At 63.5% G+C, this 453645-nt stretch carries 426 protein-coding genes, 1 other RNA gene, 4 pseudogenes and 1 riboswitch (2 of these 432 cut by a window edge); of the genes and pseudogenes, 237 read left to right on the top strand and 194 right to left on the bottom strand.

Going from position 1 to position 453645, the window contains the following annotated elements; genetic code table 11:
* Positions 1-756, bottom strand: partial view of a tonB-system energizer ExbB gene (gene exbB, locus PST29_RS29685; protein WP_060844964.1) — the 5' portion only. Its footprint begins 243 nt before the window's first position; 756 of the gene's 999 nt are visible here — the first part of the coding sequence; the start codon lies at positions 754-756; its stop codon lies off the left edge, out of view.
* Between the two features lie 189 nt (positions 757-945).
* On the opposite strand from exbB, the gene PST29_RS29680 reads away from it, so the two are divergent.
* Entirely contained in the window at positions 946-1803 is an 858-nt protein-coding gene (locus tag PST29_RS29680; RefSeq protein ID WP_060844963.1) for an NAD-dependent epimerase/dehydratase family protein, read from the top strand.
* A 42-nt stretch (positions 1804-1845) separates the two neighbouring features.
* On the opposite strand, the gene PST29_RS29675 is transcribed toward PST29_RS29680, so the two are convergent.
* The 6 genes from PST29_RS29675 to PST29_RS29650 form a co-directional block, all read right to left on the bottom strand.
* Entirely contained in the window at positions 1846-2586 is a 741-nt protein-coding gene (locus PST29_RS29675; protein ID WP_060841722.1) for a hypothetical protein, read from the bottom strand.
* A gap of 55 nt (positions 2587-2641) precedes the next feature.
* Positions 2642-3022, bottom strand: coding sequence for a RidA family protein (locus tag PST29_RS29670; RefSeq protein ID WP_047306620.1), 381 nt, complete (start codon positions 3020-3022; stop codon positions 2642-2644).
* 24 nt (positions 3023-3046) lie between these two features.
* Positions 3047-5152: a bifunctional GTP diphosphokinase/guanosine-3',5'-bis pyrophosphate 3'-pyrophosphohydrolase gene (spoT, locus tag PST29_RS29665; RefSeq protein WP_060841721.1), complete on the bottom strand. Its 2106-nt coding sequence runs from the start codon at positions 5150-5152 to the stop codon at positions 3047-3049.
* 57 nt (positions 5153-5209) lie between these two features.
* On the bottom strand, positions 5210-5473 hold the full coding sequence (gene rpoZ / locus PST29_RS29660) for a DNA-directed RNA polymerase subunit omega (RefSeq protein WP_007921129.1): 264 nt from the start codon (positions 5471-5473) through the stop codon (positions 5210-5212).
* Between the two features lie 168 nt (positions 5474-5641).
* Positions 5642-6262: a guanylate kinase gene (gene gmk, locus PST29_RS29655; protein ID WP_016964147.1), complete on the bottom strand. Its 621-nt coding sequence runs from the start codon at positions 6260-6262 to the stop codon at positions 5642-5644.
* Positions 6263-6272: 10 nt separating this feature from the next.
* Complete coding sequence (locus PST29_RS29650) at positions 6273-7136, bottom strand: YicC/YloC family endoribonuclease (RefSeq protein WP_060844962.1); 864 nt, start codon at positions 7134-7136, stop codon at positions 6273-6275.
* 270 nt (positions 7137-7406) lie between these two features.
* On the opposite strand from PST29_RS29650, the gene rph reads away from it, so the two are divergent.
* The gene (rph, locus tag PST29_RS29645) at positions 7407-8129 is read left to right on the top strand and encodes a ribonuclease PH (protein ID WP_016964145.1); all 723 of its coding nucleotides are present in this window, start codon (positions 7407-7409) and stop codon (positions 8127-8129) included.
* Positions 8130-8159: 30 nt separating this feature from the next.
* The gene (locus tag PST29_RS29640; protein ID WP_016964144.1) at positions 8160-8528 is read left to right on the top strand and encodes a DUF4870 domain-containing protein; all 369 of its coding nucleotides are present in this window, start codon (positions 8160-8162) and stop codon (positions 8526-8528) included.
* A gap of 61 nt (positions 8529-8589) precedes the next feature.
* Here the strand turns inward: PST29_RS29640 and PST29_RS29635 are convergent, their stop codons facing one another.
* A complete protein-coding gene (locus PST29_RS29635) occupies positions 8590-9369 on the bottom strand; it encodes an exodeoxyribonuclease III (protein WP_011064227.1) in 780 nt (259 codons plus the stop codon).
* Between the two features lie 81 nt (positions 9370-9450).
* On the opposite strand from PST29_RS29635, the gene pyrE reads away from it, so the two are divergent.
* Positions 9451-10095: an orotate phosphoribosyltransferase gene (gene pyrE / locus PST29_RS29630; RefSeq protein WP_060841718.1), complete on the top strand. Its 645-nt coding sequence runs from the start codon at positions 9451-9453 to the stop codon at positions 10093-10095.
* Positions 10096-10181: 86 nt separating this feature from the next.
* Here the strand turns inward: pyrE and argB are convergent, their stop codons facing one another.
* From argB to coaBC, 4 genes and pseudogenes are all read right to left on the bottom strand, one after another.
* A complete protein-coding gene (gene argB, locus PST29_RS29625) occupies positions 10182-11087 on the bottom strand; it encodes an acetylglutamate kinase (RefSeq protein WP_011064225.1) in 906 nt (301 codons plus the stop codon).
* A 24-nt stretch (positions 11088-11111) separates the two neighbouring features.
* Positions 11112-12512: pseudogene (locus PST29_RS29620) on the bottom strand (phosphomannomutase/phosphoglucomutase); the annotation flags it as partial.
* A 261-nt stretch (positions 12513-12773) separates the two neighbouring features.
* The gene (dut, locus tag PST29_RS29615) at positions 12774-13229 is read right to left on the bottom strand and encodes a dUTP diphosphatase (RefSeq protein ID WP_060841716.1); all 456 of its coding nucleotides are present in this window, start codon (positions 13227-13229) and stop codon (positions 12774-12776) included.
* 5 nt (positions 13230-13234) lie between these two features.
* Complete coding sequence (coaBC, locus tag PST29_RS29610; protein ID WP_060841715.1) at positions 13235-14443, bottom strand: bifunctional phosphopantothenoylcysteine decarboxylase/phosphopantothenate--cysteine ligase CoaBC; 1209 nt, start codon at positions 14441-14443, stop codon at positions 13235-13237.
* Positions 14444-14575: 132 nt separating this feature from the next.
* Here coaBC and radC point away from each other — a divergent pair, with 132 nt between their 5' ends.
* The gene (radC, locus tag PST29_RS29605) at positions 14576-15250 is read left to right on the top strand and encodes a RadC family protein (RefSeq protein WP_060841714.1); all 675 of its coding nucleotides are present in this window, start codon (positions 14576-14578) and stop codon (positions 15248-15250) included.
* Positions 15251-15298: 48 nt separating this feature from the next.
* On the opposite strand, the gene PST29_RS29600 is transcribed toward radC, so the two are convergent.
* Positions 15299-16882: an ABC transporter substrate-binding protein gene (locus tag PST29_RS29600; RefSeq protein ID WP_060844960.1), complete on the bottom strand. Its 1584-nt coding sequence runs from the start codon at positions 16880-16882 to the stop codon at positions 15299-15301.
* Between the two features lie 476 nt (positions 16883-17358).
* On the opposite strand from PST29_RS29600, the gene rpmB reads away from it, so the two are divergent.
* Both rpmB and rpmG read left to right on the top strand, forming a co-directional pair.
* A complete protein-coding gene (gene rpmB, locus PST29_RS29595) occupies positions 17359-17595 on the top strand; it encodes a 50S ribosomal protein L28 (RefSeq protein WP_011064219.1) in 237 nt (78 codons plus the stop codon).
* Between the two features lie 11 nt (positions 17596-17606).
* The gene (gene rpmG / locus PST29_RS29590; RefSeq protein WP_003177274.1) at positions 17607-17762 is read left to right on the top strand and encodes a 50S ribosomal protein L33; all 156 of its coding nucleotides are present in this window, start codon (positions 17607-17609) and stop codon (positions 17760-17762) included.
* A gap of 58 nt (positions 17763-17820) precedes the next feature.
* On the opposite strand, the gene PST29_RS29585 is transcribed toward rpmG, so the two are convergent.
* The gene (locus PST29_RS29585; protein WP_060841712.1) at positions 17821-18183 is read right to left on the bottom strand and encodes a cupin domain-containing protein; all 363 of its coding nucleotides are present in this window, start codon (positions 18181-18183) and stop codon (positions 17821-17823) included.
* Between the two features lie 238 nt (positions 18184-18421).
* Between PST29_RS29585 and PST29_RS29580 the strand changes: the two genes are divergently transcribed.
* From PST29_RS29580 to PST29_RS29570, 3 genes are all read left to right on the top strand, one after another.
* A complete protein-coding gene (locus PST29_RS29580; protein ID WP_060841711.1) occupies positions 18422-19915 on the top strand; it encodes an aldehyde dehydrogenase in 1494 nt (497 codons plus the stop codon).
* Positions 19916-20076: 161 nt separating this feature from the next.
* Complete coding sequence (locus PST29_RS29575; protein ID WP_060841710.1) at positions 20077-21225, top strand: MFS transporter; 1149 nt, start codon at positions 20077-20079, stop codon at positions 21223-21225.
* A gap of 34 nt (positions 21226-21259) precedes the next feature.
* The gene (locus PST29_RS29570) at positions 21260-21673 is read left to right on the top strand and encodes a hypothetical protein (protein ID WP_148659681.1); all 414 of its coding nucleotides are present in this window, start codon (positions 21260-21262) and stop codon (positions 21671-21673) included.
* 15 nt (positions 21674-21688) lie between these two features.
* Here the strand turns inward: PST29_RS29570 and PST29_RS29565 are convergent, their stop codons facing one another.
* Both PST29_RS29565 and PST29_RS29560 read right to left on the bottom strand, forming a co-directional pair.
* On the bottom strand, positions 21689-23254 hold the full coding sequence (locus tag PST29_RS29565; protein ID WP_060844958.1) for a phospholipase D family protein: 1566 nt from the start codon (positions 23252-23254) through the stop codon (positions 21689-21691).
* 66 nt (positions 23255-23320) lie between these two features.
* Positions 23321-24745 carry an aminotransferase-like domain-containing protein gene (locus PST29_RS29560; protein ID WP_060841707.1) on the bottom strand — a complete coding sequence of 475 codons (1425 nt, stop codon included), beginning with the start codon at positions 24743-24745 and terminating at the stop codon, positions 23321-23323.
* Positions 24746-24925: 180 nt separating this feature from the next.
* Between PST29_RS29560 and PST29_RS29555 the strand changes: the two genes are divergently transcribed.
* Positions 24926-25168 carry a DUF1127 domain-containing protein gene (locus PST29_RS29555; protein ID WP_060841706.1) on the top strand — a complete coding sequence of 81 codons (243 nt, stop codon included), beginning with the start codon at positions 24926-24928 and terminating at the stop codon, positions 25166-25168.
* A 27-nt stretch (positions 25169-25195) separates the two neighbouring features.
* On the opposite strand, the gene PST29_RS29550 is transcribed toward PST29_RS29555, so the two are convergent.
* On the bottom strand, positions 25196-26488 hold the full coding sequence (locus PST29_RS29550) for an NAD(P)/FAD-dependent oxidoreductase (RefSeq protein WP_060844957.1): 1293 nt from the start codon (positions 26486-26488) through the stop codon (positions 25196-25198).
* Positions 26489-26636: 148 nt separating this feature from the next.
* Between PST29_RS29550 and PST29_RS29545 the strand changes: the two genes are divergently transcribed.
* Positions 26637-26990: a YkgJ family cysteine cluster protein gene (locus tag PST29_RS29545; protein WP_060841704.1), complete on the top strand. Its 354-nt coding sequence runs from the start codon at positions 26637-26639 to the stop codon at positions 26988-26990.
* Positions 26991-27047: 57 nt separating this feature from the next.
* On the opposite strand, the gene PST29_RS29540 is transcribed toward PST29_RS29545, so the two are convergent.
* Complete coding sequence (locus PST29_RS29540) at positions 27048-27536, bottom strand: Lrp/AsnC ligand binding domain-containing protein (protein ID WP_011064210.1); 489 nt, start codon at positions 27534-27536, stop codon at positions 27048-27050.
* A gap of 157 nt (positions 27537-27693) precedes the next feature.
* On the opposite strand from PST29_RS29540, the gene dadA reads away from it, so the two are divergent.
* The 6 genes from dadA (at position 27694) to PST29_RS29510 (ending at position 33833) form a co-directional block, all read left to right on the top strand.
* Entirely contained in the window at positions 27694-28995 is a 1302-nt protein-coding gene (gene dadA / locus PST29_RS29535; RefSeq protein WP_060841703.1) for a D-amino acid dehydrogenase, read from the top strand.
* Positions 28967-29320, top strand: coding sequence for a RidA family protein (locus tag PST29_RS29530; protein ID WP_060841702.1), 354 nt, complete (start codon positions 28967-28969; stop codon positions 29318-29320). The genes dadA and PST29_RS29530 overlap by 29 nt, the downstream gene beginning before the upstream one ends.
* Positions 29321-29412: 92 nt before the next feature.
* Positions 29413-30486 (top strand): alanine racemase, encoded by a 1074-nt coding sequence (gene alr / locus PST29_RS29525; protein WP_060841701.1) that lies wholly within the window; start codon positions 29413-29415, stop codon positions 30484-30486.
* Positions 30487-30618: 132 nt separating this feature from the next.
* Positions 30619-31167: a cupin domain-containing protein gene (locus PST29_RS29520; RefSeq protein WP_015637462.1), complete on the top strand. Its 549-nt coding sequence runs from the start codon at positions 30619-30621 to the stop codon at positions 31165-31167.
* 181 nt (positions 31168-31348) lie between these two features.
* Complete coding sequence (locus tag PST29_RS29515; RefSeq protein ID WP_011064205.1) at positions 31349-31765, top strand: c-type cytochrome; 417 nt, start codon at positions 31349-31351, stop codon at positions 31763-31765.
* A 136-nt stretch (positions 31766-31901) separates the two neighbouring features.
* Entirely contained in the window at positions 31902-33833 is a 1932-nt protein-coding gene (locus tag PST29_RS29510; protein WP_060844956.1) for an acetyl-CoA hydrolase/transferase C-terminal domain-containing protein, read from the top strand.
* A 100-nt stretch (positions 33834-33933) separates the two neighbouring features.
* Here PST29_RS29510 and PST29_RS29505 read toward each other — a convergent pair whose 3' ends face one another.
* Positions 33934-34506, bottom strand: a complete 573-nt coding sequence (locus PST29_RS29505) for a xanthine phosphoribosyltransferase (RefSeq protein WP_016968070.1) — start codon at positions 34504-34506, stop codon at positions 33934-33936.
* A gap of 55 nt (positions 34507-34561) precedes the next feature.
* Positions 34562-36571 (bottom strand): DNA helicase Rep, encoded by a 2010-nt coding sequence (rep, locus tag PST29_RS29500; protein ID WP_060841699.1) that lies wholly within the window; start codon positions 36569-36571, stop codon positions 34562-34564.
* 267 nt (positions 36572-36838) lie between these two features.
* On the opposite strand from rep, the gene PST29_RS29495 reads away from it, so the two are divergent.
* Complete coding sequence (locus PST29_RS29495; protein WP_060844955.1) at positions 36839-38512, top strand: putative bifunctional diguanylate cyclase/phosphodiesterase; 1674 nt, start codon at positions 36839-36841, stop codon at positions 38510-38512.
* Positions 38513-38553: 41 nt separating this feature from the next.
* Here PST29_RS29495 and PST29_RS29490 read toward each other — a convergent pair whose 3' ends face one another.
* Positions 38554-39954 carry a NorM family multidrug efflux MATE transporter gene (locus PST29_RS29490; RefSeq protein ID WP_173655966.1) on the bottom strand — a complete coding sequence of 467 codons (1401 nt, stop codon included), beginning with the start codon at positions 39952-39954 and terminating at the stop codon, positions 38554-38556.
* Between the two features lie 159 nt (positions 39955-40113).
* Here PST29_RS29490 and PST29_RS29485 point away from each other — a divergent pair, with 159 nt between their 5' ends.
* Both PST29_RS29485 and PST29_RS29480 read left to right on the top strand, forming a co-directional pair.
* Positions 40114-41034: a LysR substrate-binding domain-containing protein gene (locus PST29_RS29485; protein WP_060841696.1), complete on the top strand. Its 921-nt coding sequence runs from the start codon at positions 40114-40116 to the stop codon at positions 41032-41034.
* 193 nt (positions 41035-41227) lie between these two features.
* On the top strand, positions 41228-43204 hold the full coding sequence (locus tag PST29_RS29480) for a methyl-accepting chemotaxis protein (RefSeq protein WP_060844954.1): 1977 nt from the start codon (positions 41228-41230) through the stop codon (positions 43202-43204).
* A gap of 26 nt (positions 43205-43230) precedes the next feature.
* Here PST29_RS29480 and PST29_RS29475 read toward each other — a convergent pair whose 3' ends face one another.
* Entirely contained in the window at positions 43231-44157 is a 927-nt protein-coding gene (locus PST29_RS29475) for an ABC transporter six-transmembrane domain-containing protein (RefSeq protein ID WP_414159252.1), read from the bottom strand.
* A gap of 113 nt (positions 44158-44270) precedes the next feature.
* Between PST29_RS29475 and PST29_RS29470 the strand changes: the two genes are divergently transcribed.
* Entirely contained in the window at positions 44271-44849 is a 579-nt protein-coding gene (locus PST29_RS29470; RefSeq protein WP_060844953.1) for a TetR/AcrR family transcriptional regulator, read from the top strand.
* Between the two features lie 113 nt (positions 44850-44962).
* Positions 44963-46177 carry an aldose 1-epimerase family protein gene (locus PST29_RS29465; RefSeq protein ID WP_060841692.1) on the top strand — a complete coding sequence of 405 codons (1215 nt, stop codon included), beginning with the start codon at positions 44963-44965 and terminating at the stop codon, positions 46175-46177.
* 4 nt (positions 46178-46181) lie between these two features.
* Here PST29_RS29465 and PST29_RS29460 read toward each other — a convergent pair whose 3' ends face one another.
* On the bottom strand, positions 46182-47675 hold the full coding sequence (locus PST29_RS29460; RefSeq protein WP_060844952.1) for a YifB family Mg chelatase-like AAA ATPase: 1494 nt from the start codon (positions 47673-47675) through the stop codon (positions 46182-46184).
* 189 nt (positions 47676-47864) lie between these two features.
* Positions 47865-48125 (bottom strand): accessory factor UbiK family protein, encoded by a 261-nt coding sequence (locus PST29_RS29455; protein ID WP_016965457.1) that lies wholly within the window; start codon positions 48123-48125, stop codon positions 47865-47867.
* Between the two features lie 415 nt (positions 48126-48540).
* On the opposite strand from PST29_RS29455, the gene glnK reads away from it, so the two are divergent.
* The 4 genes from glnK to sutA all read left to right on the top strand — a co-directional run bounded on the left by glnK (position 48541) and on the right by sutA (position 51312).
* Positions 48541-48879 carry a P-II family nitrogen regulator gene (gene glnK / locus PST29_RS29450; protein WP_002555808.1) on the top strand — a complete coding sequence of 113 codons (339 nt, stop codon included), beginning with the start codon at positions 48541-48543 and terminating at the stop codon, positions 48877-48879.
* A 33-nt stretch (positions 48880-48912) separates the two neighbouring features.
* Complete coding sequence (locus PST29_RS29445) at positions 48913-50250, top strand: ammonium transporter (protein WP_060841689.1); 1338 nt, start codon at positions 48913-48915, stop codon at positions 50248-50250.
* A gap of 210 nt (positions 50251-50460) precedes the next feature.
* Positions 50461-50886 carry a secondary thiamine-phosphate synthase enzyme YjbQ gene (locus tag PST29_RS29440; RefSeq protein ID WP_060841688.1) on the top strand — a complete coding sequence of 142 codons (426 nt, stop codon included), beginning with the start codon at positions 50461-50463 and terminating at the stop codon, positions 50884-50886.
* A 102-nt stretch (positions 50887-50988) separates the two neighbouring features.
* A complete protein-coding gene (sutA, locus tag PST29_RS29435; RefSeq protein WP_016965454.1) occupies positions 50989-51312 on the top strand; it encodes a transcriptional regulator SutA in 324 nt (107 codons plus the stop codon).
* A 128-nt stretch (positions 51313-51440) separates the two neighbouring features.
* On the opposite strand, the gene PST29_RS29430 is transcribed toward sutA, so the two are convergent.
* From PST29_RS29430 to lptM, 6 genes are read right to left on the bottom strand one after another with little or no spacing between them, the layout of a single operon-like run.
* A complete protein-coding gene (locus tag PST29_RS29430) occupies positions 51441-52136 on the bottom strand; it encodes an HAD family hydrolase (protein WP_060841687.1) in 696 nt (231 codons plus the stop codon).
* Positions 52136-53032: a tyrosine recombinase XerC gene (gene xerC / locus PST29_RS29425; RefSeq protein ID WP_060841686.1), complete on the bottom strand. Its 897-nt coding sequence runs from the start codon at positions 53030-53032 to the stop codon at positions 52136-52138. The genes PST29_RS29430 and xerC overlap by 1 nt, the downstream gene beginning before the upstream one ends.
* 2 nt (positions 53033-53034) lie before the next feature.
* Entirely contained in the window at positions 53035-53760 is a 726-nt protein-coding gene (locus tag PST29_RS29420; protein ID WP_060844951.1) for a DUF484 family protein, read from the bottom strand.
* 13 nt (positions 53761-53773) lie between these two features.
* Positions 53774-54604: a diaminopimelate epimerase gene (gene dapF, locus PST29_RS29415; RefSeq protein WP_047306595.1), complete on the bottom strand. Its 831-nt coding sequence runs from the start codon at positions 54602-54604 to the stop codon at positions 53774-53776.
* 4 nt (positions 54605-54608) lie between these two features.
* Positions 54609-55856, bottom strand: coding sequence for a diaminopimelate decarboxylase (gene lysA, locus PST29_RS29410; RefSeq protein WP_060841684.1), 1248 nt, complete (start codon positions 55854-55856; stop codon positions 54609-54611).
* Positions 55857-55865: 9 nt separating this feature from the next.
* The gene (gene lptM, locus PST29_RS31420) at positions 55866-56024 is read right to left on the bottom strand and encodes an LPS translocon maturation chaperone LptM (protein WP_082729310.1); all 159 of its coding nucleotides are present in this window, start codon (positions 56022-56024) and stop codon (positions 55866-55868) included.
* Between the two features lie 239 nt (positions 56025-56263).
* Here lptM and cyaY point away from each other — a divergent pair, with 239 nt between their 5' ends.
* From cyaY to rnk, 3 genes are all read left to right on the top strand, one after another.
* On the top strand, positions 56264-56596 hold the full coding sequence (cyaY, locus tag PST29_RS29405) for an iron donor protein CyaY (RefSeq protein WP_060841683.1): 333 nt from the start codon (positions 56264-56266) through the stop codon (positions 56594-56596).
* Between the two features lie 4 nt (positions 56597-56600).
* Complete coding sequence (locus PST29_RS29400) at positions 56601-56834, top strand: DUF1289 domain-containing protein (protein WP_016966946.1); 234 nt, start codon at positions 56601-56603, stop codon at positions 56832-56834.
* Positions 56835-56976: 142 nt separating this feature from the next.
* Positions 56977-57390 (top strand): nucleoside diphosphate kinase regulator, encoded by a 414-nt coding sequence (rnk, locus tag PST29_RS29395; protein WP_011064182.1) that lies wholly within the window; start codon positions 56977-56979, stop codon positions 57388-57390.
* Positions 57391-57396: 6 nt separating this feature from the next.
* On the opposite strand, the gene PST29_RS29390 is transcribed toward rnk, so the two are convergent.
* The 3 genes from PST29_RS29390 to PST29_RS29380 form a co-directional block, all read right to left on the bottom strand.
* Positions 57397-60243: a class I adenylate cyclase gene (locus PST29_RS29390; protein WP_060844950.1), complete on the bottom strand. Its 2847-nt coding sequence runs from the start codon at positions 60241-60243 to the stop codon at positions 57397-57399.
* Between the two features lie 169 nt (positions 60244-60412).
* The gene (locus tag PST29_RS29385) at positions 60413-60658 is read right to left on the bottom strand and encodes a TIGR02647 family protein (protein WP_016966944.1); all 246 of its coding nucleotides are present in this window, start codon (positions 60656-60658) and stop codon (positions 60413-60415) included.
* Between the two features lie 193 nt (positions 60659-60851).
* Complete coding sequence (locus tag PST29_RS29380; protein ID WP_060841681.1) at positions 60852-61136, bottom strand: hypothetical protein; 285 nt, start codon at positions 61134-61136, stop codon at positions 60852-60854.
* Positions 61137-61261: 125 nt separating this feature from the next.
* On the opposite strand from PST29_RS29380, the gene PST29_RS29375 reads away from it, so the two are divergent.
* Positions 61262-61921 (top strand): glutathione S-transferase family protein, encoded by a 660-nt coding sequence (locus PST29_RS29375; RefSeq protein ID WP_060844949.1) that lies wholly within the window; start codon positions 61262-61264, stop codon positions 61919-61921.
* 64 nt (positions 61922-61985) lie between these two features.
* On the opposite strand, the gene argH is transcribed toward PST29_RS29375, so the two are convergent.
* Positions 61986-63380 (bottom strand): argininosuccinate lyase, encoded by a 1395-nt coding sequence (gene argH, locus PST29_RS29370; RefSeq protein WP_060844948.1) that lies wholly within the window; start codon positions 63378-63380, stop codon positions 61986-61988.
* 624 nt (positions 63381-64004) lie between these two features.
* Between argH and PST29_RS29365 the strand changes: the two genes are divergently transcribed.
* The 7 genes from PST29_RS29365 (at position 64005) to PST29_RS29335 (ending at position 70330) form a co-directional block, all read left to right on the top strand.
* Complete coding sequence (locus tag PST29_RS29365; protein ID WP_060841678.1) at positions 64005-64751, top strand: LytR/AlgR family response regulator transcription factor; 747 nt, start codon at positions 64005-64007, stop codon at positions 64749-64751.
* A gap of 126 nt (positions 64752-64877) precedes the next feature.
* Positions 64878-65819 (top strand): hydroxymethylbilane synthase, encoded by a 942-nt coding sequence (gene hemC, locus PST29_RS29360; RefSeq protein WP_060844947.1) that lies wholly within the window; start codon positions 64878-64880, stop codon positions 65817-65819.
* The gene (locus tag PST29_RS29355) at positions 65816-66583 is read left to right on the top strand and encodes a uroporphyrinogen-III synthase (protein WP_060844946.1); all 768 of its coding nucleotides are present in this window, start codon (positions 65816-65818) and stop codon (positions 66581-66583) included. Before hemC ends, PST29_RS29355 begins: the two co-directional genes overlap by 4 nt.
* Positions 66584-66599: 16 nt before the next feature.
* Positions 66600-67739, top strand: a complete 1140-nt coding sequence (locus tag PST29_RS29350) for a uroporphyrinogen-III C-methyltransferase (protein ID WP_060844945.1) — start codon at positions 66600-66602, stop codon at positions 67737-67739.
* Positions 67736-68974: a heme biosynthesis protein HemY gene (locus PST29_RS29345; RefSeq protein ID WP_060841674.1), complete on the top strand. Its 1239-nt coding sequence runs from the start codon at positions 67736-67738 to the stop codon at positions 68972-68974. The genes PST29_RS29350 and PST29_RS29345 overlap by 4 nt, the downstream gene beginning before the upstream one ends.
* A gap of 166 nt (positions 68975-69140) precedes the next feature.
* Positions 69141-69662, top strand: coding sequence for a disulfide bond formation protein B (locus PST29_RS29340; protein WP_060841673.1), 522 nt, complete (start codon positions 69141-69143; stop codon positions 69660-69662).
* A 209-nt stretch (positions 69663-69871) separates the two neighbouring features.
* Positions 69872-70330: an Rsd/AlgQ family anti-sigma factor gene (locus tag PST29_RS29335; protein ID WP_060841672.1), complete on the top strand. Its 459-nt coding sequence runs from the start codon at positions 69872-69874 to the stop codon at positions 70328-70330.
* Between the two features lie 59 nt (positions 70331-70389).
* Here PST29_RS29335 and PST29_RS29330 read toward each other — a convergent pair whose 3' ends face one another.
* On the bottom strand, positions 70390-71055 hold the full coding sequence (locus PST29_RS29330) for an FKBP-type peptidyl-prolyl cis-trans isomerase (protein WP_060844944.1): 666 nt from the start codon (positions 71053-71055) through the stop codon (positions 70390-70392).
* A 193-nt stretch (positions 71056-71248) separates the two neighbouring features.
* Between PST29_RS29330 and PST29_RS31410 the strand changes: the two genes are divergently transcribed.
* Complete coding sequence (locus PST29_RS31410; protein ID WP_082729309.1) at positions 71249-72337, top strand: AlgP family protein; 1089 nt, start codon at positions 71249-71251, stop codon at positions 72335-72337.
* Here the strand turns inward: PST29_RS31410 and PST29_RS29315 are convergent.
* The gene (locus PST29_RS29315) at positions 72334-72798 is read right to left on the bottom strand and encodes a TIGR02444 family protein (RefSeq protein WP_060841670.1); all 465 of its coding nucleotides are present in this window, start codon (positions 72796-72798) and stop codon (positions 72334-72336) included. The genes PST29_RS31410 and PST29_RS29315 overlap by 4 nt on opposite strands.
* 50 nt (positions 72799-72848) lie before the next feature.
* On the opposite strand from PST29_RS29315, the gene PST29_RS29310 reads away from it, so the two are divergent.
* From PST29_RS29310 to PST29_RS29300, 3 genes are all read left to right on the top strand, one after another.
* Positions 72849-74759, top strand: a complete 1911-nt coding sequence (locus PST29_RS29310) for an ATP-binding cassette domain-containing protein (protein WP_060841669.1) — start codon at positions 72849-72851, stop codon at positions 74757-74759.
* On the top strand, positions 74759-75340 hold the full coding sequence (locus tag PST29_RS29305; protein WP_025130900.1) for a mechanosensitive ion channel family protein: 582 nt from the start codon (positions 74759-74761) through the stop codon (positions 75338-75340). Before PST29_RS29310 ends, PST29_RS29305 begins: the two co-directional genes overlap by 1 nt.
* A gap of 191 nt (positions 75341-75531) precedes the next feature.
* Positions 75532-76164 carry a LysE family transporter gene (locus tag PST29_RS29300; RefSeq protein WP_060841668.1) on the top strand — a complete coding sequence of 211 codons (633 nt, stop codon included), beginning with the start codon at positions 75532-75534 and terminating at the stop codon, positions 76162-76164.
* A 58-nt stretch (positions 76165-76222) separates the two neighbouring features.
* Here the strand turns inward: PST29_RS29300 and PST29_RS29295 are convergent, their stop codons facing one another.
* Genes PST29_RS29295 through PST29_RS29280 form a run of 4 tightly spaced genes read right to left on the bottom strand, consistent with a single transcriptional unit; the run spans position 76223 to position 79468 of the window.
* Entirely contained in the window at positions 76223-76966 is a 744-nt protein-coding gene (locus tag PST29_RS29295; protein ID WP_060841667.1) for a penicillin-binding protein activator LpoB, read from the bottom strand.
* A 3-nt stretch (positions 76967-76969) separates the two neighbouring features.
* Positions 76970-77557: a penicillin-binding protein activator LpoB gene (gene lpoB, locus PST29_RS29290; protein WP_060841666.1), complete on the bottom strand. Its 588-nt coding sequence runs from the start codon at positions 77555-77557 to the stop codon at positions 76970-76972.
* Between the two features lie 33 nt (positions 77558-77590).
* Positions 77591-77962 carry a YcfL family protein gene (locus PST29_RS29285; protein ID WP_060841665.1) on the bottom strand — a complete coding sequence of 124 codons (372 nt, stop codon included), beginning with the start codon at positions 77960-77962 and terminating at the stop codon, positions 77591-77593.
* 12 nt (positions 77963-77974) lie between these two features.
* Positions 77975-79468: a COG3014 family protein gene (locus tag PST29_RS29280; RefSeq protein ID WP_060844943.1), complete on the bottom strand. Its 1494-nt coding sequence runs from the start codon at positions 79466-79468 to the stop codon at positions 77975-77977.
* A gap of 385 nt (positions 79469-79853) precedes the next feature.
* Here PST29_RS29280 and PST29_RS29275 point away from each other — a divergent pair, with 385 nt between their 5' ends.
* Both PST29_RS29275 and PST29_RS29270 read left to right on the top strand, forming a co-directional pair.
* Positions 79854-81752: an FTR1 family protein gene (locus tag PST29_RS29275; protein WP_060844942.1), complete on the top strand. Its 1899-nt coding sequence runs from the start codon at positions 79854-79856 to the stop codon at positions 81750-81752.
* 77 nt (positions 81753-81829) lie between these two features.
* Entirely contained in the window at positions 81830-82285 is a 456-nt protein-coding gene (locus PST29_RS29270; RefSeq protein ID WP_060841661.1) for a YaiI/YqxD family protein, read from the top strand.
* A gap of 144 nt (positions 82286-82429) precedes the next feature.
* Here the strand turns inward: PST29_RS29270 and elbB are convergent, their stop codons facing one another.
* Together elbB and PST29_RS29260 are read right to left on the bottom strand one after the other, a co-directional pair.
* The gene (elbB, locus tag PST29_RS29265) at positions 82430-83095 is read right to left on the bottom strand and encodes an isoprenoid biosynthesis glyoxalase ElbB (RefSeq protein ID WP_060841660.1); all 666 of its coding nucleotides are present in this window, start codon (positions 83093-83095) and stop codon (positions 82430-82432) included.
* A gap of 51 nt (positions 83096-83146) precedes the next feature.
* Complete coding sequence (locus PST29_RS29260; protein WP_060841659.1) at positions 83147-83773, bottom strand: DedA family protein; 627 nt, start codon at positions 83771-83773, stop codon at positions 83147-83149.
* Positions 83774-83980: 207 nt separating this feature from the next.
* On the opposite strand from PST29_RS29260, the gene hemB reads away from it, so the two are divergent.
* Together hemB and ppk1 are read left to right on the top strand one after the other, a co-directional pair.
* The gene (hemB, locus tag PST29_RS29255; protein WP_060841658.1) at positions 83981-84994 is read left to right on the top strand and encodes a porphobilinogen synthase; all 1014 of its coding nucleotides are present in this window, start codon (positions 83981-83983) and stop codon (positions 84992-84994) included.
* 18 nt (positions 84995-85012) lie between these two features.
* A complete protein-coding gene (ppk1, locus tag PST29_RS29250) occupies positions 85013-87226 on the top strand; it encodes a polyphosphate kinase 1 (protein ID WP_016965639.1) in 2214 nt (737 codons plus the stop codon).
* Between the two features lie 169 nt (positions 87227-87395).
* Here the strand turns inward: ppk1 and ppx are convergent, their stop codons facing one another.
* From ppx to PST29_RS29225, 5 genes are all read right to left on the bottom strand, one after another.
* Positions 87396-88898, bottom strand: coding sequence for an exopolyphosphatase (gene ppx, locus PST29_RS29245; RefSeq protein WP_060841657.1), 1503 nt, complete (start codon positions 88896-88898; stop codon positions 87396-87398).
* A gap of 154 nt (positions 88899-89052) precedes the next feature.
* The gene (locus PST29_RS29240; RefSeq protein WP_060841656.1) at positions 89053-89787 is read right to left on the bottom strand and encodes an amino acid ABC transporter ATP-binding protein; all 735 of its coding nucleotides are present in this window, start codon (positions 89785-89787) and stop codon (positions 89053-89055) included.
* Positions 89774-90424, bottom strand: a complete 651-nt coding sequence (locus tag PST29_RS29235; RefSeq protein WP_060844941.1) for an amino acid ABC transporter permease — start codon at positions 90422-90424, stop codon at positions 89774-89776. The genes PST29_RS29240 and PST29_RS29235 overlap by 14 nt, the downstream gene beginning before the upstream one ends.
* Positions 90421-91089, bottom strand: coding sequence for an amino acid ABC transporter permease (locus PST29_RS29230; protein WP_060844940.1), 669 nt, complete (start codon positions 91087-91089; stop codon positions 90421-90423). Before PST29_RS29230 ends, PST29_RS29235 begins: the two co-directional genes overlap by 4 nt.
* Before the next feature lie 21 nt (positions 91090-91110).
* The gene (locus tag PST29_RS29225) at positions 91111-91896 is read right to left on the bottom strand and encodes a transporter substrate-binding domain-containing protein (RefSeq protein ID WP_060841653.1); all 786 of its coding nucleotides are present in this window, start codon (positions 91894-91896) and stop codon (positions 91111-91113) included.
* 254 nt (positions 91897-92150) lie between these two features.
* On the opposite strand from PST29_RS29225, the gene PST29_RS29220 reads away from it, so the two are divergent.
* The 6 genes from PST29_RS29220 (at position 92151) to PST29_RS29195 (ending at position 98234) form a co-directional block, all read left to right on the top strand.
* Entirely contained in the window at positions 92151-92855 is a 705-nt protein-coding gene (locus PST29_RS29220) for a FadR/GntR family transcriptional regulator (protein WP_060844939.1), read from the top strand.
* Positions 92856-92975: 120 nt separating this feature from the next.
* Positions 92976-93305, top strand: coding sequence for a thioredoxin TrxA (gene trxA / locus PST29_RS29215; RefSeq protein ID WP_060841651.1), 330 nt, complete (start codon positions 92976-92978; stop codon positions 93303-93305).
* 246 nt (positions 93306-93551) lie between these two features.
* Complete coding sequence (gene rho / locus PST29_RS29210) at positions 93552-94811, top strand: transcription termination factor Rho (protein WP_016967176.1); 1260 nt, start codon at positions 93552-93554, stop codon at positions 94809-94811.
* A 125-nt stretch (positions 94812-94936) separates the two neighbouring features.
* On the top strand, positions 94937-96403 hold the full coding sequence (gene ubiD / locus PST29_RS29205; RefSeq protein WP_060841650.1) for a 4-hydroxy-3-polyprenylbenzoate decarboxylase: 1467 nt from the start codon (positions 94937-94939) through the stop codon (positions 96401-96403).
* A complete protein-coding gene (locus tag PST29_RS29200) occupies positions 96403-97371 on the top strand; it encodes a CDP-6-deoxy-delta-3,4-glucoseen reductase (RefSeq protein WP_060841649.1) in 969 nt (322 codons plus the stop codon). Before ubiD ends, PST29_RS29200 begins: the two co-directional genes overlap by 1 nt.
* Positions 97372-97583: 212 nt before the next feature.
* Positions 97584-98234, top strand: coding sequence for a gamma-glutamylcyclotransferase (locus tag PST29_RS29195; RefSeq protein WP_060844938.1), 651 nt, complete (start codon positions 97584-97586; stop codon positions 98232-98234).
* A 12-nt stretch (positions 98235-98246) separates the two neighbouring features.
* Here PST29_RS29195 and PST29_RS29190 read toward each other — a convergent pair whose 3' ends face one another.
* Positions 98247-99224 (bottom strand): NADPH:quinone oxidoreductase family protein, encoded by a 978-nt coding sequence (locus PST29_RS29190; RefSeq protein ID WP_060844937.1) that lies wholly within the window; start codon positions 99222-99224, stop codon positions 98247-98249.
* Positions 99225-99382: 158 nt separating this feature from the next.
* Here PST29_RS29190 and PST29_RS29185 point away from each other — a divergent pair, with 158 nt between their 5' ends.
* Positions 99383-99790, top strand: coding sequence for a flagellar basal body-associated protein FliL (locus PST29_RS29185; RefSeq protein WP_060841646.1), 408 nt, complete (start codon positions 99383-99385; stop codon positions 99788-99790).
* Between the two features lie 101 nt (positions 99791-99891).
* On the opposite strand, the gene PST29_RS29180 is transcribed toward PST29_RS29185, so the two are convergent.
* The 4 genes from PST29_RS29180 to PST29_RS29165 form a co-directional block, all read right to left on the bottom strand.
* Complete coding sequence (locus PST29_RS29180; protein ID WP_060841645.1) at positions 99892-101010, bottom strand: ABC transporter permease; 1119 nt, start codon at positions 101008-101010, stop codon at positions 99892-99894.
* A complete protein-coding gene (gene rbbA / locus PST29_RS29175; RefSeq protein WP_060844936.1) occupies positions 101010-103730 on the bottom strand; it encodes a ribosome-associated ATPase/putative transporter RbbA in 2721 nt (906 codons plus the stop codon). Before rbbA ends, PST29_RS29180 begins: the two co-directional genes overlap by 1 nt.
* Entirely contained in the window at positions 103727-104692 is a 966-nt protein-coding gene (locus PST29_RS29170) for an HlyD family secretion protein (RefSeq protein ID WP_060844935.1), read from the bottom strand. The genes rbbA and PST29_RS29170 overlap by 4 nt, the downstream gene beginning before the upstream one ends.
* A gap of 181 nt (positions 104693-104873) precedes the next feature.
* The gene (locus tag PST29_RS29165; RefSeq protein ID WP_060844934.1) at positions 104874-105323 is read right to left on the bottom strand and encodes an EVE domain-containing protein; all 450 of its coding nucleotides are present in this window, start codon (positions 105321-105323) and stop codon (positions 104874-104876) included.
* 197 nt (positions 105324-105520) lie between these two features.
* Between PST29_RS29165 and PST29_RS32300 the strand changes: the two genes are divergently transcribed.
* Complete coding sequence (locus PST29_RS32300) at positions 105521-105667, top strand: hypothetical protein (protein WP_085984450.1); 147 nt, start codon at positions 105521-105523, stop codon at positions 105665-105667.
* Positions 105668-105700: 33 nt separating this feature from the next.
* Here the strand turns inward: PST29_RS32300 and PST29_RS29155 are convergent, their stop codons facing one another.
* From PST29_RS29155 to PST29_RS29140, 4 genes are all read right to left on the bottom strand, one after another.
* On the bottom strand, positions 105701-106306 hold the full coding sequence (locus PST29_RS29155; RefSeq protein WP_060844933.1) for a 5-formyltetrahydrofolate cyclo-ligase: 606 nt from the start codon (positions 106304-106306) through the stop codon (positions 105701-105703).
* A gap of 89 nt (positions 106307-106395) precedes the next feature.
* Positions 106396-106574, bottom strand: a non-coding RNA gene (ssrS, locus tag PST29_RS29150) — 6S RNA.
* Between the two features lie 23 nt (positions 106575-106597).
* Entirely contained in the window at positions 106598-106921 is a 324-nt protein-coding gene (locus PST29_RS29145; RefSeq protein ID WP_016962902.1) for a cell division protein ZapA, read from the bottom strand.
* Positions 106918-107127, bottom strand: a complete 210-nt coding sequence (locus PST29_RS29140; RefSeq protein WP_011064144.1) for a TIGR02449 family protein — start codon at positions 107125-107127, stop codon at positions 106918-106920. Before PST29_RS29140 ends, PST29_RS29145 begins: the two co-directional genes overlap by 4 nt.
* 235 nt (positions 107128-107362) lie before the next feature.
* Between PST29_RS29140 and PST29_RS29135 the strand changes: the two genes are divergently transcribed.
* From PST29_RS29135 to gcvH, 9 genes are all read left to right on the top strand, one after another.
* On the top strand, positions 107363-107920 hold the full coding sequence (locus PST29_RS29135) for a YecA/YgfB family protein (RefSeq protein WP_016962903.1): 558 nt from the start codon (positions 107363-107365) through the stop codon (positions 107918-107920).
* Between the two features lie 23 nt (positions 107921-107943).
* On the top strand, positions 107944-109278 hold the full coding sequence (pepP, locus tag PST29_RS29130; RefSeq protein WP_060841640.1) for a Xaa-Pro aminopeptidase: 1335 nt from the start codon (positions 107944-107946) through the stop codon (positions 109276-109278).
* A complete protein-coding gene (ubiH, locus tag PST29_RS29125) occupies positions 109275-110462 on the top strand; it encodes a 2-octaprenyl-6-methoxyphenyl hydroxylase (protein ID WP_060844932.1) in 1188 nt (395 codons plus the stop codon). The genes pepP and ubiH overlap by 4 nt, the downstream gene beginning before the upstream one ends.
* Positions 110455-110940 carry a DUF4442 domain-containing protein gene (locus tag PST29_RS29120; protein WP_060844931.1) on the top strand — a complete coding sequence of 162 codons (486 nt, stop codon included), beginning with the start codon at positions 110455-110457 and terminating at the stop codon, positions 110938-110940. Before ubiH ends, PST29_RS29120 begins: the two co-directional genes overlap by 8 nt.
* Before the next feature lie 9 nt (positions 110941-110949).
* A complete protein-coding gene (locus PST29_RS29115; protein ID WP_173664448.1) occupies positions 110950-112167 on the top strand; it encodes a 2-octaprenyl-3-methyl-6-methoxy-1,4-benzoquinol hydroxylase in 1218 nt (405 codons plus the stop codon).
* 137 nt (positions 112168-112304) lie between these two features.
* Complete coding sequence (locus PST29_RS29110) at positions 112305-113306, top strand: extracellular solute-binding protein (RefSeq protein WP_060844929.1); 1002 nt, start codon at positions 112305-112307, stop codon at positions 113304-113306.
* A gap of 241 nt (positions 113307-113547) precedes the next feature.
* Entirely contained in the window at positions 113548-115164 is a 1617-nt protein-coding gene (locus PST29_RS29105; RefSeq protein WP_060844928.1) for an ABC transporter permease, read from the top strand.
* Between the two features lie 154 nt (positions 115165-115318).
* A complete protein-coding gene (gcvT, locus tag PST29_RS29100; protein WP_060844927.1) occupies positions 115319-116401 on the top strand; it encodes a glycine cleavage system aminomethyltransferase GcvT in 1083 nt (360 codons plus the stop codon).
* Between the two features lie 52 nt (positions 116402-116453).
* Positions 116454-116837: a glycine cleavage system protein GcvH gene (gcvH, locus tag PST29_RS29095; RefSeq protein WP_060841634.1), complete on the top strand. Its 384-nt coding sequence runs from the start codon at positions 116454-116456 to the stop codon at positions 116835-116837.
* 61 nt (positions 116838-116898) lie between these two features.
* Here the strand turns inward: gcvH and PST29_RS29090 are convergent, their stop codons facing one another.
* On the bottom strand, positions 116899-118038 hold the full coding sequence (locus tag PST29_RS29090; protein ID WP_060844926.1) for a DegT/DnrJ/EryC1/StrS family aminotransferase: 1140 nt from the start codon (positions 118036-118038) through the stop codon (positions 116899-116901).
* A 188-nt stretch (positions 118039-118226) separates the two neighbouring features.
* On the opposite strand from PST29_RS29090, the gene gcvP reads away from it, so the two are divergent.
* Positions 118227-121100, top strand: coding sequence for an aminomethyl-transferring glycine dehydrogenase (gene gcvP / locus PST29_RS29085; RefSeq protein ID WP_060844925.1), 2874 nt, complete (start codon positions 118227-118229; stop codon positions 121098-121100).
* Positions 121101-121107: 7 nt separating this feature from the next.
* Here gcvP and PST29_RS29080 read toward each other — a convergent pair whose 3' ends face one another.
* From PST29_RS29080 to PST29_RS29055, 6 genes are all read right to left on the bottom strand, one after another.
* Positions 121108-122040, bottom strand: a complete 933-nt coding sequence (locus tag PST29_RS29080) for a fumarylacetoacetate hydrolase (RefSeq protein ID WP_060841631.1) — start codon at positions 122038-122040, stop codon at positions 121108-121110.
* A 6-nt stretch (positions 122041-122046) separates the two neighbouring features.
* Positions 122047-123324, bottom strand: coding sequence for an MFS transporter (locus tag PST29_RS29075; protein WP_060844924.1), 1278 nt, complete (start codon positions 123322-123324; stop codon positions 122047-122049).
* Positions 123325-123435: 111 nt separating this feature from the next.
* Positions 123436-124485: a type III polyketide synthase gene (locus PST29_RS29070; protein WP_060841629.1), complete on the bottom strand. Its 1050-nt coding sequence runs from the start codon at positions 124483-124485 to the stop codon at positions 123436-123438.
* Positions 124486-124692: 207 nt separating this feature from the next.
* Entirely contained in the window at positions 124693-125133 is a 441-nt protein-coding gene (locus tag PST29_RS29065) for a Zn-ribbon domain-containing OB-fold protein (RefSeq protein ID WP_060844923.1), read from the bottom strand.
* Between the two features lie 12 nt (positions 125134-125145).
* Positions 125146-126342: a thiolase family protein gene (locus PST29_RS29060; protein WP_060844922.1), complete on the bottom strand. Its 1197-nt coding sequence runs from the start codon at positions 126340-126342 to the stop codon at positions 125146-125148.
* A 29-nt stretch (positions 126343-126371) separates the two neighbouring features.
* A complete protein-coding gene (locus tag PST29_RS29055) occupies positions 126372-127460 on the bottom strand; it encodes a hydroxymethylglutaryl-CoA synthase (protein WP_060844921.1) in 1089 nt (362 codons plus the stop codon).
* Positions 127461-127922: 462 nt separating this feature from the next.
* On the opposite strand from PST29_RS29055, the gene PST29_RS29050 reads away from it, so the two are divergent.
* Complete coding sequence (locus PST29_RS29050) at positions 127923-128525, top strand: TetR/AcrR family transcriptional regulator (RefSeq protein ID WP_060844920.1); 603 nt, start codon at positions 127923-127925, stop codon at positions 128523-128525.
* 53 nt (positions 128526-128578) lie between these two features.
* On the opposite strand, the gene phlG is transcribed toward PST29_RS29050, so the two are convergent.
* Positions 128579-129463, bottom strand: coding sequence for a 2,4-diacetylphloroglucinol hydrolase (gene phlG / locus PST29_RS29045; protein ID WP_060844919.1), 885 nt, complete (start codon positions 129461-129463; stop codon positions 128579-128581).
* Between the two features lie 142 nt (positions 129464-129605).
* Between phlG and PST29_RS29040 the strand changes: the two genes are divergently transcribed.
* A complete protein-coding gene (locus PST29_RS29040; RefSeq protein ID WP_060844918.1) occupies positions 129606-130280 on the top strand; it encodes a TetR/AcrR family transcriptional regulator in 675 nt (224 codons plus the stop codon).
* 71 nt (positions 130281-130351) lie between these two features.
* Here the strand turns inward: PST29_RS29040 and PST29_RS29035 are convergent, their stop codons facing one another.
* The 7 genes and pseudogenes from PST29_RS29035 to PST29_RS29010 form a co-directional block, all read right to left on the bottom strand.
* Complete coding sequence (locus tag PST29_RS29035) at positions 130352-130669, bottom strand: DUF2388 domain-containing protein (protein ID WP_016966055.1); 318 nt, start codon at positions 130667-130669, stop codon at positions 130352-130354.
* 71 nt (positions 130670-130740) lie between these two features.
* Positions 130741-131190 carry an NfeD family protein gene (locus PST29_RS29030; RefSeq protein WP_060844917.1) on the bottom strand — a complete coding sequence of 150 codons (450 nt, stop codon included), beginning with the start codon at positions 131188-131190 and terminating at the stop codon, positions 130741-130743.
* Between the two features lie 10 nt (positions 131191-131200).
* Entirely contained in the window at positions 131201-132121 is a 921-nt protein-coding gene (locus PST29_RS29025; protein WP_047306628.1) for an SPFH domain-containing protein, read from the bottom strand.
* A 124-nt stretch (positions 132122-132245) separates the two neighbouring features.
* Positions 132246-132959, bottom strand: coding sequence for a methyl-accepting chemotaxis protein (locus PST29_RS32940; protein WP_442963177.1), 714 nt, complete (start codon positions 132957-132959; stop codon positions 132246-132248).
* Positions 132960-133100: 141 nt separating this feature from the next.
* Positions 133101-133427, bottom strand: a pseudogene (locus PST29_RS32935) (HAMP domain-containing protein); the annotation flags it as partial.
* Between the two features lie 503 nt (positions 133428-133930).
* Complete coding sequence (locus PST29_RS29015) at positions 133931-135709, bottom strand: GspE/PulE family protein (RefSeq protein WP_060844915.1); 1779 nt, start codon at positions 135707-135709, stop codon at positions 133931-133933.
* A 111-nt stretch (positions 135710-135820) separates the two neighbouring features.
* Entirely contained in the window at positions 135821-136150 is a 330-nt protein-coding gene (locus PST29_RS29010) for a hypothetical protein (protein WP_060841621.1), read from the bottom strand.
* A gap of 124 nt (positions 136151-136274) precedes the next feature.
* On the opposite strand from PST29_RS29010, the gene PST29_RS29005 reads away from it, so the two are divergent.
* Positions 136275-136745, top strand: a complete 471-nt coding sequence (locus PST29_RS29005) for an Lrp/AsnC family transcriptional regulator (RefSeq protein ID WP_016967645.1) — start codon at positions 136275-136277, stop codon at positions 136743-136745.
* Between the two features lie 10 nt (positions 136746-136755).
* On the opposite strand, the gene PST29_RS29000 is transcribed toward PST29_RS29005, so the two are convergent.
* Entirely contained in the window at positions 136756-138123 is a 1368-nt protein-coding gene (locus PST29_RS29000; protein WP_060844914.1) for a CYTH domain-containing protein, read from the bottom strand.
* A 159-nt stretch (positions 138124-138282) separates the two neighbouring features.
* Here PST29_RS29000 and argE point away from each other — a divergent pair, with 159 nt between their 5' ends.
* The 11 genes from argE (at position 138283) to coaA (ending at position 149728) form a co-directional block, all read left to right on the top strand.
* Complete coding sequence (gene argE / locus PST29_RS28995; RefSeq protein WP_060844913.1) at positions 138283-139437, top strand: acetylornithine deacetylase; 1155 nt, start codon at positions 138283-138285, stop codon at positions 139435-139437.
* A 141-nt stretch (positions 139438-139578) separates the two neighbouring features.
* The gene (gene argA, locus PST29_RS28990; RefSeq protein ID WP_016967643.1) at positions 139579-140877 is read left to right on the top strand and encodes an amino-acid N-acetyltransferase; all 1299 of its coding nucleotides are present in this window, start codon (positions 139579-139581) and stop codon (positions 140875-140877) included.
* A gap of 499 nt (positions 140878-141376) precedes the next feature.
* Positions 141377-142720, top strand: coding sequence for an OprD family porin (locus tag PST29_RS28985; protein WP_016967642.1), 1344 nt, complete (start codon positions 141377-141379; stop codon positions 142718-142720).
* A gap of 273 nt (positions 142721-142993) precedes the next feature.
* A complete protein-coding gene (locus PST29_RS28980) occupies positions 142994-143632 on the top strand; it encodes a peroxiredoxin (protein WP_060841617.1) in 639 nt (212 codons plus the stop codon).
* Positions 143633-143943: 311 nt separating this feature from the next.
* Entirely contained in the window at positions 143944-144537 is a 594-nt protein-coding gene (gene ssuE, locus PST29_RS28975) for an NADPH-dependent FMN reductase (RefSeq protein WP_060841616.1), read from the top strand.
* Between the two features lie 91 nt (positions 144538-144628).
* Positions 144629-145594: a sulfonate ABC transporter substrate-binding protein gene (locus PST29_RS28970; RefSeq protein WP_060841615.1), complete on the top strand. Its 966-nt coding sequence runs from the start codon at positions 144629-144631 to the stop codon at positions 145592-145594.
* Positions 145595-145618: 24 nt separating this feature from the next.
* On the top strand, positions 145619-146767 hold the full coding sequence (gene ssuD / locus PST29_RS28965; RefSeq protein WP_060841614.1) for an FMNH2-dependent alkanesulfonate monooxygenase: 1149 nt from the start codon (positions 145619-145621) through the stop codon (positions 146765-146767).
* Between the two features lie 9 nt (positions 146768-146776).
* Entirely contained in the window at positions 146777-147565 is a 789-nt protein-coding gene (gene ssuC / locus PST29_RS28960) for an aliphatic sulfonate ABC transporter permease SsuC (RefSeq protein WP_060841613.1), read from the top strand.
* A complete protein-coding gene (ssuB, locus tag PST29_RS28955) occupies positions 147562-148368 on the top strand; it encodes an aliphatic sulfonates ABC transporter ATP-binding protein (protein ID WP_060841612.1) in 807 nt (268 codons plus the stop codon). The genes ssuC and ssuB overlap by 4 nt, the downstream gene beginning before the upstream one ends.
* Positions 148369-148477: 109 nt before the next feature.
* The gene (locus PST29_RS28950; protein ID WP_011064106.1) at positions 148478-148693 is read left to right on the top strand and encodes a TOBE domain-containing protein; all 216 of its coding nucleotides are present in this window, start codon (positions 148478-148480) and stop codon (positions 148691-148693) included.
* 117 nt (positions 148694-148810) lie between these two features.
* On the top strand, positions 148811-149728 hold the full coding sequence (gene coaA / locus PST29_RS28945; RefSeq protein WP_060844912.1) for a type I pantothenate kinase: 918 nt from the start codon (positions 148811-148813) through the stop codon (positions 149726-149728).
* Between the two features lie 4 nt (positions 149729-149732).
* Here the strand turns inward: coaA and PST29_RS28940 are convergent, their stop codons facing one another.
* Positions 149733-150371, bottom strand: a complete 639-nt coding sequence (locus PST29_RS28940) for a TetR/AcrR family transcriptional regulator (protein WP_060841610.1) — start codon at positions 150369-150371, stop codon at positions 149733-149735.
* 136 nt (positions 150372-150507) lie between these two features.
* Positions 150508-151884, bottom strand: coding sequence for a glutamine synthetase family protein (locus PST29_RS28935; protein WP_047306546.1), 1377 nt, complete (start codon positions 151882-151884; stop codon positions 150508-150510).
* Positions 151885-152162: 278 nt separating this feature from the next.
* Here PST29_RS28935 and PST29_RS28930 point away from each other — a divergent pair, with 278 nt between their 5' ends.
* From PST29_RS28930 to PST29_RS28895, 8 genes are all read left to right on the top strand, one after another.
* Positions 152163-152945 carry a gamma-glutamyl-gamma-aminobutyrate hydrolase family protein gene (locus tag PST29_RS28930; RefSeq protein ID WP_060844911.1) on the top strand — a complete coding sequence of 261 codons (783 nt, stop codon included), beginning with the start codon at positions 152163-152165 and terminating at the stop codon, positions 152943-152945.
* 38 nt (positions 152946-152983) lie between these two features.
* Positions 152984-154342, top strand: coding sequence for a glutamine synthetase family protein (locus PST29_RS28925; protein WP_060841608.1), 1359 nt, complete (start codon positions 152984-152986; stop codon positions 154340-154342).
* Between the two features lie 56 nt (positions 154343-154398).
* Positions 154399-155763 carry an aspartate aminotransferase family protein gene (locus tag PST29_RS28920; RefSeq protein WP_060841607.1) on the top strand — a complete coding sequence of 455 codons (1365 nt, stop codon included), beginning with the start codon at positions 154399-154401 and terminating at the stop codon, positions 155761-155763.
* Positions 155764-155946: 183 nt separating this feature from the next.
* Entirely contained in the window at positions 155947-157044 is a 1098-nt protein-coding gene (locus PST29_RS28915; RefSeq protein ID WP_060841606.1) for a polyamine ABC transporter substrate-binding protein, read from the top strand.
* A 189-nt stretch (positions 157045-157233) separates the two neighbouring features.
* The gene (locus tag PST29_RS28910) at positions 157234-158328 is read left to right on the top strand and encodes a polyamine ABC transporter substrate-binding protein (RefSeq protein ID WP_060844910.1); all 1095 of its coding nucleotides are present in this window, start codon (positions 157234-157236) and stop codon (positions 158326-158328) included.
* 71 nt (positions 158329-158399) lie between these two features.
* Complete coding sequence (locus tag PST29_RS28905) at positions 158400-159542, top strand: ABC transporter ATP-binding protein (RefSeq protein WP_060841604.1); 1143 nt, start codon at positions 158400-158402, stop codon at positions 159540-159542.
* Positions 159543-159577: 35 nt separating this feature from the next.
* On the top strand, positions 159578-160459 hold the full coding sequence (locus PST29_RS28900) for an ABC transporter permease subunit (protein ID WP_173655965.1): 882 nt from the start codon (positions 159578-159580) through the stop codon (positions 160457-160459).
* Positions 160456-161346: an ABC transporter permease subunit gene (locus tag PST29_RS28895; RefSeq protein WP_060841603.1), complete on the top strand. Its 891-nt coding sequence runs from the start codon at positions 160456-160458 to the stop codon at positions 161344-161346. Before PST29_RS28900 ends, PST29_RS28895 begins: the two co-directional genes overlap by 4 nt.
* 187 nt (positions 161347-161533) lie before the next feature.
* Here the strand turns inward: PST29_RS28895 and PST29_RS28890 are convergent, their stop codons facing one another.
* A complete protein-coding gene (locus PST29_RS28890; RefSeq protein ID WP_060844909.1) occupies positions 161534-163942 on the bottom strand; it encodes a penicillin acylase family protein in 2409 nt (802 codons plus the stop codon).
* A 105-nt stretch (positions 163943-164047) separates the two neighbouring features.
* A complete protein-coding gene (locus tag PST29_RS28885) occupies positions 164048-164626 on the bottom strand; it encodes a DUF6436 domain-containing protein (protein WP_060844908.1) in 579 nt (192 codons plus the stop codon).
* A gap of 110 nt (positions 164627-164736) precedes the next feature.
* Between PST29_RS28885 and PST29_RS28880 the strand changes: the two genes are divergently transcribed.
* Entirely contained in the window at positions 164737-165675 is a 939-nt protein-coding gene (locus PST29_RS28880; RefSeq protein ID WP_060844907.1) for an alpha/beta hydrolase, read from the top strand.
* 93 nt (positions 165676-165768) lie between these two features.
* Here the strand turns inward: PST29_RS28880 and PST29_RS28875 are convergent, their stop codons facing one another.
* Positions 165769-166521, bottom strand: coding sequence for a DUF2059 domain-containing protein (locus PST29_RS28875; protein ID WP_016963463.1), 753 nt, complete (start codon positions 166519-166521; stop codon positions 165769-165771).
* A 162-nt stretch (positions 166522-166683) separates the two neighbouring features.
* On the opposite strand from PST29_RS28875, the gene PST29_RS28870 reads away from it, so the two are divergent.
* Both PST29_RS28870 and PST29_RS28865 read left to right on the top strand, forming a co-directional pair.
* Complete coding sequence (locus PST29_RS28870) at positions 166684-167316, top strand: 2OG-Fe(II) oxygenase (RefSeq protein WP_060844906.1); 633 nt, start codon at positions 166684-166686, stop codon at positions 167314-167316.
* Between the two features lie 2 nt (positions 167317-167318).
* The gene (locus PST29_RS28865; protein ID WP_060844905.1) at positions 167319-167807 is read left to right on the top strand and encodes a DUF523 domain-containing protein; all 489 of its coding nucleotides are present in this window, start codon (positions 167319-167321) and stop codon (positions 167805-167807) included.
* Between the two features lie 151 nt (positions 167808-167958).
* Here the strand turns inward: PST29_RS28865 and PST29_RS28860 are convergent, their stop codons facing one another.
* The gene (locus PST29_RS28860) at positions 167959-168744 is read right to left on the bottom strand and encodes a transporter substrate-binding domain-containing protein (RefSeq protein WP_060841597.1); all 786 of its coding nucleotides are present in this window, start codon (positions 168742-168744) and stop codon (positions 167959-167961) included.
* Between the two features lie 132 nt (positions 168745-168876).
* Between PST29_RS28860 and PST29_RS28855 the strand changes: the two genes are divergently transcribed.
* Entirely contained in the window at positions 168877-169314 is a 438-nt protein-coding gene (locus PST29_RS28855) for a DUF4399 domain-containing protein (protein ID WP_060844904.1), read from the top strand.
* Positions 169315-169428: 114 nt separating this feature from the next.
* Here the strand turns inward: PST29_RS28855 and serA are convergent, their stop codons facing one another.
* Positions 169429-170658, bottom strand: coding sequence for a phosphoglycerate dehydrogenase (serA, locus tag PST29_RS28850; protein WP_016963474.1), 1230 nt, complete (start codon positions 170656-170658; stop codon positions 169429-169431).
* Between the two features lie 204 nt (positions 170659-170862).
* On the opposite strand from serA, the gene PST29_RS28845 reads away from it, so the two are divergent.
* The 4 genes from PST29_RS28845 (at position 170863) to PST29_RS28830 (ending at position 175069) form a co-directional block, all read left to right on the top strand.
* Entirely contained in the window at positions 170863-172257 is a 1395-nt protein-coding gene (locus PST29_RS28845) for an FAD-binding oxidoreductase (protein WP_060844903.1), read from the top strand.
* Between the two features lie 43 nt (positions 172258-172300).
* Entirely contained in the window at positions 172301-172966 is a 666-nt protein-coding gene (locus PST29_RS28840; RefSeq protein WP_060844902.1) for a fumarylacetoacetate hydrolase family protein, read from the top strand.
* Between the two features lie 164 nt (positions 172967-173130).
* Positions 173131-174057, top strand: coding sequence for an SdiA-regulated domain-containing protein (locus tag PST29_RS28835; RefSeq protein ID WP_060844901.1), 927 nt, complete (start codon positions 173131-173133; stop codon positions 174055-174057).
* Positions 174058-174160: 103 nt separating this feature from the next.
* Entirely contained in the window at positions 174161-175069 is a 909-nt protein-coding gene (locus PST29_RS28830; RefSeq protein ID WP_060841592.1) for an SdiA-regulated domain-containing protein, read from the top strand.
* Positions 175070-175154: 85 nt separating this feature from the next.
* Here PST29_RS28830 and rpiA read toward each other — a convergent pair whose 3' ends face one another.
* A complete protein-coding gene (gene rpiA / locus PST29_RS28825; protein ID WP_016963479.1) occupies positions 175155-175826 on the bottom strand; it encodes a ribose-5-phosphate isomerase RpiA in 672 nt (223 codons plus the stop codon).
* A gap of 226 nt (positions 175827-176052) precedes the next feature.
* Between rpiA and ilvA the strand changes: the two genes are divergently transcribed.
* The 4 genes from ilvA to PST29_RS28805 are packed head-to-tail and all read left to right on the top strand — an operon-like array spanning position 176053 to position 179783.
* Positions 176053-177567 carry a threonine ammonia-lyase, biosynthetic gene (gene ilvA, locus PST29_RS28820; RefSeq protein ID WP_060841591.1) on the top strand — a complete coding sequence of 505 codons (1515 nt, stop codon included), beginning with the start codon at positions 176053-176055 and terminating at the stop codon, positions 177565-177567.
* A 40-nt stretch (positions 177568-177607) separates the two neighbouring features.
* Entirely contained in the window at positions 177608-178036 is a 429-nt protein-coding gene (locus PST29_RS28815; RefSeq protein WP_060841590.1) for a DUF2269 family protein, read from the top strand.
* A 26-nt stretch (positions 178037-178062) separates the two neighbouring features.
* A complete protein-coding gene (locus PST29_RS28810; RefSeq protein WP_060844900.1) occupies positions 178063-179319 on the top strand; it encodes an SDR family oxidoreductase in 1257 nt (418 codons plus the stop codon).
* Positions 179316-179783, top strand: coding sequence for a DUF2269 family protein (locus tag PST29_RS28805; protein WP_060844899.1), 468 nt, complete (start codon positions 179316-179318; stop codon positions 179781-179783). The genes PST29_RS28810 and PST29_RS28805 overlap by 4 nt, the downstream gene beginning before the upstream one ends.
* 50 nt (positions 179784-179833) lie before the next feature.
* Here the strand turns inward: PST29_RS28805 and PST29_RS28800 are convergent, their stop codons facing one another.
* Positions 179834-180490 (bottom strand): HAD family hydrolase, encoded by a 657-nt coding sequence (locus PST29_RS28800; protein ID WP_060841587.1) that lies wholly within the window; start codon positions 180488-180490, stop codon positions 179834-179836.
* Between the two features lie 144 nt (positions 180491-180634).
* On the opposite strand from PST29_RS28800, the gene PST29_RS28795 reads away from it, so the two are divergent.
* Together PST29_RS28795 and ptsP are read left to right on the top strand one after the other, a co-directional pair.
* Positions 180635-181114 (top strand): RNA pyrophosphohydrolase, encoded by a 480-nt coding sequence (locus tag PST29_RS28795; protein WP_011064073.1) that lies wholly within the window; start codon positions 180635-180637, stop codon positions 181112-181114.
* A gap of 22 nt (positions 181115-181136) precedes the next feature.
* Positions 181137-183416: a phosphoenolpyruvate--protein phosphotransferase gene (gene ptsP / locus PST29_RS28790; protein ID WP_060841586.1), complete on the top strand. Its 2280-nt coding sequence runs from the start codon at positions 181137-181139 to the stop codon at positions 183414-183416.
* A 61-nt stretch (positions 183417-183477) separates the two neighbouring features.
* On the opposite strand, the gene PST29_RS28785 is transcribed toward ptsP, so the two are convergent.
* Positions 183478-184224, bottom strand: coding sequence for an NRDE family protein (locus PST29_RS28785; protein ID WP_060841585.1), 747 nt, complete (start codon positions 184222-184224; stop codon positions 183478-183480).
* Positions 184225-184347: 123 nt separating this feature from the next.
* Between PST29_RS28785 and PST29_RS28780 the strand changes: the two genes are divergently transcribed.
* The 4 genes from PST29_RS28780 to PST29_RS28765 all read left to right on the top strand — a co-directional run bounded on the left by PST29_RS28780 (position 184348) and on the right by PST29_RS28765 (position 187817).
* On the top strand, positions 184348-185130 hold the full coding sequence (locus PST29_RS28780) for a sulfite exporter TauE/SafE family protein (protein WP_060841584.1): 783 nt from the start codon (positions 184348-184350) through the stop codon (positions 185128-185130).
* An 81-nt stretch (positions 185131-185211) separates the two neighbouring features.
* Positions 185212-186021 (top strand): prolipoprotein diacylglyceryl transferase, encoded by an 810-nt coding sequence (lgt, locus tag PST29_RS28775; RefSeq protein ID WP_016967543.1) that lies wholly within the window; start codon positions 185212-185214, stop codon positions 186019-186021.
* Positions 186022-186067: 46 nt separating this feature from the next.
* Complete coding sequence (locus tag PST29_RS28770) at positions 186068-187039, top strand: thymidylate synthase (protein ID WP_015637397.1); 972 nt, start codon at positions 186068-186070, stop codon at positions 187037-187039.
* Between the two features lie 190 nt (positions 187040-187229).
* Positions 187230-187817: an undecaprenyl-diphosphatase gene (locus PST29_RS28765; protein WP_060841583.1), complete on the top strand. Its 588-nt coding sequence runs from the start codon at positions 187230-187232 to the stop codon at positions 187815-187817.
* A gap of 15 nt (positions 187818-187832) precedes the next feature.
* Here PST29_RS28765 and cadR read toward each other — a convergent pair whose 3' ends face one another.
* Positions 187833-188282: a Cd(II)/Pb(II)-responsive transcriptional regulator gene (cadR, locus tag PST29_RS28760; protein ID WP_060844898.1), complete on the bottom strand. Its 450-nt coding sequence runs from the start codon at positions 188280-188282 to the stop codon at positions 187833-187835.
* 89 nt (positions 188283-188371) lie between these two features.
* Between cadR and PST29_RS28755 the strand changes: the two genes are divergently transcribed.
* The 7 genes from PST29_RS28755 to PST29_RS28725 all read left to right on the top strand — a co-directional run bounded on the left by PST29_RS28755 (position 188372) and on the right by PST29_RS28725 (position 197648).
* Entirely contained in the window at positions 188372-190693 is a 2322-nt protein-coding gene (locus PST29_RS28755) for a heavy metal translocating P-type ATPase (RefSeq protein ID WP_060844897.1), read from the top strand.
* A 150-nt stretch (positions 190694-190843) separates the two neighbouring features.
* Positions 190844-191707: a LysR family transcriptional regulator gene (locus PST29_RS28750; RefSeq protein WP_060842029.1), complete on the top strand. Its 864-nt coding sequence runs from the start codon at positions 190844-190846 to the stop codon at positions 191705-191707.
* Between the two features lie 235 nt (positions 191708-191942).
* On the top strand, positions 191943-193019 hold the full coding sequence (locus PST29_RS28745) for a putative 2-aminoethylphosphonate ABC transporter ATP-binding protein (RefSeq protein WP_060841580.1): 1077 nt from the start codon (positions 191943-191945) through the stop codon (positions 193017-193019).
* Between the two features lies 1 nt (position 193020).
* Complete coding sequence (locus PST29_RS28740; protein WP_060844896.1) at positions 193021-194745, top strand: putative 2-aminoethylphosphonate ABC transporter permease subunit; 1725 nt, start codon at positions 193021-193023, stop codon at positions 194743-194745.
* A gap of 48 nt (positions 194746-194793) precedes the next feature.
* Entirely contained in the window at positions 194794-195819 is a 1026-nt protein-coding gene (locus PST29_RS28735; protein ID WP_060841578.1) for a putative 2-aminoethylphosphonate ABC transporter substrate-binding protein, read from the top strand.
* A 144-nt stretch (positions 195820-195963) separates the two neighbouring features.
* On the top strand, positions 195964-197097 hold the full coding sequence (locus tag PST29_RS28730) for a TIGR03364 family FAD-dependent oxidoreductase (protein WP_060844895.1): 1134 nt from the start codon (positions 195964-195966) through the stop codon (positions 197095-197097).
* Positions 197097-197648, top strand: coding sequence for a phosphonate degradation HD-domain oxygenase (locus tag PST29_RS28725; RefSeq protein ID WP_060841576.1), 552 nt, complete (start codon positions 197097-197099; stop codon positions 197646-197648). The genes PST29_RS28730 and PST29_RS28725 overlap by 1 nt, the downstream gene beginning before the upstream one ends.
* A gap of 118 nt (positions 197649-197766) precedes the next feature.
* Here PST29_RS28725 and PST29_RS28720 read toward each other — a convergent pair whose 3' ends face one another.
* Positions 197767-199146, bottom strand: coding sequence for a GTPase/DUF3482 domain-containing protein (locus PST29_RS28720; protein WP_060844894.1), 1380 nt, complete (start codon positions 199144-199146; stop codon positions 197767-197769).
* Positions 199139-200518 carry a DUF2868 domain-containing protein gene (locus PST29_RS28715; RefSeq protein WP_060844893.1) on the bottom strand — a complete coding sequence of 460 codons (1380 nt, stop codon included), beginning with the start codon at positions 200516-200518 and terminating at the stop codon, positions 199139-199141. Before PST29_RS28715 ends, PST29_RS28720 begins: the two co-directional genes overlap by 8 nt.
* A 97-nt stretch (positions 200519-200615) precedes the next feature.
* On the opposite strand from PST29_RS28715, the gene PST29_RS28710 reads away from it, so the two are divergent.
* A complete protein-coding gene (locus tag PST29_RS28710; protein ID WP_060841573.1) occupies positions 200616-201128 on the top strand; it encodes a dihydrofolate reductase in 513 nt (170 codons plus the stop codon).
* An 85-nt stretch (positions 201129-201213) separates the two neighbouring features.
* Here the strand turns inward: PST29_RS28710 and PST29_RS28705 are convergent, their stop codons facing one another.
* Positions 201214-202605: an L-cystine transporter gene (locus tag PST29_RS28705; protein ID WP_060844892.1), complete on the bottom strand. Its 1392-nt coding sequence runs from the start codon at positions 202603-202605 to the stop codon at positions 201214-201216.
* 242 nt (positions 202606-202847) lie between these two features.
* Here PST29_RS28705 and PST29_RS28700 point away from each other — a divergent pair, with 242 nt between their 5' ends.
* The 4 genes from PST29_RS28700 (at position 202848) to PST29_RS28685 (ending at position 208019) form a co-directional block, all read left to right on the top strand.
* Positions 202848-203903: a hypothetical protein gene (locus PST29_RS28700; RefSeq protein WP_047306514.1), complete on the top strand. Its 1056-nt coding sequence runs from the start codon at positions 202848-202850 to the stop codon at positions 203901-203903.
* A 358-nt stretch (positions 203904-204261) separates the two neighbouring features.
* Positions 204262-205662 carry an MBOAT family O-acyltransferase gene (locus PST29_RS28695; protein WP_231978987.1) on the top strand — a complete coding sequence of 467 codons (1401 nt, stop codon included), beginning with the start codon at positions 204262-204264 and terminating at the stop codon, positions 205660-205662.
* Entirely contained in the window at positions 205649-206794 is a 1146-nt protein-coding gene (locus tag PST29_RS28690) for an SGNH/GDSL hydrolase family protein (protein ID WP_060844891.1), read from the top strand. The genes PST29_RS28695 and PST29_RS28690 overlap by 14 nt, the downstream gene beginning before the upstream one ends.
* Before the next feature lies 1 nt (position 206795).
* Positions 206796-208019, top strand: coding sequence for an SGNH/GDSL hydrolase family protein (locus PST29_RS28685; protein ID WP_060844890.1), 1224 nt, complete (start codon positions 206796-206798; stop codon positions 208017-208019).
* 600 nt (positions 208020-208619) lie between these two features.
* Here the strand turns inward: PST29_RS28685 and ilvD are convergent.
* The gene (gene ilvD, locus PST29_RS28680) at positions 208620-210461 is read right to left on the bottom strand and encodes a dihydroxy-acid dehydratase (protein ID WP_060844889.1); all 1842 of its coding nucleotides are present in this window, start codon (positions 210459-210461) and stop codon (positions 208620-208622) included.
* Between the two features lie 312 nt (positions 210462-210773).
* On the opposite strand from ilvD, the gene PST29_RS28675 reads away from it, so the two are divergent.
* Positions 210774-211340: a hypothetical protein gene (locus PST29_RS28675; RefSeq protein WP_060841566.1), complete on the top strand. Its 567-nt coding sequence runs from the start codon at positions 210774-210776 to the stop codon at positions 211338-211340.
* Here the strand turns inward: PST29_RS28675 and PST29_RS28670 are convergent.
* Together PST29_RS28670 and PST29_RS28665 are read right to left on the bottom strand one after the other, a co-directional pair.
* A complete protein-coding gene (locus PST29_RS28670; RefSeq protein ID WP_060844888.1) occupies positions 211322-212512 on the bottom strand; it encodes an MFS transporter in 1191 nt (396 codons plus the stop codon). The genes PST29_RS28675 and PST29_RS28670 overlap by 19 nt on opposite strands.
* A 114-nt stretch (positions 212513-212626) precedes the next feature.
* Entirely contained in the window at positions 212627-213823 is a 1197-nt protein-coding gene (locus PST29_RS28665; protein WP_060841564.1) for a class I SAM-dependent rRNA methyltransferase, read from the bottom strand.
* Positions 213824-214037: 214 nt separating this feature from the next.
* Here PST29_RS28665 and PST29_RS28660 point away from each other — a divergent pair, with 214 nt between their 5' ends.
* Together PST29_RS28660 and mutM are read left to right on the top strand one after the other, a co-directional pair.
* Entirely contained in the window at positions 214038-214850 is an 813-nt protein-coding gene (locus PST29_RS28660) for an HDOD domain-containing protein (RefSeq protein ID WP_164990730.1), read from the top strand.
* 33 nt (positions 214851-214883) lie between these two features.
* Positions 214884-215696, top strand: a complete 813-nt coding sequence (mutM, locus tag PST29_RS28655; protein ID WP_060844887.1) for a bifunctional DNA-formamidopyrimidine glycosylase/DNA-(apurinic or apyrimidinic site) lyase — start codon at positions 214884-214886, stop codon at positions 215694-215696.
* A gap of 63 nt (positions 215697-215759) precedes the next feature.
* Here the strand turns inward: mutM and PST29_RS28650 are convergent, their stop codons facing one another.
* From PST29_RS28650 to PST29_RS28630, 5 genes are all read right to left on the bottom strand, one after another.
* On the bottom strand, positions 215760-216011 hold the full coding sequence (locus tag PST29_RS28650; RefSeq protein ID WP_007921257.1) for a YfhL family 4Fe-4S dicluster ferredoxin: 252 nt from the start codon (positions 216009-216011) through the stop codon (positions 215760-215762).
* A gap of 134 nt (positions 216012-216145) precedes the next feature.
* Entirely contained in the window at positions 216146-216625 is a 480-nt protein-coding gene (gene coaD / locus PST29_RS28645; protein WP_003176711.1) for a pantetheine-phosphate adenylyltransferase, read from the bottom strand.
* Positions 216626-216740: 115 nt separating this feature from the next.
* A complete protein-coding gene (locus tag PST29_RS28640) occupies positions 216741-218336 on the bottom strand; it encodes a GMC family oxidoreductase (RefSeq protein ID WP_060841561.1) in 1596 nt (531 codons plus the stop codon).
* Between the two features lie 172 nt (positions 218337-218508).
* Entirely contained in the window at positions 218509-219054 is a 546-nt protein-coding gene (locus PST29_RS28635) for a hypothetical protein (protein ID WP_060841560.1), read from the bottom strand.
* Positions 219055-219081: 27 nt separating this feature from the next.
* Positions 219082-220512 carry a coniferyl aldehyde dehydrogenase gene (locus tag PST29_RS28630; protein WP_060841559.1) on the bottom strand — a complete coding sequence of 477 codons (1431 nt, stop codon included), beginning with the start codon at positions 220510-220512 and terminating at the stop codon, positions 219082-219084.
* A 144-nt stretch (positions 220513-220656) separates the two neighbouring features.
* On the opposite strand from PST29_RS28630, the gene PST29_RS28625 reads away from it, so the two are divergent.
* Positions 220657-221328: a TetR/AcrR family transcriptional regulator gene (locus PST29_RS28625; protein ID WP_060841558.1), complete on the top strand. Its 672-nt coding sequence runs from the start codon at positions 220657-220659 to the stop codon at positions 221326-221328.
* 33 nt (positions 221329-221361) lie between these two features.
* A complete protein-coding gene (locus PST29_RS28620; protein ID WP_060841557.1) occupies positions 221362-222216 on the top strand; it encodes a sulfurtransferase in 855 nt (284 codons plus the stop codon).
* Positions 222217-222368: 152 nt separating this feature from the next.
* On the opposite strand, the gene PST29_RS28615 is transcribed toward PST29_RS28620, so the two are convergent.
* From PST29_RS28615 to PST29_RS28595, 5 genes are all read right to left on the bottom strand, one after another.
* The gene (locus PST29_RS28615) at positions 222369-223199 is read right to left on the bottom strand and encodes an AraC family transcriptional regulator (RefSeq protein WP_060844886.1); all 831 of its coding nucleotides are present in this window, start codon (positions 223197-223199) and stop codon (positions 222369-222371) included.
* Complete coding sequence (locus PST29_RS28610) at positions 223192-224193, bottom strand: hydrolase (protein ID WP_060844885.1); 1002 nt, start codon at positions 224191-224193, stop codon at positions 223192-223194. Before PST29_RS28610 ends, PST29_RS28615 begins: the two co-directional genes overlap by 8 nt.
* Positions 224194-224267: 74 nt before the next feature.
* Positions 224268-224888 (bottom strand): 16S rRNA (guanine(966)-N(2))-methyltransferase RsmD, encoded by a 621-nt coding sequence (gene rsmD / locus PST29_RS28605; RefSeq protein ID WP_060844884.1) that lies wholly within the window; start codon positions 224886-224888, stop codon positions 224268-224270.
* Positions 224888-226378, bottom strand: a complete 1491-nt coding sequence (locus PST29_RS28600) for a M16 family metallopeptidase (RefSeq protein ID WP_060844883.1) — start codon at positions 226376-226378, stop codon at positions 224888-224890. The genes rsmD and PST29_RS28600 overlap by 1 nt, the downstream gene beginning before the upstream one ends.
* The gene (locus PST29_RS28595; RefSeq protein ID WP_060844882.1) at positions 226371-227726 is read right to left on the bottom strand and encodes a M16 family metallopeptidase; all 1356 of its coding nucleotides are present in this window, start codon (positions 227724-227726) and stop codon (positions 226371-226373) included. The genes PST29_RS28600 and PST29_RS28595 overlap by 8 nt, the downstream gene beginning before the upstream one ends.
* Positions 227727-228081: 355 nt before the next feature.
* Between PST29_RS28595 and ftsY the strand changes: the two genes are divergently transcribed.
* The 4 genes from ftsY to rpoH all read left to right on the top strand — a co-directional run bounded on the left by ftsY (position 228082) and on the right by rpoH (position 232251).
* On the top strand, positions 228082-229596 hold the full coding sequence (gene ftsY / locus PST29_RS28590) for a signal recognition particle-docking protein FtsY (protein WP_060844881.1): 1515 nt from the start codon (positions 228082-228084) through the stop codon (positions 229594-229596).
* On the top strand, positions 229593-230264 hold the full coding sequence (gene ftsE / locus PST29_RS28585) for a cell division ATP-binding protein FtsE (protein WP_060841550.1): 672 nt from the start codon (positions 229593-229595) through the stop codon (positions 230262-230264). Before ftsY ends, ftsE begins: the two co-directional genes overlap by 4 nt.
* Positions 230261-231283: a permease-like cell division protein FtsX gene (gene ftsX / locus PST29_RS28580; protein WP_016967615.1), complete on the top strand. Its 1023-nt coding sequence runs from the start codon at positions 230261-230263 to the stop codon at positions 231281-231283. The genes ftsE and ftsX overlap by 4 nt, the downstream gene beginning before the upstream one ends.
* A gap of 113 nt (positions 231284-231396) precedes the next feature.
* The gene (gene rpoH, locus PST29_RS28575; protein WP_016967616.1) at positions 231397-232251 is read left to right on the top strand and encodes an RNA polymerase sigma factor RpoH; all 855 of its coding nucleotides are present in this window, start codon (positions 231397-231399) and stop codon (positions 232249-232251) included.
* Positions 232252-232397: 146 nt separating this feature from the next.
* Here rpoH and mtgA read toward each other — a convergent pair whose 3' ends face one another.
* On the bottom strand, positions 232398-233120 hold the full coding sequence (gene mtgA / locus PST29_RS28570; protein WP_060841549.1) for a monofunctional biosynthetic peptidoglycan transglycosylase: 723 nt from the start codon (positions 233118-233120) through the stop codon (positions 232398-232400).
* A 74-nt stretch (positions 233121-233194) separates the two neighbouring features.
* Between mtgA and PST29_RS28565 the strand changes: the two genes are divergently transcribed.
* From PST29_RS28565 to trmB, 4 genes are all read left to right on the top strand, one after another.
* On the top strand, positions 233195-233575 hold the full coding sequence (locus PST29_RS28565; RefSeq protein WP_060841548.1) for a DUF423 domain-containing protein: 381 nt from the start codon (positions 233195-233197) through the stop codon (positions 233573-233575).
* A gap of 71 nt (positions 233576-233646) precedes the next feature.
* The gene (gene thiS, locus PST29_RS28560; protein WP_060844880.1) at positions 233647-233847 is read left to right on the top strand and encodes a sulfur carrier protein ThiS; all 201 of its coding nucleotides are present in this window, start codon (positions 233647-233649) and stop codon (positions 233845-233847) included.
* A gap of 161 nt (positions 233848-234008) precedes the next feature.
* Complete coding sequence (locus PST29_RS28555) at positions 234009-234803, top strand: thiazole synthase (RefSeq protein ID WP_011064024.1); 795 nt, start codon at positions 234009-234011, stop codon at positions 234801-234803.
* 9 nt (positions 234804-234812) lie between these two features.
* Positions 234813-235538 (top strand): tRNA (guanosine(46)-N7)-methyltransferase TrmB, encoded by a 726-nt coding sequence (gene trmB, locus PST29_RS28550; RefSeq protein ID WP_016967620.1) that lies wholly within the window; start codon positions 234813-234815, stop codon positions 235536-235538.
* A 90-nt stretch (positions 235539-235628) separates the two neighbouring features.
* On the opposite strand, the gene PST29_RS28545 is transcribed toward trmB, so the two are convergent.
* From PST29_RS28545 to PST29_RS28495, 11 genes are all read right to left on the bottom strand, one after another.
* Positions 235629-236177: an RNA 2'-phosphotransferase gene (locus PST29_RS28545; RefSeq protein WP_060844879.1), complete on the bottom strand. Its 549-nt coding sequence runs from the start codon at positions 236175-236177 to the stop codon at positions 235629-235631.
* A 104-nt stretch (positions 236178-236281) separates the two neighbouring features.
* Entirely contained in the window at positions 236282-236605 is a 324-nt protein-coding gene (locus tag PST29_RS28540) for a DUF3392 domain-containing protein (protein WP_011064021.1), read from the bottom strand.
* A 9-nt stretch (positions 236606-236614) separates the two neighbouring features.
* Positions 236615-237817 (bottom strand): radical SAM family heme chaperone HemW, encoded by a 1203-nt coding sequence (hemW, locus tag PST29_RS28535; protein ID WP_060844878.1) that lies wholly within the window; start codon positions 237815-237817, stop codon positions 236615-236617.
* Positions 237814-238410 (bottom strand): RdgB/HAM1 family non-canonical purine NTP pyrophosphatase, encoded by a 597-nt coding sequence (gene rdgB / locus PST29_RS28530; RefSeq protein ID WP_060841545.1) that lies wholly within the window; start codon positions 238408-238410, stop codon positions 237814-237816. Before rdgB ends, hemW begins: the two co-directional genes overlap by 4 nt.
* The gene (locus tag PST29_RS28525; RefSeq protein WP_060841544.1) at positions 238407-238841 is read right to left on the bottom strand and encodes a DUF4426 domain-containing protein; all 435 of its coding nucleotides are present in this window, start codon (positions 238839-238841) and stop codon (positions 238407-238409) included. Before PST29_RS28525 ends, rdgB begins: the two co-directional genes overlap by 4 nt.
* Before the next feature lie 26 nt (positions 238842-238867).
* Positions 238868-239488: a methionine biosynthesis protein MetW gene (gene metW, locus PST29_RS28520; RefSeq protein WP_060841543.1), complete on the bottom strand. Its 621-nt coding sequence runs from the start codon at positions 239486-239488 to the stop codon at positions 238868-238870.
* A gap of 7 nt (positions 239489-239495) precedes the next feature.
* Positions 239496-240635: a homoserine O-succinyltransferase MetX gene (gene metX / locus PST29_RS28515; protein ID WP_060841542.1), complete on the bottom strand. Its 1140-nt coding sequence runs from the start codon at positions 240633-240635 to the stop codon at positions 239496-239498.
* A gap of 173 nt (positions 240636-240808) precedes the next feature.
* Positions 240809-241102: a DUF167 domain-containing protein gene (locus PST29_RS28510; RefSeq protein ID WP_060841541.1), complete on the bottom strand. Its 294-nt coding sequence runs from the start codon at positions 241100-241102 to the stop codon at positions 240809-240811.
* Positions 241103-241116: 14 nt separating this feature from the next.
* A complete protein-coding gene (locus PST29_RS28505) occupies positions 241117-241707 on the bottom strand; it encodes a YggT family protein (RefSeq protein ID WP_060844877.1) in 591 nt (196 codons plus the stop codon).
* Between the two features lie 10 nt (positions 241708-241717).
* Positions 241718-242536, bottom strand: coding sequence for a pyrroline-5-carboxylate reductase (proC, locus tag PST29_RS28500; protein ID WP_060844876.1), 819 nt, complete (start codon positions 242534-242536; stop codon positions 241718-241720).
* A 34-nt stretch (positions 242537-242570) separates the two neighbouring features.
* On the bottom strand, positions 242571-243269 hold the full coding sequence (locus PST29_RS28495) for a YggS family pyridoxal phosphate-dependent enzyme (RefSeq protein WP_060844875.1): 699 nt from the start codon (positions 243267-243269) through the stop codon (positions 242571-242573).
* A 193-nt stretch (positions 243270-243462) separates the two neighbouring features.
* On the opposite strand from PST29_RS28495, the gene PST29_RS28490 reads away from it, so the two are divergent.
* On the top strand, positions 243463-244497 hold the full coding sequence (locus tag PST29_RS28490; protein ID WP_060844874.1) for a type IV pilus twitching motility protein PilT: 1035 nt from the start codon (positions 243463-243465) through the stop codon (positions 244495-244497).
* An 86-nt stretch (positions 244498-244583) separates the two neighbouring features.
* Here the strand turns inward: PST29_RS28490 and PST29_RS28485 are convergent, their stop codons facing one another.
* Positions 244584-245207, bottom strand: coding sequence for a C40 family peptidase (locus tag PST29_RS28485; protein ID WP_060841536.1), 624 nt, complete (start codon positions 245205-245207; stop codon positions 244584-244586).
* 251 nt (positions 245208-245458) lie between these two features.
* Between PST29_RS28485 and PST29_RS28480 the strand changes: the two genes are divergently transcribed.
* Positions 245459-245878 carry an NINE protein gene (locus PST29_RS28480; protein ID WP_060841535.1) on the top strand — a complete coding sequence of 140 codons (420 nt, stop codon included), beginning with the start codon at positions 245459-245461 and terminating at the stop codon, positions 245876-245878.
* Positions 245879-246005: 127 nt separating this feature from the next.
* Here the strand turns inward: PST29_RS28480 and PST29_RS28475 are convergent, their stop codons facing one another.
* From PST29_RS28475 to gshB, 7 genes are all read right to left on the bottom strand, one after another.
* The gene (locus PST29_RS28475; RefSeq protein ID WP_060844873.1) at positions 246006-247277 is read right to left on the bottom strand and encodes a dihydroorotase; all 1272 of its coding nucleotides are present in this window, start codon (positions 247275-247277) and stop codon (positions 246006-246008) included.
* Complete coding sequence (locus tag PST29_RS28470) at positions 247274-248278, bottom strand: aspartate carbamoyltransferase catalytic subunit (protein ID WP_011064007.1); 1005 nt, start codon at positions 248276-248278, stop codon at positions 247274-247276. Before PST29_RS28470 ends, PST29_RS28475 begins: the two co-directional genes overlap by 4 nt.
* A gap of 25 nt (positions 248279-248303) precedes the next feature.
* Complete coding sequence (gene pyrR / locus PST29_RS28465) at positions 248304-248810, bottom strand: bifunctional pyr operon transcriptional regulator/uracil phosphoribosyltransferase PyrR (protein WP_060841533.1); 507 nt, start codon at positions 248808-248810, stop codon at positions 248304-248306.
* Positions 248811-248927: 117 nt separating this feature from the next.
* Positions 248928-249365 (bottom strand): Holliday junction resolvase RuvX, encoded by a 438-nt coding sequence (gene ruvX / locus PST29_RS28460; RefSeq protein WP_060841532.1) that lies wholly within the window; start codon positions 249363-249365, stop codon positions 248928-248930.
* Positions 249365-249934, bottom strand: a complete 570-nt coding sequence (locus tag PST29_RS28455) for a YqgE/AlgH family protein (protein WP_060841531.1) — start codon at positions 249932-249934, stop codon at positions 249365-249367. Before PST29_RS28455 ends, ruvX begins: the two co-directional genes overlap by 1 nt.
* Before the next feature lie 159 nt (positions 249935-250093).
* Positions 250094-250993, bottom strand: a complete 900-nt coding sequence (locus PST29_RS28450) for an energy transducer TonB (RefSeq protein WP_060841530.1) — start codon at positions 250991-250993, stop codon at positions 250094-250096.
* 129 nt (positions 250994-251122) lie between these two features.
* Positions 251123-252094, bottom strand: a complete 972-nt coding sequence (gene gshB, locus PST29_RS28445; protein WP_060841529.1) for a glutathione synthase — start codon at positions 252092-252094, stop codon at positions 251123-251125.
* Positions 252095-252330: 236 nt separating this feature from the next.
* Here gshB and pilG point away from each other — a divergent pair, with 236 nt between their 5' ends.
* The 7 genes from pilG (at position 252331) to PST29_RS28410 (ending at position 263282) form a co-directional block, all read left to right on the top strand.
* Positions 252331-252735, top strand: a complete 405-nt coding sequence (gene pilG / locus PST29_RS28440; protein WP_016964938.1) for a twitching motility response regulator PilG — start codon at positions 252331-252333, stop codon at positions 252733-252735.
* A 57-nt stretch (positions 252736-252792) separates the two neighbouring features.
* On the top strand, positions 252793-253158 hold the full coding sequence (pilH, locus tag PST29_RS28435; RefSeq protein ID WP_042941009.1) for a twitching motility response regulator PilH: 366 nt from the start codon (positions 252793-252795) through the stop codon (positions 253156-253158).
* A 10-nt stretch (positions 253159-253168) separates the two neighbouring features.
* The gene (locus tag PST29_RS28430) at positions 253169-253708 is read left to right on the top strand and encodes a chemotaxis protein CheW (RefSeq protein ID WP_060844872.1); all 540 of its coding nucleotides are present in this window, start codon (positions 253169-253171) and stop codon (positions 253706-253708) included.
* Positions 253709-253847: 139 nt separating this feature from the next.
* Positions 253848-255911 (top strand): methyl-accepting chemotaxis protein, encoded by a 2064-nt coding sequence (locus tag PST29_RS28425; RefSeq protein WP_060841527.1) that lies wholly within the window; start codon positions 253848-253850, stop codon positions 255909-255911.
* 24 nt (positions 255912-255935) lie between these two features.
* Positions 255936-261845: an Hpt domain-containing protein gene (locus PST29_RS28420; RefSeq protein ID WP_060844871.1), complete on the top strand. Its 5910-nt coding sequence runs from the start codon at positions 255936-255938 to the stop codon at positions 261843-261845.
* The gene (locus PST29_RS28415; protein ID WP_060844870.1) at positions 261838-262290 is read left to right on the top strand and encodes a chemotaxis protein CheW; all 453 of its coding nucleotides are present in this window, start codon (positions 261838-261840) and stop codon (positions 262288-262290) included. Before PST29_RS28420 ends, PST29_RS28415 begins: the two co-directional genes overlap by 8 nt.
* Positions 262291-262373: 83 nt before the next feature.
* Positions 262374-263282 (top strand): hypothetical protein, encoded by a 909-nt coding sequence (locus PST29_RS28410; RefSeq protein ID WP_060844869.1) that lies wholly within the window; start codon positions 262374-262376, stop codon positions 263280-263282.
* Between the two features lie 21 nt (positions 263283-263303).
* Here the strand turns inward: PST29_RS28410 and PST29_RS28405 are convergent, their stop codons facing one another.
* Entirely contained in the window at positions 263304-263873 is a 570-nt protein-coding gene (locus PST29_RS28405) for an NADAR family protein (RefSeq protein ID WP_060844868.1), read from the bottom strand.
* Between the two features lie 392 nt (positions 263874-264265).
* On the opposite strand from PST29_RS28405, the gene PST29_RS28400 reads away from it, so the two are divergent.
* The 14 genes and pseudogenes from PST29_RS28400 (at position 264266) to PST29_RS28345 (ending at position 279839) form a co-directional block, all read left to right on the top strand.
* Positions 264266-264784, top strand: coding sequence for an Hcp family type VI secretion system effector (locus PST29_RS28400; protein WP_047305413.1), 519 nt, complete (start codon positions 264266-264268; stop codon positions 264782-264784).
* 96 nt (positions 264785-264880) lie between these two features.
* Positions 264881-266973 (top strand): annotated as a pseudogene (gene tssI, locus PST29_RS28395) (type VI secretion system tip protein TssI/VgrG).
* Positions 266970-267518 (top strand): annotated as a pseudogene (locus PST29_RS28390) (DUF4123 domain-containing protein); the annotation flags it as partial. The pseudogenes tssI and PST29_RS28390, both read left to right, overlap by 4 nt.
* 230 nt (positions 267519-267748) lie before the next feature.
* Positions 267749-271567 (top strand): toxin VasX, encoded by a 3819-nt coding sequence (locus tag PST29_RS32175; protein ID WP_060844867.1) that lies wholly within the window; start codon positions 267749-267751, stop codon positions 271565-271567.
* Entirely contained in the window at positions 271560-272630 is a 1071-nt protein-coding gene (locus PST29_RS28380; RefSeq protein WP_232513186.1) for a hypothetical protein, read from the top strand. Before PST29_RS32175 ends, PST29_RS28380 begins: the two co-directional genes overlap by 8 nt.
* 19 nt (positions 272631-272649) lie before the next feature.
* Positions 272650-273285, top strand: coding sequence for a hypothetical protein (locus tag PST29_RS32055; RefSeq protein ID WP_148659680.1), 636 nt, complete (start codon positions 272650-272652; stop codon positions 273283-273285).
* Positions 273286-273439: 154 nt separating this feature from the next.
* Entirely contained in the window at positions 273440-274348 is a 909-nt protein-coding gene (locus tag PST29_RS31400; protein ID WP_082729307.1) for a DUF4199 domain-containing protein, read from the top strand.
* Positions 274349-274367: 19 nt separating this feature from the next.
* Positions 274368-275003: a hypothetical protein gene (locus PST29_RS28370; RefSeq protein WP_060844866.1), complete on the top strand. Its 636-nt coding sequence runs from the start codon at positions 274368-274370 to the stop codon at positions 275001-275003.
* Positions 275004-275157: 154 nt separating this feature from the next.
* Positions 275158-276063, top strand: a complete 906-nt coding sequence (locus tag PST29_RS31395) for a hypothetical protein (RefSeq protein WP_082729306.1) — start codon at positions 275158-275160, stop codon at positions 276061-276063.
* Between the two features lie 19 nt (positions 276064-276082).
* Complete coding sequence (locus tag PST29_RS32050) at positions 276083-276718, top strand: hypothetical protein (RefSeq protein ID WP_148659679.1); 636 nt, start codon at positions 276083-276085, stop codon at positions 276716-276718.
* Between the two features lie 154 nt (positions 276719-276872).
* Complete coding sequence (locus tag PST29_RS31390; RefSeq protein ID WP_082729345.1) at positions 276873-277781, top strand: hypothetical protein; 909 nt, start codon at positions 276873-276875, stop codon at positions 277779-277781.
* A gap of 19 nt (positions 277782-277800) precedes the next feature.
* Positions 277801-278436 (top strand): hypothetical protein, encoded by a 636-nt coding sequence (locus tag PST29_RS32045; RefSeq protein WP_148659678.1) that lies wholly within the window; start codon positions 277801-277803, stop codon positions 278434-278436.
* Between the two features lie 154 nt (positions 278437-278590).
* Positions 278591-279496 (top strand): hypothetical protein, encoded by a 906-nt coding sequence (locus PST29_RS31385; RefSeq protein WP_082729305.1) that lies wholly within the window; start codon positions 278591-278593, stop codon positions 279494-279496.
* 97 nt (positions 279497-279593) lie between these two features.
* Complete coding sequence (locus tag PST29_RS28345) at positions 279594-279839, top strand: hypothetical protein (RefSeq protein WP_060844865.1); 246 nt, start codon at positions 279594-279596, stop codon at positions 279837-279839.
* A gap of 39 nt (positions 279840-279878) precedes the next feature.
* Here PST29_RS28345 and PST29_RS28340 read toward each other — a convergent pair whose 3' ends face one another.
* The gene (locus tag PST29_RS28340) at positions 279879-280139 is read right to left on the bottom strand and encodes a hypothetical protein (RefSeq protein WP_060841519.1); all 261 of its coding nucleotides are present in this window, start codon (positions 280137-280139) and stop codon (positions 279879-279881) included.
* 419 nt (positions 280140-280558) lie between these two features.
* Here PST29_RS28340 and mdcA point away from each other — a divergent pair, with 419 nt between their 5' ends.
* The 9 genes from mdcA to madM all read left to right on the top strand — a co-directional run bounded on the left by mdcA (position 280559) and on the right by madM (position 287841).
* Positions 280559-282235, top strand: a complete 1677-nt coding sequence (gene mdcA, locus PST29_RS28335; protein WP_060844864.1) for a malonate decarboxylase subunit alpha — start codon at positions 280559-280561, stop codon at positions 282233-282235.
* On the top strand, positions 282235-283110 hold the full coding sequence (locus PST29_RS28330; RefSeq protein ID WP_060844863.1) for a triphosphoribosyl-dephospho-CoA synthase: 876 nt from the start codon (positions 282235-282237) through the stop codon (positions 283108-283110). Before mdcA ends, PST29_RS28330 begins: the two co-directional genes overlap by 1 nt.
* Positions 283110-283409, top strand: a complete 300-nt coding sequence (locus tag PST29_RS28325; RefSeq protein WP_016968739.1) for a malonate decarboxylase subunit delta — start codon at positions 283110-283112, stop codon at positions 283407-283409. The genes PST29_RS28330 and PST29_RS28325 overlap by 1 nt, the downstream gene beginning before the upstream one ends.
* A complete protein-coding gene (locus PST29_RS28320; RefSeq protein WP_060844862.1) occupies positions 283402-284253 on the top strand; it encodes a biotin-independent malonate decarboxylase subunit beta in 852 nt (283 codons plus the stop codon). The genes PST29_RS28325 and PST29_RS28320 overlap by 8 nt, the downstream gene beginning before the upstream one ends.
* Positions 284250-285053 carry a biotin-independent malonate decarboxylase subunit gamma gene (gene mdcE / locus PST29_RS28315; protein WP_060844861.1) on the top strand — a complete coding sequence of 268 codons (804 nt, stop codon included), beginning with the start codon at positions 284250-284252 and terminating at the stop codon, positions 285051-285053. Before PST29_RS28320 ends, mdcE begins: the two co-directional genes overlap by 4 nt.
* A complete protein-coding gene (locus PST29_RS28310; protein WP_060845182.1) occupies positions 285050-285676 on the top strand; it encodes a malonate decarboxylase holo-ACP synthase in 627 nt (208 codons plus the stop codon). Before mdcE ends, PST29_RS28310 begins: the two co-directional genes overlap by 4 nt.
* Positions 285673-286608 carry a malonate decarboxylase subunit epsilon gene (gene mdcH, locus PST29_RS28305; RefSeq protein WP_060844860.1) on the top strand — a complete coding sequence of 312 codons (936 nt, stop codon included), beginning with the start codon at positions 285673-285675 and terminating at the stop codon, positions 286606-286608. The genes PST29_RS28310 and mdcH overlap by 4 nt, the downstream gene beginning before the upstream one ends.
* 67 nt (positions 286609-286675) lie before the next feature.
* Positions 286676-287068 (top strand): malonate transporter subunit MadL, encoded by a 393-nt coding sequence (gene madL, locus PST29_RS28300; RefSeq protein ID WP_060841513.1) that lies wholly within the window; start codon positions 286676-286678, stop codon positions 287066-287068.
* A gap of 5 nt (positions 287069-287073) precedes the next feature.
* Positions 287074-287841 (top strand): malonate transporter subunit MadM, encoded by a 768-nt coding sequence (gene madM / locus PST29_RS28295; protein WP_016968745.1) that lies wholly within the window; start codon positions 287074-287076, stop codon positions 287839-287841.
* Between the two features lie 182 nt (positions 287842-288023).
* Here the strand turns inward: madM and PST29_RS28290 are convergent, their stop codons facing one another.
* On the bottom strand, positions 288024-288941 hold the full coding sequence (locus tag PST29_RS28290; RefSeq protein ID WP_016968746.1) for a LysR family transcriptional regulator: 918 nt from the start codon (positions 288939-288941) through the stop codon (positions 288024-288026).
* Between the two features lie 154 nt (positions 288942-289095).
* Here PST29_RS28290 and trhA point away from each other — a divergent pair, with 154 nt between their 5' ends.
* Complete coding sequence (trhA, locus tag PST29_RS28285; protein ID WP_060841512.1) at positions 289096-289713, top strand: PAQR family membrane homeostasis protein TrhA; 618 nt, start codon at positions 289096-289098, stop codon at positions 289711-289713.
* Positions 289714-290102: 389 nt separating this feature from the next.
* Here trhA and PST29_RS28280 read toward each other — a convergent pair whose 3' ends face one another.
* Entirely contained in the window at positions 290103-291008 is a 906-nt protein-coding gene (locus PST29_RS28280; RefSeq protein ID WP_060844859.1) for a LysR family transcriptional regulator, read from the bottom strand.
* A 122-nt stretch (positions 291009-291130) separates the two neighbouring features.
* Here PST29_RS28280 and PST29_RS28275 point away from each other — a divergent pair, with 122 nt between their 5' ends.
* The 3 genes from PST29_RS28275 to PST29_RS28265 are packed head-to-tail and all read left to right on the top strand — an operon-like array spanning position 291131 to position 293675.
* Positions 291131-292372 (top strand): D-amino acid dehydrogenase, encoded by a 1242-nt coding sequence (locus PST29_RS28275; protein ID WP_060844858.1) that lies wholly within the window; start codon positions 291131-291133, stop codon positions 292370-292372.
* Positions 292373-292392: 20 nt separating this feature from the next.
* Positions 292393-292743 carry a RidA family protein gene (locus tag PST29_RS28270; protein WP_060841510.1) on the top strand — a complete coding sequence of 117 codons (351 nt, stop codon included), beginning with the start codon at positions 292393-292395 and terminating at the stop codon, positions 292741-292743.
* Between the two features lie 29 nt (positions 292744-292772).
* Positions 292773-293675: a transporter substrate-binding domain-containing protein gene (locus PST29_RS28265; RefSeq protein WP_060841509.1), complete on the top strand. Its 903-nt coding sequence runs from the start codon at positions 292773-292775 to the stop codon at positions 293673-293675.
* A gap of 128 nt (positions 293676-293803) precedes the next feature.
* On the opposite strand, the gene PST29_RS28260 is transcribed toward PST29_RS28265, so the two are convergent.
* Together PST29_RS28260 and PST29_RS28255 are read right to left on the bottom strand one after the other, a co-directional pair.
* The gene (locus PST29_RS28260) at positions 293804-294523 is read right to left on the bottom strand and encodes a 16S rRNA (uracil(1498)-N(3))-methyltransferase (RefSeq protein WP_060844857.1); all 720 of its coding nucleotides are present in this window, start codon (positions 294521-294523) and stop codon (positions 293804-293806) included.
* A 152-nt stretch (positions 294524-294675) separates the two neighbouring features.
* Positions 294676-296082, bottom strand: coding sequence for an adenosylmethionine--8-amino-7-oxononanoate transaminase (locus PST29_RS28255; RefSeq protein WP_060844856.1), 1407 nt, complete (start codon positions 296080-296082; stop codon positions 294676-294678).
* A gap of 319 nt (positions 296083-296401) precedes the next feature.
* On the opposite strand from PST29_RS28255, the gene PST29_RS28250 reads away from it, so the two are divergent.
* Positions 296402-296953 carry a cytochrome b gene (locus PST29_RS28250; RefSeq protein WP_016968753.1) on the top strand — a complete coding sequence of 184 codons (552 nt, stop codon included), beginning with the start codon at positions 296402-296404 and terminating at the stop codon, positions 296951-296953.
* A 32-nt stretch (positions 296954-296985) separates the two neighbouring features.
* Complete coding sequence (locus tag PST29_RS28245) at positions 296986-297582, top strand: YceI family protein (RefSeq protein ID WP_060841506.1); 597 nt, start codon at positions 296986-296988, stop codon at positions 297580-297582.
* Positions 297583-297887: 305 nt separating this feature from the next.
* Here PST29_RS28245 and PST29_RS28240 read toward each other — a convergent pair whose 3' ends face one another.
* The 5 genes from PST29_RS28240 to ahcY all read right to left on the bottom strand — a co-directional run bounded on the left by PST29_RS28240 (position 297888) and on the right by ahcY (position 304463).
* Positions 297888-299753 carry a DEAD/DEAH box helicase gene (locus tag PST29_RS28240; RefSeq protein WP_060844855.1) on the bottom strand — a complete coding sequence of 622 codons (1866 nt, stop codon included), beginning with the start codon at positions 299751-299753 and terminating at the stop codon, positions 297888-297890.
* 241 nt (positions 299754-299994) lie between these two features.
* Positions 299995-300792 (bottom strand): substrate-binding periplasmic protein, encoded by a 798-nt coding sequence (locus PST29_RS28235; protein ID WP_060841504.1) that lies wholly within the window; start codon positions 300790-300792, stop codon positions 299995-299997.
* A 56-nt stretch (positions 300793-300848) separates the two neighbouring features.
* A complete protein-coding gene (locus PST29_RS28230; protein ID WP_060844854.1) occupies positions 300849-301931 on the bottom strand; it encodes a hypothetical protein in 1083 nt (360 codons plus the stop codon).
* A gap of 89 nt (positions 301932-302020) precedes the next feature.
* Entirely contained in the window at positions 302021-302866 is an 846-nt protein-coding gene (metF, locus tag PST29_RS28225) for a methylenetetrahydrofolate reductase [NAD(P)H] (RefSeq protein WP_060841503.1), read from the bottom strand.
* A gap of 187 nt (positions 302867-303053) precedes the next feature.
* Positions 303054-304463 (bottom strand): adenosylhomocysteinase, encoded by a 1410-nt coding sequence (gene ahcY, locus PST29_RS28220; RefSeq protein ID WP_060841502.1) that lies wholly within the window; start codon positions 304461-304463, stop codon positions 303054-303056.
* Positions 304464-304484: 21 nt separating this feature from the next.
* Positions 304485-304591: riboswitch (S-adenosyl-L-homocysteine riboswitch) on the bottom strand.
* 188 nt (positions 304592-304779) lie between these two features.
* Between ahcY and PST29_RS28215 the strand changes: the two genes are divergently transcribed.
* Entirely contained in the window at positions 304780-305175 is a 396-nt protein-coding gene (locus PST29_RS28215) for an acyl-CoA thioesterase (RefSeq protein WP_060841501.1), read from the top strand.
* A 115-nt stretch (positions 305176-305290) separates the two neighbouring features.
* Complete coding sequence (locus tag PST29_RS28210; RefSeq protein WP_060841500.1) at positions 305291-306178, top strand: formate/nitrite transporter family protein; 888 nt, start codon at positions 305291-305293, stop codon at positions 306176-306178.
* On the opposite strand, the gene PST29_RS28205 is transcribed toward PST29_RS28210, so the two are convergent.
* A complete protein-coding gene (locus tag PST29_RS28205) occupies positions 306179-307438 on the bottom strand; it encodes a cation:proton antiporter (RefSeq protein WP_060844853.1) in 1260 nt (419 codons plus the stop codon).
* Between the two features lie 350 nt (positions 307439-307788).
* Here PST29_RS28205 and PST29_RS28200 point away from each other — a divergent pair, with 350 nt between their 5' ends.
* Together PST29_RS28200 and PST29_RS28195 are read left to right on the top strand one after the other, a co-directional pair.
* A complete protein-coding gene (locus PST29_RS28200) occupies positions 307789-308622 on the top strand; it encodes an EamA family transporter (protein WP_060844852.1) in 834 nt (277 codons plus the stop codon).
* A gap of 37 nt (positions 308623-308659) precedes the next feature.
* Complete coding sequence (locus PST29_RS28195; RefSeq protein ID WP_060841497.1) at positions 308660-309043, top strand: MAPEG family protein; 384 nt, start codon at positions 308660-308662, stop codon at positions 309041-309043.
* An 81-nt stretch (positions 309044-309124) separates the two neighbouring features.
* Here PST29_RS28195 and mltA read toward each other — a convergent pair whose 3' ends face one another.
* Complete coding sequence (mltA, locus tag PST29_RS28190) at positions 309125-310300, bottom strand: murein transglycosylase A (protein ID WP_060844851.1); 1176 nt, start codon at positions 310298-310300, stop codon at positions 309125-309127.
* 131 nt (positions 310301-310431) lie between these two features.
* Here mltA and PST29_RS28185 point away from each other — a divergent pair, with 131 nt between their 5' ends.
* Positions 310432-310881, top strand: coding sequence for a c-type cytochrome (locus tag PST29_RS28185; RefSeq protein ID WP_060841495.1), 450 nt, complete (start codon positions 310432-310434; stop codon positions 310879-310881).
* 28 nt (positions 310882-310909) lie between these two features.
* Here PST29_RS28185 and PST29_RS28180 read toward each other — a convergent pair whose 3' ends face one another.
* From PST29_RS28180 to PST29_RS28165, 4 genes are all read right to left on the bottom strand, one after another.
* Positions 310910-311305 (bottom strand): DUF1090 domain-containing protein, encoded by a 396-nt coding sequence (locus tag PST29_RS28180; protein WP_060841494.1) that lies wholly within the window; start codon positions 311303-311305, stop codon positions 310910-310912.
* Positions 311306-311430: 125 nt separating this feature from the next.
* Positions 311431-313104 (bottom strand): NAD-dependent DNA ligase LigB, encoded by a 1674-nt coding sequence (gene ligB, locus PST29_RS28175; protein WP_060844850.1) that lies wholly within the window; start codon positions 313102-313104, stop codon positions 311431-311433.
* 213 nt (positions 313105-313317) lie between these two features.
* A complete protein-coding gene (gene metK, locus PST29_RS28170) occupies positions 313318-314508 on the bottom strand; it encodes a methionine adenosyltransferase (protein WP_060841492.1) in 1191 nt (396 codons plus the stop codon).
* A 19-nt stretch (positions 314509-314527) separates the two neighbouring features.
* Positions 314528-315523, bottom strand: a complete 996-nt coding sequence (locus PST29_RS28165; RefSeq protein ID WP_060841491.1) for an ArsR/SmtB family transcription factor — start codon at positions 315521-315523, stop codon at positions 314528-314530.
* Between the two features lie 258 nt (positions 315524-315781).
* Here PST29_RS28165 and tkt point away from each other — a divergent pair, with 258 nt between their 5' ends.
* From tkt to fba, 6 genes are all read left to right on the top strand, one after another.
* Complete coding sequence (gene tkt / locus PST29_RS28160) at positions 315782-317779, top strand: transketolase (RefSeq protein WP_060841490.1); 1998 nt, start codon at positions 315782-315784, stop codon at positions 317777-317779.
* 156 nt (positions 317780-317935) lie between these two features.
* Positions 317936-319015, top strand: a complete 1080-nt coding sequence (gene epd, locus PST29_RS28155) for an erythrose-4-phosphate dehydrogenase (RefSeq protein WP_060845181.1) — start codon at positions 317936-317938, stop codon at positions 319013-319015.
* A gap of 17 nt (positions 319016-319032) precedes the next feature.
* Positions 319033-320196: a phosphoglycerate kinase gene (locus PST29_RS28150; RefSeq protein ID WP_060841489.1), complete on the top strand. Its 1164-nt coding sequence runs from the start codon at positions 319033-319035 to the stop codon at positions 320194-320196.
* Between the two features lie 32 nt (positions 320197-320228).
* Entirely contained in the window at positions 320229-320450 is a 222-nt protein-coding gene (locus PST29_RS28145) for a hypothetical protein (protein ID WP_060841488.1), read from the top strand.
* 60 nt (positions 320451-320510) lie between these two features.
* On the top strand, positions 320511-320840 hold the full coding sequence (locus PST29_RS28140) for an MliC family protein (protein WP_060844849.1): 330 nt from the start codon (positions 320511-320513) through the stop codon (positions 320838-320840).
* Between the two features lie 210 nt (positions 320841-321050).
* The gene (gene fba, locus PST29_RS28135) at positions 321051-322115 is read left to right on the top strand and encodes a class II fructose-bisphosphate aldolase (RefSeq protein WP_003229012.1); all 1065 of its coding nucleotides are present in this window, start codon (positions 321051-321053) and stop codon (positions 322113-322115) included.
* A gap of 124 nt (positions 322116-322239) precedes the next feature.
* Here the strand turns inward: fba and PST29_RS28130 are convergent, their stop codons facing one another.
* Complete coding sequence (locus PST29_RS28130) at positions 322240-322911, bottom strand: polysaccharide lyase family 7 protein (protein WP_060844848.1); 672 nt, start codon at positions 322909-322911, stop codon at positions 322240-322242.
* A gap of 319 nt (positions 322912-323230) precedes the next feature.
* Here PST29_RS28130 and PST29_RS28125 point away from each other — a divergent pair, with 319 nt between their 5' ends.
* The 3 genes from PST29_RS28125 to PST29_RS28115 are packed head-to-tail and all read left to right on the top strand — an operon-like array spanning position 323231 to position 326229.
* The gene (locus PST29_RS28125) at positions 323231-325354 is read left to right on the top strand and encodes a putative bifunctional diguanylate cyclase/phosphodiesterase (protein WP_060841486.1); all 2124 of its coding nucleotides are present in this window, start codon (positions 323231-323233) and stop codon (positions 325352-325354) included.
* A gap of 42 nt (positions 325355-325396) precedes the next feature.
* A complete protein-coding gene (locus PST29_RS28120) occupies positions 325397-325909 on the top strand; it encodes a M48 metallopeptidase family protein (RefSeq protein WP_060844847.1) in 513 nt (170 codons plus the stop codon).
* Positions 325910-325932: 23 nt separating this feature from the next.
* A complete protein-coding gene (locus PST29_RS28115) occupies positions 325933-326229 on the top strand; it encodes a winged helix-turn-helix domain-containing protein (protein WP_011063952.1) in 297 nt (98 codons plus the stop codon).
* Positions 326230-326232: 3 nt separating this feature from the next.
* Here the strand turns inward: PST29_RS28115 and PST29_RS28110 are convergent, their stop codons facing one another.
* Positions 326233-326685 carry a GNAT family N-acetyltransferase gene (locus PST29_RS28110; protein ID WP_060841484.1) on the bottom strand — a complete coding sequence of 151 codons (453 nt, stop codon included), beginning with the start codon at positions 326683-326685 and terminating at the stop codon, positions 326233-326235.
* Positions 326686-326962: 277 nt separating this feature from the next.
* Between PST29_RS28110 and PST29_RS28105 the strand changes: the two genes are divergently transcribed.
* The gene (locus PST29_RS28105) at positions 326963-327700 is read left to right on the top strand and encodes a substrate-binding periplasmic protein (protein ID WP_060841483.1); all 738 of its coding nucleotides are present in this window, start codon (positions 326963-326965) and stop codon (positions 327698-327700) included.
* An 84-nt stretch (positions 327701-327784) separates the two neighbouring features.
* Here PST29_RS28105 and yccS read toward each other — a convergent pair whose 3' ends face one another.
* The 9 genes from yccS to betI form a co-directional block, all read right to left on the bottom strand.
* A complete protein-coding gene (gene yccS / locus PST29_RS28100; RefSeq protein WP_060841482.1) occupies positions 327785-329959 on the bottom strand; it encodes a YccS family putative transporter in 2175 nt (724 codons plus the stop codon).
* Between the two features lie 229 nt (positions 329960-330188).
* A complete protein-coding gene (locus PST29_RS28095; protein ID WP_060844846.1) occupies positions 330189-331367 on the bottom strand; it encodes an NAD(P)/FAD-dependent oxidoreductase in 1179 nt (392 codons plus the stop codon).
* 39 nt (positions 331368-331406) lie between these two features.
* Entirely contained in the window at positions 331407-332744 is a 1338-nt protein-coding gene (dbpA, locus tag PST29_RS28090; RefSeq protein ID WP_232513275.1) for an ATP-dependent RNA helicase DbpA, read from the bottom strand.
* Positions 332745-332977: 233 nt separating this feature from the next.
* Positions 332978-334408 carry a multidrug transporter subunit MdtD gene (mdtD, locus tag PST29_RS28085; RefSeq protein WP_060841480.1) on the bottom strand — a complete coding sequence of 477 codons (1431 nt, stop codon included), beginning with the start codon at positions 334406-334408 and terminating at the stop codon, positions 332978-332980.
* 74 nt (positions 334409-334482) lie between these two features.
* Positions 334483-335820, bottom strand: a complete 1338-nt coding sequence (locus PST29_RS28080; RefSeq protein ID WP_060841479.1) for a TldD/PmbA family protein — start codon at positions 335818-335820, stop codon at positions 334483-334485.
* Entirely contained in the window at positions 335820-337262 is a 1443-nt protein-coding gene (locus tag PST29_RS28075) for a TldD/PmbA family protein (RefSeq protein ID WP_060844845.1), read from the bottom strand. The genes PST29_RS28080 and PST29_RS28075 overlap by 1 nt, the downstream gene beginning before the upstream one ends.
* A gap of 214 nt (positions 337263-337476) precedes the next feature.
* Entirely contained in the window at positions 337477-339180 is a 1704-nt protein-coding gene (gene betA, locus PST29_RS28070) for a choline dehydrogenase (protein ID WP_060844844.1), read from the bottom strand.
* A gap of 144 nt (positions 339181-339324) precedes the next feature.
* Positions 339325-340797: a betaine-aldehyde dehydrogenase gene (gene betB / locus PST29_RS28065; RefSeq protein ID WP_060841476.1), complete on the bottom strand. Its 1473-nt coding sequence runs from the start codon at positions 340795-340797 to the stop codon at positions 339325-339327.
* A gap of 81 nt (positions 340798-340878) precedes the next feature.
* Positions 340879-341499: a transcriptional regulator BetI gene (gene betI, locus PST29_RS28060; RefSeq protein ID WP_060841475.1), complete on the bottom strand. Its 621-nt coding sequence runs from the start codon at positions 341497-341499 to the stop codon at positions 340879-340881.
* A 486-nt stretch (positions 341500-341985) separates the two neighbouring features.
* Between betI and PST29_RS28055 the strand changes: the two genes are divergently transcribed.
* Positions 341986-343938, top strand: a complete 1953-nt coding sequence (locus PST29_RS28055) for a BCCT family transporter (RefSeq protein ID WP_232513274.1) — start codon at positions 341986-341988, stop codon at positions 343936-343938.
* 187 nt (positions 343939-344125) lie between these two features.
* Here PST29_RS28055 and choV read toward each other — a convergent pair whose 3' ends face one another.
* The 3 genes from choV to PST29_RS28040 form a co-directional block, all read right to left on the bottom strand.
* Positions 344126-345304, bottom strand: coding sequence for a choline ABC transporter ATP-binding protein (gene choV, locus PST29_RS28050; RefSeq protein WP_060841473.1), 1179 nt, complete (start codon positions 345302-345304; stop codon positions 344126-344128).
* Positions 345301-346146: a choline ABC transporter permease subunit gene (gene choW, locus PST29_RS28045; RefSeq protein WP_060841472.1), complete on the bottom strand. Its 846-nt coding sequence runs from the start codon at positions 346144-346146 to the stop codon at positions 345301-345303. The genes choV and choW overlap by 4 nt, the downstream gene beginning before the upstream one ends.
* A gap of 65 nt (positions 346147-346211) precedes the next feature.
* Positions 346212-347159: a choline ABC transporter substrate-binding protein gene (locus PST29_RS28040; protein ID WP_060841471.1), complete on the bottom strand. Its 948-nt coding sequence runs from the start codon at positions 347157-347159 to the stop codon at positions 346212-346214.
* Positions 347160-347586: 427 nt separating this feature from the next.
* On the opposite strand from PST29_RS28040, the gene PST29_RS28035 reads away from it, so the two are divergent.
* Both PST29_RS28035 and PST29_RS28030 read left to right on the top strand, forming a co-directional pair.
* A complete protein-coding gene (locus PST29_RS28035) occupies positions 347587-348963 on the top strand; it encodes an L-serine ammonia-lyase (RefSeq protein WP_060844842.1) in 1377 nt (458 codons plus the stop codon).
* 446 nt (positions 348964-349409) lie between these two features.
* On the top strand, positions 349410-350513 hold the full coding sequence (locus PST29_RS28030; protein WP_060841469.1) for a GlxA family transcriptional regulator: 1104 nt from the start codon (positions 349410-349412) through the stop codon (positions 350511-350513).
* On the opposite strand, the gene aac(6') is transcribed toward PST29_RS28030, so the two are convergent.
* Both aac(6') and PST29_RS28020 read right to left on the bottom strand, forming a co-directional pair.
* Positions 350514-350960 (bottom strand): aminoglycoside 6'-N-acetyltransferase, encoded by a 447-nt coding sequence (aac(6'), locus tag PST29_RS28025; protein ID WP_060844841.1) that lies wholly within the window; start codon positions 350958-350960, stop codon positions 350514-350516. It abuts the gene before it with no gap.
* Positions 350961-351026: 66 nt separating this feature from the next.
* The gene (locus PST29_RS28020; RefSeq protein ID WP_016962894.1) at positions 351027-351290 is read right to left on the bottom strand and encodes a hypothetical protein; all 264 of its coding nucleotides are present in this window, start codon (positions 351288-351290) and stop codon (positions 351027-351029) included.
* A gap of 238 nt (positions 351291-351528) precedes the next feature.
* Here PST29_RS28020 and PST29_RS28015 point away from each other — a divergent pair, with 238 nt between their 5' ends.
* From PST29_RS28015 to PST29_RS31380, 3 genes are read left to right on the top strand one after another with little or no spacing between them, the layout of a single operon-like run.
* On the top strand, positions 351529-352068 hold the full coding sequence (locus PST29_RS28015; RefSeq protein ID WP_269768398.1) for a PAAR domain-containing protein: 540 nt from the start codon (positions 351529-351531) through the stop codon (positions 352066-352068).
* Between the two features lie 10 nt (positions 352069-352078).
* A complete protein-coding gene (locus tag PST29_RS28010) occupies positions 352079-352846 on the top strand; it encodes a hypothetical protein (protein ID WP_148654992.1) in 768 nt (255 codons plus the stop codon).
* Between the two features lie 3 nt (positions 352847-352849).
* On the top strand, positions 352850-353278 hold the full coding sequence (locus PST29_RS31380) for a DUF4952 domain-containing protein (RefSeq protein WP_082729344.1): 429 nt from the start codon (positions 352850-352852) through the stop codon (positions 353276-353278).
* Positions 353279-353594: 316 nt separating this feature from the next.
* On the opposite strand, the gene PST29_RS28005 is transcribed toward PST29_RS31380, so the two are convergent.
* The 5 genes from PST29_RS28005 to PST29_RS27985 form a co-directional block, all read right to left on the bottom strand.
* Positions 353595-354755, bottom strand: a complete 1161-nt coding sequence (locus PST29_RS28005) for a gamma-butyrobetaine dioxygenase (protein WP_060844839.1) — start codon at positions 354753-354755, stop codon at positions 353595-353597.
* 24 nt (positions 354756-354779) lie between these two features.
* Positions 354780-355256 (bottom strand): thioesterase family protein, encoded by a 477-nt coding sequence (locus PST29_RS28000; RefSeq protein ID WP_060844838.1) that lies wholly within the window; start codon positions 355254-355256, stop codon positions 354780-354782.
* Positions 355257-355365: 109 nt separating this feature from the next.
* Positions 355366-356331 carry an L-carnitine dehydrogenase gene (locus tag PST29_RS27995; RefSeq protein ID WP_060844837.1) on the bottom strand — a complete coding sequence of 322 codons (966 nt, stop codon included), beginning with the start codon at positions 356329-356331 and terminating at the stop codon, positions 355366-355368.
* Positions 356332-356434: 103 nt separating this feature from the next.
* Positions 356435-357322 carry a 3-keto-5-aminohexanoate cleavage protein gene (locus tag PST29_RS27990; RefSeq protein ID WP_060844836.1) on the bottom strand — a complete coding sequence of 296 codons (888 nt, stop codon included), beginning with the start codon at positions 357320-357322 and terminating at the stop codon, positions 356435-356437.
* An 88-nt stretch (positions 357323-357410) separates the two neighbouring features.
* On the bottom strand, positions 357411-358355 hold the full coding sequence (locus tag PST29_RS27985) for a choline ABC transporter substrate-binding protein (protein ID WP_060841461.1): 945 nt from the start codon (positions 358353-358355) through the stop codon (positions 357411-357413).
* A 194-nt stretch (positions 358356-358549) separates the two neighbouring features.
* On the opposite strand from PST29_RS27985, the gene PST29_RS27980 reads away from it, so the two are divergent.
* The gene (locus PST29_RS27980; RefSeq protein ID WP_060844835.1) at positions 358550-359485 is read left to right on the top strand and encodes a GlxA family transcriptional regulator; all 936 of its coding nucleotides are present in this window, start codon (positions 358550-358552) and stop codon (positions 359483-359485) included.
* Between the two features lie 77 nt (positions 359486-359562).
* Here the strand turns inward: PST29_RS27980 and PST29_RS27975 are convergent, their stop codons facing one another.
* The 4 genes from PST29_RS27975 to PST29_RS27960 all read right to left on the bottom strand — a co-directional run bounded on the left by PST29_RS27975 (position 359563) and on the right by PST29_RS27960 (position 361589).
* Positions 359563-359979 carry a DUF3010 family protein gene (locus tag PST29_RS27975; RefSeq protein ID WP_060844834.1) on the bottom strand — a complete coding sequence of 139 codons (417 nt, stop codon included), beginning with the start codon at positions 359977-359979 and terminating at the stop codon, positions 359563-359565.
* A 34-nt stretch (positions 359980-360013) separates the two neighbouring features.
* Entirely contained in the window at positions 360014-360337 is a 324-nt protein-coding gene (locus tag PST29_RS27970) for a helix-turn-helix domain-containing protein (RefSeq protein ID WP_060844833.1), read from the bottom strand.
* Positions 360321-360575 carry a type II toxin-antitoxin system RelE family toxin gene (locus PST29_RS27965; protein WP_060844832.1) on the bottom strand — a complete coding sequence of 85 codons (255 nt, stop codon included), beginning with the start codon at positions 360573-360575 and terminating at the stop codon, positions 360321-360323. Before PST29_RS27965 ends, PST29_RS27970 begins: the two co-directional genes overlap by 17 nt.
* A gap of 99 nt (positions 360576-360674) precedes the next feature.
* Entirely contained in the window at positions 360675-361589 is a 915-nt protein-coding gene (locus PST29_RS27960; protein ID WP_060844831.1) for a LysR family transcriptional regulator, read from the bottom strand.
* A gap of 181 nt (positions 361590-361770) precedes the next feature.
* Here PST29_RS27960 and PST29_RS27955 point away from each other — a divergent pair, with 181 nt between their 5' ends.
* Genes PST29_RS27955 through PST29_RS27945 form a run of 3 tightly spaced genes read left to right on the top strand, consistent with a single transcriptional unit; the run spans position 361771 to position 364022 of the window.
* The gene (locus PST29_RS27955) at positions 361771-363108 is read left to right on the top strand and encodes a nucleobase:cation symporter-2 family protein (protein WP_060844830.1); all 1338 of its coding nucleotides are present in this window, start codon (positions 361771-361773) and stop codon (positions 363106-363108) included.
* 57 nt (positions 363109-363165) lie between these two features.
* Positions 363166-363675 carry a nucleoside deaminase gene (locus PST29_RS27950; protein ID WP_060844829.1) on the top strand — a complete coding sequence of 170 codons (510 nt, stop codon included), beginning with the start codon at positions 363166-363168 and terminating at the stop codon, positions 363673-363675.
* Positions 363672-364022 carry a hydroxyisourate hydrolase gene (locus PST29_RS27945; protein WP_060844828.1) on the top strand — a complete coding sequence of 117 codons (351 nt, stop codon included), beginning with the start codon at positions 363672-363674 and terminating at the stop codon, positions 364020-364022. The genes PST29_RS27950 and PST29_RS27945 overlap by 4 nt, the downstream gene beginning before the upstream one ends.
* Before the next feature lie 122 nt (positions 364023-364144).
* On the opposite strand, the gene PST29_RS27940 is transcribed toward PST29_RS27945, so the two are convergent.
* The gene (locus tag PST29_RS27940; protein ID WP_060841454.1) at positions 364145-364546 is read right to left on the bottom strand and encodes a lysozyme inhibitor LprI family protein; all 402 of its coding nucleotides are present in this window, start codon (positions 364544-364546) and stop codon (positions 364145-364147) included.
* A gap of 235 nt (positions 364547-364781) precedes the next feature.
* Between PST29_RS27940 and PST29_RS27935 the strand changes: the two genes are divergently transcribed.
* From PST29_RS27935 to PST29_RS27895, 9 genes are all read left to right on the top strand, one after another.
* On the top strand, positions 364782-365759 hold the full coding sequence (locus PST29_RS27935; protein ID WP_060842023.1) for a dipeptidase: 978 nt from the start codon (positions 364782-364784) through the stop codon (positions 365757-365759).
* Between the two features lie 161 nt (positions 365760-365920).
* The gene (locus tag PST29_RS27930) at positions 365921-366451 is read left to right on the top strand and encodes a 4-vinyl reductase (RefSeq protein ID WP_016962810.1); all 531 of its coding nucleotides are present in this window, start codon (positions 365921-365923) and stop codon (positions 366449-366451) included.
* A gap of 15 nt (positions 366452-366466) precedes the next feature.
* Positions 366467-368527, top strand: coding sequence for a dimethylglycine demethylation protein DgcA (dgcA, locus tag PST29_RS27925; RefSeq protein WP_060841453.1), 2061 nt, complete (start codon positions 366467-366469; stop codon positions 368525-368527).
* A gap of 227 nt (positions 368528-368754) precedes the next feature.
* Positions 368755-370704, top strand: coding sequence for a dimethylglycine demethylation protein DgcB (gene dgcB / locus PST29_RS27920; protein WP_060844827.1), 1950 nt, complete (start codon positions 368755-368757; stop codon positions 370702-370704).
* Positions 370704-371924, top strand: a complete 1221-nt coding sequence (gene etfA / locus PST29_RS27915; protein ID WP_060841451.1) for an electron transfer flavoprotein subunit alpha — start codon at positions 370704-370706, stop codon at positions 371922-371924. The genes dgcB and etfA overlap by 1 nt, the downstream gene beginning before the upstream one ends.
* A 9-nt stretch (positions 371925-371933) precedes the next feature.
* Positions 371934-372704: an electron transfer flavoprotein subunit beta gene (gene etfB, locus PST29_RS27910; protein WP_060841450.1), complete on the top strand. Its 771-nt coding sequence runs from the start codon at positions 371934-371936 to the stop codon at positions 372702-372704.
* 1189 nt (positions 372705-373893) lie between these two features.
* Entirely contained in the window at positions 373894-377346 is a 3453-nt protein-coding gene (locus PST29_RS27905; protein WP_060844826.1) for a GMC oxidoreductase, read from the top strand.
* A gap of 129 nt (positions 377347-377475) precedes the next feature.
* On the top strand, positions 377476-379344 hold the full coding sequence (locus tag PST29_RS27900) for a hypothetical protein (protein ID WP_060844825.1): 1869 nt from the start codon (positions 377476-377478) through the stop codon (positions 379342-379344).
* 47 nt (positions 379345-379391) lie between these two features.
* Entirely contained in the window at positions 379392-380657 is a 1266-nt protein-coding gene (locus PST29_RS27895; protein ID WP_060844824.1) for a metallophosphoesterase family protein, read from the top strand.
* Positions 380658-380844: 187 nt separating this feature from the next.
* Here PST29_RS27895 and gbcA read toward each other — a convergent pair whose 3' ends face one another.
* Entirely contained in the window at positions 380845-382140 is a 1296-nt protein-coding gene (gbcA, locus tag PST29_RS27890; RefSeq protein WP_060841446.1) for a glycine-betaine demethylase subunit GbcA, read from the bottom strand.
* A gap of 290 nt (positions 382141-382430) precedes the next feature.
* Between gbcA and gbcB the strand changes: the two genes are divergently transcribed.
* Positions 382431-383531, top strand: a complete 1101-nt coding sequence (gene gbcB / locus PST29_RS27885; RefSeq protein ID WP_060841445.1) for a glycine-betaine demethylase subunit GbcB — start codon at positions 382431-382433, stop codon at positions 383529-383531.
* A gap of 56 nt (positions 383532-383587) precedes the next feature.
* On the opposite strand, the gene PST29_RS27880 is transcribed toward gbcB, so the two are convergent.
* From PST29_RS27880 to PST29_RS27870, 3 genes are all read right to left on the bottom strand, one after another.
* On the bottom strand, positions 383588-384412 hold the full coding sequence (locus tag PST29_RS27880) for a nitrilase-related carbon-nitrogen hydrolase (protein ID WP_060844823.1): 825 nt from the start codon (positions 384410-384412) through the stop codon (positions 383588-383590).
* Complete coding sequence (locus PST29_RS27875; RefSeq protein WP_060841443.1) at positions 384409-385854, bottom strand: purine-cytosine permease family protein; 1446 nt, start codon at positions 385852-385854, stop codon at positions 384409-384411. Before PST29_RS27875 ends, PST29_RS27880 begins: the two co-directional genes overlap by 4 nt.
* A gap of 458 nt (positions 385855-386312) precedes the next feature.
* On the bottom strand, positions 386313-387353 hold the full coding sequence (locus tag PST29_RS27870) for a threonine aldolase family protein (protein ID WP_060841442.1): 1041 nt from the start codon (positions 387351-387353) through the stop codon (positions 386313-386315).
* A gap of 100 nt (positions 387354-387453) precedes the next feature.
* Here PST29_RS27870 and PST29_RS27865 point away from each other — a divergent pair, with 100 nt between their 5' ends.
* The 8 genes from PST29_RS27865 to fdhA all read left to right on the top strand — a co-directional run bounded on the left by PST29_RS27865 (position 387454) and on the right by fdhA (position 397610).
* Positions 387454-388194: a TraX family protein gene (locus PST29_RS27865; protein ID WP_060844822.1), complete on the top strand. Its 741-nt coding sequence runs from the start codon at positions 387454-387456 to the stop codon at positions 388192-388194.
* Between the two features lie 393 nt (positions 388195-388587).
* A complete protein-coding gene (locus PST29_RS27860) occupies positions 388588-389841 on the top strand; it encodes a serine hydroxymethyltransferase (protein ID WP_047306418.1) in 1254 nt (417 codons plus the stop codon).
* Positions 389842-389864: 23 nt separating this feature from the next.
* Positions 389865-391115, top strand: coding sequence for a sarcosine oxidase subunit beta family protein (locus tag PST29_RS27855; RefSeq protein WP_060841439.1), 1251 nt, complete (start codon positions 389865-389867; stop codon positions 391113-391115).
* A gap of 14 nt (positions 391116-391129) precedes the next feature.
* Positions 391130-391432, top strand: coding sequence for a sarcosine oxidase subunit delta (locus PST29_RS27850; RefSeq protein ID WP_011063902.1), 303 nt, complete (start codon positions 391130-391132; stop codon positions 391430-391432).
* Positions 391429-394446 carry a sarcosine oxidase subunit alpha gene (locus tag PST29_RS27845; protein WP_060844821.1) on the top strand — a complete coding sequence of 1006 codons (3018 nt, stop codon included), beginning with the start codon at positions 391429-391431 and terminating at the stop codon, positions 394444-394446. Before PST29_RS27850 ends, PST29_RS27845 begins: the two co-directional genes overlap by 4 nt.
* 133 nt (positions 394447-394579) lie before the next feature.
* Positions 394580-395212, top strand: coding sequence for a sarcosine oxidase subunit gamma (locus PST29_RS27840; RefSeq protein WP_016964293.1), 633 nt, complete (start codon positions 394580-394582; stop codon positions 395210-395212).
* A 156-nt stretch (positions 395213-395368) separates the two neighbouring features.
* Positions 395369-396226, top strand: coding sequence for a formyltetrahydrofolate deformylase (gene purU, locus PST29_RS27835; protein ID WP_060841437.1), 858 nt, complete (start codon positions 395369-395371; stop codon positions 396224-396226).
* 184 nt (positions 396227-396410) lie between these two features.
* The gene (fdhA, locus tag PST29_RS27830) at positions 396411-397610 is read left to right on the top strand and encodes a formaldehyde dehydrogenase, glutathione-independent (protein WP_047289632.1); all 1200 of its coding nucleotides are present in this window, start codon (positions 396411-396413) and stop codon (positions 397608-397610) included.
* A 236-nt stretch (positions 397611-397846) separates the two neighbouring features.
* Here the strand turns inward: fdhA and PST29_RS27825 are convergent, their stop codons facing one another.
* Positions 397847-398119, bottom strand: a complete 273-nt coding sequence (locus tag PST29_RS27825) for a hypothetical protein (RefSeq protein ID WP_047306413.1) — start codon at positions 398117-398119, stop codon at positions 397847-397849.
* 451 nt (positions 398120-398570) lie between these two features.
* Between PST29_RS27825 and PST29_RS27820 the strand changes: the two genes are divergently transcribed.
* Positions 398571-398861: a type II toxin-antitoxin system RelB/DinJ family antitoxin gene (locus tag PST29_RS27820; RefSeq protein WP_060841436.1), complete on the top strand. Its 291-nt coding sequence runs from the start codon at positions 398571-398573 to the stop codon at positions 398859-398861.
* Entirely contained in the window at positions 398821-399141 is a 321-nt protein-coding gene (locus PST29_RS27815) for a type II toxin-antitoxin system YafQ family toxin (protein WP_232513184.1), read from the top strand. Before PST29_RS27820 ends, PST29_RS27815 begins: the two co-directional genes overlap by 41 nt.
* Before the next feature lie 62 nt (positions 399142-399203).
* On the opposite strand, the gene PST29_RS27810 is transcribed toward PST29_RS27815, so the two are convergent.
* From PST29_RS27810 to PST29_RS27800, 3 genes are all read right to left on the bottom strand, one after another.
* On the bottom strand, positions 399204-399767 hold the full coding sequence (locus PST29_RS27810) for a hypothetical protein (protein ID WP_060844819.1): 564 nt from the start codon (positions 399765-399767) through the stop codon (positions 399204-399206).
* A 150-nt stretch (positions 399768-399917) separates the two neighbouring features.
* The gene (locus PST29_RS27805) at positions 399918-400592 is read right to left on the bottom strand and encodes an anti-sigma factor (RefSeq protein WP_060844818.1); all 675 of its coding nucleotides are present in this window, start codon (positions 400590-400592) and stop codon (positions 399918-399920) included.
* Positions 400589-401233 (bottom strand): sigma-70 family RNA polymerase sigma factor, encoded by a 645-nt coding sequence (locus PST29_RS27800; protein WP_060841432.1) that lies wholly within the window; start codon positions 401231-401233, stop codon positions 400589-400591. The genes PST29_RS27805 and PST29_RS27800 overlap by 4 nt, the downstream gene beginning before the upstream one ends.
* A gap of 185 nt (positions 401234-401418) precedes the next feature.
* Here PST29_RS27800 and PST29_RS27795 point away from each other — a divergent pair, with 185 nt between their 5' ends.
* The 4 genes from PST29_RS27795 to PST29_RS27780 all read left to right on the top strand — a co-directional run bounded on the left by PST29_RS27795 (position 401419) and on the right by PST29_RS27780 (position 404437).
* Entirely contained in the window at positions 401419-401982 is a 564-nt protein-coding gene (locus PST29_RS27795; RefSeq protein WP_060844817.1) for a DUF2780 domain-containing protein, read from the top strand.
* A 160-nt stretch (positions 401983-402142) separates the two neighbouring features.
* Positions 402143-402571 carry a DUF350 domain-containing protein gene (locus tag PST29_RS27790; RefSeq protein WP_016963056.1) on the top strand — a complete coding sequence of 143 codons (429 nt, stop codon included), beginning with the start codon at positions 402143-402145 and terminating at the stop codon, positions 402569-402571.
* A gap of 10 nt (positions 402572-402581) precedes the next feature.
* A complete protein-coding gene (locus tag PST29_RS27785; RefSeq protein WP_060844816.1) occupies positions 402582-403286 on the top strand; it encodes a DUF1190 domain-containing protein in 705 nt (234 codons plus the stop codon).
* Positions 403283-404437: a glutathionylspermidine synthase family protein gene (locus PST29_RS27780; RefSeq protein ID WP_060844815.1), complete on the top strand. Its 1155-nt coding sequence runs from the start codon at positions 403283-403285 to the stop codon at positions 404435-404437. Before PST29_RS27785 ends, PST29_RS27780 begins: the two co-directional genes overlap by 4 nt.
* On the opposite strand, the gene PST29_RS27775 is transcribed toward PST29_RS27780, so the two are convergent.
* Positions 404438-405325: an acyltransferase gene (locus PST29_RS27775; RefSeq protein ID WP_060844814.1), complete on the bottom strand. Its 888-nt coding sequence runs from the start codon at positions 405323-405325 to the stop codon at positions 404438-404440. It lies immediately after the preceding gene.
* Between the two features lie 197 nt (positions 405326-405522).
* Here PST29_RS27775 and rloA2 point away from each other — a divergent pair, with 197 nt between their 5' ends.
* The 5 genes from rloA2 (at position 405523) to PST29_RS32170 (ending at position 409812) form a co-directional block, all read left to right on the top strand.
* Complete coding sequence (gene rloA2 / locus PST29_RS27770) at positions 405523-406023, top strand: retropepsin-like aspartic peptidase RloA2 (RefSeq protein ID WP_060844813.1); 501 nt, start codon at positions 405523-405525, stop codon at positions 406021-406023.
* Positions 406024-406082: 59 nt separating this feature from the next.
* Positions 406083-406763 (top strand): two-component system response regulator CreB, encoded by a 681-nt coding sequence (creB, locus tag PST29_RS27765; RefSeq protein ID WP_060842022.1) that lies wholly within the window; start codon positions 406083-406085, stop codon positions 406761-406763.
* Entirely contained in the window at positions 406763-408181 is a 1419-nt protein-coding gene (gene creC, locus PST29_RS27760) for a two-component system sensor histidine kinase CreC (protein WP_060844812.1), read from the top strand. The genes creB and creC overlap by 1 nt, the downstream gene beginning before the upstream one ends.
* Positions 408182-408272: 91 nt before the next feature.
* Entirely contained in the window at positions 408273-409649 is a 1377-nt protein-coding gene (gene creD / locus PST29_RS27755) for a cell envelope integrity protein CreD (protein ID WP_060844811.1), read from the top strand.
* Positions 409642-409812: a hypothetical protein gene (locus tag PST29_RS32170; RefSeq protein WP_159426289.1), complete on the top strand. Its 171-nt coding sequence runs from the start codon at positions 409642-409644 to the stop codon at positions 409810-409812. Before creD ends, PST29_RS32170 begins: the two co-directional genes overlap by 8 nt.
* Here PST29_RS32170 and PST29_RS27750 read toward each other — a convergent pair.
* Positions 409809-410438, bottom strand: coding sequence for a glutathione S-transferase N-terminal domain-containing protein (locus tag PST29_RS27750; RefSeq protein ID WP_060844810.1), 630 nt, complete (start codon positions 410436-410438; stop codon positions 409809-409811). The two genes, PST29_RS32170 and PST29_RS27750, sit on opposite strands and share 4 nt — an antisense overlap.
* 100 nt (positions 410439-410538) lie before the next feature.
* Here PST29_RS27750 and PST29_RS27745 point away from each other — a divergent pair, with 100 nt between their 5' ends.
* Complete coding sequence (locus PST29_RS27745; protein ID WP_060841423.1) at positions 410539-410991, top strand: hypothetical protein; 453 nt, start codon at positions 410539-410541, stop codon at positions 410989-410991.
* Here the strand turns inward: PST29_RS27745 and PST29_RS27740 are convergent.
* The 7 genes from PST29_RS27740 to PST29_RS27710 form a co-directional block, all read right to left on the bottom strand.
* A complete protein-coding gene (locus tag PST29_RS27740) occupies positions 410938-411126 on the bottom strand; it encodes a hypothetical protein (protein WP_060844809.1) in 189 nt (62 codons plus the stop codon). The two genes, PST29_RS27745 and PST29_RS27740, sit on opposite strands and share 54 nt — an antisense overlap.
* A complete protein-coding gene (locus PST29_RS27735; protein WP_060844808.1) occupies positions 411123-412244 on the bottom strand; it encodes a PepSY-associated TM helix domain-containing protein in 1122 nt (373 codons plus the stop codon). Before PST29_RS27735 ends, PST29_RS27740 begins: the two co-directional genes overlap by 4 nt.
* Before the next feature lie 63 nt (positions 412245-412307).
* Positions 412308-414737, bottom strand: a complete 2430-nt coding sequence (locus PST29_RS27730) for a TonB-dependent siderophore receptor (protein ID WP_060844807.1) — start codon at positions 414735-414737, stop codon at positions 412308-412310.
* 182 nt (positions 414738-414919) lie between these two features.
* Positions 414920-415897: a FecR domain-containing protein gene (locus PST29_RS27725; protein WP_060844806.1), complete on the bottom strand. Its 978-nt coding sequence runs from the start codon at positions 415895-415897 to the stop codon at positions 414920-414922.
* Positions 415894-416412: an RNA polymerase sigma factor gene (locus PST29_RS27720; RefSeq protein ID WP_060844805.1), complete on the bottom strand. Its 519-nt coding sequence runs from the start codon at positions 416410-416412 to the stop codon at positions 415894-415896. Before PST29_RS27720 ends, PST29_RS27725 begins: the two co-directional genes overlap by 4 nt.
* Before the next feature lie 280 nt (positions 416413-416692).
* The gene (locus PST29_RS27715) at positions 416693-417400 is read right to left on the bottom strand and encodes a 3'-5' exonuclease (protein WP_060841417.1); all 708 of its coding nucleotides are present in this window, start codon (positions 417398-417400) and stop codon (positions 416693-416695) included.
* Between the two features lie 10 nt (positions 417401-417410).
* Entirely contained in the window at positions 417411-419345 is a 1935-nt protein-coding gene (locus PST29_RS27710; RefSeq protein ID WP_308811072.1) for a putative nucleotidyltransferase substrate binding domain-containing protein, read from the bottom strand.
* A 259-nt stretch (positions 419346-419604) separates the two neighbouring features.
* Here PST29_RS27710 and PST29_RS27705 point away from each other — a divergent pair, with 259 nt between their 5' ends.
* Positions 419605-420051 carry a response regulator gene (locus PST29_RS27705; protein ID WP_060841415.1) on the top strand — a complete coding sequence of 149 codons (447 nt, stop codon included), beginning with the start codon at positions 419605-419607 and terminating at the stop codon, positions 420049-420051.
* A gap of 77 nt (positions 420052-420128) precedes the next feature.
* Here the strand turns inward: PST29_RS27705 and PST29_RS27700 are convergent, their stop codons facing one another.
* Complete coding sequence (locus PST29_RS27700) at positions 420129-422306, bottom strand: malate synthase G (protein WP_060844804.1); 2178 nt, start codon at positions 422304-422306, stop codon at positions 420129-420131.
* A gap of 570 nt (positions 422307-422876) precedes the next feature.
* Here PST29_RS27700 and PST29_RS27695 point away from each other — a divergent pair.
* Positions 422877-423395 carry a glycine cleavage system protein R gene (locus tag PST29_RS27695; RefSeq protein ID WP_060841413.1) on the top strand — a complete coding sequence of 173 codons (519 nt, stop codon included), beginning with the start codon at positions 422877-422879 and terminating at the stop codon, positions 423393-423395.
* Positions 423396-423620: 225 nt separating this feature from the next.
* Here the strand turns inward: PST29_RS27695 and rarD are convergent, their stop codons facing one another.
* The 5 genes from rarD to PST29_RS27670 form a co-directional block, all read right to left on the bottom strand.
* Positions 423621-424508, bottom strand: a complete 888-nt coding sequence (rarD, locus tag PST29_RS27690; protein ID WP_060841412.1) for an EamA family transporter RarD — start codon at positions 424506-424508, stop codon at positions 423621-423623.
* Between the two features lie 251 nt (positions 424509-424759).
* Entirely contained in the window at positions 424760-425734 is a 975-nt protein-coding gene (locus tag PST29_RS27685) for a serine/threonine protein kinase (protein WP_060841411.1), read from the bottom strand.
* Between the two features lie 158 nt (positions 425735-425892).
* On the bottom strand, positions 425893-427797 hold the full coding sequence (locus tag PST29_RS27680) for a PhoX family protein (protein WP_060844803.1): 1905 nt from the start codon (positions 427795-427797) through the stop codon (positions 425893-425895).
* Between the two features lie 83 nt (positions 427798-427880).
* On the bottom strand, positions 427881-428645 hold the full coding sequence (locus PST29_RS27675) for a TOBE domain-containing protein (RefSeq protein ID WP_060844802.1): 765 nt from the start codon (positions 428643-428645) through the stop codon (positions 427881-427883).
* A gap of 64 nt (positions 428646-428709) precedes the next feature.
* On the bottom strand, positions 428710-429450 hold the full coding sequence (locus PST29_RS27670) for a ComF family protein (RefSeq protein ID WP_060844801.1): 741 nt from the start codon (positions 429448-429450) through the stop codon (positions 428710-428712).
* Between the two features lie 91 nt (positions 429451-429541).
* Between PST29_RS27670 and bioB the strand changes: the two genes are divergently transcribed.
* The 10 genes from bioB to PST29_RS27620 all read left to right on the top strand — a co-directional run bounded on the left by bioB (position 429542) and on the right by PST29_RS27620 (position 441989).
* Positions 429542-430597 carry a biotin synthase BioB gene (gene bioB, locus PST29_RS27665; protein WP_060844800.1) on the top strand — a complete coding sequence of 352 codons (1056 nt, stop codon included), beginning with the start codon at positions 429542-429544 and terminating at the stop codon, positions 430595-430597.
* A gap of 133 nt (positions 430598-430730) precedes the next feature.
* Positions 430731-431909 (top strand): 8-amino-7-oxononanoate synthase, encoded by a 1179-nt coding sequence (bioF, locus tag PST29_RS27660; protein WP_060844799.1) that lies wholly within the window; start codon positions 430731-430733, stop codon positions 431907-431909.
* Positions 431902-432633, top strand: coding sequence for an alpha/beta fold hydrolase (locus PST29_RS27655; RefSeq protein WP_060841406.1), 732 nt, complete (start codon positions 431902-431904; stop codon positions 432631-432633). Before bioF ends, PST29_RS27655 begins: the two co-directional genes overlap by 8 nt.
* The gene (gene bioC / locus PST29_RS27650) at positions 432626-433438 is read left to right on the top strand and encodes a malonyl-ACP O-methyltransferase BioC (protein ID WP_060844798.1); all 813 of its coding nucleotides are present in this window, start codon (positions 432626-432628) and stop codon (positions 433436-433438) included. Before PST29_RS27655 ends, bioC begins: the two co-directional genes overlap by 8 nt.
* Complete coding sequence (gene bioD / locus PST29_RS27645; RefSeq protein WP_060841404.1) at positions 433435-434115, top strand: dethiobiotin synthase; 681 nt, start codon at positions 433435-433437, stop codon at positions 434113-434115. The genes bioC and bioD overlap by 4 nt, the downstream gene beginning before the upstream one ends.
* A gap of 107 nt (positions 434116-434222) precedes the next feature.
* On the top strand, positions 434223-434519 hold the full coding sequence (locus tag PST29_RS27640; RefSeq protein ID WP_060841403.1) for a hypothetical protein: 297 nt from the start codon (positions 434223-434225) through the stop codon (positions 434517-434519).
* A 299-nt stretch (positions 434520-434818) separates the two neighbouring features.
* On the top strand, positions 434819-436624 hold the full coding sequence (locus PST29_RS27635; RefSeq protein ID WP_060841402.1) for a phenylacyl-CoA dehydrogenase: 1806 nt from the start codon (positions 434819-434821) through the stop codon (positions 436622-436624).
* A 220-nt stretch (positions 436625-436844) separates the two neighbouring features.
* Entirely contained in the window at positions 436845-438137 is a 1293-nt protein-coding gene (locus PST29_RS27630) for a GGDEF domain-containing protein (protein WP_060841401.1), read from the top strand.
* A gap of 91 nt (positions 438138-438228) precedes the next feature.
* Positions 438229-440025, top strand: coding sequence for an acyl-CoA dehydrogenase C-terminal domain-containing protein (locus tag PST29_RS27625; protein WP_060844797.1), 1797 nt, complete (start codon positions 438229-438231; stop codon positions 440023-440025).
* Positions 440026-440210: 185 nt separating this feature from the next.
* The gene (locus tag PST29_RS27620; RefSeq protein WP_060841399.1) at positions 440211-441989 is read left to right on the top strand and encodes an acyl-CoA dehydrogenase C-terminal domain-containing protein; all 1779 of its coding nucleotides are present in this window, start codon (positions 440211-440213) and stop codon (positions 441987-441989) included.
* Between the two features lie 237 nt (positions 441990-442226).
* Here PST29_RS27620 and PST29_RS27615 read toward each other — a convergent pair whose 3' ends face one another.
* Positions 442227-443156 (bottom strand): LysR family transcriptional regulator, encoded by a 930-nt coding sequence (locus PST29_RS27615; RefSeq protein WP_060841398.1) that lies wholly within the window; start codon positions 443154-443156, stop codon positions 442227-442229.
* A gap of 102 nt (positions 443157-443258) precedes the next feature.
* Here PST29_RS27615 and PST29_RS27610 point away from each other — a divergent pair, with 102 nt between their 5' ends.
* The 3 genes from PST29_RS27610 (at position 443259) to PST29_RS31370 (ending at position 445751) form a co-directional block, all read left to right on the top strand.
* On the top strand, positions 443259-443957 hold the full coding sequence (locus PST29_RS27610) for an MOSC domain-containing protein (RefSeq protein WP_060841397.1): 699 nt from the start codon (positions 443259-443261) through the stop codon (positions 443955-443957).
* A complete protein-coding gene (locus tag PST29_RS27605) occupies positions 443954-445237 on the top strand; it encodes an aspartate aminotransferase family protein (protein WP_060841396.1) in 1284 nt (427 codons plus the stop codon). Before PST29_RS27610 ends, PST29_RS27605 begins: the two co-directional genes overlap by 4 nt.
* Positions 445238-445592: 355 nt before the next feature.
* Positions 445593-445751, top strand: coding sequence for a YqaE/Pmp3 family membrane protein (locus PST29_RS31370; protein ID WP_011063854.1), 159 nt, complete (start codon positions 445593-445595; stop codon positions 445749-445751).
* A gap of 41 nt (positions 445752-445792) precedes the next feature.
* Here the strand turns inward: PST29_RS31370 and PST29_RS27600 are convergent, their stop codons facing one another.
* From PST29_RS27600 to PST29_RS27570, 8 genes are all read right to left on the bottom strand, one after another.
* Positions 445793-447625, bottom strand: a complete 1833-nt coding sequence (locus PST29_RS27600; protein WP_060844796.1) for a S9 family peptidase — start codon at positions 447623-447625, stop codon at positions 445793-445795.
* Positions 447591-448757 (bottom strand): pyrroloquinoline quinone biosynthesis protein PqqE, encoded by a 1167-nt coding sequence (gene pqqE, locus PST29_RS27595; RefSeq protein WP_060844795.1) that lies wholly within the window; start codon positions 448755-448757, stop codon positions 447591-447593. Before pqqE ends, PST29_RS27600 begins: the two co-directional genes overlap by 35 nt.
* Positions 448729-449004 carry a pyrroloquinoline quinone biosynthesis peptide chaperone PqqD gene (gene pqqD / locus PST29_RS27590; RefSeq protein WP_016964625.1) on the bottom strand — a complete coding sequence of 92 codons (276 nt, stop codon included), beginning with the start codon at positions 449002-449004 and terminating at the stop codon, positions 448729-448731. The genes pqqE and pqqD overlap by 29 nt, the downstream gene beginning before the upstream one ends.
* Complete coding sequence (gene pqqC / locus PST29_RS27585; RefSeq protein WP_060841392.1) at positions 449001-449753, bottom strand: pyrroloquinoline-quinone synthase PqqC; 753 nt, start codon at positions 449751-449753, stop codon at positions 449001-449003. The genes pqqD and pqqC overlap by 4 nt, the downstream gene beginning before the upstream one ends.
* Positions 449754-449827: 74 nt before the next feature.
* The gene (gene pqqB, locus PST29_RS27580; protein ID WP_060841391.1) at positions 449828-450739 is read right to left on the bottom strand and encodes a pyrroloquinoline quinone biosynthesis protein PqqB; all 912 of its coding nucleotides are present in this window, start codon (positions 450737-450739) and stop codon (positions 449828-449830) included.
* Between the two features lie 103 nt (positions 450740-450842).
* The gene (gene pqqA / locus PST29_RS31365) at positions 450843-450917 is read right to left on the bottom strand and encodes a pyrroloquinoline quinone precursor peptide PqqA (protein ID WP_003194766.1); all 75 of its coding nucleotides are present in this window, start codon (positions 450915-450917) and stop codon (positions 450843-450845) included.
* A gap of 156 nt (positions 450918-451073) precedes the next feature.
* A complete protein-coding gene (gene pqqF / locus PST29_RS27575; RefSeq protein WP_060844794.1) occupies positions 451074-453536 on the bottom strand; it encodes a pyrroloquinoline quinone biosynthesis protein PqqF in 2463 nt (820 codons plus the stop codon).
* A gap of 48 nt (positions 453537-453584) precedes the next feature.
* Positions 453585-453645, bottom strand: the 3' portion of a protein-coding gene (locus tag PST29_RS27570; RefSeq protein WP_060841389.1) for a carbon-nitrogen hydrolase family protein. The gene runs 734 nt beyond the window's last position; 61 of the gene's 795 nt are visible here — the last part of the coding sequence; its start codon lies beyond the right edge, outside the window; it ends in the stop codon at positions 453585-453587.

Raw genomic sequence — 453645 nt, 5'->3', positions numbered from 1 at the left:
CTTGGCGATGCCGATGAAGCTGTTCATGATGCCCCACACGGTGCCGAACAGACCGACGAATGGCGCGGTGGAACCGATGGTGGCGAGCACGCCGGTGCCGCTGCTCATGTTGCGACCGCAGGCAGCCACCAGGCGCTCAAGGCGGAAGCTGACCCGCTCCTTGATGCCTTCTTTCTCACGGCTGTTTGCCGACAGGCGCATTTCTTCCAGGGCGTCGTGGACCAGCAGGTGGGCGAGGGTGCCCTCCTTGGCGGCCGTGGCGCTGGCCTCTTTGAGAGTGGTGGCCTTTTTCAGGGCAGCGATTTCACCGCGCAGGCGACGCTTGGCGCCCAGCAGTTCGAAGCCTTTGGCGATCCAGATGGTCCAGGTGATGATCGAGGCGATGGCCAGGCCAATCATCACCAGTTTCACGATGATGTCGGCGTTCTGGTACATGCCCCAGGGCGACAGGTCATGGGCCATGCCCAGGCTGTTGTCGGCTTCGAGGACTTCGGGGGTGTCCTGGCCCGCTACCGGAAGGCCTTCGGCCTGGGCCGGATCGGTGGCTGGCGCAGTGGCCAGGGGGGCTGCCGGGGCAGTCTGAGGGTGTTCGGCGGCTGCAGCACTGGCGGCCGGCGCGGTGGCCGGGGCGTGCTGGTCGGCGAAGGCTGCGGTCGGAGCCAGCAGCAGGCTGCACAGCAGCGCAGCAACCGCGCTTGCGGCGCGCAGTGGGCTTGGGCGTTTGGTTGGCGAGGCGGAGAGTGGATTGCTTGTCATGCTGGCCGGACCTGAGAGGAGGAAAGGGTTGAATGTCCTTCTAGGCCTCGCTGGGCCGAGAACAATTGGGCGGTTATTATTGCAATTAATTCTTGTTAACAAAAGTAATACAGTAACTATTTTTCCTCGATTTCTAGCCGTTCATCCAAAGCCGAGGCTAGTCTTGGTCTTTCTGAAAGGAGTTTTCTGATGTCCTCCCCCTCTGTTTTGATCGCCGGTTGCGGTGATGTCGGGAGTCGCCTGGCGACTCAACTGCTGGCTGAGCAATGGCGGGTTTATGGCTTGCGCCGCACGGTATCGCGCCTGCCTCAGGGAGTGATTGGCGTCGCCGGTGACCTGTTCAGCGAGCAATGCCCGATGGACTGGCCACAGGCGCCCCTGGATTATCTGGTGTACTGCGCGGCGGCCACCGAGCATGACGAAGCTGGGTATCGCGCGGCCTATGTCGAGGGCCTGCAGCATGTGCTGAGCTGGCTCAAGCAGCATGGCCAGCAGCCCAAGCGCCTGTTGTTCGTCTCCAGCAGCAGTGTCTACGAGCAGAAGGGCGGTGAATGGGTCGATGAGAATTCGCCGGCCCTGGCGAGCGGCTACTCGGGCCGTTTGATGCTGGAAGCCGAGCAGGTGGCCTTGAGCAGTGGGCTGCCTGCAACGCGGGTGCGCCTGACCGGAATCTACGGGCCGGGCCGTGAATGGCTGCTGACCCAGGTGCGGCGCGGGTATCGGGTGGCGATTGATCCGCCGTTGTATGGCAATCGCATTCATGCCGACGATGCGGCGGGCCTGCTGGCGTTCCTGCTTGAGGCGGACCGTCGCGGCACCGCGCTGGATGATTGCTATATCGGGGTCGATGACGCGCCCGCGCCGCTGGCGGAAGTGGTCGGCTGGCTACGTGAATACCTGGGTGTGACCGAGTGGGCGGATGATGCCAGCGTGCGCCGCACCGGTAGCAAGCGCTGCAGCAATGCCCGGGCCCGGGCGTTGGGCTGGGTGCCGCGTTATCTGAGTTATCGACAGGGCTATGCGGCGATTCTTCAGGGGCAAGGCTGAATCGGACCGCAGCCGCTGCGGTTGGCAGCGGCTACCTCCGGGTCATTGCTTTTGCAGCAGCCATTGCTGGTTGCCTGGCATCAGCGACGGCACTTCATCCGCCAGTGCGCTGTTCACCGCCTGGAAGATCTCCAGCTGCTGGTCCTTGCGCACGAAGATCCAGGAATTGCCCTGGCCATTGAGCTGCAACCAGATGCTGTCGTTGCCGCCGCTCATGGAAGCGCAGTCGCCCGCCAGGCACAGGGCGTAGCGATCGGCTCCCGGCAGGCCTTGCACGGCGCCGTTGGCCTGGAACTGGACCTCGTTGCCCAGTCCTGGACCGCTGACGATTTTCCATGTGCCGCCCAGGTAGGCCGAGTACAGCGCGCGCTCGAAGTTGGCGCCCAGTGGCGCGCCTTCAGGTGCCGGGTCCTTGGGCGGGACGAATACCTGTTCGGGTTCGTTGTCGTTGGCCACTTGCAGCAATTGCTTGCCGTTGCGTTTCAGCTCCGTGGCGGCGCTGCCATAGAACTCGACCTTTGCAGTATTTGAACCGTCGTTGACGATCTTGCCTTCGATGGTCTCGAAACCATTGGTGTAGCGGGCCTGGCCTGCCTTGGTGTTGAGTTCCCATTCCAGGTTCGGGCCGTAAGCCTGGAGGGCTTCACGCAAAGGGCCGCCCTTGGAGGCTGCGTCGATCGCTACCTGATTGATCCAGATGCCGCCGACATCGTTTTTGGCGGGGTCGCTGGCACAACCGCCGAGCAATACGGCGAGCAGCGAAACAGCTAGCGCTTGGCGCATGACGAAATCCTTTCAGAACGAAAACGGCGCAGCCTGAAGAGCTGCGCCGCGGGTGTTACTCGATGACCAGAATGGCATCCATTTCAACCTGTGCGCCCTTGGGCAGGGCTGCCACGCCAATGGCGGCGCGGGCTGGGTAAGGCTGCTGGAAGTACTTGCCCATGATCTCGTTGACCTTGGCGAAGTGGCTCAGGTCGGTGAGGAAGATGTTCAGCTTGACGATGTCCTTGAACGAACCGCCAGCGGCCTCGGCTACCGACTTGAGGTTCTCGAAGACCTGGACGGTCTGGGCTTCGAAGCCTTCCACCAGTTCCATGGTTTTTGGATCGAGGGGAATCTGGCCCGACATGTAGACGGTGTTGCCCGCCTTGATGGCCTGGGAGTAGGTGCCGATGGCGGCCGGGGCCTTTTCGCTGGTGATAACGGTCTTGGTCATGAATGACTCCTTGTAATGGACGGGCTACGCGCGCATGCGGGTGATGCGGATGACCCCGGTCAGGGCGCGCAGTTTCTTGATCACGCGGGCCAGGTGCACGCGGTCGTGCACGCTGACCACCAGTTGGACCACGCTGATGCGACCATCGCGTTCGTCCATGCTGATTTTCTCGATGTTGCCGTCGGCGGCGTTGACGCTGCTGGCCAGCAGCGCGATCAGGCCGCGCTGGTGTTCCAGCTCGACGCGCAGTTCGACGTTGAACTCGCCAGTGACATCCTTGGCCCAGGACAGCTGGATGCATTTTTCCGGGTTGTGGCGGATTTCGCTGATATTGCGGCAGTTGTCCAGGTGCACCACCATCCCTTTGCCAGCGGACAGGTGGCCGACGATCGGGTCGCCAGGGATCGGCGTGCAGCATTTGGCGTAGCTCAGCACCAGGCCTTCGGTGCCGCGGATCGCCAGCGGGCCTTCCGGGCTTGGCAGCTGTTCGCCTTCACCCAGCAGGCGTCGGGCCACGACGTAGGCCATGCGATTGCCCAGGCCGATGTCTTCCAGCAGGTCTTCGATCAGTTCCAGGCGGTATTCCTGGAGGATGGCCTGGATACGTTCGGTCGGGATTTTTTCCAGCGAGCTGTCGAAACCGTTGAGCACCTTGTTCAGCAGGCGTTCGCCGAGGCTGATGGATTCGGAGCGGCGCTGCAGCTTGAGGGCGTGACGAATGTGGGTGCGGGCCTTGCCGGTGACCACGAAATTCAGCCAGGCCGGATTGGGGCGTGCCCCCGGGGCGCTGACGATTTCCACGGTGGAGCCGCTTTGCAGGGGTTCCGACAGCGGTGCCAGGCGGCGGTTGATCCGGCAGGCGATGCAGCTGTTGCCCACGTCGGTGTGCACCGCGTAGGCGAAGTCCACGGCGGTGGAGCCTTTGGGCAGCTCCATGATCCGGCCTTTGGGCGTGAACACGTAGACCTCGTCCGGGAACAGGTCGATCTTCACGCTCTCGATGAATTCCAGGGAGTTGCCGGCGCGCTGTTGCATTTCCAGGACGCCCTTGACCCATTGGCGGGCGCGGGCGTGGGTGCCTTTGGGCTGTTCGTCGCCACTGGATTTGTACAGCCAGTGGGCGGCGATGCCGTTATTGGCCATTTCTTCCATTTCCCGGGTACGGATCTGGATCTCGATCGGTACTCCGTGCATGCCGAACAGCGTGGTATGCAGCGACTGATAGCCGTTGGCCTTGGGAATGGCGATGTAGTCCTTGAAGCGTCCCGGCAGTGGCTTGTACAGATTGTGCACAGCGCCAAGTACCCGGTAGCAGGTGTCTACCTTGTCGACGATGATGCGGAACGCATAGACGTCCATGATCTCGTTGAAGGCCCGGCGTTTGCCGCGCATTTTCTTGTAGATGCCGTACAGGTGCTTCTGGCGACCGCTGACCTCGCCCTGGATGCCGTCGATGGCCAGGCAGTGGCTGAGGGATTCTTCGATCTTGTTGACGATTTCCTTGCGATTGCCCCGAGCGCGCTTGACCGCCTGGTAGATCCGCGCGGAACGCATCGGGTGCATCGCCTTGAAGCCCAGGTCTTCGAATTCGATACGGATGCTGTGCATGCCCAGGCGATTGGCGATGGGGGCGTAGATCTCCAGGGTTTCCTTAGCGATCCGCCGGCGTTTCTCGCCGGAGAGCACTTCCAGGGTGCGCATGTTGTGCAGGCGGTCGGCCAGCTTGACCAGGATCACGCGAATATCGCGAGCCATGGCCATGGCCATTTTCTGGAAGTTTTCCGCTTGGGCTTCGGCCTTGGTCTCGAAGTTCATCTGGGTCAGTTTGCTGACCCCGTCCACGAGTTCGGCCACGGTTTCACCAAACTGCGCGCTGAGCGCTTCCTTGGCGATGCCGGTGTCTTCGATCACGTCATGCAGCATCGCGGCCATCAGGCTCTGATGGTCCATGTGCATGTCGGCAAGAATGTTCGCTACCGCGAGTGGGTGCGTGACGTACGCCTCGCCGCTGCGACGGCGCTGACCGTCATGGGCTTGTTCGGCGTAGAAATACGCTCGGCGGACCAGATTGACCTGGTCCGTGCCGAGATAGGTCGATAAGCGATCGGCGAGGGCGTCTATGCTCGGCATGATGTCTCCTGCCGTAAGCTGTGATCCCGCGCCGTGCTACGTCGACCAGGCATAGGCTCAGACGGCCTCGTTGGACTCGTCCTCGAAAGCAGCAAAAAGCGGCTCGTCTTCAACGATTTCGGCTTCGGCGATGGCTGCATAGTCGATCAGGCCTTCAGCGATTTCGCGCAGGGCGACAACGGTAGGCTTGTCGTTTTCCCATGCTACTTTCGGCTCTTTGCCGCCGGTTGCCAGTTGACGGGCACGCTTGGTAGAGAGCATGACCAGCTCAAAGCGGTTATCCACGTGTTCTAGACAGTCTTCAACGGTTACGCGGGCCATGGTCTTCCTCGTAGCAAATGCAATATGCGCGCTGCCCGGATGGGCGAGCGGACTCAACAGTTTAAAAAATCACCAGCGTTTAGGGAAGCGCTGATTTTTTGACCAAGCTCTTCAACGCGCTGCAAGTGCCAATGTAAAGCGCTTGCAGCGGTTTTGGGAAGTGCTGTTTTAGCCCAGCAGTTCAGCCAGCAACTTGCCGAAACGCTGCTGCTGACGTTTCTGCTGCAGTTGATTGGAGCGGAAAATGGCCTTCAGGTCGTCCAGCGCGTGGGCGAAATCGTCGTTGATGATCAGGTAGTCGTAGTCGACGTAGTGGCTCATTTCGCTGACGGCTTCGCGCATCCGCCCTTCGATGATCTCGTCGCTGTCTTGCCCGCGGTTGGTCAGGCGCTGGTGCAAGGCCTGCAAGGATGGTGGCAGGATGAAGATCGAACGCGCCTGTGGCATCAGCTTGCGCACCTGCTCGGCGCCTTGCCAGTCGATTTCCAGGATCAGGTCGTGACCTTCGTCCAGGGTCTGCTGCAGGTGGCTCTGCGAGGTGCCATAGAGGTTGCCGAAGACTTCGGCGCGCTCCAGAAAGTCGCCATGCTCGATCATCTTCACGAACTCGCTGCGTTCGACGAAGTGATAGTTCACGCCATTCACTTCGCCCGGGCGCATGGCGCGGGTGGTGTGGGAGATCGAGACGCGGATCTCCGGGTTGGCGTCGGTCAGAGCCTTGACCAGGCTGCTTTTGCCTGCGCCTGATGGGGCGGAAATGATGTACAGGGTGCCGGTGCTGTGGGTCATGTCAGTTGCCTTACTCAATATTCTGCACTTGTTCGCGCATCTGCTCGATCAACACCTTGAGGTTGACCGCAGCCTGAGTGCTGCGTGGGTCGAAGGCCTTGGAGCCCAGGGTATTGGCTTCGCGGTTGAGCTCTTGCATCAGGAAGTCCAGGCGCCGACCGGCAGCGCCGCCGGACTTGAGCACGCGACGTACTTCGATGATGTGGGTGCTCAGGCGATCCAGTTCTTCGGCGACGTCGCTTTTTTGTGCCAGCAGGACCATCTCCTGCTCGAGACGGGTCGGGTCCAGCTCGACCTGCATGTCGGCGAAACGGTCGAGGACTTTCTGGCGCTGGGTCGCGAGCATCTGCGGAACCAGCTCGCGCAGTGTCGCCACGTCTTCCTCCATGGAGGACAGGCGCTCGTTGATCAGTCGGGCCAGTTCGGCGCCCTCGCGTTCGCGACCGCTCTTCAATTCCTTCAGGCCCTGGTTGAACAGGGCCAAGGCATCGCTGTTCAAGGCTTGCGGGTCACTGGCGTCGGCCACCAGCACGCCTGGCCAGGCCAGGACTTCCAGCGGGTTCAGTGCCGCCGGCTGCTTGATCAGGCCGGCAACCGTCTCGGCCGCCGCGACCAGCTGTGCCGCGCGCTCACGGTCGACCTGCAATGGCTTGCCGGTGGTTTCCTCGGTGAAGCGCAGGGTGCATTCGACTTTGCCCCGGGACAAACCCTGGCGCAGTGCTTCGCGGACTGCGCCTTCAAGGTCGCGGAAGGCTTCCGGCAACCGCAGGTGCGGCTCCAGGTAACGGCTGTTGACCGAGCGCAACTCCCAGCTCAGCGTGCCCCGGGTTCCGGCCTGTTCGACCCGTGCGAAGGCGGTCATGCTATGCACCATGGAGGTACCTCCGATTCAGTGCCGACGCCAACCGCAAGCGGGCTGAGCAGGCCTGATAGATGAATTAAAGCCGGTAGGCGGCGAAGGCGCAGGATTGTAGCGCAGTGCGGCAGGCGTCCCCAAACCCTGCTGCAGACAATGGGGCGCAGGTCGTCGCAACAGGATCAATCTGAGGCACAAATGCGCCTTTGGCCTTTTTAGGCGTGCCCTGGCGCGGTTGCGGGCTTTATAATGCCCGGCAGTTTTCCGTCCTCGTACAGGTATTTCCCTATGAAACGTCCAAGTGGTCGCGCTGCCGATCAGCTCCGCTCGATCCGCATTACCCGCAACTACACCAAACACGCCGAGGGATCTGTACTGGTCGAGTTCGGTGATACCAAAGTGATCTGCACGGTCAGCGTCGAGAATGGCGTACCGCGCTTCCTCAAGGGCCAGGGTCAAGGCTGGTTGACGGCCGAATACGGCATGCTGCCGCGGTCCACCGGCGAACGTAACCAGCGTGAAGCCAGCCGTGGCAAGCAAGGCGGTCGCACCCTGGAGATCCAGCGCCTGATCGGTCGCTCCCTGCGCGCCGCGCTGGACATGTCCAAGCTGGGCGACATCACCCTGTATGTCGATTGCGATGTGATCCAGGCTGATGGCGGCACCCGTACCGCGTCGATCACTGGCGCGATGGTGGCGCTGGTCGACGCCTTGAAAGTGATCAAGAAGCGCGGCGGCCTGAAAGGCGGCGACCCATTGAAGCAGATGATTGCTGCAGTATCGGTGGGCATGTACCAGGGTGAGCCGGTCCTGGACCTGGATTATCTGGAAGACTCGGCCGCTGAAACCGACCTCAATGTCGTCATGACCAGCACTGGCGGTTTCATCGAAGTGCAGGGTACTGCCGAGGGCGCGCCGTTCCAGCCGGCCGAACTGAATGCGATGCTGGCCCTGGCCCAGCAAGGCATGAACGAGATTTTCCAACTGCAGCAGGCGGCACTCGCCGATTGATGGGCGCCGGTCTTCAGCAAGGAGAGCACCATGAGTGATGAGCAACTGCCACAACCTGCGCCGAGCCATGAAGTCCGGCAATGGGCGATGTTCTGTCACCTGTCCGCCTTGCTGGGGATCTGGGTTCCCTTCGGTACGCTGATCGGGCCGCTGATTCTTTGGCAGATGAAGCGCGAGACGGATCCCTTTATCGATGCCCAGGGCAAGGAGGCGCTGAACTTCCAGCTGACGGTCGCCATTGCGTCAGCGGTCTGCTTCCTGCTGATGATCGTGGTCATCGGTTTCTTTATGTTCGGCCTGCTGGCGATTGGCGCTCTGGTGCTGACCATCATCGGTGGGGTCAAGGCGGGTGAGGGTGTGCCGTATCGGTATCCCTTTACCTGGCGCCTGATCAAGTAGGGTGGGCAGCCACAAAAAAGCCGACATCGCTGTCGGCTTTTTTGTGGCTCTGAAAAGGCGCTTAGATGGTCAGCGTCCAGTCATAGTCCACGATCAGTGGTGCGTGCTGTGAGAAGCGTGGCTGACGCGGCAAGCGAGCGCTACGGACAAAGCGGCGCAGGCCAGGAGTCAGCAGCTGGTAGTCAAAGCGCCAGCCCAGGTTGAGCATCTCAGCCTGTTCGTTGTCCGGCCACCAGCTGTACTGATCGCCTTCGCGGCTGACTTCGCGCAGCGCGTCGACATAGCCCATGTTGCCAATGATCTCGTCCATCCAGGCACGCTCGGGTGCTAGGAAGCCTGGAGATTGCTGGCTGTCACGCCAGTTTTTGATATCCAGCTTCTGTTGCGCCACATACAGCGAGCCACAATAGATGTACTCGCGACGTTTGCGCCGCTGTTTATCCAGATAACGGGCGAAGTCGTCCATTAGCTTGAACTTCTGGTTCAAGTCTTCATCGCCGTTCTGCCCTGATGGAAGCAGCAAGGTCGCGATGCTGACCTTGTCGAAATCGGCTTGCAGGTAGCGCCCGTAACGATCGGCTGTCTCGAAGCCGAGGCCGCTGATGACCGCCTTCGGCTGCAACCGCGAATACAAAGCCACGCCGCCTTGGGCAGGGACTTCAGCATCGCAGGCATAAAGGAAGTAGCCATCCAGTTGGAAGGCTGGGTCGTCCAGTTCAAAGGCAGAGGCGCGGGTGTCCTGCAGGCAGATGACGTCGGCATTCTGTGCCTGCAGCCAACTGAGCAAACCACGCTCCACTGCAGCCTGAATACCATTGACGTTCACACTGATGATCCGCATAAATGGCCCCAAAAATCACGTGCGTGTATGATACCCGAGCTCTACCTAATTAGCTAAATCCGTGGTATCTGGGGTTTTTTCATGCAGGCGTATCAGCGCGATTTCATTCGTTTTGCCATCGATCGCGGGGTTTTGCGCTTCGGTGAGTTCACCCTGAAGTCCGGGCGTACCAGCCCTTACTTCTTCAATGCCGGCCTGTTCAACAGCGGTTCGGCCCTGGCCCAGCTGGGGCGTTTCTATGCCGCGGCGATCGTCGAAAGCGGCATTCCCTTCGATGTGCTGTTTGGCCCGGCCTATAAAGGCATTCCTCTGGCGGCGGCTACGGCCGTTGCTCTGGCTGAGCATCATCAGCGCGATCTGCCTTGGTGCTTCAACCGCAAGGAAGCCAAGGCGCATGGCGAAGGTGGCAGCCTGGTAGGCGCGCCATTGACCGGCGATGTGCTGATCATTGATGACGTGATCACCGCAGGCACTGCTATTCGCGAGGTGATGCAGATCATCGAGTCCCAGGAAGGCGCCAAGGCGGCGGGCGTGTTGATTGCCCTGAACCGCCAGGAGCGCGGCAACGGCGAGCTGTCGGCGATCCAGGAAGTCGAGCGTGACTTCGGTATTCCCGTGGTGAGCATCGTTTCCCTGACCCAGGTCCTGCAGTTCCTGGCAGACGATCCGGCGCTCAAGCAACATCTGCCCGCAGTGGAAGCCTACCGCGCGCAATACGGCATCTGACCTGTAGGAGCCGGCTCCTGCAAAGATTGCGTCGATAAAAAAGCCCCCGCCCGGTATCCCGGGCGGGGCTTTTTTGTTCCTGGCGCTTAAGGGCGCTTGCGATTGCTGATCAGGGTGCCGACGCCGGTATCGGTGAAGATCTCCAGCAGAATCGCGTTAGGCACGCGGCCGTCGATGATCAGCGAGCTGCCGACGCCGCCCTGCACCGCTTCCAGGGCGCAGCGGATTTTCGGCAACATGCCGCCGTAGATGGTGCCGTCGGCGATCAACTCGTCGACTTGCTGGGTGCTCAGGCCAGTCAAGACCTTGCCCGACTTGTCCATCAGGCCGGCGATGTTGGTCAGCAGCATCAGCTTCTCGGCTTTCAGTGCTTCGGCCACCTTGCCGGCCACCAGGTCGGCGTTGATGTTGTAGGACTCGCCATTGGCGCCAACGCCAATCGGCGCGATCACCGGGATGAAGTCACCCTTGACCAGCAGGTTCAGCAGGTCGGTGTTGATCCCGACCACTTCGCCCACATGGCCGATATCGATGATTTCTGGAGTGGTCATCTCTGGGGTCTGGCGGGTCACGGTGAGCTTTTTCGCACGAATCAGCTCGGCATCTTTACCGGTCAGGCCGATGGCGCTGCCGCCATGACGGTTGATCAGGTTGACGATGTCCTTGTTGACCTGGCCGCCCAGGACCATCTCCACCACGTCCATGGTCTGCGCGTCAGTCACGCGCATGCCGTCGACGAAGTGGCTTTCAATCGACAGCCGCTTGAGCAGGTCGCCGATCTGCGGGCCACCGCCGTGCACCACCACCGGATTGATCCCGACAGCCTTCATCAACACGATGTCGCGGGCGAAGCCGGTTTTCAGCTCCTCGCTCTCCATAGCGTTGCCGCCGTACTTGATCACCAGGGTCTTGCCGACATAGCGGCGGATGTAGGGCAGCGCTTCGGATAGGACCTTGGCGGTATTGGCGGCGGCATCGCGTTCGATGGTCATTCAGGGCTCCGGTGCTTCAAACAGTCAAAACGGTAGTTGGAGATCAGGTGCAACACGTTTCAGCTGGACGTGGAACACGTCCTTAATCCGCTGCAGCTCGGCTTCGTCATCAGCCTCGAAGCGCAGCACCAGCACAGGGGTGGTGTTGGAGGCGCGAACCAGGCCCCAGCCCTTGGCATAGTCGACTCGCACGCCGTCAATGGTGGTCAGGTCGGCGCCTGCGCCCCACTGCGCGTCGTGCAGGGCACCAATGATGCTGAATTTGCTCTCTTCGGTCACATGGATATTGATTTCCGGCGTAGAAATATCGTTCGGGAAGGTTGCGAACAACTCTTCTGCGGTGGATTTTTCCTTGCTGAGGATCTCCAGCAACCGGGCGGCGCTATAAATGCCGTCGTCGAAACCGAACCAGCGCTCCTTGAAGAACACATGGCCGCTCATTTCGCCAGCCAGCAGGGCGCCGGTCTGTTTCATTTTCTTTTTGATCAACGAGTGACCGGTCTTCCACATTAGCGGGCGACCGCCGTATTCCTTGATCAGCGGAATCAGGCGCCGAGTGCATTTGACGTCGAAGATGATCTCCGCATCCGGGTTGCGCGCCACCACGTCCTTGGCGAACAGCATCAGCAGGCGATCGGGGTAGACGATGCTGCCGGTGTTGGTGACCACGCCGACGCGATCGCCGTCGCCGTCGAAGGCCAGGCCCAGGTCGGCCCCGGTTTCCTTGACCTTGGCGATCAGGTCTTCGAGGTTTTCAGGCTTGCCCGGATCCGGGTGGTGATTGGGGAAGTTGCCGTCCACCTCGCAAAACAGCGGGATGACTTCGCAGTTCAGGGCTTCGATCAGCTGCGGAGCGATGACCCCGGCGGCGCCGTTGCCGCAGTCCACCACGACCTTCAGGCGTCGGGCCAGCTTGATGTCACGGGTGATCTCCTCGGCGTAGCGCGGCAGGATGTCGACCCGGGTGATGCTGCCCTGGGCGCTGCTCAGGTTGTTGCTCTTGAGGCGCTCGTGCAGGGCCTGGATCTGTTCGTTGGCCAGGGTATCGCCGGCGATGACGATCTTGAAGCCGTTGTAGTTCGACGGGTTGTGGCTGCCGGTGAGCATCACCCCGGACTTGCCGGCCAGGACATTGGCGGCGTAGTACAGGGCTGGAGTCGGCACCAGGCCAACATCGGAAACGTGGCAGCCGCTGTCGTGCAGGCCCTGAATCAGTTGCTCCACCAGCTCCGGGCCGGACAGGCGGCCATCCCGGCCTACGCAGACGTTGGGTTCGTCCTGAGCCAGGCTCTGGGAACCGACCGCGCGGCCGATCCAGTACGCGGTTTCGGCGGTCAGGGATTGCGGTACAACGCCGCGGATGTCGTAGGCACGGAAGATGCTGTCAGGAAATGTCGGGGCGACGTTAGCTGCGTTGCTCATCACTGAGGGTGCTCCATCTGAAGGGGGGCAGTACGGCCGGTAAGTGGCGGGCCGGCAGGCTCAAACTCAAGGGTATGACGGCGGTTTCAGCATAGAGTTCGTAGTGTGAAAGTGCTATCTGCCCCGGGCCGGCCGGGCCTTGGCGGCTCAAAGGCCCGGCCTGGCGGGCCCGAAGCGTGATGCAGACAGCAGCGGTCATTGGCCCTTAAATGCCCCGGCAGTGGTTGTCGGGCCGGGCGAGGGGCCCGACCCGAGGCGGAGTCGTCAGTGGCTGCCGGAGTGACCGAAACCGCCGGCGCCGCGCTGGCTTTCGTCAAAGGCTTCGACCACCTCGAAATGCGCCTGGACCACCGGCACCAGCACCAGTTGGGCAATGCGTTCGCCGACGGCGATATTGAAGGCGGTCTGGCCACGGTTCCAGCAGGACACCATCAGTTCGCCCTGGTAGTCCGAGTCGATCAGGCCCACCAGATTGCCCAGCACAATCCCGTGCTTATGGCCGAGGCCCGAACGCGGCAGGATCAGTGCCGCCAGGCCCGGATCGCCGATATAGACCGACAGGCCGGTTGGAATCAGCAGGGTCTGGCCCGGTTCCAGGACGGTGTCCTGCTGGAGCATGGCCCGCAGGTCGAGCCCGGCGGAGCCCGGCGTGGCGTACTGCGGCAGGGGGAATTCGTTGCCGATGCGTGGGTCGAGGATCTTGGCTTGTAAAGCGTGCATGCGAGTTAAACCTGGTTCAGCCGTTCGGCGATGAAAGAGATCAGTTGGCGGGCGATCTTGCCCTTGCTGGTCTGGGCGAAGAGAGTTGCGTGCAACTCCCGGTCAATCACGCTGCAGGCGTTTTCCTCGCTGTTGAAGCCAATGCTCGGGTTGGCCACGTCGTTGGCGACGATCAGGTCGAGGTTCTTGTCCTTCAATTTGCGTGCAGCGTAGTCGAGCAGATTCTCGGTTTCGGCGGCGAAACCGACACTGAAAGGGCGATCCGGCCGGCTGGCGATGGTGGCCAAGATGTCTGGGTTGCGCACCATCTGTAGTAGCAGGCCGTCACCTTTCGTAGGGTCTTTCTTTAATTTCTGTGGGGCGACGACTTCCGGGCGGTAGTCCGCGACCGCCGCCGAGGCGATGAAAACGTCGCATGGGATGGCCGCTTCACAGGCCGCGAGCATGTCGCGAGCGCTGACCACGTCGATCCGCGTGACTCTGTCGGGGGTTGGCAGGTGCACCGGTCCGGTGATCAGAGTGACCCGGGCACCGGCCTCGACAGCGGCCTCGGCCAGGGCGAAGCCCATTTTTCCTGAGCTATGGTTGGTGATGTAGCGCACCGGATCGATGTTTTCCTGAGTCGGTCCGGCGGTGATCAGCAGGTGTTTGCCGGTCAGTGCCTGGTGCTGGAAGCAGTCGGCGGCGCACAGCGCCAGATCGTTGGCTTCCAGCATGCGGCCCAGGCCGACGTCGCCACAGGCCTGGCTTCCGGAGGCCGGGCCGAAGACCCGCAGGCCGCGACTTTGCAGCAGTTGGGTGTTGGCTTGGGTGGCAGGATCGCGCCACATGGCCTGGTTCATGGCTGGAGCGATGGCGACTGTGGCGTCGGTCGCCAGGACCAGGGTCGTCAGCAGGTCGTCGGCGATGCCCTGGGCCAGACGGGCGATCAGGTCGGCGGTAGCGGGAGCGATCAGGACCAGGTCGGCCCATTTGGCCAGTTCGATATGGCCCATGGCGGCTTCAGCGGCCGGATCCAGCAGGTCGAGGTGAACAGGGTGCCCGGAGAGGGCCTGCATGGTCAGCGGGGTGATGAATTCACTGCCGCCCCGGGTCATGACCACGCGCACTTCGGCGCCCTGGTCGAGGAGTCGGCGAACCAGCTCCGCGCTCTTATAGGCGGCAATGCCGCCGCCGACGCCGAGCACGATGCGTTTCCGATACAGCCGCTGCATAGGCCTGTCTTTCCGTTCAGTGATTGCTGCGTGGCATGCCCCCTCCCCAGGTGAAATACCACGCAAAAAGAGGGTGGCTAAGATAGCACAGCGCCCGCTGTGGAACAGCGGCGCCATGCACAGGGAGGTGTGATGAGCATTCGTGATTGGCCCGCGGCGGAGCGCCCGCGGGAGCGGCTTCTGGAGCAGGGCGCCATCAGTCTTTCCGATGCCGAGCTGCTGGCTATTTTCCTGCGAAGCGGGGTGGCCGGAAAAAGCGCGGTGGACCTGGCGCGGCACTTGTTGCAGCGTTTCGGCAGCCTGCGTCGGCTGCTGGAGGCGGATCAAGTGACCTTCACCCGGCAACTGGGGCTAGGCCCGGCCAAGTACGCCCTGCTGCAGGCCGTGCTGGAGATGGCGCGCCGGCATCTGGCGGAAAGGCTCCACCGCCAGTCAGCGCTGGAGAGCCCGTTGGTGGTGCGCGATTACCTGAAGTCGATGCTGCGACACCAGCCCCACGAGGTGTTTGGCTGTCTGTTTCTCGACACCAAGCATCGGGTCCTGGCCTTTGAGGTGTTGTTTCAAGGGTCGATCGACAGCACCACGGTTTACCCGCGACAGGTACTCAAGCGCACCCTGGCGCATAACGCGGCGGCGGTGATTCTCTGCCATAACCATCCGTCGGGCATCTGTGAGCCCAGCCCGGCCGATCGGATCGTCACCCGGCGCTTGCAGGAGGCGCTGGAGTTGATCGATGTCCGGGTGCTGGACCACTTCATCGTTGGCGAGGGTGATCCGTTGTCCATGGCCGAGTACGGCTGGATATGAGCCTGGTGCGCCTCAAGGCCGGTGTTGGCCCCGAGGCGCCCCCGGGGTTCATTTGACGCTGACCTTCGAGTAGTCCTGGCGGCCGAAGGGGCTCACCTGATAGCCCTCGACCTGCTGGCGGGTCAGGGCGAAAGCGGTCGGATGGGCCAGGGGCAGCCACAGCGCCTGCTGCTGGATCTGGGTCTGGGCCTGCTGGTACAGCTTGCTGCGCACACCCTGTTCGCTGGTGGTCTTGCCGGCAGTGATCAGCTTGTCCAGGTTCTGGTCGCAATAGCGGGCGAAGTTGGTGCCGGACTTGACGGCTGCGCAGGTGAACTGCGGTGTGAGGAAGTTATCCGGGTCGCCATTGTCGCCGGACCAGCCCATGAACAGCAGGTCATGCTCGCCGGCCTTGGCCCGGCGGATCAGCTCGCCCCATTCGATCACGCGGATTTCTGCCTGGATCCCCACTTGGGCCAGGTCGGCTTGCAGCAGTTGGGCGCCCAGGCTGGGGTTGGGGTTGAGCAGGCTGCCGGAGGGGCGGGTCCAGATGGTGGTCTCGAAACCGTTTTTCAGGCCGACCTTGGCCAGCAGTTGGCGTGCTTTTTCCGGGTCGTGGGCGTAGCCGGGCAATTCCTTGGCGTAGCTCCAGGTGTTGGGTGGATACGGGCCGTTGGCGGCCTCGGCGGTGTCTTCGAACACGGCCTTGAGGTAATGGGGCTTGTCGAAGGCCAGGTTGATGGCCTGGCGCACTTCTGGCTTGTCCAGGGGCGGATGCTGGCTGTTGATCGCGACGAAGGCGGTCATGAATGCCGCGGTTTTCTCGACCTTCAGCGTGGGGTCTTCACTGGCTGCCTGGACGTCCAGGGGCTTGGGTGACAGGGCGATCTGGCACTCGTTGCGCCGCAGTTTCTGCAGGCGCACGTTGGCGTCCGGGGTGATGGCGAAGATCAGCGAGTCCACTGCCGGTTTGCCGGCAAAGTAGTCGCGGTTGGCCTTGTAGCGGATCGACGCGTCCTTCTGGAAGCGCCCGAAAATGAAGGGGCCGCTGCCGATCGGCTGGCTGTTGAGCTTCTCCGGGGTGCCGGCCTTGAGCAGTTGGTCGGCGTATTCCGCAGAGTAGATCGAGGCAAAGCCCATGCTCAGTGTGGCGAGGAAGGTCGAGTCGGCGTGATCCAGGGTGAAGCGCACGGTCAGCGGATCCAGAGCGTCGATTCTCTTGATCAGGCTGGGCAGCTGCAGGGACTGGGCGTGCGGGAAACCGCTCTGGGTGACCTTGTGCCACGGGTGGGCCGGATCGAGCATGCGCTCGAAGCTGAATTTCACGTCTTCGGCGCTCAGCTCGCGGCTGGGGGTGAAGTAGTCGGTGCGGTGGAACTTGACCTTGGGGTGCAGCTTGAAGACATAACTCAGGCCGTCGGCGGACACCTCCCAGCTGTCGGCCAGGCTGGGGACCACCTTGCCGCTGGCGGCATCGAACTCCACCAGGCGATTCATCAGCACGTCGGCGGACGCATTGGTGGTGGTCAGCGAGTTGTACTGCACCACGTCGAAGCCTTCCGGGCTGGCTTCGGTACAGACGCTCAGTGCAGCGGCCTGGGCCAATGGGCTCAGAAGTGGGGCGAGCAGGAGCGGGAGGGCGGCGAGACGCATGGTCGGGTTCCTTGTGCAGATCGAAGGCCCATCTGCGAGTGCAGTCTGGAAATGCCCTACCCTAGTGGCCTCTTTATGAAATGACTATCCCCTTTTGTATCCGGGGCCAAAACCTGGGGTTGCGCCTGCGCCCCGAAGGCATTCCCGGGTCGATCTGGCGTCGCGGGCGTGGCGAATTCTCTGTTGGAGAATGTCGCAAATATATTCTGCGACGAGCGGTAGATTTCTGCGGTAGCCTTTGCCGCAGGCGTCCGGCGCAAGAAAATCAGGACTTTTCATCATCCTGCGCACAGCGGCTGTTGTTGCTATGGGGTCTTTCTGGTATAAAGCAGCGCTCTTTTCTAGGGGCCCGGTTCCTTCGCTTGTAGGTGTAGCCGGTAAGACCCTAAAGAAACGCGGCGCCTGGCGCCAAATGACTGAGAGATTAAGCGGCCAACCCATGCCGGGTTGGGCATGTGGTTTTAGAGGGCTGAGGCATGTCTAGAGTCTGTCAAGTTACCGGTAAGGGTCCGGTGACTGGGAATAACATTTCCCACGCAAACAACAAAACCCGTCGTCGTTTCCTGCCGAACCTGCAGCATCACCGCTTCTGGGTTGAGTCCGAGAAACGCTTTGTGCGTCTGCGCGTATCTGCCAAAGGCATGCGTATCATCGACAAGCGCGGCATTGATGTCGTGCTGGCCGAAATCCGTCGCGATGGCGGCAAGGTTTAAGGGAGCTAATCATGCGTGAATTGATTCGTTTGATCTCGAGCGCCGGTACTGGTCACTTCTACACTACCGACAAGAACAAGCGTACTACTCCGGACAAAATCGAGATCAAGAAATATGATCCGGTTGTTCGTAAGCACGTGATCTACAAGGAAGGCAAAATCAAGTAATTGATTTTTCTTCTGACAAAAAAACCCGCCTTCAAGCGGGTTTTTTTGTGCCTGGCATTCAGGCTTTCTGTTCGAAGGCTACGTAGACCTTGCGGCAGGGCTCCAGCACTTCCCAGGTGCCCTTGAAGCCGGCCGGAATCACGAAGCGGTCGCCGGCACGCAGGGTCTTGGCGTTGCCATCGTTGTCCCGCAGCACCGACACGCCCTGAAGAATCTCGCAGTATTCGTGTTCGGTGAAGTTCACCGTCCATTGGCCCACGGCGCCTTCCCAGATCCCGGCGTTGAGCTGCCCGCAGGGGCTGCCGTAATGGTTGAACACCGCTTGTTCGGGATCGCCCTTGAGGACTTTCTCCGGAGCAGGGCGGTAGCGTTCGCCCTCGGTGTTGGCCTGGCTGAAGTCGACGACGTTGTGGATGCTCATTCTTGTAATCCCCCGTGATTGCGGCGCGAGTGGCTATGAAGGCCAAAGTCTATGTTTATTAAAATGCACATAGCAATGGCGTTTGCCCGGGCTTTGTCAAATATATTGAAAGTACAGGTGTCGCTGGTTTAGGGTGGCGGGTGCCTTTGGCCGAAAACAGGCTGGCCGGGCAGAATTCTTCATGAGTGCCGGCGTAGTTTGCGTGGCGCTTGTATTCAAATAAGAGGAGGACACTCGTATGACCACCCTGACTCGTGCCGACTGGGAACAACGTGCCCGCGACCTGAAAATCGAAGGCCGCGCCTACATCAACGGTGAATACACCGCAGCCGTTTCCAACGACACTTTCGAGTGCATCAGCCCGGTCGACGGCCGTGTACTGGCGAGCATTGCCAGCTGTGATGCCGTCGATGCCCAGCGCGCCGTGGACAATGCCCGCGCCACCTTCAATTCCGGCGTCTGGTCGCGCCTGGCGCCGGCCAAGCGCAAGTCCGTGATGATCCGTTTTGCCGGCCTGCTCAAGCAGCACGCCGAGGAGCTGGCGCTCCTGGAAACCCTGGACATGGGCAAGCCCATCAGCGACTCCCTGCAAATCGACGTTCCCGGCGCGGCGCAAGCCCTGAGCTGGAGCGGCGAGGCCATCGACAAGATCTACGACGAAGTGGCCGCTACCCCCCATGATCAGCTGGGTCTGGTGACCCGTGAGCCAGTGGGCGTGGTCGCGGCCATCGTGCCGTGGAACTTCCCGCTGATGATGGCCTGCTGGAAACTGGGCCCGGCGCTGTCCACCGGCAACTCGGTGATCCTCAAGCCTTCGGAAAAATCCCCGCTGACCGCCATCCGCATCGCCGCCCTGGCCGTGGAAGCCGGGATCCCGGCTGGCGTGTTCAACGTGCTGCCCGGCTACGGCCACACCGTGGGCAAGGCCCTGGCCCTGCACATGGACGTGGACACCCTGGTGTTCACCGGTTCCACCAAGATCGCCAAGCAGCTCTTGGTCTACTCCGGTGAATCCAACATGAAGCGTGTCTGGCTGGAAGCCGGTGGCAAGAGCCCGAACATCGTGTTCGCCGATGCCCCGGACCTGCAGGCCGCCGCCGAATCGGCCGCCAGCGCCATTGCCTTCAACCAGGGCGAAGTCTGCACCGCCGGTTCCCGCCTGCTGGTGGAGCGTTCCATCAAGGACAAATTCCTGCCGCTGGTGATCGAGGCCCTGAAAGCCTGGAAGCCGGGCAATCCGCTGGACCCGGCCACCAACGTCGGTGCCCTGGTGGACACCCAGCAGATGAACACCGTGCTGTCCTACATCGAGGCCGGTCATGCTGATGGCGCCAAGCTGGTGGCCGGTGGCAAGCGCACCCTGCAGGAAACCGGCGGCACCTACGTGGAGCCGACGATTTTCGATGGCGTCAGCAACGCCATGAAGATTGCCCAGGAAGAGATCTTTGGCCCGGTGCTGTCGGTGATTGCCTTCGACAGCGTGGAAGAGGCGATCCAGATCGCCAACGACACCCCTTACGGACTGGCGGCCGCCGTGTGGACCGCGAACATCTCCAAGGCCCACCAGACCGCCAAGGCCCTGCGTGCCGGCAGCGTCTGGGTCAACCAGTACGACGGCGGCGACATGACTGCGCCCTTCGGCGGCTTCAAGCAGTCGGGCAACGGTCGCGACAAGTCGTTGCATGCGTTTGACAAGTACACCGAGTTGAAAGCGACCTGGATCAAGCTCTGAGCCTTCGGGTTTGAGGTGATGCGCCCCCCGGGGGGGCGCTTTCACCGGCCAGCCGGCTTCCAGCCGCAGCCCTCGATCCACAGCGCAGCCGGACTTTCCGCCAGGGGAGTCCGGCTGTGTTGTCTGTGCCTTGCAGAACAATGATCCACAGGAGCGTGGAAATGCGTTGGGCGACCTATTTCGCCGTTTTGGCCGCTGTCCTGAGTGTCGGCCTGGCCCTGGGCGTCAGCATGCCGCTGGTGTCGTTTCGCCTGGAAAGCTGGGGTTATGGGCCCTTTGCCATTGGCGTCATGGCCTCGATGCCGGCCTTTGGCGTGTTGCTTGGGGCCAAGCTCGCCAGCCGCCTGGCGGCGCGTTTCGGCACCGCGGGCCTGATGCGCCTGTGCCTGTGGGGCGGGGCGCTGTCGATTGCATTGCTGGCGTTGTTGCCCAATTACCCGCTGTGGCTGGTGCTGCGCCTGGGCCTGGGCACGGTTCTGACCATCGTCTTCATCCTGGGTGAAAGCTGGATCAACCAGTTGGTGGTCGAGCAGTGGCGTGGGCGGCTGGTTGCGCTGTATGGCAGTTGTTATGCCTTGAGCCAGTTGGCCGGGCCCTTGCTGCTGGGAGTCCTGGGCACCGAGACCGACCACGGCTTCTGGGTCGGGGTCGGGCTGCTGGTGGTATCGCCCTTGCTGTTGATCGGCCGCAGCGGCGCACCGGTCACCGAAGCCTGCAGCGTGACCCTGGTCGACCTGGGGCGCTTTTGCCGTGGGCTGCCGGCGATCGCCTGGGCCGTGGCGCTGTTTGCCGCCTTTGAGGCGATGATCCTGACGCTGTTGCCGGTGTATTGCCTGCGCCAGGGCTTTGCCGAAGACATCGCCCTGGCGATGGTCAGTACCGTGGTCGTCGGCGATGCGGTGCTGCAACTGCCGATTGGCGCCTTGGCTGATCGCTTGTCGCGGCGCTCCCTGTTCACCGGTTGCGCGGTGGCACTGCTGTTGTCGAGCCTGGCGATTCCGCTGTTGCTCCACACGGTGCTGATCTGGCCGTTGTGGGTGCTGTTCGGTGCCAGCGCCGGGGGCTTGTTCACCCTGTCGTTGATTCTGATCGGCGAGCGTTATCGCGATGACGCCCTGGTGCGTGCCAACGCGCATGTGGCGCAGCTCTGGGGGATTGGTTGCCTGATCGGGCCGCTGGTGGCGGGGGCGGGCAGCCAGTGGGTCAGCGGCCATGCCTTGCTGTGGCTGATGGCGGCCGGGGCCCTGGGGCTGATCGTGCTGTTGCTGCGCCAGGGGGCATTGGGTGCTGCGATGCCGCAATCGGTATAGGCTTCTGGGCTGCTGGTTCAATCAGGACGCTCAGATGACGCTCAAGACAAGGATGGGGTTCGGCGCAGCGCTGTGGGTGCTGACGTTTTCGCTCGCCGGCTTCGCCGAGGCGGCGCCCAAGGGCCCGTCGGTGGAGCGGCTCAAGCAGTTGGCGCTCAAGGAGTGCCTGGACGATAACTACGAGCGTTTGCAGTTCTACAAGGCGTTCGACCTGCACGACGCGTCCTACTTCGTCGATCGGGTGCAACTGGACCACGACGGCTCCGGCCGGCGCCCCCAGGCCCTGAGCCACTTCGTCAAGCGGCAGACGGGCCACTTCCATGTCGGCGGGCCGCCGATGAAGAACGAGGCCGGTTACCCGATCAACGCGATTTTCGAGCGCTGCATGGGCTTCTATCACTCGCCGGGTCTGGAGGCTTTTATCCAGAACCAGCTGCTCAAGCGCTGACCGGCCCGCGTCGGCCTAGAGCATGCGCTCCAGGCCGACGCGGTTGCTCAGCCAGGCGTTGATGCGCCGCCACCAGTTGCCCGGTTCCCGGCTCAGGCTGTGCAACTGCTGGTTGTCTTCGGTCACCCAGATGATCTTGCCGTCCTGCAGCCTGGCCTCGTAGCTCAGGGCCGGAGCCATGCCTTGCAGGGCCAGGGCGCGCAGGTGTCCGGCCAGTTCCGGGCTGTCCACCAGGACCCCGACTTCGGTGTTCCACAGCACCGAGCGCGGGTCGAAGTTGAACGAGCCGACAAAGGATTTCTGCCGGTCGAAAATCATCGCCTTGCTGTGCAGGCTCGAGTCCGAGCCGCGCCAGGTACTGCGCAACAAATGTGGGCCGCTGCCGCCGTGGTCGCCGGGCTGGCGGCGCAATTCGAACAGCCGTACTCCGTGCTCCAGCAGGGCCTTGCGGTAAGGCGCGTAGCCGCCGTGCACCGCGGGCACGTCGGTGGCCTCCAGGGAGTTGGTCAGGAGGCTCACGTGCACCCCGGCATCGGCGCGTCCGGTGAGGTACACCAGGCCCGGCTGGCCGGGCACGAAGTAGGCCGAGACCATGATCAGCTCCTTGCTGACCCCCTTGAGCTCCGGCGCCAGCTGGGTGGTCAACAGCAGGTGCGGGTCGGGATCGCCCTTGGCCAAGACCTTGGTCGGTGCGTCCCACAGGGCCTGGTTCCAGGCCCAGATCAGCTCCTTGCGCCAGATGTCCATGCGCGGCCGGGTCTGGTAGGTCTTCAGTTGCCGGTACAGCGCCTGGTTTTGCCGGCGGTTGTCCTGCAGCGACTCCTCCAGGCGCTGGCGTGTGTTGTCCAGGGCCCTGGCCGAAGGGGCGCTGGACAGGAATTCGCCGATGGGTCGGCTCAGGGCGCTGTTCCAGTACTGGTCGAAGCTATGGCCCAGTTGCTCGGCCACCGGCCCCACGCTGAGCATGTCGATGTCGGTGAAGTTCAGGTTGGGTTCGGCATCGAAATACTCGTCCCCCAGGTTGCGCCCGCCGACGATGGCCACGCTGTTGTCCGCCAGCCACAGCTTGTTGTGCATCCGCCGGTGCTGCTGCGACAGGTTGAACAGGCGCCCCATGGCCCGGGTCAGGCCGGTGCTGCGGCCCAGGTGCAGCGGGTTGAACAGGCGGATCTGGATCTGTGGGTGGGCGGCCAGGGTGGCGATGATCTGGTCCAGGCCGTCGCTGGTGGTGTCGTCGAGCAAGATGCGCACCCGCACGCCACGGTCGGCGGCCTTGAGCAGCTCGTCCACCAGCATGCGCGTGCTGACCCCGTCGTGGACGATGTAGTACTGCAGGTCGAGGCTGCTCTGCGCGCTGCGGATCAGCTCGGCGCGGGCCATGAAGGCTTCGGTGCTGTTGGACAGCAGGCGAAAGCCCGAGCGCCCCTGGTGGGGGGCGGCCTGGGCCCGGATCGACTGGGCAAAGGTGGAGTCGCTGGCGGGCAGGGCCTGGCTGGGCTGGTAGGGCACTTCCAGGGTGGCGCAGCCGCCCAGCCCGAGGCTCAGCAGCAAAAGCCAGGTGAATGCCTGTAAACGGCTCAAGTCAGGTCATCTCGCATCACGGCACGGGTTGGCATGGGGCGGCCGGCTTCCTGCAACGGCTCGGGATCAGTCCGGGGTCTCGCTGAGCAGCTTGATGGCCGCGGCTCCGACCTTGCGTACCGCGTCTTCGATCTGCGCGGTTGGCTTGGCAGCGTAGTTCATCCGCAGGCAATTGCGGTACTTGCCCGAGGCGGAAAAGATGCTGCCCACGGCGATCTGCACGCCCTGGTCCAGCAGCACCCGATTGAGCTTCAGAGCATCAAACCCCTCGGGAAGTTCGATCCACAGCATGAAACTGCCTTGTGGGCGACTGGCGCGGGTGTCGGCGGGGAAGTAGCGGCTGACCCAGTCGAGCATCAGGTCGCGATTGCGCTGGTACTGAGTGCGCATCTTGCGCAAATGGGGCTCGAAGTGGCCACTCTTGAGAAACTCGGCGATGGCCACCTGCGGCTGCGGGGCCGTGGAGCCGGTGCTGATGTATTTCATGTGCAGCACCCGCTCCAGGTAGCGGCCGGGGGCAACCCAGCCGATGCGCAGGCCCGGGGCCAGGGTCTTGGAGAAGGAGCTGCACAACAGCACCCGGCCGTCGTCGTCGAAGGACTTGATGGTGCGCGGGCGCGGGTAGGTGTAGGCCAGCTCGCCGTACACATCGTCCTCGATGACTGCCACGTCGAAGCGCTGGGCCAGGGTCAGCAGTGCCCGCTTGCGGGACTCCGGCATGATGTAGCCCAGGGGGTTGTTGCAGTTGGGGGTCAACTGTATGGCCTTGATCGGCCACTGTTCCAGGGCCAGTTCCAGGGCTTCCAGGCTGATGCCGGTAATCGGGTCGGTGGGGATTTCCAGGGCCTTCATGCCCAGGCCCTTGAGGGTCTGCATGGCGCCGTGAAAGCTCGGCGAGTCGACGGCGATGATGTCCCCCGGCTCACAGATGGCGCGAATGCTGGTGGACAGCGCCTCGTGGCAGCCGGTGGTGATCACCAGGTCACCGGCCCCCAGCTGGCAGCCGGAATCGAGCATCAGCCGCGCCACCTGCTCGCGCAGCTCAAGCACGCCGTAGATGTTGTCGTAGTGCAGGCCGGGCATGTCCTGGCGCCGGCTGAGGCGGGCCAGGGCTCGCAGCAGGGGCTTCATGGTCGGCGTGGTGATGTCCGGCATGCCGCGGCCCAACTGCACCACGTCCTTGCGCGGTACGGCGCGGATCAGCTCCAGGACCTGGTCCCATTGAGAGATTTCCACCGGCCTTTGCGCCGGACGCCCGACCGCCGGCAAGGCGGGCAGCTCGCGACTGGGGGGGACGAAGTACCCGGACTTGGGCTTGGGCATCGCCAGCCCGTTGTCCTCCAGCAAGCGATAGGCCTGCTGCACGGTGCTCAGGCTGACCCCATGCTCGACGCTCAGGGCGCGTACCGAGGGCAGGCGATCTCCCGGGCGGTAGAAGCCCTGTTCGATGCGGGTGCCCAGGAGTTCGGCGAGGTTCACATAGAGGGTCATGGCGTGGGCTCGAGGTGACGGTGGCAGAGAACCAGTACAGATGGGGCGAAAATACAGGATTCAGCGCCATTTTTGGCAAAACTGTATGGAGTTAATACCGCTGTTTTGAGTCTGTAATGGTTTTGTGGCGCCACGCATCATGTCTGCTCATGGCAATTTGAGCAAACAGGAGCAATGCAAATGAACGGCTTGAGCGATGTGCGGCTGTCGTTACGCGGTCAGGAGCTGGAGGCGGAGCAGGAATGGTCGGCGGCGACTCTGCCGCGCCGCGCGCCGCCGGGCTTGAGCACCTGGGGGCTGTACTGGCATCGGCTGCGCACCCGCAAGGCGTTGCTGGAGCTGAGCGCCGAGCAGTTGCGTGATGTCGGACTCAGCCCCGAGCAGGCGCGGGCCGAGGGCCTCAAGCCGTTCTGGCGTCTGTGACCGCCGGCGACTGGCTGGGGCTGGGCGTCAGACCAGCTCCTTCAGGCGATGCCAGAGCATGCCCAGGGCCAGCAGGGGCGAGCGCAGGTGCTTGCCGCCGGGGAAGGTGATGTGCGGCACCTTGGCGAACAGATCGAAGCCCCCGCCGTGCTGGCCGCTGATGGCTTCGCCCAGCAGTTTGCCCGCCAGGTGCGTGGCATTCAGGCCGTGACCGGAATAGGCCTGGGCGTAATACACATTGGGCTGGTCCTTGAGCCGGCCGATCTGCGGCAGGCGGTTGGCGCCGATGCCGATCATGCCGCCCCATTGGTAGTCGATCTTCACTGCGGCCAGTTGCGGGAACACGTCCAGCATCTTGGGCCGCATGTAGGCGGCAATGTCCTTGGGGTCGCGTCCCGAGTAGTGGCAGGCACCACCGAACAGCAGTCGGCGGTCGGCCGAGAGCCGGTAGTAGTCCAGGGCCACGCGCTGGTCGCAGACCGCCATGTTCTGTGGCAGCAGTTCCCGGGCCTGGGCCGGGCTCAAGGGCTCGGTGGCGATGATGTAGCTGCCGGCCGGCAGGACCTTGCCCCCCAGCTCCGGGTTGAGGTCGTTGAGGTAGGCGTTGCAGCCCAGGACCAGGGTCTTGGCGCGGACCGTGCCTTGGGCGCTGTGCACCTTGACCTCGGGGCCGTAGTCGATGCGGGTGACGGACGAATGCTCGAACAGTTGCACGCCCATCTGCTGCGCCGCCCGGGCTTCGCCCAGGGCCAGGTTGAGCGGGTGCAGATGGCCCGAGCCCATGTCGATCAGGCCGCCAACGTAGCGCTTGGAGCCCACCACGCTGTGCATCTCATCGGCTTGCAACAGGCGGGTTTCATGGCGATAGCCCAGGCTGCGCAGCTCTTCGGCATCTGCGGCGAAGCCTTCAAGGTCCGCCGGCTTGTTGGCCAGGTCGCAGTAGCCCCAGGTCAGGTCGCAGGGGATCTGCAGGCGCTCGATGCGCAGGCGGACGATGTCCACCGCTTCCAGCCCCATGAGCTTCATCTGTCGCACACCGTCGCTGCCGATCACCTTGGTGAACTGCTCGAGGCCGTGGCCGACCCCGCGGATCAGTTGCCCGCCGTTGCGTCCACTGGCGCCCCAGCCGATCTTGCGGGCCTCCAGCAGGACCACGCTGAACCCGCGTTCGGCCAGTTCCAGTGCGGTATTGAGCCCGGAGAACCCGCCGCCGACCACGCATACGTCCGCCGTCAGCTCGCCCGCCAACACCGGATAGTCGGGCTGCGGCAGGCTGCTGGCGGCGTAGTAGGAAGCGGCGTGCTGAGGGCTGGCGGGCATGGAAAGCGTCCTGATTGTGGCGTCTGGAAAAATGCACGGAGCATAAGCCGGGGCTTTCCGTTGCGGCAACCGCGGGACGCCCGGCCCTGTCTGCTGCGGGGCATTTGAGGCAGAATCCCCGGCTATTCCTGTCCCGGTAGCCTTTTTCATGAGCTGTAACCGTCAAATCGTCCGCAGCCTGCGTCAGCAGATTCCCTCTTTCGAGTGCGTTCCCGGTTGTCACGACTGCTGCGGCCCGGTGACCACCTCGCCAGAGGAAATGTCCCGACTGCCGCGCAAGACCGCCGCCGAGCAGGAGGCTGCCATGGACGAGCTCAACTGTGTGCACCTGGGACCCGATGGTTGCACGGTGTATGACGAGCGTCCGCTGATCTGCCGTCTGTTCGGCACTACGCCGAGCCTGCCGTGCCCCAACGGTCGGCGCCCGGTGGAGATGATCCACCCTCGGGTCGAGAAGCAGATCCACGCCTACATGGCTGGCAATCGCCAGGTCCTGGTCTAGCCGCTCGCACTCCGTAGGAGCCGGCTTGCCGGCGACAGCGCCTGGCGCCGCCTCGACTCAGTCCGGAATCGGCAGGCTCAGGCTCTCCTTCACTTCTTCCATGACGATGTAGCTCTTGGATTCGCGCACGTGGGGCAGCTTGAGCAGGATGTCCCCCAGCAGCTTGCGATAGGACGCCATCTCCGAGATCCGCGCCTTGACCAGGTAGTCGAAGTCGCCGGAGACCAGATGGCACTCCAGCACGTGGGGCAGCTTCAGCACCGCCCGGCGAAACTCCTCGAAGGTATCGCCGGACTTGTAGTCCAGGCTGATCTCGACAAACACCAGCAGGCTGCCCTTGAGGTGCTGCGGGTTGAGGCGGGCGTTGTAGCCCATGATGATTCCCTCGCGCTCCAGGCGCCGCACTCGCTCGGTGCAGGGGGTGGTGGACAGTCCGACCCGCTCTCCGAGCTCGGTGAAGGAAATGCGTCCATCGGCCTGGAGAATCCGCAGGATATTGCGATCTATCTTGTCCAGGGCACGACGAGTCTGATGATTGGTGCGCATAGGGGATGCCCCTCCGTGAAAAGCGATATTGCCGAGAATTCTCGCCAAATATAGGCGGTTATATAGTGAAAATCACTGCTCAATGTTTCTTACACTGCGCCCATCTGTGCTCTGAATAACAAACGTCAGCGGTCATGCCGCGATGAGGGAAATGAAAATGCGCGTTCTGGTCTTGGGCAGTGGCGTTATCGGAACTACCAGTGCCTATTACCTGGCCCGGGCCGGGTTTGAAGTGACCGTGGTGGACCGCCAGCCGGCTGCAGCCATGGAAACCAGTTTCGCCAACGCCGGCCAGGTATCGCCTGGCTATGCTTCGCCCTGGGCTGCCCCGGGCGTACCGCTCAAGGCCATCAAGTGGCTGCTGCAACGCCACGCGCCGCTGGCGATCAAGGCCACCGCCGATATCGATCAATACCTGTGGATGGCGCAGATGCTGCGCAACTGCACCGCCAGCCGCTATGCAGTGAACAAAGAGCGCATGGTGCGTCTGTCCGAGTACAGCCGCGACTGCCTCGACGAACTGCGGGCGGAAACCGGCATCGCCTACGAAGGCCGCAGCCTGGGCACCACCCAGCTGTTCCGTACCCAGGCGCAACTGGATGGCGCAGCCAAGGACATCGCCGTCCTCAAGGAGTCCGGCGTGCCGTTCGAGTTGCTGGATCGTGACGGCATTGCCCGGGTCGAACCGGCCCTGGCCAGCGTCACCGATATCCTTGCCGGCGCCTTGCGCCTGCCCAACGACCAGACCGGCGACTGCCAGATGTTCACCACGCGCCTGGCGGAAATGGCCAGCAAACTGGGTGTGGAATTCCGTTTTGGCCAGGACATCCAGCGCCTCGACTTCGCCGGTGACCGGATCAACGGCGTGTGGATCGACGGCAAGCTGGAAACCGCCGACCGCTACGTGCTGGCCCTGGGCAGCTACTCGCCGCAACTGCTCAAGCCGCTGGGCATCAAGGCTCCGGTGTATCCGCTCAAGGGCTATTCCCTGACCGTGCCGATCACCAATCCGGCCATGGCCCCGACGTCGACCATCCTCGACGAGACCTACAAGGTCGCGATCACCCGTTTCGACAACCGCATCCGTGTTGGCGGCATGGCTGAGATCGCCGGTTTTGACCTGTCGCTGAACCCGCGCCGGCGTGAAACGCTGGAGATGATCGTCAACGATCTCTATCCTCAGGGCGGCAATCTGGCCGAGGCCAGTTTCTGGACCGGCCTGCGTCCGACCACGCCGGACGGCACGCCGATTGTTGGCGCGACGCCGTTCAAGAACCTGTTCCTCAATACCGGTCACGGCACCCTTGGCTGGACCATGGCTTGCGGTTCCGGTCGTTTGCTGGCGGATCTGATGGCCAAGAAAAAGCCGCAGATCAGCGCCGAAGGCCTCGATATTTCCCGTTATGGCAACCCTCAGGAGTCAGCTAAACATGTCAATCCAGCGCCAGCTCACCAATGAGCGCATGAGCCAGATCGTCGTTCACGGCGGTACGGTGTATCTGTCCGGGCAGGTCGGCGATGACATGAGTGCCGGGATCGAACAGCAAACCCGGGAAACCCTGGCCAACATCGAGCGTCTGCTGGACCTGGCGGGCACCGACAAGAGCAAGCTGCTGTCGGTGACCATCTACCTCAAGGACATCGATGCCCACTTCGCGGGCATGAACAGTGTCTGGGACCAGTGGCTGCCAAAAGGCGTGGCCCCGGCCCGGGCCACTGTGGAGGCCAAGCTCTGCGAGCCGGAAATCCTCATCGAGCTTTCCGTGGTGGCCGCTCTGCCTTAAGCGACAAGATCCCTCTCCCGGTGCCGGTGGCGGCCAGCCGTCATCCAGCACCGGTTTTTTATTCCCCCATGACCGCCTAGAAGTCTGCCGCCATGCGTCCTGCCCGTGCCCTGATCGATCTCCAAGCCCTGCGTCACAACTACCAACTGGCCCGTGAAGTCTCGGGTGTCCGCGCCCTTGCGGTGATCAAGGCCGATGCCTACGGTCATGGCGCGGTGCGTTGCGCCCAGGCGCTGGAGGCCGAGGCCGACGGCTTTGCCGTGGCCTGCATCGAAGAAGCCCTGGAACTGCGCGCCGCCGGTATTCGTGCGCCGATCCTGCTGCTGGAAGGTTTCTTTGAACCCTGCGAGCTGGCGCTGATTGTCGAGCATGATTTCTGGTGCGTGGTGCATTCCCTGTGGCAGCTGGAAGCGATCGAGCAGACAGCCGTGGCCAAGCCGCTGACGGTCTGGCTCAAGCTGGATTCGGGCATGCACCGGGTCGGCCTGCATCCCAAGGATTATCAGGCGGCCTATCAGCGCCTGCAGGCCAGCGGCAAGGTCGAGAAGATTGTGCTGATGAGCCACTTCGCCCGCGCGGACGAGCTGGACTGCCCGCGCAGCAGCGAGCAGGTCGCGGTCTTCGAGGCGGCTCGTCAGGGCCTGGGGGCTGAAATCAGCTTGCGCAACTCGCCGGCGGTCATGGGCTGGCCGAGCGTGCCCAGTGACTGGGTGCGTCCCGGCATCATGCTTTATGGCTCTACGCCGTTCGAAGAAAACAACTCCGTGGCCGAGCGGCTGCAGCCGGTCATGACCCTGGAATCCAAGGTGATCTGCGTGCGTGAACTGCCCGCCGGCGAGCCAGTGGGCTACGGCGCCAAGTTCGTCACCGACAAGCCGATGCGCGTCGGCGTGGTCGCCATGGGGTACGCCGACGGCTATCCGCGCCATGCGCCGACCGGCACGCCGGTGCTGGTGGAAGGCCAGCGCAGCCGCCTGCTGGGGCGCGTCTCCATGGACATGCTGTGTATCGACCTGACGGATGTGCCGCAGGCCGGGTTGGGTTCCAGGGTGGAGTTGTGGGGCAAGAACATCCTCGCCAGCGAGGTCGCACTGGCCGCCGGGACCATTCCTTATCAGCTGTTTTGCAACCTGCGCCGGGTGCCCCTGGTGTACTGCGAAGGCTGAGATTACGCGGCCTGTACCGAAAGTCGCCTGCCTTTGGGGGAATCGGGACCAAGTGTTGTAAATACTGAACGCTGTCGCCATGATAACGCTCAATTACAACAACGCCTGATTCCCGCCTAGGAGGCTGCCGCATTGGACGTCGGTGAACGACTGCAATCCATCCGTAAACTGAAAGGTCTTTCCCAGCGTGAGCTCGCCAAGCGTGCGGGCGTCACCAACAGCACCATTTCAATGATCGAAAAGAACAGCGTCAGTCCTTCGATCAGCTCGCTGCGAAAGGTGCTGGGTGGCATTCCCATGTCCATGGTCGAGTTCTTTTCCGAGGAAATCCTCCAGGAAACGCCTTCTCAGATCGTCTACAAGGCTCATGAACTGATCGACATCTCCGATGGCGCGGTCACCATGAAGCTGGTGGGCCGGGCTCATCCGAGCCGTGCCATTGCCTTCCTCAATGAAATCTATCCGCCAGGTGCCGACACCGGCGAAGAGATGCTCACCCACGACGGCGAGGAAACCGGCATTCTTCTCGAAGGTCGCCTGGAGCTGGTGGTAGGGCTGGAAACTTTTGTCCTCGAAGCCGGTGACAGCTACTACTTTGAGAGTACGAAGCCACATCGTTTCCGCAATCCGTTCGATGTTCCGGCGCGACTAATCAGCGCAGCCACTCCGGCGAACTTCTAGCTCAAGAGGCGTCCTGCAAGGCTTGCCATGAAGCCCCAGCGACATTTTGCCGCGAATAAGACCCCTTCGACTTTGGGGTTGTTTCAGTGTGGCGGGCTAACCGTTATACTTTCGCCCGCCTGCGAAACCGTGGCCGCAGGCGTGACTAGCCACCATTGAGGGTGTACGCGTGAACCTAATTATGAAAATGCTGGCCGCACCAGCAACCGTATTGGCCCTTTGGGCAGTCAGCGCTCAAGCTGCGACTAATGACGACATTGCCAAGCGTCTTGAGCCTGTCGGCCAGGTCTGCGTCCAGGGGCAGGAATGCAAGGGTATGGAAGTGGCCGCCTCTGCGGGCGGCGGCGGTGGCGCGAAGTCCCCGGATGACGTGATTGCCAAACACTGCAACGCTTGCCATGGCACTGGCCTGTTGGGCGCACCGAAAATCGGTGACACCGCGGCCTGGAAAGAGCGCGCCGATCACCAGGGCGGCCTCGACGGCATCCTGGCCAAGGCCATCACCGGTATCAACGCCATGCCGCCTAAAGGCACTTGCGCCGATTGCTCCGATGACGAGCTCAAAGGCGCAATCCAGAAGATGTCCGGTTTGAAATAAGCCGCCATCTGCAGCGAAAAAGCCGCTTACGAGCGGCTTTTTTGTGGGCGCAATTCGCCCGGCGCACTGTTCAACGCAGCAAACTCCCGGCAAGCTCGGTCCAACCTCAATACATGGACGGTCCCTGGAGGGTCAGATGCTGCAATCCTGTTCTATCGAGCATGCGGTGGATGAAGTGCTTGCCCGTTTGCCGCAACACATTCACCTGGGCATGCCCCTGGGCCTGGGCAAACCCAATCGTTTCGCCAACGCCCTGTACCGGCGCATTGCCCAGTTGCCGGAACGCCAACTGACGATCTACACCGCCCTGAGCCTGGGTCGGCCGTCCCTGGGCGACGGTTTGCAGAAGCGCTTTCTCGAGCCTTTTGTCGAGCGGGTGTTCGGCGATTACCCGGAACTGGACTTCCTCGCCGATCTGCATCGCGACCGCCTGCCGCCGAATATCCGTGTCCAGCAGTTCTTCATGCAGCCCGGCAGCCTTTTGCACAGCGACTCGGCGCAGCAGGACTATGTCAGCAGCAACTACAGCCACGCCGCCCGCGACATCAATGCCGCCGGCCTGAACCTGGTGGCGCAACTGCTGGCCCGTGATCCGCACCACCCCGAACGCCTGAGCCTGAGCTGCAACCCGGACATCACCCTCGACTTGCTGCCGATGATTGCCAAGCGCCGTGCGGCGGGGGAAACCATCCTGATCCTCGGCCAGGTCCACAGCGACCTGCCTTACATGCCGGGGGACTCCGAAATCGACGCCGCGGACCTCGACCTGCTGATCGATGACGAAGAACGCAGCACCCTGTTCTCCACGCCCAACATGCCGGTGGGCATTCAGGATCATTGCATCGGTCTGCATGCCAGCACCCTGGTGCGCGACGGTGGCACCTTGCAGATCGGCATTGGCTCCATGGGTGATGCGCTGACCGCAGCCTTGCTGGCGCGGCAGGCCGACAACCAAGGGTATCGCGCCCTGCTGGCGGATCTGCAGGTGGACCATTGGCAGGCGCTGATCGACCGCGAAGGCGGCGTCCAGCCCTTTGCCCAGGGGCTCTATGGTTGCAGCGAAATGTTCGTCAACGGCCTGCTGGCCCTGGCGGATGCCGGGGTTGTGCGGCGCAAGGTCTACCCGACGCTGGAGCTGCAACGGCAAGCCAACGCCGGCACTCTGGATCCGACGGCCGCGCCTGGCGGGGTGTCGATCCACGGCGGATTCTTCCTCGGGCCGCGCAGTTTCTATCAGCGTCTGCGGGAACTGCCCAAGTCCAAGCTGGCGGAGTTCAACATGACCGCCATCAGCTTCATCAACGAGCTGTATGGCCATGAAGAGCTCAAGCGCCTGCAACGCCGGGATGCGCGGTTTATCAACAGTGCCTTCACCATGACCCTGATGGGCGCCGCCGTGTCCGATCAGTTGCAGGGCGGGAAGGTGCTCAGTGGCGTGGGTGGGCAGTACAACTTCGTTGCCCAGGGCCATGCCCTGGCGGATGCTCGCTCGGTGCTGATTCTGCGCAGCTGGCGCGAGTCGGCGGGGGAGGTGAGCTCAAACATCGTCTGGGAGTACGGCCATTGCACCATCCCCCGTCATCTGCGGGACATCGTGATCACCGAGTACGGCATCGCCGACCTGCGAGGCAAGACGGATGCGAAGGTGATCGAGGCGCTGCTCAATATCAGCGATTCACGCTTTCAGCCTGGGTTGCTGGAGCAGGCGCAGAAAGCCGGAAAGCTGCCGAAGGATTTTCGTCTGGATCCGCGTTTTACCGACAACAGCCCACAGAGTCTGCAGAGGATTCAGGCGCGTCATCGCCACCTGTTTCCGGAGTATCCGTTGGGCAGCGATTTCAGCGACGAGGAGCGTGATCTGCTGCGGGCGCTGAACTGGCTCAAGAGCAAGTTCAAGCTCAGCGAGATCCTCGAACTGGGCAAGGCGGCACTCGATGCGCCGGAGCCTGAGGCCTTTGCGGCGCACCTTGAGCGCATGGGGCTGGAGCAGCCCGATGGGCTGCGCGAGGAGCTGTATCAGCGCTTCCTGCTGGCCGGTCTGCAGGCCACTTCGCCAACGCTGTCGTAGGAGCCGGCTTGCCTTAAGTCTTGCATTGCTCTCAAGGGCGTCTTCGCTGGCAAGCCAGTTCCTACACAAGCCAGCCTCTACGCAAGGCTGGCGGGCGAGTTTACTCGATGAAGGTGACCACGCCGCCGGCCAGGGATTTGACCCGGGCCAGGGATTCCACGCGGTAGCCCTGGGCGTCCAGTTCGGCGCGGCCGCCCTGGAAGGACTTCTCGATGACGATGCCCAGGCCGGCCACGGTGGCGCCGGCCTGCTTGATGATCGAGATCAGCGCCTGGGACGCCTTACCGTTGGCCAGGAAGTCGTCGATGATCAGCACGCGGTCGCTGCTGGTCAGGTGCCGTGGCGAGATGGCCACGGTGCTTTCCACCTGCTTGGTGAAGGAGTACACGGTGGCCGACAGCAGGTTCTCGGTCAGGGTCAGGGACTGGTGCTTGCGGGCGAAGATCACCGGCACGCCCAGATTGAGGCCGGTCATGATGGCCGGGGCAATCCCCGAGGCTTCGATGGTGACGATCTTGGTGATGCCCGAATCCTTGAACAGCGTGGCGAATTCGTCGCCGATCAGCTTCATCAACTGCGGATCGATCTGATGGTTCAGAAAGGCGTCGACTTTCAGTACTTGATCGGAAAGCACGATGCCTTCTTCGCGAATTTTCTTGTGCAGTGCTTCCACGGAGCTTCCTCAAATAGCGCCAATTGCGCCAAAGGTCAGTTAAAAATAGTCGATTTTAGCGCTTTAACATCGCGCGTATATCCGCCAAAGCGCTATTGCCGCGAACGGCTTTGACTTCGGTCGGCGTGTCGTCGTTGCCTTCCCAGGCGAGATCGTCCGGGGGCAGTTCATCGAGGAAGCGGCTGGGCGCGCAGTCGATGATTTCACCGTATTGCTTGCGCTTGGCGGCAAAGGTGAAGGCCAGGGTCTGGCGGGCGCGGGTGATGCCCACGTAGGCCAGGCGGCGTTCTTCCTCGATGGTGTCGGCTTCGATGCTGGAGCGGTGGGGAAGGATTTCCTCTTCCATGCCCATGATGAACACGTAGGGAAACTCCAGGCCCTTGGAGGCATGCAAGGTCATCATCTGAACACCCTCGGCGCCTTCTTCCTCTTCCTGCTGGCGTTCCAGCATGTCCCGCAGGACCAGCTTGCCGATGGCGTCCTCGACGGTCATTTCGCCGTCTTCGTCTTTTTCCAGGGTGTTCTTCAAGGCCTCGATCAGGAACCAGACGTTGCCCATCCGGTAGTCCGCGGCTTTGTCGCTGGAGCTGTTGGTGCGCAGCCAGTTCTCGTAGTCGATGTCCATGACCATGCTGCGCAGGGCGGAGATCGGGTCTTCGCCGGCGCATTGTTCACGGACCCGGTCCATGAAGCGCTTGAAGCGCGCCAGGCGATCGGTAAAGCGGCTGTCCAGGTGTTCGCCCAGGCCGATCTCGTCGGTGGCGGCGTACATCGAGATCTTGCGTTCGGTGGCGTAGTTGCCGAGTTTTTCCAGGGTCGTGGAGCCGATTTCCCGGCGCGGCACGTTGATCACCCGCAGGAAGGCGTTGTCATCGTCCGGGTTCACGATCAGGCGGAAGTAGGCCATCAGGTCCTTGACTTCCTGGCGTCCGAAGAAGCTGTTGCCGCCGGACAGGCGATAGGGCACCTGATGGTGCTGCAGCTTGAGTTCGATCAGCTTGGCCTGGTAGTTGCCCCGGTAAAGGATGGCGAAATCGCTGTAGGGCCGGTCGGTGCGCAGGTGCAGGCTGAGGATCTCCATGGCCACTCGCTCGGCCTCGGCATCTTCGTTGCGGCAGCGGATCACGCGGATCTCGTCGCCGTGGCCCATCTCGCTCCACAGCTGCTTTTCGAACTCGTGGGGGTTGTTGGAGATCAGCACGTTGGCGCAGCGCAGGATGCGGCTGGTGGAGCGGTAGTTCTGCTCCAGCATCACCACCTTCAGCGACGGGTAGTCGTCCTTGAGCAGCATCAGGTTTTCCGGCCGCGCGCCGCGCCAGGCGTAGATCGACTGGTCGTCGTCGCCCACCACGGTGAACTGGTTGCGCTTGCCGATGAGCATTTTCACCAGCAGGTACTGGCTGGCGTTGGTGTCCTGGTATTCGTCCACCAGCAGGTAGCGCACCTTGTTCTGCCATTTCTCCAGGATGTCGGCGTGTTCTTCGAACAGCTTCACCGGCAGCAGGATCAGGTCGTCGAAGTCCACCGCGTTGAACGCCTTGAGCGTGCGCTGGTAGTGGGTGTAGACGATGGCTGCGGTCTGTTCCTTGGGGTTGCGGGCATTCTCCAGGGCTTGGGCCGGCAGGATCAGGTCGTTCTTCCACGCGCCGATCATGTTCTTGATCTCGTCGACGCCGTCGTCCCCGGAGTACTCCTTCTGCATGATGTCGGTCATCAGGGCCTTGACGTCGGTTTCGTCGAAGATCGAGAAGCCCGGCTTGTAGCCCAGCCGCGCATGCTCCTTGCGGATGATGTTCAGGCCCAAGTTGTGGAAGGTCGACACCGTGAGGCCGCGGCCTTCGCCGGCGCGCAGCAGGGTGCCGACCCGTTCCTTCATTTCTCGCGCGGCCTTGTTGGTAAAGGTCATGGCGACAATGTACTGGGCGCGGATACCGCAGTTCTGGATCAGGTGCGCGATCTTGCGGGTGATCACGCTGGTCTTGCCGGAGCCTGCACCGGCGAGCACCAAAAGAGGGCCGCCGACATAGTTCACGGCTTCTTGCTGCCGGGGATTGAGTCGGGACATGACAGTAAAAGGAGATCGGTTGCGAAAAGGGCGGGCATTTTAACAGGCTGGACGGATTCTGCTGCTGTCTCCGACTTGTGACGCACAACGCGATCTAAATTTGCCGGTTTTGATACTTTCCCTCAGGATGCTCGCTGAATATGCGCCTAATGTTCGAGTTAGAGCGGTACAAGAAATTGCGCATGATAATCAATATCATTTGTTATTGTTTATTCGCGCGCCATAATGCCCGCCGCCAACTTATTTTGCAGAGTCTAGGGAGCTAGCTTGTCTAAGCCTGTCGAACCCTTGCGTTTGCTGCTACTGGCCGAAGAGCCTGTGTGGACAGCGTTGTTGCGCGAGTGTGTCGCTCCGTTGGGAGACTCGGTGGTATTGATCAGCGCTCCCAGCTGGGAGTCGGTCAGCCGTTTGTTTGAAGACGACCGCAATGCGGTCTTGTTGACCATTGCCCAACTGCAGCCCGGCCCCGGGCGTTGCAGCCTGCCGACCATTCTGTTGCTGGACCAGGAGCCCGAAGTGGCCCCGGTGGGCGTCAGCGATTGGTTGGTGGGTTCCTGCCTGAGCACCGATGCCTTGCGCCGCTGCCTGCGCCACGTGCGCGAGCGCGGCGTGCTGGAAACCACCCTGCAGCGCCTGGCCGAGCAGGACCCCCTGACCGGCATCGCCAACCGCCAGGGCTTCCAGACCCTGCTGGCCGCACGCCTGGCGGAAAACGACGGTCGCGGCCTGGCCCTGGGGCATCTGGACCTGGACAACTTTCGCCACGCCAACGATGCCCTCGGTCATCAGGCCGGTGACCGCCTGATCCTGCAGGTGGTGTCGCGGCTCAAGAGCCAATTGGAGGCCGGTGATCAACTGGCCCGTCTGGGCAGCGACGAATTCGCCTTGCTCATCGACACCCGCCGCGCTCCCCAGCGTGCCGAGTGGATGGCCGAGCGCATCACCGAAGCCATGGCCGAACCCTACTGGGTCGACGGTGAAAGCCTGTTGATCGGCTGCAGCCTGGGGATTGCCCATGCCCGGGCCAATGCCGGCGCCGACCCGCTGATGTGGCATGCGCACATCGCCATGCAGCAGGCCAAGAGCACCCAGGGCTGCACCTTTCACATCTTCAACGAGCGGATCAACCGCAATGCCCGCAGCCTCGCCGACCTGGAAAGCGAACTGCGCCGGGCCCTGCGCCGTGACGAGCTGGAGCTGCACTACCAGCCCCGGTTGAACCTGCACGATGGCAAGATCGTCGGCCTCGAAGCTCTGGTGCGCTGGCGCCACGGCGAGCGCGGCTTGCTGCCCCCCAGCGAGTTCGTGCCGCTGGCCGAGCAGAGCGGGCTGATCGTGCCCCTGGGCTATTGGGTGATTTCCCGGGCCCTGCGCGACATGCAGGCCCTGCGCGAGCGCGGGCTGCCGCCGCTGCACATGGCGGTCAACCTGTCGTTCCGCCAGTTCCAGGACAGTCAGTTGCTGTCGACCCTGAGCCGGCTGATTGCCGAACGCGGCGTCGAGGCGCAGTGGCTGGAGTTCGAACTGACGGAAACCGCAGTGATGCGCCGCAGCGATCTGGTGAAGCAGACCATGGATGCCCTCGGGCGCCTGGGGGTGCGTTTTTCCCTGGACGACTTCGGCACCGGGTTTTCCTCCTTCGTCCACCTCAACAGCCTGCCGATCACGCTGCTCAAGGTCGACCGGAGCTTTGTCGGCGGCATGGAGCAGCGGGAGGAGAACCGCAAGCTGGTACACGCCATGATCAACCTGGCCCACAACCTCAACCTGGATGTGGTGGCCGAAGGGGTGGAAACCGCAGAGCAACTGGCGCTGCTGCGGGGCTTTGGCTGCGATCAGGTCCAGGGCTACCTGATCAGCAAGCCGTTGCCCCTGGCGCAACTGATGGATTACCTGACCTTCGGCAGCAGCCAGCAGTCGTTGCGGGACGGCAGGGCCTGAGGCGCCGCTTCACCGCCATGGCCGGCGGTGCGCGGCGCCTGTCACTCCGCCGCGCCGGCCGGCAGGCTCGCGGTCGTGACGCGGGGCTCGCGCTTGATCATGCGGTGCATCCGCCATTCGAACGCCAGGGTCAGGCTGATGGCCGCACAGGCCAGGCCCAGGGCCAGTCCCCACCAGACACCGGTCGGTCCCCAGCCCAGGGTAAAGGCCATCAGCCAGGCCGCGGGCGCGCCGATCAGCCAGTAGCAGCCCAGCCCCACCAGGAAGGTGGTCTTGGCGTCCTTGAGGCCGCGAATCGCGCCCATGGCGATGGTCTGGGTGCCATCGAACAGCTCGAACCAGGCCGCCACCGCCAGCAGACTCACCGCCAGTCGGATCACCTCGGCGAACGCCGGGTCGTTGTGGTCGAGGAACAGCCCGATCAGTTGGTTGGGCAGCAGCCAGAAGACCATGGCGAACCCGAGCATCGCCACCGCGCCGAAGGCGATGCCCACCCGCCCGGCCAGCCGCGCATCGGGCAGTTGCCCGGCGCCGTAATGCTGGCCGATGCGCATGGTGATGGCGTAGGAGATACCCGCCGGCACCATGAACGCCACTGACACGATCTGCAGGGCGATCTGGTGCGCCGCCAACTGGGTGCTGCCCATGGTGCCCATGCACAGCGCAGCAAAGGCGAACAACCCGACTTCCACGGCATAGGTGCCGCCAATGGGCAGGCCCAGGCGCCACAGCTCCCGCAGGTACCGGGTATTCAAGCGGGCCAGGCCCCGGCGCAGCGGGTAGGCGGCGTAGGCCGGATGGCACTTGATGTGCCAGGCCAGGGCCAGGGCCATGCAGTTGGCGACGATGGCAGTCACCAGGCCGATCCCCACCAAGCCCAGTTTCGGCAGGCCGAACATGCCGGTGATCAACGCATAGTTGAGCAGGAAGTTGGCCACCGTCCCCGCCAGGCTGATGACCATCACCGGGGTTGCCCGGCCAATGGCGCTGGTGAAGCCGCGCAGGGCCATGAAACTCAGGTAGCCGGGCAGGGCAAATGGCAGGATCAGCAGGAACTGGCCGGCGGCCTGGACGTTGCTCGGGGTCTGGCCGAACAGCAACAACAGCGGTTTGAGGTTCCACAGCAGCAGGCCGGCGACCAGGGCCATGATCCAGGCCAGCCACAGTCCCGCCTGGGTCAGGCGCGCGGCGCCCTCGATGTCTCCGGCGCCCTGACGAATCGCCACCAGGGTGCCTACCGCGGCAATCACGCCGATGCAGAAAATCGAGACAAAGGAATAGCTGGCGGCGCCCAGGCCGCCGCCGGCCAAGGCTTGCGGGCTGATGCGGGCCATCATCAGGGTGTCGGTGAGGACCATCAGCATGTGCGCCAGTTGCGAGGCGATCAACGGCCCCGCCAGCCGCAGGATGGCCCAGAGTTCGGTGCGTGCTGGATGCTGCATGGTCATCAGGCTCGATTCTTGAAAATTCGGGAAGAGCGCTGATTCTCGGTGCTTACAGCGCATAGCACAAAAGGATAAAAATACTTGCTGGCATGATAAAAACTCATGCGAAGCCATTTTCTGCCAGTCTGGCGCCCTGGTGTTGTCCGGAGCACATCCATGTCTCGTCGTCTGCCTCCTCTGTATGCCCTGCGTGCCTTTGAAGCGGCGGCACGCCACAGCTCGTTCACCCGTGCCGCCGAAGAGCTGTCGATTACCCAAAGCGCCGTCAGCCGGCATATCCGCACCCTGGAGGAGCATTTCGCCTGCCGACTGTTCCAGCGCAGCGGGCGCAACCTGCAACTGACCGAGGCGGCGCGCCTGCTGTTGCCGGGCATCCGTGAAGGCTTCGGCGCGCTGGAACGGGCCTGCAATACCCTGCGCGCCGAAGACGGCATCCTGCGCATGAAGGCGCCCTCGACCCTGACCATGCGCTGGCTGCTGGCGCGCCTCAGCCGCTTCCGCCACCTGCAGCCGGGCAACGAGGTACAGCTCACCAGCGCCTGGATGGACGTGGACTCGGTGGATTTCAACCAGGAACCCTTCGACTGCGCGGTGTTGCTGAGCAATGGCCACTTTCCCCCGGACTGGGAAGCCAGCTACCTGTTCCCCGAGCTGTTGATCCCGGTGGGGGCGCCGAACCTGCTCAACGACCAGCCCTGGGATGTGGCGCGGCTGGCGGCCACCGAGCTCTTGCACCCTACGCCGGACCGCCGTGACTGGCGCAGCTGGCTGGAGCACATGGGGCTCACCGATCAGGTCTCGCTCAAGGGCGGGCAGGTGTTCGACACCCTGGAGCTGGGGATGATCGCGGCGGCTCGGGGTTACGGCGTGTCCATGGGGGATCTGCTGATGGTGGCCGAAGATGTGGCTCAGGGTCGCTTGAGCCTGCCCTGGCCGACCGCCGTCGCCAGTGGCTTGAACTATTACCTGGTGTGGCCCAAGACCCGGCCGGGAGGCGAACGTTTGCGTCGCCTCAGCGACTTTCTCCAGGGCGAGGTCCAGGCCATGCAATTGCCCGAGGTAGAGCGCCTCGGCTGAAACGATGCAGTGCCCGGCCGGCGGGGGCGCGCAGATATCCTTGCAAGGCGCTCAAGTATTTGCCGGCGCCGCCGAATCCATGGGTTATGGAACCAGCGTTCAGGAAGGTCCTAAATTACTAAAAATCCTAGAATTATGACTGCCGAGCGTGCTGACCGATCAGGATGATCCGCCTTCTCGGCAAGGAGCCATCATGTCCCAACCCCGTGCCCGCATAGCCTCCCAGCTTGGGCTTGCCCTTGCCCTGATTCTTGCCCTGGTCATCAGTGGCAGCACCCTGTTTGCCCTGCGCTCACTGGATTCGGCGAACCTCGATACCCGGGAAGAGCACCTGGCCAGCGAGGCGCGGCTGTTGGCGGACCAGCTCAACACCTTCCACGGCAGCCTGCGCGAGAGCACCCAGCGCCTGAGCGGCCTGTTCGAAAACCGCTTCAGCGGCGGCCTGAGCCTGCACCCCGAGCAACCGGTGAGTGTGGCCGGGGTCCAGACCCCGGGCCTGCACCTGGGGGACGTGGTGCTCAACAACAACTTCGAGGAAGTGGACGAGTTCAAGCAGATGACTGCCGGGGTGGCGACCCTGTTCGTGCGCAGCGGCGATGACTTCATCCGGGTCAGTACCTCCCTGAGCAAGCAGGACGGCAGCCGGGCCATCGGCACCTTGCTCGATCATGCCCACCCGGCCTATCAGAAACTCATGGCGGGCCAGGGCTATGTCGGTCGCGCCGTGCTCTTTGAACGCTTCTACATGACCCAGTACACCCCGGTGATGGATCGCGGCGGTAAGGTCATCGCGGTGCTGTTTGTCGGTTTCGATTACACCGATGCGCAGAATGCCCAGTTCGACAATCTCAAGCGTTTTCGCATCGGCCAGAGCGGTTCCCTGGCCCTGCTCGACGAGCAGGACAAGTGGCTGGTGCCGCCGGCCGGTGTGCAGGGGCTGGACCAGGCTGCGCAGGTCATGGCCACTGCGGCGAAGGAACCGGGCAAGGGCCGCTTCTGGAGCGATCAGGGCGAGGACTTCTACAGCCTGGCGGTGCCGTTTGCCGGTGGTCCCTGGTCGGTGGTGGCCAGCATGCCCAAGGCCGAGATCCGTGCGGTGACCTGGAGCGTGGGGATTCGCCTGGTGATCGGCAGCCTGCTGGCGATGCTGCTGGCGGTGGGGGCCACGGTCTGGCTGCTGCGCAGCAAGCTGGCGCCCCTGAGCGATCTGGTGCGCCAGGCCCAGGCCCTGGGGGGCGGCGACCTGAGCGCGCGGCTGAATGTCTCCAGCCATGACGAAATCGGCCAGCTGGCCCGCAGCTTCAACCAGATGGGCGAAGCCCTGTCGACCATGGTCGAGCACATTCGCCGTTCCGCTGCCGAGGTCAATGGCCGGGCCCAGGCCTTGTCCGGTCTGTCCAGCGGCGCCTATGAAGGCATGGAGCAGCAGTCCGGCGAGATCACCAGCATGGCCGGGGCGGTGGAGCAGTTCAGCGCCACTTCGCTGAACATCGCCGACAACATGGGCAGCACCCAGCGTCTGGCTCAGGAAAACGCCGAGCAGACCCATATCGGCCTCGAATCCATGCAGCAGGCTTCGGCGTCCCTGGAGCAGATTGCCGGGGCCCTCAACAGCACGGCCACGGTGATCAATACCCTGGGCCAGCGTTCCCAGGAGATTGGCGGGATTGTCGGGGTGATCACCGCCATTGCCGATCAGACCAACCTGCTGGCCCTCAACGCCGCCATCGAGGCCGCGCGTGCCGGCGAGCAGGGGCGCGGGTTTGCCGTGGTCGCCGATGAGGTGCGCAACCTGGCGTCGCGCACCCGCGAGGCCACTGATGAAATCTCGCAGATGATCAACAGCATCCAGCAGGAAACCGGCAACGCCATCGAAACCATGGAACAGGGCAACCGCCTGATGCAGGAAGGCTTGTCGCGCAACGCCAATGTCGCCTCGGCCCTGGCCCTGATCGACGAGCAGAGCCGCAGCGCCGGTGAACAGTTCGCCGCCATCACCACCGCGACTCAGGAACAGAGCAGCACCGCCACGGTGCTCAGCAGCAACCTGCAGAGCATTGCCCAGGCCAACAGCGAGCAGCGTGAAGTGGTGTCCAACCTGGCGCTCACCGCCCGTGAGCTGGAAACCCTGGCCGCCGACCTGCGCCAGGAGGTCGACCGCTTCCGCTGATCTGGCCCAGCCGGCTGGGCCGGGGCTCAGCGGGGCTCGGCCGACTCAGCCAGGCCCGGATCCACGCGCTTGCCGATATCCCGCAGGCGCGCCAGCTGGTCGACCATGGTGGGCGCCTCATCGACGCTGCTGACGAAGGTCCACAGGTAAGTCATCACCGCATACACGTGGCCGGCCTTGACCTCGGGTGCCAGCGCCAGCTGGCTGATGGCGATGACGAACAGCAGCGCGGCGACCGCACCAAGGAACAGATAGGCCGTCGCTTCCCGGTCCGAGAGGCCGATGCGCAGCCGCGACAGCAGGCGATAGTGGCGCTGTAGCGAGACGGCACCGACCTTGGCCACCAGGCCGATTTCCTTTTCCAGCCGGTTGTTCAGGCGTTCGTGCAGTTGCTGGTTGCGGCGGGCAAAACGCGGCAGCAGGGTCACGCACAGCAGCAGCGCCGTGAGGCAGGCGAGGCCGATCCAGGGTTCGATCACCAGCAGCATCACCGCTGCGCCGACGATCGACACCAGGGCCGTGGCGATGGTCGGCACGTGCTTTTCGAAGAAGTCGACGAACTCCCGGGCCAGCACCACCCGCGCCGCGGCGGTGGACGTGTCCTGCTGTTGCAGGCGCTGGTTGAGGATCACCGGCACCGCGAGGTCGGCGTAGATGCGGGTGAACGTGCGGGTGTCCACTGCTCGCCGCGCCGCGCCCACCACCCAGAAGCCCAGCACCACCAAGGCGTAGATCAGCGCATGGGCGGCGTCGCCGCTCAGGATCGAGTCCACGGCAAAGCCGGCGAACAGCGGATAGGCCAGCAACAGGGCGTTCTCCAGGGCCACCAGGGACAGGGTGCCGAACAGCTTGCCCGGATAGGCCCTGGCTATGGCCTTGAGAGTCTGGCCGGCGGACTGTTGGCCGATTTTCTGCTTTGGATCCACGGCAATGAGTGGGGTAGCGGCGGGCATGAGTGCACCACAAGAATGATTGGGGTTAATATTGAGCGACTGCTCAATTATCTTTGAGCGATCGCTCAAAATGCAAGCGCCGTCCATCCTGGCGCCAAGAGGCCCGATTGCCCATGTCGCGTAACGACCGCAAAGACCAGATCATCCAGGCCGCCCTGGAATTATTCCGCAGCAAGGGTTTCGCCGAGGTTTCCACCCGGGACCTGGCCGAGCATGCCGGCCTGTCCCGCAGCCACGTTTATCACTACTTCAGTGATTTCAAAGAGCTGCGCCGCGAAGCCTTCGTCCATTTCGCCAATCAACAATTGGAAGCGGTGGGCGGGCCCCTGCGCGGTGCGGCGCCGATGGACGCTTTGCAAGGATTCATCCGTGACTGTCTGCCCGATTGTGCCGAAGACGGCTGGGCCTTGTGGCTCGATGCCTGGGACGAAGCCATGCACGACGCCGAGCTGGCCGAGACTTACCTGAGGATCAATGGCCAGTGGCAGGCAATGCTGGCCGGCATCATTGTCGATGGAGTCGAGACGGGGGTGTTTCACTGCGCCAACCCCCAGCGCGCGGCCCGGCAGTTGCTTGCGCAGACCATGGGCTACACCGATGACCTGCTGCTGCGGGCTTCTCCCGAGTCGGCCCGGGCTGCGTTGCAGGAAGTCATGGAAGTGGCGGGCCTGCTGCTGGGATTCAAGGCCTGAAAGGCAAAGCCGGGCAGTGGCGGAGTTGTGCGGTCAATCGCGAATTTGTAGCTTGCTGAAACGATTCTTCAGCGCTATAAAAACCGCACAACTCCAATAAAGGCAGCCCTTCCATGACATCCCTCAAACTGCTGGTCACCCTCGGCGCGCTGACCGCCGCCTCCCACGCCATGGCCTGGGACTATGTGCTGCTCGACACCGACAAGGCCGCTGAAAACCTGCATATCACCAGCGAGCAGTTGGGTCTGAAGACCGCGCAACCCTTCTCCGTGACCTTGCGCACCTTGCATGGCGGCCGCCAGGAAGGGGTCAGCATCGTCGATATCGACAACGGCCAGATGAAGCTTTCGCTGGTGCCGACCCGAGGCATGAATGTGCTGCAGGCCTCGGTGGGCGACGTGCGCCTGGGGTGGGATTCACCGGTCAAGGAAGTGGTCAATCCGGCCTTCATCGAACTCAATGGCCGCGGTGGCCTGGGCTGGCTGGAAGGCTTCAACGAGCTGGTGACGCGCTGCGGTTACGAGTGGGTCGGGCACCCGGGCATGGACAACGGTGAATTGCTGACCCTGCATGGCCGCGCCGCGAACATTCCGGCCAGCAAAGTCACCCTGCACATCGACGAACAGCCGCCCTATGCGATTCATCTGCGAGGCGAACTCAAGGAGCAGGCGTTCAAGAAGGTCGACTTCAGCGTGGCCACCGAGCTGGTCACCGAGCCCGGCAGCACCAGCTTCACCCTCAACGATCGCCTGACCAACAACGGCGATTATGCGAAGGAATATCAGGCGCTGTACCACAGCAACTTCAGCACCCCGTTCCTTGAACAGGGGGCAAAATTTGCCGCGCCGGTCAAACAGGTGTCGCCGTTCAACGACAAGGCCAAGGCCGATCTGGGCGATTGGCAGACCTACCGCGGCCCGACCCGCGACTATGACGAAACCGTGTACAACGTGGTGCCTTATGCCGATGCCCAGGGCGAGACCCTGGCGGTGCTGCACAACAAGGCGGGCAGCCTCGGGGTGTCCCTGGGCTTCAATACCCGACAGTTGCCGGTGTTCTCGCTGTGGAAAAACACCGACACCCAGGGCCAGGGCTATGTGACCGGGTTGGAGCCGGGCACCAGTTTTTCCTACAACCGCCGTTATCAGCGTCCATTGAATCTGGTGCCGACGATTGGTCCCAAGGAGCAGCGGGAGTTTCAGATCCGCTACAGCCTGTTGGCGGACAAGGTCGCGGTGGACAACGCCTTGAATCGTGTCAGTCAGATCCAGCAAGGGCGTCAGACCGAAGTGCGGCCAACGCCGCTGGTGGATCTGTCCAAGGAGTGAACCTTCAATCGGCGCCGGGACGATAGTGCAGCGCCTCTGCCAGATGGTCGCGACTGATGCTTGCCGCCTGCTCCAGGTCGGCCAGGGTCCTGGCCACCTTGAGCAGGCGGTGAGCGGCGCGCAACGACAGGTTCAAGCGTTCGCAGGCCGCTTCCAGCCAGTGCTCGTCGGCTGTGGATAACTGGCAATGGCGCCGCAGGCCGGGCAGGTCGAGAAAGGCGTTGGCACAGCCCTGGCGCTGGCCTTGCAGCTGGCGTGCCCGGGCGACTCTGGCGGCGGCTTCGGCGCTGTCGTTGCCCGGTTGTGGCCTGGGGTTGAGGGCGGTGACCTCGCGGGCCACGGTCAGGTGCAGGTCGATGCGATCGAGCAGCGGGCCGGACAACTTGTTGCGATAGCGCTGGATCTGTTCCGGCGTGCAGCGGCAGCGTCCGCTGGGTTCGCCAAGGTATCCGCAGGGGCAGGGGTTCATCGCCGCGACCAGTTGGAAGCGTGCCGGGAACTGCACCCGGTCGCGGGCCCGGGAGATGATGATCTGCCCGGACTCCATGGGCTCGCGCAGGACCTCCAATACCTTGCGATCGAACTCCGGTAGCTCATCGAGAAACAGCACGCCGTGATGGGCCAGGGTGATTTCCCCGGGTTGGGGTTTGGAGCCGCCTCCGACCAGCGCCGCCCCCGAAGCCGAATGATGAGGCTGACGAAACGGCCGCTGGGGCCAGTGGCGCAGGGGCGTGTGGCTGGTCACCGATTGAATCGCCGCCACTTCCAGGGCCTCGTCCTCCTGCAAGGGGGGCAACAGGCCGGGCAGACGGCTGGCCAGCAGGGTCTTGCCGGTGCCTGGCGGGCCGCTGAACAGCAGGTTGTGGGCACCGGCCGCGGCGATCAGCAAGGCGCGCTTGGCGGCGAGCTGGCCCTGTACTTCGCGAAGATCGGGGTAGGGGGAGTGGCTCTGTGTCAGGCCGTCGCTGATGTAAGGCGCTATCGGTGCCTGGCCGTTGAGATGGGCCACGGCTTGCAGCAGATGCTCGACCGCGATCACCTCCAGGCCACTGGCCAGGCAGGCTTCTTCGGCATTGGCGCGGGGCACCAGCAGGGTGCGTCCGGCGTCGCGCGCCGCCAGTGCGGCAGGGAGTACGCCGCGCACCGCCCTTACTGCTCCGGACAGCGCCAGTTCCCCCAGGCATTCGATGTTGTCCAGGGCCTGCGCCGGTACTTGCACGCTGGCGGCGAGGATGCCCAGGGCGATGGCCAGGTCGAAGCGCCCGCCATCCTTGGGCAGGTCCGCCGGAGCCAGGTTGAGGGTGATGCGGCGCGCGGGGAAATCGAACCCGGCGTTGAGAATGGCGCTGCGCACCCGGTCCTTGCTTTCCTTGACTGCAGCTTCCGGCAGGCCCACCAGGGTCAGGCTTGGCAAGCCATTGGCCAGGTGCACTTCAACGCTGACCGCCGGTGCCTGCACGCCGACCTGGGCACGGCTGTGAATGATCGCCAGGGACATGGGGAGTTCTTCCTTGAGACAGCGGAACCGCTTCCTGCGGGGCTGCTGCAAGGATAGTTGAGGGGGGTGGCGGCAGAGCTGCCAGAATGGGCACAGGATATGTCGCCGGCGTTGCGGCCTTGGTTGGCCAGTCGGCGCCTACGGCACGGGGCTGCAGGAGCCGACTTGCCGGCGAACCGGCGGTTCAGCTCAGTCTTGTGCCGGATTCAGCCGCGCTTCCAGCTCCGCCACTTTGGCTTCGAGGCTTTCCAGGCGTGCGCGGGTGCGGGCCAGGACCACCATCTGGCTGTCGAATTCTTCCCGGCTGACCAGGTCGAGCTTGCTGAAGCCGCTTTGCAGCAGGGCCTTGAATTGGCTTTCGATTTCGTTGCGGGGCAGGGGCGTATCACCGCTGAGCAAACGCGAGGCGTGGCCGCTCAGGGCATCGAGAAGGTCTTTGGGCGCGAGCATGGGAGAGTCCTGAATTGCAGTCGGCCCGCAGTGTATCACGCAGCAACAGCGCTCCAGGCGAGCCTGGGTTGCACGTTTTTCGCGCATCCGGCCGGGCGCCGACGCACTGTTTTTGTGCGTATGCCGGGCCCGGTTTTCCGGTATTCGCCGCCAGCGCCAGGCAAAGGACTGAAATCACTGAATTTTCCCGAGCTGGCAAGCTTTCTGCTTAGACCCTGGTGACCCATGCACTGATGCAGTCGCTGTGACGAATGCAGTGCGGCAGCCTGCGCGGGGGGTGTTTCGTCAGGAGCGGTTAGCTGGCGTCGGTCTGGCTGAGTAAGGCCGACGATGCGTTACAAAGCCAGGCACTGCGCTTAGACTTGAGTCGGGTTTGTTTTCCTGGGGCAAGTCCACCAATTCGGGAGAGAGTTTCATGAAGCTAGTCACTGCCATCATCAAGCCGTTCAAGTTGGACGACGTGCGCGAGTCGCTGTCCGAAATCGGCGTGCAGGGCATTACCGTTACTGAGGTCAAAGGCTTCGGCCGGCAGAAAGGTCACACCGAGCTGTATCGCGGTGCGGAGTACGTGGTGGATTTTCTGCCCAAGGTGAAGATCGATGTCGCCATTGACGACAAGGATCTTGACCGGGTTATCGAGGCGATAACCAAGGCCGCCAACACCGGCAAGATCGGTGACGGCAAGATCTTCGTGGTCAATCTGGAACAGGCTATTCGCATCCGTACCGGCGAAACCGATACCGACGCCATCTAAGCCGCCAAACCCAACGCCCCAGGAGAAAACAATATGACTCTGCGTAAATTCGCAGGGCTAGGAGCCCTGTTGTCCCTCGTAATGCCTGGCCTGGCCTTGGCGGCAGATCCGGTGCCCCCTCCAGTGCTTAACTCCGGCGACACCGCGTGGATGCTGACCTCCACGGCCCTGGTGCTGTTCATGACCATCCCCGGGCTGGCGCTGTTCTACGGCGGTATGGTGCGTTCGAAAAACATTCTTTCCGTGATGATGCAGTGCTTCGCCATCACCGGTCTGGTCACTGTCCTGTGGTTCATCTATGGCTACAGCATGGCGTTCGATACCACCGGGATGGAAGCTGGCGTCGTCAATCTCAATTCCTTCGTGGGCGGCTTGTCCAAGGCCTTCCTGGCGGGTGTCACCCCGGCCAGCCTGACCGGCCCGGCGGCGTTGTTCCCCGAGGCGGTGTTCGTCACCTTCCAGATGACCTTCGCCATCATCACTCCGGCACTGATCGTCGGTGCCTTCGCCGAGCGGATGAAGTTCTCCGCGATGCTGATCTTCATGGGCGTCTGGTTCACCCTGGTGTACGCGCCAATTGCCCACATGGTCTGGAGCGGTCCGGGTTCTCTGCTGGGCGACTGGGGCGTGCTGGACTTCGCCGGCGGCACCGTGGTCCACATCAACGCCGGTATCGCCGGGCTGGTGGCCTGCCTGGTGCTGGGCAAGCGCAAAGGCTTCCCGACCACGCCCATGGCGCCGCATAACCTGGGCTACACCTTGATGGGCGCGGCCATGCTGTGGGTCGGCTGGTTCGGTTTCAACGCCGGTTCCGCGGCGGCTGCCAACGGCACCGCCGGCATGGCCATGTTGGTCACGCAGATCGCAACGGCTGCCGCCGCCCTGGGCTGGATGTTTGCCGAGTGGATGACCCACGGCAAGCCAAGCGCGCTGGGCATCGCTTCGGGCGTGGTAGCCGGCCTGGTCGCCATCACCCCGGCCGCCGGCACCGTGGGCCCGATGGGTGCCCTGATCATTGGCCTGGCGGCAGGTGTGGTGTGCTTCTTCTGCGCCACCAGCCTCAAGCGCAAGCTGGGTTATGACGACTCCCTGGATGCCTTCGGCGTTCACGGCATCGGCGGTATTCTCGGTGCGATCCTCACCGGCGTGTTCGCTGCACCGTCCCTGGGCGGCTTCGGCACCGTCACCGATATCGCGGCACAGGTCTGGATCCAGGCCAAGGGCGTCGGCTTCACCGTGATCTACACCGCGATCGTCACCTTCATCATCCTCAAGGTCCTGGATGCGGTCATGGGGCTGCGTGTCACCGAGGAAGAAGAAGCGGTCGGCCTCGACCTGGCGCAACACAACGAGCGTGGTTACAACCTGTAATCGCGTGGGGAAAAAAGCCCGGCTCCGGCCGGGCATTTTTTTGCCTGACGTTTGTCATTGAAAAATGGCTGAAAGGATTTTCTGACAAGCATTGGCGTGTTTGCCGTGGCGATTTCCAGCAGGACAAATGCTTACACTAAAGCAGGATTATTCGGCGCTTTGTTTTTTCACTGAGCGCGCTAGAATGCGCGCCGAAGCGTGGAGATCGGTATGTGGCAGCAGACCCTGATTACCTTGCGGGCCAGGCCCCGGGGCTTTCACCTGGTGACGGACGAGTTGCTCGCCGGCCTGCCCGAGTTGAGGGCGTGTCGGGTTGGTCTGCTGCATTTATGGCTGCAACATACCTCGGCCTCGTTGACCATCAACGAGAACGCCGATCCGGCGGTCCGGCGTGACTTCGAACGTTTCTTCAACACCCTGGTGCCTCAAGGCATGGCCGGGTACGAACATAACGACGAAGGCGAAGACGACCTTCCGGCGCACTTCAAGGCCAGTTTGCTAGGCTGTCAGCTGACTTTGCCGGTAGCGGCGGGACGCTTGGCGCTAGGCACCTGGCAAGGTGTTTATCTGGGCGAGCATCGCGATCATGGCGGTGCTCGCAAAGTCCTTGCCACCCTGCAGGGTGATAGGGCATAAGCCGCTGAGTATCAGTGGACGTTGATTTTTTTCCGGCGGCCTTCGACAGTCGGCGCAGCTGGGCTATAACTAATCTGCTTTTCGCAAGTCATGAGGTAGAACATGAGCGACGATGATCTGGAAAACGACGACCTCGAAGTAGGTGACGAAGACGATACCGAAGAAGGTCTTGAAGCGGCCGCCGACGATGTGGTGGAAGACGATGGCAGTGATGTTCCTGCTCCGACCGCCAAAGGCAAGGCCAAGGCTGCCGTTTCGGTAGACGAGCTGCCGAGTGTCGAAGCCAAGAACAAGGAGCGTGATGCACTGGCGCGTGCCATGGAAGAGTTCCTGGCCCGTGGCGGCAAAGTGCAGGAAGTCGAGGCCAATGTGGTCGCCGATCCGCCCAAGAAGCCTGATAACAAGTACGGCAGCCGGCCTATCTGAGCCTTGCTACTTGCTTGCTGAAAAAGCCCGCCGTCGCTGCGGGCTTTTTCATGGAAGAAAGACAGGCAGCGGCAAGTTACGAGCTGCAAGCTATAAGTTCGAGGCTTGAGGCTGCGGCGGCCAGCCGCCTATTTCCAGCTGGCCAGCAGTCGTGGCAGTTCAATCAGGCTGCGGATCTCGGCATCTGGTGCGCGCTCGGCTTCCCAGGTCTTGCCGCTGGGATTGAACCAGATCGCGCGCAGGCCCGCCTGCTGGGCGCCGGCAATGTCGTCGCCCGGGTGATCGCCGATATGCACGGCGGTATCGGCCGTTGCGCCACCGCGCTGCAGGGCTTCATGGAACAGTCGGGCATCCGGCTTGGCGACCCCGATGTCTTCGGCGCACAGGGCGAACTTGAAGTAGTCCGCCAGGCCCAGGCGGCGCACGTCGGCATTGCCGTTGGTGACCACCCCCAGGGCGAAGTGATTGGCCAGGGCTTCCAGGGTCGGCAGCACCTCGGGAAAGATCTCCAGTTGATGCCGCGCGTGCAGGAATACTTCGAAGCTCTGATCGGCCAGTTGGCTGGCTTGACTGTGCTCGTATCCAGCCTCCTCCAGGGCATGGAACAGTACCTGGCGGCGCAGGGCGCTGATTCGGTACTTGAGGTGCGGTTGTTCGAGCAGCACGCGTTCGCGAATGCTCCACAGATGCTCCACCGGCACGCCGCCGAGATTCGGTGCATGCTCGGTCAGCCACTGACGCAGGGTGGCCTCGGCGCTGACGATCACCGGGGCGGTGTCCCAGAGGGTGTCATCAAGGTCGAAGGTGATCAGTTTGATGGTCATTACTCACCGCCTTTGTTGCGTTTGGCCCGAGGGTGGGCGCTGTCGTAGACCGCTGCCAGGTGCTGGAAGTCCAGGTGGGTGTAGATCTGTGTGGTCTTGATATCCGAGTGTCCGAGCAACTCCTGCACGGCACGCAGGTCCTGGGAAGACTCCAGCAGGTGGCTGGCAAAGGAATGACGCAGCATGTGTGGATGCAGGTTCTGCCCCAGCTCGCGCTCACCGGCGGCCTTGACCCGCAGTTGGATGGCGCGCGGCCCCAGGCGCCGGCCCTTTTGACTGACGAACAGGGCGCCGTCCGGCGGGTTGCTCAGGGCGCGCAGCGGCAGCCACAGTGCCAGGGCCTCCCGGGCTTTTTTGCCCACGGGCAGCACGCGGGTCTTGCTGCCCTTGCCCAGGACCTGCACCAGCCCGTCCGCCAGATCCAGTTGCTCGAGGTTCAGGCTGGTCAGTTCGGAAAGACGCAGCCCGCAGGAGTAGAACAGCTCCAGGATCGCCTGGTCGCGATGGGCCAGGAAGTCATCCTCCACTGCGCCATCGAGCAGCTGCAGGGCGCGATCGGTGTCCAGGGTCTTGGGCAGGCGGCGTTCGCCCTTGGGCGGCGCCAGGCCGTTGGCCGGATCGTGATCGCACAGCCCTTCGCGGTTCAGGTAGTGATAGAGGCCGCGCACCGCGGACAGCAGGCGTGCCAGGCTGCGGGACGACTGACCCTGCTGGTGCAGGCGGGCAATCATGCTGCGCAGGCCCTGGACATCCAGGTCGGTCCAGCTGCGGACCTGCTGTTTCTCGCAAAACCCCAGCACCTTGTCGAGATCGCGTCGATAGGCCTGCAGGGTGTGGGGCGACACCTGGCGCTCACTGCGCAGGTGTGCGCAGTAGGCATCCAGTTGCTGCTGCATGGTCAGCGTACCGAGCGCAGCGAGTGGGTGAAGCGCGGCAGGACCCGGCCGGTGACTTCGGCTATGTAGTTGAGGAACAGGGTGCCGACCGAGCTCTTGTAGTGCTGCGGGTCACGGCTGGCGATGGCCAGGACTCCATGCAGGCCCTGATGCGCCAGAGCGACCACCGCGGTGGAGCCGATCTGCTTGCGCTGTTCTTCGCCGAAGAGGAAGTCCAGTTCATGTTCGCGCAGGCTGCCGCTGACACTCTTGCCTTCCGAGAGCAGGCCGCCGATGGCGCCCTGGGCTTCGGCGGCCGAGACCCAGCGACCCACCGGCATGGCGTTGTCGCTGAACAGGATCAGGCTGACGAAGGGTACCTGGAAGTCCTGGCGCAGGCTGTCCTCGACACTCATGACCACTTCTTCCAGGCTGCTGGCGTCCATCAGCGCCAGAATCAGGCGGCGGGTCTTGTCGAACAGGCGGTCGTTGTCCCGGGCCACGTCCATCAGTTGCGACAGGCGGTGGCGCATCTCGATGTTGCGCTCGCGCAGGATCTTCATCTGTCGCTCCACCAGCGACACGGTATCGCCGCGCTGGTGGGGAATGCGCAAGGCCGGGAGCAGCTCGTCGTGGTCGACGAAGAAGTCCGGATGGGCCTCCAGGTACGCAGCGACGGCGGCTGCGTCCAGGTCGGCAGAAGGCACTGGGTCGGGCTTTGCGGCGGGAGCCTGGGGCTGATCAGTCATGGGTTTCGCTCACTTAAAGACGCACCTGTCCTTCGTATACGCGTACTGCCGGGCCGGTCATCATCACCGGTTGGCCTGGACCTGCCCATTCGATGGACAGGCGCCCGCCTGGCAGGTCGATCAATAGTGGCGAATCCATCCACCCCTGGCTGATCGCGGCCACTGCAGCTGCGCAGGCACCGGTGCCGCAGGCCTGGGTTTCCCCGGCACCGCGTTCCCAGACCCGCAATTGCGCGCGCTGACGGTCCAGCACCTGGAGAAAACCGACATTGACCCGCGCCGGGAAGCGCGGGTGATGCTCGATCTTCGGCCCCAGCTCGTGCACCGGCGCGCTGTTGATGTCATCCACCCGCAGCACGGCGTGGGGGTTGCCCATGGACACGGCGGCCAGCTCGACCTGGACGCCATCGACGTCCAGCGTGTAGCTGTTGGCCTGGGCCGGTGCCTGGAACGGGATATCCGCCGGCACCAGGCGTGGCGCCCCCATGTTGACGCTGATCTGACCGTCGTTGCGCACGTCCAGTTCGATCACGCCGCTCTTGGTCTCGACGCGGATCTGGCGCTTGGTGGTCAGGCGCTTGTCCAGCACGAAGCGGGCGAAGCAACGGGCACCGTTGCCGCACTGTTCCACTTCGGAACCATCGGAGTTGAAGATCCGATAGCGGAAATCCACGTCCGGGTTGCTCGGGGCCTCGACGATCAGCAACTGATCGAAGCCGATCCCGGTGTTGCGATCACCCCATTGCTTGGCGTGCTTGGGCAAAATATGCGCGTGCTGGCTGACCAGGTCGAGAACCATGAAGTCATTGCCCAGGCCGTGCATCTTGGTAAAACGCAGCAGCATGGTCTTACTCCGGCAGCAGGCTTTCGCCAGCGAATAACTCGGCTACCGTCTCGCGGCGACGCACTTCAACAGCCTGGTCGCCATCGACCAGCACTTCAGCGGCACGGCCGCGGGTGTTGTAGTTCGAGCTCATGACGAAACCATAGGCGCCAGCGGAATGCACCGCCAGCAGGTCGCCCTCGGCCAGGGCCAGGGAGCGTTCCTTGGCGAGGAAGTCGCCGGTTTCACAGATCGGGCCGACGATGTCGTAGGTACGGGGTTCGGCGTCGCGTGGTTGCACGGCGCTGACGTCCATCCAGGCCTGGTACAGCGCCGGGCGGATCAGGTCGTTCATGGCCGCGTCGACGATGGCGAAATCCTTGTGTTCGGTGTGCTTGAGGTACTCGACCCGGGTCAGCAGCACGCCGGCGTTGGCGACGATGAAACGGCCCGGTTCGAACACCAGGGCCAGGTCGCGGCCATCCAGGCGCTGGCGCACCGCCTTGACGTAGTCGGCGGCCAGCGGCGGCTCTTCGTCGCGATAACGCACGCCCAGGCCACCACCCAGATCGATGTGGCGCAGGTAGATGCCGCACTCGCCAAGGCGATCCACCAGGTCCAGCAGGCGGTCGAGGGCGTCGATGAAGGGTTCCAGGGTGGTCAGTTGCGAGCCGATATGGCAGTCGACCCCGACGATATCCAGGTTCGGCAGTTGCGCGGCGCGGATGTACACATCCTCGGCCGTGGCAATGTCGATGCCGAACTTGTTTTCCTTGAGCCCGGTGGAGATGTAGGGGTGGGTGCCGGCGTCGACGTCGGGGTTGACCCGCAGCGAGACCGGCGCGCGAACTCCCAGCTCGGCGGCGACCTGTTGCAGGCGCTCCAGTTCTTCGGCGGATTCGACGTTGAAGCAGTGGACGCCGACTTCCAGGGCGCGACGCATGTCGTCACGGGTCTTGCCGACACCGGAAAAGACGATCTTGTCGGCCTGGCCACCGGCGGCCAGGACCCGCTCCAGTTCGCCCCGGGAGACGATGTCGAAACCGGCGCCCAGGCGGGCCAGGACATTCAACACGCCCAGGTTGGAGTTGGCCTTTACCGCGAAGCAGACCAGATGCGGCATGCCGGCAAGTGCCTCGGCATAGGCCAGGTACTGGGCCTCGATATGCGCTCGGGAATAGACGTAGGTCGGCGTGCCGAAACGCTCGGCAATGGCGGACAGGGCTACGCCTTCCGCGAACAGCTCACCGTCGCGGTAGTTGAAAGCGTCCATGGTGAGCCCTTAGTAGGTGTCGTGCTTGTGCGACTTCGATTGCGACTTGGCCTGCTCTTCAGGGGATTTGCTGTCATCAGGCAGATACAGCGGGCCTTTCTGGCCACAGGCAGTAACAAGGCAGGCAACCGCGACGAGCGCAGCAAGGGAAGAGATCAGGCGCTTCATGGCGAAATCCTTGAGAATGCGTAAATTGCGCCCGAGTATACCGGCCACCCGGCAGCTTGCCTATGCAGCGTAACTCCCGTCCAGCGGGCCTTTGCCAGGCCTTGTTCAGGGGCTTTGGATGGCTGGCGGCGCAATGGACGTCGCATTTGTCCGCCTGTTCGGTATCCTTTGCATTCGCCGGGGAGCGCCCGTATCTTGCGGCGCTTGAGCGTGAGTAGACACTATTCGAGGTTCCCGCAATGAGTTTGACCGAAGCCCGTTTTCACGACCTGGTGGACGCTACCCAGCAGACGCTGGAGGATATTTTCGATGAGAGCGACCTGGACATCGACCTGGAAAGCTCGGCCGGTGTGCTCACCGTCAAGTTCGACAACGGCAGCCAGGTGATCTTCAGCCGCCAGGAACCTCTGCGCCAACTGTGGCTGGCGGCCCGATCCGGTGGTTTCCACTTCGATTACGACGAGGAAAGCGAGCGCTGGATGTGCGACAAGAGCGAGGAGCAGTTGGGCGAGATGCTGGAGCGTATCGTCTTCGAACAGGCGGACATCAAGCTTGAGTTCGAAGGGCTCTGAGATCGTGACCGAGCCCGCTGCCGTGCGCCCGCCCAAGCCCCTCTACAGCAACGTCAGTCCGGCGGTGAGTTCGCCGTGTATCAGCCTGTGCCGTCTCGATGAGCAGAAGGTCTGTCGCGGTTGCTTTCGTCATGTCGAGGACATTCGCGAGTGGCGCTCGGCCGATGATCAGCGTCGGCGAGTGATCTGCGCCCAGGCGTTGCTGCGCAAGCAGAGCGTGGCCGCGGAGGGACTTTAGGTTCGTACTCGTACGGTTTGTTTATTCAGTGTGCTGTGATAGTGTCCGGCTTCGCCTCGCTACATCGAGGCCGGTGAGAACCCCGTCTTATTTGGCGGGGTTTTGCTTTTTTGTGCAGAAAAAATAGGAGTCAGCCAGGATCATGAGTACTGCACCATCCATCATCCTTACCCGCCTTGACGTGCAACGTCTGGAGCGTCTGATCGACAGCCTGGACGACTCGCTGCCAGGCGTCATCGCACTGCAAACCGAGTTGGATCGTGCCGAAACGCTGGTGGGTCACGATGAAGTTCCGGCCGGTGTCGTCACCATGAATTCGCGTGTGCACTGCCGTGAAGAAAGCAGCGGCAAGGACTATCACCTGACTCTGGTTTATCCACAGGACGCCAATGCCGACGAGGGCAAGATTTCGATCCTCGCGCCAGTGGGCAGTGCCTTGCTGGGCCTGCAGGTCGGTCAATACATCGACTGGCCGGCCCCGGGCGGCAAGACCCTGAAGCTGACGCTGCTGGAAGTGGAATACCAGCCGGAAGCCGCCGGCGACTACCACCTCTGATAGCGGCTAGACCTGCTCGAGCGCGTCATTCAGCGCGCGCTCCAGGCTGGCCTTGTAACGCAGGTAGAGAATGCTCGGACTCTGTCCATCACCGAGCAGGCCGGACAGGTCCAGGTCGGTGATGTAGCAGCGATAGCGCTGCGGTTCGCGGCGCTGGGCGACGATGTCCTGAGCCACTGCGCCAAACAGCTGATCGCCATATTCCAGCTCGGAAAACTCCCGTTGATTGCAGTACAGCGAGACTTGCACCTGACCCGGTGCGGCCTTGCCGATGATCGCCTGCACGTCATAAAAGGCCTTGTCGACCGGCGTCGGCGGTGCCGGGCGCGGCTCAACCCGGCGTGCCCGGCCGCTGCCCGAGGGCAATACCTGAAAGTAGAGTGTGTCCAAAGGTTTCTCGCCTGGGTTGCTGCTCATCGGCAACAGCGCATCGCGACGGTAGAGAATCGACTGCAGGAAACGCTGCAGTGGCACCAGCAGGCTGTGCTCGTCGTGATAGGGCAGGGTCTGCTGCCACAGGGCATTGTGCTCGTCGAGCAGATACAGCTCGGCCTGCTCGTCGACGATTCGGTAGAACACCTGGATGCAGCCCGGCTGGCCCATGGGCAGGATCAGCGCCAGGTCGTGATCTTCCAGGGCCATCGGGTCCAGGTGCAGGGGGCTGTAGCAGGCCTGTTCCTGGCCCAGGTATTCCAGCAGTGCGGCAGGATTGGCCATGGCCTGGTGCCGTACCTGGCCAGCCACCAGTTCCAGGACGTGATAGTGCTGCTGCACCTGGATCAGGTAGCGGTAGTTGAGCTGGCTGAGCAACAGGTGCTGCGCGGTTTCGAACAGCTCCTCTACCCGCCGGGCGATGAATTGCGCGCGGTTGTGGCAGAAGCAGCGGACCCTGAGGCGCGGCTGGGGTCCGGCAGGCAGGCTGTTCAGGTAATCGCGCAGGCAATCGAGCAGTGCATGCTCGGCGTCGTAGCGGTCGACCATGACCTCGTTCCAGCTATTGAGGGTGACCTGATCCAGGGTCAGCACCAGATTCTCCCGGACCCCGGCATAGCTCAGGGAGTCGGTGCGTTCGGTGGTCATGAGGATGTTCAGGTCGCGGTGATGCTTGAGGGGGTCGACTCCGACGTTCACCAGAATCAGTACTTCGCTGGGGACGCTGGCGTGCAGTAGCTGGTCTTCGTCCGCCGTGGCCAGTGGCAGGGCCACCGTCTGCTGCAGGCTGCCCAGCAGGTTGAACAGTTCGAACTCGCTCAGATCGCTGCTGCCAGGGTGCAAGGCCAGGCGCGTACTGCTGTCGATCACTCCGTTGCGATGACACCAGGTGAGCAGCTCCAGCAGTTCCCGGCTGCGCTTGATCGGGGCGAAATGTTCCCATTCCAGTGCGGTCAGGTTGCCGTTGTACAGGCCCCAGTAGGTTTGTCCCGGTTCTTTCTTGTTCGGCGACTGCACCAGGGTCAGGGTGTCTTCCGCGAGGTCCGGGGCGATGCCGGGATTGATGAACTCGATCTTCCCGGCCTTGCGTTCGAAGGCGGCGTACAGGCGTCGGCCCAGCACGTTCAAATCACGCTTGTTGATCAGGCTGGCGGCCTGTTCGGTGCGGGCGAACTGGGTCAGGAAGCGATAGCTGTAGTTGAGCTCGTTGACCAGGGCCCGGCGTTCGCTGCTGACCTGGCGCACCTTCCATTGGCTGCGGCTGTCCAGCAGGGCAAGCTGGCGCTGATCCCAGCCCCACTCGCTGGCCAGGCGCTCCAGCAGGGCCCGCTGCCAGTTCGGGCTGCGGGCGCCATTGCCATGGGTGAGCTTGCGATTGACCTTGAGGTACAGGCTGCGTCTGACCAGCTCCAGGCGTTCCGGTTCTCCCCGGGCCTTGAGGTACTCCTCGATGCGCCGGTAGACCACGATGTAGGGGTCGAGCTCGTCCAGGTCCAGGCGGTTGGCGAACACCGCCTGCTTGAAGCGCAGGCTCAGGCACTGAACCCTGGGATGCTCGCTGGCATAGACCTCGATCAGCAGCAGCTTGAGTACCGATTTGTAGGGAGACTCGATGCCCTTGAACAACTGCCAGAGTCCGGCCCCGATGAACTCGCCGGGCGGAATGCGTGCCATGTGGCCCAGGTCCAGATTCTCTTCGGCGGGTACGAAGCGCTTGGAGAGCAGGGTGTGGATGTAGCGCTCGTAGCGGGACTCCTCGTACACCGGCACCAGCCACCACAGCGGCGTGCGTCCGGCCAGCCAGATGGCGGTGCGGTAGAACTCGTCCAGCAGCAGGTAATGCTGGGTGGTGCCGCAATCATCCGAGCTGAGCTGGGTGTCGCGTTCGCCGCGGACAAAGCGGCTGGGGTCGATCAGGAAGAAATGAGCTTCGGCGCCCTGGCTGGCAGCCCAGGCTTCCAGCAGCTGGCATTTCTTCTGCAGTTCGGCCAGCTCGGTTTCACTCAAGTCTGCGGCGTGGCAGACCCAGACATCCATATCGCTCTGGTCGGCCTGGGCCAGGGTGCCCAGGCTGCCCATGAGAAACAGCCCGTAAATGGGCCGCGGCGGGTTGCCATGGCGCGGCTTGTAGGAAAAGGATCGGGTCAGGCGCTGGGCTTCGGCCAGGGCCTGCGGATCGGGTTCATAGTTGGACAGCCCCGCCGGGGTAGCGCCGGAGACATAGCCGGGCAGCAGCGGGTGATTGACGTGAAAGAACAGCGGCAGCAGGTTGAGGACCAGTTGCTGGCGTGCCGACAACCCCTCCATTGCCCGAGCCAGGCGTCCTTGATTGACGGTAAGGAAGCGCGTGCGCAGTCGACTGAGAACCTTGCGATCGATTCCTTCATCCAGAACGGGACGGATTTCATGGGTATGGGGCATTTCAAGCGGAGCTCGAAGGTGACGGGGTTCGGAACGGCAGCAGTTTAGCGTCAGACAGGGCCGAGTCTTAAGCTCAATTTATTTTTTTGACGCCAGATTTCTAGCGTATTGGCGGGAGGGTGCCTACGGAATCCGACAGACGGGAACCCCGCAGGCCGAGGAACGATGTTCAGGCGGTTTCTTTGACGCTCAGGATGGTCAGCAGGCCTTGGGCGTGCTCGGCGGCGTCGCGGCCAAGACTGGTCAGGTAGCCTCCATCGGCTTGGGTAATCAGTTCTTTGTCGAACAGGCGTTGGGCAGCGGCAATGGCGGAAGGGGCAGCGGTCTGATGGATTTTCAGGCCTTCCTGGGAGTTGTCCAGATTGAAGAGTGCAAGGATTTCCAGTTCGGCAACCAACTCAGGGGTATACGACATAAGGACTCCAGACTTTCTAGGAATGAGAGGTCAGCGTTCCTAAGGTGACCGCAGAACGGCGGCGTGTCCAGCGTTCACTGAGGACTTTTGTACCTGGGGGTGGCGGTGTTTGGCCGCAGGGTGCCTGCAGTGTAGTCGGGGCGGGAGCGCGGCGCCGGAGCGTTGCGGCGGGCAGCGCTCCGGTGCTGCGGGCTCAGGACTTCTCGGGCGGCAGTTGCGGCAGGGCGCGCAAGGCGGCTTCGTACCATTGGGTATCGAAGGCGCGGTCTTCCTCGAGAATCGCGTCGATCTCGATGGCCAGGACGTGAGCCATGAGATTGAGGATTTCTTCCCGTTCGTAACCCACCAGGGTCAGTTTGTTGAACGTGGCTTTGGCTGCTGGCGGGTTGTCACTTTCGATCTGGTTTTCGATCGCTTCGATCAGGGTATTTTCGGCGAACTCTTCTTCGTCGTTGTCGATATCGGTTGGCTCGCTCATGGCAGGCTCCTCAAGGAAAGGTCGCCAGTTTACTCGTATTCAGGGTGGTGATGCTGCTGGCCAGAAGTGCATTGGGCTTCTATAAAAAATGCTGCCAACCCCCTGCACGGCCTGGAGGCTATGTGATGCTCAAGCTTTACGGTTTCTCTGTCAGCAACTACTACAACATGGTCAAGCTGGCGTTGCTGGAGAAAGGCCTGCCTTTCGAAGAGGTGCCTTTTTCCGGTGGCCAGACACCTGAGGCATTGGCCATCAGTCCACGGGGCAAGGTTCCGGTGCTTGAGGTCGAGCAGGGGTACCTGAACGAAACCAGTGTGATTCTCGAATACCTGGAGCACACCCAACCAGGTCGGGCGCTGTTGCCCAGCGATCCATACCAGCGTGCCCAGGTGCTGGCGCTGGCCAGGGAGATCGAACTGTATATCGAGCTGCCGGCGCGGGCCTGTTACCCCGAGGCGTTCTTCGGTATGTCGGTGGCCCCGGCGATCCAGGAAAAGTCCAAGGCTGAGTTGCTGCTAGGGTTTGCCTCCCTGGCGCGGCACGGCAAATTTGCGCCTTATGTGGCCGGCGACAGCCTGAGTGTGGCGGATCTGTATTTCCTCTACAGCGTGACCCTGGCCCGGGCGGTCGGACACAAGCTGTTTGGGGTGGACTTTCTGGAGGGGATGCCGGCGGCGAAAGCCTTGCTGGAGCGCCTGGAACAGTTGCCCAATGCCCAGCGAGTAGCAGCGGATAGAGAGGCGGCGATGCCGCAGTTCCTGGCCATGGTGGCGGCCAGGAAGTAGCGTCGCTCAAGGCGGCGCGGGTGACTGGTGAGCCTGCTGATGCAGCAGGCTCACCGGCGACGGCCTAGCGGCTGGCCAGCAAGGTCTGTCCGCGAACCACGGCCGCCCGGACCTGGGCCGGTGCGGTGCCGCCGATGTGGTTACGGGCATTAACCGAACCTTCCAGAGTCAGCACGGCGAACACGTCCTGCTCGATCTGGTCGCTGAACTGGCGTAGTTCATCCAGGCTCATTTCTGCCAGGTCCTTGCCGGTTTCCACGCCGTACTTCACCGCGTGGCCGACGATTTCGTGGCAGTCGCGGAATGGCAGGCCACGGCGCACCAGGTAGTCCGCCAGGTCGGTAGCGGTGGAGAAGCCACGCAGGGCCGCTTCACGCATGATGGCGTGCTTGGGCTTGATGGCCGGGATCATGTCGGCGAAGGCCCGCAGCGAGTCGCGCAGGGTGTCGGCGGCGTCGAACAGCGGTTCCTTGTCTTCCTGATTGTCCTTGTTGTAGGCCAGGGGCTGGCCCTTCATCAGGGTCAGCAGGCCCATCAGTGCGCCAAACACCCGGCCACTCTTGCCCCGCACCAGTTCCGGTACGTCGGGGTTTTTCTTTTGCGGCATGATCGAGCTGCCGGTGCAGAAGCGGTCCGGCAGATCGATGAACTGGAATTGCGCGCTGGTCCACAGCACCAGTTCTTCGGAGAAGCGCGACAGGTGCATCATCGCCACGCTGGCGGCGGCGCAGAATTCGATGGCGAAATCGCGGTCCGAAACGCTGTCCAGGGAGTTGCCGCCCACGGCTTCAAAGCCCAGTAGCTGGCAGGTCAGCTCGCGATCGATCGGATAGGTGGTGCCGGCCAGTGCGGCGCTGCCCAGGGGCATGCGGTTGGTGCGCTTGCGGCAGTCCACCAGGCGCTCGTAGTCACGGCTGAGCATTTCGAACCAGGCCAGCATGTGGTGGCCGAAGGTCACGGGCTGGGCGGTCTGCAGGTGGGTGAAGCCAGGCATGATGCTTTCGGCTTCGCGCTCGGCCAGCTCCAGCAGGCCTTTTTGCAGGCGGGTGATCTCGGCCAGGATCAGGTCGATCTCGTCCCGCAGCCACAGGCGGATGTCGGTGGCCACCTGATCGTTGCGGCTGCGACCGGTGTGCAGCTTCTTGCCGGTGATGCCGATGCGATCGGTGAGGCGCGCCTCGATGTTCATGTGCACGTCTTCAAGGTCCACGCGCCAGTCGAAGCTGCCGGCCTCGATCTCGCCCTGGATGGTCTTCAGGCCGTCGATGATGCTGTCGCGCTCGGCGTCGGTGAGCACGCCGACCTTGGCCAGCATGGTGGCGTGGGCGATGGAGCCCATGATGTCGTGGCGATACAGGCGCTGGTCGAAAGTGACAGAGGCGGTGAAGCGGGCGACGAAGGCGTCGACGGGTTCACTGAAGCGGCCGCCCCAGGACTGATTGGTCTTGTCAGTGCTCATGAATTCGCTCGTGATCTGCTGAAGGAAGATGGCGTGAAAAACAGGCGCCGATGATAACAGGGTTGCCTCGGCTGTCGCTGGCACTGGTCGGCAGCTTTTTTCTTCGGGGCGCCGCCGCATGGCTTGTCGCCGGTCATGAGGGCGCAGAGACTGGCACCGGGACAATCCGTGGCGCGTCAGGGGCAGGAAGCCTTGAGTGCGGAAGGTGATATCGATCAAACGATATTTGTCGATTGAGCAATATCGTCTTGGCAACCGTCTACAGTTGGACAGGAGGACCGGCACAATTGCGTAACACCCCCTCGCGTGTTCGCAGTGGGCCTGTCCATCGAGTTCACACCGCGCAGGTCCTGGCAATCCGCCCATGAAACGAGGCGGGTGCGGACAAGGTGGACGCCGACCACAGTCACGAGGGGGCTTTGTGTTGAATACCAGCATTCCCTGCGGCACCGTCGCGCAGCCACCGACCTTGGGCGGTATCGGGCAGGTACGGGTAAATATTGGTGCCCGACTTGCGGCACTTTTTGGCCTTCGCACTAGTCTTAGCGTGGATCGCGGTGACGGACGTCACTCCACCTGTCTACGCTATCCTTGTGCGAGACTCACGCAGGAATCCAGCGCAATATGAATGTCCTGATCGTTGATGACGAACCCCAAGCCCGCGAGCGCCTGAGCCGGATGGTCAGTGAGCTTGAGGGGTACAGTGTCCTGGAGCCCAGCGCCACCAATGGCGAAGAGGCATTGAGCCTGATCGACAGCCTGAAGCCGGATATCGTTTTGCTCGATGTCCGCATGCCGGGTCTGGATGGGCTGCAGGTTGCCGGTAAATTGTGCGAACGCGAGACGCCTCCGGCGCTGGTGTTTTGTGCGGCTCCGGATGAATTCGCCCTTGAGGCCTTCAATGCCAGTGGCGTCTGCCATCTGGTCAAACCCGTGCGCCCCGAGCTGTTGCTCGAAGCCTTGAAAGCGGCCGAAAAGCCCAACCGTGTGCAACTGGCGGCCCTGACTCGGCCGGCAGCGGAGAGCGGCAACGGTCCGCGTAGCCACATCAGCGCGCGAACCCGTAAGGGCATCGAACTGATTCCCCTGGCTCAGGTGGTGTATTTCATTGCCGACCACAAGTACGTGACCTTGCGTCACGAAAGTGGCGAAGTGCTTCTGGACGAACCCTTGAAGGCCCTGGAAGACGAATTCGGTGATCGCTTTGTGCGTATTCACCGCAATGCATTGGTGGCCCGCGAGCGGATCGAGCGCCTGCAACGAACGCCGCTGGGGCATTTCCAGCTGTACCTCAAGGGGCTCAATGGCGATGCCCTGATCGTTAGCCGGCGCCACGTAGCGGGCGTGCGCAAGATGATGCAACAGCTCTAGCGCGCTCGTTTGCTCGCTTATCAAAGCAGGCCCGGCGTCGGGAGGACGCTGCGTTTCTGATACAAGTCAAAGCTGCTTTGGCTGAGCTGTTATTATCTGCCGTATCTATTCAGTACGGATTGATCCATGTCCTCTCGCGAAATCCGCATCGCTACCCGCAAAAGTGCTCTGGCCTTGTGGCAGGCCGAATACGTCAAAGCCCGTCTGCAAGAGGCCCATCCGGGCCTTGTCGTGACCCTGGTGCCCATGGTCAGCCGCGGTGACAAACTGCTGGACTCGCCCCTGTCGAAAATTGGCGGCAAGGGGCTGTTCGTCAAGGAGCTGGAAACCGCACTGCTGGAGAACCAGGCCGACATCGCCGTGCACTCGATGAAGGACGTGCCCATGGACTTCCCCGAAGGTCTGGGCCTGTTCTGCATCTGTGAACGCGAAGATCCGCGCGACGCCTTTGTCTCCAATACCTACGAAAGCCTTGAGCAGTTGCCGCTAGGCAGCGTCGTGGGCACCTCCAGCCTGCGCCGCCAGGCCCAGTTGCTGACCCGTCGCCCCGACCTGCAGATCCGTTTTCTGCGGGGCAACGTCAATACCCGGCTGGCCAAGCTGGACGCCGGCGAATACGACGCCATCATCCTGGCTGCAGCCGGTCTGATCCGTCTGGGATTCGAAGAGCGCATCAGCTCCTCCATCAGTGTCGACGATAGCCTGCCTGCCGGTGGCCAGGGCGCGGTCGGCATCGAATGTCGCAGTGCCGACACTGAAATCCACGCTCTGCTGGCCCCTCTGCATCATGCCGATACCGCCAGCCGGGTCACGGCCGAGCGCGCGCTGAACAAGCACCTCAACGGTGGCTGTCAGGTGCCGATCGCCTGTTACGCGGTGCTCGAAGGCGAACAGATCTGGCTGCGCGGCCTGGTGGGCGAGCCTAGCGGCGGCCTGCTGCTCAGCGCCGAAGCCCGTGGCCCTAGAGCATCTGCCAGCGAGCTGGGGGTGCAAGTGGCGGACGACCTGCTGGCCCAGGGCGCCGATGACATCCTGCGCGCGGTGTACGGCGAGGCGGAGCAAGAGTGACCGGCTGGCGCCTGCTGCTGACCCGGCCGAGCGAGGATTGTGCTGCACTGGCAGCGATCCTGGCCGACGCCCAGGTGTTCAGCAGCAGCCTGCCGTTGCTGGAGATTCAGGCCTTGCCCGTCACTGACGCGCAACGCGCAACCCTGCTTGAACTGGATCGTTACTGTGCGCTGATCGTGGTCAGCAAGCCGGCGGCCCATCTTGGCCTGAAACTGCTGCGCGCCTATTGGCCAGAGCCCCCGTCCCAGAGCTGGTTTACCGTGGGCGCCGGTACCGGGCAGATCCTTGCGGACGCCGGTTTGCAGGTGTTCTACCCACAGGCGGGGGATGACAGTGAAGCCTTGCTTGCCCTTCCCCAATTGCGCGAGGCTATCTGCCGACCCGATCCCCGGGTGCTGATCGTGCGGGGCGAGGGTGGTCGTGAGCTGCTCTCTGAGCGCTTGCGCGACCTAGGTGCTAGTGTCGATTATCTGGAGCTCTACCGCCGGTGCCTCCCGCGTTACGCCGAGGATGCGCTGTTGCGCAAGATTGCGGGGGAACGCTTGAACGGGCTGGTGGTCAGCAGTGGACAGGGTTTCAGCCATTTGCTGCAGCTGGCCGGAGCGGACTGGCCGCAGTTGGCGCGGATGCCGTTGTTTGTTCCAAGCCCCCGGGTCGCCGACATGGCGCGTGCCGCCGGGGCGGAAAAAGTTGTGGATTGTCGCGGCGCCAGTGCCGCGGCTTTGCTAACGGCGTTACGGGAGCAACCCGTGCCCGTTCTCTAACGCAAAGGATGGATACGTGAGCGAAACAGCCTTGCCTAAAGATGAAGTCCAGCCGGTGTCCGAAACACCTGCTGAGCCCACGACCCCAACCGTTGAGCGTCGTGGCAACGGGTTGGCGCTGCTGGCCCTGCTGCTGGGGGCTGCGGGTGTCGCGGCCGGTGGCTGGGGGATCTGGCAGGTGCGCAGCCTGCAAGCCAATCACCAGCAGCAACTGAGTCAGTTGCAGGCCCTGGGGGATCAGGCCCAGAGCTTCAAACTCAGTGAACAGCGCCTGAGTGCGCGCCTTGAGCAGTTGCCGCCCGCCGACGAGCTGGAAGACCGGCGGCGTCTCGTGGCCCAGCTGCAAAGTGATCAGCAGCGTCTGAGTCAGCGCCTGGAAACCGTGCTGGGGGCCAGCCGCAAGGACTGGCGCCTGGCGGAAGCCGAACACCTGTTGCGCCTGGCCAGTCTGCGTCTGTCCGCGCTGCAGGACATCAGCAGCGCCCAGGCCCTGGTCCAGGGCGCCGACGATATCCTGCGTGAGCAGAACGACCCGGGCTCTTTCGCTGCACGCGAGCAGTTGGCCAAGAGCCTGGCGGCCTTGCGCAGCACCGAGCAGCCGGATCGCACCGGTCTGTTCCTGCAGTTGGGCGCCCTGCGCGATCAAGTCCTGGAGCTGAGTGCGGTGGCACCGGAATTCAAGGACCGCGGCGAATCGTTGCTGGGGCTGACCGCCGACGGCGATGGCGCAAGCCGCTGGGCGCAGTGGTGGGATCAGATATCCCGCTACTTCCGTATCGACTTCAATGCCGACAAGAACATCCGTCCGTTGCTGGCGGGGCAGGGCCTGACTCAGGTGCGCCTGGCCCTGAGTCTGGCGCTGGAACAGGCCCAGTGGGCGGCCTTGAATGGTCAGGCGCCGGTTTATACCCAGGCGCTGACCGAGGCCCGGGATGTGCTGGTCGGCAACTTCAATCAGGACAATCCGCAGAGCAAGATCATGCTCGAGCGCCTGTCCGAACTGAGCAAGCAGCCGGTGACCGTGGTCACTCCAGATCTGGCCAAGACCCTGAGCGCGGTCCAGGCCTATCTTGAGCGGCGCAACTTCAATGCTGAGGACTCCATCAAGCCTCTGGCCAAGCCTGCGGCGAACACCGCCCAGGAGACCAGCCCATGAAACGCGCCTACGTGATTGTGCTGTTGGTCATCGCCGCCATCGGCTTGCTGGGGCTGGCCATCGCCGAGCATCCCGGCTACGTGCTGATCGCCTACAGCAATTTCCGTTATGAATCGAGCTTGTGGGCGACCCTGGCCCTGGTGGCGCTGATCTGGCTGGTGATCTGGGGTATCAAGCTGTTGATCGAGCTGGTGATGGTTTCCGGTGGTGTGGTCAATCCCTGGTCGCGCCGCAATCGCAGTCGCCGGGTGCAGATCGCCATCGAGCAGGGCCAGATGGACCTGGCCGAAGGTCGCTGGGCCAGCGCGCAAAAGCACCTGCACCGTGCCGCCGAGGCCGAGCGCCAGCCGCTGCTGTACTACCTCGGTGCGGCCCGTGCCGCCAACGAGCAAGGGCACTACGAAGAGTGCGACCGGTTACTGGAGCGGGCGCTGACCCGGCAGCCCCAGGCGGAATTGGCGGTGGCCTTGAGTCATGCCCAGTTGCAGACCGATCGGGGCGACACCGAAGGCGCCCTGAGCACCCTGCAAGCCATGCACGAGCGTCATCCGCACAGTGTTCAGGTGTTGCGTCAGTTGCAGCGTTTGCATCAGCAGCGTGGCGACTGGTCGGCGCTGATCCGCTTGCTGCCCGAGTTGCGCAAGGACAAGGCGCTGCCGGCCAGCGAGTTGCAGGAGCTGGAGCGTCGGGCCTGGGGCGAGAACCTGAGCCTGGCGGCGCGTCGTGAAGAGGATCAGGTGGCGGGCTTGCAGTCTCTCAATCGCGCCTGGCAACAACTGACCTCGGCGCAACGTCAGGAGCCGCAACTGGTGCTGGCCTACGCCGAGCAGTTGCGTCAGCTGGGGGCCGGTGCCGAAGCCGAAGAGGCGCTGCGTACCGCCATCAAGCGCAAATACGAAAGCCATCTGGCGCGGCTTTACGGCCTGGTGCGTGGTAGCGACCCGTCCCGTCAGTTGCAGACCGCCGAGCACTGGCTGAAGGAGCATGCTGACGATCCCGGTCTGCTGCTGACCCTGGGGCGCCTGTGCCTGCAGAACAGCCTGTGGGGCAAGGCCCGGGACTACCTGGAAAGCAGCCTGCGTCTGCAGCGCAATCCTGAAACCTGTGCCGAGCTGGCCCGGTTGCTGGCACAGTTGGGCGATACCGATCGCAGCAACCAACTGTTCCAGGAGGGCCTGGGCATGCTCGACGAGCGTCTGTTGGCCTCACCGTTGCCGGTTCCGGCGCGGGCCTGAAGCGCTGTCAGGGCCGGTTGCCTGTAATGGGCAACCGGCCTTTTTTTGCCCGGTTTGCAGAACTTGCTCGCTGACTCTCGTCGATCGACTGCGGCATAGCGCTTCTTGAAAGCCGCGAGCGCTTTCTCTACCGTGGCTGCCTGTTTCTTTGTGTTACGGATATCTCATGTCGCTGGCAGGCTCCCGCGTGCTGTTCTCCCTGGTGTTCCTGGCGGGGGCCTTGGCCTCATGGGCGGCATTCAACCTGCAAACCGGTGGCGGCCTTGAGTCCTGCCCGTTGTGGGGCGTGCAGCGCTTGTTGCTGCTGATGTTCGGTGGGGTCAACTTGTTGGCTGTGGTGCAAGGGCCGGGGCGTGTCGGGCGAGCGCTCTACTGGGGGTTCAACCTGGTGCTGGGCCTGCTCGGGGTGATCACCGCCGGGCGTCATGTGCTGTTGCAGAACATTCCGTCCGAGCAACTCCTGGCCTGTCTGCCGGACATGCCTTTCATGCTGCGCCAGCTGTCCTGGTGGCAGGCGCTGCAGCTGACCTTCAGGGGCACCTCGGATTGCGCCGAGGTCACCTGGACGCTGCTGGACATGAGCCTGCCCGAATGGAGCCTGCTGTTTTTCCTGATCATGCTGATCTTCAGCGGTTATCGTCTGCTGTGCATGATGCGGGCTGCACGCAGGGTTGAGGCGTTGCCCTGAGTCAGTGTTTGGTGGCAGGCCGCGGATTAAACGCTTGTATGAACTTTATCTCCTGCGTACCTTGATGCTGTTGTCGAGCGGGCATAATCTGGCCCGCACCTGTCACCGGAATTATGTTGCTCGATGCTGTTGTGTCCGACCGGATCCAGAGTCTCCAACAAGGGGGGCGGCGGGCAGACGGCATGACCCATAAGGGAAGAGAGATCACCATGCTCGAAAGTTGTCAGAATGCTCAGGAACGCTGGGGTGGAGTGCATCTGCTGATCGATCGCTGGTTGCAGGAGCGTCACGAACTGGTTCGAGCCTATGATGCGCTGGGCGCCGAGCCGGAGGCGTTGAGCGAGAGCAAAAAGCCCCTGCAGGAGTTCTGCGGGATTCTGGTGGACTATGTTTCCGCCGGACATTTTGAAATCTACGAACAGCTGACCAGCGAAGCCAAGGCCTTTGGCGACAAGCGTGGTCTGGAACTGGCCGATACCCTCTATCCGCGTATCGACGTGATCACCGAAAAGCTCCTGGCGTTCAACGATCTGTGCGATGCGGGTCAGTGTGTGGCGCAGAAGTTCAAGGAACTGGGCGGCCTGTTGCACGAACGCTTCGAACTGGAAGATTGCCTGATCGAAGTGTTGCACAACGCCCACAAGCAGGACGCGGTCGCTCAGGCCTGAATACAGGTTCGAGCAGCAGAAATCGGCACGCCAAGGCGTGCCGTTTTTGTTTCTGCGACTCAGCCGGCAACGCCCAGCAATTCGATATCGAACACCAGCGGCGTGTAGGGCGCGATCAGGTCGCCGGCGCCTTCGGTGCCATAGGCCTGGTCCGAAGGAATCACCAGCCGCCATCTGGCACCGGTGGGCATCTGCGCCAGGGCGATGCGCCAGCCGGCAATCACGCTGTCCAGGCGAAACCATTGAGGCTGTTGTGTCTGATCGAACACGGTGCCGTCAGGCAGGCGCCCGGTGTAGCGCACCTGGACCGAACCGTTGGGGCTGGCCTTGTTGCCGCTGCCCGGTGCCAGCTCGGTCAGCAGGATGCCGTCAGCCAGCTGGCGCACGCCGGGCTTGGCTTTTTCCTGATCGAGAAAGCGTCGTTCGTTCTCCAGCGCCGTCTCGATCTGCGACCGCGCCGACTGTTCGCTGATCTGCGCTTCGTGCTGGGCCAGGAGCTGCTCGATGCGCTCGCTCTTGAGGGCCAGCGGCTTGCCTTGGTAGGCGGCTTTCAATCCCTCCACCAACGCCTGGATCTGCAGGTCGGGGACTTCGTCGCGCAGCCGTTCGCCGAGGCTCGCGCCCAGGCTGTAGGCAAGATCATGAGCGTCGTTGGGCGGTGCTTCGGCAGCAGCCTGCGCCAGGGGCAAGAACAGGCTCAAGGACAAAAACAGGTAACGCGACATGGGCACTCTCCGGCCTGAGTAGCGGTGGATTATGCCAGCGACAAAGGGCGGGTTGGTGAGCAACTTCGATGGCGGCGAAGAACATTTTCCGTCGGCTGCAACGCCGGGCTTTCGATACTGTCAACATGCCCTAGCGGCGGTAACAGCAGAGGTCTAGTATGAGCCGCAACTCACGTCAGCCAGGAGGTAAACCATGTCGGCCAATAAGAAGCCTGTAAATACTCCGTTGCATTTGCTCCAACAGTTGTCGGGCAGCTTGCTCGAACATTTGGAAAACGCTTGTTCCCAAGCCTTGGCTGATGCTGAAAAACTGCTCGCCAAGCTGGAAAAACAACGAGGCAAGGCACAGGAAAAACTGCACAAGTCGCGCACCAAATTGCAGGATGCCGCGGCGGCCGGCAAGGCCAAGGCACAAGCCAAGGCCAAGACCGCGGTCAAGGAACTCGAAGACCTGCTGGACGCATTGAAAGAACGCCAGGCCCAGACCCGCAGCTACATTCTGCAACTCAAGCGCGATGCCCAGGAAAGCCTGAAATTGGCTCAAGGCGTTGGTCGTGTGAAGGAAGCGGTTGCCAAGGCATTGAGCACTCGTGATGCCAAGCCGGACACCGTGGCGGCGAAGAAGCCGGCAGCCAAGCCTGCAACCAAGGCGCCGGCCAAATCCGCTGCCAAGCCAGCAGCCAAACCCGCTGCGAAAAAACCTGCTGCCGCCAGCGCCGCCAAACCTGCGGCGAGCAAGCCCGTAGCGGCTAAGCCTGCTGCTGCCAAACCGGTTGCCACCAAGACCGCTGCCGCCAAGCCAGCAGCCAAAACCGCCGCCAAGCCTGCTGCCAAACCCGTGGCCGCTAAACCAGCCGCCAAGCCTGCGGCCAAACCTGCAGCCAAGCCAGCAGCCACCAAAACCGCTGCTGCCAAACCGGCAGCGAGCAAAACTGCCGCTAAACCTGCGGTAGCAAAAGCCCCAGCAAAAACTGCGGCCAAGCCTGCCAGCAAACCGGCAGCGGCGGCCAAGCCTGCGGCGGCATCGGCAGCGAAACCTGCGGCCAAGCCAGCAGCCAAGCCTGCAGCGAAACCAGCGGCAAAACCTGCCGCGAAAAAACCGGCGGTCGCCAAGCCAGCCGCCACCAAAACCGCCACTCCAGCGGCCAAGCCGGCTGCACCTGCGCCTGCTGCGGCCAAACCTGCTGCTCCGGCGCCCGCGGCGTCTTCAGCTGCTCCGGCGAGCACCCCAGCCGCCGCGCCTGCACCGGCTGCTGCCGGCACTCCCTCCAGCGCTTCCTAAGCGCCGGTCACCGCGACGCGCAGCACCTGCAGCGCGTTGCGGTTGCGTTCGGCGGCTTCGGCCGCCAATCCCTCCAGCCAGTCGTCCAGGCTCTTTGCCTGAGAGTCCGGCCATGGCCGTACCCGCTCCTGCAAGCGCAACAGCAATTGCCGTTCGGCTTCCAGCTCCAGGGTCTTGACCTGTTCGCGCAAGGCGCTCAATTCACTGTCCTCGCGGGCTGCCTGGCGCCAGCCGGTGCGCAAGTCGCGCAAGGGTTGAATCACGTCGCGCTGCCAGGGCGCCGCCAGCGCCTGCAACTGCTGCAAACGCTGAGCGTCGCAACTGACGCCTCGCTGGCCAAGCCAGGCGCCACAGAGCAACAGGCAGACATTGGCGCCACTGTCCTGCAGTTGCAGGCAGGCCTCCTGCACGCCGGGAAGGGCATAGGTGCTAAGGGAAAAACTCCACAGGTCAGAGGACATAGTGCTACTCGCGCCAGTTGCGAACGAAGCTGGTAGACTCCGCCGCCATTATGATTCGACTTCAGAACCTGACTTTACAGCGTGGCCCGCAACGTCTGCTAGAAGACGCCGAGCTGACCCTGCACGCCGGCCAGAAAGCCGGCCTGATCGGTGCCAACGGCGCCGGCAAATCCAGCCTGTTCGCCCTGCTGCGCGGGGAGCTGCACCCGGATTCGGGTGACTGCTTCCTGCCCGCCGATTGGCGCATTGCCCACATGCGTCAGGAGGTCGATACCCTCGAGCGCCTGGCGGTGGACTATGTGCTCGACGGCGACCTGCGCCTGCGCCAGGTGCAACGCGACCTGGCCGCCGCGGAAGCGGCCCACGACGGCGCCGCGCAAGCACGTCTGCATGCCGAGCTGGACAGCGCCGACGGTTACACCGCCGACGCCCGGGCGCGCAAGCTGCTGGCCGGCCTGGGCTTCACCAACGAGCAGATGGACCGCCAGGTCGGCGACTTCTCCGGGGGCTGGCGGATGCGCCTGAACCTGGCCCAGGCGCTGATGTGTCCCTCGGACCTGTTGCTGCTCGACGAACCGACCAACCACTTGGACCTCGACGCCATCATCTGGCTCGAAGACTGGCTCAAGGGTTACCCCGGCACCTTGCTGCTGATCTCCCACGACCGGGATTTCCTCGATGCCGTGGTCGATCACGTCGCCCATGTCGATCAACGCAAGATCACCCTCTATCGCGGTGGCTACAGCGCCTTCGAGCGCGCCCGTGCCGAGCGGCTGGCCCAGCAACAGCAGGCCTACGAGAAGCAGCAGGCGCAGCGCGCGCACATGGAAAGCTACATCGCCCGCTTCAAGGCCCAGGCCACCAAGGCCCGTCAGGCCCAGAGCCGGATCAAGGCCCTGGAGCGCATGGAGGAGCTGTCGGCGGCCCACGTTGATTCGCCGTTCGACTTCACCTTCCGTGAGTCGACGAAGATTTCCAGCCCGCTGATCGACCTCTCCGATGCCCGCCTGGGGTATGGCGAGCGCACGATCCTGGAGAAGGTCAAGCTGCAGCTGACCCCGGGCGCGCGGATCGGTCTGCTGGGTCCCAATGGCGCCGGCAAGTCGACCCTGATCAAGAACCTCTCCGGCGAACTCCAGCCGTTGTCCGGACGCCTGACCCGGGGCGAGAACACCGTGGTCGGCTACTTTGCCCAGCATCAGCTCGACTCCCTGGATTCCAAGGCCAGCCCCTTGCTGCACTTGCAGCGCCTGGCCCCCACCGAGCGCGAGCAGACCCTGCGTGACTTCCTCGGCGGTTTCGACTTCCGTGGCGCCCGGATCGACGAGCCGGTGCTGAACTTCTCCGGCGGCGAAAAAGCCCGCCTGGCCCTGGCGCTGATCGCCTGGGAGCGGCCGAACCTGTTGCTGCTCGACGAACCCACCAACCACCTGGACCTGGAGATGCGCCTGGCCCTGACCATGGCCCTGCAAGAGTTCAGTGGCGCGGTATTGGTGGTGTCCCACGATCGCCATCTGCTCAAGAGCACCACGGACAACTTCTTCCTGGTGGCCGACGGCAAGGTCGAGGAGTTCGACGGCGACCTGGACGACTACACCCGTTGGCTGGTGGATTACCGCCAGCGCAATGCCCCGGTCAGCAACACCCCGGTCAACCCGGACAAGACCGACAAGAAGGCCCAGCGCCAGGCCGCCGCGGCGTTGCGTCAGCAACTGGCGCCACACAAGCGCGAGGCCGACAAGCTGGAAGCCGAGTTGGGCAAGGTGCATGAGCGCCTGGCCAGGATCGAGACCAGCCTGGGCGACAGCGGTCTTTACGAGGCTGCGCGCAAGGATGAGCTGCGGGATCTGTTGGCTGAACAAGCCAAGCTCAAGACCCGTGAGTCCGAGCTGGAAGAAGCCTGGATGGAGGCCCTGGAGCTGCTGGAAAGCATGCAGGCGGAGCTGGAGGCGCTCTCCTGATGGAAGCGCTGCAGTTGCCGTTGCCGGCGCAGTGGATCGGTCCGCTGTGGGTGGGTGTGCAGATCCTGCTGATTCTCCTGGCGGGCTACCTGGCCCAGCGTTTTGTCGCTCGCGGCCTGACCCGTCTGGGCGAGCGTTACCCGTTTCCCCCGCAGTTGCTGATGCCCCTGCGCGGTGGCTTGCGCTGGCTGATCATGGGCAGCGCGGTGATCTTCGTGCTGGAGCGCCTGGGGGTTTCCGCCACGGTGTTGTGGACCGCACTGTCCGGCTTCGTCGCGGTGGCGGCGGTTGCGTTCTTCGCCATGTGGAGCGTGCTCTCCAACCTGCTGTGCGCGATCCTGATCTTCACCGTCGGCCCGTTCCGCCTGGGCGATGTGGTGGAGCTGGTGGACACCGTCGACAAGCCTGGGGTCAAGGGCCGGGTGGTGGCGATCAACCTTTTGTACACCACCCTGATCGAGTCCGAAGAAGCCGGTACCGGCAGCGCCATGGTCCAGGTGCCCAACAGCCTGTTCTTCCAGCGCTCGGTGCGTCGCTGGCGCGGCAGCGATGTGCTGCCGGTAGGAACTGGCGAAAAGTAATCCCTTCCTCCGTAGCCGCTGCCGCAGGCTGCGAACGGCTGGGCAGCTATTGCCCCTGGTCTTGCGGACCTATCGCAGCCCGCGGCAGCGGCTACAGGGCCGTGAATCAGCTTTGGGCGAAAAAAATATAGTCAGCCGCGGGTCGGAGGATTAGCTTAGGCAGTCACGACCAATTCGATCCGAGGTGTGCAATGGTGCTTGAGACATGGCTGGCGTTCTTTGCCGCCAGTTGGGTAATCAGTCTTTCTCCGGGAGCCGGCGCGATTGCGTCGATGTCCTGCGGCCTGCAATACGGCTTCTGGCGCGGTTACTGGAACGCCCTGGGCCTGCAGCTGGGCCTGGCCATGCAGATTGCCATTGTCGCCGCCGGTGTCGGTGCCATCCTCGCGGCCTCGGCTACCGCTTTCTATGCCATCAAGTGGTTCGGTGTGGCCTACCTGGTGTACCTGGCGGTCAAGCAATGGCGTGCGCTGCCCAGCGATCTGAGCGATGACGCCGCGGTCCGTCCCATCGGCAAGCCCCTGGCCCTGATGTTCCGCGGCTTCCTGGTGAACATCAGCAACCCCAAGGCCCTGGTGTTCATGCTGGCGGTGCTGCCGCAGTTCATCGACCCCCATGCGCCCCTGGTCAAGCAGTACCTGATCCTCGGCGCCACCATGATCGTGGTCGACCTGATCGTCATGGCCGGCTACACCGGGCTGGCGTCCAAGGTCCTGCGCCTGTTGCGCACCCCGGTCCAGCAGCGGCGCATGAACCGCACCTTCGCCGGCCTGTTCCTCGGTGCCGCGGGCTTTCTGGCGACCATCCGCAAAGCGGCGACCTAGGTTTTGCAGGAACAAAAAAAGGCGACCCAGCGGGTCGCCTTTTTCGTTTGCATACGGCTTAACGCAGGATCACGGGGGCAGTGTCCCGCGGCAGGTTGTTGCGCATCGGCGCCTGCCCCGGTTGCTCGTAGCCACCGCGACCCAACTGCTCGGCCATTTGCCGGGTGACGTCCTCGCCCAGGGCCTTGGAGACTTCACGCACCACCCGCGGACGGTTCAGCGAGACACGGATGTCCCGGCTGTTCACCAGCTTGGTGTCCTGGCCTTCGCCCATGGCGGTGAACGCCGAGGTGATCTCGAAGGTGCGGGTGTTGATCAGGCTGAAATCCGCCACCAGGGTCAGGCCCAGCACCGCCGAGTAGCTGTCGGTATTGGCCAGCTCGTTGATGTCCTGGGTGAAGTCGATGTCCGACACGGTGCCGAACAGCACGTAGTCGGCACCCTTGAAGTTGCCGGCCTTGATGCGCTTGATGATGTCGTAGACGTTGGTCTTGGACGCGTCGGTGTGGGGCGAGCCCTGCACCAGCTGGAACATCCCGGACTTGAGGATCCCGCCCTTGATATCACCGGTGAACTTGCGCAGTTCGCCTTCCTCGATGTAGCTGGTGCTCGATTCCAGTTCGTTGTAGCTGGCCGAGCCGCTGGAGCTGTAGTAGCCCTCGCGGTAGCTCTGCTGGGCCGAGACCACGTGAATGTATTCCTGCACACGTTCCTGGTAGGCCAGGTCCATGACTGCGACTTTCGGGGCCGCCTGCGCGCTGAACGCACAGGCCAGGGCCAGGATGCCAATCCATGCACGCATTGCTTAGCGCTCCGTGGTCTTGCGGATCTCTTTCTCGTCCATCCACTCGGCCAGACCGCTCTCGACGTCGATCAGTTGCAGGCTGAATTTGTAGAAGACGTCCTTGTAGTCGCTGCTGCGCTTGACGATGGAGCTGATGGAGCCCTCAAGACGGTACTTGGCGGCGACCATGTTGCCGGTCTTGGCCACGGTGGACTTCTTGTACAGGCCGCTCTGGTTCTGCAGCTTGAGCTGGTCGACCTGGCTCTGCATCGCGGTGTTGTCGCTGGCGAAGCGGGCGGTGCCGGATTTCATCAGCTGGGTCTTGATCGAGGTGGTGATCTCGCGGGTATCGATGTACTCGCTGGTCTTGTTCTTCACGTCGTAGACCTGCACCACCGGGCGGCCCTGGAGGATGCCGGACTGGGCCAGGGAGCGGGTCATGGATTCGGCGATCATCTGCAGGTCGGTGGAACCGAACTCGTTGGTCACCAGCTCCACGGCCTTGCTGTCGCCGTAGCTGATGTTCTTGCCGCCCAGGACGGGGGAGTTGTTGGCGCAGCCGCTGGCCAGCAGGGCGACCACGGCGAGGAAGGAAAAGCGTGCAAACATGGAAGTGCTCTCTTGATCGGGTTCAGGGACGGCTTATTGGGTTTTGACTTCCAGGCGGAAGTCGGTGGCCTTGGGCACCGGCGCAATGGCCGGCAGGAAGGTGGCCTGGGCCGCGTACAGGTTGAAGACTTTCCAGCTTTCTTCGTCGGCCACCGGGAAGCCGTCGTCGCCCAGCCAGACGAAGCGGTAGTACATCGTCATGTTGGTGTGGCTGGTGTTGTTCAGCGCCACCTTGACCGTCAGGAAGCCGTTTTCACGGGCGACCCGCATCGCGCCGATGGCGATGTTGTTGAACTTGTTCATCACCACCACCTTGCTCGCGGCACTGCCGGGGGCGGGAGGAGGCGGGGTGGCGCAACCGGCCAGTAGGGCCAGTGCGGCGACAGCGAGAAGTTTCAAGCGCATGGGGGGCTCCGCTTAAGGACGTTGGTTGCTGGCCATGTTCTGGCCGGCGTTGTTCGGGATCACTTGTGCGGCCAGACCGCTGCTGAATACCTGGTTGCCGACGACCCGCAGGGCGATGACCTGGTAGCGCTGGTCCACTTTGACCTGCACCTGGGTGCCGCCCTGGGCGTTGGCCAGGTTCAGGCGGTGTTCGCCCCGCTTCAGGCGCAGGCGGGCCACTTGGGTGTTGTCCGGCAGGGTGCGCCAGGTGCGGGTGTCGGCACCTTCGGTCACCGCTGAAGCCAGGCCCACGGCCAGGCCGGCCAGCGGGTTGACCTCATTGAGGTTCTTCTGCGCCACGCCACGGGTCACGGCGCGCACGGTGGTGCGCAGGATGATCCCCGGCATGTCGTCGCGCAGGGCGCGGCGGGACATGGCGGTGGTGCTGTTCAGCAGGGTCAGGTTCTGCGGCTGGCCGTCGATGCCGATCTGGGCGAGGGTCTGGGTCGAGTTGTCGGGCTTGATCACCGGGAACGACAGCGGGGTGATCACCAGATTGCCGTTGATCGGCAGCGGCAGGGGAATGCGCACCGAATCCCGGGCCGGGGCCAGGCCGCTTTGCACCACGATCAGTACATCGCTTTCATCTTCAGCCAGGGCTGGCACCGCCGGCGCCTTGGCGGGGGCCTTGGCCGCAGCCTTGCGCTTGGACTTGGTCGAAGACTTGCTCGGGGCCTCGGCTTTGACCGGCTCCACCGGGGCGTCCAGGTTCAGCAGCGCCTGTTCCAGTAGGGGCGTGTTGGGGCGCAGTTCGGCGGCCTTGCGGTAGCCGGGCGCGGCCAGGTCCTTCTCGCCCAGGGCTTCGTAGACGAAGCCGGCCAGGTAGTGGCTGAAGGCGCTCTGGTAGCTGTTTTTCAGGTTGACCACGTCCGGCGCGTCGAGGGCTTCCACCGGATAGCCCTTGAGGTCCTTGTACTCGGTCTTGACCCCTTGCTTCTCGGCTTCGTCCTCGCGCTTGAGGTATTCCTTGTCGCGCAGTTCGGCGATCACCGCTTCGCGTTCGTGGGTCTTCTTGATCGCCATGCGGGCGCCGTCGAAGTCATTGCCGGCCAGCAGGTTCATGGCCATCTGGGTGGTCAGCATGACCTTTTCATAGTCATAGCCTTCGTAGCGGCGGACCTTGTCGTTGACCAGGAAGCTGCCGAACTGGGCCAGGTACTTGTCGGTATCGAGCTTGACCGAGTCTTCCCAGCTGGCCACCACCTGATCGGCATGGCCCCAGGCGGCCTGGCTGCCATTGAGGTCGCCCTTGGCCCGCAGCAACTCGCCCTTTTCGAAGTAGTAGAGCAGGTCCTTGTCTTCGCCCTTGTTGTTCTTTTCCAGCAGGATCAGGGCGGCATCGAGGTTGCCGGCGCGCAGTTGCTGGTTGGTTTCCTGGAGCTCGTTGTCGTAGCTGCGGAAGGCCGAACAGCCTGCAAGCAGAGTGACTGCGCCAAGCGCAATCGAAGTGAGGGCGCGGGATGCCATGGGTACTTCTTCTTCCCTGAATGAGACAGCCGGGCGTGCGGGTCGGGCTGGACGAACCCACTGGCAGGAGCGCTGGCTACCATGCCAATTCCTCATAAAAAGAGGAGCTTAAATGCCATCTCGCGATAACGAGGGCGCGGCATTATAAACGTGGTTCCGGGTGATGTAATGGCTTTTTAAGGTCAGATTGATATGTAGTTGGCCACTATGTGAGCGGCTGCGCATTGATGGCTCAAGACGTTTTGCAGTGGGGTGTTTGGCGCAGGGCTGGGAGCCAGGAGGCACAGTCGATCAGCGGAAGTGTTTCAACAGACGGATAAGCCTTGAGTGAAACTCACTGGGAGTGAACAATATGTTACTTCGTATTTCCATTTGAGATTCGTTCATGACTGGCCCTTCCCGTTTACTGGCCTTGCTGGTGCTGCCGGTACTCGCGCTCTGCAGCTTCAACCTGCTGGCCGAGACTGTCGATGGCGCGCCCAAGGCTCTGCATTTGCTGGATTACATCGGCGCCGATTACCCGCCCACGGTTGAAGCCGGCAAGGTCGTCGACGAGTCCGAATACCGCGAGCAGGTGGAGTTTCTCGGGGTCTTGCAGGGGCTGATCGCCGAGCTGCCGGCCAAGCCGGAGAAGGCCGAGCTGGAGCAGGGCATCGCCAGCCTGCGCAAGGCGGTGGACGAGCGCGTCGAAGGCAGCCAGGTGGCACGTCTGGCGCGGCAGATGGGGGCCAAGCTGGCGGTGGCCTATGAGGTCAGCCAGGCGCCGGTGATCACCCCGGATCCGAGCCGCGGTGCGCCGCTGTATGCCCAGCATTGCTCGGTGTGCCACGGCGAGAAAGGCGCCGGCGATGGTCCGGCCGGCGTCGGCATGACCCCGCCGCCGGCCAACCTGCGGGATGCCGAGCGTCTTGATCGCCTGAGCCTGTACGCGGTCTACAACACCCTGGGGCTGGGGGTCGAAGGCACGGACATGCCGGCCTTCGCCGATCAGCTGGATGACCGTCAACGTTGGGATCTGGCCACCTACATTGCCGGGTTCAGCGCCGACCCGGCGGCGGCCAAGGGCGAGCAGGGCTTCAACCTGGCCGATCTGGCCCGGCAGACGCCCGCTGAAGTGCTGGCCGCCCAAGGCCCGCAGGCAGCCGCCACCTTCCGCGCCCAGCGGGCCCAGCCGCCTCAGGTCAAGCGTGGTCCGGGGCAGTTGCTCGACTACACCGCATCGACCCTGGACAAGAGTCTCGCGGCCTATCGCAACGGCGATCATGAACAGGCCTATGACCTGTCGGTAGCGGCGTACCTGGAAGGTTTCGAGCTGGTGGAAAGCTCCCTGGACAACGTCGATGCCACGGTGCGCAAGGACACGGAAAAAGCCCTGATGGCCTACCGTCAGTCGTTGCAGGACGGTTTGCCGGTGGCTCAGGCCGAGCAGCGCCTGGATGCGGCCAAGGCCAAGCTCAAGGAGTCGGCCGGGCTTTTGGGCGGCGACAGCCTGAGTTGGTCGCTGAGCTTTATCTCCGGTTTGCTGATCCTGCTGCGCGAAGGCCTGGAAGCGATCCTGGTGCTGGCGGCGATCCTTGCCTTCCTGCGCAACACCGGCCAGCAATCGGCGGTGCGCAGTGTCAACGTCGGCTGGGGCCTGGCGCTGCTGGCGGGCTTGGGCACCTGGGCTCTGGCGGCTTATGTGATCGACGTCAGCGGTTCCCAGCGCGAGCTGCTGGAAGGCGCTACCGCGCTGTTCGCCAGCGTCATGGTGCTGTGGCTCGGGGTGTGGATGCACGACCGCCGGCATGCGGCGGCCTGGCAGGACTACATCAAGAGCAGCCTGGTGGGCGGTGGCGGGCGTTTCGGCTTTGCCGTCCTGGCGTTCTTCTCGGTGTATCGCGAGCTGTTCGAGGTGATCCTGTTCTACGAAACCCTGTGGCTGCAGGCGGGACCTGCGGGGCACAACGCGGTACTGGCTGGCGGCGCCACCGCCCTGGTGCTGCTGGTGGGCCTGGCCTGGGTGATCCTGCGGGGTTCGGCCAAGCTGCCGCTGGCGCTGTTCTTCGGCATCAACGCGGCGCTGCTCTGCGCCTTGTCGGTGGTGTTCGCCGGGCACGGGGTCAAGGCCTTGCAGGAAGCCGGTATCTTCGGCACCCGGCCGGTGCCGTTCTTCGACTTCGATTGGCTGGGGATCCATGCCGACGCCTACTCGCTGGGAGCCCAGGCGGTGGCGATACTGGCGATCGTGGTGCTTTATAGTCGCAGTCGCCTGAGTGAGAAGCGGCGTTTGCAGGCTTCTTGACGCTGCGCGGTTGATCGCGGGCAAGCCAGCTCCACGGGGCGGCTTGCCCGTTTTGCATTCTGGAAGGAGAACACTCGATGCGTGTGTGGATCGATGCCGACGCTTGCCCCAAGGCGGCCAAGGATCAGGTGGTGCGCTTCGCCCTGAAGCGTCAGTTCGAGGTGGTGCTGGTGGCCGGGCAGGCGCAGATCAAGCCGGCGTTTGCCTGCGTCAGGCTGATCGTGGTGCCCAGCGGTCCGGATGCCGCCGACGATTACCTGGTGGAGCACGCGGTGCCGGGCGAATTGGTGATCTGCAGCGATGTGCCGCTGGCCGACCGCCTGGTGAAAAAGGGCGTGGCCGCCCTGGACCCGCGGGGCAAGGAGTTCGACGCGCAGAACATGGGCGAGCGCCTGGCGGTGCGCAATCTGTTTACCGATCTGCGGGAGCAGGGGCAGGTCAGCGGCGGGCAGGCGCCCTATGGCGATCGGGAGAAGCAGGCATTTGCCAATGCGCTGGATCGGATTCTGACCCGGCTGTCGCGTCAGGCCTGAAGGGCCTGATGTGCCGGGGGAGTCTGGGGGTATGTGCAGCCGGCGGGGAGCCGGCTGCAGTGCGGTGTTCGGGTATGCGGCCGTTTAGCGGCCTGGCTTGAACCCCTGTGCTCGCCACAGGAGGCTGTCCTTGTGGCGGGGCGGTTATTCGCCTTCGTGGGTCAGTTCCAGCACCCGGTCCACCAGCTTGTTGATGCCCGAGGCGGCTTCGCTGATGGACTGCGCCAGCATGTAGGCGGGGGTGCTCACCAGCTTGCGCGCCTTGTCTTCGATGATGTCGCCCACCGCGCATTCGGCGTGGCTGGCGCCCATCTTGCCCAGGGCCGCCGCGGTATCGGCGTCGTTACCGATGGTGCAGGTCACGCCCGGACCGTAGATCTTCGCCGCCAGGGCCGGGGCGATGCACATCAGGCCTACCGGCTTGCCTGCTTCGGCAAAGGCTTCGGCCAGGGCCAGGACGTCGGCCTGGACCGTGCAGGCGGCACCTTCGGTGGCGAAGCTGGAGAGGTTCTTGGCTGCGCCGAAGCCGCCGGGAATGATCAGCGCATCGAAGTCGTCGACGCTGGCTTCAGCCAGGTCCTTGACCTGGCCCCGGGCAATGCGCGCCGATTCCACCAGCACGTTGCGGGTCTCGGCCATGGTTTCGCCGGTCAGGTGGTTGAGCACATGCATCTGCGGGATGTTCGGGGCAAAGCACTGCACCTGGGCTCCCCGCTGGTCGAGGCGCAGCAGGGTGATCACGCTCTCGTGGATCTCGGCACCGTCGAACACGCCGCAACCGGAAAGGATCACTGCAACTTTTTTGCTCATGGTTGTTTCTCCAGGTTAAGGGTGCCGAGAGCATGCCAAATGACGGGCGTGTCACTCCACCGGTGTGGTCGAAGCCTTGGTCTTGTCTTGCGCGGCGGCTTGTTCGGCCTCGTAGATCTGCTTGGCCAGGCGGGCGTTCTTGAAACGCCGGCGCACCCACAGGCCGAAGCCCAGCACCAGCAGGGCGCCCAGGACCCACAGCTCGTACTTCTTGATGCTGCCGAGCATGCCTTCCATGACCGCGCCGAAATGATAGGCGGCCTGGGCCAGTGCCACGGCCCAGATGGCCGCGCCAATGCCGTTGAGCAGCAAATAGCGGCCCGGCGGATAGCCGGACAGGCCAATGGCCACCGGCATCACGGTGCGCAGGCCATAGACGAAGCGGAAGCTCAGCACCCAGATATCCGGATGCTTGCGGATATGTTCCAGCGCTCGATCGCCCATCATTTGCCAGCGCGGCTTGCGCGCCAGCAGCTTGCGGCCATGCTTGCGCCCCAGGAAGTACCACAGCTGGTCGCCGGCGTAGCTGCCGAGGAAGGCGACGATCATCACCAGCTTGATATCCATGTATCCGCGGAACGCAAGAAACCCGGCGAGAACCAGAATGGTTTCACCTTCGAAAAACGTGCCGAGAAAGAGGGCGAAGTAGCCGAAATCCTGAAGAAATTGTTGGAGCATTGTCTGGATGCTGGCGAAATGAACGCGCAGCCTACCCCTTCGACGACGTTCGGGAAAGTATCGAAATGTGTCTCGACGTGAACAATTGGGCCAATGACAATGAGTGTTGCTGCCGGTCAACAGCTTGAGCACAACTGTCATCTGTTCGTCATAATGCCCGCTTATAACTGTTCCGCTCGCCCGCCAGCGCGGGCCCTGGAGTCCGCCGTGAGCTTTACCCCTGCCAGCCGCCTGTTTCCAGCCACTCGTCTGCGGCGTAATCGTCGCGATGATTTCTCTCGCCGTCTGGTGCGGGAAAACCGGCTGAGCGTCGACGACCTGATCCTGCCGGTATTCGTGCTTGACGGTGAGAACCGCCGCGAGGCGGTGGCGTCGATGCCCGGCGTCGAGCGCCTGACCATCGACCTGCTGCTGGAAGAGGCGGCGCACTGGGTCGAGTTGGGGATTCCGGCCCTGGCGCTGTTTCCGGTGACCCCGGCCGGGCTCAAGTCCCTGGACGCGGCCGAAGCCTGGAACCCGGAGGGCATCGCCCAGCGCGCCACCCGTGCCCTGCGCGAACGCTTTCCGGCACTGGGGGTGATCACCGACGTCGCTCTGGACCCGTTCACCACCCATGGCCAGGACGGCATTCTCGACGAACAGGGTTATGTACAGAACGACATCACCGTCGATGCCCTGGTGCGTCAGGCGCTGTCCCACGCCGAGGCTGGCGCCCAGGTGGTGGCGCCGTCGGACATGATGGACGGGCGGGTCCAGGCGATCCGCGAGGCCCTGGAGCTGGCGGGGCACGTCAACGTGCGGATCATGGCCTACTCGGCCAAGTACGCCAGCGCCTACTACGGCCCTTTCCGCGATGCGGTGGGTTCGGCGTTGAACCTGGGCAAGGCCGACAAGGCCTCGTACCAGATGGACCCGGCCAACGGTGACGAAGCCCTGCATGAAGTGGCGGCGGACCTGGCTGAAGGGGCGGACATGGTCATGGTCAAGCCAGGCATGCCGTACCTGGATATCCTTTTTCGGGTCAAGGATGAATTCAAGGTGCCGACCTTTGTCTATCAGGTCAGCGGCGAATACGCCATGCACATGGCGGCGATCCAGAATGGCTGGTTGGGTGAAGGGGTTATTCTTGAATCCCTGACCGCCTTTAAACGTGCGGGTGCCGATGGCATCCTGACTTACTTTGCCGTCCGTGCTGCTCAATTGTTACGAGAGCAAAAATAGCCCTCCCAGGAACACGCGATGAATACTGAAGGACTCTCAGAAGTTGCCGTAAAAGACGCTCAGCCGGTGGTCGAGCCAGTGGTTGAAACCCCGCCGGAGCTCGAACCCGCGCCTGCGGTGGCCGAGGCGCCACCGGCGCCGGCCATTGTCATCCCCAACCTGGATGACAGCAGCCTGTACATTCACCGCGAGCTGTCGCAGCTGCAATTCAACATCCGCGTGCTGGAACAGGCGCTGGACGAGTCCTACCCGCTGCTGGAGCGCCTGAAGTTCCTGCTGATCTTTTCCAGCAACCTGGACGAGTTCTTCGAGATCCGCGTCGCCGGCCTGAAGAAGCAGATCACCTTCGCCCGTGAGCAGGCCGGGGCCGACGGCCTGCAGCCGCATCAGGCGCTGGCGCGGATCAGCGAGCTGGTGCACGGTCACGTCGACCGCCAGTACGCGATCCTCAATGACATCCTGTTGCCGGAACTGGAGAAGCACCAGATCCGCTTCATCCGTCGCCGCTACTGGACCACCAAGCTCAAGACCTGGGTACGCCGCTACTTCCGCGACGAGATCGCGCCGATCATCACCCCGATTGGCCTGGACCCGACGCACCCGTTCCCGTTGCTGGTGAACAAGAGCCTGAACTTCATCGTCGAGCTCGAAGGCATCGACGCCTTCGGTCGCGATTCGGGCCTGGCGATCATCCCGGCACCGCGCCTGCTGCCGCGGATCATCAAGGTGCCGGAAGAAGTCGGCGGTCCTGGCGACAACTATGTGTTCCTGTCGTCGATGATCCACGCCCACGCCGATGACCTGTTCCAGGGTATGAAGGTCAAAGGCTGCTATCAGTTCCGCCTGACCCGTAACGCCGACCTGGCGGTGGACACCGAGGACGTCGAAGACCTGGCCCGCGCCCTGCGCGGCGAGCTGTTCTCCCGGCGCTACGGCGACGCAGTACGCCTGGAAGTGGCCGACACCTGCCCCAAACACCTGTCGGACTACCTGCTCAAGCAGTTCAACCTGCACGAGACCGAGCTGTACCAGGTCAATGGCCCGGTGAACCTGACGCGGCTGTTCAGCATCACCGGCCTGGACAGTCATCCGGAGCTGCAATACACCCCGTTCACCCCGCAGATTCCCAAGCTGCTGCAGAACAGCGAGAACATCTTCAGCGTCATCAGCAAGCAGGACATCCTGCTGCTGCACCCGTTCGAATCCTTCACCCCGGTGGTCGACCTGCTGCGCCAGGCCGCCAAGGACCCGCACGTGCTGGCGGTGCGCCAGACCCTGTACCGCAGTGGCGCCAACTCGGAGATCGTCGACGCCCTGGTGGACGCGGCGCGCAACGGCAAGGAGGTCACCGCGGTGATTGAGCTGCGTGCGCGCTTTGACGAAGAGTCCAACCTGCAGATGGCCAGCCGCCTGCAAGCGGCCGGCGCGGTGGTGATCTATGGCGTGGTGGGCTTCAAGACCCACGCCAAGATGATGCTGATCCTGCGTCGCGAAGCCGGCGAGATCGTGCGTTATGCGCACCTGGGCACCGGCAACTACCACGCGGCCAACGCCCGTCTGTACACCGACTACAGCCTGCTGACCTCCGACGACGCCTTGTGCGAAGACGTCGGCAAGCTGTTCAGCCAGCTGATCGGCATGGGCAAGACCCTGCGCATGAAGAAGCTGTTGCATGCGCCGTTCACCCTGAAGAAGGGCATGCTCGACATGATCGCCCGGGAGACTCAGTTCGCCCTGGACGGCAAGCCCGCGCACATCATTGCCAAGTTCAACTCGTTGACCGATCCGAAGATCATTCGCGCCTTGTACAAGGCCAGCCAGTCCGGCGTGCGCATCGATCTGGTGGTGCGTGGCATGTGCTGCCTGCGGCCGGGGATTGCCGGTGTATCGCACAACATCCACGTGCGCTCGATCATCGGTCGCTTCCTGGAGCACACCCGGGTGTTCTACTTCCTCAACGGCGGCGAGGAGCAGATGTTCCTCTCCAGCGCCGATTGGATGGAGCGCAATCTCGACAAGCGGGTCGAGACCTGCTTCCCGGTGGAAGGCAAGAAGCTGATCCTGCGGGTCAAGAAAGAGCTGGAAAGCTATCTCACCGATAACACCCACAGCTGGAGCCTGCAGTCCGACGGCCGTTACATCCGCAACACGCCGACCGGCAACCAGAACCCGCGCAGCGCCCAGGCGACCTTGCTGGAGCGTCTTGGCAGCCCGGTATTGCCGGTGCGCTAAGCGCGGCAGGCGTCAATGAAAAAGGCCAGCCCGATCACCGGGCTGGCCTTTTTTGTGCGGTTTGCAAGAGCTGTAGGAGCTGGCTTGCCAGCGAAGACGTCCCTGCGAGTGATGCAAGGTTTCGCGGCCTCTTCGCCGGCAAGCCGGCTCCTACAGGTCCGTGGCAGGGTCAGCGGACGTTGAGCACGATGCCGACCCGGGTCAGCCATTCGGCTTCCAGGGCGAAGTCGGCCTGGGTCAGCTGGTTCTCATCCAGCCAGTGCTCCGGGAACTCCAGATCCAGGTGGTCGCCCTGGGCGCGCAGGCTCACCTGGGGCATCTGCTGGGTGCCACGGATGTGGTGGAACAGGATGGCGAAACGCAGCAGCACGCACAGGCGGATCAGCTTGATGCCGTCGTCGCCGAACTCGGCGAATTTCTCCTTGGGAATGTTGCGGCGGTGGCCGCGTACCAGCAGCGCCAGCATTTGCTGGTCTTCCCGGGAGAATCCGGCCAGGTCCGAGTGCTCGATCAGGTAGGCGCCGTGCTTGTGGTAGTGGTAGTGGGCGATGTCCAGGCCCACTTCGTGGACCTTGGCCGCCCAGCCCAGCAGTTCGCGCCAGACGCCGTCTTCCAGGTCCCAGTCCGCGGCGACCTGGTCGAAGGCGCGCAGGGCCTTGCCTTCGACTCGCGAGGCCTGTTCCAGGTCGACGTGGTAACGCTCCATCAGCGAACTGAGGGTGCGTTCGCGGACGTCTTCGTGGTGGTGACGGCCCAGCAGGTCGTAGAGCACGCCTTCACGCAGGGCGCCTTCGCAGTGGTCCATGCGTTGCAGTTCCAGGGCGTCGAAGATCGCTTCGAGAATCGCCAGGCCCGCCGGGAAGATCGCCCGGCGATCGGGCTTGATGCCTTCGAAGTCGATCTTCTCGGCATCCCCCAGCTTGAACAGCTTGCGCTTGAGCCAGGCCAGGCCTTCGGCGTTGACTTCGCCACTGCCCTGGCCGCCGGCCTTGAGGGCCAGGCCGATGGCGCGGATGGTCCCGGACGAGCCGATGGCTTCGTCCCAGGTCAGGCGATGCAGGGCATGCTCGATGCTCATGATCTCCAGGCGCGCGGCGGTGTAGGCCTGGGCGTAGCGGGCCGGGGTGATCTTGCCGTCGCGGAAGTAGCGCTGGGTAAAGCTCACGCAACCCATTTGCAGGCTTTCGCGCAGCAGCGGTTCGAAGCGCTGGCCGATGATGAATTCGGTACTGCCGCCGCCGATGTCGGCCACCAGGCGCTTGCCCGGGGTATCGGCCAGGGTGTGGGACACCCCGAGGTAGATCAGCCGGGCCTCTTCACGGCCGGAGATGACCTCCACCGGGTGGCCGAGGATCTCTTCGGCGCGGCGAATGAACTCGCCACGGTTGCGCGCCTCGCGCAGGGCGTTGGTGCCGACGATGCGCACCGTGCCCGGCGGCATGCCATTGATCAGTTGGGCGAAGCGCTTGAGGCAGTCGAGCCCGCGCTGCATGGATTCTTCGTTGAGCTGGCGTTCTTCGTTGATGCCGGCGGCCAGTTGAACCTTTTCACCGAGCCGCTCGAGAATGCGGATTTCACCGTTCCGGGCCTTGGCCACGACCATGTGAAAGCTGTTGGAGCCCAGATCGATCGCGGCGATCAGGGACAGATTCTTGGCTTGGGATTGGGGCATGGTTGGGGGTCTCGGTCGATAACCTCGCCATCCTGCCACGATCAACGGCCTGCGCCAACGCGCAGTGTCCAATGCGTTGATTCAACGCACAAAACCTGCGCCAGGCGCTGCTGTCACTGTTCGCCGACCTGCCGGCCCCTGCGACCGGGCCGCCTCAAGCCTGCTCGGTGCTGCCAATGAAGTTCGCCAGCTCGGCCGTCTGCGGGTGGGCGAACAATTGCTTCGGATCGCCCACTTCGTGCACCTTGCCCTGGTGCATGAACACCAGTTTGTCGCCGACCTCCCGGGCAAAGCGCATTTCATGGGTGACCATGATCAGGGTCATGCCGTCCCGGGCCAGTTGGCGCACCACGCTGAGCACTTCATTGACCAGCTCCGGATCCAGGGCCGAGGTGATCTCGTCGCACAGCAGCACCTTGGGCGACATCGCCAGGGCCCGGGCAATCGCCACTCGCTGTTGCTGGCCACCGGACAGCCGGTCTGGAAAGGCGTCGAACTTCTCCGCCAGGCCGACCCGCGCCAGCATCTGCCGCGCCAGCTCGGCAGCCCGGGCCTTGGGCACCTTCTGTACCACCTGCGGGGCCAGCATCACGTTCTCGCCCACGCTCAGGTGGGGGAACAGATTGAACTGCTGGAACACCATGCCGACCTTCTGTCGCAGGCTGCGCAGGTCGGCGCGGGCGGCATCCAGGTATTCGCCGTCGACCTCGATGACCCCGTCGTTGATCGACTCCAGGCCGTTGAGGGTGCGCAGCAGGGTGCTCTTGCCCGAGCCGCTGCGTCCGATGATCGCCACCACCTGGCCTTCCTCGATGCTCAGGTCGATGCCTTTGAGCACATGGTGGTCGCCGTAGTATTTATGCAGGGCGGAAATTCTAAGCAGAGGCATGCAGTCTCCTTTCCAGGTAGCGGGCACTGAGGGACAGGGGGTAGCAGAGCAGGAAGTAACCGAGGGCCACCAGGCCGTAGACCATGAAGGGCTCGAAGGTGGCGTTGGCCAGCATGCTGCCGGTCTTGGTCAGCTCGGTGAAACCGATGATCGAGGTCACCGCGGTGCCTTTGACCACCTGCACCGAGAAGCCCACGGTGGGCGCCACGGCGATGCGCAACGCTTGCGGCAGGATCACGTGGCGCAGCTGTTCATAAGGGCTCAGGGCCAGGCTTGACGAGGCCTCCCACTGACCGTGGGGAATCGACTCGACGCAGCCGCGCCAGATCTCCGCCAGGTAGGCGCTGGTAAACAGGGTCAGGGCGATGGCGGCGGCCAGCCAGGGCGAGATATCCACCCCCAGCAGGGCGATGCCGAAGAACACCAGGAACAGCTGCATCAGCAGCGGTGTGCCCTGGAACAGTTCTATATAGGTGCGGGCGCAGGAGCGGGCCCAGCCCTTGTCGGAGATCCGCAGGGTCATGATCAGCAGGCCGATCAGGCCGCCGCCGATAAAGGCCACCAGGGACAGCAGCAGGGTCCACTGCAGGCCGCTGAGCAGGTTGCGCAGGATGTCCCAGAAGCTGAAGTCGCTCATTGGCTGTTCCTCAGGATGTAGCGCTGACCGATCCAGTTCAGCAACTGACGGATCAGCAAGGCCATGCACAGGTAGATCAGGGTGGTCAGGGCGTAGGTTTCAAAGGCGCGGAAGTTGCGCGACTGAATGAAGTTGGCGGCGAAGCTCAGCTCTTCGGTGGCGATCTGCGAGCACACCGCCGAGCCCAGCATGACGATGATGATCTGGCTGCACAGGGCCGGCCAGACCTTGCCCAGGGCCGGTAGCAGCACCACGTGGCGAAAGGCCTCGAAACGGCTCATGGCCAGCGCCGCGGCGGCTTCCAGCTGGCCCTTGGGGATCGCCTGGATGCCGGCGCGGATGATTTCCGTGGAATAGGCGCCGAGGTTGATCACCATGGCCAGCACGGCCGCCTGCCACTCGGAAATCTGCAGGCCCAGGGACGGCAGGCCGAAGAAGATGAAGAACAGCTGCACCAGGAACGGGGTGTTGCGGATCAGCTCGACGTAGACGCCGAACACCGCCGCCAGGGGCTGAATCCTCCAGGCCCGCACCAGGGCGCCGATGATCCCCAGGCTGACCCCGAGCAGCGTGCCGATGGCGGTCAGCTCCAGGGTGAACAGCGCGCCGCGCAGCAGCAGGCCGGTGTTTTCCAGCACCGGCAGGAAGTCGAACTGATAAGCCATGCTCAAGCTCCGGGAGGGCGGTCAAAGGTCGGCCGGCAGCGGCTCCTTGAGCCACTGCTGGGAGTTTTTCTCCAGGGCGCCGTCGGCCTTGGCGGCCGTGAGGATCTGGTTGACCTTGTCCAGCAGCTCCGGCTGGTTCTTGTTGACCCCGACGTAGACCGGCGAGTCCTTGAGCTTGATCTTCATCGCCGGGATGCGTTTCGGGTTGCGCTGGCTGATGGCGACCATCACCACGTTGCCGCTGGCGATCAGGTCGACCTGGCCGGCGAGGTAGGCGGCGATGGTCGAGTTGTTGTCCTCGAAGCGCTTGATGGTCGCGCCCTGGGGCGCCACGGCGGTCAGCTCGATGTCCTCGATGGCGCCGCGGGTGACGCTGATGGTCTTGCCCTTGAGGTCGTCGAGGCTGGCGATGGCGGCGTCGGGCGGGCCGAACACCGCGAGGTAGAAGGGCGCGTACGCCCGGGAGAAGTCGATGACCTTTTCCCGTTCCGGGTTCTTGCCGAGGCTGGAAATCACCAGGTCGACCTTGCCGGTGGTGAGGAACGGGATGCGGTTGGTGCTGTTGACCGGAGTCAGCTCCAGCTTGACCTTGAGCTGTTCGGCCAGCAGGCGTGCGGTGTCGATGTCCAGGCCGCGGGGCTGCATGTCCGGGCCTACCGAGCCGAACGGCGGGAAATCCTGGGGCACGGCCACCTTGAGGGTGCCGCGGGCGATCACGTCGTCCAGGGCGCTGGCCTGGGCCGGGGCCTGGCTCAGCAGCAGGCTGGCGAACAGGGCAGAGAGCAGGGCGCAACAGCGTTTGGTCATGGCGAATCTCCGCAAGTCTTGGGAAGTGAATGCTGTGTGGCGACAGAGCACAGGCCATGCCAATACCGGGAAAAGGCCGTGGATACGCGGTTTTCAGTGGTTTTTTCGGTCTTACTGGTCTGAACAGTTGGGCTTTTTTTCGCACCTGGATCGAGCATCGCGGGGCCGCGCCGAACCCCCGTGGGGCACGACTTGCCGGGTTCGGCGAATAGCTTTACAAGGGAGCTTTTCCTGCACCGGTCAGCCGCCAATCCATGAATTCGATCACCCGTGCCGTACCCGAACTGGCCCTGCAAGCCATTCGCCAATTGATCATCGAACGGGGCTTCGGTCCGGGGGATGCGCTGCCCTCGCAGCGGGAGCTGGCGGTGCAATTGGGGGTCAGCCGGGCGTCGCTGCGCGAGGCTCTGTCCTCCTTGAGCGCCCTGGGGCTGATCAGTGTGCAGCCGGGCAAGGGGGTGTTCGTCCAGGCACCTGAAACGGTTCCGGCCGGTGCCGGATTGAGCTGGCCGTTCGCCGCCCAGGCCTCGCCGGTGGATATCTTTCAGTTGCGCTATGCCCTGGAGGGGTTCGCTGCGGGCCTGGCGGCGGTGACCCTGACCGCCGATGAGCTGGATGCCCTGGAAGATAATGTGCAGGCCATGCGCCGTGAGTTGCGGGCCGGGGATTTCGAGGCGGCGGCGCGGCTGGACTTCGAGTTTCACCAGAAGATCCTCCTGGCCAGCGGCAATCAGGCGATGCTGAGCATCCTCAGCGCCAGTGCCGAGATCTTCCTGGAGAGTCAGAAGCTACCGTTCATCCGACCCGAGCGCGCCATGGAAACCTGGCAGGAGCATCGCAAGATCCTCCGTGCCCTGGTCCGGCACGCTTCCGGAGCGGCACACAAGGCCATGCAGGAGCATGTGCGCAATGCTGCCCTGCGCACTGGAATCGCCTTTGTCACCCCCGCATCTTCCTGAGCTGAGCTATACCCAAACTCATGGGGGACCATAGTGAGAGTCAATCATCTCCGGCTTCCTGAACGCGGGAAGGGCAGATATGATGGGCCACGTTTTTTTGCTTACAACCTGGAGAATTCCATGAGCAGCGATCTTATCAAACACGTCAGCGACGCCAGCTTCGAGACCGACGTACTCAAAGCCGAAGGCGCTGTACTGGTCGACTACTGGGCTGAGTGGTGCGGCCCATGCAAGATGATCGCTCCGGTTCTGGACGAAATTGCTGAAACCTACAAAGGCAAACTGACCGTTGCCAAGCTGAACATCGACGAAAACTCGGAAACCCCGGCCAAGCACGGCGTGCGTGGTATCCCGACTCTGATGCTGTTCAAGAACGGCAACGTCGAGGCCACCAAGGTCGGCGCACTGTCCAAGTCGCAATTGGCCGCTTTCCTCGACGCCAACATCTAAGCGTCGATTTCAGTGCCCTGGAAAAGCCCCGCAAAATGCGGGGCTTTTTCGTAATTGAGGGCTAGACGCTCCGAAACTCAGGTGTTACATTCGGCCCCGCACTGGTTTCTCCAGTGCCCCCTGCAAGCTGTCGCCGACGCTCTCCTTTTCGAATAAGTACGCGATCCTGTCGCCTTCTCTGCGGCGCGGCCTCATTAAGCCAAAAGCTTAATTTCCCCCCTCTATAAATGATTACGTCATTCCTATATGAATCTGACTGAACTCAAGCAAAAGCCGATTACCGAACTGCTCGAATTGGCCGAACAGATGGGCATAGAAAATATGGCCCGTTCGCGCAAGCAGGACGTGATTTTCTCCCTGCTGAAAAAGCACGCGAAAAGCGGTGAGGAAATCTCCGGTGATGGCGTGCTGGAGATCCTCCAGGACGGCTTCGGCTTCCTCCGCTCCTCCGACGCCTCCTACCTGGCCGGCCCGGACGATATCTACGTCTCGCCAAGCCAGATCCGTCGCTTCAACTTGCGCACCGGTGACACCATCGTTGGCAAGATCCGCCCTCCCAAGGAAGGCGAGCGTTACTTCGCGCTGCTCAAGGTCGATACCATCAACTACGACCGTCCCGAGAACGCCAAGAACAAGATTCTGTTCGAAAACCTGACGCCGCTGTTCCCGACCGTGCGTATGAAGATGGAAGCCGGCAACGGTTCCACCGAAGACTTGACCGGTCGTGTCATCGACCTGTGCGCGCCGATCGGCAAGGGCCAGCGTGGTCTGATCGTTGCTCCGCCGAAGGCGGGCAAGACCATCATGCTGCAGAACATTGCTGCGAACATCACGCGCAACAACCCAGAAGTTCATCTGATCGTGCTGTTGATCGACGAGCGTCCGGAAGAAGTGACCGAGATGCAGCGCACCGTGCGCGGCGAAGTGGTCGCCTCCACCTTCGACGAGCCGCCAACCCGTCACGTGCAAGTGGCCGAGATGGTGATCGAGAAGGCCAAGCGCCTGGTCGAGCACAAGAAGGACGTGGTGATCCTGCTGGACTCCATCACCCGTCTGGCCCGCGCCTACAACACCGTGATCCCGAGCTCCGGCAAGGTCCTGACCGGTGGTGTCGATGCCCACGCCCTGGAGAAGCCGAAGCGTTTCTTCGGTGCTGCGCGCAACATCGAAGAAGGCGGCTCGCTGACCATCATCGCTACCGCGCTGGTTGAAACCGGCTCGAAGATGGATGAAGTGATCTACGAAGAGTTCAAGGGTACCGGCAACATGGAGCTGCCCCTGGACCGCCGTATTGCCGAGAAGCGCGTATTCCCGGCCATCAACATCAACAAGTCCGGCACCCGCCGCGAAGAGCTGCTGACCGCCGATGACGAGCTGCAGCGCATGTGGATCCTGCGCAAGTTGCTGCATCCCATGGATGAAGTCGCTGCCATCGAGTTCCTGGTCGACAAGCTGAAACAGACCAAGACCAACGATGAGTTCTTCCTGTCGATGAAGCGCAAGTAAATCGATCAGGCCAGCAAGAGCCGGGGAAACCCGGCTTTTTGCTATCTGACATTCTCTATTCTGAACCTGTGGGTTCGGCGCTAAACTGCCTGCCCCGAATGCCACGGCGAAAACGAGGCTCACGCATGCAGTATCGCGACTTGCGCGACTTTATCAGCGGCCTGGAACAGCGCTCGGAACTCAAGCGCATCCAGGTCCCGGTGTCCCCTGTGCTGGAAATGACCGAGGTCTGCGATCGCACCTTGCGTGCCAAAGGCCCGGCCCTGCTGTTTGAAAACCCCACCGGTTATGACATTCCTGTGCTCGGCAACCTGTTCGGCACCCCCGAGCGCGTGGCCCTGGGGATGGGCGCCGAAGCCGTCAGCGAACTGCGGGAAATCGGCAAGCTGCTGGCCTTCCTCAAGGAGCCCGAACCGCCCAAGGGGCTCAAGGACGCCTGGTCCAAGCTGCCGATCTTCCGCAAGATCATTTCCATGGCGCCCAAGGTGGTCAAGGACGCGGTCTGCCAGGAAGTGGTGATCGAGGGCGACGACGTCGACCTGGGCATGCTGCCGGTGCAGACCTGCTGGCCCGGCGACGTCGGGCCGCTGATTACTTGGGGCCTGACGGTGACCAAGGGGCCGAACAAGGACCGGCAGAACCTGGGCATCTATCGTCAGCAGGTGATCGGCCGCAACAAGGTGATCATGCGCTGGTTGAGCCACCGTGGCGGCGCGCTGGATTACCGCGAATGGTGCGAGAAGCACCCGGGCAAGCCGTTCCCGGTGTCCGTGGCCCTGGGCGCGGATCCGGCAACCATTCTCGGCGCGGTGACCCCGGTGCCGGACAGCCTCTCCGAATACGCCTTCGCCGGCCTGCTGCGGGGCAACCGCACCGAGCTGGTGAAGTGCCGCGGCAACGACCTGCAAGTGCCGGCCACTGCCGAAATCATTCTTGAGGGGGTGATCCATCCCGGCGAGATGGCCGATGAAGGTCCCTATGGCGACCACACGGGGTATTACAACGAGGTCGACAGCTTCCCGGTGTTCACCGTGGAGCGCATCACCCATCGCACCAAGCCGATCTACCACAGTACCTACACCGGCCGGCCACCGGATGAGCCGGCGATCCTCGGCGTGGCGTTGAACGAAGTGTTCGTGCCGATCCTGCAGAAGCAGTTCCCGGAGATCACCGACTTCTACCTGCCGCCCGAAGGCTGCTCCTACCGCATGGCGGTGGTGACCATGAAGAAGCAGTACCCGGGCCACGCCAAGCGCGTGATGCTGGGTGTCTGGTCGTTTTTGCGACAGTTCATGTACACCAAGTTCGTTATCGTCACCGACGACGATATCAATGCCCGGGACTGGAACGACGTGATCTGGGCCATCACCACGCGCATGGACCCCAAGCGCGACACGGTGATGATCGACAACACCCCGATCGACTACCTCGACTTCGCCTCGCCGGTGTCAGGCCTGGGTTCGAAGATGGGGCTCGACGCCACTCACAAGTGGCCCGGAGAAACCACCCGAGAGTGGGGCCGGGTCATTGTCAAGGATGAGGCGGTCACCCGCCGGATCGATGCCATCTGGAATCAGTTAGGAATAGATTGATGCGTGTAACCTTGCAGCCCTCCGGAGCAGTGCTTGAGACGCTGCCCGGCGAGCGGATTCTCGATGCGGCGCGGCGCCTGGGCTATGAATGCCCGCAAAGCTGTCGCAATGGCAACTGTCATGTGTGTGCCGCGCTGCTGGTGGAGGGCAGCGTGCAGCAAGCCGGCGATGTGCGTGATCACGGCGAGTTCTACACTTGCATTGCAGAGCCGCTGGAAGACTGCATCGTGCTGTGGGATGGCGTCCTTGCGCTGGGAGAGTTGCCGGTGCGCAGCCTGTCGTGTCAGCTCACTGAATGCCTGGAAGTCGGCGGCGATGTCTGGCGGGTCAGGCTGCGAGCGCCGGCCGGCAAGCCACCGCGCTATCACGCGGGCCAGTACCTGATGCTGGAGCGCGATAACGGCGAGAAGTCGGCGTTCTCCCTGGCTTCGGCGCCCCATTGCGGGCGGGATCTGGAGTTGCACGTACTGGTGCGCGAAAACAGTGCGCAAAGCCTGATGCAGCAGTTGCAACGCGAGCGCATGGCGCGGATCGAGATGCCGTTCGGCGATACCCACCTGGCCGAGCTGCCGGACGGTCCGCTGGTGCTGATCGCCGCCGGGACCGGCATGGCGCAGATGCACAGCCTGATCGAGCACTGCCGGGCCAAGGGCTTCAAGCACCCGGTGCATCTGTATTGGGGCGTGCGCCGGCCGGAAGACTTCTACCAGCTGGAACACTGGGATGAATGGCAGCAGTTGCCCAACCTGTACCTGCACAAGGTGGTCAGCGACCTGTGCGGCTGGGAGGGACGCTGCGGCATGCTGCACGAGGCAGTGTGCGAGGACATCACCGACCTGTCCTCGGTGCATGTCTATGCCAGCGGCTCGCCGGCCATGATCTACGCCACCCTGGACGCATTGGTGAATGCCGGGATGGACGCCCATCAGATGCGGGCCGACGTGTTCGCCTACGCTCCGCGCCCCTGACGGCATCTGATCGGGGCTGTTCTTTATAACTCTGTATATAGCCCATCGGTATTTATCTAATTAAATAAATGCCGGTAGGTTATATATAAGCCTTCAACTTGAGTGCCGCTCTAATGGCACTTAACTTGCCTTGAAACTTTTGTGTCTTGTAGTTACTGCCAGGCGTTCTATTAAGTAACTTCTTTTACGCGGGGAGCCGAACGCTATTCGCCATGACAGCCCTTGAATCCAGTTATCTGAATCTGGCTTACCCTCCGCGGCTCGATCTGGGGCCGCAGCTGACCCACGAACAACTTCGCAGCTCCATGCAATCCACCATGGCCCGGCACAAGGGTGGTCCGGTCTGGCTGTTCGCCTACGGTTCATTGATCTGGCGCCCGGAGTGTTCGGCGGTCGAGCGCATGCGCGGACGGGTGCACGGCTATCATCGCGGTCTGTATCTATGGTCACACGAGCATCGCGGCACGCCGGAAATGCCGGGCTTGGTGTTCGGCCTGGATCGTGGCGGCTCCTGCAGCGGTTTCGCCTACCGTCTGCCTGAGGAGCATCTGGACGCCTCGCTGTATGCCCTGTGGCAACGTGAAATGCCTTATCCCTCTTACCGTCCGCACTGGCTCAACTGCCGTCTTGAGGATGGCAGCCAGGTCCAGGCCCTGGGATTCGTGCTGGAGCGGCACCTGCCCAGCTATGCCGGCAACCTGCCGGATCATGTGCTGAGCCAGGTGTTCGAGAGCGCTTGCGGGCGTTATGGCACCACCCGCGATTATGTCGAGCAAACGGTCCAGGCCCTGCGCAGCCACGCCATGCCGGATCGCAATCTGGAGGCACGGCTCAAGCGCTGCAAGGGCGTTGCGGCCCATTGACGAAAGCCGGCCTCAGCGGACCTGCACCACCACTTTGCCCACTGCCTTGCGCTGCCCCAGATCATCGATGGCCCGGGCGGCTGCGGTCAGAGGATAGACCTGGGACACCAGCGGCTTGAGCTTGCCTTCGGCGAACCAGCCGAACAGCTGCTGGAAGTTCGCCGCGTTGTCCTGAGGCTGGCGCTGAGCGAAGGAGCCCCAGAACACGCCCACCACCGCCGCGCCCTTGAGCAGCGCCAGGTTCACCGGCAATTCGGGAATGCGTCCGCTGGCAAAGCCCACCACCAGCAAGCGACCGTTCCAGGCGATGGAACGAACGGCCTGATCGAACAGGTCGCCGCCCACCGGGTCGTAGATCACGTCGGCGCCGTTGCCGTCGGTCAGGCGCTTGATCTCGTCCTTCAGGCTGCTTTCGCTGTAGTTGATCAGCTCATCGGCGCCGGCGGCCTTGGCCACGGCGAGCTTTTGCGCGCTGCTGGCGGCAGCGATCACCCGGGCGCCAATGGCCTTGCCGATTTCCACCGCCGCCAGTCCGACTCCGCCCGAGGCGCCGAGCACCAGCAGGGTTTCACCGGGCTGCAGGTTGCCGCGCTGCTTGAGGGCATGCATCGAGGTGCCGTAGGTCATGCTGAACGCGGCGGCGGTGTTGAAGTCCATGGCGGCGGGAATCGGCAGCACGTTGTAGCCCGGCACCGCCACCTGTTCGGCAAAGCTGCCCCAGCCGGTCAGGGCCATGACCCGGTCACCGACCTTGAGATGGCTGATCTTCTCGCCCACCGCGCTGACGACCCCGGCCGCCTCGCCACCCGGGGAGAAGGGGAAGGGGGGCTTGAACTGGTATTTGCCCTCGATGATCAGGGTGTCCGGAAAATTCACCCCAGCGGCATGCACGTCCAGGAGGATCTCGTTCTTCTTCGGCACGGGACTTGCGACCTCTTCCAGCACCAGCGTTTCGGCGGGGCCGAAGGCTTTGCACAGCACGGCTTTCATCAGGGCTATTCCTTTGGGGTTGGTGGCCGATAAGTGTAGGAGTGTGAATCAGGCGGTCAACGAGCATGCCCGGCCCTGATGGGCAGCCATAAGCTTGTGCTTGGGCTCAGGCGGGCGGGCCTTTATGCTAGGCCGCAAACCGGATTAAGGAGCGAATTGTGAAAGCGTGGATCATGTTGCTGCTGGCCCTCTCTCTGCCGATGGCAGCGATGGCCGAAGAGGCCAAAGAAGGTGAAGCACCGAAAGTCAGCTACATCAGCCTGAGCCCGCCCTTTGTCGGCAACTACGGCCTGGATGGCGGCCCGAAGCTCAAGGTCTACAAGGCTGACGTGGCCCTGCGAGTGACCGGCGATGCCTCGGCCCAGGCGGTCAAGGCCAATGAGCCGCTGATTCGCAATCAGCTGGTGGCGCTGTTTGCCCAGCAGACCACCGAGACCATGAACAACGTCGAGGCCAAGGAGAAGCTGCGCCAGGAAGCCCTCAAGCAGGTGCAGCAAGTGATGAGCGACGAAACCGGCAAACCGGTAGTGGAAGACCTGTTGTTCAACAACCTGATCATCCAGTAACCCTGCCCGCCGTAGGAGCTGGCTTGCCAGCGAAGACGCCCGAGAGGGCGACGCAGGGCTGAGGCCCCTCCGCCGGCCAGCCGGCTCCTACAAGGCGTGGCTCACGAGGCCAGGCTCTTGCGAAAGCGCGCCAGGGCGATGGCGAAGAACACCAGCCCGATTGTCGCCAGGGCCAGCAGGTCGGGCCAGACCACACTGACGCCCGCATCTCGAAACAGGATCGCCGCGCTGAGGCTGACGAAGTGCGTGGATGGCGAGCCCTGCATCACCCACTGCAGCCACTGCGGCATGCTGTCCAGCGGTGTGCTGCCGCCGGACAGCAGCAGCATCGGGATGATCACCGGGATCGCCAGCAGGCCGAATTGCGGGGTCGAACGGGCCAGGGTGGCGAGGAAGATGCCCAAAGCGGTGCTGGCGAATAGATACAGCGCCGTGACCATCAGGAACAGCGCCATCGAGCCCGCCAGAGGCACCCCCAGCACGCCCTTGACGATCACCTCCAGCGATATCCAGGTGCACAGCACCACCACCAGCATGTTGCTCCAGACCTTCGCCAGCATGATTTCCAGCGCCGTCAGCGGCAGCACCAGCAGATGATCGAGGGTGCCGTGCTCGCGTTCGCGCAGCAGCGCGGTGCCGGTGAGCACGATGGCCAGGATGGTGATGTTGTTGACGATCTGGATCACCGCCAGGAACCAGCCGCCTTCCAGATTGGTGTTGAACAGGGCGCGGGTGGTCAGCAGGGCCGGGGCCTTGCTCGCGGCATCCGCCTGATTGGCATAGCTGAGCAGCTCGCGCTGGAAGATTCGACCGATGTAGCCGGCGCCCATGAACGCCTGGCTCATGGCGGTGGCGTCGACGTTGACCTGCACCGCCGGCTGGCGGCCGGCCAGCAGGTCACTCTGGAAGTTGGCGGGAATGTTGATCACGAAGGTGTACTGGCCGCTGTCCATCACTTCGTCCAGTCGGTTGTAGGGCAGCGACACCGGGGCCTGGAACTCCGGTGGCTGCAGGGCTTCGGCCAGCTGTCGCGACAGTGCGCTGTGGTCCTCGTCCACCAGCGCCACGCTGGCATTGTGCACCCCGATCACCGAGCCGGCGGCGGGCATGTAGATGGCCACGGTGAAGGCATACATCAAGAACAGCAGCAGGACGCTGTCGTGGCGCAGGCTGGTGAGCTCCTTGAGACCCAGGCGCAGGATATGGGCGAGCCGGTTCATCAGACCTCCTGCTTTTTCAACATGACCAGGCTGAGCCCGGTGAAGCCAAGGAAGAACCCGATCAGGGCCAGGCATTGAGGCCAGAGCTCACGCAGGTCCAGGGCCTTGGTGAAGGTGCCGACGGCAATGTCGAGGAAGTGCCCGGCGGGGAACAGCTGGCCCATGATCGCCGCCGCTCCTTCCAGGGACGAGCGCGGCACGATCAACCCGGAGAACTGGATGGTCGGCAGGCTGGTGATGATCATGGTGCCGAGGATTGCCGCGATCTGGGTGCGGGTGAAGGCCGAGATCAGCAGGCCCATGCTGGTGGTGGCCAGCACGTAGAGCACCCCGCCCAGGGCCAGGGTCAGGCCGCTGCCCTTGAAGGGTACGCCGAACAGCCAGCGGTTCATGGCCACCAGCAAGCCCAGGTTGATCAGGCTCACCACCAGGTAGGGCGCCTGCTTGCCCAGGAGAAATTCCAGGCGGGTCAGGGGCGTGGCATAGAAGTTGGTGATCGAGCCCAGTTCCTTCTCGCGCACGATGCCCAGGGCGGTGAGCATGGCCGGAATGAACGCCAGGATCAGCGCCATGACCCCGGGCCCGATGGCGTTCACGCTGACCACATCCTGGTTGTAGCGAAAGCGCGTTTCCAGCTTGGCGGCAGGTCTTGAGTTCAGTGCCGGGCTGCTGTGTTCAGCCAGCAGTTCGAGGTTGGCCTGGTGGACCGCCTCGACATAGTTGCGGCTGGTTTCCGCGCGAAACGGCATGCCGCCATCCAGCCAGGCGGCCACTGTCGGTTGGCGCCCGGCATACAGATCGCGGCCAAAGCCGGGAGGGATTTCCAGGGCCAGCTTGATCTCCGAACGCTGCAGGCGCCGGTGCAGTTCAGGGGCGCTGCGGATGCTCGGTTTTTCCTCGAAGTAGCGTGAGCCGCGAAAAGCCTCCAGATAGGCGCGGCTTTGCGGTGTCTGGTCCTGGTCGTAGACGGCGAAGGCCAGCTTCTCCACGTCCAGGGAAATGCCGTAGCCGAAGATCACCATCATGAAGATCGCCCCCAGCAGGGCGAAGCCCAGGCGTACTTTGTCCCGCAGCAGTTCCTTGCCTTCGCGGGTGGCCACCGCCAGCAGCCGGGCCAGGCTCAGGCCCGAGCGCGGAGGGGCGATGGCGTGGCTCGAGGCAACCGCCGGAGGCGGCGCTGGCGCTGCATCCGCGGCTCCTTGGGCGTCTTCCAGGCAGCGGACGAAGGCGGCTTCCAGGGTGTCGCCGGCAAACTGCTGTTGCAGCGTCGCGGGCGTGTCGCAGGCCAGTACCTTGCCGGCGTGCATCAACGAAATGCGGTCGCAGCGCTGGGCTTCGTTCATGAAGTGAGTGGAGAGGAAGATGGTCACGCCCTGTTCCCGGGACAGCTCGATCAGCAGGCGCCAGAAGTCGTCACGGGCGGCCGGGTCGACCCCGGAAGTGGGCTCGTCGAGGATCAGCACTTCCGGCCGGTGCAGTACCGCCACTGCCAGGGACAGGCGCTGGCGCAGGCCCAGGGGAAGGGCGCCGGACTGTTGCTCGGCAATTGCCCCGAGATCGAAGCGCTGGATCAGTTCCTCGATGCGCGGGCCGCTTTCCGCCGGTGGCAAGTCGAACAGGCGGGCATGCAGGTCCAGGTTCTGGCGCACGCTGAGCTCGCCGTACAGGGAAAAGCTCTGGGACATGAAGCCGACCCGTTTGCGGGTGTCCAGGTCCTTGGCGTCCACCGGGTTGCCCAGCAGTTTGGCGCTGCCTTCGGTGGCGGGCATCAGTCCGGTGAGGACCTTCATGGTGGTGGTCTTGCCGCAGCCGTTGGAGCCGAGGAAGCCGAATATCTCCCCGCGCCCGATGGCGAAGCTGACTTTGTTGACCGCGGTGAAGTCGCCAAAGCGCAGGGTCAGTTCGTGGGCTTCGATGGCGATGTCGTGGTTGTCGCCGGAGCGGGGCGGAATGACCAGCGGCTGATTGTCGTGGCCCGTGTCGCCCTGGAAGTGGGTGAAGGCGTCATCCAGCTTGCCGCTGGCCGTCACTTTCGCCAGTTCCTGGCTCAGGCCCTGGGCAATCATCCGGCCCTTGTCGAGCATCAGGCAGTGTTCGAACTGCTCGGCTTCCTCCATGTAGGCGGTGGCCACTAGCAGGGTCAGTTGCGGACGCTGCTGGCGCACGTCTTCCACCAGTTCCCAGAAGCGCCGCCGGGACAACGGGTCGACCCCGGTGGTGGGCTCGTCGAGAATCAGCAGGTCCGGTTCGTGGATCAACGCGCAGCACAGGCCGAGTTTCTGTTTCATCCCGCCGGACAGCTTGCCCGCCGGGCGCTCGGCAAAGCGCAGCAGGTCGGTGGCCAGCAGCAGGCTGTGCATGCGCTGTTCGCATTCGTCACGGGGCAGGCCGAACAGGGTAGCGAAGAAACGGATGTTTTCGCTGATGGACAGGTCGGGGTACAGGTTGCCCCCCAGGCCCTGGGGCATGAAGGCGATGCGCGGATAAAGGCTGCGGCGGTGGCGGCGCTGGGAAATGGCCCCGCCGAGCACTTCAAGCTCGCCCTGCTGGAGCTTCTTGACCCCGGCGATCAAGCCCAGAAGGCTCGACTTGCCGGCGCCGTCCGGCCCGATCAAGCCGCAGCGGGTGCCCGCCGGCAGGTTGAAGCTGATATCGATCAGGGCCTGCTGTGAGCCGTAGCGATGGCCAATGCCGCTTGCCTGCAGCGCCAGGCCGCTCATTTCAGGTTGGCCGGCCAGTCCACGGGAGCCGTGCGCACATAGCCGGCACCGGGCATTCCCGGTTTGGCCTGGGGCACGGTGGCAGGTTGAGTCAGGCGCACCTTGACCCGAAACACCAGCTTCTGGCGCTCGTCCCGGGTTTCCACTTCTTTGGGGGTGAACTGGGACTTGGCGGCGACGAAGCTGATCTTCGCCGGCAGTGGCTGGTTGGGCAGGGCGTCGAGGAGGATTCGCGACTCATCGCCAACGGTCAGGCGACCGGTCACCGAGGCTGGCAGATAGAGGTTCATGTATTGATCGTTGGGGTCGATCAGCAGCAGCACCCGGCCACCGGCACCCAGGACTTCGCCGGGCTCGGCCAGGCGCAACTGAATGATGCCGTCGATGGGCGCCCGCAGGCTGCTGTCGTCAATCTCGCTGGTAAGCTGGGCCACCTGGGCCTGAGCGGCGCCAATGGCGGCCTTGACCGCCGCGACCTGGGCCTGGGCGGCCAGTACCGCAGCGTTGCCGGTGGTCAGGCGGGCTTGCTGCTGGTCGATGAGTTGCTGGCTGGCGAAGCCGCGGCGGAACAGTTCCTGGGAACGCTTGAGCTCCTGGTTGGCCAGCAGTTGTTCGCTCTGGCGCAACTGGACGTTGGCTTCGGCGGCCGACAGGTTTTCCCGCGCCCGCAGCACCTCGGCCTCGGCCTGGTTGCGCTGGGCCTCCAGGGTGCGGGTATCCATGCGGGCCAGCAGTTGCCCCTGGAGCACTTTGTCGCCTTCGTTGACACGCACTTCCGCCAGGCGTCCGGGGATCTTGCTGGCGATCTGCACCTCGGTGGCCTCAAGGCGGCCATTGCCCATGCTCAGGCCTTCCGGCAGGCGATCCTGGAGGGACTTCCAGTAGCCGAAGCCACCGGCGGCGAGCAACAGAATCAAGAGGGAAACAGCGAAAATGCGGGAAGAACGGTGGTTCGTCGACATGTATTCTGCGTCCTGCGGCTATAGCGTCCAAGTCTGACAGAGCCAGGCTCTCGCCCGCTTGATGCTCGTCAAATGAAAGGGGCAAGACTAAACCTATTGTCCGCAGGCTGCATGGCGATCGCGGCAAAATAACCGCCACTGCCGCCGTGGCCCGGATCAGGCCCGGCGACTCGGGGAAGGCTCAGAGCAGGGCGAGGACGGCAGCCCATTGCTCGGCGGTGACCGGCATCACCGACAGGCGGCTGCCCTTTTGCACCAGGGGCATCTCGGCGAGGGCGGCCTGCTGCTTGAGGTAGTCCAGGCGCAGGACCTTGTCGAAGGTCTGCACGTGGGCCACGTCGATTGCGCTCCAGGCATTTTTTTCGGCGCTGGCCTTGGGGTCGAAGTAGTGGCTGTCCGGTTCCAGGGCGGTCGGGTCCGGGTAGGCCGCCTTTATAATCCGGCCGATACCGGCGATGCCGGGTTCCGGGCAACTGGAGTGATAGAAAAAGAACTCATCACCGACGGTCATGGTGCGCAGAAAATTGCGCGCCTGATAGTTGCGTACGCCATCCCAACGGGCTTGGCCTAGCTGCTGCAGGCCGAGGATCGAGAGTTCGTCCGGCTCGGATTTCATCAGCCAATAGGCCATGTTTCTTACCCTCCAAAGGGTGATTGGGCAGGTTGCCGGAGGATTTTATGACAAACCGACGGTCGGTTGACGCCAGCGTTTGCGTGTCGGTTCACGTTATCGCAAAATGCCGGGATTTTAAGCTTGACGCTGCTGCACGGCCTGTTATGGAAACCGTTGCTGTCATCGTGTGTGACTTGCCCGAGGGGGGGCAATCGATGAAACGCCAACCGGATTTACTATGGATTTTGGTTATTTTGTTCGGTTTGGGCGTTGTAACCACCGGTTATGCGCAAAGCTTGTGGGCCAACAAGACCGATGCTCCGATCGAGATCGCCCAACAGCCGCAACCCTTCAAGCGCTGAACCTGCCCGGGCGTCGCTGAGCGAACGCGACGTCTATCGGGCGCAGTACCATCCCTGATCCGTCACGGTGCCTTGCAGCGGCACATCCCAGCTGGCCTGATCCAGTCTCGCGACTTTCTGGCACTCATGAGCCAGGCCCAGCAGTGTCGGCTTGCGCCAGTTCTGGCGGCGCGCCAGGTACGCCAGGCTGCGGTCGTAGAAGCCACCGCCCATTCCCAGGCGACCTCCCTCTTCATCGAATCCCACCAGGGGCAGGAGCACCAGATCCAGTGCCCAGACCTTGCGCTGGCGTGCGGCGTTGATCCGCGGTTCGAGAATGCGAAAGCGGTTGGGGCGCAGTTTTTCTCCAGGGCGGATGCGCTGGAACACCATCTTGGTTCGTGGCCAGGCACTGAGTACAGGCAAGTAGGTGGCCTTGCCCCGGCGTTGGGCGGCACGCAGCAGCAGGCGCGGATCGATTTCGCCATCGGTGGGCAAATACAGGGACAGGTGTCGGGCCCGACGAAACACCGGGCTCTGCGCCAGTTGGCGGTACAGGTCACGGGCGGCCTGGCGTTGCTGGGCTGGTGTGAGGGCACGACGGGCTTTACGCAGCATGCGTCGAAGTTGCGGGCGGGAAAGCGGCGCAGGTTCGGTCATGGAGGAGGCTATGGAGAGTCGGACATGGCAGAACAGCCTACCCGGAAAAACCAATGCCAGCATGGATAACTGGCATTGGCTGACAATTCAGGCTCCCCAGGCGAACCGCTGTCGACTTAGCCCTTGAACCCGAAAGTTCAAGGCGGAAGATGCAGCAGGCTTTAAGGCTTTCCGTCTAGCGGACATGCACACCAGCCCAACGTGCAACTTCCAGGGTAGTGCGAATCGGCTCAGGGACATCGCCAACTGGCAAGCACCCCAGGGAGTGGCGCGAGTATACCGCAACCGCTGTCAGGAATCAGCTTTGCTTGCGTCCGAATCGGTGGCCAGGACCAGGTCAACACGTTCCAGCAGATCCCGTACCTGTTCGCGGGTGGTGGCGCTGGCCTGCACATCCGGACGCTCCTGGCGGTGCAGCAGATCGTGGGTGATGTTCAGCGCGGCCATGACCGCAATGCGATCGGCGCCGATGACTTTGCCACTGCTGCGGATCTCGCGCATCTTGCCGTCCAGGTAACGGGCGGCGCTCACCAGATTGCTGCGTTCTTCCTGGGGGCAGATGATCGAATATTCTTTGTCGAGGATCTGCACGGTAACGCTATTGCTTGAACTCATGAGTCTTGCTCCAGGGCCTTGAGGCGCGAAATCATCGATTCGACCTTACGCCGGGCGATTTCGTTTTTTTCAATGAGGTGCGCGCGTTCCTCGCGCCAGGTCTTTTCCTGAGCTAATAAGAGTGCGTTTTGACTCTTTAGTTGCTCGACCCGGGTAATAAGCAGTTCGAGTCTGGCCATCAGTGCGTGCAGGTCGGTGTCTTCCATTGTGTCCCACTGAAGTTGGTCTGATGAGTGGCAACTGGCTGGACAGCGCCTGGGTGGCCTGAACGGTCCTTGCGCATTCGGTGCTGTCCGGTCGGCAATCTGTCCGTCGCCCAAGGCCCGGCGGACCGCTGTAACGGGGCGCTAGGCGCAACGCGGCGCTGGCAATGAATGATGACACGCCCTACGATACAAGGCCTTCATTCTAGACATTGCGCCGCTTGGCGCCTAGCTGCCCATGCCCATTCAGAATTCCCCGTACAACGCCTTCGCCACCCTGCTCAGCAGCAGTGGCCATCCTGTTTCTCCTGCCGAATTGCACGGCCTGTTGCTGGGTCGCAGCTGCGCCGGCGCCGGGTTCGAGGTCGACGGCTGGCTGGTTGACGCCGCCGAGCTGCTCGAAGGCGAGCCGCAGGACAACGTGCGCAACGCCTTGATCGGCCTGCAGGAAATGGTCAAGGGCGAACTCACCAGCGACGACATGACCGTGGTCCTGCTGCTGCCCAGCGACGACGCTCCCCTGACCGAGCGTGCCGCGGCCCTGGGCCAGTGGTGCCAGGGCTTCCTCGCCGGTTTCGGCCTCAACTCCCGTGACAGCAGCGCCCTGAGCGCCGAGGCCACTGAAGTGTTGCAGGACCTTGCCGCCATCGCTCAGGTCCAGGATGCGCTGGAAGAGTCCGACGACGGTGAAAGCGACTACATGGAAGTGATGGAGTACCTGCGGGTCGCGCCGTTGCTGCTGTTCACCGAAACCAACAAGACCGTTGCACCGGCTGCCAAGCCTTCTCTGCACTGATCGACAGGGAACTGCATCTGCCCATGATTCATATCCCTAAAACGGAATACAGTCGTCGCCGCAAGGCGCTCATGGCGCAGATGGAGCCCAACAGCATTGCGATCCTGCCGGCGGCAGCCGTGGCCATTCGCAACCGCGATGTGGAGCACGTCTACCGCCAGGACAGCGATTTTCAGTACCTCAGCGGCTTCCCCGAGCCCCAGGCCGTGATTGTGCTCATGCCCGGTCGCGAGCATGGCGAGTACGTGCTGTTCTGCCGCGAGCGCAATGCCGAGCGCGAGCTCTGGGATGGCCTGCGGGCAGGCCAGGAAGGCGCGATTCGCGACTATGGCGCGGACGATGCGTTCCCCATCACCGACATCGACGACATTCTCCCGGGCCTGATCGAAGGTCGCGACCGGGTCTATTCGGCCATGGGCAGCAACCCTGAATTCGATCGTCATTTGATGGAGTGGATCAACGTGATCCGCTCTAAAGCGCACCTTGGCGCCCAGCCGCCGAACGAATTCGTTGCCCTGGATCATCTGCTGCACGACATGCGCCTGTATAAATCGGCGGCGGAAGTGAAGGTGATGCGCGAAGCCGCACGGATATCCGCCCAGGCCCACATCCGCGCCATGCAGGCCAGTCGCCCCGGATTGCACGAATTCAGTCTGGAGGCCGAGCTGGATTACGAGTTCCGCAAGGGCGGGGCGAAGATGCCGGCTTATGGTTCCATCGTCGCGGCGGGGCGCAACAGTTGCATCCTGCACTACCAACAGAATGACGCCCTGCTCAAGGATGGCGATCTGGTGCTGATCGATGCCGGTTGTGAAATCGACTGCTACGCCAGCGATATCACCCGGACCTGGCCGGTCAACGGCAAGTTCTCGCCCGAGCAGAAGGCGATCTATGAACTGGTGCTGGCGGCCCAGGAAGCGGCGTTTGCCGAGATCGCCCCGAACAAGCACTGGAACCAGGCGCACGAGGCGACGGTTCGGGTCATCACCGCCGGTCTGGTGAAGTTGGGCCTGCTGGAAGGCGCGGTGGATGAGCTGATAGCCAGCGAGGCCTACAAAGCGTTCTACATGCACCGTGCCGGACACTGGCTGGGCATGGATGTACACGATGTCGGCGAGTACAAGGTCGGCGGCGAGTGGCGGGTGTTGGAGGTCGGCATGGCGCTGACCGTGGAGCCGGGCATCTATATCTCCCCGGACAACCAGCAGGTGGCTAAGAAGTGGCGCGGCATTGGCGTGCGCATCGAGGACGACGTGGTAGTGACCAAGCAGGGCTGTGAAATTCTGACGGGCGGCGTGCCGAAAAGCGTCGCCGAGATCGAGGCGTTGATGGCCGCTGCTCGGGTCCAGGCGTCATGAGCCGGGTCAATCTGGCCATCATCGGTGGCGGCCTGGTCGGAGCCAGCCTGGCCCTGGCCCTGCAGGCCGGAGCCAAGGCCCGGGGCTGGAAGATCGTGCTGATCGAGCCGTTCGCCCCCGGCGACAGCTTCCAGCCCAGCTACGATGCACGCTCTTCGGCGCTGTCCTTTGGCGCCCGGCAGATCTACCAGCGCCTGGGCCTGTGGCAGGCGATTTCCCGGCGGGCCGAGCCGATCAAGCAGATTCACGTGTCCGACCGCGGGCGCTTCTCCACGGCGCGCTTGTCGGCCATGGAAGAAGGCGTTCCGGCCCTGGGCTATGTGGTGGAAAACGCCTGGCTCGGCCAATGCCTGTGGCAGGGCCTGGACAAGGACGTGATCAGTTGGCGCTGCCCGGCGGAAGTCACCCGCCTTGAGCCCCTGCAGGGCGGCTATCGCCTGACCCTGAATGACGAAACCACCCTGGAATGCGACCTGGCGGTGCTCGCCGATGGCGGTCGCTCCGGCTTGCGCGAACAGTTGGGGATCGGGGTCAGGAATCGCCCTTACAACCAGAGCGCGCTGATTGCCAACATCACCCCCAGTGAAGCCCACAACGGCATGGCCTTCGAGCGCTTCACCGATGATGGTCCGATGGCGCTGCTGCCCTTGCCGGATAACCGTTGCGCGCTGATCTGGACCCGCCAGGGCATGGACGCCCAGCGTCTGGCCGATCTGGATGAGCGCAGTTTCCTCAGCGAACTGCAGGGCGTGTTCGGTTACCGCCTGGGCACCCTGAAACAAGTGGGGGCACGGCATCTGTATCCGCTGTCCCTGGTGGAGGCCGAAGAGCAGGTGCGCCCCCATCTGGTGGTGCTGGGCAACGCCGCCCACAGCCTGCATCCGATTGCCGGCCAGGGCTTCAACCTGTCGCTGCGTGACGCTCAGGCCCTGGCGGATGCCTTGCTGGCCAGCGAGCGCTTGCCGGGGGATTTTGCCGTGCTGCAGGCCTATCGCGAGCGCCAGCGCCTGGACCAGAGCCTGACCGTGGGCTTCTCCGACCAGGTCACCCGGCTGTTCGGCAGCAAGCTGCCGCTGCTGTCGGTGGGGCGCAACCTCGGCTTGCTCGGACTGGACCTGCTGCCCCCGGCCAAGCGCTGGTTTGCGCGCCAGGCCATGGGCCTGGGTACTCGCCCGGATGCGTGAGTGGCTGACCCGACGGTTCGGCAAGGCCCGCCTGTTGCGCTGCTTGATGAGCCTGTATCCACCCTACCTGGGGGCCGGAGTGCGGGTCCGCCGGATCAGCGCGGATTTTCGCGAGGTCGAGGTTCACATGGGCCTGGGCTGGTACAACCGCAACTATGTCGGCACCCAGTTCGGCGGCAGCCTGTATTCGATGGTGGACCCGTTTTTCATGCTGATGCTGATGGAGAACCTGGGGCGCGACTACATCGTCTGGGACAAGGCGGCAGCCATCGATTTCATCGCCCCGGGCAGGGGACCGGTATTTGCCCGGTTCAGTCTCGACCCGGCGCTGCTTGACGAGATCCGCCGGCAGACAGCCAGTGGCGAGAAGTACCTGCCGCAGTTGCAGGTCGAGATTCATGACGGCTCCGGCACCCTGGTGGCGCGGGTCGATAAAACCCTTTATGTGCGGCGCAAGCCGCAAGCGAGACAGGCCTAAAGCATGGAAATGCGCGCAGATGTGCTGATTGTCGGAGCCGGAATGGTCGGCAGTGCCTTGGCGCTGGCGTTGCAGGGCAGCGGCCTGGAAGTGCTGCTGCTCGATGGCGGCTCCTTGAGTGTCAAACCCTTCGCCGCCGAGTCGGCGTTCGAACCCCGGGTCAGCGCCTTGTCGGCGGCCAGCCAGCGTATCCTCGAACGCCTTGGCGCCTGGGACGGCATCGTCCGGCGTCGCAGCAGCCCCTACTGTGACATGCAGGTCTGGGATGGCAGCGGCACCGGGCAGATCCACTTCTCGGCGTCCAGCGTGCATGCCGAGGTGCTGGGGCATATCGTCGAGAACCGGGTGGTGCAGGACGCCCTGCTCGAACGTCTGCACGAATGCGATATCGGCCTGCTGGCCAATGCCCGCCTGGAGCAGATGCGCCGCTCCGGCGATGACTGGCTGCTGACCCTGGCCGATGGCCGAGTGTTGCGGGCACCGCTGGTGATCGCCGCCGACGGCGCCAACTCGGCGGTACGCCGCCTCACCGGTTGTGCCACCCGCGAGTGGGACTACCTGCACCACGCCATTGTCACCAGCGTGCGCAGCAGCCGGCCTCACCAAATGACCGCCTGGCAGCGCTTCACCGATACCGGCCCGCTGGCCTTCCTGCCCCTGGTGCGGGATGGGCAGCAGGATTGGTGCTCGATTGTCTGGTCCACCACGCCCACTGAAGCCGAGCGCCTGATGGCCCTGGACGACGAGAGCTTCTGCGTTGAGCTGGAGCGCGCCTTCGAAGGCCGTTTAGGCAAGGTGCTCGGTGCCGACCCGCGGCTCTGCGTACCGCTGCGCCAGCGGCATGCCAAGCGCTATGTGGCCGAAGGCCTGGCGCTGATCGGCGACGCTGCCCACACCATCCATCCGCTGGCGGGGCAGGGGGTCAACCTGGGCTTCCTCGATGCCGCGGTACTGGCCGAAGTGCTGCTGCAAGCGGCCGATCGTGGCGAGCGCCTGGCTGAGGTCAAGGTCCTCAGCCGTTTCGAGCGCCGGCGCATGCCTCACAACCTGGCGCTGATGGCGGCCATGGAAGGCTTCGAACGGCTGTTCCAGGCCGATCCGCTGCCACTGCGCTGGCTGCGCAACACCGGCCTCAAGGTGATCGAGCAAATGCCCGAGGCCAAGGCGGTCTTTGTGCGACAGGCCCTGGGCCTGAGCGGCGACCTCCCTGAGCTGGCCAGAGCCTAGGAGCCGGTTCGCCGGCGAAGCGTGCCGGAGGAGGGTTCCACGCAACATCTGGTAACGCCTCGGCGCCGGGTTCGGTTGAGATGGCAAATGGGAGTCCTTATCATTTCGCCTCATTTTGAAATCGAGAGACTGCTCCCATGTTGGCACCGAAGCGTCTACTGACCGCCCTGGCCCTCACCCTCATTGGCAGCGCCGCCCAGGCCGCCGATGAAGTCGTGGTCTACTCCTCGCGTATCGATGAGCTGATCAAGCCGGTGTTCGATGCCTACACCCAGAAGACCGGGGTGAAGATCAAGTTCATCACCGACAAGGAAGCGCCGCTGATGCAGCGGATCAAGGCCGAAGGCGAGAACGCCACCGCCGACCTGCTGCTCACCGTGGATGCCGGCAACCTGTGGCAGGCCGAGCAGATGGGCATCCTCCAGCCGTTCACTTCCAAGGTCATCGACAGCAACATTCCCCTGCAATATCGCTCTTCCAACCACGCCTGGACCGGCCTGAGCCTGCGGGCGCGGACCCTGGCCTACTCCACCGAGCGGGTCAAGCCTACCGAGCTGACCACCTACGAAGCCCTGGCCGACAAGCAGTGGGAAGGTCGCCTGTGCCTGCGCACCGCGAAGAAGGTCTACAACCAGTCCTTGACCGCCACCCTGATCGAAACCCACGGTGCGGCGAAGACCGAAGAGATCGTCAAGGGCTGGGTCAACAACCTGTCCACCGATGTGTTCTCCGATGACATCGCCGTGCTGGATGCGATCAACGCCGGGCAATGCGACGTCGGCATCGTCAACACCTACTACTACGGTCGCCTGCACAAGCAGAAGCCGAACCTGGCGGTGAAGCTGTTCTGGCCGAACCAGGGCGACCGCGGGGTGCACGTCAATCTGTCGGGCATCGGCCTGACCAAGCACGCGCCGCACCCGGAAGCGGCCAAGGCCCTGGTGGAGTGGATGACCACGCCCGAGGCGCAGAAGATCTTCGCCGACGTCAACCAGGAGTTCCCGGCCAACCCGGCGGTGGCACCTTCGGACGAAGTGGCCAGCTGGGGCAAGTTCGTGGCCGACACCCTGCCGGTTGAAATCGCCGGCAAGCGCCAGGCCGAAGCCATTCGCTTGATGGACCGCGCTGGCTGGAACTGAGCCTGCCGTTATACTGCGCCCCGCTTTTGCGGGGCGTTTTGTTTAACGGTTGGGCTTTTGTGGCGAGGGAGCTTGCTCCCGTTCCACCGCGTAGCGGTGGCAAGCCCTGAATACGTGATTCAACTGGCGTAACGTGGTTGCAGCCGTTGGGGCGGCCATGGCACCCAGCGGGAGCAAGCTCCATCACCCCACGCGTTTTGCGCAAGTATTTTTGTCTGTTCCACCTGCCCGAGAGTTCTTTGTGGCCCATCCCGCCCAACGTCGCTGGTATCCCCTGGTCTTTGCCGTAGCGGCCCTGGTCCTGCTGCCGCTGAGTGTGCTGCTGCTGTCCTGGCAGGCGGTCGATGCGCAGATCTGGTCCCACCTGTGGGACACGCAGATGACACGGTTGCTGAACAACACCCTGACCCTGGTGCTCGGGGTGGGCGTTGGCGTGACCCTGCTGGGGGTGAGCCTGGCCTGGCTCACCAGCCTCTGCGAGTTTCCCGGGCGGCGCTGGCTGGACTGGGCGCTGATGCTGCCCTTCGCGATCCCGGCCTATGTCCTGGCGTTCGTCTTCGTCGGCCTGCTGGACTTTTCCGGGCCGGTGCAAAGCCTGCTGCGGGAATGGTTCGGCAGCGGCCTGCGACTGCCGCGGGTACGTTCCACCGGCGGGGTGATCCTGGTGCTGGTGCTGGTGTTCTATCCCTATGTCTACCTGCTGGCGCGCAACGCCTTCCTGGCCCAGGGCAAGGGGTTGATGGAGGCCGCGCGGGTGCTCGGCCAATCGCCCTGGCAGGCGTTCTGGCGCGTGGCGCTGCCCATGGCGCGGCCGGCCATCGGTGCCGGCGTGGCCCTGGCGCTGATGGAGACCCTGGCGGATTTCGGCGCGGTGGCGGTGTTCAACTTCGACACCTTCACCACCGCCATCTACAAGACCTGGTATGGCTTCTTCAGCCTTTCCAGCGCAGCGCAGCTGGCCAGCCTGTTGCTGCTGGCGGTGATGCTGGTGCTGTACGGCGAGCGTCGCGCGCGGGGCGCCAGCCGCACCGGCAACGAGCGGCCCCGGGGCAAGGCCCTGTATCACCTGCGGGGGATCAAGGCCGTGGCGGCCACGGGCTGGTGCCTTCTGGTCTTTGCTTGCGCCTTCGTGATTCCGCTGCTGCAGCTGCTGGCGTGGTTCTGGCAGCGCGGGCGCTTCGATCTGGACGAGCGCTACGCCGGATTGATCGTGCATACCCTGTACCTGGGGGGCATGGCGGCGTTGATCACTGTCAGCGTGGCCCTGCTGCTGGCCTTCGCCCGTCGCCAGGCGCCGACCCGTGGAATCCGCGCCGGGGTCAGCCTGGCCAACCTGGGCTACGCCTTGCCCGGTTCGGTGCTGGCGGTGTCGATCATGCTGGCCTTCAGTTACCTGGATCGCGAACTGGTGATCCCGTTGTCCGGCTGGTTGGGCGGGGCCGGCAAGCCGCTGTTGCTGGGCAGTCTCTCGGCCCTGCTGCTGGCCTACCTGGTGCGCTTCATCGCTGTGGCCTACGGACCGCTGGAAAACAGCCTGGAGCGGATTCGCCCGTCGCTGCCCGAAGCCGCGCGCAGTCTGGGGGTGGGTGGGCCGCGACTGTTTTTCAAAGTGTATCTGCCGCTGTTGCTGCCCGGGACCTTGAGCGCCGCCCTGCTGGTGTTCGTCGATGTGCTCAAGGAAATGCCCGCCACCCTGCTGATGCGCCCGTTCGGCTGGGACACGCTGGCGGTGCGGATCTTCGAGATGACCAGCGAAGGGGAGTGGGCCCGGGCGTCGTTGCCGGCGCTGACCCTGGTGCTGGTTGGCCTGCTGCCGGTGATTGGCCTGATCCGCCGCTCGGCCCATCGAATCGGTTAGGTGCCAGCCTTGCACCTTGCAGCTACAATGCGCGGCATTCGGTGCGGCCTGTTGTTTGGCCGGGACGCTGAAGTCGGCTGCAAGCCATCTATTTCAAGGCTTTCACCCTAGCAGCGCCAGTCCGCACCCTCGCCACGCCCGGAAGGAGAAACCCATGGGACAGCGTACGCCTCTGTATGACCTGCATCTCGCCCTCGGCGCGAAAATGGTCGATTTTGGCGGTTGGGATATGCCTTTGCATTACGGTTCGCAGGTCGAGGAGCACCATCAGGTGCGACGTGATTGCGGTGTGTTCGATGTATCCCACATGACCGTGATCGATGTCAGCGGCGCTCAGGCCAAGGTCTGGCTCCAGCACTTGCTGGCCAATGATGTCGAACGTTTGCAGCACCCTGGCCAGGCCTTGTACAGCACCATGCTCAATGAGCGCGGCGGCATCGTTGACGACATGATCGTCTATCGCCTCGAAGACGCTTACCGTCTGGTGGTCAACGCCGCCACGCGTGATCAGGACCTGGCCTGGATGCAGGCGCAACTGGGCGAGTTCCAGGTGCAACTGCGCGAGCGCCCGGAACTGGCGATGCTGGCCATCCAGGGGCCCCAGGCGCGGCACAAGATTGCCGAGCTGGTGACCCAGTCCCGCGGCACCCTGATCCAGCAGCTCAAGCCATTCGAAGCCGGCAGCGACGGCGACTGGTTCATTGCCCGCACCGGCTATACCGGCGAGGACGGTCTGGAGATTGTCCTGCCCGCCGACCAGGCGCCGGGCTTCTTCAACGACCTGGTGGGCGCGGGGATCTCGCCCATCGGCCTGGGCGCTCGGGATACCCTGCGCCTGGAAGCCGGCATGAACCTCTACGGTCAGGATATTCACCAGGATGTCTCGCCCCTGGCGGCAAACATGGCCTGGAGCATTGCCTGGGAGCCTTCTTCGCGCAAATTCATCGGGCGCACGGCCCTGGAGGCCGAGCGAGCATCCGGGGTGAAGCAGAAACTGGTGGGCCTGGTGCTGGAGGAGCGTGGGGTTTTGCGCGCGCATCAGGTGGTTCGCATCGCGGATGTTGGCGAAGGTGAGATCACCAGTGGTAGTTTCTCCCCTACGCTGAGTAAATCGATCGCACTGGCGCGGGTGCCGATGGCCACCGCCGACCGTGCCGAAGTGGAAATCCGCGGCAAGTGGTACCCGGTCCGGGTGGTCAAACCGACCTTCGTGCGCCACGGCAAGACCTTGATCTAACTATTTCCAGCCGGCATTGCGCCGCTGACACTTCTTCTTGAGGACACAGAACATGAGCGATATCCCTGCCCACCTGCGTTTTGCCGATAGTCACGAATGGGCCCGTCTGGAAGCCGACGGCAGCGTGACCGTGGGTATTAGCGACCACGCTCAGGAAGCCCTGGGCGACGTGGTGTTCGTCGAGCTGACCGAAGTCGGCAACGTGTTTGGCGCAGGGGACCAGGCCGGTGTGGTGGAGTCGGTGAAAGCCGCTTCCGACATCTATGCGCCGGTTGCCGGCGAGGTGATCGCGGTCAACGAAGAGCTGAGCACCAGCCCCGAGTTGCTCAACAGCGAGCCTTACGACGCCTGGATCTTCAAGCTCAAGCCAAGCAACCCGGCCGATCTGGAGAAACTGCTGGACGCCGCCGGCTACAAGGCCGCCATCGGCGAGTAAGGCATTCCTGCAGGCAGGTCCGCTCCCGTTTTTGCAGGAGCGGGCTGGCCCGCGCAGGTGCTTAAGCCTGCAACACCTCTTTTACGGCCGCCACCGCACGTTCGACGTCGGCCTTGTTCATGGCCGTGAACATCGGCAACGAGACGATCAGTCGACCGACCCGTTCCGCCACCGGGAACATCCCTTCCTTGAAACCGCGCTCGCGGTACAGGCTCAGCAAATGAATCGGCGGGTAGTGATAGCCGATGCCGATCCCCCGTTCCTGCATCTGCTCCATGAAGGTGGCCCGGGCCGGCTTGCCGTCTTTGCGCTCCGGCAGCACCAGCTGGAACAGGTGCCAGTTGCTGTTGCTGAAATCCGCCGGCGGTAGCTGGGCGCCATAGCGGGCCTCGAAGTCACTGCCGAAGCATTCGAAGTAGTGCCGGGCCAGCTCACGGCGATGGGCGGTGATCGCCTCGATATGGGCAAACTGCCCCAGGCCGATGGCCGCGGCCACGTCGGTCATGTTGAACTTGCCGCCGAGCACGTCCACGTCCAGGCCGTCGAAGCCGCTGCGGGTCACGCCTTGCAGGCGGTACTTCTCCGCCAGGCGCACTTCCTCCGGGGTATTGAGTACCAGGCAGCCGCCCTCGGACGAAGTGACGTTCTTGTTGGCCTGGAAGCTGAAGGACACGAAGTCGCCAGCGGCGCCGATGCGCTGGCCATTCCAGCTGGAGCCCAGGGCCTGGGCCGCGTCTTCCACCACCCGCAGGCCGTGTTTCTGGGCCAGGGCGTACAGGCGAGTCATGTCCACCGGCAAGCCGGCCAGGAACACCGGGATGATGGCTTTGGTGCGCGGGGTGATCGCCGCTTCGACCTGGGCCAGGTCGATGTTGCGGGTGACCGGATCGATGTCGGCGAACACCGGCGTGGCGCCCACTTCGAGAATCACGTTGGCGGTGGCAACCCAGGAAATCGGCGTGGTGATGACTTCATCCCCGGGGCCTATGCCGGCGATGCGCAGGGCGATCTCCATGGTGCAGGTGCCGGAGTTGAAGGTGCGTACCGTGCGTCCGCCGAAGAACTCCGAAAGCTGGGCTTCGAAAGCCTGGACCTTGGGACCGCTGGTGATCCAGCCCGAACGCAGCACTTCGCCGACGGCGGCGATGGTGGATTCATCGATGGTGGGTTTGGAGAACGGCAGGAATGGCAGTTGGCTCATGACAGTGGGACACCCGATAAGCGGACGATGGAAGCAGGGTTGAGGCGCGCCGGGGCTGGCGCGCGAACGCCCTGCATGATGGTACCGATTGCCTCGGGACGCCAGTGCGTCGAGCGGTGGAATCGGCTGCTATGCTGCTTTGCACCCTGTTGCATCGACGCTGAGCGCCGCTTATCGGAGAGCCTGCCATGTCCCAGTCGCCATCCCTGAGCCAGTTACGCGAGCCCAACGCTTTTCTCAACCGGCACCTGGGTCCCGATGCCGAGGAGCAGCAGGCGATGCTCGCCAGCCTCGGGCTGGGCAGCCGCACTGAGCTGATCGAGCAGACGGTGCCGCCGGGAATCCGCTTCAATCGCCCCCTGGACCTGCCACCGGCGCTGGATGAACAGGCCGCCCTGGCCCGGCTCAAGGGCTATGCCGCGCAGAACCAGGTCTGGACCAGTCTGATCGGCATGGGCTATCACGGCACCCTGACGCCCACCGTGATCCTGCGCAACGTGCTGGAGAACCCCGGCTGGTACACCGCCTACACGCCCTACCAGCCGGAAATCGCCCAGGGCCGGCTCGAAGCGCTGCTCAACTTCCAGCAGATGACCATCGACCTCACCGGCCTCGACCTGGCCAACGCTTCGTTGCTCGACGAGGCGACGGCGGCCGCCGAAGCCATGGCCCTGGCCAAGCGCGTGACCAAGTCCAAAAGCAATCTGTTCTTTGTCGATGAACACTGCCATCCGCAGACCATTTCCGTGGTGCGTACCCGGGCCGAAGGGTTTGGCTTCGAACTGATCGTCGACGCTGTGGATAACTTGCCCGCGCACCAGGTGTTCGGCGCGCTGTTGCAATACCCGGATACCCACGGCGAGATCGTCGATCTGCGGCCGCTGATCGACCACCTGCACGCACAGCAGGCCCTGGCCTGTGTCGCTGCCGATCTGCTCAGCCTGCTGTTGCTGACCCCGCCCGGCGAGCTGGGGGCCGACGTGGTGCTGGGTTCCTCCCAGCGCTTCGGCGTGCCCATGGGCTACGGCGGTCCGCATGCGGCGTTTTTCGCCTGCCGTGACGAGTACAAGCGCGCCATGCCCGGGCGCATCATCGGCGTGTCCAAGGATGCCCGGGGCCAGGTGGCGCTGCGCATGGCCCTGCAAACCCGCGAGCAACATATTCGTCGCGAAAAGGCCAACTCCAACATCTGCACCGCCCAGGTGCTGCTGGCCAACATCGCCGGCTTCTATGCGGTCTATCACGGTCCGGCGGGGCTCAAGCGCATTGCCCAGCGGGTGCACCGGCTGACCTGCATTCTCGCCGCCGGCCTTGAGCGCAAGGGGATCACCCGGGTCAACCGGCACTTCTTCGACACCCTGACCCTGGAGGTCGGGGGCAGCCAGACGGCGATCATCGAGAGCGCCAGGGCGCTGCAGATCAACCTGCGGATTCTCGGGCGCGGCCGGCTGGGCCTGAGCCTGGATGAAACCTGCGACGAAACCACCGTGGCCCGGTTGCTGGATGTGTTTCTCGGTGCCGACCACGGGCTGGACGTCGCTGAACTGGACGCCGAGGCGCTGGAGTCGGGACTGCCCGACGAACTGCTGCGGCGCAGCCCCTGCCTGACCCATCCGGTGTTCAACGACCATCACAGCGAAACCCGGATGCTGCGCTACCTCAAGCAGCTGGAGAACAAGGACCTGGCGCTCAACCAATCGATGATCCCCCTGGGCTCCTGCACCATGAAGCTCAACGCCAGCAGCGAGATGATCCCCATCACCTGGCCGGAATTCGCCAACCTGCACCCTTTCGCCCCGCGGGAGCAGGCCATCGGTTACACCTTGATGATCGAGGAACTGGAGCGTTGGCTGTGCGCCATCACCGGTTTCGATGCGGTCTGCATGCAGCCCAACTCCGGGGCCCAGGGCGAGTACGCCGGGTTGCTGGCGATTCGTCGCTACCACGAGAGCCGCCAGCAAGGCGGGCGGCACATCTGCCTGATACCGGCCTCGGCCCATGGCACCAATCCGGCGTCGGCGCAGATGGCCGGGATGCAGGTGGTGATCGTCGAGTGCGACGAGTCCGGCAACGTCGATCTCCAGGACCTGAAAGCCAAGGCTGCCGAAGCCGGCGATCGCCTGTCCTGCCTGATGGCGACTTATCCGTCGACCCACGGTGTCTATGAGGAGGGCATCAGCCAGGTCTGTGAAGTTATCCACAGCCACGGCGGCCAGGTGTACATGGATGGCGCCAACCTCAACGCCCAGGTGGGCCTGGCCAGGCCGGCGGACATCGGCGCCGACGTCTCCCACATGAACCTGCACAAGACCTTCTGCATTCCCCACGGCGGTGGTGGGCCGGGCATGGGGCCGATCGGCGTGCGCGCCCATCTGGCGCCCTTTGTCGCCAATCACCCGGTGGTGCCGATCGACGGACCGCTGGCGGACAACGGCGCGGTCAGCGCGGCGCCCTGGGGCAGCGCCAGCATCCTGCCCATCAGCTGGATGTACATCGCCCTGATGGGGCCGCAACTGGCGGATGCCAGCGAAGTGGCGATTCTGGCCGCCAATTACCTCGCCGATCAGCTGAGCGGGGCCTTCCCGGTGCTCTATAGCGGGCGTAATGGCCGGGTGGCCCATGAATGCATTCTCGACCTGCGACCGCTCAAGGCCCTGACCGGCATCAGCGAGGAGGATGTGGCCAAGCGCCTGATGGACTACGGCTTCCATGCCCCGACCATGTCGTTCCCGGTGCCGGGTACCTTGATGGTGGAGCCCACCGAAAGCGAGTCCAAGGCCGAGCTGGATCGCTTTGTCGAGGCCATGCTGAGCATCCGCGCCGAGATCGCCCAGGTCCAGGAGGGCAACTGGCCGGCCGAGGACAATCCGCTCAAGGGCGCGCCCCATACCCTGGCGGATATCGCCGGGACCTGGGAGCGGCCTTACAGCATCGAACAGGCGGTGCTGCCCAGTGCCCACACGCGGGCCCACAAGTACTGGCCGACGGTGAACCGGGTGGACAACGTCTACGGTGACCGCAACCTGTTCTGTGCCTGTGTCCCGGTGGCGGCCTATCGCTGAGTCCGCCTCAGTAGTGCTGGCGTAGCCGCGTCGGGCGGGTGCCGTGGGCGCGGCCCCGGTGTGGCTGACTCTCCAGGGGGTAGAGGTGCAGCAGCTCTTCTTCGCTGACCTGGTTGCTCAGGCCCAGCTCCAGCTCCGGGCAGTCCAGGTCCAGCCAGTCGCCGTGCTGCAACTGCAGTTCGTTCTCGCGCCGGCTGGCGCTGTGGAACACATAGTGGACCATGCCCGGTTGCAGGAACTGCTCGTGCTGTTCGAGGAACGTCTGGGAGTACTTGCGGATCGCCCACCAGTTCTGCAGATCCAGGTGGTAGCTGAGGTAGGACAACTGCGCGCCCTGGCGTTCCACCCGGACATTGAGTGACAGGCTGTGCTGCAGTTCGCCAAGGATCAGCGCCGGGGTGATGGCGCATTGGCGCAGCCGCGATTGCGCGCAGGAACTGGCGTCCTGGCGGCTCAGCAGCGGGTCGTGGATGTCCTGGCCCAGGCTGAATCCGACAAACCGCAGTTGCTTGAAGTGATCCACCAGGTACACGCAGACCACCCCCGGCTGACTGCTGATGCTCAGGGCGTGGTAGGGGATCGTCAGCGCCTCGCCATCGGTCTTGAGCAGGTTGCCGTTGCCCTTGTAGAACCAGCCCTGGTGCGTGTGCGGGGTGTTCAGGGTGACCTCGCAGACCTGGGCCAGCAGGTTGTCGCTGGGCTTGAGTGGCGGGCGCAGCGGTCCTTGCACAAGGCCTTCGACAGGCAGCCGGGGATGGGCCGGGAGGCTGCGCAGGTGCTCGCTCCAGCTCAGATGGCGACGGGCGCAGAACTGCAGGGTTTCGTACAGTCCGCCATGTTCGGAAAGGGCGCGCAGGCTCTGGCCATTGTGAAAATCGAACAGCCCGATGGCGCGCTGATCCTTGTGGCAGACATCCAGCAACAGCAGGTAATCGTCCATGATTCTCTAGTCCTTGAGGGGCAAGCGGGCGGGGAGGATAGGCAACGGCCCGGAGGCCAGCGCGCGTTGGGGCTGGCGCGCACTGTCCTTGAGCAGCAATGACAGGAACAGGCCGGCCAGGCTGCCGCTCAGGGCCACGTACAGGATCGACGGCAGGCCGAAATGGCTGGCGGCAAACCCGGCCACCGCCGGGGACAATCCGCCGCCGAGGATCTCGCCGAAACCCACGACGATCCCGGTCGCCGTCGGCAACAGGGCGGGTGCCACGGATTCGCTGGTCAGCGGGCCGACCGTCATGCAGATCAGGCTGAAATTGAAAAACGACAGCAGGAACAGCAGCAGGAACAGCAGCCAGGGAATCGCCGGGCTGACGATCAGCAGGCCCACCAGGGTGCTGCTGGTCATGAAGCACACCGACACCACCGGCTTGCGCCCGAGGCGGTCGGACAGGCCGGGAATGATCAGCTGGCCGATGAAGCCGCCCAGGCCGATGGCCGAGATGACCAGAGCCATGGACAGGTTCTGCAGGTGCAGATGGTCGGTCAGGTAGCTGGGCAGCATGGCGCAAAGCACGAACTGGCAAGTGAGGATGCAGAACATGATGAGGATGTTCAGGCTGACGTTGCCGCTCTTGAAGGCCGCCAGCCATTGGCGCCCGGCGCTGGCGTCGGCCCCTGTACGGGGCGTTGCCGGCAGCGGCCGGTAGGCCTTCCACAGGTAGCCGGCCAGGAGCAGGCCGGGCAGGGCGATGATGGCGAAGACCGCACGCCAGGAACCGGTCAGTTGCAGCAGGCCGGCAGCGATCAGCGGCCCCAGGCACAGGCCGAGAATCGGAAACAGCGCCTGCTGGATGCCCAGGTTCAGTCCGCGCCGGTCGGGGCGCGAGACTTCGTTGGTGACAATGATGCTGGTCGGGGTGAAGGCGCCTTCGCAGATGCCCATCAGCCCGCGCAAGATGACCAGCCCGAGTACCCCGGTGGCCAGCGCGGAGAAGCCGGACAGCAGCGACAGTACGGTGATGGAGATCACCAGCACGCGGCGGGTGCCCAGGCGCTCGATCACGCTGCCCATGCCCAGGGCGGACAGTCCCCAGGTGAAGGCCAGTGCGGCGGACAGGTAGCCCAGGTCCTGATAGTCCAGTTGCAGGTCGTGCATGATCACCGGGAACAGCGGCAGGATGATGAAGCGGTCCAGCCCCACCAGCCCGAAGCTCAGTGACAGCAGCAGCACCATGGTTCTTTCGTAACGGCTGTCGGCAGCCGTGGTCGGTATTCCAGCGTTCATCGCTCAGCTTCCTTGTGAAACCATGAACCCGGCGCGGTGCGCCGTGAGGGTGCGACCCGAGGTGGCCATGCAGCCCGGCAACCTCGGGTCGGACAGACGCAGGGCGCTACCTCAGGCGGTCCACTCACCCACCGCCATTTCTGCGGTAAAGCCCGGGCCAAAGGCCGCCAGCAGGCCGATGTCGCCCTGATTCAGATTGGAATCGAACTGGCGCTTGAGCACGTCGAACACCACCACGCTGGCGATGTTGCCGGCTTCCGACAGGCTGCTGCGCGATTGCGCCACCCGGTTCGAGGCCAGGTCCAGGTGCATCACCAGTTCGTCGAGGATCTTGCGGCCGCCGGTGTGGAAGATGAAGAAGTCGTTGTGCGCGCAGTTCTGTTCGAAGCTGTCGTAGTTGAGCTTCTCCATCACCGGCGCCACATCCTTGATGGAGTTCATCACCGCCTTGTCGAGGGTGAAGTGGAAGCCGGTGTCCTTCACGTCGTACTTGATGTAGTGCTCGCTCTTGGGCAGGAAGAACGACTCGGTCTTCTTGATCTTGAAGCCGCCGGCCTGGTCATCGGCGCGCAGCACGCAGGCCGACACCGCATCGCCGAACAGCGCCGCGGAGATGAAGGCGTGCAGCTTGGTGTCGTCCGGCTGATAGCACAGCGAAGAGAACTCCAGGGACACGATCAGCACGTGGTTGCGCGCATCGAGCCGGGCGAAATCGTTGGCCCGGTTGATGGCCGCAGCGCCGGCCACGCAGCCCAGCTGGGCGATGGGCAGTTGCACGGTGGAGTTGGGCAGGCCGAGGTCGTTGATCAGGTGCGCGGTCAGCGACGGCATCATGAAGCCGGTGCAGGAGGTGACGATCACCATGCGGATGTCGCTGATCTGCAAGCCGGCATTCTCGATGGCCTGGCGTGCCGCAGCGGACGACATCTGCCGGGCTTCACGCTCGTAGACGATGCTGCGGTGGGTAAAGCCGGTGTGCACCGCCAGTTCGTCGATCGGCAGCACCAGATGGCGCTCGTTGACTTCGGTGTTGGCGATCATGCGCTTGGCCAGGGCCATGCGCGGATGGTCGCCGTGCAGGTTCTCCAGGTGATCAATCATCTGTTGTTGAGTGATCTTGTGTTGCGGAAACATGACGTGTGGGAGGCAAAGAGTAGACATGATGGGTCCTTGGCTCTAAGTAAGCCAATAAGTTAAGGGTGGGGAAAGTCCCCGTTCATAGGCACAGGAATCTGTAGGCCCTAAAGGAAATCAGGACCTTAAGGCAACTTCGAGGCGTGAAGCGGCCGTTGATGTAACTTTTAAGTTGGATTTTATTTTAATGGCTAACTTCAAGGTGCCTTATATAAAGGCACCTTGAACAACAACTTATATATCCAGTACGAACTTATAAGCGTATTGCCAGGCCAGGTTACTTTCGCGCACGTGCTTGCGAATCACCATGCGCACCGGCGCGCCGACTTTCAGCTGTTGCGGGTCGCAGACGTCGACGATTTCCGAGGCGATCACCAGACCGTCATCCAGGCGCACCATGGCCATCATGCGCGGCACGGTTTCGCCATAACCCATGGCGGCCAGGACCGGGTTCTCGGCGTGGGCCATGACTTCGATCTTGCCCGTGCGCTTGCAGCGGTAAGGCTTCACGCTCAGGGAGTTGCAGGCGCCGCAGACGGTACGCCGGGGGAAGAAGATCTCGTTGCATTCTTCACACTGGCTGCCTTCGAGGCGGTATTTGCCGCCATGCTCGCGCCATTCGCGAAGCATGCTGGCAGTGGTCATTCTGTGGATCTGTTCTGGGTACATGGACATGGTCCGGGCTCCTTAGTCGTTCGAGAGGACAATCACTGAGTTGTGCGCCGCATAACCGCCAAGGTTCTGCGACACGCCGATGCGTGCGCCCTTGACCTGGTTGTCGGATTCACCCCTCAGCTGCCGGAACAGCTCGGTGATGTGCAGGATGCCGTCGCAGCCGGACGCGTGGCCGCGGCCGATGTTGCCGCCGTCGGTGTTCAGCGGCAGTTGGCCGTCCAGGGCGATGCCGCCTTCGAGCACGAAGTCGCCGGCCTGGCCCTTGCCGCAGATGCCCATGGATTCCATCTGGATCAGCCCGGCGCCGAGCAGGTCGTAGACCTGGGCCACGTCGATGTCCTTGGCGGTGATCCCGGCTTTCTTGTAGGCAATTTCCGCGCAGGCGATGGAGTTGGCCGAGACGGCCATGCCCACGTCCTTGGGCAGGCCCGGATGGTGCAGGGTCGGGTTGTGAAAGCGTGTGCCGAAGTAGTGGGAGACCCCGGTGTAGGCGCAGCCTCGCACGAACACCGGTTTGTCGGTGTATTTGTGGGCCAGGTGTTCGGCCACCAGGATCGCGCAGCCACTGGCTTCGCCCCAGGCCAGCATCGAACCGCAGGCTTCGCTGTTCTTCAGCGCTTCCAGGGTGGGAATCGGCTGGCCGAAGCGGGTGGCGGTCGGGGTGTTGTGGGCATAGACGCGCATCTGCCGGCCAAAAGTGGCCAGGACATCGGCCTCGCGACCGGCATAGCCGAACTTCTGGAAGTATTCGGCGGTGGCCAGGGCGAAGGCGTCGGTATGGGAGATGCCGAGGAAGTAATCGTATTCACATTCAGTGCTGGAGCCGATGTACTCGGCGTAGTTGAAGTGATCGGTCATTTTCTCGAAGCCACCGCACAGGACGATGTCGTACTCACCGGATGCCACCATCTGGTGACCCATCTGGAACGACACCGAACTGCTGGTGCAGTTGGCGGTGCTCATGAAGGTCGGCGCCGGACTGATGCCCAGGGCGTCGGAAATGGTCGGCCCCAGGCCGCCATATTCGGAAATGCCTTCACCGTGATAGCCGTAGGCGACCCCCTGGATTTCCCGGGGGTGCATCTTGGCGTCCTTGAGGGCTTTATAGGCGGACTCGACGATCATTTCCTTGAACGTCTGCCGAACTCGTGAACTTCCGGGCTTCGGCGTATAGGCGGCCGAAACGATTGCAACACGACGTGCGCACATGTGCATGCTCCTTGCGTAGACAGGCGTAATCAGAGATAGGCGGTCAGGGCGTAGTCAGCCCGCAGGTACTTGAATTCGTACTTGATGGAGGTGCCGTAATCGACGTAGGTCTTGGCTTCGAGCAGTTCGCGAAGGGGTTTGTTGTGCTTCTGGTACTGCTCGATGGCGTCGGTGACGGTCAGGGCGATGGCGTCACTGCCGGCCCCGAAACCATAGGACACCATGAGGATTTTCTGCCCCGGACGGGCCTGGTCCAGCACGTTGATCAGGCCGAGCAGCGGGCTGGCGGAGCCAGTGTCGCCCACATCGCCGGCATAGATGCCCGGTTCGATCTGCTTGGTGTTGAAGCCCAGGTGCTTGCCCAGGGAGTAGGGCGTGGACACCAGGTTCTGCTGGAACACCACGTAGTCATAGTCGGCGGCGCTGGTATGCAGCTTGGCCATCAGGCCTTCGGCGGCGCGGCGGGTTTGGTCTTCCAGGCCGATGCTGTTCTTGTCCGAGCCCAGGCCCATTCCGGAACGGATGTAGCGATCGCCTTGGGGGCGGATGTTGTCGGCGATATCGGCGGCGCAGGAGAAGCTGGCGTCGAACTCGGCGATGACGTTCTGATTGCCGATCAGCAATGCCGCGGCCCCGGCCCCGGCATAGGGCTCGGTCAGGTCGCCGGGTGCGGTATTGCGGTTGATGGTGTCGGCGCCGATGGCCAGGGCGCTGCTGGTCATGCCGGATCCCACCAGGGCCTGGCAGATCTGCAGGGCGGAAGTACCGGACTTGCCGGCGAACTGGACGTCGGCGCAATAGGCGTCGTAACCGCTGCCGAGCATTTCCAGGATGATCGAGGCCGAGGCACGTGAATCGTAGGGGTTGGTGCAGGTGCCCAGATAGAGGGCCTGGAGCTCATGGCCGGGGACTTTGTCCAGGGCCCGTTGCGCTGCTTGCACGCCGAGGGTGATGACATCTTCATCCGGCTGCAGCACCGCTCTTGCGCTGACGCCGAGGTTTTCCTCTACCAGCTTCAGATCAGTGTTTTTCCAGACGTTGATGACGTCCTGAACTTTGAGACGGCATACCGGAACAGCCGCGCCATAGCTGACAATGCCTACTTTTTTCACGTTCATTTTCCTCTTGATTCCATTCTTTTTGAGAAAACTGGGTCGTGCTTGCTCAGAAGCACCCTTGAAACATACGGAAAACAGTTTTTGCTGCCCGACTCTGGCCAGCACCGCGTAAACCCTCAGCCCAGAGGGTTTTTGCAGCAGGCTCCAAAGAGGGGAAAACCCACTCGAAAGCTGTTTTTCTTCACCTCTCTGTGCTATGATACGGAACGTTTCGTTTAATAATAATTTCAGACGATCCAGTCTCTTGAGAGGAAAGGCTTCAAGTCTCGAATTCGAGGAACTCAGAGTTACAAGGCCTGATCCGCTCAACCCTTACGAGAAATTTCAAGAACTAGATGGATCGGTGCAAGAATTTCATGATTCTTTCAAGAATGAAACGAAACGGACCGTTTCATTTCGATTCGAGGGAATCCTATACCCTGCGTTGCGTTTGTCAAGCGCCCTGCCTGGAGATTTTTTATTGTGGCTCGTACCCCATCTCGCAGCTCCATCGGCTCTTTGCGAAGTCCGCATACCCACAAAGCCATCCTCAGTTCCACCATCGAGATCCTCAAGGAATGCGGTTATTCCGGGCTCAGCATTGAGTCGGTCGCGCGCCGGGCGGGTGCCAGCAAGCCGACGATCTATCGGTGGTGGTCGAACAAAGCGGCGTTGATCGCGGAAGTCTATGAAAACGAGAGCGAGCAGGTGAGAAAGTTTCCTGATCTCGGCTCGTTCAAGGTCGATCTCGACTTTTTGCTGCGTAATCTCTGGAAAGTCTGGCGGGAAACCATTTGCGGCGAGGCGTTTCGCTGTGTCATTGCCGAAGCCCAGCTGGATCCTGCGACGCTGACTCAGCTCAAGGATCAGTTCATGGAGCGCAGAAGGGAGATGCCGAAAAAGCTGGTGGAAAATGCCATCAGCAATGGTGAGCTGCCCAAGGACACCAATCGCGAATTGCTGCTCGATATGATTTTCGGTTTTTGCTGGTATCGGTTGCTGACCGAGCAGTTGACTGCAGAACAGGATATTGAGGAATTCACTGATTTACTGATCAACGGTGTCTGTTCTGGCGCACAACGTTGATCCTTTTACAGCATTGAGCCCGCACATGATGCGGGCTCAATGACATGGGACTCTCAGGCTGAAGCGGTACCGAACTCGCGATACAGGTCCGGCAGAAAGCTGGCCAGGTGATTGAACTCGCACATGTCGTGAACGGCGAACTCATAGGCCAGGGTTTCCAGCTCGGCTTCGCCGAAACCACTTTCCTTGAGCAGCGCCGAGGCTTTTTCTGCCCCGGGAAAGCGGGCCATCGACGGGTGCGAACCGACCCAGTAGCGGCTGGTCAGGTACATGCCGCCCGGGACCTCCTTGAACAGATGCACCATCAGTGACACCGGCACCTGCGGATGTTCGGCCAGACTCATCAGGGCGCTGACGCTGCCATCGATTTTCGCTTCGCGATACAGGTCGGGGTCCAGGCCCAGGCTGGCCGGCTCCTTGAAATCGATATGCAGGTGCATCAGGCGGTCGCCGACATATTCCGAGGCGCAGAAGGTGTTGCCGTACAAACGCTCTTCGAAACTCAAGGACGCGTCACCCAGGCGCTGGTGGTTCACACATGGATTGCTCACGTGAGCGTAGGGGAACCACAGGGTGTAGCGCTCCGCTTCCGCGGGGTGCCACATGAACCACCACTTGAACATCTGCGCGCTGCAGCCGGGGAAGAACTTGCGGCTCTGCACATAGGCCATCGGGCCCGGCAGCAGGGCGTAGCCCGATTCTTCGCTGACGAAGTCCGGGTCGAGCAGGCGATTGATGTCCTCCACACTCGGGGTCAGGGTGTCTTTGAGGTCCATGGGGCCTTGCTGGATCTTGCGCACGGCGGACAGCGGCACGCGCATTTCCGAGCGGAAATATTTGGCATAGGGCTTGTTCCTGACCGCGGCCTGGTTGCGCAGGAACAGCTTCTGCATGGGCAGGGAGAAGTAGGTGAAGGGGGTCATGACGCGCGCTTCCATGCTGATATCCTTTGGCTTGACTAGACGAGTGGCCGGCATCTTCCTGTACTCCCTCAAACGTGGTTGCACGAGAAACTGGCGCTTTGTAGCTAAGCAGTGCATAAACAAAAGTCAAATTTGAATTTAACTTAGTGAGAAAGCCATGGCTCTTTCCGCTTCCCCGCAGACGCCTGCGGCCCGTGCACCGCGCCAGGATGGTCAGGCGACTCGCCAGCAGATCCTGGAAACGGCCGGCCAGCTGTTTGCCGAGCTGGGGTACGCCAACACCACCAGCAAGCAGATCTGCGAGAACTCCAAGGCCAACAACGCCTCGGTCAATTATCACTTCGAGAACAAGGACGGCCTGTATCGGGCGGTGTTGCGCGAGGCCCATGACCGCCTGTTGCGGATCGAGACCATGATCACCCTGAGCGAGAGCCAGGAGCGTGCCGAGGACAAGCTGCGAGCCATCATCACCGTGCTGATCGAGGGGCTGGCCAACCAGCGCGAGGGCTGGGCGCTGAAGGTGCTGACCCGCGAGCTGCTGTCGCCCTCGTCGGTGTTGCCGGAGGTGCTGGAGCAGCAGGCCTTTCCCAAGGCGCAGATCGTGCGCAACATTCTCGGGCAGATCATGCAATTGCCACCGGACGACCCGGCCACGCTGCGCAGCGCGGTCAGCGTGTTTGCGCCCTGCCTGTTCCTGCTGATTGCCCATGAGCCGCTGACGCGCCATGTGTTGCCCGGGTTGGCGCTCGATCCGCCGGCGTTGATCGAGCACATGATGAGTTACGCCCTGGCCGGCCTGGCTGCCGTGTCTCGGGCTTCGACCCCCGTATAGGCCGTTGTCCGGGCAAAAAAAACGCCGACCCAGAGGTCGGCGTTGCTGTTCGGCGATTCCCGGGCCGGTTCTTACTCCTGGGCGACGGCGTTCTTGGCCAGGATGGCGTTGGCCAGCTCCATGTCGGTGGCTTTGAGGCCGGGGTTGTCGGCGCGGACTTTCTGCATGGCGGCTTCCAGGTAAGGGCCGCGGATGCTGCCTTCGCTGGCCACGAAGCTACCGGCGTCGTCCTGAGCGGCGACGATCAGTTTGTGATCCTTGAAGGTCAGGTAGGTGGAACCGGTGGTGGCACCGGAGGAAATGACGTTACGCCAGAAGGTGTCGGCCATTGCCGAACCAACGGGAAGGGAAAGCAGGGCAAGGGTGGCGACAGCTATTTTCAGACGCATGATGGGTGACTCCAACTGGGGGGTATCTGCACAGTTTGATTCTAGATACCCCAGCGGAGTTCCGTGACCCGTCAGTCAAGGTTTTCGACCAGCAGGACGGCGCCCTCCTGGCCTATCACCCGCACCCGGGCCCCCACCGGCGCGTCGGCGCCCTTGGCGATCCACACCCCGTCGGCGACCTTGATCCGGCCGCGGCCGTCGATGATCGCCTGGTGCACGACGAAAGTCTTGCCGATCAGTTCCTGGCCCCGCAGGTTCAGGTTCGGCTGGTCGCTGGGGCGGATCACGCTGCGCTGGCGTCGCCACCAGTACAGGGCCGTCAGCACCGACAGCAGGCCGAACAGGAAAAACTGCACCTCCCAGGACAGCCCGGGAATCAGGAAGGTCAGGGCTCCGACGAAAGCGGCTGCCAGTCCGATCCACAGCAGGTAGCCGCCGGCACCAAACACCTCGAAGATCAGCAGGAGGGTGCCCAGGGCGAGCCAGTCCCAGAACGACAGGGTTTGCAGGTATGCCAGCATGGTGCGTGCCTCAGCCTTTCTTGCCGTCGAACGTGGCCTTGACGATTTCGCCAATGCCGCCCACGGCGCCGATCACCTGACTGGCCTCCAGCGGCATCAGAATCACCTTGCTGTTGTTGGCCGCCGCCAGCTTGCCCAGGGCATCGATGTACTTTTGCGCCACGAAGTAGTTGATCGCCTGAACGTTGCCGCTGGCGATCGCCTCGGACACCACCTGGGTCGCCCGGGCTTCGGCTTCGGCTTGACGCTCCCGGGCTTCGGATTCGAGGAACGCCGCCTGGCGCTCGCCCTCGGCTTCCAGAATCTGCGCCTGTTTCTTGCCTTCGGCCGTGAGGATGGCCGCCGCCCGCAGGCCTTCGGCTTCGAGGATCTGTGCGCGCTTGACCCGTTCGGCCTTCATCTGCCCGGACATGGCCGCCATCAGGTCGGCAGGAGGGCTGATGTCCTTGATTTCGATCCGGGTGATCTTGATGCCCCAGGGCGCGGTGGCTTCGTCGACGGTGCGCAGGAGTTTCTCGTTGATGCCGTCGCGCTGGCTGAGCATCGCGTCCAGTTCCATGGACCCGAGCACGGTGCGGATGTTGGTCTGCAGCAAGTTGCGGATGGCGTGCTCGAGGTTGTTGACCTCGTAGGCGGCCTGGGCCGTGTTGACCACCTGAAAGAAGCACACGGCGTCGATTTGCACCGTGGCGTTGTCGGCGGTGATGACTTCCTGGGGGGGAATGTCCAGCACGCTTTCCATGACGTTGATCTTGCGACCGATGCGGTCCATCACCGGAATGATGATGTTCAGCCCCGGCTTGAGGGTGTTGGTGTAGCGGCCGAAGCGCTCCACGGTCCATTGATAGCCTTGGGGCACGACCTTGAAGCCCATGAACACCAGGGCTACCGCCAGGGCGACGAAAAGTAACAGTACGCTTCCGATCTGCATCACATTCACCTGCTCAGTCATTGCTCAAGGGGACGGCGAGCACGAGTGTAGGGGGCTGCCCGTTCTGGCGTTGGGATACCTGGGCCCTTGCATCATCAGGACACACAACACCGCTTCGATCCGCTCAAAGCTGAAAGCGGGTGACCGACGTCTGCAAAGTGGCCACGGAGTTTTCCATCTGCTCCACCGTGAGGGTCAGGTCCCGCATGGCCTGGCTGTTGCGCCGTGCCACCTGGCTGATCATTTCCACCCGCTGGGCCACTTCGCTGCCGGCCTTGGACTGTTCGCCGATGGTGTGGGAAATCTCTTCCACCATCAGTGCCGAGCGCTGGGCGCCCTGGCGAATCTCGTTGATCGACGTCCCCGCCTGTTGGGCCATGTGCACTCCGTCGTTGACCCGGCTGACCCCGGTTTGCATGCTGCTGACCGCCTGTTCGGTGGTTTCGCGGATGCGCTGGATCATGCCGGTGATCTCCCGGGTGGATTGCGCGGTGCGCGCCGCCAGGTTGCGCACCTCGTCGGCGACCACGGCAAATCCGCGTCCGGCCTCGCCGGCCCGGGCCGCCTCGATGGCGGCGTTCAGGGCCAGCAGATTGGTCTGCTCGGCAATGCCATTGATTACCTGGATGATCGAATGGATCTCTTCCGAGGACTGTCCCAGGGCGGTGATGCTCTGGGACGAATTGTTCACCGCTTCGGCAATGTGGCTCATACCGTCCACCACCCCGAGGATGACCTGGCCACCGCTGCCGGCCAGGGATTCGGACTGGGCGGCGATGCTCTGGGCGTTGCGCGCATGCTCGGCAACCTGGGCGATGTTGCTGATCATCTGTTCCATGGCGGCGGCCATGTTGGTGGCGCCGTCGGCCTGCTCGGTGGCGCCGTCGGCAATGCCCAGTGAGGTGTCGCTGAGGCTGTGGGAGCGTCCTCGCAGCTCCTCGCTCTCGTGGCGGATGGTGGTGATCATCTGCCGCAGGTTGTCCTGCATTTCACCCAGGGCTCGCTGCAACTGCCCCGCTTCGTCCCGGCTGTCGATACTGATGACGGTGGTCAGGTTGCCCTGGGCGATGGCCCGGGCGGTTGCGACGGACTTCTCCAGGGGCTTGAGTACCCGAATGAGCAACTGGCGGGTCAGCAGGCACAGGATCAGGGCGGCAATCAGGCTGCCGCCAATCAGCCACCCGGCCGCCTGGCGCACGGCATGTTCACTGTCCTGGCGAGTTTGGGCGGAGCTGGCTTCGATCTTGCTGCTCAGTGCCGTGTTGCGGGATTCCACTTCGCTGAAGCGCTGGGAAAACTCCTGCATGTGCTGGCGTGCCGCCTGCGGATCCTTGAGGGCCTGTTCGGCGATGCTTTCGGCGGCATGAATGTAGCTCTCCAGGACCGGCTGCAGCTCGCTGATGGCATCGCGGATATCCGGCGCCAGGGGCAGTTTGGCGTTTTCCGCCAGCGCCTTGCGGAACCAGTCGCCGTGTTCCCGCAGGCTGCTACGCACCTCCTCGCCGGCCGCAGTGTCGCCGGGTTCGCTGCTGAGCGCCTCCAGCACATCGGCCCGCAGGGCGTCGTGCATCATGTCCGCCTCCAGGTGGTTGCGCAGGGCGCTGGCATTGAGTTCATTGTCCTGCAGGGCGCCGGCCAGGCGCGATTGTCCCCACAGACCGAGGCCCGCCACCAGGGCAATGGCCAGTAGGCTGAGAACCCCGGAGGCGATCATGTTTTGACGAATATTCATGCCTGGCTTCCTGCTCGTTTTGGCGGTAACTGAAGCGTAGTCCAGCGCTCGCGGTTCGCCGCTGGTCGAGTGCTCGGTTATCCGTCCGGGTTCTGCGGCGTGACCCGCAATACCTCCTCGAAACTGGTCAGGCCTTCGGCGAGTTTGCGTGCGGCGGCCTGGCGCAGGCTGTGCATGCCGTCCTCGGCGGCCTGACGGCGCAGATCGGCGAGATCGAGGTCGCTTCGGATCAGGGCCCGGAGCGCGGCGCTCAAGGGCATGACTTCGTAGACCGCAGTGCGTCCGTGGTAGCCGGTGCCCCGACACTCGGCGCAGCCCACGGCGCGCATGCTCTGGCGCGGTGGCGGCGCTTGCCGGGGATGGATCAGGTTCTGCCAGTCGTCGCTGGCGAGTGCGGCGGGGGCCTTGCAGTGTCGGCACAGGGTGCGCACCAGGCGCTGGGCCATGACCCCGACCAGGGTGGCCCTGAGCAAATAATGCGGCACGCCCAGTTCCAGCAGGCGGCTGATGGCGGCCGGGGCGTCGTTGGTGTGCAGGGTGGACAGCACCAGGTGCCCGGTGAGTGCGGCCTGGATGGCCATTTCCGCTGTTTCCAGATCACGGATCTCGCCGATCATGATGATGTCCGGGTCCTGGCGCATCAGGGCCCGTACGCCGCTGGAAAAACTCAGGTCGATGTTGGGCTGGACCTGCATCTGGTTGAATGCCGGTTCGATCATCTCGATCGGGTCCTCGATGGTGCAGAGGTTGATTTCAGGCGTCGCGAGCTGCTTGAGGGTGGTGTAGAGGGTGCTGGTCTTGCCCGAACCGGTGGGCCCCGTGACCAGGATAATGCCGTGGGCCTGGGAGGTCATCGCCTGCCAGCGGCTCAGGTCCTCGGCGCCAAAGCCCAGTTGGTCGAAGTCCTTGAGCAGCACCTGGGGATCGAAGATGCGCATGACCAGTTTTTCGCCGAAGGCCGTGGGCAGGGTCGACAGGCGCAGCTCGATTTCGCTGCCTTCGGGAGGGCGGGTCTTGATCCGGCCGTCCTGGGGCTTGCGCTTTTCTGCGACGTTCATGCGTCCCAGGCTCTTGAGGCGGCTGACCATGGCCAGGGTGACCTGGGGCGGAAACTGATAGACGTTGTGCAGCACACCGTCGATGCGAAAGCGCAGGGTGCCGTGTTCGCGGCGTGGTTCGATATGAATGTCGCTGGCCCGTTGCTGGAAGGCGTACTGGAACAGCCAGTCGACGATGTTGACGATGTGGGCGTCGTCGGCATCCGGTGCCTGATCGTTGGCTCCCAGCTTGAGCAGTTGTTCGAAGCTGCCCGGGCCGCTGGTCTTCTGTTCGCTGCTGGCGCCGCTAACCGACTTGGCCAGGCGATAGAACTCCAGGGTCAGGCGCTGGATATCCGCCGGGCTGGCCACGACCCGGCGGATCGGGCGCTTGAGCACATGGACCAGATCGGCCTCCCAGCTCCTGACATAGGGCTGGGCGCTGGCCACGGTAACGCTGTGGTCATCCACCGCCACGGCAAGGATCTTGTGCCGTTGGGCGAAGGCGAAGGAGATCAAGGGGGTGATGCCGGCCACGTCGATCCGTAACGGATCGATGCGCAGGTAGGGCTGCCCCGCCTGCCGCGCCAGCCAGGCGGTGAGGCTGTCCAGATCCAGGTGTCGCCCAGGGTGCTGTCGGTCGGGCAACTGCCGGCTGGCGATGAACTCAAGAGGATGCAGGCTCGGGTCGGCCCCCTGGCGAGCGGCGCTCATGGCCTGTTCGGCGGCGTCCTGGCTGATGCGCTGCTGGGCCAGCAGCTCACTCAGCAGCTCGCTGAGATCCAGCCAGCGGTCCGGGGACACCTGGGCGGCGTTCATGGGGACTCCTCGGCAGCGTGGCCCAGAGTCGGGTCTCTGGTCGCAAACTGCCAAGAATAGTCGCATCGGACGGCATGGCCGCCGGCCAAGGGTTGCAGGGTTTTACCGGCCTCAGCCAGCGGCCTGCAGGCGCGAGGCCTCCACCAATTGCAGCTCCACCGAGCTGACACTGATCAGGTTGCGCAGCTTGTCGCCGATCACCCGGGCCCGGTGCCAGCTCAGGCCCGCGAGCTCCACTTCCATATGCAGCGTGTCGTCCTGCTGGATGACCGCGACCCGGTGCGGCACCAGGAGCTGCAGGGCGAAATGGTTGAGTACCCGGCACAGCACGTCGGCCTCGACATCGGCGAGCAGCTGGTAGTGCACGTGGCACGGGGCATTGTCGGGGTTCCAGACATCGGCGCGGGTCGCAGGGCTCGGGGCGGGGCTGTGAAAGGGCATGGCGGTCTCCAGGTTAGTGGAGAAATTTTTACATTCGGTTTCGGGTTTTTCTTATCTAAGATGCAGACAATTCGCCTGTTTTCGAATTAGATAATTCGACTTTTAATAATTTTGGGGGTTGATTATGCAAAGCGAGCTGGATGCCTACGATCGCCGGATCCTGGCGTTGCTGCAAGACGACGCGTCGCTTTCCAGCGCCCAGATTGCCGAACAGGTGGGGTTGTCCCAGTCGCCTTGCTGGCGACGGATTCAGCGCATGAAGGATGAAGGGGTGATTCGCGGCCAGGTGACCTTGCTCGACCGCAAGAAGATCGGCCTGAACACGCAGATCTTTGCCGAGGTCAAGCTCAACGCCCATGGACGCTCCAACTTCACCGAGTTCACCGAAGCCATTCGCGGTTTTCCCGAGGTGCTGGAGTGTTATGTGCTGATGGGGGCGGTGGACTTCCTGTTGCGCATCGTGACGGCGGATATCGAAGCCTACGAGCGGTTCTTCTTCGAGAAGCTGTCCATGGTGCCCGGCATTCAGGAGGTGAACTCGATCGTCGCCCTGTCGGAGATCAAGTCCACCACCAGCCTGCCGGTATTGCGCTGAGGGCGAGCGATTACAGGCGCAGCAGGGTCTTCCAGGCGCGGTTCTGGAACACCGCGATGGCTTGCTGCTTGCGAGCATCGAGGGCTTCGTCGGTGATCGGTTCGTTGGCCAGTTGGGCCAGCTTGTTCAGTTCACCGTAGAGGCGGTCCAGCTCGGCGATGTCCAGTGCGGCGCGGGCATGGTGCAACCAGGCCTGGATGCGTTCGATCCGTGGCAGTTGCTCGGCCAGGTCTTCGGGCTGCTGCTGGTAGCGCGGCAGTTGCAGCGAGGTGGCTTCTTCGGCCAGCAGGCGTGGCAGCCAGCTGCCCAGTTGCGCCGCGCCCTGGCGGTTGCCACGGGTGTTGCGCTCGGCAGTCCAGGAGCGGGCCAGCAGCCAGCGCGAAGTGTTCAGGGAGAACAGGCCCCAGCGCACGTCCTGCAACTCTTCGATGAATTGCTCCGGCGCGGCCTTGCGCACGTCTTCATCGTCGAGGCCGGCTTGCACCAGCGGGCGCCAGTCTTCCAGCAGGGCATCCAGGGCACTGCGCAGTTCGGCAGTGGACTGGCGCGGCGCGGCCTGGCCCAGGCTGCTGGCCAGGGCCCGCAGTTCGGCGAGGTTGTCCACCCAGTCCTGCAGCAGGCGCCAGTGGCCGTTGAAACGATACTGTTCGGCCAGGCGCTGGCTGCTGCCCAGCAGATGCCAGGCCAGGGCGGCGAAAGCGTCGTCCAGCGGGGTTTCGGCGCTCAGCTGTGGCGCCGGCAGGCTCAGGGAGTAGCTGCCGGCATCGAACAGGCGATAGCCGCGCTCGGCCTTGCTGATGTCGCAGGGCATCAACGGCAGGGTGAGGGCCAGTTCCGCGGCCAGTTCCAGCAGCGCGGCCGGTTCGCCTTCGCGCAGTTCCAGCTCCAGCTCGCAGATTTCTTCCTTGTGCTTGCCGGCAATCACCTGGCCCAGGTCCAGGGCGGCTTCGATCACCACCTTGGTCTTGCCCCGGCCCCAGGCGATTTCTGCACGCTCGCGGACAAAGTCGGTGGTGAACAGCGGCTTGAGGGTCTTTTTGTCCAGCTCGGCGAGGGCCTCGGGCCAGCATTCGCCGTCGAGTTTCTTCAGGTCGAGCTTGGCCTTGGCCAGTTGCCAGTCGTATTCGTTGCGCTCGGACAGGCCGGCGACGCTCTGGCCGCTGGTCTTGAGGGTCTGGATCACCGCGTCGCCGTCGCGGCGCAGGCGCAGGGCGACTTTGGCCCGGGCCAGATCGCGTTCTGGGGTGTCGAAGTACTGGTTCATCAGCTCACGGCGTTCCCAGCCACTTTTGTTGCGTTTTTTCAGGAGCGGGTGCTCGCGCAGGGCGGCGAGGGTTTCGCGGCTGACGCGGAGTTTGATTTCGGTTTCTTTCTGCATGGCCGGAAAATCCAGGATCGGGAGTGCAGCCGGAGGAAGAGTTGGCTGCCAAGGCCGTGCAGTGTACAGGACCGGGCGCGTGGAGGCGCCACGACGGTTCCTTCCTCTCGCCCGATGCCTCTATGATGCTGCTCATCTTGGGATTTCCGGAGCCAGCTCATGCCATTGCCGTCCTTGAAGGAGCAGTTCGCCGCACTGATCGCCGCGCCGTCGGTGAGCTGCACCCAGCCTGCGCTGGACCAGTCCAACCGTGAGGTGATCGACTTGCTGGCCGGCTGGCTCGGCGACCTGGGGTTCAACTGCGATATCCAGCCGGTCAGCCCCGGCAAGTTCAACCTGCTGGCCAGCTACGGCAGTGGTCCTGGTGGACTGGTGCTGGCCGGGCACAGCGACACCGTGCCGTTCGACGCCGCGTTGTGGCAGACCGATCCACTGAAACTGACCGAGGTCGACGGCCGCTGGGTCGGTCTGGGCAGTTGCGATATGAAGGGCTTCTTCGCCCTGATCATCGAAGCAGTGCGGCCTTTGCTCGATCAGCCGTTCAAGCAGCCGCTGCTGATCCTGGCCACTTGCGACGAAGAGAGCTCCATGGCCGGGGCGCGGGCCCTGGCGGAAGCCGGGCGTCCCCTGGGGCGCGCGGCGGTGATTGGCGAACCCACGGGGCTCAAGCCGATCCGCCTGCACAAGGGGGTGATGATGGAGCGCATCGATATCCTCGGGCGCAGCGGGCACTCCTCCGACCCGAGCCTGGGCCGCAGTGCCCTGGAAGCGATGCACGACGCCATCGGCGAGCTGCGGGGGCTTCGGCTGCTGTGGCAACGCGAGTACCGCAATCCGCAGTTCAGCGTGCCGCAGCCGACCCTGAACTTCGGCTGCATCCATGGTGGCGACAATCCCAATCGCATTTGTGGCCAGTGTTCCCTGGAGTTCGACCTGCGCCCCTTGCCGGGCATGGACCCGCAGCTGTTGCGCGAGGCCATTCGTCAGAAGCTGGCGCCGATTGCCCAGCGCCATGAAGTGCAGATCGACTATGCCCCGCTGTTTCCCGCCGTGCCGCCGTTCGAGCAGCCCGAGGACGCGGAGCTGGTGCGGGTGGCGGAGCGGTTGACCGGGCATCGCGCCGAAGCAGTAGCGTTTGGCACCGAAGCGCCTTATCTTCAGCGCCTTGGCTGCGAGACCCTGGTGCTCGGTCCGGGTGATATCGCCTGTGCCCACCAGCCGGGGGAATACCTCGAAATGTCACGCTTGCAGCCTACCGTGCATCTATTACGAGAATTGATCGAACATTACTGCCTGACGCCGGCCCAGCTTTAAGTAAATTGCCGGTGTTCCTGTCCGTACCCATTGAGGAGAGTAAGCGTGTTGCCAAGCCTGTTCCGACGATAACCATCAGCCCGCTGTGCGTTTTCCGTTTCGTCCTTTTATAGGCTGCTATTTATTTACAGGCTCAGGTTCATGCCCGAATACGTCAATTGGCTTCGCCACGCGTCTCCCTACATCAACGCTCACCGGGATTGCACCTTTGTGGTCATGCTCCCCGGCGACGGTGTTGAACACCCCAACTTCGGCAATATCGTTCACGACCTGGTGCTGCTGCACAGCCTGGGGGTGCGTCTGGTGCTGGTGCACGGTTCCCGCCCGCAGATCGAAGCGCGCCTGGCGGCTCGTGGCCTGACGCCGCATTACCATCACGGCCTGCGCATCACCGATGCGGCGACCCTGGAGTGCGTGATCGACGCCGTCGGCCAGCTGCGCATTGCCATCGAGGCGCGCCTGTCCATGGACATGGCTTCTTCGCCGATGCAGGGCTCGCGGTTGCGGGTGGCCAGCGGCAACCTGGTGACGGCGCGTCCGATCGGAGTGCTGGAAGGCGTCGATTTCCATCACACCGGCGAGGTGCGCCGGGTCGATCGCAAGGGCATCAACCGCCTGCTGGATGAACGCTCCATCGTGCTGCTGTCGCCCCTGGGTTATTCGCCCACCGGTGAAACCTTCAACCTGGCCTGTGAGGACGTGGCGACCCGTGCCGCCATCGACCTGGGTGCCGATAAGCTGCTGCTGTTCGGTGCCGACCCCGGGTTGCTGGATGAAAACGGCAAGCTGGTGCGCGAACTGCGTCCGCAACAGGTGCCGGCCCACCTGCAGCGCCTGGGCAGCAACTACCAGGCCGAACTGCTGGATGCCGCCGCCGAGGCCTGCCGTGGCGGGGTGGGGCGCAGCCATATCGTCAGCTATGCCGAAGATGGCGCGCTGTTGACCGAGCTGTTCACCCGTGATGGCGGCGGCACCCTGGTGGCCCAGGAGCAGTTCGAGCGGGTGCGCGAGGCGGCGATTGAAGACGTCGGCGGGTTGCTGGATCTGATCAGTCCGCTGGAAGAGCAGGGCATCCTGGTGCGGCGTTCCCGCGAGGTGCTGGAGCGCGAGATCGAACAGTTCAGCGTGGTCGAGCGCGAGGGCATGATCATTGCCTGCGCGGCCTTGTATCAGATTGCCGATTCCGATGCCGGCGAACTGGCCTGTCTGGCGGTGAACCCGGAATATCGCCATGGCAAACGTGGCGATGAACTGTTGGAAAGGATCGAGGCCCGGGCCCGGGCCCAGGGCCTGAAAACCTTGTTCGTTCTCACCACCCGCACCGCGCACTGGTTCCGTGAGCGGGGCTTTGTGCCCAGCAGCGTCGAGCGCCTGCCGTCGGCCAGGGCTTCGCTGTACAACTATCAGCGCAACTCGAAGATCTTCGAGAAGGCTCTCTGAGCCTTCCGCTCGTCCCGCAAACTGCAACGCCTCGGTCCCCGGATCGAGGCGTTGTGCTTTATGGACATGTCAGAAAAATTTCATTTCGATACAAAAACTGTAACAAATTGACGGGAGGATAGGCTCTTAGCCATGATTGCGTCGCTTTTTTGATCCTGTTTGACGTTTTGCGCCCAAAACGCATCGGATCATGGGCCGCGGGAGTGGGAAAAATCTTTTCAGTCATAAGCTCGTGAGCGTCTACGCTGGGACGTTCAGCGTATTAGTGGCGAGCTTTATTCCTGAAAGGCATGAAAAAGAATTAAACAATTCTTTTTGGGTTTATGAGTAATTCATTACCCTGCAGGGACCAAATTACGGCGATTAGACCATGGTCGTAGACACAGATCGTTACGATTGACTTATCAGTCACGGTCTGGCGCTAATCGCGCATCTGTGGCACCCGGGCGTTCGATCCGGGGCCAGGAACCACAAGAATTAGAAACGAGAGGAGCGAAACATGAACAAGTCCACCTTGGCCCTGGCTGTGGCCGTAGGGGTTTTGGCGCAGCAGGCAGGCGCCGCCGGTTTCATCGAAGACAGCAAGGCCACCTTGGGGCTGCGTAACTTCTATATCAATACCGATAACCGTGATGGCCACCCATCCGCTACGTCTAACACTCGTAGCAAGAATGCGGAGTGGGGCCAAGGCTTCGATCTGCGCTTTATCTCGGGCTACACCCAAGGCACTGTCCAGTTCGGTGTGGATGCTATTGGTCTGTATGGCGTGCGACTGGACTCTAGTCGTGCTAACCACGGGAACTACACTGGCACAGCCTCTGGTGGCACTGTATTCCCAAGCGATGGCAACGAGGCTGTTCATGATTTCGCCAGCCTGGGTCTGACCGGCAAGGTCAAGATTTCCCAGACCGAGCTGAAGATCGGCACCCTGATGCCGAACAACCCGGTGATCAAGGCCAACGATGGTCGTCTGCTGCCACAAACCTTCCAGGGTGGCCAGATCACGTCGAACGAGATCAAGGACCTGACCCTGACCGCGGGTCAGATCGAACACGCCAAAGGGCGTAACTCGAGCAACAACGAAGGCCTGTCGATTGCGAACGCTAATGCTAGTTCCAACTACGACAAGGGCGAGTTCACCAACAAGTTCTACTACGCGGGTGCCGACTACAAGGTCACCAAGGATCTGACAGCGTCGTACTACTACGGCGAGCTGAAAGATTTCTACACCCAGAACTTCCTGGGTCTGGTGCATAACTGGGCTATCGGCCCTGGCGTTCTGAAAAGCGACCTGCGTTACTACCGCAGCCGTGATACCGGTGCCAATGGTGATACCGCGTCCTACTACACATCTGGTTACTACGGCGGTAGCGTTACCAAAGGCAAGGTCGACAACAACCTGTACAGCTATCTGGCTTTGTACTCGGTTGAAGGTCACACCTTTGGCGGTGGCTACCAGTACACCAATGGCGACAGCGACTTCCCTTGGCTGAACCAGGGTGACGGTTCGTCCGCCAGCATCACCACTGACATGCAAATCCAGAAGTTCGCCCGTGCTGGCGAGCGCACCTGGCAGGCTCGTTACGGTTATGACTTCGCCAAGCTTGGCGTACCTGGCCTGACAGCGAACGTTGTTTACCTGCGCGGTAACAACATCCAGACCACTGTTGGCGACAAAACCGAGTGGGAGCGCGACCTGACCGTTGCCTACGTTATCCCTGAAGGTCCGCTGAAGAACCTGGGCTTTGCGTGGAAAAACGCCATGTGGCGCACCGACCTGGCCAGTACTCGTTCCCAAGACGAAAACCGCCTGATCGTCAGCTACTCGATCCCGCTGCTGTAATAGCGTGATAAAGCCTCGCCCGGCGCAATGCCGGGCGAGGTATTGCTTCAAGTCAGGCCCACCCCCGTGAGCCCTTCCTGAATTCCCCTCTTTGTACAGCGACTCAAGGCCTTCTCGAACCTTGTTGAGAAGGGTGGTCTTCGCCGGTGCGCGCGTCCAGTGAAGAGATTTTTAATATTCCTTGTAGTTCTTAATAAATCGATATTTATTCTTTTTAAATAAGCTCAGGCGCAGGCAGAGTAGCTCCATCACGCACTCACAGGAGCAGCAGCCATGAGCCTCAGACTGGGCGATATCGCCCCCGACTTCGAACAGGATTCCAGTGCCGGCAAGATTCGTTTCCACGAGTGGCTGGGCGACAGCTGGGGCGTGCTGTTTTCCCATCCGGCGGACTTCACCCCGGTGTGCACCACCGAGCTGGGCTTCACCGCCAAGCTCAAGGATGAATTCGCCCAGCGCGGGGTGAAAGCCATTGCCCTGTCGGTGGACCCGGTGGATTCCCATCACAAGTGGATCGAAGACATCAACGAAACCCAGAACACCCGGGTCAACTTCCCGATCCTGGCGGACGCTGATCGCAAGGTGTCGGACCTCTACGACCTGATCCACCCCAATGCCAGCGACACCCTGACCGTGCGTTCGCTGTTCATCATCGACCCGAACAAGAAGATTCGCCTGACCATTACCTATCCGGCCAGCACCGGGCGCAACTTCAACGAAATTCTCCGGGTCATTGACTCGCTGCAACTCACCGACAACTACAAGGTGGCCACGCCGGCCAACTGGCAGGACGGTGACGAAGTGGTGATCGTGCCTTCGCTCAAGGATGAAGACGAGATCAAGCGCCGCTTTCCCAAAGGCTATCGCGCAGTGAAGCCTTACCTGCGCCTGACTCCACAACCCAATCGCTGACCCGCTCACCGCTGCAGGGGCCGGCTTGCCGGCGAAGGCGGCGGTGAGACCGGTGCAAATTTCGCCGATCCTTTCGCGGGCAAGCCCGCTCCTGCGCTGAATGCAGGGGTAACAGAACCATAAAGCAGGGGTTTTAAGGCCGTTTCGACGGCCTATTTTTTTGCCTGGAAATCACCATTAGTTATATTCACTTAAGGAATAAACAAATGAAAAAATAAGATTTATGGATATATAAATAGACTGTTAAGGTCTGTGCAGTCCGGCGAGATCGCATCCCGCGAATCGCTTATCTAGTTCAAGGAATCCCCCGAATGCTGGTGGTCTCTCTCGGTGGCAGTCCCAGTCAGCGATCCCGTTCCGGGGTGCTGCTGGAGTTGGCCAAGCGCTGGTTACAGCACAACGGCGTGGAAGTGGTCAGTTACCAGGTGCGGGACTTCCCGGCCGAGGATCTGCTTCACGCCCGCTTCGACAGCCCCAAGGTCATCGACTTGCTGCAACAGATCGACCAGGCCGATGGCCTGTTGATCGCTACGCCGGTGTACAAGGCGTCGTTTTCCGGGGCATTGAAAACCCTGCTCGACCTGCTGCCGGAGCGTGCCCTGAGCCACAAGGTGGTATTGCCCATGGCGACCGGCGGCAGCATCGCCCATATGTTGGCGGTGGATTACGCCCTCAAGCCCGTGCTCTCGGCGCTCAAGGCCCAGGAAATGCTCCAGGGCATCTTTGCCGAGGACAGCCAGATCGCCTACGGCGAAGGCAGTGTCCAGCCGCAGCTGGCCGAGGCCCTGGAACTGCGCCTGCGTGAAGCGCTTGAGCAGTTCCACAGCGCCATGGCGCGCCGCCCCAAGCCGCTGGATCCACACCTGTTGAATGAACGTCTGTTGAGTGCTCGCTGGAGCATTTGAGTCACACCCCTGATGTGAAGTACTGACCTTACTCGCCCGCCAACGGGCAAGCAGGTGCAGCCACAACCCCCACAGCAAAAAGGAGAGCGCCATGCGCCCTGTCATTTTGCGTCGCGGTCTGGTCGCTCTGTTTGCTGCGGCTGTGTCCTTCGGCGCCATCGTTCAAGCTCAAGCCGAAACCCTGCGTATCGGTTATCAGAAGTACGGCACCCTGGTGCTGCTCAAGGCCAAGGGCACCCTGGAAAAGCGCCTGGCGCAGCAAGGCGTGGACGTGAAGTGGACCGAGTTTCCGGGTGGTCCGCAGTTGCTGGAAGGGCTGAACGTCGGTTCCATCGACTTCGGCGTGACCGGCGAAACCCCGCCGGTGTTCGCCCAGGCCGCCGGTGCCGACCTGCTCTACGTGGCCTACGAACCACCGGCGCCCCATAGCGAGGCGATCCTGGTGCCCAAGGACTCGCCGATCAAGTCGGTGCAGGACCTCAAGGGCAAGAAAGTGGTGCTGAACAAGGGCTCCAACGTTCATTACCTGCTGGTCCGCGCCCTGGAAGACGCCGGCCTCAAGTACAGCGATATCCAGACCGTGTTCCTGCCGCCGGCCGATGCCCGCGCTGCGTTCGAGCGTGGCAGCGTCGACGCCTGGGTCATCTGGGACCCTTACCAGGCGGCGGCCGAGCAGCAACTGCAGGCGCGCACGCTGCGCGATGGCAGCGGCATCGTCGACAACCACCAGTTCTACCTGGCGACCAAACCCTATGCGCAACAGCACCCCGAGGTGATCAAGGCCCTGGTGGAAGAAGTGCGGGCGGTGGGCGAGTGGTCCAAGGCCAATCCGCAGGAGGTCACCGAGCAGGTGGCGCCGCTGCTCGGCCTGCCCACTGAGATCACCCTGACCTCGGTGAAGCGCCAGGGCTACGGCGCGGGCTTCCTGACTCCGGAGGTGATCGCCGCGCAGCAGAAAATCGCCGACAGCTTCTATCAGCTCAAGTTGATTCCCAAGCCGCTGAGCATCAAAGACGTGATCTGGACGCCCACCGCCGCCGTGGCCAAAGCGCCGTAAATCGACCCCTTAGGAGACAACTCCATGAGCCTCAACATCTTCTGGTTTCTGCCCACTCACGGCGACGGCCATTACCTTGGCACCGCCGAAGGCGCCCGCGCCGTGGATCATGCTTACCTGCAGCAGATCGCCCAGGCCGCCGACCGCCTGGGGTTTGGTGGCGTGCTGATCCCCACCGGACGCTCCTGCGAGGATTCCTGGCTGGTGGCGGCTTCGCTGATTCCGGTGACCCAGCGCCTGAAGTTTCTGGTCGCCCTGCGCCCCGGGATCATTTCCCCGACGGTGGCGGCGCGCCAGGCGGCGACCCTGGATCGGCTGTCCGGCGGCCGGGCGCTGTTCAACCTGGTGACCGGTGGCGACCCGGACGAACTGGCCGGTGACGGCCTGTTCCTCGACCATGAAGAGCGTTATCAGGCGTCGGTGGAGTTCACCCGTATCTGGCGCCGGGTGCTGGAAGGCGAAACCGTGGATTACGACGGCCAGCACATCAGTGTGAAGGGCGCCAAGTTGCTCTATCCGCCGCTGCAGCAACCGCGCCCGCCGCTGTATTTCGGTGGCTCTTCGGAAGCCGCTCAGGACCTGGCCGCCGAGCAGGTGGACATGGTTCTGACCTGGGGCGAGCCGCCGGCTGCCGTGGCCGAGAAGATCCGGCAGGTGCGTGACAAGGCCGCCAAGCTTGGACGCAGCGTGCGCTTCGGCATCCGCCTGCACGTGATTGTGCGGGAAACCAATGCCGAAGCCTGGCAGGCCGCCGAACGCCTGATTTCCCATCTGGACGACGACACCATCGCCCGGGCCCAGGCGTCCCTGGCGCGCTTCGACTCCGTTGGGCAGCAGCGCATGGCGGCCCTGCACGGTGGCCGTCGCGACCGGCTGGAAGTCAGCCCCAACCTCTGGGCCGGTGTCGGCCTGGTGCGTGGCGGGGCCGGCACCGCCCTGGTGGGAGACGGCCCGACCGTGGCGGCGCGGATGAAAGAGTACGCGGACCTGGGCATCGATACCTTCATCTTCTCCGGTTATCCACACCTGGAAGAGTCCTATCGCGTGGCCGAGTTGCTGTTCCCGCACCTGGATATCGAACGGCCCAAGCTGCCTGAAGCCGCCGGTTACGTCAGCCCGTTCGGGGAGATGGTCGCCAACGACATCATTCCCAAAGCCGCGTCCCAGAGCTGAGGTGCGGCCATGAATGGACAACGCATAGTGCAGCGTCTGGCGCCCTGGGCCCTGCCCTTGCTGCTGCTCGCGGTGTGGCAACTGTCGGTGTCGGCGGGTTGGCTGTCGACCCGCATCCTGCCGGCTCCCAGCGCGGTGATCGAAGCCGGGATCAGTCTGGTGCGCAGCGGTGATATCTGGACCCACCTGGCCATCAGTGGCTGGCGTGCGGGGCTGGGGTTTGTCATCGGTGGCGGTATCGGCCTGGCGCTGGGCTTCATCACCGGCCTGTCGAAGTGGGGCGAGCGGCTGCTGGACAGTTCGGTGCAGATGATCCGCAACGTGCCGCATCTGGCGCTGATCCCCCTGGTGATCCTGTGGTTCGGCATCGATGAGTCGGCGAAGATTTTCCTGGTGGCCCTGGGCACCCTGTTTCCCATCTACCTCAACACCTACCACGGCATCCGCAACGTCGATCCGGCGCTGGTGGAGATGGCGCGCAGTTATGGCCTGTCCGGCTTTGCGCTGTTTCGCCAGGTGATCCTGCCGGGGGCCTTGCCCTCGATCCTGGTGGGCGTGCGCTTTGCCCTGGGCTTCATGTGGCTGACCCTGATCGTCGCCGAAACCATCTCCGCCAGCTCCGGCATCGGCTACCTGGCGATGAACGCCCGGGAGTTCCTGCAGACCGACGTGGTGGTGCTGGCCATCGTCATGTACGCGGTGCTCGGCAAGCTGGCGGATCTGGCCGCACGTGGCCTGGAACGGGTCTGGCTGCGCTGGCATCCGGCCTACCAAGTGGCCAAAGGCGGTGCCCAATGACGGCTCAACAACCTCCACGGCTGCTGCGGGGCATTCCCCTGGCCGTGCGCAAACTGCAAAAGACCTTCGGCTCGCGCCAGGTGCTGCGGGAAATCGACCTGCACATTCCCGCCGGCCAGTTCGTCGCGGTGGTGGGGCGCAGCGGTTGCGGCAAGAGCACCTTGCTGCGCCTGCTGGCCGGACTCGACCAGCCTTCGGGCGGGGAGTTGCTGGCGGGCTCCGCGCCCTTGAGCGCCGCCATCGAAGACACCCGGTTGATGTTCCAGGAGGCGCGTTTGCTGCCCTGGAAGAAAGTCATCGACAACGTCGGACTCGGTCTGGCGGGCCACTGGCGGCCCCAGGCCCTGGAAGCCCTTGAGGCGGTGGGCCTGGCCGATCGCGCCAATGAGTGGCCGGCGGCGCTGTCCGGTGGCCAGAAGCAGCGTGTGGCGCTGGCCCGGGCCCTGATCCATCAACCGCGGCTGTTGCTGCTGGACGAACCGCTGGGGGCGCTGGATGCCCTGACCCGGATCGAGATGCAGCAGTTGATCGAACGCCTCTGGCAGCAGCACGGTTTTACCGTATTGCTGGTGACCCACGATGTCAGCGAGGCGGTGGCGATTGCCGATCGGGTGATCCTGATCGAGGACGGCGAGGTGGGGCTGGACCTGCACGTCGAGCTGCCGCGTCCGCGCGTGCGCGGTTCCCATCGCCTGGCGGCCCTGGAAACCCAAGTCCTCAACCGTGTGCTGTCACTGCCCGGCTCGCCGCCGGAACCGGAACCTGTTTCACCCTTGCCCACGCAGTTGCGTTGGGCGCTCTAGAGCAGCGGCAAGTTTTCAGCTGCAAGCGGCAAGCAAGAGCGTCGCGCTTGTGCTTGCCGCTGAGCGCTTGAAGCTTGCAGCTCTGTTTTTCGACCCTAGGAGAAATACCATGACCATCAAAGCCATCAACGTACGCAACCAGTTCAAGGGCACCATCAAGGAAATCGTCGAAGGCGACGTGCTCTCGGAAATCGATGTCCAGACCGCTTCCGGGATTGTCACTTCGGTGATTACCACCCGTTCGGTCAAGGAGCTGGAACTGTCCATTGGCAGCGAAGTGATTGCCTTTGTGAAGTCCACCGAGGTGTCGATCGCCAAGCTATGAGCGATGCCAGAGATCAGCCCCGAAGGGTGCGAGCCCTTCGGGGCTTTTTCATGGGCGCTGTAAATACCGGTCAGATTTGATACTTTCCCTGCTTTCGGCAAGACCTGAACAGTAAACATGACAACAGAGCAGGGTCCAAACGCAGGGTATCTGGAGTTCGATCGCGACCACTGGTCGGCGTTGCGGGCCGGAGAACCCATGAACCTGTCGCCGTCCGAGATGGACTCGCTGACCAGCCCGACCCAGCCCATGGCGTCCGAAGAGGTGCGGCAGATCCTGCTGCCCCTGTCGCGCCTGCTGCATTTGCATGCAGCCCAGGTGCAGTCGCTCAAGGTGCCCCAGGCCGGCTTCAAGGCCCCCTATGTGATCGGTGTGTCCGGCAGCGTGGCGGTGGGCAAGAGCAGTTTTGCCCGGGTCCTGGCGGCGCTCCTGGCCTATTGGCCGGGCAAGCCCAATGTGCATCTGGTGACCACGGATTCGTTTCTGTTCCCCCTGGCCACCCTGCAGGAAAAAAATATCCTGCATCGCAAGGGGTTTCCCGAGTCCTACGATGAACCGCTGTTCGTGGATTTTCTCCAGGCCGTGTGCCGCAGGGGCGAGGCGGCGCGGATTCCCATCTATTCCCATGTCCGCTACGACATCCTGGCCGATGAGACGCAGTCGGTGGAGGCGCCGGACATCATCATCCTCGAAGGCCTGAATGTGCTGCAGGGGGAGCGGGGCCAGGGCTTGAATCCCCTGGACTTCATCGACTTCTCCATCTACGTCGACGCGTCCGAGGAGGCGATCAAGGCCTGGTATCTGGAGCGTTTTGTCTACTTGAAGAACACCGCTTTCCAAGCGGCAGATTCCTATTTCAACAAGTACAAGGGGCTTTCGGACCCCGAGGCGTTGTCGGTGGCGTCCGATACCTGGGATAGGGTTAACCTGAAGAACCTTATCGAAAACATCCTGCCGACCCGGGAACGGGCCAACCTGATCATTCACAAATCAGCGGATCACAGCATCGACAGGCTGCTACTGCGGCAAGCTTGAGCGCTCAGAGTGGCGCTGGGCGCTTGGGCAGGTAGGGCGGTAGATACAGGCTCAGGTAGGCATCGAACACGCGCATGCCTTCCTCGGCCATGCGCGGGGTGATCTGCCCGTGCTGCTGCACCGAGCGGGCATACACCCGGTCCCCGAGCTCCATGGCCAGGGCGAACACGTCCACGTCGGCGGGCAATCTCGGCAGTTCGAAGTGTTGATTGAACAGTGTGTGCATCAGGTCCCCCAGCTCTAGGTCGTGCTGGCGATCGGCCTGGGTGACTTCGGTCAGCCCGTGCTGGGCGAGGATCAGCTGGCGGGCCGCCGCGTCCGCGCCGTAGATGTCGAGCATGCGCTGTTCCACCAGGCGTGACAGGTCACGCCAGCCCTGGAGCCGGTGGTGGTCGATGGGGGCTTGCAGGCAGGCACGAAACGCAGCGTGCACATCGGCGGTCAGGGCCTCCAGCAGGGCCGGGACGCTGGCGAAGAAGTGATAGACCGATGAGGGTGGAATCTGCGCCCGTTCGGCCACGCTGTAGATCGACAGGCTGGCCACGCCCTCGCTGGCCAGCAGGGTCCGGGCGGCCTCGAGTATCGAGTCGATCCGGGCCTGGCTGCGTGCACGGGGTTTGCGAAGCGGGGCGGTGCGCGTCATCGGTGTCTCCTACTGGGCAGCGGGCATTGTACGCGACAGTGCGAGGATTCCTGAATCCGCCGGCCATGGATCCGAGCCCCAAAAAAAACGCCGCGAGCGGTGAGCTGCGCGGCGTTCTTTATTTTGCGACAACCGCTTACACGGTGTGCAGGTACCAGTTGTACTCGAGGTCGGAGATGGAGTGTTCGAACTCCTCCAGCTCGCTCTCTTTGCAGGCCACGAAGATATCGATGTATTTCGGATCGATGTACTTGGCCATCACTTCACTGTCGTCCAGCTCGCGCAGGGCATCGCGCAAGTTGTTCGGCAGGCTTTGTTCGTTCTGCTCGTAGCTGTTGCCTTCGGTCGGTGCCGGCGGCTCGATCTTGTTGGTCAGGCCGTGGTGCACGCCCGCCAGGACCGATGCCATCAACAGGTACGGGTTGGCGTCGGCACCGGCGACCCGGTGCTCGATGCGCACCGCATCAGCGGAGCCCGTCGGTACGCGAATGGCCACGGTACGGTTGTCCAGGCCCCAGCTCGGCGAGTTCGGCACATAGAACTGGGCGCCGAAACGACGGTAGGAGTTGACGTTCGGGCAGAGGAAGGCCATCTGCGCCGGTAGGGTCTCGAGCACACCGCCGATCGCGTGACGCAGTGCGGCGTTCTGCTCGGGATCCTCGCTGGCAAAGATGTTCTTGCCATCTTTATCCAGAACCGAAATGTGGACGTGCAGACCGTTGCCCGCCTGGCCCGGGTAAGGCTTGGCCATGAAGGTGGTGTCCATCTCATGGTCGTAGGCGATGTTCTTGATCAGGCGCTTGAGCAGTACCGCGTAGTCGCAGGCCTTGATCGGGTCGGCCACGTGGTGCAGGTTCACCTCGAACTGCGCCGGGGCACTTTCCTTGACGATGGCGTCGGCCGGGATGCCTTGCTCCTTGGCACCTTCCAGAATGTCCTGGAGGCAGTCGACGTATTCGTCGAGATCGTCGATCAAGTAGACCTGAGTGGAATGTGGGCGTTTACCGGAGATCGGTGAGCGTGGAGGCTGTGGACGGCCGTTCACGTTCTCCTGGTCGATCAGGTAGAACTCCAGTTCGAAGGCTGCGCAGATGGTCAGTCCCAGTTCGTCGAACTTGGTCACGACCTGACGCAGCACTTCCCGTGGATCGGCGAAGAACGGATCGCCTTCCAGCTCGTGCATGGTCATCAGCAGCTGCGCAGTAGGGCGCTTCTGCCAGGGTTCATTGCACAGGGTATCGGGGATCGGATAGCAGATTCGGTCAGCATCGCCGATGTCCAGGCCCAGGCCGGTGCTTTCCACCGTAGAGCCATTGATATCCAGGGCAAAGAGGGAGGCCGGCAGGTTGATGCCTTTCTCGTAAACCTTGTGGAGGCTGGTGCGTTCGATGCGCTTGCCGCGCACCACACCATTCATATCCGCAATCAGAAGGTCAACGTACAGAACCTCAGGATGTTCCTTAAGGAACGCGTTCGCTTCGTTAAGCTGAACGGCACGCGGGGGTACCGACATGATGCAACACCTTTGTTGTTAAAAATATCAATCATTGATCTTTTCTGGTTTCAGTCAACCCGAACGGCATGCCGAAGTCAAGTAAGGCTCTTTACGCCCTAATAAAGGGCTACCAAGGCTCTTTTGGGGCAAAACAGGGCATTTTTTGGGACTCGACTGCCTCGGGTAGCGCAGGCTTGAGCGGGCCGTGTTGTATTTTTTACGGGGGTGTTGTGTAAAAAAATGAACAAGGCTAAGCTCGAATCAAACCCATAACAGCAATAATACCGGGGTGTTTCATGTCTCGCCTGCCGTTAATCGGCATCACCACCTGCTCCAGGCAGATCGGTCTGCATGCTTATCACATCAGTGGCGACGAGTATGTCCAGGCAGTAGCCAGCGCAGCCCAGGGCGTGCCGGTGATTCTTCCATCCCTGGCGCAGCTGCTTTCCCCGTCCGATATTCTGGACGGTCTGGACGGCATCCTCTTTACCGGCTCTCCCTCCAATATCGAACCTTTCCATTACCAGGGGCCCGCCAGCGCGCCCGGCACTGCTCATGATTCTGCACGGGATGCAGCGACCCTGCCCCTGCTGGACGCTGCCGTTGCCGCGGGCGTTCCCGTGCTGGGCATCTGCCGCGGGTTTCAGGAAATGAACGTCGCCCTGGGCGGCAGCCTCCACCAGAACGTGCATGAAGTGCCGCCGTTCATGGACCACCGCCATGATGAAGAGGCCGACCAGCCCCTGGATGCCTGGTACGCACCGGCCCATGACGTGCATGTCCAGGCCGGTGGTGTCCTGGCGGGCCTGGGCCTGCCGCAGACGATCCAGGTCAACTCGATTCATGCTCAAGGCGTTGAACGTCTGGCGCCGGGGCTGCGGGTCGAGGCGCTGGCTGTCGACGGCCTGGTCGAGGCCGTTTCGGTCGAAGCAAGCAAGGCTTTTGCGTTGGGGGTGCAATGGCACCCCGAATGGCAGGTAAGCTGCAACCCTCACTACCTGGCCATTTTCCAGGCTTTTGGTGATGCCTGCCGCCAGCGGGCAAAACAACGCGACGCCGAAGCGTCACACAACGCCTGACTTAATAGAGAGTCAGGAAACTCAGCCTAGAGGCATTTATGAGTAACAACCTCGACCAGCTCACCGATTGGTTGAAAGACCACAAGATCACAGAAGTCGAATGCATGATCGGCGACCTGACCGGTATCACCCGGGGCAAGATCTCGCCGACCAACAAGTTCATTGCCGAAAAAGGCATGCGCCTGCCCGAGAGCGTGCTGTTGCAGACCGTGACCGGCGACTATGTCGAAGACGACATCTACTACGAGCTGCTGGACCCGGCGGATATCGACATGGTCTGCCGCCCGGACCATAACGCGGTGTACCTGGTGCCCTGGGCCATCGAGCCCACGGCCCAGGTGATCCATGACACCTACGACAAGCAGGGCAACCCCATCGAGCTGTCGCCGCGCAACGTCCTGAAGAAAGTCCTCAAGCTCTACGCCGACCACGGCTGGCAGCCCATCGTGGCGCCGGAGATGGAGTTCTACCTGACCAAGCGCAGTGACGACCCCGACTACCCGCTGCAGCCGCCGATCGGCCGTTCCGGCCGCCCGGAAACCGGTCGCCAGTCGTTCTCCATCGAAGCGGCCAACGAATTCGATCCGCTGTTCGAGGACGTCTACGACTGGTGCGAACTGCAGGAACTGGACCTGGATACGCTGATCCACGAGGACGGCACGGCGCAGATGGAAATCAACTTCCGTCACGGCGATGCCCTGTCCCTGGCCGACCAGATCCTGGTGTTCAAGCGCACCATGCGCGAAGCCGCGCTCAAGCACGACGTGGCCGCCACCTTCATGGCCAAGCCCATGACCGGCGAGCCCGGCAGTGCCATGCACCTGCACCAGAGCATCATCGACATCAACACTGGCAAGAACGTCTTCTCCAACGAGGACGGGACCATGAGCCAGCTGTTCCTCAACCACATCGGCGGCTTGCAGAAGTTCATCCCCGAGCTGCTGCCGCTGTTCGCTCCCAACGTCAACTCGTTCCGCCGCTTCCTGCCGGACACTTCGGCACCGGTGAACGTCGAGTGGGGCGAGGAGAACCGCACCGTGGGCCTGCGGGTGCCGGATGCCGGTCCGCAGAACCGTCGGGTGGAAAACCGCCTGCCGGGTGCCGACGCCAACCCCTACCTGGCGATCGCCGCCAGTCTGTTGTGTGGCTACATCGGCATGGTCGAGGGCCACAACCCGAGTGCGCCGGTGGTCGGGCGCGGCTATGAACGCCGCAACCTGCGTCTGCCGCTGACCATCGAGGACGCCCTGGAGCGCATGGAAAACAGCAAGACCATCGAGAAGTACCTGGGCCAGAAGTTCATCACCGGCTACGTCGCGGTGAAGCGGGCCGAACATGAAAACTTCAAGCGCGTGATCAGTTCGTGGGAGCGGGAATTCCTGTTGTTCGCCGTCTGATTCGCCGGGCGCCACTGCCCGCCAGTGGCGCCTTCACTGACACTTAGGAGAGATTGATGACTCAAAAAAACCCGCAAACCCGCGAGTGGCAAACCCTCAGCAGTGATCACCACCTGGCGCCCTTCAGTGATTTCAAGCAATTGAAAGAAAAGGGGCCGCGGATCATCACCCACGCCAAAGGCGTGTATCTCTGGGACAGTGAAGGCAATCAGATTCTCGACGGCATGGCCGGTCTATGGTGCGTCGCCATCGGCTATGGCCGTGATGAGCTGGCCGATGCCGCCAGCCAGCAAATGCGCGAACTGCCGTACTACAACCTGTTCTTCCAGACCGCGCATCCGCCGGTGCTGGAGTTGTCCAAGGTGATTGCCGAGATCGCGCCGCAAGGCATGAATCATGTGTTCTTCACCGGTTCCGGTTCCGAAGGCAACGACACCATGCTGCGCATGGTCCGCCATTACTGGGCGATCAAGGGCCAGCCGAACAAGAAAACCATCATCAGCCGGGTCAATGGCTACCACGGCTCCACCGTGGCCGGCGCCAGCCTCGGCGGCATGACCTACATGCACGAACAGGGCGACTTGCCAATCCCGGGCATCGTCCATATCCCGCAACCCTACTGGTTCGGCGAGGGCGGCGACATGAGCCCCGACGAGTTCGGCATCTGGGCGGCCAATCAACTCGAAGCAAAGATCCTGGAACTGGGCGTGGACAACGTCGGTGCCTTTATCGCCGAGCCGATCCAGGGCGCCGGTGGCGTGATCGTGCCGCCAGACAGCTACTGGCCGCGGATCAAGGAGATTCTCGCCAAGTACGACATCCTGTTTGTCGCCGACGAGGTGATTTGTGGCTTTGGTCGTACCGGTGAGTGGTTCGGTAGCGATTTCTACGACCTCAAGCCCGACATGATGACCATCGCCAAGGGCCTGACCTCCGGCTACATCCCCATGGGTGGCCTGATCGTGCGTGACGAAGTGGTGGCGGTGCTCAACGAGGGCGGCGACTTCAACCACGGTTTCACCTATTCCGGGCATCCGGTAGCCGCTGCCGTGGCCCTGGAGAACATCCGCATCATGCGCGAGGAAAAAATTATCCAGCGCGTCCATGAAAAAACGGCACCTTATTTGCAGAAACGTCTGCGTGAGCTGAACGACCATCCGTTGGTGGGCGAGGTTCGCGGGGTGGGTCTGCTGGGGGCGATCGAGCTGGTCAAGGACAAGGCCACCCGGGCGCGCTATCAGGGCCGGGGCGTGGGCATGATCTGTCGGCAGTTCTGTTTCGACAACGGCCTGATCATGCGTGCCGTGGGCGACACCATGATCATTGCCCCGCCCCTGGTGATCAGCGAAGCGGAGATCGACGAGCTGGTAGCCAAGGCGCGCAAGTGCCTGGACCTGACCTTGAGTGCCCTGCAGGGCTGAGTGCTAGGCTTTGATCGCGGTGCTTGCGGGCGCCCTGTTCGAAGCAGGCATAAAGGCCGGTCTTTCCTTGAAAGCCGGCCTTGGATCTTGCCAGACTACCCGCCGTTTTGGTTGCCCGGATATTGGCCGCTGAACGAGTGGTTAAAAAGAATAATTGGAGCATTACGCATGAAGGCATTAGGTATGAAGTTAGCTGGCAAGACCCTCCTCGCCATGTCCCTGATGGGCGTGATGGCGGCGGCAGCACAGGCGGACGATAAAGTGCTGCACGTTTACAACTGGTCCGACTACATCGCTCCGGACACCATCAAGAAGTTTGAAGCCGAGTCGGGCATCAAAGTGGTCTACGACGTGTTCGACAGCAACGAAACCCTGGAAGCCAAGTTGCTCGCCGGCAAATCCGGCTACGACGTGGTAGTGCCTTCCAACAACTTCCTGGCCAAGCAGATCAAGGCCGGCGTCTATCAGGAGCTGGACAAGTCCAAGCTGCCGAACTGGAAGAACCTCAACGAATCGCTGCTCAAGGCGGTATCGGTGAGCGACCCGGGCAACAAGCACGCTTTCCCTTACATGTGGGGCTCGATCGGCATCGGTTTCAACGCCGAGAAGGTCAAGGCGGTGTTGGGTGCCGACGCACCGACCAACTCCTGGGACCTGCTGTTCAAGCCGGAAAATGCCGAGAAGTTGAAGGCCTGCGGCGTCAGCTTCCTCGATTCGCCAACCGAGATGATTCCGGTGGCGCTGCACTACCTGGGCTACCCGACCGACAGCCAGGACAAGAAACAGCTGGCTGAAGCCGAAGCGCTGTTCCTCAAGATCCGTCCTTCGATCGCCTACTTCCACTCCTCCAAGTACATCTCCGACCTGGCTAACGGCAACATCTGCGTCGCCGTGGGCTACTCGGGCGATATCTACCAGGCCAAGGCCCGTGCTGCCGAAGCCGGTGACAAGGTCAAGGTCAGCTACAACATTCCGAAAGAAGGTGCTGGCAGCTTCTACGACATGGTCGCCATCCCTAAAGACGCGGAAAACGTCGAAGGCGCCTACAAGTTCATGACCTTCCTGCAAAAGCCTGAAGTCATGGCCGAAATCACCAACGCCGTGCGTTTCCCCAACGGTAACGCGGCTGCAACCCCACTGGTCGATAAAGACATCACCAGCGACCCGGGCGTTTACCCGCCAGCTGAAGTCCAGGCCAAGCTGTACGCGATTGCCGACCTGCCGGCCGCGACCCAGCGCATCCTGACCCGCAGCTGGACCAAGATCAAATCCGGCAAATAAGCCGATTTGCAGCACGACCTGTTGCCGTCGTCATGGCGAGGGCGGCAACAGGAAACAATTAAATGACAGAAAGTTTTGCTGGATTGGTTTATCGAGGGTAAGTTGCGCGCCGGTTTTGTTGCTGGGCAGCTCGGAGGCTGTCAGGTAGCGCGGGGCAACTTGGGCCCAACTATTGAAGAGGACCTCCACTTGCCTATTTCTTTATTTCGCAAAGCCATGCTGGTCGCCGCCAGCCTGACGCTGGTGGCTGGCGTCCAGGCTGCACCGTCCGTGCATATTTATAACTGGTCCGACTACATTGGGAAAAACACCCTGGCCGAGTTTGAAAAGGCCACGGGCATCAAGCCGGTGTATGACGTTTTCGATTCCAACGAAACCCTGGAAGGCAAGTTGCTGGCCGGTCGTACCGGTTATGACGTGGTGGTGCCGTCCAACCACTTCCTGGGCAAGCAGATCAAGGCCGGCGCGTTCCAGAAGCTCGACAAGAGCCTGCTGCCGAACTACTCGAATCTCGATCCGGCGCTGCTCAAGCGCCTGGAAATGAACGACCCGGGCAACCAGTACGCAGTGCCGTACCTGTGGGGCACCAACGGCATCGGCTACAACGTCGACAAGGTCAAGGCCGTGCTGGGCGTGGACAAGATCGACTCCTGGAGCGTGCTGTTCGAGCCGGAGAACATCAAGAAGCTCAACAGCTGCGGCGTGGCCTTCCTCGACTCCGCCGATGAAATGCTGCCCACGGTCCTCAACTACCTGGGCCTGGATGCCAACAGTACCAACCCCCAGGACTACAAGAAGGCCGAGGCCAAGCTGCTGGCGGTGCGTCCCTACGTGACCTACTTCCATTCGTCCAAGTACATCTCGGACCTGGCCAACGGCAATATCTGCGTGGCCATCGGCTTTTCCGGCGATGTGTTCCAGGCCAAGGCCCGGGCCGCCGACGCCGGCAAGGGCGTGAACATCGCCTACGCCATTCCGAAGGAAGGCGGTGCCCTGTGGTTCGACATGCTGGCGATCCCCAAGGACTCGACCAACGTCAAGGAGGCTCACGCCTTCATCAACTATTTGCTGCAACCTGAGGTGATTGCCCAGGTCAGTGACTATGTCGGTTATGCCAACCCCAACCCCGGGTCGGACAAGCTGATGGAGCAGTCCATTCGCACCGACGAAGCGGTTTATCCACCGCAAGCCGTACTCGACAAGACCTACGTGTCCATCGAGTTGCCACCCAATATCCAACGCTTGATGACCCGCAGCTGGACCAAGGTCAAGACGGGTAAATAGTTCCACAGGCTCAAACTATCCAAGGTCCGCCCGCATGGGGCGGGCTGCAAATTTTGTTGGGAGTTTCGCAAATGGCAGTTGCCTCCGGCGCCTATAAGAAAGCCCTCGAGGGCGACCAGACACCTAAGCAGGTGCTGGTCAAAATCGACCGGGTCACGAAGAAGTTCGACGAGACGGTTGCCGTGGACGATGTGTCCCTGGAAATCAAGAAGGGCGAGATCTTCGCCCTGCTCGGCGGTTCGGGTTCGGGCAAGTCCACCTTGCTGCGGATGCTGGCCGGTTTCGAACGGCCAACGGAGGGGCGAATCTTCCTCGATGGCGTGGACATCACCGACATGCCGCCTTACGAGCGGCCGATCAACATGATGTTCCAGTCCTACGCGTTGTTCCCGCACATGACCGTGGCCCAGAACATCGCCTTCGGCCTCAAGCAGGACAAGATCCCGCCGGCGGAAATCGACGCACGGGTGGCAGAAATGCTCAAGCTGGTGCAGATGAGCCAGTACGCCAAGCGCAAGCCGCACCAGCTGTCCGGTGGCCAGCGCCAGCGTGTGGCCCTGGCCCGTTCCCTGGCCAAGCGTCCCAAGCTGCTCTTGCTGGACGAACCCATGGGCGCCCTGGACAAGAAACTGCGTTCGCAGATGCAGCTGGAGCTGGTGGAAATCATCGAGCGCGTCGGCGTGACCTGCGTGATGGTGACCCACGACCAGGAAGAGGCCATGACCATGGCCGAGCGCATCGCCATCATGCACCTGGGCTGGATCGCTCAGATCGGCAGCCCGATCGACATCTACGAGACCCCGGTCAGCCGCCTGGTCTGCGAATTCATCGGCAACGTCAACATCTTCGAGGGTGAAGTGGTGGACGATGCCGAGGGTCACGCGCTGATCACCTGCAAGGACCTGGATCGCAACATCTACGTCGGCCACGGCATCAGTACCTCGGTGCAGGACAAGTCGGTGACCTACGCGATTCGTCCGGAGAAGCTGCTGGTCACCGCCGAAATGCCGACCTGCGAATACAACTGGTCCAGCGGCAAGGTGCATGACATCGCCTACCTGGGCGGGCATTCGGTGTTTTACGTCGAGCTGCCGAGCGGCAAGCTGGTGCAATCCTTCGTCGCCAACGCCGAGCGCCGTGGCGCGCGGCCGACCTGGGGTGACCAGGTCTACGTCTGGTGGGAAGACGACAGCGGCGTGGTACTGCGCTCATGAACATGCGAAAGCTCAAGCGCCGACTCAATCGAATAATTCCCGGTGGCCGTCAGATGGTCATCGGGGTTCCGTTCATCTGGCTGTTCCTGTTCTTCATGCTGCCGTTCTTCATCGTCCTGAAGATCAGCTTCGCCGAAGCGGACGTGGCCATTCCGCCGTACACCGAGATCTACAGCTACGTCGACCAGAAGCTGCAGGTGCTGCTCAACCTGGGCAACTACGCCATGCTGGGGGACGACGAGCTGTACATCGCCGCCTACCTCGGCTCGCTGAAGATGGCGTTCTTCAGCACCATCCTCTGCCTGCTGATCGGCTACCCGATGGCCTATGCCATCGCCAGTGCCCGCAAAGAGCTGCAGACCGTGCTGGTGCTGCTGATCATGATGCCGACCTGGACCGCGATCCTGATCCGCGTCTATGCCTGGATGGGCATCCTCAGCAACAACGGCCTGCTTAACGGCTTCCTGCTGTCCATGGGCTGGATCAACGAGCCGCTGCAGATCCTCAACACCAACATCGCGGTGTACATCGGCGTGGTCTATTCCTACCTGCCGTTCATGATCCTGCCGCTGTACGCCAACCTGGTGAAGCACGACACCAGCCTGCTGGAGGCCGCTGCCGACCTGGGCTCGAGTACCTTCAACAGCTTCTGGAAGATCACCGTGCCGCTGTCCAAGAACGGCATCATCGCCGGCTGCATGCTGGTGTTCATCCCGGTGGTGGGCGAGTTCGTGATTCCGGAACTCCTGGGCGGCCCGGAAACCCTGATGATCGGCAAGGTGCTGTGGCAAGAGTTCTTCAACAACCGTGACTGGCCGGTGGCGTCCGCCCTGGCGGTGGTGATGCTGGCGATCCTGATTGTGCCGATCATCCTGTTCAACCGCAGTCAGGCCAAGGAAATGGAGGGCAAGGAATGAAGCGCTTCAGTTTCTCCAGCCTGATGCTGGTGTTGGGCCTGTTGTTCATCTACCTGCCGATGCTGATCCTGGTGATCTACTCGTTCAACGCCTCGAAACTGGTGACCGTTTGGGGCGGCTGGTCGATCAACTGGTACGTCGGCCTGCTGGATAACACCCAGCTGATGGGCTCGGTGGTGCGTTCCCTGGAGATCGCCTGCTACACCGCGGTGGCGGCGGTGGCCCTGGGCACCCTGGCGGCGTTCGTGCTGACCCGGATCACCCACTTCAAGGGGCGCACCCTGTTCGGTGGCCTGGTGACCGCGCCGCTGGTGATGCCCGAGGTGATCACCGGTCTGTCGCTGTTGCTGCTGTTCGTGGCCATGGCCCAGGCTGTGGGCTGGCCGCAGGAGCGCGGCATCGTCACCATCTGGATCGCCCACACCACGTTCTGCGCGGCCTATGTGGCGGTGGTGGTGTCGGCTCGCTTGCGCGAGCTTGACCTGTCCATCGAAGAGGCGGCCATGGACCTGGGCGCGCGGCCGTGGAAGGTGTTCTTCCTGATCACCATCCCGATGATCGCGCCGTCGCTGGCGGCCGGCGGCATGATGTCCTTTGCCCTGTCCCTGGATGACCTGGTGCTGGCCAGCTTCGTTTCCGGCCCGGGTTCCACCACCTTGCCGATGGAGGTGTTCTCGGCGGTGCGCCTGGGGGTCAAGCCGGAGATCAACGCCGTGGCCAGCCTGATCCTGCTGGCGGTGTCCCTGGTGACCTTCCTGGTCTGGTTCTTCAGCCGTCGCGCCGAAGAATCCCGCAAGCGCGCGATCCAGCAGGCCATCGAAGAAAGCGCCGCCGATTCGTGGAAGCAGCCGGACGTGCGCCGGGCCCAAGCGCCGGAAGCGGTCTGACCTCAGGTTCGCAACACCTCAGGTTCGCAATAAAAAACCTCGCCCCGTAACCGGGAGCGAGGTTTTTTATTGCCTCATGCCGCCTGTTTCGCCGTAGGAGCCGGCTTGCCGGCGAAAGCGTTCGCGAGATGCGCGCCAGGCTTGCAAGCCTCTTCGCTGGCAAGCCAGCTCCTACGGGGCGAGGCGCTCAGGGGCGGCGCGCCGGCAGCAGCTTCAGGGTGCTGCGGGTATTGGCGGTGACTTCCTCGTCGCTGAAGTGAGCCTGTTGGTAGACGCCTTCGATGTAGGCCTCGGCCTGGTCGTCGTAGTGCTTGTCGAACAGCACGCCGCTCTGGCCCACCGGGTTGATGGTCAGGCTGTGGGCCGGGTCGGCGAAGTCGATGATGCGTCGGGTCGAGGGACCGTAGACCACCGACCAGGGCGCCGGCCCGATCTTGGCGGTGAGGTTGTTCGGCACCTCATGGCTGCCGGGAGCGTCCAGGGGGCCAACGTTGAATACCCGGTCCAGAGGCTTCTGCATCCCCAGGGGGTGGCCGTGGGTCAGGGTGTGGGCGCTGCCCCAGCGCCACTGTGCCGGGTTGGCGCCGAGGGTCAGCCGCAGGTGGTCGATGCTGGCGCGCCAGGCCACCCTGACCGTGTCGACCCGGCTTTCGCGCTGTGGCGTGGTGCGGTTGTCCCACCAGGGCGAGTCGGGATCGGCCGCCAGCCGGGGCAGGGCGGCATCCACCACCCGGGCCTGGATCAGCGCGTCGAAGTAGGCGTCACCGAGTTTTTCATGGAAGGTGGCGTTGGCCAGCTCGAACAGGAACTGGTTGAACAGGGTGGCGCTGGTGGAGTCCAGCGGGTAGTCGCCCTGCCACTTGGCCAGTTGCTCCACCAGCTTCTGTTCCTCGGGGTCGCCGACCACGTCCCGCAGCACGGGCAGCAGCGGTGCCAGCAGGCGCGGCCCGTAGGCAGTGGTCGTGCCCAGCTGCAGCTTCTGGGTGTTTTCCAGGTCCCATTTCACGCTCTTGTCGCTGAGCTGGCGATCCAGTTGCTGGCCGCGGTCGGCGAGGTTGTAGTAGCCGGGAATCTCCATGCCGGTAGGTGAAACCGGTTGGAAATTGGCCGAGACAATGTAGCCCCTGGCCGGATTCTCTTCCTGAGGGTTGGCACTGAAGGGATAGAAGCCTTCCTTGTCGGCCATGACCGTGCTGCCGTCGAGCATGAACGCCGGCTTGGCCCCGGCCGGGCGTTTGGGCAGCAGCGCCGCCGCCCACCAGCCGATATCGCCCTTGGCGTTGGCCCAGATGATGTTGAGGCCGGGGGCATGGACCTTGGCCGCCGCAGCGCGGACCTTGGCCAGGGTGTCGGCGCGGTTGAGCTGGTAGAAACCGTCGAGGATCGGGTTCGGGGTTTCCAGGAAACCCCACCACATGGCCACCGGGGCCTTGCCCACGGTGGTGCCGAGCATGTCGTTGATGATCGGTCCGTGGGGCGAGCGGCGCAGGGTCAGGGTGACCGGGGCCTGGCCCTTGACCGCAATCTGCTGCTCGCTGCTGATCAGGTCGACCCACTGGTCACGAAACCAGACCTGATTGGCGTTCTGCGGGTTGACCTTCTCGGCGATCAGGTCGAGATCGTCGTTCTGGAACATGGTCAGGCTCCAGCCGAAATCCAGGTTGTGGCCCAGGAAGGCGAAGGGCACCAGGGCCTGATGATGGCCATAGAGCTCGAAGCCCGGCGCCGACAGCTGCGCCTCGTACCACACCGACGGCAGGGAATAGCGGATGTGCGGGTCGCCGGCCAGCAGGGGGCGGCCGCTTTTGGTCCGCGTGCCGGCCACGGCCCAGGCGTTGCTGCCTTCGAATTGCGGCAGTCCGGCGTCGCTCAGGGCATCCTGGCTCAGGCGCGAGATCCGGCCCAGGTCCTGCCAGTCGACCGCGGCCAGGGGCAGCGCCGGTTGCGGCTTGCCCTTGGCCAGTACGCCCTTGGGCTGCCAGTCGAGGTCGAAGACTTTCAGGTAATCGTTGCCCAGCTGATCGCGGATGTAGGTCAAGAGCGGTTCGGTGCGAAAGGCCATGGCGAAGCTGTAGGCCATGAAGCCGGCGACGCTGACCGTGTCCTCGGCGGTGAACGGCCGCTTGTGGATGCCCAGGGCATCGAACTCCATGGGGCTGGCGTGGCTGTCCTGATACTGGTTGATGCCGTCCAGATAGGCTTCCAGGGCCTTCCACGCCGGAGACTGGCGTTCAAGGCCGGCCACGTAGCTGTCGGCGCGCTCGCGGATGCGCAGGCTGCGGAACAGCTTGTCGGTGTCCAGCAGCTTGGGGCCGAGGACTTCTGCCAGCTCGCCCCGGGACAGGCGGCGCAGCATTTCCATCTGGAACAGCCGGTCCTGGGCGTGGACGTAACCCAGGGCGCGATACAGGTCGGCTTCGTTTTCCGCACGGATGTGCGGGACCCCGCGCTCGTCGTAGCGCACGGTCACCGAGCCCTGCAGGCCACGGATTTCCACCTGGCCCTGACGCGTCGGCTGCTTGCTGTACAGATAACCGGCGGCACCCGCCAGCAGGGCGAGGATCAGAACGGCGACCAGAGTCAGGCTGCGTTTCATGCGGGCTCCTTGCTGTTGTTGTCAGTGCCGCCTTGAGAGCTGCAGAGATTTAGCACAAGTCTTGGGCCTCGGGCAGGAGGCGGTCCTTGAATAGTCGCGAATGCCCTAGTGGGTACTGGCCGGCCAGGGACAATAGCAGCCTACCGCGAGGGTATGGGTGGCATTGATCTGGCGATCGCTGGCCAAGGCCTGGAGGATGGGCTCGATGAAGCTGTTGCTGGAATTGCAGGTCAGGCCTTCGCTGTAGGGCCCGAAGTAGGCCAGCTTGCCGTTGCGATCCCAGATCGCCACCGCCGGACTGGCGGGGATCTGTTCGGCGCCGGGCAGGTGGTCGAGGGGCTTCAGGGCGCTCAGGGTCGCGGGCAACTGGCCGTGACTGCCGGGTTTCTGCACCGAATAGAACTCCACGCCTTGCGAGCCGTAGGTGGCGATCAGCTCGGCCAGGTGCTGCTGGTTGCCGACGTTGCAGGGGCAGGCCGGATCCCAGAAGTGCACCAGGCGAATGGCGCCAGGGCCGGCCAGTTCGGCGGGCAGTTGCAGCGGGTCGCCGGAAAATACCGCGGTGTGTTCACTGAACGCCCGCAGATAGCGCCCCTGGAACCAGTCGTAGGCGCTCCACAGCACAACGGCGCACATCAGGACGAGCAGGCTGGCAAGCAGGGGCGTGCGGTAAGACTGGCGCATTAAGATCGGTCCTCGAAGGTCGCGTAGCTTGCCATGCTTGTCGCGACAGATGAATATCGCAGGCCCAGAAAGCCCGTTTTGTCTCAATGCCCTCCGTTTTGGAAAACCCCATGTCCGTGAACTTCGACCCCGACCATCTGCGTGCCAGCCTGCAACCCCTGGTGGCCGGGCAGCCCTTGTCGGCCGAGGCTCAGGCCTATCAACGCTTCTACGGGCTGGACTTTGCCGGACGGGCGCTGGTGCCCCGCAGTCGCCTGGGCCGTATCCAGGTGGACGACTACGAGGTGGTCTGCCAGGTCTGGTGGCCGGAGCAGCCGCGGGCGACGCTGTTTCTGTTCCACGGCTTCTACGATCACATGGGCTTGTACCGGCATGTGATCGAATGGGCGCTGCAGCGCCGCTTCGTGGTGATCTCCTGCGATCTGCCAGGGCATGGCCTGTCCAGCGGCGAGCGCGCCAGCATCGATGACTTCGCGGTGTATCAGCGGGTGCTGCAAGGCCTGTTCGGCGAGGCCCGGGCCCTGGACCTGCCCCAGCCCTGGCACCTGTTCGGGCAAAGTACCGGCGGCGCCATCATCATGGATCACCTGCTCAACCAGGGCGCCGAGAGTCCGGCCCAGGGGCGGGTGGTGCTGCTCTCGCCCCTGGTGCGGCCGCGGGCCTGGGGCTGGTCGATGCTCAGCTACTACGTGCTGCGGCCCTTCGTCACTGGCATTGCCCGACGCTTCAGCGAGAACTCCAATGACCCGGATTTCCTTGCCTTCCTCCAGGCCGACCCCTTGCAACCGCAGCGCTTGCCAACGGCCTGGGTGGGGGCGCTGTCGCGCTGGATCAAGCGCCTGGAAGCGGCGCCACGCAGCTCCAGGCAGCCGCTGATCGTCCAGGGCGACGCGGACATGACCGTGGACTGGCAGCACAACCTGCAGGTGATACGCGGCAAGTTCGCCGCGCCCGAAATCCTCATGCTGGCGCAAGCCCGGCACCACCTGGCCAATGAAATTGCGCCATACCGCGACCAGTATTTCGCCTTTCTTGACCGGTATTTCTGAGTCGCCGCGGCGACCGCCCGCGAGCGTTGCGCGCAGCAGCAATCTGCTGCGCGGCCCTGGGCAGTCGCTACGAGGGTACTTTGCGTGCCGGGCTCAGGGGGCGAGGCTGGAGGTGCTCTGGCCGACGGCCAGGCCGGCGCGAATCGCTGCCAGGGCCGCTTGATAGTAGGCCTTGCCTTCGCTGGATTCGGCGAAGGTGGCGAACTCTTCGAGTTCGGTGTCGGACAGATCCCGATAGACGTAGAGCAAGGTGTTGTTCAGGTCGTTGCCGATCTGCTGCATCAATCGCTGGCGCTGGCCATTGAGCATGCCCTGGGCCTGGCCGCCTCCCAGCAGTCCGGGAATCATCTGGCTCAGGCTGTCGGCGGCGACTCCGGCAATCGCCAGGCTGACTTCCGCCCCGGCTTCCTTTGCCGGCAGGGCCTGGGCCAGGTGGCCGATGATCAACTGGCGGGTGTCGCTGGCCTGCATCTTGGGCAGGCCCTGGGCGTTCTTGGCCAACTGGTCGCGACGGGTGGCCAGCAGTTCGGCGGCAACGATCTTGCGTCCCAGGGGCGATTGGAAGAAGGCCAGGGCCGGTGCGGGATCGGCCAGGTGCTGGCGCAGTTGGGCTTCGGCACGGCGGTCCACGGCCTGGGGCGCAAAGCGCTGATTGCTGTTGTCCACCAGGGCCTGGTAGACCGCTGGCGGCAAGCTGTTCTGGTAGCGCTGCTGGGCGGCGCTGAGGGCATCGTTGAAATGCGCGCGCTGTTCCGGCCAACCGGCGACCTTGTACAACTGGTCGTGGCTGTCTGCCCAGGCAGGCAAGGCGCAGAACATCAACAGTGAGAAAAGCAAACGGCGCATAAGGACTCCTGTCAGCAGGCGACTATTCTCCGGGGCAAGGCGATGGTTGTCGAGAATTCGTATCAGGATCGCCAGCTAAAGTCATGAGTGGAAAGTGCATTGGAAAAAAATGCTCGATCCTCCGCTCTGCGGCTCTGTCAGATTTATCTGATGCTGGATACTATGCGCGCCATGCAAATACCCTCTGATCATCCGCTGTTGTTGAACATTGTCGACGACCTGGCCACCCGTGGCTGGTCGCAGCAAAATGTCTTTCTGTCCGAGGCTCTGACCCTCGAACTGGCGGCTGAGTGCCGTAAACGTGCACTCGAAGGTGAACTGGCGCCTGCGGCGGTGGGGCGTGGCCCGGCCCAGGAAATACGCGAGGCGATTCGCGGTGACCATATCCAGTGGCTCGAGCCCGGTCAGGCCGAGGCCAGCGATACCTATCTGGGGTTGATGGACAGCCTGCGCGAGGCCCTCAATCGCGGCCTGTTCCTGGGGCTGGAGGACTTCGAGTGTCACTTCGCGATGTACCCGCCAGGGGCTTTCTACAAACGCCATGTGGACCGTTTTCGCGACGATGACCGGCGCATGGTGTCGGCGGTGATCTACCTCAATGAACAGTGGCTGCCCGAGCATGGCGGGCAGTTGCGCATGTACCTCAATGACCAGGGGCAATACGACGTGGTCCCCGTCGGGGGCCGGCTGGTGGTGTTTCTTTCCGGCGAGGTGCCCCATGAAGTCCTGCCCGCGACCCGGGAACGCCTGTCCCTGACCGGTTGGTTCCGGCGTCGTGGCAACGAGCCGTTCTGAGCATGCACAAGATCCTGGTCAGCCGCTGCCTGTTGGGCCACCGCGTACGCTACGACGGCGGCGCCAGCGGCCCGTTCGATCAACTGGCCGCCTGGCTGCAAGAGGGGCGGGTGATTGCGCTCTGTCCGGAAGTGGCCGGTGGCTTGCCGACGCCACGGGCGGCGGCGGAGATTCCCGGTGGCCAGGGCGGCGATGTGCTTGCAGGGCGGGCACCGGTGATGACCACGGAAGGCGAAGATGTCAGCGCCCAGTTCCTCTCTGGGGCACGCCAGGCGCTGGAGCTGGTGGAACAGCACGGGATTCGCGTTGCCGTGCTCAAGGCCAACAGCCCATCCTGCGGCAACCTGCTGACCTACGACGGCACCTTCAGCGGGGTCAAGGTCTCGGGAGAGGGCGTCACCGCGGCGTTGCTCAAGCAGCACGGCGTGCAAGTCTTCAGTGAGTTGCAACTGTCCGAAGCCGCCAGCGCCCTCGCCGCATTGTCCTTGTAGCCGCTGCCGAGCCCCGGCGAGGCTGCGAAAAGGCTCGCAGAGCCTTGCCTGGCGGTCTCTCGCCGACCTCTAGCGGCCAAATCCCTGCGTCCCTTCGGGCCGTTCGCAGCCTGCGGCAGCGGCTACAGGTCAATCCGGCAGGTTGTGTCGTCTACTGCCCGGCGTCGCTCTTGGGCGGTTTGCTGGCATCCATGCCGAACCATTTTTCCGACAGGGCCATCAGCCGACCATCGGCCTTGATCCGCTGCAGGGCGCTGTCCAGGCTGGCCTGGAACGCCGGGTTACCTTTCTGGAACGGAATCGCCAGGCTCAGGGTCGGCCCCACCTTGGCCCCTTCCTTCACCGGTAGGCGGCTGTCGCGAATGGCGTAGGGAATCAACAGGCGATCGCTGATGGCGGCGTCGATCTGTTTGTCCGCCACGTCCTTGATCGGCTGCTGGGCATCGGCATAACTGCGCAGGTTGATCCCTTCCACGGTGCGCGCCTGGTCGACGAACTGGCTGCCCTGAGCCACGCCCAGGGCCTGGCCGCGCAGGGCCTGCAGGGAAAACAGCGGGCGCTGCTCTTCCTTGCGCACGATCAATTGGGCGCTGGAGTAGCTGTAGGGTTCGCTGAAATCGAAACGATCCTTGAGTTCCGGGGTCACTGCTATGTGGTTGATGGCCACGTCGAAGCGGCCGCTTTCCACACCGGGCAGCAGTTCGGCGGCAGCCGTCACCACGAAGTCCGGGCGCACATCCAGTTCACTGGCCAGCAACTGTCCCAGCTCCACCTCGAAACCGGTGAGTTTGCCGTCATCCTTGAAGTTGAAGGGTGGCGCATTGGCTTCCAGGGCGATGCGCAGTTCCCCGCGGTCATTGATGTCGTCCATCAGTTCGGCTTGAGCGTAAGTGCTCACAAGGGGCAGCAAAAGTATCAGGCCAGGCAGGAAACGCATGGTCACTCCTTGAATTTATATGAGCGATGCGCCGTTCAGGCTCGCTTTGCTAAGGTGTTGAGTGCCTTCGACAACGAATCGCCACGAAGTTGTCATAACCGTAAAAGAATTGCGGAAAAACTGGAGAAGATAATGAAAATTTTTATGTCTCGTGCGGCCCTGGCCGGGCTGTTGCTTGGTGCCTCGATGCTGGCCGGCGCAGCGGAAATACCGCGGACTGCAGCCCCCGCCGGCGCCAAGGTGTTTATCGTTTCTCCCGCTGACGGGGCCGTTGTGGACAAGACCTTTACCGTCAAGTTCGGCGTTGAGGGCATCGCCCTGGCCCCAGCCGGCGATCAAACCGCCAACACCGGCCACCATCACCTGTTGATCGACGTCGACCAGCTACCGGCGGAAAACCTGCCGATCCCGATGGACGCCAACCACCTGCACTTCGGCAAGGCCCAGACCGAAACCGAAGTGACCCTGACTCCCGGCAAGCACACCCTGCAACTGGAGCTGGGAGACAAGAACCACGTGCCGTTCGACCCGGTCATCGTCTCCAAGAAAATCACAGTGGCAGTGAAATAATCGTAAATACCGCGCAAAAAAAGGGAGCCTGAAAGGCTCCCTTTTTTGTCCGGCTGGCTGCGAGTCAGAGCGGGCTCTGGCTTGCAGCTTGAAACTTGCCGCTTGAAGCGGCTCTTAGAACAGCACGCGGCAACGGATGGTGCCGTTGATGTGCTGCAGCTTCTCTTGCGCCAGGTCCGAGTACTCGGCGTCGACGTCGATCACCACGTAGCCGACCTTTTCGTTGGTCTGCAGGAACTGACCGGAGATGTTGATGCCGTTTTCGGCGAAGACCTTGTTGATCTCGCTCATCACGCCCGGGATGTTCTCGTGGATGTGCAGCAGACGGTGCTTGCCAGGGTGGGCCGGCAGCGCCACTTCCGGGAAGTTGACCGAGGACACCGAGGTGCCGTTGTCGCTGTACTTGACCAGCTTCTCTGCCACTTCCAGACCGATGTTGGCCTGGGCTTCAGCGGTGGAACCGCCGATGTGCGGAGTCAGGATCACGTTGTCCAGGCCGCGCAGCGGGCTCTCGAACTCTTCGTCGTTGGAACGGGGCTCGACCGGGAAGACGTCGATGGCCGCGCCGATCAGGTGCTTGTCCTTGATCGCGTCCGCCAGGGCGTCCAGTTCGACCACGGTGCCGCGAGCGGCGTTGATCAGGATGCCGCCCTTCTTGATGGCGCGAATTTCCTTCTCGCCGATCATCCACTGGGTGGCCGGGGTTTCCGGTACGTGCAGAGTGACGATGTCGGACATGCCCAGCAGTTCGTGCAGGTTGCCCACTTGGGTCGCGTTGCCCAGCGGCAGCTTGGTCACGGTGTCGTAGAAGAACACCTGCATCCCCAGGCCTTCAGCCAGGACCGACAGTTGGGTACCAATGGAGCCGTAACCGACGATACCCAGCTTCTTGCCGCGGATTTCGAAGGAGTTGGCCGCGCTCTTGATCCAGCCGCCACGGTGGCAGGAAGCGTTTTTCTCAGGGATGCCGCGCAGCAGCAGGATGGCCTCCGCCAGTACCAGTTCGGCGACCGAACGGGTGTTGGAGTAAGGCGCGTTGAACACCGCGATGCCGCGCTCGCGAGCGGCGGACAGGTCAACCTGGTTGGTGCCGATGCAGAAGCAACCCACTGCGACCAGTTTCTTCGCGTGGTCGAAGATCTCTTCGGTCAGTTGAGTGCGGGAGCGAATGCCGATGAAGTGTGCATCGGCGATCTTTTCCTTGAGCTGGGCTTCCGGCAGAGAACCGGTGAGGTACTCGATGCTGGTGTAGCCGGCGGCCTTGAGGACGTCGACAGCGGATTGGTGGACGCCTTCGAGGAGAAGGAACTTGATCTTGCTCTTATCGAGAGAAGTCTTGCTCATCTGCGTAAACCTGTGTCCCGGAGAAAAATGGCAGGGAAATGGACAGCTTGAGCTGACCTGGACGGCATGCAACCGCCACCGCGGGAAGGCCCTTGGGCACTCTCCTGCGGGGGCGGTATGCTAGCATACGCGCCCCGCTAAACACTCATTCCTGCGACGTGAAGCGTTCTCAGGATGACCATGAATTGTTCGAGAGTTCTGTCGATGACCAATCCTGCCCTGATTGATGAACTGAAGACCCTGGTTGAGCCTGGCAAGGTGCTGACCGACGCTGACTCCCTGGACGCTTACGGCAAGGATTGGACCAAGCATTTCGCCCCGGCCCCCACGGCCATCGTGTTTCCCAAGACCATCGAGCAGGTTCAGGCCATCGTGCGCTGGGCCAATCAGCACCGGGTGGCCCTGGTGCCTTCCGGCGGACGTACCGGCCTGTCGGCCGCCGCCGTGGCAGCCAATGGCGAAGTGGTGGTGTCTTTCGACTACATGAACCAGATTCTCGACCTGAACCTGACGGATCGCACGGCGGTGTGCCAGCCGGGCGTGGTCACCGAGCAGTTGCAGAACCTGGCGGAAGAAAACGGCCTCTACTACCCGGTGGATTTCGCTTCCGCAGGTTCCAGCCAGATTGGCGGCAACATCGGCACCAATGCCGGTGGAATCAAGGTCATTCGCTACGGCATGACCCGCAACTGGGTGGCCGGCATGAAAGTGGTGACCGGCAAGGGCGACCTGCTGGAACTGAACAAGGACCTGATCAAGAACGCCACCGGCTACGACCTGCGCCAGCTGTTCATCGGTGCGGAAGGCACGCTGGGGTTCGTGGTCGAGGCCACCATGCGCCTGGATCGGGCGCCGAAGAACCTCACCGCGATGGTGCTCGGCACCGCCGACTTCGATTCCATCATGCCGGTGCTGCACGCCTTCCAGAGCAAGCTTGATCTGACCGCCTTCGAGTTCTTCTCCGACAAGGCTCTGGCCAAGGTCCTGGCCCGTGGCGACGTGCCGGCGCCGTTCGAATCCGAATGCCCGTTCTACGCGCTGCTGGAATTCGAGGCCACCACCGAGGAGGTGGCCAACCACGCCCTGGAAACCTTCGAGCACTGTGTCGAGCAGGGCTGGGTCCTGGACGGGGTGATGAGCCAGAGCGAAACCCAGCTGCACAACCTGTGGAAGCTGCGCGAGTACATCTCCGAAACCATCTCCCACTGGACACCCTACAAGAACGACATCTCGGTCACCGTGTCGAAAGTCCCGGCCTTCCTCCAGGAAATCGACGCCATCGTCGGCAAACACTACCCGGATTTCGAAATCGTCTGGTTCGGCCACATCGGCGACGGCAACCTGCACCTGAACATCCTCAAGCCGGACAACCTGAGCAAGGACGAGTTCTTTGCCAAGTGCGCCACGGTCAACAAGTGGGTGTTCGAAACCGTCGAGAAGTACAACGGTTCGATTTCCGCCGAACACGGCGTGGGCATGACCAAGCGTGACTACCTGACCTACAGCCGCTCGCCGGTGGAGATCGAGTACATGAAGGCGGTCAAGGCGGTGTTCGATCCCAACGGCATCATGAACCCGGGCAAAATCTTCGCCGTTTGAGCGCAAGCGGCACCCTGATGAAGCACACAAGCAGGAGTCGGTAATGAGCTATCAGCACCAGTATGTCGACGGTACCCGGATTCATTTTCCGGTAGGCAAGTTGGTATGCATCGGCCGCAACTACGCCGAGCACGCCCGGGAGTTGGACAACCCGGTTCCTACCGAACCCCTGCTGTTTATCAAGCCGGGCAGTTGTGTGGTGCCGCTGGAAGGGGGTTTCGCCATTCCCACCGAGCGTGGCTCGGTGCACTACGAAGCGGAGATCGCGGTGTTGATCGGCAAGCCGCTGTCCACCCAGCCCAGCCGCGAAGAAGTGCTGGATGCCATCTCCGGTTTCGCCCCGGCGCTGGACCTGACCCTGCGGGACAAGCAGGCCGAGCTGAAGGCCAAGGGCCTGCCGTGGGAGATCTCCAAGTGCTTCGATGGGGCGGCGGTCCTCGCGCCCTTCGTGGTGAGCAGCAGCTTTGCCGACCTGACCGACATCGGCATCCGCCTGACCATCAATGGTGAAGTGCGCCAGGACGGTAACAGCAGCGTCATGCTCAATCCCATCGTGCCAATGATTCAGTACATGGCCGGTTGCTTCTCCCTGCAGGCCGGCGACGTCATTCTCACCGGCACACCGGTGGGGGTTGGTCCACTGAATGTCGGTGATGAGCTGGTGCTGGAGCTGCCGGGCGTCAGCCGTTTCACCAGCAGCGTCCGTTGATCTGAAGCGCTCTGCGCTGTCCCTCTAATCCAGGGCGCGGCGCAGAGAGCTCAGCGAGCTTTAACCGGTTTTTCACATTTACTCCGGATAATTCCGATGTTTATGGTTCGCGGATCCGAAATTCGTGTGCTATTACCATTGGCCGAGCTTCTGGAATCTGTGTGATGGACGCCCACTCCCTACCCAAACCTCACCCCATCCACCGCCTGCGTTTGCGCATGCGCTGGTACTCCTGGCTGCTGCTGGCCGGCGTGATCTGCTATGGCGTTGCCAGTGTCATGCACTGGGATGATCGTGGCGCGCTTTGGGTTCAGGAAGGTTTTGTCAGCAGCGCCGAGCGCGACGCCAGCGTCTGGCTGCCCAGCTACCGGGCGGTCATCGATGCCAAGGCCCTGCCGGGGATGGAGCGCGATGAAGCCTCCGACCTTGCCTACAATCCGCAAACCAAAACCCTGTTTTCAGTGATGGGCAAGAATCCGTTCCTGGTGGAGCTGACCCTGCAAGGCGACGTCCTGCGCAAAATGCCGCTGGTGGGTTGGAGCAATCCGGAAGGGGTGGCGGTCCTGGAAAACGGCCTGCTGGCGATCGTCGATGAGCGCCAGCACTCACTGGTGATCGTCAAGGTCGATGCCAACACCCAAGCGCTGAACATCGCTGATTTCCCCCAATACGACCTGGGCCCTTCGAAAGACCAGAACAAGGCGTTCGAAGCCATCGCCTGGAACCCGCGCAAGCAGCAACTGCTGCTGGGCGAGGAGCGTCCTCCGGCACTGTTCACCTGGAACAGCGATGGCAGTCAGGTGCTCAAGGGCGACAAGCAGAAGCTGGCCAGCGACGAACTCGACCTGCGCAACCTGTCGGCCCTGGGCGTCGACCCGCGTACCGGTCATGTGTTGGTGCTGTCCGCCGACTCCCACCTGCTGCTGGAGCTGGACGAGCAGGGCGAGCAAGTCAGCTTCATGGCCCTGCTCGGTGGCTTCAACGGCTTGAAGAAAACCATTCCCCGGGCCGAAGGCGTGGCCATGGATGAAGCCGGCAACCTGTACATGGTCAGCGAACCCAATCTGTTCTACCGCTTCGAGAAACAGTGAATCCCGGGCTCGGTCCCCGAGCCGGGCCGTCCCGCGGCATTAAGCTTGAATTCAGTCGGCTGTGATATTTCATTCGCCTGTCCTGATTTCGAGCCTGCCCGCCATGTATCGCCTGACCCGTCTGCAACCCCTCTACCTGATTCTCGGCCTGATGGCCGTGCTGCTGGCGGCGTTTGTCCACAACCACCGGTTGTGGCAGCGCGCCTGGTTCGACTGGCAAGCCTACTGGCAGGTGGCGGCCCCTGAATCGCTGGGGCTGGGCGACTATCGGGCGGTGCTGGAGGCGCAGCCGATCAAGGGCCTGGACGAAGTCTCGGCGCTGACCTACGACCCCTTGCGCAATAGCCTGTTTACCGTGACCAACAAGAATGCCGAGCTGGTCGAGCTGTCCCTGGACGGTCAGGTCCTGCGGCGCATCGCCCTGGTGGGCTTCGGCGATCCGGAGGCGGTGGAGTTCATCAGCGCCAATACCTACGTGATCAGCGACGAGCGTCAGCACCGGCTGATCAAGATCCAGCTGGATGACGAAACCACCGTGGTGGATGCGGCAGAGGCCGAGCAGATCACCCTCGGCGTGCACCTCTCGGGGAACAAGGGCTTCGAAGGGCTGGCTTACGATTCAAAGGGCCAGCGGTTGTTCGTCGCCAAGGAGCGCGACCCGATGCTGATCTATGAAGTGCAGGGCTTTCCTCATCACGATCCGGAAAAATCCTACGGCGTGCACGTGCTGAATAACCCCAAGCGCGATGCCGGACTCTTTGTGCGTGATCTCTCCAGCCTGCAATACGACGAGCGCAGCGGCCATCTGCTGGCCTTGTCGGACGAGTCGCGGTTGGTGGTGGAGCTGGACGTGGACGGGCGCCCGCTCAGCACCCTGGCCCTGGGGCGGGGCCGCCAGGGTTTGAGCAAAGCGGTGCCCCAGGCCGAAGGAATCGCCATGGATGACGCCGGCAGCCTGTACCTGGTGAGCGAGCCGAACCTGTTCTACGTCTTCAAGAAGTCGACCCAATAGACGCTGGCGGGTGCAGGAGCGGGCTTGCCAGCGAAGAGGCTCAAGAGCGCCTTCACCCGCCCGCTGGCTCCTACGCCCGGCCGGCTCAGGCCTTGAGGGTTTTCACCCCTTCAGCGGTGCCCAGCAGCAGTACATCGGCAGGGCGTGCGGCGAACAGGCCATTGGTGACCACGCCGACGATGGCGTTGATCTGGCTTTCCAGTTCCACCGGGTTGGTGATCTGCATGTTGTGCACGTCGAGGATGATGTTGCCGTTGTCGGTGATCACGCCTTCGCGGTACACCGGGTCGCCGCCCAGTTTCACCAGCTCACGGGCCACGTGGCTGCGGGCCATCGGGATCACTTCCACCGGCAGCGGGAAGTTGCCCAGCACCGGCACCAGCTTGCTGGCGTCGGCGATGCAGATGAAGGTCTTGGCCACGGCGGCGACGATCTTTTCCCGGGTCAGGGCGGCGCCGCCACCCTTGATCAGGTTCAGGTGCTCATCGCTTTCGTCGGCGCCATCGATGTAGAACTCCAGATCGCTCACGGTATTGAGTTCGTACACCGGAATGCCGTGGCCCTTGAGGCGCGCGGCGGTGGCTTCGGAGCTGGCCACGGCGCCGTCGAAGGCACCCTTGTGCAGGGCCAGGGCATCGATGAAGCAGTTGGCGGTGGAGCCGGTGCCGACCCCGACGATGCTCTTGTCATCGAGTTTCGGGAGGATAAGGTCGACGGCGGCCTGGGCGACAGCCTGTTTGAGTTGATCCTGGGTCATGCGGGCTCCGAAGCGGGCAAGGGGGGCACAAAGGCCGGCATTATAGGCGCCGCGGCAGATCAGGTCATTGCCCGTTTGGCTAATCGGCCGGGGTGGACGGGCCGTTCGCATGGTGGGGAAGGGGTGGCGAGGGCGCTGGCTAAAACCTCGGTATTCGTGTGGTCGCCCGGGCAAACGCTGGGTTAGACTCCTTGGCCCTGCCCAACCCGCTCAGTGATGCTTTCCGATGCTCGAACAGTACGTCAAGAAGATCCTCACCTCGCGCGTTTATGACGTTGCCGTAGAAACCCCATTGCAGACTGCCCGCCAGCTCTCCGAGCGGCTGGGCAATCAGATCTGGCTCAAGCGCGAAGACTTGCAGCCGGTGTTCTCGTTCAAGATCCGTGGCGCCTACAACAAGCTGACCCAGCTCAGCGACGCCGAGCGCGCCCGTGGCGTGGTCACCGCGTCGGCCGGCAACCACGCCCAGGGCCTGGCCCTGGCGGCCAAGGTGCTGGGGGTCAAGGCCACCATCGTGATGCCCAAGACCACCCCGGAGATCAAGGTCGAAGGCGTGCGCTCCCGTGGCGGCAAAGTGGTGCTGCACGGCGATACCTTCCCCGAGGCGCTGGCCTATTCGCTGAAGCTGGTGGATGAAAAGGGCTACGTCTACATCCACCCCTACGATGATCCCCACACCATTGCCGGGCAGGGCACGGTGGCCATGGAGATTCTGCGCCAGCACCCGGGGCCGCTGGACGCGATCTTCGTTCCGGTCGGTGGCGGCGGGCTGATTGCCGGCATCGCCGCCTATGTGAAGTACCTGCGCCCGGAGATCAAGGTGATCGGCGTCGAGCCGGACGACTCCAACTGCCTGCAGGCGGCCATGGCCGCGGGCGAGCGTGTGGTGCTGCCGACCGTGGGGATCTTTGCCGACGGCGTGGCGGTGGCGCAGATCGGCCAGCACACCTTCGATATCTGCAAACACTATGTGGATGAAGTGATCACGGTCAGTACCGATGAGATCTGCGCCGCAATCAAGGATATCTACGACGATACCCGCTCGATCACCGAACCTGCCGGGGCCCTGGGAGTGGCCGGGATCAAGAAGTACGTCGAGCAGCGCGGCATCAGCGGGCAGACCCTGGTGGCCATCGATTCCGGGGCCAACGTCAACTTCGACCGCTTGCGCCATGTGGCCGAGCGCGCCGAGCTGGGTGAGGGCCGTGAAGCCATCATCGCCGTGACCATTCCCGAGAAGCCGGGCAGCTTCAAGGCGTTCTGCGAGGCGGTGGGCAAGCGCCAGATCACCGAATTCAACTACCGCTACAACACCGGCAGCGAAGCGCACATTTTCGTTGGGGTGCAGACCCACCCGGAAAACGATCCGCGCAGCGCCCTGATCGCCAGCCTGACCGAGCAGGGCTTTCCGGTGATCGACCTGACCGACAACGAACTGGCCAAGCTGCATATCCGCTACATGGTCGGTGGCCATGCCGAGAAGGTCAGCGACGAAGTGGTGCTGCGCTTCGAGTTCCCGGAGCGTCCGGGTGCGCTGTTCAACTTCCTCAACAAGCTGGGCGGGCGCTGGAACATTTCGATGTTCCACTACCGCAACCATGGCGCGGCGGACGGCCGGGTGGTGGCCGGCCTGCAAGTGCCGGCCGAGGAGCGTCACCTGGTGCCGGCGGCCCTGGAGCAGATCGGTTATCCGTACTGGGATGAAAGCGACAACCCGGCGTACCAGCTGTTCCTGGGCTGAACGACTACGCTGAGGAACGGAGCCTTAAGGAAGCGAGAACATGGAAACACTGACCACGCTGAAGACGCTTCATGTACTGGCTACGGTGCTGCTGTTGGGCAGCGCCCTGGGGCTGGCGATCTGGGTCTGGCGCCTGCGTCGCCAGGGCGATGCCACGGTTTACAGCCGGGTATTGCAGCGTCCGGGGCTGTTCGGCTGGTTGCTGCTGGCCATCGGACTGCTGAGCCTGCCGTTCAGTGGCTGGTGGATGGTGCATCGGGTGGGCTGGCCGCTGGGCCAGGCCTGGCTCCTGGGCTCCAGCGTGCTCTATACCCTGGGTGCCCTGGCCTGGCTGTGGCTGATGGTGCGACTCAATCGCCTGCGGCGGGCCAAGGCCGCCAGCGGCCTGACCTTCACCCTGGTGCTGGCGGTGTTCAGCCTGGTGTGTTTTGTCGCCATTGCCGGCCTGATGGGCGCCAAGCCGGTCTGATCCCGGCGTGAACCTTAAGGATTGCCATGAAGGTTGTTCTGGTGGGGGCCACAGGGTTTGTCGGCCGCCATCTGCTGGCGGCTCTGCACGCCGCCGGTCATCAGTTGATCGCCACCAGTCGTTATCCACAGCCGCGCGGCCTGCCGGGGGTGGAATGGCGACAACTGGACCTCGATCGCCTGGGGCATGAGCCCCAGCCCTTTGTCCTGCCTGCCGATACCGATGTGCTGATCAATGCCGCTGGGTTGTTGAGCACCGATGCCCGGGCGCTGACCCTGACCCAGGACCTGGGCACGCGTGCCCTGTTCGACCTGGCGCAGGCCCGTGGCGTGCGGGTGCTGCAGATTTCCGCATTGGGTGCCGGCACCCAGCCCCATGTGCCATTTCTGGCCAGCAAGGCCGCGGCGGATGATTACCTGCTGCGTTCGGGTATTGCGGCCGTGGTGCTGCGGCCGTCGCTGGTGCTTGGCGCCGGCGGTGCCAGCAGCGGCTGGCTGGCGAAGATGTCGCCCTGGCCGCTGCTGGGGTTGTTGTCCACCCAGGCGCAGATGCAGCCCCTGCATGTCGAGGACTTGAGCGCGGCGGTGCTGGCGCTGCTCAGGCAATGGCCGCAGGAATCCATGGTCCTGCCCCTGGTCGGCCCGGAACGCCTGACCATGGCGCAGTTGCTGGATCGCCTGCGGGCGGCCCAGGGCTGGGCCCCGGCCCGTTACTTCCAGTTGCCTTCGATACTGCTCAGGCTGGCGGCTGGCGCCGGTGATCGCCTGGGCTGGCGCGCCTTGAACCGACAAAGCCTGGCCATGGCCCGCACTGACAACCTGGCCGATCCGGAGGTGCTGGCTTCGGTCTGCGGTTATCACGCGGCGCCCCTGGTGGCCCGCCTGCAGGACTGGCCGCAGGCGGCGCAAAGCACCCAACTGGCCCTGCGGCCATTGCTGCTTGCGGTGATGGTGTTGATCTGGCTGGGCACGGCGCTGGTGTGCATCGGCCCGGGCTACGATTGGGGCTTGCGGATCATGGCCGAGGCCGGCGTACAGGGCGTCTGGGCGGCGCTGGCGGTGATCGCGGGCTCGCTCTGCGACGCCGTGCTGGGTGTCGGCCTGCTGCTGCGACGCTGGCGCCGTCGGGCCTTGCAGGCACAGTTGGGGCTGATGCTCGGCTACACCCTGATCATCAGCCTGATCCTGCCGCATTTCTGGTTTGACCCTTATGCCGCCGTGGCCAAGAACCTGGTGCTGATGGTGGCGACTCTCTGGTTGTTGTGGACCGAACCCCGTCGATGAGCGCTTATCTGCTGTTGAAAACCCTGCATATCCTGTCCTCGACCGTGCTTTTCGGCCTCGGTGCCGGCTCGGCCTATTACGCCTTGCGGGCCTGGCGCAGCGGTCGGGTGGAAGTGATTGCCGTGACCTTCAAGCACCTGGTGTTCGCCGATTGGGCCTTTACCGCCACCACGGCGGTGTTCCAGCCGTTGAGCGGCCTGGGACTGGTGCACCTGGCGGGCTGGCCGATCCAGCAGGCGTGGCTGCTGTGGAGCCTGGGGCTGTATGGGGTGGCCGGGCTGTGCTGGCTGCCGGTGGTCTGGTTGCAGATCCGGGTGCACAAGATGGCCGAGCAGGCATTGCATGACGGGGTGCCGATGCCGATCCGGGCCAACCTTTATATGCGCTGGTGGTTCGCCCTGGGCTGGCCGGCGTTTCTGGCCTTCATGGTGATTTTCTACCTGATGGTGGCCAAGTCGGTGTAGGGCCTGTCGCTGGCAAGCCGGCGAATGCAGCCGGCTCGCCGACGAGTTGGTCAATCGCGCAGGCTGATGACCTGCCATCCGCGTTTCTCGGCTTCGGCCCGCAGGTTCGGGTCGGGATCGACGGCCACCGGGTTGCTGACTTGTTCCAGCAGCGGCAGGTCATTCATCGAGTCGCTGTAGAAGTAGCTGTCTTCCAGGTCGTGGCCGGTTTCTTCCAGCCAGCGCTTGAGGCGGATTACCTTGCCTTCGCGGAAACAGGGCACGTCGGTGCTGCGCCCGGTGTAGCGGCCCTCATGCATCTCGCATTCGGTGGCGATCAGGTGTTCGACCCCCAGGCGCTCGGCGATCGGTGCGGTGATGAAGCGATTGGTGGCGGTGATGATCACCAGCTTGTCGCCGGCCTCGCGGTGCTGATCCAGCAGCGCTTGGGCCTTGGGCAGGAGGATGGGCTCGATGCAGTCGCGCATGTAGTCGCGATGCCATTGTTCGAGCACGGCCATTTCGGTGCGGCCGAGGATTTCCAGGCAGAAGTTCAGGTACGCGGCGTTGTCGAGTTGGCCGGCCAGGTAGTCCTGGTAGAACTCGTCGTTGCGGGTCTTGTAGGCGACGGCGTCGAGGAAGCCCCGCTCGCACAGGTAGTCGCCCCAGGCGTGGTCGCTGTCGCCGCCAAGAAGCGTGTTGTCCAAGTCGAATAAAGCCAGGCGCATTGCAGTTACTCACTGAAAAGTCGCGGAAAAAGGTGCCCAGAATACGGTCTTTTCACAAGAGTGCACATAAGCTAAGCAGCCTCGTTGCTGCATTCCCAAGCTTTGTGGAACAATGCGGCGACATGCGTTTGCGAGGTTGTAGCCGTGATCGACCCCGATGGTTTCCGCCCCAATGTCGGGATCATTCTGACCAATGATGCCGGACAGGTGCTATGGGCTCGCCGTATCAATCAAGATGCCTGGCAGTTTCCTCAAGGCGGGATCAACCCCGACGAGACGCCGGAAGACGCCTTGTATCGCGAGTTGAACGAAGAAGTGGGGCTGGAGCGCGAAGATGTGCAAATTCTCGCCTGCACCCGGGGCTGGTTGCGCTATCGTTTGCCGCAGCGTCTGGTCCGAACGCACAGCCAGCCGCTGTGCATCGGCCAGAAACAGAAATGGTTTCTCCTGCGCCTGATCTCCAACGAGCAGCGGGTGCGGATGGATTTGACCGGTAAACCGGAATTCGATGGCTGGCGCTGGGTCAGTTATTGGTATCCGTTGGGCCAGGTGGTGACATTCAAGCGCGAAGTGTATCGCCGCGCTCTCAAAGAGCTTGCCCCGCGCCTTTTAGTGCGCGACTGACGACGGAGTTCGACCCCGAGCCATGCTCAATACGCTGCGCAAGATCGTCCAGGAAGTTAACTCCGCCAAGGATCTCAAGGCGGCGTTGGGGATTATTGTATTGCGCGTCAAAGAGGCCATGGGCAGCCAGGTCTGCTCGGTCTACCTGCTGGACCCGGAAACCAACCGTTTCGTGCTGATGGCCACCGAGGGCTTGAACAAGCGCTCCATCGGCAAGGTCAGCATGGCCCCCAACGAAGGCCTGGTAGGCCTGGTGGGCACCCGGGAAGAACCCCTCAACCTGGAAAACGCCGCCGATCACCCGCGCTATCGCTACTTCGCCGAGACCGGTGAAGAGCGTTATGCCTCGTTCCTGGGGGCTCCGATCATCCACCACCGTCGGGTGGTCGGGGTGCTGGTCATTCAGCAGAAGGAGCGTCGCCAGTTCGACGAGGGCGAAGAAGCCTTCCTGGTGACCATGAGCGCCCAGTTGGCCGGGGTAATTGCCCATGCCGAGGCCACCGGTTCGATCCGCGGCCTGGGTCGCCAGGGCAAGGGTATTCAGGAAGCCAAGTTCGTCGGCGTGCCCGGTTCCCCTGGTGCCGCGGTGGGCAGCGCGGTGGTGATGTTGCCACCGGCCGACCTGGACGTGGTGCCGGACAAATACATCACCGACATCGATGCCGAGCTGGCGCTGTTCAAGACCGCGCTGGAAGGGGTGCGCGCCGATATGCGCGCGCTGTCGGAAAAACTCGCCACCCAGTTACGCCCGGAAGAGCGCGCGCTGTTCGACGTCTATCTGATGATGCTCGACGACGCTTCCCTGGGCAGCGAAGTGAAGACCGTGATCAAGACCGGGCAATGGGCCCAGGGCGCCTTGCGCCAGGTGGTCACCGATCACGTCAACCGTTTCGAATTGATGGACGACGCCTACCTGCGCGAGCGCGCCTCGGACGTCAAGGACCTGGGGCGCCGACTCCTGGCCTACTTGCAGGAAGAACGCCAGCAGACCCTGGTCTACCCCGACAACACCATCCTGGTCAGCGAAGAACTGACCCCGGCCATGCTCGGCGAAGTGCCCGAAGGCAAGCTGGTGGGGCTGGTGTCGGTGCTGGGTTCGGGCAACTCCCACGTGGCGATCCTGGCCCGGGCCATGGGTATTCCCACGGTGATGGGCTTGGTGGACCTGCCGTATTCCAAGGTCGACGGCATCCAGATGATCGTCGACGGCTACCACGGCGAGGTCTACACCAACCCCAGCGAAGTGCTGCGCAAGCAGTTCGCCGATGTGGTCGAAGAAGAGCGGCAACTGGCCCAGGGCCTGGACGCCTTGCGCGATCTGCCGTGCGTGACGCCGGATGGGCACCGCATGCCGTTGTGGGTCAACACCGGTCTGCTGGCCGACGTGGCCCGCGCGCAGAAGCGCGGGGCCGAGGGCGTTGGCCTGTACCGCACCGAAGTGCCGTTCATGATCAACCAGCGCTTCCCCAGTGAAAAAGAGCAACTGGCGATCTATCGCGAGCAACTGGCGGCATTCCATCCGCAACCGGTGACCATGCGCAGCCTGGACATCGGCGGCGACAAGTCGCTGTCGTATTTCCCGATCAAGGAAGACAACCCCTTCCTTGGTTGGCGCGGCATCCGTGTGACCCTCGACCACCCGGAAATCTTCCTGGTGCAGGCCCGGGCCATGCTCAAGGCCAGCGAGGGCCTGAACAACCTGCGCATCCTGCTGCCGATGATTTCCGGCATCCACGAGCTGGAGGAGGCCCTGCACCTGATTCACCGGGCCTGGGGCGAAGTGCGTGACGAAGGCACCGACGTGCCCATGCCGCCGGTGGGGGTGATGATCGAGATTCCGGCGGCGGTGTATCAGACCCGGGAACTGGCGCGCCAGGTGGACTTCCTCTCGGTGGGCTCCAACGACCTGACCCAGTACCTGCTGGCGGTGGACCGCAACAACCCACGGGTCGCCGATCTCTACGACTACCTGCACCCGGCAGTGCTGCAAGCCCTGCAGAACGTGGTGCGTGACGCCCATGCCGAAGGCAAGCCGGTGAGCATCTGCGGCGAGATGGCCGGCGATCCGGCGGCCGCGGTGCTGCTGATGGCCATGGGCTTTGACAGCCTGTCGATGAACGCCACCAACCTGCCGAAAGTGAAGTGGATGCTGCGCCAGATCAGCCTGAGCAAGGCCAAGGAACTGCTGGACGAGATGATGACCATCGACAACCCGCAAGTTATCCACAGCTCGCTGCAACTGGCCCTGAAGAAGCTCGGGTTGGCGCGGATGATCAATCCGGCTTCGAGCAAGACCCTGTAATCGCGGCGTTTTCTTCGCCGGCAAGTCGGTTCCTGCAGGAGCCTTCTTGCCGGCGAACGCTTCAGAGCTTCAGCTCAACCTCCCCCAGATGCCCGCCATAAGGGCCAAAGCTGCGTTCGACCAGATGCCGCGAGCCGTCGGCGTTGACGATCAGCGCGGTGCTGGCCCGTGTGCCGTAGCTGGGGCTGGCGATGAATACGCTGGACAGCAGGCTTTCCGTGGCCAGCCCCACTCCGGTGTCCGGCAACTCGGCGAAGGGTGCAGTCTGCGGATCGCTCAAGAGCGCCAGCAGCGCCTGGGGCTTGGGGTCATCCATCACTTCTTGCAGCGCCGCTCTGGCCTTGAGCAGTTTTGGCCAGGGCGTGTTGAGCCCGGCATTGGACAGGCCGTAGACGCCGGGCTGGAGCAATTGGGGCTCCAGGTCCTGGGCGTTGTAGTGCCACAACTGATCGCCGGTGCCCAGCAGCAGGTTGAAACCGGCGTACTCCACCGAACGGCCGACTACATCGCGCAAGTAATCTTCCAGGGGCATGCCTCCGGCGAGAAAGCGCGCCACCAGTTCGCCCCGGGAGCGCCGCGCGGGCGGTTGGTGCGGGTTGCGGATGTTGGTCAGGGCGGCAAATCGCCCGTCGGCACCAACCCCAAGCCAGGTGCCGCCTGCCTCCAGGTCACGTCCGGCGTGGATCTGCGGCGACTCGGGCCATTGCCCCAGGGGCAGGCTGGGGCGAGCGTAGAACTCGTCACGGTTGGCCGCGACGATCAGTGGCTGGGCGTGGCCCGGCCGCCAGGCGAAAACGATCAAGCACATTGAGGTGGCCCCCTGGGTGTTTTTGCTCACTCTACGCACACAACCCCGGGGTATCCATCGCCATCCAGTGGAGTCCGGGGCGGCGCATCCGTTACCATGCCGCTCTCATTTTCGGATGCTCCCATGGAATTTCTGCTCTATCTGCTGTTGGGCGCCTGTGCGGGCGTGCTGGCCGGGCTGTTCGGCGTGGGCGGCGGGATCATCATCGTCCCGGTGCTGGTGTTCAGTTTTACCCTGCAAGGCTTCGATGCCTCGGTACTGACCCATCTGGCGGTCGGCACCTCCCTGGCCAGCATCATCTTCACCTCGGTCAACGCGGTTCGTGAGCACCATCGGCGCGGCGCGGTGCGTTGGCCGATCTTTGCCTGGATGGCCGCAGGCATCCTGCTGGGGGCCGGCTTCGGTGCGCTGACGGCGGAAGCCATTTCCGGCCCGCATCTGCAGAAGATCATTGGCGTCTTTGCCCTGCTGGTGGCCCTGCAGATGACCCTGGAACTCAAGCCCAAGGCCAGTCGCCAGGTGCCCGGTAAATTGGGCCTGGCCGCGGCCGGTGGGGTGATCGGTTGGGCCTCGGCGATCTTTGGCATCGGTGGTGGCTCGCTGACCGTGCCGTTTCTCACCTGGCGCAGCGTGCCGATGCAACAGGCGGTGGCCACCTCTTCGGCCTGTGGCCTGCCCATCGCCCTGGCCAGTGCCTTAAGTTTCATGATTCTGGGCTGGCATGATCCGCTGCTTCCGGCTCATAGTCTCGGCTTCGTGTATTTGCCGGCGCTGTTGGGCATTGCCCTGACCAGCATGGTGTTCGCCCGTATCGGCGCGCGCCTGGCCCATAGATTGTCGCCGCGCCTGTTGAAGCGGATGTTCGCCGCGCTACTGTTTTGCGTGGGCATCAGCTTCCTGTTCTGAGTGACGACGCAATCCTGGCTTAATCCCGGTCTGGCAGTTTGCCCGGGAATCTTTGAGTTCTAACCCTGACGAGGAGTCGCAATGCTGCCTTACCCGCAGATTGATCCGGTGGCCCTGGCCATCGGCCCGCTGAAAATCCACTGGTACGGCCTGATGTACCTGATCGGCATCGGCGGTGCCTGGCTGCTGGCCTCGCGCCGGCTGAACCGTTTCGATCCGACCTGGAGCAAGGAGAAGCTCTCGGACATGGTGTTCTGGATGTCCATGGGGGTGATCGTCGGCGGCCGTCTGGGTTACGTGCTGTTCTACGACCTGAGCGCCTACCTGGCCAACCCGACCCTGATCTTCGAAGTGTGGAAGGGCGGCATGTCGTTCCATGGCGGTTTCATCGGGGTGATGCTGGCGGCCTGGTGGTTCGGCAAGCGCAACAACAAGAGCTTCTTCGAGCTGATGGACTTCGTCGCGCCGATGGTGCCGATCGGCCTGGGTGCCGGGCGGATCGGCAACTTCATCAACGCCGAGTTGTGGGGCAAACCCACCGATGTGCCCTGGGCGATGATCTTCCCGCCGTTCAGCGATCCGGCGCAGTTGCCGCGTCACCCGTCGCAGCTGTATCAGTTCGCCCTGGAGGGCGTGGCGCTGTTCCTGATTCTCTGGCTGTTCTCGCGCAAACCGCGGCCGACCATGGCGGTTTCCGGTATGTTCGCGCTGTTCTACGGGATCTTCCGTTTCATCGTCGAGTTCGTCCGGGTGCCGGACGCGCAGCTGGGCTACCTGGCGTGGAACTGGCTGACCATGGGTCAGGTTCTGTGCGTGCCGATGATTCTCGGCGGCCTGGGGCTGATCTGGCTGGCTTATCATCGCGCTCCGGCCCAGAGCGCGGCGCAATAAATTCGAACCCCGGGGCGTGCCCCGGGTTCAAGGATGCAGGTAATTCATGAAGCAATATCTTGATCTGGTGGCCCACGTCATCAACAACGGCACCAAGCAGGCCAACCGCACCGGTGTGAACACCATCAGTTTTCCCGGGGCGATGCTGCGCTACGACCTCAAGGAAGGTTTCCCGGCCATCACCACCCGCAAGATGGCCTTCAAGTCGGCAATCGGCGAAATGGTCGGCTTCCTGCGTGGGGTGAACAACGCCGCCGAGTTCCGCGCCCTGGGCTGCAAGGTCTGGGACCAGAACGCCAACGAAAACGCCCAGTGGCTGGCCAACCCGTTTCGCCAGGGCGACGACGACCTGGGCGAGATCTACGGCGTGCAATGGCGCAAATGGCCGGCCTACAAGCAGATCAAGACCAGCAACCAGGCGGCCATCGACCTGGCGCTGAGCCAGGGCTACCGGCAGATCGCCGCCGGCGAGGAAGACGGCCAGGGCTACGTGGTGCTGTACAAGGCCATCGACCAGGTGCGCCAGTGCGTCGACACCATCATCAATGACCCGGGCAGCCGGCGGATCCTGTTCCACGGCTGGAACTGCGCCCAGCTGGATGAAATGGCCCTGCCGCCGTGCCACCTGCTGTATCAGTTCCACCCCAATGTCGAGACCCGGGAAATCTCCCTGACCCTCTACATCCGCTCCAACGACCTGGGGCTGGGGACGCCGTTCAACCTCACCGAGGGCGCGGCGCTGCTGAGCCTGATCGGCCGCCTGACCGGCTACACGCCACGCTGGTTCACCTATTTCATCGGTGATGCCCACGTCTACGAAAACCACCTGGACATGCTCAACGAACAGCTCAAGCGCGAGCCGTTCCCGATGCCCAAGCTGGTGATTTCCGAGCGCGTGCCGGAGTTCGCCAAGACCGGCGTCTACCAGCCGGAGTGGCTGGAGCTGATCGAACCGAGCGACTTCTCCCTGGAAGGCTACGAGCATCACGCGCCGATGACCGCGCCGATGGCCGTATAAGCCTCCGTCTGCTGTGCCAGGGGCCGCGCGGCTGACACCGCGTGGCCCCTGTCGATTGAACCTGTTGTCTTTATCGTCCTGTGTCCGGAATCGTTCCGGGCCTGACTGTGCCTGGCGGCCAGCTACGCTCTGAAGAGTGACCCCGCCAGACACAGGGCGTCGCCCTTGTGAACTTCAACGTGAGCCGCGAATGGAAGAACTCAATCAAAGCCTGTTCCTGGCCATCAACGCCAGTGCCGGGGCGTCAATGCCGATGCGTACACTGGCGGTTTTCCTCGCGCAATGGCTGGTGCTCAGCGTGCCGTTGCTGCTGGCGGTGCTCTGGGTTTTCGGTGAACGCCGCCAGCGCATGATCGTGCTGCTTGCGACCCTCGGCATCGTGCTGGCCCTGGCCAGCAATGTGCTGATCCGTGAACTGTGGTTCCATCCACGGCCGTTCATGATCGGCCTGGGGCAGAACTTCCTTGCCCACGCGCCCGGCGCGTCCTTCCCCAGCGATCATGCCAGCGGCATGTTCGCCATGGCGTTCGCGCTGATCCTCGCGCCCCTGCGCAAGACCGGGCTGGTGATGCTGGGCCTGGCGCTGCTGGTGGGCTGGGCCCGGGTCTACCTCGGGGTGCATTTCCCCTTCGATATTCTCGGCGGGTGCCTGGTGGGGCTGTTCAGCGCCTGGCTGGTGCGCCAGGCCCTGGCCTGGCGGCAGCTTGACCAGCGGCTGCTGACGATGCTCGAAGGGGTTTATCTGCGGTTGATCGGCAGCCTGTGGCGCGGCGCCTGAGGCCGCGCCCGGGGTTCAGTGGCCGTGGCTGCGGCCGACATGTGAGGGTTCGGCTTCATTGGGGGTCACCGAGCCGCTGACTTCCAGGCGCTGGAGGATGCCACAGTGCTCCAGGTCCGGGCCTTCGCTGCAGCGCTGGCGCAGGTCCAGCAGTTGTTCCTGCAGGGCCAGCAAACCGTCGATGCGCGCCTTGACGTGATGGATATGCTCGTCGATCAGGGCGTTGACGCTGGCGCACTGGTCCTGGGGACTGTCGCGCAGGTTGAGCAGGCTGCGGATTTCCTCGAGGGTCATGTCCAGGCTGCGGCAATTGCGGATAAAGGTCAGGCGCTCGGTGTGGGCCTGGGTGTAGAGGCGGTAGTTGCCTTCGCTGCGGGCCGGTTCCGGCAGCAGTCCTTCGCGCTCGTAGTAACGGATGGTCTCGACCTGACAGTCGGTGAGTTTCGCCAGTTCGCCAATCTTCATTGCCATCGTCTCCGAATGGGTGCTTGACCCTATAGTGGCTACAGGGTGTTCACTTGGCAACAAGCACCTCTATTCGGACGCGACCCCTGATGAGCGACTCCATTCACAACCCGCGCAAGCCCGACGCCCAGCACACCCATGCTGAACACGATCACGATCACGATCACGATCACAGCCATGCCCACGCCCCGACGGGCAAGCTGCAGCCGGTCAAGGCCCACGACCACGCCGCCCATGGCGCTTCCTGCTGCGGTGCCGCCGTCCCTTCGCCGTCCAGGGTCACCCTGAGCGAAACCCCGACCGCCGGCGCACGCTTGAGCAGCTTTCGCATCGAAGCCATGGACTGCCCCACCGAGCAGACCCTGATCCAGAACAAGCTGGGCAAGCTGGCCGGGGTCCAGGCCCTGGAATTCAACCTGATGAACCGTGTGCTGGGGGTGACCCACGACCTGCCGAGCACCGCGCCGATCATCGAGGCGGTCAAATCCCTGGGCATGCACGCCGAGCCCCTGCAGCAGGAGGGCGCCGCAGCCGCGCCTGCCGCCGCGCCGGTGAAGAAAGCCTGGTGGCCGCTGGCGCTGTCCGGGATCGGTGCGCTGGCCGCCGAAGTCATTCATTTCACCCAGGCCGCCCCCGATTGGGTGGTGGCGTTGGTGGCCCTGGTGTCGATCCTCAGCGGCGGCCTGGGCACCTACAAGAAGGGCTGGATCGCCCTGAAGAACCGCAACCTCAACATCAATGCGCTGATGAGCATCGCGGTGACCGGCGCGGTGCTGATCGGCCAGTGGCCGGAAGCGGCGATGGTGATGTTCCTGTTCACCGTGGCCGAGTTGATCGAGGCCCGCTCCCTGGATCGGGCGCGCAACGCCATCAGCGGCCTGATGCAGATGACCCCGGAACAGGTCACGGTGCAGCAGGCCGACGGCAGTTGGCGCGAAGTGGAGGCGAAAAGCGTCGAACTGGGGGCATTGATAAGGGTCCGTCCCGGCGAGCGCGTCGGTCTGGACGGCGAGGTGGTGTCCGGCAGTTCCACCATCGATCAGGCGCCGATCACCGGGGAAAGCCTGCCGGTGGAAAAGACCGTGGGCGACAAGGTGTTCGCCGGCACCATCAACCAGGCCGGCTCCCTGGAATACCGGGTGAGCGCCGCCGCCAACAACTCGACCCTGGCGCGGATCATCCATGCCGTGGAACAGGCCCAGGGTGCGCGGGCCCCGACCCAGCGCTTCGTCGATACCTTCTCGAAGGTCTACACCCCGGCGGTATTCGCCTTCGCCCTGGCCGTGGCGCTGATTCCACCGCTGTTCATGGCCGGCGCCTGGTTCGACTGGATCTACCGCGCCCTGGTGCTGCTGGTGGTGGCCTGCCCCTGTGCCCTGGTGATCTCCACTCCGGTGAGCATCGTCAGCGGCCTGGCAGCGGCGGCGCGCAAGGGCATCCTGGTCAAGGGCGGGGTCTACCTGGAAGGTGGCTACAAGCTCGACTACCTGGCCCTGGACAAGACCGGCACCATCACCCACGGCAAGCCGGTGCAGACCGATTTCCTGGCCCTGGACCCACTGGCCCAGGACACGGCTCCGGCCCTGGCCGCGAGCCTGGCGGGGCGTTCCGACCACCCGGTGTCCCTGGCCATTGCCCGCGCGGCTGTGGATAAACAGCTGGCCATGCACCCTGTGGATAACTTCGCAGCCCTGGCCGGGCGCGGAGTCCGCGGTGAAATCAACGGCCAGCTCTATCACCTGGGCAACCACCGCCTGGTGGAAGAGCTGGGCCTGTGCTCGCCGGCCCTGGAAGAAAAACTCTTCGCCCTGGAGCAGCAGGGCAAGACCGTGGTCCTGCTGTTGGACAGCAACGGGCCGCTGGCGCTGTTCGCGGTGGCCGACACGGTCAAGGAATCCAGTCGCGAAGCCATCCGACAGTTGCACGAGCTGGGGATCAAGACCCTGATGCTCACTGGCGACAACCCGCACACTGCCCAGGCCATCGCCGCCCAGGTCGGTATCGACCAGGCCCGGGGCGACCTGCTGCCCAGCGACAAGCTGCAAGCCATCGAAGGCCTGTATGCCCAGGGCCACCGGGTCGGCATGGTCGGCGACGGCATCAACGACGCCCCGGCCCTGGCCCGGGCCGAGATCGGCTTCGCCATGGCCGCGGCCGGCACCGACACCGCGATTGAAACCGCGGATGTCGCCCTGATGGACGATGACCTGCGCAAGATCCCGGCATTCATCCGCCTGTCGCGCCAGACCTCGCGGGTGCTCAAGCAAAATATCGCCCTGGCCCTGGTCATCAAGGCGATCTTTCTTGGGGTAACCTTTGCCGGGCTCGCTACCATGTGGATGGCGGTGTTCGCCGACATGGGCGTCAGCCTGCTGGTGGTGTTCAACGGTCTGCGCCTGCTGCGCAAATAGGGCACCTTAGCGGCAAGCGGCAAGCGGCAAGCAGCAAGCGGCAAGCAGCAAGCAACAAGTAACTGAGGTGAGAAGCAGAGTGATGAACCCATACCCACCCGCTCCAGCTTGTGGCCTGGCGCTGCAAGCGTGCTGCTGCGACAAGCCGCCATGCTGAGCGCGGAGCTGAAGGCCTTTTACATGGTCGCCCGCCTGGGCAGCATCACCCTGGCGGCGAAGAAGCTTGGCCTCAGTCAGCCGACCGTGACCACGCAGATCCGCAACCTGGAAAGCCAGTACTCGGTGGAGCTGTTCTACCGCGGCGGTCGGCGCCTGAGCCTGAGCGACGAGGGCGCGCGCCTGCTGCCGATGGTCAAGGAGCTGTTGCAGAAAGAAGCCGACATCGAGTTCTTCCTGCGTAACAGCGGCCAGGTACAGGGCACCTTGCGGATTGCCGCCACGGCGCCGTACTACATCCTCGATCTGGTGAAAACCTTCCGCCAGCGCCTGCCCCAGGTGGACGTGTCGGTGGAGATCGGCAATTCCCAGCAAGTCCTCGAAGCCCTGGAGGACTACCGGGTGGACGTGGCGGCCTCGTCACAGTTGCTGGAGGATTCGCGCCTGATCCGTCGGGTGCTGGGCAGCGACCCGCTGGTGCTGGCGGTGCACCGCGACCATCCACTGGCGGCGCTGGAGCACGTGCCCCTCAATGCCCTGGCCGGGCATACCCTGCTGATGCGCGAGCCGGGTTCCACCACCCGCAGCCTCACCGAAGCCCTGCTCAAGGACGCCAACGTCAGCGGCGGCCCGCTGCTGGAAATCGGCAGTCGCGAATCGATCCGCGAGGCGGTGCTGCGCAACATCGGCATCAGCATCATTGCCCGCCAGGAAGTGCCCCACGACCCGCAGTTGCGGGTGCTGACCATCGAGCATGCGCCGCAGATCGTCGAATACCTGTACTGCCTCAAGGAGCGCAAGAACGCGCGCCTGCCCGCGGCGTTTCTTGGATTGGCGCAGGAGATGGCTCCTGCCTGAAGGATCTGCATCGGCCATGCCGATGGCTTCGCGAGCAAGCTCGCTCCTAAAGGGGGGGGAGTGCACTTCGATGTAGGAGCGAGCTTGCTCGCGAAGGCGTCAGATCAGCCAGCACATGACTGGCAGGTTGAACCAAAATCCCCGAATACCACTATCGGTCGTTTTTGCCTTACTGCCATATGACCGACGCATTACAACTCTAGGATTGGCCCCATCTGCTTGATGAGGTCCATCCATGAACCACTCCACTGCAACTGCCCTGAGCAACCCCGGCGCGCCGATGAAGGTGCGAGGCGTCCAGAAGCGCTTTGGCGCCTTCACCGCATTGGACAACGTGTCCCTGGACGTCGCCGCTGGCGAGCTGGTGTGCCTGCTGGGCCCGTCCGGCTGTGGCAAGACCACGCTGCTGCGTTGCATCGCCGGCCTGGAGCGCCAGGACCAGGGCGAGTTGTACCTGGGGGATCGGGACGTTTCGCTGCTGGCGCCGCAAGCCCGGGACTACGGCATCCTGTTCCAGTCCTACGCGCTGTTTCCCAATCTCACGGTAGAAGCCAACATCGCCTACGGCCTGGCCGGTAGCGGCCGTGAGGAAGTGCGCAAGCGCGTGGCGCAAATGCTGGAACTGGTGGGCCTGAGCGGCAGCGAGAAGAAGTACCCCGGCCAGCTGTCCGGCGGCCAGCAGCAGCGCGTGGCCCTGGCCCGCGCCCTGGCACCGGCACCGTCGTTGCTGTTGCTCGACGAACCGATGTCGGCCCTGGACGCCCGGGTCCGCGAGCACCTGTGCACCGAGCTGCGCCAGCTGCAACGGCGCCTGGGCATCACCACCCTGATGGTCACCCACAATCAGGATGAGGCCATGCTGATGGCCGACCGCATTGCCGTGATGAACAACGGCAGAGTCGAGCAGTACGCCACGCCCCAGGAAATCTACGATCGTCCGGCCACGCCCTTCGTCGCCGAGTTCGTTGGCCAGGGCAACTGGCTGCCCTTCAGCCGCAACAGCGACAGCCATGCCCAGGTCGGCGGAATGAATGTGCGCTTGGCCGACGACTCGGCCAAGGCCGCTTCGGGCCGGCTGTTCTGCCGCCCGGAAGCGATCAGCGTGAACCCGCCGGTGCATGAGGAAAACCTGTTCCCGGCCAAGGTCCGCGAGATCACCTTCCTCGGCAACCGCTGCCGCATGAGTTTTGAACTCGATCAGCTGCCGGGGCATGCACTGCTGGCGGAACTGGCCCCGGAAGCCATGCCGCGCCTGGGCGCGCGGGACATCTGGGTCGCCTTGCCGCCGCGCAGCCTCCAGGTGTTTGCCTGAGATGAGCCTGCCCATGTCCCTGCCGCTACCTGCCAAGTGGGCGCGCCAGGCTTCTCGTGCCCAGATCGGCGACCGTATCTTTGTCGTCGGCGGCAAGGTTCTGCTCCTGGTCCTGCTGGGTGTATCGGTGCTGTTGCCGCTGCTGGCGATCTTCTGGCGCGGCTTCAGCTCCGAGGCCGGGCAGGGCGGTGGCTGGCTGGCGGCCCGTGAGCTGGTGAGCAGCGCCAACTTCCACTGGTTGCTGGGCAACAGCCTGAAAGTCTCCCTCAGTGTCGCCGCCATCGTGGTGCCCCTGGCCTACCTGTTCGCCTACGCCCTGCAACGCACGCTGATTCCCGGCAAGGGCCTGTGGCGTGGCCTGTCGCTGTTGCCGCTGATGGCGCCGTCGATGCTGCCGGGCATTGCCCTGGTCTATCTGTTCGGCAACCAGGGCCTGCTCCGCGGCCTGTTCGCCGAGAACATCTACGGCTTCTGGGGCATCGTCCTCGGTGAGGTGATCTACACCTTTCCCCATGCCCTGATGATCCTGCTCTCGGCCCTGTCCCTGGCGGACGCGCGGCTGTTCGACGCCGCATCGAGCATGGGCGCCAGTCCCGCCAGGGCCTTTCGCAGCATCACCTGGCCGGCGACCCGGCAGGCGGTGTTCGCCGCCTTCTGCCTGGTGTTCACCCTGACCATCACCGACTTCGGCGTGCCGGTGGTGGTGGGCGGCGACTATCAGGTGCTGGCCCTGGAAGCCTACAAGGCGGTGGTGGGGCAGCAGCAGTTCGGTCGCGGCGCCTTGATCGGCATGGTCCTGCTGTTGCCGGCGCTGTTGAGCTTCGGCGTCGACGCCTGGCTGCGCCGTCGCCAGGGCGATTCCATGAGCGGTCGCGCCCAGGTGTTCCGGCCTGCGCCATCGCGGCTGCGGGACGCCTGCTACCTGGCGATCGTGCTGCTGATCTGCGCCGCGCTGCTGCTGGTGTTCGGCATGGCGGTGTATTCGTCCCTGGTGAAGTTCTGGCCCTACAACCTGTCGCTGTCGCTGAACCACTACCAGTTCGACGACACCGCCGGCGGTGGTTGGCTGGCCTACCGCAACAGCTTGAGCATGGCCCTGTGCACGGCGCTGATCGGCAGTGTGCTGATCTTCACCGGTGCCTACCTGATGGAGAAAACCCGCGGCCAGCGCGGCCTGAACCTGGCGCTGCGCCTGCTCAGCTTCGTGCCGATGGCGGTGCCCGGCCTGGTGCTGGGCCTGGGCTACGTGTTTTTCTTCAACCTCAACGGCAACCCGCTGCATGTGTTCTACGGCAGCCTGACCCTGCTGGTGGTGTGCACCATCGCCCACTACCTGACCACCGCGCAGATGACCGCCACCACCGCCCTGCGCCAGCTGGATGCCGAGTTCGAGGCCGCCGCGCTGTCGCTCAAGGCGCCGCTGTACCGGCATTACCTGCGGGTCACTGTGCCGATCTGCCTGCCGGCGCTGCTGGACATCGTGCGCTACCTGTTTGTCTCGGCGATGACCACGGTGTCGGCGGCGATCTTCCTCTACAGCCCGGACACCATCCTCGCCGCCGTGGCCGTGCTGAACATGGACGACGCCGGCAACGTCGGCGGCGCCGCGGCCATGTCGACCCTGATCCTGTTCACCTCGGCCGGCGTCTCGCTGCTCTTGGCCTGGGCTTCGCGCGGCTTGCTGCGCCGCTCCCAGGCCTGGCGGCAGACCGCGCCGGGTCAATGATGCCTCGTTCACCCACCCTCTGATCCGCACTCACCAAGGAACCGCACCATGTTCAAGCCCCTGGCTCTTGCCGCTGCCGTCCTCTCTGCTGTCAGCCTGAATGCGTTTGCCGGGAAAACCGAGCTGACGGTCTACACCGCCCTTGAAGCCGAGCAACTGAAGACCTACAAGCAGGCCTTCGAAAAGGCCAACCCGGAGGTGGAGATCAAATGGGTGCGTGATTCCACCGGGATCATCACCGCCAAGCTGCTGGCGGAAAAAGCCCGGCCGCAAGCGGACGCGGTCTGGGGCCTGGCGGCGTCCAGCCTGGCGATCCTCGACCAGCAGGGCATGCTGCAAAGCTATGCGCCCAAGGACCTGGGCCAGATCGGCCCGAACTACCGCGACGCCGCCAACCCGCCGGCCTGGGTCGGCATGGACGTCTGGGCCGCGACCATTTGTTTCAACACCGTGGAGGCCGAGAAGCAGGGCCTGAGCAAGCCGGTGAGCTGGCAGGACCTGACCAAGCCCGAGTACAAGGGCAAGATCGTCATGCCCAACCCGGCGTCCTCGGGCACCGGTTTCCTGGATGTCAGCGCCTGGTTGCAGACCTTCGGCGAGAAACAGGGCTGGCAGTACATGGATGAGCTGCACCAGAACATCGGCCAGTACGTCCATTCCGGCTCCAAGCCGTGCAAGCTGGCCGCTGCCGGTGAATTCCCCATCGGCATCTCCTTCGAATACCCGGCCGTGCAGCTCAAGCGCCAGGGCGCGCCGCTGGACATCGTCCTGCCCAAGGAAGGCCTGGGCTGGGAAATCGAAGCCACGGCGGTGATCAAGGGCACCCCTCATGAAGAGGCGGCGAAGAAGCTCGCCGACTTCTCCGCCAGCCCCGCGGCCATGGAGCTGTACAAGGAAAACTTCGCCGTGCTGGCCCAGCCGGGCATCGCCAAGCCGCAGACCGAACTGCCGGCGGACTACGAGCAGCGCCTGATCAAGAACGACTTCGCCTGGGCCTCGAAGAACCGCGACCAGATCCTCGCCGAATGGCGCAAGCGCTATGACGGCAAGTCGGAAAAGGTTGCCAAGCAGTAACGCCAGGGGCTGCTGTGGCGAGGGAGCTTGCTCCCGCTGGGCGGCGCAGCGGCCCTGAATCCCGACCGTGCGGTGCATCTGCCTGGGAGTGCTGCGCACTCCCGCGGGAGCAAGCTCCCTCGCCACAAACAACGAGACATGAACATGACCCATCACAGCGATCTGCTGATCGTCGGCGCCGGCATCCTCGGCCTGTCCCACGCCTACGCTGCCGCCAAGCGCGGTTTGCGGGTCCAGGTATTCGAGCGCAGCGCCACGCCCCTGGGCGCCTCGGTGCGCAACTTCGGCCAGGCCCTGGTCACCGGCCAGCCGCCGGGCATCATGCTGGAGCTGGCCCGAGCCAGCCGCGAAATCTGGGCCGACTGGCAGCAGCTGGCGGGCCTGTCACTCAAGCGCAACGGTTCCTACCTGTTCGCCCGCAGCGAAGCCGAGGAGCAGTTGCTGGAAGCCTTCTGCGCCGGGCGCGCGCGGGAGCACGGCTACCGCGTCGAACTGCTCCGGGGCGCGGCCCTGAATGACCTGTATGGCGGCCAGTTCCGCCATCATCGGGCGGCCTTGCACGGCCTGGACGACCAGCAAGTGTATTCCCGCGAGGCGCTACCGCTGCTGATCGACTACCTGCGCCGCGACCTGGGGGTGCAGTTCCACTTCTCGACCCTGGTCCGGGACATCCAGCCGGGCCGGCTGCAGAGCACCGCCGGCAGCTTTCATGCGCCGCAGATCGTGCTGTGCTCGGGCCACGACTATCAGACCCTGCTGGCCGAGCCGATCGCCACCCTGCAGCCGCAGGTCTGCCGCCTGCAGATGCTCCGCGCCCGGCCCCAGGTCAACCTCAACCTGCAACATGCCTTGCTCACCGGGCTGAGCTGTGTGCACTACGGCGCCTTTGCCGATCTGCCGGAAGCCGCTGCCGTGCAGGCGCAGATCCTGCGCGAGGCGCCACACCTGCATGAGCACGGCATTCACCTGTTGATCAGCCCGACCCCCTACGGCGAGTTGATCATCGGCGATTCCCACGACTACGGCAGCGATCCATCGCCGTTCAACGCCGAACAGGTGGATAACTGGCTGATCGAGCTGGCCGAGCAGACCCTGGGCTGCAAGGTCCAGGTGGTGGAGCGCTGGCAGGGCGTGTATGGCGCTCGCGGACCCGGGCCGTTCTCCTTCCTGGAAGCCGCGCCCGGGGTGCATGTGGCGCTGATGCACACCGGCGTGGGCATGAGCGTCGGTCCGGCCATGGCCGAGGGCAATATCGCCCGGCTGCTGGAGCACGCGTGATGAATCGACAGCAACGGATCATCGACGAGGTTTTCGGCCTGTACGAACGCTTTGGCGACTGCGACTACATTGGCGAGCCGGTGTCGCAGATCGAGCACATGTCCCAGGCCGCGCAACTGGCCCTGGCCGAAGGGCATGACGACGAAGTGGTGCTGGCGGCGTTCTTCCACGATATCGGGCATATCTGCCAGCAGGATGCCGAGAACATGGGTGGTTTCGGCGTGGTCAGCCATGAGCGCCTGGGGGCCGATTACCTGCGCCGGGCGGGCTTCAGCGAGCGTTTGGCGCGGCTGGTGGAATACCACGTCCAGGCCAAGCGCTACCTGACCTTCAAGGAACCCGAGTATGACCAGCGGCTGAGCGAGGCCAGCCGCCGCACCCTGGAATACCAGGGCGGGGCGATGAGCGCGGCAGAAGCGGCGGCCTTCGAGCTCGACCCCTTGTACGCATTGAGTCTGCGCCTGCGCCACTGGGACGAGCAGGCCAAGGAGCTGTGGGTGCCGGTGATGGACCTGCAGGTGCTCAAGGACAAGGCCATGGCGCTGCTTTGAGCAGAGTGCTTTTTGTAGCCGCTGCCGCAGGCTGCGAACGACTCCGCAGGAGGCGCCGCCTTTGGGGAGTGTCGAAGGTCCTGCGGCCCTTGGCGCAGCCTCGCGGGCTCGGCAGCGGCTACAGGATATGTTGGGCCAGGGCCTCGATCTGCTCCTGGCGCTCGGCCTGGCTCAGGCGTTTGTGCGGGTTGAGCGATGACCACTGCGGATGCGCCCGGGCCTTGTTCAAGGCTTCCGGCAACTTGCCCTCGCGCCAGCTCTTATCCTCCGGGGTGGCCAGGCGGATGCTGTCCAGCGCCGCATGCCCGCGCCGGTTCAGCGCCTGCACCAACTGCCGTTGGCGCAGGGCCAGCAGGCGCAGCACACTGTCGTCCAGGGTCAGCTCGCGCTGGCCCTTGAGCTTGCCCAGCAAGCGGCTGCCATAACTGCGGGCGGTCTGCAGCGCGCCACCGGCAATCGCCCCAGCCAGGGCCGCGGCGCCCAGGGTCAGGCCGCCCACCAGCAGGTCGACCCCGGCACCGGCCGCCGCGCCCGCGGCAATGCCGCCGCCGACGCGCACCCCCAGTTGCTTGAGGGTTTCCGGGTTGAACAGGTCGTCGCCCCAGCGTCCGTCCAGCAGCGGCAGGTCGCTGGCGGCAGCGTCTTCGGGGCGGAAGGCATAGAGCTTGAGCAGGGCTTCGACACAGCGCTGCTCGCGCTGGCGGATGGCCTGGCGCAGTTCGCCGATGGCCTGTTGCTCCCGCTCAGCATCGCTGGCCACGCTGCGGCGGCAGGCGGCGCAGTCCACCAGCAACTCGGCAATCAGCCGCGCGGCGCTGTGCTGGCGCGCCAGGCGCTGGGCCTCCTGGTCGTCGATCAGCCGTTGCAGGGCCGGGCGCGCATGTTCCAGCAGCAGGGCCAGGCTTTCATACAGGCGCCGCTCGCCATCTTCCGGCGGCGCCACGCTGTCGAAGCGCACCAGGGCGTGCAGCCCGAGGCGGGCCAGGGCTTTGCGCCAGTCGCCTTCGCGCTGCTCGGCGCTGCTGACGAAATTCAGCACCGGCAGCAGCGGCTTGCCGCAACCGGCCAGGACTTCCAGTTCATCCCGGTACTTGGCCAGCACCGGCTCCCGGGCGTCGATCACATACAGGCCGGCGTCCGAGGCCAGCAGTTGGCGCAGGACCTTGGCCTCCTGCTCGAAACGTTGCCGAGCCTCGCTGCCCTCGAGAAAGCGCGCCAGTCGGGCCGGGCCGTCCAGGCGTTCGCCGGGGCGCTCCAGGCGCTCCAGGTAATCCAGCAGGGCGATGGCGTCTTCCAGGCCGGGGGTGTCGTAGAGCTCCAGCAGGGGTTGGCCATCCACCGAGAGGCGGGCGCCTTCCACGTGCCGGGTGGTGCTGGGGCGGTGGGAGACTTCGCCAAAGCCCACGTCCCGGGTCAGGGTGCGCAGCAGCGAGGTCTTGCCGACGTTGGTGTGGCCGACCACCGCGAGTTTCAGCGGCTTTTGGCGAGCATCAGTCATGACCGTTCTCCAGCCAGTCGAGTGGCGCGCAATCGGCGCAGGGCAGCTCCAGCTGTTGCAGGGCGCTGTGCCAGTCGCCCAGGCGGTCGGCATCCAGGGCCTGGCCGGGTGGGGCTTGCAGCAGCCAGACCCGGGTCGCGCTGGCGTTGCGCGCCAGTTCGGCGATCAGCCCGAGGCTGCCGCGGTCCGGCGAGCGCCGTGGATCGCAGGCGATCAACAGGCGCGCCGGGGGGAAGCGGCTCATCTGCTCCAGCAGGCGGTTGCGTGACTCGCGGCTGTCGAGGATGCCGGCGTCCTTGACCTTGTCCGGCAGCTGCGGCGGCCAGGGGCGCTGGTCGTCCAGCTCGATGGCCACCAGCAAGGCGCCGCTGCTGTCCTCGGCGCTGACGCCGCCTTCGACCCGGTGCAACTGCTCGGGGGCCGCGTCATTGACTCCCAGGCGTTCGCTGCTGGGCATCAGGCGTTCGCGCAGTGAGGCGTAGCCCGGCAGGTTGAGGTCCAGTTGCAGGCGCGCCTGCCCGTGTTTCCAGCGCCAGCGGCAGAACAGCATCAGCAGCAGGCGCGGCAGCACGCCGTAGATCACCACCAGCACCACCAGCCAGATGGCCCAGGACTGGCGGATCAGCTCGGTGTTGTAGACGTCCCGGGTGCTGGCCTGGATGGTCGCCACGCTCGGTGCGCCGAAGCCCAGGCCCCGGGGCAGGGCGCTGAGGGCGTTGGTAATGGCCACGAAGGCATCGCTGCCCAGCAGGGTGCTTTCCCAGACGAAGCTGTAGCGGTGGGTGGTCAGCAGCACCAGCAGCATGACCACGGCGCTGAACAGGGCCAGGCACCACAGGCCGTTGATCAGGCTGCCCAGGGCCCAGCGGTTGAGCTTGCGCCGCTGCAGCAACAGCAGCAGTGCCGGCGGCAGCTGCGCGGCCTTGGCATCGCGGGAGAATTTTTCGCTGAGCCACAGCCACAGGCGGCCCAGGCCGGCCCCGTGTTCACCGGCAAACAGCAGGCCGGCCAGCCAGCTCAGCAGCAGGATCAGGTTCAGGCCCAGCAGACTGCCCAGGGCCCAGAACACATTGACCGGTTGCTGGGTGCTGCCCAGGGCGCTGAAGGCCAGACCGGCGCCGCTGATGACCGCCAGGACCGAGAGCGCCAGCAGCGCCAGGCGCGCGCCCTGCAGCCAGTGCAGCAGGGCACTGTGCAGGCCGTCGCGCTGGGCCAGCCACAGGGCGCGGTTCTGGATGCGGGTGGCCAGGTCGCCGCCCTGGTTGCGGGCCAGGCGATTGGCTTCCTGATCCTCCAGCGGGCCGGCGTGTTCCTCGCGCAGGCGCACGGTTTCGGTCAGCCACAGTCGTTGCAGGGGAGTCAGTGCAGTCACGCGTCATTCCATCGCTTACAAAGTGCGCTGAGCATAACTGCTGCAGCGGTGGTCGGGTGAAGTTGCCAGGCTTGGGGCCTCTGGTATCCTCGCCGGCATGAAAAAATCTCTCCCTCTCAGCCTGATCGCGGCCCTCGCACAAAACCGCGTGATCGGCGTCGACAACAGCATGCCCTGGCATTTGCCGGGGGATTTCAAATTCTTCAAGGCCACCACCCTGGGCAAGCCGATCATCATGGGGCGCAAGACCTGGGATTCCCTCGGCCGGCCCTTGCCCGGGCGCTTGAACATCGTGGTCAGTCGTCAGACCGGCCTGGTGCTCGAAGGTGCCGAGGTCTACCCATCTTTGGAGGCCGCCGTGGCACGGGCCGAGGAATGGGCCCTGGAGCAGGGCGCCAGCGAGCTGATGCTGATCGGCGGCGCGCAGCTTTACAGCCAGGGCCTGGAGCAGGCGGATCGCCTGTATTTGACGCGTGTGGCCCTGAACCCGGAAGGCGACGCCTGGTTTCCGGAATTCGACGAGCAGCAGTGGAAGCGGGTGTCAGAGGTGCCGAATCCGCCGGAAGGGGACAAGCCGGCGTACAGCTTCGAGGTGTGGGAGAGAAGGTGACAGCTTCAAGCCGCCAGCTACAAGCTACAAGTAAAAGCCGACTGGCTCTTTCTTGCGGCTTGTAGCTTGTAGCTTGCAGCTGCTTTTACACGTGGTGCAGCTCCGAATGCTCATCGGCGTCCAGCAGCGCCTTGTCGGTCTGCTGCATCACCTGGCTGGTGATGGCGCCGGCGGTCATCGAGCCGCTGACGTTCAGCGCCGTGCGGCCCATGTCGATCAGCGGTTCCACGGAAATCAGCAGCGCTACCAGTGACACCGGCAAGCCCATGGCCGGCAGCACGATCAGCGCGGCGAAGGTCGCGCCGCCGCCCACGCCCGCCACGCCGGCGGAACTCAAGGTCACGATGGCCACCAGGGTGGCGATCCACAGCGGGTCCAGCGGGTTGATGCCCACGGTCGGGGCAACCATCACCGCCAGCATGGCCGGGTACAGGCCGGCGCAGCCGTTCTGGCCGATGGTGGCGCCGAACGAGGCGGCAAAGCTGGCGATGGACTGGGGAATGCCCAGGCGCCGGGTCTGGGCTTCGATGCTCAGGGGAATGCTGGCGGCGCTGGAGCGGCTGGTGAAGGCGAAGGTCAGTACCGGCCAGACCTTGCGGAAGAAGCGCAGCGGGTTGATCCCGGCCAGGGCCACCAGCAGGCCGTGGACCACGAACATCAGGCCCAGGCCGAGGTAGGACACCACCACGAAACTGCCGAGCTTGATGATGTCCTGCAGGTTCGAGCCGGCCACCACCTTGGTCATCAGCGCCAGCACGCCATACGGGGTCAGCTTCATCACCAGGCGCACCAGGCGCATCACCCAGGCTTGCAGGGTGTCGATGGCGTTGAGCACTTTCTGCCCTTTGTCGGCGTCATCCTTGAACAGCTGCAGCGCGGCCACACCGAGGAAGGCGGCGAAGATCACCACGCTGATGATCGAGGTCGGCTTGGCCCGGGCCAGGTCGGCGAAAGGGTTCTGCGGGATGAACGACAGCAGCAGCTGCGGCACGTTGAGGTCGGCGACCTTGCCCGCGTAATCGCTCTGGATCACTTGCAGGCGAGCCATTTCCTGGGTGCCGGCCACCAGCCCTTCGGCGCTCAGGCCGAACAGGTTGGTCAGGCCGATGCCCACCAGCGCGGCGATGGCGGTGGTGAACAGCAGGGTGCCGATGGTCAGGAAGCTGATCTTGCCCAGGGACGAGGCGTTGTGCAGGCGGGCCACGGCGCTGAGGATCGAGGCGAATACCAGGGGAATCACGATCATCTGCAGCAACTGCACGTAGCCATTGCCCACCAGGTCGAACCAGCTGATGGAGGCCTTGAGCACCGGGTGGCCGGCACCGTACAGGCTGTGCAGGGCAATGCCGAAGACCACGCCCAGCACCAGGGCCAGCAGGACCTTCTTGGCCAGGCTCCAGGTGGTGTGGCGGGTTTGTACCAGGCCCAGCAGCAGGGCCAGGAACACCAGCAGGTTGAGGATCAGCGGCAGATTCATTGGGACTCCGATAAGACGTGTGCCAATCGCGGCTCGGGGCGATTGCGAACCGGCAAGCCTAACAGCTTGAAATCTAATGAATTAATAACGATATCGCATGGCAACTGTCGTTTTTGGAATAAGCCGCTGACGCTCAGGCGCATGTGGTTGGCGCTCTCGGGACGCAAGCGGTCGCGTGGAGACGAGAACTGTCACAGGGATTTGTTAGCGTCGAAGGCTTTCACTCAGGGAGAAAACCGTCGATGAAACTTGCTCCGAAATTGCTCGCAGTCGCACTCTGCCTGGGCCTCGCCGGCCAGGCCCTGGCCACCGAGTTGAAGCATTGGCCCGCCGAACAGGCCAAGCAGCTGGACGCGATGATCGCGGCCAACGCCCACAAGGGCAACTTCGCGGTGTTCGACATGGACAACACCAGCTACCGCTACGACCTGGAGGAGTCCCTGCTGCCCTTCATGGAAAACAAGGGGCTGATCACCCGCGACACGCTCGACCCGTCGCTCAAGCTGATCCCGTTCAAGGACACCGCCGAGCACAAGGAAAGCCTTTTCAGCTACTACTACCGCCTGTGTGAAATCGACGACATGGTCTGCTACCCCTGGGTGGCGCAGGTGTTCTCCGGCTTCACCCTCAAGGAGCTCAAGGGCTACGTCGATGAGCTGATGGCCTCCGGCAAGCCGGTGCCCAGCACTTATTACGACGGTGACGTGGTCAAGACCATCGAGGTCAACCCGCCCAAGGTCTTCACCGGCCAGGCCGAGCTGTACAACAAGCTGATGGAGAACGGCATCGAGGTCTATGTGATGACCGCCGCCTCCGAAGAACTGGTGCGCATGGTCGCCGCCGATCCCAAGTACGGCTACAACGTCAAGCCGCAGAACGTGATTGGCGTGACCACCCTGCTCAAGGACCGCAAGACCGGCGCCCTGACCACCGCGCGCAAGCAGATCACCGACGGCAAGTATGACGAGCAGGCCAACCTCGGCCTGGAACTGACGCCGTACCTGTGGACCCCGGCCACCTGGATGGCGGGCAAGCACGCGGCGATCCTGACCTACATCGACGAGTGGAAGAAACCGGTGCTGGTGGGCGGCGACACCCCGACCAGCGACGGCTACATGCTGTTTCATGGCGTGGACGTGGCCAAGGGCGGCATCCACCTGTGGATCAACCGCAAGGACAAGTACATGACCCAGCTCAACGGCATGATGGCCAAGCATGCCGCGGCCCAGGCCAAGGAAGGCCTGCCGGTGACCGCCGACAAGAACTGGGTGATCGTCAAGCCCGAAGACATCCAGTAACCCCGGCCTCCCCACCGTTGCAGGAGCCGGCTTGGCGGCGAACAGGCCTTTGGGTCTGGCGTCGCCCTTGCGGACGCTTTCGCTGGCAAGCCAGCTCCTACGGTAAACCGATCCGCCAAGCCGCTTTCATCCGCAGGAGCCGGCTTGCCGGCGAAGAGGTCCTTGGATCTGGCATCGCCCTTGTGGGCGCTTTCGCTGGCAAGCCAGCTCCTATGACAGGCCGTTAGCGCCATGGACGGCGAATGTTTCAACTTGTGACTGCCAAACCCCCTCTGCCATAATCGCGCCCGTTTCCTGTCCCCCCGCCTGCTCTCCCTTGTGCCGGGTTTGTCCCCGATTGCACGTAATGGACTACGTTGTGAGCTATCTCTCGATCGAATTCGGCCTCTGCTTCATCCTGTTCTTCATCGTCTATTGGAGCCTGGGCTTCAGCCTGCGTCTGCAGAACGGCCTGCTGCTGGCCGCCAGCTACGCGATCCTCGCCAGCTTCAGCCTGAACTTCCTCTATATCCTGCTGGGCTACACGGCCCTGGTGTACCTGCTCGGCCTGTTGAGCCAGCGTTACCCCGGCAGGGGCTGGGTCAATGGCCTGATGCTGTTGCTGGTGCTGGGGGCTTTCTACCTGTTCAAGTACCAGGACTTCTTCACCAGCACGGTGCAGAACGCCTTCGCCCAGTTTGGCGTGGAGGTGTCGCTGCCGCTGCTGGAGGTGCTGCTGCCGGTGGGGCTGTCGTTCTATGCCTTCCACTCGGTCAGCTACCTGGTATCGATCAATCGCCGTGAGCTGACCCCGGGCTCGCCCTTCGACCTGGCGCTGTACCTGGCGTTTTTCCCCAGCCTGATTGCCGGCCCCGTGAACCGGGCGATCCCGATGCTGGAACAGATCAATCCGCCGCAACTGCGCCAGGTGCTGGAGCCGCAACGGGCCCTGGGCCTGATCGCGGTGGCGGTGGTCAAGCTGTTCTTCCTCAGTTCGTGGCTGGCCAACGAGTGGGTCGACCCGGTGTTCGACAGCCCGGTGGCCTTCTCGGCCGAGCAGATCCTGCGGGCGGTCTACGGCTATTCGTTCCTGATCTACTTCAACTTCAGCGGCTACACCGATCTGGTGACCGGCATCGCCCTGTTGCTGGGCTTCCGTCTGCCGCTGAACTTCAACTACCCCTATGCGGCGCGCAATCTCAAGGAGTTCTGGGGTCGCTGGCACATCAGCCTGTCGACCTTTATCCGTGATTACGTGTACATCCCGCTGGGGGGCAACCGGGGCCCGGTGTGGCGCGGCAACCTGAACATGCTGCTGGCCATGCTGATTTCCGGCTTGTGGCACGGCGCCAGCGCCAACTTCATCATCTGGGGCGCACTGCATGGCGTGGGCCTGGCGCTGTACAAGTTCTGCAGCCCGCTGCTGGCCCGGGGGCCGAGCTGGATCGGTTCGGACCTGGCGGCCCGTCTGCTGACCTTCCACTACGTGGCACTGGCCTGGATCTTCTTCCGCTGTGCGACCTTGTCCGATGCCATGGACATGCTCAGCGGCCTGGGCGGCCTGTCCTTCAGCGGCTTGGCCGGCAGTGCCCTGAGCCTGTTGGGCTGCCTGCTGTTCGTTGCGTTCTACCCACGGATCGTGGCGCTGCTGCAGCGCCTGTTCACGGCCGCCACAAGCTTGCCGTGGCTGTTCTACCCAGTGCCGTTGGGGCTGTTCATCTGCGTGGTCATCTTCGCCTCACCGTCGGGCGTGCCGGGGTTCATTTATGCCAGCTTCTAACCGTTCGCCCTTGTCGGTCAGCCTCGGCAGCGCAGCCAAGGTGTTCTATGCGCTGGTGGTGACCAGCCTGTTGCTGGTGTGGTTCAACCAGCAGTCGATCCGCCTCTACTGCCAGCAGAAGTACCACGATGACTGCGAGATCCCGGGGCTGTCGCAGAACCCGCAGTGGCGCTTTGGCGCCCAGCTCAACCAGGCGCTGGAAAATGCCCGGGTGGCCTTTGTCGGCACCTTTGCCGCCACGGCCGACCTGACGCTGGTGGCCCAGGCCGAAGCGGCGGCAGACGACGAGCCGGAGCCGTTGCCGAAGGTCGCCGCCGCGCCGGTGCCGGAGCATCCGCCGCTGAGCGCCGCCCATGCAGCCCCCGCTCATGCGGCTCCCCAGGGCCCGGCCCCGGTCGCCCCGCAGCCGGTGGCCGTGGCCCCGGCGCTCAGCCATGGGCCCAAGGTCCAGCAGGCAGGTGTGGCGCCGCTGATGGCCAGCCTGGCCACTGGCGACGAGGTGTTCTTTGTCGGTGACTCGCTGATGCAGGGCGTGGCGCCGCACATGGCCAACACCCTGCGCAAGCGCTACAACGTCAAGAGCCTGAACCTCAGCAAACAGAGCACGGGGCTGGCCTATCCCAGTTTCTTCAACTGGCCCAAGACCGTTGAGAGCACCCTGGCCAGCAACCCGAACATCCGTCTGATGGTGATCTTCCTCGGCCCCAACGACCCGTGGGACATGCCGGTGGCCAAGGGCAAACCGTTCCTGCGCTTCAAGACCCCGGACTGGGAAGAAGCCTATCGCCAGCGCATCGATTCGATCCTCGACACCGCCCAGGCCCACAATGTGCAGGTGATCTGGGTCGGCCCGCCGAACATGGAGAAGCCCAAGCTGTCTACGGCCATGGCTTACCTGAGCGACCTGTACAAGAGCCAGATCGAGCGCTATCAGCAGCATTTCGTCTCGGCCAACGAGATTCTCGGCTATCAGAACGACGAGTTTTCCTATTACCGCACCACCGGCGACGGCAAGAAGGTCAAGACCCGGGTCGATGACGGTATCCATTTCACCACCACTGGGCAGAAGCTGATCGCTGAGCGTGTGATCTCGCTGATCAGCTTTCCCAGCCAACAATTGACGGAGCACTGATATGGGGCGACTGCAAGGCATTGCGCTGTTGCTGGGCATCACCTTGCTGAGCAGTTGCAGCCCGACCACCGAGGTCCAGGCCACTCCGGCCTCGGCCCTGGCCCGGTCCGGGAGCGGAACCAAGAAAGTCGTGACCACCGGCACCGACCCGAACCTGGCACTGCTGGCGCGCAAGTTCAGTACCTCCAACCGCACCCCCATCAACATCGTGCAACTGGGTGACTCCCATACCGCCGCCGACCTGTTCAGCGGCGAGATGCGCCGCCTGCTGCAAGCGCAGTACGGCGATGGCGGCATCGGTTTCGTGGCGGCCACGCCGGTGCCCGGCACCCGCTACGAGCGAGTGATCCTGGGAGCGGCCAAGCGCCAGTGGTCCCTGGTGTCGGCGCGCAACCAGCAAAGCAACCAGTTCCCTCTGGGGGGCTACCTGTCGCTGCCGATGACCCCGGGAGCCCGGGTGCATATCGCCGAGCGCCAGCCGAGCAACCAGCAGTACCGGATTTCCGCGCTGTACCAGGCGTCCAGCAACAACACCCTGACCGCCCGGGACAACCTCAACAAAAGCAGCCGCATGCTGGCCGCCACCGGTGGACAGTGGCGCTTCAGTCCGCCGTTCAACAACCTGACCCTGCCCCTGGACCTGAACGTGGCCAACAACCAGGGCCTGGCCCTGGGCGGCTGGAACATCCTCGGGCAGAAGAGCGCCGGGGTGATCTATTCCTCCCTGGGCATCAATGGCGCGCGCCTGGATGTGCTGGACAAGTGGCAGCCCGGCTGGCTGGAAACCCTCAAGGCCCTGCGCCCGGACATGGTGGTGCTGGCCTACGGCACCAACGAAGCCTTTGATGACGACCTGGACCTGCAGCTCTATCGCAGCCAGTTGCAGGAAAAAGTCACGCTGCTGCGCAAGAACCTGCCCAAGAGCGTGATCCTGCTGGTGGGGCCGCCGGATTCCATCAAGCGCCGCAATGCCGGCAGCTGCGCGGCTTCCCAGCCGCAACCGCTGCGGCAGATCGTGCAGATCCAGAAGGACGTGGCCAAGACCAGCCGCACCCTGTTCTGGGACTGGCAGGCGTTCATGGGTGGCGACTGCTCCATCAGCAAATGGCAGGGCAGCGACCTGGCGCGCAACGACCTGGTGCACCTGACCGCCGACGGTTATCGCAAGAGCGCCGACGGCCTGTACCGTTTCCTGCGCGGGCAGTTGGGCGAACGCATGCCCTGAGAACCCGGAACCGGCTCCTATGCTGGCGCCAACACCACCCCGAATGCTGCTGTGGGAGCTGGCTTGCCAGCGAAGGCGCACGCAAGGGCGATGCAAGGTTCAAAGGCTCATTCGCCGGCAAGCCGGCTCCTACGGTGGCGGCGCCAGCACCCCGAATGCTGCTGTAGGAGCTGGCTAGCCAGCGAAGGCGCTCGCGAGGGCGATGCGAGGTTTAAAGGCCCATTCGCCGGCAAGCCGGCTCCTACGGTGGCGGCGCCAGCACCCTGAATGCTGCTGTGGGAGCTGGCTAGCCAGCGAAGGCGCTCGCGAGGGCGATGCAAGGTTCAAAGGCCCATTCGCCGGCAAGCCGGCTCCTACGGTGGCGGCGGTAGCACCCTGAATGCTGCTGTGGGAGCTGGCTTGCCAGCGAAGGCGCTCGCAAGGGCGATGCGCAAGGTTCAAAGGCCCATTCGCCGGCAAGCCGGCTCCTACGGTGGCGGCGCCAGCACCCTGAATGCTGCTGTAGGAGCTGGCTTGCCAGCGAAGGCGTCCGCAAGGGCGATGCAAGGTGAAAAAAATGCCCCGCACTTGGCGGGGCATTTTCATTTCAGGGCGATGCGATCACAGGCCGTCGAGCATGGCCTTGTTGCGTACCGCGCCCTTGTCGGCGCTGGTGGCCAGCAGGGCGTAGGCTTTCAGGGCGGTGGTCACTTTGCGTGGACGCGCTTCCACCGGCTTCCAGCCTTTCTTGTCCTGTTCGATGCGGCGCGCCGCCAGCTCCTCGTCGCTGACCAGCAGGTTGATCGAGCGGTTGGGGATGTCGATCAGCACTTTGTCGCCGTCCTGCACCAGGCCGATGGCGCCGCCGGCCGCCGCTTCAGGCGAGGCGTGGCCGATGGACAGGCCCGAGGTGCCGCCGGAGAAGCGGCCGTCGGTGAGCAGGGCGCAGGCTTTGCCCAGGCCCTTGGACTTCAGGTAGGAGGTCGGGTAGAGCATTTCCTGCATGCCCGGGCCGCCTTTCGGACCTTCGTAGCGGATGATCACGATGTCGCCTTCCTTCACTTCGTCGGCGAGGATGCCGCGCACGGCGCTGTCCTGGCTTTCGAAGATCTTGGCGTTGCCTTCGAAGACGTGGATCGACTCGTCGACGCCGGCGGTCTTCACCACGCAGCCGTCCAGGGCGATGTTGCCGTAGAGCACGGCCAGGCCGCCTTCCTTGGAGTAGGCGTGCTCGACGCTGCGGATGCAGCCGTTCTCACGGTCGTCGTCGAGGCTGTCCCAACGGGTCGACTGGCTGAACGCGGTCTGGGTCGGGATGCCCGCCGGGCCGGCCTTGAAGAAGTGGTGCACGGCTTCGTCGCTGGTCTGGGTGATGTCCCAGCGGGCGATGCCTTCGGCCAGGGTCTTGCTGTGCACGGTGGGCAGGTCGGTGTGCAGCAGGCCGCCACGGGCCAGTTCGCCGAGGATGCTGAAGATGCCGCCGGCGCGGTGCACGTCTTCCATGTGGTACTTCTGGATGTTCGGCGCCACCTTGCACAGCTGCGGCACATTCCGCGACAGGCGGTCGATGTCCCGCAGGTCGAAGTCGATCTCGGCTTCCTGGGCGGCGGCCAGGAGGTGGAGGATGGTGTTGGTGGAACCGCCCATGGCGATGTCCAGGGTCATGGCGTTCTCGAACGCCTTGAAGTTGGCGATGTTGCGCGGCAGGACCGACTCGTCGTTGTCGCCGTAGTAGCGCTGGCACAGCTCGACGATGGTGCGCCCGGCCCGCAGGAACAGCTCTTCGCGGTCGCTGTGGGTGGCCAGGGTCGAACCGTTGCCCGGCAGGGCCAGCCCCAGGGCTTCGGTCAGGCAGTTCATGGAGTTGGCGGTGAACATGCCGGAGCACGAACCGCAGGTCGGGCAGGCGCTGCGCTCGTACTCGGCGACCTTCTCGTCAGAAGCGCTGGAGTCGGCGGCGATGACCATGGCGTCCACCAGGTCCAGGCCGTGGCTGGCCAGCTTGGTCTTGCCGGCTTCCATCGGGCCGCCGGAAACGAAGATCACCGGGATGTTCAGGCGCAGGGCGGCCATCAGCATGCCGGGGGTGATCTTGTCGCAGTTGGAGATGCAGACGATGGCGTCGGCGCAGTGGGCGTTGACCATGTACTCCACGGAGTCGGCGATGATCTCGCGGCTCGGCAGGGAATACAGCATGCCGTCGTGGCCCATGGCGATGCCGTCGTCCACGGCGATGGTGTTGAATTCCTTGGCCACGCCACCGGCGCGTTCGATCTCGCGGGCCACCAGCTGACCCAGGTCCTTCAGGTGCACGTGCCCCGGGACGAACTGGGTGAAGGAGTTGGCAATGGCGATGATCGGCTTCTTGAAGTCGGCATCTTTCATCCCCGTGGCGCGCCACAGGGCGCGGGCGCCGGCCATGTTGCGGCCGTGGGTGGATGTTTTCGAGCGGTAATCAGGCATGGAGCACTCCGGGCGGCTAATCAGGGAACAAATGGGGAGTGAGCTTCTATTGACCTTGGGAACACTCAGAAATGGCCGTGTGTCCGAAAGCTGCCGATGACGTCGCGGGATCGCCGCGCGCCTCAGCCTGAGCTCATAAACCCGCCGGGGGATGACTGGCGATGAATTCGCCGATTCTACACCGCTGGCGTCAGGAAGGAATGCCGTGGCCGCTCTGCGGCGTGCGATTGCCTGGATATCACTGAGCGCTGCCAGCACGGTGGTTCCTGGTTTAGACTCGCCGCCCCTCGAACATCATCCAATGGAGCTGGAATGTCCGCGAACATGCGATCCCTGAGGTTCTACCTGGGCATCGGCCTGCTGCAGGGGCTGTTGCTGATGTGGCTGGTGCTCCATAGCGACTGGCCCGGCAGCACCATGGCCGTGGTGGGCGCGGCCCTGCTCACGGGCGGCGGCTTCGTGCAGCTGCTGGCCGGGCAGCGGCGCCAGTGGCGCACCTGGAAGGCCGCGCTGCTGCTGGCCTTCGCCGCGGCGGTGGTGGTCCAGGCCAGCAGTGAGTTGCCCTTCACGCGTGGGGTGATCTACAGCGTGGTGGCGCTCCTGCTGCTGATGACGCTGCTCAGCGCCACTGGGCTGCCGGGCCGCGAGGGCTTCGAACGGCGGCTGCTGGGGGACGGCAGTTGGATGCTGGTGGCCCTGTCAGCGTCATGGCTGGTCCAGGCGCTGTTCGATTTCTGGACCCACGAGTGGCATCTGGATCCCTTCAAGAGCGGGTTCCTGTCCTTGCGCTACTTCACCGGGCCACCCCTGGCATTCTCCTTTGTCCTCTACCTCAGGGACTTGTGCCGCTTGCGCGATCTTCAGACGCAAGCGCCCTGATAGCGGCGATTGATCAGGCTGTTCAGGCCCAGGGCGATGGCACTCAGCCCCAGGAAGCAAAGCCCGAGCGCCATCACCAGATTGCTGGCGCTCAGGCTGATGAACCCGCTGATCAGGCCACCAGCGATAAAGACGAGCATGTTGCCCGCCGACGCCGAGGTCCCGGCGTTGTGCGCAAAGATGCCCATGGCCCGCGAGGTCGCCACCGGGCGGGTGATGGTGGTGCCGGCGGTGCAGACGATCATCGGCACCAGGACCGTGGCGACGGACAGCTCGAACGGCTGCAACAGCAGCATCAGCAGGCCGGATAGGGCGATCAGCCCCAGGCCGGTGACGATCTGGGTGCTGGCCTGCAGGTAGCGGTTCATCACCCCGGCGCCGGCCCCGCCCAGCACATAGGCCGCCCCATACAACAGCAGCGCCAGGGAGTACTGGTAGGGCGTGAGCTGCAACTGCTCCATGAAAATGAGCGGGGAAATGACGATGAACGAAAAGTGGCAGGCGAAGGCCAGCGCCGAGATCAGCCAGTAGCCGACAAACGACAGGTCGGCAAACACCAGCCGGTAGGCCGCGAGGATATGCCTCTGGCCTGGCGCCGTGCCTGGCCTGTTCTCCAGCAGGACCCAGGCCTTGAGGATGACCAGCAGGCCGAGGCCGACGAACACACCGAAGCTGCCCTGCCAGCCCAGGTGGGCCTGCAACCAGGTGCCCAGCAGCGGGGACAGGGAAATGAAGATGCCGCTGGCGGTGACCAGGGCGATGCGCAGGCGCTCCTGCTGCCGGCCGACGAACAGGTCCTGCACCAGCGCCTGGGACAGCACGAAGCAGCCACACCCCACGGCCTGGACCACGCGAAACAGCAGGAACCACGGGTACTCGGTGGCGGCCATGCAGCCCAGCGCCCCGGCGATGGCCACGGCCATGCCTGCCAGTAGCAGCTTCTTGCGCCCCAGGGAGTCTGATAGCGGCCCGATCACCATCAGGGAAAACGACAAGCCGATGGCGAACAGGCTGACGGACAGCGCGATATCGGCGCTGGAGGTATTGAAGCGTTCGGCCAGGGCGGGAAAGGAGGGGAGGATGACGTCCAGCGGGAAGACCCCGAGCAGGGTCATGGTCAGCAACAGAATGACGGCCGCGGTGTTTTTCGGGGTGGCGGGGGAGTGGTCCATGGTGCCGCGCTCTCGGTCCTTGAGAAGGTGCCGAGAATCGAGTCGTGGCCGCGCAAAGTCAATCGCTGGCGCTGGCCATTCCCGCGTCGGGCGGGAATGGCCGTCGGCCGGGGCTCAGCTGTTGGGCAGCAGGCGGCAGGTGATGCTCTTGATGTAGCGGGTTTCCGGGATGGCCGGGTGCACCGGGTGATCCGGGCCCTGGCCGCCGCGTTCCAGCAGCTGGATATTGCGGTCCAGGTGGCGGGCGCTGGTCAGGAGGATGTTCTGCAGATCGTCCTCGGGCAGGTGCATCGAGCACGAAGCGCTGACCAGGATGCCGTCCTTGCTCAGGAGGCGCATGGCCTGTTCGTTGAGGCGGCGGTAGGCGCCTTCGCCGTTCTTCAGGTCTTTCTTGCGTTTGATGAAGGCGGGCGGGTCGGCCACGATCACGTCAAAGCGCTCTTCGGCGGCCTTCAGCTCTTTCAGGGCTTCGAACACGTCGCCTTCGACACAGGTGACCTTCTCGGCAATGCCATTGAGCGCGGCGTTGCGTTCCACGCCATCGAGGGCAAAGCCCGAGGCATCGACGCAGAACACTTCGCTGGCGCCGAACACGCCGGCCTGCACGCCCCAGCCGCCGATGTAGCTGAACAGGTCCAGCACCCGCTTGCCCTTGGCGTAAGGCGCCAGGCGCGCGCGGTTCATCCGGTGGTCGTAGAACCAGCCGGTCTTCTGGCCTTCCATCACCGGGGCTTCGAACTTCACGCCGTTCTCTTCCAGGGCGACCCACTCCGGCACCAGGCCGAACACGGTTTCGACGTAGCGGCCCAGGCCTTCGGCGTCACGGGCGGCGGAGTCGTTCTTGAACAGGATGCCGCTGGGCTTGAGCACCTGGACCAGGGCGGCGATCACGTCGTCCTTGTGCTGTTCCATGGTGGCCGAGGCCAGCTGGACCACCAGGATGTCGCCGAACCGATCCACCACCAGGCCCGGCAGCAGGTCGGAGTCGCCGTAGACCAGGCGGTAGAACGGCTTGTCGAACAGGCGCTCGCGCAGGGACAGGGCCACGTTCAGGCGATGCACCAGCAGCGACTTGTCCAGGGCCAGCTTGGCATCGCGCGACAGCAGGCGAGCGCAGATCAGGTTGTTCGGGCTCATGGCCACGACCCCCAGAGGCTTGCCGCCGGCGGCTTCCAGCAGCGCCTGGTCGCCTGCCTTGAAGCCGTGCAGTGGGGTGGCGGCCACATCGATTTCGTTGCTGTAGACCCACAGGTGGCCGGCGCGCAGGCGGCGATCGGCGTTGGCTTTGAGGCGCAGGCTTGGCAGGGACATGACGTCGCTCCGGAAAAAAGGGCGCGATTATACCTTGCTGCGCAACTTCAGCGACGGCCAATGGACCTGCGGCTAAAGGCGCAGGGTAAAGTTCCTGTCCGTTCGCCCAACATTGGCCCGTTAGAGGTTAGAATCGCCGCCTCAGCCAGAGTGTGTACTTATGTCCCAAGAGCTATCAGCCGAACAGATTCAGCAGGCCCTGCAAGGCATCAGCGTGCCGCCTCAGCCGCAAATCATGGTGGATTTGCAGATGGAGCAGTACATGCCCGATCCCGATCTGGAGGTGATCGCCAAGCTGATCTCCCAGGACCCGGGCCTGTCTGGGGCGTTGCTGAAGATCGTCAATTCGCCGTATTACGGGCTGAGCAACAAGATTGCTTCGATCCAGCGGGCGGTGAACCTCCTGGGCAGCCGCTCGATCATCAACCTGATCAATGCGCAGTCGATCAAGGGCGAGATGAGCGATGAAACCATCGTCACCCTCAACCGCTTCTGGGACACCGCCCAGGATGTGGCCATGACCTGCCTGACCCTGGCCAAGCGCACCGGCTCGCAAGCGGTGGACGAAGCCTACGCCCTGGGCCTGTTCCATGACTGCGGCGTGCCGCTGATGCTCAAGCGCTTCCCCGACTACATGGCGGTGCTGGAAGAGGCCTACGGCAGTGCCGGACCCGAGCGGCGGGTGGTGGACACGGAAAACCGTGCCTTCAACACCAATCACGCGGTGGTCGGCTACTACACCGCCAAGTCCTGGCGCCTGCCGGAACACGTGACCAACGCCATCGCCAATCACCACAATGCCCTGGCGATCTTCAGCGACGAGTCGTCGCGCAACAGCCAGCTGAAGAACCTGCTGGCGATCCTGAAGATGGCCGAGCACATCTGCGCCTCCTACCGGGTGCTGGGCAACCAGACCCAGGATTTCGAGTGGAACAGCATCGGCCACCTGATTCTCGATTACGTCGGCCTGTCGGACTACGACTTCGAGAACCTCAAGGAAACCGTGCGCGAGCTGGGCGCACACTGACTGTTCATATCGCAATGAGTGCCTGAGGCGAAGATGCCTGAATTACCGGAAGTCGAAACCACCCGGCGCGGGATCGCGCCGCACCTGGAAGGCCAGAAGGTCAGCCGGGTGATTGTTCGTGAGCGACGTTTGCGCTGGCCGATCCCCGAGGATCTGGACGTGCGCCTGTCCGGGCAGCGCATCGTCCAGGTGGATCGTCGGGCCAAGTACCTGCTGATCAATGCCGAAGTCGGCACCCTCATCAGTCATCTGGGCATGTCGGGCAATCTGCGTCTGGTGGAGATCGGCCAGCCGGCGGCCAGGCACGAACATGTGGACATCGAACTGGAGTCGGGCCTGGCCCTGCGCTACACCGACCCGCGCCGGTTTGGCGCCATGCTCTGGAGCCTGGACCCGCTGAACCACGAGCTGCTGGCGCGCCTGGGGCCGGAGCCGCTGACCGATCTGTTCGACGGCGAGCGCCTGTTCCAGCTGTCCCGGGGCCGCTCCATGGCGGTCAAGCCGTTCATCATGGACAACGCGGTGGTGGTCGGGGTGGGCAACATCTATGCGACCGAGGCGCTGTTCGCCGCGGGCATCGATCCGCGTCGTGAAGCCAAGGGCATTTCCCGCGGTCGCTATCTGCAACTGGCGATCGAGATCAAGCGCATCCTGGCGGCGGCCATCGAGCGCGGCGGCACCACCTTGCGCGACTTTATCGGCGGTGACGGCCAGCCGGGGTACTTCCAGCAGGAGCTGTTCGTCTATGGGCGTGGCGGGGAGCACTGCAAGGTCTGCGGCACGGGGCTGCGGGAAATCAAGCTCGGCCAGCGGGCCAGCGTCTATTGCCCGCGTTGCCAGAGCTGAGGCGCTTGGCCGGCCTGCCGGCTCCTACAAGGGGTTGTGGGAGCCGAAACGAGTTTCCATCACTCAAGCCTTGCCGGTGATCTTCCGGTACTTGGCCATCAACTCTTCTTCGGTTTCCGGGTGCGCTTCGTCCAGCGGAATGCAATCCACCGGGCACACTTGCTGGCACTGCGGCTCGTCGTAGTGGCCGACGCACTGGGTACACAGGTTCGGATCGATGACGTAGATCTCTTCGCCTTGGGAGATCGCCGCGTTGGGGCACTCGGGTTCGCAGACGTCGCAGTTGATGCAATCGTCGGTGATGATCAGGGACATGGGGGACTCCGGCCTGGGCGGCAGGCCCGGGCATGTAAAAACGAATGCGCGCAATTGTGCCGTATTGACGCCCGCAGTGCACGCGGGCGTGATGGCTGGCGTCAGGCAATGGCCCCGCAGCGGGGCCAAGGGGCTTACTTCTTGAAGCGCAGGGTCAGCGCGTCGGCGACGGCGGGGTGGACGAACTTGGTGATATCGCCACCCAGGGCGGCGATTTCCCGGACCAGCGTCGAGGAAATGAACGAGTAGCGCTCCGACGGAGTGAGGAACAGGCTTTCCACGTCCGGCGCCAGTTGGCGGTTCATGTTGGCCAGCTGGAACTCGTATTCGAAGTCCGAAACTGCTCGCAGGCCCCGCAGAAAGACATTGGCGTTCTGCTCCTTGGCGAAATGCGCCAGCAACGTGGAGAAGCCGACGACTTCAACGTTGGGCAGGTGCTTGGTCACCTCGCGCGCCAGTTCCACGCGCTGCTCCAGGGGGAACAGCGGGTTTTTCTTGGGGCTGGCGGCAACGGCGATGATCACGTGGTCGAACAGCCGCGAGGCGCGCTCGACCAGATCGCCGTGGCCCTTGGTAATAGGGTCGAAGGTACCTGGGTACAACACTCGGTTCATCGCGTCGTCCTGGCGGGAATCCGTTGGGGAGTCGGATGGTATCGCAGCCTTCCCGGTCGGCCAAGTCGCCTTTTAGAGAAGAAAGCCCGATGGACGCCGAAATTTCCCGGCTGTTTCACGCCGTTTTCAAGCGCTGGGCCAGGGCCGTGGCCAGTTGCGCCGTCAGGCCGTACACCGACAGCTGCGGGTTGGCGCCGATGCTGGTGGGGAACAGCGAGCCGTCGTGGATCGACAGGTTGTGCAGTTGATGGTGGCGCCCGAGGCTGTCGGCCACGGCGATTTTCGGGTCTTCGCCCATGGCGCAGCCGCCCATCACGTGGGCGCTGCCCAGGCGGGTGCGGTACAGGGCCAGGTCCAGGCCGTCGATCTGCGCACGCACTTCGCCCAGGGTCTTGGCGAAGCGGGCATCGCTGTGCAGCGGCTTGACCGCCTTGGCGCCACCGGCGAACTGGATCTCCGCCATGCTGTGGAAGGCCCGGCGCAGGCCATCCCAGGCGTAGGGTGAAACCTGATAGTCGAGCACCGGGGTGCCATCGCCGCGTAGCTCGACGTTACCGCCGGTGCTGTCGGGGTGGAAGCCGTCCCGCAGCAGGGCCAGCATGGCGTGGGTGTGGGGCAGTTGCTCCATGGACAGCCCGCTCTGCGGCCCGAAACCGCCCAGCAGGGTGCTGGCCAGGGCCGGTTGCAGGGGCGGCACTTCAAGTTTGTAGGACATCTTGCCGGTGGTGCCGTCCTGCCACTGGAAATGGTCGGAATAGATCGATTGTGGCGCGCCGTAGAACGGGTTGATCACCTCGTCGAACTGCCCGGCGGAGAAGTTCACCAGGTGCAGGAAGGTGCGCTTGCCCAGCCGCGAATGCGGGTCCGGGGCATCGGAGCGCAACAGCAGGGCCGGGCTGTTGATGCCGCCGCCGGCCAGCACGTAGTGCCTGGCCTTGACCGTGATGGTGCGCCCGGTGGGGGCGACGCAGCGGGCGTCCATGGCCTGGCATTGCAGGCCGCTGACCTTGTCATCCTTGATCAACAGGCGCTCGGCCCGGGCCAGGTACAGCAGTTCGCCGCCTTTCTCCAGGGTCGCCGGAATGGTGGTCACCAGCATCGACTGCTTGGCGTTGGTCGGGCAGCCCAGGCCGCAATAGCCCAGGTTCCAGCAGCCACGCACGTTGCGCGGAATCACGTGCCAGCTGTAGCCCAGGGCTTCGCAGCCCTTGCGGATCACGTCGTTGTTGGCATTGGGCGGCATGACCCAGGGCGCGACACCCAGGCGCTGTTCCATTTTTTCGAACCAGGGCGCCATCTCGGCCGAGCTGTGGCCCACCACCCCGTGTTCCCTGGCCCAGTGTTCCAGGGTCGGGTCCGGGGTGCGAAAGCTCGATGTCCAGTTGATCAGGGTGGTGCCGCCCACGGCCCGGCCCTGGAGGATGGTGATGGCGCCGTCCTTGCTCATGCGCCCGATGCCTTCCTGATAAAGGCTGGTGTAGGCCTGGTCCTCGAGCATCTTGAAGTCGTCGCTGGTCTTGAGCGGGCCTTCCTCGATCAGCAGCACCTTGAAGCCGGCGGCGCTGAGGATTTCGGCGGTGGTGCCGCCACCGGCGCCGCTGCCGATGATGGCGACATCGGCTTCCAGGGTCAGGTCCTGCTCCAGCTGCGCGCCGTTGTAGGTTTTCCAGCCACGGTTCAGGCCTTCGCGGAACAGATCAGGTACAGGCATATCGGATGCTCTCTTATTATTGAAGGCTCGGCGCGGATCCACTGTAGCCGCTGCTGAGCCTGCGAAGCTGCGAAAAGGCCCGCAGGGCCTTGCTTGACGATCCCCAGCCGCTGCCCCATCGCCCCACGAGCGTAGCGCTCGCGCAGCCACTGGCAGCGTCTACACCACCCGATCAGACCTTCGGTGGCCCGGGATAACCGCAATGGGCCCAGGACTCGGGGCGGGTGTACCAGGCCATCATCACCAGTTGCAGCAACGAGGCATGGCCCATGCGCAGCAGGGCCAGGACGCTGTTTTCCCAGCGGCTGAGGAAGTGCCGGATGTCGTCCGCGCTGGCGTTCTCCCAACTGCCCCAGATCCCCGTCAGCGGGCCGCGGGTCACTGCCATGCCCAGCACATCGAACAGTTGCTGGGTGAGCTTGAACATCTCCGGCGAGAGGTGGTTCAGGGCATTGTCCAGGCTGGCCAGGGTGCCCTCGACGGCGGCGGGCATCTTGTCCGCCGCCACCGCGCCTTCGAGCATCACCGGAATCAGCGCCCGCAGGAATGGCAGGTCATGGCTGCGCAGCATGCTGAAACCGCTGGCGGGGGTACTGGCGGAGCAACCGCTGAGGCTGGCGCCGAGCCCGGCGGTGGCCAGGAACGCGCTGGCGCAGAGGCCGATTTTCAGCAGGCCGCGCCGTGACAGCGCGGGTGTTGCAGACAGGCTAGGGGTCATTGTTGTTATTACCCGGCGTTGTACTGGTTAACGAATGAACAGCTTCTGGATGAGCTTCTGGATCGATTTGCCATAGGGCGGGTAGATCAGGCGCGCGGCGTTGAAGCGCTGCTTGATGAACACCCCCTTGGCCTTGCTGAAGGTCAGGAAGCCTTCGTGGCCGTGGTAGTGGCCCATGCCGGACGGGCCGATGCCACCGAACGGCAGGTCGTCCTGGGCCACATGCAGCAGGGTGTCGTTGAGGCACACGCCGCCGGAGTGGGTTTCGTTGAGCACCCGCTGCTGTTCGGCCTTGTCGTAACCGAAGTAGTACAGGGCCAGCGGACGCGGGCGCTGGGTGATGTAGGCAAAGGCCTGATCCAGGGTCCGGTAAGGCACGATGGGCAGGATCGGGCCGAAGATCTCGTCCTGCATCACGCTCATGTCGTCCGTGACGTTGAGCAGCAGGCTGTGGCCCAGGCGGCGCTCCTGGCTCTGCTCGAACAGCGGCACCAGCAGCGCGCCCTTGCTGGTGGCGTCGCTCAGGTAGCCATTGAGCCGGTTCAACTGGCGCTGGTTGATGATCGCGGTGTAGTCGGGGTTGTCCGCCAGGGTCGGAAAGAAGCCGCGGACCGCCTGGCGATAGGCTTCGACAAAGGCGCCGACCCGTTCTTCCGGCACCAGCACGTAGTCCGGGGCGACGCAGGTCTGCCCGGCGTTCAGGGTCTTGCCGAAGGCGATGCGTTCGGCGGCGTCCTTGAGCGGCACGCTGCTGGAGACGATGGCCGGGGATTTGCCGCCCAGTTCCAGGGTCACCGGTGTCAGGTTTTCCGCGGCGGCGCGCATCACGTGCTTGCCGATGCTGGTGGCGCCGGTGAACAGCAGGTGGTCGAAACGCAGCTTGGAAAACGCCATGCCCACTTCGGCCTCGCCCAGCACCACGCACACCAGGTCCTCGGGGAACACCCGCGCCAGCAGTTGCTTGAGCAACTGGCCGGTGGCCGGGGTGGACTCGCTGAGCTTGAGCATCACCCGGTTGCCGGCGGCCAGCGCCCCGACCAGCGGGCCCATGCACAGGTACAGCGGGTAGTTCCACGGCACGATGACCCCGACCACCCCCAGGGGCTGGTAGACCACCTTGGCCGAGGCAGGCTGGAAGGCCAGTCCCACGGCGCGGCGGGACGGCTTCATCCATTTCTTCAGGTGTTTGCGGGCGTAGTGGATGCCGTGCAGGCTGGGCATCAGCTCGGCCAGCAGGGTTTCATCGGCGCTGCGGTTGCTGAAGTCCTGGCTGATGGCGTCGATCAGTGCCTGGCGCTCGTTGTTGAGCAAATCGTGCAGCGACTTGAGCCATTGCTGGCGCTGCGCGGCGGGCGGCATGGGGTTGGCGGCAAAGGCCCGGCGCTGGGCTTCGAACAGTGTTTGCAGCGCGTCCTGTTGCTGAAGGGAATCCTGCAGGTAGGCGATTTCGGCAGACATGGACGGGCTCCGGTTTCAGGGGGTGGCTAGTTTTTTAGAGCTTATGCTCTAAATTGTCAAATACCATCCGGTGCCGGTCGCGATTTATCCCCAGGGGGATAGAACGTAAGATGCACCCCAGCCTTCTGATTAAAGCCCACACCCATGGCCCCACGCATAAAAACCCGCGAACGCATCGTCCAGTTCAGCCTCGAACTCTTCAACCAGCAAGGCGAACGCAACGTCAGCACCAACCACATTGCGGCGCACATGGAGATTTCCCCGGGCAACCTGTACTACCACTTCCCCAATAAGCAGGCGATCATCGCCGTGCTGTTTGCCGAGTACGAAAGCCTGGTGGACAGCTTCCTGCGCCCGCCGCCCGGGCGCGCAGTCACCGTGCAGGACAAGCGCTATTACCTGCAGGCGCTGCTGGCGGCCATGTGGCGCTACCGTTTTCTGCATCGCGACCTGGAGCACCTGCTGGACAGCGACCCGGAACTGGCCGCGCGCTACCGGCGTTTCTCCCAGCGCTGCCTGATCCAGGGCATGGCCATCTACGGGCGCTTCGTCGACGCCGGAATCGTCGCCATGGACAAGGTGCAGATCGAATCCCTGACCCTCAATGCCTGGATCATCCTCACCTCCTGGGTACGCTTTCTGTGCACTACCCGGGAAAACTCCACCCACCTGAGCGAAGAAGCCATCAAGCGCGGCGTCTATCAGGTGCTGGTGCTGGAAGCCGGCTTTGTCACCGAGCAGGCCCGTGAAGCGGTCAATGCGCTGTTCGAAGAGTTTTACGTGCCCCTGGCCCAAGCCCTGGAAGAAGTGCAGTAGGATCAACCTCCGACTTATTCACAGGAGCCCGCTATGCCCCTTGCGCAGTTGATCAGCCCGCTTGCCCTGGACCAGAAGAAGCAGCAGCCCGGCCTGGTGATTCTGGATTGTCGCTTTGCCCTGGAAGACCCCGATTACGGCCAGCGCAGCTACGCCAACGGACATATTGCCGGGGCGCATTTCGCCGATCTGAACCGCGACCTGAGCGCACCGGTGATCAAGGGCGTGACCGGCCGGCATCCGTTGCCGGATCCCGCGCAGTTGCTGGCGCGCCTGCGGGCCTGGGGCATCGATAACGACAGCCAGATCGTGCTCTATGACGACGGTCCCGGTGCCTACGCTGCTCGCGCCTGGTGGTTGCTGGCCTGGCTGGGCAAGCGTGATGGCGTGTTCATTCTCGATGGCGGCCTCAACGCCTGGCACGCCGCCGGTCTGCCCCTGAGCCTGGATGCCCCCGACAGTGTGAGCGGGCACTTCAGCGGTCAGCCCGATCACGCTTTGCTGCTGGATGCCGAGCACCTGAAGCAGCGTCTGGGCCAGCCAGACCTGACCTTGCTGGACGCCCGGGCCTTGCCGCGTTTTCGCGGTGACGTGGAGCCGATCGATCCGGTGGCCGGGCACATTCCCGGGGCGCAATGCGCGGCGTTCACGGACAACCTGGACAGCGACGGGCGCTTTTTGCCGGCGCAGCAGCTCAAGCAGCGTTTTGCCGAAAAACTCGCCGGGCGTTCTCCGGAGCACTTGGTGGCTTACTGCGGCTCCGGGGTCACCGCCTGCCACAACCTGTTCGCCTTGTGCCTGGCCGGCTATCCCCTGGCGCGGCTGTATGCCGGGTCGTGGAGCGAGTGGATCACCGATGCCCAGCGGCCTGTCGCCACGGGCGACTGACGGGCTGCCCCGGTCGGCCTCTTCGCTGGCAAGCCAGCGCCTATGATCCGCAGGCCCCCACGAACCTGTAGGAGCGAGCTTGCTCGCGAAAGCGTCGACAGGGACGGGTGGGCGGCAGCAGGCGCGAACGTGCTCGCGAAAGCCGCGCCGTCCTACTGCAGGACGGCGCTGCGATAAGCCGCCGGCGCCACCCCATAGACCTGCTTGAACTGTCGACTCAGGTGACTCTGGTCGGCAAATCCCAATTGCGTGGCCACTTCCAGCGGCAGGCAGCCATCGCGCAACAGGGCTCGGGCCTTGGCGATGCGCTGCTGCATCAGCCAGGTGTGGGGCGGAATCCCGGTGGCCCGGCGAAACACCCGGGCGAAGTGGAATGGCGACAGGTTCACCGCCGCCGCCAACTCTTCCAGTGACGGCGGCGCGGCCAGTTGCGAGTGCAGCAATTCCTTGGCCTGGACAATTGCCCGGTGCTCTTGCCCGGGCGCACCCGGCGCCCTGACCCCGGCGTGTCGCTGCAACAGCAAGAGCAGCATTTCCCGCCATTGGGTCTGTTGCTGCAGGGCGGTGGCCGGGCTTTCCAGCAGGTGGTGCAGGCGGGCAAACCCCTGCACCAGGTCCGGGTCGCGATACAGGGTCGCGCCGAAGGTCGGCAGGCTGCCGTTGGGCAGCTCCAGTTCGCCCAGCAGGCCGAGGATCTGCCGGTTGTCCGGGTAGAAGGCCCGGTACAGCCAGCCGTCCTCGACGCCCTTGGCACCGGTGTGCAGTTCGTCCGGGTTGATCAGCACCAGGGTGCCGCTGCCCGCCAGGTGCTCGGCCCCGCGATAGCGGTAGCGCTGGGCGCCGGCCATGATCATGCCGATCACATAGCCCTCGTGCACATGAGGCACGAAGCGCTGTTCGATATAGCGCGCGGCCAGCAACTCGACCCCGGCCAGGGGCTCGGTCTGCCAGAAACGGATCGACTCCCGGGTGGACTTAGCCATGGCGGTCCAGGTCCATCAGCCATTGCGGAATGCGCTGTTCCAGGTAGTAGCGCGGATGTTTCAGGCTGCCACCGACAAAACCCACGTGGCCGCCCTTGGCCTGCAGCTCGAAGCGGGTGCTGGCGGACAGTTCACGGGCTTCGGGCAGGCTGTGGCGAAACACGAAAGGGTCGTCCGCGGCCTGGATGATCAGGGTCGGGGTGCGGATTTCGCCGAGAAAATAGCGGCTGGAGGCGCGGCGGTAGTAATCCTGGGCATCGGCAAAGCCGTGCAGCGGCGCGGTGACCCGGCCGTCGAAATCCCAGAAGGTGCGCATCTTGGTCAGCGGGCCCAGTTGCGCCAGGGTGGCCAGGCCGTCGTGGCGGCCGTCGTGCTGGAACTGGCGCTGCTTGTCCTTGATGTAGGCCAGCATCTCGCGCATGAAGTGCGCCTGGTAAATCTTCGAAAAGCCCTGGCCGATGCGGTCGGCGCACTGGTCCAGGCGAAACGGCACCGATACCGCCGTGGCGCCCTGCAACGGGCTTTCGCTGCCGCTTTCCCCCAGGTACTTGAGCAGCACATTGCCCCCCAGCGAATAGCCCACCGCATACAGCGGCGCCTGAGGGCGCTGGGCCCGCAGGTGGGCGATGGCCGCAGCCAGGTCTTCGCTGGCGCCGGAGTGGTAGCTGCGCGGCAGCAGGTTGGGTTCGCCGGAGCAGCCGCGCCAGTTCAGGGCCGCGCTGGCCCAGCCCCGAGCGGCGAGGGCCTGTTGCAGGCCGGTCACATAAGGCGAGTTGGACGAGCCGGTCAGACCATGCAGCACCAGCACCAGCGGGGCTTCGGCGCTATGGGGGCCGTGCCAGTCCAGATCGAGAAAGTCGCCGTCATCCAGCCACAGGCGTTCGCGCTGGCGCTCTAGCTCAGTGGCCGGGCGCCACAGCGGGCCCCACAGGGTCTGCAGGTGCGGGTTGCCAAGGCCGAAGGCGGGGATGAAACGATCAGGCGAGTCGGGCACGGGGAGGATCTCGATGCAGCGGCGCGCAGCCCGGGCGGGGGGCGCGCCTTGTTCCGGCCGAACGTAGGCGGGTGCTACGCGGCGTTGTCTGCCATACGTTGCCACAGCGAGTAGTACACCTGCCCGGATTTTTGTTCACGGTGCAGGCGCCAGCGCCCGGGCAGGCCCAGGGTTGATGGCGCGGTTTCGCTTTCGGTGTAGATCCAGGCGTCGTCCGCCAGCCAGCCGTGCTCTTCCAGCAGGGCGCAGGCGGCGGGCAGCAGGTTCTGGTTGAACGGCGGGTCGAGGAAGGCCAGGTCGAACGGCGTCGCCGGCTGGGTTTCCAGGTAGCGCAGGGCGTCGGCGGTCTGCGCCTGGCCCACGGTGCAACGCAGGGTGCCCAGGTGCTCGCGCAGGCTGGAGATGGCTACGCTGCTGCTGTCCAGGGCCAGGCCCGTGGCGGCGCCACGGGACAGGGCTTCGAGGAACACCGCGCCGCTGCCGGCGAACAGGTCGATGACCTTGGCCCCGGCGACATAGGGCGCCAGCCAATTGAACAGGGTTTCGCGCACCCGGTCCGGGGTCGGGCGCAGGCCCGGCAGATCGGGAAAGCTCAGTTTGCGGCTGCGCCATTCGCCGCCGATGATGCGCAGCTGGCCCACGCCATTGTGCTGGTTATGGACGGGTTTCTTGCTGGGACGGGCTGGACGGGCCATCAGTGCTCCGGAACCCCGAGCGGCTGCTCGGCGGGTTTGTCAGTGGGGGGCGGCAACGGCTTTTGCGCGACGGTGGGGCCGGCGCTGACGATGACCATCTTGTCGACACTCAGGTGCTTGTTCATGGCGGCCTTGACCTGTTCCACCGTCAGTTCCTGGGATTGACGCATGAAGTCTTCCAGGTAGCTCAACGGCAGATTGTAGAAGCCCATGGCCCCCAACTGGCCGACGATATCGGCGTTGCTGGCGGTGGACAGCGGGAAGCTGCCGGCCAGTTCACGCTTGGCGTCGTCCAGTTCCTTCTGGGTCGGGCCGTTCTTCAGGTAGTCGGCGAACACGTCCTGCACCAGTTTCAGGGTGCCTTCGCTCATTTCCGCGCGGGTCTGCAGGTTGATCATGAACGGGCCGCGGGCCTGCATCGGGGTGAAGGCGGAGTAGACGCCGTAGGTCAGGCCGCGTTTCTCGCGCACTTCGCTCATCAGCCGGGTGCCGAAACCGCCGCCGCCGAGGATCTGGTTGCCCAGGGATACGGCGGCGTAGTCGGGATCGTCACGGTCGATGCCCAGCTGCGCCAGCATCAGGTTGGTCTGGCTCGACGGGAATTCGATATGGCCGATGCTGGCCTTGGGTTCGGTGGGTTGCTCGACCTTGGCCAGGGCCGGGCCTTTGGGCAGGGCGGCGGAAACCTGCGCGGCAATCGCTTCGGCGTCGCTGCGCGAGAGGTCGCCGACCAGGGCGATCACCACGTTGCCGGCGGTGTAGGCCTTGGCGTGGAAGGCCTGCAGTTGCGCCAGGCTGATGCCCGGAACGCTCTTGGCATTGCCTTCGCTGGCGTGTGCATAGGGATGAGTGCCGTACAGGCGCTGCATCAGTTCCAGGCTGGCCAGCTTGCCGGGGTTCTGCTTCTGGTATTCGAAACCGGCGAGCAGCTGGTTCTTGATCCGCGCCAGGGAGTCGGCAGGGAAGGTCGGCTTGCCCACCACTTCGGCGAACAGCTTCAGCGCCGGTTCGCGTTTATCCACGGCGCTGAGGCTGCGCAGCGAGACCACGGCCATGTCCTTGTAGGCGCCGTTGCCGATATCCGCGCCCAGGCTCTCGAAGCCCCGAGCGATGGCGCCCACATCCTTGCCGGGCACGCCTTCGTTGAGCATGGCGTTGGTCAGCAGGGCCAGGCCGGAGGTGCTGCCGTCCTGGCTGCTGCCGGCGGCGAAGATCAGGCGCATGTCGAACATCGGCAGCTCGCGGGCTTCGACGAACAGCACCTTGGCGCCTTCGGCGGTGTTCCAGGTCTGCACATTGAGGTTGCGATGGCTGGGGGCCTTGCCATCCAGCTCGGCCAGGGATTGCAGCTTCTGGCTACTCTTGGCCTTGTCCAGGGCCTGGCTGGCATTGCTCTCGCCGGAGCGCGACAGGTACAGGCCACCGGCGGTGAGCAGGGCGACCAGGGCCAGGCCCAGCAGGACCGGTGAAGCATTCTTGCGCTTACTCATGAGCGGACTCCTCAGGCAGTACGTGGGCCACGCTCATACGCTCCCGGGTGAAATAGGTGCGGGCGGCCTTCTGGATGTCTTCCGGGGTCACGCTTTGCAGTTCCGCCAGCTCGGTGTCCATCAGCTTCCATGACAGGCCGACGGTTTCCAGCTGGCCGATGGCGCTGGCCTGGCTGGTGATGGAGTCACGCTCGTAGACCAGCCCGGCAATCACTTGGGCCCGCACCCGCTCCAGTTCCTCGGCGGACGGCGGGGTGGTCTTGAGTTGGTCCAGCATGCGCCACAGCCCGGCTTCGGCCTGGGCGATGGTTTTCTTCTTTTGGCTGTTGGGGGTGGCCGAGAGCATGAACAGGCTGTCGCCCCGGGTGTAGGCGTCGTAGCTGGTGGAACCGTTGGACAGCAGCTCTTCGCCGCGCTCCAGCTGGGTCGGGATGCGCGCGCTGTAGCCGCCGTCCAGCAGAGCCGCGGCCAGGCGCAGGGCGTGCACCGAGCGCTGGTCCTCGGCGGTGGCGATGCTGGGCACGTTGAAGGCCAGCATCAGGCTCGGCAGTTGGGTCTTCACGTGCAGGGTGATCAGGCGCTCGCCGGGTTCGGCCAGCTCCATGGGGATCTTCGCCGGTGGCACGTCACGCTTGGGGATGGCGCCGAAGTAACGCTGGGCCAGGGTCTTCACTTCGTCGGGGGTGACGTCGCCGACCACCACCAGGGTGGCGTTGTTCGGCACGTACCAGGCCTGGTACCAGTGGCGCAGTTCCTCGACCTTCATCCGGTTCAGGTCGGCCATCCAGCCGATGGTCGGCGTGTGGTAGCCGCTGGCCGGGTAGGCCATGGCCTTGAAGCGCTCGTAGGCCTTGGACAGCGGCTTGTCGTCGGTACGCAGGCGGCGTTCTTCCTTGATCACTTCGATCTCGCGGGCGAACTCGTCGGCCGGCAGGCGCAGGCTGGCCATGCGATCGGCTTCCAGCTCCAGGGCCACGCCCAGACGGTCGCGGGCCAGGACCTGGTAATAGGCGGTGAAATCGTCGCTGGTGAAGGCGTTCTCTTCGGCGCCCAGGTCCCGCAGGATCAACGAGGCCTCGCCGGGGCCGACCTTCTCGCTGCCCTTGAACATCATGTGTTCCAGGGCGTGGGACAAACCGGTCTGGCCCGGGGTTTCGTAGCTGGAGCCGACCTTGTACCAGACCTGGGACACCACCACCGGCGCGCGATGATCTTCGCGGACCACGACCTTGAGGCCGTTGTCGAGGGTGAATTCGTGGGTGGGTTGCGGGTCGGCAGCCAGGGCTGCAAGGGGCAGACAAACTGTGCTGAGCAGCAGGCCTGCGGCGCGGCGGGCTAGAGCATTCATTCGTTTTTAAACCTGTTGGGCTGCCCGCGTGTTCTTAGCGTCAGCGGGCGAGGAGGTGCTAGGATACTGATCCGTTTTACTGGCGGCCACGCCTATCAGGTCTTCGCGGATCAGCAGGTACTTGAGCAGGTTGTATGAGTTACCGGCAATAAGCCTTGATTTGTCAGCTAAACTGCGACTTTTCGCCGATTTTGCCGTTCCAGTCCTTTAGTAAAATCGCTCCTTGAAGTGCTTTTGGGCATTTCGACAACATGTTGCGCGTGAACAAGCTGGAATAAACACAGTCTGTTCTGCATCGAATATTTATTTACCGAGGCGCCCAGTGGCGCATCGCTACCTTGAGATAGCCGTCTCCATGTTTGGTTCCAACGACGACAAAAAGACCCCAGCCGCGGCTGGCGAGAAGAAAGGCCTGTTCGGATGGCTGCGCAAAAAGCCGCAGGAACCCGTCGTCGAACAGCCGCAAGTGCCTGTCGAGCCAGCGCCGGCTCCGGTCATTGAAACCGCCCCCAGCGTAGCCCCGAGCGAGCCGGTGGTGCTGTCGACCGGCGAGCCGGTGCTGCAACTCCAGGTCGAGGCTGAGCCGGTAGCAGCCGTCGCCCCCGAGCTGCCCCTGACTCCGAGCCCGGAGCACAAGCCCTGGCTGACGCTGCCGGTAGCGGAAGAGCCGGTGGCCCTGGTGGAGGATACGCAGGCAGAACATGTCACGCCGCCGATCCCGGCCTTGAGCGCGGCGCCCGAGCCGGTTGTCGAGGCGGTTGTCACCCCGGCCCCGGTGATCGAGGTGCAGGCTCCGCTGGCCCCGGCGCCGGTCGCCCCCGAGCCTGTCGCTCCTGCTCCTGCTCCTGCTCCTGCTCCTGCTCCTGCTCCTGTTGCCGAGCCGGTTGCCCAGGTGGCGGAGCCTGTGGTCGATCCGGTCCGTCCTGCTGAAGAGAACAAGGTCGGTTTCTTCGCCCGTTTGAAGCAGGGCCTGTCCAAGACCAGCGCCAGTATCGGCGAAGGCATGGCCAGTCTGTTCCTGGGCAAGAAGGCCATCGATGACGAGTTGCTCGAAGACCTGGAAACCCGTTTGCTGACCGCCGACGTCGGGGTCGAAGCCACGTCGGTGATCATCCAGAACCTGACCCAGAAGGTGGCGCGCAAGCAGCTCACCGATTCCGACGCGCTCTACGCTTCGTTGCAGGCCGAACTCACCAGCATGCTCAAGCCGGTGGAGCAGCCGCTGAAAATCGTCGCCCAGAACAAGCCTTTCGTGATCCTGGTGGTGGGCGTCAACGGTGCAGGCAAGACCACCACCATCGGCAAGCTGGCGAAGAAGCTGCAGCTGGAAGGCAAGAAAGTCATGCTGGCGGCCGGCGACACCTTCCGCGCCGCAGCGGTGGAGCAACTGCAGGTTTGGGGTGAGCGCAACAAGATCCCGGTGATCGCCCAGCACACCGGTGCCGATTCCGCCTCGGTGATCTTCGATGCGGTGCAGGCGGCCAAGGCCCGTGGCATTGACGTGCTGATCGCTGACACGGCAGGGCGCCTGCACACCAAAGACAACCTGATGGAAGAACTGAAGAAAGTCCGTCGGGTGATCGGCAAACTGGATGCCGACGCGCCCCACGAGGTGCTGCTGGTGCTGGACGCCGGTACTGGCCAGAACGCCATCAACCAGGCCAAGCAATTCAACCAGACCGTGGAATTGACCGGCCTGGCCCTGACCAAGCTCGATGGCACTGCCAAGGGCGGGGTGATCTTCGCCCTGGCCAAGCAGTTCGGTCTGCCGATCCGTTATATCGGGGTCGGTGAAGGCATCGATGACCTGCGTACCTTTGAAGCCGAACCCTTTGTCCAGGCACTGTTTGCCGAGCGGGAGCGTTCATGATTCGTTTCGAACAGGTCGGTAAGCGCTATCCCAACGGCCACGTTGGTCTGCATGAGCTGAGCTTTCGCGTCCGTCGTGGCGAATTCCTGTTTGTCACCGGCCACTCCGGCGCCGGTAAGAGCACCTTGCTGCGCCTGCTGCTGGCCATGGAGCGTCCGACGTCGGGCAAGCTGCTGCTGGCCGGCCAGGATCTGGGGCAGATCAGCAATGCGCAGATCCCTTTCCTGCGGCGCCAGATCGGCGTGGTGTTCCAGAACCACCAGCTGTTGTTCGATCGCACGGTGTTCAATAACGTCGCGCTGCCGCTGCAGATCCTTGGGCTGTCCAAGGCGGAAATCGCCAAGCGGGTGGACTCGGCCCTGGAGCGCGTGGCGCTGTCGGACAAGGCCGACCTGTACCCCGGCGATCTGTCCACCGGCCAGCAACAGCGCGTGGGCATTGCCCGGGCCATCGTCCATCGTCCAGCCTTGCTGCTGGCGGACGAGCCCACCGGTAACCTCGACCCGCGTCTTGCGGCGGAAATCATGGGCGTGTTCGAAGATATCAACCGCCTGGGCACCAGCGTGCTGATCGCCAGTCACGACCTGGCACTGATCGCGCGCATGCGTCACCGCATGCTGACCCTGCAGCGCGGCCGATTGATCGGTGATGGGGAGGCCGGCGTATGAGTGCAACACGTACCCCTAAAGTGGCGGAGCGCGTGGCGCCCAAGGCCTCCGAGGCGCCGCCGCCGAAGAAAAAACGCGACGAGGACGACGGTCCGGATTTCGCCACCCTGCTGCACGCCTGGATCGAAAGCCATCGTGCCAGCCTGCTGGACAGCCTGCGGCGCCTGGGCAAGCAGCCCATCGGCAGCTTCTTTACCTGCCTGGTGATGGCCGTGGCCCTGAGCCTGCCCATGGGCCTGTCGCTGCTGCTCAACAACGTCGAGCGCCTGGGCGGTTCCTGGCAGCGTGCGGCGCAGATTTCGCTGTACCTGGAGCTGGGCGCCTCGGCGGCCGAGGGCGAGAAACTCAGTACCGAGATCAAGGGCCTGCCCGGGGTTGCGGATGCCGAGTTCATCAGCAAGGAAAAGGCCCTGGAAGAGTTCCAGCAGCAGTCCGGGCTGGGCGAGGCCTTGCGCGAGTTGCCGCACAACCCGTTGCCGGGTGTGGTGCTGGTGACGCCGAACGAAGTGGACAAGGCTACGCTGGAAGCCTTGCGCCAGCGTTTGGCGGACATGCCCAAGGTGCAACTGGCGCAGCTGGACCTGGTCTGGGTCGAGCGACTGGCGGCCATCCTCAAGCTGGGGGACCGTTTTGTCTTCGGTCTGACGGTGTTGTTGGTTTCTGCATTACTTTTGGTGATAGGCAATACCATTCGTCTTCATATTGAAAACCGCCGCACCGAGATAGAAGTGATTAAACTCGTCGGCGGCACGGACAGCTATGTACGACGTCCCTTCCTTTATATGGGCGCGCTGTATGGCTTCGGTGCGGGGATTCTGTCCTGGGGGGTACTGGCGTTCGGCCTGGACTGGTTGAACGACGCGGTGGTCGGTCTGGCCGGCCTGTATGGCAGTGATTTTGCCCTTGCAGGAGTACCGGTTGCCGATGGTCTGTCGCTCTTGCTTGGGGCGGTGCTGTTGGGTTATATCGGTGCGTGGATTGCGGTGGCCCGCCACCTGAGGGAGCTGGCACCGAAGTAATGTCTTTTTGCTTGTATTGACCTTTCTGAATATTTGGGAACTTGTTTCGCGGTTTCCGGTCAATTTTCGCAGTGCTGAACTGCACGAGTTATGTGAGTCGGAGGTTTTTTCGTATGACCACTTCTTTGCAACCTGCTTACGCACTGGTTCCAGGCGCAAACCTGGAGGCCTATGTGCACACGGTGAACAGCATTCCATTGCTGACGCCCGAGCAGGAGCGTGAACTGGCCGAGAGTCTCTACTATGAGCAGGATCTTGAGGCGGCTCGGCAGATGGTGCTCGCCCACCTGCGTTTTGTCGTACATATCGCCCGCAGCTATTCCGGCTACGGGCTGGCCCAGGCCGACCTGATCCAGGAAGGCAACGTTGGCCTGATGAAAGCCGTGAAGCGCTTTAACCCGGAAATGGGCGTGCGCCTGGTGTCCTTTGCCGTGCACTGGATCAAGGCGGAGATTCACGAGTTCATCCTGCGTAACTGGCGGATTGTCAAAGTCGCGACCACCAAGGCTCAGCGCAAGCTGTTCTTCAATCTGCGCAGCCAGAAGAAGCGCCTGGCCTGGCTGAACAACGAAGAAGTGCACCGTGTGGCGGAAAGCCTGGGCGTCGAGCCCCGTGAAGTGCGCGAGATGGAAAGCCGGCTGACCGGCCAGGACATGGCCTTCGATCCAGCGGCTGAAGCGGATGACGACAGCGCTTTCCAATCGCCGGCCAATTACCTGGAAGACCATCGCTACGATCCGGCCCTGCAACTGGAAGATGCCGATTGGAGCGACAACTCCACCCACAACCTGCACGAAGCGCTGGAAGTGCTGGACGAACGCAGCCGCGACATTCTCTACCAGCGCTGGCTGGCCGAAGAAAAAGCCACGCTGCACGACCTGGCGCAGAAGTATAACGTTTCCGCCGAGCGTATCCGCCAGCTGGAAAAGAGCGCGATGAACAAGCTGAAGCTGTCCATCGCCGCTTGAGTCTGCAGCGTCATGCAAAACGCCCCGAGATGATCGGGGCGTTTTTGTTTGTGCGGCTGTCGCAGGCGCCGGCTTGGCGGCGAAACCCTGGCCCAACGTCCCTCTCGAACCCGCTCAGGCAGGGCAGGCGCTAGGCCGAATGCGGATTACTCCGCCCAGGGCGCCTTGCGCGACTCGTTCAATCGATTCAGATAATCGGCGCCACCGAGCAGGCTCATCTGTCGCCGAACCCAGCCGGCCCGCTGCAGCACATATGTACTGGGTCGCGCAGCGCTCAGCACCCGTGGATTGGGCAGCACCGCGGCCAGCAGGCTGGCCTGCTGGCGCGACAGATTGGCCGCGCTGACGCCGAAATGATGGCGTGCGGCGGCCTCGGCGCCGAACACCCCTTCATCCCACTCGGCGCTGTTGAGGTAGACCTCGAGAATCCGCTGCTTGGGCCAGAGCACCTCGATCAGGGCAGTGAACCAGGCTTCCAGGCCCTTGCGCAGGTAGCTGCGGCCGGACCACAGGAACAGGTTCTTCGACACTTGCTGGCTCAGGGTGCTGGCACCGCGGATCGAGCCGCCACGTTCGTTGTGGGCCAGGGCCGCCTGGATCGCATCGATATCGAAGCCCCAGTGATCGGGGAATTTCTGATCCTCGCTGGCGATTACCGCCACCTTGAGGTTGTCGGAGATGTCGTCCCAGGGTTTCCAGGTGCGCTGCAGGTCGATGGGGTCGTTGTCGATCCAGGATTCGATCTTGCGTTCCACCATCAGGGCGGTGCCCGGTGGCGGCACGAAGCGAAACAGCAGCACCAGCAGCACGCTGCCGACCAGGAACCACATCAAGGCTTTTACAAGGCGACGAAACAGATAACGCAGCATAGAGATGGCTTGGCCGAACCCGTTGAGCGCGCCATTATACAGACCCTTTGCCCTGAATCTGACTGGAGTTCCTCATGCTGCGTGGCTTCCTGATGCTGGCCGCCTTCTTCGGTTTTACCGGGGTTGCCCTCGGCGCCTTCGCCGCCCACGGCCTGAAAAACCGCCTGAGCACGGAATACCTGGCGATTTTTCATACAGGCGTGACCTACCAGCTGGTGCACACCCTGGCCCTGTTCGGCGTCGCCTTGCTGGCAGCCCATGTTCCCGGGCGGCTGGTGACCTGGGCTGGCGCCGCGTTCACCCTGGGCATCCTGCTGTTCTCCGGCAGCCTGTATCTGTTGACCCTGAGCGGCATCGGCAAGCTGGGCATCATCACCCCCTTCGGCGGTCTGGCCTTCCTTGTCGGCTGGTTGCTGCTGGGGCTCGCCGCCTGGCGCCTGCAAGTCGCCGGCTGACGCTTGTAGCTGACCTTTGGGTCACGATCGGGCTAGAATGCTGGCCCCTAAAAATGATGGCGGCTTCGAGCATGCGCATTCAGTTGAACGGTGAATCCTTTGAACTGCCCGACGGCTCGACCGTTGCGGCCCTGCTGAGCCAGCTGCAATTGAGCGGCCGGCGGATCGCGGTGGAACTCAATCTGGATATCGTTCCGCGCAGCCAGCACGCCGAGACGGCCCTCAGCGAGGGCGATCAGGTGGAAGTGGTCCACGCCATCGGCGGCGGCTAGCCGCTGGCCTCGACAGCGCTGGCGCTCACCGCGCAGCGCCCAGGCCCGCCGCCGGGCCCTCTCATGGACGACTGCGTTCAGCGGCCCCGGAGCCCGGGTCAGCAGCGCCCCGGGCCTGATACAGAATTCTGCAAGAACCTCACCCCAACAGAGGATTTCCGATGAGCAACGTTCGTAGTGACAAGCCTTTCGTCCTGGCCGGTCGGACGTACCAGTCGCGTTTGCTGGTAGGTACCGGCAAGTACCGCGACATGGAAGAAACCCGCCTGGCCATCGAGGCCTCGGGTGCCGAGATCGTCACCGTCGCCGTGCGCCGGACCAATATCGGCCAGAACCCGGGCGAACCGAACCTGCTGGATATCCTGCCGCCGGATCGCTACACCATCCTGCCCAACACCGCCGGTTGCTATGACGCGGTGGAAGCGGTGCGCACCTGCCGCCTGGCCCGTGAGCTGCTCGATGGCCACAACCTGGTGAAGCTGGAAGTCCTGGCGGACCAGAAGACCCTGTTTCCCAACGTGCTGGAAACCCTCAAGGCCGCCGAAGTGCTGGTCAAGGAAGGGTTCGACGTCATGGTCTACACCAGCGACGACCCGATCATCGCCCGCCAGCTGGCGGAAATGGGCTGCATCGCGGTCATGCCGCTGGCCGGCCTGATCGGCACCGGGCTGGGGATCTGCAACCCGTACAACCTGCAGATCATTCTTGAAGAAGCCAAGGTTCCGGTGCTGGTGGATGCCGGTGTCGGCACCGCTTCCGATGCCACCATCGCCATGGAGCTGGGCTGTGAAGCGGTGCTGATGAACTCGGCCATCGCCCACGCGCAGCAGCCGGTCATGATGGCCGAAGCCATGAAACACGCGATTGTTGCGGGCCGCCTGGCGTACCTCGCCGGTCGCATGCCGAAGAAACTCTATGCCAGCGCCTCTTCGCCGCTGGATGGTCTGATCAAGTAAGAGCCATTGATGACTGAATCAAACGACACGCCAATCCAGCCGGAAGCCGGCGACGAGCGCCAACACCGCCGCATCAAGAGTTTTGTGATGCGCGCCGGGCGCATGACCGAAGGCCAGCAGCGCGGCCTGGACCAGGGCGCACCGCTGTACGTGCTGCCCCTGGCTGACGCCCCGGTGGACTACGACCAGGTGTTCGGCCGCTCGGCGCCGCGCTCCCTGGAAATCGGCTTCGGCATGGGCCACTCGCTGCTGGAAATGGCCGCGGCGGCCCCGGAGCAGGATTTCATCGGCGTGGAAGTTCACCGTCCGGGTGTCGGCGCGCTGCTCAATGGCGTGCTGACCCAGGGCCTGACCAACCTGCGGGTCTACGATTGCGACGCGATTGAAGTGCTCAACCGCTGCATCGCCGACAACAGCCTGGACCGGCTGATGCTGTTCTTCCCCGATCCATGGCACAAGAGCCGGCACCACAAGCGCCGCATCGTCCAGGCCTCCTTCGCCGAGCTGGTGCGCAGCAAGCTCAAGGTCGGCGGCATTCTGCACATGGCCACCGACTGGGAGCCCTATGCCGAATACATGCTGGAAGTGATGAACGTTGCCCCGGGTTATCGCAACCTGGCCGAAGACGGCAAGTGCGTACCGCGCCCGGCCGAACGCCCGATCACCAAGTTCGAGCGTCGTGGCGAGCGCCTGGGGCATGGCGTGTGGGATCTGAAGTTCGAAAAAATCGACTGAGCCGGACTCGCTGTTGTAGGAGCTGGCCGGGCGGCGTTCCGCTTGCCAGCGAAGAGGCCGGTAAGGACGTCTTCGCCAGCAAGCTGGCTCCTACAGGGCTTGGATGAAACTGACCGGCACCTGGTCGGTCAGCCACACCCCATTCTCGGCCTGATAGAAACTGAAGCCTTGGGCCTGCATGGCCTGGGCGTCGATCTGCAGGATCACCACCTTGCCATAGCGCTGGCCCACGGCCTTGGCGGTGTCGATCTCCTGGGACAGGTGCACGTGATGCCGTGAACCAGGGATCAGCCCCTTCTCATTGATCGAATCCATGAAGCGCGTGGCGGTGCCGTGGTAGAGCACGGCGGGCGGTTGCTTTGCCTCAAGCTGCAATTGCACGGTCTTGTTGGAATGCCCCTGAACGGCACGAATCCGCTGGCCGTCAGCCGAGAGGGCGAAGCGCTTCTTGTCATTACCTTCGACGACTCGCTCGATCAGTTCCCGGCTCAGTTGCCGGCCGCCCTTGGCGGCGCCGCTGATCAGCGCTTCGATATCGCCCCAGCCTTCACTATCCAGTTCCAGGCCGATGGCCTGGGGCTCGTGGCGCAGCACGTAGCTGAGGAATTTGCTGGTGTCCTCGATAACTTTCTTGCTCATGTTCTTCCTTGATAACGGGGGCAGCCGTTGGATTGCGTTCGCCGGCAAGCCGCCTCCTACGGGGGGCTGTAGGAGCCGGCTTGCCGGCGAAGGGGGGCGACAGGTCAGCGACGATCAGCGACCACGCCAATCAGCACCAGCACCACCAGCAGCACCGGCGCCAGGCTGTAGTTGTTGAACTGGCTCAGGCCGCGGACGATCCACGGCGTGGCGTAGATCAGCGCCAGGCCGCTGCCGACCATGCACAGCAGGGCCATCAGCGGCACGCGCAGGGCGCCGGCGATGCCGCCCAGGCGTTGCTCGACCCAGCCCTTGATGTCCGCGCCGAACAGCACCAGCAGGCAGCCCACCAATGCCAGGGCGATTTCCGAGAGGTTGCTGCGACTCCAGCGGGACACGGTGGCAAGCAGGTCGAGTACCAGATCCATGTGATTTCCTTAGATCAGAAAGTATTGCAGCAGGTCATTGAGGAAGAGTTGCCCACGGGCCGTAGCCGCCAGGCGTGACGGTTCGACCTGCAACAAGCCGCTTTGTTCGGCCTGGCGCCGGCCTTCGGCCAGGCTGGCCAGGTCCAGGCCGGTGCGCTGGGCGAACAGCGCGGCGTCGACGCCGTCGGTGAGGCGCAGGGCGTTCATCAGGAACTCGAACGGCAGCTCGTCATTGCCCAGGGTCTTCTCGCCGGCCTTGAACGGCTTGGCCGGGTTCAGGTAGTCCTTGGGCAGGCGGGTCTTCCAGGTGCGCTGGATGCGCCCGTCCGGATGGCTGAGCTTGCCGTGGGCCCCGGCGCCGATGCCGATGAAGTCGCCAAAGCTCCAGTAGTTCAGGTTGTGCCGCGCCGCGCGGCCGGGCTGGGCATAGGCCGAGACCTCGTACTGGGCGTAGCCATGCTCGGCCAGCAGGGCCTGGCCGGCTTCCTGGATATCCCACAGGGTGTCGTCTTCCGGCAGCACCGGCGGCTGGTTCCAGAACACCGTGTTGGGCTCCAGGGTCAGCTGATACCAGGACAGGTGGGTCGGCTTCATCGCAATGGCCTGGCGCAGGTCGTCCAGGGCATCGTCCAGGGACTGGTCCGGCAAGCCGTGCATCAGGTCCAGGTTGAAGTTGTCGAACCCGGCCTGGCGCGCCATGCCGGCGGCGCGTACCGCTTCGTCACCGTTGTGGATGCGGCCCAGGGCCTTGAGCTTCTGTTCCTGGAAGCTCTGGATGCCGATGGACAGGCGGTTGATCCCCAGGGCGCGGTAGGCAGTGAACTTCTCCTGCTCGAAGGTCCCGGGATTGGCTTCCAGGGTGATCTCGATATCGCCGGCGAAGGGGATGCGCTGTTCCACGCCCTTGAGCAGCCGACCCAGGGCCTGGGCGCTGAACAGGCTCGGGGTGCCGCCGCCGAAGAAGATCGAACTCAGCTCGCGGCCATAGACCGCGTGCAGCTCCAGATCGAGGTCGGCCAGCAGGGCGTCGACGTACTCTTCTTCCGGCAGCGTCGGGCTGGCGGCGTGGGAGTTGAAATCGCAATAGGGGCATTTGCGTACACACCACGGGATGTGGATGTACAGCGCCAGGGGCGGCAACTGGGGCAGCGCCGCCCGAGGCGTTGGCGCGCCGCCGAGAATCAGCGGCGACGCGGAAGGGTCATGACTCATTGCAGGCCCAGGCGTTGCCGCAGAATGGCCATGGCGCGAGCGCGGTGGCTGAGCTGGTTTTTCTCCACCGGGCCCAGCTCGGCGCTGGAGCAGTCACGTTCCGGCACCCAGAACAGCGGGTCGTAGCCAAAGCCGTGCTCGCCGCTGGCAGCCGTGAGGATGCGCCCGTGCCACAGGCCTTCGCAGAGGATCGGCAACGGATCGTCGGCGTGCCGCACCAGGGCCAGGACGCAGACGAACTGCGCGCCGCGCTGGGCTTCGGGCACGTCCTTCAGGGCGTCCAGCAACTTGGCGTTGTTCGCCGCGTCGCCCTGGCCGTCGGCATAGCGTGCCGAGTAGATGCCCGGCGCGCCGCCGAGGAAGTCCACCGCCAGGCCGGAATCATCCGCCAGTGCCGGCAAGCCGGAAATGCGCGCAGCGTTGCGTGCCTTGAGGATGGCGTTTTCGACGAACGACAGGCCGGTTTCCTCGGGCTCGACGCTGCTGAACTCGCCGATCGAGCGCAGTTGCACCGAGGCGCCGAGCATGGCCTGGAGTTCTTTGAGTTTGCCGGCGTTGTGGCTGGCCAGTACGAGTTGCGTAAGGTTCATTATTCGCCCGGGAATAGCTCTTGGTTGAAGCTGAAGCTGTTGGTATCGCCACCCGTTTGCACGGTGATGGTGAAGGTACGGGTTTCCTGCTGTTCCACCGGGAACTGGGCGATGTAGTAGATCGCGCCCTGTTCGGTGATCTGGCGGAATTTCAGCGGGATGCTCTTGCTGGTCAGGTCCTTGACCGTACCGCTGACCTGGCCGACCAGCGGCTTGCCGTCCTTGATCAGCGAAACGTTGATCACGCCCTGGTTCTTGCTGCGAACCAGCTCCGCGGCCCTGGCGACGTCAGGTTGCAGGTAGGTGGAGTTGAAGGTGTTGTAGTGCACGGTGATGTCACCGAACACCTCCTTGCGCTCGCTCTTGATCGGGTCTGCCGCCAGGGCACTGAAGCTCAGGCAGGCAGCCAATAGAAATGTCACCAGACGTCCCATGATGGTTCTCCTCGATGCAACGTGGTTTATACCGCGACCTTGTGATCTTGCAGGCCGGGACTGCTGACGCGGTAGATGCCGATCTCCCCTAAGAGATTAGGCCATAGCTTACTGGCCCACCCGTGGCGGTGTTGTTGATCGACGGCAAGGCGGTTGATCACCCGGGCTTGGCGCTCGCGGCACAGCTCTTCGAAGTCCTCGAAGGTGCAGAAGTGGATGTTCGGCGTGTTGTACCAGGTGTACGGGAGGAATTCCGAAACCGGCATCCGACCCTTGCTGGCCAGGTACCAGCGGCAGCGCCAGTGGCCGAAGTTGGGGAAGGTGATGATGCACTGGCGGCCGACCCGGAGCATCTCGTCGAGGATCTTGTCCGGGTAGTGCACGGCCTGCAGGGCCTGGGTCATGACCACGATATCGAAGCTGTTGCTGGCGAAGTTGCCCAGGCCCTTGTCCAGGTCCTGCTCGATCACGTTGATGCCCTTGGCCACGCACTGGGCAATGTTGTCCGGGTCGTTTTCCAGGCCGTAGCCGGTGACCTGCTTGTGTTCCTGCAGCCAGCTCAGCAGCTCGCCGTTACCGCAGCCCAGGTCGAGGACGCGGCTGCCGGCGGGGATCCATTCCTGGATGATTTCCAGATCGGCTCTCATCGTGTCCTCACAGCGTTATGCGGTTCATGTAGTGACTAAAGGCCTGCAGGTAGCGCGGGATCGGAATCAGAAAGGCGTCGTGCCCCTGGGGTGCGTCGATCTCCAGGTAGCAGACGTCCTTGCGCGCGGCCATCAGCGCGTCCACCAGCTCCCGGGAGCGGGCCGGGGAGAAGCGCCAGTCGGTGGTGAAGGACATCACGCAGAACTTGGCGCTGGCGTTGGCGAAGGTCTTGGCCAGGTCGTCGTCGAAGTTCGCCGCCGGGTCGAAATAGTCCAGTGCCTTGGTCATCAGCAGGTAGGTGTTGGCGTCGAACCGCCCGGAGAACTCCTCGCCCTGGTAGCGCAGGTAGCTTTCCACCTGGAACTCGACGCTGTGGAAGTCGTAGTTGAGCTTCTCGCTCTTGAGGCCACGGCCGAATTTCTCGCCCATGGAGTCGTCGGACAGGTAGGTGATGTGCCCCACCATGCGCGCCAGCATCAGCCCGCGCTTGGGGATCACGCCCTGTTCCTGGAACGAGCCGCCGTGGAACTCGGGGTCGGTGAGGATCGCCTGGCGCGCCACTTCGTTGAAGGCGATGTTCTGCGCCGAGAGCTTGGGCGCCGAGGCGATGGCCAGGCAATGCCGTACCCGGTCCGGGTAGGTGATGGTCCATTGCAGGGCTTGCATGCCGCCCAGGCTGCCGCCGATCACCGCCGCCCACTGGCTGATGCCCAGGCGGTCCGCCAGGCGCGCCTGGCTGTGCACCCAGTCTTCCACGGTGAGCACCGGGAAGTCGGCGCCGAACGGCTTGCCGGTTTCCGGGTTGAGGCTGCTGGGGCCGGTTGAGCCGTTGCAACCGCCGAGGTTGTTGAGGCTGACCACGAAGAACTTGTTGGTATCGATGGGCTTGCCGGGACCGATGCAGCTGTCCCACCAACCGGGCTTGCGGTCATCGACGCTGTGGTAGCCGGCGGCGTGATGATGGCCGGACAGGGCGTGGCAGATCAGCACCGCGTTGCTGGCGCTGGCGTTGAGCTGGCCGTAGGTTTCATAGATCAGGTCGTAGGCTGGCAGCGAGCGCCCGCAGGCCAGGGCCAGGGGTTCGCTGAAGTGGGCCAGTTGCGGTGTGACCAGACCAACAGAATCGGGGGGGAAGGCAGTTGGCATCGATCCTGCTCTCGTTCAAATGAGGCGTAAGTCTAAAGACCGCTGTCTCCAGCGGCAAGCAAAGCCCGGGGCTGTGTTTCGCCGGCGTAGATGGCGGCGGAAGGTTCGCGGGCAAGCCGGCTCCTGCAGTGGGCGTGGGCCCCGGGAGCCGGCTTGCCGGCGAATCGGACGAATCAGGCGGGACGCGCCAGCCCCGGTAGCTCGGGGAGTTTCTTCGGCGCTTGCAGGCGCACGCGCTTCTGCCGGTTCAACTCGCCGCTGACCAGGCTGACGTGGCTCTTGGGGATGCCGAAAGCCTTGGCCAGGAACGCCATCAGGTGCGCGTTGGCCTTGCCCTCCACCGGCGGGGCGGTGAGGCGGATTTTCAAGCGCTCCCCATGCAGGCCAGCGAACTCGTCGCTGCTGGCCTTGGGTTGCAGGTGACAATCGAGGATCAGATCGTCACCGTCCCAGCGGAAATAACTCATGCAGGCCGCCTGGGTCAGATCAGCAGACGCAGGATGTCCGGCATCATGGTCATGGCCGCCAGGTTGTTGATCACCAGCATGTCCAGCAGCTTGAGCACCATGAAGGCCAGGATCGGCGAGATGTCCAGGCCGCCCATGCTCGGCAGGATGCGGCGGAACGGCGCCAGGGCCGGTTCGCAGATCTGGTTCACCAGCTCGGCGCCGGGGTTGTGGCTGCCCGGCGCGACCCAGGACAGGATCACGCTGATGATCAGGGCGAAGAAGAAGATCTTCAGGAACAGCGCGGTCACGCCGATGATCGACCAGATCAGCAGTTGCAACGGGTTGCCGGTGGTGCCGTAGGTCAGCAGCAGGGTCAGGGCCATCAGCGCCAGCTGCACCAGGATCGCCAGCAACAGCGAGGACATGTCCAGGCCGCCAAGGCTGGGAATGATCCGGCGCATCGGCTTGAGCAGCGGCTGGGTGGCCCGCACGATGAACTGGCACAGCGGGTTGTAGAAGTTGGCGCGGACCAGTTGCAGGACGAAACGCATCAGCACGATCAGCAGGTACAGGCTGCCCAGGGTTTGCAGCACGTACACCGCGGCGATGTTCAATCCAATCATCATTGGCTCCTTATTGGCCCAGTTGTTCGGCCATTTCGGCCGAGCGGTGCGCGGCGGCACCCAATGCTTTTTCCACCAGGGTTTCAAAGCCACCGGCCTGGAAGGATTTGATGGCCGCTTCCGTGGTCCCGGCCGGCGAGGTTACGCGGCGGCGCAGTTCGGCGGCATCGACGTCACTGGAAACAGCCATGTGGGCGGCGCCCAGGGCGGTTTGCAGGGTCAGTTGGGCGGCGGTTTCCCGGGGCAGGCCGAGTTTCTCGCCGGCGGCGGTCATGGCTTCGATCAGCAGGAAGAAATACGCCGGGCCGCTGCCGGATACGGCGGTCACCGCGTCCAGTTGCTGCTCCTGGTCCAGCCACAGGGCGATGCCCACGGCGGACAGCAGTTCCTCGGCCTGCTGGCGCTGCTGGGCGCTGACCTGGGCGGTGGCGTACAGACCACTGACGCCCTGGCGCAGCAGCGCCGGGGTATTGGGCATGCAGCGCACGATGGGCTGGGCGCCGAGCCAGTTGTTCATGCTTGAACAGGTGATGCCGGCGGCGATGGACACCACCAGTTGCTGCGGCTGCAGGCTCGGACGCAGGGCCTCGCACACGGCTTTCATGGCCTGGGGCTTGACCGCCAGGACGATCACGTCGACGCCAGCGATGGCCTCGGCGTTGTCGGCGAACACCTGGATACCGTGCTCGGCGGCCACCTTGGCCCGGGTTTCGGCCCCGGGGTCACTGGCGCGGATCTGGTCCGCCTCCAGGCCTTTGGCGCGCAGGCCGCCAATGAGGCTGGCCGCCATGTTGCCGGCACCGATAAAAGCGATACGAGTCGTGTTCATGACAGGTCCTTATGAGAGGTCAGGGTCAGTCGCATCAGGACTGACTGTAGTCGCGGGCGCCAAACAGCGCGGTGCCGATCCGCACCCAGGTGGCGCCTTGGGCGATGGCCGCTTCGAGGTCGTGGCTCATGCCCATGGAAAGGGTGTCCAGGGGCAGCTTGAGGCTGTCCCGCAGTTGATTGTTCAAGGCCTGCACCGCAGCGAAGGCGGCCTCCTGGGCGGCCCGATCCTCGGTGGGCTCGGGAATCGCCATCAGCCCGCGCAGTTGCAGGCGCGGCAAGGCGCTGATGGCGCTGGCCAGGGCTGGCAGTTCGGCCGGAGTGCAGCCGGACTTGCTGGCTTCGCCGCTGACGTTCACCTGGATGCAGATGTTCAGCGGCGGCAGCTCGGTCGGGCGTTGTTCGGACAGGCGTTGGGCGATTTTCAGGCGATCCACGGAGTGCACCCAGGCAAAGTGCTCGGCGATGGCACGGGTCTTGTTCGACTGAATGGGGCCGATGAAGTGCCAACTCAAGGGCAGGTCGGCCAGTTCCTGTTGCTTGCCCAGGGCTTCTTGCAGGTAGTTCTCGCCGAAGTCCCGCAGGCCGGCGGCGTAGGCTTCACGCAGGGCGGCAGCGGGCTTGGTCTTGCTCACGGCCAGCAACCGGACGCTGGCCGGGTCGCGCTGTACGGCCTGGCAGGCGCTGCGGATGCGCTCGGCGAGCCGGGCAATGTTGTCTGCTATCGTGGACATTCGATTTCTTCTCAAAAGTACCGGCGGCCTCGGCCTGCCGGCTGCCGCGTGAATCCACCAGACCCTCACCCGCCACTGGCCAGAGCATTGCTCGATGGCCGTGGCGGACCTTGCCCTTGCCTCGGGCAATGGCAGCCGCCCAGAGGCGGGCGGGTCTGAAGCTCGCGGCATTCTACTGGAATTGGGAGTCACTATGGACATCACCGAACTCTTGCTCTTGAGCGTCGCCCGAGGTGCTTCCGACCTGCATCTGTCCGCCGGACTGGCGCCGATGTTGCGTATCGACGGCGATATCGGCGCGCTGGAGGGGCCGGCCCTGGACGGGCAGCAGACGCTGGCCTTGATCCACAGCCTGATGAGCGAATCGCAGCGCCAAGCCTTCGCCGTCACCCGGGACCTGGACTTCGCCTACGAGCTGCCGGGCGTGGCGCGCTTTCGGGTCAACGCCTTCCAGCATGCCCGGGGCGTCGGCGCGGTGCTGCGCCTGATTCCTGCGCGGGTACAGAGCCTGGAAGCGTTGGGGCTGGGGGAAGTGTTTCGGCACATTGCCGAGGTGCCCCGGGGGCTGGTGCTGGTGACCGGGCCCACCGGCAGCGGCAAGTCCACCACCCTGGCGGCGATGATCGATCATCTGAACCACCATCGGCGCCAGCACATCCTCACCATCGAAGATCCCATCGAGTTCGTGCATCCGCAGCACAGCTGCCTGGTGCACCAGCGCGAGGTGCAGCGTGATACCCAGAGCTTCGCCAGCGCCTTGCGCGCCGCGCTGCGGGAAGATCCGGACGTGATCCTGCTGGGAGAGCTGCGGGACCTGGAAACCATCCGCCTGGCGCTGACCGCCGCAGAAACCGGGCATCTGGTACTGGCCACCCTGCACACCGCTTCGGCGGCCAAGACCATCGATCGGTTGGTGGACGTGTTCCCGGGGGAGGAAAAGGCCCTGGTGCGCTCGATGCTGGCCGAGTCGCTGCAGGCGGTGGTTGCCCAGGTGCTGCTGAAAAAGGTCGGTGGTGGCCGGGTGGCGGCGCACGAGATCATGCTGGGCAGCTCGGCGATTCGTAACCTGATTCGCGAGGACAAGGTGGCGCAGATGTATTCGGCGATCCAGACTGGCGGCGCCCAGGGCATGCGCACTCTGGACATGAGCCTCAAGGCGTTGCTCGGGCAGGGGTTGATCAGTCGCGAGCAGGCCCGGGAACAGGCGCGGATGCCGGAGAGTTTTTGACCGGGCTGCAAATGCATTCGCCGGCAAGCCGGCTCCTACAGGTGGGCGTAGGAGCCGGCTTGCCGGCGAATGGGCGAATCAGCAGATCAGCGCTGCACGACCCGCAGGGGCGCGTGCTCCTTGGGCAGGACCCGCTTGGCAACCACGTAGTGGCTCTGCCAGTAGGGTTTCTTCAGGGTGTCGATGGTCACCGCCTTGCCGCGCCGCGGGGCGTGGATGAAGCGGTCTTCGCCCAGGTAGATGGCGACGTGGTTGACCTTGCGGCTCTTGATGTTGAAGAACAGCAGGTCGCCCGGCTTCAGGTCCTTGCGCTCGACCTTCTGCCCGTGGCCGCTGGCCATGGCGTTGGACGTGCGCGGCAGGTCCACGGCGGCAACGTCGTTGAAGGCGTAACGCACCAGGCCGCTGCAATCGAAGCCTTTACTTGGGCTGCTGCCGCCCCAACGATAAGGAGTACCGAGAACGTTGACCGCGCGGCTGAGGACTGTGGTGCTCGGCCGGCCGGCGTTGTTGGCCACCAGCTTGCTATCGGTCTTGCTCAGGCGGGTGGGGTGCTTGATGGTGGTCTTGTTCTTGGCGGTGACCGTCGAAACATGCGGTTTCGGGGTGTAGCCATTAACGTTGGGAAGTCGTTGCTCACGGTTGGTGGCGTGGGCGGCCAGTGGCATTAATAGGCAAATGGTTAGCCATGTCTTGAAAAATGGTCGCATTAGGCAAGGCTCTTATTTGGTTTGCGCGCAACTTTATAACAGCTTTCGGGTCACTTCCGTGGCCGTTTGTCGATTCAACCTTGGGGTCAACTTCGGCAAAGAGGTGGCAACTTGACGCAGAAAACTGTCAGAAGTCAGGCAGTACAAGGCTTTGACGGGAGAGAAGGTAACATCGTCCACATGTCGAACGCCTGTAAAAAAGTCACAAAGTTTTTAAGAATATTTATCTATCACCTGCAAAGAGGCTCTTAATGAACACCTATCGTCAGGATGCATCCGCTCATGACACTCACAGCAAGGTGATCGGTTACCTGTTGTGGATTTTCGGTTTTACCGGTGCCCACCGCTTCTATTACGGCAAGCCGGTAACCGGGACCCTCTGGTTCTTCACCTTCGGTCTGTTGGGCATTGGCTGGCTGATCGACTTGTTTCTGATCCCGTCCATGGACCGGGAAGCGGACTTGCGTTTCACCTCGGGCCCACTGGAGTACAGCGTCGCCTGGATACTCCTGACCTTCCTCGGAGTCTTCGGCGTACATCGCATGTACCAGGGCAAATGGCTGAGCGGGGTGATCTATCTGTTCACCGGCGGCCTGTTCTTCCTCGGGGTGCTGTACGACTTCTGGACCCTGAACGATCAGGTGTCCCTGGAAAACGCCAAGCGCCGCTGATCCATTCAGCGGCGCAGGCGGTGATGGCGTTGCATGGGGCTGTTGCCGCAGGCCGCCATCAGGAGCGGCGGCTCCTTCGGAGCCGTTCGCAGCCTGCGGCAGCGGCTACAGGGTGCCAGCCAGGGAGTCAGCCTTGATAGCTGATGTGCCCGTCCACCAGGGTGTAGCGCACCGCGCCCGGCAGGCTATGGCCGAGGAACGGGCAGTTCTCGCCCTTGGACAGCCAGCGCTCGCCGGCCACGGTGGAACTGACCGGGTCGAACAGCACCAGGTCCGCCGCGCCACCTTCCACCAGCTTGCCCGCCGGCAGGCGCAAGGCGGCGGCCGGGCCGGCACTGAGGCGCGCCAGCAGGGTCGGCAGGTCCAGCAGGCCATCCTGAACCAGGGTCAGGGCCAGTGGCAGCAGCAACTCGACGCTGCTGATGCCCGGCTCGGTGGCGCCGAACGGTGCCAGCTTGGCGTCACGTTCATGGGGCTGGTGATGGCTGGAGATGGCTTGCACCACCCCGGACTTCACCGCCTCGCGCAGGGCGTCACGGTCGGTCCGCGAGCGCAGTGGCGGCTGTACGTGATACAGGCTGGAGAAGTCGATCAGCGCCTCGTCGGTGAGGATCAGCTGATACAGCGCCACATCGGCGGTCACTGGCAGGCCGCGGGCCTGGGCCTGGGCAATCAGTTCCACGCCGCGGGCGCTGGTCAGCTGGCTGAAGTGCGCGCGCACGCCGCTCTGTTCCACCAGCAGCAGGTCCCGGGCCAGGGCCACGGTTTCCGCGCTTTCGGGAATCCCCGGCAAACCGAGGAAGCTGGCGGTAGCGCCTTCGTGGGCCAGGCCGCCTTCGGCCAGGTCGCGATCCTGGGAGTGGAAGATCACCGTCAGGTCGAAGGTGGCGGCGTATTCCAGGGCACGGCACAGGGTGCGGGTGCTGCGGAAACCGTCCAGGCCGTTGCCGAAGGCCACGCAACCGGCGTCACGCAGGGCAATCAACTCGGCCAACTGTTCGCCTTCTAGGCCCTTGCTCAAGGCGCCGATGGGGAACACCTTGCTGTTGCCGGCTTCGCGGGCGCGGTCGAGGATCAGTTCGGCCACCGCCGAGGTGTCCAGCACCGGCTTGGTGCGCGGTGGGCAGCACAGGCTGGTGACGCCACCGGCCGCGGCGGCGCGGGTTTCGCTGGCGATGCTGCCCTTGCGGCTGTAGCCCGGCTCGCGCAGGGCCACGCTCAGGTCCACCAGGCCGGGCGCGGCCACCAGGCCCTTGGCGTCGATGCTGGTGACGGCATTGAAACCGCCCGGGGCGGCGCCGATGGCGACGATCTTGCCGGCTTCCAGGTGCAGATCAGTGGTTTGATCCAGGCCTCTGCTTGGATCGATGACGCGGGCGCCGAGAATGCTGAGCTTCACTGGGCGTTCTCCTGCTCGAATTGTCGCTGGGCGGTCTGCCCGCTCATGGCCATGGACAGTACGGCCATGCGCACTGCAATACCGTAGGTCACCTGATTGAGGATCACCGAGTGCGGACCGTCGGCCACCGCCGATTCGATCTCCACGCCACGGTTGATCGGGCCCGGGTGCATGACGATGGCGTCGGGCTTGGCCCCGGCCAGGCGCGCGGTGGTCAGGCCGAACAGGCGGTAGAACTCGCCTTCGCTGGGCAGCAGGCCGCCCTGCATGCGCTCACGTTGCAGGCGCAGCATGATCACCACGTCCACGTCTTTGAGGCCTTCGGTCATGTCGGTGTAGACCTTGACCCCGTACTGCTCGATGCCGATGGGCAGCAGGGTTTTCGGCGCGATCACGCGGATGTCCGGGCAGCCGAGGGTTTTCAGCGCCAGCATGTTGGAGCGCGCCACCCGCGAGTGCAGGATGTCGCCGACGATGGCCACCGAAAGGTTCTCGAAGCCGCCCTTGTGCCGGCGGATGGTCAGCATGTCGAGCATGCCCTGGGTCGGGTGGGCGTGACGGCCGTCGCCGCCGTTGATGATCGCCACCTGCGGGCACACGTGTTCGGCGATGAAGTGCGCGGCGCCGGAGTCGCCGTGGCGTACCACGAACATGTCGGCGGCCATGGCTTCCAGGTTGCGCAGGGTGTCCAGCAGGGTTTCACCCTTGCTCGCCGAGGAGGTCGAGACATTCAGGGTGATCACGTCCGCCGACAGCCGCTGGGCCGCCAGTTCGAAGGTGGTGCGGGTGCGGGTGGAGTTCTCGAAGAACACGTTGCACACGGTCTTGCCGCGCAGCAGCGGGACTTTCTTCACCGCCCGGGCGCCGACTTCGAGGAAGGAGTCGGCGGTGTCGAGGATTTCCGTCAGCAGCTCGCGGTTCAGGCCGTCGAGGGACAGGAAATGGCGCAGCTGGCCCTGATCGTTGAGCTGCAGCGGGCGCTTGGCGTCTAGAGGCGTCATCGCAATGGACTCTTAAAAGGGCGAGTTAGAGGGCGAGGTCTTGGAGCTCGAGTTGAAGCGGCGCAGGACCGGACAATTTTACCCGCTCGTGGGCGGCCAGCGACAGGGTCGCGCCCACCACATTCGGACGGATCGGCAGCTCGGCGGCGTTCAGGTCCAGCAGGCAGACCAGGGTCACGCTGGCCGGGCGGCCGTAGTCGAACAGTTCGTTGAGGGCGGCGCGGATGGTCCGGCCGCTCATCAGCACGTCGTCGATCAGCACCAGGTGCTGGCCTTCGATCTCGAACGGCAGCTCCGAGGGACGCACTTGCGGGTGCAGGCCGTTCTGGCTGAAGTCGTCGCGATAGAAGGACACGTCCAGGGTGCCCAGGGGCGCGTCGCTGCCCAGGGCTTCCAGCAGGGCCTGGGCCACCCAGACGCCGCCGGTACGGATACCGATGAAGCGGGGCTCGCTGATAGCGCGCTGGGCCAGGTGGGCGTTGAGATCAGTGGCCATCTGGCTGATCAGGGCGGCGGGATTGGGCAGGCTCATGGTGGCTCCTTCGTGGGCTCGCGCCGGGTTGCCGGGCAGCGAGGCGCGTGGGACTTGCGGCTGGTGTTGGGCCAGGAGGCGCGCAGCAGGGGGCCGCGCCTCTTCAGGATTCGGGTTTCAGGTGTTCAACAGGCCGGCGTTTTCATCGAGCCAGCCCTGCAGCAGCAGGGCCGCGGCGATGGCGTCCACCGGGTTGTCGCGGTAACTGCCTTTCTGCCCGCCCCGGGCCAGGCGTTCGCCCTTGGCCTCGAAGGTGGTCAGGCGTTCATCGTGGGTATAGAAGGGCACATTGAAGCGGCCGTTCAGGCGCCGGGCGAACTTCTCGGCCCGCACGCACATATCGCTGGGGCTGCCGTCCATGTTCAGGGGCAGGCCTACCACCACGGCGTCGGGTTTCCATTCCTCGATCAGCGCTTGCACCTGATTCCAGTCCGGCACGCCGTTCTGCGCCTTGAGGGTGCACAGCTCGCGGGCCTGGCCGGTGATGGCCTGGCCCACGGCGACGCCGATCTGCTTGGTGCCGTAGTCGAAGCCGAGGATCAGTCGCAAGGCCATCAGGCGTGGCCCGCCTGGCTGGTGAGCAGGTTGAGGTTGACCCCCAGGTGCCGGGCGGCGGCTTCCAGGCGCAGTTCGCTGCTGGTGTTGAACAGGATGTCGGCGTCGAAGGGGCAGGTCAGCCAGGCGTTGTCCGCCAGCTCGGCTTCCAGTTGCCCGGCTTCCCAGCCGGCGTAGCCCAGGGCGATCAGGCTCTTGGCCGGGCCGACACCGTCGGCGATGGCGAACAGCACGTCTTGGGAGGTGGACAGGGACAGCCCTTCGAGCTCCACCGTGGCCTGGTAGACCGGGCCGCTGGGATGCAGGACAAAGCCGCGATCGGTCTGCACCGGGCCGCCACTGAAGATCGGCACGTGCTGGCACAGCAGCGGCGGCTCTTCGTCGGGGCGCAGTTGTTCGAGGATATCCGCCAGGTTCAGGTCCTGGGGCCGGTTGATCACCAGGCCCATGGCGCCACTGGCGTTGTGCTCGACGATGTAGGTCAAGGTCTGCGCAAAGTTCGGGTCGGCCATATGGGGCATGGCGATCAGGAAGTGATGCTTGAGATAGCTTGGGCTGACATTTTTCATGAGCGCTAGTGTGGCGATGGCGGGCCCGGCTGACAAGCGCCAGCCGGTGGGTGCTGGCCTGCCGGTGCAGGTGGCGCGGGGGAGGGCGTATCCGCTGAGGGGGCTGTGCGCCGGCCAACCGGCTGTTGCGGGTGCTGGGCGCTTGCCAGCGGGTGCGGATTAATTGCTGGACAGCTTGTCGCCCCGGGCGAAGCGCCAGGTGCGGATGATTTCCAGGCGGTCGATGTCCGACAGATCGCCGGTGAAGGGCGCGAACGGCGCGGCCAGGCGCACGATGCGCTGGGCGGCCTGGTCCAGCAGCGGCTGGCCGGAGGACTCCAGTACCAGCACTTCATACAGTGAGCCGTCGCGGTTGATCGAGACCATCAGCCGCAAGTTGCCGTAGATCTGCTTGCGGCGGGCCTCCTCGGGGTAGTTGAGGTTGCCGATGCGCTCGACCTTCTTGCGCCATTCGTCCTTATACCAGGCACCCTTGTCGCGCATGGTGGAGGCGGCGCTCAGGCGGTGGATGCGCGGGCGCTTGGCATACAGCTGTTGTTCGTTGGCCAGCTCCGCTTCCAGGCTGGAAATCTCGCTGGACAGCTGGGAGCTGTCGAACGTCGGAGTCTCGGCCTTGGGCGTCGGGTCTTTCCTGACCTCTTCACGCTGGGTCACGGTCTTTTTCGGTTTCGGCGCGGTGGTGGCCACGGCTGCCTTGGGCGCGGCTTCCTTGACCTCGGGCTTGACCGACGGCGGAGGCACCACCTTTTTCACCGAATTGTCCTGGAACGGCGCCACCTCGGTGGTTTTCGGAATGGCCTTCTTGTCCAGGGTGCCGCTGCCTTCCTGGTGCTCCTGGGCGAGAAAGTCGGCCTTCTTCGGCTTGGTCTCGCTCTTGAAGGTGGCCAGGGTGATTTCCAGGGTCTTGCTGATGGTCTGGGGCTCGGCGAAGGAAAAGCCCAGGCCGAGGATCAGTGCCAGGTGCAGGAGCGCCGCCAGGAACAGGGTAAATCCCAGGCGATCGGCCGCGCGCACGCCGCCATGGGCTAGCTCGGGGGGCAGATCGGACGGCAGGCTCATGGGCGTTTCGACATCACGGCAGGCATCACACAACCAACATCACGTTTTCACAGGCGGCGCATGATAACGCAATGTTGGTTTCAAGCCTTGAGTGCCAAGCTTCAAGCGACAAGCTGCAGATGACGCAGATCAAGCTTGCGGCTTGTTGCTGGCGGCTTGCAGCTTGCGTTCGATGGCATCCATCAGCCGCGCGCCGATTTGCGTGCCGAAGGCGTTGTCGATCTCACGGATGCAGGTGGGGCTGGTGACGTTGATTTCCGTCAGGTGCTCGCCAATCACATCGAGGCCGACGAACAGCAGGCCCTTGGCCCGCAGGGTCGGGCCGACCTGGGCGGCGATCCAGCGGTCCTTGTCGCTCAGTGGACGGGCTTCGCCACGCCCGCCGGCGGCCAGGTTGCCACGGGTCTCACCGGCGGCGGGGATGCGCGCCAGGCAGTAATCCACCGGTTCGCCATCGATCATCAGGATGCGCTTGTCACCGTCCTTGATCGCCGGCAGGTAGGCCTGGGCCATGATCTGCTGGCTGCCGAGCACGGTCAGGGTTTCCAGGATCACCGACAGGTTCGGGTCGCCGGCGCGGTGGCGGAAGATCGAGGTGCCGCCCATGCCGTCCAGAGGCTTGAGGATCACGTCGCCATGCTCGGCGGCGAACTCGCGCAATACATCGGCGCGCCGGCTGACCACGGTCGGCGGGGTGCACTGCGGGAACAGGGTGGCGAACAGCTTTTCATTGCAGTCGCGCAGGCTCTGGGGCTTGTTGACCACCAGCACGCCGGCGCTTTCGGCCTGTTCCAGCAGGTAGGTGGAGTAGACGAACTCCATGTCGAACGGCGGGTCCTTGCGCATCAGGATCACATCCAGATCGCTCAGCGGGCAGTCGATCTCGGCGTCCAGCTCGAACCATTTCTCCGGGTTGGCGAACACCTGCAGCGGGCGCATGCGCGCCCGCGCCACGCCGGCGCCCTGGTACAGGTCGCGCTGCTCCATATAGAAGAGGGTCCAGCCGCGCTCCTGGGCGGCCAGCAGCATGGCCAGCGAGCTGTCCTTCTTGTAGGAGATGCTGGCGATAGGGTCCATGACAATCCCGACGCGAACGCTCATGGGTGGATTCCTTTAAGAAAATAAGTGGAAGCAAGGCAAAAAAAGTGGCGTCAGAGTGGCGCTGACAAGGGCCTGGGTCAAGGAAAAACCACTGCCTGGCGTGGTCCATAGATTGCAGAGGGGAGAGTGTGCTAAAAAGGCTCGCATGCCGGGCCGAGGCCTTGAAGTTCAAGGGTTTGGGGCGTAGGCCAGCGGTACCGGATCAAATCATTCGCTGGGGCGATGGCAGAGCAGATATGGAACAGCATTCCAACGCCTTGAAGGTGATGGTGATCGACGATTCGAAGACGATTCGCCGCACGGCCGAAATGCTGTTGAAGAACGTCGGCTGCGAGGTCATCACCGCCGTGGACGGTTTTGAGGCCCTGGCCAAGATCGTCGATCATCATCCCGGCATCATCTTCGTCGACATCATGATGCCGCGGCTCGACGGCTATCAGACCTGTGCGCTGGTGAAGAACCACAGCGCGTTCAAGTCCATTCCCGTGATCATGCTGTCCTCCAAGGACGGCCTGTTCGACAAGGCCAAGGGGCGCATCGTCGGCTCCGACCAGTTTTTGACCAAACCCTTCAGCAAGGAAGAACTGCTGAGCGCAATCAAGGCCCACGTTCCGGACTTTGTCGCGCTTGCGCCACAGTAGACACGCACAATGGCGCTCGGCCCGCGGGCCGCGCGCCCATACCGTATGGGGAAGACCATGGCTCGTATTCTGATCGTCGATGACTCGCCGACTGAAATGTACAAACTCACCGGCATGCTGGAAAAGCACGGCCATGAAGTGCTCAAGGCCGAGAACGGTGCCGACGGCGTGGCCCTGGCCCGGGAAGAAAAGCCCGATGCGGTACTGATGGACATCGTCATGCCCGGCCTCAACGGCTTCCAGGCCACCCGCCAGTTGACCAAGGATGCCGAGACCAGCCATATCCCGGTGATCATCATCACCACCAAGGATCAGGAAACCGACAAGGTCTGGGGCACTCGCCAGGGCGCCAAGGACTACCTGACCAAGCCGGTGGACGAAGAGACCCTGATCAAGACCCTGAACAGCGTCCTGGCCGGCTGATCGCCCGGCCATGAGCGAAACCCAGACCGCCTTCGAGCTGCTGCTGGAGATCGACCAGCGCTGCCGCCTGCTGGCCGCCGACCTGCCGTCCCAGGAAACCTGCCAGCACGGCTGGAGCGGTATCGGCTTCCGCCTCGGGGAGCACTGGTACGTGGCCGCCATGGGCGAAATCAGCGAGGTGCTGCACGAGCCGCGCTACACCCTGCTGCCCGGGGTCAAACCCTGGGTCAAGGGCGTGGCCAACCTGCGCGGGCGGCTGCTGCCGATCATGGACCTGTGCGCCTTCTTCGGTCATGAGCTGTCGCCCCTGCGCAAGCAGCGGCGGGTGCTGGTGGTGGAGTACAAGGAACTGTTCGCCGGCCTGCTGGTGGATGAAGTGGCGGGCCTCAAGCATTTTGCCCAGGACAGTCTGGAGCCCGGCCCCGGCGACTTTGCCATTGCCGCGATCAACCCCTACCTGCAGGGGCAGTTTCGCAGCGACCAGCTCTGGCAGGTCTTCAGCCCCTTCGCCCTGGCCCGCTCGCCGGCGTTTCTGCAGGTGGCGGCGTGAGCCTCGCCCGGTCCCGCTTGCCCTGCGTTCGCTGTACCCCGGCCAGCCTTGCTGCCCTGGTTCCATCCATGCTGCCCGAGCGTTGCGTGCGCCCCGGGCTCCTGAAAGCGGGATCACCCGCTCGCCACAGGCCTGATCGATGACCAAAGCCAAAACCGGCAAGCCCCTGGAGGGCTCCCGCAGCCGCTCGCAGATCATCGTGCTGTTCATCGCACTGATCGTGTTCATCATGCTGCTGTTCGCCAACTTCGCTTACCTGAACACCCAGGCCACCTACGACAAGCAGTACATCGGCCATGCCGGCGAGTTACGGGTGCTGTCCCAGCGCATCGCCAAGAACGCCACCGAAGCGGCAGCCGGCAAGGCTGCGGCGTTCAAGCTGCTGGGGGATGCGCGCAACGACTTTGCCCAGCGCTGGAGCTACCTGAAGAAGGGCGACCCGGCCACCGGCCTGCCCGGCGCGCCGGTGGTGCTGCGCCAGGAAATGCGCGCCGTGCAGCTGGACTGGGAAAAACTGCTGAAGAACGCCGATGTCATCCTCGGCAGCGAGCAGACGGTGCTGTCCCTGCATCAAGTGGCGGCGACCCTGGCGGAAACCGTGCCCCAGTTGCAGGTGGAATACGAGAAGGTGGTGGAGATCCTCCTGCAGCGCGGTGCCCCGGCCGCCCAGGTGGCCATGGCCCAGCGCCAGTCGCTGCTGGCCGAGCGGATTCTGGGGGCGGTCAACACGGTGCTGGCCGGCGACGAAAATGCGGTCCAGGCCGCCGACGCCTTTGGCCGGGATGCCGCGCGCTTCGGCCAGGTCCTCAACGGCATGCTGCAGGGCAACCCAGGGTTGAAGATCAGCCAGGTCGAAGACCCGGACGCCCGGGCCCGGTTGGCGGAAATTTCCGAATTGTTCGAGTTCGTCTCCGGTTCCGTGGACGAGATCCTCGAAACCTCCCCCGAGCTGTTCCAGGTCCGCGAATCGGCGAGCAACATCTTCAGCCTGTCCCAGACCCTGCTGGACGAAGCCTCGCTGCTGGCCACCGGCTTCGAGAACCTGGCCGGCAGCCGCAAGCTGGACACCATCGGCGGTTATGTCCTGGGCCTGCTGGCCCTGGCCTCGATCATCCTCATCGGCCTGGTGATGGTCCGCGAAACCAACCGCCAGCTGCGGGAAACCGCCGAGAAGAACGAGCGCAACCAGAACGCGATCATGCGCCTGCTGGACGAGATCGAGGACCTGGCCGACGGCGACCTGACGGTGACCGCCTCGGTGACCGAGGACTTCACCGGGACCATCGCCGACTCCATCAACTATTCCGTCGACCAGCTGCGCGACCTGGTGGCCACCATCAACCTCACGGCGGGGCAGGTGGCCGGCGCGGTGCAGGAAACCCAGGCCACCGCCATGCAACTGGCCGAAGCCTCCGAGCACCAGGCCCAGCAGATTTCCGAAGCCTCCACGGCGATCAACGAGATGGCCCAGTCCATCGATCAGGTGTCGGCCAACGCCGCCGAGTCCTCGGCGGTGGCCGAGCGTTCGGTGGAAATCGCCAACAAGGGCAACGAGGTGGTGCACAACACCATCCACGGCATGGACAACATTCGCGAGCAGATCCAGGACACCGCCAAGCGCATCAAGCGCCTGGGCGAGTCCTCCCAGGAAATCGGTGACATCGTCAGCCTGATCGACGACATCGCCGACCAGACCAACATCCTGGCCCTCAACGCGGCGATCCAGGCCTCCATGGCCGGCGATGCCGGGCGCGGTTTCGCCGTGGTGGCCGACGAAGTGCAACGGCTGGCGGAGCGCTCCTCGGCCGCCACGCGGCAGATCGAGACCCTGGTGCGGGCGATCCAGACCGACACCAACGAAGCGGTGATCTCCATGGAGCAGACCACCACCGAAGTGGTGCGCGGCGCGCGTCTGGCCCAGGACGCGGGGGTGGCCCTGGAAGAGATCGAAGGCGTGTCCAAGACCCTGGCGGCGCTGATCCAGAGCATTTCCAACGCGGCCCAGCAGCAGACCACGTCAGCCGGGCAGATCTCCCTGACCATGAACGTGATCCAGCAGATCACCTCGCAAACCTCGTCCGGCTCCACCGCGACCGCCGAGAGCATCGGCAACCTGGCGAAAATGGCCAGCCAACTGCGCCGCTCGGTGTCCGGCTTCACCTTGCCGGCCACCCGGGCCCCGGCCCCGAATGACAATCGCTGACGCAAGGCCTTGACGGGAGTGGTGATGGTGGACCGGCATGACTATGTGGCCCTGGAATGGGTCAAGGGCGAAATTGCCGAAACCTTGAAGCAGGCGCATCAGGCCTTGGAACACCTGGCGGATGACCCCCAGGACCCGGATGCCCTCGGCCAGTGCCTGGCGGGGATCCACCAGGTCCATGGCAGTCTGCAGATGGTGGAGTTCTACGGCGCCGCGCTGCTGGCCGAGGAAATGGAAAAGCTCGCCCTGGCCCTGCAGCAGAACCGGGTGGCCCAGCGCGACGAAGCCCTGCGCCTGCTGCGCCAGGCCATCGGCCAACTGCCCCAGTACCTGGACCGGGTGCAGAGTGCCCGCCGCGACCTGCCCCTGGTGGTGCTGCCGCTGCTCAACGATCTGCGCAGTGCCCGGGGCGAAGGCCTGCTCTCGGAAACCAGCCTGTTCAGCCCGCAACTGCCCAGCCTGCCGACCCTGTCCGACAAGGCCCTGGCGGCTCTGGAGCCGCTGGAGTTTCCCACCCAGATGCGCAAGTTGCGGCACCTGCTGCAAACCGCGCTGGTGGACCTGCTGCGCGAGCAGGACGCCGAACACTGCCTGGGCCACATGGCCAAGGTCTTCGAACGCCTGGAGGCGCTGTGCCAGGACGCACCGCTGGCGCCCTTGTGGCACATCGCCTCGGCCCTGGTGGAAGGCATGCGCCAGGGCGTGATCGCCAACAGCCCGGCGGTGCGCAGCCTGCTCAAGGACGCCGACAAGGAACTCAAGCGCCTGCTGGAACAGGGCATGCCCGGAATCAACCAGGCCGCGCCCGACGAATTGCTCAAGAGCCTGTTGTTCTACATCGCCAAGGCGCGCCACCCCACCCCATTGATGCTGACCATGAAAGAACGTTACGGACTGGACGACGCGCTGCCCGACAGCGCGGTGGTGGATGAGGAACGGGCCCGCCTGGCCGGGCCCGACCGCGATGCCATGCGCTCGGTGCTGACCGCGGTGTGCGATGGCCTGGTGCGGGTCAAGGAGCGCCTCGACCTGTTCGTGCGCAGCGACCGCCAGCACACCGGCGACCTGGACAGCCTGCTGTCTCCTTTGCGGCAGATCGCCGACACCCTGGCGGTGCTGGGTTTCGGCCAGCCACGCAAGGTGATCATCGACCAGTTGGCGGTGGTCCAGAGCCTGGCCCAGGGCCAGCGCGCGCCGGACGACGCGGTGCTGATGGATGTGGCCGGGGCCTTGTTGTATGTCGAGGCGACCCTGGCCGGGATGGTCGGCACCGTGGAGCCGGAAAGTCCCGAGGACAGCCGCCTGCCCACCACCGACCTGACCCAGATCCATCAGTTGGTGATCCAGGAAGCCCTGGTCTGCCTGCGTCAGGCCAAGGACCTGATTGGCGAGTGCATCGAGGCCGACTGGGAGCGCGAGCAACTGGTGTCGGTGCCCGAGTTGCTGACCCAGGTGCGCGGCGCGCTGGCGATGATCCCGCTGCCCCGTGCCGCCAGCCTGATGGAAGCCTGCAATCGCTTCATCAGCGAACAGCTGCTGCAGGATTCGCCCCGGCCGGACTGGCGGCAACTGGACCACTTGGCGGATGTGATCACCAGCCTTGAGTACTACCTGGAGCGCTTAAAGGAGGACCACCAGGCGCCGGGGGAGAAGTTCCTCGACCTGGCGGAGCAGGGCCTGACGGCCCTGGGGCATGCCCCCGTGGCGCAAGCGGCATTGCCGGAGCGGCCCGCAAGCGGCGGCGAGGCGCTGGCGCTGCCGGTGTCCCAGGCAGCGGACGAGCCCCGGCCGGCGCAGTCTCTGGCCGATGCGCTGGCGGCCCCGGTGTCGGCCCTCAACCCGCCGGCCCTGATCACCCCCGGCAGCCTGCTGCCGCCGCCGGTGGACGAAGAGCCGGTCGACGACGAACTACGGGAAGTCTTCCTTGAAGAAACCGAGGAAGTGCTGGACATGCTCCGCGAGTACCTGCCGCGCTGGACGGCCGAGCCCCAGGGCCAGGCCGCCCTGAGCGAACTGCGTCGAGCCTTCCACACCCTCAAGGGCAGTGGGCGCATGGTGCGTGCCCTGGTCCTGGGGGAGCTGGCCTGGGCGGTGGAGAACCTGCTCAACCGGGTGCTGGAGCACAGCGTTGCCCCCAGCGCCGAAGTCCGGCAACTGGTGGCCGACACCCTGCAGCTGCTGCCGGACCTGATCGGCGAATTCGCCGCCCGGGCCCAGCGCCAGCGCGAGGATGTCGACCGCCTCGCCGCTCGCGCCCATGCCCTGGCCAAAGGTGCCGCAGCCGACGCCCTCGCTGAAGGCCAGGCGCTGGACCCGCAGTTGCTGGAGATCTTCCGCGCCGAAGCCCAGACCCACCTGGACAGCATCCAGCGTTTTCTCGAACGGGCTGCCGAGCACCTGCCGCTGCAGGCCAGCGATGAACTGCAGCGGGCCCTGCATACCCTCAAGGGCAGCGCCTCCATGGCCGGGGTGCTGCCGATGGCCGAGCTGGCCGGGCCCTTCGACCAGTTGGCCCGGGAATACCGGGCCCACCTGATTCCCCTGGACCTGGACGAAGTCGAGCTGTTGCTGGAAGCCGAAGGCCTGCTGCGCCGCGGGTTGCGGCAACTGGACAGCGATCCGCTGGCGCCCATCGACGGTGCCCGCTCACTGGTGGGGCGCGCCCTGGCACTGCTCGGCGAGCGCCTGGAAACCCTGCTCAACGCCCCGGACGCCGCCCCCCGGGCCAAGCGCGATCCGCACTTGATCACCAACTTCCTGGCCCAGGGCATGGACATCCTGCTGGACGCCGAAAGCCTGCTGCGGCGCTGGCAGCAGCATCCCGGCGAGCGTCAGGAACTCAGTGCCCTGCTGGACGAACTGACCACCCTCGGTGAAGGCGCGCACCTGGCCGACCTGCACCCGGTGGATGAACTCTGCGAAGCCCTGCTCGACCTCTATGGCGCGGTGGAGGAGAGCAGCCTGGCGGTCAGCGAGCGCTTCTTCCACGAGGCTGAAAGCGCCCACGAGGCCTTGCTCAACATGCTCGACGAACTGGCTGCAGGCCAGGCGGTCAGCCCCTGCGCGGAGCGGGTCCAGGCCCTGCGCGATTTGCTGCATGAAGGCCTTGATCCGAGTGCCACCGGCCTGATCAAGAGCGATGGCAGTCGGGCCTTGAGCATCAGTGAACTGGGGGCGGCCACCGCGCGCCTGGAGCAGACGCCGGGGCAGGCGGACGCAGACGCGGAGATCGTCGAGATCTTCCTCGAAGAAGCGGTGGACCTCCTCGAAAGCGCCGATCAGGCCCTGCAACGCTGGTTGGCGGACCCGGAAAACGGCGCGCCGCTGTCCTCCCTGCAGCGGGACCTGCACACCCTCAAGGGGGGCGCGCGAATGGCCGAAGTGACGCCGGTGGCGGAGCTGGCCCAGGAGCTGGAGTCGTTGTACGAGGGCCTGGTGGACCGGCGCTACAGCCACAGCCAGCACCTGGGCCTGCTGTTGCGCAGCAGTCATGAGCAATTGGCGTTGCTGCTGCATCAGTTGCAGAGCGCGCAGCCCCTGGATGATTCCCGGGCTCAGGTCGAAGCCGTGCGCGCCTACCGGCAGCAGGCAGCCAGCCCCGCCGAGACGGCCGAGAACGTGCCCTCCGAGGACAGCGCGGCCCAGGATCCGGAGCTGCTGGAGATCTTTCTCGAAGAAGGCTTCGACATCATCGACAGCTCCGCCGCGGCCCTGGCGCGCTGGCAGGCCGACCCACAGGCGCGCCAGGAGGTGGAAACCCTGCTGCGGGACCTGCACACCCTCAAGGGTGGGGCGCGAATGGTGGAAATCGCCCCCATCGGCGACCTGGCCCACGAGCTGGAGTTTCTCTTCGAAGGCTTGTCCGCCGGGCTGCTGCAACCCAGCCCGGCATTGTTCACCCTGCTGCAGAAAAGCCACGACCGCCTGGCGCAGATGCTCGATGCGGCTCGCGCCGGGCAACCCATCGAGCCGGCGCAGAAACTGATCGAGGCAATCCACGACCTGAGCCATCCGCGCGTGCCGTCCGTGCCCGGGGCGCCTGCGCCGATGCCGGCGAGCAAGCCGGAGCCGGCGGCCCCCGCCGCGGAGGCCGCGGTGGTGGGCGACATGGTCAAGGTGTCGGCGGAACTGCTGGACGATCTGGTGAACCTGGCCGGGGAAACCTCGATCTTCCGGGGGCGCATCGAACAACAGGTCAATGATGCCCGGGTCGCGCTTGGCGAGATGGAAACCACCATCGAGCGCATGCGTGACCAGTTGCGGCGCCTGGACACCGAAACCCAGGGCCGCATCCTCAGTCGCCAGCAAGTGGAGGCCGAGCGCCTGGGCTACGAGGAATTCGACCCGCTGGAAATGGACCGGCATTCGCAGTTGCAGCAGTTGTCCCGGGCCCTGTTCGAGTCCGCCTCGGACCTGCTGGACCTCAAGGAAACCCTCGACCGGCGCAACCACGACGCCGAGAACCTGTTGCAGCAGCAGGGACGGATCAACACCGAATTGCAGGAAGGCCTGATGCGCACGCGCATGGTGCCCTTCGAGCGCATGGTGCCCAGGCTCAAGCGCATCGTGCGGCAGGTGGCCGAAGAGCTGGGCAAGGACGTGGAGTTCGTGGTGGGCAACGCCGAAGGGGAAATGGACCGCAACGTTCTCGAACGCATGGTCGCGCCCCTGGAGCACATGTTGCGCAATGCCGTGGATCACGGCCTGGAGGCCGCCGACGTGCGCCGCGCCGCGGGCAAGCCGCCCCGGGGGCGGATCAGCCTCGACCTGTCCCGGGAAGGCGGCGACATCATCTTCGACATGCGCGACGACGGCGCCGGGGTGCCCCTGGAAGCGGTGCGCGCCAAAGCCATCAAGCGCGGCCTGCTGGATCCGCAAGCCGCGATCAGCGACCGCGAGGTGCTGCAGTTCATCATGCAGCCGGGGTTTTCCACCGCCGAGAAGATCACCCAGATCTCCGGGCGCGGGGTGGGCATGGACGTGGTGCACGAGGAAGTGCGACAACTGGGCGGCAGCATGAGCATTGATTCGGTGGCCGGGCAGGGGGTGCATTTCCGCATTCGCCTGCCCTTCACCGTCTCGGTCAACCGGGCGTTGATGGTGCAGTGCGCCGATGAGCAGTACGCGATCCCGCTGAACACCGTCGAAGGCATCGTGCGGGTCTTGCCGGGTGAGCTGGACGCCCATTACCAGCTCGATCCGCCCCGTTACGAATACGCCGGGCAGGGCTATGACCTGTGCTACCTGGGGGAACTGCTGCACACCGTGCCGCGCCCGAAACTGCTGGGCCAGGTGCTGCCGCTGCCGGTGCTGCTGGTGCACTGCAACGAACAGCGCATCGCGGTGCAGGTGGATGTCACGGCCGGCACCCGGGAGATCGTGGTCAAGAGCCTGGGGCCGCAGTTCGCGGCGGTGCAGGGCCTGTCCGGGGCGACCATTCTCGGCGATGGCCGGGTGGTGCTGATTCTCGATCTGCTGGCGCACCTCCGTGCGCTGCAGCTCCAGGCACCGCGGCCGGGGCCGAGCGGCGAGGCCGCGGCCGCCGAAGTCCAGCCGCCACGGCCGATGCTGGTGCTGGTGGTGGACGATTCGGTCACCGTGCGCAAGGTCACCAGCCGCCTGCTGGAACGTCATGGCATGAACGTGCTCACCGCCAAGGACGGGGTCGACGCCATGACGCTGCTGGCCGAGCACACCCCGGACCTGATGCTGCTGGACATCGAGATGCCGCGCATGGACGGTTTCGAAGTGGCGATCCAGGTACGCAACGACCCGCGCCTGCAACACTTGCCGATCATCATGATCACCTCCCGCACCGGGCAGAAACACCGCGACCGGGCCATGGCCATCGGGGTCAACGACTACCTCGGCAAGCCCTATCAAGAATCGGTGCTGCTGGAAAGCATCGCCCTGTGGAGCAAGCCCCATGCTTGATCACCGCGCCAGCACCCTGACCGGTCTGTTGCTGCCCCTGGCGGACCGTACCCTGATCCTGCCCAACGTGGCGGTGGCCGAACTGATCGACTATCAGCAGGGCAGCTTCGACCTGGATTCGCCGCCCTGGTACCTGGGCCGGGTGCTGTGGCGCGAGCGGTGGATTGCGCTGATCAGTTTCGAGTCGGCCTGTGGTGGCAAGACGGTGTTGGGCGAGCGGGCGCGTATCGTCGTGCTCAATGCCCTGGGCGGACGCCCGGAGCTGAAGTTCATGGCCTTGCTGGTGCAGGGCATTCCCCGCTCCTGCAAGCTCGACAGCCAGTTGAGTTATGTCGATGTGCCGTTGGCGCCTCTGGAAAAGGCCGCGGTGCAGGTGGCCGAGCAAGTGGCCAAGGTCCCGGATCTGCTGGCGCTGGAGGAGTTGCTGGTGGGGGCGGGGGTTTAGGTCTTTGAGTGGCTGATTTTTCAGCCGTTCACTTTTGTAAGAGTGTCTGATTCTGATGGTTATATTAAATAAGGAAGGTGTTTTTGAAAGTGGAATTCGCTGAGGTCGTGTCTGTGTTTAGTGCAAAGGCGGACGTAGTGTTTGATGTCGTTCAGAAAGTTTTGAACTTTCCCTTAGGGGAAGTTCTTGTTTTCTGGGCGCTGGCAATTTCTATCACTGCGGCAGTTGTCATGAAAGTCAGAACCCGGTCGGGGATAATGCTGGGTTTCTTTGTTTCAATAGTGAGTGCAGCCTGGTTGATGGCTCATCTGTCGGCAGCGAGCATAGAGTCGAAAAAAATGATCGAGCCTTCAGTGGACCAGAGAGCCACCATCAACAAAGAAATACAAAGAATAAACAGTAAGCCTTCAGATTTTTCAGAGCCTGATAAGTTGCTTGCTAACTATCGGAAGGACTTGGCTAAGCATGATGAGCTAATAGATAAAAACTCAAGGACTCAGGATGTTGTGATGTTCTTGACGAACTTTGTAATCATGACCTTAGGTGGTCTTGGTGCTGGACTTTTGGCTTCGTTGTTGACTTCAGACAAAACGGCGCAAGACGAGATCGCTATTGAAAACGAGCGCAAGATGGAACTCTTTCATTTGTTTGAGTATGGAGTTTCATTTGTGATTATTACCACGCTCCTGTCCATGGTTTATGTTTTTTTTACTATCGGGGGGGAGGTTTTTTCAGGTGCTGTCCAAGCAGTGCTTGATGGCGTAATGACCATGTTTCTGGGGCTTCTCGGGTTTGTTTGGACTTCGAGTAATGTCGAATTCAAACGTCATAAAGTTTTGCTTTTGACCGGCTTTGTATTGTTGATCGGCTATTTTTACGTTCAGTTCATGACATTCTTCTTGCACTATCAACCGGTGGCCCTTGTCGTTTGCCTGCTCCTCGGGTTGTTTCCTTACGGCAAGTTCAGAGCATTTCTGCGCTTGCCCTTCTGAATGCTGACTGGGCCTGTGCTATTAGGTACTCGGCCCTTGTTTCAACCTGTCGCGCACTTCCATCAAGGCATACCCCAGCAGGTTCAGGCCGCGCCACTGCTCCGGCCGGCTGGCCTTGGCATCGTCCGCCGCCAGGCCAATGCCCCAGATCCGGTCCACCGGGCTGGCTTCCACCAGCACCTGATCGCGGGTGGACAGCAGGTAGTCGCCCAGGGCCGGATGCTGGCTGAACTTGGCCAGGTTGCCTTGCACCACGATCTCGAAACGCGCCTCGGACCAACGGGCGTCATCGAAGCCGCGCACTTCGCGGCCCAGCTGTTTGACGTCCGCCGGGGTGGTCGCCTTGAGGATCCGCCCGTGGGTTTCCCGGTCATCGAACAGCAGGGCCTTGCCGGCCATCATGAAGTGCTCGGCGCTGGGGTAGTGAATGCCCTCAAGCTCCAGGCCGGCGGCGAACCACTGGCTGAAGCAGCTTGGGGAGAGGCGCCCGTCGCGGGTCGGCTGGTGGCCCCAGAACATCAGGTAGTCGGGCTCAAGGCCGTGCTTGATCTGTTCCAGCAGTGTCTGGTTCGAGCGAATCGGTGTGTCCATGCTGACTCTCATCATTGTCTGCTCAGGCCATTGACTGGCCGGTCCGGCGCGCATTGTGGCCCCAGAGGGCGGCCGGATGCCAACCCTGTGGATAATCTTGCAACTGCGCAACATCTTGCGCAGTCATCTGTGGATAAGCCTGTGCACAGATCGCGGTAATGGCCTTGCTGCATGGCCTACTTCAAGGTGCGCAAGATCTTGCACAGCACTGCGCAACATGTTGCGCACTTTTCCCGGTATTTCCTCGAAAAAGTCCGCCAAACACCGCCAACAAATCAGTAACTCACTGATTCAAAACAACTAATCAGTTGCTGGCACAGACCTTGTAATCACTCCTGCAGCCCACGGTCATCCGGCCGGGGTTTCTTTAGTGATTTGCAAGGAGAGCATGCATGGCAACGCCAGCGTATATGTCGGTCACCGGCACCAAACAGGGGCTGATCACCGCCGGGGCCTTTACCGCCGATTCCGTGGGCAACACCTACCAGGAAGGTCATGAAGACCAGGTCATGGTCCAGGGCTTTCAGCACGAAGTGATCATTCCCCGCGATCCGCAGTCCGGCCAGCCCACCGGCCAGCGGGTGCACAAGCCGGTGATCATCACCAAGGTCTTCGACAAGGCTTCGCCGCTGCTGCTGGCGGCGCTGACCTCGGGCGAGCGCCTGACCGAGATCGTCATCCAGTGGTACCGCACCTCCGCCGCCGGCACCCAGGAGCACTACTACACCACCACCCTTGAGGACGCGATCATCGTCGACATCAAGGACTACATGCACAACTGCCAGGACCCGGGCAATGCCCACTTCACCCACCTGGAAGACGTGCACTTCACCTACCGCAAGATCACCTGGACCCACGAAGTCTCCGGCACTTCCGGCTCCGATGACTGGCGGACCCCGGTCACCGGCTAAGGAAGGCCGCTCGACCCTTACCGCGCCCTGGCCAGCTTCGCTGGTCCGGGCCCTTATTCATCCAGCAGTTGCACTGCCCGCATCGAGGCACAGGGAATGTTCGCCGCCGCCGACCAGACGCATTTCAGCCTGACCCTGGAGGGTCGCCCCCACGACTTTCAAGTGCTCGGCCTGCAGGGCCGGGAACGCATCAGCCGGCCCTTTGCCTTCGACCTGGAGCTGGTCAGCGAACGCTCCAACCTGGACCTGGACGCGCTGCTGCACACCCCGGCCTTCCTGCAACTGGCGGCTGATGGCAGCGGCATTCACGGGCAGATCCAGCGCATTGCCCAAGGCGACCGCGGTCGTCGCCTGAGCCACTACCAGATCACCCTCGGCCCACGCCTGGCCTATCTGGGCCAGCGCATCAACCAACGGATCTTCCAGCACCTGAGCGTGCCGCAGATCATCGCCCGGGTGCTGGAGGAACACGGCATCCTCGGCAACGACTACCACTTCCACCTCGCCGGCCCCTACCCGGAGCGCGAGTACTGCGTGCAGTACGACGAATCGGACCTGCGCTTCATCCAGCGCCTGTGCGAGGAAGAGGGCCTGCACTACCACTTTCAGCACAGCCGCGACGGGCATCGACTGGTGTTCGGCGAAGACCAGACGGTGTTCCGCAAACTGGCCCCGGTGGCCTACCGGCAAGACTCCGGCCTGGTGGCCAGCGAGCCGGTGATCAAGCGTTTCGAGCTGCGCTTGGAGGCGCGCCCCAGCCGCACCACGCGCCGCGACTACGACTTCGGAAAAACCGCGCCTGCTGATGCAGGGAGGCGGCCAAACCGCAAGAGCCAAAAGCCGAGCCGGACCTTGAAGACTACGCCTACCCCGGACGCTTCACCGACCGCGAGCGCGGCAAGCATCTGGCCAGGCGCGCCCTGGAACGGCACCGCAGCGACTACCGCCAGGCCAGCGGCCACAGCGACCAGCCAAGCCTGCGCAGCGGGCATTTCCTGCCCCTGAGCGGGCACCCCCACCCGGCCTGGAACGACCTGTGGCTGCTGACCGAAGTCCTCCACGAAGGCAAACAGCCGCAGGTGCTGGAAGAGTCCATCACCAGCGACATCCGGGCCGGAAAAGGCTTTCACCAGGGCTACCGCAACCGCTTCACCGCCACCCCCTGGGAAGTGCCCCATCGCCCGCCCTTGGAACACCCCAAGCCGCGGATTCTTGGCAGCCAGACCGCCAAGGTCACCGGCCCTCAGGACGAGGACATCCACACCGACGCCCACGGCCGGGTCAAGGTGCAGTTTCACTGGGACCGCGAGGGCCAGGGCAACGACAAGAGCAGCTGCTGGCTTCGGGTGTCCTCGGCCTGGGCCGGCGCCTGGTACGGCGCCATCGCCGTCCCCCGGGTCGGCATGGAAGTGCTGGTGACCTTCCTCGAAGGCGACCCCGACCAGCCCCTGATCACCGGCTGCCTGTACCACAAGGAAAACGTCGTCCCCTATCCGCTGCCGGCGCACAAGACCCGCAGCACCTTCAAGACCTTGAGCAGCCCCGACGGCGGCGGCTTCAACGAACTGCGCATCGAAGACAAACAAGGCGCCGAGCAGATCTTCATCCACGCCCAGCGCGACTGGGATCAGCAGGTCCAGCACGACCAGAAAATCCGCGTCGGCCACCAGCGCCACGACACGGTGGAGGCCAACAGCTACAGCGAACTCAAGGCCGAAGAACACCACACCGTGCATGGCGAGCGCAAAGTCGAAGCCCGCGCCAGTGATCACCTGAGCATCGCCGGCAGCCAGCACCTGCAACTGGGCAACGGCCTGTTCATCGAGGCCGGCCAGGAAATCCACCTCGCCAGTGGCCTGAAAGTGGTGCTCGAAGCCGGCAGCGAACTGACCCTCAAGGGCGGCGGTAGCTGGATCAAGATCGACGGCAGCGGCGTGGCCCTCAGCGGCGCCCTGGTCAATAACAACTCCGGCGGCAGCCCGGGCAGTGGCACTGGCGCGGCGCCGTTGTTGCCGGGGGTGTTGCGGGTGGCGGATGGGGATAAGCCGGGGGCCTTGTTGCAACAACGGCTCAAGGAAAAACTGCCCCTGGTGGAGCTGTGCCAGAAGCCCAAGGGAGGCACGCCCATGCAGTGTCCGCTGACCGACTGCCCGTGCAGAAAGGCCCTGCTGGCAGGAGCGTCACGATGAACACCTCAGTGCTGCTGGAGCGCAGTGAGTACCTGTTGGAAAAAATCTACCAGGCGACGGATGATCCCTCGCCCAGCCTGCTGTTCGACGCCACTGAGCTGGCGGAATGCCGCGAGCAGAGTCCGGTCTGGCTGGACTGCGCGCGCAATCCCCGGGTGCTGGAGTTCATGAGGCAGGAGCCCAAGCAGTGGCCGGGGTTGATCCTTGAAAGCTCGGTGTCCACGGACACCCTGCTGGAGCACCTGCGGCATATCCTGCTGGTGCGCTTTGGCGAACAGCGCAAGGGGGTGCTGTGTTATTGCAATCCGACCACTGCCAGTTACTTCTTTGCCGCCGATGCCGCTCAAAGCCTTGCGTTGTGGCTGGGACCTGTCTCGCGCTTGAGCTGGTATGGCGGCACCTGGGCCGATCAGGCCGAGGATAAAGAGCGCTGGCTGAGCGTCGACAACCCACACGCTGCGCAATGGAGGACGATGCCCGGAGCCGCCCCGGCTCGCCTCAGCCAGCAACAGGAGCAAGCGTTGCAGCGTCAGCGCAGAGAGTACTTCCTGTATCAATGGTGGAAGCGGCAGCGCGACCTGTCATTCACCCAAGCGAGTGAGTACCTGGAGCAGGGCATGGATCTGGGCTTCGTCCAGGCCGAGGAACTGCAGCGTTTTCTCGACCTGCGGCTGTGCTATGCCCACCACGACCTGCCGCGTCTGGCTTCACACACCAGCAATGAGGACCACCTGGAACTTTTACGTCGGCATTGGCAAGACAAGGAGTCACTGACATGAGCGCCCCCATCGGTAGCCTGAGCCCGGGCCCGGCCTGCGAAGCCGGCAAACTGATCGTCCAGGTGATCGGCAAGGATCACCCCGAGAGCCAGAAGCTGGTACTGCTGGATCAGGCCCGCAGCCCGCTCAAGGGCGAGCAGGAGCCCCTGGAACAGGAACTGTGCAGCAGTGTGTTGCACGTCTGGGACAGTGCCGGCCTGGCCAAAGGACAACTGTGCCTGGAAATCGCCACCACCCAGGGCGCGCCCATTCGCCTGCCATTGCTCGACAACCCGCGCCCCACGCCCCGCCAGAGCGATGCCCAGTGGAACCAGCTGGTGCCGGTGCTGCCCTTTGTCGCCTTGCCTGGCAGCAAAAGCGCCTACGACCTCGGCACGCCGGTGCTGGCGCGCAGTGGCTACGTCTACGTGTTCCACAAGCAGCGGCTGTGGCGCGAGCTGGAAGTGCGCATCGAGGACGGCAAGACCAGCTACCACGACATCGATGTGGCGCAGTTTCGCCAGGGCCAGAGCTTCAAGGTCGGCGAACGCAAGGCCAGCGGCCAGGCCTTGGACGACATCTGGCTACCGGCCAGTTGGAATGACCGGCGAGTGGATGATGTGCAGCTGTGCTTCTCGGAAGTCCAGCTCAGCGCCCCTCGGCTACAGCGCCTGGAGCAGGACGCCAAGCTGCGTGGCCAACGCTGCCGGAGCCCTGACCTGCGCAGCGCCGACCAACGCTTCAAACGGTTGTACAAGAACCAGCCCGACGGCACGGCGATGGTGCAGGCCTTTGCTGCTTTCGACGTGCACAACGCCACCAACCAGAGCGCCGCGTCTCGGGCCAGGACTACCTGGCTCAATCTTCAGGCGAGTGCTTTCCCGGTCAGCGTCGCCGCGCCGCAACGCCCCCGGGAGCCGGGCTACGAATGGATGCTCGAACACCCGGGTAGCTACCTGTGCGACCTGTCTGGACAATTCCCCGTTCAGGCCAGCACCCAGGCCAAGGTCTTCCTTCAAGCCTACGCCGCCGGCAACGCAGAACAGCCCCATGGGGTGGCCCTGGAACTGACCGCCATCGCCGATGCCCTGGAAGCTTCTTTGCCAGCGCCCGAACCCGAGTCCGGCAGCACGCCGGAGGCAGAGGGCGAAAAAGCCGATTTATGGCAGGCACAGGACAGCGTGGCCGACGTCCTCGAATCGGCCCGGCAACGCCAGCTCTGTGGCGTATTGCTGGACGACCCACGCTACCGCGTGCGCCATCTGCACATGCGCCTCAACACTCATCACCAGTTGCTCATGCTCTGCGCCCGCCGCGCCGCCCAAGAGCCCAACCACGGCAGTGCGCTGCTGGTGCAGCAGCTGGTGGTTCCGCGCCAGCTCGCAGGGCAGGCCAATGCACTGCATGCCGGCATGAAGAAACTCAACGACACAGGCAAACAGGCCATCAACCGCTGCACCGCCACCGTGGAGCGGGCCATGGTCTGGCAGCACATGAACAGCGCCCAGGACCTGCTGAGCGAATGCCTGGAGCAGGGCGTTACCCAACAGACCTTCGCCGACCACCTGAGCCTGGAGGGCTTTGACTACCTGGCCGCGCTGTTCACCCTGAGCCAGGCCATGGCGAGCATCGCCCTGCCGCCGGGACGGCTCGATCCACTGTCACCCACCGGCGACGTGGTGGATGCCGTGACCGGCGTCAGCCTGTACAGCCCCAAGGCCAGCCGTGCACAGAAACTGCTCAGCGGCATTGCCGAAGACACGACTTCGGCCTGGCACCAGATGCTGTGGCCAGCCAGCGACATGGAAACGGTCTGCGTGCCCTACAAGGTCCCGACCCAGGATGACCCAAACCTTGGCGATGGTTGCTTTCGTCCGACCGACTTGGCCAAGCATGAAAACCAGGTGCCTCCGTCTCCCGCGCAACAGGAGCTGCTGGACAGCGCCTTGTTGGCCACACTACTGGCTGAAGGTCGCCTGGACAGTTTTCTGACACTCAACGGCAAGAACACCAGCGCCGCTTTGATAGGTTTTTTCGAAAACCTGCAAGGCGCCGTGGACAGGGCCCGCGCCGCCACCGCCGCCCCACGCAATGCCGCCCGCCAGGCCGCGCAAACCGCCGCCGCCAGCCGAACCGCCAGTGACCAGGCCCGTGAACGTTTGAATCAAATGCGTGAGCGCCTGGGAGCTGAGGCTCGCCCGGTCAACATTAGGCTGCATGCTCGTGGCGTGCAGCAATTGCGCAGCGTATTGCCCGCCACCTTTGGTCTTGCGCGTTTTGTGCGGCGCGCAGCGGTGACAGAGGATCTCTACCTGTTTGGCCAGCAGGACCTGCCCACCCGCCAGGCAAGAGCGATCACCATCCACGGTGAGTTTCTCAGCCCCACGGGCGAGGTGCTGGGCAGCACCAACCGCACGCGCATGCCGGCAGCAGGCGTGACCAGCGCCAACCATCAGGTACTGGCTATCCCCGTTAGCGCGCCCGTTACTCAGCTGATCAGAGAGATAAACCAACAGATTAACGCCGCCCAACAGGCAGATGCCGTCGCTGCTGCCGATGCGGCAAGCAGCACCCGAGCCAGAAGCGCTTTGAACGTTGCACGTGAACATTTACACGAACAACGTGCCAGGACCCATACGTGGCGCGTGTTGAACAGCCGGCCTTTTGCGGCGGCGGTGTTGATGTTGGAGATGTGGAATGTAAGGGCGGAGGTGCAGGTGTTCGAGGAAAGTAACAGGGTGAAAGGTAGCTTTCGAGCCATTGGAGGTTTAGCAAGCGCTTCAGTTGATCTTGTTATTGCGATGGAAGAATTGACCGTTAAGTTCGTTGGAACACAATCCGCATTGGCAATGGCAAGAACACAAATACTCACCATATCTGAAGAAAGAGTGATCCAAGTCTTCGGTCCAAAATTGGCAAGTCGAGTCACTAAAGCATTTACAGCGCGGCTGTTCGGCCAATTGGGCTCAGGGATTCTTTTTGCCGGGGTAAGCCTCTATGACGCCTGGTATGCCTGGCAATGGAACGATCAGGCCATGTATGGCTATCTGCTGATGGCTGGAGGTGCACTCTCGGGTGTCGCCGCCGGCCTACTGAGCGGCATGGCCACGGTACTGGGCATGAATCCATTTGGCTGGGTAGCCTTGCTGTTGACTAGCATCGGCGCCGGTCTGGTGCTCTGGCTGAGCAGCACTCAGTTGGAAGACTGGTTAAATGCCGGGCCCTTTGGTACTGACGACAGCTCCTCAACTCAACACCTACGAGACCCGCAAGAGGCTTTCTATCGTCTGCTTGGCGTGCTCGCCGGTATCAACATCAGCATTGTCCGCAACCCGCTTTTCGAGCCAAACGCCAAACTAGACGTTCGGGAGGAAGTGCCCTACTCAGTGCGCAGTGCCAATACCCTAATTCGTATAGAAAGCCGCCTCCCAGGTTTGCTTGGCAGATTGGGGAGCATCGATATCGAGGCTGATTGTAGGCTTTGCGAAACAGTCACCCACTACAGCATCAAAGGCTCGCCCTACAGGACTGATATTCAAGCGCCAACCCTGTGTTCCATACCCAAGGCGCAGCGGCTATTTAACGATAGCCTTGAACTCTATTTTTCTACCCCGCCTGCCAATATAGATCCATCCTCCTTTAAAACCCGCAGCTGGTACTGGGCGGTTCGGGCACAGTTTGTTTTGCAAAGCAGCGGTGGAGTCCGTTACTTTCCCGCACCGGAAGTTAAAGACCCAACAGTTTACGGGCCGATTTATGCCAAGGCCGACTTCAATAAGACTGAACGCCCATTTTGGGCCGACGAACAAACGCATAAGACATTTAACAATGAATAAATTGATCGAGCCGATGCCTTATTACGGGCAGCTGGCATATAGCCCGAAAAGCATCCCGGCTCAACCCGTGTCAGTAGAGCGAAGTTGGCTAATTAAGTTTTCAGGGACACGTTTGCCTTGGGGGGGAACCAAAGACTTAGCCCCCGAAGAACTTTTATGTCATCCCTCTCCTCATGGGCTACGCACTTATGAAAAAACATTAAAAGAGCGAGAAGAGAAAATAGCACAAAAAACTTATATCCTTGCCCCATTTGAAAATATAGAACTTCATGAAAAGTATAATCATGAGCAATTTCGCTTTGCTCAGTTACCCTTAAGTTCGCAATCTTGGTTGTTCATGCATGTTTTTGGGAAGTGGATATTCATATTGCTTGCGACTGTATATGCGGTAATCAGCTTAATGGTTTCAATTGCAACCCAAGGCTCCGATATTAAAATAGGTTTTTTTGAAGCGTTCATGAGCGGGTTTTGGCCTTTCATGTTTCCCGCCTTATTGAGCTGGATAGTAGGGCACATCGTTATCAACCACTTCCCGCGCATCTGGTTTCACCCTCCAAAAAGCCCTCTCTGGGAGCTCAATCGTCGCACTGGCTTAGTCACTTTTTTCGACTACAAGCGCTTTAAAAAAGAAGGCATTATCGATGAGGTCACTGCTCCGTTCTACGAATTCGATGCCTATATTGTTACCAGCCCAGATCGTCAGGGTTCGCCCATGAACGGGTTGTTCCTGATCCATCGCTATCGCGATATTCGAATCAACTTCAATAGCCTTATCACTCCCGACAACACCCTGCAAAAGCCCTACGCGTTATGGGATTTCTTCCAGAATTTCATGGATATCAGCCGCCCACTGCCTGATATTCCAATGTACGAACCCTATCGCCACTTGGACCCGGTCACGGCCGAATACGACCGTCAACAGCAACGCCCAGCGCGTTACTGGATCGATATGGACGATGAAACCTTCAAGGCCAAGGTCAAGGAGATGCTCGGGAAGATTGATGCAATCGATACCTTCAACCGGCCCAATCTGATGGCAAACCATGTGCAGTACATTGACTGACACGGGCAGTGAAATGCTGATGGACGATTTGTTAAGCGCTGAGACTTTTGGCACTGCAGGCGCTGATGTCCAATACCTACGAGATCCGCAAGAGGCCTTCTATCGTCTGCTTGGCGTGTTCGCCGGTAACAGCATCGTCGTTGGCCGCAACCCGTTCTTCGAGCCTAAAGCCAAACTGGACTCCCGTGCTGAAGTGCCCCATTCAGTGGGCAGTGCCGATACCTTGATTCGTATAGAAAACCGACTTCCAGGTTTACTCGGCAGCCTGGGGAGCGTCGATATCGAGGCTGATTGTAGACTTTGCGAAAAAGTCACCTACTACAGCATCAAAGGCTCGCCCTACAGTACCGATATACAAACCCCCACCATGTGTTCGATACCCAAGGCGCAGCGACTGTACAGCGACAGCCTTGAGCTCTATTTTTCTACCCCTCCTGCCAATATAGATCCGTCCACCTTTAAAACTCGCAACTGGTACTGGGCGGTTCGAGCACAGTTTGTTTTGCAAGGCAGAGGTGGCGTCCGCTATTTTCCCGCACCTGAAGTTAAAGACCCAACAACTTACGGGCCGGCTTATGCCAAGGCTAATTTTAACAAGATCGAACTTCCATTTTGGGCCGACGAACAAACACATAAGGCATCTGGTAATGAATAATCCGATCGAGCTAATGTCTTATTACGGCCAAGCGGCATACAGTGCGAAAAACATTCCGAGTCAACCAGAGTCTGTAGGGCGAAGTTGGTTTCTTAAGTTTTCTGGAGTGCGTTTGCCATGGGGGAGTACTAAAGATTTAGCCCCTGAAAGTCTTTTGCAGTTCCCATCTCCTCACGGTTTACGTCTCTATGAAGCTGCTCTCAAAAGCCGAGAAGAGAAAGTGGTGCAGGGTACTTATATTCCTGCTCCGCTTGAGGGTGTAGAGTTGCATGAGAAGTATGATCAAGAAGTATTTAGGTATGCTCAGCTACCATTCCGCTCGCAGTTTTGGTTGATATTAGGGTCTTTTGGAAAGTTTGGATTCTACTTTTTTTCTTTTTTATCAATAGTTGTCAGTTTGCTCCTATCAATAGCGTCAAGAGACTTTCATCTGAAGATTAGTTTTCTTGAAGCATTTATGAGTGCGTTCTGGATCACCTTGTTCCCAGCGCTGCTATGTTGGGGGGTAAGCTACATTATTATCAACTATTTCCCTCGCCTCTGGTTTCGTCCTCCCAAAGGCCCTCTCTGGGAATTAAATCGCCGCACCGGTCTAGTCACTTTCTTCGACTACAAACGCTTCAAGAAAGAAGGTGTTATCGATGAGATAACTTCCCCCTTCTACGAGTTCGACGCCTATATCGTCACCAGCCCAGATCGTCAGGGCTCGCCTATGAACGGGTTGTTCCTGATCCATCGTTATCGCGATATTCGTATCAACTTCAACAGCCTTATTACCCCAGACAACACCCTGCAAAAGCCCTGCGCCTTATGGGATTTCTTCCAGAACTTCATGGATATCAGCCTGCCGCTGCCTGATATTCCCCTGTACGAACCCTATCGCCACTTGGACCCGGTCACCGCCGAATACGACCGTCAACAGCAACGCCCAGCGCGTTACTGGATCGATATGGACGATGAAACCTTCAAGGTCAAGGTCAAGGAGATGCTCGGGAAGATTGATGCAATCGATACCTTCAACCGGCCCAATCTGATGGCAAACCATGTGCAGTACATTGACTGACACGGGCAGTGAAATGCTGATGGACGATTGGTTAAGCGCTGAGACTTTTGGCACTGCAGGCGCTGATGTCCAATACCTACGAGATCCGGAAGAGGCCTTCTATCGTCTGCTTGGCGTGTTCGCCGGTATCAACATCAGCATTGTCCGCAATCCGCTTTTCGAGCCAAACGCCAAACTGGACGGTCGGGAGGAAGTTCCCTACTCAGTGCGCACTGCCGATACCCTGATTCGTATAGAAAGTCGACTTCCAGGCTTGCTCGGCAGCTTGGGTGGCGTTGATATCGAGGCGGATTGTCGACTCTGTGAAGTCATCACTCACTACAGCATCAAAGGCTCGCCCTACCGTACCGATGTTCAAGCGCCCACCATGTGTTCGATACCCAAGGCGCAGCGGCTGTACAGCGACAGCCTTGAGCTCTATTTTTCTACCCCTCCTGCCAATAGAGGCCCATTCTCCTTTAAAACCAGCAGCTGGTACTGGGCGGTTCGGGCACAGTTTGTTCTGCAAAGCCGCGGTGGAGTCCGTTACTTTCCCGCACCGGAAGTTAAAGACCCAACAGCATACGGGCCGGCTTATGCCAAGGCCGACTTCAATAAGACCCAACACCCATTTTGGGCCGACGAACAAACGCATAAGGCATCGGGTAATGAATAAAGCAATTGAAACGTTGCCTTACTATGAGCCAACAGCTTACAGCCCTAGTGAAATTCCAGATCAACCAACTCCGATAGAACAGAGTTGGTTGCTTAGGTTCTCAGGGGGGCGTTTGCCATGGGGGAATACACAACACGTAGTCCCCAGCAGAATCATGCAAGATCCAAAACCTTCAAGTATGCGTTTTTGGGAGGCTGCTGAAAAAGAAAAAAACGAAAAGAAAGCCAATGTGACTTACATACCTGCTATTTTTGAGGGTGTTGAACTTCATCAGAAATATGATCAAGAAAGGTATCGCTTTGCCCAATTGCCGTTCCAGTCGCAATTTTGGCTATTTATTGAGGTCTTTGGAAAATGGAGTTTTATAATTGTACTCCCTATATATCTTCTTGCCTGTTTGCTGGGTGCTGATCATCCTGAAGGTTCCTTTATCTCCAACTACTACAATAATGTCACAGAAATGTTCCCTGTTCTCATGGGGCCCTGGCTGGTCTGCTGGTTAATAGGTCACGTTGTTATAAACTATTTTCCAAAATTTTGGTTCCGCCCCCCCAAAGGCCCTCTCTGGGAGTTCAATCGCCGCACCGGCGTTGTCACTTTCTTCGACTACAAGCGTTTCAAAAAAGAAGGTGTTATCGATGAGATAACTGCCCCCTTCTACGAGTTCGATGCCTACATCGTCACCAGCCCGGATCGTCAGGGCTTGCCCATGAACGGCCTGTTCCTGATCCATCGCTATCGCGATATCCGCATCAACTTCAACAGCCTTATCACTCCCGATAACACCCTGCAAAGGCCCTGCGCGTTATGGGATTTCTTCCAGAACTTCATGGATATCAGCCGCCCCCTGCCTGATATTCCCATGTACGAACCTTATCGCCACTTGGACCCGGTCACCGCCGAATACGACCGTCAACAGCAACGCCCAGCGCGTTACTGGATCGATATGGACGATGAAACCTTCAAGGCCAAGGTCAAGGAGATGCTCGGGAAGATTGATGCCATCGATACCTTCAACCGGCCCAATCTGATGGCAAACCATGTGCAGTACATTGACTGACACGGGCAGTGAAATGCTGATGGACGATTGGTTAAGCGCTGAGACTTTTGGCACTGCAGGCGCTGATGTCCAATACCTACGAGATCCGCAAGAGGCCTTCTATCGTCTGCTTGGCGTGTTCGCCGGTATCAACATCAGCATTGTCCGCAATCCGCTTTTCGAGCCAAACGCCAAACTGGACCGTCGGGAGAAAGTGCCCTACTCAGTGCGCACTGCCGATACCCTAATTCGTATAGAAAGTCGACTTCCAGGCTTGCTCGGCAGCTTGGGTAGCGTTGATATCGAGGCGGATTGTCGACTCTGTGAAGCCATCACCCGCTACAGCATCAAAGGTGCGCCCTACCGTACCGATATTCAAGCGCCCACCATGTGTTCCATACCCAAAGCACAGCGGCTATTTAGCAACAGTCTTGAGCTCTATTTTTCTACCCCTCCTGCCAATAGAAGCCCATCCTCCTTTAAAACCAGCGGCTGGTACTGGGCGGTTCGGGCACAGTTTGTTTTGCAAACCCGCGGTGGACTCCGTTACTTCCCCGCACCGGAAGTTAAAGACCCAGCAGCTTATGGGGCGGCGTATGCCAAGGCCGACTTCAATAGGATAAAACGCCCATTTTGGGCAGACGAACAAACTCATAAGAAATTGATCAATGGATAAAATGATCGAACCAATGCCTTATTACGGGCAACTGGTATACAGCCCGAAAAGCATCCCGGCTCAAACCGCGTCAGTAGAGCGAAGTCGGTTGATTAATTTCTCAGGAACACGTTTACCTTGGGGGGGGACCAAGGACTTAGCCCCCGAAGACCTTTTGCGCCACCCCTCTCCCCATGGCCTACGTGCTTATGAAAAAGCCTTAAGGGAGCGAGAGGAAAAGATAGCACAGGGAACTTACACTCCCGCTCCATTTGAAAATATAGAAACTCATGAAAAATATGATCAGGAGAGATTTCGATTTGCCCAGTTACCATTTCGCTCACAATTTTGGTTGTTTATGCAGGTTTTTGGAAAGTACGGTTTTTATTTGTTTGCGATACTTTTTTCTTTTGTCAGCTTGTTTTTATCAATTGTTTCAAGAGATTCACAACTGAAGATAGGTTTTTGGGACGCGCTCTCGAGTGTATTCTGGCCTATCTTATTTCCAACGCTGCTATGTTGGGGGGTAGGGCATATTGTCATGCATCACTTTCCGCGCATCTGGTTTCGCCCCCCAAAGGGCCCTCTTTGGGAACTTAATCGCCGCACCGGTCTTGTTACATTCTTCGACTACAAGCGCTTTAAAAAAGAAGGCGTTATCGATGAGGTCACTGCTCCGTTCTACGAATTCGATGCCTACATCGTCACCAGTCCAGATCGTCAGGGCTCGCCTATGAATGGCTTGTTCCTGATCCATCGTTATCGCGATATTCGTATCAACTTCAACAGCCTTATTACCCCAGACAACACCCTGCAAAAGCCCTGCGCCTTATGGGATTTCTTCCAGAACTTCATGGATATCAGCCGGCCGCTGCCTGATATTCCCCTGTACGAACCCTATCGCCACTTGGACCCGGTCACCGCCGAATACGACCGTCAACAGCAACGCCCAGCGCGTTACTGGATCGATATGGACGATGAAACCTTCAAGGTCAAGGTCAAGGAGATGCTCGGGAAGATTGATGCAATCGATACCTTCAACCGGCCCAATCTGATGGCAAACCATGTGCAGTACATTGACTGACACGGGCAGTGAAATGCTGATGGAAGATTGGTTAAGCGCTGAGACTTTTGGCACTGCAGGCGCTGATGTCCAATACCTACGAGATCCGCAAGAGGCTTTCTATCGTCTGCTTGGCGTGTTCGCCGGTAACAGCATCGTCGTTGGCCGCAACCCGCTCTTCGAGCCTAAAGCCAAACTGGACTCCCGTGCTGAAGTGCCCCATTCAGTGCGCAGTGCCGATACCTTGATTCGTATAGAAAGCCGACTTCCAGGTTTACTCGGCAGCCTGGGGAGCGTCGATATCGAGGCTGATTGTAGACTTTGCGAAACAGTCACCCACTACAGCATCAAAGGCTCGCCCTACAGTACCGATATACAAGCCCCCACCATGTGTTCGATACCTAAGGCGCAGCGGCTGTACAACGACAGTCTTGAACTCTATTTTTCTACCCCTCCTGCCAATACAGATCCATCTCCCTTCAAAACCCGTAACTGGTACTGGGCGGTTCGCGCACAACTTATATTGAAGAGCTGCGGAGAAAACCGCCATTTTCCGGCTCCGGGAGTTAAGGGGCCAGCACTTTATGGGCCAGTTCATGCTAAGGCCAACTTTAATAAGGCTGAGCTCCCATTTTGGGCTGATGAAAAAAACCATAAGGTGTCAAGTAATGAATAACTTATTAGATTTGGTGCAGTACTACGGACAAGAAGCATACAAGCCTGACAGTATTCCAGGCCAATCTGAGTCGGCAGAGCGAGGCTGGTTGCTTAAGTTTTCAGGGGTGCATTTACCTTGGGGGAGTACTCAGGAGGTAGTGCCAATCCGTATCATGCAAGATCCAAAACCTGAAAGCATGCGGTTTTGGGAAAAGGCTGAAAAAGAAAAATTAATAAAAATAAATAATGGTACTTATGTTGCTCTACCTTTAGAGGGGGTTGAACTTCATCAGAAGTATGATCAAGAAAGTTTTAGGTATGCTCAGCTTCCATTTTTCTCGCAGTTTTGGTTGTTTATGAGGGGGGGTTGTAAATGGGTTTTTGTAATTCTATTAGTGTTCATGGCTTTAGCCCACTTTACTATTATGCCTGCATCGCAAAAAAACCCATGGCAATTTACGCTTGATATGTTTTTTGGTCTCTATTCATGGATATTAGGGGTTCCGCTTGTGTGTTGGGGGATAGGTAGTCTTGTCGTAAACTATTTTCCGAGTATTTGGTTTCGCCCCCCTAAAGGCCCTCTCTGGGAACTCAATCGCCGTACTGGCCTTGTCACCTTCTTCGACTACAAGCGCTTCAAAAAAGAAGGTGTTATCGATGAGACAACTGCTCCCTTCTACGAGTTCGACGCCTATATCGTCACCAGCCCGGATCGTCAGGGCCTGCCTATGAATAGCCTGTTCCTGATCCATCGCTATCGCGACATTCGCATTAACTTCAACAACTTGATTGCACCTGACAACACCCTGCAAAGACCCTGCGCCTTATGGGATTTCTTCCAGAACTTCATGGATATCAGCCGGCCGCTGCCTGATATTCCCCTGTACGAACCCTATCGCCACTTGGACCCGGTCACCGCCGAATACGACCGTCAACAGCAACGCCCAGCGCGTTACTGGATCGATATGGACGATGAAACCTTCAAGGTCAAGGTCAAGGAGATGCTCGGGAAGATTGATGCCATCGATACCTTCAACCGGCCCAATCTGATGGCCCGGCATGTGGAGTACCGTGATTGAAACCAGTGCTCTAGAGGACGCCGAAGCGAGTGGTTGATTCTCTCTGGAAGGCGGTAATAGCTGCGTACTTCTTTTAATGAGGCAAGGAAGTTTCAACATGGCAGAACGTTTGATTTATTGGTTTTTTATCTCGGTGCTCGGTCTTGCGGGAGCCGGTGCTGTCGGGTTTTTTCTGTACAAGGCGTGGGTGGCTTTTCAATGGAATGACAAGGCTTATTGGGGATTCCTGGTGCTCGCCCTCGGTGTAGGACTGTTTACCTTTATCAATACCAAGAAGCTGTATGGCACCTGGATGGGCCCTTCGTCGACGCCTGCTGAGGGGAAAGACCAGACCGCCGGTTGACCTCGAAAGAGGCCAACCGCGCAGGTTTGACCGAGGCCTTTACGCCTCCAGCCGCCACTGCAAGGCGTCCAGGGCATCGCAGCCGTCTTGCAGCAGCAGGTGGGCGGCGTTGACGAAGTGGTTCAGATCACGCTCGTCGACGCCTTTGAGGCTCAGGCAGTTGAGGCTGTGCAGCAGGTCGCGCGAGGCCTTGATGCGTTGCACCGCGCCGCCGTGCAAGTCCGCTGCCGGGGCGTCGCGGTCGAGGTGGAACACTGGGGTAGGGGTGAGATTGCTGTGTAGCGGGATGAAATCAGACATAGCGCACCTCCGTGTTTTTTGAGGAGCTACCACCTTTTGCGGCTAAACAAAGAGGGTGGCAGCTGCACGCGGGTTAGCCGACCAGAGGAATTCACGGAACCTCCGGCACACCCGAAGGTGTCCCGCGCACAGCCGCCATAGCAAAATGCCAGGCGGCAAAAAGCGCCGGCATTATAGGCAAGCGCTTGTGCGTCCGTGAACAGGCTCGACCGGCTAAGATCGGCCGCCGATGCATCGGCGACCGGGCAACTATGCGGTTCCCCCTGCGCTGCAACAACCGCCAATGTGTTGCCATTACCTACAGCCGGCCTTCGATTCAATCATTACCCTCAGCGTAACGATCCAACGCCGCGCTTGATTGATGCCCCCCGTTTTCACTCCTAAGGTGACTGCCACGACAGCGAACCCGTGGAGTGAGCATGACAACAATAATTTCCCCCGACGCGCGCTGGTCGCGGCGGCGCAGCGAAAAGCAGCGGCGCCTCGAGCAGGTGCGGGCCATCGCCGATGGCGTGGTGTTGCCGACCGACAAGATCGTCGCGGCGCTGGAGGCTCTGATCCTGCCCGGCGACCGGGTGGTGCTGGAGGGCAACAACCAGAAACAGGCGGACTTTCTCTCCCGCTCCCTGGCCAAGGCCGACCCGGCCAAGCTGCATGACCTGCACATGATCATGCCCAGCGTCGGCCGCTCCGAGCACCTGGACCTGTTCGAGCGCGGCATCGCCCGCAAGCTGGACTTCTCCTTCGCCGGCACCCAGAGCCTGCGCATCAGCCAGTTGCTGGAAGACGGGCTGCTGGAAATCGGCGCCATCCACACCTACATCGAGCTCTATGCGCGGCTGGTGGTGGACCTGATCCCCAATGTGGTGCTGTCCGCCGGCTTCATGGCCGACCGCGCCGGCAACATCTACACCGGCCCCAGTACCGAGGACACCCCGGCGCTGATCGAGCCGGCGGCCTTCAGCGACGGCATTGTCATCGTCCAGGTCAACCAGTTGGTGGACGACGTCAGCGAGCTGCCCCGGGTCGACATCCCCGCTTCCTGGGTGGATTTCGTGGTGGTGGCCGACAAGCCGTTCTACATCGAGCCGCTGTTCACCCGTGACCCGCGCCATATCAAGCCGGTGCACGTGTTGATGGCGATGATGGCGATTCGCGGCATCTACGAAAAACACAACGTACAGTCGCTGAACCACGGCATCGGTTTCAACACCGCGGCCATCGAGCTGATCCTGCCCACCTACGGCGAATCCCTGGGGCTCAAGGGCAAGATCTGCCGCAACTGGACCCTCAATCCCCACCCGACCCTGATCCCCGCCATCGAAAGTGGCTGGGTGGACAGCGTGCATTGCTTCGGCACCGAATTGGGCATGGAGAACTACATCGCCGCGCGTCCGGACGTGTTCTTCACCGGTCGCGACGGCTCGCTGCGGTCCAACCGGATGTTCTGCCAACTGGCCGGGCAGTACGCGGTGGATCTGTTTATCGGCGCCACCTTGCAGGTGGATGGCGACGGTCATTCTTCCACCGTGACCCGCGGCCGCCTGGCCGGTTTCGGCGGTGCGCCGAACATGGGCCACGACCCGCGCGGGCGGCGCCACGGCACTCCGGCCTGGCTGGATATGCGCCAGGATCAAAGCGATGCGCCCCAGGCCATGCTCGAACGCGGCAAGAAGCTGGTGGTGCAGATGGTGGAAACCTTCCAGGAAGGCGGCAAACCGACCTTCGTCGAGACCCTGGACGCGGTGGACGTGGCGCGCAAGAGCGGCATGCCGCTGGCGCCGATCATGATCTACGGCGACGACGTCACCCACCTGCTGACCGAGGAGGGCATCGCCTACCTGTACAAGGCCCGCTCCCTGGAAGAGCGCCAGGCGATGATCGCCGCCGTGGCCGGAGTCACTGCCATCGGCCTGCGGCACAACCCCAAGGACACCGCGCGCATGCGCCGTGAAGGCCTGATCGCCTTGCCCGAAGACCTGGGCATCCGCCGCACCGATGCCAGCCGCGAGCTGCTGGCGGCGAAAAGCGTCGCCGATCTGGTGCAGTGGTCCGGTGGCTTGTACAACCCACCCGCCAAGTTCAGGAGCTGGTAATGCACGCACTCAACCTGCAATCACAACCCCTGAGCCTGGCCGAGCGCCTGGCGGACCTGGCGGTGGACGCGCTGATCGACGAGGCCGACCTGTCGCCCAAGCCGGCCCTGGTGGACCGCCGTGGCAATGGCGCCCACAGCGACCTGCACCTGGGCCTGATGCACGCTTCGGCCCTGGCCCTGTGGCCGGCGTTCAAGGAAATGGCCGAGGCGGCGCTGGCGTTCGGTGAAGTGGGCCTGCCCCTGCGCGAAGCCCTGGGGCGCATCGGTCGCGAAGGCGAGCGGGCCATGCTCGCCACCACCGGCGGGGTGAACACCCATCGTGGGGCGATCTGGGCCCTGGGCCTGCTGGTGGCCGCCGCCGCGCTGGAGCCGCGATCCACCCGTGCCGGCAGTGTCGCGCTGCGGGCCGCGCGCCTGGCCTTGCTGGAGGACCGCTATGCCCCACGGCCCCTGAGCCACGGCGCCCAGGTGGCGCTGCGCTACGGCGTGCGTGGCGCTCGGGAAGAAGCCCAGCAGGGCTTTCCCGCGGTGCTGCAATGGGGGTTGCCGCAGCTCCAGCGCAGCCGTGCCCAGGGCCATGGCGAACAGAACGCCCGACTCGATGCCTTGCTGGCGATCATGAGCCGGCTGGCCGACACCTGCGTGCTCTACCGCGCCGGTGAACAAGGCCTGCAGGCCATGCAACAGGGCGCCCAGGCGGTGCTCGATGCCGGTGGCAGCGCCAGCCTCGCCGGGCGCCGCCGCCTGCACGAACTGGACCTGCAACTGTTGACCTTGAATGCCTCGCCCGGCGGTGCCGCTGACTTGCTGGCGGCCAGCCTGCTGCTGGACCGGATCGAATCCGCCGACGCCTTTCACCAGGGAGCGAACTGATGGAAACCTTGTCCTTTGAATTTCCCGCCGGCCAGCCCGGTCGTGGCCGCGCCCTGGTGGGCTGTGTCGGCTCCGGCGACCTGGAAGTGCTGCTGGAGCCGGGGCAGCCCGGCAAACTGACCATCCAGGTGCAGACCTCGGTCAATGGCAGCGCCGCGCGCTGGCAGCACCTGTTCGAGCGCATGTTCGACGGCCAGACACCGCCGGCGCTGCTGATCGATATCCATGATTTCGGCGCCACCCCGGGGGTGGTGCGCCTGCGCCTGGAACAGGGCTTCGAGGAGATCGGCCATGACTGACAGCGCACGTTTATTGAACAAGCACAGCTTCGTCGAGCTGGGTGCTCGGCAGCGCGCTCGGGCCTTGCTGGATGCCGGCAGTTTCCGTGAGCTGCTGGACCCGTTCCAGCGGGTCATGTCGCCGTGGCTGGCGCGCCAGGGCGTGGTGCCCCAGGCCGATGACGGGGTGGTGATCGCCAAGGGCAGCATCGACGGCCTGCCGGTGGTGGTGGCCGCCATCGAAGGCGCCTTCCAGGGCGGCAGCCTGGGTGAAGTGGGCGGGGCGAAGATCGCCGGGGCCCTGGAACTGGCCGCCGAGGACAACCGCAACGGCACCCCGACCCGCGCCGTGCTGCTGCTGGAAACCGGTGGCGTGCGCTTGCAGGAAGCCAACCTGGGGCTGGCGGCGATTGCCGACATCCATGCGGCGATTGTCGACCTGCGCCAGTACCAGCCGGTGATCGGCGTGGTGGCCGGCAGCGTCGGCTGCTTTGGCGGCATGTCGATTGCCGCCGGGCTGTGCAGTTATCTGCTGGTCACCCAGGAAGCGCGCCTGGGGCTCAACGGCCCGCAGGTGATCGAACAGGAGGCCGGGCTTGAGGAATACGACTCCCGGGACCGGCCGTTCATCTGGAGCCTGACCGGCGGCGAGCAGCGTTTCGCCAGTGGCCTGGTGGACCGGTATGTGGCCGACGATGTGGCGCAGATCCAGGCTCAGGTCCGCGAGTTGCTGGCCCTTGGCTTACCCCAGCGGCAACGCAGCCGTGAGGCCGAACACTATCTGCAACGCCTGGCCCGTTTGGACACCACGCCGCAAATCGATGCGGAAACGGTTCGCGATCTGTATCAAGGAGACCGCCCATGAGTGCTTATTCGTTGCGGGGCCTGAACTGGTTCAACGCCTTGAGTGGCGGCGTCGGGCCGCTGACCGGCCTGCCGCCGTCGCTGCGGGTGGCCGATGGCGAGCTGGCCGGGCAGCCGGTGCGTTTTATCGCCGTGGTGGCCGACCCGGAGAATCGTTTTCCCCGTGCCCGCCAGGGCGAGGTCGGCCTGCTGGAAGGCTGGGGCCTGGCCAAGGCGGTGGATGAGGTGATCGATGCCGACCGCGACCAGCCCCACAAGCGGGCGCTGATCGCCATCGTCGATGTACCGAGCCAGGCCTATGGCCGGCGTGAAGAAGCCTTGGGCATTCATCAGGCCCTGGCCGCGGCCGCCGACAGCTATGCCCGAGCCCGCCTGGCCGGACACCCGGTGATTGCCCTGCTGGTGGGCAAGGCCATGTCCGGAGCCTTTCTCGCTCACGGTTACCAGGCCAACCGTTTGATCGCCCTGCGCGATCCCGGGGTGATGGTGCACGCCATGGGCAAGGCCTCGGCGGCGCGGGTCACCCTGCGCAGCGTCGAGGAACTGGAAGCCCTGGCCGCCAGCGTGCCGCCCATGGCCTATGACATCGACAGCTACGCCGGCCTGGGCCTGCTCTGGGAAAGCCTGTCGGTGCGGCAGATCGAACAGCCCACGGCCGAGGATCGGGTCGCGGTCGAGGAGTGTCTGCTGGCGGCCATCGTCGATGTGCGGGCCAAGGGCGTCGACCTGAGCGGCCGGCTGGGGGCGGCGAACCGGGCGGCGTCGAGCCGGGTCCGCCAATTGCTGCGGGAACAATGGTGAACGGCCTCGGCCCCTGGCTGCCCCACGACCTGCTGTGGGGCATGACCCCGGCGCAGTTGGCCGCCGATGCGCCGGATTGGGCCTTTGCCGTGCTGGAGGCGGGGCAGCCGGTGGTGGTGCGGCGGGCGCTGACGGCGCCGGGGCAGATCGCGGTCGGCCTGCGCGGCCGCACCCGCGAGCAGCGCTACCCGGCGTTGCTGGCGCTGGACTCGGTGCAGCGTGGGGTGTACCCCGAAGCGCTGTGCCAGTTGAATGGCACACGCTCATTGCCGGCGCTTCAGGCCTTGCAGCAACTGCGGGGCGAGCTGAATGCCCTGGGCCTGGTCTGGGGCGTCAGCGGCAGTGCCGGTTTCGAGCTGGCCTCCGGGGTGGCTGCGCTGCATCAGCACAGTGATCTGGACCTGATCCTGCGCACACCGGAACCCTTTTCCCGGGCTCAGGCCCGGGAGCTGCTGGCCCTGCTGGAGCGCGCCGAGTGCCCGGTAGACCTGCAACTGCAGGTTCCGGCCGGGGCCGTGGCGCTGCGTGAATGGGCGGGAGCCGCGCCTCGGGTGCTGCTCAAGAGTGCCGAAGGCGCGCGCTTGGTCAGTGATCCTTGGTGCCTTCTGGAGCAGGTGGCATGAGCAGCCTGTTGGTGTTTCCGGGCCAGGGCGCGCAGCAGCCGGGGATGCTCCAGCGTCTGCCGCCAAGCCCGCAAACCCGCGCCTGCCTGCAGGAAGCCAGTGAGGTCCTGGGGGAAGACGTACTGACCCTGGATTCGCCCCAGGCCCTGGCCAGCACCTGGGCGGTGCAGTTGTGCCTGCTGATCGCTGGCGTGGCCAGTGCCCGGACCCTGTTGCAAGCGCCGCTCCGGGCGGACTATGTGGCGGGCCTGTCCATCGGTGCCTATCCGGCGGCGGTGGTGGCCGGGGCCCTGGAGTTTGCCGATGCCTTGCGCCTGGTGCGCCTGCGGGGCGAGTTGATGCAGCAGGCGTATCCGCAGGGCTATGGCATGACCGCATTGATCGGCCTGGACCTGGCGGCGGTGGAGGATTTGCTGGCCCAGGTCCACAGCCCGCAGACGCCGGTGTACCTGGCCAATATCAACGCCGACAGCCAGGTGGTGATCGCCGGCAGCGATGCGGCGATGCAGGCGGTGGCCGAGCTGGCCCGGGGTTGCGGAGTCGGCGTGGCCAAGCGGCTGGCGGTCAGCGTGCCGTCCCATTGCCCGCTGCTGGAGCAACCGGCCCAGACCCTGGCCGCGGCCTTTGCCGAGGTGTCCCTGCAGATGCCCGTGCTGGGTTACCTCAGTGGCAGTCGGGCCCGACCGCTGCGCACGCTGGAGCAGCTGCGCGACGACCTGGCGTTCAACATGTGCCGGGTGGTGGACTGGCGCGGCACCGTGCAAGGCGCCTACGAGCGCGGGGTGCGCCTGCAGATCGAACTGCCACCCGGTGCGGTACTGACCGGGCTGGCCCGCCGGGTGTTTGCCCAAGGGACGGTGATCGCCTTCGACGGCGCGCGCCTGGACACCCTGCAAGCCCTGTTGAGTGAGGAGGGAAGCCGCGACCGATAGAGCACCGACTCAGGCTGACGAAGCACAAGAACAACAACTTCGACGATGCACTTTGAGGACAACAACAATGATTATCTACGGTGTGGCCTTTCTGGCCTTTTGTACCCTGGTGGGTATTTTCATCGGTGAGCTGCTGGGCAAATTGATCGGCGTGCCGGCCAATGTCGGCGGTGTCGGTATCGCCATGCTGCTGTTGATCGGCTTGGGCAGCTACCTGCACAAGCGTGGGCTGTTCGCCGGCAAGTCCGAACAGGGCGTGGAGTTCTGGGGCGCGGTGTACATCCCCATCGTGGTGGCCATGGCCGCGCAGCAGAACGTCTACGGCGCGCTCAAGGGCGGGCCGATGGCGATTCTCGCGGGCACCCTGGCGGTGGTGATCGCCTTCGCCCTGGTGCCGGTGCTGGTGCGCATCGGCAACAAGGCGCCGGATGCGGCCGTTGCTCAGAAAACAGTGGGGTAAGGGCCATGTACGAATCGATGATGAAGGTCATTACCGGCTACGGGCTGATCAGCGGTTTCGCGGTGATCGGGATCACCATGTGGGTGTCCTACTGGATCTCCAACACCTTTACCAAGGGCCGCCTGCACGGCTCGGCCATCGCCATTCTGCTGGGGCTGGTGCTGTCCTATGTCGGTGGCGCCTTCACCGGCGGGCAGAAGGGCGTGGTGGACATTCCGCTGTTGTCGGGCATCGGCCTGCTGGGCGGGGCCATGCTGCGGGACTTCGCGATTGTCGCCACGGCCTTCGGGGTCAGTGTCGAGGAGCTCAAGCGCGCCGGGTTCGTGGGCGTGCTGGCGCTGTTCGTCGGGGTTGGCTCGTCCTTTGTCGCCGGGGTCGGCGTGGCCATGGCCTTTGGCTACACCGATGCGGTGAGCCTGACCACCATCGGCGCCGGGGCGGTGACCTACATCGTCGGCCCGGTGACCGGGGCGGCGATTGGCGCCAGCTCCGAAGTCATGGCGCTGTCGATTGCCGCGGGGTTGATCAAGGCGATCCTGGTGATGGTGATGACGCCGTTCGTGGCGCCGTTGATCGGCCTCAACAACCCGCGCAGCGCGGTGATCTTCGGCGGCCTGATGGGCACCTCCAGCGGCGTTGCCGGGGGCCTGGCGGCCACCGATCCGAAGCTGGTGCCCTACGGTTGCCTGACGGCGGCGTTCTACACCGCCCTGGGTTGCCTGCTCGGGCCGTCGTTGCTGTTCCTGCTGATGCGCGGCCTGCTGGGCGCGTAGGAGCCGGCTTGCGGGCGCGTTCGCTGGCAAGCCAGCTCTTACGAGGCGAGTGCATCGCGGATTTCGTGTAGGAGCTGGCTTGCCGGCGAAGGGGCCCTCGGAGTTTGTGCCGGGCTTGCGCATGCTTTGGCTGGCAAGCCAGCGCCCAAGCAAGGCCGAGCCGAGCGCCGTTGGGCGGGCTTCTAGGTACTTTGCCGGTTGGCGTACATCCGGCATTCAGCCAGCAGCGCCAACAGGTTCGGGTCGCGCTCCTTGGCCTTGAGAAACACCACGCCGATATGTTGCTGCAGGCGGTAGCGCGCCTGCAGCGGTATCAGCTTCACGCGGTTTTCATACACTGCGGCAATCCTTCCCGGTAGCAACGCATAACCGACCCCGGAGCTGACCATGCTCAGCAGGGTGAAGATGTCGTTGACCTGCATCGCCACCTTCGGTTCGAACCCCGCCTGCTTGAACACTCGTACCCCGTCCTGATGGGTGGCGAACCCCTGGGTCAGGGTGATGAAGGTGGCGTCGCGCACGTCGGCCAGGTCCACTTCGCGCTGCTGGGCGAAGGGCGAATCGGCTGGGGTGGCGAGGAAGATATCGTCGGAAAACAGCGGCAACTGCTCGCAGTCCGGGTCGTTGACGCTGTCGTCCAGGGAAATCAGGATGGCGTCCACTTCCATGTTCTTGAGCTTGTACAGCAGGTCGATGTTGGAGCCCAGGATCAGGTCGATGTTCAGTTCGCTGCGGCGCAGCTTCAGGCCCATGATCAGTTGCGGCACGGTTTTCACCGTCAATGAGTAAAGCGCGCCGAGCTTGAAGCGTTCTGCAGAGAAGCCTGCCGCTTCACGGGTCAGGCGCACGCTCTCGACCACGTCCTGCACCAGCTTCTGCGCGCGTTCCTCCAGCACGAAGGCGCTTTCCAGCGGCGTCAGGTTGCGTCCTTCATGCTTGAACAGCGGGCAGCGCAGGGCGTTTTCCAGGGAGTGGATGGCCCGGTGCACGCTGACATTGCTGGTCTGCAACTCGGCGGCGGCGCGGGCCAGGTTGCCGGTGCGCATGAAGGCCAGAAACACTTCGAGCTTTTTCAGGGTCAACTCTTCGTCGATGAGCATGGTCCGGCCTCGGCTGATGAGGGGCTGATGATGCCCGATGAGTCCGAAAGTGGCCGCTGGTTTTTTATCCGCCGTGCCCCCATTGAGCTATTGCGCTTTCAAACTGCAGGCCTGAGCCTTGCGTGGTTTTTCATGTTTCAAGGGTGAGTGACCGATGTATCACGGAGAAAGATTCAACGCCTGGACCCACTTGCTGGGGGCGATCGCGGCGTTTATCGGCGGCATCTGGCTGGTGGTGCTGGCCAGTATCGACGGCAGTCCGTGGAAGATCGTCAGTGTGGCGATCTACGCCTTCACCTTGCTGGTGCTCTACAGCGTGTCCACGGTCTATCACAGCGTGCGCGGCCGGGCGAAGAACATCATGCAGAAGGTCGATCACTTTTCGATCTACCTGCTGATTGCCGGCAGCTACACGCCGTTCTGCCTGGTGACCCTGCGCGGGCCCTGGGGCTGGACCCTGTTCGGGATTGTCTGGGGGCTGGCGCTGATCGGCATCCTCCAGGAGATCAAGCCGCGTTCCGAGGCGCGGATCCTCTCCATCGTGATCTACGCGGTGATGGGCTGGATCGTCCTGGTGGCGGTCAAGCCGTTGCTGGCGGCCCTGGGAACCGCCGGGTTTGCCTGGCTGGCGGCGGGCGGGGTGCTGTACACCGTGGGCATCATCTTCTTCGCCCTGGACAGCCGCCTGCGCCATGCCCATGGCATCTGGCACCTGTTCGTGATTGCCGGCAGCCTGCTGCATTTCGTCGCCATCCTCTTCTACGTCCTGTAGGAGCCGGCTTGCCGGCGAAGAGTCCCTCGCAATTTGCACCGGGCTTGCGGTCGCTTTCGCTGGCAAGCCAGCTCCTACGGGGTGAGGGACTGCAGATTGGTGTAGGAGCCGGCTGGCCGGCGAAGAGTCCCTCGCGATTTGCACCGGGCTTGCGGTCGCTTTCGCTGGCAAGCCAGCTCCTACGGGGCGAGGGACTGCGGATTGGTGTAGGAGTCGGCTTGCCAGGAAGGGGGCCTTCGGGATTTGCACCGGGCTTGCGGTCGCTTTCGCTGGCAAGCCAGCTCCTACGGGGCGAGGGACTGCAGATTGGTGTAGGAGCCGGCTTGCCGGCGAAGGGGGCTTCGGGATTTGCACCGCGCTTGCGGCCGCCCTCGCTGGCGAGCCAGCGCCTACAAGGGATGGTCGAGTTGGGCCTGGGCCTGGCGGGCGAAGATCTCCAGCAGGCTGGCCAGGGTGTGGGGCGGCGGTTCGGCGGCGCGGGTCACCGCGTACAGGGTGATCGGCAGCGGCGGGCTCAGGGGCCGGATGACGGTGCTGGCGGTTGATGCGCCCAGGGCGGTGAACGGGTCGATCAGTGCCAACCCGGCGCCGGACTCGACCATGGCCCGGGCCAGGGAGTAGGTCTGTACGGCAATGCTGATCCGCGGCGGCGGCTCCACGGCCTTGAGGTAGCTGTCCAGGCGCGCCGACAGCGGGTCGCTGCTGCTCAGGCCAATCAGCGGTGCGTCCGCCAGTTCCATCAGGGCCAGCGGCTGGCCGCACACGGCGGGCGGCCAATAGTCCAGCGGCGCCAGGGCCACCAGCACGCCCTCGGCTAGGGGCTGTGCGCAGAGCCCGGGGTGATCGGGGCGCTGCAGGGTCAGGGCCACGTCGATTTCCCGCATCAGCAGGTTCTGCACCAGTTCGCGGCTGTGGGCGCTGGACAGTTCGCACAGGCTGTCCGGGTAGAGGCGGGTCCATTCACGGATAGCCGGTGGCAGCAGCGCCAGGGCCAGGGCCGGGGTGGCGCCGATGCGCAGGCTATGGCCCGGCGCCCGGCGCAGGTTCTGGGCCAGGCGCCGCACGCCTTGCAGGCTTTCGCTGACCTTGTCCACTTCGCGCTCCAGCTCCAGGGCTTCCGGAGTCGGCTGCAACTTGCCCCGCACCCGCAGGAACAGCGGGAAACCCAGCTGCAGTTCGGCGTGCTGCAGGACCTTGGTCACCGCCGGTTGCGAGACGTGCAGCAACTGCGCGGCGCCGCTGATGGAGCCGGCCTGGCGGATGGCCTGGAAGATTTCGATATGACGCAGGCGCATGGGGCAGTCCATAACCTTTGTTTATGGGAGGTGCATCTTTATTCATTGTCCGGCGCCTGTCACCTGCCCCTAACCTTGGGCCATCGAACAACGGGTCATCGAACAACGGGCTAGGGGCAGTCATGAGTCAGCAGGTTTGCATCATCGGTGGCGGCGTCATCGGCTTGGCCAGTGCCTACGCCCTGGTCCGCCAGGGCTTCGAGGTGACCCTGGTGGAGGCCCAGGAGTCCCTGGGCAGCCAGACCAGCTTCGCCAACGGCGGGCAGTTGTCCTATCGCTATGTGGCGCCTTTGGCCGATGCCGGCGTGCCCTGGCAGGCCCTGGGCTGGATGCTCAAGGGCGACTCGCCGCTCAAGCTGCGCCCGCGCCTGGACCCGGCGCAGTGGCGCTGGCTGGCGGGGTTTCTCGGGGCTTGCCGGCACTCGGTGAACCAGCGCAATGGCGCTCACCTGTTGCGCCTGGCGCTGCTCAGCCAGAGCACCCTGCAACGCTGGCGCGAAGAGGATGGCCTGCAGGGCTTCGACTGGCGGCGCAACGGCAAGCTGGTGACCTTTCGCGAGCCCGGCAGCTTCGAACATGCCCGGCGCAACCTGGCGGACAGCCGCCAGCAGCAGGTGTTGTCCGCCGCCGAATGCACCGCCCTGGAGCCGACCCTGGGGGACACGCCCTTCGTCGGTGGCATCTATACCCCGGATGAAGAAGTGGCCGACTGCCACGCGTTCTGCCAGCAGCTGGCGGCGTGGCTGCGGGCTTCCGGGCGCTGCGAAATCCTCCTCGGCCAGCGGGTCCGGGCCATCCACCATGGGGGCGACCGGGTCCAGGCCATCGACCTGGGCGAGCGCCAATTGCCGGTGCAACAGCTGGTGCTGGCGGCCGGTCATCGCAGCCCCGAGTTGCGCCTGCCGGGGCTCAAGCTGCCGCTGTATCCGCTCAAGGGCTACAGCCTCAGCGTGCCCATCGGCCCGCAGCACCGGGCACCGGAGATCAGCATCACCGACTACAACCGCAAGATCGTCTACGCGCGTATCGGCCAGCAACTGCGGGTGGCGGCGATGGTCGACATCGTCGGCTTCGATCCGTCCCCGGACCCGGATCGCCTGGCCCTGATGCGCCGGCAGGCCGAGCAGACCTTCGCCGACGCCGGCGATTATCAGGCCGCCATCGAATGGGCCGGCATGCGTCCGGCCACCCCCAGCGGCGTGCCGCTGATCGGCGCCACCGCCTACCGCAACCTGTGGCTCAACCTCGGCCACGGCGCGCTGGGTTTCACCCTGGCCTGTGGCAGCGGCCAGTTGCTGGGCGAACTGATCGGCCAGCGCTCCACCAGCATCGACATGCAGGGCCTGACGCCCCGCGTCGCCTGAACGTTCAAGGGAGTCTTCAGATGAGTATCCAGCGTATCCACAGCAACGAGCGCCTGAGTGGCGCGGTGACCTTTGCCGAACTGGTGTTTCTCTCCGGCCAGGTGCCGGGGGCCAGCAGCGACATCGGCGGCCAGACCCGCGAGGTGCTGGAGAAGATCGACGCCTTGCTGGCCGAGGCCGGTAGCGACAAGGACCATCTCTTGAGCGCGACGATCTACCTCAAGGACATCCAGGCCGACTTCGCGGTGATGAACGAAGTCTGGTCGGCCTGGCTGTCTCCCGGCCAGGCGCCGGCGCGTACCACCTTGCAGGCGGCCCTGGCGCGCCCGCAGATCCTTGTCGAAATCAGTGTCATCGCGGTTCGCCGCTGAGCCGCCTTAACCCACAACGGAGAATAACAATGCATAAGATCACGTTGCTCGGCTGCACCCTGGGGCTGTTGTTCAGCGCCATTTCCCAGGCCAACGAGGCGCCCCTGGATGGCACCCTGGCCAAGATCGCCAACAGCGCCAGCATTACCTTGGGTTATCGCGACGCTTCGGTGCCTTTTTCCTACGTGGGCGACAACAGCGGCAAGCCCATGGGCTATTCGGTGGAGCTGGCGAGCAAGGTGGTGGAGCGCATCCAGCAGCAGTTGCACCTGCCCAAGCTGAATGTGAAGTACAACCTGGTGACCTCGCAGACGCGCATTCCCCTGGTGCAGAACGGCACCGTGGACCTGGAATGCGGCTCCACCGGGGTGACCGCCGAGCGGCAGAAGCAGGTGGCGTTCTCCTACGGTTTTATCTACGTCAAAGGGCAACTCTTGACCGCCAAGGACAGTGGGATCAAAAGCTTCGCCGACCTGCGGGGCAAGAACGTGGTGACCACGGCGGGGACCACCAACGAGCGTTTTCTCAAGAACTACAACGTCGAGCACAAGATCGACATGTTCGTGATCAGCGCCAAGGACCACGGCGAGGCGTTCCAGATGCTGCAGACCGGGCGCGCGGCGGCGTTCTACATGGATGACGCGCTGCTCTACGGCGAACGGGCCAAGGCTCGCGATCCGCACAATTGGGTGGTGGTGGGGGAGGAGCAGTCGCGGGAGATCTACAGCTGCATGGTGCGCAAGGATGATCCGCAGTTCCTGGCGCTGGTCAACGGCGCCTTGGCGGATCTGTACCGCTCCGGGGAAATCAACGGCATCTACCAGCGCTGGTTCCAGCAGCCGATTCCGCCCAAGGGCCTGAACCTGGAGTTCCCCATGACTGCCGAGCTGAAAGCCATCATCGCCCGGCCCACCAGCGATCCGGTGGAGTAACCGGCTGTTGCGCCGCCACCTGTAGGAGCCGGCTTGCCGGCGAAGGGGCCCTTGAGACGTGTACGGGACTGATGGGCGCCTTCGCTGGCAAGCCAGCTCCTACGGTGGGTGTTTGACCAGGGACTGTTTTAGAAATCGCCCCACAGTTGCTGGGCCACGGCCAGGGCCACCACCGGGGCGGTTTCGGTACGCAGCACGCGAGGGCCGAGGCGGGCGGGCAGGAAGCCGGCGCCGTGGGCCTGCTCCACTTCGGCATCGGACAGGCCGCCTTCCGGGCCAATCAGGAAGGCCAGGGTCTGCGGTTTGGCATGGCTTTCCAGGGGCTGGGCCACCGGGTGCAGCACCAGCTTCAGCTCGGCCTCGGTCTGCTTGATCCAGTCCGCCAGCAGCACGGGCGGATGAATCACCGGGACTTGCGAGCGCCCGCATTGCTCGCAGGCGCTGATAGCCACCTGGCGCCAGTGCAGCAGGCGCTTGTCGGCGCGTTCGTCCTTGAGCCGCACTTCGCAGCGCTCGCTGAAGATCGGGGTGATCTCGCTGACCCCCAGCTCCGTGGCTTTCTGAATCGCCCAGTCCATGCGTTCGCCCCGGGACAGGCCCTGGCCGAGGTGAATCCGCAGCGGCGACTCTGGCTGGCCGGCAAAGCGTTCATCCAGCTGCACGCGCACGCGCTTCTTGCCCACTTCCACCAGGGTGCCGCGAAACTCCGTTCCCGAGCCGTCGAACACTTGCAGTGCATCGCCTTCGGCCATGCGCAGCACGCGCCCGATGTAGTGGGCCTGGGCTTCCGGCAGTTCGTGCTCGCCGAGGCTCAGGGGGGCGTCGATAAAGAAGCGGGACAATCTCATCTGGGTTCTCTGTTGAATGTGTATCGGTGGAAAGCCTTCTGTGGCGAGGCAGCTGGCTCCCGCTCGGCGGCGAAGCCGTCGTTGAAGCCGCCGAGGTGCTCAGCCTGGTTTGGGACCGCTGCGCGGTCCCTCGCCACCATTGATGACCTGCTCTAGCCCGGATCGCGAAAGCCCGGGTGGAAGTCCTTGGGCACGGCCACGCTGACGCTGTTGCGGGTGGCGAGGTCGATGCCTTCGCTGGCCACTTCGGCGAGGAAATCGATCTGCTCCGGGGTGATCACGTAGGGCGGCAGGAAGTACACCACGCTGCCCAGGGGACGCAGCAGCGCGCCGCGCTCCAGGGCGTGCTGGAACACCTTCAGGCCACGCCGCTCCTGCCAGGGGTAGGCGGTCTTGCCGGCCTTGTCCTGGACCATCTCGATGGCCAGGACCATGCCGGTCTGGCGCACTTCGGCGACGTGGGGGTGGTCCACCAGGTGCGCGGTGGCGCTGGCCATGCGCTGGGACAGGGCGTGGTTGTTGGCGATGACGTTGTCCTGCTCGAAGATGTCCAGGGTCGCCAGGGCCGCCGCACAGGCCAGCGGGTTGCCGGTGTAGCTGTGGGAGTGGAGGAAGGCGCGCAGGGTCGGGTAGTCGTCGTAGAAGGCGCTGTAGACGTCATCGGTGGTCATGCATGCGGCCAGGGGCAGGTAGCCGCCGGTCAGGGCCTTGGACAGGCACAGGAAGTCCGGGCGGATGCCGGCCTGTTCGCAGGCGAACATCGTGCCGGTGCGGCCGAAGCCGACGGCGATCTCGTCGTGGATCAGGTGCACGCCGTAGCGGTCGCAGGCTTCGCGCAGCAGCTTGAGGTACACCGGGTGGTACATGCGCATGCCGCCGGCGCCCTGGATCAATGGCTCGACGATGACTGCGGCTACCGTGTCGTGGTGTTCGGCCAGGGTCTGCTCCATGGCGGCGAACATGTTTCGCGAGTGTTCTTCCCAGCTCATGCCGTCGGGACGCAGGTAGCAGTCCGGGCTCGGCACCTTGAGGGTGTCCAGCAGCAGGGCCTTGTAGGTTTCGGTGAATAGCGGCACGTCGCCCACCGACATCGCGGCGATGGTTTCGCCGTGGTAGCTGTTGCTCAGGGTGACGAAGCGCTTCTTGTTCGGTTGGCCGCGGTTGATCCAGTAGTGGAAGCTCATCTTCATCGCCACTTCGATGCACGACGAACCGTTGTCGGCGTAGAAGCAGCGGGTCAGGCCTTCGGGGGTGATCTGCACCAGGCGCTCGGACAGCTCGATCACCGGCTGGTGGCTGAAACCGGCGAGGATCACGTGTTCCAACTGGTCCACCTGGTCCTTGATGCGCTGGTTGATGCGCGGGTTGGCGTGGCCGAAGACGTTGACCCACCAGGAACTGACGGCATCCAGGTAACGTTTGCCTTCGAAGTCTTCCAGCCAGACGCCTTCACCGCGCTTGATCGGGATCAACGGCAGTTGTTCGTGGTCTTTCATCTGGGTGCAGGGATGCCACAACACCGCAAGATCGCGTTGCATCCACTGGTTATTCAGGCCCATGTACAGTCTCCTGGAGGCAGCTCGCTGAGGGGGCGGGCGAACAATCGGGCAAGCCTATGCAATGCATGGCCGCGGGACAACCTATTGTGCAGGGCGGCAACCGGGGACGGCGCGACCCAGGGGTAAAGACGTAGCCGCTCGCTGCCAGGGCACGGGTGGCGATGGCCTCGAAAGCGTCAGAAAATGCCCTTAATCTTTTCTTAATACCCTGAGCCCAGAGTACTGATCGTATTTCTCGATATTTCAAAGCAAATTTTTTCGCTTTAATTCGATAGGTAAATCGCTAGTCTTGGTCAGCGTTTCTTACAGGATGCAACTGATGCAGTTACGTAATTCTTCTTCTCGCTACGGCTGGGTAAGCATTGTTCTGCACTGGGGCGTGGCCCTGGCAGTCTTCGGTCTGTTCGCCCTGGGCCTGTGGATGGTCGGCCTCGACTACTACAGCACCTGGCGCAAAGACGCGCCGGACCTGCACAAGAGCATTGGCCTGACGCTGTTCGCGATCATGCTGCTGCGGGTGTTGTGGCGGTTTGTCAGCCCACCGCCGCCAGCGCCGGCCAACCATGGACGTCTAACCCGCCTGGGGGCCAAGTTGGGGCATGGGTTCCTGTACTTGGGTCTGTTCGCGGTGATGATTGCCGGCTACCTGATTTCCACCGCAGACGGCGTGGGTATCCCGGTGTTTGGCTTGTTTGAAGTTCCTGCCCTGGTTTCCGGACTGCCGGACCAGGCAGATGTAGCAGGTGTGGTGCATCTGTACCTGGCCTGGGCGCTGGTGATTTTCGCCGGCATCCATGGCCTGGCCGCCTTGAAGCACCACTTTATCGATCGTGATGCGACCCTCACCCGTATGCTGGGTCGCAAAGCCTGATGTTCAACCTTGACTCAAAAGGAATAGAAAGCATGTTGAAAAAGACTCTCGCCGCATTGGCCATCGGTTCTGCTGTATTGGCGGCCGGTCAAGTGATGGCAGCGGACTACGTGATCGACAAGGAAGGCCAGCACGCCTTCGTCGACTTCAAGATCAGCCACCTGGGCTACAGCTTCATCACCGGCACCTTCAAGGACCTGGACGGCAAGTTCAGCTTCGACGCGGCCAAGCCGGAAGACGCCAAGATCGAAGTCAACGTGCGCACCGCCAGCGTGTTCACCAATCACGCCGAACGTGACAAGCACATCACCAGCAAGGACTTCCTGGAATCCAGCAAGTTTGCCGATGCCAAGTTCGTCTCCACCAGCGTCAAGCCCACCGGCAAGAATGCCGATGGCAAGCTGACCGCCGACGTGGCGGGCGACCTGACCCTGCACGGCGTGACCAAGCCGGTCGTGGTCAAGGCCACTTTCCTGGGTGAAGGCAAGGATCCATGGGGCGGCTACCGTGCCGGCTTCGAAGGCACCACCAGCATCAATCGCCAGGATTTCGGCAAGATGATGGACCTGGGCCCGGCGTCCAACAACGTCGACCTGTACATCAGCTTTGAAGGTGTGAAAGCGAAGTAATGCTTCGTCTGTAGCCGCTGCCGCAGGCTGCGACAAGGCCCGCAGGGCCTTCGCGATTCAATTCGCACAGCCCGTATTGGACTGATCGCAACCTGCGCCAAGGCAAAAAAAAGCGCCCCCGACCACAAATCGGGGGCGTTTTTTATTGCCCGTCATACAACCCGGTGAGCCTGGCAGGCCCTTGCGCCGGGTTCCCCGTCGTTCGCAGCCTGCGGCAGCGGCTACAGAAAGCACTCTCGACCAGCTCCCACAAAAAACGCCCCGGGTCTTGCGACCAGGGGCGTTTTTCATTTCAGCGCGGTGACTCAGCGATTGCGGGTCAGCAGCGCCGGCTTCTCGCCCCGTGGACGGCTTGGCAACTGGTCCAGTTGCTCAGGCGTCGGGAAACGATCGATCTTGGACTCTTTGTGCATGATCTTCGGCTGGTTGCTCCGAGGGTTCTGCACCGCAGGCTCCTGGCGGGCCTGATCGTCACGGTTCGGCCGGCGATTGCGCGATTCGTCGCGACGGCCCTGGCTGTCACGCGGGGCGCCGTTGCGTGGACCGCCGCTGCGCTTGGCGGGCGCGGTGCCGGTGGTGCTGCCGTTGCTGTTGCGCGGGCTACCGGAGCGACCCTGGCCGCCGCCGCGAGGCGGATTGCCGGCACCGGCGCCTGCACCCTGGGCCGGAGCTCCTGGACGGCGGCCGCGGCCCTGGTTGTTCTTGTTCTGGTAGGGGCTGACGTAGTCGGCGCGGTTACCGAAGTTGTCCACGTCGTCGTCGAGGAACTCGTCCGGTGCCCGATCGGCACGGGGCGTCGGCTGGCGCTGTTCGCGAGCCGGGGTGCCTTCGCGGGGCTTCTGCTCGCGGGCCGGGCGTTCGCCACGGGCCGGCTTGTCTTTGCCGCCCTTGTCCTTGCCCTTGTCCTTGCGACCGCCGCCACCGCCACCGCCGTTCGGGCCATCGCCGCGTGGGCCGCGAGGATTGCGCGGGTTGCGTACGTCCGGACGCTCGCGCACTTCCGGCTTCTCGGCTTCCACGGCGCTGGCATCGAAGCCCATCAGGTCGCCATCGGCGATCTTCTGCTTGGTCATGCGCTCGATGCTTTTCAGCAGTTTTTCTTCGTCCGGGGCCACCAGGGAGATGGCCTCGCCCGAGCGACCGGCGCGGCCGGTACGGCCGATACGGTGCACGTAGTCTTCGTCGACGTTGGGCAGCTCGAAGTTGACCACGTGGGGCAATTGGTCGATATCCAGGCCGCGAGCGGCGATATCGGTGGCCACCAGAATGCGTACGTCGCCGGCCTTGAAATCGGCCAGGGCCTTGGTGCGGGCGTTCTGGCTCTTGTTACCGTGGATCGCCACGGCGCTCAGGCCGTGCTTGTCCAGGTACTCGGCCAGGCGGTTGGCGCCATGCTTGGTGCGGGTGAACACCAGCACCTGTTCCCAGGCGCCAGCGGTGATCAGGTGCGCCAGCAGCGAGCGTTTGTGGCTGGCGGGCAGGCGGAACACCCGCTGCTCGATGCGCTCCACCGTGGTGTTGGGCGGAGTGACTTCGATGCGCTCGGGGTTGTGCAGCAGCTTGCCGGCCAGGTCCGTGATGTCCTTGGAGAAGGTCGCGGAGAACAGCAGGTTCTGGCGCTTGGCCGGCAGGCGCGCGAGGACTTTCTTCACGTCATGCACGAAGCCCATGTCGAGCATGCGGTCGGCTTCGTCGAGCACGAGGATTTCCACGTGGGAAAGGTCGACGCTGCCTTGGCCGGCCAGGTCCAGCAGACGGCCGGGGCACGCCACCAGCACGTCCACGCCACGGGCCATGGCCTGGACTTGGGGGTTCATGCCGACGCCGCCGAAGATGCAGGCGCTGACGAACTTCAGGTCGCGGGCGTACAGCTTGAAGCTGTCATGCACCTGCGCGGCCAGTTCGCGAGTCGGGGTCAGGACCAGGACGCGGGGTTGGCGCGGGCCGTGACGCTGGGATTTGTCCGGGTGACCGTTGGGAAACAACCGCTCCAGGATCGGAAGGGCGAAACCGCCGGTTTTACCAGTACCTGTCTGTGCCGCGACCATCAGATCGCGACCTTGCAACACGGCGGGGATGGCCCGCTGTTGCACCGGAGTAGGCTGGGTGTAGCCGGCGGCTTCGATGGCGCCGACTAAAGCCTCGGAGAGACCGAGGGAAGCAAAGGACATGAGTAATCCTGTTTTAGTGAGGGCTTGGCCCAAAGGGATAATCTTGCCGAGCGTGAATGGCGTTTAAGAGGACGCAATCCCGTCCGGTCCTGCTGGCCTGAAGGCTCATTCACCGGTGGCTCGCGCGGGCCGGATGGCTGCGCCGTAGCGGGGTGGAGAGGCCTTGAACAGGGTCCAGCGTCCGGGCGTGAGCCTGGCGGGAGGCCGGAGTATAACAGAGCATTCGATGTGCGCTGCTTTCCTACTGCTCAACGGTTTTTTCTGACTCTCGTGTGGATGAAGACCTGACAGGGGGCAGAATGGGTTCCGCGCCGTACTTGGCGCTCAATTCGGCGTAGGCCGGTTCGCGCTTGAAGCGCTTGAGTTCGGCGCCGAAGCGTTGCACCAGCAGGTCCATCCCGGCATTGCGGCGCAGCGCCAGGTACTGGCTCTGGCGGCTGATGACGGTGGAATTCTGGCTGACCTGATCGCGGATGCCCAAGCTGTCCAGCAGGTGCTGGCCGACCCGTTTGTCGGTGATCAGCAGGTCAATCCGCCCCAGCAGCAGCTTGCCGAAGTTGGCTTCGTGGGTCGGTGCCGGTTCGCGCTTGAACAGGGTCGATTGACTGAAGTCATCGCTGTACAGGTAGCCGGGCGAGGTGCCGATGGTCAGGCCCTTGAGCTCATCCAGATGCTTGAACGGATGGGGGCGCTGCTTGGCGTAGAACATCACGAACTCGACGTCCGACAGGGGCTCGCTGGGGTAGAGCAGGGTGCTGTCGCGCTGGTCGCTGTGAAAGATGTCCAGGGCCCCGTCGGCCTGGCCGGTTTCCAGCATCGCCAGGCAGCGCTTCCAGGGCAGGAATTGCCATTCCACATCTATCCCCAGGCGCTGAAAGACAATGGCCGTGGTTTCGTAGTCCAGCCCCAGGACCTTGCCGTTTTCTTCGTAGACGTAGGGCGCCCAGGGCTCGGTGACAATACGCAGCTTCTCGCCATGGGCCGCGAGGCTCAGGCAAGTGCAGAGAAGGGTGATCAGCAGCCGGGCAATGACAGACATTGCTGGAGATTACGACGGGCGCCGGTTAAATAGCTAGAGGTGCTCTAGATCAAGGGCTAGTCGGGTTTTGTCTGCACCAGATGCAAGTAGATCGCCTTGCGCCGCTCACCCAGTACCAGGCGGACTATCGGGTGGTTGAACCAGTTTTCGAGCTGATGGTTTTCAAGGGGGCTGTCAAGACGACGTTCAACGTTCTCGCGGGCCTTTTCCCACCAGACAGGCATGCAAGCCTGATCGAACGGGTTGGAGTGTTGGTAGCAGCCGTAGAGGATCTCTCGCATGAACTGGCGCTGTTGCTTGGGAAGGAACAGCGTCACGAGTTTATAGGCCATGCGCTGGGCCGCCGGCGGTCGTGGCAGCGTGGCAGTCACCAGGCGTGTTTCATCCAGCGCAAAGGTGCTGGTCGGATCGGCTTCATGCTTGTCCACCCATGCCTTCGTCTTGGCGCGAAACAGCTGTTTACGGCTCCAGTAGTGATGGATCAGGTCGGGACATTCGCGGACCTGGGTGGTGCGATAGGCGGCTACCGACAGGCAGAACTCTTCCAGCGTGTAGGCACCCTGTGCCAGAGGGTAGAACTCATCCATCAAGGCAATCGATTGCTCCAGAACGCCAGCATCGGCGCGGTCGAGTCCGATGACGCCCGAGTTGAGCAGTGGCATCTGATCATCTGCCAGGTTTCTCTGGCGCAGCACGTCAGCCAGGGTTTGATACAGACCGGCTTCTTTGTTGCTGCCGTACTGCAGGCCGAAGGCATTGCATAACAAGGTTCCGGGCTCAATACGCCGGAACAGCTCCAGCGGCGAGCAATGGAAAAAGGTATCGGTGTCGATCAGCAGGGCCCGTTCAGCCTCCTGCAGCACCTGTTGCATCACTACGTGCTTGGCGCGGAAGTGGTAGCCATGGGGGGCGATCCATGTCTTGCGGGTGTTCTCGTCCAGCTCACGCACTCGAACCGGCAAACCCTGATAAGGCGCGGGGTTGTCGGTAAAGACCTGAATGTCCAACCCTTCTCCCGGTGTTTCGCGCAGACCGGCCAAGGCACTGGCAATGCTGAACACCGCCTCCTGGTGATAAGTGTTGGCACCGTAAACCAGGTAAATCAGCTGAGGGTTTGTGGCAGGGCGAGTGGTCGACATCTACAGCGATCATCCATGGAGAATGTGAGTGGGGGTGAAAAAAAGGCCCTGGATTTCGCCAGGGCCTCCTTGCTAAGTGCTACGTCATTTCAGCGCGGCAGCTTCAGGTTGTTCCAGATCGCCAGGCTCGGGTCGGCCTGGTTAAGGGTATAGAAATGCAGGCCCGGAGCGCCGCCTTGTAACAGGCGTTCACACATTTCGCTAATCACCTGCTCGCCAAAAGCCTGAATGCTGGCGCTGTCGTCGCCATAGGCTTCCAGCTGCTTGCGGATCCAGCGCGGGATCTCGGCGCCGCAGGCGTCGGAGAAGCGCGCCAGCTTGCTGTAGTTGGTGATGGGCATGATGCCCGGCACGATCGGGATGTTCACGCCCATCTTCTGCACGCGCTCGACGAAGTAGAAGTAGCTGTCGGCGTTGAAGAAGTACTGGGTGATCGCGCTGTCGGCACCGGCATTGGCCTTGCGGGCGAAGTTGCGAAGATCGTCTTCGAAATTGCGCGCTTGTGGGTGCATTTCCGGGTAGGCGGCGACTTCGATATGGAAGTGGCTGCCAGTCTCTTCGCGAATGAAACTCACCAGGTCGTTGGCGTGGCGCAGCTCGCCGCTGGCCATGCCCATGCCTGAAGGCAGGTCGCCACGCAGGGCGACGATGCGCTTGATGCCGGCTGCCTGGTACTGCTTGAGCAGGCCGCGCAGGTCGTCCTTGCTGTCGCCGACGCAGGACAGATGCGGCGCCGCGGGAATTTTTACTTCGCTCTCCAGTTGCAGCACGGTGTTGACCGTACGATCACGGGTCGAGCCGCCGGCGCCGTAGGTGCAGGAGAAGAAGTCGGGGTTGTAGCCGGCCAGCTGACGGGCAGTGGCGAGCAGTTTTTCATGTCCAGCATCGGTCTTGGTGGGGAAGAACTCGAAGCTGTAACGACGTTCTTGGGACATGGAAGGGGTCTCCAGCTGCAAGTTGCAAGCGGCAAGCGGCAAGAACAGCGGGGATGCGCTCGGCTCTTGTGCCTGATGCTGGCTGCCTTCAGCTGTTGTAGCTGTTAGGACAAGCATAGGGCCGGTTGCGGCAAGCTGGGCTTTTGGCCCCTGCTTGCCGCTTGCGGCTCAAGGCTTGCAGCTGATCTTAGTAACGGTAGGCGTCTGGCTTGAACGGGCCTTCGACGGTCACGCCGATGTAGTCAGCCTGTTGCTTGGTCAGTTGAGTGACCACGCCGCCGAAGCCGCGGACCATTTCCAGGGCCACTTCTTCGTCGAGTTTCTTCGGCAGTACTTCAACGGTCAGGCGCTCGGCTTTCTGGGCCGGCGACAGGTCGGCGTACTTCTGGCCGAACAGGAAGATCTGCGCCAGCACCTGGTTGGCGAACGAGCCGTCCATGATGCGGCTTGGGTGACCGGTGGCGTTGCCCAGGTTCACCAGGCGACCTTCGGCCAGCAGGATCAGGTAGTCGTCGTTCTGTGGGTCGAAGTCGCCGTGGCCGGTGCGGTGGATCTTGTGCACCTGTGGCTTCACTTCTTCCCATGCCCAGTTCTTGCGCATGAAGGCGGTGTCGATTTCGTTGTCGAAGTGGCCGATGTTGCAGACCACGGCGCGCTTCTTCAGGGCCTTGAGCATGTTGGCATCGCAGACATTGACGTTGCCGGTGGTGGTCACGATCAGGTCGATCTTGCCCAGCAGGGCCTTGTCGATGCAGGCTTCGGTGCCGTTGTTGATGCCGTCGATGAACGGCGAAACCAGTTCGAAACCGTCCATGCAGGCTTGCATGGCGCAGATCGGGTCGACTTCGGACACCTTGACGATCATGCCTTCCTGACGCAGGGACTGGGCCGAGCCCTTGCCCACGTCACCGTAGCCGATGACCAGCGCTTGCTTGCCGGACAGCAGGTGGTCGGTGCCGCGCTTGATGGCATCGTTCAGGCTGTGACGGCAGCCGTACTTGTTGTCGTTCTTGCTCTTGGTCACCGAGTCGTTGACGTTGATCGCAGGAATCTTCAGCTCGCCCTTGGCCAGCATGTCCAGCAGGCGGTGTACGCCGGTGGTGGTTTCTTCGGTCACGCCGTGAACGCGTTCCAGCACCTGTGGGTATTTGTCGTGCAGCAGCTGGGTCAGGTCGCCGCCGTCGTCGAGGATCATGTTGGCATCCCAAGGCTGGCCATCCTTGAGGATGGTCTGCTCCAGGCACCACTCGTACTCTTGTTCGGTTTCGCCTTTCCAGGCGAACACAGGAATGCCGGCAGCGGCGATGGAGGCAGCGGCCTGGTCTTGAGTCGAGAAGATGTTGCAGGACGACCAGCGTACTTCGGCACCCAGGGCAACCAGGGTTTCGATCAGCACGGCGGTCTGGATGGTCATGTGGATGCAGCCGAGGATTTTCGCGCCCTTGAGCGGCTGTTCGGCCAGGTACTTGCGGCGCAGACCCATCAGGGCCGGCATTTCCGACTCGGCGATGATGGTTTCGCGACGGCCCCAGGCGGCCAGGGAAATGTCGGCGACTTTGTAGTCGGTAAAATCTGCAGGCGTGTTTACAGCGCTCATGAAGAGCCTCCATTCGTAGTGTGCGAATGGGCGCCGTTGTGCGTTTAGTGTCCGTACAGGGAAGCCTGTACCGACAACGCCCCATCCGAGCCTGACAGGTCATGCCTGCTGCAGCGCCCCTCGGACAGGTGGCGGGAAAACGGTATCAGGTGCAGATGACCGTTTTGAAACGGTGGCGATTATAGCTTTCTTTAAGCAGCAAGGTGCAAGCCACAAGCAGCAAGTAAGAGCAGGTCGGTTTTTACTTGCAGCTTGTGGCTTGAAACTTGAAGCTGGGAGCGTCAATTGCACTCGTTCAAGCACCTTGGAGTCCCCCATGAATTTCCACACCCGCAAGTGGGTCAAGCCCGAAGACCTCAACCCCAACGGCACGCTGTTCGGTGGCAGTCTGTTGCGCTGGATCGACGAAGAAGCGGCGATCTACGCCATTGTCCAGCTGGGCAACCAGCGGGTCGTCACCAAGTACATTTCGGAAATCAACTTCGTCAGCGCCTCACGCCAGGGCGACATCATCGAGCTGGGCATCACCGCCACCGAGTTCGGTCGCACCTCCATCACCCTGACGTGCGAAGTGCGCAACAAGATCACCCGCAAATCCATTCTCACCGTCGAGAAGATGGTCTTCGTCAACCTCGGTGAAGACGGCCTGCCGGCACCCCACGGCCGTACCGAGATCAAATACGTCAAGGACCAGTTCAAGGACGAAGCCTGACAGCAGGCCGACGAAGCCGTTGCCCCGATTGCCCGGCAAGCGCGCCCCGCTCCGGACGGAACAGCCCTGAACCCCGCGTGTCGTAACCATACGACTCACCTGGTTCAGGACTCCCATGGACACTCGCAACGACGGTAAAACCCCCGGACTTTCAGTCGAAGAGCAACAGGACGTCGACCGCAACCAGCCGCCTCGCGCGGCGGTACTGCACGAGATCATCCGCACGCAGGGCGACCAGGAACTGGAGCGCAGCGTCGCCGCCCTGTGGTGGTCGGCCCTGGCCGCCGGCCTGACGATGGGCCTGTCTCTGATGGGCATGGGGCTGCTCAACTCCCGGCTGCCGGAGGGCGAAGCCTTCAAGGTTGTCGCCAGCTTCGGCTATTGCGCGGGCTTTCTGGCGGTGATCCTCGCGCGCCAGCAACTGTTCACGGAGAACACCCTGACCGCGGTGCTCCCGGTGATGAGCAAGCCGAGCCTGAAGAATGCCGGGCGCCTCCTGCGCTTATGGGGTGTGGTGCTGACGGGCAATCTGTGCGGCACCCTGCTGGTGGCATACGTGATGCTGCATCTGCCGATTTTCGACAGCCGCACCGACCAGGCCTTTCTGGAAATCGGTCGCCAGGTGATGGAGAACGACCGCGCGCAGATGTTCGCCAAAGGCATCATCTCCGGCTGGATGATTGCCACCATGGTCTGGATGATCCCGTCCATGGAGAGCGCCAAGCTGTGGATCATCATCCTCATCACCTACCTGATGGCGCTGGGGGATTTCACTCACATCGTGGTGGGTTCGGCCGAGGTGTCTTACCTGGTGTTTGCCGGGGAACTGGGGTGGCGGGATTTCTGGCTGGTGTTTGCCGGGCCGACCCTGGCGGGGAACATCATCGGCGGCAGTTTCATCTTTGCCTTGATCAGCCACGCTCAGGTGCGCAGCGAGAGCGGCAAACCAAGTGGCCGCACGGATCGGGCGACGGCGCCCGATCCGCGTGGGATCAAGAAATGATCAATGGGCTTGAGCCGTGGCCGCCGGGGCATCCTGGGTGACATGACGCACCAGTCTGCCGATGCTCAGACCCTGCAACAGGATCGACGACAGCACCACGATGTAAGTGATGCTCAGCACCAGGTCACGCTCCGGACCCAGGGGCAGGGCCAGCGCCAGGGCCACCGAGACGCCGCCCCGCAGGCCACCCCAGGTCAGCACGCGGATGGTGCCCCGGGGCACGCTGCGCCAGCGCCGCAGCAGCAGGATCGCCGGGGCCACGGTGAGCAGGCGCGAGAGCACGATGGCTACCGCCAGCAGGCTTGCGGCCGCCAGGTGCAGCCAATTGAACGGCAGCAGCAACAGTTCCAGGCCGATCAGGGCGAACAGCAGGGCGTTGAGCATGTCGTCCAGCAGTTCCCAGAAACCGTCCAGGTAGCGCCGGGTCATGTCGTTCATCGCCAGGTTGCGCCCCAGGTTGCCGATGATCAGGCCCGCCACCACCATGGCGATCGGCGCCGAGACGTGGATCTCGCTGGCCATCGCCGAGCCGCCGATCACCAGGGCCAGTGTCAGCATCACCTCGATCTGGTGCTGCTCGATGCTCTTGATCATCAGGTACACCAGGTAGCCGATCAGCCCGCCGAACAGCACGCCGCCAATGGCTTCATGCACGAACAGCCAGGCCGTGGCGCCCACTGTCGGGGTTTCACCCAGTTGCGCGATGCCCAGCAGCACGGTGAACACCACCACCGCGGTGCCGTCATTGAACAGCGACTCGCCGACGATGGTGGTCTTCAGTGGTTTGGACGCGTTGGCGGTACGCAGTACGCCCAGCACCGCAATGGGATCGGTGGGCGAGATCAGTGCACCGAACAGCAGGCAGTAGAGGAAACTCACGTGCCAGCCGAACAGGCCGAAGATCCAGTAGGCCAGGCTGCCGATGACGAAGGTCGCGATCAGCACGCCGACCGTGGCCAGCAGGCCGATGGGCCAGCGATAGCTGCGCAGGTCGTTGAGGTTGACGTGCAGGGCGCCAGCGAACAGCAGGAACGACAGCATCCAGTTCATCAGCAGATCGCCGAAGTCGATCTTGCCGATCAGTTCCTCGACGTGTTCCTCAAGGCCAGGGAAGCCCAGGTAACTCAAGCCCTGCAGCAACAGCGAGAACAGCAGGGCGGTGACCATCACGCCGATGGTCGGTGGCAGGCCGATAAAACGGAAATTCACATAAGTGAGCAGGGTGGTCAGGCAGATAAAGGCGGCGACAAGTTCAAGCATCCGGACTCCTTTGGATGATCGCAGGGAAAAAAGCTTCAAGCGGCAGGTGTGCAGCGTCTGGCCAGGGGCCTGAGGTGGTTGGTGCTGGGGTTTACCCGCCCCATTGACCGCAGTAGTGGCACGATGTTGCAGGCGCTTGCCTAAAAAGGCGGGTATCGGGACCCGGCTGGGGTGACGTCGGGCAGCAGGCCCATGCTGACGAAGTGCGTGCTATCGCTGCCAAAAATGCCGGCAGCCCGTGCAGGCAGGCCAGCGTCATGCGAGGATTCGCCCTCGGCGGTCGGCGCAAGTATAGGCGGCCGGGAACGCAGGATGAATCGATTCTCTTTCGGGCCAACAGGGAGTGTGAGGTGCTGGCGACAAGTCTGGTTCTGGTGGCGGCGCTGCTGCATGCGGCATGGAGCACCCTGATCAAGTTCAGCGGCGAGCGCCTGTTGGTGGTGGCCTGCATGGACAGCGTGGCTCTGCTGTTCGTGGCGAGCATGCTGTTTTTCCTGCAGTGGCCGCCGTTGGAACTCTGGCCTTGGATCATCGCCTCGGCGGCCTTCGAGCTCTTGTACCGCTATCTGTTGATCCAGGCGTATCGGGTGGGCGACCTGGGGCTGGTCTATCCACTGATGCGCGGTCTGTCGCCATTGGTGGTGTTGGCCTTGACCCTGATCTTTGCCGGCGAGGAGCTCAATACCCAGCAGATCCTCGGCATCCTGCTGATTCCCTTCGGCATGCTCTGCTTGCTCTGGCAGGGGGGCGGTGGGGCGCGCCTGCCCTGGAACATGTTGCCGGTGGTGGCGTTGATCGGCCTGTGCATCGGTTGCTACACCTTCATCGACGGCCAGGCCTTGCGCCGCTGGTCCCATCCGCTGGACTACCTGACCTGGGTCACCCTGCTCAGCGCCTGGCCCTTTCCTCTGTTGGCCATGGTCTGCAAGCGCCCGGCCTTCATCCTGTTCTGGCGTGAACAGTGGCGCCTGGGGCTCAGCGTCGGATTCTGTGTGCTGTTCAGCTACGCCCTGGTGCTGTGGGCCATGCAGTTGGGGTCGATTGCCGAAGCGGCGGCGTTGCGCGAGATCAGTGTGATTTTGGTGGTGCTGTTCGGCATGCGCTACCTGAAAGAACCTTTCGGCCGGCCCCGGCTCTTAGCCTGTGGGTTGGTGCTGATCGGCATGTTGGTGATGAAGTTCTGAAGACCCCCCTGAAAACTCATAAAAAAGGATGTGCTCCATGACTGTCGCTTTCTGGTGTGTATTGATCGCAATTGTCCTGCCGTACCTGTGTACCGCCATTGCCAAGGGCGCCGGCAAATATGGGCTTCGTTACAACCATGATCCGCGGGCGTTCCTGAATACCCTGGAGGGGCTGCCCAAGCGGGCCCATAACGCGCAGCTCAACGGCTTCGAGGTGACCCCGGCATTTGCGGCGGCAGTGATCATCGCCCATGTGGCGGGCAACGCCGAGCTGGTGACGATCAACGTGCTGGCGGTGCTGTTTATCACCAGTCGCCTGCTTTACATGATCTGCTACCTGGCGGACTGGGCGATCCTGCGCTCCCTGGTGTGGTTCGTGGGCATGGGCCTGATCGCCAGCTTCTTCTTCGTTTCAGTCTGAAACACCCTCTTGCAGCAGCCGGCTTGTCGGCGAAAGCGCCTTCATGGTCGCCTTCGTCGACAAGCCGGCTCCTGTAGCGGGTCACGGGGTATCGGGCACTTCCGGCACTTTGGGCAGTGGCGCGCCCTTGGGCCAGAGCATCCAGATCTGCCCCTGCTGCTTCATGTCGCCGGCCAGTTGCCCGGCCGCCTCGCCAGTGCCCCAGAACAGATCGGCACGGACTTCGCCGGTAATCGCGCCGCCCGTGTCCTGAGCGGCCACCGGGCGCACCAGGCTGCTGCCATCCGGGCGCGTGGTGGATAACCACAGCAAGCTGCCCAGGGGAATCACCTTGCGGTCCACCGCGACGCTGTAGCCGGGCGTCAGCGGTACGTTCAATGAGCCTCGGGGGCCTTCGTTGCTGTCCGGGTTGCGGTTGAAGAAGACGTAGCTCGGGTTGCTGCCCAGCAGTTCGGGAATCCGCGTCGGATGAGCCTTGGCCCAGGCGGCGATGGTGCCCATGGTCACGTCTTCTTTCTTCAATTCGCCCTGCTCCACCAGCCAGCGTCCGATGGGCCGGTACGGGTGGCCGTTCTGGTCGGCGTAGCCGATCCGCAGTTGGCGTCCGTCGTCCAGCTGGATCCTTCCCGAACCCTGGATCTGCAGGAATTGCAGGTCCATCGGATCGGTCAGCCAGGCCAGCACCGGAGCCTTGACCCCCTTGGTTTCGATGGTCGCCGCGTCGTCATAGGGCTTGAGCACCCGACCTTCGAGCCGGCCTCGCAGGCGCTTGCCCTTGAGTTCCGGGTAGAGACTGTCCAGGGCGACGATGATCATGTCCTCCGGCACCCCGTACACCGGCACACTGGCGCTCGGTGTCTGGGTCAGGCTACCGGGATACACCGGTTCGTAGTAGCCGGTGATCAGGCCGTTGCTGCTGCCGCTGCCCGAGCGCAGGCCGTAGACCTCCAGGTGCTCCTTGAGAAAGCCGCGGATGGCTGTCGGGGTCTGCGGCACATTGGCCGCCGCAGCGCAGGTGGCACCCCAGATCGGATCAGTCTTCAAGCGGGTGCAGGCACTGCGCCAGGCACCGAAGCCGGCCAGCAGGTCGTTATCGGCAACGCTGGGCAGGGACTCCCAGGGGGCGCTGTTGTAAGTGGCCAGGGCGTGGGTCTGTGGGGCCTTGCTGTTGTCGCCGCCGTTGCAGCCGGCGAGCAGTGCCAGGGCTGGCAGGGCCCAGAGCAGGTGGCGACGCCAGCGGAGGAAGCTCGGGTTCATGCTGTGTTTCCTTGGGGGGTATCCATCAGCGGCATGACGATGGACAACCCCTATTGTTAATAGGGCTATTGGTGTTTGCCGGGGAGGCGAGGATACTGGCCGCCGTTTCCGTGACCTGACCTGAAGCCACCATGACGCTAAAAAGACTTTCCGTTGTATTGCTGGCCTGCCTGACGCTTTCCGCCTGTGGCGGTGTCGACCCCAACTCTCCCCTGGGCCAGCGCAAGGCGATCTTCAAACAGATGCTCAAGACCGGCGAGGACCTGGGGGGCATGCTGCGTGGGCGGATTCCTTTCGACGGCGCACGTTTTGCCGAAGGCGCGGTGAAGCTGGATGCCCTGTCCCATGAGCCCTGGAAGCATTTTCCCGAGGTCAGGGAGCAGGACCACAGCAGCGCCACCGATGATGTCTGGCGCAAGCAGGCGCGTTTCCAGGAGCTGGCGCGCAACCTTGAAGCGGCCACCGCCGAGCTGGTGACTATCAGCCAGGTCCAGCCCTACAAGGCCAGCAATCTGGGGCCGGCCGTGCAGAAAGTCGAGGACGTCTGCAGTGCCTGTCACAAGGAGTTTCGTAATCACTGAGTGAGGTCGATGCCAGGGAGGGCAGCGCTTACTTGTCCAGTTCGTCCAGGGCTTGCTGCAGTTCCTTGCGGGACTCGGCGAGCTTGTCCTTGCGCTTGTTGATCTTCTCCGAGTCGCCTTTCTTCATGGCCTTTTCCAGGTCGGCCTGACGCCGGCTGACTTCATGCTTGGCTTCCAGCACCTTGTTTTCCCGATCCTTCTTCAGCGAGGCATCGGTGCAATGGGTGGTGACTTCGCTCAGGGCGCGCTCCAGGCCGGCCTGCTGATCGCTGTTGCCATGGGCCTTGGCCTGTTCGATCTGGGTCATGATCGCCTGGCGCTTGGCGGCGCAGCCGGTCAGTGGCTGGGCTTGTTCGGCGGCCAGCAGGGGCGCGCTCATCAGGCTGCACAGGGTCAGGGCAGCGAGGGACGGAAACAGTTTCATGGAAGGCTCCAGGTGAAAAAAGATCAAAAAATAACCAATGAAAAAATACTGACTGTCATACCGGGAATGGGCTGTTGGAGCGCATTCCTGCCAGGGTGGTTCAATGTGCGCTCCCGGATGGCGGCCTAAAAGCCGTTGATTCCGGCCTGATTCAGGGTCGCCTGCAAGGCCTGCACCTGGGGCTCGCGAAAAAACGCCACCAACTGCGCAGCCCGTTCCGGGCCGACACCGGCTTCGTTCTGCCAGTCCAGGCTGTTGCGTGAAGCCAGCACCTGCCATGGACCGTTCAATTCGGCCGAGCCGCTGGGCGGCAGGCCCAGGGCCTTGAGCCAGCGTGCGAAGGGTCGCTGCCTTGCCTGTTGCAGACTCTCGATCAGTCGCAGGCTGCTGCGTGCGCCGAAGCCGGCAATGGTAGCAAGCTCTGCCTGATCCAGGGTCAGCCAATCCAAAAGGCCTTTGATACGGCCTGTTTCAACCAGCCTGGCCCAGGTTTGTTCGCCGATATGGTCCAGGTGCAGTCCCTGTTTGCCGCTGAGCCAGGCCAGGCGGGCGACAAACTGGCCTTCGCATCCGGGGGTTGGCCGCCAGCAGCTCAGGGCATGAAAGTCCTCCGGCGCTGGCGCCTGGATCGCCTGGCGTTGCTGGCTCCTGAGGACCACGCCATCCAGGCGGGGGAGGGTCAGTCCGGCCAGGCTGATGGCCACCTGGTCGCCGGGGACGATATCCAGGGCTTGCCAGCGTTGCAGCGAGCCGACGCTGACGCGGCGGATCTGTCGGTCATCGAGGACCACCGGGTCGATGTCCAGCAAGGGACTGATGCGCCCGGTGCGGCCGATCCGGAAGCGCACCTGACGCACATTGGCCAGGGCCTGGGCATAGGGGTATTTCCAGGCTGCAATCCAATGTGGGGCCCTGGCCTGCCAGCGTTCGGCGGCGGGGCGCAGGCTCTGGCGCAGGATGATGCCGTCGCTGGCAAAGGGCAGGGGCGAACGGTACCAGTGTTCTCGCCAGTGCCGGGCCTCGCTGAACCCGGCGATCGGGCGGCTGTACTCGGCGCCTTCGGTGAAGCCCAGCTGCGCCAGTTGCTCCAGGCGTTCACTCAGGGGGGCGGGGCCTTGGGGCCAGTCCCAGACGAACAGGCCGATTTGTGCCGCCTCTGCCGCCGACAGGTGTTTGCGTGCCAGCCATCCGGCGACCCGGCTGCGGGCATTGAGGCTGCCGGAGCGGGCCTGGATGTGTTGCTCCAGTCGTTGATAGAGCTCTCCCTGCAAGAGCAGGTCCACGGGCTGGGGCAGTTGTTTGGGGATGGCCGCGATCTGCCGGGCGCGGGCGCTCCAGTCCTGGCCGTGCCAGCCATCACCCCGGCTCAGTGCCTGGTGGAAACGGCCCTGGCGGTAGATCAGGGTGACCGCCACGCCATCGATCTTGGGTTGCGCCCAGATGCCTTCACGGCCTTTCAGCCAGAGCTGTACTGCGTTGTCGTCGGGGAGTTTTTCCACTCCGGTGTGGGCGATGGGGTGGGGCACGGGGCCCCGGGCGCCGAGCAGGGCAGGGGCCGCGGCTACGGGAAGCTGGGGGAAGCATTGTTGCAGGCGGGTCAGGCGCTGCCGGGACTGATCATAGAGCTCGTCGGCGACGGGCGATTGACCGTGTCGGTGATAGCGGATGTCCCAGGCCTCGAGCTGTTGTTGCAGGGCGGTGAGTTCCCGTTCGGCCCGGGCACTGGACCAGTCGGGGCATTGGGCCAGGGCGGGCAGGCCGGTGAGGGCCAGAAACAGCAACAAGAGTCTTGGCAGCATGGGGAGCGTCCTTGCTCGGAATGGGCATGCCTTGAAGGGTAGGTGGGCGTGGGGCGATTTTTCGGCGAGGTGGTTGCGGGGTGTTTCATGATGGCCTGGGGCGCTGGCTTGGCCAGTGGATACCTGGACAATTGCCCTGCAGAGAGAAACCTCTGGCGACAAAAAAGCCCCGCCGGTGGTGCCGGCGGGGCTTTGTCTGTTACCGGGTGACGCTTAGAGGCCGGCGGCAGCGCGCAGGGCGTCGGCGCGGTCGGTCTTTTCCCAAGTGAAGGTGGTGAAGGTGTCGTCACCCACGGTCTTGGTTTGCGGAGCACGGCCGAAGTGACCGTAGGCTGCGGTTTCCTGGTACATCGGGTGCAGCAGGTCGAGCATGGTAGTGATTGCGTAAGGACGCAGGTCGAAGTGCTCGCGAACCAGCTTGACGATCTTGTCGTCGCTGATCTTGCCGGTGCCGAAGGTGTTCAGGGAGATCGAGGTCGGTTGAGCCACGCCGATGGCGTAGGACACCTGGATCTCGCAGCGCTCGGCCAGGCCGGCGGCGACGATGTTCTTGGCCACGTAGCGACCGGCATAGGCCGCGGAGCGGTCGACCTTGGATGGGTCCTTGCCGGAGAACGCGCCGCCGCCGTGACGGGCCATGCCGCCGTAGCTGTCGACGATGATCTTGCGCCCGGTCAGGCCGCAGTCGCCCACCGGGCCACCGATGATGAACTGGCCGGTCGGGTTGATGTGGAACTGGGTGTCCTTGTGCAGCAGTTCGGCTGGCAGCACGTGCTTGACGATCAGCTCCATCACGCCTTCGCGCAGGTCGTTGTACGACACTTCAGGGTTGTGCTGGGTCGACAGCACCACGGCGTCGATGCCGACCACGATGCCGTTTTCATAGCGGCAGGTGACCTGGGACTTGGCGTCCGGGCGCAGCCATGGCAGCAGGCCCGATTTGCGTGCTTCAGCCTGGCGATGGACCAGCTGGTGCGAGAAGGCGATCGGCGCCGGCATCAGCGCGGCGGTTTCGTTGCTGGCGTAGCCGAACATCAGGCCCTGGTCGCCGGCGCCCTGATCTTCAGGCTTGGCGCGGTCGACACCCTGGTTGATGTCGGGGGACTGCTTGCCAATGATGTTCATCACGCCGCAGGTGGCGCCGTCGAAGCCAACGTCGGAGCTGGTGTAGCCGATGTCGCAGATCACGTCGCGAACGATCTGCTCCAGGTCGACCCAGGCGCTGGTGGTGACTTCCCCAGCGACGATGGCGACACCGGTCTTGACCAGGGTTTCCACTGCCACGCGAGCGTGTTTGTCCTGGGCAATGATGGCGTCCAGCACCGCATCGGAAATCTGGTCAGCGATTTTATCCGGATGCCCTTCAGACACGGACTCGGAGGTGAAAAGGGAGTATTCGCTCATCTCGACGGTTTCCTAAAATTTACCGATGGTGAGTGTCGCCAGCCGGTCGCTGAAAATGGCGGACCTGGATCTGGAAACCATTACGTAAGCCCACATAGAGGCTTTCCCCGGGAATCAGTCCCGCAGCGGTGGCCCAGCGGGCCAAATCATCTTGTTCGAACCCTAGCCAGAGATCGCCGCAAGCCTCTTTGGCCCAACTCTGGTTGTGGCTGCACAAGTCTGTTACCAACAGGCTGCCGCCTGGTTGCAGCAATTGGGCCATCTGCTTGAGGGCCTCGGCCGGTGCGGCGAAATGGTGCAGGACCATGTTCAGCACCACGCAGTCGGCCGTCAGTTGTACGCCATCCAGTGCATCGGCCAGTTGCAGGCTGACGTTAGCCAGTGTTTCGCGTTCACACAGCTGACGGGCCAGTTCAAGCATCGCCGGACTGTTGTCCAGCGCGGTGACCCGGGCAAAGCGTCGGGCCAGGTCGGGGAGAAAACCACCGTCGCCGGGACCCACTTCAATGGCCGTGGCCATTGCTTTGAAGCTCAGCTTGTCCAGTAGCGCGAGCACGCTGTCGCGGTACTGGGGCAGTCCTGCGATCAGGTCCTGCTGGGCGCGGAATTTATCCGCCACCCGGGAAAAGAAGTCCTGGCTGGCTGCGGCCCGTTGCCGGTGCACCAGGCCAATCCGGTTCTGGACATCCACCGGCAGTCGCACCTGGTCGACTTCGTCCAGCAGGGCGGCGTGCAGCTTGCCGCCCAAGAGTTCGGTGTGGGGCAGGGCACGGCGGTAGAAAATCGCGTTGCCTTCACGGCGGGTCGCCACCAGGCTGGCCTGGGCCAGGACCTTCAAATGGTGGCTCATGCCCGACTGGCCGATGGCAAAGATCTGCGCCAGTTCCAGTACGCCGAACGAGTCGTTGCTCAGGGCGCGCAATACATTGAGTCGCAGAGGATCGCCGCCGGCCTTGCACAGGGCGGCCAGCTCGTCGCAATCGTCATGATCAATGGAGGGTGCGCTCAGGTTCATAGGGGCGCAGTCTAGAGGTGCCTGCAAAGGCCTGCAAGATCAATATCAAAAAGTTTTGATATTGCCCCTCAAGGGGCTTCTGCCAGAGCCCTGGTGGCCCTGTCGGCCGGCGACAAGCGGGTTTGCTCAGTGGATTGCCGGCTTATCCATGGGAAAAACATGCCTGAGTGACTATCTGTCATTGCCCCCGCCAGACGCCTGAGGGAAAATGCAGGCCTTTTTTCCGTTTCGTTTTATTCAATCCTCAGGAGATCAGCGATGCCCAGCCGTCGTGAGCGTGCCAACGCCATTCGTGCCCTCAGCATGGATGCCGTGCAAAAAGCCAACAGCGGCCATCCAGGTGCCCCCATGGGTATGGCGGATATCGCCGAAGTGCTTTGGCGTGACTACCTCAAGCACAACCCGAGCAATCCATCCTTCGCCGACCGTGACCGCTTCGTGCTGTCCAACGGTCATGGCTCGATGCTGATCTACTCGCTGCTGCACCTGACCGGCTACGACCTGTCGATCGATGACCTGAAGAACTTCCGCCAACTGCACAGCCGCACCCCGGGCCACCCGGAATTCGGCTACACCCCGGGCGTTGAAACCACCACTGGTCCCCTGGGCCAGGGTCTGGCCAATGCCGTGGGCTTCGCCCTGGCGGAAAAAGTCCTGGCGGCGCAGTTCAACCGTCCGGGGCACAACATCGTCGATCACCACACCTACGTGTTCCTGGGTGATGGCTGCATGATGGAAGGCATTTCCCATGAAGTGGCCTCCCTGGCCGGTACCCTGGGCCTGGGCAAGCTGATCGCCTTCTACGATGACAACGGCATCTCCATCGACGGTGAAGTCGAAGGCTGGTTCACCGACGACACGCCCAAGCGTTTCGAAGCCTACAACTGGCAGGTGATCCGCAATGTCGATGGCCACGATCCGGAAGAGATCAAGACGGCCATCGACACCGCGCGCAAGAGCCCGCTGCCGACCCTGATCTGCTGCAAGACCACCATCGGTTTCGGTTCGCCGAACAAGCAGGGCAAGGAAGACTGCCACGGCGCGCCACTGGGTGCCGAGGAAATCGCCCTGACCCGCGCTGCGCTGAAGTGGAACCATGGCCCGTTCGAAATCCCGGCCGACATCTATGCCGAGTGGGACGCCAAGGAAGCCGGCCGCGCCGTGGAAGCCGAGTGGGACCAGCGTTTTGCTGCCTACTCCGCCGCATTCCCGACCGAAGCCAACGAACTGGTGCGTCGCCTCGCCGGTGATCTGCCAGCGGACTTCGCCGAGAAGGCCAATGCCTATATCGCTGAAGTGGCGGCCAAGGGCGAAACCATCGCCAGCCGTAAAGCCAGCCAGAACACCCTGAACGCCTTCGGTCCGCTGCTGCCCGAGTTCCTCGGCGGCTCGGCCGACCTGGCCGGTTCCAACCTGACCCTGTGGAAAGGCTGCAAGGGCGTCAGCGCTGAAGACGCCAGCGGCAACTACATGTACTACGGCGTGCGCGAATTCGGCATGACCGCCATCATGAACGGCGTTGCCCTGCACGGCGGCCTGGTGCCTTACGGCGCGACCTTCCTGATGTTCATGGAATACGCCCGCAACGCGGTGCGCATGTCGGCGCTGATGAAGCAGCGGGTGATCCACGTCTACACCCACGACTCCATCGGCCTGGGCGAAGACGGCCCGACCCACCAGCCGATCGAGCAACTGACCAGCCTGCGCAGCACCCCGAACCTCGACACCTGGCGCCCGGCCGACGCCGTGGAATCGGCGGTGTCCTGGAAGTACGCCCTGGAGCGCAAGGACGGTCCTTCGGCGCTGATCTTCTCCCGCCAGAACCTGCAGCACCAAACCCGCGATGCCGGCCAGATCGCCGATATCAGCCGCGGTGGCTACGTGTTGAAGGACTGTGCAGGCGAGCCTGAGCTGATCCTGATCGCCACCGGTTCGGAAGTGGGCCTGGCGGTTCAGGCTTTCGACAAGCTGACCGAGCAGGGCCGCAAGGTGCGGGTGGTTTCCATGCCGTGCACCAGCGTGTTCGACGCCCAGGATGCCGGCTACAAGCAATCGGTGCTGCCGCTGCAGGTCAGCGCGCGGATCGCCATCGAAGCCGCCCATGCCGACTTCTGGTACAAGTACGTGGGCCTGGAAGGCCGCGTGATCGGCATGACCACCTACGGCGAGTCGGCGCCTGCGTCGGCCTTGTTCGAAGAGTTCGGTTTCACCCTGGACAACATCCTGGGCCAGGCCGAAGAGCTGCTGGAAGACTAAAAAAGCACGCGGTGGCCCAGCCACCGCGATCCCTTTGTAGGCGCTGGCTTGCCAGCGATTCGCGGTCTGCCTGACACACCGCTGATCGCTGGCAAGCCAGCGCCTACGATGGGTGCGTATAACAAGTTCGTCTGCCTGTGCCTGATCGAGAACCCCATGCCTCAACCGCGTCCCTATAAAGTTGCACTCAACGGCTACGGCCGGATTGGTCGTTGCGTCTTGCGTGCTCTGTTCGAGCGAGGGGCTGCGGCCGGGTTCGAGATCGTCGCCATCAACGATCTGGCCGACATGGCCAGTGTTGAATACCTGACACGCTTCGACTCCACCCACGGGCGGTTTCCCGGTGAGGTGAAAGTCGACGGCGACTGTCTGCATATCAATGGCAACTGCGTGAAAGTGCTGCGCAGTGCCACCCCCGAAGGCATCGATTGGGCGTCCCTGGGCGTCGATCTGGTGCTGGAATGCTCCGGTGCCTACCACACCCGCGAAGACGGCCAGCGTTTCCTCGACGCCGGTGCGCCACGGGTGCTGTTCTCCCAGCCGATGGCCAGCGAGGCGGATGTCGACGCCACCATTGTCTACGGGGTCAATCAGAATTGCCTGACCGGCGCCGAGCTGCTGGTGTCCAACGCCTCCTGCACCACCAACTGCGGCGTGCCGCTGTTGCGCCTGCTGGATCAGGCCATTGGCCTGGAGTACGTGTCGATCACCACCATTCACTCGGCGATGAACGACCAGCCGGTGATCGACGCCTATCACCACGAAGACCTGCGCCGGACCCGTTCGGCGTTCCAGTCGGTGATTCCGGTGTCCACCGGTCTGGCGCGAGGCATCGAGCGCCTGCTGCCGGAACTTGCCGGAAGAATCCAGGCCAAAGCAGTGCGGGTGCCGACGGTCAACGTGTCCTGCCTCGATATCACGATGCAGACCGTGAGCGATACCGACGCCACCGAGGTCAATCGGATCCTGCGCGAGGCCGCCACCAGCGGTCCGCTCAAGGGCCTGCTGGCCTATACCGAGCTGCCTCACGCCAGCTGTGATTTCAATCATGACCCCCATTCGGCGATCGTCGATGCCAGTCAGACCCGTGTTTCCGGCCCTCGGCTGGTGAACATCCTGGCCTGGTTCGACAACGAATGGGGCTTTGCCAACCGGATGCTGGATGTTGCTGGGCACTACCTGCAAACAGCCACTCCACGCTCTGCCACTAAACTCTCTGTTTCTGAACAACAGTAACCCAGGAATTGCGACCCATGACCGTGTTGAAGATGACCGACCTCGATCTGCAAGGTAAGCGCGTGCTGATCCGCGAAGACCTCAACGTCCCAGTCAAGGACGGTGTTGTCACCAGCGATGCGCGGATCCTGGCTTCGCTGCCGACCATCAAGCTGGCCCTGGAAAAGGGCGCGGCTGTGATGGTCTGCTCGCACCTGGGCCGTCCGACCGAAGGCGAGTTCTCCGCCGAGAACAGCCTCAAGCCGGTAGCCGATTACCTGAGCCGTGCCCTGGGCCGCGAAGTGCCGCTGGTGGCCGATTACCTGGGTGGCGTCGAGGTCAAGGCCGGCGACGTCGTGCTGTTCGAGAACGTGCGCTTCAACAAGGGCGAGAAAAAGAACGCCGACGAACTGGCCCAGCAATACGCCGGCCTGTGCGATGTGTTCGTGATGGACGCCTTCGGCACCGCGCACCGGGCCGAGGGTTCGACCCACGGCGTGGCCAAGTTCGCCAAGGTGGCCGCCGCAGGTCCTCTGCTGGCCGCTGAACTGGACGCGCTGGGCAAGGCCCTGGGCAACCCGGCCAAGCCAATGGCGGCCATCGTTGCCGGCTCCAAGGTTTCCACCAAGCTGGACGTGCTCAACAGCCTGAGCCAGATCTGCGACCAACTGATCGTCGGTGGCGGCATCGCCAACACCTTCCTCGCTGCTGCCGGGCATCCGGTGGGCAAGTCGCTGTACGAGCCGGATCTGTTGGACACCGCCCGTGCCATCGCCGCCAAGGTCAGCGTACCGCTGCCGGTGGACGTGGTCGTGGCCAAGGAGTTCGCCGAAAGCGCCGAAGCTACCGTCAAGCTGATCGCTGATGTTGCCGCTGACGACATGATCCTCGACATCGGTCCACAGACTGCCGCGCAGTTCGCCGAGCTGCTGAAATCCTCCAAGACCATCCTCTGGAACGGTCCGGTAGGCGTGTTCGAATTCGATCAGTTCGGCAACGGCACCAAGGTGCTGGCCCAGGCCATCGCCGACAGCGCCGCGTTCTCCATCGCGGGTGGTGGCGACACCCTGGCGGCCATCGACAAGTATGGCGTGGCCCAGCAGATCTCCTACATTTCTACCGGTGGTGGCGCGTTCCTCGAGTTCGTCGAGGGCAAGGTGCTGCCGGCGGTTGAAGTCCTGGAAGCCCGGGCCAAGGCCTGAGAGTCCCGTTGGCCGGGCAAAGGAGTGTTCTGATGGTCAAGACGTTGCCACTGTTGATGGCCGTGGCGTTGCTGGCGGGGTGCTCCAGTGCTCCGCCGGCAAAACCGGCGGACGAGACCGGCGAGCCGGGCCAGGGCTGTTATCAGGCCGACTGGCAGGCCGAGACCGCGCCGGTGATCAACAAACGCCTGGGCCCCGAAGGCCTGGAGAAGTACGAGACACCGTCAAAGACCAGGGAACAGGGTTGCCCTTGACCGGTCAGATCGGATAACGCAATGCGCTGGGGCCCCTGGGCTGCCGGCCGAGGAACATTGATGAAAGCTTTGATCGCCGTGGCGATGCTGGGTGCCTTGGCCGGTTGCGCCAACCTTAACCTGCTCAAGTCGCCGGCTACCGACAACTGGACGACCTGGACCTGCGACAGCCAGGCCCAGGTGCTGTGGCGCTACACCGACGACAGCCGCAAGGCGGTCGACGTGCGCCTGGGGGGCGACGACCAGGTTCGGCGCCTGAAGCTTGAGCCCAGTGGTTCGGGCTCGCTGTACAGCGACGACATGCTGGCGTTTCACGTCAAGGGCGAGGAGGGCCTGGTCTACTGGGTTGCCACCAACGACCTGATCGGCCGCGGCTGCAAGGCCATGTAGAGGCTGGCTTGCCAGCGAAAGCGGCCTCCGGACCTGTGCAAGGCCCAGCGTCCCATTCGCCGGCCAGCCGGCTCCGACAAGGCTGTAGAGATTTGGTTTTAACGGATACAACAGAGCGGGCCGACCCCCGATCTGCAATCACTTGAACAGCAGTCGCCGCTACGGCAGGCTTGCACGATTAACGACCCTCGACCGGGAGAGACACACACAATGGCACTCATCAGCATGCGCCAGATGCTGGACCACGCAGCCGAATTCGGCTACGGCGTTCCAGCCTTCAACGTCAACAACCTTGAGCAGATGCGCGCCATCATGGAAGCCGCTGACAAGACTGACTCTCCGGTGATCGTCCAGGCTTCGGCCGGCGCCCGCAAATACGCCGGCGCGCCGTTCCTGCGCCACCTGATCCTGGCCGCCATCGAAGAATTCCCCCATATCCCGGTGTGCATGCACCAGGACCACGGCACCAGTCCTGACGTCTGCCAGCGTTCCATCCAGCTGGGCTTTTCCTCGGTGATGATGGACGGCTCCCTCGGCGAAGACGGCAAGACCCCCACCGACTACGAGTACAACGTGCGCGTCACCCAGCAGACCGTGGCCATGGCCCACGCCTGCGGCGTGTCGGTAGAAGGCGAGCTGGGCTGCCTGGGCTCCCTGGAAACCGGCATGGCCGGTGAAGAAGACGGCATCGGCGCCGAAGGCGTGCTGGATCACAGCCAGATGCTGACCGACCCGGAAGAAGCCGCGGACTTCGTCAAGAAGACCCAGGTCGACGCCCTGGCCATCGCCATCGGCACCAGCCACGGTGCCTACAAGTTCACCAAGCCGCCTACCGGCGACGTGCTGGCCATCGATCGCATCAAGGAAATCCACAAGCGCATCCCCAACACCCACCTGGTGATGCACGGTTCGTCTTCGGTTCCGCAAGAGTGGCTGGCGATCATCAACCAGTACGGCGGCGACATCAAAGAAACCTACGGCGTACCGGTTGAGGAAATCGTCGAAGGCATCAAGTACGGCGTGCGCAAGGTCAACATCGACACCGACCTGCGCCTGGCGTCCACCGGTGCCATGCGTCGTCTGATGGCCACCAACCCGAGCGAGTTCGACCCGCGCAAGTTCTTCGGTGCCACCGTGACCGCCATGCGCGACGTGTGCATTGCCCGTTACGAAGCCTTCGGCACCGCCGGCAACGCTTCGAAGATCAAGCCGATCTCCCTGGAAGCGATGTTCCAGCGTTACCTCAAGGGTGAGTTGAACGCCAAGGTCAACTAAGCCCTAGCGTCATCCGGAAAGCCCGCAGCGATGCGGGCTTTTTTATGCCTGGCGTTTCTGCCTCGGCAGGCAGCGAAGAGAGCCACTGGGCATGCGCGGGGCTCAAGGCTGCCTGCGCCGGCAGCTAGATTTTGTTGTGGTCGATATCCAGCTTGGAGAAGGTCACCTTGCCGCCTTCGCTGGTGTAGCCGCTGTTGTCCTGGACGTAGACCCCGGCCTTGAAATACAGCGGCTTGTCGCGCCACTTGGTGCTCAATTGCCCACCCCATTGCTGGCCGGCAGCACTGAGCCCCAGGGCGCCGCCTGGGCTCAGGTGGATCAAGTAGGAAAAGTCGCGATTCATGGGCACGTTTTCGGCCAGGGTAATGACCCGGCCCTCTTCGTCGTCCGGGCGCATGCGCACCTTGGCCACGATATTGCCGCTACCTTTGCTGGTCTTGTACTGGTACTCCACTTTGACCAGGGGCTTGGTGCTGTTGTAGGCGTGAATCTGACCCACGACGATCTTGCCCGACGATGGCACCTGGTTCACCGCCAAGGTGGCGTACAGCAGGTTGTCGGCTTCGGGATAGGTCCAGTTGCGCAAAGTGCCGTCGGCATAGGTCTCGCGCAGCTCGGTGCGCGGATAGATGGCGTTCTCGGTTTTCGAGCCGGTGACCGGTGACCAGAAGAACAGAGTGCCGCTATCGGCGTGGAAGTACCGGTCCTTGAATCCTTTGACCAGTGTCGGGGTGTCGATGGTCGCCGGAGGGTTGCCGACGGGAACGCTGAGGTTCCAGGTTGCCAGGTCGATCATGCTGGAGATTCCGCAAGGGGGGAGGGTCTGGTGCAGGTCGCCGAAGGCTTTAGCCTGCGCTTCTTGGGGCGTCTTTATAGCGCAGAACCGGCTGCCTGGAATGCCCGTATGGCGGATAAATGACGTCAGCAAAATGTCGAAATGCCATCCTCCCCGGGTTTCATAAGGCATAACTGTGACCGTTAGTCGGGTGCCGGGGCCATTGGTGAAGTGATGGCCGGGTGGCAGCTTCTGCTTTTCAGGATCCGGGTCTAGAGTGGTCCACAGATTTGTCAGGTTTTCTCACCCGTTCAGTCTTACTACAGACAAGAGAAGCAGCATGGAATGCGTGCAACCGGAGGCCTTCGAAGGCGACTCCACTCTTCTGATCGTTGATGACTATCCTGAAAACCTCCTGAGCATGCGGGCACTGTTGCAGCGCCAGGACTGGCGGGTGATGACCGCGGCCTCCGGTCTTGAGGCCCTGGGCCTGCTGCTCGAGCATGAAGTGGATCTGGTCCTGCTGGATGTGCAGATGCCCGGCATGGATGGTTTCGAAGTGGCCCGCCTGATGCGCGGCAGCCAGCGCACGCGTTTGACTCCGATCATCTTCCTCACCGCCAACGAACAGTCCCAGGATGCCGTGATCAAGGGCTATGCCAGCGGTGCGGTGGATTACCTGTTCAAGCCGTTCGACCCGCAGATCCTTAAGCCCAAGGTCCAGGCGCTGCTGGAGCACCAGCGCAATCGTCGGGCCCTGCAGCAGCTCAGTCACGATCTGGAAGTGGCGCGGGCGTTCAACGCCTCGGTGCTGGACAACGCAGCCGAAGGCATCCTGGTGGTGGACGAGGGCGGACTGGTGCGCTACGCCAATCCGGCGGTTTCGCGCTTGCTCAATGCCCAGGTGAAAGAGCTGGAGGGCTCGCTGTTCCTCGACTACCTGCAAAAGCCCCATGTTCCCGATTGGAGCGAATCCGAGCTCCTGGCCTGCTATCGACGCGGGCAGACCTACCGCCTGCATGATGCTCTGCTGCGTACCGTGCCTGGCCAGCAGCTCAGCGTGGCGCTGTCCTGTGCGCCCTTGCCCAGCGAGCAGAAGGCCATGGTGGTGACCCTGCTGGACATGTCCGAAGTGCGCCACCTGCACCAGCAACTGGAGTATCAGGCGGTCACCGACCCGCTCACGGGGCTGCTCAACCGCCGCGGTTTCTACCAGACGGTGGAAAACATCCTGTTGCGCAGTGATCGTCCGGGCAAGACCCTGGTCCTGCTCTACCTGGATCTTGACGGCTTCAAGCGGGTCAACGACTCCCTGGGGCACGATGCCGGCGACCGGGTGCTGCGCTGGGTGTCCGAGCAGTTGAAGGAGTGCCTGCATTCCTTCGACATCCTCGGGCGCATGGGCGGTGACGAGTTCACTGCCCTGCTGGAACTGAGCTTCCCCGAGCAGGCGGCGAAAGTCGCCGAGAAGCTGATCGAGCGCCTGTCCATCAGCCAGCAGATCGACGGCCTGGAGGTGGTGCTGGGCGCCAGCATCGGCATCGCCATCTATCCCGACTGCGGCTCCAACCTGGACGGCCTGCTGCGGGCGGCGGACATCGCCATGTACGAAGCCAAGCGTGCGGGGCGCCAGCAGTACCGCTACTACGATCACGAGATGAATGGCCGAGCACGTTCCCGGCTGATGCTCGAGGAAAGCGTGCGCAGCGCCGTGGAGCGCAAGGAATTCACCCTGGTGTATCAGCCTCAGGTGGCCATTGCCGATGGCCGTTTGCGCGGCTTCGAGGCCTTGCTGCGCTGGCGTCACCCGAGTGTTGGCGATGTGCCGCCGGGGCTGTTCCTGCCGCTGCTGGAAGAGGCGCGGCTGATCAGTCGCCTGGGCAGTTGGATCTATCAACAGGGGGCGGCCCAGCGCAAGGACTGGGAGCAGGTGTTCAGCCCTGATCTGGTGCTGGGCGTCAGTCTCAGCGCCACCCAGTTCGGCATGCCCAATCTGGCCAATGAATTGCGCCAGGTGCTGGTGCGCCATGGCTTGCAGCCGCGCCAGCTGGAAGTGGAGGTCACCGAGGCGGCGCTGACCCAGAACCTGGCCGAGACCCGCAAGCAGTTGCAGCAGTTGCATCAACTGGGGGTGCGGGTGGCCCTGGACGATTTCGGCTCGGGCAGTTGTTGCCTGGCCTATCTGCGCGACCTGCAACTGGACACCCTCAAGCTCGACCGGCACCTGATCGCCCGCCTGCTGACCTCGCCGCGGGACGCCGCCATCGCCCGCAGCGTGATCGACCTGTGCAAGCAGTTCGGCTTGCTGGTGATCGCCGAAGGCGTGGAAACCCACGAGCAGTACCAATGGCTCAAGGCCAACGGCTGCGAATACGTGCAGGGGTTCCTGGTGGCCCGGCCGCTGACCGCCGCCAGCGCCAGCCAGTTTGCCCAGCCCTTTGACTGGAGCGCGTTGCCGGCCTGAATTCGCTACACTGGCGTCCTTCGTACCTTGCGCTGCCCCTCCATGACCGCACTCAAATACCTCCAGGCCTATCCCGTCGCCCTGCAACAGCAAGTGCGTCAACTGATCGTCGAAGATCGCCTCGGGGAGTACCTCACAGGGCGTTATCCGCACAAGCATTCGGTGCAGAGCGACAAGGCGCTGTACAGCTACGCCCTGGAGCTGAAGCAGGAGTACCTGCGCAACGCGCCGGCCATCGACAAGGTGCTGTTCGACAACCGCCTGGACCTGACCCACCGCGCCCTTGGCCTGCACACCACGGTGTCCCGGGTGCAGGGCGGCAAGCTCAAGGCCAAGAAGGAGATCCGCATTGCCTCGCTGTTCAAGGAGGCGGCGCCGGAGTTTTTGCGGATGATCGTGGTGCACGAGTTGGCGCACTTCAAGGAATCGGAACACAACAAGGCGTTCTACAAGCTCTGCGAGCACATGCTGCCGGGCTATCACCAGCTGGAATTCGACCTGCGGGTCTACCTGACCTGGCGCGACCTGCAGGCCAGGTCGGGGACGGCGGATTAATTCATGGCAATAGGGAGTGGGCGATGGATGTAAGCAAGACCAAGAGCAGTTTCTACCGCCGTCTGTATGTGGCGTATCTGATCGACAGCGGGCTGGCCAGCAGCGTACCGGCGCTCACCGAAGTCACCGGCATGCCCCGGCGCACCGCCCAGGACACCATCGCCGCCCTGGCGGACCTGGATATCCTCTGCGAATTCGAACAGCAAGACGGCGCCCGCAATCACGCCGGGCGCTATCGGATTCACAACTGGGGCGCCATCGACAAGGGCTGGATCGAGCCCAACCTGCGGCAGATCAAGGCCGTGCTGGGCTATCCCTGAGGCTCAGGGCCGGCGCATGCCGATGTGTGGAATATCGTCTTCCAGGTACTCCTCGCCCGCCACCACGAAACCGTAGCGGCCGTAGTAGGCCTGCAAGTGAGCCTGGGCCGAGAGGTAGATCGGGGTGTCGGGCCAATGCCGTTCGGCCTGCTTCAGTCCCTGTTCCATCAGGGTGTGGCCCAGGCCCTGGCCTCGCGCCTGTTCAGCGATGAGCACGCGGCCGATGACCACGTCACCGCCCTGGGAGATGGGGTCCAGCAGGCGCAGGTAAGCCACCAGCCGGTCACCGTCCCAGGCCATCAGGTGACAGGTGTCGCCCTCCAGGTCGCGGCCGTCGACCTCTTGATAGGGGCATTTCTGTTCCACGACGAAGACTTCGGTACGCAGTTGCAGGATGGCGTACAGCTGCTCCTTGCCCAGATCGGTGTGATGCTTGCAGACCCATTCGATGGTCATTTCCAACTCCTCTAGAAAGTGCTGCGCGAAATACTAGGCACATCGCCCGAGGATGTCTCGTGGGTTGGCGCGGTGAAGTTGTTTCTGTGAGTTAGGTCAAAATGCCATTACTGCGCTAACCGCCGTTTGTCTTCTTTGTGTAATCTGTTTTCAAGTCCTGTGCATTGGCGTTGATGAGCTAATGTTAGGACCTGGGGCGAGCCGTCGAGCGTGGGTCGCCACCCTTGGGTGTGGGCTGGAAAGCGCCGGGCTCTGTGCCCGCTAAGGATCTATTAGCATGCTGCGATTGCATCGAGCGTTAGCCTTGATCGGATTGCTGTTGCTGGGCCACAGCGCTTCTGCGGAGAAGTTGCGACTGGTCGCTGACGCCTGGCCTCCCTTCACTGACGCGACCCTGGTCAATGGTGGCGTGGCCACCGACATCGTCAGTACCGCCCTGTCCCGCGCCGGCTATGCCAGCGAGTTCGAACAGGTGCCCTGGGCCCGGGCCCTGCTGGGCATCGGCGAGGGGCGCTACGACGTGCTGGTCAATGCCTGGTACAACAAGGAGCGCACCCAGTTGGGGCAGTTCTCCGCGGAGTACATGATCAACCGGGTGCGCTTCATCAAGCGCAAGGACGCCCCGCTGGAATACAACAACCTCAAGCAGTTGCACGAGTACCCGGTGGCCGTGGTGCGCGGCTATGCCTATTCCCCGGAGTTCGACAATGACCCGGACCTGCAGAAGGTCCCGGTGCACAACTTCGCCATGGCGGTGCGCATGCTGGCGGCGGACCGGGTCAAGCTGACCCTGGAAGATGAATACGTCGCCCGTTACTACCTGGCCCGCGAGTCACCGCGGGTGCGCAACGCCGTGGAGTTCCTGCCCAAGCCGTTGAGCGAGAACAGCCTGCATATCCTGGTGAGCCTGAAGAATCCCGAGCATGCGCAGATCGTGGCCCGGTTCGACCGGGAGATTGCCGCCATGAAAGCCGACGGTAGCTACGATCGCCTGCTGCGTCAGCACGGCATGTAAGAGGGGCAGCGGAAAGCTGCAAGCGGCAGGCTAGAGCCGTTCACGCAGTGCTTGCCGCTTGTGGCTTGAAGCTTGCCGCTGCTCTTAAGCTGCCTTGATCAGGTGCGCCGCCAGGGTCCGCAACGGGCCCAGCTGGCGACAGATCAATGCCAGCTGGGTCTGCACCAGGCGCTGGCCTTCGTCGATCTCATCCGGCATCTGCTCCAGCTCATTGGCCAGCGCTTCCTCGGCATCGCTCTGGATGGCGATCGGGGTCTTGTTGGCCAGGCCCTGGGCGATTTCATCGATGCTCGCCGCCAGACTGACGCCCGCGCCATTGATCAGATGCTCGCGCACTTCGCCCGGCAGTTGGGTCTCCCGGTGTGCGCCCAGGCCCGACAGGTAGCTGAGCAGGGTGTGGGACAGCACCAGGAAGCGGAAGCCCACGTCGGCCTCCTTACGGAAATGCCCCGGTTCCATGAGCATGTTGGCCAGGGTGGTGGACAGCGCCGCATCGGCGTTGTGGGCGTTGCGCCGGGCCAGGCGGTAGGCCAGGTCGTCGCTCTTGCCGGCGGCGTACTGCTGCATGATCTGGCGCAGGTAGATGCTGTTGCAGGTCAGGGTGTTGGCCAGCACCTTGTTCAGGCGCCGGCCCTGCCAATCCGGCAGGAACAGGAACACCGCCAGCCCGGCGATCAGGCTGCCCAGCAGGGTATCGAACAGCCGCGGCAGGAACAGCCCGTAACCGTCGCCCACCTGGTTGAAGCAGAACAGCACCATCAGGGTGATGGCGGCCGTGGCCAGGGTGTAGCGGGTGGTGCGGTTGGTGAAGAACACCACCCCGGCGGCGATGGCGAACAACGACTGCACCAGGGGGCTGGGGAACAGGTCGAACAGCGCCCAGGCCAGCGTCAGGCCGATGGCCGTGCCGACGATCCGCTGGCCCAGCTTGCGCCGGGTGGCGCCGTAGTTGGGCTGGCAGACGAACAGCGTGGTGAGGATGATCCAGTAGCCCTGGGACGGGTGGATCAGGTGCACCATGCCATAGCCGATGCTCAACGCCAGGGGCAGGCGCAGGGCATGGCGGAACAGCAGCGAAGTCGGCGTCAGCTGGGTGCGCAGGCGGGTCCAGACATCCTTGAGATTGCGTGGCGAGCGATCCAGCAGGCTGCTGTCGGTGGCGTCGGCCAGGGCGTCGGGGTTGCTGGCGTCGCTGAGCAGGCGGTCGAGGGTGCCGAGGTTCGCCGCCAGGGCCCGCAGCGAACGCAACAGCCCGCGCCAGGCCGGGTTGCTTTGGATGCGCAAGTGTTCCAGGGAGGCATGCAGGTCGCTCAGGGCCTCGGCGAAGCTGGCGTCGTAGACGAAGGGCTGGCGCAACTGGATGGATTCGGCCAGGGCGCGGCAGGCCTTGCCCTGCTGGCGCAGCAGGCGCTGGCAGCGGAACAGCACGTCGCTGTGGAAGAAGGCGTCGGCCAGGGCGTTGTACGGGTAGTGGGACGAGCTGGCGCGCTCGTGGATGTCCTGGGCGAGGAAGTACAGCTTCAGGTAGCGACTGACCTTCGATCCCGGCCGACCATTGCCGACCCGGTGCAGGATGATCTCCTTGGCCGCGTTGAGGGCCGCCACCACCTTGCCGTTTTGCTGGGCCAGTTCCAGGCGCCGGGCCTCCACATCCAGTTGGCGGATCGGCTCGAACAGCGACGACTTGAGCTTGAGGTAGAAGCCCAGCTCGCGAAACAGCCGGGCCAGGCTCTGCTGCACCGGCTGGTTGGAAAACAGTGCCTGCCACAGCACCGAGAGCAGGCCGTACCAGGCGGCGCCGGCCACCAGCAGCACCGGCTCGTGCCAGAAATCGATCACCGCGCCGCCGCGCTGGTCCACGCCGATCATGGTGTAGACCGAGAGAATCAGGGTCGCCGAGGCAATGGCGCCATAACGTTCCCCCAGTGCCCCGAGCATGGTCAGGCCGAAGCTGGCCAGGGCCAGGGCGATGGCGAAGATCCAGGGGTAGGGGAACAGCAGTTCCACCGACAGCGCGGCAATGCTGAAGCACACCAGGGTCACGGCCAGGGCATTGAGCCGGCCTTGCCAGCTGTCGTCGGTTTCCGCCAGGGCGCTGGCGATGATGCCGAGAAACAGCGGGATCAGCAGGCCCATTTCATCCTGATACCAGCACAGCGCCATGCTGCCGGTCAGGGCGATGAACACCCGCACGCTGTAGCTGAATTTATCCAGCGCCCAGAGGCGGCGTAGAGACTGACGAAAAGAGGTCGATGACATGGAGTGGGACAGGCCTTCCGGGGCGATGCAGCTAAATTGAGCCAGTATTGACGACGGCGCAATGCCGTCGTCACATCCGCCGGCAAATTCTGTTGCCGTTGCCGGTCGGGCGCCTGTAGCCGCTGCCGTAGGCTGCGACAGGTCCGCGGGACCTCGGCGGACATTGGATCGCCGCGCCCCTTCGGGTCGTTCGCAGCCTGCGGCAGCGCCTACAGGGACACACAGCGGCTCAGACGTACTGCGCCGCCGCGTAGCCCGAGGCCCAGGCCCACTGGAAGTTGAAGCCGCCCAGGTGGCCGGTGACGTCCAGCACTTCACCGATGAAATACAGCCCCGGGCTCTTCAGCGATTCCATGGTCTTGGACGACACCTCGCGGGTATCGACCCCGCCCAGGGTCACTTCGGCGGTGCGGTAGCCTTCGGTGCCCGCCGGCACCAGCTGCCAGCTGCCGAGTTTCTGCGCCACGTCCGCCAGCTCCGCCGGGGTGTACTGCTTCATCGGCTTGGAGACGAACCAGTGCTCGGCCAGCAGGCCGGCCATCTTCTTGGTGAAGATCTCCCCCAGCAGGGTTTTCAGTTCGCTGTTGGGGCGCTCGGCCTGCTGCTGTTGCAGCCAGCCCAGGGCGTCGTGGTCTGGCAGCAGGTTGATCTCGACACTGTCGCCGGGTTGCCAATAGGACGAAATCTGCAGGATCGCCGGGCCGCTGAGGCCACGATGAGTGAACAGAATGTTCTCGCGAAAGCTCTGCCCGTTGCAGCTCACCAGACAGTCCACCGAGGTGCCCGACAACTCGCTGCACAGTTCCTTGAGCTGATCGGTGATGGTGAACGGCACCAGGCCGGCACGGGTCGGCAGCAGTTCATGGCCGAACTGCTTGGCGACCTGATAGCCAAAACCGGTAGCGCCCAGGGTCGGGATCGACAGGCCGCCGGTGGCGATCACCAGGGACTGGCACTGCACCGCGCCCAGGGTGGTCTGCAGCAGGTAGCCGGACTCAAGCTTCTCGATCTGCTGGATCGAGGTGTCCAGGCGCAGTTCGACGCCGACCTGATCGCATTCGTCGAGCAGCATGCCGAGGATGTCGCTGGACTTGTTATCGCAGAACAGCTGGCCGAGTTTCTTCTCGTGGTAGGGCACGCCGTGCTTGGCCACCAGGCCGATGAAGTCCCACTGGGTGTAGCGGGCCAGGGCCGATTTGCAGAAATGCGGGTTCTGCGAAAGGAAGTTGGCGGGCTCGGTGTACATGTTGGTGAAATTGCAGCGGCCACCGCCGGACATCAGGATCTTCTTGCCGGCCTTGTTGGCGTGGTCCAGCAACAGCACCTGGCGGCCCCGGCCGGCCGCGGTCAGGGCGCACATCAGGCCGGCGGCGCCAGCGCCGATGATCACGACTTCGGTAGAACGCAAAACGGAGTCCTCGCACAAATTTGTGTAGGGGCGGTGGGGTTAGAGGACGCGCACGCGCAGCGAACGGCCCTTGATCTTGCCGTTGTTCAAGCGCTGCAGGGCCTGCATGACCACGCTGCGTTCAACCGCCACATACGACTGGAAGTCGAAGATCGCAATCTTGCCGACCTGGGCGCCCGGGATCCCGGCGTCGCCAGTCAGTGCGCCGAGAATATCGCCCGGACGCACTTTGTCCTTGCGCCCGCCGGCGATGCACAGGGTGCTCATCGGTGGCTGCAGCGGGGCGCCGCCCTGGGACTTGAGGTTGTCGACCTGATCCCAGTTCAGCGGGGTTTTCTGCAACTGCTCGATGGCTTGCGCGCGATGGGCTTCGGACGGTGCGACGAGGCTGACCGCGATGCCTTTTTCGCCAGCGCGACCGGTACGGCCGACGCGGTGAATGTGGATTTCCGAATCGCGGGCCAGCTCGACGTTGATCACCATGTCCAGCGCATCGATGTCCAGGCCGCGGGCGGCCACGTCGGTGGCGACCAGTACCGACGTACTGCGGTTGGCGAACATCGCCAGCACCTGATCGCGGTCACGCTGTTCCAGATCGCCATGCAGGCCGACGGCGGAAATGCCTTTGGAGGTCAGGTGATCGACGGTTTCCTGCACTTGCTGCTTGGTGAAGCAGAAGGCGACGCAGGAAGCGGGGCGGAAGTGGTGCAGGACTTTGGTCACTGCGCTCATGCGTTCTTCCGGGGAAATCTCGTAGAAACGCTGTTCGATCTGCGTGTCGTCGTGGAACGCTTCGGCTTTCACCGTCTGCGGATCACGCATGAACTTCGACGCCAGCTGCTTGATGCCCACCGGGTACGTGGCGGAGAACAGCAGGGTCTGCCGACGCGACGGGGTCTGCTCGATGATGTCTTCGATGGCGTCGTAGAACCCCATGTCGAGCATGCGGTCGGCTTCGTCGAGGATCAGCGTGTTCAGGCCGTCGAGCACCAGCGAACCCTTGCGCAGGTGTTGCTGGATGCGCCCCGGGGTGCCGACGATGATGTGCGCGCCGTGTTCCAGGGAGGCGATCTGCGGGCCGAAGGACACGCCGCCGCACAGGGTCAGGACCTTGATGTTGTCTTCGGCGCGGGCCAGGCGACGGATTTCCTTGGCCACCTGGTCGGCCAGCTCGCGGGTCGGACAGATCACCAGGGCCTGGCAGCCGAAGTAGCGCGGGTTGATCGGGTTCAGCAGGCCGATGCCGAAGGCTGCGGTCTTGCCGCTGCCGGTCTTGGCCTGGGCGATCAGGTCCATGCCCTTGAGAATCACCGGCAAGCTTTGCGCCTGGATCGGCGTCATCTGGGCATAACCGAGGGAGTCGAGGTTAGCCAGCATGGCGGGAGACAGGGGCAAAGTATTAAAAGCGGTGGCGATGGTGGTCACGGGACTGGCCTGCAAAACAAAATGTGGCGCAGTGTATCAGTCCCGCTCCCACAACCTGCAAATTCTGGACGAGCAACCGCGCAGGGGCGGTTCTGGGTAGGAGCTGGCTGGCCAGCGAAGGCGGACGCAAGGCTCAAGGGCCTCTTCGCCGGCAAGCCGGCTCCTACGGGGAGAGGTATGTGGGTTCAGTGTTCGATGTGCTGTTCCTCGACCTTGCGTGCGCGACGGCCGTCGGTGGGCGACAGCTGGAGGAAGATTGCCGCGGCCAGCATCGCCATGATGCCTACGGTGAGGAACGTCAGTTGGAAGGCACCGAGCACGGTGTCCACGCCGTCATTGCCCACTTGTGCGGTGAAGCCACCCAGCAGCGCACCGGCACAGGCCACCCCGAGGCTCAGGGACAGTTGCGCCACCACCGACAGCAGGCTGTTGCCGCTGCTGGCGGCGGCATCGTCGAGGTCGATCAGGGTCACGGTGTTCATGGCCGTGAACTGCAGCGAGTTGATCGCTCCCAGTACCGCCAGCATGGCCAGCAGCAGCGGGTAGGGCGTCTGTTCGCTGACCAGCCCCATGCTCGCCAGCATCAGGCCCAGGGCCAGGGTGTTGCCGGTCAGCACGATGCGGTAGCCCAGGCGCTCGATCAGGGGGCGGGCAATGGACTTGGCCACCATGGCCGCGGCCGCCAGGGGCAGCATGCTCATCCCGGCCTGGGATGGCGAGTAGCCCAGGGCCACTTGCAGCAGCAGGGGCACCAGGAACGGCAGGGCTCCGCTGCCGAGGCGGGCGAACAGGTTGCCGAGGATGCCCACGGCAAAGGTCCGGACCTTGAACAGCGACGGGGCGAACAGCGGGTTATCGACATGTCCGGCCCGCAGCCAGTAGGCCGCCAGACAGGCCAGGCCGCCAAACAGCAGCAACATCACCCGCAGGTGCGGCAGGTGCAGTTCACCCAGGCCTTCCATGGCGATGGTGATCAGCACCATCGCCGCGCCGAACAGCACAAAGCCCAGGCCGTCGAAGCGCGTGCGTTCGCTGCCCCGCAGGTCGGGAATGAAGCGCCATACCGCGTAGCAGCCCACAGCCCCCACCGGCAGGTTGATCAGGAAGATCCAGTGCCAGGTCAGGTACTGCACCATCCAGCCGCCCATGGTCGGGCCGATCAACGGCCCCAACAGCCCCGGAATGGTAATGAAGCCCATGATCCGTACCAGCTCCGAGCGCGGGTAGGCCCGCAGCACCACCAGCCGGCCCACCGGCAGCATCAGTGCCCCGCCCAGGCCCTGGATCACCCGGGCGCCGATCAGTTGGCTCAGGGTGTTGGACAGGGCGCACAGCAGCGAACCGACGCTGAACAGCAAAATGGCGCCGAAGAAGATCTTCTTGGTGCCGAAGCGGTCGGCGATCCAGCCCGAGGCCGGGATCAGCAGGGCCACGGTGAGCATGTAGGCGATGATCACCCCCTGCATGCGCAGCGGGTCTTCCGCCAGGTCCTGGGCCATGGCCGGCAGTGCGGTGTTGAGGATGGTGCCGTCCAGGGACTGCATGAAGAAGGCGATGGCCACCACCCAGGGCAGCCAGCGGGCGGTGGTGGCGTCGAGCGGCGAGCGTTCGGGCATGGGACCTCAGTCAGGGCAGCGTTAAGTGGCCAGCTTCAAGCTGCAAGCGTGTGGCTTGCAGCTTGAGGCTGATTTCACAAGGTCAGGGTCAGGCGGCTGATCAGTGCTCCGGGCAGGTGCATCGAGGCGGTCTGGCGCTGGCCGTAGGTACTGGCCGAAAGCAGCAGCTCCCGCTGTTCGGTCAGCGCTTCCAGCTGTGAACCCAGCAAGCTATAGACGCTGTCGTCGAAACGCATGGTGCTGACCGGGGCCTGGATCTCGCCGTTTTCCACCCAGAAGGTGGCGAAGCGGGTCATGCCGGTCAGGCGCGCCGCCGGCAGGTCCGAGTAGTTCAAGTACCACAGATTGCTGATGTACAGGCCGGTGCCCAGCTGCTTGAGGATCTCCTGCTGGGCGAGCTGGCCCGCCGCCATGTTCAGCGCGCTGGGGTATTCGCCGCTGCCGGCGCCGTTGCTGCTCAGGCCGTATTCGGCGGCGCTGCGGGAGTTGATCAAGCGGTCATTGGCCGCGCCCCGGGCGATCAGCGACAGGTCGCTGCGCGGATAGCCTTCGTCGGAAAACGCCGGGCTCAGGGAGCCGCTGACCTGTTCGTCGAGGGCTATCAGCGGGCTCAGGGCGGCGTCGCCGGCATAGAGTTTCTGCAAGGGGCTGTGCTTGCTGGCAATCGATTGGGCCGAGAAACCGCCCCAGGCCAGCATGCCCATGATTTCCTCCAGGGCCGCCGGTGCCAGGTAGGCCCGGTATTGCCCGGGCGCCAGGGTGCGCAGCGGGCGGCCGAGAAACTCCAATTGCTGGCGGGCCTGATCGAAGCGCTGGGCAAAGGCGTCGCTGTCCCAGGCGTGTCCGGCATAGCTGGCCTTCACTGCTTCGCCGTTGGCGTGGAACAGGCTGAAGTCGAAATTGAAGCTATTGGCCTGGTGCCAGCCGAAAGCCCCGGCGGAGCTGGCGAAGCCGCGACTGATGGGGCCGGCGGCGTAGATGCCCACCAGATCAAGGCCCGCCGCCGCGCGGCCGATCTGCGCCACCACCTGCTCGCTGCCGGGCAGCGGGTGTTCCTGTACGTGATGGGATTGCCACTGGCTGTGGTTGAGCATCAGGTAGGGGTCCACCGGCAGCAGCGCCAAGGTGTCTCGCAGCTGTTGCAAGCCTTCGGCCAGGCGCTGGCGATCCACCTCGGGGTCATTGCTCAGGGTGATGTCCAGGTCGGCGTGACGGCCCTCCTCGATCAGCTTGAAACGCAGGCTGGCCTGTTGCACCTGCCCCGCCTGGCGCACCTTGGCGTGGTTGAAGCGGATGAACTCCGAGGCTTCGGCCGAGTAGCTGAGGGTGAACTGCTCCGGCGCCCTGATCGCTTCCCGCAGCCATTGCACCAGATCCTTGAACTGCTCGGCCTGATTCATCGTCCTGGTCATCAGGCATCTCCTCCAAATACGTCAATCTTGCTGAACACGCAGGCCGGCGAAGCATGGCCCACGCGGATCACCTGGTTGGGTTCGCCCTTGCCGCAGTTGGGCGTGCCCAGGACCTGGAAGGTGCTGCGATCGCCCACCGCGCTGAGGTTGCGCCAGAACTGCGCGGAAATGCCCCGGTAGTTGGGGTTCTTGACCACGCCCTTGAGCTCGCCGTTCTCGATCAGCTGGCCCCATTCGCAGCCGAACTGGAACTTGTTGCGCGCATCGTCGATGGACCAGGAACGGTTGGTGGACATCAGGATGCCGTGCTCGATCTGGCCGATCAGGCGGTCCAGGGGCTGGTCGCCGGGCTCGACGTTGAGGTTGGCCATGCGGTCGATGGGGGCGCGGTTCCAGCTGCTGGCGCGGCTGTTGGCAACCCCGTCGAGGCCGCTGCGGTATTGCGACAGGGCGCTGCCCAGCGGCCGCACCAGCAGCCCTTCGCGGATCAGGAACTGTTTGCTGGCGGCGCTGCCGTCGTCGTCATGGCTGTAGCTGGCCAGTTCCTCGGGGATCTGTGGGTCGAAGGTCACGTTGAGCAGGGAGGAGCCGTATTGCAGGCGGCCGAAGTCTTCCTGTTTGACGAAGCTGGTGCCGGCGTAGTTGCGTTCGTCGCCCAGAATGCGGTCCAGCTCCAGGGGGTGACCGATGGATTCGTGGATCTGCAGCATCATCTGGTCCGGCATCAACAGCAGGTCGCGCTGGCCTTGCGGGGTGTTCGGCGCCAGCAGCAGTTGCAGGGCCTGGTCGGCCACTCGGGGCGCGGCCCCCAGCAGGCCGCAGCGGCTGATCACATCGCCGGCGCCCTGCTGGCCGAAGTTTTCCCGGCCCAGGCTGCGGGTCTGGCTGTCGCTGCCGTCGTAGGCGGTCACGTCCAGGCCCGGGTAGACGAAGCGCTGGGCCTGGCGCAGCTCGGCGCCGGCGCTGTTGAGGTAGATCTGCTCGACCTGGGTCACGCCGATGCCCACTTGCCAGTTCACCAGGCGTTCATCCTTGGGCACCGAGGCCGACTCGTCGCCCAGCAACTGGTAGCAGTCGCTGAGGGACGGAAATGCTTGCTCCAGGTTTGGCGAAAGGTAGTCCCCGCGGTGGCTGGACACCGGCTGCTCGCGCAGGTCCAGCAGGGCGTGGGCGGCAATCACCCGGGCCTGTTGCTCGGCCCGCTCGAGGGCTGCCTGCAGGCCACGTTGCGACAGGTCGTTGGTGGCGGCGTAGGCTTCCACGCCACGTACCCGCACGGTCAGCATCGCCCCTTCGTCACGGCCCAGGCTCGGTGGTTCGGCGATGTTCTTGCGTACCGACAGGTACTGGTTCGACTCGCGCACATAGCGCAGGGAAAAGAATTCTGCGCCCGTGCGCAAGGCAGCGAAGCGCTGCTTGAGCTGGGGGTGAAAGTCGAACATGGGGGACCTCCTTGTGAGGCGCGCGAGCGGGCTGGCGCGTTTCGCCAGCAAGCTGGCTTCTACAGGTGTAGAGGCTGATGGGCTCAGGGGCGAAGGGGATGTGCAAGTTGCAGAACTGTAGCCGCTGCCGGAGGCTGCGATCAAGGATGTAGTTCTGGGGGGAGGCGGGGAAGTGAAGCAGGGCGCCGACCCTTGCGGTCGGCGCCCGTGTCGCTTAGTGGGCGGTCGCAGTGACGTCGCGCAGCGGCTTGCCACGTACCGGAGCGTCGCCAGCTACGTAGTAGTCGGCCTTGCTGCGGGGCAGCGGCTGACGGCCACGGATCTTGTCGGCGATTTTCTCGGCCATCATGATGGTCGGCGCGTTGAGGTTGCCGGTGGTGATGATCGGCATGATCGAGGCATCCACCACGCGCAGGCCCTGCATGCCGTGCACGCGACCCTGACCATCGACTACCGCCATGTCGTCGGTGCCCATCTTGCACGAGCAGGACGGGTGGAACGCGGTCTCGGCGTGCTCGCGGATGAACTTGTCCAGCTGCTCATCGGTTTGCACTTCGATACCCGGGCTGATCTCGCGACCGCGGAAGGCATCCAGGGCCGGCTGCTGCATGATTTCCCGGGTCAGGCGGATGCCGTCGCGGAATTCCTGCCAGTCCTGCTCGGTGGCCATGTAGTTGAAGAGGATGCTCGGGTGCTGGCGCGGGTCCTTGGACTTGAGCTGCACGCGACCACGGCTCGGCGAGCGCATGGAGCCCATGTGCGCCTGGAAACCGTGCTCTTTCACGCCGTTGCTGCCGTTGTAGTTAATCGCCACCGGCAGGAAGTGGTACTGGATGTTCGGCCAGGCGAATTCCGGACGGGTGCGGATGAAACCGCCGGCTTCGAACTGGTTGCTGGCGCCGATGCCGGTGCCGTTGAACAGCCACTCGGCACCGATGGCCGGCTGGTTCCACCACAGCAGCGATGGGTACAGCGAAACGGGCTGGGTGCAGGCGTACTGCAGGTACAGCTCCAGGTGGTCCTGCAGGTTCTCGCCGACGCCCGGCAGGTCGTGAACCACCGGAATGTCCAGGCTTTCCAGCAGGGCCCGCGGGCCGACGCCGGAGCGTTGCAGCAGTTGCGGCGAGGCGATGGCGCCGGAGCTGACGATCACTTCCTTGCGGGCGCGGGCTTCCACGCGCTCTTCGGTGCTGCCTTGCAGGTAGCTCACGCCCACGGCGCGCTTGCCCTCGAAGAGGATCTTGTCGGTCAGGGCGTGGGTGACGATGGTCAGGGTCGAACGTTTCTTGGCGATGTCCAGGTAGCCACGGGCAGTGCTGGAGCGACGGCCTTTGGGGGTGACGGTACGGTCCATCGGGCCGAAGCCTTCCTGCTGGTAGCCGTTCAGGTCTTCGGTACGCGGGTACCCGGCCTGCACGCCGGCTTCGACCATGGCGTGGAACAGCGGGTTGTTGCCGGCCTTGGGCGTGGTCACGCTGACCGGGCCTTCGCCACCGTGGTAGTCGTTGGGGCCGATGTCACGGGTTTCCGCCTTGCGGAAGTACGGCAGGCAGTCCAGGTAGGTCCAGTCTTCCAGGCCTGGCAGTTTGGCCCAACCGTCGTAGTCCATGGCGTTGCCGCGGATGTAGCACATGCCGTTGATCAGCGACGAGCCGCCCAGGCCCTTGCCGCGACCGCACTCCATGCGCCGACCGTCCATGTGTGGCTCCGGGTCGGTCTCGTAGGCCCAGTTGTAGCGCCGGCCTTGCAGAGGGAAGGCCAGGGCCGCCGGCATCTGGGTCCGGAAGTCGAAACGGTAGTCCGGGCCGCCGGCTTCCAGCAGCAGGACGGTGACGCCCTCGTCTTCAGTCAGACGGGTCGCCAGGGTGTTACCGGCCGAGCCGGCACCGATGATGATGTAATCGAATTCTTGGGCCATTGGAGCCTCCGTGGAGAGCTGCAAGCCTCAAGCTTCAAGCTGCAAGTTAAAGGCAGCGAAGCGGGCTTGGCATTGAATGAGGAGCAGGCGGCAAGCCAGGCTGTTGCCCTGGCTTGCCGCTTGTAGCTGGCTGCTAGCGGCTGCTTAGAACACCGAGGCGTAGTCGCCCAGCTCGACCTGTACCGACTTGATGCGGGTGAAGTTGTTCAGCGAGCTGATGCCGTTCTCACGGCCAACACCCGACTGCTTGTAGCCGCCAACCGGCATCTTGGCGTCGGATTCGCCCCAGGCGTTGATCCAGCAGATACCGGCTTCGAGCTGATGAATCACGCGGTGGGCGCGGTTCAGATCCTTGGTGACGATACCGGCGGCCAGGCCGAAGTCGGTGTCGTTGGCACGGCGGATCACTTCTTCCTCGGTTTCGTAGGTCAGGATCGCCATCACCGGGCCGAAGATTTCTTCACGGACGATGGTCATGTCGTCGGTGCAGTCGGTGAACACGGTTGGCGCAACGAAGGCACCCTTGGCGAATTCGCCGTCGGTCAGGCGCTCGCCGCCGCACAGTACGCGGGCACCTTCTTCCTTGCCCTTGGCGATGTAGCCCAGCACGCTTTCCATGTGCTGGAAGCTGACCAGCGGACCGAAGTTGGTGTTTTCGTCTTCCGGGTTGCCGATGCGGATGCGCGCAACGCGCTCGGCGATCTTGGCTTCGAAAGCGGCTTTCAGGTGGCTTGGCACGAACACGCGAGTGCCGTTGGTGCAGACCTGACCGGAGCTGTAGAAGTTGGCCATCATGGCGGTGTCGGCGGCGCGATCCAGATCGGCGTCGTCGAAGATGATCAGCGGCGACTTGCCGCCCAGTTCCATGGTCACGTCTTTGAGCGACGAGCTGGAAGCGCTGGCCATGACCTTCTTGCCGGTGTCGGTGCCGCCGGTGAAGGAGACTTTCTCGATGCGCGGGTGCTCGGTCAGCCAGGTGCCGACTTCACGGCCGCTGCCGGTCAGGACGTTGAACACGCCCGCCGGTACGCCGGCTTCGGTGTAGATCTCGGCCAGTTTCAGGGTGGTCAGCGAGGTGACTTCGCTGGGCTTGAAGATCATTGCGTTGCCGGCGGCCAGGGCTGGCGCGGATTTCCACAGGGCGATCTGGATCGGGTAGTTCCAGGCGCCGATGCCGGCGACCACACCCAGCGGCTCGCGGCGGGTGTAGACGAAGGATGTGGTGCGCAGCGGGATCTGCTCGCCTTCGATGGCCGGTACCAGGCCTGCGTAGTATTCCAGCACGTCGGCGCCGGTGACGATGTCCACGTACTTGGTTTCGGAGAAGGCTTTACCGGTGTCCAGGGTTTCCAGAGCGGCCAGTTCGTCGTTGCGCTCGCGGAGGATTTCCACGGCACGACGCAGGATGCGCGAACGCTCCATGGCGGTCATGGCGGCCCAGATCTTCTGGCCTTTTTCGGCGCTGACCACGGCGCGTTCCACGTCGTCAAAGGTCGCACGTTGCACTTGTGCGAGAACTTCACCGTTGGCCGGGTTGATGGCATCGAAGGTAGCGTCGCTGCCGGCATCGGTGTAGCCGCCGTCGATGTAGAGTTTTTGCAGTCCGAAACGGGCCATAGTGTCCTCGCAAGTGCATTAAGTAGTGGGCTTGACCACCGGGCGTATCCCGAAGTTCAGGACACGTTGATCAGTGGCGGGTCAGGGGCCGAGCGTGTCTTTTGTGCTCTGGCGCTCCTGCTTAGCCAGTTGTAGATCCATGTATTCGTAAGCGATCCGTATCGCCTGGTCGGTATCGAATGCATCACCCGACAAGGCACCACGCAACCACAAACCGTCGATCAAAGCCGCCAGGCCGCGAGCTGCCTTGCGCGCATGGTAGAGCGGCAGGGCACGGCGGAACTGGCAACACAGGTTGGAATACAAGCGGTGGTCGTTGATCCGCTGCAACCTGTGCAAATCGGGCTGGTGCATGCTGGAGGCCCAGAAGGCCAACCAGGTTTTCATTGCCGGGCCGTTCACCTGGCTGGCATCGAAGTTGCCCTCGATGATCACTTTCAGGTGAGCGCGCGGGCTGTCGTCCGTCAGGGCCTGGCGGCGTGCTCTGACGCCTTCATTGAGCATGCTCATGATGTAACCCATCGTCGCTGCGATCAGGCCGTTCTTGTCCCGAAAGTAGTGACTGATGATGCCGTTTGAAACACCGGCCAAACGGGCGATCAGCGCAATGCTGGCGTCCCCCATTCCGACCTGATCGACCGCTTGCAGCGTGGCTTCGATCAATTGCTGGCGGCGTATGGGTTGCATACCGACCTTGGGCATCTGATACCTCTCCTTAGGCCTGTCGGCGGGCGTATGACGCCGGTCGACTTGTGGGCCAGTCTATTTTGTTTTGATTGAACGTTCAATCAACAAAGAATAAGATCTGCGACAAATCGTCGCTGCCTGGGGAGGTTTTCCTACTCGCGGACGGCGGGAAAACGACCTCCGAAATAGCCCAAAACTTACACGTGGCATGGCGTGGACCGGCAAGAGTAAGGACGTGTTGAAGGGGCAGGACGCTCCGGGGAACAGGCGACGAGCTGCAGGTTCGTCACTGACCTTGGATGCGGGTGCGCAACGCGGCTTTTGCGGTTTCGGGCTTTTTCGGGGTGTCTTTATATCACCCGATGATCGGCTGCCAACTAACCGATTGGTCGGGTGCGGTGTTGCCTTGTGTCCTTCTCTCGCACTGCCTGGAGCATCTGTGCAATGAGTTCTGCCTCTCTTATAAAGACCCCACCGGAGAAGGTGCGGGTCAACGGTTGGGTGTTCTACACCTCCACCGCGCTGATCCTGTTGTTGACCGCCATTCTGATCATCGCCCCGCAAGAGGCCGGCAGATTGCTGGGCATTGCCCAGGCCTGGTTGTCCCGCAGCTTCGGCTGGTACTACATGGTGGTGATCGCCGCTTACCTGGTGTTCGTGGTGGGCCTGGCGTTCTCCTCCTACGGCAAGCTCAAGCTGGGGACCAAGCAAGACACCCCGGACTTCAGCTACGGCGCCTGGGCCGGGATGCTGTTCTCCTCCGGCATCGGCATCTCGCTGCTGTACTTCGGTGCTTCCGAACCCCTGGACCACTACTTCAACCCGCCCGAAGGCGTACCCGGCAGCAACCTGGCGGCACGCCAGGCGCTGCAGCTGACCTTCCTGCACTGGGGCCTGCACGGCTGGGCGATCTATACGCTGGTGGGTTTGGCGGTGGCGTACTTCGCCTACCGGCATAACCAGCCGCTGGCGCTGCGTTCGGCGTTGTACCCGCTGGTGGGCGAGCGCTGGGTCAAGGGCGCGGCCGGCCACGCGGTGGACGGTTTCGGCATGTTCGTGACCCTGCTGGGCCTGGTGACCAACCTGGGGATCGGCTCGATGCAGGTGTCTTCCGGCCTGGAAAACCTGTTCGGCATGGAGCACAGCAACACCAACCTGCTGATCGTGATCATCGTCATGAGCACGGTGGCCACCATCGCCGCCGTGTCCGGTGTGGAAAACGGCATTCGCCGCCTGTCCAACCTGAATATCGTGCTGTTCAGCGGCCTGTTGATCTTCGTCCTGCTGTTCGGTCCGACCCTGCACCTGCTCAACGGCTTCGTGCAGAACATCGGCGACTACCTCAACGGCGTGGTGCTCAAGACCTTCGACCTCTACGTGTACGAAGGCGACAACGCCAAGTCCGACCGCTGGCTGGGCCTGTGGACCCTGTTCTACTGGGCCTGGTGGATTTCCTGGGCCCCATTCGTGGGCATGTTCATTGCGCGTATCTCCCGCGGTCGCACCGTGCGTGAGCTGGTGGCCGGCGTACTGCTGATTCCCCTGGGCTTCACCCTGGCCTGGCTGTCGATCTTCGGTAACTCGGCCCTGGACCTGGTGGTCAATCAGGGGGCGGTGGAGCTGGGCAAGACAGCACTGGAACAACCGTCCATGGCGATCTACCAGCTGCTTGAACACTACCCGGCCTCGAAGATTGTCATCGGTGTCTCGATCTTCGTCGGCTTCGTGCTGTTCCTGACCCCTGCCGACTCCGGCGCGGTGATGATGGCCAACCTGTCCTGCAAGGGCGGCAACGTCGACGAAGACGCCCCGCACTGGCTGCGGATCTTCTGGTCGGTGGTGATCACCCTGGTGACCATCGGTCTGTTGTTTGCCGGCAACTTCGAAGCCATGCAGACCATGGTGGTACTGGCCGGCCTGCCGTTCTCGGTGGTGCTGATCTGCTTCATGTTCGGCTTGCACAAGGCCATGCGCCAGGACGTGCAGATCGAGCAGGAACAAGCGCAACTGGCCGAGCGCGGGCGTCGCGGTTTCAGCGAGCGCCTGAGCCAGCTGGACCTGCAACCGACCCAGTCGGTGGTCCAGCGCTACATGGACAAGCACATCAGCCCAGCCCTGCAGGAAGCCGCCGCGCAACTGCGCAACCTGGGCCATGAGGTGCAGACCAACCTGGGCAAGTCCAAGAACCTGTTGGGCCTGCGGGTGGAAATGGAGGAGGGCAATCCCTTCGTCTATGAAGTGAGCCTGGACGGCTACCTGGCGGCGCCGAGCGAATCGGCCCAGCCGGAAGGGGCGGACAGCGAAGTCCGTAGTCGTTTCTACCGCGCCGAGGTCTACCTGCACAACGGCAGCCAGGAATACGACTTGATGGGCTTCACCCAGGAGCAGATCACCCGTGATGTGCTCGATCAGTTCGAAAGCCATCGGCAGCTCCTCGGCCGTGTCTATAGCTGAGTGAAGTAGCGATCCGCTCCCGACGGAGCGGTTCCACCTGCTGTAGGAGCCGGCTTGCCGGCGAAGGCGCCCTCAAGGGCACTGCAAGGCTTCAGGGCCTGTTCGCTGGCAAGCCAGCTCCTACAGAAGGTGGTTGGTGGTTAAAGCAAAACGCCGCGATTGCTCGCGGCGTTTTTGTGTCTGCTGCTTAACCCAGGTTCTTGCCGAGCAGCGCGTGGTAGAGCTCGCTGTCGCCAAGGATGCCCACCACTTTCTGGTTGTCGTGGAGCACCAGTTTGTTGCCGGTCTGGTAGCGGATCTGCAGCGCGTCGCGCATGCCGATGTTGGAGTCCACCAGGGTCGGACGCCGGCCCAGTTCTTCCACGGACTGCCCCGGAACCCAGTTCTGCAGGTCCAAGTGCGAGCCATTGCGCCGCGCGCCCTTGATGGTGTTGCCTTCCGCCAGGTCGAGCCAGGAGTCGCCACCCGGGTCCAGGCACACCGAGCCGTTGACCCGCTTGCAGTTGTCCAGGCTGCGCATCAGGCTGCGCCCGCAGAGCACGTTCAGCGGATTGGTGTGGGCGACGAAGGTGCGCACATAGTCGTCCGCAGGATTGAGCACGATCTCTTCCGGATTGCTGTACTGGATGATCCGCCCGTCTTTCATGATGGCGATGCGGCTCCCCAGTTTCAGGGCTTCGTCCAGGTCATGGCTGACGAAGACGATGGTCTTGCTCAGCTTGCGTTGCAGCTCCAGCAGTTCGTCCTGCAGGCCCTGGCGGATCAGCGGGTCGAGGGCCGAGAAGGGTTCGTCCATCAGCAGGATGTCGGCGTCCATGGCCAGGGCGCGGGCCAGGCCGACCCGCTGCTGCATGCCGCCGGACAGTTCGTCGGGCTTCTTGTTGCGCCATTGGGTCAGGCCCACCAGTTCGAGCTTCTCGTCCACCAGCTTGCGCCGTTCCTTCTCGGGACGGCCCTGCATCTCCAGGCCGAAACTGATGTTCTCGCGCACCGTCAGCCAGGGCATCAGGGCGAACTTCTGGAACACCATGGCAATGCGCTTGGTGCGCATCATCTTCAGCTCGGCGGGGGTGCAGGAGGCAATGTCGATCTGCTTGCCTTCGTGTTCGACGAACAGCTTGCCGCGGCTCACGGTGTTGAGGCCGTTGATGCAGCGCAGCAGGCTTGACTTGCCGGAGCCGGAAAGGCCCATGAGTACGCAGATCTCGCCTTTCTGGATGTCCAGGCTGGCTTTTTCCACGCCGACGATCTGCCCGGTCTTTTTCAGGATCTCGTTGCGGGTCATGCCCTGGTCCAGCAGCTTGAGCGCCTCCCGAGGGTCCTTGGAGAAGATAACGTCTACGTTGTCGAAGCGGATTATGCTCATGCGTCACCCCCTACTTTGGCTTCAGGTTGTTTGCAGATACGGTCGAGCATGATCGCCAGCAGCACGATGGCCAGACCGGCTTCAAAGCCCAGGGCAATGTCGGCGGTATTGAGTGCGTTGACCACGGGTTTGCCCAGGCCGTCGGCGCCGACCAGGGCGGCAATCACCACCATCGACAGCGACAGCATGATGCATTGGGTGATGCCGGCGGCGATGCTCGGCATGGCGTGGGGCAACTCAATGCGCGACAACAACTGACGGCGCGAACAGCCAAAGGCCTTGCCCGCATCCATCAACTCTTGTGGAACATCGCGAATGCCCAGGTAGGTCAGGCGAATCGGCGCGGCGATGGCGAACACCACGGTGGAAATCAGGCCGGGCACCACCCCCAGGCCGAACAGGGTCAGGGTCGGGATCAGGTAGACGAAAGTGGGAACGGTCTGCATCAGGTCCAGGACCGGACGCATCATGGTGTAGAACAGCGGCTTGTGCGCGGCGACGATGCCCAGGGGCACACCGATCAGCACGCAGACCAGGGTGGCAAACAGCACCTGGGCCAGGGTTTCCATGGTTTCCTGCCAGTACCCCAGGTTGAGGATCAGCAGGAAGGACAGCACGACGAAAACAGTCAGGCCCCATTTGCGCTGGATCAGGTGCGCCAGCAGGGCGATCAGGCCGATCAGGGCCAGGGGATTGAACCAGGTCAACGCGAACGTGACGCCGTGGATCATGGTTTCCAGGGTGGTAGCGATCGCGTCGAAGGTGCTGGCACCGTGTTTCGTCAACCACTCTACGAAAGCCGCGATGTACTGGCCCAGGGGGATTTTCTGATCAGTGAGCATGGTATTGAACGTCCGCATGCAAGGAAAAAACAGCCCGGGCGGGCAAGCCCGCCCGGCGTAAGCGATTACTGGGCAAGCTTGGCTTTCACGGCTTCCAGGCCAGGTTTACCGTCAATGGTGGTCACGCCGGCGAGCCAGGTATCGAGCACTTGTGGGTTTTTCTTCAGCCAGGCCTTGGCGGCCGCGTCAGGCTTCATCTTGTCGTCCAGCACGTTGCCCATCAGGGTGCTTTCCATGTTCAGGGTGAACGACAGGTTCTTCAGCAACTGGCCAACGTTGCTGCACTCGCTGGTGTAGCCCTTGCGGGTGTTGGTGTAGATGGTGGCCTGGCCGAAGTTGGGGCCGAAGTACTCGTCGCCCCCGGTCAGGTACTTCATCTTGAAGCGCGTGTTCATCGGGTGCGGTTCCCAGCCCAGGAACACCACCGCGGTGTCGCGTCGCTGAGCTCGTTCGACCTGGGACAGCATGCCCGCTTCGCTGGACTCCACCACCTTGAAGCCGGCGTCCTTGAGGCCGAAGGCGTTCTTGTCGATCATCGTCTGGATGGTGCGGTTGCCATCGTTGCCCGGCTCGATGCCGTAGATCTTGCCGTCCAGCTCCTTCTTGAACTTGACGATGTCGGCGAAGTCTTTCAGGCCCTTGTCATACAGCGACTCGGGCACTGCCAGGGTGTACTTGGCGTTTTCCAGGTTGGCCCGCACGGTTTCCACGGTGCCGGCGTCGCGGTAGGGCTTGATGTCGTTTTCCATGGTCGGCATCCAGTTGCCGAGGAACACGTCCATGTTCTTGCCGTCGGCCAGGGACTTGTAGGTCACCGGCACGGAAATCATCGTGGTCTTGGTCTTGTAGCCCAGAGCGTTGAGCACGACGCTGGTGGTGGCGGTGGTCACGGTGATATCGGTCCAGCCGACATCGGAGAAGTTTACGGTGCTGCATTGCTCCGGTTCTGCGGCGTGTGCCAGAAGCGGCAGACTCAGCATGGCGGCCAACAACAACGACGGGGAACCTTTCATAGGGGGGACTCCTGGATGTTTTTCTGGCGGCGTATGGACCGCGCTTATAAGTGTGGCGGTTGGTGTGCCGGGGACAGCTCTACCACCGTGCCTTGCAATCGAGTCGAGACTGATCATGTACCAGTGAAAAACTGTCGCCTACGGGGTGCGTCGTATCCAGTACAGGGAGGGTCGCATCCAGTGTCGGTGAGGTCGCTTACAGTGTTTCCGGGCATTTTTTCCTGCATCTGCACCGCAAAAAACGCCCAGAACCCGAGCCTCGCGCCAGGCGGCGTTGGTGGGCATGAGTGGGTCGGTGTCAGACGCCGCGAGTCGCTGTAAAAGCCTGATGATGCGCCCTTCTCGGCGGATTGCAGCTTGAGCGTAGCAGCTCCGTCAGAGGGCGTTTTCGACGCCTGGACTGTGCTCATCGAGGAGTTAAGCAGTAATGGCTATCAGTGTTTTCGACTTGTTCAAGATCGGCATCGGCCCCTCCAGTTCCCACACCGTCGGCCCCATGCGTGCCGCGGCGCTGTTCGTCCAGGCATTGAAGGAAAGGCACCTGCTGGAGCAGGTGCGGCGGGTCGAGGTGCAGTTGTTCGGCTCGCTGTCGGCCACCGGCATCGGCCATGGCAGCGACAACGCGGTGATCATGGGGCTGATGGGGGAGTGGCCGGACGCGATCGACCCTGCGCTGATCGGCCCGCGCATCCAGCAGCTGCGCGACAGCGACACCTTGCTGCTGGACGGGCGCCTGCCGGTTCCGTTCGTCTGGGCTCGGGACATGCGCCTCCTGGACGAGAACCTGCCCTTTCACCCCAACGCCATGACCCTGGTGGCAGAGGCGGAAGGCACGGAGCTGTACCGCGATACCTACTATTCAGTGGGCGGCGGTTTTGTCGTCGACCAGGCCCAGGCCAGCAGTGGCGTGGCGGACCTGGATCGCAGCGAGCTGCCTTATGACTTCTCCAGCGCGGTGGAACTGCTCAACCTGTGCCAGAAGCACAACCTGCGGGTTGCCGAGCTGATGCTGGCCAACGAGAAGGTCTGGCGTTCGGAGGAGGAAATCCGCAGCGGCCTGATGGCGCTGTGGCGCGCGATGCAGGATTGCGTGGAACAGGGGCTCAAGCACGAAGGCATCCTGCCCGGCGGGCTCAATGTGCGCAGGCGCGCGGCCAAGCTGCATCGCAGCCTGCAGGAACTGAACAAGCCCAATGTGATCGGCTCCACCTTGAGCGCCATGGAGTGGGTCAACCTGTTCGCCCTGGCGGTGAACGAGGAGAACGCCGCCGGTGGACGCATGGTCACCGCACCCACCAACGGCGCGGCGGGAATCATTCCGGCGGTGCTGCACTACTTCATGAAATTCAGCGAGGACGTGACTGACGCCAACGTGGTGGATTTCTTCCTCGGCGCGGCGGCCATCGGCATCCTGTGCAAGAAGAACGCTTCGATCTCCGGGGCCGAAGTCGGCTGCCAGGGCGAGGTGGGCTCGGCCTGCGCCATGGCGGCGGCGGGGCTGGCGGAGATTCTCGGGGCCAGCCCCGAGCAGTTGTGCAACGCCGCGGAAATCGGCCTGGAGCACAACCTGGGCCTGACCTGCGACCCGGTGGGCGGGCTGGTGCAGGTGCCCTGCATCGAGCGCAACGCGATTGCCGCGGTGAAGGCGATCAATGCCGCGCAGATGGCCTTGCGCGGTGACGGCCAGCATTTCATTTCCCTGGACCGGGTGATCCGCACCATGCGCGATACCGGCGCCGATATGCACGACAAATACAAAGAGACGTCCCGTGGCGGCCTGGCCGTGAGCGCGGTGGAATGCTGAGCCGCCCTCGCTGGCCAGTCGCATGCGAACCAGGGACGTCGGCGCGCGCAAATGGCTCACTCGGGCCACCGCGCGCCACCTTTTAGCGCGTCGCGAATAGACAAGTTGCCCGGTGCGCCGGCGGACCAGTCGGTGGGGCGGCGCGCTGTGCTTTGAGTGACACTCGCCGGCCTCGGCGCAACGCCTTGGCGGCCCAAGTGCTACCTAACTGCTCACCGCTTTTGTCGGCGCCTGTGCGCCGCGCCTTTCGGCGCTTCTTATCCGCACATTGACAAGGGCTATATAGACGCGTCGCGACGTCGTTTTCAGGAGTTATTGAATGCCCATTCAACTTTAGGCATGGCAATTGCTCTGTGAATACCAAGCCCGCCTCCGAAGCGTCGCAGGGCACATAAAAAGAGCCTCCGCCTGAGGCCATCACCCGCTTTGTGTGAGGAGATATCGCGATGACGTCGTTCAACTCCGGGGCCCAACCCCAGAACCGTGCGCCTCAATCCATCGGCTTTCTGCTGCTGGACAATTTCACGCTGATTTCCCTGGCCTCCGCAGTCGAACCCCTGCGCATGGCCAACCAACTGTCCGGCCGCGAGCTGTATCGCTGGACCACCCTCAGCGTCGATGGCGGTCAGGTCTGGGCCAGTGACGGTCTGCAAATCACCCCCGACGCCTCCATGCACAAAGCCCCCAGCCTCGACACCGTGATCGTCTGCGGTGGCATCGGCATCCAGCGCACCGTGACCCGTGAACATGTGTCCTGGCTGCAAAGCCAGGCCCGCCAGTCGCGTCGCCTCGGCGCGGTGTGCACCGGCAGCTGGGCCCTGGCCTGCGCCGGCCTGCTGGACGGCTTCGATTGCAGCGTGCACTGGGAATGCCTGGCGTCGATGCAGGAAGCCTTTCCCCGGGTGGCCATGAGCACCCGCCTGTTCACCCTCGACCGCAACCGTTTCACCAGCTCCGGCGGCACCGCGCCGCTGGACATGATGCTGCACCTGATCAGCCGCGATCATGGCCGTGAGTTGTCGGCGGCGATCTCGGAGATGTTCGTTTACGAGCGCATTCGCAACGAACAGGATCACCAGCGCGTGCCCCTCAAGCACATGCTCGGCACCAACCAGCCCAAGCTTCAGGAAATCGTCGCGCTGATGGAGGCCAACCTCGAAGAGCCGATCGATCTGGACGAGTTGGCGGTGTACGTCGCCGTGTCCCGGCGTCAGCTGGAGCGGCTGTTCCAGAAGTACCTGCACTGCTCGCCGTCGCGCTATTACCTCAAGCTGCGGCTGATCCGCGCGCGGCAACTGCTCAAGCAGACACCCATGTCGATCATCGAAGTGGCCTCGGTCTGTGGTTTCGTCTCGACGCCGCACTTCTCCAAGTGCTACCGCGAGTACTTCGGCATTCCGCCCCGTGACGAGCGCATCGGTTCCAACACCACCCAGCAGGTGGCGATGATGCCGCTGCCGCAAGCCATGGTCCTGGCGCCGCTGTCCGGGCCGCTGTCGGCCCTGAGCCAGGCGCGCAACGAATCGACCTTCGCCAGCGTGCGCCTGTAGTCACAGGCGTTTCTTGAAATACACCACGCGCTCGGTTTCCTCGAAACCCAGCGCGTGGTGCAGGGTCTGGCTGGGCAGATTGTCCAGGCTGGTATCCGAGGCCAGCTCCACGCAGCCTTGTTGTCGTCCCCATGCAGCCACCTGCTCGATCAGCCGCTGGGCGATGCCCTGGCGGCGGGACTCGGGAGCCACATAGATCCCTTCGAGAAAGACCACCGGCGAGCTGTCGGTACCGTTGACGTAGTCGTGGCGCAACGCCGCCTCGGCCAGCCCCACCGCCACCCCGTCTGCCCCATAGGCCAGCCAGCAGCCATAGCGCCGAGGTTCTGCCAGCATCTGGCGGATTTCTGCTTGGTGCTCTTGCGGCGGGCAGTCGGGCCATAGCTCCCGGCGCAATTGCAGCCAGTCGGACTGTTCGCTGAGGGCGCCGGATTGAATGCGGATCATGAGGAAATGGCCTGTGTCGGTGTGGGAAGAGCGGACTCTAGCAACCGACTCAGGCGTTGGGGACATTCACGCGCGCTTGTGCTGCAGGTATTCGGCCAGGGCCGGCAGCAACTGACGGTCGATGGCCTGGCGCACCGCCGGCAGAATGGTCGCGTTGCCGGTGAGCATCTGCTCCACCATGCCCTTGAGCGCCTTGGCCCGCGCGTCGCTCAAACCCCTTACCGCACATTCGCAGGCCTGCTCGGCGCTGGCGCCTGCGGGCATTTCGAAACCCAGGGCCCGGAGTTGTCCCAGCAGGTCGTCCTGGTCAATCAGATCCGCATGCATCATGACTTTTATCCTTGTTCAGGGAGCGTGGTCGTCAACCGATTCTGGTAGGGCGTCCGGGTGGCGGCAAGGGCAGATTGTCGTGATGGCCCGTTTACCTATGAACAGGTCGTTTTCGGCTAACTCGGTGGCCTGGAGCCGGTCGTCGCGCAGCTATGGATCTGACTTGCATTTCAGATTTTTCCGCCTTGTTTGACCTGTCTCCTGGCGGCATAAGAGGTAGCGCAATGATTCAGGCGTTATCGCTGAACGCTATTCTCAAGGAGCAATCATCATGTCAGGAAAGCCCGCCGCACGAGCCACCGACCCCACCGCCTGCCCAATTCCCGGGCATGGCGTGAATCCCATCGTCAGTGGCTCGCCCGATGTCATTTTCGATGGTCTACCCGTTGCCCGTGAGGGTGACCAGACAGCCTGTGGAGCGGTTCTGACGGGTAACTTGATCAGCAATGTGCTGATCAATGGACGACCCGTGGCCACCACGGATTCGTTGGGTAGCCACGGCAATGTGGTTATTGGCGGGTCGGGAACGGTCATTATCGGGACGACGGTCACCGTTGCTGAGTTTACCCCCATCACGCCATTGGCCATTCAGTACCGCCACAACGCACAGTTTGAGCTGCTGGATACCGATGGCGAACCTGTGCCTGATTTCAAGTACAAGGTCGTGACGCCGGACGGCAAGGTGTATAGGGGCATTACGGATCAAAATGGATTGACGCAACGGTTTTTTACTGACGTCAGCGGGCTGCTGCAAATAGACCCGGATGACTCGGTTTGAGGCGTTGTTCATGAGTCAGATTGTGCTTGCGAATAATGTGCATGCCGCTACCCGGGATGTGAGCGCTCGGCAACGTGTCGGGGTAACGACCAAGTATGTGAGACGGGCGGATGACAAGGGCTGGCTGGGCTTTAGACCTATGTTTTCCCATGAGGCGAGTTTTATCTATTTGTGTGAATACACCAAATTGGTCATGGTGAAAGCGTCAGAAAAATATGCTCACTTCCAAGTGAAGGATGGCAATAGTGGCTTTATTGGTAAAGAAGTGGCTTTGAGTCACCGCAATGTCCCCTTGTATCTGTCTGACATTGGGCCAGAAAAAAATGCGGCAACGATCCGAGTGAAATACGCGAATTTAGAGACAGGGGTCAGGTCAGAAATCAAGAATTTTGCATTCACTCAGCAGTGGGCTGTGGCTGAGTTTTCAGGAATCAGCGCAAGGGTTACGCTTAACAGCGTCTGGGGCAGGGCGTTTACGCCCATAGCCCCAGGTAGGCACCGAATCATGGCCCCTGATTTCTCTCACGCAGAAGTTGACACTTCGGGATATAGAGCTGCTTATCCTGGGAAGATAATTTGCACCGATGTCTGGTTTCCTATTGCCTTGGAGGGTACGGAAACCAACAGTACGCGATATATACATATTGGTCATGTGTCAGAAGGGTGTGTAACGCTCTATGAGTTAATAAAGTGGAATGCTTTATATGAGTATCTGATTAATAAGCGCGTGCCTGGGGCTCAGGGAAAATTTGTGGGTTATCTAATAGTGGAGCAGTAGTTGATGAGGGTGTTTTTCAGTATTTGCGTGTCTGTATTGTTGTGCCTATCTTCTCATGTCGCTTCGGCAGCGGATGAATGTGGGGACTTTTTGAGGGCGATGGTGGGGGTTTCAGATACTATCGAATATGTTAAATGCGATTCGGAACCAGAGAGGCAAAGTGCTCCTTTGACCGCTCTATATCGGATTAAAGGAAGGGATGCACAAGCAGTAGAACAGTATCTGCATGATAAATTTGGTGTGAGTGAGTATCTGAAGTTTGTTTGTTGTCTCTGGGAAGTTAGAGGGATGACCTCTTACGAAGACAAGAAAACCGGCATCACGTATCACATTAGAATGAGCTCCGAAGAAACTATCTACAATAAAAGAGATGATTGGGGGAAGATTGGTTATTTTTATATTACGGTTGTTCGTTTCATGGAAGACGTTTGATCAAACAAGGTTGTAGTTTTATATCTGTTTTGCGGAAGTTGTTGGATGGGTTGCCGAGGGCCGATGATAGCCGGCATGACCCTTTTACCTATGAACACGTCGCTTTCGGCTAACTGGAGTCAGGGCCGAATCGGCAGACTGAACCCAGCTGGCGTCGTGATGGTTTGGTCACCTTCTCACCGCAGCTCCTCAGCAGTAGTCCCTGCCTCGATCCTGTCACGGCTTGATCGGGGCTTTTTTTTGCCTGGGGAAGGCTGCCGGCAAGTTTCGCCGGCAAGCCGGCTCCTACCGGGAGCCGGTGCTGGCGGGGTGAGGATCAGCGTTGCAGCACGAGGATTCTGGAGAGCAGTTCGTCGCGGTCGATGTAGCAGCCCTGGAAGTGTCGGGCGCCGCTGGCCGGGTCGAAGGCGTTGCGCGCGTGCAGGGTGCGGCGGTTGTCGAAACACCAGAGCTGGCCCGGATCGAGGCGCTGGATCACCCGGAACCGGGCTTCGCGGGTCAGGGCGATAAAGCGTCGGTAGGCGCGATACAGCCGGGGCATCTGTTGTTCGGTGGTGTCGAAGGGACCGCGCAGGAAGTTGGCCATGCGGATTTCCGCCACTTCGCCCAGGGCATCCAGGGCAATGATCGGCGCCAGGCAGCGGTAGTCGCTGTGACGGTCCTTGTTGCGAAACTCCACGGGTATTTCACACAGCGCGCGGAACGCGTCGGGGTCTTCGTGGCGCAGGGCATCGGCTATGGCGAAACCGTCGACGAAGATGCTTTCGCCGCCCGTCGCGTCATTCACCAGGCAATGCAGAAATTGCAGCCCCGGTTGCAGTTCGCGGGTCGGCAGGTCGCTGTGCAAAGGCAGGTTGAAGGCGGTGTAGGCATTGCTGTCGGCGTCGGCCTTGGACTGCACGTTGAACAACACGCCGAAGTTGCTCTCGCGGATGAACGCAATGCGCCGGGCGATCAGGGCCAGGGAACCGGGTTCGGTGGGCGCGCCGCGTACCTGGGTCAGGCCGATGTCGCGCAGGGCCAGCAGCCATTGCAGCAGCGCCTTGGGGTCGTCCATCAGGGCCTGATAGTCGAATACCGGCAGTTGCAGGCGGCTGTCCCACAGCTGGCTCTGCGCCTTGTGGGCGCGGCGTTCCTCGCGGGATTGCCGGTCATAGGCGTGGGCTCGCAACCAGCCGGGGTCGAAGCGACTCTGGTGGCCGTCCGACCAGTCCAGGCACAGGCAACCCTGGCTGTCGATGCGTGCCCCGAGGCAGCCGAGGTCTTCGGGCACGTCGATGATTTCCAGTACCTGTTCGCGGGTCACGCTGTAGACGCATTGCGTGCAGGGGCAGTTGTCCCGTAACCACTGGTGGTGAAAGGGGCTGAGGCGATCATCGGCCCAGCGCACCTGAACCCGGTCCGGCAATACCTGGACGGCGCTTAACGGGCTGATCAGCGGGTAACGGCGATAGTCGGCAAGGGCGGCGGTGTTCACGGTGATCTCCTTTTCTACGGCTGATTATTTTTCCGCGGGCAGGCCGATGACCCGGCCGATGTGGGCGGGGCGCGGCAGATCGGCCTGTTCGGCGGTCAGGGCTTGCAGGCGCTGCAGGACCGGCTCGCTGAACGGCGCCGAACGCGGTCCGGCCAGGTCGACGTGGAGCAGCATCTGTTCGTTACCGGCCAGCTCCTGGGGATCTCCGGCCCTGTGCAGGCTGTGATACAGGTGCAGGCGCTTGCGGTCGTGGCCGATGATCTGGGTATGGACCTCGACCTCGGTGCCCTGCTTCACCTCGTGCAGGTAGTTCAGGTGCAGTTCCAGGGTGAACAGCGAGTGGCCGCTGGCGTCGCGGTTGTCGCTGTCGAGCCCCAGGCGATCCATCAGGGCATCGGTGGCGTAGCTGAAGATCAGTAGGTAGAAGGCATCGCGTAGATGGCCGTTGTAGTCGACCCAGTCTTTGATGATGCGGGTGCTGTAGGTGGTCAGGGCAGGCATGGGATCACCGGATAACGGTAGGAGCCGGCTTGCCGGCGAAGGCGTCCGTTGGGTGTGCGCCTGGCTTGAGGGCCTATTCGCTGGCAAGCCAGCTCCTACGGGGGTTGGGTTAGTCGTGAAAGTGCATGCCGTGCTTGGCCTTGGTGGTTTTCACCGCCTCCAGCACCGCCAGCAGGCAGTCATCACGATAGCGCTCCAGGGCCGAAATGCTGTGGTTGCCCAGTTGCTCGGCGGTACCTTGGACTACGTCATCGATCAGTTTGTCGGTCAGTTCCGGGGCCGGCAGATAGGTCCAGGGCAGTTGCAGCGCCGGGCCGAACTGGGCCATGAAATGGCGCATGCCGGCGTCGCCCCCGGCCAGGGTGTAGGTGAGGAAGGTGCCCATGAACGACCAGCGCAGGCCGGCGCCAAAGCGGATCGCATCGTCGATCTCCCCGGTGGTCGCCACGCCGTCGTTGACCAGGTGCAGGGCTTCGCGCCACAGCGCTTCGAGCAGGCGGTCGGCGATGAACCCCGGTACTTCCTTGCGCACATGCAAGGGGCGCATCCCCAAGGATTCATAGACCTTGATTGCCGCTTGGATCGCTGCGGGTGCGGTGCGCTGGCCGCCCACCACCTCCACCAGCGGCAGCAGGTACACCGGGTTGAATGGATGGCCCACCACGCAGCGTTCCGGGTGGGTCGAGCCCTCATAGAATTCACTGGGCAGCAGGCCCGAGGTGCTGGAGCCGATCAGGGCGTCGGGCTTGGCCGCGGCGCTGATCTTGCTGTGCAGTTCCAGCTTGAGTTCCAGGCGCTCGGGAGCGCTTTCCTGGATGAAGTCGGCGTCTTTCACGCACTCTTCGATGGTGCTGACAAAGCGCAGGCGCTGTGGCGACGCGCCCGGGGCCAGTCCCTGTTTTTCCAGGGCGCCCCAGGCATTGGCGACTCGCTTGCGCAGGGCGGCTTCGGCCCCAGGGGCCGGGTCCCAGGCCACTACGTCCAGGCCGTGGGCCAGGGCGCGGGCCACCCAGCCGCTGCCGATCACGCCGCTGCCCAGGGCGGCGAAGGTCTTGATCTCGGTGATAAAGGTCATGGCGTCTTCCTGAAAAAAGAGTCCGTAGGCGCGGGAAGCTGTTGGCGGCCGTGTGGGCCGCTTCGCGAGCGAGCTCGCTCCTACAAGGGGAGGGTGGTTCGGGTTAGCCGCGTTGTTTCAGGCCCATTTTCTGGCGGCCTTCTGCCGGTGTCAGGACTCGGGCGCCGAGGCGGCTGAGGATCTCCGTGGCCCGTTCCACCAGTTGGCCGTTGGTGGCGAGCACGCCGCGATCCAGCCACAGGTTGTCCTCCAGGCCGACCCGTACGTTGCCCCCCAGCAGCACCGCTTGCGCGGCCATGGGCATTTGCATGCGGCCGATGCCGAATCCGGCCCAGACCGCGTCCGCCGGCAGGTTGTCGACCATGGCCTTCATGGTGGTGGTGTCCGCCGGGGCGCCCCAGGGAATGCCCAGGCACAGTTGGAACAGCGGGTCGTCCAGCAGGCCTTCCTTGATCATCTGCTTGGCGAACCACAGGTGGCCGGTGTCGAAGATCTCCAGCTCGGCCTTCACCCCCAGCTCCTGGATGCGCTTGGCGCCGGCGCGCAGCTGGGCCGGGGTGGACACGTAGATGGTGTCGCCGTCGCCGAAGTTGAGGGTGCCGCAGTCCAGAGTGCAGATCTCCGGCAGCAGTTCCTCGACATGGGCCAGGCGGGTCAGGGGACCGACCAGATCGGTGTTGGGGCCGAACTCCATGGGGCGTTCGCCAGCGCCGATCTCCAGGTCGCCGCCCATGCCGGCGGTGAGGTTGACGATGATGTCGATGTCGGCCTCGCGAATCCGCTCCATGACTTCGCGGTACAGCGCCACGTCCCGGCTGAACTTGCCGGTCGCCGGGTCGCGCACATGGCAGTGGACCACGGTGGCCCCGGCCTTGGCGGCCTCCACCGCGGCGGCGGCAATCTGTTTCGGGGTGACCGGCACGTGGGGGCTCTTGGCGGTCGTGTCGCCAGCACCGGTGAGTGCGCAGGTGATGATGACGTCGTGGTTCATGGTGCGGTTCCTTACAGGCATGTTTGCTGGGGGCGTGGGGTGGCCGTGCGCAGCCCTGGGCGGGCTGCGGGGCGCGAGTGTGGGTGGTTTATTTACTGGTCAGTTGCAGGTGTTCGGCGGCCGGCTTGCCATCGAAGGTGGTCACCCCTTCCAGCCAGCGCTGCTGGTCCTGCGGGTGATCCTTGAGCCACTGTCGGGCCGATTCCAGGGCGTCCTTGTGATCCAGCAGCGGCTGCATCATGCGACTCTCGTCTTCGGCGCTGAAGGTCAGGTTGGTCAGCAGCCGGTGCACGTTCGGACACTGCTCGGCGTAGGTCGGCGCGGTGACGGTCCACACCGTGGCCTGGCCTTCGTTCGGGCCCAGGGCATCCTGGCTGCCACTGAGGTAGGTCATCTTGAAGTTGACGTTCATCGGGTGCGGCGCCCAGCCGAAGAACACAATGGCTTCGTTGCGCTTCACCGCCCGGGCCACCGCCGACAGCATGCCGGCCTCGCTGGACTCCACCAGTTGGAACTGGCCCAGGCCGAACTGGTTCTTGGCGATCATTTCCTTGATCTGGGTGTTGGCCCCCGAGCCGGGTTCGATGCCGTAGATCTTGCCCCCCAGCTCCTTCTGGAAGCGGGCGATGTCGGCGAAGGTCTTCAGCCCCTTGTCCGCCAGGTAGGCGGGCACGGCCAGTGTGGCGCGGGCGTCCTTGAGGCTGGGCTCGGCCAGGACCTTGACCTGATTGGCCTCGACGAACGGGGTGATGGTCTGGGTCATCAGCGGGTTCCAGTAGCCGAGGAACAGGTCCAGGCGCTGGTCGCGGATGCCGGCAAAGATGATCTGCTGCGAGGCACTGGTTTGCTTGGTCTTGTAGCCGAGGCCGTCGAGCAGGACCTGGGTCATGGCGCTGGTGGCGATCACGTCGGTCCAGTTGACCACGCCCAGGCGCACGTTCTGGCAACTGGGGGCGTCGGCGGCCATGGCCCCTGACATCAGAAAAACGCTACCACCAAGCGCAAGCACACAGCGGCTGATCAGTCGTTTCATGAGGGTTCCCTCGGCAGGTCGTTATTGTCGGTTCCGACGTCTTGGTGCGTCGGTGAGCTCAAGGTACGCAGGCGCCGCGGACGGCAAACGCACAGCGGCGACCGACTCTTGCACTGCAGCGACCTGGCCCCTTGTGGCTGGGGGGCATTTGGCGTATCACAGGGCCCACGCTGGCCGTCACCGGAGTGCGTTGCATGTCCCAGGACTTCTACTTCCTGCTGATGCCGGGGTTCTCCGCCATCGGTTTCATTTCCGCCATCGAGCCGCTGCGGGTGGCCAATCGCTTTCGTGGCGAGCTGTATCGCTGGCATGTGCTCAGTGCCGACGGCGGCGCGGTGCTGGCCAGCAACGGCATGTCGGTCAATGTCGACGCGGCCCTGGAGCCGCTGAAGAAGGGCGCAACCTTGTGGGTGGTGGCCGGTTTCGAACCGCTGAAGTGCCTGACGCCAGCCCTGGAGCACTGGTTGCGCCGCCTGGACCTGGAGGGCGTGACCCTGGGCGGCATCGACACCGGCAGCGTGATCCTCGCCGAGGCCGGGTTGCTGGAAGGGCACCGGGTGACCTTGCACTGGGAGGCCATCGAGGCCTTCAAGGAGTCCTACCCGCAACTGAGCGTGACCCAGGAACTGTTCGAGATCGATCGTCGGCGCATCACCTGTGCCGGTGGCACCGCGTCCATCGACATGATGCTCGACCTGATCGCCCAGGCCCACGGCCCGCAACTGGCGATCCAGGTCAGCGAGCAGTTCGTGCTCGGGCGCATCCGCCCGCGCAAGGATCACCAGCGCATGGAAGTCGCCAGCCGCTACGGCATCAGCAACAAGAAACTGGTGCAGGTGATCGGCGAGATGGAGCAGCACAGCGAGCCACCCCTGAGCACCCTGGCCCTGGCGGAGTCGATCAAGATCACCCGGCGCCAGCTGGAGCGGCTGTTCCGCCTGCACTTGAACGACACCCCGAGCAACTTCTATCTGGGCCTGCGCCTGGAGAAAGCTCGGCAACTGCTGCGCCAGACCGACATGAGCGTGCTGGAGGTGAGCATCGCCTGCGGGTTTGAGTCGCCGTCCTACTTTACCCGCAGTTACCGCGCGCGTTTCGTGAATTGTCCGCGGGAGGACCGGCGGCAGTAAGGTGGTGGCCGGGAACTGGTTTGACTCGGGTTCGGTAGCGCTGGCGAGCCTGTTCGCCGGCAAGCCGGCTCCTACGGTTATTGTTTGAACAGGGCGGCGCAGGCGGCCTTGTAGGCTTCGTGCTGATACTTGTTGAGGCTCGCCGGCAGGGCGAAGTCGTGCTTCTTGTGCTGGGCATTGATGGTCTGCGGCGACAGCAGGATCACTTCGCAGTGTTCCAGCAGTTGCAGCACGCCTTCGATCTTGAAGGTGGTGGGGCCGCCAGCGAATTCGCCTTTCTTGCTGCGCTTCTTGATGGCGATGCGGGTGATCCGGTGTTCGCGGACAAAGGCGTCGATCTGGGCGGCGAAGGCCCGGACGTTGCCCGCTTCATCGTCGTCTTCCAGGGCGATCTTCTTGATGCTCAGCGGCTGGTGCTGCGGCGCGCCGTCTTGCAGGGTGGCGAGGGCGAAGATGGCTTCGCTGCCTTTGATCTCGATACCGCAAATGCTCATGGGGAACCCTTTCAATCAGTGAGTGAGGCGCAGCTTACAGCTCTAGTTGGTCGGCGCGTATGCCGAAGGCGGCGGCAATTTTTTCCCGGGTGCTCTTGCGGGGGCGGGCCACGCTCTCTTGTTGGGCGAAGGCCGGCTGAGAGATTCCCAGCCGCTTGGCAACCTCATCCTGGGTCAGGTGCAGGTGCTCGCGCCAGGCGCGGATCGGCGTGGCGCCATCGACCATGCGACTGACCACGCCATGGGGGATCAGATCAGGCTCATTCTGCTGCGCAACGTACTGTGCGTAGGGAATCACCACGAACGCCGGCTTGCCGTCCGGGCCGTGGATGATCTGGATGTCAGTAGGTGCGTTCATCACGTTTTTTGACCTCTTGAACACTGACGATATGGATAACCCCGTCCCAATCAAACAGCACGCGGTACTGGCCAACCCGCAGGCGATAGGCATAGGTGTGGCCGGACAGGGCTTTGACGTTGCCACTGGCTGGCATGTCGGCCAGCAGGGCGATCGCGTCACGAACCTGGACCTGATGTTCGGGATGCAAGCGCAGCAGTTGCTTGACCGCTTTTCTACTCCAGAGGATTTCGTTCATAGCGGACTATATAAGCCTTTTATAAGGATTGCGAATCCTTGCTTATATTCACCGTCCGGCCAAGCGCAGAACCTTGTCCCTTTGTTGCCCGTGCCGCCGTTACCAGGTCGTGGACTGCCCGCGCCGATCCACTTCGTACACCTTCTGGCGCAGTAGCCGTTCCTTGAGCCAGCGTTCGGCCTTGCCCATCACCCGTTGCCGGGCCCACAGCAGGTCCACGCCCACCAGCCAGTCGGTATGGGGGTAGGCGCCCAGTTGCAGTTCCACCAGCTCGCCCTTGGCCAGTTCGCGCTGGATCAGTTGCCGGGGCAGTGTGGCCCAGCCCAGGCCGGCGCGGACCATCTCCAACAGCGCCAGGTAGTTTTCCGCCTGCCACAGCTGGCTGCAGCGCAGGTACTCGCTGCTGGGCAGCTTGTCGGCGTGGGCGCTGAAGGCCAGGCGCCGGTGCCCATGCAGGTCGTCGAAGGTCACGCTGTCGAGTCGCGCCAGCGGGTGGTCCGGGTGGCAGACGTGCAACATGATCAGCTTGCCCAACTGCTGGAACTCCAGTTCCTGGGGGTAGCCGGGTTGCGAAAAGGCGATGCCCAGCACTGCCTCGCCCCGGGTCACCAGTTCGCTGGCATCGCCGGACAGCGGATGACGGATCAGCAGGTCGACATAGGGGAAGGCCTGCTCGAACTCGCGCAAGACCGGCATCAGCGGGCCGTAAGGGGTTTCGATCACGATGGACAACTGCGGTTCCAGCGCCTCTGACAGGCCGTCGGCATTGGCCTGCAGGGTCAGGCAGCGCTCCAGTACCGCCTCGGCCTGCAGCAGCATTTTGCGTCCGCTGGCAGTCAGCACCGGGCTGCGGCTGCTACGGTCGAACAGCTCCACTCCCAGGTCGTCCTCCAGATTGGCGATGGCCACGCTGACCGTGGACTGGGTCTTGCCCAGCTTGCGTGCAGCGGCCGAGAACGAGCCGGTTTGTGCGGCCTGAACGAACATCTGCAGTTGTTCCAGTGAAAAGCGCATCGCGTCTCCCGACCCCAGGACAGGGTTGTCCAATCCATCGTTAAAAACGATGGCTGCTCATTTGTTTCATCGTATTCAAGCACAGATCATGGGCGCCGACGTTCGTACATCCTGCCGGGGCATTACTCCCGGATGCCTGCCAGAACAACAACAAGAGCTGCACTTTCAGGAGATCTGCGACATGAACATTCCCCGGGTTCACCCAGTGGACGAGGTCCTGCCCGTCCGCCAGTTGTTCACCTTCGGCTTGCAGCATGTGCTGGTGATGTATGCCGGTGCGGTGGCGGTGCCGTTGATTCTAGGCAATGCCCTGGGCCTGACGCCGGCCCAGGTGGTTTTACTGATCAACGCCAACCTGCTGACGTCCGGCATTGCCACCCTGATCCAGACCCTGGGCTTCTGGCGGTTCGGCGCACGCTTGCCGTTGATCCAGGGCTGCTCCTTCATTGCCCTGGCGCCGATGATCATGATCGGCAAGCAGTTCGGCCTGGCCGAGGTGTTCGGCGCGGTGATCGCCGCCGGGGTCCTGACCATTGCCATGGCTCCGCTGTTCAGCCGTCTGCTGAGGTTCTTTCCACCGGTGGTGATCGGCAGTCTGATCACCATCATCGGCATTTCCCTGATGCCGGCGGCGGCCGTCTGGCTGGGGGGCGGCAACCCCGCCGCCGAGGATTTCGGCGCACCGGCCAACCTGTTGCTGGGGCTGGCCACGGTGGCGGTGACCCTGGTGATCTACGGCAAGTTCTCCGGCTTTATCGGCAACCTCAGTGTGCTGATCGGGCTGCTGGTGGGCAGCCTGATCGCTGCGGCCTGCGGCATGACCCACTTTGCCCAGGTGGGCGAAGCGGCCTGGTTCGAGCTGAGCCCGCCCATGGCCTTCGGGGTTCCGCAATTCTCCCTGATGCCGATCCTGATCATGACCCTGGCGATGCTGGTGATCATGGCCGAGACCACCGGCAACTGCCTGGCCATTGGCAAGCTCACCGGCAAGCCGACCACCCAGCGCACCCTGGGCGATGCCTTTCGCGCCGATGGCCTGTCGACCCTGGTGGGCGGCCTGTTCAACAGTTTTCCCTATAACGCCTTTACCCAGAACACCGGGCTGATCGCGCTGTCCAGGGTCAAGAGCCGCTTCGTGGTGGCCGCCGCCGGCGCCATCATGGTGCTCATGGGCCTGTTTCCCAAGCTCGGCGCCCTGGTGGCCGCGGTGCCGACCCCGGTGCTCGGCGGCTGCGCCATCGTCATGTTCGGCATGACCACCGTGGCCGGTATCCAGGAGCTGTCGCGGGTGAGGTTCGAGGGCACCCGCAACGCGATCGTCGTAGCGGTGTCGGTCAGTGTCGGCGTGCTGCCGATGTCCTTTCCGGCGCTGTTCGCCCAAGCCCACGGGCCCCTCAAGCTGCTGCTGGAAAGCGGCATCTTTCTCGGTGCCATCACCGCCATCGTCCTCAATCTGCTGCTCAACCCCCGCGAGCCGGCGGCCGACGCGCTGCCGATCCATGTCGGACTCAATGACTGACAGTTGCTTTCAACCCGTCTTTTTCGGCGGGACTCTGCCCATGAAAAGGAGGTCACCATGACCCAGATGCTTTCTCCCATCCCTGCCGGCGTCAGCGAACTGGACCTGCAACTGCTGCGTCAGAGCATTGAGCTGGCCGAAGAGGCCAAGGCCCGCGGTCGCCACCCGTTCGCCGCCCTGGTGGCGGACCGCAACGGCAAGATCGTTGCCAGTGCCGGCAACAACTCCATGCCCCCCGAAGGCGACCCGACCCAGCACGCCGAACTTGCCGCTGCCGCCAAGGCCGCAAGGCTCCTGGGCCCCGAGGAGCTGGCCCAGTGCACCCTGTACACCAGCGCCGAGCCCTGCTGCATGTGCGCCGGTGCGATCTACTGGACCGGTATTGGCCGGGTGGTCTACGCCTTGTCCGAGCATGCCTTGCTGGCACTGACCGGCGATCACCCGGAAAACCCGACCTTTTCCCTGCCGTGCCGTGAAGTCTTTGCCCGCGGGCAGCGGCAGATCCCGGTGCTGGGGCCAATGCTGGAACACGAAGCGGCCCGGGCCCATGTGGGGTTCTGGAAATGAATGGCGGGGTGTCGATCCACGTGGTGGATGTCGCCAGCGGCCAGGTGGCCGAAGGCATGGCGGTGCGGGTGCGGCGCCTGGGCGGCGAGTGGCTATGCCAGGGGCGGATCGACGGCAATGGCCTGCTCGATGGCCTGCCGGAGTGCGCGGCCAGCTTCGGGCCGGGCGTCTACGAAGTGGAGCTGGAGGTGGCGGCGTTCTATCGCGAGCAAGGCCAGGCGCTGCCGCCGGTGCCCTTCCTCGATGTGCTGGTGTACCGCTTCGGCCTGGATGACCCGCGCCAGCATTACCACCTGCCGTTCAAGCTCACCGCCTGGGGCGTCTCGTGCTTTCGCGGCGGCGCCTGACCCGGTGTTGACCTGGCGTTGACTTGCAGGAGCGAGCTTGCTCGCGAAACCCCCGCAACTGCCGCACCGGGTTCGGCGGGGCGCTTTCCGCCGGCAAACCCGCTCCTGCCGGCGCTAGCGGGTCATTCCTGGGCGATGGATTCGATGAATTCCGAACGCTCGTCGCTCATCCGCGCCAGGCAATCGTTGGTGGCGATGGTGTAGGCCTTGGTCCCGGGCTTGGCCGGGAAGGATTCCATCGCGCAGTCGGCTTCGCGCTGCTTCTGCCACAACTGTTGGGCGTTCTTGACCTTGGCGCTGATGTCGGCCAGTTGCGCCTTGTCGTTGCCGTACAAGGTGCCCAGGCGTTCCAGCAGGCTTTGCACGTTGTCACTCAGCAATTGCTCGGCGGTGGTGCGGTTGTAGGTCGCGCATTCCAGGGTCTGCACGTCGTTTTCCACCCCGTCGCAGGGCGTGTTGTCGGTCTCTTCGGCCGCCTGTACGCCGGTCGCTATCAGTAACAAGGCCAGGAAGATCGGTTTCATTGCAGCGCTGCCCTCATCCAGTGATGCTTTCGTTGAAGCGGCGAATTCTGGCGCAAGCCCCCGGCAAAGAACAGAGGTGGCCGGTGCCCTCCGTCCGGCCCTTTGTCGGTGCTTGACGCTTTCGGCAATTCCCCTGTCGTTTTTGCACCCAGGCGACCCGGCCCTCAAGCATATGCTGACCCCAAAGCGCCGGCAGACGATTCGGCGCATGAATCGCCAACAAGGGGACAGCCTGATGAGCCCAGCCGAATTACACGCCGACAGCATCGTTATCGACGGGCTGATCATTGCCAAGTGGAACCGCGAGCTGTTCGAGGACATGCGCAAGGGCGGCCTGACCGCAGCCAACTGCACGGTGTCGGTTTGGGAAGGGTTCCAGGCCACGGTCAACAACATTGCCGCCAGCCAGAAACTGATCCGCGAAAACAGCGACCTGGTGATGCCGGTGCGCACCACCGCGGACATCCGCAAGGCCAAGGAAGTGGGCAAGACTGGCATTCTCTTCGGCTTCCAGAATGCCCATGCCTTCGAGGACCAGATCGGTTATGTCGAGGTGTTCAAGCAGCTGGGCGTGGGCATCGTGCAGATGTGCTACAACACCCAGAACCTGGTAGGCACCGGCTGCTACGAGCGCGACGGGGGCCTGTCGGGCTTCGGCCGCGAGATCGTCGCCGAGATGAACCGCGTCGGGGTGATGTGCGACCTGTCCCACGTCGGTTCCAAGACCAGCGAGGAAGTGATCCTCGAATCCAAGAAACCGGTGTGCTACTCCCACTGCCTGCCGTCCGGGCTCAAGGAACACCCGCGCAACAAGTCCGACGCCGAGCTGAAATTCATCGCCGACCACGGCGGTTTCGTCGGCGTGACCATGTTCGCGCCGTTCCTGGCCAAGGGCATCGATTCGACCATCGACGATTACGCCGAAGCCATCGAATACACCATGAACATCGTCGGTGAGGATTCCATCGGCATCGGCACCGACTTCACCCAGGGCCACGGCCAGGACTTCTTCGAATACCTGACCCACGACAAGGGCTACGCCCGGCGCCTGACCAACTTCGGCAAGATCATCAACCCCCTGGGGATCCGCACCGTGGGCGAGTTTCCCAACCTCACCGAAACCCTGCTCAAACGCGGCCACAGCGAGCGCGTGGTGCGCAAGATCATGGGCGAGAACTGGGTCAATGTCCTCAAGGACGTCTGGGGCGAGTAAGACCACCCCCCACAGCACATTCCTGTAGCCGCTGCCGCAGGCTGCGATCGGCTCCGAAGGAGACGCGCTCTAGCGGCCCTCGGAAGGCTCTTCGAGCCTTTTCCCAGCCTTCGGCAGCGGCTACAGACGTACTTATCCACAGAATTCCGGAGTTTTGAAACATGGCCAAGATCGCCCCGCAACTGCCTATCGAAGTCGACAGCGAAACCGGTGTCTGGACCTCCGACGCCCTGCCGATGCTCTACGTGCCGCGGCATTTCTTCGTCAACAACCACATGGGCATCGAGGAAGTCCTGGGCGCCGAGGCCTACGCCGAGATCCTCTACAAGGCCGGCTACAAATCCGCCTGGCACTGGTGCGAAAAAGAAGCTGAATGCCACGGCCTGGAAGGCGTCGCGGTGTTCGAGCACTACATGAAGCGCCTGTCCCAGCGCGGCTGGGGGCTGTTCAAGATCCAGGACATCGACCTGGATAAAGGCACCGCCAGCGTCAAGCTCGAACACTCGGCGTTCGTCTACGTGTACGGCAAGGTCGGGCGCAAGGTCGACTACATGTTCACCGGCTGGTTCGCCGGCGCCATGGACCAGATCCTGGCCGCCCGTGGCAGCAAGATCCGCACCGTGGCAGAGCAGGTTTACGGTGGTTCCGAAGAAGGCCACGACGATGGCCTGTTCGTCGTCAAACCGTTGTAAGCGGAGTTAAGACAAATGGCTTTCGAAGCGATGTTCCAGCCGATCCAGATCGGCAAACTGACCATCCGCAACCGCGTGCTCAGTACCGCCCACGCCGAGGTCTACGCGACTGACGGCGGCATGACCACCGAACGGTATGTGAAGTACTACGAAGAAAAGGCCAAGGGCGGCATCGGCCTGGCGATCTGCGGTGGTTCCTCGGTGGTGGCCATCGACAGTCCCCAGGAATGGTGGAGTTCGGTGAACCTGTCCACCGACCGCATCATCCCGCACTTCCAGAACCTGGCCGACGCCATGCACAAGCATGGCGCCAAGATCATGATCCAGATTACCCACATGGGCCGCCGCTCGCGTTGGGACGGCTTCAACTGGCCGACCCTGATGTCGCCGTCCGGCGTGCGTGAGCCGGTGCACCGCGCCACCTGCAAGACCATCGAGCCGGAAGAGATCTGGCGGGTGATCGGCAACTACGCCCAGGCCGCACGCCGGGCCAAGGCCGGCGGCCTGGACGGCGTCGAACTGTCGGCGGTGCACCAGCACATGATCGACCAGTTCTGGAGCCCGCGGGTCAACAAGCGTACCGACGAATGGGGCGGCACCTTCGAGAAACGCATGCGTTTCGGCCTGGAAGTGCTCAAGGCGGTGCGCGCCGAAGTCGGTGACGATTTCTGCGTCGGCATGCGCATCTGCGGTGACGAGTTCCACCCGGACGGCCTGTCCCACGAGGACATGAAACAGATCGCCAAGTACTACGACGACACCGGCATGCTGGACTTCCTCGGCGTGGTCGGCTCGGGCTGCGACACCCACAACACCCTGGCCAACGTGATCCCCAACATGAGCTTCCCGCCGGAGCCGTTCCTGCACCTGGCGGCGGGCATCAAGGAAGTGGTCAAGGTTCCGGTGCTGCACGCACAGAACATCAAGGACCCGAACCAGGCGACGCGGATTCTCGAAGGCGGTTACGTCGACATGGTCGGCATGACCCGCGCCCACATGGCCGACCCGCACCTGATCGCCAAGATCAAGATGGGCCAGATCGATCAGATCAAGCAGTGCGTCGGCGCCAACTACTGCATCGACCGCCAGTACCAGGGCCTGGACGTGCTGTGCATCCAGAACGCCGCCACGTCCCGTGAGTACATGGGCGTGCCGCACATCATCGAGAAAACCACCGGCATCAAGCGCAAGGTGGTGGTGGTCGGTGCCGGTCCTGCCGGTATGGAAGCCGCCCGTGTTGCCGCCGAACGTGGCCACGACGTGACCCTGTTCGAGAAGAAGGACGCCATTGGCGGGCAGATCACCACCGCCTCCAAGGCCCCGCAACGGGACCAGATCGCCGGCATTACCCGCTGGTATCAGCTGGAACTGGCGCGCCTGAAAGTCGACCTGCGCCTGGGCACTGCGGCGGACACCGCGACTATCCTCGACCTGCGCCCCGACGTGGTGGTGCTGGCCGTGGGCGGCCATCCGTTCATCGAGCAGAACGAGCACTGGGGCGCCGCCGAAGGGTTGGTGGTCAGCAGCTGGGACATCCTCGACGGCAAGGTGGCGCCGGGCAAGAACGTGCTGGTCTACGACACCATCTGCGAGTTCACCGGCATGTCGGTCACTGACTTCATCGCCGACAAGGGCTCGCAAGTGGAGATCGTCACCGATGACATCAAGCCGGGCATCGCCGTCGGCGGCACCTCGTTCCCCACCTACTACCGCAGCCTGTACCCCAAGGAAGTGATCATGACCGGGGACCTGACCCTGGAGAAGGTCTACCGCGAGGGCGACAAACTGGTGGCGGTGCTGGAGAACGAATACACCGGCGCCCGCGAAGAGCGGGTGGTGGACCAGGTGGTGGTGGAAAACGGCGTGCGTCCCGACGAGGAGCTCTACTACGGGCTCAAGGAAGGTTCGCGCAACAAGGGCCAGATCGACGTCGAGGCGCTGTTCGCGATCAAGCCGCAGCCGTGCCTGAGCGAGACGGGGGAGGGCTACCTGTTGTTCCGCATCGGCGACTGCGTATCCCAGCGCAACACCCATGCCGCGATCTACGACGCGCTGCGCCTGTGCAAGGACTTTTAGCGGCAGCGGCAAGTTTCAAGCTGCAAGCGGCAAGTTGAAGCAGGCGTTCGCGATTGCTCTTTCTTGCTGCTGGAAGCCCGCGGTCGATAGGACGCACTCGGCTCTGTGAGGATTTTTAGCGGCAACTGCAAGTTTCCGGCTGCAAGCTGCAAGCGAAAGCACTGCTCACATTGCTCTTTCTTGCCGCTTGAAGCTTGCCGCTTGCAGCTGACTGTAAGGTGACTGTGATGTTGAACACCCTTCTTCCCATTCTGTTGTTCGCCGCCGTCGGCCTTGCGGTCCTCGGCGCGCTGCGGCGCGTGGCCCTGTGGCGCCAGGGGCGGGCCTCCAAGGTCGATCTGCTCGGCGGCCTGCTGGCCATGCCCAAGCGCTACATGGTGGACCTGCACCATGTGGTGGCCCGGGACAAGTACATGGCCAACACCCACGTGGCCACGGCGGGCGGCTTTGTCCTGGCGGCGGTGCTGGCGATCCTGGTGCATGGTTTCGGCCTGCATAACCGCATCCTCGGCTACGCCTTGCTGCTGGCCACCACGCTGATGTTCGTTGGCGCGCTGTTTGTCGCCAAGCGTCGGCGCAACCCACCGGCGCGGCTGTCCAAGGGCCCGTGGATGCGCCTGCCGAAAAGTCTGCTGGCGTTTTCCGTGAGTTTCTTTGTGGTGACCCTGCCCGTGGCCGGGATCCTGCCGGAACACTTCGGTGGCTGGGTGCTGGCGGCGATCCTGGCGGTCGGTGTGCTGTGGGGCGTGTCCGAATTGTTTTTCGGCATGACCTGGGGCGGGCCGATGAAGCACGCCTTCGCCGGGGCCTTGCACCTGGCCTGGCACCGCCGCGCCGAGCGCTTTGGCGGCGGCCGCTCCACCGGCCTCAAGCCGCTGGACCTGGAAGACCCGAGCGCGCCCCTGGGCGTGGAAAAACCCAAGGACTTCACCTGGAACCAACTGCTGGGCTTCGATGCCTGCGTGCAGTGCGGCAAGTGCGAGGCGGCGTGCCCGGCCTTCGCCGCCGGCCAGCCGCTGAACCCGAAGAAGCTGATCCAGGACATGGTGGTCGGCCTGGCCGGTGGCACCGACGCGCAGTTCGCCGGCAGTCCCTATCCAGGAAAGCCCATCGGCGAGCATGGCGGCCATCCGCACCAGCCCATCGTCAACGGCCTGGTGGACGCCGAAACCCTGTGGTCCTGCACCACCTGCCGGGCCTGCGTCGAGGAATGCCCGATGATGATCGAGCACGTCGATGCCATCGTCGACATGCGCCGCCACCTGACCCTGGAGAAGGGCGCGACCCCGAACAAGGGCGCCGAGGTCCTGGAAAACCTGATCGCCACCGACAACCCCGGCGGCTTCAACCCCGGCGGGCGGATGAACTGGGCGGCGGACCTGAACCTGTCCCTGCTCAGCGACAAGCAGAGTACCGACGTGCTGTTCTGGGTCGGCGACGGCGCTTTCGACATGCGCAACCAGCGCACCCTGCGCGCCTTCGTCAAGGTGCTCAAGGCGGCCAAGGTGGACTTCGCCGTGCTCGGCCTGGAAGAGCGCGACAGCGGCGATGTGGCCCGGCGCCTGGGGGACGAAGCGACCTTCCAGCTGCTGGCCAAGCGCAATATCCAGACCCTGGCCAAGTACCGCTTCAAGCGCATCGTCACCTGCGATCCCCACAGTTTCCATGTGCTGAAGAACGAATACGGCGCCTTCAACGGCCACTATCTGGTGCAGCACCACAGCACCTACCTGGCTGAGCTGATCGACGCCGGTGCACTGAACCTGGGCCAGCACAAGGGCAGCAGCGTGACCTACCACGACCCTTGCTACCTGGGGCGCTACAACGGCGAGTACGAAGCGCCGCGCGAAGTGCTGCGGGCCCTGGGCATCGAGATCAAGGAAATGCAGCGCTCGGGCTTCCGTTCCCGTTGCTGCGGCGGTGGCGGCGGCGCGCCGATCACCGACATTCCGGGCAAGCAGCGGATTCCCGACATGCGCATGGAAGACATCCGCGAGACCGGCGCCGAGCTGGTGGCCGTGGGTTGTCCACAGTGCACGGCGATGCTCGAAGGGGTGGTGGAGCCACGGCCGATGATCAAGGACATCGCCGAGCTGGTGGCCGATGCCTTGCTCGAAGACGTCGCCCCGGGCAAAGCCCCGGCGGCGGTGAAACCCGAACCTGCGGAGGTGCATTGATGAGCGAGATTATCCGCCGCGATCCCCGCGCCGAGTGGATCGCCCGCAACCGCCTGCACCCGCTGCATGCGGCCATGCAGCCGGCGCAGCACAGCTGGATGGGGCCCAATGGCCTGATCCGCAAGAACCCCCACGGCATCGGTTTCATCGGCCCCAACGGCCTCAAGCGCATCGACCGCAGCGGCGCCCAGCAGGGCGGCAGTGCCAAGCGCACGGCGGCGGCCGAGGTGCAGTTGCCGCTGCATCAGGTGGCGCAACCGGCGTTCTACATCAACGTGGTGCCGGACATGGTCGGCGGCCGCCTGAGCAGCCACGACCGCGACCTACTGGGCCTGGCCCGGCAACTGGCGGGCCAGGACGGCGCGGTGCTGGCGGTGGTGTTTGGCGAGCACAAGGAGTCGGCCTTTGCCACCGCGGGCGTCGACCGCCTGCTGGTGCTGCCTGGCAGCGAGTTCGACGGTTATGCACCGGAACAACGGGTGCAGGGCCTGCGGGCTGTGGATAACCAGTTCAGCCCGCGTCACTGGCTGCTGCCCGACAGCCGCACCGGTGGCGGCGAACTGGGCCGGCGCCTGGCCGCGGCCCTGGGCGAACGCCCGGCGACCCGGGTCTGGCAGGTCAAGGACGGGCAGTGCATCGGCCGGGCCGGTGCTGGTCTGCAGGACCTGGCGCGGCCGGCGCCACGCCTGATCCTGGCCGCCGCCGAATGCGCCGAGCCGGTCAGCGAAACCCGTCACGAAGCCTTGCCGGTGGAGTTATCCACAAGCGTGGCCCGCAGCCTGGCGCGCATCGAGGATCTGGGTGCGGTGGCGGTGGACCCGGCGGCGATTCCCATGGCCGAGGCCGAATTCATCTTTTCCGGGGGCAACGGGGTCAAGGACTGGCCACTGTTTCACCAGACCGCCGCGGCCCTGGGCGCCACCGAAGGCGCCTCGCGGGTGGCGGTGGACGACGGCTTCATGGCCCGTGACCGGCAAGTGGGGGCCAGCGGCATCTGGGTCACCGCGCGGGTCTATGTGGCGGTGGGGATTTCCGGGGCGATCCAGCACCTGCAAGGCATTGGCGCCTGCGACAAGGTGGTGGCGATCAACCTCGATCCGGGTTGCGACATGATCAAGCGCGCCGACTTGTCGGTGATTGGCGACAGCGCGGAAATTCTCAGGGCCTTGATCGCGGCGGTAGCGGCCTACCGCAACGACGCCAAGCGCGATGCGGCTTAAGGGGACGTTATGAACAGCAATGTGATCAGCCTGGTATCGATAGGCGCGCACCCGACTTCCGGCCGCCCACGGCGCGCCGAACAGGACGCCCGCGCGGTGGAACTGGGCCTGCAACTGGCGGGGGACAAGCTGCAGGTGCTGCATGCCGGCGACGTCGCCGAACCGGCCCTGCGTGCTTACCTGGGCATGGGCCTGGAACAGCTGCACGTGCTGGAACAGCCAGCGGGCGCTGATGCCCTGCCGATCCTGACCCAGTACCTGCGCGAGGCGGGCGCCCAGGTGGTGCTCACCGGCAGCCAGGCGGAAACCGGCGAAGGCTCCGGCATGCTGCCGTTCCTGCTGGCGGAAAACCTGGGTTGGCCCCTGGTGGTGGGGCTGGCGCAAGTCGAGTCCCTGGCCGACGGCGTGGCCCATGTGCTGCAAGCCTTGCCCCGTGGCCAGCGGCGCCGGCTCAAGGTGCGCCTGCCGTTCCTTGCCACTGTGGATAACGCTGCGCCGAAACCGCGCCAGAGCGCCTACGGCCCGGCGCGCCGTGGTCTGTTGCAGGCCGATCAGGTCATGGTGGTGGAGGACGAGTTGTTTACCACCTCCAGCCTGCAACCGGCCAAACCCCGGCCCAAGCGCCTGAAGGTGATCAAGGCCAAGAGCGGCGCGGATCGCATGAAGGCCGCCACCGCCAAGGCCAGCGGTGGCACCGGCCAGGTCCTCAAGGGCGTCAGCCCCGAGGCGGGCGCCGAGGCCATTCTCAAGTTGCTCATCGAAGAAGGCGTGGTCCGCTGAGCTCAGGTTTATGCACAGCCCTCGGGCCGTGCACCCACCTCTGAGCACCGCCGTTCGCTGGCAAGCCAGCTCCTACCAGGGAAATCGCGCCTGCACCCACCGTAGGAGCCGGCTTGCCGGCGAAGGGGGCGTCATGGTTTTGCACATCTCTGGGCACCGCCGTTCGCTGGCAAGCCAGCTCCGACAAGAGTAACGATGGGTTACTCACAATCCCTGTGTGCGTACCTGTGGATAAGGTGTTCGCGCCTTGCTCAAGCCCCTATGCAACAAGCCCTGTAGCCGTCTGTACGAAATTTGATCAGGCTAAGCGGGCGTTTTTTATGGCTTTTTTTCCTGGGCAGGCAAATCGCCGAAGAGACTTTTGCACAGCACTTGCCCCCAAAGTCTGTTGGCGCTTCTGTGGATAAGATGTTCGCTTAGCGCTACAGGCCTTGCAGATCGTGCCTTGCAGGCTTCTGATCAAAAAACAGTCAAATGCGGCTTTTTCTACCCGTTACCCCGCCATGAACCCGATTATTCGCGGCTTTCAAGGGTTTTCCACAGTGCGCCGGGTCATTCACCACAGTTGCCCCCAAAGTCTGTTGGCCTTTCTGTGGATAAGGTGTTCGCCTTCCGCTGCGGGCCACGGCAGACGTGGCTTTCAGGCTTATGTTCAAAAACTGATCAATGCTGTCCAAAACCGCTGATTCTGCATAAGTCACGGTTTTTATTGCCATTGGCCGACGAACTATCCCCACCCCCGGTGCACTTGCCCACAGTTGCTGTGGGTCAAGGTGTGGATAAGGTGTTCGCCAACGGCTGGACCCCTTGTGATTCATAGCGTGCCCGGCAATAGGTCAAATTTCATACAGTTCTAAGGGCTTTCTTGACACTGGCAATGGGCCTGTCTTCACTGATGCTTCAAGGACTTAGCGGCAACTTATCCACATCCGGCTCAGGGAGCGCAGGCAATGGATTGTCGTTCATCGCAGGTTTATCCGACCGGGGCCCCCCTCCCTAGACGTACCCGTCGCCGTGCCGCCAACCAGCGCGCACGCCTATAGCCCTGCCCTGCGCTTTGTTCCGTCACTGACTGCACTGCTGATGTTTCAGGCGCCTGGGCCTGCCTGTGCGGCTGCCTGCGCGTCAACGGATGCACCCATTAGAGGCAACCCACGAGTTGCCCCATCTGCCTGAGAGGAACTCCGCCATGACTCGGATCGCGACCCCCATCAGCGAGATCCAGGAACACTACGACGTGATCGTCATCGGCTCCGGCTATGGCGGGGGCATTGCCGCCTCCCGACTGTCCCGGGCCGGGCGCCGCGTCTGCCTGCTGGAGCGGGGGCGGGAAATCCAGCCCGGCGAGTACCCCAACACCCTGGCCAGCGCCACCGAGGAGTTGCAGGTGCATGACCCCGAAGGTCATATCGGTTCGCGAACCGGGCTCTTCGATCTGCACGTCAACGCCCAGCAGAACGTGGTGGTGGGCTGTGGCCTGGGGGGCACTTCGCTGATCAACGCCAACGTCGCCCTGGAACCCGAATCCGGAGTCTTCGATGACCCGCGCTGGCCCCAGGCGGTGCGCGAACACCGTGACACCCTGCTCAAGGAAGGCTTCGCCCGGGCCCGGGAGATGCTCAAGCCCAATCCCTATCCGGAGTCGGCGCCGACCTTGCCCAAGCTGGTGGCTCACCGCAAATCCGCGGAGTTTCTCAAGCAGGGCTCGCACTTCTACAAGCCGCCGATCAACGTGACCTTCAACAAGCTGCCCAACAACCTCAACCATGTCGGGGTCGAGCAGTTGCCCTGCAATCACTGCGGCGACTGCGTCTCGGGCTGTAACAACAAGGCCAAGAACACCACCTTGATGAACTACCTGCCGGACGCCTGCAACCATGGCGCGCAGATTTTCTGCCAGGCCCAGGTGCGCTATCTGGAGCGTGACGGTGACGGCTGGATCGTGCACTTCCAGTACCTGGACAGCGGCCGCGAGAAGTTCTCGGCGCCGACCCTGTTCGTCAAGGCCGACATCGTCGTGCTCAGTGCCGGCACCCTGGGCTCCACGGAAATCCTCCTGCGTTCCCGGGCCAAGGGCCTGTCCACCTCGGCCCAGCTCGGCGAGCACATGAGCGGCAACGGCGACATCCTCGGCTTTGGGCACAACTGTGAGCAGACCATCAACGGCATCGGCTTCGGCACCCATTCGGCCAGTGAGCTCAAACCCGTGGGGCCGTGCATCACCTCCATCATCGACATGCGCACCGAAGGCGACTGGCGCAGCCGCATGGTGATCGAGGAGGGTTCGATTCCCGGTGCCCTGGGCCGGGCCATGGTGCCGAGCATGGCGCTGTTCGCCGGGACCCTGGGCAAGGCCACCGACAACAGCCTCAGCGGTCAGTTGGGCTACAAGGAGCGCGAGGCCGAAAGCTTTCTGCGCGGGCCCTACTACGGCGCCCTGCACAACATGCAGACCTACCTGATCATGAGCCACGACAACGGCCGCGGGCGCATGCTGCTCGATGACCAGGACCAGCTGCGCATCGACTGGCCGGGCGTTGGCGAGCAGCCCAATGTGGTCCTCGGCAACGAACGCCTGCAGCAGTGCACCAAGGCCCTGGGCGGGATCTGGGTGGAGAACCCGATCTGGACCCAGTTGCTCAAGCACAGCATCGTCTCGGTGCACCCGCTGGGGGGCTGCGTGATGGGCGAGGATGCCGGGCAGGGCGTGGTCAACCACAAGGGCCAGGTGTTTTGCGGCGCCAGCGGCAGCGATGTCTATCCCGGGTTGTATGTGGCCGACGGCGCGGTGATTCCGACGTCACTGGCGGTCAATCCGCTGCTGACCATCTCGGCGGTCAGCGAGCGCAACATGCGCCTGCTGGCTGAGGACCGCGGCTGGAAGATCGACTACCGCCTGCCCTCGGCGCCGAGCAAGGCGGTGCCGGCGCCGACCCTGGGCGTGCAGTTCACCGAAACCATGAAGGGCTACTTTTCCACCGACTTCACCCAGCCCCAGGGCACCGATCTGGCGCTTTACCAGGCAGCGGCCCAGCGCGGAGAAGCGCAGAACTCGCCCATCGAATTCACCCTGACCATCACCGCCGCCGACCTCGACCGGATGATCAAGGAACCCGAGCACGCCGCGACCCTGGTCGGCACCCTGAATGCCCCGCTGTTGTCGGCCCAGCCCCTGGTGGCCAGCCACGGCGTGTTCAACCTGTTCGAGGAGTACCAGGAGCAGGTTGGCGTGCGCCACATGAACTACGACATGCGCCTGAGTGCCGAGGACGGCAGCGAGTATTTCTTCAGCGCCTTTAAGACCGTGCCCGAGGATCACGGCGTGCTGAACATCTGGCCCGACACCAGCACCCTCTACGTGACCCTGTACCGCGGCCGGGACAAGAACGCTCCGGTGCTGGGCAGCGGGGTGATGCACATCCTGCCGGCGGACTTCGCCCGGCAGATGACCACCATGAAGGTGCTCAACGCGCGCAACGAACGCGAGCGCATCGAGGCCCTGGCGCGCTTTGGCAAGTTTTTCGCCGGGATTCTCTGGGAGAGCTACGGCGGGGTCTTCGCCGGGGACATCTACTTCAACCCCGATGCGCCGCCCCGGCTGAAACGCCCCCTGGACGCGCCGGTGCCGACCGTGCATTTCTTCCAGACCGAGGACCATGTGCACCTGCGCCTGACCCGTTATCAGGCCGGCAGCAAGGGCCCGGTGATGCTGGTGCACGGGCTGGGCGTGGGCTCCAACATCTTCTCCACCGACACCATCCAGACCAACCTGCTGGAGTACCTGTGCAAGCACGACTATGACGTCTGGCTCCTGGATTTCCGGGTCAGCATCCTGCTGCCGGCGAGCAAGCAGGAATGCAATGGCGACCAGATCGCCGCCTACGATTTCAAGGCCGCCATCGGCCAGATCAAGCAGGCGACCGGCGCCCGGGACGTGCAATGCGTGGTGCATTGCTATGGCGCCACGACCTTCTTCATGTCGCTGCTGGCGGGGCTGCAGGACGTGCGTTCGGTGGTCTGCTCGCAGATCGCCGCCGACACCGTGGTGGCCGCCGCCACCGGGATCAAGGCCGGGTTGCACCTGCCGGGCATGCTCGACGCCATCGGCATCAAGTCGCTGACGGCCTATGCCGACAGCAAGGAAAGCTGGTTCAACAAGCTCTACGACACGGCCCTCAACGGCTATGCCCGGCTTGAAGCCCAGGGTTACTGCACCAACCCGGTGTGCCACCGCATCACCTTCATGTACGCCTCGCTGTACCGCCACGACACCCTCAACCAGACCCTGCACGACAACCTGCACGAGCTGTTCGGCGCGTCCAACATCGAAACCTTCGAGCACCTGGCGCTGATCTGTCGCAAGGGCCACCTGGTGGACTTCAAGGGGCGCGACGTCTACATGCCGCATTTCGACCGGCTGAAGCTGCCCATCTGCTTCATCAGCGGCGCCGACAACCAGTGCTACCTGCCGCAAAGCACGCAGAAGACCTACGAGCGCCTGTGCCAGCTGCATGGTCCCGAGCTGTTCAGCCGCCATGTGGTGCCGGGTTACGGGCACATCGACTGCATTTTCGGCAAGAACGCGGTGGTGGATGTGTACCCGCTGATCCTTGCGCACCTGGACAAGACCGCCCTGGGCTGACCCTGGCCGGCCCGCGGCGCGGTTGCCGCAGGCTTGGGCCAGGTCAGGGAACAGGCAGCGCAGCAAGCACGCTTCGAGGCTGAGTGCAGGCTGCGGCGGCCGCTACACATGGATGCAGGGAAGGTTGAGATGAACGCTTATATCCGCTGGTTCCAACGCTTCATCTGGCTGGGCATCGCCATGAACATGGTGTTCGCCCTGCCGGCGCTGTTTGCCCCGGCGCTGCTGACCGCGGTGGTCGGCCTGCCGCCGGTGCTGTCCGATCCCTGGCTGGAAAACACCGGCATGCTGCTGGTGGGCATCAGCCTGTTCTACATGCCTTCGGGCTGCAACGCTCCGCGTTTCGTGGTGCATTCCTGGCTGTGCGTGCTGTCGCGGCTGATCGCCGTGGCGTTCTGGATCTACCTGATCAACACCAGCAACCAGTCCCAGGTGTTCGTGCCCATGCTGATGGGCGACCTCGGCATGTTCCTGGTGCTCGGCCTCCTGCTGTACCTGGGCAGTGCCCCGGCCAATCGGCCCTGGGCCCTGCTCTGTGCCGGGCTGCAGGCCTTGCGTGAACACTGGGCCGCCTGCTGGGCGCGCCACAGCTTTCGTGTCGGCGCCCTGGTGACGCTGCTGGTGCTGGGGTTTGTCGGCTACCAGACCTGGGTCAACATGCTGCGCGAGGTGCCGCAGCCGGTGGAAGCCTCCGACGAGGACCACTTCAAGTACGCCGCCATCGGCCTGGGCATCGAGGCGCGGATTCCCTACTACCTGTTTGCCGTGCTGCCACAGATGTGCCCGGAAAAACTGCCCCGGCCCGGCGGCTACGAAGTCTTCGGCTTCCTCTACGAGAACGGCCGGGACCTGCCGGTGGGCATGGCCAAGCGGCAGCTCGGCTACCCCACGGTGGAGCCCAACTGCGCCCTGTGCCACACCGGTGCCTACCGCGCCAGCGCCGGCGATGTGTCCCAGGTGGTGCCCACGGCGCCGGCCAACCTGATGCAGCTCCAGGCCTTCCAGTGGTTTGCCTACGATTGCGCCAGCGATCCGAAATTCACCGTGGATGCGCTGATGACCGCGATCAACGCCAAGTTCCAGCTGGGCTTCATCGAGCGCCTGTACAACCGCTACCTGATCATGCCCATGGCCAAGAGCGCGCTGCTCAAGCAGAAGCAGGCCTATGCCTGGCAGAAGCTGCGGCCGCCGCAAGGACCGGGGCGCACCGACACCTTCAACCCGACCAAGATGGTGGTGTTCGGTTTCCCCGACGACTCCACCATCGGCACCGTGGACCTGCCGCAGATCTGGAACCAGAAGCCCCGGGAGTCGATGTACCTGCACTGGGACGGCAACAACAACCAGATCCGCGAGCGCAACTACGCGGCGGCGATGGCCGTGGGCGCGACCCCGCAATCGGTGCTGCCCGAGAGCTTCAACCGGGTCACCAACTGGTTGCTGGGGCACAAGCCGCCGGCCTGGCCGTTCGCCCTCGATCAGGCCAAGGTGGCCCAGGGCAAGCCGCTGTGGGAAGCCAACTGCGCCGGTTGCCATGATTTCGGCAAGGCCGACACCGGCCAGGTCACCACCAATATCCAGGCGCTGGGCACCGATCCCCATCGCCTGGATTCCTTCACCACCGGGCTGGTCCAGGCCTTCCACGGCTTCAAGAAGCCGCCGTTCGACTTTGGCGCCTATCGCAAGACCCAGAGCTACAGCAACACCCCCACCGACGGCATCTGGCTGCGCGCGCCGTACCTGCACAACGGCTCGGTGCCCAGCCTCTGGGACCTGTTGCAGGCCCCGCAATTGCGGCCCCAGGTGTTCTACACCGGCTCGGATGTGTATGACCCGCAGAAGGTCGGCTTCGTCACCAGCGGCCCGACGCTGCAGGGCCCGGGCTCCTTCAAGTACGACACCCACCTGGAGGGCAACAGCAACAGCGGCCACCTGTATGGCACGCAGCTTTCAGAGCAGCAGAAGTGGCAACTGATCGAGTACATGAAGACCCTGTGACGCCCGTTCGGCGTTTGGGCAAAGGGACCATCAAGAGGGATGCCGACATGTCATTTGTGAGCAATCTGGAACACGAATACGAACAGGTGAAAGCCCGGGTCGACGGGCTGCTGGCCAGGCTCGACCTGGCCTGGAAAAAACTCCGTAGCCAGCTTGAGCCGGCGGAGCTGCAGGCGATCGTGCAACTGCTGCAGCGCGCCCATGACCAGGCGCAGTACGCCCTGATTCACGGCGACTTGCCCCCCGGTCAGGCGCCGGTGCCCTGGGAGTTGGCCCACGGCCTGTCGGTGCTGCACCTGGGCAACGCCAAGCCCCTGCCGCAAACGGTGGCCGAGCTGCAGACCCAGGTGATGAAGGACGGCACCCTGTTGGGTTGTCGCCAGTGGGAGCTACTGGACCTGCGCTGGAGCGAGGCACTGCTCAACTGGATCGAGAACCTGCGCAAGCACGCGCCCTTCGGCACCACCCCGGCGCTGATCGAGATGGCCGACAACGTGCTGCTGGACATGGCCGGGGACTGGGGCACCGGCTACTTCCAGCCCCATTCGGCGGCGCAGCGGGTGGCGGACCTGATCAAGCAGGACCAGGCGGATTTCACCGTCCACCTGGGAGATGTGTATTACGCCGGTACCGGCAGCGAAGAGAACGCCGACCTTGCCGATTGGCCCATGGGCCGCCAGGCGTCATTCAGCCTCAACTCCAACCATGAAATGTACAGCGGTGCCCATGGCTACTTTGCCGAAATCGCCGCACTGTTTCCCAAGCAGCAGGGCACCAGCTACTTCGCCCTGTTCAACAGCCACTGGCTGATCGTCGGCCTGGACAGCGCCTATGCCGCCGACGAAATGAACCTGTACATGGACGGCAACCTCAATCCCCCGCAGCAGCAATGGCTCAAGGACCTGGTGGCCAGCAAGGGCCAGGGGCGCAAGATCATGCTGCTCAGTCATCACCAAGGGCTGGACATCAGCGGCCAGCAGCAGACCGCGCTGTACAAGCAGGTGGTCGCGGCCCTGGGCCGGGTGCCGGACTACTGGTACTGGGGGCACCTGCACAATGGCATCTGCTATGCGCCCAAGGACGGCATGTACGGGCGCTGCATCGGCCACGGGGCGATTCCCTATGGCGTCACCCGCGAATTGAAAGGCAACCCTCAGGTGCTGTGGTCGGAAACCCTGTCGGCGGATGATCCGAACTACCCGCTGCGGGTACGCAACGGTTACGTGAGGGTGAAGCTGGATGGGGCGCAGATCAGCGAAGACTTCATTGGCGAGACCGGCGCGGTCAGTTGGTCACTGCCTCGAAGGCCCTGAAACCCCTGAAACCCCTGTAGCCGCTGCCGAGCCCGCGAGGCTGCGACAAGGTCCGCAGGACCTTGCTTGACGGTCTCCCGCCGGACCTCAAGCGTTCTCAAGCTCGCTACGCCGCAATCCCGCCCAACTGGTTCGCAGCCTGCGGCAGCGGCTACACAACCCTGTAGCCGCTGCCGAGCCTGGGGGGTCAGCCGGTGACCGGCACGCCCTTGAGGTAGGGCGCCGGTTCCGCGCCGAGGTTGCTCAGCATGCGCTCGCTGTACCAGTCGACGAAGTTGACCACGCCGAACTCGTAGGTCTTGGAGTACGGGCCCGGCTGGTAGGCGGTGGAGTTGATGCCGCGCTGGTTTTCTTCCGCCAGGCGCCGGTCCTGGTCGTTGGTGGCGTCCCACACCTGGCGCATGCGCTCGACGTCGTAATCGACACCTTCCACGGCATCCTTGTGCACCAGCCACTTGGTGGTGACCACGGTTTCCTGGGCGCTGATCGGCCACACGGTGAACACGATGATGTGGTCGCCCATGCAGTGGTTCCACGAATGCGGCAGGTGCAGGATGCGCATCGAGCCCAGGTCCGGGTTCTTGATCCGCCCCATCAGCTTGGCGCAGCCCTGCTTGCCGTCCATGGTCATGGACACGGTGCCCTTGAGCAGCGGCATGCGCACGATGCGGTTGCGCAGGCCGAAGCTGGCGTGGGCGTAAGGGATCTTCTCGGCTTCCCAGGCGGCGGCGGAGGCGGCCACGTGGTCCTTGAACGCCTGGTCGGCCCGCGGGTCGGTGACGTCGTCCCATTCCAGCAGGGTTTTCAGCAATTCGGGGTGCGAGCCGCCGCAGTGGTAGCACTCGCGGTTGTTCTCCAGCACCAGCTTCCAGTTGGCCTTTTCATGCAAGGTGGTCTGCACCGCCACCTTGGTGTTCTCCATGTCGTAGGGCTCCATGTAATGGGCCAGGGTCGCCAGGAAGTCGTCGATGGCCGGCGGGTTCTCGGCCAGGGAAATGAAGATGTAGCCGCCGGCGGTCTTCACGTTCACCGGTTTCAGGCCGTACTGCTTCATGTCGAAGTCGGCGCCCATCTCGGTGCCGGCGAACAGCAGGCGACCGTCCAGTTCGTAGGTCCACTGGTGGTAGTGGCAGACCAGCTTGGCGACCTTGCCCTTGTCGCTGGTGCACAGCCGCGAACCGCGGTGGCGGCAGACGTTGTGGAAGGCGTGGACCACGCCGTCGGCGCCGCGGATGACGATGATCGGGTTCTTGCCGATCTGCAGGGTGATGTAGTTGCCCTTGGTGGGGATCTCGCAGGTCATGCCGGCGATCAGCCATTCCTTCTGGAAGATCTCCTGCATGTCGATATCGAACAGCCTTTCATCGCAGTAGAAGGGCTGCGGCAGGGAGAAGGTCCGCTCGCGCTCCTGCAGCATCTGTGCAGTGGCCTTGCGTGCAGGTTCCAGTGGATCGCCCAAGCTCAGGGTTGCGGTGACGTCCATCGTTCAAGTCCTCATGGCCGTTCTGTGCGGCCGGCGAATTAAATAGTGGCTACGGTGGGTGCTACGCAAGTCACGAAAAATCGGTTGTCGTGTTTGAGGCGAGTGTGGGTCCGCGGGCGCCTTGAACCTTATCCATGGGCGACATGGCCCAATCTGTTCCCGACGCGCCAGCCCCGGCAGCTGGGGGCTGGTCGCGATAAGCATGTGAATGTCGCAGATAGGTAAATGGGCGCGAGAAGCCTTACGCAGAATCGCTGACAAGACGCCGACAGTCGGCCGTGGAGAACAGCATGTCCAACACCTTCCTCAACCCGGTAACCACCCAGACCTGGGCCAATGGCCGTCACATCGTCCGTTGCGTCAAAGTCATCCAGGAAACCTGGGACGTGCGGACCTTCTGCTTCATGGCCGACCAGCCGATCATGTTCTTCTTCAAGCCCGGGCAGTTCGTCACCCTGGAGCTGGAGATCGAAGGCCAGCCGGTGATGCGCTCCTACACCATTTCCAGCTCGCCGTCGGTGCCCTACAGCTTTTCGGTGACCATCAAGCGCGTGCCGGGGGGCAAGGTCTCCAACTGGCTGCACGACACCCTGCATGAAGGCCAGGAGCTGGCGGTGCACGGGCCAGTGGGGCTGTTCAACGCCATCGATTTCCCCAGCCCGAAAGTGCTTTACCTCAGCGGCGGCGTCGGCATCACCCCGGTGATGTCCATGGCGCGCTGGTTCTACGACACCAACGGCAACGTCGACATGGTGTTCATCCACAGCGCCCGCTCACCCAAGGACATCATTTACCACCGCGAGCTGGAGCACATGGCCTCGCGGATCGACAACTTCAGCCTGCACCTGATCTGCGAGAAACACGGCCTGGGCGAGCCCTGGGCCGGCTACCGCGGCTACCTGAACCACAAGATGCTGGAGCTGATGGCTCCGGACTTCCTGGAGCGGGAAGTGTTCTGCTGCGGACCGACGCCCTACATGAACGCGGTCAAGCGCCTGCTGGAAGCCGCCGGTTTCGACATGGCGCGCTACCACGAGGAATCCTTCGGCGCGACCCCGCCCGAAGCCCGGGCCGACGCCGTGGAACACGCCGAACAGGCGGCCGAGGCGCCGGAGCCGGACCTGGCCGATCTGCATCAGGTGGAGTTCACCGCCTCCGGCAAGAGCATCCGCGTGGCCCCGGGGGAAACCGTGCACGCCGCTGCGGCCAAGCTCGGCCTGATGATCCCCAAGGCCTGCGGCATGGGCATCTGCGGCACCTGCAAGGTGCTCAAGCTGGGCGGCGAAGTGGTGATGGAGCACAACGGCGGGATCACCGAGGAAGACGAAGCCGAAGGCTACATCCTGTCCTGCTGCAGCGTGCCCAAGGGCGACGTGCGAGTGGAATACTGATCCCGCTCTGGTGGTGAGTGAGCAAGCCGCTCACTCACCCCACGCGGGCCTTGCGCTCAATACAGCGCCGGGCGCCGATCCAGGTGCACATGGTTATGTTCACTGATGGACTTGTGCCAGGCCTGGGCCAGATCCAGCTCCGCCAGCAGCAACTGCTCGGCACTGTGCCGATCCTTGCCCGCCAGCGGATAGCCGTCGGCATCGACAATGGTCGAGCCGCCCACCCAGTCAACGTCGCGCTCCTGGCCACAGCGATCGCAAGCGGCAACGAACATCCGATTGACCGCCGCGTTGGCCTGTACCCGGATCATCTCCGCCGGGCGTTCGCTGGCCGGGCGCGGGCCGTCCGGCCAGTTCACCGGTGCACATAAAAGCGCTGCCCCGGCCAGGGCCGGCAGGCGCACCCATTCGGGAAACTCCAGGTCATAGCAGATCATCATGGCGATCGGCCCGAAGCGGGTGGGCACCACCGGTGGCGGTTCGTCGCCGGGGGTAAAGATCAGGTTTTCCTGATCCCACAGGTGGGCCTTGCGATACACCGTCAGCGTTCCTTCGGGCTCGATCAGCGCCGCGCTGTTGGCCACCCGTTCCTCATCCAGGCGCTCGCAGAAGCCGCCGACGATCACCACCTGCAGCTCTTCGGCCAGGGTTTTCCACAGGCTCAGGGTCGGTCCGTCGAGGGTTTCCGAGAGTGCCAGCGCTTCTTTCCGGTCGCGGAACACATAGCCGCTCTGCACCAGTTCCGGCAGCACCACCACCTGGGCGCCGCGGGCAGCGGCCTGGCGGATGGCCTCGGTGCTGAGGGTGCGGTTGTAGTCCAGATCGCCGATCCGTGGTGCCAGTTGTTGGCAGGCCACTTTCACAGAGCCCTGAGGAATCATTGCGCGCCTCCTTCCAGTTGCTGTTCGCTGGCCTGGATGGCCAGGCGTTCGGCTTCCAGGTCCAGGTTACGGGTCAGGCCCCAGTAGACCAGCCCGGCCACCGCCAGGCCAATCACGAAGGCAATGTCGGCGCCGCCCAGGGCCTGGGACAGCGGCCCCTGATAGAAGCTCAGGGACATGAACGGCACCATCGCCAGCAAGCCGAGGAAGTAGGCCAGCAACCCGGCGCTGGACCAGCGGCCATAGATGCCGGCGGGATTGAAGATGTGGCTGATGGCGTAATGGCCTTTGCGCACCAGGTAGAAGTCCGCCAGGTTGACCGCGGTCCAGGGCACCAGGAAGTACAGCATCAGCAGGACAAAGGTGTTGAAGCTGCCCAGGTAGCTTTCGGGGATGTTCATGGCGATCAGGAAGATCACCACCGCCACCAGCAGGATGCCGGTTACCCGGCTCTTGAGGTTGGGCTTGATCGACTTGAAACCGTCAATGGCGCTGATGCCGGTGAGCATGGCGCCGTAGCAGTTGACCGCCATGATGCCCACCAGTGCCGGCACCGCGATCAGCACGGTGAAGGTGCCGAAGCCGGGAATCAGGGTGTTGCCCACTTCGCGCACGCTGGCGATGGCGTCCGGCGAGGGCAGGGCGGACGCCAGGAAGGCCCCCAGGGACATCAGCCACAGGGCCGAGCCGGCGGCGCCCAGGTAGGTCCAGAAAATCACCTGGCGCGACGGCGTCTGGTGCGGCAGGTAGCGCGAATAGTCGGAGACGTACACCGAGTAGCTGATCTGGTAGCCGGCGGCGGCCGACAGCTGGATCAGGAACGCCGACCAGGAAAAATGCGCATCGGCCACGGCGGAGTCGGCCTGCAGGGTCAGCAGGGCGCTGACGGTGAGCACCGCGAACACGCTGATCATCACGTAGGTCAGCCAGCGCTGCACGGTGTGCAGCAGGTCATGGCCGACCACCGCGATCAGCACCGCCACGGCGATCATCAGGCTGTACCAGGGCGCCCGGGCCCCGGGAATCACCGTGTTGATGGCGTCGGTGGCGAGGATCACGTTGAACACGTTGAAGCCGATGTAGACGAACACCACCGCGGTGAACGGCACGATGGCGCCCCGCAGGCCGAACTGCGCGCGGGACTGGATCATCTGCGGCAGGCCCATGCGCGGCCCCTGGTTGGCGTGGAAGGCCATGCAGAAGGTGCCCAGGCACACGCCGATGACGATCGCCAGAATGGCATAGGGCAGGGCCAGGCCCAGGGCCGCGCCGGTGAAGCCGGTGACCATGGTGGTGAGCACGAAGTTGCCGGTGAACCAGAACGGTCCCTGGTGCCAGACCTTGCCGTGGCGCTCGTTGCGCGGCACGTAGTCGATGGAGCGAGTTTCGATCGCAAGGCCGGGAGACTGGGCCTTTTCGGTGACGCAAGACTGAGTCGTCATGGGTGGAGCCTTTGTTTTTATAGGTCGACCCCGGAGTCTCGGACAAAGGTGGCGGATGTTGAATCAGCAGGGGCAAATAATCAGTTCAGGAATTTGTGAACTGATGCTTTCGCTGGCCAGCCAGTTCCCGTGGAGGAGGGCGTGTCGTTGTAGGAGCCGGCTTGCCGGCGAAGGCGCCCGTGAGATCGGCGTCCGGGGGGCGGGCCTGTTCGCTGGCCAGCCAGCTCCTACGGGGCGAGAGGTGCGCTGGCTATTGTAGGAGCCGGCTTGCCGGCGAAGGCGCCTGTGAGACCGACGCCCGGGTTGCGGGCCTCTTCGCTGGCCAGCCAGCTCCTACGGGCGGGAGGTGCGCTGGCTATTGTAGGAGCCGGCTTGCCGGCGAAGGCGCCTGTGAGACCGACGCCCGGCTTGCGGGCCTCTTCGCTGGCCAGCCAGCTCCTACATGCGGAGGGGATGGGTCAGGCGCTCATCACGGTGCGGATGTCCGCTGCCAATTCGCGCACGCGTTCTTCTTCGGTGTCCCAGGAGCACATGAAGCGCGCGCCGCCCTTGCCGATGAAGGTGTAGAAGCGCCAGCCCCTGGCGGTCAGGGCGGCAATCGCCGGTTCCGAGAGTTGCAGGAACACGCCGTTGGCCTGCACCGGGAACATCAGCTCCACGCCAGGGATGTCGGCCACCAGCTGGGCCAGCAACTGTGCGCAGTGGTTGGCGTGGCGGGCGTGCTTGAGCCAGGCGTCGTTTTCCAGCAGGCCGACCCAGGGCGCCGAGAGAAAGCGCATTTTCGAGGCCAGCTGGCCGGCCTGTTTGCAGCGGTAGTCGAAGTCTTCCGCCAGCTTGTGGTTGAAGAACAGGATCGCTTCACCCACCGCCATGCCGTTTTTCGTGCCGCCAAAGCACAACACGTCGACGCCGGCCTTCCAGGTCAGCTCCGCCGGGGTGCAGCCCAGGAAGGCGCAGGCGTTGGAGAAGCGCGCGCCGTCCATGTGCAGGTTCAGCCCCAGTTCCTTGCAGGTGGCGCTGATGGCGCGGACTTCTTCCGGGGTGTAGACGCTGCCCACTTCGGTGGCCTGGGTCAGGGTCACCACCCGCGGCTTGGGATAGTGGATGTCCTGGCGCTTGAGGGCGATCTCGCGGATCGATTCAGGGGTCAGCTTGCCGTTCTGGGTGCCGGCGATCAGCAGCTTGGAACCGTTGGAGAAGAACTCCGGGGCGCCGCATTCGTCGGTTTCGACGTGGGCGGTTTCCGAGCAGATCACGCTGTGATAACTCTGGCACAGCGACGACAGGGCCAGGGAGTTGGCGGCGGTGCCGTTGAAGGCGAAGAACACTTCGCAGTCGGTTTCGAACAGTTTGCGGAAATGATCCGAGGCGCGAGCGGTCCACTGATCGTCGCCGTAAGCGCGCTCGTGGCCGTGGTTGGCCTGCTCCATGGCGGCCCAGGCTTCGGGGCAGATGCCGGAGTAGTTGTCGCTGGCGAATTGTTGGCTCTTGTCGGTCATGGCCGGCTCCGTGGTCGATGATGGTGCGCACTTTACCCAAGAATAATGGCTCAGCACACGCTCTGTTTATGCAGGAATAATGCAGGGCCCATAAGGATTTATGCGTGATGCGATGCTGAAAACCGACAACCGCCAGCGCGATGGGGCGCTGGATGCACTGAAGTGGCTGGCGCTGCTGAGCATGGTGCTGGATCACCTGCGGTATGTGGGCCTGAGCCTGGACTGGCTGTATGTGCCGGGGCGGCTGGCGTTTCCCTGGTTCTGTCTGGCCATGGCGGTGAATCTGACGCGCCTGAGTGAGCGTGCCGGACGCCCGACCGGGCAATGGCGTTACCTGGGCTGGCTGCTGCTGTTCAGCGCGCTGAGTGAGATTCCCTATCGGCTGTTCGTGCCTGATCCCGACACCTTGAATGTGCTGCCGACCCTGGCCCTGGGCTTGCTGGTGGCCCGGGGCTGGCAGCAGCCTCGGCGACTGGATCGGGGGCTCGGCCTGTTGGCCCTGGTCCTGGCTTTGGGGGGCAGTGAGTGGCTGATGTTTGGCGCCTTCGGGGTGTTGCTGCCACTGGCCCTGCTGCTGGTGCTGCGCCGCCCCTGGTATTTCAGCCTGCTGCCTGGAGCGCTATGCCTGGCGGCCAACCAATGGGAAACCTTGTTCCCGGCGGCGCGCCTGGGCAATCCGGTGGCGACCTGCGGTATTGCCGTTTGTCTGCTGGCGCCGTGGCTGGGAGTGATGCTGCTGCGAGTGTTGCGCGGCTGTACGGTGCCGGCGATGCGGCGCTGGGCCTACCTGCTGTACCCGGCGCACTTTCTCCTGCTGCTGGCCCTGCGCCAACTCCTGTAGCCGCTGCCGCAGGCTGCGAACGGCTTGGGCGGCATTGCGACGTAGCAGACGCGGCGATCTTGAGGGCGTAGAGGTGTGGCTGGAGATCGCCAGGCAAGGTCCTGCGGACCTTTGCGCAGCTTCGCAGGCTCAGCAGCGGCTACAGGGGCGGGCGCCTTTCGCCTGCGGCCCGGACCTGTGCTGCGCCGCAAGGTGTCGATCCAGAGCCTTCGCCCGGCTGTGGTCCGAGGCATTTATCTCCGTGCGCCAAGGCATGTCGTAAACGCACCTTTGCGTGGCGTCCATAGGCATTTGAGTTCCCCTTGCCGGTCATACCATCGCATCCAAAGGGCGCAGCTTTAAGGCTGGCCTCACCGAGACGAAAGGCGCAGCGCCGCCGCTGGGAGAGACGTGATGTTCAGCAAGCAAGACCAGATCCAGGGTTACGACGATGCACTGCTGGCGGCGATCAATGCCGAGGAACAACGCCAGGAAGATCACATCGAGCTGATCGCGTCGGAGAACTACACCAGCAAGCGGGTGATGCAGGCGCAAGGCAGCGGGCTGACCAACAAGTACGCCGAAGGCTACCCAGGCAAGCGCTACTACGGTGGCTGCGAGCATGTGGACAAGGTCGAGGCCCTGGCCATCGAGCGTGCCAAGCAGCTGTTCGGCGCCGATTACGCCAACGTCCAGCCGCACTCCGGTTCTTCCGCCAACAGCGCGGTGTACCTGGCCCTGCTGCAGGCCGGCGACACCATTCTCGGCATGAGCCTGGCCCATGGCGGTCACTTGACCCACGGCGCCAAGGTGTCGTCTTCGGGCAAGCTGTACAACGCCGTGCAGTACGGTATCGACACCACCACCGGGCTGATCGACTACGACGAAGTCGAGCGCCTGGCCGTGGAACATAAGCCGAAGATGATCGTCGCCGGCTTCTCGGCCTACTCCAAGACCCTGGACTTCCCGCGTTTCCGGCAGATCGCCGACAAGGTCGGGGCGCTGCTGTTCGTCGACATGGCCCACGTCGCCGGGCTGGTGGCCGCCGGTCTGTATCCCAACCCGCTGCCCTATGCCGACGTGGTCACCACCACCACCCACAAGACCCTGCGCGGTCCCCGTGGCGGCCTGATCCTGGCCAAGGCCAACGAAGAGATCGAGAAGAAACTCAACGCCGCGGTATTCCCCGGCGCTCAGGGCGGTCCGTTGATGCACGTGATCGCCGCCAAGGCGGTGTGCTTCAAGGAAGCGCTGGAGCCCGGGTTCAAGGCCTACCAGCAACAGGTGATCGACAACGCCCAGGCCATGGCCGGCGTATTTATCAAACGCGGCTACGATGTAGTGTCCGGTGGCACCGACAACCATCTGTTCCTGGTCAGCCTGATCCGTCAGGGCCTGACCGGCAAGGATGCCGACGCCGCCCTGGGCCGCGCCCACATCACCGTGAACAAGAACGCCGTGCCCAACGACCCGCAGTCGCCGTTTGTCACCTCCGGCCTGCGCATCGGCACCCCGGCGGTCACCACCCGCGGATTCAAGGTCACCCAGTGCACCGAGCTGGCGGGCTGGATCTGCGACATCCTCGACCACCTCGGCGATGCCGACGTCGAGGCCAATGTCGCGCGCCAGGTGGCAGCCCTGTGCGCTGATTTCCCGGTTTACCGCTGAGAGCCGCAACTGGAGCAATGACTATGCAACGCTATTCGGGCTTCGGCCTCTTCAAGCACTCTCTCAGCCACCATGAAAACTGGCAGCGCATGTGGCGCACGCCGACCCCGAAGAAGGTCTATGACGTGGTCATCGTCGGCGGTGGTGGGCATGGCCTGGCCACGGCCTACTACCTGGCCAAGGAACACGGCATCACCAACGTCGCGGTGGTGGAAAAAGGCTGGCTGGGCGGCGGCAACACCGCGCGCAACACCACCATCGTGCGTTCCAACTACCTGTGGGACGAGTCGGCGCAGCTCTACGAGCACGCCATGAAGCTGTGGGAAGGCCTGTCCCAGGACCTCAACTACAACGTGATGTTCTCCCAGCGCGGTGTCTACAACCTGTGCCACACCCTGCAGGACATCCGTGATTCCGAGCGTCGGGTCAGCGCCAACCGCCTCAACGGCATCGATGGCGAGCTGCTCAACACCCAGCAGGTGGCGGATGAGATCCCCTACCTGGATTGTTCGAAAAACACCCGTTATCCGATCCTCGGTGCCACGGTCCAGCGCCGTGGCGGCGTGGCCCGTCACGACGCCGTGGCCTGGGGCTTTGCCCGGGCTGCCGACGCCCTGGGCGTGGACCTGATCCAGCAGACCGAAGTCATCGGTTTTCGCAAGGAAAACGGCGTGTGCATTGGCGTCGAGACCAACAAGGGCTTTATCGGCGCCAAGCGCGTCGGTGTGGTCACCGCCGGTAACTCCGGGCACATGGCCAAGCTCGCGGGCTTCCGCCTGCCGATCGAGTCCCACCCGCTGCAAGCCCTGGTGTCGGAGCCGATCAAACCGATCATCGACAGCGTGATCATGTCCAACGCGGTGCACGGCTACATCAGCCAGTCGGACAAGGGCGACCTGGTGATCGGCGCCGGTATCGACGGCTGGGTCGGCTACGGCCAGCGCGGCTCCTACCCGGTGATCGAGCACACCATCCAGGCCATCGTCGAGATGTTCCCGATCCTTTCCCGAGTGCGCATGAACCGCCAGTGGGGCGGCATCGTCGACACCAGCCCGGATGCCTGCCCGATCATTTCCAAGACCCCGGTGCCGAACATGTTCTTCAACTGCGGTTGGGGCACCGGCGGCTTCAAGGCCACCCCGGGCTCGGGCAACGTGTTTGCCGCAAGCCTGGCCAAGGGCGAGATGCATCCATTGGCCGCCCCTTTCTCCATCGACCGTTTCCACAACGGTGCGCTGATCGACGAACACGGCGCTGCTGCGGTCGCCCACTAAAAGGACAACTCCCTATGTTGCATATCTTCTGTCCTCACTGCGGCGAGCTGCGCTCCGAAGAGGAATTCCATTCGTCCGGCCAGGCCCACATTCCCCGGCCCCTGGACCCCAACGCCTGCACCGACGAGGAGTGGGGCGACTACATGTTCTTCCGCGACAACCCCCGCGGCCTGCACCACGAGTTGTGGATTCACGCCGCCGGTTGCCGCCAGTACTTCAACGCCACCCGCGACACCGTGACCTACGAAATTCTTGAAACCTACAAGATAGGCACCAAACCGCAGTTCACCGCCAAGGCTGCTGGAGAGAAGGTATGAGCCAGACCAATCGCCTGTCCAACGGCGGACGCATCGACCGCAACAAAGTCATCACCTTCACCTTCAACGGCCAGAGCTACAAAGGCTTTGAAGGCGACACCCTGGCCTCGGCCCTGCTGGCCAACGGCGTGGACATCATCGGTCGCAGCTTCAAGTACTCCCGGCCTCGGGGCATCTTCGCCGCGGGCTGCGAAGAGCCCAACGCGGTGCTGCAGATCGGCGCCACCGAAGCCACCCAGATTCCCAACGTGCGCGCCACCCAACAGGCGCTGTACCAGGGCCTGGTGGCCACCAGCACCAACGGCTGGCCCAGCGTCAACAACGACATGATGGGGATTCTCGGCAAGGTCGGCGGCAAGCTGATGCCGCCGGGCTTCTACTACAAAACCTTCATGTACCCGCAATCGTTCTGGATGACCTACGAGAAGTACATCCGCAAGGCGGCGGGCCTCGGTCGCTCGCCCACCGAGAACGATCCGGACACCTACGACAACATGAACCAGCACTGCGACGTGCTGATCGTCGGCGCCGGCCCGGCCGGCCTCGCCGCCGCCCTGGCCGCTGCCCGCAGCGGCGCCCGGGTGATCCTCGCCGATGAGCAGGAAGAGTTCGGCGGCAGCCTGCTGGACAGTCGCGAAAGCCTGGACGGCAAGCCGGCGGTGGAGTGGGTGGCCAGTGTGGTCGCCGAGCTCAAGTCGCTGCCGGACGTGTTGCTGCTGCCACGGGCCACGGTCAACGGCTACCACGACCATAACTTCCTGACCATCCACGAGCGCCTCACCGATCACCTCGGCGACCGCGCGCCGATCGGCCAGGTGCGCCAGCGTATCCACCGGGTCCGCGCCAAGCGCGTGGTGCTGGCCACCGGCGCCCATGAGCGGCCGCTGGTCTACGGCAACAACGACGTGCCGGGCAACATGCTGGCCGGCGCAGTGTCCACCTACGTGCGTCGCTACGGCGTGGCCCCGGGCAAGAAACTGGTGCTGTCCACCAACAACGACCACGCCTACCGCGTGGCCCTGGACTGGCTCGACGCCAGCCTGCAAGTGGTGGCCATCGCCGATGCGCGGCACAACCCCCGCGGCGCCCTGGTGGAAGAAGCCCGGGCCAAGGGCATCCGCATCCTCACTTCCAGTGCGGTGATCGAGGCCCGTGGCAGCAAGCACGTGACCGGCGCGCGCGTAGCGGCCATCGACGTCAAGGCGCACAAGGTCACCAGCCCCGGCGAATGGCTCGACTGCGACCTGATCGCCAGCTCCGGCGGCTACAGCCCGGTGGTGCACCTGGCCTCGCACCTGGGCGGCAAGCCGGTGTGGCGCGAAGACATCCTCGGTTTCGTGCCCGGTGAAGCACCGCAGAAGCGCGTGTGCGTCGGTGGCATCAACGGCGTCTACAGCCTCGGCGACACCCTGGCCGACGGTTTCGAAGGTGGCGTGCGCGCCGCCAGCGAAGCCGGGTTCCAGAGCGTTGAGGGCGTGTTGCCCAAAGCCCTGGCCCGCCTGGAAGAACCGACCCTGGCGCTGTTCCAGGTGCCCCATGAAAAAGGCACCGCTCGCGCGCCCAAGCAATTCGTCGACCTGCAGAACGACGTCACCGCCGCCGCCATCGAACTGGCGACCCGCGAGGGCTTCGAATCGGTGGAGCACGTCAAGCGCTACACTGCCCTGGGCTTCGGCACCGATCAGGGCAAGCTGGGCAACGTCAACGGTCTGGCCATCGCCGCTCGTTCGCTGAACGTCAGCATTCCGCAGATGGGCACCACCATGTTCCGCCCGAACTACACGCCGATCACCTTCGGCGCCGTGGCTGGGCGTCACTGCGGGCACATCTTCGAGCCGGTACGCTTCACCGCACTGCACGCCTGGCACGTGAAGAACGGCGCCGAATTCGAGGACGTCGGTCAGTGGAAGCGCCCTTGGTACTTCCCGAAAAACGGCGAAGACCTGCATGCCGCGGTCAAGCGTGAATGCCTGGCGGTGCGCGACAGCGTCGGCCTGCTGGACGCCTCGACCCTGGGCAAGATCGACATCCAGGGCCCGGACGCCCGGGAGTTCCTCAACCGCATCTACACCAACGCCTGGACCAAGCTCGACGTGGGCAAGGCCCGCTACGGCCTGATGTGCAAGGAAGACGGCATGGTCTTCGACGACGGCGTGACCGCCTGTCTGGCCGACAACCACTTCCTGATGACCACCACCACCGGCGGCGCGGCGCGCGTGCTGCAGTGGCTGGAAATCTACCAGCAGACCGAATGGCCGGATCTCAAGGTGTACTTCACCTCGGTCACCGACCACTGGGCCACCATGACCCTGTCGGGCCCCAACAGCCGCAAGCTGCTGAGCGAAGTCACCGACATCGACCTGGACAAGGACGGCTTCCCGTTCATGACCTGGAAGGAAGGCCTGGTGGGCGGCGTGCCGGCGCGGGTGTTCCGTATCTCCTTCACCGGCGAGCTGTCCTACGAGGTCAACGTCCAGGCCGACTACGCCATGGGCGTGCTGGAGCAGATCGTCGAGGCTGGCAAGAAGTACAACCTGACCCCCTACGGCACCGAAACCATGCACGTGCTGCGGGCCGAGAAGGGTTTCATCATCGTTGGCCAGGACACCGACGGCTCGATGACCCCGGACGACCTGAACATGGGTTGGTGCGTGGGCCGGACCAAGCCGTTCTCGTGGATCGGCTGGCGCGGGATGAACCGTGAAGACTGCGTGCGCGAGGAGCGCAAGCAACTGGTGGGCCTCAAGCCGATCGACCCGACCCAGTGGCTGCCGGAAGGCGCGCAGCTGGTGTTCAACCCCAAGCAGGCGATCCCGATGAGCATGGTCGGTCACGTGACCTCCAGCTATGCCCACAACTCCCTGGGTTATTCCTTTGCCCTGGGCGTGGTCAAGGGCGGCCTCAAGCGCCTGGGCGAGCGAGTCTTCGCGCCCCTGGCCGATGGCCGGGTGATCGAGGCGGAAATCGTTTCCTCGGTGTTCTTCGACCCCAAAGGCGACCGCCAGAACATCTAAGGCACAACACGCCCATGTAGGAGCTGGCTTGCCAGCGAAGGCGGCCTCAAGGCTGCCACAAGGCCCAAGGGCCTCTTCGCCGGCGAGCCGGCTCCTACAGGGCGTTATCAACAGAATTCAGGACAGGTGCTCTATGACCGCAGTCAACGTTTACCAACAGCGCCCCACCACCGGGGCCAAGGCCGAGTCGCCCCTGCACCACGCCGACCTGCCGAGCCTGGTGGGCAAGGGCCGCAAGAACGCCGGTGTGATCCTGCGCGAGAAAAAACTCCTCGGTCACCTGACGATCCGTGGCGACGGCCACGACCCGGCCTTCGCCGCCGGGGTGCACAAGGCCCTGGGCATCGAATTGCCGGGCGCCCTGAGCGTGGTGGTCAAGGGCGAGAGCAGCCTGCAATGGCTGGGCCCGGATGAGTGGCTGCTGATCGTGCCCAGCGGCGAAGAATTCGCCGCCGAGCAGAACCTGCGCGCCGCCCTGGGCGACCTGCATATCCAGATCGTCAACGTCAGCGGCGGCCAGCAGATCCTCGAACTGTCCGGCCCCAACGTGCGCCAGGTGCTGATGAAGTCCACCAGCTACGACGTGCACCCCAACAACTTCCCGGTAGGCAAGGCCGTGGGCACGGTGTTCGCCAAGTCGCAACTGGTGATCCGCCGTACCGGCGAAGACACCTGGGAGCTGCTGGTACGCCGCAGCTTCTCCGATTACTGGTGGATGTGGCTGCAGGATGCCGCGGCCGAATATGGCCTGAGCGTCCAGGCCTGAACTCCGCTTGGCCTGGTAGGAGCGGGCTGGCTCGCGAACTCGCGAAGGATGGATTTCCCGGAAGACCTCAGCGCCCTTGGATTTTTCGCGAGCAAGCTCGCTCCTACAGAGAATCGACCGCGCTGCGGTTGCCCCAACGAACAGGAGTTACTGCCCATGAGCCGCGCCCCCGATACATGGATTCTCACCGCCGACTGCCCCAGCGTGCTCGGCACGGTGGACGCGGTGACCCGCTTTCTGTTCGAGCAGGGTTGCTACGTCACCGAGCACCACTCCTTCGATGACCGGCTCTCGGGTCGCTTCTTCATCCGCGTGGAATTTCGCCAGCCCGACGGCCTCGACGAACAGGGTTTTCGTCAGGGGCTGGCCGAGCGCGCCAAAGCCTTCGAAATGAACTTCGAGCTGACCGCGCCGCACTATCGGCCGAAGGTGGTGATCATGGTCTCCAAGGCCGATCACTGCCTCAACGACCTGCTCTATCGCCAGCGCATCGGCCAGTTGCCCATGGACGTGGTGGCGGTGGTGTCCAACCACCCGGACCTCAAGCCCCTGGCCGACTGGCACCAGATTCCCTACCACCACTTCCCCCTCGACCCCAACGACAAGCCGTCCCAGGAGCGACAGGTGTGGCAGGTGATCGAGGAGTCCGGCGCCGAACTGGTGATCCTTGCCCGCTACATGCAGGTGCTGTCGCCGGAGCTGTGCCGCAAGCTCGATGGCAAGGCGATCAATATCCATCACTCGCTGCTGCCGGGCTTCAAGGGCGCCAAGCCTTATCACCAGGCCTACAACAAGGGCGTGAAACTGGTGGGCGCCACCGCGCACTACATCAACAACGACCTGGACGAAGGCCCGATCATCGCCCAGGGCGTGGAGGTGGTGGACCACAGTTACTACCCTGAAGACCTGATCGCCAAGGGGCGCGACATCGAGGGCCTGACCCTGGCCCGGGCGGTGGGCTACCACATCGAGCGGCGGGTGTTCTTGAACGGCAACCGCACGGTGGTGCTCTGATGATTCTTGGGGCTGCTGCGCAGCCCTTCGCGAGCAAGCTCGCTCCTACAGGAGTCACGCCGTGTGGGAGCGAGCTTGCTCGCGAAAACGATTTTGAAAACGAAACAGCATCCGTACCCGAGCAATCCACGTGTTTCCCCCTTTGGGTAACGCGGTTCCATAACAACAACAGCGAGGTGAAAGCATGTCTGGTAATCGTGGTGTCGTGTATCTGGGCAGCGGCAAGGTCGAGGTACAGAAAATCGACTATCCAAAAATGCAGGACCCGCGCGGCAGGAAGATCGAGCACGGCGTCATCCTGCGCGTAGTCTCCACCAACATCTGCGGCTCGGACCAACACATGGTCCGCGGCCGTACCACCGCCCAGGTCGGCCTGGTCCTGGGTCATGAAATCACTGGCGAAGTGATCGAGAAGGGCAGCGACGTCGAGAACCTGAAGATCGGTGACCTGGTGTCGGTGCCGTTCAACGTCGCGTGCGGGCGCTGCCGTTCCTGCAAGGAACAGCACACCGGGGTCTGCCTGACCGTCAACCCGGCCCGCGCCGGTGGCGCCTACGGCTACGTCGACATGGGCGACTGGACCGGTGGCCAGGCCGAGTACGTGCTGGTGCCTTACGCCGACTTCAACCTGCTGAAACTGCCGGATCGCGACAAGGCCATGGAGAAGATCCGCGACCTGACCTGCCTCTCCGACATCCTGCCCACCGGCTATCACGGCGCCGTCACCGCCGGCGTTGGCCCGGGTAGCAGCGTCTACATCGCCGGTGCCGGCCCGGTCGGCCTGGCCGCCGCTGCGTCTGCGCGCCTGTTGGGGGCGGCGGTGGTGATCGTCGGCGACGTCAACCCGGTGCGCCTGGCCCACGCCAAGGCCCAGGGGTTTGAAATTGCCGACCTGTCCAAGGACACCCCGCTGCACGAACAGATCGCCGCCCTGCTGGGCGAGCCGGAAGTCGACTGCGCGGTGGACGCCGTGGGCTTCGAAGCCCGTGGCCACGGCCATGCCGGTGCCCAGCACGAGGCCCCGGCCACCGTGCTCAACTCGCTGATGGGCGTGGTGCGTGTGGCGGGCAAGATCGGTATTCCCGGCCTGTACGTCACCGAAGACCCGGGCGCGGTGGACGCCGCGGCGAAGATGGGCAGCCTGAGCATCCGCTTCGGCCTGGGCTGGGCCAAGTCCCACAGCTTCCACACCGGCCAGACCCCGGTGATGAAGTACAACCGCCAACTGATGCAGGCCATCATGTGGGACCGCATCAACATCGCCGAAGTGGTGGGCGTGCAAGTCATCAGCCTCGACGACGCCCCGCGCGGCTATGGCGAGTTCGATGCCGGCGTGCCGAAGAAATTCGTCATCGACCCGCACAAGCTGTTCAGCGCTGCCTGAGGATCGTCAGCCTTTGGCTTGAAGCCTGCCAATAACGAAAAACGCCGCCTTCTCTTGCCGAGAATGCGGCGTTTTTTCTGTGGCGAGGGAGCTTGCTCTCGCCCGGCCGGCGCCCCGGCGCGTAGCGGTCGTAAAACCTACTGCCGTGGCTTGTCAGGCTCACCGCGTAGACGCTACCGGGGGGCGCTGCGCACCCCAGCGGGAGCAAGCTCCCTCGCCACATCCAGCGGTTGCAGTCAGGCGATCAGCGTGGCGCGCAAGCGCCGTCCCAGCACATCCATCAGATCGCAGCCATCGCGCAGGGGAATGGCGCAGAGCTGGGCCAACTCCTGGGCCAGTACCGGGTCCTTGCCCAGCGCATCGCTCAAGGCCAGTTGCTCCAGCACCTGGGTCACGGCGCGGATACGGAAGGCGGCGGCTTCATGGAGCACATCCAGCGGCGCCTGGGTATCGATCAGTAGAGAGGGAATGTTGCAGTCGTGGCCGGTGATCGGCATGTAACGGTTCATTCGATAACACTCCTGTGTCGTCTTCCTGAATGCCGCCACTCATTTGTCGCCAAGCATTGGGTGGCAGCTGTACGCAGGTTGGCGAACCGGAGACACAAGAACCCGGCAGACCCGAAGGTCTCCCGCGCACAGCTGCCATAAAGCAACGGATGCGCATGCGCTCACGTTTTCCACTGTGCGCGGAAACCGTGTACGCCTTGTATCTGACGGGTCGCCAAACCCGGTCGCCATCTCGGCGACCGGCGGACTATAAGCCGCCGGCGCAGGGGCGGCAAGGCGTTGGGGGGTGGATGTCTTGCAGGAGGTTTCGTCTGCTGTGGCGTCGCTGAACGTGCACGAGGTCCTGTTCACGAGTCGGGTCCACTGAAATCGGTTGACCGAAAAAGGCAAAGCTCCCAGAATGCATTTCGTGGCCACAACGTAGCTACAAATAACTAATAGAGGTGATACCTTGGCTGCATTACTGAAAACCACTGATGTGCGTTGCCGCATAGACGAGGACTTGAAGGTGAGTGCTACTGCTGTGCTGGAAGCCTGCGGGCTGAGCCTCAGTGAGGCCATGCGCCTGTTCCTGCGTCAGGTTGTGGCCGTGCAGGGACTGCCTTTCGAAGTGCGTGTCCCATCGGAGAAAACCGCTCGTGCCATGGCGCAGGCGCGTGAGATTCGACGTCAGTACGATTCGATCGACGAGATGTTGAGGGATGCTGATGGCGAAGCCGGAGAAGAAGCAAAAGCGCGCTGAGCTGCCCAGGCAGTGCGCGCAAACAGCAGAGTTCAAGAAGTCATGGGAGCGCTACCAGCGCGCGGGGCGTCGCGATATGCACGAAGTGCGCAAGGTCATGGTGCTGCTGTTCCTGGGGGAGCCACTACCGGCCCAGTACCTCGATCATGCGCTGAAGGGGGAGTGGGACGGTTTCAGGGAGTGTCATATCGGTGGCGATTTTCTGCTGATTTATGACGTGGCCCGAGCCGGGCTGGTGACCTTTGTCGATCTTGGCAGCCATGCCGAGTTGTTCAGATAGTTCATACCGACTGAAAAGCCCGCCCATTGGCGGGCTTTTCGTTGCCTGCGAACCCGACTCGATCAATAGCCCCTGCCCGGGTAGTCGAACCAGTGTTCGCCTCTCAGGATTTCCTTTATGTCGGTCTCGGCCAGGATGCCTGGCGCATCCCGCTGGAAGCGTGAGCGCCACTGGGGCAGCCACCAGTAGTTCAGCGCCGTGCCTCTTGGTATCAGCACCAGGGTCAGGACGGGGCGGTCCATGGCCCCGCGCTGATACAGCTGGTGGCTGCGGTCCATGAGGTCCAGGTAGTAGTCGAGGGGCAGGGACAGCATCAGGGCCGTGGTGTGCACCTTTTCCGTCTGGGTTCGCTGTGGGTCCTGCAGCAGGTTCAGGGCTTCGCAGTAGTAACGCTCGGGTTGGCGGGCGAACGGCTGGGCCGCGGCAACGCCAAGAATGCCCAAGGCGCTGCCGTCGTCGCGCCAGTCGGCTCCCTGGCGGTCGCTGAAGTGCTGGCGGATAAAGCCGCTCAGGGGGCCCGGGGCCGTGTTGGCGCATTGGCTGCTATCAACCGGGGTGCCGATTCGCCAGAGCAAGACGGCGATTGCCAGGGCCAGCAGCAGGCCGCTGTAGAGCGCAGCTTTCATAAGAGTCCGTTCGGTGGATGGCGCCAGGCGAGGCGGGGGCTTGCATGGCAGGCAAGGGCCTGCCTGCAAGGACGCGGCGGGGGGCCTGGGCGCGGAGTTTACCCTGACGGCGTTCGCGGGCAAGCCCGCTCCTACGCCACCAGGTGCCTGTTACAGCGCGGCCAATTGCCCCTGGTACAGCACCGGTCCGGTGGGTTGGCCGGTGGGCGAGCCGCCGTGGGGCTCAAGGCTTACCGCCAGGGCAATCGGCGTGTCGAGCAGGGCGCGCTGGGCCGGGCTCAGGTTGATCTTGCCTTGGCCGCCTACCGGCACCACGCCGAGGGAAATCGGCTGGCCGTCGGCAGGGATCGCCCAGAGTTCCAGGCTGCGGTCCAGGCCAATGGCGGCCAGGGTCAGGGGTTCGACTTGCAGGTACTGGGCGTGGGCCTTGATCCGCAGGGCCGGTTGCTGGTCGGCGCTGAGCAGGGTGGCGCTGTAGCGCACCTGGTCGCTCTGCTGGATAAAGCCGATGTACAGGGTCGCCAGCACGGCGCAGGCGGCAAGCGCCAGGCGCAGGCGCATCCACAGCGGTTTCTTCTGCGGTACGTGCAGCACTTGCGGTTCGATGCGTGCCTGGATGCCCGCCCAGACCCGTTCCGGCACCGCCGCTTCAGGCAGGGCTTCGGTCAGGCTGGCGAGGCTTTCCTGCCACTGCGCCAGTTCTTCGCGCAGGGCGGCGTCGTCCAGCAGGAGCATTTCGAAGCGCCGGCGGGCGGCGCCCTGCATCAGGCCGATGGCGTAGTCGGCGGCCAGGGCGCGGCGGCGTTCAGGGGTTCGATAGTTCATGATTCAAGGCACCGGCGCAGGCGTTCCATGCCCCGACGAATCCAGGATTTGACCGAGCCCAGGGGCGCGGCCAGGTGTTCGGCCAGCTCCGAGCAGGACAGGCCCTGGAAGTAGGCCACGGTGATGGATTGGCGCTGCATGCCGTCGAGGCTGTCCAGGCAGCGGTTCAGGGCCCGGGCGGCGCGGGCGCTGTCCAGTTGGTCGTGGGCCGAAGGGCTTTGATCCTCCAGCTGTTGTTCTTCGAGTTCGCCCAGGGGCCGTTCGCGCTGTTTGCGCAACTGGTCGATGGCCTGGTTGCGGGTGATGTTGACCATCCAGGTCAGGGGCGCGGACAGGTGCGGCTGGTAGCGCACGGCGTTGTTCCAGATGCGCACGAAGCTTTCCTGCAGCACTTCCTCGGCCAGATCGCGACGGCCCATGAAGCGCAGGGCGACGCCATGCAGGCGCGGGGCAACCATGCGATAGAGGGTTTCGAAGGCCCGGCGATCACCCAGTGAACACTGGGCCAGCAGGTGCCGCAGCTGATCGGTATCGAGGCTCGAGATGGCGATTCTCCTGACAGGAACTGGGACAAGGGCCAGCGACAAGCGCCGACTGACGCAGCCAGAGATTAGTCCAGGGTGGGTGGTTGTTCCATTCACGTCCTGCTGCCTCATGCCGGAGCCCGAAGGTGGCGCTTGTGGACGATATACGCAGCAGCAGCGCAGCTGGATGCAGGCGCCGGACGGCAGGGCAGGCGCTGGAACATTCGCCTGGGGTTTCAGTCAAAACACTGGTTTCCCGCCGCCCGAGTCCGGACGGTTTCCCGCCCCATGAGGTTGTTTCGATGAATATTCCACGCGGTTTTGCCCTGGCTACCCTGATGACCCTGGCAGCCGGTTCGGCGTTGGCCGGCGGTTTCAGCTTGAGCGATGCGGCCAACGCCATTGCCGGCATGCAGGGCGGCGACAAGGCCGCTGCCGCCGCGCCGACTTCCCAGACCGCCGGCCTGCTGGGCACCCTGGCGCAACTCAATGTCACCCCTGAGCAGGCCATCGGTGGCACCGGCGCCATGCTCGGCCTGGCGAAGAATCAACTCAGCAGCACCGACTATTCGCAACTGAGCCAAAGCGTACCGGGCCTGGACCAGCTCTCGGGCAGCAACGCCCTGGGCAGCCTGGGCGCCTTGAGCGGCCTGCTCGGCCAGTCTTCCGGCAACAGCGCCGGCCTGGGCAGCGCCCTGGGCAACGTCAAGGACACCAATGACCTGAACAACGCCTTTGGCGCCCTGGGCATGGACAGCGGCATGATCGGCCAGTTTGCCCCGCTGATCCTGCAGTACCTGGGCCAGCAGGGCGTTGGCGGTTCCCTGCTGCAAAGCCTGGGCGGCATCTGGGGCGTGAACCAGTAACGCCTCCCGGCCCCGGCGTGATAGGCGTCGGGGCCATCGGTGGCGGAGCGCTCGGTGTCGAAGCTTGCCCCGAGCCCTGAAACTTTACCTTTGCGCAGTTTTCGCCCCATCCGGCCTGTGCTATATCTCGCGCCCCGTTTTCCAAGGAAGCTTGAACGCGATGTTCATGGATGCACTGAAGATGTCTCTGCCCGCCGACGCGGTGCTCGGTTTCATGCTCTACATGCTGGGCGCTGCCCTGGTGTTTGCCCTCTACGCGTTCATCTACACGCGCCTGACCCCCTATAACGAATTCGCCCTGATCCGCCAGGGCAACAGTGCCGCTTCCATCGCCCTGTCCGGCGCCTTGCTGGGCTTTGCCATTCCGGTGGCCAGTGCGATTTCCCATTCCATCTCGATCATCGACTTCCTGCTCTGGGCCGGCATTGCCGCGGTGGTGCAATTGCTCACGTTCCTGGTGGTCAGCCTGACCCTCAAGGGCCTGTCCCAGCGCATCGCCAACCAGGAAAATTCCGCGGCGATCCTGGTGGCTTCGGTGTCTGTCGGTGTCGGCCTGCTGAATGCGGCCTGCATGACTCCATCGGTCTGAGGGCGCCGGCATGAAACGCAGTAAAAGCGTGCGCCTGGTGCTGCTGGGCAGTGTGCCGTTCGCCCTGGTTGCCTGTGACGGCCAGCCTCAGGCAACCCGCGAAGTGCGCCAGACCCAGCATTTCAGCAGTGTCCGCGATTGCGTACTGGCACAGGTTCCGTCCGCGATCTGCCAGGCCGCTTTCGATGATGCCCGCGAGCGTGGAGAGCTGATAGCGCCGCGTTATCTCGACCTGCAACGCTGTGAAGACGACTTCTTCGCGGGCAACTGCATGGTGTCCAGAGACAACCGCGCCTACGTGCCGATTGCCAAGGGCCTCGCCCTGACCACCCAGCGCACGGTGCCGGTTCAGCCCGAGGACGAACAACCCGAGCAGGCCAGCTCCAGCAGTTCGGGTGGTGGTGGTCACTCCTATGGCGCCCGCGCAGGTTCCAGCTTCTGGCGCTGGATCGGCCTGGATTCCACGCCCGAGCCGCGCTATTTCAGCGAGACGCTGTACAAGGAGCGTGACGGTCGGGGCGGCTCGCAACTGAGCACCCTCAGCCAGCAGGTGGAGGCCGGCAAGACCTTCTCCGGCGCCAACGGTGGACGCTTCGGCATTTCCAGCCCGGACCACTTCACCAGCGCCGGCAATCCCCTGGCCGGTGCCCATGAAGTGGTCAGTCGTGGCGGCTTCGGTTCCTCCAGCCGCAGCAGTTGGAGCTTCGGTTCTTGAAGCGCATTCCCAGCACCCCTCGCGCGGATTGGCAGGCCACGGCGCAGCAGTTGGGCTTTGCCTTCCACACCTTCGACGGCGAGCCGTACTGGGACGAGTCGGCCTACTACCGCTTCAGCCTGCGGCAGATCGAGGACGACCTGGAGGACCCGACCCAGGAACTGCACGAGCTGTGCATGGCCCTGGTGGCCGAAGTGGTGGACAGCGAAGCCTTGCTGGAGCGCCTGGCCATCCCTGCGGCCTTTCATGACTTGATCCGCCAGTCGTGGAAGCAGGGCGACCCCCATCTCTACGGGCGCATGGACCTGTGCTACGACGGCAGTGGCCCGGCCAAGCTGCTGGAGACCAATTACGACACGCCGACTTCGCTGTATGAGGCGAGCTTCTTCCAATACGTCTGGCTTGAGCAGCAGTTGCAGCGCGGGCAGTTGCCGGCTGGCTGCGATCAGTTCAACAGCATCGAAGACAAGCTGCTGCAGGCCTTCGTCCAGGGCGGCTTCAAGTCGCCGATGCACTTTGCCTCGGTGCGGGACTCGCTGGAGGATCGCGGCACCGTCGAATACCTGCGCGACATTGCCCGTCAGGCGGGCCTGGGCACGCGCCTGATCAATATCGAGGACATCGGCCTGAATGCCGGTGGGCGTTTCGTCGACCTGCTGGAGATGCCCATCGACAGCCTGTTCAAGCTCTATCCCTGGGAACAGCTGTTCACCGAAGCCTATGGCCCGGCGCTTGCCGGCAGCGGCACGCAGTTTGTCGAGCCGCCGTGGAAGGCGATTCTTTCCAACAAGGGCGCGCTGGCCCTGCTCTGGGAGCGGCATGCGGGGCACCCGAACCTGCTGCCGGCGTTCATCGACGACGATCCCACTGCCAGCCTGGGCCCGGGCTGGGTGCGCAAGCCGTTCTTTTCCCGAGAGGGCGCCAATGTGGAAATCTGCACCGAGGGCGGTGAGCGCCTGATCGAGGCCGGGCCCTATGGCGGGCCGTGCATCCGCCAGCGGTTTCACCCGCTGCCGGTGTTTGCCGGCAACCACACGGTGATTGGCAGTTGGGTGATTGGCGATCAGCCGGCGGGGATCGGCATTCGTGAAGACAACTCGCCGATCACCAAGGACAGCAGCCGTTTCCTGCCCCATGTGATCAGCGATTGATCAGCGGCGTTCGCTCAGCAGTTCGCTGATGCGCTGGTCCTTGTCGGTCCACAGCCGGTTGACCCAGTCCTGCACCTGCTGGCGGAACGCCGGGTCGTTTTCGTAATCGCCGTGCCACAGCGCCGGGTCCAGCTCGCGGGTGCGGATGTCGATGATCACCTTGGGCACGCTGCCGCTGATCAGGTCCCAGAAACCGGGAATGCGTTGCTGGGGATAGACCACGGTGACGTCCAGCACCGCGTCCAGCTGTTCGCCCAGGGCCGCGAGGACGAAGGCCACGCCGCCGGCCTTGGGCTTGAGCAGGTGCTGGAAGGGCGAGTCTTGCTGCTGGCGCTTGGCCTCGGTGAAGCGGGTGCCTTCCAGGTAGTTGACCACAGTCACCGGCTGGCGCTTGAACAGCTCGCAGGCCGCCTTGGTGATCTCCAGGTCCTTGCCTTGCAGCTCCGGGTGCCTGGCCAGGAACGCCTTGCTGTAGCGCTTCATGAAGGGGTAGTCCAGGGCCCACCAGGCCAGACCGAGGAACGGCACCCAGATCAGCTCCTTCTTGAGGAAGAACTTGAAGAACGGCGTGCGCCGGTTGAGGGTCTGGATCAGCGCCGGGATGTCGACCCAGGACTGGTGGTTGCTCACCACCAGGTAGGAGGTGTCGACCCGCAGGCCTTCGCCGCCGCGAATGTCCCAGCGGGTCGGGATGCACAGGGCGAAGATCAGCTTGTCGATCTCGGCCCAGGTCTCGGCGATCCACATCACCGCGGCCGAGGCGTAATCGCGCAGGCGCCCCGGCAGAACCAGCTTGAGCAGGGCAAACACCATCAGCGGGCCGAACAGCACCAGGGTGTTGAGCAGCAGGAGCAGGGTGACGAAACAGCCGGTGAGCAGGCGGCGCATAAGGCACTCTTTGCAATCTTTTGGGCGCGCCATGATAAGCAGCTTCGGTGGGCAGGCCAAATTCTAAGTGGCAGCGGCAAGCGGCAAGCGGCAAGCTCCAAGCTCCAAGCTTGAGGCTTGAGGCTGCTTCTATACGAACCAATTCGTTGGCCGCGGTCTAAAATCCCGCTGCCCCTCTCTTCAAGGAATCCACTGTCGTGAAATCTGTCCTTGCTCTTGTTTCGCTGTTGGCGCTGCCGGTGATGGCCGCCGAGCCGACGCTGTATGGCCGTTACGAATACATCCGCCTGCCGGAAATCGGCGAAACCCTGCAGGCCAAGATGGACACCGGGGCCCTGACCGCGTCGCTGTCGGCCAGGGATATCCAGACCTTTACCCGCGATGGCGAGGACTGGGTGCGTTTCCGCCTGGCGACCAAGGATGCCGGGAACAAGGTCTACGAGCACAAGGTGGCGCGCATCAGCAAGATCAAGAGCCGCGCCGACGAGGGCGATGAGGCTGAAGAGCCGCAGTCGGCCAAGCGCCCGGTGGTGGAGCTGGAGATGTGCCTGGGCAACGTCAAGCGCACGGTGGAGGTCAACCTCACCGACCGCAGCAGCTTCAACTATCCGCTGCTGATCGGTGCCAAGGCGCTGCGGGAGTTCGGTGCGGCGGTTAACCCGGCGCGGCGTTACACCGTGGATAAACCCGACTGCTGATTGACGGCTTACCAGGCATCCGGCACCGTTCGCCCACTGAATTTGCGTGCTTGGATGCCATGCCCCATATCCTGATTGTCGAAGACGAAGCGGCGATTGCCGACACCCTGATCTTCGCCCTGCAAGGCGAAGGCTTCACCACCACCTGGCTGAGCCTGGGTCATGCGGCCCTGGAGCATCAGCGGGCAACCCCGGCGGACCTGATCATCCTCGATATCGGCCTGCCGGATATCAGCGGCTTTGAAACCTGCAAACAGCTGCGGCGCTTCAGCGAGGTGCCGGTGATGTTCCTCAGCGCCCGGGACGGTGAGATCGACCGGGTGGTGGGGCTGGAGATCGGCGCCGACGATTATGTGGTCAAGCCCTTCAGCCCCCGGGAAGTGGCGGCGCGGGTCAAGGCGATCCTCAAGCGCATGGCTCCGCGAGCGGCTCCCGAGGCAGCCCCGGCGCTGTTCGTCATCGACGCCGAGCGGGTGCAGATCAGTTACCGGGCCCAGCCCCTGAGCCTGACCCGGCATGAGTTCCGCCTGCTGCAATGCCTGCTGGAGCAGCCCGAGCGGGTGTTCAGCCGCGAGCAGTTGCTCGATGCCCTGGGGGTGGTGGCGGACGTGGGCTACGAGCGCAATATCGACAGCCACATCAAGAGCCTGCGGGCCAAGCTGCGCCTGGTGGCGGCCGAGGCCGAGCCGATCCAGACCCATCGCGGCCTGGGCTACAGCTACAGCCCGAGCCACGCCTGATGACCTTGGGCATCCGCATCTTCCTGGTCTATTTGCTGTTCATCAGCCTGACCGGCTATTTCGTGCTGAGCACGGTGATGAAGGAGATCCGCCCCGGCGTGCGCCAGTCCACCGAGGAAACCCTGGTGGACACCGCCAACCTGCTGGCGGAGATCCTGCGAGACGACTTCAAGGCCGGCACCCTCAGCGAGAACCGCTGGCCGCAATTGCTGCGGGCCTACGGCGAGCGGCAACCGGCGGCGACCATCTGGGGCCTGCCGAAGAATCAGGTCAACCACCGCATCTACGTCACCGATGCCAAGGGCATCGTGGTCCTGGACTCCAGTGGCCTGGCGGTGGGCCAGGATTATTCGCGCTGGAACGACGTGTACCTGACCCTGCGCGGCCAATATGGCGCGCGTTCGTCGCGCTCGCTGGCCGACGATCCCAATTCCTCGGTGATGCACGTGGGCGCGCCGATCCGCGACAACGGCCAGATCATCGGCGTGGTCACCGTGGCCAAGCCCAACAGTTCCCTGCAGCCCTATGTCGACCGTACCGAACGCCGCCTGCTGTGGTACGGCGCCGGGCTGATTGCCATGGGCCTGCTGTTTGGCGCCTTGCTGTCCTGGTGGCTGAGCGCGGCGCTGCGGCGCATGACCGCCTATGCCCTGGCAGTGAGTGAAGGGCGCCGGGCCGAGCTGCCGCACTATCGCGGTGGCGAGCTGGAACAGTTGGCAACGGCGGTGGAACGCATGCGCACCCAGCTCGAAGGCAAGGCTTATGTCGAGCGCTACGTGCACACCCTGACCCACGAACTGAAGAGCCCCCTGGCGGCGATTCGCGGGGCGGCGGAACTGCTGCAGAGCGAGATGCCCCTGGAGCAGCGCCAGCGCTTCGTCGGCAATATCGACAGTGAAAGCGCGCGCATGCAGCAGTTGATCGAACGCCTGTTGAACCTGGCACAAGTGGAGCAGCGCCAGGGCCTGGAAGAGCGGGTCAGCGTGCCCCTGGTGCCGCTGTACAAGGAGCTGCTGAACAGCCAGCACGGGCGTATCGAAGGCAAGCAGCTGCAGGTGCAACTGCGGGTGCCGGCGGACCTGGCCTGGTCCGGCGAGCCGTTCCTGCTGCGCCAGGCCCTGGGTAACCTGCTGACCAATGCCCTGGATTTCAGCCCCGTGGGTGGCCTGTTGCGCTGCTCGGCGCAGCGGGTGGAGGACGGCGTGGAACTGGTGCTGTTCAACCAGGGCGAGCCGATTCCGGACTATGCCCTGCCGCGCCTGTGCGAGCGCTTCTATTCCCTGCCGCGCCCGGACAGCGGGCGCAAGAGCACCGGCCTGGGGCTGAATTTTGTCGAGGAAGTGGTGCAACTGCATGGCGGCCAGATGCGCATTGAGAACGTTGCGGGTGGGGTGCAGGTGACCTTGCGGCTGCCCTGAGTGGGGATTCTCCACAGAGTCTCCACATTGCCCCCATAAAACCCCCATGCCCGGGTTCCAGACTCTCGCCCATTCCAACTGGGAGAGCCTCATGAACCGTAACCTGACCTTCAAACTCGGGGCCATTGGCCTGTTGATCGTGCTGTTGCTGATACCGCTGCTGATGATCAGCGGCCTGATCGGCGAGCGCCAGAGCCTGCGCGATGGCGTGCTCGAGGATATCGCCCGCAGCTCCAGCACCCAGCAGCAGATCAGCGGCCCGGTGATGGTGGTGGACTACCGCAAGACCGTGCGCACCTGGAAAACCGACGACAAGACCAAGAAGCGCTACCAGGAAACCAGCGAGCAGCAGGGACGGCTGTTCTTCCTGCCCGAGCATTTCGAACTGGACAGCAAGGCCCAGACCGAGCTGCGCGCCCGGGGGATCTACGAGGCGCGGCTGTTCCACGCCGACAACCACATCAGCGGCCATTTCGCCGTGCCCGAGCAGTACGGCATCAAGGAGGATTTTGCGGACTACCAGTTCGACCAGCCGTTCCTGGCGGTGGGCATCAGCGACATCCGCGGCATCGAAAACGCCCTGCAACTGCAGCTCAACGGCCAGACCCTGGACTTTGCCCCGGGTACTTTTGTCAGCTGGCTGGACGAAGGCGTGCACGTGCTGTTGCCGCCCCTGGACCTGAAGAAGAACACTCGCCTGGACTTCGCCTTCGACCTGCGCCTGCAGGGCACTGGCCAGTTGCAGGTGCTGCCGGTGGGCAAGACCAGCAAGGTGCTGCTGACGGCCAACTGGCCGCACCCGAGCTTTGTCGGCAACTACCTGCCGGTGCAGCGTGAAGTCACCGAGCAGGGATTTTCGGCGCTCTGGCAGACCTCGTTCTTCTCCACCAACCTGGAACAGGCCATGGAGCGCTGCGCCTACAGCAGCCAATGCCAGGACTTCAACAGCCGCAGCTTTGGCGTGAGCTTCATCGACCCGGTGGACCAGTACCTGAAAAGCGACCGGGCGATCAAATACGCGCTGCTGTTCATCGGCCTGACCTTTGCCGGCTTCTTTCTGTTCGAAGTGCTCAAGAGCCTGTCGGTGCACCCGATCCAGTACGCCCTGGTGGGCGTGGCACTGGCGTTCTTCTACCTGTTGCTGCTGTCGCTGTCGGAGCACCTGGGTTTCGAACTGGCCTACGGCGTGTCGGCGGCGGCTTGCGTGGGCTTGATCGGTTTCTATGTCAGCCATGTGCTGCACAGCTGGCGTAACGGCGCAGTGTTCGCGCTCTCGCTGGCGGCCTTGTACGGCTTGCTCTATGGCCTGCTCAGCGCCGAGGACTATGCGCTGCTGATGGGCTCGCTGTTGCTGTTCGGCCTGTTGGGCGTGTTCATGGTGCTGACCCGCAAGCTGGACTGGTATGGCCTGGGCCAGAGCAAGACCCCGGCGCCCCTGCAGTTCGACCTGGAGGCCATCCATGAGTAAGTCACTGGGCTTGCGTGAGGACCAGCGTCAGCGCGAGCGCCTGACGCAGCGGATTGGCCAGTTGTTTCCACCGGAGGCGTGGTGGCGGGTGCGCCAGCAAGCTGCTCCCCGTGCTACAGGAGCCGGCTTGCCGGCGAACAGGCCCGAGCGCCTGACCGATTAGGCCGGCGGTCGGGTCGCCAGCATCGACGGCCGCTGGCTGACCTCGAAGTACCAGGCGGCCAGTTGAGGCTGGTCCTGGCGCCATTCCAGGTCGGGGTGGCGGAAGTCCAGGTAACCCAGGGCGCAGGCGACGCTGATGGCGGCCACATCGAAGTGGCTGGCCAGCTCGGCAATCGCCTCGGCCTCCAGCACCGCCAGGGCGCGGCGGATCTTGTCGCGCTGGCCGTCGAGCCATTGCTCCCAGTGTTTTTCCGGGGCGCGCAGGGCCAGCTCGTAGCGCACCAGCACCGCGGCGTCCATGATCCCGTCGGCCAGGGCCGCGAGCGTCAGGCGGCGCCAGCGGGCCGAGCCGTCCCGGGGGATCAGCGGGTTGCCGACGTGCTGCTGGTCCAGGTAATCGAGGATCACCCGGCTGTCATACAGCACCTGGCCGTCGGCCAGGCGCAGGGCGGGAATCTTGCCCAGGGGGTTGTCCTGGTTCAGGGTGGCGTCCGGGTTGACCGGGCTCAGTTGGCTGGCTTGCAGGGCAACCCGGTTCAACTGTCCGGTTTCATGCAGCAGCACCATGACTTTGCGTACAAAAGGTGATGCCGGGTTGTGGAACAGCGTCATGCTTGGGGTGGACATGAATATTCCTCGCGGGTGGAAGTCTCGCAGCCCGGGGATCTTAGCGCAGCCTGGGGCATGGGCCACAGGGGCGAGCGGCAGTACAGACAAGGAGTGATGAGTGCGCAGGTCCTATCTTTTACACGGGTTGTACAGCCTGGCCCTGACCTTGCTGGGCGCGCTGGCGGTGTACCTGGCGCTGCAATACGAGTTTCGTCGCAAGGGCGAGGGTGAGCCGGAGCTGATCATGGCGTTCGCTTACATCGCCTGGTACTGGGCCCTGCCGGCACTGGCCCTGCCGGGCCTGGCCTGCGCCCTGTTGCGCTTGCGCGGTCCCGACCCGGTGACCCAGCTGTGGCGCTGGAGCCTGGCGGCCAGCTATGTGCCGCTGCTGGGGCTGGCCTTGTTCAGCGTGCTGGTGGCCATCGAGGCGTTCCAGGAAAACCGTGTGTTCATCCCGGTGATGCTGATCGGCCTCGGGCTTGCGATGTACCTGTGGCGCGGCTTCCCGGCGCCGGGTTCAGGCCGCCGGCTTGCGCCGCAGCAGGCCGTGCAGGGCGATCAGGGTCGGTAGGCCCAGACCCAGCCAGCTCAGGCTGTCCCAGGCGCCGTCGCCCAGCAGCGCGGCGAACAACCCGGCGGCGCTCAGCAGGCCAAGCGCCAGGGGCGCACCGAAGACCTTCCAGAAACTCGCTTGCCGCGGCTTCATCGCTGCCCCTCCCGGGTCGCCTTGCCGGCCCGCCGGCGGACGATCCACAGGTACAGGCCGCTGCCCAGGACAATGAGGGTCAGGACGTCCAGCGCCGCCCACAGCAGCTTCATCGGCAGGCCGCCGTAGTCGCCGAAATGCAGGGGCTGGGACATGCCCATGGCGTCCATGTACCAGGGCCGCTCGCCGACGGCGGTGACCTGCAGGCTGCTGGCATCGATCAGCACCGGGGTCAGCAGGTGCGAGGTCAGGTGGCTGCCGCCCTTGAGGAACACCGCGTAGTGGTGCTCGCTGGAAAAGCGCGTGCCGGGGAAGGCGATGAAGTCCGGCTGCATGCCCGGGGCGGCTGCCCGGGCGATGTCTAGCAGGCGGCTGGCGGGAGCCAGCGCGGTCAGGGGCGGGGCGTCGCGGTAGGGCGCGACCATGGCGCTGAGGCTGTCATTGCGCCAGGCGGCGATGATCAGGTCGGCGCAGGCGCTGATCACCCCGGTCACGCCCACCACCAGGGCCCAGGTCAGGGTCACCACACCGATCAGGTTGTGCAGGTCGAGCCAGCGCAGGCGGCTGGATTTGTCCTGGCGCACCGTGGCGAACTTCAGGCGGCGCATGAACGGCAGGTACAGCACCGTGCCGGAGATGATCGCCAGCACAAACAGCAGGCCCATGAAGGCCAGCAGCAGCTTGCCCGGCAGCCCGGCGAACATGTCCACATGCAGGCGTAGCATGACCATCATCAGCCCGCCATTGGCCGAGGGCATGGCCACGGCTTCGCCGGTGCGGGCGTCGAGCATGAAGGTGTGGGAGGAATTGGGCTCGGTGCCGGCGGTCTTGGCCATGATCGCCATCACACCGTTGGGCTCGTCTTCGTCCCAGCCGAAGTACTGCATGACTTCCCCCGGGCGATGAGCTTCGGCGGCCTTGACCAGCTGTTGCAGGTCCAGGTGCGGGGTGTCGGCGGGCATTTCCTGCAGCTGTGGCGCGTCCCCCAGCAGGTGGTCGATCTCGTGGTGGAAGATCAGCGGCAGCCCGGTGAGCGCGAGCAGCAGCAGAAACACGGTGCAGATCAGGCTGGTCCAGGTGTGGATAAAGGACCAGCGGCGGATTGTCTTGCTTTTCATTTCTTAGCCTTCAGGCACACCAAGGCCGTCCTTGTCGGACGGCCTGGTTGTTAATTCAGCCGATTACCATTGATAGGTGGCGCTGGCGACCACGCTGCGCTGATCGCCGAAATAGCAGTAGGAACCGTCGCAGGTGGACAGGTAATCCTTGTCGAACAGGTTGGTGGCGTTGAGTTTCAGCGACGCCCCTTTGAGGCTGTTGTCCAGGCGACCGAGGTCGTAATGCACGGTAGCGTCGAACACCGTGTAGGCGTCGGCCTTGCCCAGCCAGGTGTTGGCCTGGTCGCCATAGGTATTGCCGGTGTAGCGGGCGCCGGCACCGATGCCGAAACCGTCGAGTACGCCGGAGTGCCAGGTGTAGTCCGTCCACAGGGAGGCTTGCTGGTTGGGCATCAGCTGCAGGCGGTTGCCTTTGTGGATGCCTTTTTGTACCTCGGACTTGGCCAGGGTGTAGGCCGCGATGACCTTGAGGTTGTCGGTCACGTCAGACACGGCTTCCAGCTCCAGGCCTTTGACCTTCACTTCGCCGGTCTGGTTGGTGATCGATTCGCCTCCTGCCCCGATGCTGGTGACCAGGACATTCTTCTGGGTCAGGTCGTAGACCGCCGCACTCAGCAGCGTGTTCGAACCCGGTGGTTGATACTTGATGCCCAGCTCCCACTGGCTACCTTCCGTGGGTTTATACGATTCGGTCGGTGAAACGCTGGCGTTGCTCGCTGGCTGGAAGGATTCGGCGTAGGAAATGTACGGCACGACACCCGAGTCGAACACATAGCTGAGCGCCGCATTGCCACTGAAGTTCTTGCTGCGATCAGTATTGGTCGCGTCTTTCTTGTTGAGGTAGGTGGTGCCTTGGTGCACCCAGTCCTCACGGCCACCCAGGGTCAGGCGCCAGTTGTCCAGGGCCATCTGGTCCTGGACGTAGAGGCCGGTCTGAATGGTTTTCTGGTCGTAGTCGTAGTAAGCGTCGGTGCGCGACGGACGAACGATCGGCTGGCCATAGACCGGGTTGAAGATATTGGTTTTGCCCCCGTCGCCATAGATCGACAGGTACGAAGTGCTGGTGCGCTGGTGGTCCAGGCCGATGAGCACGGTGTGGTCGATGTCGCCGGTGGCGAAGTTGGCCTGGACGTTGTTGTCGACCGCGAACTGGCCGATGTCTTCGTTGACGTTGGTCGAGGTCCGGCTGATGTTGCCCGCCGCATCAGCCGGGGAGTAGGCATAGGAACCCACGGTCAACTGCTGGAAGGACAGTTCTGACTTGGTGTAGCGCAGGTTCTGACGGAACTGCCAGACATCGTTGAAGCGGTGCTCGAAGGCGTAGCCCAGGGCGTAGTAGGTGCGGTCGTAGAACTCGTAGTCCGGGTCGCCCAGGTTCTTGTGATGGGAGACCTCGCCCAGTGGCGACTTGATCTTGGTGCCCTGGATCGGCATGAACTGGCTGGTGGCACCGGTATCGTCGCGGGTGAACTGCGTGAGCAGGGTCAGGCGGGTATCGGTATCGATGTTCCAGGTCAGGCTGGGGGCGATGTTGTAGCGCTTGTTGTCGATGTGATCGACCTGGGTGCCGGCATCGCGCACCACGCCGCTGAGTCCGTAGAGGAACTGGCCCTCGTCGTCGATCTTGCCGGTGCTGGCGAAGTTGATCTGGCGGTAGTTGTCGCTGCCGTACTGGATCTGCACGGCATGGCTGGTGTCTGCGCTGGGGCGGCGGCTGACCATGTCCAGCAGGCCGCCCGGCGGGGTCTGGCCATACACCGAGGACGCCGGGCCGCGCAGCAGGGCCAGGCGGTCGAGGTTCCAGGTTTCCGCTTTCGGGTTGGCATACACGCCGCGGGGCAGGGGCAGGCCGTCGAGGAACTGGGTGGGCTCGAAGCCACGGACCCGCATCCAGTCATAGCGGGTGTCGCTGCCGTAGCTGGCAGAGACGATACCGGGCATGTAACGCACGGCATCGTCGAGGTTCTGCACGTTGCGGTCTTCCATCTGCTGGCGGGTCGCGACGGAAATCGAGCGCGGCGCTTCAACCAGCGCGGTGTCGGTCTTGGTGCCGGCGGCGGTACGTGTGGCGAGGTAACCGTCGACCGGGCCCCAGGCACTTTCGCCAGCCTGCTGGCCGGTGATGCTGGTGGGCGCCAGGGTCACCACGTCGTCGGCAATCGCCACCAGGCTGTAGCTGCCGGCAGGGCTGCGTTGCAGCTGCAGGCCGCTGCCACGCAGGGCCTCACGCAGGGCGCCGGGGGCGTCGAACTGGCCCTTGACCGGGGCCGAGCGCTTGCCCGCCGCCAGGGACGGATCGAGGCTCAGGGCCAGGCCGGCCTGGCTGGCGATCTGGTTCAGGGTGCTGGCCAGGGGCGCGGCCGGCAGGTCGTAGGCGCGCACGCTGGACGCTTGCTCGGCGGCCATCAGTCCCTGGCTGGCCAGCGGGGCGCAGAGGGCGATGGCGACAGCCAGCAGGCTGGGGCGTAACAGGGTGTCTAGCGAGCGGGACATGGGGGCGGCTCCTGAATGGAAATGTTTCGCAATTGCCTAGGTGCCGGACGAGATTGGAAAAGTGATAGGGGCGGATTGAAAATAATCTGGATTCGGATTGATGGCGGGCGATTGGCTGGCAAGCCAGCGCCTACGGGATCGGTGTAGGAGCCCGCTTGCTGGCCAAGGCCGCGACGCCGACCTCAGCGCTTGGCGTCGGCCTTGGCCGCCACGGTCACCCACCAGTCGGTGTGTCGCTCGATCGTCACCGGCAGGGTGGGCAGCAGGGCATTGAGCGCCAGGTCGGTGTCCTGCAGCGGAAAGCTGCCGGTAATGCGCAGGTCGGCCACTTCCGGGGCGACCCCCAGGTAGCCGCGACGGTAACGTCCCAGTTCCTTGATCAGGTCGCCCAGGCGCGCGTTGTCCACCACCAGCATGCCCCGGGTCCAGGCGTCGGCCCCCGGGGGCAGGGGCGGCAGCGGGTCCAGGCCAGCGCGGCGCATCAGCACCTGCTGGCCCTGCTTGAACACCTGCTCGTCCCGAGCGGCTTGCGGTCGCGCCGCCACCGCCGATTGCAGCACGCCGAGACGGGTGCCCTGGTCTTCACGCTGGACCAGGAACCGCGTGCCCAGGGCACGCATTCGCCCGTCGCGGGTTTCGACGATGAAGGGGCGGCTGTCGTCGTGCCCGGTCTCGATGAGGATCTCGCCTTCCTGCAGCACGATCCGCCGTTGCTGCTCATCGAAGCGCACGTCCAGCGCACTGTGGGTGTTGAGGTTGATCCGCGTGCCATCGCTCAGGTGCAGGGTGCGCTGCTCGCCGGTGGCGGTGCGCTGGTCGGCCAGCCAGTAATCCACTGGCAGGTAACGCTCCCCGGCAAACAGCGCGAGCCCGACCACCAGCACCACACTGGCGACCCCACGTCCCAGCTTGCGTACCTGCCGGCGCAGGCCTTCGCGCGATTGCAGCAAGGCGTTGCGCGCTGGCCCCGAGGCGACGCTGACGCGCTGGTCAAGCATGCCCAGCTGGCGCCAGGCCCGGGCATGCTCTTCATGGGCGGCGTGCCATTTGGCGAACTCCTCGCGCTCCAGTGCGCTGGCGCCGCCATCCAGCGACAGCTGCCAGGCGATGGCGGCGTCCAGTACCCGTGCCGAAACCGGTTTGGAACTGATGGGGGTCATAGCGGCTCCCCGTACAGGGCGATGTAGCACTGGCGAATGCCCTGGGCCAGGTACTGGCGCACCCGCGGCACCGAGACCCCGAGGCGTGCGGCGATCTCGGCGTGGCTCAGGCCGTCGAGGCGGTTATAGAGAAAGGCCATGCGGGCCTTGCTGGAAAGCTTGCCCAGCAGGCGGTCGATGGCCTTGAGGTCTTCGAGGATCATCTGCTGCTCCTCCGGCGAGGGATGCTCGCTTTCGGGGATCAGCATCAGTTCGTTGAGGTAGGCCTGTTCCAGGGCTGCGCGGCGGAAATGATCGAACAGCAGGCCCTTGGCAATCGCCAGCAGAAAGGCCCTGGGCTCCCGGGGCGCCTGGAGTTCGTCGCGACCCAGCAGGCGGACGAAGGTGTCCTGGCTCAGGTCCTCGGCCCGCTGGCTGCAGGCCACGTTGCGCCGCAACCAGGCCAGGAGCCAGCCGCGATGGTCGCGATACAACGCACCAACCAGCTCATTGCGAGGGCTTTGGACTGACGACAACCGGGTTCACCCACCGAAAGGTTTGAATTAACGAGAATTATTCGCGATTGTCGCAGAGGCGAAACAGCGGCGCAATTGACGTCGGTCGGCTGTCTTGTCGCGGAAGGTGGCGGGTGCTGAAGAGGTTTGCCTGCAGAGAAAGCCCGTTGTGGCGAGGGAGCATGCTCGCGCTGGCGTGCGCCGCACGCCCAAGGCTCTGTGTCAGGTGGAACCGGGACGCGGGTTTACGGCCGCTGCGCGGCCGAGCGGGAGCAAGCGCCCTCGCCACGGTTGTGATGGATCAGAACGAAGGGACCTGCTGGCGACGCTTCCACTGGCTGAGGCGCTGTTGCAGGTTCAGCGGACTGTGGATCTGTTGCTGGCGGGCGCGGTTGAACAGGATCAATGCCAGTTCGGCGGTGGCCAGGGCGTCGGCCGCCGCATGGTGGCGCTCCACCACTTGCAGCTTGAACTCGCTGATCCAGTCGTCCAGTCCGGCTTCGCGGATGTGGGCCTGGGGGCAGAGCATGGGCGCCATGTCCGCGACGTCGAGGAAGCGGTGCTGCAGGCGATAGCCCAGGCTGTCCTTCAAGGCCCGGCCGAGCATGTGCTGGTCGAAGGGCGCATGAAAGGCCAGCAGCGGGCTGTCGCCGACGAACTCCATGAAATCCAGCAGGGCTTCTACCGGATCGCAGCCGGCGGCGATGGCGCTGGGGCCCAGGCCGTGGATCAGCACGCTGGGGCTGAGTTTGTGGCCCTCGCGCTGCAGGGTGCGCTCGAACTGCTGGCTGAAGTCGATGGCGCCGTCCTCGATCACCACCGCGCCGATCGACAGCACCTGGTCGCGGTTGAGGTTGAGGCCGGTGGTTTCCAGGTCCACCACTACCCAGCGCTGTTCACGCAGGCTGCCTTCACCCAGTTCGGTGAAGGCTGGCAGACGGTCGCGGCGTTGTTGCTGCTCGGCGGTCAGTACGCTGACCGCGGGACGGAACCAGGCAAACAGACTCATAACGGATAGCTCATAACTGGTAGCGCAGGGCCAGGCTGCTTTGCAGGCGCTGGGCCTGGCGCAGGGATTCGCGCAGGATGCGCCGGTCCAGGTGGTTCAGGCTGTCCGGGTCGACCCGGTTGGAATAGGGCTGGTTCTCCCGGGTCTGGCGTTGATGTTGTTGCATGCGGGTCTGCTGGATGAAGTGGTAGGCCTCTTCATAGGCGGCGCCGTCCAGGGGCTCGATGACTTGCCTGGACACCAGCTGGCGCAGGCGTTCCAGGGTATTGATGGCGCCGATGCCGTTGGCCAGGGCCAGCAGGCGCGCGCCGTCGACGAAGGGCGTGAGGCCCTGGACCTTGAGGTCGAGGGTGGCCTTTTCGCCGTTCTTGCGGGCCAGCACGAACTCGCGAAAGCGCCCCACCGGCGGGCGCTGGCGCAGGGCGTTTTCCGCCATCATGCGCTGGAACAGGCGGTTGTCCGCGACCTGGTCGAGGATGGCGCGGCGCAGTTGTTCGGCGCCTTGTTCATCGCCCCAGACCACCCGCAGGTCGAAATAGATGCTCGAAGCCAGGAGGTTTTCCGGGGTCGCCTCGCGGATGAAGGCGGCAAAGCGCCGGGCCCATTCGGCGCGGGACAGGCACAGCTCGGGATTGCCGGCCATGATGTTGCCCTTGCACAGGGTGAAGCCGCACTGGGCCAGGCTCTGGTTGATCTGCTGGGCAATGGGCAGCAGCTTGCCGCGAATTTCCGCGGCATGGGCAGCGTCCCGGGCTTCGAACAGGATGCCGTTGTCCTGGTCGGTGTGCAGGGTCTGTTCGCGCCGGCCTTCGCTGCCGAAGCACAGCCAGCTGAAGGGCACGCCGGGGTCGCCCTTGTCCGCCAGGGTCAGTTCGATCACCCGGCATACGGTGTGATCGTTGAGCAGGGTGATGATGTGGGTGATCTGGGTCGAGGAGGCGCCGTGGGCCAGCATGCGTTCCACCAACTGGCCGATCTCGCCCCGCAGCGCCACCAGATGCTCGACCCGGGGGGCGTTGCGGATGGTCCGGGCCAGGTGCACCAGATCGACCCGTTGCAGGGAGAACAGGTCGCGTTCGGACACCACGCCGCACAGGCGCTGGTCCTTGACCAGGCAGACGTGGGCGATATGGCGTTCGGTCATGGCGATGGCGGCGTCGAAGGCGCTGTGGTCCGGGCTGAGAAAGAACGGCGCCTGGGTCATGTGGCGTTCGATGGGCTGGTTGAGGTCCTGGCTGCCGTCGGCCACCACCTGGCGCAGGTCGCGCAGGGTGAAGATCCCCAGGGGCGCCTTGTTTTCGTCCACCACCACGATGCTGCCCACTTGCTGCTCGTGCATCAGTGCCACGGCTTCGCGCAACGGTGTGTGCGGACTGCAGGCCACCGGATGGCGCATGGCTAGCTCGCCGAGGCGGGTGTTCAGCGAGTACTGGGTGCCGAGGGTTTCCACGGCCTTCTGCTTGACCTGCTGGTTGACCTGGTCCAGCAGGCTGCTGACCCCGCGCAGGGCGAAATCGCGGAACTCCGCGGACAGGGCGAACAGCTTGATGAAGGCGTTCTTGTTCAGTTGCAGGCAGAAGGTGTCTTCGGCGGCTCGATGCTCGGTGCGGGTCGCCCGTTCGCCGAGCAAGGCGGCGAGGGGAAAGCACTCGCCGGTGGTGATTTCGAAGGTGGTTTCGGTGCTGCCCTTGGCGGCGTGGGTGCGTTCGCCCACCACGCGCCCCTGCTTGACGATGTAGAAGTGCTCAACCGGACCGTCGGCCGGCTTGATGATGCTGTCGCCCGGACCATAGAAGCGCAGCTGGCATTGTTCCACCAGGTAGGCCAGGTGGAGGTTTTCCATCTGGTTGAAGGGCGGGAAGCGCTGCAGGAACTGCACGGTCCCCTGGATGTTCTGCAACACCGCGGTCTTGCCGGCCTGGGTGAAGGCGTCCGCTTTACTCATAACGATTACCGCAGTCTTTTTGGAGTTGTTGTGGTCGGATCACGGCAATGGTCGGCGCCTGGGGCGGGAGTGCCCATTGGACGTAAGTCTAGGTAGCGCTCGCGTTCCAGGGCATTTGGCTTTGAGCCTGCGGTCATCCATGCGAAAAAGCTCTGATCGGGGCACTTGGCAATTTTTCCGACGAAGTGCACATTGGAAACCTGCTTAGCGATGTCTGACCACAGTGCTAGGGGATTGATTGGTTCATGTAGAGAAATGTATGCCCGACCACGATATTTTGAGTGACGCCGAGCGCGAGGCTCTGAGCGAGGCCATGCTCGAGCCGGACCTGCCCGCTCAGCGTGTGCTCATTGCCGATGACGACAAGGATGCCCGGGAGCTGCTAGCGGAGATTCTGGGTCTGGATGGCATTCGCTGCATGACCGCAGCCAGCGGCAAGGCCGCTCTCAAATTGCTCGAATCGAACAAATCCATCGGCCTGCTGATCACCGATCTGCGCATGGCGCCCTGCAGTGGCCTGGAGCTGATTCGCCAGGTGCGTGAGTCGGAGCGCGCCGCGTTGCCGATCATCATCATTTCCGGCGACGCCGATGTGCGGGATGCGATTGCCGCCATGCACCTGAGCGTGGTGGATTTCCTGCTCAAGCCCATCGATACCGGCAAGCTGCTGGCCCTGGTCAAGCATGAGCTGGGCGTGGTGCGGTAGAAGGCTTTCGACACGCTGAACAAAAAAAGCCCCGGTCCACTGGACCGGGGCTTTTTCATGGGCGTGGCCAGGCGATGTTACAGGCCGTTCTTGGCCTTGAACTCGCGACGACGACGGTGCAATACCGGCTCGGTGTAGCCGTTAGGCTGCTGGGTGCCTTCGATCACCAGCTCCAGGGCGGCCTGGAAGGCGATGTTGCTGTCGAAGTCCGGCGCCAGCGGGCGGTACAGCGGGTCGCCGGCGTTCTGCCGATCAACCACCGGGGCCATGCGCTTGAGGCTTTCCAGCACCTGCTCCTGGGTCACCACGCCGTGGCGCAGCCAGTTGGCGATGTGCTGGCTGGAGATGCGCAGGGTGGCGCGGTCTTCCATCAGGCCAACGTCGTTGATGTCCGGCACCTTGGAGCAACCCACGCCCTGGTCGATCCAGCGCACCACGTAGCCGAGAATGCCCTGGGCGTTGTTGTCCAGTTCGTTCTTGATCTGCTCGGCCGACCAGTTGGTGTCGCTGGCCAGAGGGATGGTCAGGATGTCGTCCACCGAAGCGCGGGCACGCTTGGCCAGTTCGGCCTGACGGGCGAACACGTCGACCTTGTGGTAGTGCAGCACGTGCAGGGCGGCGGCGGTTGGCGACGGCACCCAGGCGGTGTTGGCACCGGCCAGCGGGTGGGCGATCTTCTGTTCGAGCATGGCGGCCATCAGGTCCGGCATGGCCCACATGCCCTTGCCGATCTGCGCACGGCCTTGCAGGCCGGTGGACAGGCCGATATCGACGTTCCAGTTCTCGTAGGCGCCGATCCATTTCTCGGCCTTCATGTCGGCCTTGCGCACCATGGCGCCGGCTTCCATGGAGGTGTGGATCTCGTCGCCGGTGCGGTCGAGGAAGCCGGTGTTGATGAACACCACGCGCTCGCTGGCGGCCTTGATGCAGGCCTTGAGGTTGACCGTGGTGCGGCGCTCCTCGTCCATGATCCCGACTTTCAGGGTGTTGCGCGGCAGGTTCAGCACCTCTTCGATGCGGCCGAACAGTTCGTTGGTGAACGCGGCTTCTTCAGGGCCGTGCATCTTCGGCTTGACGATGTACACCGAGCCGGTGCGGCTGTTCTTGCGCGAGGTGTTGCCGTTGAGGTTGTGGATCGCCGCGAGGCTGGTGACCAGGCCGTCGAGGATGCCTTCCGGCACTTCGTTGCCGTGCTTGTCGAGGATCGCGTCGATGGTCATCAGGTGGCCGACGTTGCGCACGAACAGCAGCGAGCGACCGTGCAGTTTCACCGGCTCGCCGTTGACGCCGGTGTATTCGCGATCGGCGTTCATGGTGCGGGTGAAGGACTGGCCGCCCTTGGAAACCTCTTCCGCCAGGTCGCCCTTCATCAGGCCGAGCCAGTTGCGGTAGATCACCACCTTGTCGTCGGCATCGACGGCGGCGACCGAGTCTTCGCAGTCCATGATGGTGGTCAGGGCCGCTTCCATCAGCAGGTCCTTGACCCCGGCGGCGTCGGTCTGGCCGACCGGGCTTGCGGCGTCGATCTGGATCTCGAAGTGCAGGCCGTTGTGCTTGAGCAGGATCGCGGTAGGGGCCGCGGCATCGCCCTGGTAGCCGATCAGTTGCGCGTCGTCGCGCAGGCCGCTGTTGCTGCCGCCCTTGAGGCCCACCACCAGCTTGCCGCCGACAATCTTGTAGCTCAGCGAATCCACGTGGGAGCCGGCGGTCAGCGGGGCTGACTCATCGAGGAAGGCGCGGGCGAAGGCGATGACCTTGTCGCCGCGGACCTTGTTGTAGCCTTTGCCCTTTTGCGCGCCATCGGCTTCGCTGATGGCGTCGGTGCCGTACAGCGCGTCGTACAGCGAGCCCCAGCGGGCGTTGGAGGCATTGAGGGCGAAGCGTGCATTCATCACCGGCACCACCAGCTGCGGGCCGGCCATGTGGGCGATTTCTTCATCGACGTTTTGCGTCGTGGCCTGGAAATCCGCCGCTTCTGGCAGCAGGTAACCAATGTCTTGCAGGAAGGCTTTGTAGGCCACGGCATCGTGTGCCTGGCCGGCACGGGACTGGTGCCAGGCATCGATGCGCGCCTGGAAATCGTCGCGTTTGGCGAGTAGGGCTTTGTTCTTCGGTGCCAGGTCATGAATGACCTTGTCGGCACCGGCCCAGAACGCGTCGGCGGTGAGGCCGGTACCGGGAATGGCTTCGTTGTTCACGAAGTCGAACAGGACTCTGGCGACCTGCAGGCCACCGACTTGAACGTGTTCAGTCATTGCTTGCCTCACTCTGCTCAGCTATTTCGCTTTTCAGCTCTTCAAATTAACAATGAAGCCGGCGGCCATTTAAAGCACAACCCTGTTCACCAGTACATGCCATTGCGGGCGGCTGGGTGCTTCCAATCAACGGCAGAGCCTTGCTGATGGGGGGTTGCAGGGGTTGCAATCAGGCCTTGGCGGACATCGTTCCAACGTTATGTAGTGCGCGCTGCGGCATACTACATGATGAATTGCGGTTGTGAAAATTAGACTAAATTCGTCGTTCCGCGACTTAAGAATGCAGTGCGGTCACGCTGGGGGACGCGGTGTTCTCAAAAAGCCGGTGGATTGTTCCATATAAATACAAAAAGTTGTACACGATTTGTGTTTTGCCCTGCACGCGCTTCCAGGTGTCGGCTGGCCGGCGAAAGGATCCTTGGGGTCTGTGCCGGTCTTTCCAGCGCCTAGGCTGGCATGCCAGCCCCTGCACCCGCCCGCTTTGATCCTCGCCCCTTGTGATGGAGCGGCAAGGCGCGGGGAATGAGGCTGCCTATAATTGCTCTTTCACTCACCCAAGAGGGCTGCGCCATGGACCATCTCGTTCTCACGGTATTCGCCCCGGACAAGGCCGGACAGGTCGAGCGGATCGCCCAGTGCATCGCCGAACATGGGGGCAACTGGCTGGAAAGCCGCCTCTCGCGCATGGCCGGGCAGTTTGCCGGCATCCTGCGGGTCGGGGTGCCGGCCGAGGCCTACGACGAGCTGGTGGATGCCTTGCAGGGTTTGTCGGCCCAGGGTATCCGGGTGTTGATCGCCGAAAGTGGCATCGAACAGTCCTGCACCTGGAAACCCATCGCCATGGAGCTGGTGGGCAACGACCGCCCGGGGATCGTTCGCGACATCACGCGCTTGCTGGCGGAGCAGGGGGTCAATCTCGAACGGCTGGTGACCGAGGTGCGCCCGGCGCCCATGAGCAGCGAGCCGCTGTTTCACGCGGAGGCGATTCTGGCGGTGCCTCTGACCCTGTCGCTGGATGTATTGCAGTCGCGCCTGGAAACCCTGGCCGACGACCTGATGGTGGAGTTGGTGCTGCGCAGCGAGGTCTGAGTGCCGCCCTGCGGGTTATCCCAGTAAACCGTGCATGCGCCTGTGGATAACCTGTAGAGACCCAGCGCCAGCCCAACGGCGCCGCGGCTTTCCGGATCTTGATCAAAAAACCATCAATTTCAAGGGCTTGTGCACAAAGGGCGGGGATCAGGTTGTGGATAACCTTGGGAAGAACCGCTGCAGGCCACGACCGGCTTGGCCTGCAGAGTGTTGGGTGTTTTTTGATCAGCGCCGGCCGCGCAGGCTGAACCAGGCATCGACGCTGTACACCGCCAGTCCCGCCCAGATGAACATGAAGGCCAGCAGGGTACTGGAGGACAGCTGTTCGCCGAACAGCAGCACCGCCTGCAGCAGCACCAGGGTCGGCGCCAGATATTGCAGGAAGCCCAGGGTGGTGTAGGGCAGGTCCCGGGCGGCGGCGTTGAAGCACACCAGGGGAATCAGCGTGACTGGACCGGCGGCCACCAGCCACCAGGCTTGGGAGCTGCTCCAGAATTCGGCATGGGCGCTGCTGGCATCGGGGTGCAGCAGGAGCCAGGCCAGGGCGATGGGCACCAGCATCCAGGTTTCCACCACCAGCCCGGGCAGGGCCTTGACCGGTGCCTGTTTGCGGATCAACCCATAGAAACCGAAGCTCAGGGCCAGTATCAGCGACACCCAGGGCAGGCTGCCCACCTGCCACACTTGCTGGGCCACCCCCAGCGCCGCCAGGATCACCGCCAGCCACTGCAGGCGGCGCAGGCGTTCGCCGAGAATCAGCATGCCCAGCAGGACATTGACCAGGGGGTTGATGTAGTAGCCCAGGCTCGCTTCGAGCATGCGTCCGTTGTTCACCGCCCAGACATAGGTCAGCCAGTTGCCGGCGATCAAGGTGCCGCTCAGGGCCAGGATCGCCAGGCGCTTGGGGTTGTCCCGCAGCTCGCGCCACCAGCCCGGATGCTTCCACACCATCAGCAACAGGGCGCCGAACAGCGCCGACCAGAGCACCCGGTGGATGATGATTTCCACGGCTGGAACGCTGGCGATGGCTTTGAAATAGAGTGGAAACAGACCCCAGATGATGTAGGCGGTCAGGCCCAGAATGTACCCGCGACGCGGGTTGGCGGCTTGCATGCAGAGTCCTTGCTTAGGCAGCTAACAAAGCGGCAATTGTAAGGACAATTGTCTAGACCTGTCCTGACTTTTGCGCCGCCCGTTTCTTTGGGGGAGGGCTTGTGGGCAATGGCGAACTTACGGGCCTCTTCGCTGGCGAGCCAGCTCCTACAGTTGGCACTGTATCAAGGCGGATTCTTGTAGGAGCCGGCTTGCCGGCGAAGGCGATCTCATGGACCCCTTCGCTGGCAAGCCAGCTCCTGCAGGCAGGGTCAGAACAGTTTGAGGGGTTCTTCGTTGAGGGCCGCCAGCTGTTCGCGCAGGGCCAGGATCTGTTCCCCCCAGTAACGCTCGCTGCCGAACCAGGGAAAGCTGTGGGGGAACGCCGGATCGTCCCAGCGCCGGGCCAGCCAGGCGCTGTAGTGCATCAGGCGCAGGGCCCGCAGCGGTTCGATCAGGGCCAGCTCCCGCGGATTGAAATCGTGGAACTCGCTGTAGCCGTCCATCAGTTCCGAGAGCTGGCCGAGGCAGTCCTGGCGATCGCCGGCGAGCATCATCCACAGGTCCTGCACGGCAGGCCCCATGCGGCAGTCATCCAGGTCGACGATATGGAACATCTCGTCGCGGCACATCATGTTGCCCGGGTGGCAATCGCCGTGCATGCGGATGTTCTGGTGCGGGGTGGCCTGGTACACCTCTTCCACCCGCTTGAGCAGGTCCCGGGCCACGGACTCGTAGGCCGGCAGCAGGCTCTTGGGAATGAAGTTGCCTTGCAGCAGGGTGGCCAGGGACTCGTGGCCGAAGTTCTGCACCCCCAGGGCCTCGCGGTGCTCGAAGGGGCGGGTCGCGCCCACGGCGTGCAGACGCCCGAGCAGCTGGCCGAGGCGATAGAGCTGGTCCAGGTTGCCCGGTTCCGGGGCCCTGCCGCCGCGGCGGGGAAACAGGGCGAAACGAAAGCCCGCGTGTTCGAACAGGCTGGCGCCGTCGTGGACGATTGGCGCCACCACCGGAACCTCGCACTCGGCCAGTTCGAAGGTGAAGCGGTGCTCTTCGAGAATGGCTTCGTTGGTCCAGCGCTGGGGTCGGTAGAACTTGGCGATCAGTGGTTCGCTTTCGTCGATGCCTACCTGATAGACGCGGTTTTCGTAGCTGTTGAGCGCCAGTACGCGGGCGTCGCTGAGAAAACCGATGCTTTCAACGGCGTCCAGGACCAGGTCGGGGGTCAGTGTTTCAAACGGGTGCGACATGCTTACTCCTGCTCGCAGCAGGCTGCCGCGTCCGGCCAGGCATGGTAACGCAGACGGCGGGCCAGCGGGGGAGGGTTTTCCGGCGGTCGGGCAGGGCGCCGGGCTCGTCGGCGAGCCGGCCCCTGCACGGGTAGGGGCCGGCCGGACGGGAAGCAGGATCAGGCGCCGATGATGCCGCCGTCTTCCCGGGTGATGGCCATTACCGAGGAGCGCGGCTTGCCGTTGGGCAGGTGCTCGGGGAAGGTCGAGCCGCCGTTTTCTCCGGGGTGCTGGATGCCGACGAACAGGGTCTTCTGGTCCGGGGCGAAGGCGATCCCGGTGACCTCGCAACCCACGGGCCCCACCATGAAGCGGCGGATCTCGCCGCTCTCCGGGTCGGCGCAGAGCATCTGGTTGTTGCCCATGCCGGCGAAGTCGCCGCTGTTGCTGTAGTCGCCGTCGGTGAGGATCCACAGGCGTCCGGCCTGGTCGAAACCCAGGCCGTCGGGGCTGTTGAACATGTTCTCTGGGGTGATGTTGGACGAGCCGCCCTTGGCCTGGCCGGGATGCACGCCGGGGTTGCCGGCGACCACGAACAGGTCCCAGGTGAAACTCAGGGCGCCATGATCGTCGTTGCCGGTGCGCCAGCGCAGGATCTGCCCGTAGACGTTCTTCTCCCGCGGGTTGGGCCCGCCCACCGGCTGGCCGTCTTCGCCGCGTTTGACGTTGTTGGTCAGGGTGCAATAGACCTGGCCGTCCTTGGGGCTGACCACAATCCATTCCGGACGGTCCATGCGGGTGGCCTGGACCACGCTGGCGGCCAGGCGCGCCTGGATCAGCACCTGGCCCTGGTCGGCGAAGCCGCTGCTGGCGTCGATGCCGTTCTTGCCGTGGGTCAGCTCGATCCACTGACCCTGGCCCTTGGGCCGGTCCGGATTGCCGTCACCGGCATCGAAGCGCGCCACGTACAAGGTGCCGTGGTCCAGCAGGTCGCGGTTGGCCTTGGGGTTGCGGTGGTTGATCTTGTCGCGGCTGATGAACTTGTAGATGAATTCGCCGCGCTCGTCGTCGCCCATGTAGACCACGGCGCGTCCGTTGCGGGTTTGCGCCAGGGCGGCGTTTTCATGCTTGAAGCGGCCCAGGGCGGTGCGCTTGACCGGGGTCGATTGCGGATCGAAGGGGTCGATTTCCACCACCCAGCCGTGGCGGTTGAGTTCATTGGGGTTCTTCGCCAGGTCGAAGCGCGGATCGTGGGGATGCCAGTTGATCTCCTTGCTGGCCACCACGGCGCCGTAGCGTTTCTGCGCGGCGTCGAACTTCTGCTCGGGGTTGCTGCTGCCGAAACAGTCGGTGAAGTTCTCTTCGCAGGTCAGGTAGGTGCCCCAGGGCGTCTTGCCGTTGGCGCAGTTCTGGAAGGTGCCGAGGACCTTCTTGCCCTTGGGATCGGCCGCGGTCTTGAGCAGGTCGTGGCCGGCGGCGGGGCCGCTGAGGCGGATCGGTGTGTTGCCGTGGATGCGCCGGTTGTAGCGCGAGCCCTGGACGAACTGCCATTGGCCGTTCCTGTACTGCACTTCGATCACCGACACCCCTTCGCTGGCCTGGGCCTTGCGCACGTCTTCGGCCGATTGCGGCTGGCCGCCGTGGGGATAGAGGTAGCGGTAGTTGGTGTATTCGTTATTGATCGCCATCAGCGCCCGGTGCTTGTCGTCCGCAAAGGCGAACAGGCTCATGCCGTCGTTGTTGTCGCCGAACTGCACTTCCTGGGCCTGGGCGGTGCCATTGCCGCTGGGGTCGAAGGCCGGTCCGTTCTTGGCCAGCGGCTGGCCCCAGCTGATCAGCACCGAGGACTGGTAGCCCGGTGGCAGGGTGATGCTGTCGCTGGTGGCCGCAGCAATGCCGGTAAAGCCCAGCAGCTGGCTGTTGCCGGCGCTGACACTGGCGGCCAGGGCGCTGCGGCCGAGCAGTCCGCCACCGAGAAACAGCGCGGCGCCGCACAGGGCTCCGGCACCGATGAAACCGCGGCGGCTGAGGCCGACCATCTGTTCCAGGTCGGTGGGTTGGTCTTCTTCCAATAGCAGGCTCATATCAGGCTCCCTGAAGGTTTTTGCAGCCACCTTAGTGAGCCTCTATGACGAACAGGTTGCAGTCGCAAGACGCCGGTTACGGCTTAGAGCGGGGTGCCGAGCAGCACCTGGGCGGGGGAGAAGTGCACCTGGACGGCCTGGCGTTCTCCAAGCCCGAGGTCTTTGAGCCGGCGGGGCTCGGCCAGGGCGCAGAGGGTCTGGCCGTTGGGCAGGAGCACTCTGACTTCGCAGGGGCCATCTTCGGCGTCGAGAATCTGCTCGATGGTGCCGTTCAGGCAATTGTGTCCAGTTGTTGCCGGGGCGCCGATGGGGTGCAGCTCCAGCCAGCCGGCCTTGATCAGCGCCACCACCTCGGTGCCGGCGGCCAGTTCCAGGCGCTGGGTGCTGTCGTGGGTGATTTGCGCCTTGAGAATCAGGCCCTCGGCCAGCCCGAGGCTGATCAGGTCGTTGCAGCCCCGGCGGGCGATGGCCTGGACCTTGCCGTGCAGCTGGTTGCGGGCGCTGGTGCGCAGCATCAGGCGTCCCAGCAGGTCGAGGTCGCTGGCCTCCTCCGCGGCTTCCAGGACCTGGGCTTGCAGGGTTTGCAGGCGTTGGTAGAGGCGCAGCACGCGCTGGCCTTCGAGCGTCAGCCTGGCACCGCCGCCGCCCTTGCCGCCGACGCTGCGCTCGACCAGCGGGCTTGCGGCCAGGTTGTTCAGCTCGTCGATGGCGTCCCAGGCGCCCTTGTAGCTCAGGCCGGCACTTTTGGCCGCGCGGGTGATGGAGCCCTGTTCGGCAATGTGCTGGAGCAGGGCTATGCGCTGCGGGCGGCGGACGATGTGCTGTGTCAACAGAGTGGGCAGGGACATGGCTGGGCGGCTTCGGGCACTGAAGGTGGACAGGGAGTTTGCGACTTGGGCAATGAGAGTCAAGTCAGTCGCGGTGCTCGGCCCCTGGCGTGCGGGCCAGGCAATAGACATCCACTTGTCGGGCACCGGCCTCCATCAGCAACTGCGCCAGGGCCTGGGCGGTGGCCCCGGTGGTGAGGACGTCGTCCACCAGGGCCAGGTGCCGGCCCGCCACGGGTGCGTTGGCGGTGAGGGCGAATGCCTGGCTCAGGTTGCGTCGCCGGGCCCGTGCACTCAGGCCCTGCTGTGCCGGGGTGTCCTGGATGCGCCGCAGCAGGTCAGGCTCCACTGCCAGGTGCAGGGGCTGTCCCAGCCATCGGGCGAGCATCTCGGCCTGATTGAACCCCCGCTGGCGCAGGCGTCGGCGGGACAGCGGCACCGGTAGCAGGCAGTCGGGCCGGGGCAGGCCCTCGTCGAAGCGAAAACGCAGGAACTGGGCAAGAAGTTCGGCCATCAGGCGGCCAAAAGGCCATTTCTCCTGATGCTTGAAGCGGCTGATCAGGCTGTCCAGCGGAAAGTCGTAGCGCCAGGGCACGATGACCCGTTGAAAGGCGCGAGGGCGTTGCAGGCACTGGCCACAGGTCAGGCCGGCGGCGGGCAGCGGCAGGGCACAGGCCGAACATTGGGCGCCCAGCCACGGCAGCTCATCCTGGCAGGCGCTGCACAGGGCCAGGAGCGAATCGCTGGGCTCATCGCACAGCAGGCAGGTCTGTGTGTTTTTTGACCAGATGTAAACCGGTCCTTTGTAATCGGGTTGACAGTGCATGGCGCTTCCATAAATATGCCGGACATCCGTGTCGCGGCCGTGGACCTTCCCTGTCCAGCGCCGCTTGCCAAGCATAATCAAGGAATCGCCCATGAGCGCCAGCACCACCGCTACCCTGCGTCATGACTGGACTTTGGCTGAAGTCAAAGCCCTGTTCGTCCAGCCGTTCAATGACTTGCTGTTCCAGGCGCAGACGGTGCACCGCGCGCATTTCGATGCCAATCGGGTCCAGGTTTCCACGCTGCTGTCGATCAAGACCGGTGCCTGCCCGGAAGATTGCAAATATTGTCCGCAGTCCGGTCACTACAACACCGGCCTGGAAAAGGAAAAACTTCTGGAAGTGCAGAAGGTCCTGGAAGAAGCCGCCCGGGCCAAGGCCATTGGTTCCACGCGTTTCTGCATGGGCGCCGCCTGGAAACACCCGTCGGCCAAGGACATGCCCTATGTGCTGGAGATGGTCAAAGGCGTGAAGGCCATGGGCCTGGAAACCTGCATGACCCTGGGGCGCCTGGATCAGGAGCAGACCGAAGCCCTGGCCAAGGCCGGCCTGGACTACTACAACCACAACCTCGACACCTCGCCGGAGTTCTACGGCAGCATCATCACCACCCGCACCTACAGTGAGCGCCTGCAGACCCTGGCCTACGTGCGCGACGCGGGGATGAAGATCTGCTCCGGCGGCATCCTCGGTATGGGCGAATCCCTCGACGACCGCGCCGGTCTGCTGATCCAGCTGGCCAACCTGCCGGAGCATCCGGAGTCGGTGCCGATCAACATGCTGGTGAAAGTGGCCGGCACCCCCCTGGAAAACGCCGAAGACGTGGATCCGTTCGACTTCATCCGCATGCTCGCGGTGGCGCGGATCCTCATGCCGCAATCCCACGTGCGTCTGTCCGCCGGTCGCGAAGCGATGAACGAGCAGATGCAGGCCCTGGCCTTCTTCGCCGGTGCCAACTCGATTTTCTATGGCGACAAGCTGCTGACCACCGCCAACCCCCAGGCCGACAAGGACATGCAACTGTTCGCCCGCCTGGGCATCCAGCCCGAAGCCCGGGAAGAGCATGCCGACGAAGTGCATCAGGCCGCTATCGAGCAGGCCCTGGTGGAGCAGAAAAACAGCGAGCAGTTCTACAACGCCGCCGTCTGACCCTGTGCCGTAGGAGCCGGCTTGCCGGCGAACCCCGTGAACCGCGCGAATCCGGCGGGTAGCGGGTTGTTCGCTTCGCGGGCCAGCCCGCGCCCTACGGGTAATGTGTCTGTGAGCCAACATCGAGGCCTGCATGTCTTTTGATCTCGCCGCGCGCCTCGCTGCCCGCCGTGCCGAACATCTGTATCGCCAGCGTCCGCTGCTGGAAAGCCCCCAGGGGCCGCAAGTGGTAGTGGACGGGCAGCCGTTGCTGGCCTTCTGCAACAACGACTACCTGGGCCTGGCCAATCATCCGCAAGTGATCGAAGCCTGGCGCGACGCGGCCAGCCGCTGGGGCGTGGGCGGTGGGGCCTCGCATCTGGTGATTGGCCACAGCACGCCTCACCACGAGTTGGAAGAAGCCCTGGCGGACCTTACGGGGCGCCCGCGGGCGTTGCTGTTCAGCACGGGCTACATGGCCAATCTCGGTGCGGTCACGGCCCTGGTCGGGCAGGGCGATACGGTGCTGGAGGATCGCCTCAACCATGCCTCGCTGCTGGATGCCGGGCTGCTTTCGGGAGCCCGCTTCAACCGCTATCTGCATAACGATGCAGCCAGCCTGGCCAAGCGCCTGGAAAAGGCCACCGGCAATACCCTGGTGGTCACCGACGGGGTGTTCAGCATGGACGGCGATGTTGCCGACCTGCCGGCCCTGGCCCGGGAAACCACGGCCCGCGGTGCCTGGTTGATGGTGGACGACGCCCATGGTTTCGGCCCGCTGGGGGCCAATGGCGGCGGACTGGTGGAGCACTTCGGCCTGGGGCTGGATGCAGTGCAGGTGCTGGTGGGCACCCTGGGCAAGGCGTTCGGCACCGCCGGGGCCTTTGTCGCTGGCAGCGAGGACTTGATCGAAACCCTGATCCAGTTCGCCCGGCCCTACATCTACACCACCAGCCAACCGCCAGCGCTGGCCTGCGCCACGCGCAAGAGCCTGGAGTTGCTGCGCAGCGAACACTGGCGGCGCGAGCACTTGGCCAATCTGATCCGCCAGTTCCGGCTGGGAGCCGAGCAGATTGGCCTGGAGCTGATGGACAGTTTTACCCCGATCCAGCCGATCATGGTCGGCGACAGTGCCCGGGCCGTGGAGTTGTCACGGATGCTCCGCTCGCGGGGAATCATGGTCACCGCCATCCGTCCGCCGACCGTGCCGGCCGGCAGTGCGCGGCTGCGGGTGACGTTGTCCGCCGCCCACAGCGAGGCGCAGGTGCAGCTATTGTTAAGCGCGTTGGCGGATTGTTTCAGTGAACTGCAAACGAGGCCGAGCCATGCGTGATCGACTGATTCTGTTGCCGGGCTGGGGGCTGGGCGTGTCGCCCCTGGAACCCCTGGCTGCCGCGTTGCAGGGGCTGGATGAACACTTGCGGGTGGAGATCGAACCCCTGCCGGAACTGACCTCCAGCGATCCGCAGGCATGGCTGGACGAACTCGATGACGCGGTGCCGGATGACGCCTGGCTGGGGGGCTGGTCCCTGGGCGGTATGCTCGCCGCGGAGCTGGCGGCCCGACGCGGCGAGCGCTGCTGCGGCTTGTTGACCCTGGCCAGCAACCCCAGTTTCGTTGCGCACGAGCAATGGTCCAGTGCCATGGCCGGTGAGACGTTCGACGGCTTCCTGGCCGGCTGCGCCGCTGATCCGCGCACCACCCTCAAGCGCTTTTCCCTGCTGTGTGCCCAGGGTGCGGCCGATCCCCGCGGCTTGTCGCGGATGCTGCTGGGCGGCGCGCCGACCACGCCGGGGCCGGTGCTGATGGCGGGCCTGGAGTTGTTGGCGCAGCTGGATACGCGTGAAGCCCTGCTGGGGTTTCGCGGCCCGCAGTTGCACCTGTTCGCCGGGCTGGATGCTCTGGTGCCTGCCGAGGCGGCCGCCGAGTTGCTGGCCTTGCTGCCGGATATAGAAGTTGGCCTGATCGAGCAGGCCAGCCACGGTTTTCTTCTGGAGGATCCCCATGGAGTGGCGGGGGCGATCCAGGCTTTCTTGCATGAGTCCGGTGATGACTGATCTGTCTGTTGCTGTCTTGCCCGCAGGCCTGCCTGACAAGCGTCAGGTGGCGGCTTCTTTTTCCCGCGCTGCGGCCAGTTACGACAGTGTCGCCGAGTTGCAGCGAGCGGTCGGCCAGCAGTTGTTGAATCGCTTGCCTGCAGGACTCGTCCCCGCCAGATGGCTGGACCTGGGTTGCGGCACCGGGCATTTCAGTCGTGTGCTGGGGCAACGCTTTGCGGGCAGCCAGGGGCTGGCCCTGGATATCGCCCAGGGCATGCTCGAACATGCGCGGCCTCTGGGCGGGGCCGAGCATTTCGTCGCCGGCGACGCCGAGCGCCTGCCCTTGCAGAACGACAGTTGCGGACTGATTTTTTCCAGCCTGGCGGTGCAGTGGTGTGCGGATTTTTCGGCGGTGCTCAGCGAGGCTCGGCGGGTGCTGCAACCGGGGGGCGTGCTGGCCTTTGCCAGCTTGTGTGTCGGCACCTTGCACGAGTTGCGCGAGAGCTGGGGGCGGGTCGACGGGCAGGTGCACGTCAATCGTTTCCGTGAGTTCGAACGCTATCGTCAGTTGTGTGAGGCCAGCGGCCTGCAGGTGCGCAGCCTGGAGAAGAGCCCCCATGTGTTGTATTACCCGGATGTGCGCAGCCTGACCCATGAGTTGAAGGCCTTGGGTGCGCACAATCTGAACCCCGGTCGCCCCGGCGGCCTCACTGGACGGGCGCGTATCGCCGGGCTGATTGAGGCTTATGAAGGCTTTCGTCAGCCCAGGGGGCTGCCGGCGACTTATCAGGTGGTCTACGCCGTGTTGGAGAAAGCGCCATGAGTCCTGCCTATTTCATTACCGGCACCGACACCGATGTGGGCAAGACCACCATCGCTGCAGGGCTGCTCCACGCGGCGCGTCTGGCCGGGTTGAGCACCGCGGCGGGCAAGCCGGTGGCTTCCGGTTGCGAGGTCGGTCCCAAGGGCTTGCGCAATGCCGATGCCCTGGCGTTGCTGGCCCAGTCGTCGTTGCCACTGAGCTATGAAGAGGTCAACCCGTTCGCCTTCGAGCCGGCCATCGCGCCCCATCTCGCGGCGCGGGAGGCCGGTGTGGCGTTGACGGTGCAATCGCTGTTGATGCCGATGCGTGAATTGCTGGCCAAGGGCGCGGATTTCACCCTGATTGAAGGGGCCGGGGGCTGGCGGGTGCCCCTGGCCGATCAGGACAATCTGTCGGACCTGGCCATGGCCCTGGGGTTGCCGGTGATTCTGGTGGTGGGCGTGCGCCTGGGTTGCATCAATCACGCATTGCTGAGCGCCGAGGCGATTGCCCAGGACGGTCTGCAGCTGGCGGGCTGGGTGGCTAATATCATCGAGCCGAAGACCTCTCGTCTGGAAGAAAACCTGGCGACTTTGGCTGAACGCTTGCCTGCGCCGTGCCTTGGCAGAGTGCCGCGACTCAAGCCGGCCAGCGCCGAGGCGGTGGCCGAGCACCTGCAACTGGACTTGCTGGACTAGATTTTGCCTATGAAGAGGCATATTGCCATTAGTGTTTTTGACGGGTGTTTTCTTGACGCGTCTGCTTCAATGACACCCGTCACTCATTTTCAAGGTCGAGTCCTTCCATGGAAATTTCCGGGAACAGCGCTTTCTACGCCGGACTGAATGCCATTCAGGCCGGACAGAATCGTGTCGATCAAGGTTCCAGCCAGATCGCCAGCAGCGCCGTCGAGCGCTCTTCCGACAGCCGGGCGTCTGCCGATCAGGTCAATCGCCTGAACGGCGTGGATCGCAGCCAGGAGTCGGACCTGGCCAGCAGCATGGTCGATATGTCCATGGGCAAGATCCAGGTGGAGCTGGGAGTCAAGGTTGCCAAGGCCTCTGATGAGGCACTCGGTACCCTGATCGATACCTACGCTTGATCGCTTTGTGCAAAAGCCCGTTTCCCTGAGGGGAGGCGGGCTTTTGCTCATGCCTTTCCCTTCTGTAGTTCCTCTTCTTCATTTCCTTGTGTAACTGATCGCCGGTGAGCCGGCTCCTACACTTCACGGCAGCGCTGTGGGTATTGGCCTGCGCGTGTGTTTTGTTTCGATGACGAAAGGCATCGGAGCGGCGCTTGACAAGATTTGGGCCTAAACGTATGTTTCAAACACCTGTTTGACCGCTATAAAAAATCAACGCGGTTGTTCATTCCCGGTTACATCAGCAGAGGTTTATCGCTATGCCTGACTACAAGGCCCCCTTGCGTGATATTCGCTTCGTTCGTGACGAGCTGCTCGGCTATGAGGCGCACTATCAGAGCCTCCCGGCTTGCCAGGACGCCACTCCGGACATGGTTGACGCCATTCTCGAGGAAGGTGCGAAGTTTTGTGAGCAGGTACTTGCTCCGCTGAACCGTGTGGGCGACCTGGAAGGTTGCACCTGGAGTGAATCCGGCGTTAAGACCCCGACCGGCTTCAAGGAAGCCTACAAGCAATTCGTCGAAGGCGGCTGGCCAAGCCTGGCTCACGACGTCGCGCACGGTGGCCAGGGCCTGCCTGAGTCCCTGGGCCTGGCAGTGAGCGAAATGGTCGGCGAGGCCAACTGGTCGTGGGGCATGTACCCAGGCCTGTCCCATGGCGCGATGAACACCATTTCCGAGCACGGCACCCCCGAGCAGCAAGAGGCCTACCTGACCAAGCTGGTGTCGGGCGAGTGGACCGGCACCATGTGCCTGACCGAGCCGCACTGCGGCACCGACCTGGGCATGCTGCGGACCAAGGCCGAGCCTCAGGCTGATGGTTCCTACAAGGTTACCGGCACCAAGATCTTCATCTCCGCCGGTGAACACGACATGGCCGACAACATCGTCCATATCGTTCTGGCCCGCCTGCCGGATGCACCTGCCGGCACCAAAGGCATCTCGCTGTTCATCGTGCCCAAGTTCCTGCCCAACGCCGACGGCAGCGTCGGCCAGCGCAACGCGGTGAGCTGTGGCTCCCTGGAACACAAGATGGGCATCCACGGTAACGCCACCTGCGTGATGAACTTCGACGCGGCCACCGGTTTCCTCATCGGCCCGGCGAACAAAGGCCTGAACTGCATGTTCACCTTCATGAACACCGCGCGTCTGGGTACTGCTCTGCAAGGCCTGGCCCACGCCGAGATCGGCTTCCAGGGTGGGCTGAAATACGCTCGCGACCGTCTGCAAATGCGCTCCCTGACTGGCCCGAAAGCGCCGGACAAGGCCGCTGACCCGATCATCGTGCACCCTGACGTGCGTCGCATGCTGCTGACCATGAAAGCCTTCGCCGAAGGCAACCGGGCGATGGTCTACTTCACCGCCAAGCAGGTGGACATCGTCAAGTACGGCGTGGATGAAGAAGAGAAGAAGAAAGCCGATGCACTGCTGGCTTTCATGACGCCGATTGCCAAGGCCTTCATGACCGAAGTCGGTTTCGAATCCGCCAACCACGGTGTGCAGATCTACGGTGGCCACGGCTTCATCGCCGAGTGGGGCATGGAGCAGAACGTTCGCGACAGCCGTATCTCGATGCTGTACGAAGGCACCACCGGCATCCAGGCTCTGGACCTGCTGGGCCGTAAAGTGCTGATGACTCAGGGCGAGGCGCTCAAGGGCTTCACCAAGATCGTCCACAAGTTCTGCCAGAACAACGAAGGCAACGAGGCCGTGAAGGAGTTCGTTGCACCGCTGGCCGCACTGAACAAGGAGTGGGGCGAGCTGACCATGAAAGTGGGCATGGCCGCGATGAAGGACCGTGAGGAAGTCGGTGCTGCTTCGGTGGACTACCTGATGTATTCCGGTTACGCCTGCCTGGCCTACTTCTGGGCCGACATGGCGCGCCTGGCGGCTGAAAAACTGGCAGCCGGTACGACCGAAGAGGCGTTCTACACCGCCAAGCTGCAGACGGCGCGCTTCTACTTCCAGCGCATCCTGCCGCGTACCCGCACGCACGTTGCCAGCATGCTGTCGGGTGCCAACAACCTGATGGACATGAAGGAAGAGGACTTCGGCCTGGCTTACTGAGCCTGACTGAACGCCTTTGCCAAGCCGCTCGCCCTTCGGGTCGAGCGGCTTTTTTGTGCCCGCAGATTCTTCATGAAAATTCCCGACTAAAACGCTAAGCAGATGCGATTTCCTGCCGTTAAAGAGATGGCAATGTGATGTCCGTCACAGCAAGTGTGCTCAACTTCAGTAAACGAAGGCACAATGCCATCTATTGATCAGCCGGGTCGGAGTTTTACCCTTGCCGCGTTCTTCCGCTGTACGTTTCAGTCACTTTCTACCGTCTTTACTGCTCTTGCTTGCGGGGCTGGCGGCCGCCTACGTCAAGGACCTCAACGTCTTCTTCACTTCGCTGTTCAACGTGCTGCCAACCCTGGTGCTGTTGCTCGGCGGAGCCTATTGCGCGGTGTATCGTCGTCAGCGCGAACTGTTCCTGATGGTCACGGTGTACATCGCCTATTTCCTGCTGGATACCCAGACCGACTTCTATCGGGATAACGGCCGGGTCCGCGAAGATGCGGCGGTGGTGTTTCATCTGTGCTGTCTGCTGCTGCCCTTGCTGTTTGGCCTGTTCGCCGCCTGGCAGGAGCGCACCCATCTGTTTCAGGACATGGTGGCGCGCTTTGCCGTGCTGCTGGCATTTGGCAGTGTGGCCCTGGGCCTGGAGCAGAGTTACCCGCAGGCCTTGCTGAACTGGCTGGCGGAGATCCGCTGGCCGGCCTTGCACGGCAGCTGGATGAGCCTGATCCAGTTGTCGTATCCGGTGTTCTTCGCCGCCTTCCTGTTGTTGGCGATCCAGTATTGGCGCAGTCCTCGACCGCTGCACGCGGCGCAGCTGGTGGGCCTGCTGGGGCTGTTCTGGATGCTGCCCAAGACCTTCATCCTGCCCTTCACCCTGAACATCATGTGCAGCCAGGTGATGCTGATGATCGCCGCGGCGGTGGCCCATGAGGCCTATCAGATGGCCTTTCGCGACGAGCTCACTGGCCTGCCGGGGCGACGGGCGCTCAACGAGCGGATGCAGCGCCTGGGGCGCAACTATGTGCTGGCCATGACCGACGTCGACCACTTCAAGAAATTCAACGACACCCACGGCCACGACGTGGGCGACCAGGTGTTGCGCCTGGTGGCCAGCAAGCTGTCGAAAGTCACCGGCGGCGGGCGGGCCTATCGCTATGGCGGGGAAGAGTTCGCCGTGGTGTTCGCCGGCAAGACCCTGGATGAATGCATGCCGCACCTGGAGATGATTCGCGAGATCATCGCCACCTACAACATTCAGCTGCGCAACCAGGACAGCCGTCCCCAGGATGACCAACAGGGGCGCCAGCGCCGTGGCGCGGCGGGAGCATCCAGTGTTTCGGTGACCATCAGTATCGGTGTCGCCGAGCGGCTGATGGAGCACCGGACCCCCGAGGAAGTGCTCAAGGCCGCCGACCAGGCGCTCTATAGCGCCAAGGGCGCTGGCCGTAACTGCGTCATGGCGTTCGGGCAGAACCGCCGCGGTGCGGTGCGCATGGATACCGCTGCGGGTTGACTGATGACGGTGCATTCAGCGACTGCAGCGTCATTGGCAGGCTGAGGGCGACGGCAGTAGGTTGGGCTGATCTGCTGCCGGAGAAACCACCATGCCCGAGTATCAAGCTCCCCTGCGCGACATGCGCTTTCTGATCGATCACGTCTTTGACTTTCATGCCGGCTATGCCGCGCTGGGTGCCAGCGATACCAGCCCGGACATGGTCCACGCGATCCTTGAGGAAGGCGCGAAGTTCTGCGAGAACGTCCTGGCCCCGCTGAATCGCTCGGGTGACGAGGAGGGCTGCCATTTTGACAATGGCGCAGTGACCACCCCCAAGGGCTTCAAGCAGGCCTTTGCGCAATACGTCGAAGGCGGCTGGCATGGCCTGGCCGCCGATCCGGCCTATGGCGGCCAGGGGCTGCCCCAGTCCCTGGGACTGGTGATCGGCGAGATGGTGGGTTCCAGCAACACCTCCTGGGGCATGTACCCGGGGCTGACCCATGGCGCCATGTCGGCGATTCATGCCCATGGCAGCCATGAGCAGAAACAGTTGTACCTGCGCAAACTCACCGCCGGGCAGTGGACCGGCACCATGTGCCTGACCGAAGCCCACTGCGGCACGGACCTGGGGCTGATCAAGACCCGCGCCATACCCCAGGCCGACGGTAGCTATGCCGTGTCGGGGAGCAAGATTTTCATCTCTGCCGGCGAGCACGACATGAGTGAGAACATCATTCATCTGGTGCTGGCCAAGCTGCCGGACGCACCGGCCGGGACCAAGGGCATTTCCCTGTTCATCGTGCCCAAGTTCCTGCCGGATGCGGCAGGAGAGGCCGGCGAGCGCAATGCGCTGAGTTGCGGCTCCATCGAGCACAAGATGGGGATCAAGGCCTCGGCCACTTGCGTATTGAACTTCGACGGGGCCAGGGGCTTTCTGCTGGGCGAGGCCAACAAGGGCCTGAACTGCATGTTCACCATGATGAACCACGCGCGCCTGGGCACCGGGATGCAGGGCTTGTGCTTGGGGGAAGCCAGTTTCCAGGGCGCGGTCCGCTACGCCAACGATCGTTTGCAGATGCGCTCCCTGAGCGGGCCCAAGTCCCCGGACAAGGCGGCGGATCCGATCATCGTCCATGCGGATGTGCGGCGCATGCTGTTGACCATGAAAGCCTTCAACGAGGGCAACCGTGCCCTGGCCTATTTCACCGCCCAGTTGCTGGACGTGGCCCACCTGAACACCGACCCGGCCCAGCGTCAGGATGCCGAGAACCTCCTGGCGTTCCTGACCCCGATCTGCAAGGCATTCATGACCGAGACCGGCCTTGAAGTGACCAACCACGGTATGCAGGTGTTTGGCGGTCACGGCTACATTCGTGAATGGGGCATGGAACAACTGGTGCGCGATTGTCGTATCGCCCTGATCTATGAAGGCACCAACGGCATCCAGGCTCTGGACTTGCTGGGGCGCAAGATTCTGGGCAGCCAGGGCAAGCTGTTGCTGGGGTTCACCAAGATCGTGCACAGGTTCTGTGGGGCCCATGCCGAGCATCCTCAGCTCAAGGCCTATATCGCGCAACTTGATGGCTTGAACCGGCAGTGGGGCGAGTTGACCACCCGGATCGGCATGGCCGCGCTGAAGAACCCGGACGAAGTGGGGGCGGCGGCCCTGGATTACCTGATGTACAGCGGTTACATCGTCCTGGCCTATCTCTGGCTGCGCATGGCCCTGGCGGCTCAGCAACAGCTCGATGCCGGCCAGGGGGACAGCGATTTTGCCCGCGCCAAGCTGGCGACCTGTGAGTTCTACTTCAAGCGCCTGTTGCCGCGTACCGCTGCGCATCTGGCGGCGATCGACGCCGGCAGTGATTGCCTGATACAGCTCCCGGCGCGTTGGTTCGCTCTGTAAATAGCCGGGGTGCCTGGATGAAGCCCGCTTCCCGCGGGCTTTGTCTTGCGCATTCATGGCTGTGACCAAAAATAACAATAAAGTCACTAGTTGACCCTATGTGTCGCAAAAGTTGTTCGGGTACACTCGGCTTTTCGTCAATGGGCCCGTTGCGGTCCGCTTGTTTAGATCCTGCGAGGTTTGCCATGGCTGACTACAAAGCGCCCCTGCGCGATATGCGCTTCGTCCTCAATGAAGTTTTCGAGGTCGCCAAACTCTGGGCCCAGTTACCGGCATTGGCTGAGACTGTGGATGCCGAGACGGTCGAGGCGATTCTGGAGGAAGCGGGCAAGGTCACTGCCCGCAGTATCGCTCCGCTGAGCCGCGCTGCCGACGAGGAAGGCTGTCACTGGAACGACACCGCGGTCACCACTCCCCAGGGATTCCCCCAGGCCTATCAGACCTACGCCGAAGGCGGTTGGGTGGGCGTGGGCGGTGATCCCGAATTTGGCGGCATGGGCATGCCCAAGGCGGTTTCCGCCCAGGTCGAGGAAATGGTCAACTCCGCGAGCCTGGCCTTTGGCCTGTATCCGATGCTGACGGCGGGCGCCTGCCTGTCGATCAACGCCCACGCCAGCGAAGAGCTGAAAGCCACTTACCTGCCGAACATGTATGCCGGTGTCTGGGCCGGTTCCATGTGCCTGACCGAGCCCCATGCCGGTACCGACCTGGGCATCATCCGCACCAAGGCCGAACCCCGGGCCGACGGTGCCTACGCCATCAGCGGGACCAAGATCTTCATCACCGGTGGTGAGCACGACCTGACGGAAAACATTATCCATCTGGTGCTGGCCAAGCTGCCGGATGCCCCGGCCGGTCCCAAGGGGATTTCCCTGTTCCTGGTGCCCAAGTTCCTGGTCAACGCCGATGGCAGCCTGGGCGAGCGCAACCCGGTGAGCTGTGGTTCGATCGAGCACAAGATGGGGATCCAGGCTTCGGCCACCTGCGTGATGAACTTCGATCAGGCCATCGGTTACCTGGTAGGCGAGCCGAACAAGGGCCTGGCGGCGATGTTCACCATGATGAACTACGAGCGCCTGGGCGTGGGTATCCAGGGGCTGGCCACCGGTGAGCGCTCCTATCAGAACGCTGTCGAGTATGCTCGTGACCGTCTGCAGAGTCGTGCGCCGACCGGGCCGCAAGCCAAGGACAAGGTCGCCGATCCGATCATCGTGCACCCGGACGTGCGGCGCATGCTGCTGACCATGAAGGCCGCCAACGAAGGCGGTCGGGCATTTTCCACCTATGTGGCGATGCAGCTCGATACCGCCAAGTTCAGCGAGGACGCCCAGACCCGCCAGCGGGCGGAAAGCCTGGTGGCCTTGCTGACCCCCGTGGCCAAGGCATTCCTCACCGACCTGGGCCTGGAAACCACGGTGCATGGCCAGCAGATCTTTGGTGGGCACGGCTACATTCGTGAATGGGGCCAGGAACAGCTGGTGCGCGACGTGCGGATCACTCAGATCTACGAAGGCACCAACGGCATCCAGGCCCTGGACCTGGTGGGGCGCAAGATCGTGGGCAGCGGCGGGGCTTTCTACCGCCTGTTCGCCGATGAGATCCGCCATTTCACCGCGACGGCCGATGGGCAGTTGGCAGAGTTCACCCGGCCGCTGAATGCGGCCCTGGACAACCTGGATGAGCTGACCGCCTGGTTGCTGGATCGAGCGATCAGCAACCCGAATGAAATCGGTGCGGCATCGGTGGAATACCTGCAGGTGTTTGGCTACACCGCTTATGCCTACATGTGGGCGTTGATGGCCAAGGCGGCCCTGGGCAAGGAGCAGGAAGAGGCGTTCTATGCCAGCAAGCTGGGGACTGCGCGGTTCTACTTTGCACGTCTGCTGCCGCGTATTCACTCCCTGACCGCCTCGGTGAAAGCGGGTAGCGAATCGCTGTTCCTGCTGCCGGCTGAGCAGTTTTAACGGGCAAGGGACTTTGTAAGTAATCTCTTACATAACGTGCTGCTGATCGTCCATATCGGTAGATGACGGCTGAGGCTAATCTACTTCACATGGACGTCGCGCAGGAAGCGCAAAGCAACAACACGGACACGTAGGATTCCGCCAGGATGGTGGAGTGAAAAGGATGTCAGGGAAACAGTCTGCAAAACCCCGCTTCGGCGGGGTTTTCTTTTGCCCGGCTTTTTTATTCCGGCGAGTTCAGCCCAGGATGTCCGGCACCACCGTTGTGCCCAGGCGTCCGTCGTGGGTGCTCATCGAATCTTCCAGCAAGGTTCGCAGCAATTCCAGCGTCCCCTGCTGACGCTGCAGATCGCGACAGACCAATCCGACTTTCAATGGCACCCTGGGTTCGCTCAAGGGCTTCCACAGCAATTCGCTGTTGCTGTGCTGCTGTTGCGAACGCCCCGGAAGCACGGTGGCCAGCTGGGTGTGGGGCAGGCTGTCGAGGATGCCGGCCATGTTGTTCAGTTCCGCCTGTACCTGCGGGCGCCGTCCCAGATTGGCCAGTTGTGCCTGCCAGATCTGGCGCACCTGAAACTCCTCTCCCAGTAGCAACATCGGCAGTTCCGCCGCCTGGCTCATGGACACCTTCTTGAATTCGCGCAACGGGTGTTGCGCGGGGATGACCAGTGTCAGCTCGTCTTCATAGAGCGGAACGCCATGCAGGCCGGGCTGGCGTGGCGGCAGGTAGCTGATGCCGATATCCAGCGAGCCATTGAGCAAGCGCCGTTCGATCTCCAGGCCCGTCAGTTCGTAGATCTGCACCACCAGATGGGGCTGGGCTTTGCGTACCCGTTCGAGCATCTGCGGCACCAGACTGGTGTGCACCGTTTGCAGTACGCCGATGGCCAGGGTGCGCAGGGCCTGGCCCTTGAAGTTGCGCAAGGCTTCGCGGGCCTGTTGCAGGCCATCGAGCAGGGGCAGGGCGTGATTGTAGAGGGTGTGGGCGGCCAGGGTCGGCAAGAGCCGCTTGCTGCTGCGTTCAAACAGGCTGACGTCGAGGTTCTGCTCCAGTTGGCGGATCTGCTGGGACAGTGCCGGTTGTGAGATCGACAGGCGCTCTGCAGCACGGCCCACGTGGCCTTCTTCATACACCGCGACGAAATAACGCAGTTGCTTAAAATCCATAAGTATTTCTTATCGAAAAAGCTTAAAAATCGAAATGGCCCGGAGCCCGCAAGGCGCCTAGTCTAGCGCCTATTCACAAGGCTTACAGGGCCAAGAAGGGCGATGAATACCGTTTACGTCGATGGTGTTTACATAGGCAAGGCAAAAAATCTCGGCCAGGGTCTGGTCATAGATACCGACAAGCACCCGGTTGCAAACCGTCTCTGGTTGTGGCCACAAGGCCTGGGCAGCGATGAACAGGGTGATCCGCGCTTTCATAGCGGTCCTGAACGGGCCCTGCATCACTATCCCGCCGAGCACTACGCCCACTGGCGCAAACGTTATCCACAGTTCGATTGGTCGGCCCCGGCCTTTGGCGAAAATCTCTCGACCCGCGGCCTGACCGAAGAGCAGGTGTGCCTGGGGGACATGTTCCGCTGGGGCGGTGCGTTGTTGCAGGTCAGTCAGCCCCGTTCCCCCTGCTACCGCCTGAGCCGGCGCTGGGGGCTGGTCAATCTGCCCCAGCAGGCCCAGGACAATGGCCGCTGTGGCTGGTTCTACCGGGTGCTCAAGCCCGGCTTCGTCCAGGCGGACGAACCCTTGGAACTGATCCAGCGCAGTTATCCCGGCCTGACCGTGGCATGGGCCCTACGCTGTTTTTTCCGGGAGCCCCTGGAGCCTGTCGGTCTGAAAACCCTGATTGACTGCCCCGCGCTGTCCTCGCGCTGGCGCGATATTGCCATCAAGCGCCTGCGCACCGGTCGTGTCGAGGACTGGTCCTCGCGCTTGTTGGGACTGCCCCTGGAGGGCTTGCGGGCATGAATCTGTTCAATCTGCGCCGTACCCCGCCCAGTCTGGAGGATCTGGCCGTCGAGCCCTGTCTGGCTGCCGCGGACGATGGCTGTGCCAGTGAGTGCCTGATGCCCAGCGTGCCGCGCCCCCAGACGGTGTTCGTCCGTGGCCAGGGTTCCTGGTTATGGGACAGCAACGACCGCACCTATCTTGACTTCACCCAGGCCGGAGCCGCCAACAGCCTGGGCCATAGCCCTTCGGTCGTGGTCAATGCCCTGGCCGCCCAGGCCCAGTCGCTGATCAACCCCGGCTCGGGTTTCTACAACCGCGGCATGCTCAAGCTTGCCGATCGCCTGTGCCGCAGCACCGGCAGCGACCAGGCCTATCTGTTGAGCAGTGGCAGCGAAGCCTGCGAGGCCGCGATCAAGCTGGCCCGCAAGTGGGGACAACTGCACCGAGGCGGCGCGGCCGGCATCATCACCGCCAGTCGCAGTTGTCATGGTCGGGGTTTTGCCGCGCTGTCGGCGGCGGGGCGTGGTGCCCCGGGCAATCGCTTCGAGCCCCAGCTGCCGGGCTTCAGCCAGGTGCCGTTCAATGATCTGCCCGCTTTGCACGCGGCAGTGGATGCGCAAACCGTGGCCATCATGCTGGAGCCGATCCAGGGCGAGGCCGGGGTCATTCCAGCGACTGAACACTACCTCAAGGGCGTGGAACGTCTGTGTCGTGAGCTGGGCATCCTATTGATTCTCGATGAGGTGCAGACCGGCATCGGCCGCTGCGGCACGCTGCTGGCCGAACAGTTGTATGGCGTGCGCGCCGACATCATTGCCTTGGGCAAGGGCCTGGGCGGCGGCGTGCCGCTGGCGGCGCTGCTGGCGCGGGGCAAGGCCTGCTGTTTCGAAGCGGGCGAACTGGACGGCACGCATCACGGTAATGCGCTGATGACTTCGGCCGGCCTGGCGGTGCTGGACAGTCTGCAGGAGCACGGTTTTCTGCAGCAGGTGCGCACCCATGGCCAGTACCTGGGGCAGGGGCTGACGCGCCTGGCGAGCCGTTATGCACAGGGCGAAGTGCGTGGCCATGGACTGCTCTGGGGCATGAGCCTGGCCGACGCCTCGGCTGAGGCGGTGGTCAAGGCGGCGCTGCTCGAAGGGTTGTTGCTCAGTGCCCCGCAACCGGACTGCCTGCGCTTCACCCCGGCCCTGAGTGTCAGCAAGGGCAATATCGATGAAATGCTGCTGCGCCTGGCCCGGGCGTTCTCCCGGGTGCGCACTGCACAACTGCAATGCCGCAAGGGGGTGGTGGTCTGATATCCAGGCCGATCCGGCGCGCTTCACCGAGGTTTGCTGCCACCTCACGTTGACTGAATTCCTGAACCGTCTCGCGGTATAACGCATCGCCCCGTGTCCGATTTTTCGCACGGGGCGTTTTTTTGTCTCCGTGTTGTTCAGCGTCCGGTGTGGCCCTTGAAACCTCGGTCGCTTGCTGGCTCGTTGCGCCTATCGACCCGGGCCGTCGCTGTCATCGGCTGAATGCCATTGGGGCAGAGCCACTGCAACAAGACCGCCCTGCGGGCTGGCGGGTGATTGTTCTGAACCCTGGCCCGCGGCCGGGGTCGATTGCAGGCAAGGCTCAACCGAGCCGATTTCCAACAGGAGCTGCCCTATGGACTTGATCCGCATCATCTTCGCCATTCTCTTGCCGCCCCTGGGGGTATTTCTGCAAGTGGGCTTTGGCGGCGCTTTCTGGCTGAACATCCTGCTGACCCTGTGTGGCTACATCCCCGGTATCGTTCACGCGGTCTACATCATCGCCAAACGCTGATGGTCCGGCCCGCCCGTTCCGCTGGAACGGGCGGGCCTTGCTCAAGGCTGCGCCTGCAGCACCTTCTGATAGAACCGCCACTCCTGCTCCAGGGCGTGAGCCTGATTGTCCGCCTTGCGAAAGCCGTGGCGTTCATCCGGGTAGTAATGCGCCTCGGCGGCAATGCCCTGGTCCTTGAGCGCCTTGAGCATGTCGCGGGTTTGTTGCGGCACCACCACGGCGTCCAGCTCGCCCTGGAAAAACACCACCGGGACGCGGATGTCGCCGGCGTGCAGCAGCGGTGTGCGGGCCAGATAGCGCTGCCGGTCCTGCTGCGGATCGCCGATCAGCCAGTCCAGATAGTCGCCCTCGAACTTGTGCGTGGAACGGCTGAGGGCAATGGGGTCGCTGACCCCGTACAAGCTGGCGCCGGCACAGAACACCTTGGCGAAAGCCAGGGCACAGAGGGTGGTATAGCCCCCCGCGCTGCCGCCACGGATGAATGCCTGCCGTGGGTCGATCAGCCCTTGCTGGTCCAGGTAGGACACCACCGCGCAGGCATCTTCCACATCCACTTCGCCCCAGCGCAGGTGCAGGGCCTGGCGATAGGCCCGGCCATAGCCGCTGCTGCCCCGGTAGTTCAGATCGGCCACGGCGAAGCCGCGCTGGGTCCAGAACTGGATGCGCGGATCGAGTATCGGATAGCAGGCCGAGGTCGGACCTCCGTGGATGAACACCACCAGGGGCGGTCGCTTGACCCCGTTCATGGCCGGATAGAAGAAACCGTGGGCCTGGCCGTCGCCGCTGGGGTAGCACAGGGTTTGCGGACGGCTGATGTGTTCCGCCGGCAGCGGCGCCACGCCGCCGGCCAGTACCTGTACCTGCCGGGTTTCCCGCTCGATGGTGATCACGGCCGAGGGGCTGACGGGGGAGGCGGCGATGCAATACAGGTAGCGCTGATCCAGCGCCAGGCCGCGAAAGCGACTGTAGTCGCCACTGAAGTCCTGTTGCGCACCGTCGGCGTGGTGCAGGCCGAGACGGCCGAAGCCATTCTCGGTCCAGCTGCCGAACCAGGCGTCACCGCCCAGGGGCATCCAGGTGCTGCAGCCCAGCTGCCAGGGCGCTGGCGCGTGATCGGCCGCGGCACAGGGCAGCGGTCGCAAGCCGCTGCCGGACTCGGCCCAGGGTTGCCAGAAACCCTGGCGATCGGTCAGGCAGTAGAGTTGCTGGTCCTGGTCGAAGCGTGGCTGCTGCAGGGATTCCTGCTCGCCGTCCCCGGCTACGCAGCGCGGTTCACCCCAGGTGCCGTCGCCTTGGCGTTCGGCGAGCATCAGGCGAGTGCAGGTCCAGGGCTGATGGGGGCGATCCCATTCGATCCAGGCCAGGCGTTGGCCGTTGGCGCTCAAGGTCGGAGCGGCATAGAAGTCGGCCCCGGCGGCGAGCAGCTGCCGACCCCCGTCGTTGAGGTCGATGGCCACCAGCCGGTGCTCGTTGGCGCACTCTTCCACGGCCAGGACCTGATCGGCGTGAGCCTGCAGATCACCGTAGCGGCAAGCGCCCCGGGTCAGGGCTTCTGGCGCGCCGCCGGCCAGGGGCTGGCGATACAGCTGCTGGTCTGCGTCATTGACGAACACCAGGTGTTCGCCGCTGATGCAGAAGGCGCCGCCGCCATATTCGTAGACCCGGCTGCGGGCGCTGAAACCCGCCGGGGTCAGGCAACGGGCCTGGCCTTGCTGCCAATGCCAGATCCGGCAACTGGCGTCTGCGGGACGGTATTCATTCCAGAACAGGCCGTGGGGCGTCAGTTGCAGTTCGGCAAAATCGGTTCCGGCGGCGGTGGCCTGGTTGGCGCTGAAGGGCTCAACCCTTGGCGATGAGGCGTGAGTTTCGTTCATTGCGAAAGGCCAGTTGCTCAATGGTTTGGGTGGCGGTTTCGGATTCTTCGCGGGCCTTGAGAATCATCCCGTGGTGTTCCGATTTGCTGCACACCGGGTCGGCATTGCTGGCATCCCCCGTGAGCATGAAGGCCTGGCAGCGGCAGCCACCGAAGTCCTTTTCCTTCTCGTCGCAAGAGCGGCACGGCTCGGGCATCCAGTCGTAGCCGCGATAGCGGTTGAAGCCGAAGGAGTCGTACCAGATGTGCTGCATGCTGTGGTCGCGCACATTGGGGAACTGCACCGGCATCTGCCGCGCGCCGTGGCAGGGCAGGGCGGTGCCGTCCGGGGTCACGGTGAGGAAGATGCTGCCCCAGCCATTCATGCAGGCCTTGGGGCGCTCTTCGTAGTAGTCCGGGGTGACGAAGATCAGTTTGCAGGGATGGCCCTGGGCTTCCAGCTTGGCGCGGTACTCGTTGGTAATGCGTTCCGCGCGCACCAGCTGCTCCTTGGTCGGCAGCAGGCCGACGCGGTTGAGCTGGGCCCAGCCGTAGAACTGGCAGGTGGCGAGCTCGACGAAGTCGGCTTCCAGGGCTATGCACAGCTCGATGATGCGGTCGATTCTGTCGATGTTGTGCCGGTGGGTGACGAAGTTCAGCACCATCGGGTAACCGTGGGCCTTGACCGCACGGGCCATTTCCAGCTTCTGCGCGAAGGCTTTCTTCGAGCCGGCCAGCAGGTTGTTCACCTGCTCGTCGCTGGCCTGGAAGCTGATCTGGATGTGGTCCAGGCCGGCTTTCTTGAAGTCGCTGATCTTCTGTTCGGTGAGGCCGATGCCGGAGGTGATCAGGTTGGTGTAGAAACCCAGCTTGCGCGCCTCGCCGATCAGTTCGGCCAGGTCCTGGCGCACCAGAGGCTCACCGCCGGAAAAGCCCAGCTGCGCGGCGCCCATCTCCCGCGCTTCGCGAAACACCTTGATCCATTGTTCGGTGCTCAGCTCCTTGCCCTGCTCGGCGAAATCCAGGGGATTGGAGCAGTAGGGGCATTGCAGCGGACAGCGGTAAGTCAGCTCGGCCAGCAACCACAGTGGCAGGCCGACTGGCGGTTTGTCGGGCACGACGGCTTCAGCCGAGTTCGATCCAGTGCTGGGCACGGGCGACCTCCATGAACTGCTCGATATCGTCACCGAGCTCGGCCACTCCGGGGAACTGCACCTGAAGCTCCTGGATGATCGCCGCCACGTCCCGCTCGCCGTCGATCAGGCCGCCGATCAGTGCCGCACTGTCGTTGAGCTTGATCATGCCTTCCGGGTACAGCAGCACGTGGCCCTTTTGTGCCGGTTCGTACTGGAAGCGGTAGCCGGGGCGCCAGCGTGGGGTCTTGCTGCGGTCGAAACTCATAGAGGGATCCCTTTATGCCAGACCCGCTGATCGGTAACGCTGTGATAAGGCGGGCGGTTCAGTTCATAGGCCATGCTCATGGCGTCGAGCATGCTCCAAAGGATGTCCAGTTTGAACTGGAGAATTTCCAGCATGCGTTCCTGGCCGGCACGGGTGGTGTAGTGCTGCAGGGTGATCGCCAGGCCGTGTTCCACATCGCGCCGGGCCTGGCCCAGTCGGGTGCGGAAGTACTCGTAGCCGGCCGGGTCGATCCACGGGTAATGCTGGGGCCAGCTGTCCAGGCGCGACTGGTGGATCTGTGGGGCGAACAGCTCGGTCAGCGAGCTGCTGGCGGCCTCCTGCCAACTGGCGCGGCGGGCGAAGTTGACGTAGGCGTCCACGGCGAAGCGCACCCCGGGCAGTACCAGTTCCTGGGAACGCAGTTGCTCCGGGTCCAGGCCCACCGCCTGGCCCAGGCGCAGCCAGGCCTCGATGCCGCCGTCCTCACCGGGGGCGCCGTCGTGGTCCAGCAGGCGCTGGATCCACTCGCGGCGAACTTCCCGGTCCGGGCAGTTGGCGAGGATCGCCGCATCCTTCATGGGGATGTTCACTTGGTAGTAGAAGCGGTTGGCGACCCAGCCCTGGATCTGTTCGCGGCTTGCCCGGCCTTCATACATCGCCACGTGATAGGGGTGATGGATGTGGTAATAGGCGCCCTTGGCGCGCAGTGCCTGCTCGAACTCGGCAGGGGACAGGGGGGTGTCGGTCATGTGTGTTCTCCGGGGGGCTGTCCTTTCGCGGGCAAGCCCGCTCCTACGCAAAGCGAGCTTGTAGGCGATATGGCCTACAGCTCAATACTCATTCCGTCGTAAGCCACTTCCACCTTTCGACGTACCAGTTCGGCACGTTCGGCGGAGTCTTCGTCGAGGATCGGGTTGGTGTTGTTGATGTGGATCAGCACCTTGCGCTGGCGGGGCAGTTGCTCCAGCACCTCGAGCATGCCGCCGGGACCGTTCTGCGCCAGGTGGCCCATTTCCTGGCCGGTGCGTGTGCCGACGCCACGGCGCTGCATTTCATCGTCTTCCCACAGGGTGCCGTCCACCAGCAGCACGTCGCTGGCGGCCATGATCTCCAGCAGGGGCGCATCGACTTTGCCCAGGCCCGGGGCATAGAAGAGTTTGCCGCCGCTGCGCAGGTCTTCGACGATCAGGCCGATGTTGTCCCCCGGGTGCGGGTCGAAACGGTGCGGAGAATAGGGCGGCGCCGCGCTGCGCAGGGGCAGCGGCGTGAAGCGCAGGTTGGGGCAGGCGGGGATGCTGAAGCTCTGGTCCAGTTCGATGCGGTTCCAGTTCAGGCCGCCGTTCCAGTGGCTGAGCATCTTGAACAGCGGAAAGCCGGTGCTCAGGTCTTCGTGGACCATGTCGGTGCACCAGACCTGATGCGGACAGCCTTCACGCAGGCTGAGCAGGCCGGTGGTGTGATCGATCTGGCTGTCCATCAGGATGATGGCGCCGATTCCGCTATCGCGCAGGGCCCGGCCCGGTTGCATGGGGGCGAAGCCCTGCAGTTGGGCGCGGATGTCCGGGGAGGCGTTGCACAGTACCCAGTTCACCCCGTCATCGGAAATGGCGATGGACGATTGGGTGCGGGCCTGGGCCCGCAGGCTGCCGTCGCGAAACCCTGCGCAGTTCACGCAGTTGCAGTTCCACTGCGGAAAACCACCGCCGGCGGCGGAACCTAGAATCTGGACAAACATGGACACTCCCGGGGTGACGACGTGAACAAGGTGGGCAACTGAAAATAAAAACGCCCCGGACGGGCCGAGGCGTTGCGCTGCGTGTTTCGGCCAGAGGCAGAAATCAGCGGCTGGCGAAGTACATGGTGACTTCGAAGCCGATACGCAGGTCGGTGTAAGCAGGTTTGGACCAGGTCATAAAAATGCTCCTTTGAGGTGGGTGGGACGGGTATTGCCTATACATATAGTCCACCTCCGGCGGGAGATGTTCAGATGCTTAGGGGGCTATCTTACTAAATTCCCGCAAAAGGTTGCCTGCAAATCTTAAGAAAGCTCATTGCAGCGCCGGTAATGATCATTGCGCCACTTGCCAAGGGGCTCCCGGGCAAGGCCCGGTGGCCAGTAGTGTCCAGCCACCGGCTGCCGCCTGCAGGGCCTGGGCGGCCTGAATCACGGTGTCGGGCGTGAGGGCCAGGATGCTGGCATGCAGTTGCGTCAGGTAATCCGACGGATGGCCGGCCAGTCGCGCCTGCCAGAGCCATTGCGCAGCCTGTTCCAGGGGCAGCAGCGAGGCCTGGAACTGCTGGGCCAAAGCCTGTCGCTGTTCGTTCCAGAACGCCTCGTCGAGCGTGCGCAGATGCTCCGGCCATTGCTGGAGAAATTGCTCCACGTGCTGAAGGATTTCGCTGAGCGTCGCGCTAGGCGATTGCACGCCGAACAGCAGGCCGGTCTGGCCGTTGCGCTGGCGCACGGCGCTGAACACCGCATAGCCCAGCTGCAACTCCACCCGCAGGCGTTGATAGAACGGCGTCTGGCAGAGCTGGCCCAGCAGGCGCCAGGCCGCTTCATCGGCCAGTCGCGGGCCGGGCGTGGGGCAGAACAGCAACAGCGCCTGTTCCCCGGCATCCCCGGGCAGGCTCTGCCAGCGGTGGACGGCCTCGGCTGCCGGCGGCTGGCAGAGCCCGGCATCCGCACTGCCGGGCATCCGCTGCAGCACTCGACCAAGGGCCTCCTGAATGCCTGCGGGCAACCCCAGGGCCAGGCCATCCCAGCGGGCGTCGGCCCACAGTGCTTGCAGATCCGATGCCTGCGTGCAGCGGGCGTCGGTGGCTTGTGGCTGCTCGCTGAAGGCCTTGAGCAGCCGCCGGATTGGCATCAACGGTGCTTCGTCCGGGGCGGCAGGGTTCTCCTGCCAGAACGAGTCGACGGGCTGGGTCAGTTGTATCAAGGCCTGTTGCAGCACCGCCGGCAGGGGGGGCTGCAGGCCAGTGAGTGTCAGCAACCAGTCTTCGCCAGCGCTGGCAAAGCTCAATTGCACACCGGCCTGGGCGGCGTCGCTGCGCAGGGGCGCGAGGCTGTACTGCAGCCGTTCGTGCAAGCCGGCCGGAGCGGGCGAGGCCAGGCGCCAACGTAGAATCAGGGCCCCTTCATGACCGTCCGTGGGCAGGGCCTGGCTCAGGTGCAGCGCCGAGGTTTCTCGGCGGCTTCGCGAGCGATCCTGCGCGAAGGTGCGCAGCCCGCGGTGTGCACTGGTCTGTCCACGAATCAGTCCCGCCCGCGGCGCCTCGGCAGCGCTGCGCAGGAAAGGGTTGGCCGCTGGCAGGCGCCATTCGCTGCTGAAGTTATCCACAACCTGGGGCTGCAACTGTGCAAGCACCGCCTTGAGCGCCGCGAGCCCCTGCGCATTCAGCTCACCGATGCTCTGGCGGCTGTCCCGCTGGGCCAATGCCAGAGCACTGGCGACCTGCAACGGGCGTTGTTGCAGCAAGGCATATTCCTCCCGCAGCTCGGGCCAATCGCCCTGGGCCCTGAAGAAGCCCAGCCAGTCTCCGAGCAGCTCGCTGACCTGGGCCGCGGCTGTCGTTGCCCGGGTGCTAAGGGTCACCTGCAGGTGCAACAAGGCCTGCCCGGCAAATTCATACAGCGTCTGTGCCTTCAGGCCCTGGGCCAACTGGCGTTGCTGGAGCCCGGCAAGCAGCCCTCCCGGCTTGGCCGATTGCAGCCAGGTACAGAGAAAGTCCAGGGCGGGTGCTGCGCCGTCGGGCAGTTGTTCGAAGGCGAACAGCAGGTCCAGGCGTTGTGCCTCGAGCTGTTGATAGCTGCGGGTGCCGCTCGGCAACAGCGCGGGAGGTCGGCGCTGCTCAAGATGCCGGCCCTGGGCCAGAGTCGCGCCGTAGCGTTCGGCCAGTTCGCGAAGTTCTTCCAGAGGCTGGGGGCCGACCAGGCTCAGGGTCATTTGCCCGGCCTGGTAAAACTTTTGATGAAACTGCTGTAGCGCTTGCTGAAAACCGCGGCTGGCCAGGTTCAGGCTGTAACGGTTGCCGGCATGGAAGGCCCGCAGCGGATGAGCGCCAGACAGACCGTCGAACAGCGCGAACTGACGCTGCGCCGCCTGATCCCGGGACCAGGCGATAAATTCCGCGTGCAGCACTTCCCGCTCCCGGCGCTGGTCATCAAGGTCCAGGCGCGGGTGGGCGAGCATGTCGCACAGGCGTTCCATACCGGCGGCAAGAGCACTGGGCGGCAGTTCGAAGAAGAACTCGGTCGCACGTTCACAGGTCTTGGCATTGAGCTGTCCGCCCTGGTTTCGCACATGGGCCATCAGCCCCTGTTCGGCAGGAAAGCGCTCGGTGCCGAGAAACAGCAGGTGCTCCAGAAAGTGCGCCAGCCCCGGCCACGCCGCCGGCGCATCGTGGCTGCCGGCGCAGACCCGCAGTGCCGCGGCGCAACGTTTCAGGTGAGGGGCATGACGCAGGGACACCCGCAGGCCGTTGGCCAGGGTTTGCAAGTGAGGCAGGGGGTGGTTCAGCGCGGGCATGAGCACTTCCAGAACAGAGAGGCGCCCATGCTAGCGGATATGGGCGGATCAGCGCTTGCTCAGGTCGTCGTATAGCTCGGGGCGACGATCGGCAAGGTAGCGGTTCAGC

This window comes from Pseudomonas sp. St29, from assembly GCF_001547915.1.
GTDB lineage: Bacteria > Pseudomonadota > Gammaproteobacteria > Pseudomonadales > Pseudomonadaceae > Aquipseudomonas.
Note: the sequence above shows the minus strand (reverse complement) of the source record. Positions and strands in the feature narration are given on the sequence as shown.

Bases quoted from the DNA above. Each gene is read 5' to 3' on its own strand.
- tkt (WP_060841490.1), top strand. From the start codon at position 315,782: ATGCCCAGCCGTCGTGAGCGTGCCAACGCCATTCGTGCCCTCAGCATG.
- ubiH (WP_060844932.1), top strand. From the start codon at position 109,275: ATGAGCCGGGTCAATCTGGCCATCATCGGTGGCGGCCTGGTCGGAGCC.
- elbB (WP_060841660.1), bottom strand. From the start codon at position 83,095: ATGAGCAAAAAAGTTGCAGTGATCCTTTCCGGTTGCGGCGTGTTCGAC.
- spoT (WP_060841721.1), bottom strand. From the start codon at position 5,152: ATGCCGAGCATAGACGCCCTCGCCGATCGCTTATCGACCTATCTCGGC.
- rpmG (WP_003177274.1), top strand. From the start codon at position 17,607: ATGCGTGAATTGATTCGTTTGATCTCGAGCGCCGGTACTGGTCACTTC.
- metX (WP_060841542.1), bottom strand. From the start codon at position 240,635: ATGCCAACTGCCTTCCCCCCCGATTCTGTTGGTCTGGTCACACCGCAA.
- PST29_RS27975 (WP_060844834.1), bottom strand. From the start codon at position 359,979: ATGAGCATTTGCGGTATCGAGATCAAAGGCAGCGAAGCCATCTTCGCC.
- PST29_RS27940 (WP_060841454.1), bottom strand. From the start codon at position 364,546: ATGAAACCGATCTTCCTGGCCTTGTTACTGATAGCGACCGGCGTACAG.
- PST29_RS28730 (WP_060844895.1), top strand. From the start codon at position 195,964: ATGACCCATCACAGCGATCTGCTGATCGTCGGCGCCGGCATCCTCGGC.
- etfA (WP_060841451.1), top strand. From the start codon at position 370,704: ATGAGCGAGATTATCCGCCGCGATCCCCGCGCCGAGTGGATCGCCCGC.
- mutM (WP_060844887.1), top strand. From the start codon at position 214,884: ATGCCTGAATTACCGGAAGTCGAAACCACCCGGCGCGGGATCGCGCCG.
- PST29_RS28555 (WP_011064024.1), top strand. From the start codon at position 234,009: ATGAGCAACGTTCGTAGTGACAAGCCTTTCGTCCTGGCCGGTCGGACG.
- PST29_RS28230 (WP_060844854.1), bottom strand. From the start codon at position 301,931: ATGTCGACCACTCGCCCTGCCACAAACCCTCAGCTGATTTACCTGGTT.
- PST29_RS29445 (WP_060841689.1), top strand. From the start codon at position 48,913: ATGACTCTGCGTAAATTCGCAGGGCTAGGAGCCCTGTTGTCCCTCGTA.
- PST29_RS27845 (WP_060844821.1), top strand. From the start codon at position 391,429: ATGAGCCAGACCAATCGCCTGTCCAACGGCGGACGCATCGACCGCAAC.
- PST29_RS32050 (WP_148659679.1), top strand. From the start codon at position 276,083: ATGGACGATTGGTTAAGCGCTGAGACTTTTGGCACTGCAGGCGCTGAT.
- PST29_RS28725 (WP_060841576.1), top strand. From the start codon at position 197,097: ATGAATCGACAGCAACGGATCATCGACGAGGTTTTCGGCCTGTACGAA.
- PST29_RS27810 (WP_060844819.1), bottom strand. From the start codon at position 399,767: ATGAAAGCTGCGCTCTACAGCGGCCTGCTGCTGGCCCTGGCAATCGCC.
- PST29_RS27730 (WP_060844807.1), bottom strand. From the start codon at position 414,737: ATGTCCCGCTCGCTAGACACCCTGTTACGCCCCAGCCTGCTGGCTGTC.
- ligB (WP_060844850.1), bottom strand. From the start codon at position 313,104: ATGCTGCCAAGACTCTTGTTGCTGTTTCTGGCCCTCACCGGCCTGCCC.
- ftsX (WP_016967615.1), top strand. From the start codon at position 230,261: ATGAGTGCAACACGTACCCCTAAAGTGGCGGAGCGCGTGGCGCCCAAG.
- PST29_RS29035 (WP_016966055.1), bottom strand. From the start codon at position 130,669: ATGCGTCTGAAAATAGCTGTCGCCACCCTTGCCCTGCTTTCCCTTCCC.
- PST29_RS27685 (WP_060841411.1), bottom strand. From the start codon at position 425,734: ATGTCGCACCCGTTTGAAACACTGACCCCCGACCTGGTCCTGGACGCC.
- PST29_RS28615 (WP_060844886.1), bottom strand. From the start codon at position 223,199: ATGGCTAAGTCCACCCGGGAGTCGATCCGTTTCTGGCAGACCGAGCCC.
- PST29_RS28165 (WP_060841491.1), bottom strand. From the start codon at position 315,523: ATGAACCTGAGCGCACCCTCCATTGATCATGACGATTGCGACGAGCTG.
- argH (WP_060844948.1), bottom strand. From the start codon at position 63,380: ATGAGCACTGACAAGACCAATCAGTCCTGGGGCGGCCGCTTCAGTGAA.
- PST29_RS27750 (WP_060844810.1), bottom strand. From the start codon at position 410,438: ATGTCCACCCCAAGCATGACGCTGTTCCACAACCCGGCATCACCTTTT.
- PST29_RS27935 (WP_060842023.1), top strand. From the start codon at position 364,782: ATGAGCCCAGCCGAATTACACGCCGACAGCATCGTTATCGACGGGCTG.
- PST29_RS28325 (WP_016968739.1), top strand. From the start codon at position 283,110: ATGGAAACCTTGTCCTTTGAATTTCCCGCCGGCCAGCCCGGTCGTGGC.
- rpoZ (WP_007921129.1), bottom strand. From the start codon at position 5,473: ATGGCCCGCGTAACCGTTGAAGACTGTCTAGAACACGTGGATAACCGC.
- PST29_RS27840 (WP_016964293.1), top strand. From the start codon at position 394,580: ATGACCGCAGTCAACGTTTACCAACAGCGCCCCACCACCGGGGCCAAG.
- PST29_RS28670 (WP_060844888.1), bottom strand. From the start codon at position 212,512: ATGGACCACTCCCCCGCCACCCCGAAAAACACCGCGGCCGTCATTCTG.
- PST29_RS29575 (WP_060841710.1), top strand. From the start codon at position 20,077: ATGCGTTGGGCGACCTATTTCGCCGTTTTGGCCGCTGTCCTGAGTGTC.
- PST29_RS27715 (WP_060841417.1), bottom strand. From the start codon at position 417,400: ATGAGTCTGTTTGCCTGGTTCCGTCCCGCGGTCAGCGTACTGACCGCC.
- PST29_RS28740 (WP_060844896.1), top strand. From the start codon at position 193,021: ATGAGCCTGCCCATGTCCCTGCCGCTACCTGCCAAGTGGGCGCGCCAG.
- PST29_RS27850 (WP_011063902.1), top strand. From the start codon at position 391,130: ATGTTGCATATCTTCTGTCCTCACTGCGGCGAGCTGCGCTCCGAAGAG.
- pqqB (WP_060841391.1), bottom strand. From the start codon at position 450,739: ATGTTTGTCCAGATTCTAGGTTCCGCCGCCGGCGGTGGTTTTCCGCAG.
- sutA (WP_016965454.1), top strand. From the start codon at position 50,989: ATGAGCGACGATGATCTGGAAAACGACGACCTCGAAGTAGGTGACGAA.
- ssuE (WP_060841616.1), top strand. From the start codon at position 143,944: ATGCTGGTGGTCTCTCTCGGTGGCAGTCCCAGTCAGCGATCCCGTTCC.
- PST29_RS29155 (WP_060844933.1), bottom strand. From the start codon at position 106,306: ATGACCGAACCTGCGCCGCTTTCCCGCCCGCAACTTCGACGCATGCTG.
- betI (WP_060841475.1), bottom strand. From the start codon at position 341,499: ATGCCCAAGGTCGGTATGCAACCCATACGCCGCCAGCAATTGATCGAA.
- PST29_RS28600 (WP_060844883.1), bottom strand. From the start codon at position 226,378: ATGAGTAAGCGCAAGAATGCTTCACCGGTCCTGCTGGGCCTGGCCCTG.
- pqqF (WP_060844794.1), bottom strand. From the start codon at position 453,536: ATGCCCGCGCTGAACCACCCCCTGCCTCACTTGCAAACCCTGGCCAAC.
- bioD (WP_060841404.1), top strand. From the start codon at position 433,435: ATGAGTCCTGCCTATTTCATTACCGGCACCGACACCGATGTGGGCAAG.
- madM (WP_016968745.1), top strand. From the start codon at position 287,074: ATGTACGAATCGATGATGAAGGTCATTACCGGCTACGGGCTGATCAGC.
- PST29_RS28855 (WP_060844904.1), top strand. From the start codon at position 168,877: ATGAAAATTTTTATGTCTCGTGCGGCCCTGGCCGGGCTGTTGCTTGGT.
- coaBC (WP_060841715.1), bottom strand. From the start codon at position 14,443: ATGCAGCGGCTGTATCGGAAACGCATCGTGCTCGGCGTCGGCGGCGGC.
- phlG (WP_060844919.1), bottom strand. From the start codon at position 129,463: ATGGAAGCGCGCGTCATGACCCCCTTCACCTACTTCTCCCTGCCCATG.
- PST29_RS29480 (WP_060844954.1), top strand. From the start codon at position 41,228: ATGTCCCAACCCCGTGCCCGCATAGCCTCCCAGCTTGGGCTTGCCCTT.
- PST29_RS28235 (WP_060841504.1), bottom strand. From the start codon at position 300,792: ATGTCTGTCATTGCCCGGCTGCTGATCACCCTTCTCTGCACTTGCCTG.
- PST29_RS29080 (WP_060841631.1), bottom strand. From the start codon at position 122,040: ATGGACGATTACCTGCTGTTGCTGGATGTCTGCCACAAGGATCAGCGC.
- PST29_RS29040 (WP_060844918.1), top strand. From the start codon at position 129,606: ATGGCTCTTTCCGCTTCCCCGCAGACGCCTGCGGCCCGTGCACCGCGC.
- PST29_RS28250 (WP_016968753.1), top strand. From the start codon at position 296,402: ATGCAGTTACGTAATTCTTCTTCTCGCTACGGCTGGGTAAGCATTGTT.
- PST29_RS28185 (WP_060841495.1), top strand. From the start codon at position 310,432: ATGACGCTAAAAAGACTTTCCGTTGTATTGCTGGCCTGCCTGACGCTT.
- PST29_RS29390 (WP_060844950.1), bottom strand. From the start codon at position 60,243: ATGCCCCATACCCATGAAATCCGTCCCGTTCTGGATGAAGGAATCGAT.
- PST29_RS28505 (WP_060844877.1), bottom strand. From the start codon at position 241,707: ATGATTGGATTGAACATCGCCGCGGTGTACGTGCTGCAAACCCTGGGC.
- PST29_RS28425 (WP_060841527.1), top strand. From the start codon at position 253,848: ATGACCAAAGCCAAAACCGGCAAGCCCCTGGAGGGCTCCCGCAGCCGC.
- PST29_RS27740 (WP_060844809.1), bottom strand. From the start codon at position 411,126: ATGAAGCCGCGGCAAGCGAGTTTCTGGAAGGTCTTCGGTGCGCCCCTG.
- PST29_RS28755 (WP_060844897.1), top strand. From the start codon at position 188,372: ATGAGCGACTCCATTCACAACCCGCGCAAGCCCGACGCCCAGCACACC.
- rarD (WP_060841412.1), bottom strand. From the start codon at position 424,508: ATGCAAGCCGCCAACCCGCGTCGCGGGTACATTCTGGGCCTGACCGCC.
- PST29_RS28865 (WP_060844905.1), top strand. From the start codon at position 167,319: ATGCACAAGATCCTGGTCAGCCGCTGCCTGTTGGGCCACCGCGTACGC.
- PST29_RS28195 (WP_060841497.1), top strand. From the start codon at position 308,660: ATGACTGTCGCTTTCTGGTGTGTATTGATCGCAATTGTCCTGCCGTAC.
- argE (WP_060844913.1), top strand. From the start codon at position 138,283: ATGCCATTGCCGTCCTTGAAGGAGCAGTTCGCCGCACTGATCGCCGCG.
- mdtD (WP_060841480.1), bottom strand. From the start codon at position 334,408: ATGCCCGAACGCTCGCCGCTCGACGCCACCACCGCCCGCTGGCTGCCC.
- PST29_RS28805 (WP_060844899.1), top strand. From the start codon at position 179,316: ATGAGCGCTTATCTGCTGTTGAAAACCCTGCATATCCTGTCCTCGACC.
- rho (WP_016967176.1), top strand. From the start codon at position 93,552: ATGAATCTGACTGAACTCAAGCAAAAGCCGATTACCGAACTGCTCGAA.
- gbcA (WP_060841446.1), bottom strand. From the start codon at position 382,140: ATGGACGTCACCGCAACCCTGAGCTTGGGCGATCCACTGGAACCTGCA.
- PST29_RS29295 (WP_060841667.1), bottom strand. From the start codon at position 76,966: ATGCGTGCATGGATTGGCATCCTGGCCCTGGCCTGTGCGTTCAGCGCG.
- PST29_RS28180 (WP_060841494.1), bottom strand. From the start codon at position 311,305: ATGAAACTGTTTCCGTCCCTCGCTGCCCTGACCCTGTGCAGCCTGATG.
- PST29_RS29440 (WP_060841688.1), top strand. From the start codon at position 50,461: ATGTGGCAGCAGACCCTGATTACCTTGCGGGCCAGGCCCCGGGGCTTT.
- lysA (WP_060841684.1), bottom strand. From the start codon at position 55,856: ATGGACGCTTTCAACTACCGCGACGGTGAGCTGTTCGCGGAAGGCGTA.
- PST29_RS29560 (WP_060841707.1), bottom strand. From the start codon at position 24,745: ATGACCCTCTATGTGAACCTCGCCGAACTCCTGGGCACCCGCATCGAA.
- PST29_RS29420 (WP_060844951.1), bottom strand. From the start codon at position 53,760: ATGACTGATCAGCCCCAGGCTCCCGCCGCAAAGCCCGACCCAGTGCCT.
- ruvX (WP_060841532.1), bottom strand. From the start codon at position 249,365: ATGGCCTTGCGACTGATCCTCGGCTTCGACTACGGCACCAAGCAGATC.
- lpoB (WP_060841666.1), bottom strand. From the start codon at position 77,557: ATGTTTGCACGCTTTTCCTTCCTCGCCGTGGTCGCCCTGCTGGCCAGC.
- creB (WP_060842022.1), top strand. From the start codon at position 406,083: ATGCCCCATATCCTGATTGTCGAAGACGAAGCGGCGATTGCCGACACC.
- PST29_RS28925 (WP_060841608.1), top strand. From the start codon at position 152,984: ATGAGTAACAACCTCGACCAGCTCACCGATTGGTTGAAAGACCACAAG.
- choW (WP_060841472.1), bottom strand. From the start codon at position 346,146: ATGCTCACTGATCAGAAAATCCCCCTGGGCCAGTACATCGCGGCTTTC.
- PST29_RS27875 (WP_060841443.1), bottom strand. From the start codon at position 385,854: ATGACGACTCAGTCTTGCGTCACCGAAAAGGCCCAGTCTCCCGGCCTT.
- PST29_RS28870 (WP_060844906.1), top strand. From the start codon at position 166,684: ATGCGCGCCATGCAAATACCCTCTGATCATCCGCTGTTGTTGAACATT.
- PST29_RS28890 (WP_060844909.1), bottom strand. From the start codon at position 163,942: ATGAAACGCAGCCTGACTCTGGTCGCCGTTCTGATCCTCGCCCTGCTG.
- PST29_RS28000 (WP_060844838.1), bottom strand. From the start codon at position 355,256: ATGCCTGCCCTGACCACCTACAGCACCCGCATCATCAAAGACTGGGTC.
- PST29_RS28880 (WP_060844907.1), top strand. From the start codon at position 164,737: ATGTCCGTGAACTTCGACCCCGACCATCTGCGTGCCAGCCTGCAACCC.
- PST29_RS27790 (WP_016963056.1), top strand. From the start codon at position 402,143: ATGTTCATGGATGCACTGAAGATGTCTCTGCCCGCCGACGCGGTGCTC.
- fdhA (WP_047289632.1), top strand. From the start codon at position 396,411: ATGTCTGGTAATCGTGGTGTCGTGTATCTGGGCAGCGGCAAGGTCGAG.
- ptsP (WP_060841586.1), top strand. From the start codon at position 181,137: ATGCTCAATACGCTGCGCAAGATCGTCCAGGAAGTTAACTCCGCCAAG.
- PST29_RS28735 (WP_060841578.1), top strand. From the start codon at position 194,794: ATGTTCAAGCCCCTGGCTCTTGCCGCTGCCGTCCTCTCTGCTGTCAGC.
- cyaY (WP_060841683.1), top strand. From the start codon at position 56,264: ATGAGTTTGACCGAAGCCCGTTTTCACGACCTGGTGGACGCTACCCAG.
- PST29_RS28240 (WP_060844855.1), bottom strand. From the start codon at position 299,753: ATGTCCTTTGCTTCCCTCGGTCTCTCCGAGGCTTTAGTCGGCGCCATC.
- lptM (WP_082729310.1), bottom strand. From the start codon at position 56,024: ATGAAGCGCCTGATCTCTTCCCTTGCTGCGCTCGTCGCGGTTGCCTGC.
- PST29_RS27605 (WP_060841396.1), top strand. From the start codon at position 443,954: ATGAATCTGTTCAATCTGCGCCGTACCCCGCCCAGTCTGGAGGATCTG.
- PST29_RS31410 (WP_082729309.1), top strand. From the start codon at position 71,249: ATGTCGGCCAATAAGAAGCCTGTAAATACTCCGTTGCATTTGCTCCAA.
- PST29_RS28700 (WP_047306514.1), top strand. From the start codon at position 202,848: ATGAAACTTGCTCCGAAATTGCTCGCAGTCGCACTCTGCCTGGGCCTC.
- PST29_RS28075 (WP_060844845.1), bottom strand. From the start codon at position 337,262: ATGTTCGACTTTCACCCCCAGCTCAAGCAGCGCTTCGCTGCCTTGCGC.
- metK (WP_060841492.1), bottom strand. From the start codon at position 314,508: ATGAGCGAATACTCCCTTTTCACCTCCGAGTCCGTGTCTGAAGGGCAT.
- PST29_RS28245 (WP_060841506.1), top strand. From the start codon at position 296,986: ATGTTGAAAAAGACTCTCGCCGCATTGGCCATCGGTTCTGCTGTATTG.
- PST29_RS28110 (WP_060841484.1), bottom strand. From the start codon at position 326,685: ATGACCATCGAATGGGTCTGCAAGCATCACACCGATCTGGGCAAGGAG.
- PST29_RS27895 (WP_060844824.1), top strand. From the start codon at position 379,392: ATGTCATTTGTGAGCAATCTGGAACACGAATACGAACAGGTGAAAGCC.
- gbcB (WP_060841445.1), top strand. From the start codon at position 382,431: ATGTCCAACACCTTCCTCAACCCGGTAACCACCCAGACCTGGGCCAAT.
- PST29_RS27610 (WP_060841397.1), top strand. From the start codon at position 443,259: ATGAATACCGTTTACGTCGATGGTGTTTACATAGGCAAGGCAAAAAAT.
- PST29_RS28430 (WP_060844872.1), top strand. From the start codon at position 253,169: ATGAGCGAAACCCAGACCGCCTTCGAGCTGCTGCTGGAGATCGACCAG.
- PST29_RS29200 (WP_060841649.1), top strand. From the start codon at position 96,403: ATGCGTGTAACCTTGCAGCCCTCCGGAGCAGTGCTTGAGACGCTGCCC.
- PST29_RS28495 (WP_060844875.1), bottom strand. From the start codon at position 243,269: ATGTCCACGATAGCAGACAACATTGCCCGGCTCGCCGAGCGCATCCGC.
- metF (WP_060841503.1), bottom strand. From the start codon at position 302,866: ATGTCCCAAGAACGTCGTTACAGCTTCGAGTTCTTCCCCACCAAGACC.
- PST29_RS27700 (WP_060844804.1), bottom strand. From the start codon at position 422,306: ATGACTGAACACGTTCAAGTCGGTGGCCTGCAGGTCGCCAGAGTCCTG.
- PST29_RS28630 (WP_060841559.1), bottom strand. From the start codon at position 220,512: ATGTCTGCCGAAATCGCCTACCTGCAGGATTCCCTTCAGCAACAGGAC.
- PST29_RS27985 (WP_060841461.1), bottom strand. From the start codon at position 358,355: ATGAAACGACTGATCAGCCGCTGTGTGCTTGCGCTTGGTGGTAGCGTT.
- PST29_RS29300 (WP_060841668.1), top strand. From the start codon at position 75,532: ATGGTGCTTGAGACATGGCTGGCGTTCTTTGCCGCCAGTTGGGTAATC.
- PST29_RS29385 (WP_016966944.1), bottom strand. From the start codon at position 60,658: ATGTCGTATACCCCTGAGTTGGTTGCCGAACTGGAAATCCTTGCACTC.
- mdcA (WP_060844864.1), top strand. From the start codon at position 280,559: ATGACAACAATAATTTCCCCCGACGCGCGCTGGTCGCGGCGGCGCAGC.
- PST29_RS29460 (WP_060844952.1), bottom strand. From the start codon at position 47,675: ATGTCCCTGGCGATCATTCACAGCCGTGCCCAGGTCGGCGTGCAGGCA.
- coaA (WP_060844912.1), top strand. From the start codon at position 148,811: ATGACAACAGAGCAGGGTCCAAACGCAGGGTATCTGGAGTTCGATCGC.
- PST29_RS27620 (WP_060841399.1), top strand. From the start codon at position 440,211: ATGGCTGACTACAAAGCGCCCCTGCGCGATATGCGCTTCGTCCTCAAT.
- PST29_RS27655 (WP_060841406.1), top strand. From the start codon at position 431,902: ATGCGTGATCGACTGATTCTGTTGCCGGGCTGGGGGCTGGGCGTGTCG.
- pyrE (WP_060841718.1), top strand. From the start codon at position 9,451: ATGCAGGCGTATCAGCGCGATTTCATTCGTTTTGCCATCGATCGCGGG.
- PST29_RS27945 (WP_060844828.1), top strand. From the start codon at position 363,672: ATGAATGGCGGGGTGTCGATCCACGTGGTGGATGTCGCCAGCGGCCAG.
- metW (WP_060841543.1), bottom strand. From the start codon at position 239,488: ATGAGAGCCGATCTGGAAATCATCCAGGAATGGATCCCCGCCGGCAGC.
- PST29_RS27735 (WP_060844808.1), bottom strand. From the start codon at position 412,244: ATGAAAAGCAAGACAATCCGCCGCTGGTCCTTTATCCACACCTGGACC.
- PST29_RS31395 (WP_082729306.1), top strand. From the start codon at position 275,158: ATGCAAGATCCAAAACCTTCAAGTATGCGTTTTTGGGAGGCTGCTGAA.
- PST29_RS28920 (WP_060841607.1), top strand. From the start codon at position 154,399: ATGACTCAAAAAAACCCGCAAACCCGCGAGTGGCAAACCCTCAGCAGT.
- PST29_RS28845 (WP_060844903.1), top strand. From the start codon at position 170,863: ATGACCAATCCTGCCCTGATTGATGAACTGAAGACCCTGGTTGAGCCT.
- mtgA (WP_060841549.1), bottom strand. From the start codon at position 233,120: ATGCTGCGTTATCTGTTTCGTCGCCTTGTAAAAGCCTTGATGTGGTTC.
- ahcY (WP_060841502.1), bottom strand. From the start codon at position 304,463: ATGAGCGCTGTAAACACGCCTGCAGATTTTACCGACTACAAAGTCGCC.
- etfB (WP_060841450.1), top strand. From the start codon at position 371,934: ATGAACAGCAATGTGATCAGCCTGGTATCGATAGGCGCGCACCCGACT.
- PST29_RS27855 (WP_060841439.1), top strand. From the start codon at position 389,865: ATGCAACGCTATTCGGGCTTCGGCCTCTTCAAGCACTCTCTCAGCCAC.
- PST29_RS29260 (WP_060841659.1), bottom strand. From the start codon at position 83,773: ATGCTCCAACAATTTCTTCAGGATTTCGGCTACTTCGCCCTCTTTCTC.
- PST29_RS27825 (WP_047306413.1), bottom strand. From the start codon at position 398,119: ATGAACCGTTACATGCCGATCACCGGCCACGACTGCAACATTCCCTCT.
- PST29_RS29055 (WP_060844921.1), bottom strand. From the start codon at position 127,460: ATGAACGTGAAAAAAGTAGGCATTGTCAGCTATGGCGCGGCTGTTCCG.
- PST29_RS28915 (WP_060841606.1), top strand. From the start codon at position 155,947: ATGAAGTTAGCTGGCAAGACCCTCCTCGCCATGTCCCTGATGGGCGTG.
- ssuC (WP_060841613.1), top strand. From the start codon at position 146,777: ATGAATGGACAACGCATAGTGCAGCGTCTGGCGCCCTGGGCCCTGCCC.
- glnK (WP_002555808.1), top strand. From the start codon at position 48,541: ATGAAGCTAGTCACTGCCATCATCAAGCCGTTCAAGTTGGACGACGTG.
- PST29_RS28510 (WP_060841541.1), bottom strand. From the start codon at position 241,102: ATGAGTTATTTCCGCTGGGACGGTGACGATCTGATCCTCGATTGTCAC.
- bioB (WP_060844800.1), top strand. From the start codon at position 429,542: ATGAGCGCCAGCACCACCGCTACCCTGCGTCATGACTGGACTTTGGCT.
- ftsY (WP_060844881.1), top strand. From the start codon at position 228,082: ATGTTTGGTTCCAACGACGACAAAAAGACCCCAGCCGCGGCTGGCGAG.
- dut (WP_060841716.1), bottom strand. From the start codon at position 13,229: ATGCACGCTTTACAAGCCAAGATCCTCGACCCACGCATCGGCAACGAA.
- PST29_RS28985 (WP_016967642.1), top strand. From the start codon at position 141,377: ATGAACAAGTCCACCTTGGCCCTGGCTGTGGCCGTAGGGGTTTTGGCG.
- PST29_RS29195 (WP_060844938.1), top strand. From the start codon at position 97,584: ATGACAGCCCTTGAATCCAGTTATCTGAATCTGGCTTACCCTCCGCGG.
- PST29_RS28720 (WP_060844894.1), bottom strand. From the start codon at position 199,146: ATGACTGATGCTCGCCAAAAGCCGCTGAAACTCGCGGTGGTCGGCCAC.
- PST29_RS28690 (WP_060844891.1), top strand. From the start codon at position 205,649: ATGCCAGCTTCTAACCGTTCGCCCTTGTCGGTCAGCCTCGGCAGCGCA.
- PST29_RS27950 (WP_060844829.1), top strand. From the start codon at position 363,166: ATGACCCAGATGCTTTCTCCCATCCCTGCCGGCGTCAGCGAACTGGAC.
- PST29_RS28935 (WP_047306546.1), bottom strand. From the start codon at position 151,884: ATGTCGGTACCCCCGCGTGCCGTTCAGCTTAACGAAGCGAACGCGTTC.
- PST29_RS29510 (WP_060844956.1), top strand. From the start codon at position 31,902: ATGCTGCAATCCTGTTCTATCGAGCATGCGGTGGATGAAGTGCTTGCC.
- PST29_RS29365 (WP_060841678.1), top strand. From the start codon at position 64,005: ATGAATGTCCTGATCGTTGATGACGAACCCCAAGCCCGCGAGCGCCTG.
- PST29_RS28115 (WP_011063952.1), top strand. From the start codon at position 325,933: ATGGATGTAAGCAAGACCAAGAGCAGTTTCTACCGCCGTCTGTATGTG.
- ftsE (WP_060841550.1), top strand. From the start codon at position 229,593: ATGATTCGTTTCGAACAGGTCGGTAAGCGCTATCCCAACGGCCACGTT.
- PST29_RS28275 (WP_060844858.1), top strand. From the start codon at position 291,131: ATGAGTCAGCAGGTTTGCATCATCGGTGGCGGCGTCATCGGCTTGGCC.
- PST29_RS28780 (WP_060841584.1), top strand. From the start codon at position 184,348: ATGGAATTTCTGCTCTATCTGCTGTTGGGCGCCTGTGCGGGCGTGCTG.
- ubiD (WP_060841650.1), top strand. From the start codon at position 94,937: ATGCAGTATCGCGACTTGCGCGACTTTATCAGCGGCCTGGAACAGCGC.
- rnk (WP_011064182.1), top strand. From the start codon at position 56,977: ATGAGTACTGCACCATCCATCATCCTTACCCGCCTTGACGTGCAACGT.
- PST29_RS29550 (WP_060844957.1), bottom strand. From the start codon at position 26,488: ATGCCCGCCAGCCCTCAGCACGCCGCTTCCTACTACGCCGCCAGCAGC.
- mdcE (WP_060844861.1), top strand. From the start codon at position 284,250: ATGAGTGCTTATTCGTTGCGGGGCCTGAACTGGTTCAACGCCTTGAGT.
- dadA (WP_060841703.1), top strand. From the start codon at position 27,694: ATGCGCGTTCTGGTCTTGGGCAGTGGCGTTATCGGAACTACCAGTGCC.
- ilvD (WP_060844889.1), bottom strand. From the start codon at position 210,461: ATGCCTGATTACCGCTCGAAAACATCCACCCACGGCCGCAACATGGCC.
- PST29_RS28255 (WP_060844856.1), bottom strand. From the start codon at position 296,082: ATGGGCCTGAATAACCAGTGGATGCAACGCGATCTTGCGGTGTTGTGG.
- PST29_RS27775 (WP_060844814.1), bottom strand. From the start codon at position 405,325: ATGCGCCGCCTGCTCACCGGCTGTTTCGTCACCCTGCTCCTGCTGCTC.
- PST29_RS28710 (WP_060841573.1), top strand. From the start codon at position 200,616: ATGAAAAAATCTCTCCCTCTCAGCCTGATCGCGGCCCTCGCACAAAAC.
- PST29_RS29010 (WP_060841621.1), bottom strand. From the start codon at position 136,150: ATGCCCTTTCACAGCCCCGCCCCGAGCCCTGCGACCCGCGCCGATGTC.
- PST29_RS27705 (WP_060841415.1), top strand. From the start codon at position 419,605: ATGCCCGACCACGATATTTTGAGTGACGCCGAGCGCGAGGCTCTGAGC.
- pilH (WP_042941009.1), top strand. From the start codon at position 252,793: ATGGCTCGTATTCTGATCGTCGATGACTCGCCGACTGAAATGTACAAA.
- PST29_RS29070 (WP_060841629.1), bottom strand. From the start codon at position 124,485: ATGTCTACTCTTTGCCTCCCACACGTCATGTTTCCGCAACACAAGATC.
- PST29_RS29145 (WP_016962902.1), bottom strand. From the start codon at position 106,921: ATGAGTTCAAGCAATAGCGTTACCGTGCAGATCCTCGACAAAGAATAT.
- PST29_RS27980 (WP_060844835.1), top strand. From the start codon at position 358,550: ATGTCCCAGGACTTCTACTTCCTGCTGATGCCGGGGTTCTCCGCCATC.
- radC (WP_060841714.1), top strand. From the start codon at position 14,576: ATGAGCATTCGTGATTGGCCCGCGGCGGAGCGCCCGCGGGAGCGGCTT.
- PST29_RS28130 (WP_060844848.1), bottom strand. From the start codon at position 322,911: ATGATCGACCTGGCAACCTGGAACCTCAGCGTTCCCGTCGGCAACCCT.
- PST29_RS27805 (WP_060844818.1), bottom strand. From the start codon at position 400,592: ATGAACTATCGAACCCCTGAACGCCGCCGCGCCCTGGCCGCCGACTAC.
- PST29_RS29675 (WP_060841722.1), bottom strand. From the start codon at position 2,586: ATGCGCCAAGCGCTAGCTGTTTCGCTGCTCGCCGTATTGCTCGGCGGT.
- PST29_RS27640 (WP_060841403.1), top strand. From the start codon at position 434,223: ATGGAAATTTCCGGGAACAGCGCTTTCTACGCCGGACTGAATGCCATT.
- mdcH (WP_060844860.1), top strand. From the start codon at position 285,673: ATGAGCAGCCTGTTGGTGTTTCCGGGCCAGGGCGCGCAGCAGCCGGGG.
- PST29_RS28330 (WP_060844863.1), top strand. From the start codon at position 282,235: ATGCACGCACTCAACCTGCAATCACAACCCCTGAGCCTGGCCGAGCGC.
- PST29_RS27725 (WP_060844806.1), bottom strand. From the start codon at position 415,897: ATGACCCCCATCAGTTCCAAACCGGTTTCGGCACGGGTACTGGACGCC.
- PST29_RS32300 (WP_085984450.1), top strand. From the start codon at position 105,521: ATGAAACGCCAACCGGATTTACTATGGATTTTGGTTATTTTGTTCGGT.
- PST29_RS29075 (WP_060844924.1), bottom strand. From the start codon at position 123,324: ATGAACGCTGGAATACCGACCACGGCTGCCGACAGCCGTTACGAAAGA.
- PST29_RS29380 (WP_060841681.1), bottom strand. From the start codon at position 61,136: ATGAGCGAGCCAACCGATATCGACAACGACGAAGAAGAGTTCGCCGAA.
- PST29_RS28930 (WP_060844911.1), top strand. From the start codon at position 152,163: ATGTCTCGCCTGCCGTTAATCGGCATCACCACCTGCTCCAGGCAGATC.
- ppx (WP_060841657.1), bottom strand. From the start codon at position 88,898: ATGCCCCAATCCCAAGCCAAGAATCTGTCCCTGATCGCCGCGATCGAT.
- PST29_RS29345 (WP_060841674.1), top strand. From the start codon at position 67,736: ATGAAACGCGCCTACGTGATTGTGCTGTTGGTCATCGCCGCCATCGGC.
- PST29_RS29190 (WP_060844937.1), bottom strand. From the start codon at position 99,224: ATGAAAGCCGTGCTGTGCAAAGCCTTCGGCCCCGCCGAAACGCTGGTG.
- PST29_RS28545 (WP_060844879.1), bottom strand. From the start codon at position 236,177: ATGAGCAAGAAAGTTATCGAGGACACCAGCAAATTCCTCAGCTACGTG.
- hemW (WP_060844878.1), bottom strand. From the start codon at position 237,817: ATGAGTCATGACCCTTCCGCGTCGCCGCTGATTCTCGGCGGCGCGCCA.
- ilvA (WP_060841591.1), top strand. From the start codon at position 176,053: ATGCTCGAACAGTACGTCAAGAAGATCCTCACCTCGCGCGTTTATGAC.
- PST29_RS32175 (WP_060844867.1), top strand. From the start codon at position 267,749: ATGAGCGCCCCCATCGGTAGCCTGAGCCCGGGCCCGGCCTGCGAAGCC.
- PST29_RS28455 (WP_060841531.1), bottom strand. From the start codon at position 249,934: ATGAAAAATGTCAGCCCAAGCTATCTCAAGCATCACTTCCTGATCGCC.
- epd (WP_060845181.1), top strand. From the start codon at position 317,936: ATGCCTCAACCGCGTCCCTATAAAGTTGCACTCAACGGCTACGGCCGG.
- argA (WP_016967643.1), top strand. From the start codon at position 139,579: ATGCCCGAATACGTCAATTGGCTTCGCCACGCGTCTCCCTACATCAAC.
- gshB (WP_060841529.1), bottom strand. From the start codon at position 252,094: ATGAGCGTTCGCGTCGGGATTGTCATGGACCCTATCGCCAGCATCTCC.
- PST29_RS28815 (WP_060841590.1), top strand. From the start codon at position 177,608: ATGGAAACACTGACCACGCTGAAGACGCTTCATGTACTGGCTACGGTG.
- PST29_RS29015 (WP_060844915.1), bottom strand. From the start codon at position 135,709: ATGAACGCCGCCCAGGTGTCCCCGGACCGCTGGCTGGATCTCAGCGAG.
- creC (WP_060844812.1), top strand. From the start codon at position 406,763: ATGACCTTGGGCATCCGCATCTTCCTGGTCTATTTGCTGTTCATCAGC.
- PST29_RS28980 (WP_060841617.1), top strand. From the start codon at position 142,994: ATGAGCCTCAGACTGGGCGATATCGCCCCCGACTTCGAACAGGATTCC.
- PST29_RS28040 (WP_060841471.1), bottom strand. From the start codon at position 347,159: ATGAAAGGTTCCCCGTCGTTGTTGTTGGCCGCCATGCTGAGTCTGCCG.
- PST29_RS28800 (WP_060841587.1), bottom strand. From the start codon at position 180,490: ATGCGCCTGGCTTTATTCGACTTGGACAACACGCTTCTTGGCGGCGAC.
- lgt (WP_016967543.1), top strand. From the start codon at position 185,212: ATGCTGCCTTACCCGCAGATTGATCCGGTGGCCCTGGCCATCGGCCCG.
- PST29_RS28705 (WP_060844892.1), bottom strand. From the start codon at position 202,605: ATGAATCTGCCGCTGATCCTCAACCTGCTGGTGTTCCTGGCCCTGCTG.
- PST29_RS28265 (WP_060841509.1), top strand. From the start codon at position 292,773: ATGCATAAGATCACGTTGCTCGGCTGCACCCTGGGGCTGTTGTTCAGC.
- rpoH (WP_016967616.1), top strand. From the start codon at position 231,397: ATGACCACTTCTTTGCAACCTGCTTACGCACTGGTTCCAGGCGCAAAC.
- PST29_RS29115 (WP_173664448.1), top strand. From the start codon at position 110,950: ATGCGCGCAGATGTGCTGATTGTCGGAGCCGGAATGGTCGGCAGTGCC.
- rsmD (WP_060844884.1), bottom strand. From the start codon at position 224,888: ATGGCCCGTCCAGCCCGTCCCAGCAAGAAACCCGTCCATAACCAGCAC.
- PST29_RS28810 (WP_060844900.1), top strand. From the start codon at position 178,063: ATGAAGGTTGTTCTGGTGGGGGCCACAGGGTTTGTCGGCCGCCATCTG.
- PST29_RS27680 (WP_060844803.1), bottom strand. From the start codon at position 427,797: ATGAGCCTGCTATTGGAAGAAGACCAACCCACCGACCTGGAACAGATG.
- pyrR (WP_060841533.1), bottom strand. From the start codon at position 248,810: ATGAGCCTGCCCAATCCCGCCGCCCTGATCAGCCAGATGGCCACTGAT.
- PST29_RS28400 (WP_047305413.1), top strand. From the start codon at position 264,266: ATGGCAACGCCAGCGTATATGTCGGTCACCGGCACCAAACAGGGGCTG.
- PST29_RS28340 (WP_060841519.1), bottom strand. From the start codon at position 280,139: ATGTCTGATTTCATCCCGCTACACAGCAATCTCACCCCTACCCCAGTG.
- PST29_RS32055 (WP_148659680.1), top strand. From the start codon at position 272,650: ATGGACGATTTGTTAAGCGCTGAGACTTTTGGCACTGCAGGCGCTGAT.
- PST29_RS29230 (WP_060844940.1), bottom strand. From the start codon at position 91,089: ATGGCTTATCAGTTCGACTTCCTGCCGGTGCTGGAAAACACCGGCCTG.
- PST29_RS28205 (WP_060844853.1), bottom strand. From the start codon at position 307,438: ATGCTTGAACTTGTCGCCGCCTTTATCTGCCTGACCACCCTGCTCACT.
- gcvH (WP_060841634.1), top strand. From the start codon at position 116,454: ATGAGCGATATCCCTGCCCACCTGCGTTTTGCCGATAGTCACGAATGG.
- PST29_RS29135 (WP_016962903.1), top strand. From the start codon at position 107,363: ATGCCCATTCAGAATTCCCCGTACAACGCCTTCGCCACCCTGCTCAGC.
- PST29_RS28345 (WP_060844865.1), top strand. From the start codon at position 279,594: ATGGCAGAACGTTTGATTTATTGGTTTTTTATCTCGGTGCTCGGTCTT.
- PST29_RS29430 (WP_060841687.1), bottom strand. From the start codon at position 52,136: ATGACCATCAAACTGATCACCTTCGACCTTGATGACACCCTCTGGGAC.
- PST29_RS28940 (WP_060841610.1), bottom strand. From the start codon at position 150,371: ATGACGCGCACCGCCCCGCTTCGCAAACCCCGTGCACGCAGCCAGGCC.
- PST29_RS29580 (WP_060841711.1), top strand. From the start codon at position 18,422: ATGACCACCCTGACTCGTGCCGACTGGGAACAACGTGCCCGCGACCTG.
- PST29_RS28750 (WP_060842029.1), top strand. From the start codon at position 190,844: ATGCTGAGCGCGGAGCTGAAGGCCTTTTACATGGTCGCCCGCCTGGGC.
- PST29_RS28485 (WP_060841536.1), bottom strand. From the start codon at position 245,207: ATGCGACCATTTTTCAAGACATGGCTAACCATTTGCCTATTAATGCCA.
- pqqC (WP_060841392.1), bottom strand. From the start codon at position 449,753: ATGACCGACACCCCCCTGTCCCCTGCCGAGTTCGAGCAGGCACTGCGC.
- PST29_RS31370 (WP_011063854.1), top strand. From the start codon at position 445,593: ATGGACTTGATCCGCATCATCTTCGCCATTCTCTTGCCGCCCCTGGGG.
- PST29_RS29275 (WP_060844942.1), top strand. From the start codon at position 79,854: ATGACTGGCCCTTCCCGTTTACTGGCCTTGCTGGTGCTGCCGGTACTC.
- PST29_RS28525 (WP_060841544.1), bottom strand. From the start codon at position 238,841: ATGGGACGTCTGGTGACATTTCTATTGGCTGCCTGCCTGAGCTTCAGT.
- PST29_RS29220 (WP_060844939.1), top strand. From the start codon at position 92,151: ATGAATTCGATCACCCGTGCCGTACCCGAACTGGCCCTGCAAGCCATT.
- ssuD (WP_060841614.1), top strand. From the start codon at position 145,619: ATGAGCCTCAACATCTTCTGGTTTCTGCCCACTCACGGCGACGGCCAT.
- PST29_RS29530 (WP_060841702.1), top strand. From the start codon at position 28,967: ATGTCAATCCAGCGCCAGCTCACCAATGAGCGCATGAGCCAGATCGTC.
- PST29_RS27905 (WP_060844826.1), top strand. From the start codon at position 373,894: ATGACTCGGATCGCGACCCCCATCAGCGAGATCCAGGAACACTACGAC.
- PST29_RS28785 (WP_060841585.1), bottom strand. From the start codon at position 184,224: ATGTGCTTGATCGTTTTCGCCTGGCGGCCGGGCCACGCCCAGCCACTG.
- PST29_RS29515 (WP_011064205.1), top strand. From the start codon at position 31,349: ATGAAAATGCTGGCCGCACCAGCAACCGTATTGGCCCTTTGGGCAGTC.
- trhA (WP_060841512.1), top strand. From the start codon at position 289,096: ATGTATCACGGAGAAAGATTCAACGCCTGGACCCACTTGCTGGGGGCG.
- PST29_RS28665 (WP_060841564.1), bottom strand. From the start codon at position 213,823: ATGTCCCTGCCAAGCCTGCGCCTCAAAGCCAACGCCGATCGCCGCCTG.
- PST29_RS28125 (WP_060841486.1), top strand. From the start codon at position 323,231: ATGGAATGCGTGCAACCGGAGGCCTTCGAAGGCGACTCCACTCTTCTG.
- PST29_RS27615 (WP_060841398.1), bottom strand. From the start codon at position 443,156: ATGGATTTTAAGCAACTGCGTTATTTCGTCGCGGTGTATGAAGAAGGC.
- PST29_RS28885 (WP_060844908.1), bottom strand. From the start codon at position 164,626: ATGCGCCAGTCTTACCGCACGCCCCTGCTTGCCAGCCTGCTCGTCCTG.
- dgcA (WP_060841453.1), top strand. From the start codon at position 366,467: ATGGCTTTCGAAGCGATGTTCCAGCCGATCCAGATCGGCAAACTGACC.
- PST29_RS27625 (WP_060844797.1), top strand. From the start codon at position 438,229: ATGCCCGAGTATCAAGCTCCCCTGCGCGACATGCGCTTTCTGATCGAT.
- PST29_RS28150 (WP_060841489.1), top strand. From the start codon at position 319,033: ATGACCGTGTTGAAGATGACCGACCTCGATCTGCAAGGTAAGCGCGTG.
- PST29_RS29025 (WP_047306628.1), bottom strand. From the start codon at position 132,121: ATGCAGATCGGAAGCGTACTGTTACTTTTCGTCGCCCTGGCGGTAGCC.
- PST29_RS28620 (WP_060841557.1), top strand. From the start codon at position 221,362: ATGCCCCTTGCGCAGTTGATCAGCCCGCTTGCCCTGGACCAGAAGAAG.
- PST29_RS29110 (WP_060844929.1), top strand. From the start codon at position 112,305: ATGTTGGCACCGAAGCGTCTACTGACCGCCCTGGCCCTCACCCTCATT.
- PST29_RS29680 (WP_060844963.1), top strand. From the start codon at position 946: ATGTCCTCCCCCTCTGTTTTGATCGCCGGTTGCGGTGATGTCGGGAGT.
- xerC (WP_060841686.1), bottom strand. From the start codon at position 53,032: ATGCAGCAGCAACTGGATGCCTACTGCGCACACCTGCGCAGTGAGCGC.
- PST29_RS29635 (WP_011064227.1), bottom strand. From the start codon at position 9,369: ATGCGGATCATCAGTGTGAACGTCAATGGTATTCAGGCTGCAGTGGAG.
- PST29_RS29545 (WP_060841704.1), top strand. From the start codon at position 26,637: ATGAGCTGTAACCGTCAAATCGTCCGCAGCCTGCGTCAGCAGATTCCC.
- PST29_RS27865 (WP_060844822.1), top strand. From the start codon at position 387,454: ATGCGTGATGCGATGCTGAAAACCGACAACCGCCAGCGCGATGGGGCG.
- PST29_RS27815 (WP_232513184.1), top strand. From the start codon at position 398,821: ATGCTGATGGCGAAGCCGGAGAAGAAGCAAAAGCGCGCTGAGCTGCCC.
- PST29_RS27995 (WP_060844837.1), bottom strand. From the start codon at position 356,331: ATGACCTTTATCACCGAGATCAAGACCTTCGCCGCCCTGGGCAGCGGC.
- PST29_RS28260 (WP_060844857.1), bottom strand. From the start codon at position 294,523: ATGAGATTGTCCCGCTTCTTTATCGACGCCCCCCTGAGCCTCGGCGAG.
- dbpA (WP_232513275.1), bottom strand. From the start codon at position 332,744: ATGCTGGCTAACCTCGACTCCCTCGGTTATGCCCAGATGACGCCGATC.
- PST29_RS29585 (WP_060841712.1), bottom strand. From the start codon at position 18,183: ATGAGCATCCACAACGTCGTCGACTTCAGCCAGGCCAACACCGAGGGC.
- PST29_RS28565 (WP_060841548.1), top strand. From the start codon at position 233,195: ATGCTGCGTGGCTTCCTGATGCTGGCCGCCTTCTTCGGTTTTACCGGG.
- PST29_RS28280 (WP_060844859.1), bottom strand. From the start codon at position 291,008: ATGCGCCTGCGTCATATCGAAATCTTCCAGGCCATCCGCCAGGCCGGC.
- PST29_RS27795 (WP_060844817.1), top strand. From the start codon at position 401,419: ATGAATATTCCACGCGGTTTTGCCCTGGCTACCCTGATGACCCTGGCA.
- PST29_RS27675 (WP_060844802.1), bottom strand. From the start codon at position 428,645: ATGTCCCTGCCCACTCTGTTGACACAGCACATCGTCCGCCGCCCGCAG.
- PST29_RS28290 (WP_016968746.1), bottom strand. From the start codon at position 288,941: ATGCTCATCGACGAAGAGTTGACCCTGAAAAAGCTCGAAGTGTTTCTG.
- PST29_RS28835 (WP_060844901.1), top strand. From the start codon at position 173,131: ATGGACGCCCACTCCCTACCCAAACCTCACCCCATCCACCGCCTGCGT.
- PST29_RS28010 (WP_148654992.1), top strand. From the start codon at position 352,079: ATGAGTCAGATTGTGCTTGCGAATAATGTGCATGCCGCTACCCGGGAT.
- PST29_RS29180 (WP_060841645.1), bottom strand. From the start codon at position 101,010: ATGAACCGGCTCGCCCATATCCTGCGCCTGGGTCTCAAGGAGCTCACC.
- PST29_RS29270 (WP_060841661.1), top strand. From the start codon at position 81,830: ATGCGTGTGTGGATCGATGCCGACGCTTGCCCCAAGGCGGCCAAGGAT.
- betB (WP_060841476.1), bottom strand. From the start codon at position 340,797: ATGGCCCGTTTCGGACTGCAAAAACTCTACATCGACGGCGGCTACACC.
- PST29_RS28415 (WP_060844870.1), top strand. From the start codon at position 261,838: ATGCTTGATCACCGCGCCAGCACCCTGACCGGTCTGTTGCTGCCCCTG.
- PST29_RS29485 (WP_060841696.1), top strand. From the start codon at position 40,114: ATGTCTCGTCGTCTGCCTCCTCTGTATGCCCTGCGTGCCTTTGAAGCG.
- proC (WP_060844876.1), bottom strand. From the start codon at position 242,536: ATGAACACGACTCGTATCGCTTTTATCGGTGCCGGCAACATGGCGGCC.
- creD (WP_060844811.1), top strand. From the start codon at position 408,273: ATGAACCGTAACCTGACCTTCAAACTCGGGGCCATTGGCCTGTTGATC.
- PST29_RS28080 (WP_060841479.1), bottom strand. From the start codon at position 335,820: ATGACCAGGACGATGAATCAGGCCGAGCAGTTCAAGGATCTGGTGCAA.
- PST29_RS29455 (WP_016965457.1), bottom strand. From the start codon at position 48,125: ATGCTCGCGCCCAAAGACCTTCTCGATGCCCTGAGCGGCCACGCCTCG.
- PST29_RS28035 (WP_060844842.1), top strand. From the start codon at position 347,587: ATGGCTATCAGTGTTTTCGACTTGTTCAAGATCGGCATCGGCCCCTCC.
- PST29_RS28405 (WP_060844868.1), bottom strand. From the start codon at position 263,873: ATGGACACACCGATTCGCTCGAACCAGACACTGCTGGAACAGATCAAG.
- PST29_RS29600 (WP_060844960.1), bottom strand. From the start codon at position 16,882: ATGCGTCTCGCCGCCCTCCCGCTCCTGCTCGCCCCACTTCTGAGCCCA.
- PST29_RS29375 (WP_060844949.1), top strand. From the start codon at position 61,262: ATGCTCAAGCTTTACGGTTTCTCTGTCAGCAACTACTACAACATGGTC.
- pilG (WP_016964938.1), top strand. From the start codon at position 252,331: ATGGAACAGCATTCCAACGCCTTGAAGGTGATGGTGATCGACGATTCG.
- PST29_RS27880 (WP_060844823.1), bottom strand. From the start codon at position 384,412: ATGATTCCTCAGGGCTCTGTGAAAGTGGCCTGCCAACAACTGGCACCA.
- PST29_RS28215 (WP_060841501.1), top strand. From the start codon at position 304,780: ATGAATTTCCACACCCGCAAGTGGGTCAAGCCCGAAGACCTCAACCCC.
- rbbA (WP_060844936.1), bottom strand. From the start codon at position 103,730: ATGAGCGGCCTGGCGCTGCAGGCAAGCGGCATTGGCCATCGCTACGGC.
- rph (WP_016964145.1), top strand. From the start codon at position 7,407: ATGAAACGTCCAAGTGGTCGCGCTGCCGATCAGCTCCGCTCGATCCGC.
- PST29_RS27965 (WP_060844832.1), bottom strand. From the start codon at position 360,575: ATGAACGAAATCCTCTGGAGTAGAAAAGCGGTCAAGCAACTGCTGCGC.
- ssuB (WP_060841612.1), top strand. From the start codon at position 147,562: ATGACGGCTCAACAACCTCCACGGCTGCTGCGGGGCATTCCCCTGGCC.
- PST29_RS29285 (WP_060841665.1), bottom strand. From the start codon at position 77,962: ATGCGCTTGAAACTTCTCGCTGTCGCCGCACTGGCCCTACTGGCCGGT.
- PST29_RS32045 (WP_148659678.1), top strand. From the start codon at position 277,801: ATGGAAGATTGGTTAAGCGCTGAGACTTTTGGCACTGCAGGCGCTGAT.
- PST29_RS28145 (WP_060841488.1), top strand. From the start codon at position 320,229: ATGGTCAAGACGTTGCCACTGTTGATGGCCGTGGCGTTGCTGGCGGGG.
- PST29_RS28020 (WP_016962894.1), bottom strand. From the start codon at position 351,290: ATGATGCATGCGGATCTGATTGACCAGGACGACCTGCTGGGACAACTC.
- PST29_RS29000 (WP_060844914.1), bottom strand. From the start codon at position 138,123: ATGCAGAAAGAAACCGAAATCAAACTCCGCGTCAGCCGCGAAACCCTC.
- PST29_RS28840 (WP_060844902.1), top strand. From the start codon at position 172,301: ATGAGCTATCAGCACCAGTATGTCGACGGTACCCGGATTCATTTTCCG.
- PST29_RS28320 (WP_060844862.1), top strand. From the start codon at position 283,402: ATGACTGACAGCGCACGTTTATTGAACAAGCACAGCTTCGTCGAGCTG.
- PST29_RS27970 (WP_060844833.1), bottom strand. From the start codon at position 360,337: ATGAACGCACCTACTGACATCCAGATCATCCACGGCCCGGACGGCAAG.
- fba (WP_003229012.1), top strand. From the start codon at position 321,051: ATGGCACTCATCAGCATGCGCCAGATGCTGGACCACGCAGCCGAATTC.
- PST29_RS28675 (WP_060841566.1), top strand. From the start codon at position 210,774: ATGTCCGCGAACATGCGATCCCTGAGGTTCTACCTGGGCATCGGCCTG.
- PST29_RS27900 (WP_060844825.1), top strand. From the start codon at position 377,476: ATGAACGCTTATATCCGCTGGTTCCAACGCTTCATCTGGCTGGGCATC.
- PST29_RS28595 (WP_060844882.1), bottom strand. From the start codon at position 227,726: ATGAATGCTCTAGCCCGCCGCGCCGCAGGCCTGCTGCTCAGCACAGTT.
- hemC (WP_060844947.1), top strand. From the start codon at position 64,878: ATGTCCTCTCGCGAAATCCGCATCGCTACCCGCAAAAGTGCTCTGGCC.
- PST29_RS27695 (WP_060841413.1), top strand. From the start codon at position 422,877: ATGGACCATCTCGTTCTCACGGTATTCGCCCCGGACAAGGCCGGACAG.
- PST29_RS28950 (WP_011064106.1), top strand. From the start codon at position 148,478: ATGACCATCAAAGCCATCAACGTACGCAACCAGTTCAAGGGCACCATC.
- PST29_RS28450 (WP_060841530.1), bottom strand. From the start codon at position 250,993: ATGAGCCTGCCGTCCGATCTGCCCCCCGAGCTAGCCCATGGCGGCGTG.
- PST29_RS28490 (WP_060844874.1), top strand. From the start codon at position 243,463: ATGGACATCACCGAACTCTTGCTCTTGAGCGTCGCCCGAGGTGCTTCC.
- PST29_RS27635 (WP_060841402.1), top strand. From the start codon at position 434,819: ATGCCTGACTACAAGGCCCCCTTGCGTGATATTCGCTTCGTTCGTGAC.
- alr (WP_060841701.1), top strand. From the start codon at position 29,413: ATGCGTCCTGCCCGTGCCCTGATCGATCTCCAAGCCCTGCGTCACAAC.
- PST29_RS29475 (WP_414159252.1), bottom strand. From the start codon at position 44,157: ATGCCCGCCGCTACCCCACTCATTGCCGTGGATCCAAAGCAGAAAATC.
- PST29_RS28105 (WP_060841483.1), top strand. From the start codon at position 326,963: ATGCTGCGATTGCATCGAGCGTTAGCCTTGATCGGATTGCTGTTGCTG.
- PST29_RS31385 (WP_082729305.1), top strand. From the start codon at position 278,591: ATGCAAGATCCAAAACCTGAAAGCATGCGGTTTTGGGAAAAGGCTGAA.
- PST29_RS27955 (WP_060844830.1), top strand. From the start codon at position 361,771: ATGAACATTCCCCGGGTTCACCCAGTGGACGAGGTCCTGCCCGTCCGC.
- PST29_RS29310 (WP_060841669.1), top strand. From the start codon at position 72,849: ATGATTCGACTTCAGAACCTGACTTTACAGCGTGGCCCGCAACGTCTG.
- PST29_RS28895 (WP_060841603.1), top strand. From the start codon at position 160,456: ATGAAGCGCTTCAGTTTCTCCAGCCTGATGCTGGTGTTGGGCCTGTTG.
- PST29_RS28635 (WP_060841560.1), bottom strand. From the start codon at position 219,054: ATGACCCCTAGCCTGTCTGCAACACCCGCGCTGTCACGGCGCGGCCTG.
- argB (WP_011064225.1), bottom strand. From the start codon at position 11,087: ATGACCATCGAACGCGATGCCGCCGCCAATACCGCCAAGGTCCTATCC.
- PST29_RS28650 (WP_007921257.1), bottom strand. From the start codon at position 216,011: ATGTCCCTGATCATCACCGACGATTGCATCAACTGCGACGTCTGCGAA.
- cadR (WP_060844898.1), bottom strand. From the start codon at position 188,282: ATGAAGATTGGCGAACTGGCGAAACTCACCGACTGTCAGGTCGAGACC.
- dgcB (WP_060844827.1), top strand. From the start codon at position 368,755: ATGTTGAACACCCTTCTTCCCATTCTGTTGTTCGCCGCCGTCGGCCTT.
- PST29_RS32940 (WP_442963177.1), bottom strand. From the start codon at position 132,959: ATGGAACAGATGATCAGCAACATCGCCCAGGTTGCCGAGCATGCGCGC.
- ppk1 (WP_016965639.1), top strand. From the start codon at position 85,013: ATGAATACTGAAGGACTCTCAGAAGTTGCCGTAAAAGACGCTCAGCCG.
- PST29_RS29570 (WP_148659681.1), top strand. From the start codon at position 21,260: ATGACGCTCAAGACAAGGATGGGGTTCGGCGCAGCGCTGTGGGTGCTG.
- PST29_RS27870 (WP_060841442.1), bottom strand. From the start codon at position 387,353: ATGACCGACAAGAGCCAACAATTCGCCAGCGACAACTACTCCGGCATC.
- PST29_RS28120 (WP_060844847.1), top strand. From the start codon at position 325,397: ATGACCGCACTCAAATACCTCCAGGCCTATCCCGTCGCCCTGCAACAG.
- PST29_RS29065 (WP_060844923.1), bottom strand. From the start codon at position 125,133: ATGTCCATGTACCCAGAACAGATCCACAGAATGACCACTGCCAGCATG.
- PST29_RS29090 (WP_060844926.1), bottom strand. From the start codon at position 118,038: ATGAGCCAACTGCCATTCCTGCCGTTCTCCAAACCCACCATCGATGAA.
- PST29_RS28540 (WP_011064021.1), bottom strand. From the start codon at position 236,605: ATGGATCTGGTACTCGACCTGCTTGCCACCGTGTCCCGCTGGAGTCGC.
- PST29_RS29235 (WP_060844941.1), bottom strand. From the start codon at position 90,424: ATGAGCGACTTCAGCTTCTGGGACATCCTGCGCAACCTGCTCAGCGGC.
- bioF (WP_060844799.1), top strand. From the start codon at position 430,731: ATGTCTTTTGATCTCGCCGCGCGCCTCGCTGCCCGCCGTGCCGAACAT.
- rep (WP_060841699.1), bottom strand. From the start codon at position 36,571: ATGTCCCGACTCAATCCCCGGCAGCAAGAAGCCGTGAACTATGTCGGC.
- PST29_RS29465 (WP_060841692.1), top strand. From the start codon at position 44,963: ATGACATCCCTCAAACTGCTGGTCACCCTCGGCGCGCTGACCGCCGCC.
- PST29_RS28370 (WP_060844866.1), top strand. From the start codon at position 274,368: ATGGACGATTGGTTAAGCGCTGAGACTTTTGGCACTGCAGGCGCTGAT.
- PST29_RS28875 (WP_016963463.1), bottom strand. From the start codon at position 166,521: ATGCGCCGTTTGCTTTTCTCACTGTTGATGTTCTGCGCCTTGCCTGCC.
- PST29_RS28140 (WP_060844849.1), top strand. From the start codon at position 320,511: ATGAAAGCTTTGATCGCCGTGGCGATGCTGGGTGCCTTGGCCGGTTGC.
- PST29_RS28685 (WP_060844890.1), top strand. From the start codon at position 206,796: ATGGGGCGACTGCAAGGCATTGCGCTGTTGCTGGGCATCACCTTGCTG.
- PST29_RS28745 (WP_060841580.1), top strand. From the start codon at position 191,943: ATGAACCACTCCACTGCAACTGCCCTGAGCAACCCCGGCGCGCCGATG.
- PST29_RS32170 (WP_159426289.1), top strand. From the start codon at position 409,642: ATGAGTAAGTCACTGGGCTTGCGTGAGGACCAGCGTCAGCGCGAGCGC.
- PST29_RS29170 (WP_060844935.1), bottom strand. From the start codon at position 104,692: ATGTCGACGAACCACCGTTCTTCCCGCATTTTCGCTGTTTCCCTCTTG.
- PST29_RS27860 (WP_047306418.1), top strand. From the start codon at position 388,588: ATGTTCAGCAAGCAAGACCAGATCCAGGGTTACGACGATGCACTGCTG.
- PST29_RS29640 (WP_016964144.1), top strand. From the start codon at position 8,160: ATGAGTGATGAGCAACTGCCACAACCTGCGCCGAGCCATGAAGTCCGG.
- PST29_RS27785 (WP_060844816.1), top strand. From the start codon at position 402,582: ATGAAACGCAGTAAAAGCGTGCGCCTGGTGCTGCTGGGCAGTGTGCCG.
- PST29_RS29140 (WP_011064144.1), bottom strand. From the start codon at position 107,127: ATGGAAGACACCGACCTGCACGCACTGATGGCCAGACTCGAACTGCTT.
- choV (WP_060841473.1), bottom strand. From the start codon at position 345,304: ATGAGCATAATCCGCTTCGACAACGTAGACGTTATCTTCTCCAAGGAC.
- PST29_RS28860 (WP_060841597.1), bottom strand. From the start codon at position 168,744: ATGCGTTTCCTGCCTGGCCTGATACTTTTGCTGCCCCTTGTGAGCACT.
- trxA (WP_060841651.1), top strand. From the start codon at position 92,976: ATGAGCAGCGATCTTATCAAACACGTCAGCGACGCCAGCTTCGAGACC.
- PST29_RS28765 (WP_060841583.1), top strand. From the start codon at position 187,230: ATGGAAGAACTCAATCAAAGCCTGTTCCTGGCCATCAACGCCAGTGCC.
- bioC (WP_060844798.1), top strand. From the start codon at position 432,626: ATGACTGATCTGTCTGTTGCTGTCTTGCCCGCAGGCCTGCCTGACAAG.
- PST29_RS28380 (WP_232513186.1), top strand. From the start codon at position 271,560: ATGAATAAATTGATCGAGCCGATGCCTTATTACGGGCAGCTGGCATAT.
- PST29_RS29670 (WP_047306620.1), bottom strand. From the start codon at position 3,022: ATGACCAAGACCGTTATCACCAGCGAAAAGGCCCCGGCCGCCATCGGC.
- PST29_RS28770 (WP_015637397.1), top strand. From the start codon at position 186,068: ATGAAGCAATATCTTGATCTGGTGGCCCACGTCATCAACAACGGCACC.
- PST29_RS29490 (WP_173655966.1), bottom strand. From the start codon at position 39,954: ATGCAGCATCCAGCACGCACCGAACTCTGGGCCATCCTGCGGCTGGCG.
- rpiA (WP_016963479.1), bottom strand. From the start codon at position 175,826: ATGACCCAGGATCAACTCAAACAGGCTGTCGCCCAGGCCGCCGTCGAC.
- betA (WP_060844844.1), bottom strand. From the start codon at position 339,180: ATGGCCCAAGAATTCGATTACATCATCATCGGTGCCGGCTCGGCCGGT.
- PST29_RS29060 (WP_060844922.1), bottom strand. From the start codon at position 126,342: ATGTGCGCACGTCGTGTTGCAATCGTTTCGGCCGCCTATACGCCGAAG.
- purU (WP_060841437.1), top strand. From the start codon at position 395,369: ATGAGCCGCGCCCCCGATACATGGATTCTCACCGCCGACTGCCCCAGC.
- PST29_RS29315 (WP_060841670.1), bottom strand. From the start codon at position 72,798: ATGTCCTCTGACCTGTGGAGTTTTTCCCTTAGCACCTATGCCCTTCCC.
- PST29_RS28030 (WP_060841469.1), top strand. From the start codon at position 349,410: ATGACGTCGTTCAACTCCGGGGCCCAACCCCAGAACCGTGCGCCTCAA.
- PST29_RS31380 (WP_082729344.1), top strand. From the start codon at position 352,850: ATGAGGGTGTTTTTCAGTATTTGCGTGTCTGTATTGTTGTGCCTATCT.
- pqqD (WP_016964625.1), bottom strand. From the start codon at position 449,004: ATGAGTTTCGACCGCAGCAAGACCCCACGCTGGCGCCCCGGCTACCGC.
- PST29_RS27670 (WP_060844801.1), bottom strand. From the start codon at position 429,450: ATGCACTGTCAACCCGATTACAAAGGACCGGTTTACATCTGGTCAAAA.
- PST29_RS29330 (WP_060844944.1), bottom strand. From the start codon at position 71,055: ATGTCGCGTTACCTGTTTTTGTCCTTGAGCCTGTTCTTGCCCCTGGCG.
- PST29_RS29120 (WP_060844931.1), top strand. From the start codon at position 110,455: ATGCGTGAGTGGCTGACCCGACGGTTCGGCAAGGCCCGCCTGTTGCGC.
- PST29_RS27960 (WP_060844831.1), bottom strand. From the start codon at position 361,589: ATGCGCTTTTCACTGGAACAACTGCAGATGTTCGTTCAGGCCGCACAA.
- madL (WP_060841513.1), top strand. From the start codon at position 286,676: ATGATTATCTACGGTGTGGCCTTTCTGGCCTTTTGTACCCTGGTGGGT.
- PST29_RS28970 (WP_060841615.1), top strand. From the start codon at position 144,629: ATGCGCCCTGTCATTTTGCGTCGCGGTCTGGTCGCTCTGTTTGCTGCG.
- PST29_RS29240 (WP_060841656.1), bottom strand. From the start codon at position 89,787: ATGCCTCTGCTTAGAATTTCCGCCCTGCATAAATACTACGGCGACCAC.
- PST29_RS29335 (WP_060841672.1), top strand. From the start codon at position 69,872: ATGCTCGAAAGTTGTCAGAATGCTCAGGAACGCTGGGGTGGAGTGCAT.
- gcvP (WP_060844925.1), top strand. From the start codon at position 118,227: ATGTCCCAGTCGCCATCCCTGAGCCAGTTACGCGAGCCCAACGCTTTT.
- pepP (WP_060841640.1), top strand. From the start codon at position 107,944: ATGATTCATATCCCTAAAACGGAATACAGTCGTCGCCGCAAGGCGCTC.
- PST29_RS29555 (WP_060841706.1), top strand. From the start codon at position 24,926: ATGAACGGCTTGAGCGATGTGCGGCTGTCGTTACGCGGTCAGGAGCTG.
- PST29_RS28470 (WP_011064007.1), bottom strand. From the start codon at position 248,278: ATGACGCCTCTAGACGCCAAGCGCCCGCTGCAGCTCAACGATCAGGGC.
- thiS (WP_060844880.1), top strand. From the start codon at position 233,647: ATGCGCATTCAGTTGAACGGTGAATCCTTTGAACTGCCCGACGGCTCG.
- PST29_RS29540 (WP_011064210.1), bottom strand. From the start codon at position 27,536: ATGCGCACCAATCATCAGACTCGTCGTGCCCTGGACAAGATAGATCGC.
- PST29_RS29340 (WP_060841673.1), top strand. From the start codon at position 69,141: ATGTCGCTGGCAGGCTCCCGCGTGCTGTTCTCCCTGGTGTTCCTGGCG.
- PST29_RS28640 (WP_060841561.1), bottom strand. From the start codon at position 218,336: ATGCCTGTACCTGATCTGTTCCGCGAAGGCCTGAACCGTGGCTGGAAA.
- serA (WP_016963474.1), bottom strand. From the start codon at position 170,658: ATGAGCAAGACTTCTCTCGATAAGAGCAAGATCAAGTTCCTTCTCCTC.
- PST29_RS28270 (WP_060841510.1), top strand. From the start codon at position 292,393: ATGAGTATCCAGCGTATCCACAGCAACGAGCGCCTGAGTGGCGCGGTG.
- rpmB (WP_011064219.1), top strand. From the start codon at position 17,359: ATGTCTAGAGTCTGTCAAGTTACCGGTAAGGGTCCGGTGACTGGGAAT.
- gmk (WP_016964147.1), bottom strand. From the start codon at position 6,262: ATGACCCACAGCACCGGCACCCTGTACATCATTTCCGCCCCATCAGGC.
- PST29_RS27600 (WP_060844796.1), bottom strand. From the start codon at position 447,625: ATGAACGAAACTCACGCCTCATCGCCAAGGGTTGAGCCCTTCAGCGCC.
- PST29_RS28905 (WP_060841604.1), top strand. From the start codon at position 158,400: ATGGCAGTTGCCTCCGGCGCCTATAAGAAAGCCCTCGAGGGCGACCAG.
- dapF (WP_047306595.1), bottom strand. From the start codon at position 54,604: ATGCTGCTGCGTTTTACCAAGATGCACGGCCTGGGCAATGACTTCATG.
- gcvT (WP_060844927.1), top strand. From the start codon at position 115,319: ATGGGACAGCGTACGCCTCTGTATGACCTGCATCTCGCCCTCGGCGCG.
- PST29_RS29650 (WP_060844962.1), bottom strand. From the start codon at position 7,136: ATGGTGCATAGCATGACCGCCTTCGCACGGGTCGAACAGGCCGGAACC.
- PST29_RS29470 (WP_060844953.1), top strand. From the start codon at position 44,271: ATGTCGCGTAACGACCGCAAAGACCAGATCATCCAGGCCGCCCTGGAA.
- mltA (WP_060844851.1), bottom strand. From the start codon at position 310,300: ATGAACCCGAGCTTCCTCCGCTGGCGTCGCCACCTGCTCTGGGCCCTG.
- PST29_RS28830 (WP_060841592.1), top strand. From the start codon at position 174,161: ATGTATCGCCTGACCCGTCTGCAACCCCTCTACCTGATTCTCGGCCTG.
- PST29_RS27990 (WP_060844836.1), bottom strand. From the start codon at position 357,322: ATGAACCACGACGTCATCATCACCTGCGCACTCACCGGTGCTGGCGAC.
- PST29_RS29225 (WP_060841653.1), bottom strand. From the start codon at position 91,896: ATGACCAAACGCTGTTGCGCCCTGCTCTCTGCCCTGTTCGCCAGCCTG.
- PST29_RS27710 (WP_308811072.1), bottom strand. From the start codon at position 419,345: ATGAGTAAAGCGGACGCCTTCACCCAGGCCGGCAAGACCGCGGTGTTG.
- PST29_RS29005 (WP_016967645.1), top strand. From the start codon at position 136,275: ATGCAAAGCGAGCTGGATGCCTACGATCGCCGGATCCTGGCGTTGCTG.
- coaD (WP_003176711.1), bottom strand. From the start codon at position 216,625: ATGAACCGAGTGTTGTACCCAGGTACCTTCGACCCTATTACCAAGGGC.
- PST29_RS29305 (WP_025130900.1), top strand. From the start codon at position 74,759: ATGGAAGCGCTGCAGTTGCCGTTGCCGGCGCAGTGGATCGGTCCGCTG.
- PST29_RS29165 (WP_060844934.1), bottom strand. From the start codon at position 105,323: ATGGCCTATTGGCTGATGAAATCCGAGCCGGACGAACTCTCGATCCTC.
- PST29_RS28480 (WP_060841535.1), top strand. From the start codon at position 245,459: ATGAACACCTATCGTCAGGATGCATCCGCTCATGACACTCACAGCAAG.
- yccS (WP_060841482.1), bottom strand. From the start codon at position 329,959: ATGTCATCGACCTCTTTTCGTCAGTCTCTACGCCGCCTCTGGGCGCTG.
- PST29_RS29030 (WP_060844917.1), bottom strand. From the start codon at position 131,190: ATGCTGGCATACCTGCAAACCCTGTCGTTCTGGGACTGGCTCGCCCTG.
- PST29_RS28625 (WP_060841558.1), top strand. From the start codon at position 220,657: ATGGCCCCACGCATAAAAACCCGCGAACGCATCGTCCAGTTCAGCCTC.
- PST29_RS28420 (WP_060844871.1), top strand. From the start codon at position 255,936: ATGGTGGACCGGCATGACTATGTGGCCCTGGAATGGGTCAAGGGCGAA.
- PST29_RS28210 (WP_060841500.1), top strand. From the start codon at position 305,291: ATGGACACTCGCAACGACGGTAAAACCCCCGGACTTTCAGTCGAAGAG.
- PST29_RS29280 (WP_060844943.1), bottom strand. From the start codon at position 79,468: ATGGCATCCCGCGCCCTCACTTCGATTGCGCTTGGCGCAGTCACTCTG.
- PST29_RS27930 (WP_016962810.1), top strand. From the start codon at position 365,921: ATGGCCAAGATCGCCCCGCAACTGCCTATCGAAGTCGACAGCGAAACC.
- trmB (WP_016967620.1), top strand. From the start codon at position 234,813: ATGACTGAATCAAACGACACGCCAATCCAGCCGGAAGCCGGCGACGAG.